This is a genomic window from Nisaea sediminum, from assembly GCF_014904705.1.
In the GTDB taxonomy this organism is placed as follows: Bacteria; Pseudomonadota; Alphaproteobacteria; order Thalassobaculales; family Thalassobaculaceae; genus Nisaea; species Nisaea sediminum.
The window spans coordinates 506,639-960,882 of sequence record NZ_JACZCQ010000006.1 but is presented as its reverse complement, the minus strand read 5'-3'; the positions used below and the strand labels follow the sequence as shown (position 1 = coordinate 960,882).

General features: G+C 64.7%; 445 protein-coding genes, 3 tRNA genes, 1 other RNA gene and 1 pseudogene (2 of these 450 running past the window's edge). 198 read left to right on the top strand and 252 right to left on the bottom strand.

Annotated features, from left to right (window positions below):
* Positions 1–680 carry the 3' end of a bifunctional diguanylate cyclase/phosphodiesterase gene (locus IG122_RS16665; protein ID WP_226893608.1) on the top strand. 1,075 nt of this gene lie to the left of the window's left edge, so the window shows 680 of its 1,755 coding nt (coding positions 1,076–1,755); its start codon lies off the left edge, out of view; its stop codon occupies positions 678–680.
* A gap of 31 nt (positions 681–711) precedes the next feature.
* On the opposite strand, the gene IG122_RS16660 is transcribed toward IG122_RS16665, so the two are convergent.
* From IG122_RS16660 to IG122_RS16650, 3 genes are all read right to left on the bottom strand, one after another.
* Positions 712–987, bottom strand: coding sequence for a hypothetical protein (locus IG122_RS16660; protein ID WP_193185911.1), 276 nt, complete (start codon positions 985–987; stop codon positions 712–714).
* Between the two features lie 108 nt (positions 988–1,095).
* Positions 1,096–2,034, bottom strand: coding sequence for a diguanylate cyclase (locus IG122_RS16655; RefSeq protein WP_193185909.1), 939 nt, complete (start codon positions 2,032–2,034; stop codon positions 1,096–1,098).
* An 81-nt stretch (positions 2,035–2,115) separates the two neighbouring features.
* On the bottom strand, positions 2,116–4,077 hold the full coding sequence (locus IG122_RS16650) for an acetoacetate--CoA ligase (protein ID WP_193185906.1): 1,962 nt from the start codon (positions 4,075–4,077) through the stop codon (positions 2,116–2,118).
* A 185-nt stretch (positions 4,078–4,262) separates the two neighbouring features.
* On the opposite strand from IG122_RS16650, the gene IG122_RS16645 reads away from it, so the two are divergent.
* Both IG122_RS16645 and IG122_RS16640 read left to right on the top strand, forming a co-directional pair.
* Complete coding sequence (locus IG122_RS16645) at positions 4,263–4,808, top strand: GNAT family N-acetyltransferase (protein ID WP_193185903.1); 546 nt, start codon at positions 4,263–4,265, stop codon at positions 4,806–4,808.
* 123 nt (positions 4,809–4,931) lie between these two features.
* Positions 4,932–5,903: a DMT family transporter gene (locus tag IG122_RS16640; RefSeq protein WP_193185900.1), complete on the top strand. Its 972-nt coding sequence runs from the start codon at positions 4,932–4,934 to the stop codon at positions 5,901–5,903.
* On the opposite strand, the gene IG122_RS16635 is transcribed toward IG122_RS16640, so the two are convergent.
* Positions 5,900–6,397 (bottom strand): DUF3429 domain-containing protein, encoded by a 498-nt coding sequence (locus tag IG122_RS16635; RefSeq protein WP_193185897.1) that lies wholly within the window; start codon positions 6,395–6,397, stop codon positions 5,900–5,902. The genes IG122_RS16640 and IG122_RS16635 overlap by 4 nt on opposite strands.
* Before the next feature lie 127 nt (positions 6,398–6,524).
* On the opposite strand from IG122_RS16635, the gene IG122_RS16630 reads away from it, so the two are divergent.
* Positions 6,525–7,286 carry an SDR family NAD(P)-dependent oxidoreductase gene (locus tag IG122_RS16630; protein WP_193185895.1) on the top strand — a complete coding sequence of 254 codons (762 nt, stop codon included), beginning with the start codon at positions 6,525–6,527 and terminating at the stop codon, positions 7,284–7,286.
* Between the two features lie 24 nt (positions 7,287–7,310).
* Here IG122_RS16630 and IG122_RS16625 read toward each other — a convergent pair whose 3' ends face one another.
* Positions 7,311–7,763 (bottom strand): MarR family winged helix-turn-helix transcriptional regulator, encoded by a 453-nt coding sequence (locus IG122_RS16625; RefSeq protein WP_193185893.1) that lies wholly within the window; start codon positions 7,761–7,763, stop codon positions 7,311–7,313.
* A gap of 99 nt (positions 7,764–7,862) precedes the next feature.
* On the opposite strand from IG122_RS16625, the gene IG122_RS16620 reads away from it, so the two are divergent.
* Positions 7,863–8,543, top strand: a complete 681-nt coding sequence (locus IG122_RS16620; RefSeq protein WP_193185891.1) for a glutathione S-transferase family protein — start codon at positions 7,863–7,865, stop codon at positions 8,541–8,543.
* Positions 8,544–8,546: 3 nt separating this feature from the next.
* Here IG122_RS16620 and cobB read toward each other — a convergent pair whose 3' ends face one another.
* Both cobB and IG122_RS16610 read right to left on the bottom strand, forming a co-directional pair.
* Entirely contained in the window at positions 8,547–9,269 is a 723-nt protein-coding gene (cobB, locus tag IG122_RS16615) for a Sir2 family NAD+-dependent deacetylase (RefSeq protein ID WP_193185886.1), read from the bottom strand.
* A 9-nt stretch (positions 9,270–9,278) separates the two neighbouring features.
* Complete coding sequence (locus IG122_RS16610; protein ID WP_449867108.1) at positions 9,279–9,734, bottom strand: nucleoside deaminase; 456 nt, start codon at positions 9,732–9,734, stop codon at positions 9,279–9,281.
* A gap of 87 nt (positions 9,735–9,821) precedes the next feature.
* On the opposite strand from IG122_RS16610, the gene IG122_RS16605 reads away from it, so the two are divergent.
* The 5 genes from IG122_RS16605 (at position 9,822) to IG122_RS16585 (ending at position 13,032) form a co-directional block, all read left to right on the top strand.
* Positions 9,822–10,847, top strand: a complete 1,026-nt coding sequence (locus IG122_RS16605; protein ID WP_193185884.1) for a pseudouridine synthase — start codon at positions 9,822–9,824, stop codon at positions 10,845–10,847.
* Entirely contained in the window at positions 10,798–11,391 is a 594-nt protein-coding gene (gene rsmD / locus IG122_RS16600) for a 16S rRNA (guanine(966)-N(2))-methyltransferase RsmD (RefSeq protein ID WP_193185882.1), read from the top strand. Before IG122_RS16605 ends, rsmD begins: the two co-directional genes overlap by 50 nt.
* Positions 11,381–11,851: a GFA family protein gene (locus IG122_RS16595; protein WP_193185880.1), complete on the top strand. Its 471-nt coding sequence runs from the start codon at positions 11,381–11,383 to the stop codon at positions 11,849–11,851. The genes rsmD and IG122_RS16595 overlap by 11 nt, the downstream gene beginning before the upstream one ends.
* Before the next feature lie 63 nt (positions 11,852–11,914).
* On the top strand, positions 11,915–12,328 hold the full coding sequence (locus tag IG122_RS16590; RefSeq protein WP_193185877.1) for an MbcA/ParS/Xre antitoxin family protein: 414 nt from the start codon (positions 11,915–11,917) through the stop codon (positions 12,326–12,328).
* On the top strand, positions 12,325–13,032 hold the full coding sequence (locus IG122_RS16585) for an RES family NAD+ phosphorylase (protein ID WP_319024908.1): 708 nt from the start codon (positions 12,325–12,327) through the stop codon (positions 13,030–13,032). Before IG122_RS16590 ends, IG122_RS16585 begins: the two co-directional genes overlap by 4 nt.
* A 7-nt stretch (positions 13,033–13,039) precedes the next feature.
* Here the strand turns inward: IG122_RS16585 and IG122_RS16580 are convergent, their stop codons facing one another.
* The 6 genes from IG122_RS16580 to IG122_RS16555 all read right to left on the bottom strand — a co-directional run bounded on the left by IG122_RS16580 (position 13,040) and on the right by IG122_RS16555 (position 18,979).
* Positions 13,040–13,924 (bottom strand): ABC transporter ATP-binding protein, encoded by an 885-nt coding sequence (locus IG122_RS16580; protein ID WP_193185874.1) that lies wholly within the window; start codon positions 13,922–13,924, stop codon positions 13,040–13,042.
* Positions 13,924–14,673 carry an ABC transporter ATP-binding protein gene (locus IG122_RS16575; protein WP_193185871.1) on the bottom strand — a complete coding sequence of 250 codons (750 nt, stop codon included), beginning with the start codon at positions 14,671–14,673 and terminating at the stop codon, positions 13,924–13,926. The genes IG122_RS16580 and IG122_RS16575 overlap by 1 nt, the downstream gene beginning before the upstream one ends.
* A complete protein-coding gene (locus IG122_RS16570; protein WP_193185869.1) occupies positions 14,670–15,728 on the bottom strand; it encodes a branched-chain amino acid ABC transporter permease in 1,059 nt (352 codons plus the stop codon). The genes IG122_RS16575 and IG122_RS16570 overlap by 4 nt, the downstream gene beginning before the upstream one ends.
* Positions 15,725–16,621: a branched-chain amino acid ABC transporter permease gene (locus IG122_RS16565; RefSeq protein WP_193185866.1), complete on the bottom strand. Its 897-nt coding sequence runs from the start codon at positions 16,619–16,621 to the stop codon at positions 15,725–15,727. Before IG122_RS16565 ends, IG122_RS16570 begins: the two co-directional genes overlap by 4 nt.
* Positions 16,622–16,731: 110 nt before the next feature.
* Positions 16,732–17,985, bottom strand: coding sequence for an amino acid ABC transporter substrate-binding protein (locus tag IG122_RS16560; protein ID WP_226893606.1), 1,254 nt, complete (start codon positions 17,983–17,985; stop codon positions 16,732–16,734).
* Between the two features lie 160 nt (positions 17,986–18,145).
* Positions 18,146–18,979 carry a nitroreductase family protein gene (locus tag IG122_RS16555; RefSeq protein ID WP_193185863.1) on the bottom strand — a complete coding sequence of 278 codons (834 nt, stop codon included), beginning with the start codon at positions 18,977–18,979 and terminating at the stop codon, positions 18,146–18,148.
* A 196-nt stretch (positions 18,980–19,175) separates the two neighbouring features.
* On the opposite strand from IG122_RS16555, the gene IG122_RS16550 reads away from it, so the two are divergent.
* The 12 genes from IG122_RS16550 to IG122_RS16495 all read left to right on the top strand — a co-directional run bounded on the left by IG122_RS16550 (position 19,176) and on the right by IG122_RS16495 (position 28,969).
* Positions 19,176–19,382, top strand: coding sequence for a hypothetical protein (locus IG122_RS16550; protein ID WP_193185860.1), 207 nt, complete (start codon positions 19,176–19,178; stop codon positions 19,380–19,382).
* A gap of 66 nt (positions 19,383–19,448) precedes the next feature.
* Positions 19,449–20,876, top strand: coding sequence for an amidohydrolase family protein (locus IG122_RS16545; protein WP_226893605.1), 1,428 nt, complete (start codon positions 19,449–19,451; stop codon positions 20,874–20,876).
* 106 nt (positions 20,877–20,982) lie between these two features.
* Positions 20,983–21,717, top strand: a complete 735-nt coding sequence (locus tag IG122_RS16540) for a succinate dehydrogenase/fumarate reductase iron-sulfur subunit (RefSeq protein WP_226893604.1) — start codon at positions 20,983–20,985, stop codon at positions 21,715–21,717.
* A complete protein-coding gene (locus IG122_RS16535; RefSeq protein ID WP_193185858.1) occupies positions 21,717–22,046 on the top strand; it encodes a succinate dehydrogenase in 330 nt (109 codons plus the stop codon). The genes IG122_RS16540 and IG122_RS16535 overlap by 1 nt, the downstream gene beginning before the upstream one ends.
* Complete coding sequence (locus IG122_RS16530; protein ID WP_226893603.1) at positions 22,043–22,384, top strand: succinate dehydrogenase; 342 nt, start codon at positions 22,043–22,045, stop codon at positions 22,382–22,384. The genes IG122_RS16535 and IG122_RS16530 overlap by 4 nt, the downstream gene beginning before the upstream one ends.
* Positions 22,381–24,135 carry an L-aspartate oxidase gene (locus IG122_RS16525; protein ID WP_193185855.1) on the top strand — a complete coding sequence of 585 codons (1,755 nt, stop codon included), beginning with the start codon at positions 22,381–22,383 and terminating at the stop codon, positions 24,133–24,135. Before IG122_RS16530 ends, IG122_RS16525 begins: the two co-directional genes overlap by 4 nt.
* An 86-nt stretch (positions 24,136–24,221) precedes the next feature.
* On the top strand, positions 24,222–25,508 hold the full coding sequence (locus IG122_RS16520) for a DUF3422 family protein (protein ID WP_193185852.1): 1,287 nt from the start codon (positions 24,222–24,224) through the stop codon (positions 25,506–25,508).
* A 114-nt stretch (positions 25,509–25,622) separates the two neighbouring features.
* Positions 25,623–26,585: a fumarate hydratase gene (locus tag IG122_RS16515; protein ID WP_193185850.1), complete on the top strand. Its 963-nt coding sequence runs from the start codon at positions 25,623–25,625 to the stop codon at positions 26,583–26,585.
* Positions 26,549–27,226, top strand: coding sequence for a fumarate hydratase C-terminal domain-containing protein (locus IG122_RS16510; protein ID WP_193185847.1), 678 nt, complete (start codon positions 26,549–26,551; stop codon positions 27,224–27,226). Before IG122_RS16515 ends, IG122_RS16510 begins: the two co-directional genes overlap by 37 nt.
* Positions 27,227–27,447: 221 nt before the next feature.
* On the top strand, positions 27,448–27,762 hold the full coding sequence (locus IG122_RS16505) for a type II toxin-antitoxin system TacA family antitoxin (RefSeq protein WP_193185845.1): 315 nt from the start codon (positions 27,448–27,450) through the stop codon (positions 27,760–27,762).
* Entirely contained in the window at positions 27,737–28,330 is a 594-nt protein-coding gene (locus IG122_RS16500; RefSeq protein WP_193185842.1) for a GNAT family N-acetyltransferase, read from the top strand. The genes IG122_RS16505 and IG122_RS16500 overlap by 26 nt, the downstream gene beginning before the upstream one ends.
* Positions 28,331–28,423: 93 nt before the next feature.
* The gene (locus IG122_RS16495) at positions 28,424–28,969 is read left to right on the top strand and encodes an MAPEG family protein (RefSeq protein WP_226893601.1); all 546 of its coding nucleotides are present in this window, start codon (positions 28,424–28,426) and stop codon (positions 28,967–28,969) included.
* A 225-nt stretch (positions 28,970–29,194) separates the two neighbouring features.
* On the opposite strand, the gene IG122_RS16490 is transcribed toward IG122_RS16495, so the two are convergent.
* The 7 genes from IG122_RS16490 to IG122_RS16460 form a co-directional block, all read right to left on the bottom strand.
* Positions 29,195–29,644 (bottom strand): winged helix-turn-helix transcriptional regulator, encoded by a 450-nt coding sequence (locus tag IG122_RS16490; RefSeq protein ID WP_193185839.1) that lies wholly within the window; start codon positions 29,642–29,644, stop codon positions 29,195–29,197.
* A gap of 421 nt (positions 29,645–30,065) precedes the next feature.
* On the bottom strand, positions 30,066–31,121 hold the full coding sequence (locus IG122_RS16485; protein ID WP_193185835.1) for a Gfo/Idh/MocA family protein: 1,056 nt from the start codon (positions 31,119–31,121) through the stop codon (positions 30,066–30,068).
* Positions 31,122–31,869: 748 nt separating this feature from the next.
* Complete coding sequence (locus tag IG122_RS16480) at positions 31,870–32,166, bottom strand: YciI family protein (protein ID WP_193185832.1); 297 nt, start codon at positions 32,164–32,166, stop codon at positions 31,870–31,872.
* Between the two features lie 49 nt (positions 32,167–32,215).
* Positions 32,216–33,724: an MAC/perforin domain-containing protein gene (locus IG122_RS16475; RefSeq protein ID WP_193185829.1), complete on the bottom strand. Its 1,509-nt coding sequence runs from the start codon at positions 33,722–33,724 to the stop codon at positions 32,216–32,218.
* 396 nt (positions 33,725–34,120) lie between these two features.
* Positions 34,121–34,417, bottom strand: coding sequence for a YciI family protein (locus IG122_RS16470; RefSeq protein WP_193185826.1), 297 nt, complete (start codon positions 34,415–34,417; stop codon positions 34,121–34,123).
* Between the two features lie 62 nt (positions 34,418–34,479).
* The gene (locus IG122_RS16465; protein WP_193185823.1) at positions 34,480–35,340 is read right to left on the bottom strand and encodes a prephenate dehydratase; all 861 of its coding nucleotides are present in this window, start codon (positions 35,338–35,340) and stop codon (positions 34,480–34,482) included.
* A gap of 16 nt (positions 35,341–35,356) precedes the next feature.
* Entirely contained in the window at positions 35,357–36,112 is a 756-nt protein-coding gene (locus IG122_RS16460; protein WP_193186258.1) for a 3-deoxy-manno-octulosonate cytidylyltransferase, read from the bottom strand.
* 250 nt (positions 36,113–36,362) lie between these two features.
* Between IG122_RS16460 and IG122_RS16455 the strand changes: the two genes are divergently transcribed.
* Positions 36,363–36,965, top strand: coding sequence for a c-type cytochrome (locus IG122_RS16455; RefSeq protein WP_193185820.1), 603 nt, complete (start codon positions 36,363–36,365; stop codon positions 36,963–36,965).
* 73 nt (positions 36,966–37,038) lie between these two features.
* Positions 37,039–37,818, top strand: a complete 780-nt coding sequence (locus IG122_RS16450) for an inositol monophosphatase family protein (RefSeq protein WP_193185817.1) — start codon at positions 37,039–37,041, stop codon at positions 37,816–37,818.
* 24 nt (positions 37,819–37,842) lie between these two features.
* On the opposite strand, the gene IG122_RS16445 is transcribed toward IG122_RS16450, so the two are convergent.
* On the bottom strand, positions 37,843–38,349 hold the full coding sequence (locus tag IG122_RS16445; RefSeq protein WP_193185814.1) for an SET domain-containing protein: 507 nt from the start codon (positions 38,347–38,349) through the stop codon (positions 37,843–37,845).
* A 179-nt stretch (positions 38,350–38,528) separates the two neighbouring features.
* Here IG122_RS16445 and IG122_RS16440 point away from each other — a divergent pair, with 179 nt between their 5' ends.
* Positions 38,529–39,461: a 2-hydroxyacid dehydrogenase gene (locus IG122_RS16440; protein WP_193185811.1), complete on the top strand. Its 933-nt coding sequence runs from the start codon at positions 38,529–38,531 to the stop codon at positions 39,459–39,461.
* A gap of 18 nt (positions 39,462–39,479) precedes the next feature.
* Here IG122_RS16440 and IG122_RS16435 read toward each other — a convergent pair whose 3' ends face one another.
* Complete coding sequence (locus IG122_RS16435; RefSeq protein WP_193185807.1) at positions 39,480–39,845, bottom strand: MarR family transcriptional regulator; 366 nt, start codon at positions 39,843–39,845, stop codon at positions 39,480–39,482.
* Between the two features lie 107 nt (positions 39,846–39,952).
* On the bottom strand, positions 39,953–41,341 hold the full coding sequence (locus IG122_RS16430) for a leucyl aminopeptidase family protein (RefSeq protein ID WP_193185804.1): 1,389 nt from the start codon (positions 41,339–41,341) through the stop codon (positions 39,953–39,955).
* A 179-nt stretch (positions 41,342–41,520) separates the two neighbouring features.
* Between IG122_RS16430 and IG122_RS16425 the strand changes: the two genes are divergently transcribed.
* On the top strand, positions 41,521–42,180 hold the full coding sequence (locus tag IG122_RS16425; RefSeq protein ID WP_193185801.1) for a glutathione S-transferase family protein: 660 nt from the start codon (positions 41,521–41,523) through the stop codon (positions 42,178–42,180).
* On the opposite strand, the gene IG122_RS16420 is transcribed toward IG122_RS16425, so the two are convergent.
* Together IG122_RS16420 and cbiB are read right to left on the bottom strand one after the other, a co-directional pair.
* Positions 42,181–43,479, bottom strand: coding sequence for an MATE family efflux transporter (locus IG122_RS16420; RefSeq protein WP_193185798.1), 1,299 nt, complete (start codon positions 43,477–43,479; stop codon positions 42,181–42,183). It lies immediately after the preceding gene.
* Between the two features lie 145 nt (positions 43,480–43,624).
* Positions 43,625–44,605 (bottom strand): adenosylcobinamide-phosphate synthase CbiB, encoded by a 981-nt coding sequence (gene cbiB, locus IG122_RS16415; protein WP_193185795.1) that lies wholly within the window; start codon positions 44,603–44,605, stop codon positions 43,625–43,627.
* A gap of 335 nt (positions 44,606–44,940) precedes the next feature.
* On the opposite strand from cbiB, the gene IG122_RS16410 reads away from it, so the two are divergent.
* Positions 44,941–45,174, top strand: a complete 234-nt coding sequence (locus IG122_RS16410; protein ID WP_193185793.1) for a hypothetical protein — start codon at positions 44,941–44,943, stop codon at positions 45,172–45,174.
* A gap of 12 nt (positions 45,175–45,186) precedes the next feature.
* Here the strand turns inward: IG122_RS16410 and cobU are convergent, their stop codons facing one another.
* Positions 45,187–45,717 (bottom strand): bifunctional adenosylcobinamide kinase/adenosylcobinamide-phosphate guanylyltransferase, encoded by a 531-nt coding sequence (gene cobU / locus IG122_RS16405; RefSeq protein ID WP_193185790.1) that lies wholly within the window; start codon positions 45,715–45,717, stop codon positions 45,187–45,189.
* 101 nt (positions 45,718–45,818) lie between these two features.
* Between cobU and IG122_RS16400 the strand changes: the two genes are divergently transcribed.
* On the top strand, positions 45,819–46,022 hold the full coding sequence (locus tag IG122_RS16400; protein ID WP_193185787.1) for a hypothetical protein: 204 nt from the start codon (positions 45,819–45,821) through the stop codon (positions 46,020–46,022).
* A 6-nt stretch (positions 46,023–46,028) separates the two neighbouring features.
* Here the strand turns inward: IG122_RS16400 and IG122_RS16395 are convergent, their stop codons facing one another.
* Entirely contained in the window at positions 46,029–47,549 is a 1,521-nt protein-coding gene (locus IG122_RS16395; RefSeq protein WP_193185784.1) for a gamma-glutamyltransferase family protein, read from the bottom strand.
* 205 nt (positions 47,550–47,754) lie between these two features.
* Between IG122_RS16395 and IG122_RS16390 the strand changes: the two genes are divergently transcribed.
* From IG122_RS16390 to IG122_RS16385, 3 genes are all read left to right on the top strand, one after another.
* Entirely contained in the window at positions 47,755–48,753 is a 999-nt protein-coding gene (locus tag IG122_RS16390; protein WP_193185781.1) for a 2-hydroxyacid dehydrogenase, read from the top strand.
* 108 nt (positions 48,754–48,861) lie between these two features.
* The gene (locus IG122_RS24555) at positions 48,862–49,014 is read left to right on the top strand and encodes a DUF6471 domain-containing protein (RefSeq protein WP_226893600.1); all 153 of its coding nucleotides are present in this window, start codon (positions 48,862–48,864) and stop codon (positions 49,012–49,014) included.
* Complete coding sequence (locus tag IG122_RS16385; protein WP_193185778.1) at positions 48,966–49,892, top strand: hypothetical protein; 927 nt, start codon at positions 48,966–48,968, stop codon at positions 49,890–49,892. Before IG122_RS24555 ends, IG122_RS16385 begins: the two co-directional genes overlap by 49 nt.
* Positions 49,893–50,082: 190 nt before the next feature.
* On the opposite strand, the gene IG122_RS16380 is transcribed toward IG122_RS16385, so the two are convergent.
* Positions 50,083–51,183: a porin gene (locus tag IG122_RS16380; protein WP_319024907.1), complete on the bottom strand. Its 1,101-nt coding sequence runs from the start codon at positions 51,181–51,183 to the stop codon at positions 50,083–50,085.
* A gap of 109 nt (positions 51,184–51,292) precedes the next feature.
* The gene (locus tag IG122_RS16375; RefSeq protein WP_193185771.1) at positions 51,293–52,177 is read right to left on the bottom strand and encodes a LysR substrate-binding domain-containing protein; all 885 of its coding nucleotides are present in this window, start codon (positions 52,175–52,177) and stop codon (positions 51,293–51,295) included.
* A gap of 133 nt (positions 52,178–52,310) precedes the next feature.
* On the opposite strand from IG122_RS16375, the gene acdA reads away from it, so the two are divergent.
* The 3 genes from acdA (at position 52,311) to IG122_RS16360 (ending at position 56,135) form a co-directional block, all read left to right on the top strand.
* A complete protein-coding gene (acdA, locus tag IG122_RS16370) occupies positions 52,311–53,546 on the top strand; it encodes a 3-sulfinopropanoyl-CoA desulfinase (RefSeq protein ID WP_193185766.1) in 1,236 nt (411 codons plus the stop codon).
* Between the two features lie 41 nt (positions 53,547–53,587).
* Positions 53,588–55,195 (top strand): thiamine pyrophosphate-binding protein, encoded by a 1,608-nt coding sequence (locus IG122_RS16365; protein ID WP_193185763.1) that lies wholly within the window; start codon positions 53,588–53,590, stop codon positions 55,193–55,195.
* Between the two features lie 358 nt (positions 55,196–55,553).
* A complete protein-coding gene (locus IG122_RS16360; RefSeq protein WP_193185760.1) occupies positions 55,554–56,135 on the top strand; it encodes a YbjQ family protein in 582 nt (193 codons plus the stop codon).
* Between the two features lie 7 nt (positions 56,136–56,142).
* Here IG122_RS16360 and IG122_RS16355 read toward each other — a convergent pair whose 3' ends face one another.
* The 4 genes from IG122_RS16355 to ftsE form a co-directional block, all read right to left on the bottom strand.
* A complete protein-coding gene (locus IG122_RS16355; RefSeq protein ID WP_193185757.1) occupies positions 56,143–58,479 on the bottom strand; it encodes an adenosylcobalamin-dependent ribonucleoside-diphosphate reductase in 2,337 nt (778 codons plus the stop codon).
* Between the two features lie 138 nt (positions 58,480–58,617).
* Positions 58,618–59,277, bottom strand: a complete 660-nt coding sequence (locus IG122_RS16350; protein ID WP_319024906.1) for a YdcF family protein — start codon at positions 59,275–59,277, stop codon at positions 58,618–58,620.
* Positions 59,274–60,179 (bottom strand): cell division protein FtsX, encoded by a 906-nt coding sequence (locus IG122_RS16345; protein ID WP_193185754.1) that lies wholly within the window; start codon positions 60,177–60,179, stop codon positions 59,274–59,276. The genes IG122_RS16350 and IG122_RS16345 overlap by 4 nt, the downstream gene beginning before the upstream one ends.
* A gap of 4 nt (positions 60,180–60,183) precedes the next feature.
* Positions 60,184–60,921: a cell division ATP-binding protein FtsE gene (ftsE, locus tag IG122_RS16340; protein ID WP_319024905.1), complete on the bottom strand. Its 738-nt coding sequence runs from the start codon at positions 60,919–60,921 to the stop codon at positions 60,184–60,186.
* Positions 60,922–61,095: 174 nt separating this feature from the next.
* Here ftsE and IG122_RS16335 point away from each other — a divergent pair, with 174 nt between their 5' ends.
* Positions 61,096–61,917 carry a zinc-ribbon domain-containing protein gene (locus IG122_RS16335; RefSeq protein ID WP_193186252.1) on the top strand — a complete coding sequence of 274 codons (822 nt, stop codon included), beginning with the start codon at positions 61,096–61,098 and terminating at the stop codon, positions 61,915–61,917.
* Here IG122_RS16335 and IG122_RS16330 read toward each other — a convergent pair whose 3' ends face one another.
* From IG122_RS16330 to argH, 4 genes are all read right to left on the bottom strand, one after another.
* Positions 61,918–64,572: a TIGR02302 family protein gene (locus tag IG122_RS16330; protein ID WP_193185747.1), complete on the bottom strand. Its 2,655-nt coding sequence runs from the start codon at positions 64,570–64,572 to the stop codon at positions 61,918–61,920.
* 158 nt (positions 64,573–64,730) lie between these two features.
* Complete coding sequence (gene lysA / locus IG122_RS16325; protein WP_193185742.1) at positions 64,731–65,987, bottom strand: diaminopimelate decarboxylase; 1,257 nt, start codon at positions 65,985–65,987, stop codon at positions 64,731–64,733.
* A gap of 20 nt (positions 65,988–66,007) precedes the next feature.
* On the bottom strand, positions 66,008–66,154 hold the full coding sequence (locus tag IG122_RS16320) for a hypothetical protein (protein WP_193185739.1): 147 nt from the start codon (positions 66,152–66,154) through the stop codon (positions 66,008–66,010).
* A gap of 22 nt (positions 66,155–66,176) precedes the next feature.
* On the bottom strand, positions 66,177–67,592 hold the full coding sequence (gene argH / locus IG122_RS16315; RefSeq protein WP_193185736.1) for an argininosuccinate lyase: 1,416 nt from the start codon (positions 67,590–67,592) through the stop codon (positions 66,177–66,179).
* Between the two features lie 33 nt (positions 67,593–67,625).
* Between argH and IG122_RS16310 the strand changes: the two genes are divergently transcribed.
* Together IG122_RS16310 and IG122_RS16305 are read left to right on the top strand one after the other, a co-directional pair.
* Complete coding sequence (locus IG122_RS16310) at positions 67,626–68,177, top strand: TlpA family protein disulfide reductase (RefSeq protein WP_193185733.1); 552 nt, start codon at positions 67,626–67,628, stop codon at positions 68,175–68,177.
* 50 nt (positions 68,178–68,227) lie between these two features.
* Positions 68,228–69,262: a TAXI family TRAP transporter solute-binding subunit gene (locus IG122_RS16305; protein WP_193185730.1), complete on the top strand. Its 1,035-nt coding sequence runs from the start codon at positions 68,228–68,230 to the stop codon at positions 69,260–69,262.
* Positions 69,263–69,348: 86 nt separating this feature from the next.
* Here the strand turns inward: IG122_RS16305 and IG122_RS16300 are convergent, their stop codons facing one another.
* From IG122_RS16300 to IG122_RS16275, 6 genes are all read right to left on the bottom strand, one after another.
* Positions 69,349–69,576 carry a hypothetical protein gene (locus IG122_RS16300; protein WP_193185725.1) on the bottom strand — a complete coding sequence of 76 codons (228 nt, stop codon included), beginning with the start codon at positions 69,574–69,576 and terminating at the stop codon, positions 69,349–69,351.
* 134 nt (positions 69,577–69,710) lie between these two features.
* Complete coding sequence (locus tag IG122_RS16295) at positions 69,711–70,586, bottom strand: 3-hydroxybutyryl-CoA dehydrogenase (RefSeq protein WP_193185722.1); 876 nt, start codon at positions 70,584–70,586, stop codon at positions 69,711–69,713.
* Between the two features lie 101 nt (positions 70,587–70,687).
* Positions 70,688–71,623, bottom strand: a complete 936-nt coding sequence (locus tag IG122_RS16290) for an electron transfer flavoprotein subunit alpha/FixB family protein (RefSeq protein ID WP_193185719.1) — start codon at positions 71,621–71,623, stop codon at positions 70,688–70,690.
* Positions 71,623–72,372, bottom strand: coding sequence for an electron transfer flavoprotein subunit beta/FixA family protein (locus tag IG122_RS16285; protein ID WP_193185716.1), 750 nt, complete (start codon positions 72,370–72,372; stop codon positions 71,623–71,625). Before IG122_RS16285 ends, IG122_RS16290 begins: the two co-directional genes overlap by 1 nt.
* Before the next feature lie 125 nt (positions 72,373–72,497).
* Positions 72,498–73,067: a cob(I)yrinic acid a,c-diamide adenosyltransferase gene (locus IG122_RS16280; RefSeq protein ID WP_193185713.1), complete on the bottom strand. Its 570-nt coding sequence runs from the start codon at positions 73,065–73,067 to the stop codon at positions 72,498–72,500.
* Between the two features lie 39 nt (positions 73,068–73,106).
* The gene (locus tag IG122_RS16275; RefSeq protein WP_193185710.1) at positions 73,107–73,301 is read right to left on the bottom strand and encodes a twin transmembrane helix small protein; all 195 of its coding nucleotides are present in this window, start codon (positions 73,299–73,301) and stop codon (positions 73,107–73,109) included.
* 491 nt (positions 73,302–73,792) lie between these two features.
* Here IG122_RS16275 and IG122_RS16270 point away from each other — a divergent pair, with 491 nt between their 5' ends.
* The 3 genes from IG122_RS16270 to IG122_RS16260 all read left to right on the top strand — a co-directional run bounded on the left by IG122_RS16270 (position 73,793) and on the right by IG122_RS16260 (position 75,655).
* Positions 73,793–74,299 carry a J domain-containing protein gene (locus IG122_RS16270; protein WP_226893599.1) on the top strand — a complete coding sequence of 169 codons (507 nt, stop codon included), beginning with the start codon at positions 73,793–73,795 and terminating at the stop codon, positions 74,297–74,299.
* Between the two features lie 227 nt (positions 74,300–74,526).
* On the top strand, positions 74,527–74,778 hold the full coding sequence (locus IG122_RS16265) for a hypothetical protein (protein ID WP_193185707.1): 252 nt from the start codon (positions 74,527–74,529) through the stop codon (positions 74,776–74,778).
* Between the two features lie 28 nt (positions 74,779–74,806).
* Entirely contained in the window at positions 74,807–75,655 is an 849-nt protein-coding gene (locus tag IG122_RS16260; RefSeq protein ID WP_193185704.1) for an NUDIX hydrolase, read from the top strand.
* A gap of 13 nt (positions 75,656–75,668) precedes the next feature.
* Here IG122_RS16260 and IG122_RS16255 read toward each other — a convergent pair whose 3' ends face one another.
* Together IG122_RS16255 and IG122_RS16250 are read right to left on the bottom strand one after the other, a co-directional pair.
* Positions 75,669–76,373, bottom strand: a complete 705-nt coding sequence (locus tag IG122_RS16255; protein WP_193185699.1) for an SDR family oxidoreductase — start codon at positions 76,371–76,373, stop codon at positions 75,669–75,671.
* A 141-nt stretch (positions 76,374–76,514) separates the two neighbouring features.
* On the bottom strand, positions 76,515–77,141 hold the full coding sequence (locus tag IG122_RS16250) for a gamma-glutamylcyclotransferase (protein WP_193185696.1): 627 nt from the start codon (positions 77,139–77,141) through the stop codon (positions 76,515–76,517).
* A gap of 34 nt (positions 77,142–77,175) precedes the next feature.
* Between IG122_RS16250 and IG122_RS16245 the strand changes: the two genes are divergently transcribed.
* Positions 77,176–78,261 (top strand): DUF2125 domain-containing protein, encoded by a 1,086-nt coding sequence (locus tag IG122_RS16245; RefSeq protein WP_193185693.1) that lies wholly within the window; start codon positions 77,176–77,178, stop codon positions 78,259–78,261.
* On the opposite strand, the gene IG122_RS16240 is transcribed toward IG122_RS16245, so the two are convergent.
* The 6 genes from IG122_RS16240 to IG122_RS16215 all read right to left on the bottom strand — a co-directional run bounded on the left by IG122_RS16240 (position 78,238) and on the right by IG122_RS16215 (position 82,964).
* A complete protein-coding gene (locus IG122_RS16240; RefSeq protein WP_193185690.1) occupies positions 78,238–79,212 on the bottom strand; it encodes a prephenate/arogenate dehydrogenase family protein in 975 nt (324 codons plus the stop codon). The two genes, IG122_RS16245 and IG122_RS16240, sit on opposite strands and share 24 nt — an antisense overlap.
* Positions 79,209–80,315, bottom strand: a complete 1,107-nt coding sequence (locus IG122_RS16235; protein ID WP_193185686.1) for a pyridoxal phosphate-dependent aminotransferase — start codon at positions 80,313–80,315, stop codon at positions 79,209–79,211. Before IG122_RS16235 ends, IG122_RS16240 begins: the two co-directional genes overlap by 4 nt.
* A gap of 61 nt (positions 80,316–80,376) precedes the next feature.
* Positions 80,377–81,168, bottom strand: coding sequence for a chorismate mutase (locus IG122_RS16230; RefSeq protein ID WP_193185683.1), 792 nt, complete (start codon positions 81,166–81,168; stop codon positions 80,377–80,379).
* A gap of 170 nt (positions 81,169–81,338) precedes the next feature.
* On the bottom strand, positions 81,339–81,860 hold the full coding sequence (locus IG122_RS16225; protein ID WP_193185680.1) for a GNAT family N-acetyltransferase: 522 nt from the start codon (positions 81,858–81,860) through the stop codon (positions 81,339–81,341).
* Positions 81,861–81,867: 7 nt separating this feature from the next.
* On the bottom strand, positions 81,868–82,185 hold the full coding sequence (locus IG122_RS16220) for a putative quinol monooxygenase (RefSeq protein WP_193185677.1): 318 nt from the start codon (positions 82,183–82,185) through the stop codon (positions 81,868–81,870).
* Positions 82,182–82,964, bottom strand: a complete 783-nt coding sequence (locus tag IG122_RS16215) for a class I SAM-dependent methyltransferase (RefSeq protein ID WP_193185674.1) — start codon at positions 82,962–82,964, stop codon at positions 82,182–82,184. Before IG122_RS16215 ends, IG122_RS16220 begins: the two co-directional genes overlap by 4 nt.
* Before the next feature lie 113 nt (positions 82,965–83,077).
* Here IG122_RS16215 and gloB point away from each other — a divergent pair, with 113 nt between their 5' ends.
* From gloB to IG122_RS16200, 3 genes are read left to right on the top strand one after another with little or no spacing between them, the layout of a single operon-like run.
* Positions 83,078–83,848: a hydroxyacylglutathione hydrolase gene (gene gloB / locus IG122_RS16210; RefSeq protein WP_193185670.1), complete on the top strand. Its 771-nt coding sequence runs from the start codon at positions 83,078–83,080 to the stop codon at positions 83,846–83,848.
* Between the two features lie 58 nt (positions 83,849–83,906).
* Entirely contained in the window at positions 83,907–84,518 is a 612-nt protein-coding gene (locus IG122_RS16205) for a glutathione S-transferase (protein ID WP_193185667.1), read from the top strand.
* A gap of 5 nt (positions 84,519–84,523) precedes the next feature.
* A complete protein-coding gene (locus IG122_RS16200; protein ID WP_193185663.1) occupies positions 84,524–84,970 on the top strand; it encodes a cupin domain-containing protein in 447 nt (148 codons plus the stop codon).
* Here IG122_RS16200 and IG122_RS16195 read toward each other — a convergent pair.
* The 6 genes from IG122_RS16195 to IG122_RS16170 all read right to left on the bottom strand — a co-directional run bounded on the left by IG122_RS16195 (position 84,967) and on the right by IG122_RS16170 (position 91,252).
* Positions 84,967–86,580 (bottom strand): glycosyltransferase family 4 protein, encoded by a 1,614-nt coding sequence (locus tag IG122_RS16195; protein ID WP_193185660.1) that lies wholly within the window; start codon positions 86,578–86,580, stop codon positions 84,967–84,969. The genes IG122_RS16200 and IG122_RS16195 overlap by 4 nt on opposite strands.
* Positions 86,577–87,497: an aromatic amino acid exporter YddG gene (gene yddG, locus IG122_RS16190; RefSeq protein ID WP_193185657.1), complete on the bottom strand. Its 921-nt coding sequence runs from the start codon at positions 87,495–87,497 to the stop codon at positions 86,577–86,579. Before yddG ends, IG122_RS16195 begins: the two co-directional genes overlap by 4 nt.
* A 2-nt stretch (positions 87,498–87,499) precedes the next feature.
* The gene (gene recR, locus IG122_RS16185; RefSeq protein ID WP_193185654.1) at positions 87,500–88,087 is read right to left on the bottom strand and encodes a recombination mediator RecR; all 588 of its coding nucleotides are present in this window, start codon (positions 88,085–88,087) and stop codon (positions 87,500–87,502) included.
* A 28-nt stretch (positions 88,088–88,115) separates the two neighbouring features.
* Positions 88,116–88,439 carry a YbaB/EbfC family nucleoid-associated protein gene (locus IG122_RS16180; RefSeq protein ID WP_193186244.1) on the bottom strand — a complete coding sequence of 108 codons (324 nt, stop codon included), beginning with the start codon at positions 88,437–88,439 and terminating at the stop codon, positions 88,116–88,118.
* Between the two features lie 4 nt (positions 88,440–88,443).
* A complete protein-coding gene (locus tag IG122_RS16175) occupies positions 88,444–90,222 on the bottom strand; it encodes a DNA polymerase III subunit gamma/tau (protein ID WP_193185649.1) in 1,779 nt (592 codons plus the stop codon).
* Between the two features lie 115 nt (positions 90,223–90,337).
* Complete coding sequence (locus tag IG122_RS16170) at positions 90,338–91,252, bottom strand: LysR substrate-binding domain-containing protein (protein WP_193185644.1); 915 nt, start codon at positions 91,250–91,252, stop codon at positions 90,338–90,340.
* 80 nt (positions 91,253–91,332) lie between these two features.
* Between IG122_RS16170 and IG122_RS16165 the strand changes: the two genes are divergently transcribed.
* Both IG122_RS16165 and IG122_RS16160 read left to right on the top strand, forming a co-directional pair.
* Positions 91,333–92,508, top strand: a complete 1,176-nt coding sequence (locus IG122_RS16165; protein WP_193185641.1) for a GntT/GntP/DsdX family permease — start codon at positions 91,333–91,335, stop codon at positions 92,506–92,508.
* A complete protein-coding gene (locus IG122_RS16160) occupies positions 92,505–93,047 on the top strand; it encodes a GNAT family N-acetyltransferase (RefSeq protein WP_193185638.1) in 543 nt (180 codons plus the stop codon). Before IG122_RS16165 ends, IG122_RS16160 begins: the two co-directional genes overlap by 4 nt.
* Before the next feature lie 10 nt (positions 93,048–93,057).
* Here the strand turns inward: IG122_RS16160 and ffs are convergent.
* From ffs to greB, 7 genes are all read right to left on the bottom strand, one after another.
* Positions 93,058–93,154, bottom strand: an RNA gene (gene ffs / locus IG122_RS16155) — signal recognition particle sRNA small type.
* A gap of 43 nt (positions 93,155–93,197) precedes the next feature.
* Entirely contained in the window at positions 93,198–93,653 is a 456-nt protein-coding gene (locus IG122_RS16150) for a hypothetical protein (protein ID WP_193185635.1), read from the bottom strand.
* 74 nt (positions 93,654–93,727) lie between these two features.
* The gene (locus IG122_RS16145; RefSeq protein WP_193185632.1) at positions 93,728–94,645 is read right to left on the bottom strand and encodes an NAD(P)-dependent oxidoreductase; all 918 of its coding nucleotides are present in this window, start codon (positions 94,643–94,645) and stop codon (positions 93,728–93,730) included.
* A 3-nt stretch (positions 94,646–94,648) separates the two neighbouring features.
* Positions 94,649–95,029, bottom strand: coding sequence for a carboxymuconolactone decarboxylase family protein (locus tag IG122_RS16140; protein WP_193185629.1), 381 nt, complete (start codon positions 95,027–95,029; stop codon positions 94,649–94,651).
* 121 nt (positions 95,030–95,150) lie between these two features.
* Positions 95,151–95,834, bottom strand: coding sequence for a gamma-glutamyl-gamma-aminobutyrate hydrolase family protein (locus IG122_RS16135; protein ID WP_193185625.1), 684 nt, complete (start codon positions 95,832–95,834; stop codon positions 95,151–95,153).
* Entirely contained in the window at positions 95,831–96,811 is a 981-nt protein-coding gene (locus tag IG122_RS16130; RefSeq protein ID WP_193185621.1) for an amidoligase family protein, read from the bottom strand. The genes IG122_RS16135 and IG122_RS16130 overlap by 4 nt, the downstream gene beginning before the upstream one ends.
* Positions 96,812–96,839: 28 nt before the next feature.
* Positions 96,840–97,394: a transcription elongation factor GreB gene (gene greB, locus IG122_RS16125; RefSeq protein ID WP_193185618.1), complete on the bottom strand. Its 555-nt coding sequence runs from the start codon at positions 97,392–97,394 to the stop codon at positions 96,840–96,842.
* Positions 97,395–97,527: 133 nt separating this feature from the next.
* Between greB and IG122_RS16120 the strand changes: the two genes are divergently transcribed.
* Positions 97,528–98,556, top strand: coding sequence for a trans-3-hydroxy-L-proline dehydratase (locus IG122_RS16120; RefSeq protein WP_193185615.1), 1,029 nt, complete (start codon positions 97,528–97,530; stop codon positions 98,554–98,556).
* A gap of 154 nt (positions 98,557–98,710) precedes the next feature.
* Positions 98,711–99,511: a delta-class carbonic anhydrase gene (locus tag IG122_RS16115; RefSeq protein ID WP_193185612.1), complete on the top strand. Its 801-nt coding sequence runs from the start codon at positions 98,711–98,713 to the stop codon at positions 99,509–99,511.
* Positions 99,512–99,547: 36 nt separating this feature from the next.
* Here the strand turns inward: IG122_RS16115 and IG122_RS16110 are convergent, their stop codons facing one another.
* Genes IG122_RS16110 through IG122_RS16095 form a run of 4 tightly spaced genes read right to left on the bottom strand, consistent with a single transcriptional unit; the run spans position 99,548 to position 104,037 of the window.
* Positions 99,548–100,615, bottom strand: a complete 1,068-nt coding sequence (locus IG122_RS16110) for a DUF4340 domain-containing protein (RefSeq protein ID WP_193185609.1) — start codon at positions 100,613–100,615, stop codon at positions 99,548–99,550.
* A gap of 12 nt (positions 100,616–100,627) precedes the next feature.
* Complete coding sequence (locus IG122_RS16105; protein WP_193185606.1) at positions 100,628–102,583, bottom strand: Gldg family protein; 1,956 nt, start codon at positions 102,581–102,583, stop codon at positions 100,628–100,630.
* A gap of 1 nt (position 102,584) precedes the next feature.
* Positions 102,585–103,319 carry an ABC transporter permease subunit gene (locus tag IG122_RS16100; RefSeq protein ID WP_193185602.1) on the bottom strand — a complete coding sequence of 245 codons (735 nt, stop codon included), beginning with the start codon at positions 103,317–103,319 and terminating at the stop codon, positions 102,585–102,587.
* Entirely contained in the window at positions 103,312–104,037 is a 726-nt protein-coding gene (locus tag IG122_RS16095; protein WP_193185598.1) for an ABC transporter ATP-binding protein, read from the bottom strand. The genes IG122_RS16100 and IG122_RS16095 overlap by 8 nt, the downstream gene beginning before the upstream one ends.
* Positions 104,038–104,187: 150 nt before the next feature.
* Between IG122_RS16095 and IG122_RS16090 the strand changes: the two genes are divergently transcribed.
* Positions 104,188–105,918, top strand: coding sequence for an adenylate/guanylate cyclase domain-containing protein (locus IG122_RS16090; protein WP_193185595.1), 1,731 nt, complete (start codon positions 104,188–104,190; stop codon positions 105,916–105,918).
* Positions 105,919–105,936: 18 nt separating this feature from the next.
* On the opposite strand, the gene IG122_RS16085 is transcribed toward IG122_RS16090, so the two are convergent.
* A complete protein-coding gene (locus IG122_RS16085) occupies positions 105,937–106,809 on the bottom strand; it encodes an AraC family transcriptional regulator (protein ID WP_193185591.1) in 873 nt (290 codons plus the stop codon).
* Between the two features lie 14 nt (positions 106,810–106,823).
* On the opposite strand from IG122_RS16085, the gene IG122_RS16080 reads away from it, so the two are divergent.
* The gene (locus IG122_RS16080; RefSeq protein ID WP_193185588.1) at positions 106,824–107,999 is read left to right on the top strand and encodes an MFS transporter; all 1,176 of its coding nucleotides are present in this window, start codon (positions 106,824–106,826) and stop codon (positions 107,997–107,999) included.
* A 10-nt stretch (positions 108,000–108,009) separates the two neighbouring features.
* Here IG122_RS16080 and IG122_RS16075 read toward each other — a convergent pair whose 3' ends face one another.
* Positions 108,010–110,022 carry a methyl-accepting chemotaxis protein gene (locus IG122_RS16075; protein ID WP_193185585.1) on the bottom strand — a complete coding sequence of 671 codons (2,013 nt, stop codon included), beginning with the start codon at positions 110,020–110,022 and terminating at the stop codon, positions 108,010–108,012.
* A 234-nt stretch (positions 110,023–110,256) separates the two neighbouring features.
* Between IG122_RS16075 and IG122_RS16070 the strand changes: the two genes are divergently transcribed.
* On the top strand, positions 110,257–111,063 hold the full coding sequence (locus IG122_RS16070; protein WP_193185581.1) for an N-acyl homoserine lactonase family protein: 807 nt from the start codon (positions 110,257–110,259) through the stop codon (positions 111,061–111,063).
* A gap of 7 nt (positions 111,064–111,070) precedes the next feature.
* On the opposite strand, the gene IG122_RS16065 is transcribed toward IG122_RS16070, so the two are convergent.
* The 5 genes from IG122_RS16065 to IG122_RS16045 form a co-directional block, all read right to left on the bottom strand.
* The gene (locus IG122_RS16065; protein ID WP_193185578.1) at positions 111,071–111,472 is read right to left on the bottom strand and encodes a carboxymuconolactone decarboxylase family protein; all 402 of its coding nucleotides are present in this window, start codon (positions 111,470–111,472) and stop codon (positions 111,071–111,073) included.
* A 57-nt stretch (positions 111,473–111,529) separates the two neighbouring features.
* The gene (phbB, locus tag IG122_RS16060; protein WP_193185575.1) at positions 111,530–112,252 is read right to left on the bottom strand and encodes an acetoacetyl-CoA reductase; all 723 of its coding nucleotides are present in this window, start codon (positions 112,250–112,252) and stop codon (positions 111,530–111,532) included.
* A gap of 88 nt (positions 112,253–112,340) precedes the next feature.
* Positions 112,341–113,516: an acetyl-CoA C-acetyltransferase gene (locus IG122_RS16055; RefSeq protein WP_193185571.1), complete on the bottom strand. Its 1,176-nt coding sequence runs from the start codon at positions 113,514–113,516 to the stop codon at positions 112,341–112,343.
* A 132-nt stretch (positions 113,517–113,648) separates the two neighbouring features.
* The gene (locus IG122_RS16050) at positions 113,649–114,770 is read right to left on the bottom strand and encodes an alpha-hydroxy acid oxidase (RefSeq protein WP_226893597.1); all 1,122 of its coding nucleotides are present in this window, start codon (positions 114,768–114,770) and stop codon (positions 113,649–113,651) included.
* Positions 114,767–116,059 (bottom strand): alpha/beta fold hydrolase, encoded by a 1,293-nt coding sequence (locus IG122_RS16045; RefSeq protein WP_319024904.1) that lies wholly within the window; start codon positions 116,057–116,059, stop codon positions 114,767–114,769. The genes IG122_RS16050 and IG122_RS16045 overlap by 4 nt, the downstream gene beginning before the upstream one ends.
* Positions 116,060–116,558: 499 nt before the next feature.
* On the opposite strand from IG122_RS16045, the gene phaR reads away from it, so the two are divergent.
* On the top strand, positions 116,559–117,248 hold the full coding sequence (gene phaR, locus IG122_RS16040) for a polyhydroxyalkanoate synthesis repressor PhaR (protein ID WP_193185567.1): 690 nt from the start codon (positions 116,559–116,561) through the stop codon (positions 117,246–117,248).
* 6 nt (positions 117,249–117,254) lie between these two features.
* Here phaR and IG122_RS16035 read toward each other — a convergent pair whose 3' ends face one another.
* Complete coding sequence (locus tag IG122_RS16035; RefSeq protein WP_193185564.1) at positions 117,255–118,232, bottom strand: DUF2333 family protein; 978 nt, start codon at positions 118,230–118,232, stop codon at positions 117,255–117,257.
* 65 nt (positions 118,233–118,297) lie between these two features.
* Between IG122_RS16035 and IG122_RS16030 the strand changes: the two genes are divergently transcribed.
* Positions 118,298–118,636 carry an HNH endonuclease gene (locus tag IG122_RS16030; RefSeq protein WP_226893596.1) on the top strand — a complete coding sequence of 113 codons (339 nt, stop codon included), beginning with the start codon at positions 118,298–118,300 and terminating at the stop codon, positions 118,634–118,636.
* Here the strand turns inward: IG122_RS16030 and IG122_RS16025 are convergent.
* From IG122_RS16025 to IG122_RS16010, 4 genes are all read right to left on the bottom strand, one after another.
* Positions 118,633–119,373 carry a TVP38/TMEM64 family protein gene (locus IG122_RS16025; protein WP_319024903.1) on the bottom strand — a complete coding sequence of 247 codons (741 nt, stop codon included), beginning with the start codon at positions 119,371–119,373 and terminating at the stop codon, positions 118,633–118,635. The genes IG122_RS16030 and IG122_RS16025 overlap by 4 nt on opposite strands.
* 133 nt (positions 119,374–119,506) lie before the next feature.
* Positions 119,507–121,501: a PAS domain-containing sensor histidine kinase gene (locus tag IG122_RS16020; RefSeq protein WP_193185561.1), complete on the bottom strand. Its 1,995-nt coding sequence runs from the start codon at positions 121,499–121,501 to the stop codon at positions 119,507–119,509.
* Between the two features lie 367 nt (positions 121,502–121,868).
* Positions 121,869–122,732, bottom strand: coding sequence for an isocitrate lyase/PEP mutase family protein (locus IG122_RS16015; protein ID WP_193185557.1), 864 nt, complete (start codon positions 122,730–122,732; stop codon positions 121,869–121,871).
* A 48-nt stretch (positions 122,733–122,780) separates the two neighbouring features.
* Complete coding sequence (locus IG122_RS16010; protein WP_193185554.1) at positions 122,781–123,554, bottom strand: nitroreductase family protein; 774 nt, start codon at positions 123,552–123,554, stop codon at positions 122,781–122,783.
* Positions 123,555–123,741: 187 nt separating this feature from the next.
* On the opposite strand from IG122_RS16010, the gene IG122_RS16005 reads away from it, so the two are divergent.
* Entirely contained in the window at positions 123,742–124,206 is a 465-nt protein-coding gene (locus tag IG122_RS16005; protein ID WP_193185551.1) for a flavodoxin family protein, read from the top strand.
* An 88-nt stretch (positions 124,207–124,294) separates the two neighbouring features.
* Positions 124,295–126,334, top strand: coding sequence for an NADH:flavin oxidoreductase (locus tag IG122_RS16000; protein ID WP_193185548.1), 2,040 nt, complete (start codon positions 124,295–124,297; stop codon positions 126,332–126,334).
* On the opposite strand, the gene IG122_RS15995 is transcribed toward IG122_RS16000, so the two are convergent.
* Both IG122_RS15995 and serA read right to left on the bottom strand, forming a co-directional pair.
* On the bottom strand, positions 126,331–127,029 hold the full coding sequence (locus tag IG122_RS15995) for a DUF599 domain-containing protein (RefSeq protein WP_193185544.1): 699 nt from the start codon (positions 127,027–127,029) through the stop codon (positions 126,331–126,333). The genes IG122_RS16000 and IG122_RS15995 overlap by 4 nt on opposite strands.
* Positions 127,030–127,084: 55 nt before the next feature.
* A complete protein-coding gene (serA, locus tag IG122_RS15990) occupies positions 127,085–128,338 on the bottom strand; it encodes a phosphoglycerate dehydrogenase (RefSeq protein ID WP_193185541.1) in 1,254 nt (417 codons plus the stop codon).
* On the opposite strand from serA, the gene IG122_RS15985 reads away from it, so the two are divergent.
* From IG122_RS15985 to IG122_RS15975, 3 genes are all read left to right on the top strand, one after another.
* The gene (locus IG122_RS15985) at positions 128,337–129,257 is read left to right on the top strand and encodes a PAS domain-containing protein (protein WP_193185537.1); all 921 of its coding nucleotides are present in this window, start codon (positions 128,337–128,339) and stop codon (positions 129,255–129,257) included. The genes serA and IG122_RS15985 overlap by 2 nt on opposite strands.
* Positions 129,258–129,513: 256 nt before the next feature.
* Positions 129,514–130,830 (top strand): B12-binding domain-containing radical SAM protein, encoded by a 1,317-nt coding sequence (locus IG122_RS15980; protein ID WP_193185533.1) that lies wholly within the window; start codon positions 129,514–129,516, stop codon positions 130,828–130,830.
* A 201-nt stretch (positions 130,831–131,031) separates the two neighbouring features.
* Entirely contained in the window at positions 131,032–132,276 is a 1,245-nt protein-coding gene (locus tag IG122_RS15975; RefSeq protein ID WP_193185530.1) for an SAM-dependent methyltransferase, read from the top strand.
* 8 nt (positions 132,277–132,284) lie between these two features.
* Here the strand turns inward: IG122_RS15975 and IG122_RS15970 are convergent, their stop codons facing one another.
* The 9 genes from IG122_RS15970 to IG122_RS15930 form a co-directional block, all read right to left on the bottom strand.
* Positions 132,285–132,737 (bottom strand): hypothetical protein, encoded by a 453-nt coding sequence (locus IG122_RS15970; protein ID WP_193185527.1) that lies wholly within the window; start codon positions 132,735–132,737, stop codon positions 132,285–132,287.
* A 150-nt stretch (positions 132,738–132,887) separates the two neighbouring features.
* Positions 132,888–134,666, bottom strand: a complete 1,779-nt coding sequence (locus IG122_RS15965; RefSeq protein WP_193185522.1) for a hydantoinase B/oxoprolinase family protein — start codon at positions 134,664–134,666, stop codon at positions 132,888–132,890.
* Complete coding sequence (locus IG122_RS15960) at positions 134,663–136,741, bottom strand: hydantoinase/oxoprolinase family protein (RefSeq protein WP_193185519.1); 2,079 nt, start codon at positions 136,739–136,741, stop codon at positions 134,663–134,665. The genes IG122_RS15965 and IG122_RS15960 overlap by 4 nt, the downstream gene beginning before the upstream one ends.
* A gap of 56 nt (positions 136,742–136,797) precedes the next feature.
* Positions 136,798–137,295 (bottom strand): PAS domain-containing protein, encoded by a 498-nt coding sequence (locus IG122_RS15955; protein WP_193185516.1) that lies wholly within the window; start codon positions 137,293–137,295, stop codon positions 136,798–136,800.
* A gap of 107 nt (positions 137,296–137,402) precedes the next feature.
* The gene (locus IG122_RS15950; RefSeq protein WP_193185512.1) at positions 137,403–137,807 is read right to left on the bottom strand and encodes a response regulator; all 405 of its coding nucleotides are present in this window, start codon (positions 137,805–137,807) and stop codon (positions 137,403–137,405) included.
* Entirely contained in the window at positions 137,804–140,035 is a 2,232-nt protein-coding gene (locus tag IG122_RS15945) for an ATP-binding protein (protein ID WP_193185509.1), read from the bottom strand. Before IG122_RS15945 ends, IG122_RS15950 begins: the two co-directional genes overlap by 4 nt.
* Positions 140,036–140,131: 96 nt before the next feature.
* Positions 140,132–140,920, bottom strand: a complete 789-nt coding sequence (locus IG122_RS15940; RefSeq protein WP_193185506.1) for a maleate cis-trans isomerase family protein — start codon at positions 140,918–140,920, stop codon at positions 140,132–140,134.
* The gene (locus IG122_RS15935; RefSeq protein WP_193185503.1) at positions 140,910–142,685 is read right to left on the bottom strand and encodes a tetratricopeptide repeat-containing sulfotransferase family protein; all 1,776 of its coding nucleotides are present in this window, start codon (positions 142,683–142,685) and stop codon (positions 140,910–140,912) included. Before IG122_RS15935 ends, IG122_RS15940 begins: the two co-directional genes overlap by 11 nt.
* Positions 142,686–142,788: 103 nt before the next feature.
* Positions 142,789–143,955 (bottom strand): pyridoxal-phosphate-dependent aminotransferase family protein, encoded by a 1,167-nt coding sequence (locus tag IG122_RS15930; RefSeq protein WP_193185500.1) that lies wholly within the window; start codon positions 143,953–143,955, stop codon positions 142,789–142,791.
* A gap of 190 nt (positions 143,956–144,145) precedes the next feature.
* Between IG122_RS15930 and IG122_RS15925 the strand changes: the two genes are divergently transcribed.
* Positions 144,146–145,060, top strand: a complete 915-nt coding sequence (locus tag IG122_RS15925) for a GIY-YIG nuclease family protein (RefSeq protein WP_193185497.1) — start codon at positions 144,146–144,148, stop codon at positions 145,058–145,060.
* 41 nt (positions 145,061–145,101) lie between these two features.
* Here the strand turns inward: IG122_RS15925 and IG122_RS15920 are convergent.
* Positions 145,102–145,191, bottom strand: a tRNA-Ser gene (locus IG122_RS15920).
* Between the two features lie 262 nt (positions 145,192–145,453).
* Here IG122_RS15920 and rplU point away from each other — a divergent pair.
* From rplU to IG122_RS15850, 14 genes and pseudogenes are all read left to right on the top strand, one after another.
* A pseudogene (rplU, locus tag IG122_RS15915) lies at positions 145,454–145,762 on the top strand (50S ribosomal protein L21); the annotation flags it as partial.
* Between the two features lie 111 nt (positions 145,763–145,873).
* Positions 145,874–146,140 (top strand): 50S ribosomal protein L27, encoded by a 267-nt coding sequence (rpmA, locus tag IG122_RS15910; protein ID WP_193185490.1) that lies wholly within the window; start codon positions 145,874–145,876, stop codon positions 146,138–146,140.
* Positions 146,141–146,255: 115 nt separating this feature from the next.
* A complete protein-coding gene (gene obgE / locus IG122_RS15905; RefSeq protein ID WP_193185487.1) occupies positions 146,256–147,350 on the top strand; it encodes a GTPase ObgE in 1,095 nt (364 codons plus the stop codon).
* The gene (gene proB, locus IG122_RS15900) at positions 147,347–148,492 is read left to right on the top strand and encodes a glutamate 5-kinase (RefSeq protein ID WP_193185484.1); all 1,146 of its coding nucleotides are present in this window, start codon (positions 147,347–147,349) and stop codon (positions 148,490–148,492) included. Before obgE ends, proB begins: the two co-directional genes overlap by 4 nt.
* Positions 148,493–148,535: 43 nt before the next feature.
* Complete coding sequence (locus IG122_RS15895) at positions 148,536–149,819, top strand: glutamate-5-semialdehyde dehydrogenase (protein ID WP_193186228.1); 1,284 nt, start codon at positions 148,536–148,538, stop codon at positions 149,817–149,819.
* 32 nt (positions 149,820–149,851) lie between these two features.
* Positions 149,852–150,502 (top strand): nicotinate-nucleotide adenylyltransferase, encoded by a 651-nt coding sequence (locus tag IG122_RS15890; protein ID WP_193185482.1) that lies wholly within the window; start codon positions 149,852–149,854, stop codon positions 150,500–150,502.
* A gap of 73 nt (positions 150,503–150,575) precedes the next feature.
* On the top strand, positions 150,576–150,986 hold the full coding sequence (gene rsfS, locus IG122_RS15885; RefSeq protein WP_319024913.1) for a ribosome silencing factor: 411 nt from the start codon (positions 150,576–150,578) through the stop codon (positions 150,984–150,986).
* Between the two features lie 79 nt (positions 150,987–151,065).
* On the top strand, positions 151,066–151,524 hold the full coding sequence (gene rlmH, locus IG122_RS15880) for a 23S rRNA (pseudouridine(1915)-N(3))-methyltransferase RlmH (protein ID WP_193185461.1): 459 nt from the start codon (positions 151,066–151,068) through the stop codon (positions 151,522–151,524).
* A 34-nt stretch (positions 151,525–151,558) separates the two neighbouring features.
* On the top strand, positions 151,559–153,118 hold the full coding sequence (gpmI, locus tag IG122_RS15875) for a 2,3-bisphosphoglycerate-independent phosphoglycerate mutase (protein WP_193185458.1): 1,560 nt from the start codon (positions 151,559–151,561) through the stop codon (positions 153,116–153,118).
* A gap of 12 nt (positions 153,119–153,130) precedes the next feature.
* Positions 153,131–154,456: a murein hydrolase activator EnvC family protein gene (locus tag IG122_RS15870; RefSeq protein WP_193185455.1), complete on the top strand. Its 1,326-nt coding sequence runs from the start codon at positions 153,131–153,133 to the stop codon at positions 154,454–154,456.
* Positions 154,456–155,778, top strand: a complete 1,323-nt coding sequence (locus IG122_RS15865; RefSeq protein WP_226893674.1) for a S41 family peptidase — start codon at positions 154,456–154,458, stop codon at positions 155,776–155,778. The genes IG122_RS15870 and IG122_RS15865 overlap by 1 nt, the downstream gene beginning before the upstream one ends.
* Entirely contained in the window at positions 155,775–157,010 is a 1,236-nt protein-coding gene (locus tag IG122_RS15860; protein ID WP_193185452.1) for a divergent polysaccharide deacetylase family protein, read from the top strand. The genes IG122_RS15865 and IG122_RS15860 overlap by 4 nt, the downstream gene beginning before the upstream one ends.
* Before the next feature lie 29 nt (positions 157,011–157,039).
* On the top strand, positions 157,040–157,519 hold the full coding sequence (locus IG122_RS15855; RefSeq protein WP_193185449.1) for an RNA pyrophosphohydrolase: 480 nt from the start codon (positions 157,040–157,042) through the stop codon (positions 157,517–157,519).
* Between the two features lie 112 nt (positions 157,520–157,631).
* Positions 157,632–158,861 (top strand): hypothetical protein, encoded by a 1,230-nt coding sequence (locus IG122_RS15850; protein WP_193185446.1) that lies wholly within the window; start codon positions 157,632–157,634, stop codon positions 158,859–158,861.
* A gap of 53 nt (positions 158,862–158,914) precedes the next feature.
* Here IG122_RS15850 and IG122_RS15845 read toward each other — a convergent pair whose 3' ends face one another.
* The 7 genes from IG122_RS15845 to IG122_RS15815 all read right to left on the bottom strand — a co-directional run bounded on the left by IG122_RS15845 (position 158,915) and on the right by IG122_RS15815 (position 167,230).
* Entirely contained in the window at positions 158,915–159,319 is a 405-nt protein-coding gene (locus tag IG122_RS15845; protein ID WP_193185443.1) for a F0F1 ATP synthase subunit epsilon, read from the bottom strand.
* 32 nt (positions 159,320–159,351) lie between these two features.
* The gene (gene atpD, locus IG122_RS15840; protein ID WP_193185440.1) at positions 159,352–160,776 is read right to left on the bottom strand and encodes a F0F1 ATP synthase subunit beta; all 1,425 of its coding nucleotides are present in this window, start codon (positions 160,774–160,776) and stop codon (positions 159,352–159,354) included.
* A 77-nt stretch (positions 160,777–160,853) separates the two neighbouring features.
* Positions 160,854–161,738 carry a F0F1 ATP synthase subunit gamma gene (locus IG122_RS15835; RefSeq protein ID WP_193185436.1) on the bottom strand — a complete coding sequence of 295 codons (885 nt, stop codon included), beginning with the start codon at positions 161,736–161,738 and terminating at the stop codon, positions 160,854–160,856.
* A 32-nt stretch (positions 161,739–161,770) separates the two neighbouring features.
* The gene (gene atpA / locus IG122_RS15830) at positions 161,771–163,306 is read right to left on the bottom strand and encodes a F0F1 ATP synthase subunit alpha (RefSeq protein WP_193185432.1); all 1,536 of its coding nucleotides are present in this window, start codon (positions 163,304–163,306) and stop codon (positions 161,771–161,773) included.
* The gene (locus IG122_RS15825) at positions 163,306–163,857 is read right to left on the bottom strand and encodes a F0F1 ATP synthase subunit delta (protein WP_193185428.1); all 552 of its coding nucleotides are present in this window, start codon (positions 163,855–163,857) and stop codon (positions 163,306–163,308) included. The genes atpA and IG122_RS15825 overlap by 1 nt, the downstream gene beginning before the upstream one ends.
* A gap of 211 nt (positions 163,858–164,068) precedes the next feature.
* Positions 164,069–166,294 (bottom strand): primosomal protein N', encoded by a 2,226-nt coding sequence (locus tag IG122_RS15820; RefSeq protein WP_193185424.1) that lies wholly within the window; start codon positions 166,292–166,294, stop codon positions 164,069–164,071.
* Between the two features lie 72 nt (positions 166,295–166,366).
* The gene (locus tag IG122_RS15815) at positions 166,367–167,230 is read right to left on the bottom strand and encodes a LysR family transcriptional regulator (RefSeq protein WP_193185421.1); all 864 of its coding nucleotides are present in this window, start codon (positions 167,228–167,230) and stop codon (positions 166,367–166,369) included.
* 92 nt (positions 167,231–167,322) lie between these two features.
* Here IG122_RS15815 and IG122_RS15810 point away from each other — a divergent pair, with 92 nt between their 5' ends.
* The 4 genes from IG122_RS15810 to IG122_RS15795 all read left to right on the top strand — a co-directional run bounded on the left by IG122_RS15810 (position 167,323) and on the right by IG122_RS15795 (position 170,118).
* Positions 167,323–167,616 carry a YciI family protein gene (locus tag IG122_RS15810; RefSeq protein ID WP_193185417.1) on the top strand — a complete coding sequence of 98 codons (294 nt, stop codon included), beginning with the start codon at positions 167,323–167,325 and terminating at the stop codon, positions 167,614–167,616.
* A gap of 159 nt (positions 167,617–167,775) precedes the next feature.
* Positions 167,776–168,429, top strand: coding sequence for a fructose-6-phosphate aldolase (fsa, locus tag IG122_RS15805; protein WP_193185413.1), 654 nt, complete (start codon positions 167,776–167,778; stop codon positions 168,427–168,429).
* A 16-nt stretch (positions 168,430–168,445) separates the two neighbouring features.
* The gene (locus tag IG122_RS15800; protein ID WP_193185408.1) at positions 168,446–169,192 is read left to right on the top strand and encodes a DUF484 family protein; all 747 of its coding nucleotides are present in this window, start codon (positions 168,446–168,448) and stop codon (positions 169,190–169,192) included.
* On the top strand, positions 169,171–170,118 hold the full coding sequence (locus IG122_RS15795; RefSeq protein ID WP_193185403.1) for a tyrosine recombinase XerC: 948 nt from the start codon (positions 169,171–169,173) through the stop codon (positions 170,116–170,118). Before IG122_RS15800 ends, IG122_RS15795 begins: the two co-directional genes overlap by 22 nt.
* Before the next feature lie 44 nt (positions 170,119–170,162).
* Here IG122_RS15795 and IG122_RS15790 read toward each other — a convergent pair whose 3' ends face one another.
* From IG122_RS15790 to IG122_RS15780, 3 genes are read right to left on the bottom strand one after another with little or no spacing between them, the layout of a single operon-like run.
* On the bottom strand, positions 170,163–170,507 hold the full coding sequence (locus IG122_RS15790) for a hypothetical protein (protein WP_193185400.1): 345 nt from the start codon (positions 170,505–170,507) through the stop codon (positions 170,163–170,165).
* Positions 170,508–170,517: 10 nt separating this feature from the next.
* Positions 170,518–171,033: a hypothetical protein gene (locus IG122_RS15785; RefSeq protein WP_193185397.1), complete on the bottom strand. Its 516-nt coding sequence runs from the start codon at positions 171,031–171,033 to the stop codon at positions 170,518–170,520.
* 23 nt (positions 171,034–171,056) lie between these two features.
* Positions 171,057–171,560: a hypothetical protein gene (locus IG122_RS15780; RefSeq protein WP_193185394.1), complete on the bottom strand. Its 504-nt coding sequence runs from the start codon at positions 171,558–171,560 to the stop codon at positions 171,057–171,059.
* 140 nt (positions 171,561–171,700) lie between these two features.
* Between IG122_RS15780 and IG122_RS15775 the strand changes: the two genes are divergently transcribed.
* Positions 171,701–173,062, top strand: a complete 1,362-nt coding sequence (locus IG122_RS15775) for an NAD(P)/FAD-dependent oxidoreductase (protein ID WP_193185390.1) — start codon at positions 171,701–171,703, stop codon at positions 173,060–173,062.
* Between the two features lie 169 nt (positions 173,063–173,231).
* Here IG122_RS15775 and lpdA read toward each other — a convergent pair whose 3' ends face one another.
* From lpdA to sdhC, 15 genes are all read right to left on the bottom strand, one after another.
* Positions 173,232–174,638, bottom strand: coding sequence for a dihydrolipoyl dehydrogenase (lpdA, locus tag IG122_RS15770; RefSeq protein WP_193185387.1), 1,407 nt, complete (start codon positions 174,636–174,638; stop codon positions 173,232–173,234).
* Positions 174,639–174,707: 69 nt separating this feature from the next.
* A complete protein-coding gene (odhB, locus tag IG122_RS15765) occupies positions 174,708–175,988 on the bottom strand; it encodes a 2-oxoglutarate dehydrogenase complex dihydrolipoyllysine-residue succinyltransferase (RefSeq protein ID WP_193185383.1) in 1,281 nt (426 codons plus the stop codon).
* A 90-nt stretch (positions 175,989–176,078) separates the two neighbouring features.
* Positions 176,079–178,997, bottom strand: a complete 2,919-nt coding sequence (locus IG122_RS15760) for a 2-oxoglutarate dehydrogenase E1 component (protein ID WP_193185380.1) — start codon at positions 178,995–178,997, stop codon at positions 176,079–176,081.
* A 229-nt stretch (positions 178,998–179,226) separates the two neighbouring features.
* Entirely contained in the window at positions 179,227–180,102 is an 876-nt protein-coding gene (gene sucD / locus IG122_RS15755; RefSeq protein ID WP_193185377.1) for a succinate--CoA ligase subunit alpha, read from the bottom strand.
* Entirely contained in the window at positions 180,102–181,298 is a 1,197-nt protein-coding gene (gene sucC / locus IG122_RS15750) for an ADP-forming succinate--CoA ligase subunit beta (RefSeq protein ID WP_193185373.1), read from the bottom strand. Before sucC ends, sucD begins: the two co-directional genes overlap by 1 nt.
* 182 nt (positions 181,299–181,480) lie before the next feature.
* Positions 181,481–182,434, bottom strand: coding sequence for a malate dehydrogenase (gene mdh, locus IG122_RS15745; protein ID WP_193185369.1), 954 nt, complete (start codon positions 182,432–182,434; stop codon positions 181,481–181,483).
* A 152-nt stretch (positions 182,435–182,586) separates the two neighbouring features.
* On the bottom strand, positions 182,587–183,630 hold the full coding sequence (locus tag IG122_RS15740) for a hypothetical protein (protein ID WP_193185365.1): 1,044 nt from the start codon (positions 183,628–183,630) through the stop codon (positions 182,587–182,589).
* Between the two features lie 29 nt (positions 183,631–183,659).
* On the bottom strand, positions 183,660–184,664 hold the full coding sequence (locus tag IG122_RS15735) for a hypothetical protein (RefSeq protein WP_193185362.1): 1,005 nt from the start codon (positions 184,662–184,664) through the stop codon (positions 183,660–183,662).
* 197 nt (positions 184,665–184,861) lie between these two features.
* Complete coding sequence (gene zapE / locus IG122_RS15730) at positions 184,862–185,983, bottom strand: cell division protein ZapE (protein ID WP_193185359.1); 1,122 nt, start codon at positions 185,981–185,983, stop codon at positions 184,862–184,864.
* A 103-nt stretch (positions 185,984–186,086) separates the two neighbouring features.
* On the bottom strand, positions 186,087–186,836 hold the full coding sequence (locus IG122_RS15725; RefSeq protein WP_193185356.1) for an SDR family oxidoreductase: 750 nt from the start codon (positions 186,834–186,836) through the stop codon (positions 186,087–186,089).
* A 45-nt stretch (positions 186,837–186,881) separates the two neighbouring features.
* Positions 186,882–187,586 (bottom strand): SIMPL domain-containing protein, encoded by a 705-nt coding sequence (locus IG122_RS15720; protein WP_193185353.1) that lies wholly within the window; start codon positions 187,584–187,586, stop codon positions 186,882–186,884.
* Positions 187,587–187,965: 379 nt separating this feature from the next.
* Positions 187,966–188,748 carry a succinate dehydrogenase iron-sulfur subunit gene (locus IG122_RS15715; RefSeq protein ID WP_193185338.1) on the bottom strand — a complete coding sequence of 261 codons (783 nt, stop codon included), beginning with the start codon at positions 188,746–188,748 and terminating at the stop codon, positions 187,966–187,968.
* A 35-nt stretch (positions 188,749–188,783) separates the two neighbouring features.
* Positions 188,784–190,574, bottom strand: a complete 1,791-nt coding sequence (sdhA, locus tag IG122_RS15710) for a succinate dehydrogenase flavoprotein subunit (RefSeq protein ID WP_193185335.1) — start codon at positions 190,572–190,574, stop codon at positions 188,784–188,786.
* 5 nt (positions 190,575–190,579) lie between these two features.
* Positions 190,580–190,969, bottom strand: a complete 390-nt coding sequence (sdhD, locus tag IG122_RS15705; RefSeq protein ID WP_193185332.1) for a succinate dehydrogenase, hydrophobic membrane anchor protein — start codon at positions 190,967–190,969, stop codon at positions 190,580–190,582.
* 42 nt (positions 190,970–191,011) lie between these two features.
* A complete protein-coding gene (gene sdhC, locus IG122_RS15700) occupies positions 191,012–191,395 on the bottom strand; it encodes a succinate dehydrogenase, cytochrome b556 subunit (RefSeq protein WP_193185329.1) in 384 nt (127 codons plus the stop codon).
* Between the two features lie 724 nt (positions 191,396–192,119).
* Between sdhC and IG122_RS15695 the strand changes: the two genes are divergently transcribed.
* From IG122_RS15695 to IG122_RS15680, 4 genes are all read left to right on the top strand, one after another.
* Positions 192,120–193,409, top strand: coding sequence for an efflux RND transporter periplasmic adaptor subunit (locus tag IG122_RS15695; RefSeq protein WP_193185326.1), 1,290 nt, complete (start codon positions 192,120–192,122; stop codon positions 193,407–193,409).
* Positions 193,402–194,136, top strand: a complete 735-nt coding sequence (locus tag IG122_RS15690) for an ABC transporter ATP-binding protein (protein WP_193185323.1) — start codon at positions 193,402–193,404, stop codon at positions 194,134–194,136. Before IG122_RS15695 ends, IG122_RS15690 begins: the two co-directional genes overlap by 8 nt.
* Positions 194,133–195,341: an ABC transporter permease gene (locus tag IG122_RS15685; RefSeq protein ID WP_226893595.1), complete on the top strand. Its 1,209-nt coding sequence runs from the start codon at positions 194,133–194,135 to the stop codon at positions 195,339–195,341. Before IG122_RS15690 ends, IG122_RS15685 begins: the two co-directional genes overlap by 4 nt.
* 102 nt (positions 195,342–195,443) lie before the next feature.
* Complete coding sequence (locus tag IG122_RS15680) at positions 195,444–195,977, top strand: pentapeptide repeat-containing protein (RefSeq protein WP_193185320.1); 534 nt, start codon at positions 195,444–195,446, stop codon at positions 195,975–195,977.
* A gap of 12 nt (positions 195,978–195,989) precedes the next feature.
* Here the strand turns inward: IG122_RS15680 and IG122_RS15675 are convergent, their stop codons facing one another.
* A complete protein-coding gene (locus tag IG122_RS15675) occupies positions 195,990–196,871 on the bottom strand; it encodes an HpcH/HpaI aldolase/citrate lyase family protein (RefSeq protein ID WP_193185317.1) in 882 nt (293 codons plus the stop codon).
* Positions 196,872–197,014: 143 nt separating this feature from the next.
* Between IG122_RS15675 and pdxY the strand changes: the two genes are divergently transcribed.
* A complete protein-coding gene (gene pdxY, locus IG122_RS15670; protein ID WP_193185312.1) occupies positions 197,015–197,854 on the top strand; it encodes a pyridoxal kinase in 840 nt (279 codons plus the stop codon).
* On the opposite strand, the gene IG122_RS15665 is transcribed toward pdxY, so the two are convergent.
* From IG122_RS15665 to leuC, 14 genes are all read right to left on the bottom strand, one after another.
* The gene (locus IG122_RS15665; RefSeq protein ID WP_193185309.1) at positions 197,805–198,461 is read right to left on the bottom strand and encodes a hypothetical protein; all 657 of its coding nucleotides are present in this window, start codon (positions 198,459–198,461) and stop codon (positions 197,805–197,807) included. The two genes, pdxY and IG122_RS15665, sit on opposite strands and share 50 nt — an antisense overlap.
* Positions 198,462–198,486: 25 nt before the next feature.
* Entirely contained in the window at positions 198,487–199,086 is a 600-nt protein-coding gene (locus IG122_RS15660; protein ID WP_193185306.1) for a hypothetical protein, read from the bottom strand.
* Between the two features lie 182 nt (positions 199,087–199,268).
* Positions 199,269–199,940: a RebB family R body protein gene (locus tag IG122_RS15655; RefSeq protein ID WP_193185302.1), complete on the bottom strand. Its 672-nt coding sequence runs from the start codon at positions 199,938–199,940 to the stop codon at positions 199,269–199,271.
* A 34-nt stretch (positions 199,941–199,974) separates the two neighbouring features.
* The gene (locus IG122_RS15650; protein ID WP_193185298.1) at positions 199,975–200,229 is read right to left on the bottom strand and encodes a RebB family R body protein; all 255 of its coding nucleotides are present in this window, start codon (positions 200,227–200,229) and stop codon (positions 199,975–199,977) included.
* A gap of 50 nt (positions 200,230–200,279) precedes the next feature.
* Positions 200,280–200,600, bottom strand: coding sequence for a RebB family R body protein (locus tag IG122_RS15645; RefSeq protein ID WP_193185295.1), 321 nt, complete (start codon positions 200,598–200,600; stop codon positions 200,280–200,282).
* A 127-nt stretch (positions 200,601–200,727) separates the two neighbouring features.
* Complete coding sequence (locus IG122_RS15640; RefSeq protein ID WP_193185292.1) at positions 200,728–200,955, bottom strand: RebB family R body protein; 228 nt, start codon at positions 200,953–200,955, stop codon at positions 200,728–200,730.
* Positions 200,956–200,981: 26 nt separating this feature from the next.
* Positions 200,982–201,332 carry a RebB family R body protein gene (locus tag IG122_RS15635; RefSeq protein WP_193185288.1) on the bottom strand — a complete coding sequence of 117 codons (351 nt, stop codon included), beginning with the start codon at positions 201,330–201,332 and terminating at the stop codon, positions 200,982–200,984.
* A 90-nt stretch (positions 201,333–201,422) separates the two neighbouring features.
* Positions 201,423–201,755: a RebB family R body protein gene (locus IG122_RS15630; protein ID WP_193185284.1), complete on the bottom strand. Its 333-nt coding sequence runs from the start codon at positions 201,753–201,755 to the stop codon at positions 201,423–201,425.
* 210 nt (positions 201,756–201,965) lie between these two features.
* Entirely contained in the window at positions 201,966–202,301 is a 336-nt protein-coding gene (locus IG122_RS15625) for a RebB family R body protein (RefSeq protein WP_193185281.1), read from the bottom strand.
* Positions 202,302–202,416: 115 nt separating this feature from the next.
* Complete coding sequence (locus tag IG122_RS15620) at positions 202,417–203,148, bottom strand: RNA polymerase sigma factor (RefSeq protein WP_193185277.1); 732 nt, start codon at positions 203,146–203,148, stop codon at positions 202,417–202,419.
* A 186-nt stretch (positions 203,149–203,334) separates the two neighbouring features.
* Positions 203,335–204,360, bottom strand: coding sequence for an aspartate-semialdehyde dehydrogenase (locus tag IG122_RS15615; RefSeq protein WP_193185275.1), 1,026 nt, complete (start codon positions 204,358–204,360; stop codon positions 203,335–203,337).
* A 102-nt stretch (positions 204,361–204,462) separates the two neighbouring features.
* A complete protein-coding gene (gene leuB, locus IG122_RS15610; protein WP_193185273.1) occupies positions 204,463–205,581 on the bottom strand; it encodes a 3-isopropylmalate dehydrogenase in 1,119 nt (372 codons plus the stop codon).
* A gap of 129 nt (positions 205,582–205,710) precedes the next feature.
* Positions 205,711–206,325 carry a 3-isopropylmalate dehydratase small subunit gene (leuD, locus tag IG122_RS15605; protein WP_193185271.1) on the bottom strand — a complete coding sequence of 205 codons (615 nt, stop codon included), beginning with the start codon at positions 206,323–206,325 and terminating at the stop codon, positions 205,711–205,713.
* Positions 206,326–206,340: 15 nt separating this feature from the next.
* Positions 206,341–207,750: a 3-isopropylmalate dehydratase large subunit gene (gene leuC / locus IG122_RS15600; RefSeq protein WP_193185270.1), complete on the bottom strand. Its 1,410-nt coding sequence runs from the start codon at positions 207,748–207,750 to the stop codon at positions 206,341–206,343.
* A gap of 201 nt (positions 207,751–207,951) precedes the next feature.
* Between leuC and IG122_RS15595 the strand changes: the two genes are divergently transcribed.
* Positions 207,952–208,710, top strand: a complete 759-nt coding sequence (locus IG122_RS15595) for a sulfite exporter TauE/SafE family protein (protein ID WP_193185268.1) — start codon at positions 207,952–207,954, stop codon at positions 208,708–208,710.
* Between the two features lie 59 nt (positions 208,711–208,769).
* Here IG122_RS15595 and rplS read toward each other — a convergent pair whose 3' ends face one another.
* The 5 genes from rplS to ffh all read right to left on the bottom strand — a co-directional run bounded on the left by rplS (position 208,770) and on the right by ffh (position 212,583).
* Positions 208,770–209,180: a 50S ribosomal protein L19 gene (gene rplS / locus IG122_RS15590; protein WP_193185265.1), complete on the bottom strand. Its 411-nt coding sequence runs from the start codon at positions 209,178–209,180 to the stop codon at positions 208,770–208,772.
* A 167-nt stretch (positions 209,181–209,347) separates the two neighbouring features.
* Positions 209,348–210,058: a tRNA (guanosine(37)-N1)-methyltransferase TrmD gene (gene trmD, locus IG122_RS15585; RefSeq protein ID WP_193185262.1), complete on the bottom strand. Its 711-nt coding sequence runs from the start codon at positions 210,056–210,058 to the stop codon at positions 209,348–209,350.
* A complete protein-coding gene (gene rimM, locus IG122_RS15580) occupies positions 210,051–210,596 on the bottom strand; it encodes a ribosome maturation factor RimM (protein WP_193185259.1) in 546 nt (181 codons plus the stop codon). The genes trmD and rimM overlap by 8 nt, the downstream gene beginning before the upstream one ends.
* 6 nt (positions 210,597–210,602) lie before the next feature.
* Positions 210,603–211,085, bottom strand: a complete 483-nt coding sequence (rpsP, locus tag IG122_RS15575; RefSeq protein WP_193185256.1) for a 30S ribosomal protein S16 — start codon at positions 211,083–211,085, stop codon at positions 210,603–210,605.
* A 49-nt stretch (positions 211,086–211,134) separates the two neighbouring features.
* A complete protein-coding gene (gene ffh, locus IG122_RS15570) occupies positions 211,135–212,583 on the bottom strand; it encodes a signal recognition particle protein (protein WP_193185252.1) in 1,449 nt (482 codons plus the stop codon).
* Between the two features lie 335 nt (positions 212,584–212,918).
* On the opposite strand from ffh, the gene IG122_RS15565 reads away from it, so the two are divergent.
* Positions 212,919–214,136, top strand: a complete 1,218-nt coding sequence (locus tag IG122_RS15565) for a mandelate racemase/muconate lactonizing enzyme family protein (protein ID WP_193185250.1) — start codon at positions 212,919–212,921, stop codon at positions 214,134–214,136.
* Between the two features lie 4 nt (positions 214,137–214,140).
* Here IG122_RS15565 and IG122_RS15560 read toward each other — a convergent pair whose 3' ends face one another.
* Both IG122_RS15560 and IG122_RS15555 read right to left on the bottom strand, forming a co-directional pair.
* Positions 214,141–214,428, bottom strand: coding sequence for a hypothetical protein (locus IG122_RS15560; RefSeq protein ID WP_193185247.1), 288 nt, complete (start codon positions 214,426–214,428; stop codon positions 214,141–214,143).
* A 38-nt stretch (positions 214,429–214,466) separates the two neighbouring features.
* Positions 214,467–215,537: a malate/lactate/ureidoglycolate dehydrogenase gene (locus IG122_RS15555; protein ID WP_193185242.1), complete on the bottom strand. Its 1,071-nt coding sequence runs from the start codon at positions 215,535–215,537 to the stop codon at positions 214,467–214,469.
* A gap of 93 nt (positions 215,538–215,630) precedes the next feature.
* On the opposite strand from IG122_RS15555, the gene dapF reads away from it, so the two are divergent.
* The 3 genes from dapF to ftsY all read left to right on the top strand — a co-directional run bounded on the left by dapF (position 215,631) and on the right by ftsY (position 218,779).
* Entirely contained in the window at positions 215,631–216,461 is an 831-nt protein-coding gene (gene dapF / locus IG122_RS15550; RefSeq protein WP_193185239.1) for a diaminopimelate epimerase, read from the top strand.
* Between the two features lie 84 nt (positions 216,462–216,545).
* Positions 216,546–217,835: a tRNA (N(6)-L-threonylcarbamoyladenosine(37)-C(2))-methylthiotransferase MtaB gene (gene mtaB / locus IG122_RS15545; RefSeq protein WP_193185236.1), complete on the top strand. Its 1,290-nt coding sequence runs from the start codon at positions 216,546–216,548 to the stop codon at positions 217,833–217,835.
* Entirely contained in the window at positions 217,832–218,779 is a 948-nt protein-coding gene (ftsY, locus tag IG122_RS15540) for a signal recognition particle-docking protein FtsY (protein WP_193185233.1), read from the top strand. The genes mtaB and ftsY overlap by 4 nt, the downstream gene beginning before the upstream one ends.
* Positions 218,780–218,786: 7 nt before the next feature.
* Here the strand turns inward: ftsY and IG122_RS15535 are convergent, their stop codons facing one another.
* The 14 genes from IG122_RS15535 to IG122_RS15470 form a co-directional block, all read right to left on the bottom strand.
* Complete coding sequence (locus tag IG122_RS15535) at positions 218,787–219,323, bottom strand: NUDIX hydrolase (protein ID WP_193185230.1); 537 nt, start codon at positions 219,321–219,323, stop codon at positions 218,787–218,789.
* 106 nt (positions 219,324–219,429) lie between these two features.
* Positions 219,430–219,666, bottom strand: coding sequence for a hypothetical protein (locus IG122_RS15530; protein WP_193185227.1), 237 nt, complete (start codon positions 219,664–219,666; stop codon positions 219,430–219,432).
* Between the two features lie 85 nt (positions 219,667–219,751).
* Positions 219,752–220,954, bottom strand: a complete 1,203-nt coding sequence (locus IG122_RS15525; protein WP_193185224.1) for a phosphoglycerate kinase — start codon at positions 220,952–220,954, stop codon at positions 219,752–219,754.
* An 80-nt stretch (positions 220,955–221,034) separates the two neighbouring features.
* Positions 221,035–222,207 (bottom strand): ABC transporter permease, encoded by a 1,173-nt coding sequence (locus IG122_RS15520; RefSeq protein ID WP_193185221.1) that lies wholly within the window; start codon positions 222,205–222,207, stop codon positions 221,035–221,037.
* Positions 222,204–223,202: an ABC transporter permease gene (locus IG122_RS15515; protein ID WP_193185219.1), complete on the bottom strand. Its 999-nt coding sequence runs from the start codon at positions 223,200–223,202 to the stop codon at positions 222,204–222,206. The genes IG122_RS15520 and IG122_RS15515 overlap by 4 nt, the downstream gene beginning before the upstream one ends.
* A gap of 12 nt (positions 223,203–223,214) precedes the next feature.
* Positions 223,215–225,119, bottom strand: coding sequence for an ABC transporter substrate-binding protein (locus tag IG122_RS15510; RefSeq protein ID WP_193185216.1), 1,905 nt, complete (start codon positions 225,117–225,119; stop codon positions 223,215–223,217).
* Positions 225,119–227,014 (bottom strand): ABC transporter ATP-binding protein, encoded by a 1,896-nt coding sequence (locus IG122_RS15505; protein WP_193185213.1) that lies wholly within the window; start codon positions 227,012–227,014, stop codon positions 225,119–225,121. The genes IG122_RS15510 and IG122_RS15505 overlap by 1 nt, the downstream gene beginning before the upstream one ends.
* Positions 227,015–227,043: 29 nt before the next feature.
* Positions 227,044–227,544 carry a hypothetical protein gene (locus IG122_RS15500; protein WP_193185210.1) on the bottom strand — a complete coding sequence of 167 codons (501 nt, stop codon included), beginning with the start codon at positions 227,542–227,544 and terminating at the stop codon, positions 227,044–227,046.
* 10 nt (positions 227,545–227,554) lie between these two features.
* Complete coding sequence (locus IG122_RS15495) at positions 227,555–228,328, bottom strand: polysaccharide deacetylase family protein (RefSeq protein ID WP_193185207.1); 774 nt, start codon at positions 228,326–228,328, stop codon at positions 227,555–227,557.
* Positions 228,325–229,485, bottom strand: a complete 1,161-nt coding sequence (locus tag IG122_RS15490) for a glycosyltransferase family protein (RefSeq protein ID WP_193185204.1) — start codon at positions 229,483–229,485, stop codon at positions 228,325–228,327. The genes IG122_RS15495 and IG122_RS15490 overlap by 4 nt, the downstream gene beginning before the upstream one ends.
* On the bottom strand, positions 229,482–230,075 hold the full coding sequence (locus IG122_RS15485) for a histidine phosphatase family protein (protein ID WP_193185201.1): 594 nt from the start codon (positions 230,073–230,075) through the stop codon (positions 229,482–229,484). Before IG122_RS15485 ends, IG122_RS15490 begins: the two co-directional genes overlap by 4 nt.
* A complete protein-coding gene (locus tag IG122_RS15480; RefSeq protein WP_193185197.1) occupies positions 230,072–231,214 on the bottom strand; it encodes a glycosyltransferase family 4 protein in 1,143 nt (380 codons plus the stop codon). Before IG122_RS15480 ends, IG122_RS15485 begins: the two co-directional genes overlap by 4 nt.
* Positions 231,211–232,476, bottom strand: coding sequence for a glycosyltransferase family 4 protein (locus tag IG122_RS15475; protein ID WP_193185194.1), 1,266 nt, complete (start codon positions 232,474–232,476; stop codon positions 231,211–231,213). Before IG122_RS15475 ends, IG122_RS15480 begins: the two co-directional genes overlap by 4 nt.
* A 48-nt stretch (positions 232,477–232,524) precedes the next feature.
* Complete coding sequence (locus IG122_RS15470) at positions 232,525–233,754, bottom strand: glycosyltransferase family protein (RefSeq protein ID WP_226893594.1); 1,230 nt, start codon at positions 233,752–233,754, stop codon at positions 232,525–232,527.
* Positions 233,755–233,979: 225 nt separating this feature from the next.
* Here IG122_RS15470 and IG122_RS15465 point away from each other — a divergent pair, with 225 nt between their 5' ends.
* From IG122_RS15465 to IG122_RS15450, 4 genes are all read left to right on the top strand, one after another.
* Positions 233,980–236,616, top strand: a complete 2,637-nt coding sequence (locus IG122_RS15465) for an ABC transporter transmembrane domain-containing protein (protein WP_193185191.1) — start codon at positions 233,980–233,982, stop codon at positions 236,614–236,616.
* A gap of 30 nt (positions 236,617–236,646) precedes the next feature.
* Positions 236,647–237,102: a cyclic nucleotide-binding domain-containing protein gene (locus tag IG122_RS15460; protein ID WP_193185188.1), complete on the top strand. Its 456-nt coding sequence runs from the start codon at positions 236,647–236,649 to the stop codon at positions 237,100–237,102.
* 9 nt (positions 237,103–237,111) lie between these two features.
* A complete protein-coding gene (locus IG122_RS15455) occupies positions 237,112–237,606 on the top strand; it encodes a class I SAM-dependent methyltransferase (RefSeq protein ID WP_193185185.1) in 495 nt (164 codons plus the stop codon).
* Positions 237,607–237,673: 67 nt separating this feature from the next.
* Positions 237,674–238,759 carry a metal-dependent hydrolase gene (locus IG122_RS15450; protein WP_193185182.1) on the top strand — a complete coding sequence of 362 codons (1,086 nt, stop codon included), beginning with the start codon at positions 237,674–237,676 and terminating at the stop codon, positions 238,757–238,759.
* Positions 238,760–238,878: 119 nt separating this feature from the next.
* On the opposite strand, the gene xth is transcribed toward IG122_RS15450, so the two are convergent.
* Both xth and IG122_RS15440 read right to left on the bottom strand, forming a co-directional pair.
* The gene (xth, locus tag IG122_RS15445; protein WP_193185178.1) at positions 238,879–239,667 is read right to left on the bottom strand and encodes an exodeoxyribonuclease III; all 789 of its coding nucleotides are present in this window, start codon (positions 239,665–239,667) and stop codon (positions 238,879–238,881) included.
* 37 nt (positions 239,668–239,704) lie between these two features.
* The gene (locus IG122_RS15440; protein WP_193185176.1) at positions 239,705–240,493 is read right to left on the bottom strand and encodes a gamma-glutamyl-gamma-aminobutyrate hydrolase family protein; all 789 of its coding nucleotides are present in this window, start codon (positions 240,491–240,493) and stop codon (positions 239,705–239,707) included.
* 42 nt (positions 240,494–240,535) lie between these two features.
* Between IG122_RS15440 and IG122_RS15435 the strand changes: the two genes are divergently transcribed.
* The gene (locus tag IG122_RS15435) at positions 240,536–241,372 is read left to right on the top strand and encodes a sterol desaturase family protein (RefSeq protein ID WP_319024902.1); all 837 of its coding nucleotides are present in this window, start codon (positions 240,536–240,538) and stop codon (positions 241,370–241,372) included.
* Here the strand turns inward: IG122_RS15435 and IG122_RS15430 are convergent.
* The 5 genes from IG122_RS15430 to IG122_RS15410 form a co-directional block, all read right to left on the bottom strand.
* The gene (locus IG122_RS15430) at positions 241,359–241,982 is read right to left on the bottom strand and encodes a LolA family protein (protein WP_193185172.1); all 624 of its coding nucleotides are present in this window, start codon (positions 241,980–241,982) and stop codon (positions 241,359–241,361) included. The two genes, IG122_RS15435 and IG122_RS15430, sit on opposite strands and share 14 nt — an antisense overlap.
* Positions 241,983–242,173: 191 nt before the next feature.
* Entirely contained in the window at positions 242,174–244,630 is a 2,457-nt protein-coding gene (locus IG122_RS15425; RefSeq protein ID WP_193185169.1) for a DNA translocase FtsK, read from the bottom strand.
* Between the two features lie 31 nt (positions 244,631–244,661).
* Positions 244,662–245,852, bottom strand: a complete 1,191-nt coding sequence (locus IG122_RS15420; RefSeq protein ID WP_193185165.1) for an aminotransferase class I/II-fold pyridoxal phosphate-dependent enzyme — start codon at positions 245,850–245,852, stop codon at positions 244,662–244,664.
* A gap of 223 nt (positions 245,853–246,075) precedes the next feature.
* A complete protein-coding gene (locus tag IG122_RS15415) occupies positions 246,076–247,404 on the bottom strand; it encodes an ammonium transporter (protein ID WP_193185162.1) in 1,329 nt (442 codons plus the stop codon).
* A 12-nt stretch (positions 247,405–247,416) separates the two neighbouring features.
* Positions 247,417–247,755: a P-II family nitrogen regulator gene (locus IG122_RS15410; RefSeq protein ID WP_028466168.1), complete on the bottom strand. Its 339-nt coding sequence runs from the start codon at positions 247,753–247,755 to the stop codon at positions 247,417–247,419.
* Between the two features lie 340 nt (positions 247,756–248,095).
* Between IG122_RS15410 and IG122_RS15405 the strand changes: the two genes are divergently transcribed.
* The gene (locus IG122_RS15405) at positions 248,096–249,328 is read left to right on the top strand and encodes a UbiH/UbiF/VisC/COQ6 family ubiquinone biosynthesis hydroxylase (protein ID WP_193185159.1); all 1,233 of its coding nucleotides are present in this window, start codon (positions 248,096–248,098) and stop codon (positions 249,326–249,328) included.
* A 10-nt stretch (positions 249,329–249,338) separates the two neighbouring features.
* On the opposite strand, the gene IG122_RS15400 is transcribed toward IG122_RS15405, so the two are convergent.
* From IG122_RS15400 to IG122_RS15380, 5 genes are all read right to left on the bottom strand, one after another.
* On the bottom strand, positions 249,339–249,713 hold the full coding sequence (locus tag IG122_RS15400; protein WP_193185156.1) for a gamma-butyrobetaine hydroxylase-like domain-containing protein: 375 nt from the start codon (positions 249,711–249,713) through the stop codon (positions 249,339–249,341).
* Positions 249,714–249,717: 4 nt separating this feature from the next.
* Positions 249,718–249,993: a Trm112 family protein gene (locus IG122_RS15395; RefSeq protein WP_193185153.1), complete on the bottom strand. Its 276-nt coding sequence runs from the start codon at positions 249,991–249,993 to the stop codon at positions 249,718–249,720.
* Positions 249,980–250,654 carry an LON peptidase substrate-binding domain-containing protein gene (locus IG122_RS15390; RefSeq protein WP_193185150.1) on the bottom strand — a complete coding sequence of 225 codons (675 nt, stop codon included), beginning with the start codon at positions 250,652–250,654 and terminating at the stop codon, positions 249,980–249,982. The genes IG122_RS15395 and IG122_RS15390 overlap by 14 nt, the downstream gene beginning before the upstream one ends.
* 19 nt (positions 250,655–250,673) lie before the next feature.
* On the bottom strand, positions 250,674–251,579 hold the full coding sequence (trxA, locus tag IG122_RS15385) for a thioredoxin (RefSeq protein WP_193185147.1): 906 nt from the start codon (positions 251,577–251,579) through the stop codon (positions 250,674–250,676).
* 69 nt (positions 251,580–251,648) lie between these two features.
* Positions 251,649–252,188, bottom strand: coding sequence for a prolyl-tRNA synthetase associated domain-containing protein (locus IG122_RS15380; RefSeq protein WP_193185144.1), 540 nt, complete (start codon positions 252,186–252,188; stop codon positions 251,649–251,651).
* A gap of 214 nt (positions 252,189–252,402) precedes the next feature.
* Here IG122_RS15380 and IG122_RS15375 point away from each other — a divergent pair.
* Positions 252,403–252,477 (top strand) — tRNA-Gly (locus IG122_RS15375).
* A gap of 126 nt (positions 252,478–252,603) precedes the next feature.
* Here the strand turns inward: IG122_RS15375 and IG122_RS15370 are convergent.
* The 3 genes from IG122_RS15370 to IG122_RS15360 all read right to left on the bottom strand — a co-directional run bounded on the left by IG122_RS15370 (position 252,604) and on the right by IG122_RS15360 (position 256,247).
* Positions 252,604–254,697, bottom strand: a complete 2,094-nt coding sequence (locus tag IG122_RS15370; protein ID WP_193185141.1) for a TonB-dependent copper receptor — start codon at positions 254,695–254,697, stop codon at positions 252,604–252,606.
* A gap of 189 nt (positions 254,698–254,886) precedes the next feature.
* A complete protein-coding gene (locus IG122_RS15365) occupies positions 254,887–255,279 on the bottom strand; it encodes a hypothetical protein (protein ID WP_193185138.1) in 393 nt (130 codons plus the stop codon).
* 116 nt (positions 255,280–255,395) lie between these two features.
* Complete coding sequence (locus IG122_RS15360) at positions 255,396–256,247, bottom strand: DMT family transporter (RefSeq protein WP_226893593.1); 852 nt, start codon at positions 256,245–256,247, stop codon at positions 255,396–255,398.
* Between the two features lie 237 nt (positions 256,248–256,484).
* On the opposite strand from IG122_RS15360, the gene IG122_RS15355 reads away from it, so the two are divergent.
* Complete coding sequence (locus IG122_RS15355) at positions 256,485–256,721, top strand: YdcH family protein (protein WP_193185136.1); 237 nt, start codon at positions 256,485–256,487, stop codon at positions 256,719–256,721.
* On the opposite strand, the gene IG122_RS15350 is transcribed toward IG122_RS15355, so the two are convergent.
* Positions 256,711–260,064 (bottom strand): response regulator, encoded by a 3,354-nt coding sequence (locus IG122_RS15350; RefSeq protein ID WP_193185133.1) that lies wholly within the window; start codon positions 260,062–260,064, stop codon positions 256,711–256,713. The genes IG122_RS15355 and IG122_RS15350 overlap by 11 nt on opposite strands.
* A 317-nt stretch (positions 260,065–260,381) precedes the next feature.
* Between IG122_RS15350 and IG122_RS15345 the strand changes: the two genes are divergently transcribed.
* Positions 260,382–265,241, top strand: a complete 4,860-nt coding sequence (locus IG122_RS15345) for an NAD-glutamate dehydrogenase (RefSeq protein WP_193185131.1) — start codon at positions 260,382–260,384, stop codon at positions 265,239–265,241.
* Between the two features lie 16 nt (positions 265,242–265,257).
* Positions 265,258–266,550, top strand: a complete 1,293-nt coding sequence (locus tag IG122_RS15340; protein WP_193185127.1) for an MFS transporter — start codon at positions 265,258–265,260, stop codon at positions 266,548–266,550.
* Here IG122_RS15340 and IG122_RS15335 read toward each other — a convergent pair.
* Positions 266,516–267,604 carry a site-specific DNA-methyltransferase gene (locus tag IG122_RS15335; protein ID WP_193185124.1) on the bottom strand — a complete coding sequence of 363 codons (1,089 nt, stop codon included), beginning with the start codon at positions 267,602–267,604 and terminating at the stop codon, positions 266,516–266,518. The two genes, IG122_RS15340 and IG122_RS15335, sit on opposite strands and share 35 nt — an antisense overlap.
* Before the next feature lie 148 nt (positions 267,605–267,752).
* The gene (locus IG122_RS15330) at positions 267,753–268,394 is read right to left on the bottom strand and encodes a ribonuclease HII (RefSeq protein ID WP_193185122.1); all 642 of its coding nucleotides are present in this window, start codon (positions 268,392–268,394) and stop codon (positions 267,753–267,755) included.
* A gap of 268 nt (positions 268,395–268,662) precedes the next feature.
* Here IG122_RS15330 and IG122_RS15325 point away from each other — a divergent pair, with 268 nt between their 5' ends.
* On the top strand, positions 268,663–269,259 hold the full coding sequence (locus IG122_RS15325) for a LysE family translocator (RefSeq protein WP_193185120.1): 597 nt from the start codon (positions 268,663–268,665) through the stop codon (positions 269,257–269,259).
* 7 nt (positions 269,260–269,266) lie between these two features.
* Here the strand turns inward: IG122_RS15325 and IG122_RS15320 are convergent, their stop codons facing one another.
* The 3 genes from IG122_RS15320 to IG122_RS15310 are packed head-to-tail and all read right to left on the bottom strand — an operon-like array spanning position 269,267 to position 271,750.
* Positions 269,267–270,412 (bottom strand): PA0069 family radical SAM protein, encoded by a 1,146-nt coding sequence (locus tag IG122_RS15320; RefSeq protein WP_226893592.1) that lies wholly within the window; start codon positions 270,410–270,412, stop codon positions 269,267–269,269.
* A 41-nt stretch (positions 270,413–270,453) separates the two neighbouring features.
* Entirely contained in the window at positions 270,454–270,663 is a 210-nt protein-coding gene (locus tag IG122_RS15315; RefSeq protein ID WP_193185118.1) for a DUF4169 family protein, read from the bottom strand.
* Between the two features lie 28 nt (positions 270,664–270,691).
* Positions 270,692–271,750 carry a phosphotransferase gene (locus IG122_RS15310; RefSeq protein WP_193185116.1) on the bottom strand — a complete coding sequence of 353 codons (1,059 nt, stop codon included), beginning with the start codon at positions 271,748–271,750 and terminating at the stop codon, positions 270,692–270,694.
* 109 nt (positions 271,751–271,859) lie between these two features.
* Between IG122_RS15310 and IG122_RS15305 the strand changes: the two genes are divergently transcribed.
* Positions 271,860–272,654, top strand: coding sequence for a TIGR04283 family arsenosugar biosynthesis glycosyltransferase (locus IG122_RS15305; RefSeq protein ID WP_226893591.1), 795 nt, complete (start codon positions 271,860–271,862; stop codon positions 272,652–272,654).
* 4 nt (positions 272,655–272,658) lie between these two features.
* On the top strand, positions 272,659–273,240 hold the full coding sequence (locus tag IG122_RS15300) for a TIGR04282 family arsenosugar biosynthesis glycosyltransferase (RefSeq protein WP_193185114.1): 582 nt from the start codon (positions 272,659–272,661) through the stop codon (positions 273,238–273,240).
* A gap of 4 nt (positions 273,241–273,244) precedes the next feature.
* Here IG122_RS15300 and moaB read toward each other — a convergent pair whose 3' ends face one another.
* The 3 genes from moaB to IG122_RS15285 all read right to left on the bottom strand — a co-directional run bounded on the left by moaB (position 273,245) and on the right by IG122_RS15285 (position 276,740).
* Positions 273,245–273,796 (bottom strand): molybdenum cofactor biosynthesis protein B, encoded by a 552-nt coding sequence (gene moaB, locus IG122_RS15295; protein WP_193185111.1) that lies wholly within the window; start codon positions 273,794–273,796, stop codon positions 273,245–273,247.
* Positions 273,783–275,669 carry a lytic transglycosylase domain-containing protein gene (locus IG122_RS15290; protein WP_193185108.1) on the bottom strand — a complete coding sequence of 629 codons (1,887 nt, stop codon included), beginning with the start codon at positions 275,667–275,669 and terminating at the stop codon, positions 273,783–273,785. Before IG122_RS15290 ends, moaB begins: the two co-directional genes overlap by 14 nt.
* A gap of 216 nt (positions 275,670–275,885) precedes the next feature.
* On the bottom strand, positions 275,886–276,740 hold the full coding sequence (locus IG122_RS15285; RefSeq protein WP_319024901.1) for a uracil-DNA glycosylase: 855 nt from the start codon (positions 276,738–276,740) through the stop codon (positions 275,886–275,888).
* A gap of 111 nt (positions 276,741–276,851) precedes the next feature.
* On the opposite strand from IG122_RS15285, the gene IG122_RS15280 reads away from it, so the two are divergent.
* From IG122_RS15280 to IG122_RS15270, 3 genes are all read left to right on the top strand, one after another.
* Complete coding sequence (locus IG122_RS15280; protein ID WP_193185102.1) at positions 276,852–278,486, top strand: electron transfer flavoprotein-ubiquinone oxidoreductase; 1,635 nt, start codon at positions 276,852–276,854, stop codon at positions 278,484–278,486.
* Between the two features lie 92 nt (positions 278,487–278,578).
* Positions 278,579–280,273 carry a tetratricopeptide repeat protein gene (locus IG122_RS24490; protein WP_193185099.1) on the top strand — a complete coding sequence of 565 codons (1,695 nt, stop codon included), beginning with the start codon at positions 278,579–278,581 and terminating at the stop codon, positions 280,271–280,273.
* On the top strand, positions 280,266–281,141 hold the full coding sequence (locus IG122_RS15270; protein ID WP_193185096.1) for a 4-(cytidine 5'-diphospho)-2-C-methyl-D-erythritol kinase: 876 nt from the start codon (positions 280,266–280,268) through the stop codon (positions 281,139–281,141). Before IG122_RS24490 ends, IG122_RS15270 begins: the two co-directional genes overlap by 8 nt.
* A gap of 8 nt (positions 281,142–281,149) precedes the next feature.
* Here the strand turns inward: IG122_RS15270 and IG122_RS15265 are convergent, their stop codons facing one another.
* The 3 genes from IG122_RS15265 to IG122_RS15255 form a co-directional block, all read right to left on the bottom strand.
* Entirely contained in the window at positions 281,150–283,438 is a 2,289-nt protein-coding gene (locus tag IG122_RS15265; RefSeq protein WP_193185093.1) for a peptidoglycan-binding protein, read from the bottom strand.
* Positions 283,439–283,539: 101 nt separating this feature from the next.
* Positions 283,540–284,361, bottom strand: coding sequence for a hypothetical protein (locus tag IG122_RS15260; protein WP_193185090.1), 822 nt, complete (start codon positions 284,359–284,361; stop codon positions 283,540–283,542).
* 173 nt (positions 284,362–284,534) lie between these two features.
* Positions 284,535–284,936: a hypothetical protein gene (locus IG122_RS15255; RefSeq protein ID WP_193185088.1), complete on the bottom strand. Its 402-nt coding sequence runs from the start codon at positions 284,934–284,936 to the stop codon at positions 284,535–284,537.
* 124 nt (positions 284,937–285,060) lie between these two features.
* On the opposite strand from IG122_RS15255, the gene IG122_RS15250 reads away from it, so the two are divergent.
* Positions 285,061–285,135 (top strand) — tRNA-Gln (locus IG122_RS15250).
* 1 nt (position 285,136) lies between these two features.
* Here the strand turns inward: IG122_RS15250 and IG122_RS15245 are convergent.
* The 6 genes from IG122_RS15245 to IG122_RS15220 form a co-directional block, all read right to left on the bottom strand.
* A complete protein-coding gene (locus tag IG122_RS15245) occupies positions 285,137–286,474 on the bottom strand; it encodes an adenylate/guanylate cyclase domain-containing protein (protein ID WP_193185085.1) in 1,338 nt (445 codons plus the stop codon).
* A gap of 11 nt (positions 286,475–286,485) precedes the next feature.
* Positions 286,486–287,265, bottom strand: a complete 780-nt coding sequence (locus tag IG122_RS15240; RefSeq protein WP_226893590.1) for a class I SAM-dependent methyltransferase — start codon at positions 287,263–287,265, stop codon at positions 286,486–286,488.
* Positions 287,266–287,350: 85 nt separating this feature from the next.
* On the bottom strand, positions 287,351–288,184 hold the full coding sequence (locus IG122_RS15235) for an MBL fold metallo-hydrolase (protein WP_193185079.1): 834 nt from the start codon (positions 288,182–288,184) through the stop codon (positions 287,351–287,353).
* 113 nt (positions 288,185–288,297) lie between these two features.
* Positions 288,298–288,987, bottom strand: a complete 690-nt coding sequence (locus tag IG122_RS15230; protein ID WP_193185076.1) for a response regulator transcription factor — start codon at positions 288,985–288,987, stop codon at positions 288,298–288,300.
* A 70-nt stretch (positions 288,988–289,057) separates the two neighbouring features.
* The gene (locus IG122_RS15225; RefSeq protein WP_193185073.1) at positions 289,058–289,363 is read right to left on the bottom strand and encodes a DUF427 domain-containing protein; all 306 of its coding nucleotides are present in this window, start codon (positions 289,361–289,363) and stop codon (positions 289,058–289,060) included.
* 15 nt (positions 289,364–289,378) lie between these two features.
* Positions 289,379–290,248 carry an alpha/beta hydrolase gene (locus tag IG122_RS15220; RefSeq protein ID WP_193185070.1) on the bottom strand — a complete coding sequence of 290 codons (870 nt, stop codon included), beginning with the start codon at positions 290,246–290,248 and terminating at the stop codon, positions 289,379–289,381.
* Positions 290,249–290,349: 101 nt separating this feature from the next.
* On the opposite strand from IG122_RS15220, the gene ribA reads away from it, so the two are divergent.
* From ribA to IG122_RS15205, 3 genes are all read left to right on the top strand, one after another.
* Positions 290,350–291,507 (top strand): GTP cyclohydrolase II, encoded by a 1,158-nt coding sequence (ribA, locus tag IG122_RS15215; RefSeq protein ID WP_193185067.1) that lies wholly within the window; start codon positions 290,350–290,352, stop codon positions 291,505–291,507.
* 89 nt (positions 291,508–291,596) lie between these two features.
* Complete coding sequence (locus IG122_RS15210) at positions 291,597–292,469, top strand: hypothetical protein (protein ID WP_193185065.1); 873 nt, start codon at positions 291,597–291,599, stop codon at positions 292,467–292,469.
* Between the two features lie 32 nt (positions 292,470–292,501).
* A complete protein-coding gene (locus tag IG122_RS15205) occupies positions 292,502–293,023 on the top strand; it encodes a L,D-transpeptidase family protein (protein WP_319024900.1) in 522 nt (173 codons plus the stop codon).
* Here IG122_RS15205 and IG122_RS15200 read toward each other — a convergent pair.
* The 5 genes from IG122_RS15200 to IG122_RS15180 all read right to left on the bottom strand — a co-directional run bounded on the left by IG122_RS15200 (position 293,020) and on the right by IG122_RS15180 (position 298,967).
* Positions 293,020–293,721 carry a YggS family pyridoxal phosphate-dependent enzyme gene (locus IG122_RS15200; protein WP_193185062.1) on the bottom strand — a complete coding sequence of 234 codons (702 nt, stop codon included), beginning with the start codon at positions 293,719–293,721 and terminating at the stop codon, positions 293,020–293,022. The two genes, IG122_RS15205 and IG122_RS15200, sit on opposite strands and share 4 nt — an antisense overlap.
* Positions 293,722–293,725: 4 nt before the next feature.
* Positions 293,726–295,636, bottom strand: coding sequence for a tetratricopeptide repeat-containing sulfotransferase family protein (locus tag IG122_RS15195; RefSeq protein ID WP_193185060.1), 1,911 nt, complete (start codon positions 295,634–295,636; stop codon positions 293,726–293,728).
* A gap of 21 nt (positions 295,637–295,657) precedes the next feature.
* Positions 295,658–296,503: a sulfotransferase domain-containing protein gene (locus IG122_RS15190; RefSeq protein ID WP_193185058.1), complete on the bottom strand. Its 846-nt coding sequence runs from the start codon at positions 296,501–296,503 to the stop codon at positions 295,658–295,660.
* Positions 296,504–296,522: 19 nt separating this feature from the next.
* Positions 296,523–297,710: a JmjC domain-containing protein gene (locus tag IG122_RS15185; protein WP_193185056.1), complete on the bottom strand. Its 1,188-nt coding sequence runs from the start codon at positions 297,708–297,710 to the stop codon at positions 296,523–296,525.
* Positions 297,711–297,863: 153 nt separating this feature from the next.
* On the bottom strand, positions 297,864–298,967 hold the full coding sequence (locus IG122_RS15180) for a porin (protein WP_193185054.1): 1,104 nt from the start codon (positions 298,965–298,967) through the stop codon (positions 297,864–297,866).
* 337 nt (positions 298,968–299,304) lie between these two features.
* Between IG122_RS15180 and IG122_RS15175 the strand changes: the two genes are divergently transcribed.
* The 4 genes from IG122_RS15175 (at position 299,305) to holA (ending at position 304,064) form a co-directional block, all read left to right on the top strand.
* Positions 299,305–299,838 carry a DUF3576 domain-containing protein gene (locus IG122_RS15175; protein ID WP_193185052.1) on the top strand — a complete coding sequence of 178 codons (534 nt, stop codon included), beginning with the start codon at positions 299,305–299,307 and terminating at the stop codon, positions 299,836–299,838.
* A 94-nt stretch (positions 299,839–299,932) separates the two neighbouring features.
* The gene (gene leuS / locus IG122_RS15170; RefSeq protein ID WP_193185050.1) at positions 299,933–302,494 is read left to right on the top strand and encodes a leucine--tRNA ligase; all 2,562 of its coding nucleotides are present in this window, start codon (positions 299,933–299,935) and stop codon (positions 302,492–302,494) included.
* Positions 302,487–303,008 (top strand): LPS assembly lipoprotein LptE, encoded by a 522-nt coding sequence (gene lptE, locus IG122_RS15165; RefSeq protein ID WP_193185048.1) that lies wholly within the window; start codon positions 302,487–302,489, stop codon positions 303,006–303,008. Before leuS ends, lptE begins: the two co-directional genes overlap by 8 nt.
* A gap of 12 nt (positions 303,009–303,020) precedes the next feature.
* Complete coding sequence (gene holA / locus IG122_RS15160; protein WP_193185046.1) at positions 303,021–304,064, top strand: DNA polymerase III subunit delta; 1,044 nt, start codon at positions 303,021–303,023, stop codon at positions 304,062–304,064.
* Between the two features lie 24 nt (positions 304,065–304,088).
* Here the strand turns inward: holA and IG122_RS15155 are convergent, their stop codons facing one another.
* The 5 genes from IG122_RS15155 to mnmE form a co-directional block, all read right to left on the bottom strand.
* Entirely contained in the window at positions 304,089–305,153 is a 1,065-nt protein-coding gene (locus IG122_RS15155) for a ParB/RepB/Spo0J family partition protein (RefSeq protein WP_193186200.1), read from the bottom strand.
* A gap of 2 nt (positions 305,154–305,155) precedes the next feature.
* Positions 305,156–305,983, bottom strand: a complete 828-nt coding sequence (locus tag IG122_RS15150; protein WP_226893589.1) for a ParA family protein — start codon at positions 305,981–305,983, stop codon at positions 305,156–305,158.
* The gene (gene rsmG, locus IG122_RS15145; RefSeq protein WP_193185044.1) at positions 305,955–306,581 is read right to left on the bottom strand and encodes a 16S rRNA (guanine(527)-N(7))-methyltransferase RsmG; all 627 of its coding nucleotides are present in this window, start codon (positions 306,579–306,581) and stop codon (positions 305,955–305,957) included. Before rsmG ends, IG122_RS15150 begins: the two co-directional genes overlap by 29 nt.
* Positions 306,578–308,437 (bottom strand): tRNA uridine-5-carboxymethylaminomethyl(34) synthesis enzyme MnmG, encoded by a 1,860-nt coding sequence (gene mnmG, locus IG122_RS15140; RefSeq protein WP_193185042.1) that lies wholly within the window; start codon positions 308,435–308,437, stop codon positions 306,578–306,580. Before mnmG ends, rsmG begins: the two co-directional genes overlap by 4 nt.
* A 118-nt stretch (positions 308,438–308,555) precedes the next feature.
* The gene (gene mnmE / locus IG122_RS15135) at positions 308,556–309,908 is read right to left on the bottom strand and encodes a tRNA uridine-5-carboxymethylaminomethyl(34) synthesis GTPase MnmE (protein ID WP_193185023.1); all 1,353 of its coding nucleotides are present in this window, start codon (positions 309,906–309,908) and stop codon (positions 308,556–308,558) included.
* Between mnmE and IG122_RS15130 the strand changes: the two genes are divergently transcribed.
* The 4 genes from IG122_RS15130 to IG122_RS15115 all read left to right on the top strand — a co-directional run bounded on the left by IG122_RS15130 (position 309,907) and on the right by IG122_RS15115 (position 314,317).
* On the top strand, positions 309,907–312,042 hold the full coding sequence (locus tag IG122_RS15130) for a thioredoxin domain-containing protein (protein WP_226893588.1): 2,136 nt from the start codon (positions 309,907–309,909) through the stop codon (positions 312,040–312,042). The two genes, mnmE and IG122_RS15130, sit on opposite strands and share 2 nt — an antisense overlap.
* Positions 312,039–312,527 (top strand): methylated-DNA--[protein]-cysteine S-methyltransferase, encoded by a 489-nt coding sequence (locus IG122_RS15125; RefSeq protein WP_193185020.1) that lies wholly within the window; start codon positions 312,039–312,041, stop codon positions 312,525–312,527. Before IG122_RS15130 ends, IG122_RS15125 begins: the two co-directional genes overlap by 4 nt.
* A 91-nt stretch (positions 312,528–312,618) precedes the next feature.
* Entirely contained in the window at positions 312,619–313,317 is a 699-nt protein-coding gene (locus tag IG122_RS15120; protein WP_193185017.1) for a dienelactone hydrolase family protein, read from the top strand.
* 25 nt (positions 313,318–313,342) lie between these two features.
* Positions 313,343–314,317 carry a quinone oxidoreductase family protein gene (locus IG122_RS15115; protein WP_193185014.1) on the top strand — a complete coding sequence of 325 codons (975 nt, stop codon included), beginning with the start codon at positions 313,343–313,345 and terminating at the stop codon, positions 314,315–314,317.
* A gap of 54 nt (positions 314,318–314,371) precedes the next feature.
* Here IG122_RS15115 and IG122_RS15110 read toward each other — a convergent pair whose 3' ends face one another.
* On the bottom strand, positions 314,372–315,247 hold the full coding sequence (locus IG122_RS15110) for a LysR family transcriptional regulator (protein ID WP_404924570.1): 876 nt from the start codon (positions 315,245–315,247) through the stop codon (positions 314,372–314,374).
* A gap of 127 nt (positions 315,248–315,374) precedes the next feature.
* On the opposite strand from IG122_RS15110, the gene IG122_RS15105 reads away from it, so the two are divergent.
* Together IG122_RS15105 and IG122_RS15100 are read left to right on the top strand one after the other, a co-directional pair.
* Entirely contained in the window at positions 315,375–316,112 is a 738-nt protein-coding gene (locus tag IG122_RS15105; RefSeq protein ID WP_193185008.1) for an SDR family oxidoreductase, read from the top strand.
* Positions 316,113–316,157: 45 nt separating this feature from the next.
* Positions 316,158–316,370, top strand: coding sequence for a tautomerase family protein (locus IG122_RS15100; protein WP_193185005.1), 213 nt, complete (start codon positions 316,158–316,160; stop codon positions 316,368–316,370).
* Positions 316,371–316,449: 79 nt separating this feature from the next.
* Here the strand turns inward: IG122_RS15100 and rho are convergent, their stop codons facing one another.
* The 3 genes from rho to hemE all read right to left on the bottom strand — a co-directional run bounded on the left by rho (position 316,450) and on the right by hemE (position 319,407).
* The gene (gene rho / locus IG122_RS15095; protein WP_193185002.1) at positions 316,450–317,712 is read right to left on the bottom strand and encodes a transcription termination factor Rho; all 1,263 of its coding nucleotides are present in this window, start codon (positions 317,710–317,712) and stop codon (positions 316,450–316,452) included.
* 209 nt (positions 317,713–317,921) lie between these two features.
* Complete coding sequence (gene hemJ / locus IG122_RS15090; RefSeq protein ID WP_193184999.1) at positions 317,922–318,353, bottom strand: protoporphyrinogen oxidase HemJ; 432 nt, start codon at positions 318,351–318,353, stop codon at positions 317,922–317,924.
* 25 nt (positions 318,354–318,378) lie between these two features.
* The gene (gene hemE, locus IG122_RS15085) at positions 318,379–319,407 is read right to left on the bottom strand and encodes a uroporphyrinogen decarboxylase (protein WP_193184996.1); all 1,029 of its coding nucleotides are present in this window, start codon (positions 319,405–319,407) and stop codon (positions 318,379–318,381) included.
* Between the two features lie 405 nt (positions 319,408–319,812).
* Between hemE and IG122_RS15080 the strand changes: the two genes are divergently transcribed.
* From IG122_RS15080 to dnaQ, 4 genes are read left to right on the top strand one after another with little or no spacing between them, the layout of a single operon-like run.
* Positions 319,813–320,637, top strand: a complete 825-nt coding sequence (locus IG122_RS15080; RefSeq protein ID WP_193184993.1) for a pyruvate, water dikinase regulatory protein — start codon at positions 319,813–319,815, stop codon at positions 320,635–320,637.
* A complete protein-coding gene (locus IG122_RS15075) occupies positions 320,637–321,275 on the top strand; it encodes a Maf family protein (RefSeq protein ID WP_193184990.1) in 639 nt (212 codons plus the stop codon). The genes IG122_RS15080 and IG122_RS15075 overlap by 1 nt, the downstream gene beginning before the upstream one ends.
* A 4-nt stretch (positions 321,276–321,279) precedes the next feature.
* The gene (gene coaE / locus IG122_RS15070) at positions 321,280–321,876 is read left to right on the top strand and encodes a dephospho-CoA kinase (RefSeq protein WP_193184987.1); all 597 of its coding nucleotides are present in this window, start codon (positions 321,280–321,282) and stop codon (positions 321,874–321,876) included.
* The gene (gene dnaQ, locus IG122_RS15065; RefSeq protein ID WP_193184984.1) at positions 321,869–322,561 is read left to right on the top strand and encodes a DNA polymerase III subunit epsilon; all 693 of its coding nucleotides are present in this window, start codon (positions 321,869–321,871) and stop codon (positions 322,559–322,561) included. The genes coaE and dnaQ overlap by 8 nt, the downstream gene beginning before the upstream one ends.
* Here dnaQ and secB read toward each other — a convergent pair whose 3' ends face one another.
* From secB to IG122_RS15050, 3 genes are read right to left on the bottom strand one after another with little or no spacing between them, the layout of a single operon-like run.
* Positions 322,562–323,068: a protein-export chaperone SecB gene (gene secB, locus IG122_RS15060; RefSeq protein ID WP_193184981.1), complete on the bottom strand. Its 507-nt coding sequence runs from the start codon at positions 323,066–323,068 to the stop codon at positions 322,562–322,564.
* A 42-nt stretch (positions 323,069–323,110) separates the two neighbouring features.
* On the bottom strand, positions 323,111–323,665 hold the full coding sequence (locus IG122_RS15055) for a histidine phosphatase family protein (RefSeq protein ID WP_193184977.1): 555 nt from the start codon (positions 323,663–323,665) through the stop codon (positions 323,111–323,113).
* 37 nt (positions 323,666–323,702) lie between these two features.
* Complete coding sequence (locus IG122_RS15050; protein ID WP_193184974.1) at positions 323,703–324,224, bottom strand: FxsA family protein; 522 nt, start codon at positions 324,222–324,224, stop codon at positions 323,703–323,705.
* A gap of 163 nt (positions 324,225–324,387) precedes the next feature.
* On the opposite strand from IG122_RS15050, the gene IG122_RS15045 reads away from it, so the two are divergent.
* From IG122_RS15045 to IG122_RS15015, 7 genes are all read left to right on the top strand, one after another.
* Complete coding sequence (locus tag IG122_RS15045) at positions 324,388–325,059, top strand: Tim44/TimA family putative adaptor protein (protein ID WP_193184971.1); 672 nt, start codon at positions 324,388–324,390, stop codon at positions 325,057–325,059.
* A 37-nt stretch (positions 325,060–325,096) separates the two neighbouring features.
* On the top strand, positions 325,097–326,278 hold the full coding sequence (mltA, locus tag IG122_RS15040) for a murein transglycosylase A (RefSeq protein WP_226893587.1): 1,182 nt from the start codon (positions 325,097–325,099) through the stop codon (positions 326,276–326,278).
* A 61-nt stretch (positions 326,279–326,339) separates the two neighbouring features.
* Positions 326,340–327,116, top strand: a complete 777-nt coding sequence (locus tag IG122_RS15035; RefSeq protein ID WP_319024899.1) for a (Fe-S)-binding protein — start codon at positions 326,340–326,342, stop codon at positions 327,114–327,116.
* A complete protein-coding gene (locus IG122_RS15030) occupies positions 327,116–328,552 on the top strand; it encodes a LutB/LldF family L-lactate oxidation iron-sulfur protein (protein ID WP_193184965.1) in 1,437 nt (478 codons plus the stop codon). Before IG122_RS15035 ends, IG122_RS15030 begins: the two co-directional genes overlap by 1 nt.
* Positions 328,549–329,235: a LutC/YkgG family protein gene (locus tag IG122_RS15025; RefSeq protein WP_193184962.1), complete on the top strand. Its 687-nt coding sequence runs from the start codon at positions 328,549–328,551 to the stop codon at positions 329,233–329,235. Before IG122_RS15030 ends, IG122_RS15025 begins: the two co-directional genes overlap by 4 nt.
* Before the next feature lie 21 nt (positions 329,236–329,256).
* Positions 329,257–329,856 (top strand): Smr/MutS family protein, encoded by a 600-nt coding sequence (locus IG122_RS15020; RefSeq protein WP_193184959.1) that lies wholly within the window; start codon positions 329,257–329,259, stop codon positions 329,854–329,856.
* Entirely contained in the window at positions 329,853–330,224 is a 372-nt protein-coding gene (locus IG122_RS15015; RefSeq protein WP_193184957.1) for a helix-turn-helix domain-containing protein, read from the top strand. The genes IG122_RS15020 and IG122_RS15015 overlap by 4 nt, the downstream gene beginning before the upstream one ends.
* On the opposite strand, the gene hslU is transcribed toward IG122_RS15015, so the two are convergent.
* Together hslU and hslV are read right to left on the bottom strand one after the other, a co-directional pair.
* The gene (gene hslU / locus IG122_RS15010) at positions 330,225–331,532 is read right to left on the bottom strand and encodes an ATP-dependent protease ATPase subunit HslU (RefSeq protein ID WP_193184954.1); all 1,308 of its coding nucleotides are present in this window, start codon (positions 331,530–331,532) and stop codon (positions 330,225–330,227) included.
* A gap of 57 nt (positions 331,533–331,589) precedes the next feature.
* A complete protein-coding gene (hslV, locus tag IG122_RS15005; protein ID WP_193184951.1) occupies positions 331,590–332,156 on the bottom strand; it encodes an ATP-dependent protease subunit HslV in 567 nt (188 codons plus the stop codon).
* A 157-nt stretch (positions 332,157–332,313) separates the two neighbouring features.
* Here hslV and hisB point away from each other — a divergent pair, with 157 nt between their 5' ends.
* Genes hisB through IG122_RS14970 form a run of 7 tightly spaced genes read left to right on the top strand, consistent with a single transcriptional unit; the run spans position 332,314 to position 336,382 of the window.
* Complete coding sequence (hisB, locus tag IG122_RS15000) at positions 332,314–332,922, top strand: imidazoleglycerol-phosphate dehydratase HisB (RefSeq protein ID WP_193184949.1); 609 nt, start codon at positions 332,314–332,316, stop codon at positions 332,920–332,922.
* A complete protein-coding gene (hisH, locus tag IG122_RS14995; RefSeq protein WP_193184946.1) occupies positions 332,919–333,596 on the top strand; it encodes an imidazole glycerol phosphate synthase subunit HisH in 678 nt (225 codons plus the stop codon). The genes hisB and hisH overlap by 4 nt, the downstream gene beginning before the upstream one ends.
* A gap of 12 nt (positions 333,597–333,608) precedes the next feature.
* Positions 333,609–334,163 (top strand): GNAT family N-acetyltransferase, encoded by a 555-nt coding sequence (locus tag IG122_RS14990; protein WP_193184943.1) that lies wholly within the window; start codon positions 333,609–333,611, stop codon positions 334,161–334,163.
* A complete protein-coding gene (gene hisA / locus IG122_RS14985) occupies positions 334,160–334,909 on the top strand; it encodes a 1-(5-phosphoribosyl)-5-[(5-phosphoribosylamino)methylideneamino]imidazole-4-carboxamide isomerase (protein WP_193184939.1) in 750 nt (249 codons plus the stop codon). Before IG122_RS14990 ends, hisA begins: the two co-directional genes overlap by 4 nt.
* Positions 334,903–335,664: an imidazole glycerol phosphate synthase subunit HisF gene (hisF, locus tag IG122_RS14980; RefSeq protein WP_193184936.1), complete on the top strand. Its 762-nt coding sequence runs from the start codon at positions 334,903–334,905 to the stop codon at positions 335,662–335,664. The genes hisA and hisF overlap by 7 nt, the downstream gene beginning before the upstream one ends.
* Positions 335,661–335,981, top strand: coding sequence for a phosphoribosyl-ATP diphosphatase (locus IG122_RS14975; protein ID WP_193184932.1), 321 nt, complete (start codon positions 335,661–335,663; stop codon positions 335,979–335,981). The genes hisF and IG122_RS14975 overlap by 4 nt, the downstream gene beginning before the upstream one ends.
* A gap of 35 nt (positions 335,982–336,016) precedes the next feature.
* Positions 336,017–336,382 (top strand): histidine triad nucleotide-binding protein, encoded by a 366-nt coding sequence (locus IG122_RS14970; protein WP_193184929.1) that lies wholly within the window; start codon positions 336,017–336,019, stop codon positions 336,380–336,382.
* An 11-nt stretch (positions 336,383–336,393) separates the two neighbouring features.
* Here IG122_RS14970 and IG122_RS14965 read toward each other — a convergent pair whose 3' ends face one another.
* Positions 336,394–336,792: a DUF427 domain-containing protein gene (locus tag IG122_RS14965; RefSeq protein ID WP_193184927.1), complete on the bottom strand. Its 399-nt coding sequence runs from the start codon at positions 336,790–336,792 to the stop codon at positions 336,394–336,396.
* Positions 336,793–337,108: 316 nt separating this feature from the next.
* On the opposite strand from IG122_RS14965, the gene IG122_RS14960 reads away from it, so the two are divergent.
* The 3 genes from IG122_RS14960 to IG122_RS14950 all read left to right on the top strand — a co-directional run bounded on the left by IG122_RS14960 (position 337,109) and on the right by IG122_RS14950 (position 340,844).
* A complete protein-coding gene (locus IG122_RS14960) occupies positions 337,109–338,365 on the top strand; it encodes a pentapeptide repeat-containing protein (protein ID WP_193184924.1) in 1,257 nt (418 codons plus the stop codon).
* A 52-nt stretch (positions 338,366–338,417) separates the two neighbouring features.
* Positions 338,418–339,944 carry a YifB family Mg chelatase-like AAA ATPase gene (locus tag IG122_RS14955; protein ID WP_193184921.1) on the top strand — a complete coding sequence of 509 codons (1,527 nt, stop codon included), beginning with the start codon at positions 338,418–338,420 and terminating at the stop codon, positions 339,942–339,944.
* Positions 339,945–340,070: 126 nt separating this feature from the next.
* The gene (locus tag IG122_RS14950; RefSeq protein WP_193184918.1) at positions 340,071–340,844 is read left to right on the top strand and encodes a DNA/RNA non-specific endonuclease; all 774 of its coding nucleotides are present in this window, start codon (positions 340,071–340,073) and stop codon (positions 340,842–340,844) included.
* 3 nt (positions 340,845–340,847) lie between these two features.
* On the opposite strand, the gene gshB is transcribed toward IG122_RS14950, so the two are convergent.
* From gshB to rsmI, 5 genes are all read right to left on the bottom strand, one after another.
* Positions 340,848–341,789 (bottom strand): glutathione synthase, encoded by a 942-nt coding sequence (gene gshB, locus IG122_RS14945; protein ID WP_193184915.1) that lies wholly within the window; start codon positions 341,787–341,789, stop codon positions 340,848–340,850.
* Positions 341,790–341,884: 95 nt separating this feature from the next.
* Positions 341,885–342,706, bottom strand: a complete 822-nt coding sequence (locus IG122_RS14940) for a SirB1 family protein (protein WP_193184911.1) — start codon at positions 342,704–342,706, stop codon at positions 341,885–341,887.
* A gap of 4 nt (positions 342,707–342,710) precedes the next feature.
* The gene (locus tag IG122_RS14935; RefSeq protein ID WP_193184908.1) at positions 342,711–343,301 is read right to left on the bottom strand and encodes a BON domain-containing protein; all 591 of its coding nucleotides are present in this window, start codon (positions 343,299–343,301) and stop codon (positions 342,711–342,713) included.
* A gap of 9 nt (positions 343,302–343,310) precedes the next feature.
* Positions 343,311–343,712, bottom strand: coding sequence for a YraN family protein (locus tag IG122_RS14930; RefSeq protein ID WP_193184905.1), 402 nt, complete (start codon positions 343,710–343,712; stop codon positions 343,311–343,313).
* Positions 343,709–344,536, bottom strand: a complete 828-nt coding sequence (gene rsmI, locus IG122_RS14925; RefSeq protein ID WP_226893586.1) for a 16S rRNA (cytidine(1402)-2'-O)-methyltransferase — start codon at positions 344,534–344,536, stop codon at positions 343,709–343,711. Before rsmI ends, IG122_RS14930 begins: the two co-directional genes overlap by 4 nt.
* Positions 344,537–344,748: 212 nt before the next feature.
* On the opposite strand from rsmI, the gene IG122_RS14920 reads away from it, so the two are divergent.
* The gene (locus IG122_RS14920; protein WP_193184898.1) at positions 344,749–346,188 is read left to right on the top strand and encodes a penicillin-binding protein activator; all 1,440 of its coding nucleotides are present in this window, start codon (positions 344,749–344,751) and stop codon (positions 346,186–346,188) included.
* Here IG122_RS14920 and hemW read toward each other — a convergent pair.
* The 3 genes from hemW to rph are packed head-to-tail and all read right to left on the bottom strand — an operon-like array spanning position 346,185 to position 348,759.
* On the bottom strand, positions 346,185–347,399 hold the full coding sequence (hemW, locus tag IG122_RS14915) for a radical SAM family heme chaperone HemW (RefSeq protein WP_226893585.1): 1,215 nt from the start codon (positions 347,397–347,399) through the stop codon (positions 346,185–346,187). The two genes, IG122_RS14920 and hemW, sit on opposite strands and share 4 nt — an antisense overlap.
* On the bottom strand, positions 347,389–348,024 hold the full coding sequence (gene rdgB, locus IG122_RS14910; RefSeq protein ID WP_193184895.1) for an RdgB/HAM1 family non-canonical purine NTP pyrophosphatase: 636 nt from the start codon (positions 348,022–348,024) through the stop codon (positions 347,389–347,391). Before rdgB ends, hemW begins: the two co-directional genes overlap by 11 nt.
* Before the next feature lie 3 nt (positions 348,025–348,027).
* The gene (gene rph / locus IG122_RS14905; protein WP_193184892.1) at positions 348,028–348,759 is read right to left on the bottom strand and encodes a ribonuclease PH; all 732 of its coding nucleotides are present in this window, start codon (positions 348,757–348,759) and stop codon (positions 348,028–348,030) included.
* A gap of 176 nt (positions 348,760–348,935) precedes the next feature.
* Here rph and hrcA point away from each other — a divergent pair, with 176 nt between their 5' ends.
* Entirely contained in the window at positions 348,936–349,979 is a 1,044-nt protein-coding gene (hrcA, locus tag IG122_RS14900) for a heat-inducible transcriptional repressor HrcA (protein WP_193186184.1), read from the top strand.
* A gap of 134 nt (positions 349,980–350,113) precedes the next feature.
* Positions 350,114–350,755, top strand: coding sequence for a nucleotide exchange factor GrpE (gene grpE / locus IG122_RS14895; RefSeq protein ID WP_226893584.1), 642 nt, complete (start codon positions 350,114–350,116; stop codon positions 350,753–350,755).
* 36 nt (positions 350,756–350,791) lie between these two features.
* On the opposite strand, the gene IG122_RS14890 is transcribed toward grpE, so the two are convergent.
* A complete protein-coding gene (locus IG122_RS14890) occupies positions 350,792–351,667 on the bottom strand; it encodes a DUF1848 domain-containing protein (RefSeq protein WP_193184889.1) in 876 nt (291 codons plus the stop codon).
* 179 nt (positions 351,668–351,846) lie between these two features.
* On the opposite strand from IG122_RS14890, the gene dnaK reads away from it, so the two are divergent.
* Positions 351,847–353,796 carry a molecular chaperone DnaK gene (dnaK, locus tag IG122_RS14885; RefSeq protein WP_193184886.1) on the top strand — a complete coding sequence of 650 codons (1,950 nt, stop codon included), beginning with the start codon at positions 351,847–351,849 and terminating at the stop codon, positions 353,794–353,796.
* Between the two features lie 131 nt (positions 353,797–353,927).
* Positions 353,928–355,058, top strand: a complete 1,131-nt coding sequence (dnaJ, locus tag IG122_RS14880; RefSeq protein WP_193184883.1) for a molecular chaperone DnaJ — start codon at positions 353,928–353,930, stop codon at positions 355,056–355,058.
* Positions 355,059–355,209: 151 nt separating this feature from the next.
* On the opposite strand, the gene IG122_RS14875 is transcribed toward dnaJ, so the two are convergent.
* Complete coding sequence (locus tag IG122_RS14875) at positions 355,210–355,737, bottom strand: PadR family transcriptional regulator (RefSeq protein ID WP_193184881.1); 528 nt, start codon at positions 355,735–355,737, stop codon at positions 355,210–355,212.
* Between the two features lie 154 nt (positions 355,738–355,891).
* Between IG122_RS14875 and dapB the strand changes: the two genes are divergently transcribed.
* Entirely contained in the window at positions 355,892–356,689 is a 798-nt protein-coding gene (dapB, locus tag IG122_RS14870; protein ID WP_193186178.1) for a 4-hydroxy-tetrahydrodipicolinate reductase, read from the top strand.
* Between the two features lie 15 nt (positions 356,690–356,704).
* Here the strand turns inward: dapB and IG122_RS14865 are convergent, their stop codons facing one another.
* Positions 356,705–357,202: a DUF2244 domain-containing protein gene (locus IG122_RS14865; RefSeq protein ID WP_193184878.1), complete on the bottom strand. Its 498-nt coding sequence runs from the start codon at positions 357,200–357,202 to the stop codon at positions 356,705–356,707.
* A 130-nt stretch (positions 357,203–357,332) separates the two neighbouring features.
* Here IG122_RS14865 and nth point away from each other — a divergent pair, with 130 nt between their 5' ends.
* Positions 357,333–357,974, top strand: coding sequence for an endonuclease III (nth, locus tag IG122_RS14860; protein WP_193186176.1), 642 nt, complete (start codon positions 357,333–357,335; stop codon positions 357,972–357,974).
* Between the two features lie 13 nt (positions 357,975–357,987).
* Here nth and IG122_RS14855 read toward each other — a convergent pair whose 3' ends face one another.
* The 3 genes from IG122_RS14855 to IG122_RS14845 all read right to left on the bottom strand — a co-directional run bounded on the left by IG122_RS14855 (position 357,988) and on the right by IG122_RS14845 (position 359,828).
* A complete protein-coding gene (locus tag IG122_RS14855) occupies positions 357,988–358,464 on the bottom strand; it encodes a hypothetical protein (protein ID WP_193184875.1) in 477 nt (158 codons plus the stop codon).
* A 27-nt stretch (positions 358,465–358,491) separates the two neighbouring features.
* Complete coding sequence (locus tag IG122_RS14850) at positions 358,492–358,932, bottom strand: bactofilin family protein (RefSeq protein WP_193184872.1); 441 nt, start codon at positions 358,930–358,932, stop codon at positions 358,492–358,494.
* Between the two features lie 230 nt (positions 358,933–359,162).
* On the bottom strand, positions 359,163–359,828 hold the full coding sequence (locus IG122_RS14845) for an EI24 domain-containing protein (RefSeq protein WP_193184869.1): 666 nt from the start codon (positions 359,826–359,828) through the stop codon (positions 359,163–359,165).
* Between the two features lie 226 nt (positions 359,829–360,054).
* Between IG122_RS14845 and IG122_RS14840 the strand changes: the two genes are divergently transcribed.
* Together IG122_RS14840 and IG122_RS14835 are read left to right on the top strand one after the other, a co-directional pair.
* Positions 360,055–361,047 (top strand): adenosine kinase, encoded by a 993-nt coding sequence (locus IG122_RS14840; RefSeq protein ID WP_193184866.1) that lies wholly within the window; start codon positions 360,055–360,057, stop codon positions 361,045–361,047.
* Entirely contained in the window at positions 361,040–362,350 is a 1,311-nt protein-coding gene (locus IG122_RS14835) for an AmpG family muropeptide MFS transporter (RefSeq protein WP_226893583.1), read from the top strand. Before IG122_RS14840 ends, IG122_RS14835 begins: the two co-directional genes overlap by 8 nt.
* 16 nt (positions 362,351–362,366) lie before the next feature.
* Here the strand turns inward: IG122_RS14835 and phoB are convergent, their stop codons facing one another.
* From phoB to IG122_RS14795, 8 genes are all read right to left on the bottom strand, one after another.
* A complete protein-coding gene (phoB, locus tag IG122_RS14830; protein WP_193186170.1) occupies positions 362,367–363,065 on the bottom strand; it encodes a phosphate regulon transcriptional regulator PhoB in 699 nt (232 codons plus the stop codon).
* A 35-nt stretch (positions 363,066–363,100) separates the two neighbouring features.
* On the bottom strand, positions 363,101–363,808 hold the full coding sequence (phoU, locus tag IG122_RS14825; RefSeq protein ID WP_193186167.1) for a phosphate signaling complex protein PhoU: 708 nt from the start codon (positions 363,806–363,808) through the stop codon (positions 363,101–363,103).
* 29 nt (positions 363,809–363,837) lie between these two features.
* On the bottom strand, positions 363,838–364,629 hold the full coding sequence (pstB, locus tag IG122_RS14820; protein ID WP_226893582.1) for a phosphate ABC transporter ATP-binding protein PstB: 792 nt from the start codon (positions 364,627–364,629) through the stop codon (positions 363,838–363,840).
* Positions 364,630–364,654: 25 nt separating this feature from the next.
* Positions 364,655–365,956, bottom strand: a complete 1,302-nt coding sequence (gene pstA / locus IG122_RS14815) for a phosphate ABC transporter permease PstA (protein ID WP_193186164.1) — start codon at positions 365,954–365,956, stop codon at positions 364,655–364,657.
* Positions 365,957–365,963: 7 nt separating this feature from the next.
* The gene (gene pstC / locus IG122_RS14810) at positions 365,964–367,346 is read right to left on the bottom strand and encodes a phosphate ABC transporter permease subunit PstC (RefSeq protein WP_193184860.1); all 1,383 of its coding nucleotides are present in this window, start codon (positions 367,344–367,346) and stop codon (positions 365,964–365,966) included.
* A gap of 140 nt (positions 367,347–367,486) precedes the next feature.
* Complete coding sequence (locus tag IG122_RS14805) at positions 367,487–368,527, bottom strand: substrate-binding domain-containing protein (RefSeq protein WP_319024897.1); 1,041 nt, start codon at positions 368,525–368,527, stop codon at positions 367,487–367,489.
* A gap of 119 nt (positions 368,528–368,646) precedes the next feature.
* Positions 368,647–370,143 carry an ATP-binding protein gene (locus IG122_RS14800; RefSeq protein WP_193184857.1) on the bottom strand — a complete coding sequence of 499 codons (1,497 nt, stop codon included), beginning with the start codon at positions 370,141–370,143 and terminating at the stop codon, positions 368,647–368,649.
* A 200-nt stretch (positions 370,144–370,343) separates the two neighbouring features.
* Complete coding sequence (locus IG122_RS14795) at positions 370,344–372,608, bottom strand: NADP-dependent malic enzyme (RefSeq protein ID WP_193184854.1); 2,265 nt, start codon at positions 372,606–372,608, stop codon at positions 370,344–370,346.
* 381 nt (positions 372,609–372,989) lie between these two features.
* Between IG122_RS14795 and mutS the strand changes: the two genes are divergently transcribed.
* Positions 372,990–375,635, top strand: coding sequence for a DNA mismatch repair protein MutS (gene mutS / locus IG122_RS14790; RefSeq protein ID WP_193186159.1), 2,646 nt, complete (start codon positions 372,990–372,992; stop codon positions 375,633–375,635).
* On the opposite strand, the gene IG122_RS14785 is transcribed toward mutS, so the two are convergent.
* On the bottom strand, positions 375,632–376,825 hold the full coding sequence (locus tag IG122_RS14785; RefSeq protein ID WP_319024896.1) for an NAD(P)/FAD-dependent oxidoreductase: 1,194 nt from the start codon (positions 376,823–376,825) through the stop codon (positions 375,632–375,634). The two genes, mutS and IG122_RS14785, sit on opposite strands and share 4 nt — an antisense overlap.
* Before the next feature lie 164 nt (positions 376,826–376,989).
* Between IG122_RS14785 and IG122_RS14780 the strand changes: the two genes are divergently transcribed.
* From IG122_RS14780 to trpS, 3 genes are all read left to right on the top strand, one after another.
* A complete protein-coding gene (locus tag IG122_RS14780) occupies positions 376,990–379,815 on the top strand; it encodes a [protein-PII] uridylyltransferase (protein ID WP_226893581.1) in 2,826 nt (941 codons plus the stop codon).
* A gap of 76 nt (positions 379,816–379,891) precedes the next feature.
* Positions 379,892–381,457, top strand: a complete 1,566-nt coding sequence (murJ, locus tag IG122_RS14775; protein ID WP_193184848.1) for a murein biosynthesis integral membrane protein MurJ — start codon at positions 379,892–379,894, stop codon at positions 381,455–381,457.
* Between the two features lie 80 nt (positions 381,458–381,537).
* Positions 381,538–382,539 carry a tryptophan--tRNA ligase gene (trpS, locus tag IG122_RS14770; RefSeq protein ID WP_193184845.1) on the top strand — a complete coding sequence of 334 codons (1,002 nt, stop codon included), beginning with the start codon at positions 381,538–381,540 and terminating at the stop codon, positions 382,537–382,539.
* On the opposite strand, the gene IG122_RS14765 is transcribed toward trpS, so the two are convergent.
* The gene (locus IG122_RS14765; RefSeq protein ID WP_193184842.1) at positions 382,529–383,830 is read right to left on the bottom strand and encodes an adenylate/guanylate cyclase domain-containing protein; all 1,302 of its coding nucleotides are present in this window, start codon (positions 383,828–383,830) and stop codon (positions 382,529–382,531) included. The genes trpS and IG122_RS14765 overlap by 11 nt on opposite strands.
* A 232-nt stretch (positions 383,831–384,062) precedes the next feature.
* Here IG122_RS14765 and IG122_RS14760 point away from each other — a divergent pair, with 232 nt between their 5' ends.
* Together IG122_RS14760 and IG122_RS14755 are read left to right on the top strand one after the other, a co-directional pair.
* On the top strand, positions 384,063–384,620 hold the full coding sequence (locus IG122_RS14760; protein ID WP_193184838.1) for a NifU family protein: 558 nt from the start codon (positions 384,063–384,065) through the stop codon (positions 384,618–384,620).
* Between the two features lie 270 nt (positions 384,621–384,890).
* Positions 384,891–385,727 (top strand): glucosaminidase domain-containing protein, encoded by an 837-nt coding sequence (locus IG122_RS14755; protein ID WP_193184835.1) that lies wholly within the window; start codon positions 384,891–384,893, stop codon positions 385,725–385,727.
* A gap of 18 nt (positions 385,728–385,745) precedes the next feature.
* On the opposite strand, the gene IG122_RS14750 is transcribed toward IG122_RS14755, so the two are convergent.
* Positions 385,746–386,825 carry a polysaccharide deacetylase family protein gene (locus IG122_RS14750; protein ID WP_193184832.1) on the bottom strand — a complete coding sequence of 360 codons (1,080 nt, stop codon included), beginning with the start codon at positions 386,823–386,825 and terminating at the stop codon, positions 385,746–385,748.
* Between the two features lie 122 nt (positions 386,826–386,947).
* Here IG122_RS14750 and tsaB point away from each other — a divergent pair, with 122 nt between their 5' ends.
* The 21 genes from tsaB (at position 386,948) to ugpQ (ending at position 409,147) form a co-directional block, all read left to right on the top strand.
* Positions 386,948–387,637 (top strand): tRNA (adenosine(37)-N6)-threonylcarbamoyltransferase complex dimerization subunit type 1 TsaB, encoded by a 690-nt coding sequence (tsaB, locus tag IG122_RS14745; protein WP_193184828.1) that lies wholly within the window; start codon positions 386,948–386,950, stop codon positions 387,635–387,637.
* Positions 387,637–388,110, top strand: coding sequence for a GNAT family N-acetyltransferase (locus IG122_RS14740; protein WP_193184825.1), 474 nt, complete (start codon positions 387,637–387,639; stop codon positions 388,108–388,110). The genes tsaB and IG122_RS14740 overlap by 1 nt, the downstream gene beginning before the upstream one ends.
* A gap of 281 nt (positions 388,111–388,391) precedes the next feature.
* Positions 388,392–389,261, top strand: coding sequence for a GNAT family N-acetyltransferase (locus tag IG122_RS14735; protein ID WP_193184822.1), 870 nt, complete (start codon positions 388,392–388,394; stop codon positions 389,259–389,261).
* On the top strand, positions 389,258–390,151 hold the full coding sequence (locus IG122_RS14730; protein ID WP_226893580.1) for a lysophospholipid acyltransferase family protein: 894 nt from the start codon (positions 389,258–389,260) through the stop codon (positions 390,149–390,151). Before IG122_RS14735 ends, IG122_RS14730 begins: the two co-directional genes overlap by 4 nt.
* A 206-nt stretch (positions 390,152–390,357) precedes the next feature.
* Positions 390,358–391,794, top strand: coding sequence for a tRNA (N6-isopentenyl adenosine(37)-C2)-methylthiotransferase MiaB (miaB, locus tag IG122_RS14725; protein ID WP_193184819.1), 1,437 nt, complete (start codon positions 390,358–390,360; stop codon positions 391,792–391,794).
* Positions 391,795–391,796: 2 nt separating this feature from the next.
* Positions 391,797–392,813 carry a PhoH family protein gene (locus IG122_RS14720; RefSeq protein WP_193186150.1) on the top strand — a complete coding sequence of 339 codons (1,017 nt, stop codon included), beginning with the start codon at positions 391,797–391,799 and terminating at the stop codon, positions 392,811–392,813.
* Between the two features lie 113 nt (positions 392,814–392,926).
* Positions 392,927–393,403 carry an rRNA maturation RNase YbeY gene (gene ybeY / locus IG122_RS14715; RefSeq protein WP_193186147.1) on the top strand — a complete coding sequence of 159 codons (477 nt, stop codon included), beginning with the start codon at positions 392,927–392,929 and terminating at the stop codon, positions 393,401–393,403.
* Positions 393,400–394,362 (top strand): hemolysin family protein, encoded by a 963-nt coding sequence (locus tag IG122_RS14710; RefSeq protein ID WP_193184816.1) that lies wholly within the window; start codon positions 393,400–393,402, stop codon positions 394,360–394,362. The genes ybeY and IG122_RS14710 overlap by 4 nt, the downstream gene beginning before the upstream one ends.
* Positions 394,359–395,972 (top strand): apolipoprotein N-acyltransferase, encoded by a 1,614-nt coding sequence (lnt, locus tag IG122_RS14705; RefSeq protein ID WP_193184813.1) that lies wholly within the window; start codon positions 394,359–394,361, stop codon positions 395,970–395,972. Before IG122_RS14710 ends, lnt begins: the two co-directional genes overlap by 4 nt.
* 194 nt (positions 395,973–396,166) lie before the next feature.
* Positions 396,167–396,550 (top strand): helix-turn-helix domain-containing protein, encoded by a 384-nt coding sequence (locus IG122_RS14700; protein WP_449867105.1) that lies wholly within the window; start codon positions 396,167–396,169, stop codon positions 396,548–396,550.
* A gap of 179 nt (positions 396,551–396,729) precedes the next feature.
* A complete protein-coding gene (metK, locus tag IG122_RS14695) occupies positions 396,730–397,899 on the top strand; it encodes a methionine adenosyltransferase (protein ID WP_193184807.1) in 1,170 nt (389 codons plus the stop codon).
* A 27-nt stretch (positions 397,900–397,926) separates the two neighbouring features.
* Entirely contained in the window at positions 397,927–398,658 is a 732-nt protein-coding gene (trmB, locus tag IG122_RS14690) for a tRNA (guanosine(46)-N7)-methyltransferase TrmB (protein ID WP_319024895.1), read from the top strand.
* A gap of 163 nt (positions 398,659–398,821) precedes the next feature.
* The gene (rimP, locus tag IG122_RS14685; protein WP_319024894.1) at positions 398,822–399,319 is read left to right on the top strand and encodes a ribosome maturation factor RimP; all 498 of its coding nucleotides are present in this window, start codon (positions 398,822–398,824) and stop codon (positions 399,317–399,319) included.
* A 44-nt stretch (positions 399,320–399,363) separates the two neighbouring features.
* The gene (nusA, locus tag IG122_RS14680; RefSeq protein WP_193184803.1) at positions 399,364–400,932 is read left to right on the top strand and encodes a transcription termination factor NusA; all 1,569 of its coding nucleotides are present in this window, start codon (positions 399,364–399,366) and stop codon (positions 400,930–400,932) included.
* The gene (locus IG122_RS14675) at positions 400,910–401,572 is read left to right on the top strand and encodes an RNA-binding protein (RefSeq protein ID WP_193184800.1); all 663 of its coding nucleotides are present in this window, start codon (positions 400,910–400,912) and stop codon (positions 401,570–401,572) included. The genes nusA and IG122_RS14675 overlap by 23 nt, the downstream gene beginning before the upstream one ends.
* 51 nt (positions 401,573–401,623) lie before the next feature.
* Positions 401,624–404,227: a translation initiation factor IF-2 gene (infB, locus tag IG122_RS14670; protein WP_193184797.1), complete on the top strand. Its 2,604-nt coding sequence runs from the start codon at positions 401,624–401,626 to the stop codon at positions 404,225–404,227.
* Positions 404,228–404,270: 43 nt separating this feature from the next.
* Complete coding sequence (rbfA, locus tag IG122_RS14665; protein WP_193184794.1) at positions 404,271–404,711, top strand: 30S ribosome-binding factor RbfA; 441 nt, start codon at positions 404,271–404,273, stop codon at positions 404,709–404,711.
* Positions 404,701–405,627: a tRNA pseudouridine(55) synthase TruB gene (gene truB / locus IG122_RS14660; RefSeq protein ID WP_193184792.1), complete on the top strand. Its 927-nt coding sequence runs from the start codon at positions 404,701–404,703 to the stop codon at positions 405,625–405,627. The genes rbfA and truB overlap by 11 nt, the downstream gene beginning before the upstream one ends.
* Positions 405,628–405,641: 14 nt before the next feature.
* Positions 405,642–405,911 (top strand): 30S ribosomal protein S15, encoded by a 270-nt coding sequence (gene rpsO, locus IG122_RS14655; protein WP_193184790.1) that lies wholly within the window; start codon positions 405,642–405,644, stop codon positions 405,909–405,911.
* A gap of 378 nt (positions 405,912–406,289) precedes the next feature.
* Positions 406,290–408,407, top strand: coding sequence for a polyribonucleotide nucleotidyltransferase (gene pnp, locus IG122_RS14650; RefSeq protein ID WP_193184785.1), 2,118 nt, complete (start codon positions 406,290–406,292; stop codon positions 408,405–408,407).
* A gap of 5 nt (positions 408,408–408,412) precedes the next feature.
* Positions 408,413–409,147: a glycerophosphodiester phosphodiesterase gene (gene ugpQ / locus IG122_RS14645; RefSeq protein ID WP_193184783.1), complete on the top strand. Its 735-nt coding sequence runs from the start codon at positions 408,413–408,415 to the stop codon at positions 409,145–409,147.
* On the opposite strand, the gene IG122_RS14640 is transcribed toward ugpQ, so the two are convergent.
* Positions 409,048–409,467, bottom strand: a complete 420-nt coding sequence (locus IG122_RS14640; RefSeq protein WP_193184779.1) for a ribbon-helix-helix domain-containing protein — start codon at positions 409,465–409,467, stop codon at positions 409,048–409,050. The two genes, ugpQ and IG122_RS14640, sit on opposite strands and share 100 nt — an antisense overlap.
* A 253-nt stretch (positions 409,468–409,720) precedes the next feature.
* Here IG122_RS14640 and IG122_RS14635 point away from each other — a divergent pair, with 253 nt between their 5' ends.
* Positions 409,721–410,590, top strand: a complete 870-nt coding sequence (locus IG122_RS14635) for a hypothetical protein (RefSeq protein ID WP_193184776.1) — start codon at positions 409,721–409,723, stop codon at positions 410,588–410,590.
* Positions 410,591–410,599: 9 nt separating this feature from the next.
* Here IG122_RS14635 and IG122_RS14630 read toward each other — a convergent pair whose 3' ends face one another.
* The 3 genes from IG122_RS14630 to fabA all read right to left on the bottom strand — a co-directional run bounded on the left by IG122_RS14630 (position 410,600) and on the right by fabA (position 413,221).
* A complete protein-coding gene (locus IG122_RS14630; protein WP_193186138.1) occupies positions 410,600–411,382 on the bottom strand; it encodes an enoyl-ACP reductase FabI in 783 nt (260 codons plus the stop codon).
* Between the two features lie 83 nt (positions 411,383–411,465).
* Positions 411,466–412,689: a beta-ketoacyl-ACP synthase I gene (gene fabB, locus IG122_RS14625; protein WP_193184773.1), complete on the bottom strand. Its 1,224-nt coding sequence runs from the start codon at positions 412,687–412,689 to the stop codon at positions 411,466–411,468.
* A gap of 1 nt (position 412,690) precedes the next feature.
* The gene (gene fabA / locus IG122_RS14620) at positions 412,691–413,221 is read right to left on the bottom strand and encodes a bifunctional 3-hydroxydecanoyl-ACP dehydratase/trans-2-decenoyl-ACP isomerase (RefSeq protein WP_226893578.1); all 531 of its coding nucleotides are present in this window, start codon (positions 413,219–413,221) and stop codon (positions 412,691–412,693) included.
* Between the two features lie 254 nt (positions 413,222–413,475).
* Between fabA and irrA the strand changes: the two genes are divergently transcribed.
* Positions 413,476–413,907, top strand: a complete 432-nt coding sequence (irrA, locus tag IG122_RS14615) for an iron response transcriptional regulator IrrA (RefSeq protein WP_226893577.1) — start codon at positions 413,476–413,478, stop codon at positions 413,905–413,907.
* Positions 413,908–413,922: 15 nt separating this feature from the next.
* On the opposite strand, the gene IG122_RS14610 is transcribed toward irrA, so the two are convergent.
* Positions 413,923–414,441, bottom strand: coding sequence for an SH3 domain-containing protein (locus IG122_RS14610; protein WP_193184767.1), 519 nt, complete (start codon positions 414,439–414,441; stop codon positions 413,923–413,925).
* Between the two features lie 160 nt (positions 414,442–414,601).
* Here IG122_RS14610 and IG122_RS14605 point away from each other — a divergent pair, with 160 nt between their 5' ends.
* Positions 414,602–415,588, top strand: coding sequence for a 2-hydroxyacid dehydrogenase (locus tag IG122_RS14605; protein ID WP_193184764.1), 987 nt, complete (start codon positions 414,602–414,604; stop codon positions 415,586–415,588).
* A gap of 5 nt (positions 415,589–415,593) precedes the next feature.
* On the opposite strand, the gene IG122_RS14600 is transcribed toward IG122_RS14605, so the two are convergent.
* From IG122_RS14600 to IG122_RS14565, 8 genes are all read right to left on the bottom strand, one after another.
* Entirely contained in the window at positions 415,594–415,773 is a 180-nt protein-coding gene (locus IG122_RS14600) for a hypothetical protein (RefSeq protein ID WP_193184761.1), read from the bottom strand.
* Between the two features lie 174 nt (positions 415,774–415,947).
* Positions 415,948–416,736 (bottom strand): HesA/MoeB/ThiF family protein, encoded by a 789-nt coding sequence (locus IG122_RS14595; protein ID WP_193184758.1) that lies wholly within the window; start codon positions 416,734–416,736, stop codon positions 415,948–415,950.
* A gap of 6 nt (positions 416,737–416,742) precedes the next feature.
* Positions 416,743–417,702: a cysteine synthase A gene (gene cysK / locus IG122_RS14590; RefSeq protein WP_193184755.1), complete on the bottom strand. Its 960-nt coding sequence runs from the start codon at positions 417,700–417,702 to the stop codon at positions 416,743–416,745.
* A gap of 105 nt (positions 417,703–417,807) precedes the next feature.
* Complete coding sequence (dut, locus tag IG122_RS14585) at positions 417,808–418,266, bottom strand: dUTP diphosphatase (RefSeq protein ID WP_193184752.1); 459 nt, start codon at positions 418,264–418,266, stop codon at positions 417,808–417,810.
* Positions 418,263–419,468, bottom strand: coding sequence for a bifunctional phosphopantothenoylcysteine decarboxylase/phosphopantothenate--cysteine ligase CoaBC (coaBC, locus tag IG122_RS14580; protein ID WP_193184749.1), 1,206 nt, complete (start codon positions 419,466–419,468; stop codon positions 418,263–418,265). Before coaBC ends, dut begins: the two co-directional genes overlap by 4 nt.
* 74 nt (positions 419,469–419,542) lie before the next feature.
* Complete coding sequence (locus tag IG122_RS14575; protein WP_193184746.1) at positions 419,543–420,607, bottom strand: Leu/Phe/Val dehydrogenase; 1,065 nt, start codon at positions 420,605–420,607, stop codon at positions 419,543–419,545.
* Positions 420,608–420,809: 202 nt separating this feature from the next.
* Complete coding sequence (locus tag IG122_RS14570; protein ID WP_193184743.1) at positions 420,810–421,910, bottom strand: phytanoyl-CoA dioxygenase family protein; 1,101 nt, start codon at positions 421,908–421,910, stop codon at positions 420,810–420,812.
* A 260-nt stretch (positions 421,911–422,170) separates the two neighbouring features.
* Entirely contained in the window at positions 422,171–423,064 is an 894-nt protein-coding gene (locus IG122_RS14565) for a LysR substrate-binding domain-containing protein (RefSeq protein WP_193184740.1), read from the bottom strand.
* A gap of 143 nt (positions 423,065–423,207) precedes the next feature.
* Between IG122_RS14565 and IG122_RS14560 the strand changes: the two genes are divergently transcribed.
* Positions 423,208–423,897: an FMN-dependent NADH-azoreductase gene (locus IG122_RS14560; protein ID WP_193184737.1), complete on the top strand. Its 690-nt coding sequence runs from the start codon at positions 423,208–423,210 to the stop codon at positions 423,895–423,897.
* A 12-nt stretch (positions 423,898–423,909) separates the two neighbouring features.
* Here IG122_RS14560 and ubiB read toward each other — a convergent pair whose 3' ends face one another.
* On the bottom strand, positions 423,910–425,457 hold the full coding sequence (gene ubiB / locus IG122_RS14555; RefSeq protein WP_193184734.1) for a 2-polyprenylphenol 6-hydroxylase: 1,548 nt from the start codon (positions 425,455–425,457) through the stop codon (positions 423,910–423,912).
* A 6-nt stretch (positions 425,458–425,463) separates the two neighbouring features.
* Positions 425,464–426,204 (bottom strand): bifunctional demethylmenaquinone methyltransferase/2-methoxy-6-polyprenyl-1,4-benzoquinol methylase UbiE, encoded by a 741-nt coding sequence (ubiE, locus tag IG122_RS14550; protein ID WP_193184730.1) that lies wholly within the window; start codon positions 426,202–426,204, stop codon positions 425,464–425,466.
* Between the two features lie 155 nt (positions 426,205–426,359).
* Between ubiE and mutM the strand changes: the two genes are divergently transcribed.
* The 11 genes from mutM (at position 426,360) to IG122_RS14495 (ending at position 437,830) form a co-directional block, all read left to right on the top strand.
* Complete coding sequence (mutM, locus tag IG122_RS14545) at positions 426,360–427,190, top strand: bifunctional DNA-formamidopyrimidine glycosylase/DNA-(apurinic or apyrimidinic site) lyase (RefSeq protein ID WP_193184728.1); 831 nt, start codon at positions 426,360–426,362, stop codon at positions 427,188–427,190.
* A 49-nt stretch (positions 427,191–427,239) separates the two neighbouring features.
* Positions 427,240–427,608 carry a hypothetical protein gene (locus IG122_RS14540; protein WP_193184725.1) on the top strand — a complete coding sequence of 123 codons (369 nt, stop codon included), beginning with the start codon at positions 427,240–427,242 and terminating at the stop codon, positions 427,606–427,608.
* 53 nt (positions 427,609–427,661) lie between these two features.
* Positions 427,662–428,438 (top strand): enoyl-CoA hydratase, encoded by a 777-nt coding sequence (locus IG122_RS14535; protein ID WP_193184722.1) that lies wholly within the window; start codon positions 427,662–427,664, stop codon positions 428,436–428,438.
* A 100-nt stretch (positions 428,439–428,538) separates the two neighbouring features.
* Entirely contained in the window at positions 428,539–428,805 is a 267-nt protein-coding gene (gene rpsT / locus IG122_RS14530; RefSeq protein WP_193184719.1) for a 30S ribosomal protein S20, read from the top strand.
* Positions 428,806–429,544: 739 nt separating this feature from the next.
* The gene (gene dnaA, locus IG122_RS14525; RefSeq protein ID WP_193184716.1) at positions 429,545–430,957 is read left to right on the top strand and encodes a chromosomal replication initiator protein DnaA; all 1,413 of its coding nucleotides are present in this window, start codon (positions 429,545–429,547) and stop codon (positions 430,955–430,957) included.
* 185 nt (positions 430,958–431,142) lie between these two features.
* On the top strand, positions 431,143–432,261 hold the full coding sequence (gene dnaN / locus IG122_RS14520; protein ID WP_193184713.1) for a DNA polymerase III subunit beta: 1,119 nt from the start codon (positions 431,143–431,145) through the stop codon (positions 432,259–432,261).
* An 88-nt stretch (positions 432,262–432,349) separates the two neighbouring features.
* Positions 432,350–433,528 (top strand): DNA replication/repair protein RecF, encoded by a 1,179-nt coding sequence (gene recF / locus IG122_RS14515; protein WP_226893576.1) that lies wholly within the window; start codon positions 432,350–432,352, stop codon positions 433,526–433,528.
* A gap of 24 nt (positions 433,529–433,552) precedes the next feature.
* Positions 433,553–436,003: a DNA topoisomerase (ATP-hydrolyzing) subunit B gene (gene gyrB, locus IG122_RS14510; protein ID WP_193184707.1), complete on the top strand. Its 2,451-nt coding sequence runs from the start codon at positions 433,553–433,555 to the stop codon at positions 436,001–436,003.
* Positions 436,004–436,118: 115 nt separating this feature from the next.
* On the top strand, positions 436,119–436,721 hold the full coding sequence (locus tag IG122_RS14505) for a hypothetical protein (protein ID WP_193184704.1): 603 nt from the start codon (positions 436,119–436,121) through the stop codon (positions 436,719–436,721).
* A gap of 154 nt (positions 436,722–436,875) precedes the next feature.
* Positions 436,876–437,259: an ArsR/SmtB family transcription factor gene (locus IG122_RS14500; protein ID WP_404924611.1), complete on the top strand. Its 384-nt coding sequence runs from the start codon at positions 436,876–436,878 to the stop codon at positions 437,257–437,259.
* Positions 437,260–437,287: 28 nt separating this feature from the next.
* Complete coding sequence (locus IG122_RS14495; protein ID WP_193184698.1) at positions 437,288–437,830, top strand: rhodanese-like domain-containing protein; 543 nt, start codon at positions 437,288–437,290, stop codon at positions 437,828–437,830.
* A gap of 13 nt (positions 437,831–437,843) precedes the next feature.
* Here the strand turns inward: IG122_RS14495 and IG122_RS14490 are convergent, their stop codons facing one another.
* On the bottom strand, positions 437,844–439,226 hold the full coding sequence (locus IG122_RS14490; RefSeq protein ID WP_193184694.1) for a tetratricopeptide repeat protein: 1,383 nt from the start codon (positions 439,224–439,226) through the stop codon (positions 437,844–437,846).
* A gap of 504 nt (positions 439,227–439,730) precedes the next feature.
* Between IG122_RS14490 and IG122_RS14485 the strand changes: the two genes are divergently transcribed.
* Positions 439,731–441,545, top strand: a complete 1,815-nt coding sequence (locus tag IG122_RS14485) for a transglycosylase domain-containing protein (protein WP_319024892.1) — start codon at positions 439,731–439,733, stop codon at positions 441,543–441,545.
* Positions 441,546–441,555: 10 nt separating this feature from the next.
* Here the strand turns inward: IG122_RS14485 and IG122_RS14480 are convergent, their stop codons facing one another.
* From IG122_RS14480 to ada, 4 genes are all read right to left on the bottom strand, one after another.
* A complete protein-coding gene (locus IG122_RS14480) occupies positions 441,556–442,479 on the bottom strand; it encodes an endonuclease/exonuclease/phosphatase family protein (protein ID WP_193184689.1) in 924 nt (307 codons plus the stop codon).
* A 97-nt stretch (positions 442,480–442,576) separates the two neighbouring features.
* Positions 442,577–443,299 carry a M48 family metallopeptidase gene (locus IG122_RS14475; RefSeq protein ID WP_193184686.1) on the bottom strand — a complete coding sequence of 241 codons (723 nt, stop codon included), beginning with the start codon at positions 443,297–443,299 and terminating at the stop codon, positions 442,577–442,579.
* 75 nt (positions 443,300–443,374) lie between these two features.
* Positions 443,375–444,580, bottom strand: a complete 1,206-nt coding sequence (locus IG122_RS14470) for a multidrug effflux MFS transporter (RefSeq protein WP_193184684.1) — start codon at positions 444,578–444,580, stop codon at positions 443,375–443,377.
* Positions 444,581–444,665: 85 nt separating this feature from the next.
* Complete coding sequence (gene ada / locus IG122_RS14465; protein ID WP_193184682.1) at positions 444,666–445,772, bottom strand: bifunctional DNA-binding transcriptional regulator/O6-methylguanine-DNA methyltransferase Ada; 1,107 nt, start codon at positions 445,770–445,772, stop codon at positions 444,666–444,668.
* Positions 445,773–446,031: 259 nt separating this feature from the next.
* On the opposite strand from ada, the gene IG122_RS14460 reads away from it, so the two are divergent.
* The 4 genes from IG122_RS14460 (at position 446,032) to IG122_RS14445 (ending at position 450,231) form a co-directional block, all read left to right on the top strand.
* The gene (locus tag IG122_RS14460; protein WP_193184681.1) at positions 446,032–447,339 is read left to right on the top strand and encodes an extracellular solute-binding protein; all 1,308 of its coding nucleotides are present in this window, start codon (positions 446,032–446,034) and stop codon (positions 447,337–447,339) included.
* A 75-nt stretch (positions 447,340–447,414) separates the two neighbouring features.
* Positions 447,415–448,293, top strand: a complete 879-nt coding sequence (locus IG122_RS14455) for an ABC transporter permease subunit (RefSeq protein WP_193184679.1) — start codon at positions 447,415–447,417, stop codon at positions 448,291–448,293.
* Between the two features lie 14 nt (positions 448,294–448,307).
* Positions 448,308–449,150: a sn-glycerol-3-phosphate ABC transporter permease UgpE gene (gene ugpE, locus IG122_RS14450; RefSeq protein WP_193184677.1), complete on the top strand. Its 843-nt coding sequence runs from the start codon at positions 448,308–448,310 to the stop codon at positions 449,148–449,150.
* Positions 449,151–449,160: 10 nt separating this feature from the next.
* Positions 449,161–450,231 (top strand): sn-glycerol-3-phosphate import ATP-binding protein UgpC, encoded by a 1,071-nt coding sequence (locus IG122_RS14445; protein WP_193184675.1) that lies wholly within the window; start codon positions 449,161–449,163, stop codon positions 450,229–450,231.
* Here IG122_RS14445 and IG122_RS14440 read toward each other — a convergent pair.
* On the bottom strand, positions 450,228–450,746 hold the full coding sequence (locus IG122_RS14440) for a MarR family winged helix-turn-helix transcriptional regulator (protein ID WP_193184673.1): 519 nt from the start codon (positions 450,744–450,746) through the stop codon (positions 450,228–450,230). The genes IG122_RS14445 and IG122_RS14440 overlap by 4 nt on opposite strands.
* A 109-nt stretch (positions 450,747–450,855) precedes the next feature.
* On the opposite strand from IG122_RS14440, the gene IG122_RS14435 reads away from it, so the two are divergent.
* From IG122_RS14435 to IG122_RS14425, 3 genes are all read left to right on the top strand, one after another.
* Positions 450,856–451,782, top strand: coding sequence for a DMT family transporter (locus IG122_RS14435; protein ID WP_193184671.1), 927 nt, complete (start codon positions 450,856–450,858; stop codon positions 451,780–451,782).
* 69 nt (positions 451,783–451,851) lie between these two features.
* Positions 451,852–453,633 carry an SLC13 family permease gene (locus IG122_RS14430; RefSeq protein WP_193184669.1) on the top strand — a complete coding sequence of 594 codons (1,782 nt, stop codon included), beginning with the start codon at positions 451,852–451,854 and terminating at the stop codon, positions 453,631–453,633.
* Positions 453,634–453,640: 7 nt separating this feature from the next.
* A protein-coding gene (locus tag IG122_RS14425; RefSeq protein ID WP_193184667.1) for a DMT family transporter crosses the window boundary here: on the top strand, positions 453,641–454,244 show its 5' portion. The gene runs 317 nt beyond the window's last position; the window shows 604 of its 921 coding nt (coding positions 1–604); the start codon lies at positions 453,641–453,643; its stop codon lies beyond the right edge, outside the window.

The following is a 454,244-nucleotide window of genomic DNA, read 5'->3' as shown; positions in this document are numbered from 1 at the left end:
GCATTCTGCAGATCTACAGCCACAACGACTCACTGAACGGCGTGATCATCGTCGAGAATGCGCAATATATCGGTTTCCTCGACAATTCTTCCCTGCTCCGGGTGCTCAACGAGAAGAACCTCATCTTCGCCCGCGAAATGAACCCGCTGACCAAGCTGCCCGGCAACACCTCGATCTCGGACCATATCGCCGACGCGGTGACCGACACGGAAGAGACCTGCGCGCTGCTGCATTTCGACTTCGATAACTTCAAGCCCTTCAACGACACCTACGGGTTCCGGCAGGGCGACCGGGCGCTGCTGCTGTTCGCGGAAAATCTCCGGCAGACCTTCAGCGGACCCGATTTCTTCGTCGGGCATATCGGCGGGGACGACTTCTTCGTCGGAAGCATCGGAACCGATCCTGAAGAGGTCAGCCGTCTCGCCTACGAGGCGCGCCACCAGTTCGCCCGGGATGTCGAGAGTTTCTATGACAGGGAAGCCCGGGAGCGCGGCTCGATAGAAGCCCGCGGGCGGGACGGCAAGCTGCGGAACTATCCGCTGCTCACCTGCAGCGCTGCCATGCTGGTGATCGAGCCGGGCCGGCGGCTCTCCGATCTGGAGACCGCGCTGACCGCTTTCGCCGAACTGAAGAAGCGGGCGAAGGACGAAGGCGGCTTCGCCTGCCAGACCATCCGGTAGCTGTTGTGCGGACTGTCTGGCGGCGTGACGCTCACACCGCGCCCGGCGGTTTCCCGTAGATCTTCTCGAACGCCGCTTTAAGGCGCGCGGTTTCCTCTTCGGTAATCTCGCCCATCTCGTCGATGAAGTCTTTCTGCTCTTTCAGCTGACGCTCGCACATGGCGTGGAACACGTCCATCAGGTCGCGGAAAGCGCTGAAACGCGCATTGCCGACGGGATCCGACCGGACCTCGAAGACCGAGATGATCGCCCCCATCTTGCGGACCATGTGCTCAAGCTCGACGGCCCGTCCCTTGTCTAGCGCCACAGCCGAAACTCCCTTGCGTTTTCGACAAATCGATTTTCACCGGATCATACCCGGCTCCGGCCCGGCGGCAATCGCAATCGCCAGCATGGCGAATACATGGCCGCGACCTCAGTGGAGTTCCGCGGTCCAGACCACCACCTGATTCCTGCCGGAATTCTTCGCCTCGTAAAGCGCCCGGTCGGCGCGCTCGGTGATTTCCTTCAATCGCCGGCGGGGCACGAGTTGCGCGACGCCGAATGAGACGGTGACGGAAAGCGGTTCCGCGCCGTCGATATCGACCGGCGTCTCCTCGATCTTCCTGCGCACCCGGTCGAGCACCTTTCGCGCCTCTTCCGGATCCGAGTCCGGCAGACAGATGAGGAATTCCTCGCCACCGAAGCGGTAGATCGTGTCGTAGGGGCGGAGCGAATCCTCGATGAGCCGGGTCACGCGGGACAGCACCCGGTCGCCCGCGTGATGCCCGTAGGTATCGTTCACCGACTTGAAACGGTCGATATCGGCAATGGCAATAGAGCACGGGCGGCCGGTGCGGCGGATCCTCTGCTGCTCGCGCAACAGCTCCTTTTCCATCGTGTGACGGGTGTTGGTTCCGGTCAGAGGGTCGAGGTTCGAAAGCGCCGCCCGGAAAGCCCGTGCCATTCGGCCCGCCTGCTCGTTGAAACTGTCGATCTTGTGCAGAAGCGCGTCGTATTCCGCAGGCGGAAGAGCATCGTCCTTCCAGCCCCTGACGGCGAGGATCGCCGCATGGGCGTAGATCCCCTGGTGCATCCCGACAAGCGTGGCGAAGGCCGGCTGCGAGAAGAGGTCGTCGTCCCGGTTGGTCGAATACCAGCGGCCGAAGCGGCTCATCCGGTGGGCATCCTCGGTGACGACCTCCGGATCGGGCCGGAGCCGGCAGACAAGCGCGCGGTGAAACAGCGCCAGCCATTGCCGCGTCTCCTCGATCGCGGACTCGAGCTCGCGCACGATTTCCTCGAGCTGACGGCGGGAAAGCGCCGAATCCGGAGCGTCCTGTTCCGCGCTGATGTCCTGGGCCGAAATCGCCATCTTCCTTAAAACCGCCCGCCGAGCCCCACTGCCAACCTATCGGGCTCGGGGCGCACGGCCAAGCATTCTACGCAAAGGTACTCAGGTCGAGAGTTCGGGCAGGCCCTCATAGAGCTTCAGCGCCTCGGGATTGGCCAGCGCCTCGACATTCTTCACCGGACGGCCATGCACCACGTTGCGCACGGCAAGCTCGACGATCTTGCCGCTCTTGGTGCGCGGAATGTCGGCGACGGCCAGGATCTTCGCCGGCACGTGACGCGGCGAGGCGCCCTTGCGGACCGTATCCTTGATCTTTTTGACCAGATCGTCGTCCAGGATCACACCTTCGGCGAGGCGGACGAAGAGCACGACGCGGACATCGTCGTCCCAGTCCTGGCCGATCACGAGGCCTTCCAGCACCTCGGGCAGTTTCTCGACCTGGCGGTAGATCTCCGCCGTGCCGATACGCACGCCGCCCGGATTGAGCACCGCGTCGGAGCGGCCGTAGATCACCATGCCGCCACGCGGAGTCAGTTCGACGTAATCGCCGTGGCACCAGATATTGTCGTAGCTCTCGAAATAGGCGCCCTTGTACTTGGAGCCGTCCGGATCGTTCCAGAACATGATCGGCATGCAGGGAAACGGCCGGGTGCAGACCAGTTCGCCCTTCTCGCCGACCACCGGCTTGCCGTCGTCGTCGAACACGTTGACCGCGAGGCCGAGGCCGCGGGTCTGGATCTCGCCGCGCCAGACCGGACCGACCGGATTGCCGAGCACGAAGCAGGAGACGATGTCGGTGCCGCCCGAGATCGAGGAGAGCTGGATGTCCGACTTGATCGCCCGGTAGACATAGTCGAAGCCCTCCGGCACCAGCGGCGAGCCGGTCGAGGTCATCGCCCGCACGGTCGAGAGATCGTGGGTCTCCTTCGGCGTCACCCCGGCCTTGTTGAGGGCGTCGATATATTTCGCCGAGGTGCCGAAGAGGGTCATCTTCTCGGCATCGGCATAGTCGAAGAGGATGTTCGCGCTCGGATAGAACGGGTTGCCGTCATAGAGCAGCAGCGTCGCCTCGGAAGCGAGGCCGCTCACCAGCCAGTTCCACATCATCCAGCCGCAGGTGGTGAAGTAGAAGACCCGGTCGTCCTTCTTCACATCGCTGTGGAGCTGATGCTCCTTCAGATGCTGGATCAGCGTGCCGCCGATGCCGTGCACGATGCATTTCGGCACCCCGGTCGTGCCGGAGGAGAACATGATGTAGAGCGGCTCGTTGAAGCCCATCCGCGTGAAGGCGATCTCGCCCGCTTTGAAGGCGCCGGTGAAATCCCCGTAAGTGATGGCGTTCGGCAGCCCGGAGATCGGCGGCTCGCTCCTCGTATAGGGCACGATGACCGTCTTCTTAACGCTCGGCAGCTCGGCGAGAATGCCCTCGACCTTGTCCAGCGTGTCGAAGGCCTTGCCGCCGTAGTAATAGCCCTCGACGGCGACGAACACCTTCGGCTCGATCTGGCCGAAACGGTCGAGCACGCCGCGGATCCCGAAGTCTGGCGAGCAGGAGGACCAGACCGCGCCGAGGCTGGCGGTCGCCAGCATGGCGATCACGGTCTCCGGCATGTTCGGCATGAAGGCCGCGACCCGGTCGCCCGGACCGACGCCCTCTGCCTTGAGGGCCTGGGCGAATTTTGAGACCTCGTCATAGAGCTCAGCGAAGCTGAGACGCCGCTTAACCTTGTCCTCGCCCCAGAAGACGATCGCATCGGCACCGTCGCGGCGGCGCAGCAGGTTCTCGGCGAAATTGACCTTGGCGTCCGGGAAGAAGGCGGCGCCCGGCATCTTGTCGCCGTCCTGCAGGATGCGGTCGCTGCCCTTGTCGCCGATGATGCCGGAAAAGTCCCAGAACGCGTCCCAGAAGGTCTCGAGTTCGGTAACGGACCAGTCGTAGAGGCTCTCGAAGTCGGTCAGGCTCGCGCCGCGCTCCCGGTTCGCGAACTCGATGAAACGGGTGATGTTCGCGTTCGCGATGCGCTCGGCGCTCGGCTGCCAAAGCGGTTTGCTGTCGGTCGTCATCTCTCGGCGTCCCCTGTTTGCCGCGCCATTGCCCGGAATGCGGTCCGGTCGGCGTCTTGCCATTCGCCCAAAGCTATAGCGAGGCGCCGTCCGGCGGGCAATGCTGCAATGCGCAATAGGCGCTGGTGAGGGCCGCTTCGCCGCGGATTAGCTAGGCAGGCAGTGCAGGAAACGGAAACGGGACGATGGACAGCGCAGCGAAACCGGACGGCATCGAGATCCGCAAGGCGGCACCGGATGAAGCGGCGGAGATCGCCGGCTTCCATGTCAGGATCTGGCGCGAAACCTATGGCGAGATGGCCCCGCCGGAGGCAGTCGCCATCCTCGACGAGAAGCGCCGCCTGCCGGGCTGGGTCGAGACCCTGACCTCCCCGGATCCCCGGAAGAACACCTTGCTCGCCCTTGCCGGCGGGCAGATCGTCGGGCTGGTCAGCTACGGGCCGCCGGGATCGGAGATCTTCGGCCGGCGCGGCGAGATCAAGCATCTCTATGTCGACGGCAGCCAGCGCGGCCGCGGTCTCGGAGCATATCTGCTCCGCCTCGCGCTGCAGGAGATCGGTATGCTCGATTTCGACGGCGGGGGTCTCTCCGTGGTGGAACAGAACACGGCGGCCCGGAAGTTCTACCGCGCCCTCGGAGGCACGGAGAGCGCCACGTTCGAGGATCCGGGCCCGATCTGGAAATCGCGAAACATTCTCGTCGTCTGGCCCGCGCCGACGCCGGAACCCTGATCGCCCGGCAGCGTCAGGGCTGCAATGCGCAATCGGCGTTGGTAATGCGGCGGGCTCGGCGTATCCTGAAAGCCTTCCACAGATCAAGGACATGGGTGCCATCGGGTGCCTGAGATCGAGCCTATGGCCCCCGCCGAAACATCGCTGTCCTCCCGCTTTGCCGCGCTCTCGCCCAATACTCAGGGTGCGATCTGGATCGTCATCTCCTGCGTCATCTTCTCGCTCATGCAGGCGAACGTGAAGCTGCTGGGCGCCCGACTCGATACATTCCAGATTGCCTTCTTCCGCTGCGCCTTCGGGCTCGCGGTGATCCTGCCCTTCATGTTCCGGGCCGGGTCGCATGTGTTCAAGACCCGCCGGCCGCTGGCACATCTGCTGCGCGGCTGTCTCGGCGCCGGCGCGATGGCCTGTGGTTTCTACTCGGTTACCCACATGCCGCTCGCCGACGCGACGGCGATCAGTTTCGCCAAGCCGCTGTTCATGATCGTGCTGGCAGTCCTGTTCCTGAACGAGACGGTCCGCTGGCGGCGCTGGAGCGCGACCGCCGTCGGGTTTCTTGGCGTGCTCATCATGGTCCGTCCGGGCTCCTCCGAGATCGGTTTCGCCGCCGGGATCGCCCTCCTCGGCACGCTCTTCGTCGCTCTCGTCGTCGTGGTGGTGAAGAAACTGGCGACCACGGAATCCCCGCTCACCATCCTGTTCAGTTTCGGCATCATCTCGACCTCGATCATGACCGTGCCCGCGATCCTCGTCTGGCAGGAACCGACCTGGAGCGAGATGGCGATGCTGCTCGCAGTCGGCGCGCTCGGTTCCGCCGGACAGGCCTGCGCGGTGAAAGGCTTCAAGGTCGGCGAGGCGACGGCGGTGGTGCCTTTCGACTATTCACGATTGCTCTTCGCCGGCTTCATCGGCTTCTGGCTCTTCGGCGACGTTCCGGGCCTGCACACCCTCGCCGGCGCCGGTCTGATCGTCGCCTCGACGCTCTATATCGCCCGCCGCGAGGCGCAGCTCGGCAAGGTCCCGATGCGCAACAAGACCGACCACCATCCGGTGGTGCTGACGGAAGAACAGGAAGCCGCGAAGGAACGGGCCTAGAACGGCCCCGTCACACCCGACGCGATGGCGTTGGCGCAGGCGAGCAGCACGAGGATCGTCAGAACCTTCCGCAGACCCTCGTACCATTCCGGAAAGAACCCGGCCCGGCAGGCGCGCAGGTCGATGAAATAGGCGAGCGCGATGCCGACCACGATCAGCATCAGTCCGGCGAAGGGCACCAGCAGGGTCCCGATCCAGGCGATCAGCGCCGGGATCACGCTCCAGCCGTAGCGTGCCCAGGCGGCCCTGTCCATCTCCTCTGCGTCCTCCTCGCGCGCCTCTTCAAGCTCGCCCTGCCACATCGCCGCGCCCCAGTGCACCGCGCCGAGGAAAGAGAGGATCACCGCGCCGTAGGTGATCATGCTGTCGATCAGCACATAGCCGTAGAGCGGGTCCATGAGCCAGAGCGGCAGCGACAACAGATAGAACGGGATCACCCCCCCGAGACCAAGAATCAGGGCCGGGCGGGGAACGTCGCGGAGCGAGGAGAACATCGGCAGTGCTTCCGTTTGCCGCGCTGGACGCACGGGCGGGTTTCGGTTTCACTGCGGCCAGTTATAGCCTTCCCGCGCAAGGTCACGAAAGACCGGCGGGCAGAAAACACCTCAAGGGAGCAGAAAGATGCAGGTTCAGGGGCAAGCCGCGATCGTGACCGGCGGCGGCAGCGGGCTCGGCGCCGGCACCGCACGGGTGCTGGCAGCGGCGGGCGCGAAGGTCGCGCTGTTCGACGTCAACGAGGAAGGCGCGAAGAAGGTCGCCGCGGAGATCGGCGGGATCGCGGTCCCCTGCGACGTCGCCGACGCCGCCTCGGCGGAAGCCGCCATCGCGACGGCCCGCGAAGCGCACGGCCCGGCCCGCATCCTCGTCAATTGCGCCGGCATCGCGCCGGCGGAACGGATCGTCGGCCGGGGCGGGCCGATGCCGCTCGACAATTTCCGCCGCGTCATCGAGGTCAACCTGATCGGCACCTTCAACATGATGCGGCTCGCCGCCGCCGACATGGCTGCGATGGATCCGCTGGAGGACGGCGAGCGCGGCATCGTGATTTCCACCGCCTCCGTCGCCGCCTTCGAGGGCCAGATCGGGCAGAGCGCCTATGCCGCCTCCAAGGGCGGGGTGCATGCGCTGACCATCGTCGGCGCCCGCGAGTTCGCCAAGGCCGGCATCCGCTTCAACACGATCGCGCCGGGCTTGTTCGGCACCCCGATGCTGCTCGGCATGCCGCAGGAGGTGCAGGACAGTCTCGCGGCCACCGTCCCCTATCCCTCGCGCTTCGGCACGCCGGCGGAATACGCAAAATTGGCGCTGGCGATGATCGACAACGTCATGCTGAACGGCGAGACCGTGCGACTGGACGGCGCGATCAGGATGCAGCCTCGGTAGGCGCCCGTCACGACGGGCGGGGTTCTAGCCGTCCTCGGCGAGCGGCGCGAGAAGCGCCGCCAGTTCGAGGGCGCCCGCCTCGTCCATGCGACCGCCCACCTCCCGTTCGAGTACGCTGCGATAGACTGGCCACATTCTTTGCTGCAGGGCCAAGCCGTCGTCGGTCAGGCAGATCACCTGTCCACGACCGTCTTCGGCACAGGTCCGGCGCTCGATGACACCCGCCTTGGCCATACGATCGACTAGGCGGGACATGTTGTATTGCGGGATCAGCATGCGCGACTGCAGCTGGTAGGGCCTCAGCCCGTCCGGCTCCGCACGCTTCACCTCAAGTAGCAGATCGTACCAGGCGAGCGGTGGCAGGCCGTCCGATTTGAGGGCTGATTCGACCCGCTGAAGGATCCGCTCCGAGGCCCGGACAAGCCGGACCCAGGCGGTCTGATGCGCCCCGGTGAGCGCTGTTCCCGACGTTTTCATGCATGGGAGATAGCAGATAGATGCAATCGCATCAATCTTGACAAGGCTAAACCCGAAACCAAATATACATGCAAATGCATTTATTTTTTGGAGACGACGATGAGCAGGATCACCTTGGTCAGCCACACCCTCTGCCCTTATGTGCAGCGCGCCGCGATTGCTCTCGCGGAAAAAGGGGTGCCGTTCGAGCGGATCTATATCGATCTCGCCGAAAAGCCGGACTGGTTCCGCGCGCTCTCGCCGCTCGGAAAGGTGCCGTTGCTGCAGGTCCGCGACCGGGAGCGGGATGCCGTTATTTTCGAGTCTTCCGTTATCCTCGAATTTCTCGAAGAGACGCAAGCCAATCCGCTGCACCCGGCCGATCCGCTGGACCGCGCCCGGCACAGAAGCTGGATCGAGTTCGGCTCGTCCCTGCTGAACGGGATCGCCCGCCTCTACAACGCGCCTGACGAAGAGAAATTCAACGCGGAAAGCAAGGCGCTTCGGGACGGCTTCGCACGGCTCGAAACGGAATTGGAGACAGGCGACGGCTCCCCCTTCTTCGCCGGAGAACGCTTCTCGCTGGTCGATGCCGTCTTCGGTCCGATCTTCAGATATCTGGACGTGTTCGAGAGCCGCGCCGCGCTCCACTTCGCGGAGGACCTGCCATTGCTCGCGCAATGGCGCCAGGCACTTTCTGAAAGAGACTCCGTGCGCAACGCCGTCGGCGCGGACTATCCGGCACTGCTGGGGGATTTCCTGAAAAAACGTAATGCCTATGTGAGCGGCCTGGTCGGCTGACCGTCAGGCGCCGAGCAGTTCCTCGACATAGGCCGGCACGATCTCGCTCGCCGGGCCGTAGCGCTTTTCGGCGAAGAGCGTTGCGCCTTCGGAGGGTTCGAGATTGAGCTCAATCGTGTGGGCGCCGTGCATGCGGGCCTCCTGCACGAAACCGGCGGCGGGATAGACGTTGCCGGAGGTGCCGATGGAGATGAAGAGATCGGCGTCGGCCAGCGCCGCGTAGATCTCCTCCATGTAGAGCGGCATCTCGCCGAACCAGACCACATGCGGGCGGAGCGTACCCGCCTCGTTCGTCGTCGGATTGCGGCTCTCAAGGCTGAGATCCTCGCGCCAGTCGAAGATTTCGCCGGTGCGCTCGCAGCGCACCTTCAGCATCTCGCCGTGCATGTGCAGGAGCTTTTCGGAACCCGCCCGTTCGTGCAAATCGTCGATATTCTGCGTCACCAGCAGCACATTGCCGGGCCATTCCTTCTCCAGCCGGGCGAGCGCCGCATGGGCCGCGTTCGGCTGCACGTTGGCGTTCAGCAGGGAGCGGCGGCGGGCATTGTAGAATTCGTGCACCATGACCGGATTCCGCAGATAGCCTTCCGGCGTCGCCACGTCCTCCAGATTGACCTTGGACCAGATCCCGTCCGCATCGCGGAAGGTGTCGAGACCGCTTTCCTTGGAGATGCCCGCCCCGGTCAGGATGACGATGGAGGCTTCGGGCGAGAGATTGAGCTGCATTTCGGCCTCCTAACGCCTGTCGCGAAAGAACTCGCGCAGCAACTCGCCCGCGCGGCTTTCCTCGACCCCGCCGACCACTTCCGGCGCGTGGTGGCAGGTCGGCTGGGTATAGATCCTCGGCCCGTGCTCGACCCCGCCGCCCTTCGGATCGTAGGCGCCGAAGACGAGACGGCGGATGCGGGCGAACCCGATCGCCGTGGCGCACATCGGGCAGGGCTCGAGGGTGACATGGAGATCGCACTCAACGAGCCGCGGCGCGCCAACCTTCGCCGCGGCCGCGCGGATCGCCAGGATCTCGGCATGGGCGCTCGGATCGTTCAACTCCTCGACCCGGTTGCCGGCCGCGGCCAGCACGCGGCCCGCCGCGTCAGTGACCACAGCGCCGACCGGAACCTCGCCGCGCGCCGCCGCCGCTTCCGCCTCGGCGAGGGCCAGCGCCATCGGATTTTCACCTCTTGCGTCCATCTTTCCTTCCTAGCCGGAAGCGTCCCCGGCTCCAAGCCGTTTGGATGCGCGTTGCATCCGCGCGCGCCCACGCGTAAGACCTGATTCATGAGCGAATTCGAAAAAGTCTTCACCGAGGATCGCGGTCCCGAGCGGATCGCCAAACGGCTTGCCCGCGCCGGGCTCTGCTCGCGCCGCGAGGCCGAGCAATGGATCACCGCCGGCCGCGTCGAGGTGGATGGCGAGCTCCTGACCACGCCCGCCGTCACCGTGACCTCGGAATCCCGGATCCGGGTCGACGGCCGGGATCTGCCGGTGATCGAGCCGACCAGGCTCTGGCGCTTCCACAAGCCGCGCGGCCTGGTGACCACGAACAAGGACCCGGAAGGGCGGGAGACCGTGTTCGACGCCCTGCCGAAGGACATGCCGCGCGTCGTCACCGTCGGCCGCCTCGACTTCGACACCGAGGGCCTGCTGCTGCTGACCAATGACGGAGAGCTGTCGCGCCTGCTGGAACTGCCGTCGACGGCCTGGCTCCGGAAGTATCGCGTCCGGGTTTACGGCTCGATCACAGAGAATTCCATCGAGCTGCTCAAGAAGGGCGCGACCGTCGACGGCATCAAATACGGACCGGTGTCCGTCGAGCGCGATATCGAGGGCAAGTCGAACACCTGGCTCACCCTCGGGATTCGCGAAGGCAAGAACAGGGAAATCCGCAAGCTGATGGAGCATGTCGGCCTCCGCGTGAACCGTCTGATCCGGGTCTCCTACGGTCCTTTCCAGCTTGGCGACCTGCCGGCGGGCGAGGTCGCGGAGGTGCGGCAGGCCACGCTGAAGGAACAGCTCGGCTTCAAGGAAGAGACGAAGACCGGAACCGCGAAGGCGAAACCCAAGGCGCCGTTCAAGGGTCCGCGCAAGAAACCGGGCGCGGCAGCGGCGGGGAGCAAGGGTCCGGTCGGCGGGAAGGGTCCGGCCAAAGGCAAGGCCGGAAACGATACGGAAAAGCGCTCGACGCGCGGCCCCGGCGGCAAGCAGAATGGCTCCCGGGGAAACGCAAGACCGCGGCCGGCTCGGGGAGAGAAACATGCGGATCGTCGCGGGCAAGCATCGCGGAACCAAACTCGCCGCCCCTGAGAACTGGACCACGCGGCCGACCGCGGACCGGACGCGGGAGTCGCTGTTCGGAATTCTCGCGGGCGGCAAGCACGGGGACCCGGTGACGGACGGCCTCGTCGTCGATGTCTTCGCAGGCACCGGCGCGCTCGGGCTCGAAGCTCTCTCGAGGGGCGCGGCGGAAGTCTTCTTCATCGAGAGCGACCGCGAAGCGGCGACCGCGCTCAAGCAGAACATCGTGAAGCTGCGGGCCGGCGGCGACGTCACCGTGATCGAGGGCGACGTGCTCTCGCTGCACCGCACGAGCCCCCGCCCGGTCACCCTCGTCCTGATGGACCCGCCCTATCGCAGCGGTCTGGCAGCGCCGGCGCTCGACAAGCTGCACGAGCGCGGCTGGATCGACGGCAATACCCTGATCGTGATCGAATGCGAGAAAGGCGAGGAGCTCGAGGTGCCGGAATGGCTGGATGAGGTCGAGGCGCGCACCTACGGCCGCGCCCGGCTGAATTTCTTCCGGCCGAATTTCAGCGTCGATGCGGGAAAGGAGACGCTCGGTGAAACTTGAGGGTTCCTGCCATTGCGGCGCCGTGCGGTTCAGCCTGGAGAGCCGGCACCCCTATCCCTTCAACCTCTGCTACTGCTCGATCTGCCGCAAGACGGCGGGCAGCGGCGGCTATGCGATCAACCTCTCCGGCGATTTCGAAAGCCTGAAGGTCGAGGGTGCGGAGCACATCTCGAAATACAACGCGGTCACGGATGGCCGCGAGAGCCCGGCAGAGCGCAGTTTCTGCAGCAAATGCGGATCCGCCCTCTGGCTCTGGGATCCGCGCTGGCCGGAACTGGTGCACCCGCAGGCCGGCGCCATCGACACGCCGCTGCCGGCCGCACCGGAGCGCACGCACCTGATGCTCGGCAGCAAGCCGGACTGGGTGCCGGTGCATGCGGGACCGAAGGACCAGCGCTTCGAGGACTATCCGGAAGAAAGCATCGAAGCCTGGCACAAGCGGCTCGGGCTGGAGCGCTAAGCTCGTAGAAGCGAGTTTGCCATATGGCGTTAAATTGACTATATTTCGCCATATGGAGAAATCATGATCAGCCTGCATCCGATCGAGACTGCGCCTTCCGACTTCCACATGGCGCCGATTACGGACGAGGAAGGCGGCGCATTGTTCCGTGCCGCGGTCCGGCTGTTTGCCCATTGGGGCCTGACAGACGAAGAGTGTGCGCTACTGCTGGACCTCGCGCCGCGCAGCTATGCCCGCTGGAAGAGCGGAAAGATCGGGCGCCTCGGGCGCGACCAGAAAACCCGACTGGCGATCCTGATGGGGATCCACAAGAGCCTGCGGATCGTCTTCCGCGAGCCCGCCCGCGGCTATGCCTGGATCAAGAAGCCGAACGCGGCGTTCGGTGGGCAGAGCGCGCTGAGCATCATGCGCCAGGGCGAAATGACGGACCTGATGCGCGTGCGAGACTATCTCGACTCGGCACGCGGTGCCTGGTGAGCGAGGTCCCGCACCACCCGGTCGCGTGGTCCGGTGCACGGCGCATCATTCGCTCGCTCTATCCGCCCATCGACCTGTTCGAGGATATCGCCGATCCGGAAGATTGGCTGCTCATCCTCTCCGCCGAACAGAAGACCAATCCGAGACTTCTGGATCAGGTTGGCCGACTCGATCTCGTGCCGGAAGGGCGGCGTGTCTCCGGCCCCGGCTCCTCCTACCTGATGGCTCCCTTCACCCATGCCAGCCGCGACCGGCCAAGCCGGTTCTCCGACGGCAGTTTCGGCGTCCTTTATGCCGGGGACCGGTTCGAGGTCGCCCTCGCCGAGACCATACATCACCATGAGCGTTTCATGCGGGCGACCGAAGAGTCGCCGGGATGGACGTCGCAGTTCCGCGAACTTGTCCTCGATATCGCAGGCACGTTTGCAGATCTTCGCGAGACGCCCGAGCAATATGCAGCCGAACTCGCGCCGGACGAATATGCTGCCGCACGGAAACTCGGGTATTCGCTGAAGGAGGGCGGGAGTGACGGCTTGGTCTACCCGAGCGTCCGGTATCCGGAGGGAAACTGCGCCGCTCTCTTCTATCCGGACCTCGCGAGACCCCCGTCCCAAGGGCGCCATCTCGACTACCACTGGGACGGAGCGGTCGTGGACCTCGTCAGGGACAATGACATGAAGCAGGTATTCCGGGTGGCACGCTAGACCCCGCTCACCCTCCGAGGAACAGCCGCCCGACTTCCGGGTTCGCTAGCAGCTCTTCGCCCGTACCGGCCATCGCCGTCTGGCCCGAGACCAGGACATAGCCGATATCGGCGAACTCCAGCCCCTTCTTGGCGTTCTGCTCCACCATCAGGATGGTCTTGCCCTCGACCCGCTGCAGGTCGTCGAGGATCTCGAATACCATGTCGATGAAGCGCGGCTCGAGACCGATCGACGGCTCGTCCACCAGCAGCACCTCAGGTTCCATTACCAGCGCGCGGCTGATTTCGAGCAGCCGGCGCTCGCCGCCGGAAAGCACCTTGGCCTGATGGTTGCGGCGCGCTGCGAGGCGCGGATATTTCTCGAAGATCCGCTCCGCCGCCTCCTTCGCCTCGGAGGTCTTCTCCTTCAGGTAGCCGCCCATCCAGAGATTTTCCTCGACCGTCATGCCGCCGAACACCGACTTGTCCTGCAGGATGTAGGCGATGCCCGCATTCTTCAGCTTCTCGTTCGAGGAATAGTGGGTAACGTCCTGACCGCCGACGCTGATCTTGCCGGAGAAAATGTTGGTGAAGCCGAAGATCGAATGCAGGATCGTCGACTTGCCGGCACCGTTCGGTCCGATCAGGCAGCAGGACTGGCCCTTGCCGACCTTGAGCGAAAAATCGTGCAGGATCTCCATCTTGCCGTAGCCGGCACGCAAGGACTCGATGGAGACATAGGGCTCGGGACCGGCGAGCGCATCGATCCGGGCCAGGTCCGGCCCCTCGGCGATGGCCTCGACCTGGCGGACCACGTCCTCGACGGAAATGACCGTCTCGACGCCGCCGCTGCCATAGCCGCTGATCCGCTTTTCCCGCTCGGAGGCGGTCTCGCTGTTCTGCTGATCGCTCATCAGTGGGCTCCCAGATAGGCGTCGACCACGCGCGGGTCGCTCTGGATCTCGTCCGGCGTTCCGGTCGCCAGCAGCTCGCCGTGGGCGAGGCAGGAGATCCGGTCGGCAAGATTCATGATCACCCGCATATTGTGCTCGATGACGAAGAGGGTGATGCCGAACTGCTCGTTCGCCCGTTTCAGCCGGTCGATCAGACCGTTGATCAGGGTCGGGTTGATCCCCGCCGTCGGCTCGTCGAGCAGCAGCACCTGCGGCCGGTTCATCAGGGCCATCGCGAATTCGAGCAGCTTCTGCTGGCCGAAAGAGAGTTCGCCCGCGACCAGAAAGCGCTTCTGGTAGAGCCCGACGAATTCCAGCAGCTCCTCCGCGAACTCCTCGGTCTCGCGGTCCCGCATGGAGCCGAACATGGCGCCGAGGCCCTCGTCCCGGTGCGAGACCGAGATCAGCATGTTCTTCATGCAATCCATCTTCGAGTAGATGCGGGTCTGCTGGAAGGTCCGGAGCAGGCCGAGCCGCGCGATCTCGGGCACCCGGAGCTTGGAGATCTCCTTGCCCCGGAACCTGATCGAACCCTCGTCGATCGGATGGTAGCCGACGATCGAGTTGAAGAGCGTGGTCTTGCCCGACCCGTTCGGCCCGATCAGCCCGGTGATGCCGCCCTCGGCGACATCGATGCTGACATCCTTGTTCGCGACGACGCCGCCATAGCTCTTGGAGACGCCGCGCACTTCGATCAGGTTGCCGCTCATTCCGCTGCCTCCGTCTGGCCGGTCCGGCTCATTTTCTCGTCCACCGTGACGCCGAAGAGCGACGGCCAGCGGTCCTGGGCCCAGCCGAGGATGCCCTGCTGGAAATAGACGATGTTGAGGATGATGATCGCGCCGAGCGCGACCCACTGCCAGCCGAGCAGCTCGGTCCAGGTCACTTCCTTGACGATGTGGAAGAGAATGGCGCCGAGCACCGGGCCCCAGAGCGTCCCCTTGCCGCCGAGCAGGGCCATGGCGACCATGAAGATGCCGAAGGTGGCGGTCGGGAAGGCAACCTCGAGCGGCTCGATGAACCCGGACATGTTTCCGAAGATGGCCCCCGCCATGCCCATGAAGAAGGCGGAGATCGCCCAGGCCAGCACCTTGTAGCGCGTGGTGTGGATGCCCATCGCCTCGGCCTTGTCCTCGTCGTCGCGGATCGCGTTGATGGCGAGACCGAAACGGGTGCGGTAGACCGCCCGGATCACCAGGTGACAGACGATCGCGAGCACGAAGAACATGACGTAGAAGACGATCGATCCGGTACCCGCCTCGCCGGGGAAGATCGGCATGGAGATGCCGCTGCCGCCGCCGACATAGCGCCAGCCGCTGATCAGTTCCGCCACAGCGACCGCGAGGCCGAGCGTGCCGATGGCGAAATAGGGGCCGCGCAGGCCCAGCATGAAGGGCCCGACCAACAGGGCGAACACCGTCGCCACCGCGCCCCCCGCTCCGATGCCGAGAATCAGACCGGTCCAGTATTGCGAGACCGTGAAGTCCACCTTGATGGCGCCGAAGGCCGAGGTGTACTCCATCACGTCGTAGACGAGGCCGATCTGCACCACCGCCGAGGCATACATGCCAAGACCGAAGAAGGTGATGTTGCCGAGCGAGTTGTAGCCCATCTGCCCGCCGGTCATGTCCCAGGTGACGGCCATCAGGACCATCAGCCACATCACCGCCATCTGGCTGGTGATCGAGGGGACGAGCCAGGGGCCTATGATGCCGACGGCGATCAGAAAGGCGTAGATCTTGAGATCGAGACTGCGCGCACTCATCGGACCACCTGCCGCAAACGGTAGAGCTGGAAGAGACGCACCATCAAGACGCCGACGAGAAGTGCGACGACAGCGGCGATGGCGAACTCGGCCCCGAACACGAAGCCGGCATAGTTCTCCCAGACGCCGAGGCCGAAGCCGGCGATGATCACGCCCGGCAGGTTACCGAGCCCGGCCGCCGTCACGATGATGAAGGAGCGGATCGAGTGCACCAGGCCGTAATAGGGCTGAATGTTCCAGATCATCGCGACCAGCACCCCCGCCGAACCGCAGATCGCGGCGTTCAGGGCGTAGGTGAAAGCATAGACCCGGTCGGTGTTAATGCCGAGCACCCGGGCGGCGCGCGGATCCTGGGCGGTCGCACGGATCGCCTGCCCCATCCTCGAATTGCGCATGAAGAGGATGATGCCGATCGCGAGCACCGCGGCGAGGCCGAGGCTGACGATGCGGATCACCGGGATGGCGAGATCGCCGAGAATGAGGGTCCCGAACCCAGCTTCGGCGATCCGGACTTCGGGGCCGAAGACCAGGTTCAGCGACTGCTGGATCAAGAGGCTGAGACCGAAGGTCGCGAGCAGCGAGGTGAACATGTCGCGGTCGACCACGCGTTTGATGATCACCAGATAGATCACCCAGCCGAAGCAGAACATGAAAGCGAAAGCCACCGGCAGCGCCACGATCGGATGGATGTCCCAGAGCGTCGCCTGGTAGGCGAGATAGCCGCCGAGAATGACCAGTTCGCCCTGCGCCAGGTTCTTGACGTTCATCACGCCCCAGACCAGCGCCAGTCCGTAGGCCGCGAGCACGAATATGCCCCCGATCAGCAGTCCCTGGATCAACAGGTCGACCGCGAAGATCGGTGCCTCAAAAAGAATGGAGATATTGTCGAGCATGGAAGCGCTCAGCCTTTCTTGCCAGGTTCAGGCCGCCGGAGCGGCACCCGCAGAGAGAAGGAAACGCGGTGGAAGGGGATGCCTTCCACCGCGTTCAAGAGGTCATACGCTCAGTATTTCGGCTGACGCGGATGCTGGACTTTCGACGAAGCCCATTTCGTCGGCGCAACAACCAGATATTCGCCGCCCTGAATCTGGCGCAGCACCATCGGCTTGGCGATGTTGTTGCCTTCCGGGGCGAACTTGATCCGGCCGTAGAATGTTTCCATGTCCGTGTCGGCGATCGCATCGCGCAGAGACTCGGTATCGAAGCTGTTGGCCCGCTCGAACGCGTCCTTCCAGACCTGCAGGGCCGCGGAGGCCTGGGCGGCCTGGTACGGAACTGTCTTGTAGCTCGGATAGGTCTTCTTGAAGAGCGCGTCATACTCGGCGGCCGTGCCGAACAGATCGTCCTTGTAGGACAGGGTCTCGGACCACTGGGTCGGGCAGAGGATGCCTTCCATCGGGCCGGCACCGAAATTCTCGGTGATCTTGGCCGACTCGCAGTGCGTCATGGCGATCATCGGCACGTCGAGCTTCATTTCGCTGATCTGACGGCCCGCGGTAACCGCACCCTTGGCATGGCCGGAAATCACCAGCAGGTCCGGCTTCAGCGCCTTCACCTTGGTCAGGGTCGAGGTCATGTCGGCGAGATCGCGCGGCAGCTTGTCGTCGATGACGATCTTCATGCCGTGCTTTTTCGCGTCCTCGACCACGCCCGCGCGGACATCGAGCGAAAACGGATCGTTCTCGAACGCCATCGCGACCTTGACGTCCGACGCCTTCTTGCCGTTGGCCTCGGCCAGCTCGGCGGCAAGCGCGATCGCACTCGCGAGATACTGCTCGGAGGTCGAGAGCACCGCGAACATGTAGCGATAGCCCTGGGTGAAGAGCGACCGGGAGGCGCCTTCCGCCTCGATCATCGGGATCTTGTACTTTTCGGTGACCGGCGCGATCGCCTTGGTCAGCCCGGAGCTGTACGGGCCAAGCATATATTTGATGCCGTCCTGATTGATCAGGCGTTCGGCGAGCTGGGCGCCGCGGGCGGGGGTCGATTCATCGTCATAATAGGCGATCTTGAGCTTGTAGCTCTTGCCCCCGACCTTGACGCCGCCGTTCTTGTTGATCATGTCGGCGGCGAGCTCGTACCCGTTCTGGGTGTCGATGCCGTTGGTCGAATATTTGCCGGTCAGCGACATCGCCGCGCCGAGCGTGATGGTATCGCCTTCGACCTTCGCGTCGGCGGGCGCCGCGGCGAGACCGAACGAGGCGGTCAGAGCGGCCGCAACGGTAGCGGCACGCATATCCATTCTCAGGAAACGCATCTCAATTCCTCCCTTGTCAGTCAGGGAGACCGCAGGCCCATGCCCGAACCGCATTTTTTGTTTTTTTGGCGGCGCGCTCTCCCTGTCCGGAAAAACGTTAGAAAATCCGCCGGGTCAGCGCCAGCCCTTTTTCCAAAAGGCGCGATTGCGAAGAGCTCGATCACTCAAGTTTGAATCCTTGATCGCGTAAGTATTTGGCGAGCTGGGTGCGTTCCGGTTTGGAAACTTGCCGCGCTTTATCTTCCGACCATCCGTAATCTTGCGCCAGCCCGTATTCACCAACCAATCTCTGCTTCTCATCCGGAATACGGTAGCGCGCGCTGCGTCTTGCATCATAGCCGTCGATCTCGGCTTCCAACCCGCTGTCGTCATAGCGGTCGGTATGAACCAACACGCGGGGCGGCAAACGGAGGCTGACATGTCCGGCACCCGCCGGCCAGCCGAGGCAGAATCCGCAAAGCGGAAAGACGTGATCCGGCAGCTCCAGCAGCTCCGAGACGGTCTCGATATGGTTGCGCACGACGCTGATCGGGCAGCAGCCGAGCCCGACGGCCTCCGCCGCCCGGATGAAGTTCATCAGCACCAGCCCGGCATCGACCGCGGCATTGAGGACGGAGTCCAGGTGATCGTTGCCGAAGGGTTTGCCGCGCAGTTCGGAAACACGCCGGATGCGCCGGTTGTCGCCCAGGAAAACCAGGAAGACCGGGGCCTCGGCGATCCATGGCATTTCCGGCATCAGCGCCTCGATCGTCCTGCGCTTCTCCGGGTCCCGGACAATGACGATTCCCGACTGCTGCAGGTCCGACTTGGCCGGCGCGGAAAAGGCTGCCGAAAGCAGAACTTCGAGCAGATCGTCTGCCACGGGATCGGGCTTGAACCGCCGGTGCGAGCGGTGCGAGAGGATGTTCGCCAGTTCCCCCTCCGCCGGCATATCGGCTCCGGCCCCGGTTTTCAGTCCGAAACGGTCTTCAATCAGATCGGCGAGCGATTTCATCGTTCTAATGTCCCTGAAGCTTTGCCGTAGCGAGAGTAGGCGCGGCGCACCGCGGTCCGCAACCACCAGCGCTGCAACCGCTGGTGTCGCCCGGGAAGGTTCACAGGGCACGAGCCGCGGGTTGACTCAACCGGCACTTTGATGACGAATTCACTCTGGCGTGCATAAAGTCACATTGCACGCAGGGAGAAACAAGGTGTCGAATCAGCCGGATTTCGAGAAACGAAACCGCGTTTCCATTCTGCAGCGCCTGGGCATGCAGGAACTTGAAAAATTTCAAGTTTCCGAAAGTCTGCCCGCTATCTCCGATGCCTCTGACAACGGCTCGCCGGAAGATTCCTGCCCCGATCATCCGCTGGGCCAGGATCTTTTCTATGTGTTGTGGAACGCCAACCGAACATAATGCCACGACGGTCGGAGCGAACGCTTTTCCGACCTAACTACAGGTTGTTTTGACGGCGGAACGACATTGCAGAATTTCCTGATCGAGGGCGGCACCGTCGTCACCATGGACGGCGAGCGCCGCGTTATCGACCGCGGCGCCGTGCATGTGCAAAACGGACGCATCGCCGCTGTCGGTGAAAGCGGGATGCGGGCCGACGGCGCGGAACGGATCAATGCCACAGGCATGCTCGTCCTGCCCGGCCTGATCGACGCCCATGCCCATGCCGGCCATGCCCTGGTCAAGACGCTCGCGAGCGATGACGGCCAAGGCTGGTTCGACGCCTGCAGACATCTCTACACACGCGGTTCGGACGCCGAATTCTGGCGCGCCGACGCCGCGCTCTTCGCATTAGAGCGGATCCGCGCCGGGGTCACCACCGGTGTGTCCATGCTCGGCGGCGGCGACAGCATCAGCCGGACCGACGACCCACGCCATGCCGACGCCCATTGCGGTGCGATCGGGGAGGCCGGCACCCGCGCCGTCGTCGCGGTCGGCTGCAACCGGCCGCCCTTTCCCTGGCTATACAAGGATTGGGACGGCAGCGGCACGGATGAAGAGATCTCCTTCGAGCGCCAGCTTGAGGTCAGCCGGGAAATCGCCCGAAAATGGAACGGCGCCGCCGAAGGGCGGCTTTCGGTCGCCCTGACCTATCCGGTCAGCCACGAGGGCGCCGCGCTGCCCGACGGCGTGACGCCGGGCCTTGTCACCGACCACGCCCGCCAGGTCCGCGCCCTTTCGCGCGACCTCGGGCTGCGCTTCACCCAGGACGGCCACCGCGAGGGCAGCATCGCCTATGCCCACCGGGAGCAGGGCATTCTCGGGCCGGACGCCTATCTCTCCCACTGCACCAACCTGACGGAAGCGGATATCGCCGCCCTTCGCGAAAGCGGAGCCAGCGTCGTGCACAATCCCTCCGCCATCGCCTCGGTGCGCGGCCGCTGTCCGGCGCCGGAGCTTATCGATCTCGGCGTCACCGTCGCCCTCGGCTCGGACGCGCCCGCGCCGGATCGTTCCGGCGACATGTTCCGTCACATGCAGCAGGCGATGCATTACCACCGCCGTCATTTCCGCGACGACCAGATCCTGCCGCCGGGCAAGGCGCTGGAAATGATCACCATCGACGCGGCGAAGGCGATCGGCATGGAGGCCGAGATCGGCTCGCTCGAGCCGGGCAAGAAGGCCGACATCGTGCTGCTCGATCTCAGGAAGCCGCATCTGGTTCCGGCGAACATGCCTCTGCACCGGGCAATCTATTTCGCCAACGCCGCCGATATCGACACCACCATCGTCGACGGCCGCATCCTGATGCGCGGTCGAAAGGTGCTGAGCCTCGACGAGGACGCGGTGCTGGACGCCGCAGACGCGGCCATCGCGAAAGCGCTGGAGCGCACCGGCTTGCAGCATCTTCTGGAAGCCCGGCCCGGCTTCTGGGGCCAAAGTCGCTATAGCTAGCCGCTACAGCTAGCCTCTGCCAGCGAACCGGACTTTTTCCACGCCCGCCCCTTTCCGCCGTCCCGAATAGGCGCCACACTCGCTTTCGAGAAAAAGGAGTGGTGGCATGCAAGACACCGCCGATACGGAGGAAATGCTGGAGGTCGAAATCTGGCGCGGGGCCGAGGAGGGCGCGCTCCGGACCTATCGTGTGCCTCGCCAGGCAAGCCAGACCGTGCTGGACGTGGTGACCTGGGTGCAGCGGAACGCCGAGCCCGCGCTCGCCTACCGTTTCGCCTGCCGGGTCGGGATGTGCGGCTCCTGCGCTATGCAGGTGAACGGCAGGCCACGCTGGACCTGCCGGACCCATGTGGCGAAGGTCGCCGAGGGCGGAAGGCTCCGGATCGAACCGCTCGCCAACCTGCCGAAGATCAAGGATCTCGCGACCGACATGGCGCCCTTCTTCGAGAAATGGGCGGACGCCCGCGGACGGCACGAACCGACGCGGACAAGGCACGAGCCGATGGCGCCGGTCTCTCCGGAAAGCCCGGCGCGCGCCGCGGCCAATGCCGGGATCGAATGCATCAATTGCGCGGTCTGCTACGCCGCCTGCGACGTCGTCGGCTGGGACGAGAGCTATCTCGGTCCCGCCGCCCTCAACCGGGCCTGGACGCTCGCCAATGACGAGCGCGACGCAGACAAGTCTAGTGTGCTGCGCGCGGTCTCGAAGAGCGGCGGCTGCCACAGCTGTCACAGCCACGGAAGCTGCGTCGAGCATTGCCCGGTCGGGATCAATCCGACCGCCGGGATCGCCGGACTGAAGCGCATGACCCTCGCCGCGCTGATGCGGGGAGAGCTCTGATGCTGGAGGCGCGGCTCTATCTCCTGCAGCGGGCAAGCGCGATGCTGCTCGCGCCGCTGGTGCTGGTGCATCTCGGACTCATCCTCTACGCCATCGAGGGCGGGCTCTCGGCGGGCGAGATCCTCGGCCGCACCAAGGGCAGCCTCTTCTGGGCCGGTTTCTACGGCCTCTTCGTCCTCGCCGCGGCGCTGCATGCGCCGATTGGCCTGCGCAATGTCCTGCGCGAATGGACGGGATGGAAAGGCCGCTCCCTCGATCTCGCAACCAGCGCCTTCGCATTGCTGCTGCTGGGACTCGGGCTTCGCGCCGTCTGGGCGGTGACGGCATGATCCGGGCATCGCGCAATCACCCCGGCTGGTGGGCGGCGCTCGGGCACCGGCTCTCCGGTCTTGCCCTCGCGCTCTTCCTGCCGGCGCATTTCCTCGTGCTCGGCCTCGCGCTCGACGGCGATGCGGCGCTCGACGGCATGCTCGCCTGGACCGACCGGCCGCTGGTCAAGATTGCGGAATGGGGCCTCGTCATGCTGCTCACCCTGCATCTCGGCTTCGGGCTGCGGGTTCTGGCGCTGGAGTTCCTGCCTTGGCGCGACCCGCTGAAAATCCTCATCTCCCTCGGCGCCGGTGCCTCGCTCGCCGCCGGTCTCCTGTTCTGGATCATGGTCTCATGAGCCGCGACATCGAAACCCTGCGCACCGACATCCTGATCATCGGCTCCGGCGGCGCCGGGCTGATGGCGGCCCTGCACGCGCTGCAGGCCGACCCGGAGCTCGACGTCACCATCGCGGTGAAGGGCCTGATCGGCAAATGCGGCTGCACCCGCATGGTGCAGGGTGGCTACAACGTTGCGCTCGCGCCGGGAGACAGCGTCGAACGGCATTTCATGGACACCATCGTCGGCGGCAAGTGGCTGCCGCGCCAGGATCTTGCCTGGAAGCTGGTGGAGAAGGCGGTCGAACGGATCCACGAGCTGGAGAACGAGCTCGGCTGTTTCTTCGATCGCAACCCGGACGGCTCGCTGCACCAGAAGGCCTTCGCCGGGCAGAGCTTCGACCGCACCGTGCACAAGGGCGACCTCACCGGCATCGAAATCGTCAACCGGCTGATGGAGCAGGTCTGGGCCCGCGGCGTGAACAAGCTGGAAGAGCACCGCGCCATCGAGCTGGTTCCGGCGCGCGACGGCAGCGGCATCGCCGGCGTGTTGCTGATCGACATGCGGACCGGCGGATACCGTTATGTCGAGGCCAAGGCCGTACTGCTCGCGAGCGGCGGCGGGCCGACCATGTATCTTTATCACACGCCCTCCGGCGACAAGGCCTGCGACGGCATGGGCATGGCGCTCCGCCGGGGGCTGCCGCTGCGCGACATGGAGATGGTGCAGTTCCACCCGACCGGCCTGCTTGCCGGGACCGACACGCGGATGACCGGCACGGTGCTGGAGGAAGGGCTGCGCGGCGCCGGCGGCTATCTCCTCAACGGCGACGGCGAGCGTTTCATGGCCCGCTACCATGCGCACGGCGAGCGGGCGACGCGCGACATTGTCAGCCGCGCGATCTATGCCGAGATGCGCGACGGACGGACGACACCGAACGGCGGGGTCTATATCGAGATGGCGCATCTCGGGCCGGAGAACGTGGCGAAACGCTTCAAGGGCATGGTGGAGCGCTGCGCCGATTGCGGCTTCGACCTCGCGGGCGGTCGCGTCGAGGTGGTGCCGACGGCGCATTACATGATGGGCGGCGTCGAGTTCGAGCTCGATTGCGCGACCGCGCTGCCCGGCCTCTTCGCCGCGGGCGAGGATTGCGGCGGGGTGCACGGCGCCAACCGGCTCGGCGGCAACGGGGTCGCCAACTCCACCGTCTTCGGCGGCGTCGCGGGCGAGAGCATGGCGGCTTTCGTGCACGCGGGCGCAAGCTGGAAGGATGCGGATCCGAACGCGATCGAGGCCGGGCTCGACCGTGCCGAACGGCCCTTTGCCGCGAACGGCGGGGATCTCTCCCATCTCCGCGAGCGGCTCTGGAGGCTGATGTGGGACAAGGTCGGTATCCTGCGTGACCGGGAGGGGCTTTCCGACGCCATGACCGGTCTCGGCGATCTCCGCGCGGAACTGCACGAAACCGGGCTCGCCGACGGCGACCGCAGCTTCAACCTCACCTGGCACGACTGGATGAACCTTGAGAGCCAGATCGACATCAGCGCGGTCATCGCGTCGGCGGCGCTCGCCCGTGAGGACAGCCGCGGCGCACATTACCGCGAGGACTTCCCGGACACCGGATCGCTGGAGGAGACCCGCTTCACGCGCGTCACCCAGTCCGACGCCGGGCTGACGCTGGAAATGGTGCCGGTCGAGTTCTCGATCATCGCGCCCGGCCAGTCGCTGATCGACGACGAGGCGGGGGCGCCACCCACCGCAGCCGAGTAAGCGCGGCAAGGTGCCTCATTGGGGGAGGCGGCGTGACACAGTAAAGGTGATTGGGACCGCCCCTGCTCCGATGGAGGGCAAGAGACGTGAAATTTCATCCCGAACGGGATCTGCTGACGCTGGAACTGCACGCCCGCCCGATCCGGCCGGCGAAAGCGCCCCTGCGCATCAGCCACCTCGCCTTCGGCACCGGCGAGCACGGCGGCGAAGAGGATTTCCGGGATCTGGTCGCGCTCTGCCGCAAGTACGGCAAGGCCGAACCCTCGGCGGAGATGAAGCATTTCACCGCCAATCTCGGCCCCTTCACGGTGAAATGGGAGCGCCATACCGAATTCTCGACCTACACCTTCCTGCGCTCCGAGAGCTTCGACGCGCCCTTCGAGGAGACCGTCTTCAACCTTCTGCCCGCCGAGTGGAAGGAGGCCAAATTCGGCGACGTCCTGGTCGCCGTGCATCTCGCCGTCTCCGACGGTGTGGATGCGCCGCTCGACGCCAACCGGCTCTCGCGCTGGTTCGACGGCAACGAGGTCTTCGCCAATCTGATGGAGAAGGAGCGGGTCGAGATCTACGGCGACCTGCGCACCCATGACGACGGCTTCGACCGGATGTATCTGCGCGCCGGCGACCTCGGGCCCGAACTGCTCGGCCAGACCGTGCAGCGGGTGCTGGAGCTTGCGACCTACTGGCGGCTCGCCCTGCTTTCCCTGCCGATCGCCCGCGCCTCCAGCCCGAAGCTGGAGCGGATCGAACGCGGTCTCGCGAAGATCGCCGCCGAGCTGGCCGAGGCCGACCCCGAACGCTCGGACGAGAGCCTGCTCGACCCGCTGGCCCAGCTCTCGGCCGAGCTCGAGACCATCATCGCGGATTCGAGCTATCGCTACCGCGCCAGCACGGCCTATTTCGAGATCGTCGAGAGCCGGTTGCGCCAGCTCGGCGCGATCAGCTTCAACGGATATATCCACCTCTTCGACTATCTGATGCGCCGGATCGACCCGGCGCTCCGCACCTGCTGGTCGGTGCAGAGCCGCCAGGAGGCGATCTCGAAACGCGCCTCCCGGCTTTCCAGCCTGCTGCGCACCGGGATCGAGGTGAAGGTCGAGCGGCAGAACCGCGACCTGCTCGACAGCATGAACCGCCGCGCCGCCCAGTCGCTCGCGATCCAGCGCACGGTCGAGGGGCTCTCGGTGGTGGCGATCAGCTATTACGCGGTCAGCCTGCTGAAATACCTGCTCGAAGGCATGGTGAAGGCGAAGCTGGTCTCTGTCGATCCGACCGTCGCTTCGGCCGCCCTGTTGCCGGTGCTCGTCGTCGCGCTCTGGTTCTTCCTGCACCGGCTCACGCGCCGCGCGCTGAAGAAGCCGGACGGGAAATAGCGCTTCCGCGCCCCTCCCGGCACGGCTCCGTTTCCGGATCTCCCCTTCCCCACCGCTCCGGAAAGCAGCTAGGCTTCTCCCCAGCCAGGCCTCGTGCATCAGGGAGGAGCGCCGGTGATCGCAAAAGAAGCAGTCGAACAGGCTGCCTACGAGATCATGTTCAAGGCCGGGATCGACATTCCGGACGATTATCTCGCGGGCATAAAGAAAATGGCCTCCGCCGAAGATGGAGATCTCTCCGCCTTCGTGCTCGAGGCCATGCTGGAGAATTACGAGGCAGCGAAGGAAGACCGCCGCCCGATGTGCGCCGATACCGGCGTGCCGCGCTACTACGTGAAGGCGGGCAACGAGGCGAAGCTGGAGGGCGGCTTCATCGCGCTGGAAGAGGCGCTCCGGAGCGCCACCGCCCGCGCCACCCACGACATTCCGCTCCGCCCGAACCGGGTCCATCCGCTCTGGCGTACCGACCACAACAACAATGTCGGCATCAACGCGCCCGAGATCGAATACAGCTTCGAGCCGGACGCCGACTGGGTCGACATCACCACGGTGCACAAGGGCGGCCTCTTCGGCACCGACTACCGGATGCTCTTCCCCGGCGACGGGATCGACGGCATCAAGCGCTTCTTCCTCGACGGCATGATCGCCTTCGGCAAGCGCGGTCTCGCCTGCCAGCCGGCGATCGTCGGCGTCGGGCTCGGCGGCTCCAAGGATACCTGCATGGTGCTCGGCAAGCAGGCCGCGTGCCTCCGCACCGTCGGCGACCGCAACCCGGACCCGAAGATCGCCGAACTGGAGCTGGAGCTGCAGGAACTCGGCAACAGCATCGGCATGGGCGCGATGGGCTTCGTCGGCAAGAGCATGGTGGTCGATTGCCATATCGAGGTCGGCTACACCCATACCGGCGGCATGCCGATGAGCCTGCACGCCTTCTGCCTCTCCTCGCGCCGCGCGACCGTGCGCCTGCATGCCGACGGGCGGGCCGAGTTCCGCACCGACCCGAACTGGTTCACCCCCTATATGCGACGGGAGACGGTCTCATGGGAAATGCCCGCGAGCGCAAAACGGTCCGCCTGAAGACCCCGGTCACGGACGCGGATCTGGCCACGCTCGAACTCGGCGACGTGGTCTATCTCGACGGACTGATCTATACGGCGCGCGAGGGCGTCTACAAGAAGGTGCTCGAGAATGGCGAGGCCCCGCCCGCCCCTTTCGCGGAGATCGGCAACGTCAATTTCCACTGCTCCCCCGCCGCAGCGCAGCAGGAGGACGGCAGCCTGAAGGTCAGCGCCGTCACCGCCACCGCCAGCTTCCGTTTCTCGAAATGGATGAAGGACTGGTTCGCCGCCTCCGGCGCGAAGCTCATCGTCGGCAAGGGCGGCATGTCGGAGGAGGATTACCGGACCCTCTTCGTGCCCGCCGGCGCGGTCTATCTCACCACCGTCGGCTACGGCACCGGCGCGCTCCTGGGACGCGGGATCAAGAACGTGAGGGCGGCGCACTGGCTCGACGAGCTCGGCATCGCCCAGGCGATGTGGGTGCTCGAGGTGGAGAAGTTCGGCCCCCTGCTGGTCGAGAGCGATCTCGCCGGCAACTCGCTCTTCGAGCGCAACAACCGCGAGATCAATGCCGGGATCGAGAAGCTCTACGAGGGGCTGAAGAAACCGTCGCTGCAGAGGTACGGGGAGACGGATGATCGGGAGCAGGAGTTGATTTAGGTGAAATATATCAGCTCTTAATTTCCAAGCGAAGCTTAGGTAACTCGAGCATCAATTCGCGACCGATCAACATATCGACGCAACCTAGGCCGCTTGCACCTACATCATGTGACGAAGCAAATATATCATCATGAACGTTGTAATGTACGTCGATCAGACGTACATTATGTAGCAACGCGACGTACAAGATCGCTTGTAGATGAGGTAGTGGAGAAAGCGAAATGGGTACCGCAAAGCTGGATGAGGGTTCAGTGGCGCATAAGGAGGTCAAATCTGCAAGATTAACAATCCGAACAACATCGACAACTAATGACGTCATCGACAGAGCTGCAAGGTTGCAGGGCGTCGATAAATCCGCATTCGTAGTGAGTGCCGCTTATGATCGCGCCAGAGAAGTGATCTCCGATCATGAGCAAACAGTAATGTCGGAAAAGGGTTATGCGCAATTTCTAGCGATGCTAGACCGCCCCGCAGAACCCATACCGGCGCTCGTTGAGGCTATGAAACGTTATGGCAGACAATTCAACGGCGAATGATACCGGCAACGCCGAATCTAACGAGCCTTACGTAAAGCCGCTCGATCATCGGAAACATGATCGAGCGGCTTTCTCGTCTGGGATTCGAAGCATTGACAACTACTTAAAGTTGACCGCCAAAAAGCACGACCTCAATGATCACGCAAAGATTTTTGTTGTTACTGAGCCAGACTCAGAAAAAGTAATTGGTTTCTACGCGTTAAGCTCTCACTCAGTTTCTCAAAAAATCGTACCTATTGGGATCGCGCGGAACGCTCCCAATCATGGCAACATACCATGTGTCTTCCTTTCGATGATTGGCGTAGACAAAGCCCATCAGGGGAAAGGTATTGGAACAGGTCTCCTCATTGATGCAATGAATCGAGTGGCACGCCGTTCAGCCGACGTCGGTACAGCCGCTATCGTGTTAGATGTTCTAGTCGACGCCCAAGATGACGAAGAAACGATCCGTCGAAGGTTGAACTTCTACCAAAATATGGGCTTTGAGCCGACCTTAGATGACCCGAAACGACTTATGATAAGCATTAAAGCCGTACGGGCCTCGCTCGCAGCAGCGGGCCTAATCTAACGTCTCTGCGAATCAATATCGAAAACATGGCGGACAGAGAGTGGCGGCACGAAACGCTTTAACCATCTCCAGTCTGACATGCTATTCTATGCTATGGTTCTTGATCTCAAGCAGCGCGGCGTGCTCCGCAACATGCTGGCGGCCCTGGCCGTCGCGGCGATCGTCCTCGGGGCGTCCGTGCTCTGGCCGCCGTCTGTCTTCGCCGCCCCCGCAGATCTCGCGCTCCGGCTCGCCCTGACGCTGAAATGGGATGCGCTCGTCCTACTCTGCCTGATCGCCACCATCGGCAATCTGGCGCGGCACCGCTTCTTCACGCCGGCCGATATCGACGGCAGCGGGCGGACCTCCGGGACCGGGCGGGCGCACATGCTGCAGGCGCTGTTGCAGAACACGCTGGAGCAGTCTGTGATCGCGGTGATCGCGCATCTGGTCTGGACCGCCGCGACGCCCACCGCCTGGCATGGTGCGGTGCCGGCGGCGGTGCTGATATTCGTCGCCGGGCGGGTGCTGTTCGTCGCGGGCTACAAGGGCGGCGCGCCGGCGCGGGCCTTCGGCTTCGCGCTCACCTTCTACCCGACCGTGCTGCTCACCCTCGGCGCCCTTGCCTGCCTGCTCCGGAGCGCCGCAAGCGGCGTCTGACACAGCGAGTTACGGGAACACGTCTCTCAATGCGGAACACGCCCCGCAACCGTCATCCCGACGCAAGTCGGGATCCACTGGCGACGGGTGGGACGCATCGAAGAGTGGATCCCGGATCGGAGTCCGGGATGACGATGTTGAGGAGCATTGAGAAACGGGAGCGGAAAGCGTCCGCTGCACCCTTCCGGCTTTCGCGGGTCCGGCGAAGCTTCGCTCAGTCGCGGCTCAGTCCTGCACGGCTTTCACCGGCGTGCGCGGCATCGGATCGAGCTCACCGGAGAGCACCTTCGCCTCCATACCCGGCCGGTCGTCCTTCAGTCTCTTCAGCACGCCCTTGCGGGCGAACGGCCGCGCGTCGTATTTGCCGCTCCAGAGAATGATGTCGAACAGGACCGGGGCCAGATCGCGGCCCTTGTCCGTCAGGTGATAGAGATAGCTGCGGCCGCTGTCCGGGTCGCGTGACTTCTCGACGATCCCCTGGGCCTCGAGCTGCTTCAGGCGGGCGGCGAGGATGTTGGTCGAGATCCCCTCGCCTCCTTCGAGGAAGTCCCCGTAGGTCTTCTTTCCGTGCAGCATCATGTCGCGGATGATCAGCAGGCTCCAGCGATCCCCGAAAATATCGAGACCGAAGGCGACCGGACATCCGCTCGTGCGGAGCTTGTTCGTGTTTTCCATGGGTCCAATCTAGGAAAATAACTTGCAAAAAACAAGTTATCTGCCTATCTGAATTTCACTTGCAAAAGACAAGTTATTTTCTTCGCCGCAGCAACGGGAGTGCCCGACATGGACGACCGATCATCCAGTCCGGAACATATCGAGACGACGTTCGAACAGCGCCTCAGGGTCCGGGGCGCGTCGGCGGCAGGGGCGCTCGACATGCTCCGGTCCCTCCGCTCCCGGCCTCCGGCAGCGCTGTCCCCCGACCATGTCGACGGGTGGCGGGACCCGATGGGAAAGGATTTGAAGAGACACGGTTTATAACCCGTCATCCCGACGGACGTCAGGATCCACTGGCTACGGGAGTGACACGCCGGAGAGTGGATCCCGGATCGGGGTCCGGGATGACGATTGTAGAGAGCGTGAGCTCAGCCGTCCCCTACAGTCCCTCCAGCATCTCCGCGACGTCGACCACCCGGCCCTCCTTTGCCGCCGTCTTCACCGCGAGCAGCACGGCGAGCGTCCGGGCGCCGTCCTCGGCGTCGATGACCGGCGGCTCGGCGCCATCGATCACCTTCAGGAAATGCGCGAGCTGGTTCTCGTAGGTCCGGCTGCCGTCGAGCGGCAGGGTCTCGCGGACGAGGTCGTTCTGCCAGTCGCCGCCGCCGGGCCCGTGGTGCCAGTGTTCCATCGTCGGCACCTCGAGCGCTCCGTCGCGGCCGCCGATGAAGAGGTAGTTTTCCGGCTGGTGCGGGAAGTAGAGCGCCTGGCCCGAGGCGCGCTCCCAGCTGTAGGGCGAGGCGACGGCGTCGCTGATGGTGAAGCCGCCGAGCACGCCGCTCTCGAACTCGAAGGAAACGCTCGCCGTATCCTCCACGGCGAGGCCGCGCACCGCGTTAGAGGTGAAGGCGCTGACCCGGCTTATCTCGCCGAGAATGAAGCGCATGCAGTCGATATCATGGATCAGGTTGATGAGCAGCGTGCCGCCGCCCTCCTGGCGCCGCCAGGCGACGTCGAAATAGCTCTCCGGCTTGTCGACCCACCACATGCCGCTCACCGTCACGATGCGGCCGAGCCTGCCGCTCGCCACGGTCTCGCGGGCCAGCCCGATATCGGGGCTGTGGCGCCGGTGATGGCCGACGAGAACGGGAATGCCGGCGGCCTTGCTCGCCCGCGCCAGTTCGAACGCGTCCGCGAGCGTCGCCGCGACCGGCTTCTCCATCAGGCTCGGGATACCGCGCTCGATACAGGCGAGGCCGGCGGATTTGTGCAGGCCGGTTGGCAGGGCGACGATTGCACCGTCCGGCCCGGTCGCATCCAGCATGGTCTCCAGATCGGGGAAATGCGGAGTGCCGAGGCTTGCCGCATAGGCCGGCGCCGCCGGGTCCGGGTCGGCGATGCCCGCCAGTGCGACGTCCGGATGGGCCGCGATCAGCTTGCAGTGCTCCCGCCCGATGACGCCGGCTCCCGCAACCGCGATCCTGTATTTCGCCATTTCATCCTCCCCCGCATGGCCTTGTTCCGGCCGCTTCGCCAAGAGAGTGGGGGATTAGAGGACCGCCGTCCATGCCCGTCCCCCGATGAGGGGAGGCGTGAGGGCGTGACCGGGATCTTCAGAATAGTAAAAGGGCCATGCGACGCGCGGACGACGCATGGCCCGAAAATATGACTCTCGTGAAAATTTGCTTCTGAGAATGTGTTCGCAGCAAATTCGCGCTGCTCCTCTCAAATACAAGCCGTTCCTTCTGTCGGCGCCGCCAAATCCAGCTGGCGAGGGACATTAGAGGCGAGGAGCGTTATTTGCGCGTTACAGACCCGTTAGGCAGCCATTAATATATTGAAAAATAAAGAAAATGTGAGTGGTGCGCGGCCGAGAATCCGTCCTCTGGCGACGTCCGTTGATCTGTTGCGATACATATTCCGGAAAGAATCGCCCCGGCCGGTCCTACACTGTGGTGACAGAACGGGACCAAGCGGCAGGTCCGGCAGCCGAAAAGCGTAAGCCCGCAATCCATATCCCTGTCGTCATCCCGTCGAAGGACGGGCCCCAGGGACGACGCGCACGGCCCTTCGATCTTCTGGGCCCCGGCCTGCGCCGGGGTGACGACCGGAATGCGGGAGATAACTCTCGGAGAAAGCGGTTCCGCGCTTCGCAGGCACCGCCTCGAGGCGGTGGTAGCGAGGGAGCAAAAACCTGGCCGGGAAAAGGTGAGCTATCCTGCTCACCCTTTCCCGATCGTGTGTCAGCCCTGCAGGGCCTTGTCCCAGATGGTCTTGCGCCACGGCATGACGGTCACGGTCTCGAACACGCCGTTGAGGGCGAAGGGATCGTTCTTCGCGAAATCCTCGGCCACCGCGCGGTCCTCGGTATCGAGGATCAGCAGGCTGCCGTCCATGCTCTCGTCCGCGCCGCCGAGGGTGGCGCCGCCGCAGAGGATCAGGTCCATCTTCGACTTCAGATACTCGACATGGGCCGGACGGTGTTCCATCCGCTTCTCGAGGGCGCCGGGCTTGTCGCGGGCAATGATGGCGTAAGGCATTCGAAGCGCCTCCCTCCCGGTCCCGGAACAAACGGCCGGCCCCCGTCGTTTACGGGCCGAGCGTATCGCCGACCCAGCATACCTCTCCGCCATAGGTCGTGAGGCATGCCGTTACCTCCGCGGCGGTGTCCGGTCCTCGCCGGACATATTGCGGCGCCCCCGTGTCCATCCGATAGAGCCGCATTCCCGTCACCGTCATCTCCTGGCCGAAGACGGTCGTCGCCGGACAGACCGGCAGCTCCATGCTGTTCCCCCAGCAGTCCCTGTCGTTCGGAGGACTTTCAACATGGGTGCTCGGGCTCAAGGGACTTTCGATCTCGGCCCCACCATTCAGCTGGGCGACGCAGCTGTAAGCATAGGTGTGCGCGTTCCCCTCTCTTCCGCAGTACCAGTAATGTCCTGCACCGGCCCATATCGGGCCGGCCGTCGGCGCGTTCGGAAGTATCCCGAGCCGGGCGATTTCCTGAACCAGATATGCCTGAACGCCGCTCTGCAGGTTCGCCTCCAGATTCGGATTGGCCGTCGCGACGGAGTCGGGGATGAGGTCCCAGATCGGCTCCACACTGGTCCTGGCGATAACCGGGTTCGTGCGGACTTCCGTTTTCCAGGCCGCGTATTCCGCCTCGTGCTCGGTCTGATCGCCCGGAAAGGGAAGTGCCTGCGATCCGCCCAGCGTCATATACCGATGCGAGACGCTCTCCTGGAATTGCTGGGACATGGTGCGTTCCGAACTGTCCACCTGGCTCGAACCGCTGACGGAGAAATACTGAGCCTGCGCCTGGGCCTCGATCTGGGAGGAGCTTTTCCCTTTCGCGTAGCTGGCCTCGATATCCAGTTCCGCCGCGAGGACGCCGCCGAGCCATAGCGACTTGTAGAAATGCGTTCCGTAATCTTCGATGAAGTCGATGTAATCGCTCTCGTTGCCTTCGTAGACCGCCGGTAAGGCCTGCATATCCTCGAGAAATTCCGGGTCGAGCGTCGGATTGTCCTCCAGCGTCAGATTGTAGACGGTGACCCGCTCCAGCGTGCTGGTCACCGTTTTTCCTTCGCAATCGAGAGACGTGCGAACGTCGTTCAGCGCGACAGAGCCGCTGACCCACGGGGACTCAACCCCGACATATGTGGACAGCTGTTTGGCGGCATAATATTCGCCATACGACGTATAGCTGCTCGAGGTGAGGATATCGGCCTGGTCTCCCGGGGCCGTGTCGGTCACCGTCACCCCCTCCGGGACCAGATAAGTGTTGTAGCTTGTCGAGAACGAACAGCCGGGACATGTCGTCGAGCTTGGCCAGGTCAGGGTAACGAGTGACGGAAGGGGCGGTCTTCCGGTGCCCTGATTGTTGATGACGTCAACAGGCGTCGAGTAAACCGCGTTGTAGCCGGTCCCCAGGATCTTGTTTCCCGGCAGACACTGCTCCGAGGTACCATTGCAGTTCAATTCGATCGCCGGAACGAAGTGAACCGCGCTGCTCGATTTCCTGACCTCGCCCGGGTTCAGTGCAGCGCTGCATCCAGCGGTCGTGACCTGTGCCGAGACGACAGACGGCGCTGCCATCAGCGCCCCTGCAATCACGTTCAATAATACCCTTCTCATTTTCCGATCACCCCAATCCATGACTTTGAAAAAGCCCTTCGGGCGCGTGTCCCGAGCAGGGGGATACTTTAATACGACGACGCCGATGCAACCACGCGCCACGAACCGGAACGTTTTTCTATTTTAAAATGTATCGTGAATAGAGGCGAACCAACGCGCTGCCCCCACCCAGGGTCGCGTGCGGGCACCGCGCCGGTTGAAATACCGACATATGCAGAACGCGCAAGCGGACGGCCCGGCACAATCCGGAAACGGAAAAAGAAAGGGCAATTCGCGCGGATTTTACCTCCCAGCCGCCATCCCGCCGAAATTTGCTGGGATGACGACCTGAACGGGAGATGGGATTGAAGGGCTTCGTTAGCCCTGCAGGGCCTTGTCCCAGATGGTCTTGCGCCACGGCATGACGGTCACGGTCTCGAACACGCCGTTGAGGGCGAAGGGATCGTTCTTCGCGAAATCCTCGGCCACCGCGCGGTCCTCGGTATCGAGGATCAGCAGGCTGCCGTCCATGCTCTCGTCCGCGCCGCCGAGGGTGGCGCCGCCGCAGAGGATCAGGTCCATCTTCGACTTCAGATACTCGACATGGGCCGGACGGTGTTCCATCCGCTTGTCCAGAGCGCCGGGCTTGTCGCGGGCAATGATGGCGTAAGGCATTCGAAGCTCCTCTAAGTGCTGGTTGTGCCGGCGGCCCGCGGCGCGCCGTTTCCGTTTCCGTTTCAGTTGATGTTCTCGATGCGGAACGGGTGGGCGGGATAGGTGCCCATGATCTTCACCGCGCCTTGCGGACAGAAGAAGCGCAGTTCCTCGAGCGCCAGCTTCAGCGGCGTCTCCTCCGGATGGCCCTCGGCATCGACATAAAACTGGGCGGCCGTGAACTTGCCGTCGATCAGGTAGGATTCGAGCTTGGTCAGGTTGACGCCGTTGGTGGCAAAGCCGCCGAGCGCCTTGTAGAGCGAAGCCGGCACGCTGCGCACTCGGAAGATAATGGTGGTTACGCAGCGGCCGTTATTGGCCGGCGGCACCACACCCTCGCGAGCCATGATGAGGAAGCGGGTGGTATTGTGCTCCGCGTCCTCGACGCCCTCGCGCAGGATGTCGAGCCCATACAGTTCGGCGGCGAGCCGCGGCCCGATTGCGGCGACCGACTTGTCGCCCTTTTCCGAGATATAGCGGGCGGCACCGGCGGTGTCGGAATGCTGCACCGGCTTGGCGCCGAGTTCGGCCATCAGCTTGCGCGACTGGGCAAGCGCATGGACATGGGAGCGGATCTCCCGGATGTCCTCGAGCTTCGTGCCCGGAACGCCCAGCAGCATCGCGTTGATGCGCTGGAAATGCTCGCCGATGATATGGAGTCCCGATTCCGGCAGCAGATGATGGATGTCGGCGACCCGTCCGGCGACGGAATTCTCCACCGGCACCATGGCGCAGAGTGCCTCGCCGGCCTTCACCGCCTCCAGCATGTCCTCAAAGCTCTGGCAGGGCATCGGCTCCAAGTCGGGGCGGACGGCCTGGCAGGCCATGTGGGAATTTGCGCCGGGTTCGCCCTGGAAGGCGATCTTCTGTTTCTGCTCGGTCACGGGACTGCTTTCAAACTCAGGGTTTTTCGAGGATTTTCCGGGCCTTCTCAAGGTCCGCCGGAGTATCGACACCGAGCGGAACCGTGTCAACGCGGGCGACGTCGATGCGCATGCCGGCTTCGAGCGGGCGAAGCTGCTCCAGCTTCTCGCGCTTCTCCAGCGCCGAGGGCGGCAGGGCGACGAAACGCTCCAGCGCCGCGCGGCGATAGGCATAGAGGCCGATGAAATGGAACAGCTCGCCCGGCCCATAAGGTACCGTCGCGCGGCTGAAATAGAGCGCGCGGCCGCGGCTGCCGTCCGCCTCCCAGGCGACGACGGGTTTGGTCACGCTCGGATTGGTGACGTCGTCCTCGTCGACGATTGGCGCCGCCGGCGCGCCGATATCGACCTCGGCCCGATCGAGCATCGCGAGGGCCGCCTGCGGCACCGCCGGGTCGAGCACCGGCAGGTCGCCCTGGATATTGACGATGGCGTCGTGCTGTCCCCCGGGATCGAGCTTCAGCAGAGCCTCCCAGATCCGGTCGGAGCCGGAGGGATGGTTCGGGTCCGTCAGCACCGCCTCTCCGCCGGCCGCGATCACCGCGTCGGCGATCTCCTGCTCGGCGCAGGCGACGGCGACGCGGCCGAGCTTCGCCTCCTCGGCGCGGCGGATCACATGGACAATCATCGGCTCGCCGGCGATCAGTGCCAGCGGCTTGTTCGGCAGCCGCTCCGACTTCATGCGTGCCGGAATCAGCACGATCGGATTGCTGGGTTTCGCACTCGCCGCCATCGCGGTCAGCCCTCCCGGACCCTGGAATTCATGCGCGCGGCGCGGCGAAATGTCGCGCATCGCTCCCCCTGCTCGATAGGGCAAGCCCATGTCCGGACTTGCGTCTTAAGGGGCGGAACCTTATAGGAAACTGTTCCGTGCCTGTCGCCTCCGATTTTGCGGCGCGGCCGGAGTGTGAGATAAGCTGGTCCGCGCGTTGCCCGAAGAGGCGGCGCGACGGCGGGAAACAAAGGCGGGACGAGGGTTCGGCATGTCATCTTCTCTGGAATTCAACAAGATCGCCGCGGGCGTTCTCTGCGGCGGCCTGCTTCTGATGGGCGTCGGCAAGCTCGCGGGCGTGCTGGTCCATCCGCACGATCTCGAAGAGAATGCCTATCCGATCGAAGTGACCGGCGGCGAAGCCACCGCTTCCGCCGAGCCGGCGGGCCCGGCACCGATCGAGCCGATCCTCGGCATGCTCGCCAGCGCCGACCCGGCCGCTGGCGAAAAGACCGCGAAAAAGTGCGCCGCGTGCCACAGCTTCGACAAGGGCGGCCCGAACAAGGTCGGCCCGAACCTTTGGAACGTCGTGAACGCCGACAAGGGCCACCTTGCCGATTTCGCCTATTCCGACGCGATCAAGTCCTCGGGCGAGACCCCGAACTGGACCTACACGTCGCTCAACAAGTTCCTGAAGAAGCCGAAGGACTATGCGCCGGGCACGAAGATGAACTTCGCCGGCATCAAGAAAGCGGAAGACCGGGCCGACCTCGTCGCCTATCTCCGTTCCCTCGCCGACAGCCCGGCGCCGCTGCCGACCGCGGATGAAGTGCAGGCGGTCGAGGATGCCTACAAAGCGGCCACCGGCGGCTGATCCTATTCGAGACTTTTGACGAGAAGCCGGGCACCGCGTTGCCCGGCTTTTTCTTTTGCGGAGTTTGATCCTCATGTCCCGGCCTTCCACCACCGAGCTCGCGGCCTTCGCCGCATCTCTCGCCGATGCCGCACGCGGCGTAATCCGCCGCTATCACAATTTCGGCGTCAATATCGAGGCGAAGGCGGACGAGAGTCCGGTGACCATCGCCGACCGGACGGCCGAGAAGGTGATGCGCGCCCTGATCGAGGAGCGCTATCCGGAGCACGGTATCGCCGGCGAGGAGTTCGGCAAGGTCCGGGAGGACGCGGAATTCGTCTGGTCGCTCGACCCGATCGACGGCACCAAGGCCTTCATCACCGGCAGCCCGCGCTTCGGCACCCTGATCGGGCTCGTCGAGAATGGCTCGCCGGCGCTCGGCGTGATCGACATGCCGGTGCTGAACGAACGCTGGATCGGCGGCAAGGGCTACATCACCCGGATGAACGGCTCACCGGTGACGGTACGTCCGTGCGAGAGCCTCTCCGGTGCCATCCTCGCCGCCACTTCTCCCAGCATGTTCGACGGGGTCGAGGAGATCTATGCCGAGATGCGCGCCGCGACCCGCTACCAGGTGTTCGGCGGCGACTGTCACAATTTCGCGACGCTCGCGAGCGGCCATGTCGATCTCTGCGTCGAGGCCGGGCTGCAGGATTACGATTTCCTCGCCGTGGTCCCGGTAATCGAGGCCGCCGGCGGGATCATCACCGACTGGAAGGGCGAGCGCCCGGCGCCCGGCTCGACCAACCGGATTCTCGCCTCCGGCGACAAGCGCGTGCACGAGGCCGCACTCGAGATCCTCTCGAAGGCCTGACCCCGCTCCGCTCCATCGCGGTCGTCAGGCCCCCTGCAGCGCCGCGATCTTGCGCTGCAGATAAGCCGAGAACCAGCCGGCATAGCGCGCCTGGAGCTCCGGCATCCTCCAGTCCCGACCGGTCACTGTCCTGCGGCAGTTTTCCGCACCGCATCTGCACTCCATCTTCCAGTCGTCGTCGTCGCCGGTGGCGTAGTCGAAAGCCAGCTCCTCTCCGGCGGCGATATCGCGCATGGCATGAAACGCGATCTGACCGACCATGCCGACATTGGGATCGCAGGAATGGTTCAGATACATCATGCCCGAATCCCGATCTTCGGGCCTGTCCGGTCCGATGAACAGATGATCGTCGATCTGGATCTCCGCGGGTCCGAGAGTTTTCGCCAGGTCGTCACGCCGCTCCCGGTTGAAGACATGCCCGCCTTTGACGATCAGGAGATCGCCCACAGCGATCGGCCGGACCGCGCGCAAACCGGTGCCCTCAATCTCGCTTGCATACTTTTCGACACTGTCTGAGAACCACACGAACATGCTGACCTGCCTTCGGAAGGGGCGGAACGTTAGACGAAAATCGTGACGTTTTTATTGCGGATTGAGACATCCCCCCCGGCCTATCGGCCGGGATGACGACCTTCAGGTGAGGGCTGGTCCCGTCCCGTGCCCTCGTGTTACGACCAAACTCCCGCCTCGAACACATTCCCGGAGCCCCCATGCCCGCCATCCTTTTCCGCTCCACCTCCGACACCGCCACCGGCTGGGAGAAGTCCCTGAAGGAGCGGATCCCCGATCTCGATTTCCGCGCCTGGCCGGACGTGGGGAACCCGGAGGACGTCGAGTTCGTGCTGGCCTGGAAGATGCCTCCGGGCGCGCTGAAGCAGTTCCCGAACCTCAAATGCGTCTGCTCCCTCGGCCAGGGCGTCGACCACATCTTCGCCGATCCGGAACTGCCGGAGGGCATCAAGATCATGCGGCTGGTCGATCCCTGGATGGCGCAGGCGATGAGCGAGTGGGTTCTGCTGCACGTGCTGCGCTATCACCGTCAGGCGCCGGAATACGAGGAACTGCGCAAGACCAAGACCTGGACCGCCCTGCCGGCGCCGGACACGGCAAGCCGCAGGGTCGGCATTCTCGGGCTCGGCGCGCTCGGCGCGGACGCGGCGGCGAAGATCGCAGCGCTCGGTTTCGAGACTGCCGGCTGGAGCCGCAGCGAGAAGATCATTCCGGGCGTGACGAGTTATTTCGGCGCCGACCAGCTCATTCCGTTCATGCAACGGACCGAGATTCTCTGCTGCCTGCTGCCGCTGACGCCGGAGACCGAGGGTGTGATCAACGCCGAGACCCTAGCGGCGATGCCGGAGGGCAGCTTCGTGATCAATTCCGGCCGCGGCGGCCATGTGGTCGAGGAAGACCTGCTGGCGGCGCTCGACAGCGGCCATATCGCCCATGCCGCGCTCGACGTCTTCCGCCGGGAGCCGCTGCCTCAGGACAGCCCGTTCTGGGAGCATCCGAAGGTCGATCTCTGGCCCCATGTCTCGGCCCAGACCAACCCGCTCAGCGGCGCCGACCAGGTCGCGGATGCGATCCGGAAAGTGTTCCGCGGCGAGGCGCCGAACAACATGGTCGATCCGAAACAGAAGTATTGAGAAAAGAGTCCGGCGCGGTCAGTCGGCGGCGTCGGACTGCTCGAAGCGGGTGCCCCTGGAAGCACCGACCACGAGATCGCCGAACTCGGTCAGGAAGACGGAGCCCTTCACGGTGCGCTGGACCAGCACGCTGCGGCGGTCGCTCTCGTCCGCCTTGCGGCGCACGAAGCCGTATTCGCCGAGCCGGTCGAGGGCGCGGGTGATGGCCGGCTTGGAGACGTTCAGCGTCGCCGCGAGACCGCGCACCGTGTGCGGCGGGTTCTCGATATAGACCGTCAGCAGCACGGCGAGCTGACGCGCGGTCAGGTCCGGCGTGTCGCGCCGGACGCTTTCAACCAGGGCCTTGCGCCAAATGCTGAGAGCTTGGATCGAATCGACGGCCATTTCGCTTCCGGCAACGCTGTATTTGTTTCGAAGTCGATTTGACTATACAGGTCGTTTCCGTATCGCGCAATGTTCGATCCTGACGGATCGTTCGTTTATCGTGCGCATTAACTATAACGTTTACGCAACATTCTATAAAATGCACGGACACCCATAGCCTCGCCGCCTTCCGGTCGTCCCGGTTTCGATTTGAGATTCCAGGCCATCAGGTCGACATGCGCCCAGTGCGTCTCGGCCGAAATGAAATGCTCGAGGAACAGGGCCGCGGTGATCGCGCCGGCATAGGGGCCGGAGCCGGTGCTGGAGAGATCCGCGTTCGGAGAAATCAGCATCGATTTGTAGGGCTTGTGCAGCGGCAGGCGCCAGAGCGGATCGTCCTCGGCAAGCCCGGCCTCGAGCAGATCTTCCGCAAGTTTATCGTCGTTGCTGAAGAGCGCCGGCAGATCGGTGCCGAGCGCGACCCGCGCGGCACCGGTGAGCGTCGAGAAGTCCAGGATCATCTCCGGCGCCTCGCTGTCCGCCTCGGTCAGCGCGTCCGCGAGCACCAGCCGGCCCTCGGCATCGGTATTGCCGACCTCGACGGTCAGACCCTTGCGCGAGGAGAGAATGTCCATCGGGCGGAAGGCGTTGCCGGAAACGGCGTTCTCCACCGCCGGCACGAGCACGCGGAGCCGCACGGGCAGTTTCGCGTCCATCACCAGCTTGGCCAGCGCCAGCGCCTGGGCCGAGCCGCCCATGTCCTTCTTCATCATCAGCATCGCCGAGGCCGGCTTCAGGTCGAGCCCGCCGCTGTCGAAGATCACGCCCTTGCCGACGATGGTCACCTTCGGATGGCTCTTCTTGCCCCAGCGGAGATCGATCAGTCGCGGCGCCCGGTCGGCGGCGCGGCCGACCGCGTGGATCATCGGGAAGTTCTCGGCAAGCAGCGCCTCGCCCTCGATGACGGAGCATTTCGCCTTGTAACTCTTCGCCAGATCCTCGGCCGCCGATGCCAGTTCCGCCGGGCCGAGATCGTTAGCCGGGCGGTTGATCAGGTCGCGGGCGAGCGCGGTCGCCTCGGCCAGCCGCTTCACCTCGTCCTGATCGGCCCCTTCCGGCCAGACCAGTTCCGCCTTGAAAACGGTCTTCTCCTTGAACTTGTCGAAGCTGTAATGGGCGAGGGCCCAGCCCGTCGCCGCCCGGGTCGCGGCCTCGGGCGCGAGCGCAGCGTCGAGATAGTAGCGTCCCTTCGGCAGCAGTGCCGGGAGCGGCGCGAGGTCCCAGAGCCCGCCGCCCGGCGCCGCGCTCTCGGCAACGCCGAAGAGCACACGTTCGAGGCCGCCATCGTCGCCGGGCACGAAGCAGACCGCGCCCGCATCCGCCTTGAAGCCCGAATCGCGCACCCAGCGCGCCGCCCGTGTCTCCGCGCCTTTCAGCCAACCCGGCAAGGTGGCGGCGCTGACCGGGGTCAGCGGGACGGATTTCGGCGTGGCCTTGGCAACGAATCGGAATGGCATCGGAGGAGCTCCAGAGAGGATCAATCGCCATCCGTTCTAGCCCGCGCTCCGGGCCCGCTTCAAGCGCGGCAGAGCGGGCGGCTCCGGCATTCTGCCGACCGGACCGGAATGACAGAGGTTGCGCACCACGCCGCTGGCGGTTCAAATGGCCCCGGCAGGGCTCAGAGGGAACAAAGAAAATGGCGCCATACAGCCTTATTATCGGGAACAAGAACTATTCGTCCTGGTCTATGCGGCCGTGGCTGATGATGAAGGCGACCGGCATCGAGTTCGAGGAAACCGTGATCGCGCTCGACACGTCCAACACGCGGCAGGAGATCCTGCGCCATTCGCCGACGGGCAAGGTTCCCGTTCTGAAGGACGGCGAGCTGACGGTCTGGGACAGCCTCTCGATCGGCGAGTATCTGAACGAGAAGCACCCGGAAGCGGGCCTCTGGCCGGACGACCCGATCGCCCGCGCCCGCGCGCGCTCGGTCTCGGCGGAGATGCATTCGGGCTTCACGGCGCTGCGCCAGAACATGCCGATGAACGTCCGCTCCAGCTTTCCCGGCCTGGGCCGCGGCCCCGGCGTGCAGGAAGACATCAACCGGATCACCGCGATCTGGCGCAATCACCGGCGCCGGGTGACCGATCCGGCAGACGGCCCCTACCTTTTCGGTCGTTTCACCATCGCCGACGCGATGTTCGCGCCGGTGGTCTCGCGCTTCCGCACCTATGCGGTGGAGCTCGCCGACGAGGCGGCGGCCTATGCCGATGCGATCTGGGAGAACGCAGCGGTCAAGGCCTGGGTAGACGACGCCAAGAAAGAGCCGATGGTGATCGATCGGCACGAATTCTGATCAATCGCCGAGCCCCCGCTCGATCCGGGGGTAGTAGAGCGTCAGTGTGACGGCGCGGATCAGCAGAAACAGGCTGTAGCCGGCCCAAAGTCCGTGATTGCCGAAGGCGGCGACGAGCGGCGTCGCGGCGGCGACAAACAGGATCAGGCAGAAGATCATGCTGTTCCGCATTTCCGGGCCGCGGGTCGCGCCTATGAAGATTCCGTCGAGCTGGAAGGACCAGACAGCCATGATCGGGAAGGCCGCCACCCAGGGGAGGTAGATCCGCGCGGTCTCTCGCACGCCCTCGATGCTGGTGATCAGATCGATTATCGGCCCGCCGGCAAACCAGAAAACCGCCGCGATCAGCAGGGCGAGAACCACCGCGCCCCTGGTGGTGGCGATCACAGCGCCTCTCAGCCGGCTCTTCGAGCGGCGGCCGATCGCCTCGCCGACCAGCGCTTCAGCCGCATGGGCGTAACCGTCAAGCCCATAGTCGGCAAAACTCCTGAAGACGCCGAAAACCGCATTTGCCGCCAGCACCGTATCGCCGAGCTTCGCGCTCTCGTTCATGAAGAAGGCGCTGGCGGTCAGCACCGCCAGGGTGCGCAGAAAGATGTCGCGGTTGACCGCCATCATCGCCTTCAGGCGCCCGGCATCTGCCAGCTCTCGCAGCGTCGGACGCCGGGCGTCCTTCGGAATCAGGCGCCAGACGATCACGGCCCCAACCGCGAGACCCGCATATTGAGCGATCACCGTCGCCAGCGCGACGCCCTCGATGCCCCAGTCCAGAACCAGCACGAAATAGAGATTGAGCACCACATTGGCGGAATTGATCAGCAGCTGCTGCACCAGCCCGGCGCGCATGGCCTGCATACCGAAGAGCCAGCCGAGGATGGAGGAATTGCAGAGCGCGGCCGGCGCCGCCCAGACCCGGATGGCAAAATAGCTGCGTGCCGCCTCCTCCACATCGGCGCTGCCCTCCAACAGGACGAACGCCGTCTCCTCGATCGGCACGGAGAGCAGAATGCAGGCGGCGCCGAAGAGCAGCGCGAGGATCAGAGCCCGGCCGAGCGTCGCGATGATTTCCGTGCCGTCGCCCGCGCCCCTTGCCTGTGCAACGAAGCCGGTGGTTCCCATACGCAGGAAGCCGAAGCCCCAGTAGATATAGTTGAAGAGCAGCGTGCCGAGGGCCACGCCGCCGATATAGAAGGCGGCGTCGAGATGCCCGACCACCGCCGTGTCGACGGCGCCGACCAGCGGGATGGTCAGGTTCGAGAGCACGACCGGCCAGGCCAAGCGCCAGACCCTTCGGTTCATTGTCGGTTCGCTGGGCAAATCTCGGAGCTTTCCCGGAAAGGCGATGGCGCGATGTAGACCGCCCGGACCTTAGAGGCAACCGGCCCCGTCCGGTCGGTAAAAAATCGAACTCCGGAGCGACAGCGATGTGGAGCCCCGGCCGCCCTCAGAAGGAAAGCAGCCCGATCATGGCAACGGCGAGCATCAGCGCGAGGCAGGCCAGACGAAAGAGCGACAGGGTACGGAGGATGTCGCCCGGAGCGGCCTCCGCCCGGCCGTGACCCATCCAGGCATCCTCGACCGTCTCTCCGCCATAGACCCGCGGCCCGGCGAGGCGCAGCCCGAGCGCGCCGGCCGTCGCCGCCTCCGGCCAGCCGGCATTGGGAGAGCGGTGCTTCCCGGCATCCCTCAGGGTCGCCCTGTAGGAGGTGGCCGGATCGGCGTCCGGGAGCGCGAGGGCCGCCGCCCAGAACAGCACCGCCGAGAGCCGCGCCGGGAGATAATTCGCGAAATCGTCGAGCCGCGCCGCGGCCCGGCCGAAATCGAGATAGCGCGCGCTCCGGTGCCCGATCATGCTGTCGGCCGTGTTCAGCGCCTTGTAGGCGAGCAGGCCGGGGAGCCCCGCCAGCAGGTACCAGAAGGCGGGCGCCACCACGCCGTCGGAGAAATTTTCCGCCGCCGTCTCGATCGCCGCCCGGCAGATCCCGGCCTCGTCGAGCCGCTCCGGGTCGCGCCCGACGATCATCGACACGGCCCTGCGCGCTCCGTCGAGCCCGTCCTCTCCGAACCCGATGGCGACGGCGCGGACGTGATCGTAGAGACTGCGCTGGGCGAGAAAGACCGATGCGATCGCCGCTTCCAGAAGCCATCCATAGGGAAGACCCGCGACCGCGCGGTGCAGCAGCCATCCCGTCGCCGCCGCGCCGGTCAGGAGAGCCGCGAGCAGAAGGATGCCGCGGCGGCGCCGCTCGGCGCCAGGCAGAGCGGGATCGTTAAGCCGCGCCTCCCCCCACGCGATGGCCCGGCCGAACAGAACCACCGGGTGCGGCAGCCGGTTCCAGAGGCCCGGCGGATCGCCGACGAGCGCATCGATGAGCAGCGCAATGCAGAGAATGCCACTCGTCCCGGTGAAGAAATCCTCAGCCATTTTTCCGCCTTTGCCGATCGCCTCGCAGGGCCGCGGGCGTGCCGTTCACTGCCACGACTCGGAGCACCAGATACATAGCAATTTATATAAATCCACAGCAAAAATGAGGCCTTCTTGACAAATGACCAACGATTCCACATACTTGCTGATGACAAAAAAGCGGCCCGGTCAGGGCGACCGGGCCGTTGAATTTTGAAGTGAGTTCTCACAAGGAGAATCGGCTAAGGGACTCACCGTCAAATAGTATGCACTTTTCGATTTTAATTTACAATACGTAAACACATTTCGTTTAGTTAGTTGGACCGCCTATTCATTTACGTTTGAAAGGGCTGAAGATGAAACGGCGATATTTCACCCGCAGGAGGCACGCCATCAAGGCGAACCTTCTCTGGATCAGAACCACGAGCTGGATCGCGGCACCGTGTCTCGCGATGTGGCTTGGCTACAGAGTGGTTTCGCAAGGAACCCTGGACGTGATCGCGGTTGCAATCATCGCGGTCCTGGCCGCCATCTACCTCGTTTCCGTGCTTCGCGTCCGAGGTCTCTCGGGCGAGTGGACCTTCTTCTGAGGCCCGCGCGCCTCATCCCCCCTTTACCGATACAGGCAATCCGGCGACGACGAGCGTAACCTCGTCCGCCGCGGCGGCGATGCGCTGGTTCAGCCGCCCCGCATGGTCGCGGAACTGCCGCGCCAGCCTGTTCTCCGGAACGATCCCGAAGCCGACCTCATTCGCCACCAGTACCAGCCTTCCGGGCCGGGCCGAGACAGTGTCCGCCAGCCTCGAGATCTCCGTCTCGACGTCCGAGCCCGCGAGCAGGTGGTTGGTCAGCCAGAGCGTCAGGCAATCGACCAGCAGCACCCTGTCGGGCGCCCCCTCGCGCACGAGCACGCCCGCAAGATCCATGGTCTCCTCGATCGTACGCCAGCCGTCCCCGGCGCGCTCCGCCTTGTGCTGCGCGACGCGCGCGCGCATTTCCGCATCCCGCGCCTCGGCGGTCGCGATATAGATCCGCTCGCCGGATTCGGCGCGGCAAAGCGCTTCGGCATAGCGGCTCTTGCCCGATCTCGCTCCGCCGAGCACCAGCGTCACCCCGGCTCCGTCCTGCGTCATTTCCGCTCCACGATCAATCGCCTGTTCCCGATCACGGCCGGCAGGGTACACTCAGCCGAACCTGAAGCCCAAGCGGCCGGCAATGCGAACGGGAGCACGAGATGCCACAAGACGATCTGACCATGAGCGCGCAACTGCTCCTGGAGTCGGTCGAAGAGGAGAACACCGACCTGCACGAGGCCTGGGAGCAGCTTCAGCGCATCCTCAACACCATGCGGGCCGAGGGCCTGCAGCCGCCGGAAGACCTCCTGAAACTCGAGGAGCGGATGCAGGCGGATTTCGCGGCCGGCAATCCCGAGAGCTGAGGCGCGCTAGCGCACCATCCCGGCGGCCCGTGCCCTGGGATCGCCGACGGCGGCCATCGTCCCGTCGTCATTGACGCCGACGGCCTGCACCGAGGCCAGCATCGGATCGCGGCCAGGGCTGAGCGTCAGACCAAGACCGCGCGCATCTGCGAGCGGGCGCACCGTCTCCTCGAGCTCCGCATCCGCCAGCATGGACTCGGTCTCGGCATGGACCCGGGCCCGGCCCACCGCCTCCGGCAGCGCATCGCCCAGCACCAGCCGGTTGAACAGCACCTGCATGATCGAGGTCGGAATGCGGGTCGCTCCCGAAGCGCCGATCGCCATGCGGATCTTCCCGTCCCGGAACATCAGGCTCGGCATCATGCTGGAGACCGGGCGCTTGCCGGGGACCACCTCGTTCGGATTGCCCGGCCAGGGGCTGAACAGCATCATCTGGTTGTTCAGCAGGATGCCGGTGCCCGGAAGCACGACACCGGAATGGTTGTTGTTCGAATAGGTGATGCAGGCCGCGTTGCCGTCCCTGTCCACCACCGCAAGGCTCGTGGTCTCGCTGGACTCGCCCGGCGCCGCCTTCAGGAAGGCCGGGTCGCCGAAGCTCGCCGCCCGCTTCCGGAACATTGCCAGCATCGCGTCGGCGAGTTGTCCGTAATGCGCGCCGTCGACAACCGTCTCGCCCTCGAGCGCGGCCAGGCCCGCGAAGACTAGGCTGCCGGAGGACGGCGGCGGCATGGTCGCGACGTCATATCCCTTGAAGCGGGCCGTCGCGGGCGCGCGCCAGATCGCTTCATACCCCCTCAGGTCTGCTTTCGAGAGGAAGCCGTCATGCGCCTCCATCTCCGCGATCAGCCGGTCGCCGAGTTCGCCCTCGTAGAAGACCTCGGGTCCCTCTTTCGCGATCAGGCGCAGAGAGGCCCCGTATTCCGGGTTCGCCATCTCGTCGCCGGCGCGGTAGAGGCTGCCGTCGGCCTTCAGCAGCAGCTTGCGCGTCGCCTCGGTCAGATTGAGCAGCTTCTCCGTGCGCGCCATGCGCAGCGCCGCCTTGTGACCGACCCGGAAGCCGCCCTCCGCAAGCGCGATGGCCGGCGCCAGAACGTCCTGCATCGCCAGCTTTCCGAATTTCGCCTGCGCCGCGCCGAGGCCGCGCACCGAGCCCGGCACCGCGACCGAGCGGTGGCCGCGCTCGTTCTCGCGCCCCTTCACCCGGATCACGTATTGCATGGCGGCATCCATCGAGGCGTAGAGTTCGTATTTCGCCGCTGCGGGGCAGGTGCCGAGGAAGTCGATGCTTTCCGTCCGCCCGCTCGCCGCGTCATGCAGGATCATGAAGCCGCCCGCTCCGATCCCGCTGTCGAGCGGTTCCACCGTGCCCATCACATAGGCCGCCGCGACCGCGGCATCGATGGCGTTGCCGCCCGCCTCGAGGGTATCGAGCGCCGCGCGGGTCGCGTCCGCATTGCCGGTGGCGGCCGCGCCGACCTCCGGTTTACCCTGCTGCCAGGTGGAGAGAATCGGTTCCGGCTCGGCCATGGGACTGTCTTTCCTGAATTGGGCGAAGGCGGGAGTTTGGCGCCTCGAAACCGCGATGTACATACGCAATCCGGGAAGGATTGTTCCCGTGGGGTCCCGCCAGTCGTGCCCACAGGGAGCCTTGTCCGGCGCCCTCGACCGGGCTATGTCGGACACGGTCGCCCGAGGCGGCCTCTCGCCTTCCGGAACCCGAAAGAGACAATCCGTGACGAAGCCGCTGAAACTGCTCCTGACCCAGCCGAAAGACAGCCCGCGCTACAATCTGCTGAAGAAACATCTGACGACCGACTGGGACATCGTCACCTGGGCGAAGGATGACGGCGAGGAGGCGTTCCGCGAGCGGGTCAAGGATGCCGAGGTCATCGTCGGCGGCGGCGTGCCGGAGCTGCCCAAGGGCATTCCGCTGAAACTGTTCCAGATCCCCTTCACCGGCTACGACTGGATCACGCCGGAAGAGGTCCCGAGCGGGGCCGTCTTCTGCAACACCTTCGAGCACGAGACCACGATCGCCGAGCATGTGCTGGCGGGCATGCTGGAATTCCAGCTCGGCCTGATGCGCGAGACCCATCCGATGATGCAGTCCCAGTCCTACAACGGGCGCGACATCTCCAAGGGCCCGATGCATCGCGAAATGCGCGGCCATACCGTCGGGATCGTCGGCTACGGCCATATCGGCCGCGAGGTCGCGAAGCGCTGCAAGGCCTTCGACATGAAGGTCATGGCACTCTCCCGCACCAAACGGGAAGAGCCGGGCCTGGTCGACTGGTACGGCACTACGGACGAGCTCGACGCGCTGCTGCAGGAAAGCGATTTCGTCGTCGTCACCGCGCCGCTCTCCGAGGAGACGCGCGGCATGATCGACCGCGATGCCTTCAACCGGATGAAGCCCGACGCGGTGATCTGCAATGTCGGCCGCGGCCCGGTTATCGACGAGGCAGCGCTCTACGAGGCGCTTTCGACCAAGCGGATCCGCGGCGGGATCATCGACGTCTGGTACGTCTATCCCTCCAAGAAGGATCCGAACCCCTGGCCGTCCAAGTTCCCGTTCCAGAAGCTCGACAACATCATCATGTCGCCGCACAACTCCGCCTGGAGCAACGAGATGAGCGACCGCCGCTGGGCTTTCGTCGCCGCCAATCTCGACCGCTTCGCGCGCGGCGAGGAGCTGGAGAATTTCTGCTTCGAGGGCACCCGGCAAGGGTGAACCGATCCGGCTTTCCAATCCCGAAAAAGGTTGTCATCCCGGCGCAGGCCGGGACCCAGAGGATCGAAGGGTCTCGCGCGGCCTCCCTGTGTCCCGGCCTGCGCCGGGATGACAGCTGAGGAAAGGCTAATCGCAATTTTCGAGGAGAAAGTTGGGCTCAATCCTCGAAACAAGGTTGCACGCGGGAAGTTTACCGCCTCATTCTTCCTGCGATGTCTATCCGCAGTTGGCTTTACGCACTTGCACTTGGGGTATGCCTGATCTCTGGGACACTATGCGCCCAAGAGAAAGATCTGTCCGCCGGTCCAGGCTCACAGGTAGAAGAGCAGCCCAGCGGAAAAGCTGATGGGCATCAGCCCCCAGCCGAGTCCTCTTCTCTCCCCGTTAGGATCATTCAGAGCGAGGAAGAAGCGGAGCACGAGGCCGCAGGCCTGAGGGCCCAAGAGCGTTCGGCTGCTGCAGCCGAGATATCTGCTGTAGCCACTAACCGGCAGATAGTACCTGCATACCTCCAAGCGTTCTTTGCTCTCATAGGCACCATTGGCCTGCTCTATGCCCTGAAATTAAACCGCGACGCTAACAAGTCCGCGCTCAGAGCCGCCCAGGCTGCTGAAGATGGGTTGGAAACCATGAGGGAGCAAACCAGCGCTAGCCTTGCCCCCAAAGACGTCCAATTCACCTTCAAGAGCAAGCGCCCGCATATGAATCTGAGGATGCTCAACACCAGAAACACCGGCACGCTCGAAACCCGTCACCTTGCTTGGATATATTTTAGCGGTGAAGTCTCGTGTCCGAATGATGAAACCATCAGATCCGCAGAAAACTGTACTCCCGCCTACTACTTCGCCGGCGCCCCGGACGAACAAGGCTGGAAGTTCAACTTCTCCGATAACCTCATCCCAAGCAACAAGTGGGATACTGCCGTTAGGTATACCGTGCATGTTTCTCTGCACGCTATTTTTCGCGATATTTATGGCCGCACTCGCCAGCAGCACTTCGTTTTCAATTGCTCCGGCAAAGCCATCCTGAAGACAGCCTCCACCCCAATTAAAATGCGCCCCGTACACGGGTGGAGCGGCGCATGCCAAGACGAGAAGACAGAGACAGAAAAGGTGTTTAATGCACTGTCGGCGCTCTAGGTGCTTTTGATATCTATTTTCGCGCAGGCCGGGGCCCAGAGGATCGAAGGGTGTCGCGTGGCCTCCCTGGGTCCCGGCCTCCGCCGGGATGACGGTTGAGGGAGGGTTGCACGTATCCGCACCCCCGAACGCAAAACGGCCGGGCACAGGGGCCCGGCCGGATCGCTTCGGCGGAGGCAGGGGTCTCCGCTCAGAATTCGATGGTCATGCCGACGAGCGCGGCAGTGCCTTTGTTCTCGGTGCCGGTCTCGTCCTTGAACTTGCTGTGGAACAGCGTGCCGATCAGGCTGACGCCCGGGCCGACCTCGTAATTCGCCGACAGCATCACCGTGTCGTTCTTGCTCTCGCCCGCGACCGCGACCTGGTCCTCGAACTCGCCCTTGTAATAGGAAAGACTGACGGTCACCGGATCGAGGGCATAGGAGACGCCGATATCGAAGCCCTCGCCGTCGAGTGAGGTCGCCGTATCGGTCCCCTGCGCGCCGTTGCCGTCGGTCTTCGCATAGGACCCGCCGAGGGTGAAGCCGGCATGGCTGACCTCGAAACCGAGGCTGTAGCCCTCGGCGTCGCTGGCGCTGGAGTTCGGCGCGGAGGCGGTCATGAACCCGGCGGCGAGCGCGACCGACGTATCCTCGCCGAAGTCGCGGACATAGTTCACGCCGAGCGCGATGCCGTCGTGATAGATGTCCTCGCCCGGCTGGGCGTTGTTGTCGCGCTCGAATTCCGGCGTGTAGGAGATGCCGAGCTGCAGGTCCATGAAGCGCGGCGTGTAATAGCTGAGCTTCGTCCCCTTGTCCTCGCCGAGGAAGAGGTAGGTGGACTTGAAGGCCGAGTCGGAATCGCCGCCGGTCGGATTGTCGATCCAGTCGTCGATATCGGCGTCGTTGATGCCGAGCCCGACATCCGGCGCCGCGTAATGCATCTGGGCGGCGGCATTGTCCCGCTTGCCGAGTTCCAGACGGCCGAACTTCGCCTCCGTCCAGGCGTAGCTGTCCTTGATCTGCTCGCCATTGTCCGAATTGCCGTTCATGACCACTTCGACGCCGACCTGCAGGCCGGAATCGAGCGTGAGATCGCCGGCGAAGCCGATTTCCGTGTCCGACTTGACGTCGAACCCGGTGGTGTCGGTCGCGGCACCGTTGTCATCATTGTTCGCATAGCCGAAATACTGGGTCATGTACCCTTCGACACCGACAGAAAGCTTTTCCGCGGCTTCCGCCGACGGGACAAGGGCGACGGCGAGCGCGCCCGCAGCGAACAGCACAGAGCTGCGCGTCATAATCGAGTTCACGTGGATATTCCCCCGAGAAAACAGGTGAGAGGCGACCCCCAGGCCGCCGATAAGGAATCCATACATGCAAATGCGAATGATTCGCAAGTGCTGTATATATGAATATATGTTATATTATAACATTTCTGTTTGGCAAGCCGCTTAGCGCGCCGACGAGGACTTTGGTCAGGTCGGCCCTCGGCGAGGCATGGCGCTCAACCACGATGACCCGCCGGGTGACGGCGGGATCGCCGAAGGGCAGGACCCGGATCTGCCCCCGGGCCTCCTCGTCGAGCGCATAGGCGGGCACCACCGCCACACCGAGCGCCCGGGTGACCATCTCGATGATGGGTTCGATCGCGTCGAGTTCCATCGCCTCGTCCACCTGAAACGCCCGGTCGCGCAGGGCGTGCTCGATGATCCGTCCGACGCCGGTCCGCCGGTTGAAGCGGATGAAGGGGTGGCGGGTCAGGAGCTCAGCGTCGCTTGTGCCCGGGAAATCCTTTGGCGCGATCACGCAGAGCGGCTCCTCGAAGATCACATGGCCTCTGAGGTCCGGCGGCAGGCGCTCGGGCGCCGTGAGGATCGCCGCGTCCAGCTCTCCGTGCGTAACCCGTCCGAGCAGGCCGGCCGAGAGCCCGCTCTCGATCCGGACCCGCAAGTCCGGATGGTCCCGGTGCAGGCGGGCCAGCGCCGACGGCAGGATCCCCGTGCTGGCGGTCTGGATCACGCCCAGACGCAGGGTTCCGGCGGTCGCCCCGCCGCCGCGCACGATCCGTTTCAGGTCCTCGTACTTGCGAAGAATCTCGCGGGCTTCCGGCACCAGTGCGAGGCCGCGGTCGTTCAGCACCGGCGGCCGGCGCGAGCGGTCGAACAGATCCGCCCCGAACTCTTGCTCCAGATTGCGCATCTGCATGCTGACCGCCGACTGGGCGAGGCCGAGCCGGTCCGCCGCGGCGGCGAAACTCCCGCGGGCGGCGACTTCGAGAAAGATCTGCAGGCGGCGCAGCGACATCGGTCAACTTCTTCAATTTTTCTGACTTTAAATATCAGAACAATGCACTTGCCTGAAGTTATTCCGGCGCCCAGACTTCACGGAACCGTGAGAGGCGCGTGAGCCTCCGCGCCGGAAACCGAGGAAACGCCCCATGCTGTTCGATCTGTCCGCCGACCAGAAGGATCTCCAGGCCCGCGCCCGCGAATTGGCGGCGGAGGTCATCGCCCCGCGCGCCGCCGAAGCGGACCGCAGCGAGCAATATCCCTGGCACAACGTGAAGGACCTGACCGAGGCCGGCTTCATGGGTATGACGGTGCCGAAGGAATATGGCGGCCCCGGCCGCTCCTATCTCGACACCGTGCTGGTGATCGAGGAGATGGCGGCGGCCTGCGGCGTCACCGGGCGCATCGTCGTCGAGGGCAACATGGGCGCGATCTCCGCGATCATGACCTACGGCTCGGACGCGCAAAAGAAGCTCGGCGCCGAACATGTGCTTTCCGGCGACAAGCTCGCCATCTGCATCACCGAACCGGATGCCGGCAGCGCCGCGACACAGATGACGACGCGGGCCGACAAGCGCGGCGACACCTTCATCCTCAACGGCAAGAAACACTGGATCACCGGCGGCGGCGTCTCACGCCTGCACCTGATCTTCGCCCGCGTCTTCGACGAGGACGGCACCGAGCTCGGCATCGGCGGCTTCCTCGCCGACAAGGACACCTCGGACGGCCTGATCATCGGCACCCGCGAGCCGACCATGGGGCTGCGCGGCATTCCGGAGACCGAGGTGATCTTCCAGGACCTGGAAGTCCCCGCCTCCATGGCGCTGCTGCCGCCGAGCGGCTACAAACGCGGCTTCGCCGACCTGATGAGCGCCTATAACGCCCAGCGCGTCGGCGCCGGGACCGTCGCGATGGGGGTCGCCGCCGGCGCCTACCGGCATGCCCTCGCCTTCGCCGGCGAGCGAGAGCAGTTCGGCCGCCCGATCGCCGAATTCCAGGGCCTGCAATGGATGCTCGCCGACATGTCGGTGCAGCTCGAGGCCGCCCGCTCTCTGATTTACCGCGCCGCCGCCAGCGCGGAAGGCCCGAACGGCCCCTTCCCCGATGTGACGCTCGCCGCGCAGGCCAAGATCATGGCCTCGGAAATGGCGATCAAGGTGACCACCGACGCGCTGCAGGTCTTCGGCGCGCGCGGTTATTCCCGCAACTATCCGATGGAACGGATGCAGCGGGACGCACGCATGTTCACGATCGGCGGAGGTACGGCGCAGATCTTGCGCACCGTGGTCGCCTCCCGCATCCTCGAGCGCAAGCTGCCGCAGACCCGCGAGGGCCATCTGCGGCTGGCCGAAAAGGAAAACGCAAGCCGGATCGCCGCCGAATAAGGACCTCAAGGCCGGGCGGGCCGAAAGACAGGAACAGTTTCATGCGTGTTGCCGACGTGATTGCCCGCCGCCTTTACGAGGCGGGGGTCCGCTATGCCTTTGGCGTGCCGGGGGGCGAGGTACTCACCCTGGTGGATGCGCTCGAGCAGGCCGGGATCCGCTTCCTCTTGGCGAAGCACGAGAACGCGGCGGGCTTCATGGCCGAGGGTGTCTGGCACATGACCGGCGCGCCGGGCGTGCTGGTCTGCACTGTCGGGCCGGGCGCGGCCAATGCGGTCAACGTCACCGCCAATGCCGAGCAGGACCGGGTGCCGCTGATCGTGCTCACCGGCTGCGTCGATGCGGGCGAGGCGGTCACCTACAACCACCAGATCTTCGACCACACACGCGTCTTCGGGCCCGTCACCAAGGCGAGCGTTACGGTGCCGAAGGAGAATGCCGACACGCTGATCGATAAGATGGTGCGCCTCGCGCTGGCAGACCGGCCGGGCCCGGTGCATCTCGACCTGCCGATCGCCGTCGCCGCCGCCGAAGTGCCGGAGGCGAAACCGGTGCGCCGCCCGGCCCCGCTGCCCGCCGCGCCCGCGCCGGGCCCGGAGCTCGAGGCCGCCCGCGCCGCGCTGGCAAAGGCGGAACGCCCGCTGATCGTCGCCGGGCTCGATGTGGTGAACCAGAACGCCTCCGAAACGCTGGCGGCCTTCGCGCGGAATTTCGGGGCACCGGTGATCGCCAGCTACAAGGCGAAGGGCGTTTTGCCGGAGGACGATCCGCTCGCCCTCGGCGGCGCCGGCCTCTCGCCGCTCGCCGACAAACACCTGAAACCGGTGATCGAACAGGCCGACTTCATCCTGCTCGCGGGTTACGATCCGATCGAGATGCGCACCGGCTGGCGCAATCTCTGGGATCCGGAGACGCAGACAGTCGTCGAGCTGCTGGCCGCGCCCGAATATTCCTACATGCACAATGCCTCCATGACCTTCCACGCCCATGTCGGCGAAAGCCTGAAGGCGCTCGGAGACGGCGTGGAACCGCGCGCGACCTGGCCGGGAAGCCTGATCGCCGAGACCCGCTCGGCGCTGGCCGGGGCCTTCGGCCAGAACGAGGCCTGGGGCCCGGCGGCGATCACCACGACGGTGCGCGCCAATACCCCGCGCGATGCCGTGCTCACCATCGACAGCGGCGCCCACCGCATTCTCGCCAGCCAGGTCTGGGAGGCGCAGGTACCGCACGCGGTGCTGCAATCGACCGGCCTCTGCACCATGGGCTGCGCCCTGCCGCTCGCCACCGGCGCCGCACTCGCCGCGCCCGGCCGTGCGGTCGTCGCCTTCACCGGCGACGGAGGGCTGGAGATGGTGCTGGGCGAACTGGTGACGCTGCGGGACCTGAAGCTGCCGGTCATCGTCGTCGTCTTCGTCGACGCCTCGCTCGCCCTGATCGAGAAGAAGCAGCGCGAAATGCGCTACGGCAATGCGGGGGTCGACATGGCGGAGACCGACTTCGTCGCCATCTCCGAGGCGCTTGGCGGACGCGGGGTCTGGTGCGAGGACCGGGAGACGCTGGCGGAAGCGGTGAAGGCCGGCCTCGAAGCAGATACGTTCACGCTCTGTGCCTGCCGCATCGACCGGCAGAGCTACGACGGTCGGATCTAGCCTCTGCCGCCAAATCACAAAGAAACCGGTCGTCATCCCGATGAAAATCGGGATCCACGGTCGATCCGGCGGGCAGAGAGTGGATCCCGACTTCCGTCGGGATGACGGTGAAGGTGCGATGGCAGGCCGAGCCCTCTCCCGATTCTGGACGTCATCCCGGCCGCAGAGCCGGGACCTTGTCGAACATCGGATCGATCCTGCCGGAAGTCCGGGATCAAGCCTGGGATGGCGGTTGGATTGAGCAACCAACGAGAACTTCGGACGCGACCATAGGGCGCGTTTATATCATATTTTGCATCTTAAAAGGTCTTCCAGCTTTCGCTATCAATAGTTTGGTAGATTTTTCGCGAGAGCACCCATGTCATTCAAACGATGCCCCAAATGCCAAAAAGAGATTTTCGTCGGCGATAAAGACACATTCATCACGTGCAAGTATTGCGAGACATATTTGACCATCTCTGACGGTGTTCTCTCAGTCCCACCGGACGAAGACGGACCTTTGAAGACAGAGGAATTGGAAGCGATCAAGCGGGCAAGATCAAAAAACGACTGGTCAGATGTCCCTCTCACCACAATTCGTAAGGCCTCAGAAAATATCATCCTGACTACGTCACCTTTCGTAGCCGGTGCCGAAATCGAAAAAGAAATTGAGATCGTGACCGCCGAATGCGTGTTTGGCATGAACGTATTCAAGGATTTTTTTAATGTAGCACGCGATTTTTTCGGCGGACGCAGCCGTACAACCCAACAAACGCTACGCGATGCTCGAAAAGTTGCATTGACGGAACTTCGTCGCGAAGCTTTGCAAGTAGGCGCTCATGCTGTGATAGCGATTGATCTGGATTATCAGGAGATTTCCGGCGGCGCTGGGAAATCCGGCATGATCATGATCGTTGCATCGGGGACCGCTGTTCAGCTCCAACCACGTATGAACGCCTAGTTTCCCCTCACCCGCATTTCGAATAGCCGCAGGAGGTGCAGAGATCGCACCCTTCCTGCTTCATCAGCGAGACCGAGGCGCAGCTCGGGCACTGGTTCGGGATCGGGCCGCCGGCGCGCGGGCCGTCATTGATCGCGATTGCCTTCTTCTTGTCGCCGAAATCCATCTCCAGCGTATCCGGATCCTTCAGGAAGCCGATATCGTGCAGATGCTGCTCGATCACGCCGCCGATGGCCGCGAGCAGGGAAGGCACGTATTTGCCGCCCATCCAGCAGCCGCCGCGCGGGTCGAACACCGCCTTCAACTCCTCGACCACGAAGGAGACGTCGCCGCCGCGCCGGAACACCGCGCTGACCATGCGGGTCAGCGCCACGGTCCAGGCGTAATGCTCCATGTTCTTGGAATTGATGAAGACCTCGAACGGACGGCGGCGGCCGGCCTGGATGACGTCGTTGATGGTGATGTAGATCGCGTGGTCGCTCTCCGGCCACTTGATCTTGTAGGTCTTGCCCGGCAGTTCCTCCGGCCGGTCCAGCGGCTCGGACATGTAAACCACGTGCGGATCGAGCGCCGGGTCCGTCTTCGCAACGGCGGCAGGAGCGGACTCGTTCGTGTTCGCCGGCGCCTTCGCGTCGGTTTTCTTCTTGTCGTCGGAGACGCTCAGCACCGAGCCGGTGATCTCGTTCGGACGGTAGGTCGTGCAGCCCTTGCAGCCCTGCTCGTAGGCCGAGAGATAGACGTCCTTGAAATCCTCGAAGGAGATGTCGACCGGCACGTTGATGGTCTTGGAGATCGAGCTGTCGATATATTTCTGCACCGCCGCCTGCATGGCGACATGGTCCTTCGGCTCCAGCGTCTGGGCGTTGACGAAGGCGTCGGTCAGCTCCGCGTCCTCACCCTTGATGTGCTTGTAGAGCCGGTAGGCATAATCCGAGACCTCCTCGGTCTTGCGGCTGCCGTCGGGCATCAGGACCGTGCGGTCGTAGGAGAAGCTGAAGACCGGCTCGAGGCCCGAGGAGACATTGTCGGCGACGAGCGAAATGGTGCCGGTCGGCGCGATCGAGGTCAGCAGCGCATTGCGGATGCCGTGCTCACGGATCGCGTCCTGCACGTCCGGGTCCAGCTCCTTCACCGATTCGCTCTCGAGATACTTTTCCTTGTCGAAGAGCGGGAACGGTCCCTTCTCCTTCGCCAGATCCACCGAGGCGAGATAGGCATGACGGCGCAGCGCGGCCATCCATTTCTCCGTCGCCGCCACTGCTTCCGGCGAGCCGTAGCGCAGCCCGCAGAAGATCAGCGCGTCGGCAAGGCCGGTGACGCCGAGGCCGATGCGGCGCTTGGTCTCCGCTTCGTGCTTCTGCTCCGGCAGCGGGAATTTCGAGGCATCGACCACATTGTCCATCATGCGGACGGCAAGCGGCACCACCCGTGCGAGCTCCTCCAGATCCAGCTCCGCGTTCTCCTCGAACGGGTTCTTCACGAAGCGCGCGAGGTTGATGGAGCCGAGCAGGCAGGCGCCGTAGGGCGGCAGCGGCTGCTCGCCGCACGGATTGGTCGCGGCGATGGTCTCGCAGTAATAGAGGTTGTTCCGCTTGTTGATGCGGTCGATGAAGATCACGCCCGGCTCTGCATAAGCATAGGTCGCGGCCATGATCTTGTCCCAGAGCTCGCGCGCCTGAATGGTCTTGTAGACCGTGCCGTCGAAGACGAGATCCCAGGGCTCGTCCTCCTTCACCGCCTGCATGAAGGGATCGGTCGCGAGGACCGAGAGATTGAACATCCGCAGCCGTGCCGGATCGCGCTTCGCCTCGATGAAGGCCTCGACGTCCGGATGGTCGCAGCGCAGGGTCGCCATCATCGCGCCGCGGCGCGAGCCCGCGCTCATGATCGTGCGGCACATCGCGTCCCAGACATCCATGAAGGAGAGCGGGCCGGAAGCGTCCGCGCCAACGCCGTGCACCCGCGCGCCGCGCGGCCGGATTGTGGAGAAATCGTAGCCGATGCCGCCGCCCTGCTGCATGGTCAGGGCCGCTTCCTTCAGTGCCTCGAAGATCCCGGCCATGTCGTCCGGGATCGTTCCCATGACGAAACAGTTGAAGAGGGTGACCTGGCGCCCGGTACCGGCACCGGCGAAGATGCGGCCGGCCGGAAGGTAGCGGAAATCCTCCAGCGCGGAATAGAACTTCTCCGCCCAGGCTTCGGAATCGCTCTCGACCACGGCGAGGGAGCGCGCGACACGCTGCCAGCTCTCCTCGATGGTGCGGTCGACCGGCTCGCCGTCGGGCTTCTTCAAGCGGTATTTCATGTCCCAGATCTGCTGGGAAATCGGCGCAATGGACGTCATTCCGGGCGTGTCCGTCTCGTTTCTTGAAACACTATATCTTGTGAACCATCACAGGGGACGCACAACATATATGCATCCAACTTGAAAGTCTATCACCTGATACGCCGTCATGCGACTCCGCAAGCGACTCGGGGAAATCTAGCCCGGCATCATCGACCGCGCCGTTACCCGGAGCCAGGCGGCCTGGTATTTCACGAACTCCGAGAACATCAGCAGCCGCGAGTCGGGCGAGGTCCACCAATCGTCGAGGCCCGGCGGTGCCGGACGGACCGGGTGCTGACGGATCTCGACCCCCGGCATCGCCGCGTGGAACTCCATGGCCGAGCGCGCCATGTGATAGGTCGAGGTGACGAGGATCATCGAGCGGTACCCCCCCGCCTTCATCCAGGCGGCCGCCTCCTCCGCATTGCCGATCGTGTCATGCGCGCCGTAGCCGAGCGCGATGCAGCAGGCCATCGTCTGCGGATCGACCGTCAGCCCGCTTTCCGCCATCGCCGCGCGGAAGGCCGGCGGACCGACGATATCGTTCACGCCGGTCACCAGCAGCGCGCGGGCGCGGCCGTGGAGCAGCAGCGAGACCGCGACCGGCACCCGCCGGCTGCCGCCTGTCAGCACCACGATGGCGTCCGCCTCGGGGCTCGCATCCGGAGCTTCCACGGGCATCGCCGCCAGAAACCAGAGAAACCCGCCGAGCCAGAGCAGCAGCACCGCCAGCGCGCCGATGGCCGCCCGCAACAGCCAGGTCCGCGCGGACAGGGTCAGGGTTCCCCGCCGCCCCTCCTGCGGTTGTGCGGTCACGGATTCAGCCTCCTGAGCGCCCCCATGACAGAGAAGCGGGCGGCGATCCAGGCAACGAAGGCGACCAGAAGCGGCGCCGCGACGATGAAGACCCAATCGAGGAGATCGTCCGGCAGGCCGCCGATCGCGGTCCCGAGCAGACCGGGGCTGCGCGCCGCGTCCGGGTCGAGGAGCGCCGCCATCGCGGCCAGCGTCCCGACCGCGAGCAGACCGCCGACGATGCCGCCGCGCAGGGCCATCTTCAGCACATGGGCCTGGAATTCCGACGCGATGTAGCCGTCGCGGGCGCCGATCAGATGCAGGATGGAGATCACCTCGCGATGGATCGAGACCGAGGTCCTGACCGCGAAGACGACCGCGATCACCGACGCGCTCATGACCAGCGCGAGCACCGTCAGCCCCATTGCCTCCACCGCCCGTGTTAGTTTGGCGACATGCCCCATCCAGCGGCTGTGCGCATCGACCGAGACGCCCGGGTAAAGCTCCGCAAGCCGGCTCTCGAAAGACGTGAGTTCGGTCGTTGGCTCATGCTCGAAATGCAGATCGAACAGGCGCGGCAGCGGCAGGTCGCGGACCAGATCGGCGCCGAGCCACGGAGCCAGAAGATGCGCGCTTTCCGAAGGGTCCACGCGTTGCAGCCGCACCAGCCCCGGCAGGGCGCGCATCATGCGGATCGCCTGCTCCATCTCCAGCGTATCGTCGACCCCGGGTTCGGCCGCCGGAAGCTGCACCGTAACGACGCTGCCGAGGGCGAAATCCCAGCGCGCGGCGAGCCGGTGCGAGGTCACGGCGCCGACCGTGGCGAGCACCGCGAAATAGCACATGATGCCGAGCAGCCACGGCAGGTAGCGGGCCGACGGATCCTGGTTCAGCGGAATGTCGCCGCGGGTGATCAGCGCCATCGCCTCACCCTCCGCGCCGTCGCTCGGCGCGACTGTCGCCGCTGCCGCCGACCGGGCGCGGCGGCGGACGCCGGACGCCGGGTCCGCGCACCAGTGCGACCCGTCCTTCCTCGACTTTGATGCAGGGATGGGAAAAGCGCTCGACCAGGGCCCGGTTGTGGGTCGCGATCAGCACCGTGGTGCCCATCTTGTGCAACTCCTCGAAGAGATAGAGCAGGCGCACGGCGACCCCGTCATCGACATTGCCGGTCGGCTCGTCGGCAAGCAGCAACTGCGGCCGGCCGATCACCGCGCGGGCGATCGCCACGCGCTGCTGCTGTCCGCCGGAGAGCGTGTGCGGCAAGGCATCGAGATGGCCGGAGAGCCCGACCCATTCGAGGAGCTCGGGAACATATTCGCGAATCGCCGATTCGCGGGCGCCGGCGATGCGGAGCGGCAGGGCGACATTGTCGAGCGCGCTCAGATGCGGGATCAGCCGGAAGTCCTGGAAGACGATGCCGATCCGCCGGCGCAGCGCCGGAATGCCCTCGCGGGAGATCGAGGCGGCACTCTCGCCGAACAGCGTGAGCCGCCCGCGCGACGGCTTGAGCCCAAGATACATGAGCTTGAGAAGACTGGATTTTCCGGCTCCGCTCGCCCCGGTGATGAACTGGAAGGTGCCTTCCTCGACGTCGAAATTCACGTCGCGCAGGATGGCCGGACTCCCGGGATAGCGGAGTTCCACATTTTCGAACTGGATCACGGCGCGGCGCGCCTCCCTCTCCCGGTTCCCGGATGCCGTCACCACATCCGGTTTCGCTCCGGCCCATGATTTCAGATCGGGGCCGTCATGGAAAGGTGCGCGGAGGCAGCAGGTAGGCGACGCGAACGGCTTTGTCATATACTGTTGCCGCTCGGTCTCGGATTTCGGAAAGCCATGAAAGTCAACTGCCCCAAATGCTCCCAGCACTTCAGCGTGCCGGACAAGGCGATCGGCCCCAAGGGCCGGAAGCTCCGGTGCAGCAAGTGCGGCCATCATTGGCACCAGATGCTCGAGGAGGAGGCGCCGAAAAAGAAAAAGGCGGCACCCAAGAAGGCAGCGAAGGAGCCGGCTGCGGCGGAGGTTGAGGAAGATCCGCCGGAAGAAGAGGAGGTCGTCCCCTTCGCCCGCTTCGGCAGCGGCGAGGCCGACCCGGACGCACCGCCGGCCTTCGAGGAAGACGACGGGGAGGAACATGAGGGCGTATTCAGCGCTCCCCCGATCCCGCGCGGGCGGATGCCGCTCTCCGGCAAGCCTAAACGCAAGCGCAAGGGCCTCATGGCAGCTGCAGCCGCAGTGGTTCTCCTCGCTGGGCTCGGCACGCTGTTCGGCGCCCGCGCGGCCCTGGTCGGCACATGGCCGCCGATCGACCGGCTCTATCAGTCGGTCGGGCTCGGCGTTCCGGTGATCGGCGAGGGTCTCGTGATCCAGAATGTCGCCGCCTGGCGGAAGGCGGAGGACTCCATCGAACTGCTGCTTGTGAAGGGCGAGATCCGCAATCCGACCGAGCAGCTGCAGACCGTGCCGACGCTTGCCGGAAAGCTGACCGGCCGGCAAGGCGATATCATGCAGGAATGGCTCTTCCAGGCGGAGAACCAGGTCATCCTGCCGGGCGAGAAAACGACGTTCCAATATGAGCTTCCGCAGCCCGGAGCCGATGCGGCCGACGTCACCGTCACCTTTTCCGAACGCGCGCTCGGCGGCGGGCTCGGCTACTGATCAGAACCGCTTCAGCAGCCGCTCGATGTAATCCAGCTCCAGCGTCGGCCGGGACCGGTCGCCGGAGCGTTCGCGCAATTCGTCGAAGATCCGGCGCGCGCGCTGGATATCGCTTTCCGCCGGGATCTCGACATCGCTGTTGTCGTTGAAGCCATAGCCGGTGCGCCGGCGGTTCAGCGGATCGCCGTCATCGTAATCGACATCGTCGCTCTCGCTCGCCTGCGCGTTCGGGTTTTCCTGTCCCTCGCCGTTGGCCATCTCCTGCAGCGCCTCGTTCAGGGCGTCCGCCCCCTGACGCATCTGGCTCAAGGCATCGCCCTGCGGACCGACTGCCTGGCCGGGCGCATTCTCGCCGAGCGCCTCGGTCGCATCGCGCATGGACTGTTCGGCCTGCCCGAAGCCTTCCGGAATCTGCCCCAGCCCCTCGCCGACCTTGCGCATGAATTCGCCGAGCTGCTTGCGCAGACGCTCCTGCATCTCGGCCAGTTCGGCGGCCAGTTCCTCGGCTGTCATCTCGCCCTCACCGCCGCCCGGTGACTGGCCCGGCATCGGCTGCTGGCCGCGCTGCCCTGGCCGCTGACCCGGTTGCTGGCCCGGCCGTTGACCGCGCTGCGCCTGCTCTCCCGGCCGCTGGCCGCGCTGACGCTGGCCTTCCTGAAAGGTCCGGTCCATCAGGTCGCGCTGCTGCTGGGACAGCTCGTTCAGCTGCCGCATCATTTCCTGCAGCGCCTGCTGCTGCGGCGACATCTGCTGTTGCTGCTGCATGCCCATGCGCAGATTCTCCATCATCTGCTGGAGCTGCGAGAGCATCTGCCGCGCCGCGTCGCGGGCGCCGGTTTTCGCCATGTCGCGCATCTGATCGAGCATCTTCATCAGATCCTCGCGCCGGAGCATCTGGTTCGGGTCGACCTGCTGGCGTTCCATCTGGTCGCCGCGCTGTGCCTGCTTCATCATCTGCTCGGCCATCGCCTGCAGATATTTGTCGATCGCCTGGCGCATCTCTTCCATCAGGCGCTCGATCTCCTCGTCGCTCGCATCTCCCGCAAGTGCTTCCTGCAGCTTACGCTCGATCTCGCGGAGATCGCGCAACGCGGTGGAGACGTCCCCGTCCTCGATGCGCAGCGCGACGTCCCAGAGCAGCTTCTGCAAAGCCGCGATTCCCTCCGCGTCGGGCGCGTTGAAATAAAGCCGGCTGGCGGCGGATTTCAGGCCGAGAAAGACGACTGTGTCGTGGAAATAGTGGTGCGGCCGCGCGGCGAGGGTCAGAAGGATTTCGGAAATGTCGATCCGCTCCTCCGGCTCCGTCACCAGACGCTTGCGCTGCTCGATCACCGCACGGGCGACCGGGTGGGTGAAGACCCGCTCCGGCAGCGGCATGTCGACCGGATCGCTGACGCCCTTCTGGCCGATATCATCCTCGGCCTCGAGCGTGATCCGGACCTGATGGCCGGCCCAGGGATGCGGCGTCAGATCGCTGAAGCTGCGGCCCGAGATATCCTTGCGGTCGCCGGCGACGGCCGGCATCGCAATCTCGATCGGAGCCTCGTCCGTCACCGCGCCATCGACCAGACGGTGAATGCGGGCGCGGACCCTGGCCACACCGTAATCGTCCCCCGCCTCGTAGCGCAGAACGAGAGCCTGCCGCTCGGATGCGGACGGTGCCTCGGGAAAGGACACTGTCGGAGCGAGATCCGGAAGCACGTTGATCTGCCAGGAGGCGAGCGGCTCCCCGTCCTGGATCACGGCGAGCCGGGTCCCGCGCGAGATCGGCGCCTCGATCTGATGGCTTTCAGGTGCGATCGTTTCGAAGGCGATCCGCTCGGACCGGCCTTCGGAAGTCCCGTCCGCGCTCTTGTCCGCGGCACCAGCCTCCCCCCCGTCCTCGATCACCAGGACCGGGGTTTCCTCGCCGCCATTGACGGTCGCAAGGAAGCGGCTGCCGACCGGGATCGCAACGGTTTCGGGTTCCGTCTCCTGGACGGCCCCGGCTTTCTCGGCAACCGGCCGGGTCAACAGGATCGGCGGCTTTCCGGTATAGTCGGGCGGGCTGATCCAGACATCGGCCAGAGACACAGGCGCGCCGCCGCTCCCGCTCAGGTCGGGCAGCATTGCGGCACGCAGACGCTCACCCGGATTCTGCCAGCCCGCGACCAGCCCGACGATAAGCAGCAGGCCGACCACAGTGCGCAGGCCGACCGGATCGGCTTCGGCGGCCTGCGGCACGGGGCTGCCGACCCGGACCCGGGCCCGAACATCGCCGAGCCGCTTCAGATGGGCCTGCCAGAGCGCCGCTTCCGTGCGGCCGCCGCCGGCGACATGGTCGCTCAGGGCGGAAAGCGGCCGGTGCCGGAGCCCGGACCAGCTCTCGAGCCTGCGCAGGATGTGGTCCTCGTCCGGCCAGCTGAAATCCTGAATGCTCTTTCTCAGCGCGACCAGAAACACCGCCAGCGCAAGGATCAGGAGCGCCGCATGCAGGATCCCGTCCGTCGCTTCGGCGATGGACTGGGGAACTTCGAGCAGCGCGAAGGCGAGGAACAGCCCGATCAGGGCGAGCGGCCATCTGAAGGCCGGGAAGAACCGTTCCCAAGCCAAAACGATACCGGTCACCCAAAGCTTGGGGCGGTAGGGAAGAAACGTCCGGGCACCGTCATGCATGCAAAGACCCATCCCCGGCGCTTCGCCGTGTCGTGAGGGACGGATCCCGACCGCCTCCCCCGCTGGCGTGACCACCCGCGGCGGCACGGGAACCTGTCGATCCTTGATCTTCCCCCGGAGCGGCCGGGAGGGTCAAGGTATTCAGGTACGAAAATGGGTCAGGAGAGCCCCTCTTCAAGGGCCAGCATTTCGTCGAAACTCTGCCGGCGGCGCACCACCCGGAAGCTGTCGCCTTCGACCAGAACTTCGGGGCAAAGCGGACGCGAATTGTAGTTCGAGCTCATGACCGCCCCATAGGCACCGGCCGATTTCAGGACAACCAGAGACCCCTCGGCAACCGCGCCGAACTTCCGGCCGCGTGCCAGATAATCGCCGCTCTCGCAGATCGGGCCGACAATGTCGACAAGCCCTGCCTCTTCGCCTGCCGGACTTTCCTCCACGGTGACAATCTCGTGATGCGCCTCGTAGAGGGTCGGGCGGATGAGATCGTTCATCGCCCCGTCGACGATCACGAACCGGCGTTCCGCACCGTGCTTCACGAACAGCACGCGGGTCAGGAAGTAACCTTCGTTGCCCACCAGATAGCGGCCCGGCTCGATCGAGAGGCGGCAATCGAGGTCGGCGACCGTGTCCTTCACGATCTCCGCGTAGTCGGCAATGTCCGGCGGCGTGCTGCCGTCATAGGACACGCCGATGCCGCCGCCGAGATCAAGATGGTCGACGACATGTCCCGCCTGGCGCAGAGAGAGCGTCGCGCCGCGCAGCCGCTCGTAGGCCGCGCGGTACGGCGCGACGTCCATCAGCTGCGAGCCGATATGGACCGACATGCTTCTGAGAGAGACGTTCTTCAGCGTTGCCGCCAGCTCGAACATCTCCGTCGCCCGGGCGATATCGATGCCGAACTTGTTCTCCTTGCGCCCCGTCGTGATCTTGGCGTGGGTCTTGGCGTCGACATCCGGATTGACCCGGATCGCCGCCGGCGCCACCACGCCCTTCGAGGCCGCGACCTCGTTCAGCAGACGCAGCTCGGGTTCGGACTCGACGTTGAACTGGTGGATTCCGGAGTCGATCGCGAAGGCCATCTCCTCCGCCGTTTTCCCGACGCCCGCGAAGACCACCTTCGAGCCCGGAACGCCCGCCCGCAGGCTGCGCGCAAGCTCGCCGCCGGAGACCACGTCCATCCCCGCCCCAAGACCGGCGAACAGCTTGATCACCGCGAGGTTGGAGTTGGCCTTGATGGCGTAATAGATCGAGACCGGCAGCCCTTCGAGGGCGGCTTCGAGCGCACGGTAGCGCGCGGTCATTCCGCTCGCGGAATAGACATAGACCGGCGTGCCGACCTCTTCGGCGATGCGCGCGAACGGGACCCGTTCGACATGCAGCGCGCCGTCCTGATAGGAGACTTGCTCACTCATTTGACTGGAACCCTGGTGTCTTATTGCGTCGGGTAGGTGCGCGGGAAATCGGAGGACGAGCCCTGCGGCGGTTTGAGATTGCCCTTCTTGCCGCACGCCGCCTGGCTCAAGGCGAGGCCGGCGAGCAGCAGAACAAGCAGTCCAAACCGTGTCATCCGTTTCAGCATCGCACTTCTCCCGTTCGGCTCCTCAGGCGAGGAACCGCTCCCGCGCCTTCGCGACCTGGTCGCGCACATTCGCCGGCGCGGTGCCGCCGTAGCTGGTCCGGCTGGAGACCGAGGCCTCGACCGTCAGCACGTCGAACACGCCTGCATTGATCTTCGGTTCGACCGCCTGCATGTCGGCGAGGCTCAGCTCCTCGATCCCGCAGTCCTTGTCCTCGGCCAGCTTCACGATGGTGCCGGTGACGTGGTGGGCGCGGCGGAACGGCATGCCGATCGCCCGCACCAGCCAGTCGGCAAGGTCCGTCGCCGTCGGGAAACCGTCCTTCAGCGAGGCGCGCATTTCTTCCGGATTGGCCTTCATGTCGCGGATCATGCCGGCCGTCGCGGCGATACAGAGACCGAGGGAATCGACCGCGTCGAAGACCGGCTCCTTGTCCTCCTGCATGTCCTTGCCGTAGGCGAGCGGCAGGCCCTTCATGACGATCAGCAGCGCGTTCATGTCGCCGATGATCCGGCCGGCCTTGGCGCGAACCAGCTCGGCCGCATCCGGATTGCGCTTCTGCGGCATGATCGAGCTGCCGGTGGTGAAGGCGTCGGAGAGGGTGATGTAGTTGAACTGGGCGCTGGTCCAGATCACGATTTCCTCGGCGAGGCGCGAGAAGTGGGTCGCACAGATCGACATCGCGGAGAGGAACTCGAGCGCGAAGTCGCGGTCGGAGACGGCATCGAGCGAGTTTGCCGACGGCCGGTCGAACCCGAGCGACACGGCGGTCTTGTGCCGGTCGATCGGGAAGGAGGTGCCGGCCAGCGCGGCGGCGCCGAGCGGGCATTCGTTCATCCGTGCGCGGCAATCCCGGAAGCGGCCGAGATCGCGGCCGAACATCTCGACATAGGCCAGCAGATGGTGTCCGAAGGTCACCGGCTGCGCGGTCTGCAGATGGGTGAAGCCGGGCATCACGACATCGGCGTTCCTGTCCGCCTGCTCGATCAGCGCCTTGATGAGCTGGGTCAGGCTCTCGTCGACGGAGTCGAGTGCGCCGCGGACCCAGAGCTTGAAATCGGTCGCCACCTGGTCGTTGCGGGACCGCGCGGTGTGCAGACGGCCCGCCGCGTCGCCGATCAGCTCGGAGAGGCGGGATTCCACGTTCATGTGGATATCTTCCAGCGAACGCGAGAATTTGAAGTCGCCGTTGCGGATCTCGGAGTCGATTTGCTCTAGACCCAGGCGGATCGCCTTACCATCTTCTGCGCTAAGCACGCCCTGGGCGACCAGCATCTCGGCATGGGCGATGGAGCCCTGGATGTCCTGGGCCGAAAGGCGGCGGTCGAAACCGATGGAGGCGTTGATCTCCTCCATGATCGCAGCCGGGCCGGACGCGAAGCGGCCGCCCCAGATCGTGCTGGCGCCTTCGTGCTGGGGGTCGTTATGCCGTTTACTCATGGAGGGAAGTGCCCCGTGTCTTGGATTGCATCAGTGACGGTCAGGAAGATCGCGCTTGCCGCTATGCTCGCCGCCGTGCTCGCGTCACAGGCCGGATTGGCCGGAGCCGAGCCGCCGCAACAGGGCGACATGGTCAAGTTCGTACCCAGCGCCGAAGACCGCCCAGCGCCGGACATCCCCTTCATAAGCGCCGCGGGCCAACCCATCAAGCTGGACTCTTATCGCGGGAAGACGGTTCTGGTGAATTTCTGGGCCACCTGGTGCCCGCCCTGTGTCAAGGAACTGCCCTCGCTTGAGCGGCTCAACGCAGAAATAGGCGGTCCCGATTTCGAAGTCGTCCTGATCTCGATCGACCGCGGCGGCGCCCGGATCTACGAGCCGTTCCTCGAGAAACTCGGCATCGTCAATCTGCGCTCCGCCGCGGACAGCAAGGCAGACCTGTTGCGCGCCTTCAAGGCCCCCGGATTGCCGACGACCTACCTCATCGGGCCGGACGGATCCATTCGGGGACGGCTGGTGGGCGATGCGGAATGGGATTCCGCAGCCGCGAAAGATCTGATTAAGTATTACGCCTCAAGCTCATAGTCGGTATAGTCGGGAACATCCGACGCCTTTTGCACCGAGACCGGACAACGATGCCGCACCTCACCCGCCCGACCCTGTTCCTCTTCATGTTGGTTCAGGCTGCGGTGCTGGCGGGAAACAGCGCGATCGGAACCCGGCCGGCCACCGCGCAGCAGAAGATGATCTTCTTCCAGATCGCGACCGGCGGCGTCGACGGCACCTATTATCCGCTCGGCGCGGAGATCGCGAATGCGATTTCCCGCCCTCCCGGCTCCCCGCCCTGTGCAGAGGACGCCGTCTGCGGGGTCGAGAACCTGGTGGCCGCAGCGCAAAGTTCCAGTGGTTCGGTGGATAATGTGACCGCGGTCGAAAACGGCCGGGTGACCTCCGCCTTCGCGCAGGCCGACATTGTCTTCGCAGCTTACAACGGGACCGGCCCGTTCAAAGGCCAGCCGCCGATGAAGAACCTGAGGGCCCTCGCCCATCTCTATCCGGAAGTGCTGCACGTGCTGGTGCGGCGCGACGCCAAGATCGCGTCCGTGAAGGGCATGATCGGCAAGCGCGTCTCGATCGACGAGCCGGGATCGGGGCTGCTGGTGATGGCGCGGAATATTTTCGACGCCTATGGCATCGACGAAAACCAGATGATCGCGTCCTATCTCAAATCGGGACCGGCGGTGGATCTGCTGGTGAAAAACGAGTTAGACGCCCTGTTCCAGATTTCCGGCATGCCGAGCGAACTGGTCGCGAGCACTGCCGAAGACCATGATGTCGACGTTCTGACACTCGACGGACCGGCTGTCGACAAGCTGCTCGACACGCACCGGTTCCTCACCCGCTACACGATCCCCGACGGAACCTATCCGGGAGTCGGCGAAGTCGCGACACTGTCCGTCGGCAGCCAATGGATCGTCCCGGAGACGCTCCCTGAGCAGCTCGTCTACGACATTTGCCGCGCACTCTGGAAGGAGAACACGCTAAAGGCGCTCGCCGCAGGCCATCCCCAAGGCCGGAACGTCAAGCTGAACTCCGCGCTCGACGGGATCGCCATCCCGTTGCACAGCGGGGCAGAGCGCTGTTATCGCGATCTCGGACTCCTGCGCTAGGCGCATCTGATCCGAGAAACCGGCGGCAATGTACTGTCTTTGCCGGCTGCCAGACCCCCGACAACAGCGCTGCTGACCTCTCTCTGTCAGTGCACCGAGAACGTCTGGGCTTCTTGGATGGCGCGCCCCTTGATTCTTTTTCTTGTGTAGAGATCGAGACTATCGAAGCGCTGCCGCGCGAAGATCCTGTCGATCACATTGCCGGTGTGGACGGCAGTGCTGAGAGCGAGGGCCACCTGGCTCTCTCTCCCTTCGATATCTGCAACGGATATCTGGAGTAGGCGTAAAGCCTGCTCGGCAACCGAGTCGGTCATTGGACATATCCTTCCTTCTAAAGGACTTTTCGACCCGCCTTTTTGGCAGGTTCACAAGAATTATCTAAAATTATATCGAAATGCAAGGAAATTACTGCCTACCCGGCAAATATTTCCCGGCGACAGGCGGAAAGTCAGCGCGTCGGTACCGGTTCGTCGCCGGAATAATCGTAAAAACCGCGGCCGGTCTTGCGGCCGAGCCAGCCCGCCTCGACATATTTAACCAGCAGCGGACACGGACGGTACTTGCTGTCCGCAAGACCGTCATAGAGCACATGCATGACCGCAAGGCAGGTATCGAGGCCGATGAAGTCGGCGAGCTGCAGCGGCCCCATCGGATGATTGGCGCCGAGCCGGAGCGCGGTGTCGATGGAGTGCACCGAACCGACCCCCTCGTAGAGCGTGTAGATCGCCTCGTTGATCATCGGCAGCAGGATCCGGTTCACGATGAAGGCCGGGAAATCCTCGGCGACCGACACCGTCTTGCCGAGCGCTTCGGCGAGTGCGCGGACGGTCTCGAAGGTGTCCTGCTCCGTCGCGATGCCGCGGATGAGCTCGACCAGCTGCATGGCCGGCACCGGGTTCATGAAATGCATGCCCATGAACCGACCCGGCCGGTCCGTCACCGCGGCGAGGCGGGTGATCGAGATCGAGGACGTGTTGGTCGCGATGATCGCGTCCTTGGAAAGATGCGGAACCAGGGTCTTCAGGATTTCGCGCTTGATCGACTCGTCCTCGGTCGCCGCCTCGACGACAATGTCGCAGGCGCCGAAAATTCCGTAGTCGGTACCGGTGGAAATCCGCTTCATCGCGGCATCGACATCGCTATCGGCGATCTTGCCGCGGGCGACCTGACGGCGCATCTCCCGGTCGATCTTTTCGACCGCCTCGGAGAGCCGTGTTTCTTCGATATCGAGCAGGCGGACGTCAATCCCGGCAAGCGCGCTCACATGGGCAATGCCGCTTCCCATTTGCCCGGCTCCGATCACGCCGATAGTGCGCACGTCCATATCCGCTCCCCCCGTTTCATCGGGGCATCGGCCGGGCAGCCGGCCGGTGCCGGGACGCATGGGACGCCCGGCACCGGTTTGCTGTCAAGTGTTTGCGGCCGTTAGTCGTCCAGCGCCTTGCTGAGTTCCGGCACCGCCTCGAAAAGATCGGCGACGAGGCCGTAATCGGCGACCTGAAAGATCGGCGCTTCCTCGTCCTTGTTGATCGCGACGATGACCTTGCTGTCCTTCATCCCGGCGAGATGCTGGATCGCACCGGAAATGCCGACGGCGACATAGAGCTCCGGAGCCACGACCTTGCCGGTCTGGCCGACCTGGTAGTCGTTCGGCACGAAGCCCGCATCGACGGCGGCGCGGGACGCACCGACGGCGGCACCGAGCTTGTCCGCGACTTCTTCCAGCATCTTGAAGTTGTCGCCGTTCTGCATGCCGCGGCCGCCGGAGATGACGATCTTGGCGGAGGTCAGTTCCGGGCGCTCGGAGCTGCTGAGCTCGGCCCCGACATAGGAGGTCAGGCCCGCATCGCCCTTGGCGTCTGCCGCTTCGACGGCGGCCGAACCGCCCTCGGCGGCGGCGGCGTCGAACGCGGTGGTGCGGACGGTGATGACCTTCACCGCGTCGGAGGATTTCACGGTCGCCATGGCGTTGCCGGCATAGATCGGACGCACGAAGGTGTCCGCGTCGACGACGGCGGAGATCTCGGAGATCTGCTGCACGTCGAGCAGCGCGGCCACGCGCGGCATCACGTTCTTGCCGTAGCTGGTCGCCGGGGCGAGGACGTGGCTGTAGCCGGACGCAAGCGCCACGACCAGCGGAGCGACATTCTCGGCAAGGCCGTTGGCATATTCCGCGGCATCCGCGTGCAGAACCTTGGCGACGCCCGCGATCTTCGCGGCGGCCTCGGCGGCGGCGGCGGATCCGCTGCCGCCCACCAGCACGGCGACGTCGCCACCGATCTGGCTCGCGGCGGTCACGGCGTTCAGGGTAGCCGGGGCGATTTCCGAATTATCGTGTTCGGCAACGACGAGAACGCTCATCAGATCACCTTTGCTTCATTGCGAAGTTTGGACACCAGCTCGGCGACGTCGGCGACCTTCACGCCCGCTTCGCGCTTGGCCGGTTCCTCGACCTTCAGGGTTTCGAGGCGCGGCGCCGGATCGACACCGAGGTCGGCCGGCGACATCTGGTCGATCGGCTTCTTCTTCGCCTTCATGATGTTCGGCAGCGAGGCGTAGCGCGGCTCGTTCAGGCGCAGGTCCGTGGTGACGATCGCCGGAAGCTTTACCGTGATGGTCTCGAGGCCGCCGTCGATCTCGCGGGTCACCTTGGCTTCGCCGGAGCCCATTTCGATCTTGGAGGCGAAGGTGGCCTGGCCCCAGCCGAGCAGCGCGGCCAGCATCTGGCCGGTCTGGTTGGCATCGTCGTCGATCGCCTGCTTGCCGAGGATGACCAGCTGCGGCTGCTCCTTCTCGACCACGGCCTTCAGCATCTTGGCGACCGCGAGCGGCTCCAAATCGCCGTCATGCAGCACGTGGATGCCGCGGTCGGCGCCCATGGCGAGGGCGGTGCGGATGGTTTCCTGGCACTGCTGGACGCCGAGCGAGACAGCGATCACTTCGCTCGCCGTGCCGGCTTCCTTGAGACGGATCGCCTCTTCGACGGAGATTTCGTCGAAGGGGTTCATGGACATCTTGACGTTGGCGAGTTCGACTCCGGTCTGGTCCGCCTTCACGCGAACCTTGACGTTGTAGTCGATGACCCTTTTGACGGGTACGAGAACCTTCATGGCGACCCCGAAAGAGATTTGAGTTTCATATGCGGTAGCTGGTCATAGGCGATGCGTTTTTCGCCTGTCAAGCTAACCCCGCCGCCTTCTTACCTCAAAGCGACATCGGGGAAAGCCGTCTTGTTTCAGCGGTTTTTGCCCGGAACCCAGAGAACGTCGGCCGCGCCGTCATCATTGATGTGCCGAGCGAGCACGAACAGATGATCGGAAAGACGGTTGGCGAACTTGATGGCATTGGCCCCGACCGGCTCCTGCTCGGCCAGCGCGGTCATCGCCCGCTCCGCCCGGCGGATCACGGTCCGCGCCAGATGAAGATAGGCCGCGGCGGGCTTTCCGCCGGGCAGAATAAAGGAATCCAGAGGCTTCAGCGTCTCGTTCATGGCGTCGATCTCACGCTCAAGGCGCTCGACCTGGGCCGCGCCGACCCGCAGAGGCTCCCATTTCGGATTTTCCTGCTCCGGCGTCGCCAGATCGGCCCCGAGATCGAACAGATCGTTCTGGATGCGGGCCAACATCTCGTCGATGTCGCCGGCGCCGGTCGTGTGCAGCCGGGCAAGGCCGATCACGCTGTTCGCCTCGTCCACGGACCCGTAGGCTTCCGGGCGCAGCGAATGCTTCTTGACCCGGCTCCCGTCGCCGAGCGACGTCTCTCCGGCATCCCCGCCGCGGGTATAGATCCTGGTCAGCCGGACCATCTGAACGCCTCCGAAACTATTTGCGCCGGACGCCGGACGCTACCGCGACAAGGCCAGGGCGATCATGAAGAGCACGACCGCAAGGAATTGAAATAACACGCGATATCGCATGAAACGATTTGAGCGCCTTGGTCCGTCGGGACCGCCGCGCGCCATGGACACGAGACCGCCGAAGAGGGTGCCGAGCACCAGCAGCAGAGCGATGGCCATGAGGATGATGACGAAAACTGACATGCCGCCGATATAGAACGCCGTGGCGGCGAAGACCAGTGGGAAGCGTGACGGGCGTCAATCCGCCACATCGCCAAGGACGAAACGATTTGACAAAAATGCGCCTTAATTTCCGGCCAAAATTTACCCCGCGTTAACAAATCGGACCGAAAACGAAACAGATTCGACTGATTGTAACTTATTTATCAGTTGATTCTGACTTTTTATCCGAAATAGACTTCCGGATGCCCCCTAAGATTTGGTATGCGGGGCCCCTGAACCGCAAATTGTAGTAGGATTCGTGATCCCAAATGCCTGACGATTCAGTCCTCGCCTATACCGCCCAAAACCGGAAAAACGAAGCCATTTCAATTAATTACAAGAAGAGCCAATCCTACATTGTCCCCTGCTCGAGTGCCTTTCGGGATCGCGTAACTGCACTTGCGGATTCACAGGGCGCCAGCGTCGCCGATCTGGCGCGCGCCGTCCTCATGCTGATCCCGAATGAGACCGTCATGTCGACGGAAGACCCCGGAGAACCGGCGCCGGACGATCGAGAAGTGGTGAAATTGCAGTCCGGCCCCTCGAAAGGCCGCACCCTGCGCCGAAAACCGCGTTTGCAGCTGCGTCTGCCCATCGGCTACGACATTGCCCGCCTGCGCCGCGCCCTCGCGCTTTCGCTGAAGATGGCGGAGGGCGAACGGCAGCTTGCCGTTGAAAGCACCGAGGACCGTCAGAGGCGCCAGAACGACGGTGCGACGCGGGCCCGCCTCGAGGAAGATATCGAGCAATTGCAACGGATTATCGGGGATCTCGCGTTCGAACCCCTGCGCAACGGGATCACCAGCCGGAGTGAGGCGCTGCATGTCATGGGCTTCGCCCCGACCGCGGTTCCGGACCAGAAGGCGATCCGCGGACGCTACCGCCGGCTCGCCCTCGTTTTCCATCCGGACTCCCCCTTCGGCGACCATCAGCGCATGAGCCAGCTCAACGAGGCGCTGGAGAAGCTCACCCGCGCTTGACGGCGCGGGACGGCGGCAATAGGGTCTCGCTCATGAACAGCCAACCTCTCCGGCGTCTGGCCGGTCGAATTATCGGGCGAATTAGCAACCCGGTCCTCTGATTAGGGCCGGGCCAGTGCTGTTTTCCCTTATTCGACCCCCTCGACCGGAGTGGTTTTGTCATGCAAGACGTTGCTGTATCCCCTTCTTTTCACACTGCTTTTTCCGAGCCAGAGAGCGAAGCGGACGTGACCGCCTGCTTTTCCGTGCAGGCCCGCGCCGAACCGTCTGTGATGCCCCGCGTGCTCGAGACCTTCGCCAAGCTCGGCCTGATCCCGACGCGCTGGCACAGCGATCTCGGCGGCCGGCGGCGCGACGAGCTCACCATCGACCTGCAGGTCCAGGGCCTGACCGATGCGCAGCGCGACCATGCCGCCGCCGTGATGCGGAGCATGGTCTCCGTCACCTCGGTGCTGGTCTCGGAAAAGCGTTTCTCCTGAGGCCGGAATCAAGAAAGCGGCCCGGAGCATGAGCGGATACCTTCACCATCTCCGGGTCTGCAACACGCACGATCCTGCCGACTACCAATCCTGGTCGATTGGCGGGGCCGAGGTCGGGCTGGTCCCGCATGCCATCGCGGATAAACTCCCGGAGTGCGGTTTTTCCCGGTCCGGGAATGGCCTCGCGCTCCCCCCGGGCTCCTTCGAGGAGCTCAGCGAAAAACTCGCCGAGGCGTCCGAGGTGCTCCGTGATACCGGGCTGGCCGCGAAAGCGCGCGGTGAGTTCTATCCGGTTCTCACCCGCCCCGACGCGGAACCGCTCGCCATTATCGACCGGGGCGCGGCCACCGAATTCGGCATCGTAAACAAGGGCTTCCACCTGAACGGCATTGTTCGCCGGGTCGACGGAACCTTCATGTGGATCGCCCGGCGCGCCAAGGACAAGTCCACCTTTCCCGGCAAGCTCGACAACATGGTCGCCGGCGGACAGCCGGCGGGCATCTCCGCTTTCGACAATCTGCTGAAGGAATGCGCCGAGGAGGCGGGCATACCGGCGGAGATCGCCGCGACGGCCCGGCCGACCGGCATCGTGAGCTACCGAATGGCCTCATCGGCAGGTCTCAGGCGCCACGTTATGTATATCTATGATCTGGAACTCGATCCGGATTTCGTGCCGCAGGCGGTCGACGGAGAGGTCGAGAGCTTCGAACTGCTTCCGATCGGCGAGGTGATGCGGATCGTCGAGACCGAGCCTGACGCCTTCAAGTACAACTGCAACCTCGCGATCATCGACTTCCTGATCCGGCACGGCTTCATCGCGCCGGATCATCCGGATTATTTCGAGCTCGCGAGCGGATTGCGACGACCGGTCGACTGAAATACAAATCCGTTCAGACGGAGCGGGTAACACCTCCGTCGATCCTCAGATTCTGACCGGTCATGTAACCGCCCTCGTCCGACGCAAGCCAGGAAATGAGCGAGGAAACTTCCTCCGCGCGCCCATAGCGGCCGAGCGGAATGCGCGCCTTGCGGTCTTCCTTCTCCGGCAGACTGTCGATGAAGCCGGGCAGGACATTGTTCATGCGGATATTGTCGACCGCATACTTGTCCGCGAAGAGCTTGGTGAAGGCGGCAAGCCCTGCCCGGAACACGCCCGAAGTCGGAAAGAGAGGGTCCGGCTCGAAGACGGCGAAGGTGGAGATATTGACGATCGCCCCGCCGCCCTGCTTCTGCATTAACGGCGTAACGAGACGCGTCGGACGGACGACATTGAGGAGATAGACCTCCATCCCATCGTGCCAGTCCTCGTCGCTCAGCTCGAGAACCGGGCCCTTCGGGCCGTGACCGGCAGAATTCACCAGAACGTCGACCCGTCCCCAGCGCTCGACCGCACCATCGACCAGCCGCTTCAGATCCTCAATCGACTGGTTCGAGCCGGTGACACCGAAACCGCCGAGCTCTGTCCCCAACGCCTCGCCTTTGCCGGAAGAAGAGAGAATCCCGACCCTGAAGCCGTCCACCGCAAGCCGTTTCGCCGCATCGGCGCCCATGCCGCTGCCGCCAGCCGTCACCAATGCAACCTTCTTGTCCGTCATATTCATTCTCCTTTGACCTGAAATCGATCAATTGAATCATCAATTGATGCACATCGGAAGCTAATGCGCTGTTTCAAGCTTGGGCGGCCCTAGGAATGACAATCGTTCCCGCGCAGCACACATGCCGTGCACAGGAATCGCTCAGATCGGTTTATCCGGCCGCACCCCGGGACGGTTCGCCGGATGCGCCGGCGGCCCGGCCGGGGCTGCGGGCATGGCGAGCGTGCCGTCCAGCATTCTCTCGACCAGCGACAGCAGATGCATCAGGCGCCGGTCCGGCATGCCCAGTTCGGCGAGATGGCCGACCGTATTGGCGAGATAATCGCGGCCCGGTCCCGCGGTACCGTGCCCCTGGATGATCAGCGCCGCGCGCTCCTCCGGCGTCAGTCCGGCGGCATATTGCGCATGGCCGCGGTCGACGACATAGGCCTGCGCGCCAACACGGCGTCCGGTCTCCCAGGCGTTCACGGGCAACACACGCGGCGCGTAGACGCCGGTGATCATTTCCCGTTCATGCAGATAGGTGAGCACCCGCTCCCGCTTGCTTTCCGCCACGCGGTAGGCGATACCGCGGCAGGAACCGCCGCGATCCAGCCCGAGCACCAGCCCTGGGCGTTCCGGAGTCCCGCGATAACGATGCGACCAGACGCAGAAATCGCGATGATAGCCCTGCAGGCGCGCCGGCACCCGTTCGAGATACTCGAATCCCGGCCGCCACATAAGCGAGCCGTAACCGAAGACCCATAGATCGCCACAATCGGAGTTCATATCTTGGCGGACTTCACGGAAAGCAAGAACTGACATGATCTCCGAGATAATCCCCTCCCCGCCGCCGCACAAGCGCCAGAGGCGCATCGGTACCGTTCTGTCCTTCATCGTCGCACTCGCGGTGCTGACCTATGTCGGGAACTGGTTCGCCGCCGCCTTCTGGCTGGAGGGCAAGATCGAGGACTGGGCGGCGGAAGAGCGCGCGCGCGGCAATGAGGTCGCCTATGGCGAGCTGCGCTTCGAAGGCTTTCCCTTCGAGATGTCCGTGCTGGCCACCGATGTGTCCTACGCGCGGCGGCGCGGCCAGATCGAGGAAACCGTGGAGCTCGGCAAGCTGAGAGCGGTCGCCAAGCCCTGGGCACCGCTCGATTATACCTTCACGGCGGAAACACCGGTCACCGCACGTCAGCGCAATATCGACACCGACACCGTCGTCACCCTCGGAGCCGCCCCGCGCACGCAACTGGAAACGAGATTCTACGGCTCCGGCGTGCTTGAGCATGCGCGCCTGACCGTGCTCGGCGGGCTGCTGACCTCGGAGCGCATGGGCGACGGGCGCGGCCCGCGCGAGGCCGCCCGCTTCGTCGCGGCCTCGCTGACGGTCGATCAGGCGGAGGAGATCAAGGATCACACCGAAGCCTCCGCCGTCGTCAACCTGACCGCAACGCGGGTCGAAAGCCCGGCCCTCGCCGCGATGGGCACCAAGGCCCAGCATGCGGCGCTCGCCATGGAAGCGACGCTGCGCGGCGTCCTGACCGGCACGGACAGCGAGGATCTCGCGCTCTGGCGGGACAGCGGCGGAACGCTCGAGATCGACCGTTTCACGCTCGCAATGGATCCGGTCGGCCTCCGTCTCAGCGCCACCCTGGCGCTGGACCGGCTGCTGCGCCCGGAAGGCGCCGGAACGCTGGAAGTGAAAGGTTTCGACGAAGCGATCCGGGATCTGGTCGAGGCGGGTCACCTGAAGCAGGACGCGGCCGAAATCGCCAAACTCGTGCTGGGCGCCTTCAGCCGGACAAGCGCCAGCGACGGGACTCGGATCGTCAGCGTCCCGGTCGCCGCACAGGACGGGCGCGTGAGCGCCGGTCCCTTTACGCTATTTCGGCTTCCCGGTTTCTGACGCCGGGTGATCGCCGTTGGCGCCCGGACCCCACGGGTTGGTGCCGGCCTGATGCGCTTCCACGACACTGCGCCGGACGTCCCGCGTGCGGGTGAAGAAGTCGAACAGCTTGTCGCCTTCGCCGTAGCGGATCTGCCGCTGCAGCGCGGTCAGGTCCTCGTTGAAGCGCTGCAGCATCTCCAGCACCGCGTCCTTGTTGGTCAGGAAAATGTCCCGCCACATGGTCGGATCGGAACCGGCGATGCGTGTAAAATCCCGGAAACCACCCGCGGAGAAGCGGATCACATCCTGGCGCTCCTGTTCCTCCACATCGAAGGCGGTGCCGACGATCGTGTAGGCGATCAGGTGCGGCAGATGCGAAGTCAGGGCCAGCACCTTGTCGTGATAGGCCGCGTCCATCACCTCGACAATGGCACCGACGCGGGACCAGAGCTCGACCAGCCTGGAAACCGCTCCCTCGTCCGTGCCCGCCTCGGGCGTCAGCAGCCAGTAGCGGCCCTGGAAGAGCTCCGCGAAACCGGCGTCGGGGCCGGACTTCTCCGTCCCGGCGACCGGATGACCCGGCACGAAATGGACGCCCTCCGGCACCTCCGGCGCGACATCCTTCACCACCGCCATCTTCACAGAGCCGACATCGGTCAGCACCGCTCCTCTGGCGAGATGAGGCGCGATCTCCTTCGCGATCGCTCCGTAGGTCATGACCGGAGAGCAGAGCACGACGCAATCCGCCCCCTCGACCGCTTCGGCAATGCCGTCATGGACGGAATCGGCGATGCCGAGCTCACGCACCCGCGCCCGCACCGCCGGATTCGGATCGAAAACCGCGACATGGGCCGCGCCATTGCCGGTCGTACGCACCGCGCGGACGACGGAGGAGCCGATATTGCCGCAGCCGATAACCGCGAGCCGCCGGAAGACCGGCTTGTCTTTCGGAAAGCCGTCCTTGCTCATGATACGGGCCTTTCCTTGCCGAGGAAGTCCGCTAGCGCGTCCACGACCTCACGCATTTCCTCGCCGGTGCCGATCGACAGGCGCACCGTGTCCGGGACGCCATAGCCTCCCATCTCGCGCACCAGAATGTTCCGTTCCGCGAGGAAGAGACGCGCCGCCTCGGCGGTCTTGCCGTCCGTCTCCGGGAAGCGGAGCAGCAGGAAGTTGGTCACCGTCGGCAGGGCCTCGAGCCCGAGCTCGGCGAATTTCCCGGCCGACCAGGGCAGCCATTTGTTGTTGCTCTCGATCACCGCTTCCTGGAAGGCGAGATCCTCGACCGCCGCGATCCCCGCCGCGATGGCGAGCGAATTCACCCCGAAGGGCTGCTTGATGCTTTCCAGCGTCGCGGCGATATCCTTCGGACCGTAGGCCCAGCCGAGCCGCAGCCCCGCCATGCCGTAGAGCTTCGAGAAGGTGCGGAGCATGACCACGTTATCGTGGTTCTCGACCATCTCGATGCCGCTGTCATAGTCGTTTTTCGTTACGTATTCGCAATAGGCCGCGTCGAGCACGAGCAGGATGTCGTCGCGCAGCCCGGCGCGCAGGCGCTTGACCTCCTCCTGCGGGATGTAGGTCCCGGTCGGATTGTTCGGATTGGCGAGGAAAACCATCCGGGTCCGCTCCGTCACGGCCTTCAGGATGGCATCGACGCTGACCGTGTACTCGTCGTCCGGCGCCACCACCGGCACGCCGCCGGCGATCCGGGTCGCCATCGGGTAAACCAGGAAGCCGTACTGGGTATAGATCGCCTCGTCGCCCGGCTCGAGATAGGCGAGGCAGAGCACCTGGATCAGCTCGTCGGAGCCGCAGCCGAAGACAATCCGCGCCGGATCGATGCCGTTGCGCCGTCCGACCGCCTCGGCGAGACGGCTGGCGGCGACCGCCGGATAGCGGTGCAGGTCCGGGTCGACACTGTGCATGGCCGCGAGGGCCTTCGGGCTCATGCCGAGCGCGCCCTCGTTGGCGGAGAGGCGGATCACCTTTCCGGGTTTCTTGGCGCCGCCATGGTTCGGCGTGTAGCTCACCATCGTCGCGATGGAGGATTTCGGTTTGATCGTGGACATCGGTCTGTCGCTCGTATGAAAACTGGAACGGAAAAGCAGGACCGGCCTTGGGCCGGAAGGATCAACCGGCGTGAACCGGGACCGCGTAAGCGCCGATGCGGTAATAGGGCACCTCGCCTTCGCGGCCGCCCATATGTCGTTCCAGCCCCAGCGGAGCTTCGAGGAAACCGGCCTGCTCGACCAGCTTGAAGCCGCCGGCCTCGTCCACGATCACGCCCTCGACGGCGTGATCCGCGGGCACGGCGAACAGCGTCCGGTCCTCGCCGGAGCCTTCAGGCTCCTGCGCCGCGACGATGAAGGCATCGCCGGTAAAACCGTTCACCCCGTCCTCGGGGCCGGTCTCACAAAAAGGAAGCCGCGCAATGATGCGCGGCGCCGTGCCTTCGGACCTGTCGGAAAGCAGCAGCGGCCACCATCGTGCGACGGTCATCGGAAAGCCCGGAAGCACGCCGAGCGTCGCCGCGCCGGACGCCACCGCATCCAGCACCTGCTGTGCATCGCTCATGCATTCGATAGAGGCGGAAATGCCGCAATGATCGCGCGCCAGATCGTAGACCTTCTCCGCGCCCTCGGCCATGAAGACCGCGGCGTGGACATGGGTCTGCATATTCAGGTTCGCGCTCAGGATCTCGCGCCAGAAACGGATCAGGGTCGGGACGTTGAGATAGGATTCGTTGCGCGCGACCAGCCGGCGGATGATCTGCGCTTCCCGTCCCGGACGGAAATAGGGTCCGCGATTGCCCCCCTTGGCCTCGGCCACCCGTTTGCCGATCTCGACGCGGCGCATCAGTAGATCGTGCAGGGCCTCGTCGATCCCGTCGATCTCGCGCCTCAGGTCATCGAGCGTGCTCACCGGATATGCCTTCCCATCGAAGCATCGGCCGGACCCGAAGCGCCCGGCGAGAGAAACCCTGCGCCGCACTGTTCCCGATTGCGGCGCGGCGGACAGCAATAGCGGCGGCAGACCGCGAATTCAAGCAAGCTGATCACCGGCGGGCGGAAATCGGCCAAGATGCGGAATGGCTAGCCTCTCATCTCGAGCAGCGCCGGAGCCGGGTCAGGGCCCTCGTCGCCGCGCCGGAAACCGTATTCAACGCCGGGCCCGAGGGGAAAACTGACTTCGCGCCGGAAGCTCATGCCGAGGCGCTCCATCAGGCCCCGCGACGCCCGGTTGTCTCCGTCCGCGTCGGCGATCACGAGATCGATCTCAGGATCCTCGAAGGCGGTCAGAAGGGCGGTCCAGGCCATGCGAAACGCGATGCCCCGCCCCCAGAGCGCCGGATGCAGGAGCCATGTCAACGTGCGACTGCGCGGAATCTCGCCGTCGGCGAGATCCACCGCTCCCGCGAGCGGGAAGTCCGGATGACGCAGCAGCCAAAACCCGAATCCGGGACGGCTTGCGCCGGCCAGCGCCATTTCGATCCGCTCCGAGAGGTAGCTCCAGTCAGGTGGCGCCCCATCGAAGAGATAGCGATAGATCTGCGGTTGAGTGCAAAGCTTGTAGAGGTCGGTGAAGTCCGCCCGCGCGACATGTTCCAGATACATGCCGATCCTAGACGACCAGCCCCTCGTGCTCGGCGACGCCGCCCGGCACCAGATCGCAGATCGCGAGGTGGCGCTCCTTCACCAGCGGCGTCGAGTATTCCCGGAAATCGGCCATGAAGCCGGCGCTCTTGTGTTCCTCGAACGCATCCAGATCGTCGTAGGTCTCCCAGAGATGGAAGCTGCCCGGTTTTTCCTGGTCGCGGGCGACGAGGAAGCCCTTGCAGCCCGGCTGGGTCAGGCTGTTGGCGGCATGCTTGCGCAGCCGGGTCTCGAACGCGTCTGCATCCGCTTCGGCGACGATCAGGTTCACGGCGATCACGATCATTTTTTTGTCCTCCCTAGATGTCCGAACGCCACGCTGCGGCGGCTTCCAGCCGCGTTGAGCGCCGGGGCACGACGGCCCGGCAGCGGCAGAAGCTGGCGTATGCGCACCGCCCGTCCTTTCGGACGGGCATAGATCTGCTTCGTTGCCTCGATCAATACCACACCGGAAAAGCGGTTGAACCAGCGTTCGCCGAGTTTTTCCACGGCCGGCGCGGAGCGCAGCAGCAGAGGTGAGTTCGAGGGCGGCATGTAGAGCGCGTGCGCGGTGAGCGACGGCGCGAACATGTTGTCCTTCAGGAGGCGGGAAAGCTGGGACGGCGAATAGGGATGGCCGTGCCCGAACGGCGTGCGGTCGAGCCGGGCCCAGATACCCCGCCGGTTCGGCACCACGACAAGGACCTTGCCGTTGCCGGCGAGCACACGCCAGACCTCCTGCAGCATGGCGCGGAGCTGCTCGGTGCATTCCACCGCGTGAACCAGAAGCACCCTGTCGACGGACACGTCCTGCAGCGGCAGTTCGGCCTCGTCGGCAAGGCAGACCAGGCCCTTGCCGTCGCGCGGCCAGTGCAGCACGCCCTGCTGCGACGGCATGATGGCGATCACCCGCTCGGCCTCGTCCCGGAACGGACGCAGGAACGGCGTCGCGTAGCCGAGACCGAGCACGGTTTCGCCCTTCGTGTTGGGCCAGAGCTCGCGGATACGGCGGCGAATCATGCGTCGGGCGACCTGGCCCACGCGCGTACCGTAAAAATCCCAGAGATCGACGGCGTCGTTGAACATGTTCCAAGCCGGCAGTTCACTTGTCGCGAAGGGATCATAGTGCGCAGCTTGGCCGCGTCAAAAGGTTGATGCTACGGTCCGCGCTCCTGTCCCCCCGCAGAGGAGAGAAGGTCATGTCCAAGCTGGAAGTCGTGCTGGTCCCCGTCAGGTCCGACAACTACGTCTACCTGCTTCACGATGCGGACAGCGGCGCGACCGCCGTGGTCGACCCGGGCGAGGCCGCTCCGGTGATCGCGGCGCTCGACGCGCGAGGGTGGAAACCGAGCCACATCATCAACACGCACCATCATGGCGACCATACCGAGGGCAACGAGGCGGTGCGCGCGAAATACGGCTGCACGCTCGTCGGCCCGAAGTCCGAGACAGCACGGATCAAGGGGATGGACGTCACGCTGGCCGAGGGCGACAGCTTCGACTTCGCCGGGCACGAGGCGGAGATCTTCGAGACCCCGGGCCACACGCTCGGTCATATCGCCTTCTTCTTCCCGGACTCCGATATCCTGCTCTCGGGCGACACGCTGTTCGTGCTCGGTTGCGGGCGGGTCTTCGAGGGCACGATGGAGCAGATGTGGACCTCGCTGAAGAAGCTGCGCGCCCTGCCGCCCTCGACGAAAATCTATTGCGGCCACGAATATACCCAGTCGAACGCCCGTTTCGCGATTTCGGTCGACGGCGGGAACGCCAAACTACAGGCCCAGGTCTCCGAGATCGACCGGCTGCGCGCCGACGGCAAACCGACGGTACCGTCCACCATCGGCGAGGAGCTTGAGACCAATCCGTTCCTCCGCGCAGACAAACCCGACCTCGCCGCCTCCATCGGCATGGCGGGCGCCGACCCGGTCGCCGTCTTCACCGAAGTGCGCAAGCGCAAGGACAATTTCTGAAATACCGACTCGAGAATCCCGGTTCCCCGAACCGGATCATGCAAGGGAGCGAAATCGCATGAAACTCATCTACTCGCCGGCCTCTCCTTATGTCCGTAAGGTTCTTGTCACGCTGAAAGAGCTCGGGCTCGAGGACAAGGTTGAGTTCGTCAAGGTCACGACCTCCGTGGTCGACCAGAGCGACGTCCTGGCGGCCGCCAACCCGCTGACCCGGATCCCGACCCTGGTGATGGACAACGGCAAGCCGCTCTACGACTCCCGCGTCATCACCCAGTATCTCGTCTCTCTCGTCCCGTCCTGCGGTTATTATCCGGCGAGCGGCGAAGCGCGCTGGGACGTGCTGCGGCTCGAGGCGACGGCCGAGGGCATGATGGATTCCGCCGTCAACGCCCGCTACGAACGCGGCCTGCGCCCGGCGGAGAAGCAGTGGGACGACTGGGTCGACGGCCAGATGAAGAAGGTCCACGGCGCGCTGAAGGCGCTGGACGGCGAAGCCGCCTCCTTCGGCGACGGCATCAATGCCGGGATCATCGCCGCCGCCTGCGCCTGCGGCTATCTCGACTTCCGCTATGGCGACATGGGCTGGCGCAACACCTATCCGGCGCTCGCCGCCTGGTACGCGATGTTCTCCGAGCGCAAATCCATGCAGGAAACCCAGCCGCCGGCCTGATCCCGATGAGCTCCGCCGACTGGAAAGCCATCGTCGAGAATCTCGGGATGCAACCGCATCCCGAGGGCGGCTACTATGCCGAAACCTATCGCCACAGCCCCGCGGACGGCGGCCGCGGGACCGTGACACAGATCTACTACCTGCTGCCCGTCGGCGAGTTTTCCGCCTGGCACCGGGTCAATGACGCGACGGAGATCTGGCATCACTATGCCGGCGCGCCGCTCGCGCTGACGCTCTCGCCCAACGGTCACGACGCCGAGGCGCATCGACTCGGCCCGGACGTTCTCGCGGGCGAGAAACCGCATGTCGTGGTTCCGGAAGGCTGGTGGCAAACGGCCGAAAGCCTCGGGGAATGGACGCTGGTCGGCTGCACCGTGGCCCCGGCCTTCGAGTTTTCCGGCTTCGAAATGGCCCCGCCGGACTGGCGCCCGACCCCGCGGAAACCGGGCTAAACCTTTTCCACCACACCCATTTTCAGGAGCCAGGCGAGCGCCCGGAAGGTCCGTGCCGCCTCCGCGATCTGTTTTTCCGACAGCTCCTGCTCCATGACCATCGGACCCTGCTGCCGCATCGCGGCGACCAGAGCGCGCCCATCGTCGAGACTGCGCCGGTCCATCGCCGCGATCGGGGAAGCCGCCAGCAGGTCGAGCAGCTTTTCCGCGTCCTCCGCCGGCCTGACGCCGAAGGGCGGCTTGATCGTTTCGCTGGCGAAACCGGCGAAGGTGGCGAAGGGATCTGCCATCTGCGGAACGTCGCGGCCCTCCTCCCCGGCATGGAACGCCCGGCGCTCGGCCAATTCCTGCCAGAGCGCGTCATAGGCCTTCACGATCACCCGCCAGTCATAGGTGTCGCGGGCACGCTTCGCGGCCGCCTCGCCCATCTCCCGGGCTTTGCCGGGAGCCTCCGCGAGCGCCGCCAGCGCCGCGACGGTCTTCGGAATATCGACCGCCACATGCTGGGCGATCAGCCCCATATGGACGTCGTAATCGTGTTCTCCCGATCCATGGCGCCAGGCATATTCGTAGCCGGCACCCGGCGGCGGCATCAGAGCCGGCACGCACATGCCGGTTTCGCCGTCGACGACAGTGTCGCGATAGCCGTCCCAGTCGCTGACCACTGCCGGCAGACCCGCCGCCATCGCCTCGACCGGCGTGATCCCGAAACTCTCCTGCGCATTGTCCACGAGCGAAATGAAGGCGTCCGCCGCCGAAAGCACCGCCGCCTTCACTTCCTCGTCGCGGGCGTCGGCCTTCACGACGGAGATTTCGGGCGCGAATGCCTTAACCGCCGCGTCGAACGCCGTCTCGGTCTCGGCATTGTAATACCAGCCGGCCTCGATCAGCGTCACCGCACGGCCGGTCCGGCGCGCCAGCAGGCTGAGCGCCCGGTAGAGCGGGATCGGATGCGCCTTGGTGTGATAGCTGAGACGCCCGAGATAGAGCACGACGAAACCGTCCTCGGCGATCCCCTGCGCGTTCCGGAAGGCGAGACCCGGTGCCTCGCCGATGCCCGCGAGCGCGGCCGTGTCGACGCCGAGCGGGATCACCGGAAGCTGCGGCTGAAAACGCGGCTTTCCGCCGGTGACCGGCCCGAGGGCCTCGATATATTCCGTCGCAAGAGACTGAACCAGCGTCTTGATTGCTTCCGAGGTACAGATCAGCGCGTCCCAGGAGGCCATCGGTGCGACCACCATCTCGCGTACCGCATCCTGCGCCCGGACCGAGGCCATGGCGTGGGTCACGCCCGAGAGACTGTAGCGTCCGCGCCCGAGGAGCTGGCGGTGCCAAGCCCGTTTCGCCAGCGCCGGCCCCGGCATGAAGAGGCCTCCGGCTTCCATGAGCGCGCGCGGCTGGGCGGCGGAGAGGTGGCGCAGCGTCCGGCCGGACGGGAAGGACGCCCGGAACTGTTCGAAATCGGCGGGCAGGGCATGGATTGGCACCTCGCCCGGCGCACCGTGCTCCAGATAGGCTTTCACGAACCCGGCATTGGCGACCTGGCGGCCGACCAGCCGGGAGGTGTCACCGGGCTCCGGAGCGAAATGGAGGGCTGTGCGTGCGTTCATGTCGGGTCCTCCGCGATCGTCACCGGGACGGGCTTCGGTTTGAAGATCATGTCTTTCGAGGCGAGCACGGCACCGCCGACGATGAGAAGACAGGCCGCCGCCACCACGAAGGTGAAGGGTGCCAGTCCGACCAGGATTAGCAGCAGCGTCGAGAGCAGCGGCGCGGCGTAGGAGGATGCGCCGAGCGCCTGGATATCGCCGCGCTTCACGCCGTAGTCCCAAGTGAAGAAGGCCCCGCCGACCGGACCGAGGCCAAGCAGCAGCACCGATGCCCATTCAAGCGCGCCCTCGGGCCAGACCGTCTGCTCGAAAGCGAGATGGCAGAGCGCGCCCAGCACAGCCGCCACGGCGCAGAAACCGCCGACCGCCTCGGTCGGTACGGCGCCGAAACGGCGCGAGAGCACCGAATAGCTCGACCATGTGAGCGCGCAGACGCAGGCCGCGAGGTAGCCGAGGGAATAGCGCGGGTCGAGCTCGAGCGTTTCGCCGCGCGTGACCAGCAGGGCCGCCCCGCCGAGCCCGAGCACGGCGCCGGCGATATGGAACCATCGCAGCCGCTCGCCCGGCAGCAGCGCCGAGAAGAGAACGATCAGCAGCGGCCAGAGATAGGCGATCAGACCCGCCTCGACCGCCGGCGCGTTCCGGAGCGCGAGGAAGTAGAAGAAATGGTAGCCGAACAGCCCGCCGACCCCGAGCAGCCAGACCAGGGGCGGCTGGCGCATGTAGGAGAGCGGATTCTGTCCCCGCGCCAGCCAGAAGATGCAGGCGATCACAGTCGCGACGGAGAAGCACATGGCGAGCAGCTGGAACGGTGGCACCTTGCCGGAGAGCGCGGTGAAGAGCGCCAGCGTCGCCCACATCAGGACGGCGGAGAAGCCGATCGCGGTCGCTCGTAAACGGGCCTTGCTCTCATCCATCGTCAGACTTCCCGGCGCGCCTTGAGCGCCTGGGTCAGGGTCCCGTCGTCGAGATAGTCGAGCTCGCCGCCGACCGGGACGCCCCGTGCCAGGCGCGTGATCGAAACCCCGCCTCCGGCAAGCCGGTCCGAGATGTAGTGCGCCGTGGTCTGGCCGTCGACGGTCGCGTCCATAGCGAGGATGATCTCCGTCACCTCCGGCGCATGCGCGCGGGTCACAAGGGTCTCGATATTGAGATCCTCCGGCCCCACCCCGTCGAGCGCGGAAAGCAGGCCGCCGAGCACGTGATAGCGGCCGGAGAAGGCGCCTGCCCGTTCCAGCGCCCAGACGTCGCCGACATCCTCGACGACGCAGATGACCGAGCCGTCACGCTTCTCGTCGCGGCAGATATGGCAGGGGTCGGAGGCATCGAGATTGCCGCAGACGGAGCAGTCGGTGACCGCTTCTGCCGCCTGGCCGAGGGCGTCGGCGAGCGGGCGCATCAGCGTCTCGCGCTTGCGCAGGAGATGCAGCACCGCCCGGCGCGCGGAGCGGGGGCCCAGCCCCGGCAACTTCGCCAGGTAATGCATCACGCGGTCGAGTTCATCCATGCCGGAACGCCGTCTGCCGCCGCGGAGATCAGAACGGCAGTTTGAAGCCCGGAGGCAGCGGCAGGCCGCCGGTCAGCTTCTGCATCTCCTCCTGCATCTTCTCGTCCGCCTTCGCCTTGGCGTCGTTGGCGGCCGCGAGGATCAGGTCTTCCAGCACCTCGGTATCGGACGGATCGACGAGAGACGGATCGATCTTGATCGCCTTCATCTCGCCCTTGCCGGTCATCCGGACCGTGACCATGCCCGCGCCGCTGGAGCCTTCGACTTCCAGCTCCTGCAGCTGCGCCTGCATCTCCTGCATGCGGTCCTGCATCTGCTGGACCTGTTTCATCATGTTGCCGAGATTTTTCATCACGTCATGCCTCGTTTGCCTGGCTGTCCTCGTCCGGGTAGGTCGCCGCTTCAGGCGCCGCGTCTTCGGTCTCGCGCACCAGCGGACGGATCGCTTCTATCGTGCTTTCGGGGAAGGCTTCAAGCACCGCGGCCACCACAGGGTGCTCGGCGATCGATTTGCGTTTCGCCGCCTCCGCATTGGCCTTGCGCTCGGCCAGCGTGTGGATCTCCTCATCGCCCGGCGCAGCATCGCTCGCCTCGACGATCCAGTGGATCCCGGTCCATTCCTTCAGCTTCGCGGCGACCTGTCCCGGCAGGCTCTCGGGCGCGCCCGGATCGAGGATCAGCTCAAGATGGCCCGCGCCCGCGGAAACCGGACGGACCGAACGGCTGAGCAGGGCATGCAGCAAGGCTTCGCGCTTTTCCTCGAACAGCGCCACGACGGCTTCGAAACTCTCCGGGATCTGCGGTGCGGCGGGTTCCTCGGGAGGCGGAGGCGCGGGAGGAGGTGCTTCAGGCTCGGCGCGGGGCGCAGGCATCTCTGCGACCGGCTCCGGCCGGGGATCCGCCACCCTGTTTTCCGCGGCCGCCGGCTGGCGGGACGGGGCCGCGTCAGGCTTTCCCGATTTTATCGCCTTCACCAGCTCGCCGGGCGGCGGCAGGTCCGCCGTGTAGGCGAGCCGGATCAGTACCATCTCGAGCGCGGCAAGCGTCGAAGGCGCGTTCTGGACCTCGCCGAGGCCCTTCATCAACATCTGCCAGGTCCGCGCCAGCACCGGCAGGGAGAGCTTGTCGGCGAACGCGACGCCCCGCGTCCGTTCCAGCTCCGAGGCGCCCTCGAGCGCGGATTCGCGCGCCGTCTTCAGCCGGGTGATCAGGTGGGTGAGATCTAGCAGATCCTGCAGCATCACCACCGGGTCGGCGCCGGACGCGTACATCGCGCGCACGTCGGCGAGCGCGTCAGCGGTCTTGCCGCCCATCACCTTCTCGAACAGGTCGAAGATCAGCGCCCGGTCGGCGAGGCCGAGCATCTCCTGCACCTGCGCCGCGGCGATCCGGCCATCAGAAAGTGCCATCGCCTGGTCGAGGATCGAGAGACCGTCACGGGCCGAACCGTCGGCGGCGCGGGAGATCAGCGCAAGCGCTTCCTCGTCCGCCTCGACCCCTTCCTTGCCGCAGATCGTGCCGAACAGCTCCATCAGCTCGGAAACGTCGAAGCGGCGGAGATCGAAGCGCTGGCAGCGCGACAGCACGGTGATCGGCACCTTGCGGATCTCGGTCGTCGCGAAGATGAACTTCACATGCTCCGGCGGCTCTTCCAGCGTTTTCAGCAACGCGTTGAAGGCGTTGCGCGAGAGCATGTGCACTTCGTCGATGATGTAGACCTTGTAGCGCGCCGAGACCGGCTTGTAGCGCACGCCGTCGATGATCTCGCGGATGTCGTCGACGCCGGTACGGGACGCGGCGTCCATCTCCATCACGTCGACATGGCGGTCCTCGGTGATCGCCCGGCACGGATCGCAGACGCCGCACGGCGTCACAGTCGGCCCGCCGGAGCCGTCCGGACCGATGCAATTGAGTCCCTTGGCGATGATCCGCGCCGTCGTCGTCTTGCCGACTCCGCGCACCCCGGTCAGCACGAAGGCATGCGCCAGGCGGCCGGAGGCGAGCGCGTTCCGGAGCGTGCGCACCAGCGCGTCCTGGCCCTTCAGATCATCCAGGGTCTGCGGGCGGTACTTGCGCGCGAGCACACGATACTCGCCCGGCGCCTGTTGGGTCTGGGGAGGTGTTAGATCATCCATGGTTCGGGATCATAGGGGAGTGACGGGGGACAGGGAAGCAACCCGGCCACTCCCGGCGCCAACAATCGTGCAACCGGCGGAGACGCGCTCCGAAACTCGTTCCGTTCAGACAGTTTCAGACACCCGGTTCGGGCCGTCCGAATGACCGGAGAATCCATTTGCGCACCGAATCGCGGGCCACGCCCGGCTCCTGCCCCTTCGGGCGGACCAGCCAGTAGCTGAAGCTGGCCGGTATTTCGATGTCGAAGGGAGCAATGATCCGCCCGGCTTCGAGCTCCCGGGCCGTCAGCACGGACCGCCCGAGGAAAACGGCCTGGTGACCGAGCACGGCATTGAGCGCTGCCGTGTCGTCGCTGAAGCGGGGTCCCGACGGAACCGCGTCCACCGCGACTCCGGCCGCCGCGAACCAGGCGGGCCATCCCTCGTCGATATCCGGGTGTATGAGAGTCGCCTTCAAGAGATCGGACGGCCGCTCGATGCCGATGCGCTCCGCATAATCCGGCGTGCAGACCGGCCGGACCGTCTCCGAAGCCAGGAATTCCGCCGTGAGGCCGGACCAGTTTCCCGGACCGTAACGGACTGCGAGATCGATCCCTTCCGCCTCGAACGACACCAGATGGCGCGAGGCGGAGACGCGCAGATCGATCTCCGGATGCGCTTTCGCGAATTCCTCAAGGCGTGGTGCCAGCCAGAGCGCGGCGACCGACGGCAGCATGGAGAGGGTCACGACATTGGAGAGCCCCTCGACCGCGCGGCAGGCCGCCACACCCGCCCGCAGCTCGGCGAAGGCCCGGGCGGCGCGCTCGAACAGCGCCTCCCCGGCGCGCGTGAGCGCGACCTGCGGTCCGGCGCGCGCGAAAAGCGGCACGCCAAGTCGTTTCTCCAGTTCGCCAACCTGCCGGCTGACCGCGCTTTGCGTGATGCCGAGGGCGTCCCCCGCCTGGGTGAAGCTCCCATGGCGCGCCGCGGCCTCAAAGACCTGCAGGCTGCGAACCGGTATGCGATGAAGAATATCATGACTAAATCTCATGATGACTCGCGCTCTTTCTCATTTTTTGGCGTCGTATGCCCTCTCTAGCATGATCCTAATGCAGCTTTGGAGATACTGCCATGGGACATGTCCAATCCGCCGCTTCCGGGATCCGCCGGGGGGCTCCGGACCTTCCACTTCCGGTCTGGATGGCGCTGGTCACGATCGCGCTCGGCCTCGCCAGCGGCATGAGCACTCCCGAGCTCATCGCCAATTTCAATACCGGCTTCGGGCTGGCGCTCGGAGAGTTCGCGCTGATCCTCCTGCCGTCTTTCACCCTCGCCGCGGCGATGGAAGAGCACGCCCTCACCCTGGACGGCCGTCTCGCGGTCATGGCCGCTCCGGTTGCAGGCGCTGGAATGGTCTGTCCTGACACCGCATTCGCGTCCCTCGCTCCGATCGCGGGTCGGCGGAAGCTCGATGTCGCTTTCGGCGCCTATACTGGCTTCAAGCTGCTCTACCCCGCGGGTCCGCTGATCGTCGCCACCGGGCTCGGGGTCGAGAGCGATGCCATCATCCTTGCCGGCATGCTCCTGGCCCTGCCCGTCTGGTTAACCGGACTGGTCTGGCGGAGGTTCCTGGACAGGGACATACCTGGCTCGCCGCCGGAAACCCGGCCGGCCGCCAGAGCCGCCGCGCTCCGCCCGATGCTTCCGTTCGGCCTCCTTGCAATACTGCTGATCCTCGGCGCGCTCCCCGGACTATCCGCCCTGCCCCTCGCCGGTTTCCTCTGCCATCCAAAAGGCGCGCTGCTTGCTGCGGCAATCCTGGCGCTCGTCCTGCTCGAGCCGTCGAACCGCCGGGCGTGTCTCGACCGCGCGGTCCGGCGGACCGGCGCACTGCTGCTCCTGATCGGATGCGCTTCCGCCTTCGGTACGGTGCTGACCCACGTGCTGCCCTTTACCGCCTTTCTCCCCGGAACCACCGGAGCCGTCGGGCTGTTCGGCCTGTTCCTGCTGAGCGCCGCGTTCAAACTGATGCAGGGCTCCAGCATGGCGACATTCGCGGCGATCGCCCCGGTCGCCGCCCCCGCGGTCGTCGAACTCGGCCTGCCGGGCGTGGCAGCGGTCTTCGCGATCTGCCTCGGCTCCTTCATCGCCATTCTTCCCAACGACAGCTTCTACTGGATCGTCCGGACCACGTGCTTCGCGGAAGGGCGGGACCGCAGCATCGCGATCCTGACAGCAGGGTCGGTCCTTCAGGCCGCGGTCGGGTTTCTCTGCCTGCTCGCACTCACATGGAGCGGACTGATATGAACAGCGTCCTCGTTCGCGATGCGCGGACGGAAGACATTCCACGGATCGCGGGGATCTACCGGCCTCATGTTCTGACCGGCACCGCGACCTTCGAGGAGGTGCCTCCGGACGAAGACGAGATGGCGCGACGTCTCGCAGCGGTCCGCGACTCCGGTCACTTCTGGCTCTGCGCCGAACTGGAGGGGATCGTCGTCGGCTATGCCTATGCGACGCAGCACAAGGCGCGCTCGGCCTACCGCTTCACGGCGGAGGACTCGATCTATCTCGCGCCGGAGATGAGGGGAAAAGGCGTCGGAACGCGATTGTTCTCCGAGCTCGTAATGCGCGCCGCCGTAACCGGCTTTCGGGAAATGCTCGCCGTGATCGGTGACAGCGAAAACGCCGGGTCCATCGCCCTGCACCGCAAGCTCGGCTTCCGGCATGTCGGTATCGCACGCGGGATCGGCTGGAAATTCGGGCGCCCGGTAGACGTCGTCTACATGCAGCGCAGCCTCGCCGCGCCGGAGGGAAGGGCGGCGGATTTCAGATCATCCGAATGACGGGGAGTTAGGTGGAAGACTGGGAGCGACCCGAACCGAAACTCGTTACGGCTGCTTCCTTCCGGACCTGACCGGATTGGCGAGGAGCTCGTCCGTCCCAGCCTTCCGGGGGTTCTATATCGGGGGATAGGGGCGGAATGCAAGGGGAGTCTAGTCTTCACCGATCGAGCGGAACGCTCCGTCCGACCAGACAAGAGCCTTGACGCAGCTGCGCAGATTGGTACCGCCACAGGCGGAGCCATGCACCTGCAATAGCAGAACCTGCATGTTGCCGAAGCGAATCAGCTCCCAGCCCTTGGACATCTCCTCTCTGACCTTGTGGCCGACAACAAGAAAGATGCGGCATCCGCCGGTACCGCCGCAGAAAAGGGTGTGTGAGGAGGAGCAGGAAAGCTCCCAGCCGTCGATCAGCGCATCCGGAATATCGTCGCCGGTTAGATCGAGGTGCTGGATGGCGTTGGTTCCGACCGTCAGAATACCACCGTCGATGGCGGCGCATTCCGCCGTTGCCGACTTGATCACCTCGTCGACGCCGCCCGCCGCAAGAGCGGGACGGAGGGAGAGGGCGGCAATTCCAGCCGCCAGGAACAGACAGATCCGAAGCAACGGAGCCTCCCAGTCAATTTCCGGCGCCCCGATCCTGCTCTCTTTTCACGGCAGAACCGGGGCGGCGAAGGAGATCAGCCCCCGGTCGGCTTCAGTTTCTCACCGTTTCGCTCTTCCCAGTACTGGATTGCGGCGGAATGGTCGCTGCCCGGATGGGCCTCGTTGAACTCCTTCCAGATGCCGGTCAGAAGCTTCAGGATCGGCATGTCCTGGCCCTGCGCCTCCGCAAGGCCGGCGGCGATGCCGACATCCTTGGTCATCAGCGCGGTGGCGAAGCCGGCGTCGAACTTGCGGGTCAGCACCGAGGGCTTGAACTTGGTCTCGGTATTGTTGCTGCGCCCGGTCGAGACGTTGATGACGTCGATCATCACGCTCGGATCGAGGCCAAACTTGGCGCCGACGAGGATCGCCTCGTTGGTGGCGCTGAGCGCGATCGCCGAGAGATAGTTGTTCAGGCACTTCATTGCGTGGCCGGAGCCGAGCGGGCCGGTGCGGATCACGACCCGGCTCATCGGGCCCATGATCGCCTCCGCCGCATCGAGCGCCGCCGCGTCTCCGCCACCGAGCATGATCGCGAGCGAGCCTTCCTCGGCCCGCCAGGTGCCGCCGGAGACCGGCGCATCGCAGAGCGCGATGCCTTTTTCCTTCAGCGCGGCGCCGAGCTCCACCGTGCCGGTCGGCTCCGACGAGCTCATGTCGATGGCGACCGCGCCGGCCTTCATGCCCTTCGAGGCATTGTCCGCCCCGTCGAGCAGCGCCATGCGGGCGGCCTTGCCGTCCGGCACCATGGTGACGACGATGTCGGAGGCCGCGCCGAGCGCCTCCAGGCTCGGCGCCACCTCGCCGCCGATTTCACCCGCGAATCGTTGGGAAATCTCGGGTCTGAGATCAAACACGCGCACATCGTAGCCGGCCTGGACCATGTGGCGGGCCATCGGCCAGCCCATCATGCCGAGGCCGATCCAGCCGATCACCGGTTTGGCATCGCTCATGGCTCAGACCCCCTGTTCCTTGAAGACTTCGCGGGCGACCTTGAATGCCGTCACCGCAGCCGGGAAACCGGCATAGGTCGCGACCTGGATGAAGATCTCCGCCATCTCGTTCTTGGTCACGCCGTTGTTCAGCGCGCCGACCAGATGCAGGCGCAGCTCATGCTCGCGGCCCATCGCGGAGAGCATGGCGAGGTTCAGCATCGAGCGGGTCTTCAGATCCAGGCCCTCGCGGCCCCAGCAGGCGCCCCAGGCATGCGTGGTGACGAATTTCTGCAGGATCATCGAGAACTCGTCCGCATTGTTGAAGCTGTTCTCGACATACTCCTTGCCGAGCACCTTCTTGCGGGTCTCCATGCCCTGTTCGAACATCTGCTCCAGATCCATCGGGGTCCTCCTCCCTTGTCATTCGGAAATTGTATACGACCCTAATGGGCGCCGGACGCTCTGACCATACGGTCGGTCGGAACGACCCGGAACGGGATCGGGAACGAAAAGCCGACCCGGATCAGCGTTCACGGTCTGCCGCGGCCCGCACGAGGGCACGGTAGAGACGCTGCTGGGAGCGGTTGAAGACCAGGAACTCCGGATGCCACTGCACGCCGAAGAAAAGCTGGCCGTTCACGCTCTCGATGCCCTGCACCATGCCCCGGCGGTCATGCGCGGATACCCTGAGACCCTCGCCCACGCGGTCGACCGACTGGTGATGGATGCTGTTCACCCGGCACCATGAGACCCCGAGCATCTCGCGCAGCCTGGTGCCCTCGTCGATCTCGATCCGTTTCACCGGCAGCGGTGTGCGCCGTGCCCGGGTGCCGGGATAGGCCTCGGAAATCTCCTCGTGCAGCGTGCCGCCGAAATAGACGTTGAGGATCTGCGCGCCCCGGCAGATCCCGAGCACCGGGCGCCGGCCGTCCTTGAAGCGGTCCATCAGGTCGAGTTCGAAGTCGTCACGCTCCCGGTCGATGCCCTCCTCGAGCGCCACCTCGCCGCCATAGAGCGTCGGATGCAGGTCGCTGCCGCCGCCGATGATCAGACCGTCCAGCGTCTCCACATCCAGTGGGCGCCCGGGGCCGAGCCGCACACCGCGCCCCCCGGCCCGCCAGACCGCGAGATGGTGAAAGGCGAGCGGGATCCTGCCGGTATGTTTCGAGGTCGAAATGCCGATGAGAGGCCGCTCGGAAAAGCTCATTTGAGACCGAGAAAGCGTTGCAGACGGGCGGCGACACTTCTGTCACGGCCGAGAAACTCCGCCACGGCATCGCACAGACGGTCCTTGTCCTCGGCCAGTTCCTCGATCTCGACCCAGCGGTTCCATTCGGTCACCGCAGACCAGTCCGGATCGCCGAGATCGGCGTTCGGAAGCCGGTAATGATAGGTCGGCCGGGGCTTCACAAGCGCATCGGAAATCTGCGCCTTCACCCGGTCCGGATCGAGATGGGCGAAGAGCGGCAGCATGTCGAGTTCGCGGTTTCGCGTCGGATTCATCTCCAGATAATCGTCAATCATGCGGGAAAGTTCCGCCGGATAGTCCAGTGCGCAGATTTTCTTTGCATATTCGTCCGGGAAGCGATCCGCATGGGGCAGGACCCAGCGCGTCAGATCGACATCGACTTCTTCATGGAGGCCGTCGGCCATCACCATGTAGGCCCTGAGGGTATCGAGAATCTCCGCGGCGGAGCCGGTGGCGACCTCGACGTTCAGATGCAGCCCGAAGGCATAGAGCGGACTCTCGCGCGTTCCGAGCGCGCCGTGGCGTCTCAAGACCTCGAAGGCGGCGTTGAGTTCGCCGAGCTTGGACCAGGGGATCGGAGGAAAGACGATCTCGACCGGGACGAGGCCGGTCAGCGCATCGCCGAGACGCGCCCGCACCTTCTCGGAAATGTCGAGCACGTCGAGAAAGCCGAACATCTCCGCCTCGCCTTCCTCCTCCTCCGCGTCCTTGCGATGCACGTACTGGATATCAAGCTCGATCTTCGCCTCGCCCCAGTCGGGGTGGCTCAGAATGTTGCGATGCGCATCCAGCCGCTCGACCGTGCCGCCGAATTCGGCATGCAGGTGACGGGTCGTCTCCTCGACGGTCAAACCGGCGAATTCCAGTTCGACGCCGACCCGCCGTTCCTCTCCGCCGCTGTTGACCCGCCGGGGCGGCGCCTTCGGCTGCTGCATCGTTCGCTTCCTTCCGGAATTGTGCCCGTCAGCGGTCCTCGTAAAGGATCTCCACCACCTCGACCTGCTGCGGCCCGCGCGGCGTGCGCACCTCGACGACGTCGCCGACTTCGGCCTTGAGCAGCGCGCGGGCGATCGGCGAGATCCAGCTGACTTCGCCGCGTTCCAGATCCGCCTCGTCGACCCCGACGATCCGCACCGTGCGCTCGTTATCCTCCTCGTCGGCATAGGTCACGGTCGCACCGAAGAAGATTTTGTCCTTGTTCGGCTGCTGCGTCGGATCGACGATTTCCGCTGCCTCCAGCCGCTTCAGCAGGAAGCGCATGCGGCGGTCGATCTCGCGCAGCCGCTTCTTGCCGTAGATGTAATCGCCGTTCTCGGAGCGGTCGCCGTTGCCGGCCGCCCACGAAACGATCTCGACCACCTTCGGTCGCTCGTCGCGCCGCAGATGCTTCAGTTCGTCCTGCAGCGCCTTGAAGCCGCGCGGCGTGATGTAGTTTTTCACGCCTTTCGGGGAGGGATCGGGGACCTCGTCCTCCTCCTCGAAATCGGAATCGCTTTCCTTGACGAAGGCCTTGCTCATATCCCGGCAGCTCTGTTCCGTTGGTGGTCCAGTGTAGCAGACCATGAACGTTGTTCGGCACTGGCAGATTGCCAGGGTCAATAGGCTCATGCGCTAATTGTTCCGAAGTTCCATCTGGTAGCGGACCGGCGCGATGCAAAGCAAGAAACAGATCCATGTCGTCGGATGCCACGCGGCCGGCGAGGTCGGCGACGTGATCGTCGGCGGCGTCGCGCCGCCGCCGGGCGAAACGCTTTGGGCCCAGTCGCGCTGGATCGCGGAGAATGGCGAGCTGCGCGACTTCATGCTGAACGAGCCGCGCGGCGGCGTGTTCCGGCACGTGAACCTGCTGGTCCCGCCGAAGGATCCCCGCGCTGTCATGGGCTGGATCATCATGGAACCGGTGCACACGCCGCCGATGTCCGGCTCGAATTCGATCTGCGTCTCCACAGTCCTGCTGGAGACCGGGATCGTTCCGATGCAGGAACCGGTCACGCGCTTTCACCTCGAGGCACCGGGCGGTCTGGTCGCGGTCGAAGCAGCCTGCCGGAACGGAAAGGCGGAAAGCGTCACCGTACGCAATCACCCCTCCTTCGCGGCCGAGATCGACGTGCCGCTTGAGGTGGAAGGCCACGGCACCCTGACCGTCTCGACGGCCTACGGGGGCGACAGTTTCGTGATCGTCGACGCGGAAGCACTCGGTTTCGCGATCCGGCCGGACGAGGGACGGGATCTCGCCGAACTCGGCGCCAGGCTGACCCGTGCCGCCACGGAACAGATCGGCTTCAGCCATCCGACGAACCCGGACTGGCAGCACATCTCCTTCTGTCTCTTCGCCGGAACCCTGGAGGAAACGGAAGACGGTCTCCGGACCCGGCATGCCGTCGCCATCGAGCCCGGCAAGATCGACCGCTCGCCGACAGGAACGGCGATCTCCGCGCGCATGGCGCTGCTCAGGGCGACCAGGCACATGAGCGTTGGCAACCGGCTGATCGCCCGCTCGATCATCGAGTCCGAGTTTTCCGGACGGATCGAAGAGGACTGCGAACTCGGCGGAAATCCCGCCATCATTCCCTCGATCACCGGGACCGCATGGATTACCGGCACCCACCAGTACCTGTTGGACCCGGGCGACCCATGGCCGCGGGGCTACCGGGTCGCCGACACCTGGCCGTCGGGCTAGAGGACGGATCGCGTTTCAGTCTAAGCAAAATAGAAAACTGTGCCGGGATGAGACTTGCCGTCACATGATAATATGTGCGGCGTCATAAAAGATGCTCCGAAGACGCTTCAATCGCGCCTTTCGGCACCATCGAGCAAGAGGGATAGGAAACAGAATGAAAACCGTAGCAGCACATCTCGGTGCGGCCGCCCTGTTCGCAGCCGTCATTCTGATCGGGAACCCGCTGGCGGCAGCACCTTGCAGCGAGGCCGGACCGCAAACTCCGCGCGACATCACGCTCCGCGACGGAACGAACCCCCGCACTTTCTCTCTGGCACCCGCCGCGACGAAGATGAATCTCTGCGACATCCACACCCACACAAACGCCGAGCACAAGGGCCCCGGATACACGGTCTTCGCGGGAAGCGGGACCTACGGCGGCTACCAGTGCAACGAGAGCTCAAGCCTCACGGCGGCCGAACTCGCCGCTCCCACGGGCGACACGTCCTCCTTCGCGAAAGTGAAACCGGGAGACACGATCGAGGTTCACTGGGTGCACACGACCTGCGACGCCGTTCCGGCCCACGGGCTCGGCTCCTGCCTGCCGGCAGACTGCAAGAATCCCCAGCTTCGGGTCGAAGCACAGGTCTTCCTCGTCGTGAACGACCCGAACGCGCTCGATTTCACCAGCTTCGACTATCACGGAAAAGCCGTCGGCGGCCTGCATCAGGCGAAGGCGATCCCGGGCGATACTGGAACGCCGGTCGTCTTCAGGGGCTCGACGACAGGTCCGAGCTACAATCAGGAAACCTGCTCACCTCTTGAAGTGACCTGGAGCGTCCGGCCGAACTGCGCCAAGGTCGATATCAATTCGATCTTCCGCTGGGCGAAGAATGACAAGTTCTTCAGGGAAACCGCATCGCACGGGGTGCGGCAGCTCGTCACCAAGCCGGAACTCCTGTCGAAGATCGACTAGAGCCAGACAGCGCGACTGACCCTCCCGTTCCGGGGGTCAGCCGCTCTTCTCCGCGGGCTTGGTCGCCGTTTCCAGCGTGTGGCGCAGACGCTCGATACGGCTGGCGGACAGCCTATAGGCCCATTGCGACAGTCGCTCCTTGTGCGCCTCGGCGAAGGATTTCGCTTCCTCCGTCGCATCCGGAGCGACATTGATCGAGAAATGGGTCCAGGTCTGCATGGTGCCGTCCTTGCCCGGAGCCTCCGCAAAATCGACGATGACGGTCAGCCCGCTTCGTGTCTGGTAGATCGCGTTCCCGAGCGACGGCTCGAATGCGATCTCGCCCATCGAACGGACCTCCTCGAAATTCAGCTTCGCCAGTCCGTCGGTGATTTCGTTCAGGGTGTAGAAAGTCGCGAACTCCCGGTCTTCCGGCATGTTCATCAGCTCGAACGGCTTCTCGCCCTCACCGGTGCGGCGCACCTCGAGAACCTTTCCATCCGGCCCGGTCAGATGAATCTCCTGGATCCGGTCGGCGCCGATATCGATCACATCATTGTCAGCCCAGGACGCCGCCCGCTGCACATCGTCGACCCTGCCAAGGGCGAGCCAGGACCGCGCCTCGGCCGCCGGGCGGATATAGACCATCGGCGCTCCCGTTCCGCTGGCCCGCTCCGTGCCGACCAGCACATCCGCCAGCACGTCTCCGTCGCGGCCAAGCATCCGGACCCGGGTCGCCTCGGACCCGGCATCGTTCACATCGGCAACGCCAAGACGCGCGTAACGCTCGGGATCGGCTGTCTTGGCCTCGACCAGCTTCAGTTCCGCAAGCGACAGGACGAAATCGCGGACCCGGCCCGTATCGGCCGGATAGCCGCCCTGCTCCAGAATACGCCAGGTTCCGTCGTCGCGGGCGACCGTGACCTGTTCCACCGCCCCGTCCCGGCTCCAGGACATCTCGATCCTGGCGATATCGGGAATGTGGTCCTCCAGACCCGGAAAGGCCCGGGTGTCCTTGAGCACGGTGACCGTAGCGTCCTGCCGGACAAGAACGGCGGCGACGGCGGCAAGCACGACGAGGACCGTGACGGCGGCAAGGCGTCCAAGGGTGCGCAGATTCAGCATCGATCCCCCTCCCTAACCGGCCTGGCTCTGGATACGGCGGCGGCTGATCACCCTCCAGAGGGCGAGCAGCAGCGCCAGAACCGTGACCAGGATCGGAACAAGGGCGATGTTATAGAACCAGAGATCGCTCTCCAGCCGGTCCACGTTCTCGCGCACCGAGCGCTGCACCGCCCGGAGTTCGCCGCGGATCCGGAGGATCTCCTGACGGTACCTTTCGATCTCGGCGCGCTCCTCGTCGGACACGATGGCGGCCGCACCCTCGGGCATCCCGCGGCGCAGTTCGTCGAATCGCTTCTCGGTCTCGGCAAGAGTCTTCTGCAGCCGCTCTTCCTGGGCCGCATATTCCTTCTCCGCCTCACGCTGGATACGGTCCAGCACCTCGAACGGCCGGGCGGTGGAGCCGCGCCCGCGGAGCCCGAGCAGCGAAGAACTGCCGGAGAGGGCATCGAGCGCGTTCAGCACGAAATCCCCGTTTCCGGAGACCGGCACCGGCACCCGGCGGCCGAAGAACTGCTGCACCTGAACCCAGAAACGGTCAGCCAGAATGTCGCTGTCCGCCACCACGATCACGTCGAGCGGTGCGGTTGATTCCGTCAGGACCGTAGGGAACTGCGCCTTGTAGGCTGCGATCTCTTCCGCGCTCGGCGCCTGCTCGCCCTCCGCCGGCTTCAGCTCCGGGGGGCCGTCCGGAAAGGCGGTGGTGATCTTCTCCGCCGTCAGCCGGGCGGCGAGCACGAACGCGTCCGGACCGGGAACATAGTTCCGCAGCAGGGTCTGCGGCGTGCGCATTCCCTTCACCTGCTCCGCATCCAGTTCCATGGAACCGAGCGAGGTCGAAACCAGCGGCGTCATTTTCACCGGAGCACCGTCCGCAAGCGCGATGTGGCCCGTGCTGGCAACGGCGATGGTGTCGACGTTGGTCGTGATCGGCGAGCCCTGGTCGATGTTCCCGCCGCGCAGTTCGAGCCAGGCGACGTAGTCCACGGGACGCTGACCCTGACCCGGCTGCACCTTGCGGGCCGTCAGGCGATCGGCCGCGATCTTGGTCGGGTCGTATTCGACGCCCCAATGCTTGAACAGGATCGGCAGATCGCTCGAGTCTGGGGCGCTGCGTCCGAAGAACTGGGCCTGCCCGCCTTCCGTCTCCGAATAGGGGTCCACCATGATCAGCGCCTTACCGCCGCCGAGAATGAACTGGTCGATGGCGAACTGCGCCTTCGGACCGAGCTCGCCCGGATGCGCGAGCATCAGCACCGTGACGTCTTCCGGGACCTTTTCGAGATCGGCGTCGAGATAGCGGGTCTCGTAGGTCGCACCGATCTGGTCGGCGATGATGTAGGCCGGAATCGGGGTCTGCTGCCCCATCGCGTTCATCCGGACCGTGCCGTCCATCGGCAGGCTGGTGACGATCCCGACCACGGTCCGCCTGGTGGTGGACAGCGCGTAGATCAGCCGCGAAATGTCGTATTCGAGGAAGGTCTCGCGCTCGGGCTGCAGGAAGGGGATCACCTCCCGGTCGTCGGTCAGATTGGTCCCCGCGATGCCGAAAAAGACCTGCTCGCCGCCTTCCTGCAGCGGGATCTGCTGCAGACCGTCGGCGACCGCCCGGTCCTCAAGCTCGGTGAAGGGCTGCGGGTCGTAGATCTCGACCTTGATCTTGCCTCCGGAGCGCGCCTCGTACTCGCCGAGGAGATCGCGCACCCGGCCGGCATAGATGCCGTAGAACGGCACGTTCCGCCCAAGTGCCTGCGAATAGTAGAACTTGAGCGTGATCGGCTCCTCGATCTTCTCGATCAGATCCTCCGTCGCGTCGGACAGGGAATAGAGGCCCTCCTCGGTCAGGTCGAGGCGGGTCGAGGTCAGCAGGCTGGAACTCAGCACGTTGAGACCGAGAAACAGAACCAGCAGCAGGGCAAGCGCCGTGACCGCGATGCGGCCCTGGGTGAAGAGGGTCTGGAGCGCGCGCATCCTATTCCGCCTTCTTCCAGTCGATGACGAAAGCATTGGCAATCAACGCGATGACGATCGCCGAGCCGAAGAAGATCACGTCGCGCAGGTCGATCACGCCGCGCTGGATCGCATCGAAATGGGTCAGGAAACCGAAATTGGCGATCGCCTCGACCAGTCCTCCCGGCGCCCAGTTCTCGAAATAGTTCAGCAGGATCGGCGAGCCCGCGACGGTGAAGAGGAAGCAGACCGCTGCGGTAACGACGAAGGCGATCACCTGATTCTTGGTCATCGCCGAGATCAGCGAACCGATGGCGAGATAGGCGCCCGCCATAAGGTAGCTGCCGATATAGGAGGCGAAGATCACGCCGTTATCCGGATTGCCGAGATAGTTCACGCTGATCCAGAACGGGCAGGTCAGCGCCAGCGCGACCCCGGTGAAGGCCCAGGCGGCGAGGAACTTGCCCACCACCGCCTCGAACATCGTGATCGGCAGCGTCAGGAAGAGTTCGATCGTCCCGAGCCGCCGGTCTTCGGCCCAGAGTCGCATCGAAAGCGCCGGCACGAGGAAGAGATAGAGCCAGGGATGGAAGCCGAAGAAGGGCCGAAGATCCGCCTGATCGCGGGCGAGAAAACCGCCGACGAAGAAAGTCAGCGTGCCGGCCATGACGAGGAAGATCACGATGAAGATATAGGCGAGCGGTGTCGCGAAATAGGCGCCGAACTCGCGCCGGAAGATCAGGCCGATGTTACGCATGGCCGGTCACCTCGCGGAAGAAATCGTCGAGACTTGCGGCGCCCGAGCGGGCCTTCAGCTCTTCCGGCGTGCCGTCGGCGAGCACACGGCCGCGGGCGATGATCATCGCCCGGCTGCACACCGCGTCGACTTCCTCCAGGATATGGGTCGAGACGACGATGCATTTCTCCGAAGCCATGCTCATGATCAGGTTGCGGACTTCGTGCTTCTGGTTGGGGTCGAGCCCGTCGGTCGGCTCGTCGAGGATCAGCACTTCGGGATCGTGGACCAGCGCCTGGGCCAGCCCGACGCGGCGCTTGTAACCCTTCGAAAGTGTCTCGATCGGCTGCATCACGACCTGCGTCAGCCGGGTCTGCTCGATCACCCGCTCGACAGCCTCCTTCACCTCCCCGTCCGCCAGTCCGCGAATGCGGGCAACGAAGGACAGGAAGGAGAGCGGGGTCATGTCCGGATAGGCCGGCGCGCCTTCGGGCAGATAGCCGATCGCCGCCTTCACCGCTTGCGGCGCCGTGCGGACGTCGTGCCCGGCAACTACGGCCGTCCCCGCGCTCGGCGCGAGAAAGCCGGAGATCATTTTCATCGTGGTCGATTTGCCGGCCCCGTTCGGGCCGAGAAAGCCGAGCACCTCGCCGCGTCCGACCTCGAACTCGAGGCCGTCGACGGCCGTGATCGGCCCGAAGCGCTTGGTCAACTTCTGGATCGATAGTAACGCGCTCATCTCGTGCGAACTTGGTCCCTATCTTCGGCGGCGTTTTCCCCAACCCCTGCGATGTACCTGAAATTCGGGAAGAATCAAAGAATTGGGTTTCCCCGCATTGTACCTATCTAATATTCTTTTGGGCCGACGCGGATATCCGGAGCGACACGCTTGAGCGAAGAATCTTCCCGACCGCGCGGCCAGAGTGACCGGCTTGTCCGCCGGGCTCACACGGTCTCCGGCCTGATTCTCTTCACCTATGTCACCCACCATCTGCTGAATCACAGCTTCGGTATCCTTTCGACGGACGCGCTGGCGATCGTCGGGCGATGGTTCGTCATTTTCTGGCACCATCCAGTGACGACGTTCGCGCTCTACGGCGCCTTCACGGTTCATTTCCTGGGTGCGCTTTACGCCGTCTACCGGCGCAACTCGCTCAGGGACATGAACCGGGCCGAAGTCACACAGCTTGCGCTTGGCCTGCTGATCCCGGTCTTCCTGATCGCGCATGCCACCGGAACCCGGATCCTCGACGAGTTTTTCGACGCAGATCCCTCCTATCTCTATGTCCAGCTCCTGGTCTGGAAATTCGTTCCGCATTACGCCCTAAACCAGACGGTGCTCCTGCTCGCGGCCTGGATCCACGGCTGCATCGGTCTGCATCTCTGGCTCCGCTACCGTCCCGGATACCGGCGCCTGCTGCCGCTCTGGCTCACCCTCGCGGTGATCGTTCCGACCCTTTCGCTTTCCGGCTTCGTCGCATCCGGGATGGAAGTGCTGAGGCTCGCGGAGGACGGGGCGTGGCTCTCGCAGGCAGTCGCCTCGTTCGAGCTTCCGCGCGGCGAGCGGGCACGGGACATCGTGCGGCTCGTGGAACGCGTCGAATACGGCTATTACGGCCTCGTGCTCTTCGCCTTCGCCGCACGCGCCGTCAGGCTGCATTTGAGCCGGAAGCGCGAGCCGGACGTGACGCTGACCTATCACACGGGTCAGACAGTCGGCCACCGGGCCGGTGCAAGCATTCTGGAGACAAGCCGGGCAGCCGGGATCCCGCATGCCTCCGTTTGCGGCGGACGCGGACGCTGCTCGACCTGCCGGGTGCGCATCGGCATCGGGCTGGATGCCCTGCCCCCACCCAGCGAACTGGAGCAGCGCGTTCTGAGGCGGGTCGGCGCCCCGGATAATGTCCGGCTCGCCTGCCAGACCTTTCCGGAAGTGGATATGGAGGTCACGCCGCTGCTGCCGCCAGCCCAGGCCAGCGTCGAGGATACCGGCGCCCGGCCGGATTATCTCGCCGGGCAGGAACGCGACATCGTGGTGCTGTTCGCCGATATCAGGGGTTTCACCAGGCTTTCGGAACAACGGCTGCCTTACGACACGGTCTTCATCCTGAACCGTTACTTTTCCGAAATGGGTCATGCGATCGAGGAGGCGGGCGGGCGCATCGACAAATTCATCGGCGACGGCATCATGGCGCTGTTCGGCATCGATCGAGGCCTCGAGACCGGCGCGCGCAACGCCATCGCCGCCGCCCGCGGAATGGCGGAGAACCTGAAACGCCTGAACGAGAGCCTCGCGGCGGATCTCGACGAACCGCTCCGCATAGGCATCGGCCTGCACGGAGGGCCGGCGATCGTCGGCGAGCTCGGCTACCGGACGACCCGCGGCCTCACCGCCGTCGGCGACACGGTGAACACCGCGAGCCGGCTCGAAGCGCTGACCAAGGAGCACGGCGTGCAACTGATCCTCTCCGAAGCGGTGATCGAAGCGTCCGGCCTCGTTCTGGAGCTTGGAGAAACCGCGGAGATATCCGCACGCGGGCGCGAACAAAGCGTCGCGGTCCGCCTCATCGCCGACGCCTCGAGGCTTCCCCCCGCGCGTCCGCAGATGAACGCCGGATAAACAGTCACGCGATCTCCCTCAGACCTTGTGCGCGTTGCGCAGAAAATCCCGCGGTGCCGATCCGAACGCTCTGGAAAAAGCCGCCGCGAAAGCGCTCGAACTGCGATAACCGGTATCGAATGCAACCGCCGTCACCGGGCGCCCCGCAGACAGCATCTCAAGCGCCGAGATCAGTCGGCAGCGTTGCCGCCATTCGGCGAAGGACAGGCCTGTCTCGCGCAGAAAAATGCGCGTGAGGGTCCGGCCGGAGGCCCCGGCCACGCGTGCCCAGTCGGCGAGCTCCCGCTGATCGGCCGGGTCCTCTATCAAAGCACGGGCGACCCGGGCCGCCCTGCGGTCGGTCGGCACCGGTAGGTGCAGATCGGCCGAGACAAGATCCCCCAGTTCGTCGGCGATCACTGCGCCAAGGCGGGCAGCGCGCTCTGTATCCCCGTCTTCCGAAACCGTCCGGAGCCGGACGATGAGCTGCTTCAGTAATGGTGAAACCGCGACCACGCCGCAATGGGCCGGGATCGGGATCCTCGGTTCTCCCGCAAATGGCGCGCGAATATAAAGCGAGACAAAATCCGCGTCGCTCATCGCCTGGACGCGGTGCGGAACACCGCCCGGGACCCAGACGGCCATTCCCGGCGGAACCGACCATTGCCCTTCCCGCGTCCAGACCTGCAACAGACCGCGCTCGGCATGGACAAATTGCGCACGGTCGTGCTGATGCTCGCCGGTATCGTGCCCTTCGGCGAAAAACGTCCCGAAGGCGGCGATCTGCGGCGCAGACGCGTCAAGCGCCGCGACCGCGTCACGGATTGGGGAGTTTTGTCCATTACTCGATAATTGTTGGCTTTCCATCGCAAGACGGACGATACGCGCGATGGCATGATTTGAACAGTCCATGAGGGAGACTGCCGATGGAACCGCGCCGTTTGCTGCTGCTCAATCTCGGGCATGCACTCGATCATCTGTTCATGCTGCTTTTTCCAGCCGTGGCTGCGCTGGCCGCCGCCGATATCGGTGACAGCTACGGCTCGGTGCTAGTGCTCTCGACAGGCAGTTTCATTGCTTTCGGTGCTTGTTCCCTGCCCGCCGGCTGGCTCGGCGACCGCTGGGGACGGGAACGGATGATGACGATCTTCTTCGTCGGCATCGGCGGCGCCGGTATTCTCGCCGGGCTCGCGGAAAGCTTCTGGCATCTCGCCGCGTCCCTCACCCTGCTCGGCATGTTCGCCGCGATCTACCACCCGGTCGGGATCGCCATGGTCGCCAAGGGTGGCGGCAATGTCGGACGCCGTCTCGGCGTGAACGGAGTCTGGGGCAATATGGGCGTCGCCGCCTCGGCCCTCGCCATCGGCGCCTTCGCCGATTTCGCGGGATGGCGCACCGCCTTCATCCTGCTCGGCAGCTTCTCGATCCTTGCAGGCATCTACTGGACGCGGATCAGGTCGGTCCCGGTAGAGGAGAGCGCCGCCAGCAAGACCGCGGATCACGGACCGCCGGCCATCGGCTGGCAGCGCGTCCTGCTGGTGATCGGGATCTCGGCGGCGATCGGCGGATTCATCTTCAATTCCATGACCGTCGCCCTGCCGAAGGTGCTGGACGACCGGCTGGCCGAATTCGCCTTCTCGGCAACCGAGATCGGCGCCATCGCGAGCGCCGTCTATGCGATCGCTGCCTTCTCCCAGATCGTCGTCGGACGGGCGATCGACCGCCATGCGATCAAGCCGATCTTCCTTGCCGTCACGGCGGGACAGGCCCTCGCGCTCTTCATCGCCATCAATCTCGACGGGTGGGCCATGGTCGTGGCCGCGGCCGCGGTGATGGTGCTGGTCTTCGGACAGATCCCGATCAACGACACGCTGGTCGCCCGCTACACCCCCGACCGCTGGCGCGGGCAGGTCTACGCGGTCAAATACGTGCTCACCTTCACGGTCTCGGCGGCCGTGGTACCCGGGCTCTCCTGGCTCTACGACGAGGGCGGGGGGTTTCCGGCGATGTTCCTCGCGGGCGCCGTGGCGGCAGCCGTGATCACGGTCGCCGTCACCCTCTTGCCCGGCAGGCGCCCCGCCGCCGTCGCGGCGGCGGAGTAGCCTTGCCTGACTAGACCTTCTGCATGTCGGCGAGGAATTGCTGCACGACCTTGTTCAGGTCGCCGGATTTGGCCGCGACCAGTTCCGAAGCACTCAGCACCTCGCCGGAGATCGCCGTGGTCTCCCTCGTGGCATCGCTCACCCCGCTGATATTCTCGTTGGCGGAACCCGTGCTCGCGGCCGCGTCCGAGACATTGCGGGCGATTTCCTGGGTCGCGGCGCTCTGCTCCTCGACCGCTGCGGCCACGCCGGCCGAGATCTGGTTGATATCCTCGATCAGCTCGGCGATGTGCTGGATCGAAGACACCGTCTGCTGGGTGTCGTCCTGGATGGTCTGCACCTGGCTCGCGATCTCCTCGGTCGCCTGCGCGGTCTGGTTGGCGAGGTTCTTCACCTCGGAGGCGACCACCGCGAAGCCTTTGCCGGCCTCCCCGGCGCGGGCTGCCTCGATCGTCGCGTTGAGTGCCAGCAGATTTGTCTGTTCGGCAATATCCGTGATCAGCTTCACCACCTCGCCGATCTTGGCGGAACTGTCTACCAGACGGCCGACAAGCTGGCGGCTCTGCTCCGCGTCCGCGACCGCCCGGTCGGCAGCCTGGGTGGAACGGGCGACCTGCTGCGAGATCTCCGTGATCGAGGCTGAAAGTTCTTCCGCCGCGCTGGCGACCGTCTGCACGTTGTCGGTCGCCTGGTCGGAAGCGGAAGACGCCATGCTGGCCATGTTGCTCGAGCGGTCCGCCGTCGCGGTCAGGCTGTTTGCCGACCCGCGCAGGGTTTCGGCGGCTTCCGAAACCGATTGCAGGGTCTCGGAGGCGGTGCTGTCGAAGTTGCGGGTCAGTTCCTCGATCTTCCGCGTCCGCACCTCGCGGCGTTCCTGAGCCTGCTCGGTCTCGCGCTGGAGCTCCTCGTTCTTGAGCATGCCTTCGCGGAAGACCATGACGGCCTTCGCCATTTCCCCCATCTCGTCGCCGCGCTCGGTCATCGGGACTTCCGTGCCCGAATCTCCTTCCGCCAGCCGCGCCATGACTTCCGTCAGCGCCTTGACCGGGCGCGAGATGCCGCGGGCGATGACGAAAGCGGCTGCAAGCCCGAGGAGAACGCAGATCGCCGTCACCGCGACCGTCAGGATTTCCGTGCTTTTGATACCCTGCAGTGCCTCGGTCCCGAGCTGGTCCTGCTCGTTGCGGATCACGGTATTCGCCTCCGTGGCTGACGCAAGGATCGCGTCCCCAGCCGGCTTCAGCCGCTCGTCCAGGATCGTATTCAGGGACACGAACAGGTCGCGCACCGTGGTCAGTCCGGTCTGATAGGCCGCGACGCGATCCTTCAGCTCCTGGATGAGCTTCTCGTCCTGTCCGAATTGCAGATTGCCGATGAGATCTGCAAGCGCCAAGGCAAGCGGTTCCATTTCCGCCTCGACCAGCTTGAAGGTTTCAGGATCGTTCTCGAGCAGGTAGCGGTTCAGTTCGGCGCGCTGGATCAGCATGCTGCGGAGCACCAGACCCGCCTTGTAGGCCGCTTCGGCATCGTAGGCCTCGTTGGCATCGGCCATGATCTCGGAAAGCTGCTTTTCGAGCCCCGCTCCGAGCCGGTTCACCTCGCCGATAGCGACGTCCCGCTTCTGCCTGTTTTCAACGACCGTATCGAACGCGCCGCGGTACTCCGAAAGACCGGACTGAATGCCGGCTATGCGTTCGCGCCGCCTGTCCGTCTGCGCGCTGTTCTCGGCCACCTGGAGTTCGCGCCGGACGGCGGAAATCTTGCTGAGGGCGGTATCGGCGGATTCCTGGCGGCCGTCGATCACGAATTGCTTCACGCTGCTGTCGGCCAGCAGGAGTTCGGCGCGCGCGGTCGTCAATTGGCCGGCCTGGCCGGTCAGCAGCTGATAACGCGACAGCGCCTGCCCGGCTTCCCAGAGACCGAAAAACGAGGCCAGGCTGTTCAAGACCAGCAGCAACAGGATACCGCCGATCCCGATCAGCAGTTTCATGCCGAACTTCATATCGTTGAACTTGGAGAACATTGTCCCCCCTCTCCTCCGTTACTGGTCCTGGCGCCGGTATCACGCGCTTCTTTTTGTTCGATACCGCCATGGTTTCATTCAGGTTTAGAAAATTTAGCAAAAAATATTCTAAATCACTGATTTTCCATTATTATCTGGATTTCTCCCATATTTTCTCTCGTCATGCAATGCTACGGCATGCTCTGCTCAGCAAAACAATCCGGGCAAGCAATGAAGTATAAGGGAGTGACGTAAATGAGCGGTAAAGAAGTCTACGAGGTTTTCGCCATACGGTATGCGCATAACGCCAAGCGCATGCGTAACGAGAACTTTGTCTTTGCGGATGCACACGACATTCCCATGCCGCTCGACTATTTCGTCTGGGTAATCCGCAACCAGAACCGCACCTTCGTGGTGGACACCGGCTTCGGCGAGGTGGCCTCCCTGAAACGCGGCGCCCCGCTGCTGCGCTCGACCACGGAGGCCCTGGCTCTGATGGGGATCGATGCGGCAAAGGTCGAGGACGTGATCCTCACTCACATGCATTACGACCATGCGGGCGGCATCGGCGAGTTCCCGAATGCAACCTTTCATATCCAGGATTCGGAAATGGCCTTCGCCACCGGCCGCTGCATGTGCTTCGAGGCGATCCAGCGTCCGTTCGAGGTCGAGGATGTGGTCGCCATGGTCCGGAAGGTCTATGGCGGGCAGGCGACGTTCCATGACGGCGACGCGGAACTGGCGCCGGGCCTCAGCATCCACAAGATCGGCGGACATTCTGCAGGCCTGATGTGCGTACGCGTCTGGACCGAGCGCGGCTGGGTCGTGCTCGCCTCGGACTGCGCGCATTTCTACGAGAACATCCGCGAGCGCAAGCCCTTCGTGATCTGCTACGACCTCGGCGCGATGATGAACGGCTTCAACACCATCGAACTGCTGGCGGACAGCCCGGACCACATCGTGCCCGGGCACGACCCACTGGTGATGGATTACTACCCGGCGCCCTCGCCGGATCTGGAAGGCGCCGTGGTACGGCTGGACGTCATGCCGAAGACGGGGTGAACGAGACTCAGATTTCCTTCAGGAAACCGTCGACCTCGACCTGATAGCCCTCGATCAGCTTGTTGGTCTGGTTGAACATGCCGATCACGGCCATCAGTTCGCCGTACATCTCCTCGGTCATGCCGTGGCCGCGGGCCTGGCGGGTGTGGGAGCGGGTGCAGTATTCGCAGCCGTTGGTGGCCGAGACCGCGACGGCGATCATCTCCTTCGTCCGGGCGTCGAGCGCGCCCGGCGCCATGACTTCCTTCAGGCCGTACCAGATCCGCTCAAGGGTCGGCGGATGGCTCGCCAGCGTGCGCCAGACATTGGGCACGAAATCGATGTTCCTGCTGGACATGATGTCGTCGTAAACCGCCCGCACCTTGTCGCAGGCATCCTCGTACGCCACCGGCGTCACCGTTGCGCTCATCGGTCTGTCTCCTGATTTGAGGGAGGCGGCGGACCGGGACCCGGCCCGCCCGCCGGATCAGTACATGTGCTGGCCGCCGTTGATCGACATGGTCGATCCGGTGATGAAGCCGGCATCGTCGGCGCAAAGGAAGACCACGCCGCGCGCAATCTCCTCGGCATGGCCGAGACGGCCGACCGGGACCCGGGCGACGATCTTCTCAAGCACGTTCGCCGGCACCGCGGCGACCATGTCGGTATCGATATAACCCGGCGCGATGGCGTTCACCGTGATGTTGTAGCGCGCACCTTCCTGCGCCAGCGCCTTGGTGAAGCCGTGGATGCCGGACTTGGCGGCGGCATAGTTCACCTGGCCGTACTGGCCGGCCTGGCCGTTGATCGATCCGATATTCACGATGCGGCCGAACTTGCGGTCGCGCATGCCCTCGATCACGTTGCGGCACATGTTGAAGCAGCCGCCGAGATTGGTGTCGATCACGTCCTGCCACATCTTGTGATCCATCTTGTGGATCGTGCCGTCGCGGGTGATGCCCGCATTGTTGACGACGATGTCGACCGGGCCGAGATCGGCCTCGACCTGTTTCACGCCGGCGGCGCAGGCCTCGAAATCCGAGACGTCCCACTTGTAGCTCTTGATGCCCGTCCGTTCGGTGAAGGCCTTCGCCCGCTCGTCATTGCCCGCATAGTTTGCCGCGACGGTACAGCCCGCCTCTTGCAGGCCAAGGCTGATAGCCTCACCGATGCCCCGCGTTCCGCCCGTTACGATTGCGACACGTCCCATTGTTCCCTCCGATTCCCTTGATCGACTCCACCGGGTGAACACGGAACCGGCCCCTCCGGTTCCGCTCCCGGTTGACTTGTTATTGGATTCAGTCCCGCGCGACGCAGAGCGCCACGCCCATGCCGCCACCGATGCAGAGCGTGGCGAGACCTTTCTTGGCGTCGCGTTTCTGCATTTCGTGCAGCAGGGTGATCAGCACCCGGCAGCCCGACGCGCCGATCGGATGTCCGAGAGCGATGGCGCCGCCATTGACGTTCACCTTCGCCGGATCCCAGCCGAGATCCTTGTTCACCGCGCAGGCTTGCGCGGCGAAGGCCTCATTCGCTTCGACCAGGTCGAGCTCGTCGGCGGACCAGCCGGCTTTCTCCAGAGCCGCCCGGCTCGCCGGGATCGGGCCGGAGCCCATGATCGAGGGATCGACGCCGCGGGTCGCGAAGGACACGATGCGTGCGAGCGGCGTGATGCCGCGCTTCGCCGCCTCGTCCGCTGTCATGAGCACCGTGATCGCCGCGCCGTCATTGATGCCGGAGGCATTGCCCGCCGTCACCGTGCCGTCCTTGGTAAAGGCCGGACGCAGCTTGGCCAGCGCCTCGATGGTGGTGCCGTGGCGCGGATGCTCGTCGGTATCGACCACGGTCTCGCCCTTGCGGGAGGTGATCGTTACGGGAACGATCTCATCCTTGAACTTGCCGGCTTTCTGCGCCGCTTCGGCCTTGGCCTGGGACGCCAGGGCGAAGGCGTCCTGCTCGTCGCGGGTGATCTGCCACTGGGCCGCGACATTCTCCGCCGTGTTGCCCATGTGGTAGCCGTTGAAATGGTCCCAGAGCCCGTCCTTGATCATCGTGTCGATGAGCTGCACATCACCCATCTTGTAGCCGTTGCGCAGGGTCTGGGCATGCGGCGCGTTGCTCATGCTCTCCTGCCCGCCGCAGACGACGATCTTGCTGTCTCCGACGCGGATCGCCTGATCGCCGAGCGCCACCGCACGCAGTCCCGAACCGCAGACCTGGTTGATGGTGATCGCGGTCCGCTCCTGCGGAATGCCCGCACCGATCGCCGCCTGACGCGCCGGGTTCATACCCGCCGCCGCGGTCAGCACCTGCCCGAGGATCGCTTCGTCGACTTCGGCGGCGTCGACCTTCGCCCGTTTAAGGGCTTCCTTGATCGCGATCACACCAAGATCGGCACCGGAAAGTGAACTCAGGCCGCCGCCAAACGCCCCGATCGGGGTCCGTGCAGCCCCGGCAATCACCACTTCGGTCATAGTCTCTCTCCCTCGCGCCGAACCCGGCGCTCCTTGCCAAAAGAGGGACCGCCACGCCGGCGGCGGTCCGTTCGAAGCACCGTCACACAATAGCCTCTTACTGGCAATTCGCGACCGGCGCTTTGCTCCAGATCAAAATTGTGAACTCTCCGGGTAGAGCAGCGGGAAGGCGCTGAACACGCCCGGCTCCGTCACCGGAGCCGCGGCGTGAACATGCCGCGCGCCAACCTCGGAAAGCGAATTCACGCCGAGCAACGCGACCGCCGTCCGCACCTCGTCGCGCAGCAGCGAGAGCGTGCGCACCACACCCGCCTCGCCCGCCGCGGCAAGACCGCAGCAGAACAAGCGTCCCATACCGACTGCATTCGCTCCGAGAGCAATCGCCTTCACCAGATCGGTGCCGCGCTGGATCGAGCCGTCGACGACAACCTCGGCCCGCCCGGCAACCGCCTCGACAACTTCCGGCAGAACGTCGAGCGAGCCACGCCCGTGGTCGAGCTGACGGCCGCCGTGGTTCGAGACATAGACCACGTCGACACCGCGCTCGGCCGCCATCCTTGCGTCCTCCGCCGTGGCGATGCCCTTCAGGATCAACGGGATGTCATAGCGCTCCTTGAAGCGCTCCACGTCCTTCCAGTTCAGCGCCGCCTGCCAGTCCGCGCCGGCCCCGGCCCGCCAGGGCTTCACGAAGCGGGCGGCGATATCCCGCTCGCGGCGGCTGTAATAGGCGCTGTCAACGGTCAGCGACACCGCGAAGCAGCCGGTATCCTTCGCCCGCTGCACCTGTTCGTCGAGCCAGCCGTCGTCGCCGCGTTTGTAGAGCGCCGAGATCAGCAGCCCGTCCGCCGCCGCGGCGACTTCCTCGATCGGAATGGTGCCGACATTGCTCAGCATCAGGGCGTTGCCGAAGGCGGCCGCGGCCCGCATTGCGGTCTTGCCGCCGCCGGACTCGAAGCTTTCCAGCGATCCGACCGGCGCCAGCAGGACCGGCAGGGTCAGGTCCTTGCCGAGCAGACGTCCGCCGACGGTGACCTCGCGCATGTCATTCAGCACCCGGGGACGAAAAGCGATGCTGTCCAGCGCCATCCGGTTCCGCTTCGCCGTGGTCTCGGTCTCGGTCGCACCGCGCAGATAGTTCCAGATATTCGGATCCAGCGACTCCTCGGCCGCTGCGACGATCTCGTGCAGGCACAGAAACCGTTCCGTCGGATCCGTATTGTCCGCCTCGTTCATGCCGGACACCGCGATACTCATTGTGCGTACTCCTCCATCCACGCGCCGAGCGGTTCCCAGACCGCCTTCTTTGCATTCGTACTTGCCATCATGCCCACATGGCCGAGCGGCACATGCAGAGTTTCGGCATGCGGCAAAAGTGTTCCAAGCGGTTCCGCCGAGGGTGGCGGAACGATCTTGTCGCGCGAGGGAATGATCACCTTCGCCGGCAGGGAAATCTGCCCCGGGTCGACGGTGCGGCCCGCGACCTTCCAGAGTAGACGGCCGGGCTGGTTCTCGCCGTACCAACCAAGCAGGGCCTCCGCCGCGACCGGCCCCGCAAGCGGCACGCCGTCATTCAGCCAGTCCTCCAGCGCAACGAAATCCTCCGCCGCCGCCCCGTCCGCCTCGAGCTCGCCGAAGCGCAGGAACTTCTTGATCACCAGCATCGGGTCGAGCATGTGGAACAGCGCCTGCAGCAGGTCGGTGCCGATCACCTTGCCCTGGTCGGAGGCCAGCATCAGAAGCGGGCGGATCAGCGGCAGGAAAGCGGCAACCGGCGGCGAGCCGGCGGAGAAGTCCCATGGCGTCGCCAGCAGGCCGAGCGCGCGCATGTCGCTCTGCCGGCGGGCCGCAAGCGCAAGCGCAAGCAGGCCGCCCATGCAGTAGCCGAGAACGAGAGGCGGCTGCCCGGTGATCGCACGTACCGCATCCAGACACGCTTCCAGGCGTCCCGCGACATAGTCCGTCAGATGATAGCGCGCCTCCTCCGGGCCGGGCCGCCCCCAATCGATGACGAAGGGTCGGTACCCGCGCGCTTCGAGATCGCGCAGCAGCGAGCGGTCGGATTTGAGATCGAGAATGTAGAACCGGTTGATCAGCGACGGGATCACCAGCACCGGGGGGCCGTCGAGATTGCGCGTGCCGTAATCGAGCAGCGAGGTGGTCCCGGCGCGCCAGGCGACCGGCGCCGGCTCTGTTTCACGTTTGTAGGGATGCTTGCGGTAGATCAGGATTGCGTCGAGCAGGTCCTGGCTGCGTTCGAGGATCGCACGGTCGACTGCCGCAACGAAGTCGCGCCAGGCGTCTCCTTCGTCAGGAGCGGCGCTTCCGGCTGTCTCCTCGCCGCTGTCTTTCAGCTGCCGTTCCAGATCCCGCTGGACGCTCTCGAGCGCGTGATTCCAGGCCGGCAAGCCGTTCCTCAAGCTCTCTGACGCGAGCCGCGAGCCGCTCCAGTTCAGCATCGCGGTCGTCAGGTACAGCGGCAGGGGACGCGGGCCCAGCCGCCCCTGGCGCGCCGGACTGTCTGTTGCCGTTCCCGTCGTCGCCACCCGTATCTCCTATCCCGCCAGCGCCCCGCGCGCGGCTGATGCCGCCCGCCCGGTAGTCCGGTGAAAACCCGTCCTCCTGCCGCTCCGGATCCGCCCGCGGCGCGGCACCGTGGGCGAACGGCATGAACATCGCCGTCCATTGCTCCGCCATGGCGCGCATCTCGGGATCCCGTGCCAGCCGGCTCGCCTGATCCTGCCAAAGATCAAGAAAGCTGCGGGCCAGCGCATCATAGTCGATCTGTTTCGGCATTCGTCCCGAGCCGCCAATTGTCCGCCGGTTTGATGTGCGCGTCCAGCGCCGGGCGAATCCTGAACGCCTGCGCGGATTTCCGCAATCCTTGCGGCAAAATTTCAATTGCCGGAAAGATCATGGCAATATTTCGCATTGCAACGAAAGAATTTCCGAATAGGCTTTTCCGTAGTGCGATGCAAAATCGCCAAACATTGCGCTGCGAAATCCAGTCGCGGCGCGCAGGGCGGAAGCAAAAGGGAAACCGGCATGGCAACTCAGCGCAAACGGGCGGCCCAGAATACCTCCGAAACGGGAGCCCCGGGATCGGCCAAGGATGCCTCCGGGGTCATCACAATCAAGAAATACGCGAACCGCCGTCTCTACAACACGGCGACCAGCAGCTACGTGACGCTCGACCACCTTTGCCAGATGGTGAAGGACGGTCAGGATTTTGTGGTCTATGACGCCAAGACCGGCGAGGACATCACCCGTCCGGTGCTCACCCAGATCATCGTCGAGGAAGAAGCCAAGGGGCAAAACATGTTGCCGATCAGCTTCCTGCGGCAACTGATCAGCTTCTACGGCGACAATCTGCAGATGGTCGTTCCGCGCTATCTCGAATTCGCGATGTCCGCCTTCTCCAAAGAACAGGACCGGACCCGCGACTATATGCAGGAAGCGCTTGGCGGTCTGTTTCCGTTCTCCCATTTCGAGGAGATGGGCAAGCAGAACATGGCCATGCTCGAGCAGACCATGCGGCTCTTCAACCCCTACCGACCGCAGGATGCCGAAGGCAACGGGGCTCCGGAGAGCAGTGCGAAATCATCCTCTCAGGACCCGGCCAGAGGCGCGGCGGATGCCCTGCAATCCCTGCAGGAGCAGATGGTGCTGCTGCAGAAACAGCTCGCCGAGCTCAGTTCCGCAACCGCGAAAACGCCGAAGGACCAGGACAAGTAAGTCCGGCTACTTCTGCAGGATGTTGGTGATTTCCCGAAGCTGGGTGCGGGCGCGCAACAGATAGAAGCCCTGCACCGCGAGGTGGCTCGGGAAGAACAGGCCGTCCGGCGTGCCGTTCACGATCACCAGCGGATCGAGCTGGGCGCCGGCGCGCATGGAATCCAGCATCTGACTCCAGGCGGCGCTCAATTCGCGGTCCCGGATCACCCGGTCAAAATCGACCCCGAGCTCGCGCAGCAGCATGTAGTAGCCGTAGAGCCGGCCCTTCACGTTGTAGAAGATATCGTCGACCTTGCGGTCGACACCCCAGCCGCCGGCCTGCATGAGGTGACGGTCGATGACCGCCGAGGCGGAACCGAGATCGGCGGTCATCCGCTCCAGCGTCGCCTGCAGATTGTCCGCCCGTTTCTCGAACACGGCATCACCCGCCGCGAGGCGTTCGTTATAGGCGAGCAGCGCCTTGCGGGCGGCCAGATACTGTTTTTCCGCCGGCGTGGTCGGCGCCCAGGAGGTGGAGAGGTCGAAATGCCAGACGGTGCCGGGCCATTTCAGCAGGCCGGCCGCCTTGTCGAGATCCCTGTCGACCTCGCTCGTGCCGCGGGTCCGGCCGAGCTGATCCGACATTTCGATTGCGAAACGGCTTAGCGCCGAGATGATGCCTTGCTGGTAATTGGGCATGTTGTCGAGCATGTAGCCTGGCAGGAAGAAAGGGTTGTTGGCGGTCCAGGAATTCTGCTCAGTCTCGCGGTAGATCAGATCAGCGGCCACCTGCACGGCACGGCTGGCGCCTGGCGGCGGCTCGCTCAGCGCCTGATCGACATCGTCGGAGATCCGGTGCGTCAGCGCCATACCGACGAGATAATAGCCGGCGACGGCCAGAACCAGCAGGATGAAGCCGTATCCACCGGCGCGCGCGATCCACGGCGCGAGGGACCTCCCCGCCGGGGCGTCCTCGTCCCAGTTGAGCTCGTGCTTCTGTGCCATCGGTGATTTCCGCTCCTTCGATTACCCGCTAAAGATGGGAAGGATCGGAACGGAGCGCAATCGATTTGAGGAAACACCGCACATCCGAATCAACTCCGGACGCCGCCGCGGACAAGGATTTCCCGGCTTTTTGCCCGATCTGCCGCCGGCCGATGCTCGAGGGTGCGGCCATTGACCGCCACCACTGGGTCCCGCGCGCCCGGGACGGCCGCGACTGGGACTGGATGCACCAGGTCTGCCACCGCAAGATCCATGCGGTCTTCAGCGAAACCGAACTGGCCCGGGATTATTCGGACGCGGCCCGGATCCGGGCTCATCCCGAGATGGCAAGATTCATCGACTGGGTGAAACGGCGACCGCCGGATTTCAACGACTGGCACAGGAAGCCGCGCCGCAGGCGCTAGTCGCGCGGCGTTCCGCGTCCGAGCAGGCGCTTGGCGACCACCGGCACGAGAGCGAGAACGCCGAGCCCGGCCATGGCGAGAATGATCTCAGGCGTCATCACGTCGGCGAGGCCGATCTCGCCCTCCTGATCGAAAATGCTCCCAAGGCCCGCGCCGACCGAGGCGAAGACGAACCCACCGGGGATGATTCCGATCACGGTGGCCAAGATGTAGGTCCGGGTCGACACGCCGAGGAACGCCGGAACCAGATTGACGAGAAAAAACGGAAAGGCCGGCACGAGGCGGAGGAACAGCAGATAATTGAAAGCATCCCTGCGGAAACCTTCCCGCATCATGCCTATCGCCCGGCCGGCCCGCGCCCGCAGCGCATCGGCAAAGGCCGTGCGAGCTGCGAGAAAGATCGCCGTCGCGCCAAGCGTGGCGCCGATAACGGCATAGGCCGTGCCGCCGACGGTCCCGAACAGAAACCCGCCGCTCAAGGTGAGCACCGCCGCACCCGGAACCGAAAGCCCGGTCACCACGGCATAGAGCGCAATGAAGGCGAGCGCCGCCAGGAAATAATGGTCGGAAACGAAACCCGTCAGCAGCTCGCGGTTGTCGCGCAGCAGCTCGAGGCTGACATAGCGGTCCAGTCCGAGGGCGAAGAACAGCGCGGTGGCGAGCACAAGGCAAAGAACGGGGACAAGCCGGGACAGCCATCCGCTCCGGCCCCGCTCCTCGTTCAGTCCGCTACCCACGTTGGTTTCCTCGGCCACCTGCAACCTCGCCTGTTCCACTCATCGGGTCAGCTTGGAGGTAATGCATCCGACGCTCGCAGGCACATGAAAGGAAATCACAGCAGCGTGACCTTTCCGCGGACGGGCTCAAGGATCAGGCCAGGATGTCAGCTCTGAAGCGCTCACCCGGAAAACGCAGGACGACCAGAGTGCCTTTTCCGGGCTCGCTGTGAACCGCCAGATCGCCACCATGCAAGGTCATCAACCGCGCGACGATGGAAAGTCCGAGTCCAGAGCCCTCCTGCGCCACCAGCCGGCCCTTCCCGACTTGACCGAAAGGCGTCAGCGCGACCTCCACATCCTCCGGCGCCATACCGATCCCGGTATCGCCGACGCGGAACTCCAGATGGCCGTCCACCAGTTCACCGCCCTCGACCCAGACCTTGCCGCCATTGTCCGTGAATTTCACGGCGTTCGAGAGCAGGTTCAGCATGATCTGCCGGAACATGCGCTGATCCGCCTCGATCGCGATCCGCTCCGCCTCGATGGAGACGGCGATCTCGATCCCCTTGCGCGCGGCCCGCTCGCTCATGAAGCGGACGCAGCGCCTCACCGCCGCAGTGGCGTCGAACAGGTCATCGGACACCACGAACTCGTTCGCCTCGATCTTTGACATGTCGAGAATGTCGTTGATCACCTCAAGCAGATGCAGGGCGCTGCTGTGAATGTCCCCTGCATATTCCTTGTATTTTGCATTCGGCAAAGCACCAAACAACTCGGACTCGATGGTCTGGGAGAAGCCGAGAATGGCGTTGAGCGGCGTCCTCAGCTCGTGACTCATATTGGCCAGGAACTCGGTCTTCGCGCGATTCGCGATCTCGGCCTGCTCCTTGGCCATGCGCAGCTCGTCCTCGTGCTGCTTGCGGGCGGTCACATCGGTGACCGACCCGGCCATCCGCACCACTTTCCCGGACGCATTGCGGACGACGCGGCAATGGTTGGAGACCCAGGCCGGGCCGGTTTCACGGTCCAGCGTCCGGTATTCCAGCGAGAAAGTATCCGATCCAGCACGCAAATGGCGAACCAGGGCACGGCGGACCGCCGCCCGGTGTTCCGGATGGATATGCGTCGCGGACTCTCTCGGCGGAATGGTGCGCGGCTCGCTGCCCCAGCCGACCGTGCGGCACATCTGCGCCGAGGCAAAGAATTCGCCGGCGCCGAAATTCCAGTCCCAAAGACCGTCGCGGGCGCCCTCGACCGCGAGTTCGTAGCGCTCCTGCGCCTCCCGCAGCTGATCCTCCATCTGCTTGCGGTCGGTGATGTCCTCGACCGTCTGCAGCACCCAGCCCCAGCTCTGTTCAAAGCCAGGCATGACGCTCGTGGTTGTCCGCAGATAGATATCCTTGCCGTCGAATGTCCGGTCCCAGCCTTCCACGACGACCTTGGTCTCGCCGGCGAAGAAACGTGCGAGCAGCGAGACGAATATATCCGAATACCCGGTTTCCGGATTGTAGCTCGATAGATCCGGGGGCTGATTGAAGTGGTCGATCAGCGCGCGCTTGTCCGGTGCGTTGTAGGTCCGCACGGTTGCTTCGTTCAGATCCACGACACGAGCGCCGGCGACGAGGTCCGTCAGGATCTCCGGATGCTCGCGGACATATTGCGGGAAGTCGGAATGCCCTTCCCGGCTCAGCCGCTCGAGAACCCGGCGTGCACCGGTCCAGTCCTCATCGGAGGTGCCGACCGGATAATCGTCGAACCGGGAGCGCTCGAGTTCGAGATTGCGGAGGATTGCGTTCTCGCGCCGCGCTGCCGGGGCGTTGTCCGCCGCGACCACGATCACGCCGGCAACGGCGCCGTCGTCGGAGAAGCAGGGATAGACATCGATGCGCAGAAACCTCGCCGCATCGTCCACAGTCGCGCGGAGGTTCCTGCTGCGCGGCTCGCCCCCGGCGAGCACCGACCGGATCAGGGACAGGTAGCCCGGGTCGACCGCATCCAGTCCCTCGACCGACAATTCCCGCAACAGCGCCTCGAACCCGGGCGACCGGCGCCGAACGACAAGATCGGGACCGCGAAGCTCCGACGGGATCGCATTCTCGTACTCTTCCTGGCGCAAAATAGCGGCATAGGCCGCCGGGCTGTCCATGGCGCGGTCCTGGGTCCCTGTCGTTAGATTCCGCAGCTGGTCGGCAGCAGACTGCCTGATCCGCAACGGAAAGGGAATTGATACGCGGGGCTTTTTTTCTCCCCTACTTCAGGCTGTTGCAGTGCAAAATTTCCGTATCGGCGGACAGGGGCCGGCGGCAAAATCATAACTGACTGTTCAAACGGCAAAATTCACGGTTGTAGACGGATATCGCCCGGCGGCACGGGGCGTGCCACGAGCGTCTCCTCATTTCCGGATTGGCGCCAAGACCTTCGCGCATAGATAATCCCGGCTCCGGCCGCCGGCCGCAAACCAAGCCGCGAATCAGCGGATTTCCTTGCATTCGGACATGCCGGAGCCGACAGCTTCAACGCCCGAGGGTGCGATCCGCCAGCGCCTCGTAATCGTCCGCACGGGTTACCCGCCGGATCAGGTCCGGATCGGCCAGCCCACCGATTTCCGACGGATGGGCCCCGTCGCGCAGCGCCCGCAGGGTCTGCTCGATCGCCGCGATCGCTGCGGAGATCGGCTGATGCCCCTGAAGCGCAATGCGGACCCGGCGTTCCGAGAGATAATCCCAGTCGTCCAGCTCCGCCGGAACGCCGCCGATGATCAGCGGCAACTTGACAGCTGCGGACACCGCATCAAGCTCAGCACGGGTCTTCAGGCCGATCATGAAAATCGCATCGACCCCGACTTCCTCATAGGCCTTGGCCCGGGCGATCGCGTCCTCGAGCCCGGTGACCGACGGGGCGCTGGTCCGGCCCGCGATCACCAAGTCGGGGTCCTGACGTCCCGCGAGCGCGGCGCGCATCTTGCCCACGCCTTGCTCGAGCGACAGAAGACGGGTCTTGCCCTGGCTGCCGTACGGCTCGGGCAGGTCGGTATCCTCGATCGAGAGGCCGGCCGCGCCCGCCACCTCCAGTTCCTCCACCGTGCGCCGGACATTCAGCGCGTTGCCGAAGCCGTGATCGGCATCGATCATCAGCGGCAGATTGCCCGCGCGGTTGATCCGCAGCACCAGCCCGGCAAGTTCGCTCAAGGTCAGGACCATGACGTCCGGAGCACCGAGCACGGCGAGCGAGGCGACGGAGCCGCCGAGCATTCCGGCCTCGAAGCCGAGATCCTCCGCGATCCGCGCCGAGAGCGCGTCATGCACGGAGCCCGGGCGGATGCAGCGCGCGCCCCCGATCACCTGCCGGAATTTCCGACGGCGGTCTTTCCAGTCCATCTGATCCTCCCCTTGTTTTCAGATCCGCTTTGCGGCGGTTTGCCCGCTCTAGCGGAAATCGAAGCCAAGTTCCTTCAGTCGTTCGCGCAGATCGTCGCGCAGCCATGGATGGAATTTCTTGTCCATGTCGTCCGACCAGGAGGCATCGGTCGTCTGCCGTCCCTGCCCGCGATAATGTTTCGCCAATGCAACGTCATAATCGTCGACGATCCTCTTCGCATCGGCGCCGGTCCGGCTCTTGCCATATTCCTCGAAATGCACCAGCCCGTCATAGTCCATGCGCGGCTTCTGCGCCGGCGCTTCCGCCGGCCAGCCAAGGCACATGCCGAAGACGCAGAAGACCCGCTGTGGCAGGCCCAGGATGCGGGCGACCTCGACCGGCTTGTTGCGGGCGCCGCCGATCATCACGCCCTTGATGCCGAGGCTGTCGGCGACGAGATAGGCCGACATGCCGACGAGCGCGGCGTCGATCGCGGAGACCAGACCGGTTTCCAGATTGTTGCTGTCGATGCTGTGCCCGTTGCGCACGAGCGCATCCTCGATCCGCGTCAGGTCGGCGCAAAAAGCAAGGAAAACCGGAGCCTCGGCGACATGACGCTGGCCGCCGCAGGCCGCTGCGAGCGCCTTGCGCTTCTCCGCATCGCGCACCACGACCACGCTGTAGGACTGGATATTCGAGGAGGTCGGCGCGCGGAAGGCGGTCTTGAGGATGGTCTCGACCATCGCTTCGCTCACGGGCTCGCCCGAATATTTGCGGACGCTGACCCGGTTGAGGAGCGTGTCGATCACGTCGTTCGAGGGAATCTGCTGGGAGTCGGGCATTTCGTGTCTGTCTCCGGTTCGCACGCGCGGCCGGGCCGCGCCAGTTGGCGGCGACTCTACGCAGAAGAAACCGTGCCGCAAGCCACCCTGCCGCAATGTGGACCGGAATCGCGGGAAAACCAGCGGTGCCGAGCGGGCACGAATAGGGCTTGCACGGCGCGGCCCCCGGTTTGCTAGGCTGACACCCATGTCCAGATCCCTGCTGATCGTCGCCCACGCGCCGTCCGAGAACACAAAAGCCCTACGCCACGCCGCGCTCGCCGGGGCGAACGACGCCGGCGGGGCGGCCGTGAGTGTCCGCTGCCTCGGCCCGTTCGACGCCGACGCCGACGCCGTCCGGTCCTGCGATGCCATACTGCTCGGAACCACCGAAAATCTCGGCTACATGAGCGGCGCCCTGAAGGATTTCTTCGACCGGATCTATTATCCTTGCCTCGAGGAGACCCAGGGCCTGCCCTATGCCCTGTTCGTACGCGCCGGACATGACGGCACCGGAACCTGCCGGGCGGTCGAGAGCATCACCACGGGCCTCCGCTGGCGGGCGGTACAGGAGCCGCTGGTCTGCCGGGGCGCCTATAATCCGAACTTCGTTCAGCAATGCCGCGATCTCGGCGCGGGCATGGCGGCCGGGCTCGAAGCCGGAATCTTCTAGGACCTGCAAAAATGTCGGCACGGAACGAATACACGACGGGTGGAATGCTAGCCTTCTTTCGATCACCCGTCCGCCGCGGAGGAAGATGATGTCGAGCGACCCGCTGCTGCAGCCCTATCAGCTGAAGCACCTGACCCTGCGTAACCGCCTGATGTCGACATCGCACGAGCCCGCCTATTCCGAGGACGGGATGCCGACAGACCGTTACCGGCTCTATCACCTGGAGAAGGCGAAGGGAGGCATCGCGCTGACCATGACGGCCGGCTCCGCCGTCGTCTCCGAGGACAGTCCCGCCGCCTTCGGCAACCTCTATGCCTACAAGGACGAGATCGTTCCGCATCTGAAACGCTTGGCGGACGACTGCCACGAATACGGCACCGCGGTGATGATCCAGCTCACCCATCTCGGCCGCCGCACGAACTGGAACAAGGCCGACTGGCTGCCTGTCCTCGCTCCATCGCCGGTGCGCGAGCCGGCCCACCGGGCCTTTCCGAAAGAAGCCGAGGACTGGGACCTCGACCGGATCGCGGCGGATTACGCGGCCGCCGTCGAACGCATGCAGGCCGCCGGTCTCGACGGCATCGAACTCGAATGCTACGGCCACCTGCTCGACGGCTTCTGGTCGCCTGCAACGAATTTCCGCAGCGACGAACATGGCGGCAGCCTCGACAACCGGCTGCGCTTTACCCGCCGCGTGCTCGACAGCATCCGCGAACGGGTCGGACCGGACTTCATTGTCGGACTGCGGCTCGTCGCCGACGAGCAGTGGGAGAAAGGCCTCTCCCGCGAGGAGGGGATCGAGATCTGCAGACGCCTGGTCGGGACCGGGCAGATCGACTTCCTGAACGTGATCCGCGGCCATATCGACACCGACGCGGCGCTCTCGGGCGTGATTCCGATCCAGGGCATGGCCTCGGCCCCGCATCTCGATTTCGCGGGCGAGGTCCGGGCGGAAACCAAGTTCCCGGTCTTCCATGCCGCCCGCATCCAGGATGTCGCCACCGCCCGCCATGCGGTCGCGGAAGGCAAGCTCGACATGGTCGGCATGACCCGGGCCCATATCGCCGATCCGCATATCGCCCTGAAACTCTCCCAGGGACGCGAGCAGGACATCCGGCCCTGCGTCGGCGCGACCTATTGCCTCGACCGGATCTACGAGGGGCACGAGGCGCTCTGCATCCACAACGCCGCCACCGGGCGCGAGCTGACGATGCCGCAGGTGATCTCCCCGGCGGAGGGACCGCGGAAACGCATCATCGTGGTCGGGGCCGGTCCCGCCGGGCTGGAAGCGGCGCGCGTCGCCGGCGCGCGGGGCCATGCGGTCACCGTCTTCGAGGCCGGCCCGGAAGCCGGCGGGCAGGTGCGCCTCGCGGCACAGAGCAAGCGGCGCTCGGAACTGATCGGGATCGTCGACTGGCGCCTCGAACAGCTCGCCGCCGCCGGCGTGGAGATCCGCTACAATCATTACGCCGAGGCAACGGACGTCACGGCCGAAGACCCGGACATAGTGTTCGTCGCGACCGGCGGCCTGCCCAACCCGGAGATCCTGGAAACCGGCAACGAGCTCGTGCACTCGACCTGGGACATCCTCTCGGGCGAGGTCAGCCCCACGGGCCGGGTCCTGGTCTATGACGACAATGGCGGCCATCCCGCGATGCAGGCGGCGGAAATGCTGATCGACAAGGGGGCCGAAGTCGAGATCGTCACACCCGAGCGCTTCTTCGCGCCGGAGATCGGGGGCCTCAATCATGTACCCTATGCGGGTGCGCTGCACCGCTCGGCCAGCCGGATCACCATCAACACGCGGCTGACCGGCGTGACCCGGAACGGCAACGTTCTGACGGCGACGCTCGGCTCGGACTATGACAGGCGGACCGAGGAGCGCGAGGTCGACCATGTCGTTGTGGAACACGGGACCTTGCCGCTGGACGAGCTCTATTTCGGCCTCAAGCCCACCTCGCGCAATCTGGGTGCCGTCGACTACAAGGCACTGATCCGGAGCACGGACGCCTTCCCGGCCCGCAATCCGGAGGGCCGCTTTTTCCTCGCCCGGATCGGCGACGCGGTGGCGTCTCGCAATATCCACGCGGCGATCTATGACGGGCTGCGCTTCGCCAAGGACCTTTAGCCGCGCCGGACGGTCCTGAGAGCGCGGGAGCGGAACTCCCTCCGGTAGAGGATCGCCACGACCCAGAGCGAAGCGGCCATGAAGGCGAAGGGATGCAGGAACCAGGTGCAGACCGCGAGTCCGAAATAGTAGGCGTGCACGCCGCCGTTATAGTGCCGCGCCGCGAGACTCGCGAGTTCCGCCGCCACCGCCGCCCGCGCGATGCCAATGTCCCGCTGGTCCTTTAGTTCCGGCTGCGGGATCGCGCCCAACACCACGGCGGCATTGTTGTGCAGCCGAATCGACCAGGCGAGGCGGAAGAAGGCAAAGGTGAAGATGAAGATCAGCAGCGCGATCTTCAGGCCGAAGCGGTCCTGCGAGGTTTCGATCAGGAAACTGAACCGGTTCAGCACCGCAACGGCCTGCTCGGAGGCGCCGAAGACCGCTGCGAGGCCGCCCACCACGAAGATGCTCGTCGAGGCCATGAAGGCGGAATTTCCGGCGAGCGAGCGGACGATCTGAACGTCGATGATCCGGTTCTCGCGCTCGACCGCGGCGGAGAACCAGTCCCGCCGCCAGGCCTGCATCGCGGCGGGCAAGCCCTTGCCGCGCCTGACGCTGACCGCCACGAAGGTCTCGTAACCGAGCCAGCAGATCATGAAGAGTGCAAGCGCGAGCAGATCGTCGCGCCGCATGATTTCCAGGACCGATTCCATGTGATGCCCCCCGCGCCCGACCGAAGTCTAGTCCTTGGCGCGAGCAGGCTCCAAGTCAGTCGATGCTGTTCAGCACCCGCGCGCGGATCGTCCCGTCGAGCGCCCGCACCTCGCGGATCAGCTCGTCCGCCTTCTCGACGTGCCCTTCCGCATCCAGCACCACGTACCCGATCTCGCCGTCCGTCTGGTAATGCTGGGCAGCGATGTTGATGTTGTAGGCGGCGAAGACATCGTTCAGACGGCCGAGTTCTCCCGGCAAATTGCGCTGCACCTGGATGAAGCGGGTCCCGGCCGGACGCGGCGGAAGCTGCACCTCGGGGAAGTTCACGGCGCCGACCGTTGAGCCGACATCGGAATATTCGATCAGCTTGCGGATCACTTCCTCGCCGATGCGCTCCTGCGCCTCTTCGGTCGAGCCGCCGACATGCGGGGTCAGGATCACGTTGCCGAGCCCCTGCAGCGGCGAGGCGAACCTGTCCGCGTTCGATTTCGGCTCCACCGGGAAGACGTCCACCGCCGCCCCGGCGAGATGGCCGCTCTTGAGAGCCGCGGCGAGCGCGTCGACATCGAGGATCGTGCCGCGGGCGTTGTTGATGAGACAGGCGCCCTTTTTCATCTTGCCGATCTCGCGCGCGCCTATCATGTCCTTCGTCTCCGGCGTCTCCGGAAGGTGCAGCGAGACCACATCGGAGGCCTCGAGCAGCGCGTCCAGGCTTTCCGCCGGCTCGGCGTTGCCGTGGCGCAGCTTGTCGGTCCGATCGAAGAAGATCACCCGCATGCCCATCGCTTCGGCCAGCACCGCGAGCTGGGTGCCGATATTGCCGTAACCGACGATCCCGAGAGTCTTGCCCCGAACCTCGCGGCTGCCTGCCGCGGATTTTTCCCAGCGGCCTTCGTGCGCCCCCACGGAGCGCGGGAAGGTCTGCCGGAACAGCATTACGATCTCGGCGATCGTCAATTCCGCGACGCTGCGGGTGTTGGAGAACGGCGCGTTAAAGACCGGGATACCCTTGCGCTTCGCCGCCTCGAGATCGACCTGGTTGGTGCCGACCGAGAAACAGCCGAGCGCGATCAGCTTGTCCGTCGAGGCGATCACGCTTTCCGTCACCTTGGTCCGGGAGCGGATGCCGAGCAGCCGGACATCGACCAGCGCATCCTTCAGCGCGTCCTCTTCCAGAGCCTTGGCATGGCGCTCGACGCAGGAATATCCCGCCAGCTCGAGCTGCCGCGTCGCGGTTTCGGAAATCCCCTCGAGAAGGAGAAACTTGATCTTGTCCTTGGGCAGGGACGGATTCTGAATTTTGCTCATGCTGGAACAGGTCCGGATCGGTTACCGGCGTCTTCTTGACGCGCTGTCGCACGGCACGCCGCTGAGCGCGGTCCGCCGCCGGGGCGCTAGACATATAGAGACGGGGCCGAAACCGCAAGATGATGACATGCCGCAGATTCGGGCTTCCTTGGGCTTGAAGGTTCCCCGGCACCAGTCGGACGTACGCCCGGGGTCCCGCGTTTACCCTTTAGAAAGCCTTGCGATGCATTTTCTGTCTGGCTTGCACACGGGCGTCACCATCGGGGGATTGGTCGTCCCGTGTGTTTTTGGGGGAAAGAACATGTCGCGCTGGGCCACCCGCCGACCAGGGTATCACGCAAGCGTCGCCGCCGCGCTGCCCGGATTCGGGACCGAGAGCTGCCGCCTCGTGGCGTCCGCCTATGCTGCCCTCCTCGAGCGCGCGGGGGGACAGATTCCATGCAAGAACGGTCTCGACCTCTCTGGAATCGCGCCGGCCATGGCGAATGTCGCGCTTGCCGCGGTCAAGCTCCGCTCCGCCTGTGTTTTCCGGATCGCCGGTGAGGAAATACGCTCCAGATTCGGACGCAAGCTCGTCGGCCAGAATTATTACGATCTCGTCGACCCGGCCCGGCGCAGCCACGCGGTGCGGTCGATGGACATGGTGGTCAGCATTCCCTGCGGCTTTCGTGTCGAGCTCATCCAGCGCTTTTCCAACGGAATGGAGACGCCGGCGGAGGCATGTGCCTTCCCCCTGCGCTCCCCGGACCCCGAAATCGACGGCTTCATCCTTTTCGCCGACGAGTCTTCCGCACCGCCCGCCCGCATTCGGAACAGCGATCCCGAGCTTGAGGAATCGATCGTCGTCCGCCGCGATCTGATCGATCTCGGCTTCGGCGTTGACGAGCGTTTCGAGGATCTCATTCGCGCAAGCAGATGAGGCGGGATCAGAAACCCGATCATTCCCCGCATGTCTTCCCCGGATTTGCCCCGACCGGCACGAGCGTTCGGAAGCCCACGCCTTCGGCGATATCGGGACCGGTATCCAATAAGTTGTGATTCTGCTAGTTTTGAGATTGGCACTTGTGGCACCAGATTTGCTTTGCTTGTGGCTTGGTGAGTGTTGCGACACTTGGCGAGAGTCTGAATTGCCGTGATTCGCGAGACAACAGAACGCTGTCGAAAGGAACACTTCAATGATCCCGAAGGTCAGTTGGCTGCCCAATCTGCGCCCCCGGAAAATCCTCCTTGCGGTCATGCCCTACGAAGGCGAGGTGCGCGACAAGGTAACGGACAAGTTCTACAAGAACAGCGCCGTCAAATACATGCCGCTCGGCGTTCTCAGCATTGCCGCCTGCATCCCGCCCGACTACGAGGTCAAGGTGCTGGACGCGGCCAGCCGCGGCATGACGCTTGAGGAGACGATCGCCGAAATCGAAGCCTTCGAGCCTGACATTCTCGGTCTGTCCGTCGTCACCTATCGCGCCTGGTCGATGGTCCAGATCCTGAAGCGCTGCTCTGCGCCCGTGAAAGTCGTCGGCGGACCGCACACGACCAAGAGTTCGGCATACATCATCGAGCAGGGCGCCGATGCCGTCTTCATCGACGATGCGGAGGTTACGTTCCCGAAGTGGCTTGCCGACGGATGTCCGAAAGGCATCTTCGATGGCGGCCAGGCCGACCTCAACGCACTCCCGCTACCGGCCCGCCGTCTCCTCGACAAGGAAGATTACTTTATCGAGAAGAACGACGACCTTCTCTTCGACGTCGGGCGGCTTCGCCTCCCTCTATTCACCTCCAAGGGCTGCCCGTTCAGTTGCATCTACTGCGACGTGCAGCAGAAGACTTTCAATTTCAAGAGTCCGGAACGTGTGGGAGATGAATTCGAGGACCTGATCGACTACGGCGCCACCTCGATCCATATCCTCGACGACGCGTTTAACATCCGCAAAAGCCGGGTCGTCGACATCAGCCGGGAACTGACCTCGCGCGGGATCGATATCGACTGGAGCGCGCGCGGCACGGTCGAGGTTCGCGAGGAAGTCGTCGCCGAACTGGCGGCGGCGGGCTGCAAGAGACTGCATGTCGGGATCGAGAGCCTTGATGACACCGTGCTCGAGAACCTGAAGAAGTCGCAGCGCGTGAAGCATGTGGAAAAATTCGCCAACCACTGCGCAAAGCATGGCATCGACATTCTCGGCTATTTCATTCTCGGATCGCCCGGGGAAACCGAGGAATACCGCCGCAGGCTCCCCGCGCTGATCGAGGAAATGAACATCAGGATTCCCTACTTCAATATTCTCTCGCCGCTTGCGGAGACTCCGTTCTACAGCCAGCTCCTGGCGGAAGGACGTTTCGAACGGGATCACTGGGACGATTTCTGCCGGGAGCCGGTCAAAGATTTCATCATGCCCGACGTCCGGCCGGCCGAGGAGCGCGCCATGCTGGAAGCGACGATCCAGGAATATGTCGAGTTCTTCAAGCGACGGGACCTGCACGTCTTCGCGGCCTGATCGGGACGGCACGTGCGATCCCGGGAAATTGACCGGCCCGGGCAATCCCCATGAAGCCTCAACGAGAATGAGGCCATTTGAATTTTTCCCCATTTGGGCGCATCATTAACCATAACACATCCGTGAAACACGCGATCGCGAGGCCGGAGCGATCGTCTGCGCTCCGGTTTACGCCTTCGCCGTTGGTGGGGTGGGCGTCTGATGTTTTTTGCAAAGCTGCTGACCCAGGTGGTGAAGTCGGGATCGATAACCGTTATCGATCCGTCCGGGCGGCGCCGGACCGCCGGTTCCGGGGCGCCACACGTAACTCTCAGAATTCACGACTGGAAAACGGACCTCCATCTCGGTCTCCATCCGACGATGGCGGTCGGCGAAGCCTATATGGACGGCCGACTAACGGTCGAGGAAGGCACGCTCTACGATTTCGTCGACATCGCAGCGGTCAATCTCGACCGGCTGGCGGCGCATCCGTTGCAGCGGATCATCGATGGCGGCGCGGCGCTGCTGCGCCGGATGCAGCAGCATAATCCGCTGCACCGGGCCCGGCGAAACGTCGCGCACCACTACGACCTTTCCGACGCGCTCTATGACAGTTTCCTCGACCCGCAGAGACAGTATTCCTGCGCCTATTTCACCCACCCGAAGATGGGACTGGACGCCGCGCAGGAAGCGAAAATCCGCCATATCGCGGCAAAGCTTCTGCTGAAGCCGGGTCAACGGGTGCTCGATATCGGCTGCGGCTGGGGCGGGTTGGCGCTTGCGCTCGCCCGGATGGCCGATGTCGAGGTGCTCGGCGTCACCCTTTCGGTCGAGCAGCACAAATACGCCATGGAGCGGGCCCGTGCCGCCGGTCTCGAGGACCGTGTCCGCTTCGTGCTGCGCGACTACCGTCTGCTCGAGGAGCAGTTCGACCGGGTCGTCTCCGTCGGCATGTTCGAGCATGTCGGGGTCGGCCATTACGGCGAGTTCTTCGGCAAGGTGCGTACTCTGCTGAAGGATGACGGCGTCGGATTGCTGCATTCGATCGGCCGGCATGACGGTCCGGGGGTCACAAACCCCTGGATCCGCCGCTACATCTTTCCCGGCGGCTATTCGCCCGCCCTTTCCGAAGTGCTGCCGGCGATCGAGCGCGAGAGGCTCTGGGCAACCGATATCGAGATCCTGCGCCTGCATTACGCCGAGACCCTGCGGCATTGGCGCGAACGCTTCGACCGGCACTGGGATGAGATGGCGAAACTCTATGACGAGCGGTTCTGCCGGATGTGGGAGATGTATCTGATCGGCTCGGAACTCGCCTTCCGCCGCATGGGCCACATGGTCTTCCAGATCCAGCTGGCGAAGGACATCGAGGCGGTGCCGCTGACCCGCGACTATATCGGGACATTCGAGAAAGCCTCGACGCCGGCCCTGCGCCGCGTTCCCGATCCGAAGGCCCGGGCGAACTGACCCATGCGTCAGAGCAGGAGGAAGTCCTCGGCGCTCATGATGGAATTGCCGGGCATTTCATGCATGGCCGAAAACTCCGAAAGCGGAGCGGCCTGAATCGCTTGCGGCGCCGATTCCGGCACCGGATCGATCAGTGCGAGATCGAAACTGTCCACTCGTCCCGCCGGCTCCAAGCCTCTGACCTCGAAATGGTCGCGCGACTCGTCCTCGCCATAGACGGCGAGCAGCTTGCGGATCGCGGCCTGGGTATCGGGAGTGCCCGCCATCTCGGCCGGCCTCTCGAGAGAGGCATCGGCCGGATCGCGGTCCGTGGAGCGGCGCATCATCCGCTCCCCTGACAGCTGGGTCTCGACGATATCGGCCGTCCCCGCACCCGGCGCGAACCCGAGGTGCCACTGCACGCTCCGCTCGGACGCGACGAACCCGGTGCCGGGATAATCCGCATTGAAGACGATCGACATTCTGTTCGGCTCTCACCTTTCCGGTGCGGCCCGGCGCGGCGCCGGGCGGAGGCAAGAGCAAAAGCAATAAACGGACCATCCGGAGTGGGTCTCCGGCGTCACGGGAACACGCAATGGCGACGCAGGAAAGGAATTGGCCTCCGTGAGCGCTCAGGCTTTCCGCAACCGCTCGGTTTCCGCCGCATCTATCGACGCCTCGAAGCTCGATCCCGGATCGTCGGGATATCCGACGAACGCCACGCCATAACTCTCCCGGGCGGCTTCGGTCGAGACCAGACCGTCGCGCCAGTCGCGCCAGACCGCTTCGAGGGGCCGCGTCCTCGGATCGCCCCAGCCCCCGCCGCCGGGAGAGCTTGCAGTCAGGCGGCCCGCCCCCATGCGTTTCAGGCCGAATTTCGGTGCAAGTTCCGCCGCAGCGCCATCCTCCTGAACATGCATCTCACCGGCGGCTCCATAGCTGCCGCCCTTGATGCCGAACCCGGTCTCGTAGCGCAGCCCCTCGCCGCGGAAGGAATAGAGCGCCGGGGTTTTTATCTCGACATCGTAATGAGCGCCGGTGCCGCCGCGCCAGCGCCCGGCCCCGCCGCCGTCGCAGCGCAGTTCCTGACGGTGGAAGTGCACCGGATAGAGCCGTTCGTAGGTCTCGGCGTTGGAGATGGTGAGGCCGCCGAGGGTGCAGAGATGACCGATCTGGTTGAACCCGTCGCGGCCCTCGACCGCACCCGCGCCCGCCGCTGCCAGGCCGTGATAGAAGACGTATGGTCGGCCTTCCCGGCCGTCGGCGCCGGTCTCGCGGCCCGACGTGACGCCGAAGATGTTCTTCGCCCATCCTGCCGCCGCCCGCTCCGGGGCCGCCTGGTTCAGCGCCTTCCAGACCGCGTGGATGATCTCGTGCGCGACGAAGACCGTGTCCATGGTGGTCGGAGCGCCTTCCCGCGCATTCACTAGGCTGCCTTCCGGCGCCACGATGTCGATCACGGAAAAGGTCCCCTCGTTGCGCGGGATCGCCGGGTCGAAGAAGGAGGCGAAGGCTGTGTAGACCGCCGAATGAGTGTTCGCGAGGGTCGAGTTCTTGAAGCCACGGATCTGCGGGTCGGTGCCGGTGAAATCGACCAGGGCCCGGCCGCCTTTAATCGTCACCTTCGCCCGGACCCAGATGTCGCGCAGCTCGAAACAATCGTTGTCGCTGCGCTCCTCGCCCGCGTAGACCCCGTCCGGCAAGTCCGCGAGCGCGGCCCCCATGCGCCCCGCAGCATGGGAGAGGATGCCGTCGAAATAGCCGAGCGCAGCCTCGACCCCGAGTTCCTCGACCAAACCCGCCACCTGCTCCGCACCGATCCTGGTCGAGCCGAGCATGGCGCCGAGATCGCCTTCCAGCAGGTCCGGCGTCCGGGTGTTCAGCAGCAGCAGCTTCCAGAGATCGCGGCGCACCTTCCCGCCCTCGACCAGCTTCAGCACCGGCAGCCGGACCCCTTCCTGCCAGACCTCGGTCGCCTCCGGATTGTAGGTGCCCGCCGCGCCGCCGCCGATATCAGACTGGTGTGCCCGGTTGCAGACCAGCGAGACCAGCCTCCCGCCGACGAAGACCGGGCGGGCGATCACCCAGTCCGGCAAGTGATTGCCGCCCGCCGCCCAGGGATCGTTCAGCAGGAACACATCGCCGTCGGCGATGTCGTCCGCAAAGTCGCGGAGGATCGCGCGCGCGGCGAAGCCGCCGCCGCCGCTGTGGATCGGAATCCCGTCGGCCTGCGCCGTCACCCGCCCGTCCGGGCCGGCGATGAAGCAGGTGAAATCGTGCGCCTGACTGAAGATCGGGCTGCGCGCGGTGCGCACCATCACATGGCCCATCTGCTGCGAGATATGGTCGAGTCGATTCTGCGTCAGGGCAAGCAGCACCGGATCGGCGGATATGCCGGTTGTCGCGCTCATGCCGAGGCCTCCCGGTCTTCGAAAGTGATGAGATAGTTCCCCGCCGCATCCACTGTCACCCGGTCGCCCGGACCGGCGAAGATGGTCGTCGTCGCCTCCTCGATCAGCAGCGGCCCGGGCAGGTCATGCCCCGGCAGGAGATCGCCGCCGCGATAGACCGCAGTCTCCAAAATGCCGTGACGCTCGTCGATGAAAACCGGCCGCCGTTCGACCGGCGCCGCAGATCCCTGCGCCCGAGGCATCCGCGCCTCGGCGAGCGGCGGCAGCAGACCCTTGCCGACCACGCGGAGCGCGGTGATCAGGATGCGTCCGCCCGCCACGAGATGGCCGAAACGCTGCTCGTATTCGCGCTCGAAAGCGGCGCGGATCTCGGTTGCGCCGTCCTCCGACGCAACCGGAATGCGGAGATCCCATTGCTGGCCGTCATAACGCAGATCCAGCTCCCGCTCCGTCCGCATCGCCTCTTCCGCAAAGCCCTCGTCCGCGAGCAGGTGCCGTGCCCGCGCCTCCAGCACCCGGTAGCGCTCTTCCAGAGGTTGTTCCGAAAGCGTATCGAGATCCTGGAAATGCACGTCCATGAAATCCTGCCGCACGTCGGAATGCAGCATGCCGAGGGCGCAGAAGGCACCCGCCTGACGCGGGACATAGACGGACGCGCAGCCGAGCTTGCGGCCGACCGGCGCGCCGTGCATCGGCCCGGCCCCGCCGCAGGCGACGAGCCGGAAGCGCCTCGGATTCTGCCCCCGCTGGATCGAGATCCGCTCCACCGCATGCAGCAGGTTCTGCTCGACCAGGCGAATGATCCCGGCGGCCCCTTCTTCGATCGTGAGCCCGAGCGGCCCGGCGACACGGCTTTGGACCGCCGCGCGGGCCTTCTCGAGATCCAGAATCACCGATCCGCCGGCATAGGCGCCGGGCTTCAGACGCCCGAGCACGAGATTGGCGTCGGTCACCGTCGGCTCGCTCCCGCCAAGGCCGTAGCAGGCCGGCCCCGGATCGGCGCCGGCGCCCTTGGGTCCTGCGAACAGCATGCCCGCGCCGTCCACCCCCGCGATGGTTCCGCCGCCCGCCCCGACGGTGTGGATATCGACCGAGGGAATGACGAGATCGTAATCGGCGACGGCAAGCTCGTCGGTGATCGCGATACGTCCGCCGGACATCAGCATGACGTCGCAGCTCGTGCCGCCGATCTCCATCGAGAGCAGGTCGTCATGGCCGGAGACCTCCGCCAGATGCCGCATCGAGCCGACCCCGGCCGCAGGCCCGGAGAGGATCAGGTTCACCGGGCGCTCCGCGATCTGCCCGACCGAGACCGCGCCGCCGTTCGATTGCAGCATGAAAAGCTTGTGGCGGAGCCCCGCGGCCGCCAGCGCCGCCTCCAGTTCCTGCAGATAGCCGACCACGCGCGGCGCGACATAGGCGCTGACCACCGTCGTCGAGCCGCGTTCGTATTCGCCGATGATCGGCGCGACAGCGCTGGAACGGGCGATCCAGCCGCCACCCCAGCTCTCGGCCAGCACTTCCGCCGCCGCGATCTCGTGCGCCGGGTTGGCGAAAGCGTTCATCAGGCAAATCGCCACAGCCTCGACGCCCTCGGCCCGGAACCGTGCGCCGATATCCCGCACCTGGCCGAGATCGAGCGGTTCCAGTTCCCGGCCGTGCGTGTCCAGCCGTCCGGCGACCGGACGGCGCAGATAGCGCGGCACCAGCACTTCCGGATAAGGCGTGCGATGGTCCCAGGGATTGGGTCGTATGCCGCGCCGGATCTCGAGGGAATCGCGGAAGCCCTCGGTCGTCAGCATCCCGACCCGCGCGCCCTTGCGCTCCAGCAGCGTGTTGGTCGCGACCGTAGAGCCGTGTGCGAAAAAGGAACATCGCCCGAGGAAATCGGCTTCGGAGAGACCGAGATCCGCCGCCGCCTTCGCCACCGCGTTCATCACGCCCTTCGCCGGGTCAGACGGCACCGACGGCACTTTGAACACATGCAGCGCGCCATCCGCGCCGGCAACGACCATATCCGTGAAGGTGCCCCCCACATCGACGCCGATCCGCCAGGGGGCCTTGAGGGAAATCATGCGGAAGAACTCTCGGGGTTGGGCAGGACGGGAACCGTCACTCTAGCGCGCCCGGATCAGCGAACGTAAGACCCCAAGCCGGGAAAACGGGGTGCGGTATCGCCGATCAGCAGCACGCCCATGGTCTTGTCGACAATATGACCGTCCGAGGCGAGCGGCGCATGGACAGACTGGAAGCTGCGCCAGCTCCGGTCCGGCGCCCAGGTGACATGCCCGCGGCGCACCAGCGGACGGCGCGCCTCGACGACCGCGCGGAATTCCCCGATCACCTGTCTGGCCGGCACCTCGAATTCGCATTCCGACATCAGCCGGCCGGTATAGTCCCGGCCAACGGCCCTGACGATCTCCACGCCGACCAGCCGGTAGCGGAAATCCGCCCCGCCGTCGATTGCGTCGAGAATCAGGATATGGCCCAGCCACTCCTTGAGGTCGGTGATTTCGAAGGATTTGCGCGACGGCAGGGCCTCTCCGACGCAGCGATCCTCCCAGAGCCGGAGGAACCTGCCGACCGCGGGATCTTCACTTTCGAATGAAGTCTCGTATTGCCAGCTCACACCCTGGGTTCCGGATCTGCCTCGGTTGCACGGATTATCCGATCAAAACCTTATCAAATTCTATGCCGTGAGCCTCTCGGGCATATGGCGGGGTGCACGGAGTCGGCTCAGAACCCGCGCGGCCGGGCAAAGACCGCGTCGACCCGGTCCTTCAGTTTCTTCAGCGTCAGGGGCTTGATGATGAAGGCATCGACGCCCGCCGCGATGGCCTCGCGGACCGTTTCCGACTCGTTGTGCGAGGTCAGGAAGACGATCGGGATCTCCCGGACGACGTTCGATTTCGTGCGGCGAAGGGCCTTGAGGAAGGCGATCCCGTCCATCGGCTCCATCTCGATGTCGCACAGGATCAGATCCGGCAGCTTCGCGACGCAGGCCTTCAGGCCCTCCTCCCCATCACCGGCCTCGCGGATCACCGGAAAGCCGAGCACCTGGAGCGCCTGGACACTGAGCCCGCGCTGGAACTCGTCATCCTCGATGACCAGCACATCGATGCCGTCATAAGCGTCGGTCACGCACTCTCTCCCCGTTTGTCCGCCGGGTCATCCGCCAGCGCTTCCCGCAACAGTACCGCTTCCCGGTTCAAAGTCTCCAGATCCGCCGCATCGATCCGGCTTCCGGCGAAGCTCCGCGCATGTTCTTCCAGCGCGCCTGCGGCCGCCGCCAGGCGCTCCGCACCGACCGAGGCCGCGGCCCCGCGCAGCTTGTGAGCTTCCGCGGCAATCCGCCCCGGCGCTTCCCCGGAGGACAACAGATCCAGCGAGACTTCCAGCCGGGCGGCAAACCGCTCGAGCGCACCGGCAAGCAGCACCGCATCGCCGCCGCACATCGCGGAAAGTTCCCTGGTGTCGAGCACCGATAGGCCGGTCGCTGCACCGGAGTCTTCTTCAATCGCTCCGGGCGCAGCGGTCGCGGCCGCGCCCCCGGGAACCAATGCGTCCGCAAGCGCCTGAAGCGAGACCGGCTTGATCAGGACCGCGTCGGCACCGGCGGCGCGCGCCGCCGCAATATCCTCGGGTGCCCCGGCGGCCGTCATCATCACCAGACGGTCGGGAATCACCTGCTCTTCCCTCAACGCCTGCAGCAGACCCGGACCGTCCAGTACCGGCATGTGCCAGTCCGTGATCAGGACCTGCCAGCGCTCGGGTTCCCGGCGCCATCGCTCCAGGGCCTCCGCCCCGTTCTCGGCGACCGTCACACTGCAGCCGAGCAGACCAAGCTGGCGCTCGACCACCCATCTGTTCGTCTCGTCATCTTCCGCCACCAGAACAGAGAGGCCGAGACTCGCCCCTTCGAAACGTTCGGCAGAATCGCCGACCGGGCTTTCGTCGCTGGCCGGTAGAGGCACGAGAATCCGGAACGTGCTTCCCGCACCCGGAACGGACTCGGCCGCGAGCCGCCCGCCCATCAGTTCCGCCAATTGCCGGGAGACCGCCAATCCGAGGCCGGTTCCGCCATATTGCGCCGCGGTGGCGTTATCGGCCTGCTCGAACGGCATGAAGAGGCGCCCAAGCGCCGACGGTTCGATACCGATCCCCGTGTCCGCGACCGAAATCGCGATGCCGTCGTCGGGAGCGCCATCCCGTTCGAGGGTGATGGTCACGCTGCCGCTTTCGGTGAACTTGACCGCGTTGCCGATCAGGTTGAGCAGGATCTGCCGCAGCCGGGCGTCGTCGCCCAGCACGACTGGCGGCACGTCCGGCGCCACGGAAAGGTCAAGCCCGACGGATTTCCGCGCGGCGGCCGGCCGCATGATCGCGACGGCGCTTTCCAGCATCTCCCGCGGACCGAAAGGCCGGAGGTTCAGGTCGAGCTTGCCCGCTTCGATCTTCGAGAGATCGAGGATCTGGTTCAGCAGATCCAGCAGCGCCTCGGCGGAGCGGCGGACCACCGAGAGCATCTCCCGCTGGCTGTCCTGCAGAGGCGTCCGCTCCATCAACTCGAGGGTCGCCAGCACGCCGCTCATCGGGGTCCGGATCTCGTGGCTCACCGTCGCGAGGAAACGCGATTTGGCGTCATTGGCGGCAATCGCGGCCTCCCGCGCCAGCGCCAGGGCCTGCTCGCGCTCGGAACGATGCACGGCGTTGCGCCAGACGAAGGCGATGGCGGTGCCGCCGGACAGCAGGATCAGCGTGACCCCGACGACAGACATGTAAAGGCCGAGCCGGCGATAAGCCTCGGCGCTCGCCGTCACGTCGAGATAGGCCTCGAACGCGCCGATCACGCGCCGGGCACCGGAAGCGGGATCGAAGACCGGAAGATAGGTCTCGGCAACCACGGCAGGCGATCCTCCGGCCGGATCCGGGACGGTCTCCAGCGCCACGTGGGGCTGCCCGCGCAGCACCTGATCCTCCCAGTAGGCGGAGCTGTTCACGCGGCCGAGTTCGGCCGCATTCGAGGAGGCGACGGCGCGGCCGGTCTGGTCGAAGATCACGAAATCGCGGAGACCGCCGAGCCGGGAGGCCAGCGCAATGGTGCGCCCGTCCGTCTCCGACAGCTCTTCGCCCCGGAGCACCGGCACGAGCGAGTCGAGATGGCCGGCGAGCCCGTCCGTCCAGCGCAGTCCCATGGAGATCGCATCGCGCTCCAGCAGGGCGGTCTGGATCCGCTCGACAGCAACCGCCATCGCCACCGCCGCCAGTGCGAGCACGCCGACGATCAGGCCGATGAGCATGCCGGTTCCGGGACCGCGTGCGGCTCCCGAAAGAGGCGAATTATCGCGTTTGGCCTCTGTTGCCGTCATCGCTCCCGAACGTCGGCTGTTATCTGACGGGCGGCATCATGCCCGAGTGCCGGCGGCGGCGAGTTGACCTGCATCAAAACGTCCGCGCGGCAGGAGTCAGCCCCTGAGCAGCCGCCCGTATCCCGCGATCTCCGCTTTCACGCCCGCCAGTTTCAGGCAATGCCAGAGGCTCGCCTGGTTCGCCGTGATCACCGGCCGGTCGAGGTCCCACTCCAGCGCCTCGATGACGCCAACGCAGCGGAAGCCGGTGCCGAGGATCAGCACGCCATCCGCTTCCAAGGGGCAGGCCGCCCTGATCTGGGCATAGAGCGGCTCGATCTGCTGCTCGAAGCCGAGGCCGCGCGGGTACATCTCGGCGAACGGCACATCGCGCCAGCCGGGGCCGGGGTCGTAGCGGAGATGGCCCGCGGGCGCGACCCCGTGCGCTTCGATATAGGCGAGGCCCGTTTCCAGCGTCGCGTCATTGAACCAGGGCGGGAAGACGAGGAAGGGACGTTCGACGCCGGACGCCTTCAGCGCCGCGAAACAGTCGAACATGTTGGTCGTCACCGCAACGCCCGGTCCGAGAATTTCCGAGAGCCGTGCAATCACCGCGACGTCCCAGCCCTTGCCGCCGACAAGGCTGGAGGAACTGTGACCCAGCACCACCGCCGAGAGACGCATGCCCCGGAAATGCTCCGCTCCGCGGGCGAGATCCGCGGAAAGCTCGATATCGCTCCGGCCGCCGTTCCAGCTCGCCCAGGGCGCGGGCGCGGCAATACGGGCGGCATGGACGGAGACGTCCGGCGGCAGCATGGCCCACCATTCCGCTTCCGGAACGGCTTCACTGGAGACGATGAACATGCCGAAGCGGGCCTTCCAGCCCCAATTGTCCCTATCTGCCATCTTCACCTCCCTGCGGAACCTCTCTCGGGTCATCGTATCCGAAGCTCCGGGCGAACGGAGCGAGCGTTTCCAGATAGGGCTCCATCAAGTCGCGATACCTGGCCCAGCGCCCGACCGCACGGTTATAGATCGGCTCGGAAACCTGGCGGAAGCTCGGCGTCCGGATCACCCCGCGGGACTTCGCATGCCCGGTGTGATCGAGGATATCGTCGGTCCAGTCGAGACCGAGAAAATCCACCACCCGGCGCGCCGTGTCCTCGGTGTCGGTCACCAGATCCTCGTAGCGCACGGAGATATGGTCGGGCGACAGGGTGCGCTCGATCTCCTGCCAGAGCGCCATGACGCGTTCATATAGCGCAGCCGCACCCGCCATCGTGGTGAAGTTCGCCATTGCGGAATTCAGCTGCATCGACTGCATGAAGCAGCTGAGGCAACAGTCGCAGGGATGGCGCAGGGAGAGGATCACCTTCGCTCTTGGATAAAGTCTGAGGGCAAGGGGCAGATAGACGATGTTGAGCGGCATCTTGTCGACCACGACACGGGGCAGCCCGTCGCCGCCCCAGCGCGCGATCTTCTCGGCATATTCGGAGCGCAACTTGGCGGCCCCTGCCTCGTCGAGCTTGGCAAGCCGCTCCGCGAGCGCGTCCGCGCCCGCCGCCGCGAACCCGGCGCCGACGCTGGAGAGCACCGGCCGTTCCTCGATCACCCGAACATCCGGATGGGCGTCCAGGATCTGGTCCAGCAGGGTCGTTCCGGAGCGCGGGAATCCGACCATGAAGACCGTTGGCGGCTCGGTTTCCGAGAGCGGGGTCCAGCGCCCCGGCCAACCGCCCGAGAGCGTTGCCGCGTAGGCGTCGAGCGTCGCAAGGAACGGGCCGGGATCGGCATCGCCCGGCGGCGCGCGCCGGGTGGCGATCAGGTTGCCCCGCTCGAAATGTCCCCAGGCCTCCCGATAGCGTCCGAGGCGGTCGAGAATCGTCCCCATTTCGAACTCGGCCGCGTCCCGTCCAACCTCTCCCTCCATCCCTTCCGGCAAGGCCTCAAGCCGGCGCAGCGCGGCTTCCTGCTTGCCGAGACGCCGTTCCGCAATCGAAAGGATCACCGCGCTGCCATGGTCCTGCGGGTCGATCAGGAGGGCGCGGCCGGAGGCGCGTTCAGCGAGACCGAGCCGGCTCAGGTTTTCGGCGAGGACCGCTAGGCGGCGCCAGGCGAGGGTTCCGCACGGCGCGATGATCAGGGCCCGGCGGAGCTCGTCCAGGGCAGCGTCCTCCCGTCCGTCCGCTCGCAGCGTCGTCGCCAGATTGACCCGGACCCAGTCCAGTCCGGGAGCAGCGCCCAGGGCATCGCGGGCAACGCGTTCGGCCTCGCGCGCGCGGCCGAGCTCGAGATAACTGCTCGCCAAGGCGCCGAGCGCCTCCGGCTTGTCATTGTGAGTCAGGGCCCAGAAGGCTGTTGCGGCATGACGGACAGGTGCCGCTTCGCCGGCCGACGCGGCGGCCAGCAGGGCGGTCGACGGCTGGGCGGACGGATTGAGCAGCATCGCGTGCCGTGCCGCGTCGAGGGCAAGCGCTCTGTCTCCCGCCCGCAGGCCGACCGCGGCTGCCTGCACCCAGCCGGCCGAGCTCGCCGGATGACGGCAGGCAAGTACCCGGAATTCCCGCGCCGACTGCGCAAAGTCCCCGCGATCCAGCGCCGCTTGGGCCACGGCCATCAGACGCTCGGTTTCCGCCAGATACAGCGGGTCTCTTTCAGCGGGTACCATCATGCGCGCTCTTCGTTCGGGACATCCCTGACCCTAGCCGATCAGATCCCGCCGACAAAACCCATCGCACTGTAAACAGGACAAGAATCCCGTGACGTGCCCCAAATCACCCGCCGCGTGCCGCTTCAGCCGCCGACAGCGCTGTGCCGATGTCCGCCGCACTGTCGAGATCGACGAGCGCGCCGGCGATCTGTTCCAGGTCGGTACGGATATCCGTCTCGTCTACCCAGCCCATGGTACCGATCCGGACCAGGCTCTCCTTCAGTTCCTCAAAGCGGGTTCCCGCGATGGCACAATTATAATGGTCCTGCAGACAAGCGATCAGCTTCGGCGCGGAAACGCCGCCCGGCGTGCGCATCACCACCAGGGTCGGGCTCGGCGCGCCTTCCGGGAAGAGGGAGAAGCCGAGCGCCTGCAGTCCGGCGGTCAGCATCCGGTTCAGCCGCTTGTGCCGAGCAAGCGTCTCCTCCAGACCGGTCTCGCCGATCATCGTCAGGGACTCGTCGAGCGCGTTCAGCATCGCGATGGGCGCGGTGTAGGTCGGCTCGCCCTTTTCCGAATTCGGGCGGAACTTGCGGTAGTCGAAATAGCCGCGCGGCCCGCGATCGTCGCGGGAGATCACCTCCCAGGCCTTCTCGCTGACGCTGGCGATGCCGAGGCCCGGCGGGCACATCAGGCATTTCTGCGAGGCCGAGACCACGACGTCGACACCCCACGCATCCGCCCGCATCTCCGCCCCGGCGAGCCCGCTGACACTGTCGCAGCAGAGCAATGCGTCCGTCTCGCCGACGATGGCGCCGAGCGCCTTGAGGTCGTTCAGCGCACCCGTCGAGCTCTCGCTGTGCACCGTCAGGACCGCGGCATAGTCCTTCTCGGAAAGCGCCTTCCGCACGCCGTCGAGATCGACCGGTGCGCCGAGCGGCGAGACGACCTCGTCGACCTCCGCCCCGATCCCCTCGGCCAGCCGCCGGAACACCGGTCCCCACTGCCCGTTGGTCGTGATCAGCACCCGCTTGCCGGGTCCGGCAACGTTCACCACCGCCGATTCCATCGCCCCGATTCCGGTCGAGGCGAAGACGAAAGGCGGAATGCCGGAGCGCCCGAGGATCGGCTGTAGCCGGTCGAGGATCGATTTGAAGCGGGCGAGGAACTCGGGCCCGCGATGCGCGATCATGGGACGCGCGGCGGCCTGGAGCACGCGCTCCGGCACGGCGGTCGGCCCGGGCAGGCGGAGACGGTAGGGCAGCGTGGCTTCGGAGGAGGAAGCGGACATGGGGTGGCTCTCGAAATGACGGTCTCGGGAGTGAGATCGGGGTATGGAAGCAGGGGATCGGGAGAGTGGCAAGCGCAATGCCCTCAAGCTGATCCTCCCTCAGTCTCTCAGGTTTCATAAGAGGTAGATGTTGGCACACGTGTTGTGCGTTAATTCAACGCAAGCACCCACCAAAACTGGAGAGAGGTCGATGCACTCACCTTCTCAAGGCCGGTCTCTCGAACTTTTCTTTATAGACGGCAAGCCGGACGGAATGTTGACTGCGGAAGTGTTCAACTGGACCGGGCATGTGCTCGTAGCGCCAAGGACACAGATTGCAGACGCATTAAAGCGTGCAGAGGCTGGATACACCGGAGTTTATCTTCTTCTCGGCGAGCACGAAGGCGGCCCTCTGGCTTATATCGGGGAAGGTGAGAGCATCTCCAAACGAATCAAAGACCATGACTTAGGGAAAGATTGGTGGACGAAAGCGGTCATGATCACTTCAGCCGCCAATAATCTCCACAAGGCACATGTTCAGTATCTCGAAGCGCGATTGATCGAGGAAGCCAAATCCGTTGGTCGGGTTCAACTTGAAAACGCAAACAACCCGGCAAGACCTTCTCTCTCAGAAGCAGATCAGGCCAACATGGAGGCCTTTCTTGAGTACATCCTGATGGTTCTACCGGCTCTCAGAATCGATGCATTTCTCGAAAAGAAACGCCCGAACACGAGCCTTGAGAGACCTACATTTCCGGGAGCTGGCCCACCCACCTTCACGTTGTTCTTGAAGAAAGAGAACATTAAGGCGACTGCCATATTGATTGAAGGCGAGTTTGTCGTTCAAGCAGGCTCTATGGCTAGGAAATCGTGGGTTGGGACTAAAGCGGACAAGACGCACTACTGGCGACTATACGATGAACTCGTGACTCAAGGGGTGCTCATCGACAAGGGAACGCATCGCGTATTCTCAGAAAATTATGCTTTTGCGAGCACAAGCGCTGCAGGGGCAATCGTCAATGGCCGATCGACAGCTGGCCCAAGTGCTTGGAGGCTCCAAGGATCGGACAAGTCTTACAAAGATTGGGAAGCAGATAAATTAAGAGAGGATCTGGATGACGCTTGAAGAGCGGTTGACCTAATTCTCATCTTGGCGATCAAGAAAACTGGCGGAGAGAGAGGGATTCGAACCCTCGGTACGCTTGCGCGCACAACGGTTTTCGAGACCGCCCCGTTCAACCACTCCGGCACCTCTCCGAACGGGGCGGGACCATAACGATGTGGATGGGCGGATTCAATAGCCTATTTGCATCCGCACGCGTCTCTGGCGGCTGACCCGCGAACACACTATATATAGCCCCCGGAAGCGGTGGTTTTCGGGCTCGGGACGCAAGCCGAAGATTCTCTCGTTCGAGGGCCGGATTCCCTGTTGACTTGGACGTCGCCCGGAGTATAGTCCGCCGCTCCGACGCGGAGGTAACAGTCCGCGCGCCCAGTTCTCATTGCCAGAGTATTGACAATGTTCGCAGTCGTTAAAACCGGCGGTAAGCAGTACAAGGTCGCCCCGAACGACGTTATCAAGGTCGAGAAGCTCGCCGGTGAAGCCGGTTCTTCCGTCGATCTTGCCGACGTCCTGATGCTCGGGGAAGGCGACGATCTCAAGGTCGGCGCGCCGACCGTCGAGGGTGCTGTTGTCCGCGCCGAAGTGCTTGAGCAGACCAAAGGCGACAAGGTCGTCGTCTTCAAGAAGAAGCGCCGTCAGGGCTATCGCCGGACCCGCGGTCACCGTCAGGAGCTGACGGTGCTGCGCGTGACCGACATCCTGGCCGACGGCTCCAAGAAGGCCGCGCCGAAGAAGGCGGCCGCGAAGAAGGCCGCGCCGAAGGCGAAGGCCGAAGACGCGGCTCCGGCGGCTGAAGCCGAGACGAAGGAGTAATCGATGGCTCACAAGAAAGCAGGCGGTAGTTCCCGTAACGGCCGCGACAGTGCAGGCCGCCGTCTCGGCGTGAAGAAGTTCGGTGGCGAAGCCGTCATTGCCGGCAACATCATCGTGCGCCAGCGGGGCACCAAGTTCCATCCGGGCGAGAATGTCGGCATGGGACGTGACCACACCCTGTTCGCGCTGACGGACGGCAAGGTTGGCTTCCGTCGGAAGAGCAACGGCCGCACCTTCGTGGAAGTCGCGCTGGCCGAAGCAGCGGAATAACAATGTCGCGCCTGCTCCGGCGGGCCAGCGACTGCGGATGAGGGAACGGTCCTGCGGCTGTTCCCTTTTTTCGTGTCCCGAGGCCGGGATTCATGACAGGCCGGGATTGCATGAGATGAAATTTCTCGATCAGGCGAAGATCTTTCTGAAGAGCGGCGACGGCGGGCCGGGCTCCGTCAGTTTCCGGCGCGAGAAGTTCATCGAGTTCGGCGGGCCGGACGGCGGCGATGGCGGCCGCGGCGGCTCCGTGATCGCGGAATGCGTCGACGGCCTCAACACGCTCATCGATTACCGCTACCAGCAGCATTTCAAGGCCGAGAGCGGCCGGCCCGGCGCCGGGCGCAACCGCACGGGCGCGAAAGGCAGCGACACGGTGCTGCGCCTGCCGGTCGGCACGCAGATCCTCGACGAGGAACGCGAGGAGGTCATCGCCGACCTGACCCGGATCGGCCAGCGCGTCGTCCTGCTGAAGGGCGGCGACGGCGGGTTCGGCAACACGCATTACAAGACCTCGACCAACCAGGCGCCCCGCAAGGCCCTTCCCGGCTGGCCGGGCGAGGAGATGTGGGTCTGGCTGCGCCTGAAGCTGATCGCAGATGCCGGTCTCGTCGGCCTGCCCAATGCCGGCAAGTCGACCTTTCTCTCCAGCGTCACCCGGGCGCGGCCGAAGATCGCGGACTATCCCTTCACCACCCTGCATCCCGGCCTCGGCGTCGCCTCGGTCGGCGAGCAGGAATTCGTCATCGCCGACATTCCGGGACTGATCGAGGGTGCCTCGGAAGGCGCCGGCCTCGGACACCGTTTCCTCGGCCATGTCGAGCGCTGCGCCGTCCTCTTGCACCTGATCGACGCGACCCAGGCCGATCCGGCGGAAGCGTACCGGACGGTGCGCCAGGAACTCGAGGAATATGGCGGCGGCCTGACCGACAAGCCCGAGATCATCGCCCTCTCCAAGATCGACGCGGTGACCGAGGAAGACCTCCCGGTGCTGGTCGAGATGGTCGAGCAGGAGCTCGGCAAGAAGGTCATCACCCTCTCCGCCGTTTCCGGTGCCGGCCTCGACGACGCGCTGGCGACTCTGCTCGTGCCCGTCCAGGAAGCGCGCCGCGCGCGCAAGGCCGAAATGCCCGACGACGACGCGGACGAGATCGAGGAAGAAGAGATCGTGGAAGCCGAAGAGGAGAGTTCCTCCGGCTGGTCGCCCCTGTGAGCCCCGAAGGCGCGGAAACGGGAGCGCGTTCCGGCCTCGATACGGCCGAGCGTATCGTCGTCAAGATCGGCTCCGCCCTTCTGGTCGACGAGAAGGGCGGCGAGATCCGCCGCGACTGGCTGAACGCGCTCGCCGACGATATCGCCGGCCTGAAGGCGCGCGGCAAGCAGGTGCTCGTGGTCTCCTCCGGCGCCATCGCCGTCGGCCGGCGCCTGCTCGGCCTGCCGAAAGGTGCGCTGAAGCTGGAGGACAAGCAAGCCGCCGCCGCCACCGGCCAGGTCCGCCTCGCCCATGCCTACCAGGAAGCGCTCGCGCGCCACGGCATCATGGCGGCGCAGATCCTGCTCTCCCCCGGCGATACCGAGGAACGGCGCCGGCATCTGAATGCCCGCGCGACGCTGAACGCCCTGCTCGCTCTCGGCGCGGTGCCGGTGATCAACGAGAACGACACGGTCGCGACCGAGGAGATCCGCTACGGCGACAATGACCGGCTCGGCGCCCGGGTCGCCCAGATGGTCAGCGCCGACACCCTGATCCTGCTCTCGGACATCGACGGGCTCTATACCGCCGATCCGCGGAACAATCCCGCCGCCGAGCACATTCCGCATGTGGAACGGATCGACACCGCGGTCGAAGAGATGGCCGGCACCGTCGGCAGCGAATACGCCTCGGGCGGCATGGTGACCAAGCTCGCCGCCGGCAAGATCGCGTCGGCCGCCGGTTGCCGGATGGCGATCGCGCGGGGGCACGACCCGCATCCGCTGAAAGCGATCGAGGAGGGTGCGCGCGTCACCTGGTTCGCCGCCGCCACCTCGCCGCGCGGCGCGCGCAAGAACTGGATCGCCGGCTCGCTGACGCCGAAAGGCAATGTCAGCCTCGACGAGGGCGCGCTGAAGGCGCTGAAGCGCGGCAAGAGCCTGTTGCCCGCCGGGGTGACAGAGGTCGGCGGCAATTTCGAGCGCGGCGACCTGATCGAGATCCTCGACGCCGACGGACGCCCCGTCGCGCGCGGGCTTTCGGCCTATGGCGCCGCCGATGCGCGGCGGATCGCCGGGCACAAATCCCGTGAAATAGAGCGGATCCTCGGCTACCGTGGCCGCGACGAACTGGTCCACAGAGACGATCTGGTGCTCGACCGCTGAGGCGGGCGCGCCGGGAAAACTGGGAGCGAACGGACCCATGGCCATGCTTGATATCGCCCGGACAGACGATTCCGACATCGAAACGATGATGGCCGGTCTCGGCGCCGCGGCCCGCAAGGCCTCCGCCGCGCTCGCGCTGGCCACGACGGAGCAGAAGAACACGGCGCTCACCGCAGCCGCCGCGGCGATCCGCAATGCGCTGCCGGAGATCCTCGCCGCGAACGAGAAGGACCTCGCCTTCGCCCGCGAGAAGGGCGTGCGCGAGTCGCTCATGGACCGCCTCAAGCTCGATGCCGGCCGGGTGGAAGCCATCGCCCAGGGCATCGAGGACGTCGCCGCCCTGCCCGATCCGATCGGCGCCGTGATGGCGGAGTGGGAGCGCCCGAACGGCCTGAAGATCGCCCGCGTGCGCGTGCCCCTCGGGGTCATCGGCATCATCTACGAATCGCGTCCGAACGTGACCGCCGATGCGGGCAGCCTCTGCCTCAAGTCCGGCAATGCGGCGATCCTGCGCGGCGGCTCGGAGAGCTTTCACTCCTCCAACGCCCTGGTCGAGTGTCTTCACAAGGGCCTGAAGGAAGCCGGTCTGCCGGAAGCGGCGGTGCAGCTGATCCCGACCCGCGACCGGGCGGCGGTCGGCGCCCTGCTCACCATGACGAAGCATGTGGACATCATCGTGCCCCGCGGCGGCAAGAGCCTGATCGAGCGGGTGCAGCGCGAGAGCCGCATCCCGGTGATCGCCCATCTCGACGGCGTCAATCACGTCTATGTCGACCGGGCCGCCGATCCGGCGATGGCGGTCGACATTGTGCTCAATTCAAAGATGCGCCGCACCAGCGTCTGCGGCGCAGCGGAAACGCTGCTGGTCGATGCGAAGGTCGCCGAGGCGCAGCTTCCCGCCATCGCAGAGGCGCTCGCCGAGAAAGGCTGCCTGCTGAAAGGCGACGAGGCCGCGCGCAGGATCGTTCCCTCGATGCAGGAAGCGACGGAGGAGGACTGGTCGACGGAATATCTGGACGCCGTGCTCTCCGTGCGCGTGGTGGACGGGCTGGACGCGGCGATCGACCATATCAACCGCTACGGCTCGCACCATACCGACAGCATCGTCACGCAGGACGCGGCGACGGCGGCGCGCTTCACCTCCCATGTCGACAGCGCCATCGTGCTGCACAATGCCTCGACCCAGTTCGCCGACGGCGGCGAGTTCGGGATGGGCGCGGAGATCGGCATCTCCACCGGCAAGATGCACGCGCGCGGCCCGGTCGGCGCCGAGCAGCTCACCAGTTTTAAATATGTCGTGACCGGCTCTGGCCAGACGCGGCCCTGAACCGGGCGAGGCTTCCCGCCTACAGTGACCCCATGATCGAAAATCCCGAAGCCCGCCGCCTGCTCGCCTCCGTGCGCGGCAGGACCGTCGCGATCATGGGCGGCTCCTTCAATCCGGCGCACGAGGGTCATCTCGACATCGCCCTGCTGGCACTGCAGAAGCTGCGGGCGGACGAGGTCTGGTGGATGGTCTCGCCGCAGAACCCGCTGAAGACGGCCGACGATATGGCGCCCTTCGAAGAGCGCAAGGCCTCCGCCGAACGGCTGGCGCGGGGTCATCCCCGGATCAGGGTCACCGATATCGAGGTGCTGCTCGGCACCCGTTTCACCGCCGATACGCTCGGATCCCTCGCCGCCGGAGCGCCTTTCACCCGTTTCATCTGGGTCATGGGTGCCGACAATCTGGTCGGCTTTCACCGCTGGGCGGAATGGCAACAAATCTTCAACAGTGTCGTCATTGCAGTTTTCGACCGGCCAACCTATTCTTTAAGGGCCTTGTCGGGCCCGGCGGCCCGCCGTTTTGCCAAGGCCCGCATCCGGCAACGGTCCGGCTGGCGCCTCGGCAGACGACGGGCACCGGCGTGGGTGTTCTTTCACACCCCGTTGAACGCGTTGTCCGCGACCAGTATCCGCTACGGATCGGATCGGCCGGACAGCAAAGGTCGAACCCGACAAATGCAATGAGTTGGTGCCGTTCTGGAACGGCGGTGCCGCAACGTTATCGGCTTAGCGCCCCTTGGCGCGAAAGGAGACAGTCATACAGAAAAAAGCCGCTCTCCCGTCCCGGGAAAGCCTCGTCGAACTGGCCTCTCGCTCGCTCGACGACAGCAAGGCCGAGGATCTGGTCGTCATCGACCTCGAAGGCAAATCCTCCATCAGCGATCACATGCTGATCGCAAGCGGGCGATCCACCCGCCAAGTCTCCGCCATGGCGGAGCATCTCGTCGAAAAGCTCAAATCCGTCGGTGTGAAGGGCATCTCGGTCGAGGGCCAGTCGCAGGGCGATTGGGTTCTGATCGATGCCGGCGACATCATCGTCCATCTCTTCCGTCCGGAAGTCCGCGAGTTCTACGCGCTCGAGAAGATGTGGGGCGGCGAGCCGCCGGCGCATGCCAAGGTCGTGCAGATCGGCGACGCGCACGGGCCCCGCGAGATGGCGCACGCCTGAGGACTGACCGGATCGGGGCGCGGCGTTACAGGCACGGACGGGCGCCCGCCCGATAGATACGGTCCGGAGGTAAGAGACTGTGAAACTGACCCTCGCCGCGGTCGGCAAGGCGCGCCGCGACGTGCATGCCGATCTGTACGCCCATTACCGCGGCCGTTTGACCTGGCCCCTCGAGCTGAAGGAAGTGGACATCCGCCGCAAGCTGCCGCCGGAGCAGCTGCAGGAGGAGGAAGCCGGCCAGTTGCTGGCACAGGTCCCGGACGGCGCGATCGTCGTGGTGCTGGACGAGCGCGGAAAGACGCTGTCGAGCGCCGAGTTCGCCGAGAAGATCGGCACCTGGCGGGACGAAGGTGTGCGAGACATCGTCTTCCTGATCGGCGGGGCCGACGGACATCACGAGAACTGCCGCAAGCGGGCCGATCTTCTGCTCTCCCTCGGCCGGGCGACCTGGCCGCACATGCTGGTGCGCGGCATGATCGCCGAACAGCTCTACCGCGCGCAGCAGATTCTGGCCGGACATCCCTATCATCGGGAATGACCGGCGCCTTTGAACACGTTATAACCGCCGCATCATGACAGATCAGACACAGAAACCGCGTCCCGTCGTCCTCTGCATCATGGATGGATGGGGCCAGCGCGCCGAGCGCGACAACAACGCCGTCCTGCTCGCCAACACCCCGAATGTCGACCGCCTGACCGCCGCCGGGCCGAGCGGGCGGATGCGCGCCAGCGGCGCCGATGTCGGCCTGCCGGACGGGCAGATGGGTAATTCCGAGGTCGGGCACATGAATCTCGGCGCCGGGCGCGTCGTCATGCAGGACCTGCCGCGGATCGACGCCGCCGTCGCCGACGGCTCGCTGGCGACGAACCCGGAACTTCTGAAGCTGATCGAGGCGGCGAAGGCCGGGACCGGCCGCTGCCACCTGCTCGGCCTGACCTCGCCCGGCGGCGTTCACGCCCACCAGACCCACATTGCCGCCCTCGCCCGCGCCCTGACGCAGGCCGGTGTCGAGGTGCTGGTGCATGCCTTTCTCGACGGCCGCGACACGCCGCCGAAGAGCGCCCGCGGAGACATCGAGCGGCTTTTGGCAGACCTTCCGGAAGGCGCCCGCATCGCCACGATTTCGGGCCGCTTCTACGCGATGGACCGCGACAAGCGCTGGGAACGGGTGGAGCAGGCCTACAAGGTCATTGCAGAAGCGGAAGGAAATAAGGCCGAGGACCCGCTGGCCGAAATCGACCGCGCCTATGCGGCCGGCGAGACCGACGAGTTCGTCACCCCCGCCGCGCTGCCCTTCTATGACGGCATGCGCGACGGCGACGTGCTCTTGTCCGCCAATTTCCGCGCCGACCGGATGCGCGAGATTCTCGCCGCCCTGCTCGACCCGGCATTCGACGGTTTCGCGCGCAAGCGCACGCTCTCGTTTGCCGCGGCGGCCGGCATGGTGAGCTATTCGGCGGCGCTGGACCCGTTCCTCTCCGTCCTCTTCCCGGCCGTCGAGCTCCGCAACACGCTCGGCGAGACCGTCGCGAATGCCGGACTGACCCAGCTTCGCATGGCGGAGACCGAGAAGTACCCGCATGTCACCTTCTTCCTCAATGGCGGTCGCGAGGAGGTCTTCGAGGGCGAGGACCGGATCATGGTGCCGTCACCGAAAGTGCGGACCTACGATCTGCAGCCGGAAATGTCGGCACCGGAAGTGACCACGAAGCTGGTCGCGGCGATCGAGAGCCGGAAATACGACCTGATCGTGGTCAACTACGCCAACCCGGACATGGTCGGCCATACCGGCAGTCTCGAGGCCGCGATCAAGGCGGTGGAAACCGTCGACGACGCCGTCGGACAGATCGAGGCCGCGCTGAAGAAGGTCGGCGGCTGCATGTTCCTGACCGCGGACCACGGCAATTGCGAACAGATGCTGGATCCCGAAACCGGCGGACCGCACACCGCGCACACGACCAACCTCGTGCCGACCGTCCTGGTCAACGCGCCGGCGGGCATCGGGGCGCTCGCGACCGGCCGTCTCGCGGATGTCGCGCCGACGCTGCTCGAGCTCATGGGTGTCGATCAGCCGACGGAAATGACCGGGACCTCGATGCTCCGTGCCAGCGCCGCGAGCGCGGCAGAGTAGCAGCGGCGGGCCATGCGGAAGGCGGCCAGCAAGATCGGAGCACCGCTCGCCGCGTCACTGCTGATCGTCCTCGGAACGGTCCGGCTTGCCGGAGCGGCCGAATCGCTTCCCGATCCGGAGAAGCTCGACGAGAACCTGAAGAAGGTCGAACGGGCCCTCCAGCAGGGCTCGGCCCGAAAGCGCGATCTCGACCAGCTGGCCGACAGCGTCGAGAGCGAGCTGCAGCGCCTGCGCCGCGCGCTCGTCCTCGCCGCCGAGGCGACACAGGAGCGCGAGGCCGAACTCACCGCCGTCGAGACCAAACTCTCGGAACTGGAAGCCGAGCGGGAAACCAGCCTCGGCACGCTCGCCGTCAAGAAGCAGCAGCTGGTAAAAGTCTCGGGCGCGCTGCGCCGCCTCGCGGCCCGCCCGCCAGTCGCCATGATCGCGTCGCCGGCCGATCCGCTCGACACCGTCCATACCGCGATGCTGCTCGGCTCCGTGCTTCCGGACCTGCAGCGGGAGGCCGCCCGGCTTTCCGGAGAGATAGCCCGCCATGCCGCGGTCGAACGCGAGATCCGCGAGGAGCAGGAACGGCTGGCCTCGGCCGGCGCCGCTCTCGAGGAGGAGCGGGTACGGGTCACCGCGCTGCTGGAGGCGAAGCAGGCGGCGCGAAACTCGATGGCCGCCGAGCGCAGTGCCGTCACGGACAGACTGAACGAGCTGGCCGCTTCGGCACGCGACCTCCGCGACCTGATGCGGCGGGTCGAGCAGCATCAGGCGAAGAGCGATTCGGCGCGCAAGCGGCTCAATTCCATCGTCGGCAAGGGCGGGCAGCCCTCGGGCGAGAGCGCGGTCACGCCCGGCGCCGCCCCGCCGTCCGCGCCGTCCGTTTCGGCAGGTGAGACGGATTTCGTCGCCAGCCTCCCCAGCGGCCCCGGGATCGCAAGCAACAAGGGCGATCTGACCTATCCCGCCGCAGGGAAAGTCAGCCAGCGGTTCGGCGCGTCGAACGCCCTCGGCCTGACCGAACGCGGGGTTGTGATCGCGACCCGCGAGAGGGCCCAGGTGGTTGCGCCTTTTGACGGAAAAGTCATTTATGCGGGGCCGTTTCGCGGATATGGTCAGATTGTGATGATTGAACATGGCGACGACTATCTTACCTTGTTGGCAGGTATGTCCTCGGTTGATGTTCAGGTTGGACAGGGTGTGCTCGCGGGAGAGCCGATTGCCCGTATGGGCGTGGCCGGAACCGGTGCGGAGGGGACGGACGGACTCTATGTGGAGTTTCGCCACAATGGTGCCCCGATAGATCCGCTACCATGGTGGTCCGCGCGCACGAACAAGGTAAAGCGATGATGAAATCGATCCGTCAGATGAAATCCTGGTCCCGGGTAGCCCTGCTGGGCGCCGTCGCCGCAACCGCCCTGCTGGCGGTGCCGGCGATGGAGCACGCGGACGCCCAGTCCCAGAACGACACCGATACCTACCGTCAGCTCAGCCTGTTCGGCGACGTGTTCGAGCGGGTGCGCTCCGAATATGTCGAGGAGGTGAGCGATCAGGAGCTGATCGAGGCCGCCATCAACGGCATGCTGACCTCGCTCGACCCGCATTCCAGCTTCCTGAATTCCAAGAGCTTCCGAGACATGCGGGTGCAGACCAAGGGCGAATTCGGGGGCCTCGGGATCGAGGTCTCGATGGAGAACGGCCTGGTCAAGGTGGTCTCGCCGATCGACGACACGCCGGCGGCAAAGGCCGGCCTGCAGCCGGGCGATCTGATCACCCATCTCGACGGCGAGCCGGTGATGGGCCTGACCCTCGGCCAGGCGGTCGAAAAGATGCGCGGCCCGGTCGATTCCGACCTGACGATTTCCATCCGGCGGCAGGACGCAGAGCCCTTCGACGTGACGCTGACCCGTGCGGTCATCAAGATCCGCTCGGTACGCTCGCGGATGATCGACGATGTCGGCTATATCCGCATCACCACCTTCAACGAGCAGACCACGACCGGCCTGCAGAACGCGATCGAGAAGATCAAGGCGGAGAAGGGCGACAAGCTCACAGGCTATGTGATCGACCTGCGCAACAATCCGGGCGGACTGCTCGACGAGGCGATTTCCGTCTCCGACACCTTCCTGGAACAGGGCGAAATCGTCTCCACCCGCGGCCGCGATCCGGAGAATGCCTCCCGCGTCCATGCCAAGCCGGGCGATCTGACCGACGGAAAGCCGCTTGTCGTCCTGATCAACGGCGGCTCCGCCTCGGCTTCGGAGATTGTCGCAGGTGCGCTGCAGGACCACCGGCGCGCGATCCTTCTCGGGACCCAGAGCTTCGGCAAAGGCTCCGTCCAGACGATCATCCCGCTCTCGGGACAGGTCGCGATGCGGCTGACGACGGCGCGCTATTACACGCCGTCCGGACGTTCTATCCAGCAGACCGGGATCGCGCCGGACATCAATGTGCCGCTGGCCCGGATCGAGAAGCTCGACAACAGTCAGGCCCGGCGCGAGGCGGATCTGCGCGGAGCGCTGAACAATCCGAGCGGAAACGGCGTGGCAAAACCCGAAGCCGCTGACGGCGAAGACACGGCGCAGCCCCCGGAACAGGCAGATTACCAGCTCGCCCGGGCAATCGACCTGCTGCGCGGCATCGATCTCTACCGTCAACGCATCGTGAATTGAAGCTCCCCATACCCAAAATAAACCTGAAGCTTCCGGCGCTCCCTTTTCGCAAGCGGGGCCCGGGGGCGGAGGTTGAGATCGGTCCGGCAGGACCCAGCAGGCTTGGACGCATTCTCAGGCTTGCCGGGACGGCTCTGCTCGCGGTCGCGGCGATCGGAGGGCTCGGAGCAATCGTCGGCTGGCTCGTGGTGAACGGCCCTGAAACCGTCGCCGAACGGGCTGCCCGGCAACCGGCCCTGACCGTTCCGATCCTCGCGGAGGGAGAACATCCGGAGCCGAATTCGAGCCTCGATGCCATGGCGGCCAAACAGCCGGAGGGTCATGGCGAAATGGCCGCCGATTCGCACGGGGCCGCGGCCGGAAACGGCGCACCCGCCTCGTCATCGGACGGGCATGGCGCCCCGGCCGAACCGATGGCCCCCGAGCAACAGGGGCCGCGTTTCGAGCTCGCCCTCGTGGAAGAGACAGAAAAAGGCATGCTGCCCGTCGTCGCTCCGGACGGGCGAAAGGCCTGGGAGGTTTATGCACGGCCTTTCGAGGCGGAGGCCTCCCTGCCGCGAATCGCCATCATCATGACCCGGATGGGTATCTCGCGTTCCCTGACGGCGGCCGCGATCGAGGTTCTCCCCCCGGAGATCTCGTTCTCCTTTTCGACCACCTCCTCCGACCTCGATGAACAGGTGGCGCTTGCCCAGAAGGCCGGACACGAGGTCTTTCTGGATGTGCCGATGGAGCCTTTCGGCTATCCGGCCAACGATCCGGGACCGACCACCCTGCTCACGTCCCTCAGCGCCGTCGATAACCTGAACCGCCTCGAAACAGTGCTTGGCCGGACGGTCGGCTATGCGGGTGTGATCGGGGTCAAGGGGTCGCAGTTCACCACCGACGAGGAAGCCCTGACGCCGGTCCTTTCGGTTCTGAAGGAGCGCGGCCTCATGTATGTCGACAGCGCAGCGTCCTCGCGGACGATCGCCCTCGAGATCGCGGGCACGCTCCAGCTTCCCCGCGCCGTTGCCAACTGGCGAATCGACGACGGTCCGGCGCTGGCCGAGATGCAGCGCCGTCTATCGGCGCTGGAGCGCACCGCGCAACGCTCAGGCTATGCGCTCGGCGTGGTACCGCCGTTGCCGATCACCATCGATCTTCTCGCCTCCTGGGCCGCAACCCTGCCCGAGCGCGGCCTCGTCCTTGCGCCGGTCACAGCGCTCGCGAATAAGCAGAGCCTGCGCTGAAGACCCGTCCCGCCGTTACGGAGAACCCCATGACCGCCGACCCCTCCACGCTGCCCTATCGGCGGAATGTCGGGATTGTTCTGATCAATGACGAGGGCGAGATCTTCATCGCCCGGCGCGCGAACTTCCGCCCGGATGCCTGGCAGATGCCGCAGGGCGGGATCGATGACGGCGAGGCCCCGCGGGAGGCCGCTCTGCGCGAACTCGCCGAGGAAACCGGCGTCACCGCCTGCGAGCTGCTTGCAGAGACCTCCGGCTGGCTGACCTACGACCTTCCGCCCGAGGCGCTGGGAAAAGCTCTGAAGGGCCGCTACCGGGGGCAGAAGCAGAAATGGTTTCTGGCCAGATTTACCGGCAAGGACCGGGAGATCGATCTTGCCGGGGACACGGTCGAGTTCGATGCCTGGCGCTGGGCCGGAAGCGACGAGGTTCTGGCGCTGATCGTCGATTTCAAACGTCCCGTCTATCAATCGGTGATTGATCAGTTTGCGACCTATCTGAAGCGCTAGTCGTCTTGCCATCGCGCACGGTGCTGGTAGGCTGACATCTTTCCGGACGCCGGCTTCCGCCCTCCATCGCGGTTTCACCGGTGACTTGATCCATTTTTAGTATCGAGGGGCGATGGCCGCGGGCAGCGACACCCTACCGCAGACATTCGAGCGCCGGGGCACCTGCGTTCCTCTGCTTTCCGTGCCCGCCTTCAACCATCTGCGGGTGCGCGAGTATGTCACCAGCCGCGGCAGGCTTCTCGAAGCAACGATTCCGAACTTCTCGGGCACCCGGCGCGGCGAATTCGCCATCGTCGACTGGAAGCAGCTCCCCAACATGGGGACCTTGTCAGAGCGCGACGAGGAGGTTCACGGGCGGATCCTGGCGACGCGGAACGCACTCGATCTCGATCCGATCAATGTCCGCGCGATCCTGCAGCAGGCGGATTCGGCCTACAATCCGGACGAGGAGCGCCGGCGGAAAGCCCGCGAACAGGCGCAGCGTGACCTCGAGGAGCGGGAAATCGTCCGGATGTCCTGCATCGCGCAGATGACGCGCGAATGCGGTGTCGCCCAGGGCGATACATTCATGGCCCGGGCGAGCACGCAGACGCTCCTCAACCTGATGTCCGGCAAAAGCGCGATCGCGGATTTCCGCATGGAGGAGCTGGTTGCGAAGGTCATGTCGCACACGGCGCTCCGGGCCGGCTGCTCGGTCGAGGACGTACGCGACTGGCTGGAGCCGCTCGTCGGGTTGATCGCACCCTTCGGGTCCGTCGCCTCGAAAACCGAGAAGCGGACCGACGGCTTCCTCTTCCGTCAACATTTGCGGCTGCTCGATTTCCGCGGGTCTCTCAAACTCTATTCAGTCGAGGCCCGTCCCGAGGTTTCGGATTCCGTCGAGCTCATCCTCAGGGTGCTCGACCAGACCATCGGGTTTGTGAGCGAGCGGATCGTAAAGCTGGATTCCCTGCTCGCGAGCATCGCCGGCATGTTCCAGCAGGTCGAGAATTCTGTCGACCAGCTTCAGAAGTTGCGCCGCGACGTGGCCTACGGTCTCGACGGATGGGACGATCTCGTCTCTGTCTGGCTCGATGCCAGTGAGAACAGCCATCTGATCGGCGGCGAGAAGGGCACGGAGCGGGCGATCGCTCACATCCTCTGGCACCTGCCGGTCATTCCCTACAAGGAACTCCACGGCAACGCCTTCGACAGCCAGTCCTCCGTCGAGCGTGCCCGCGTCAAGCTGGTGAGCCAGATGCACTCCTGGCAGACGGACGAGCTGGATATCGAACTGAAAGACCGGATCGAGAAATCGAAATCCAAGAAGGACGAGGGCGGCTCGCGCTGGGAGGCCTCATAAGGAAACGGCCGGCAAATGCCGACCGTCCCTCAATATTCGTAAATGCGTCGCCGTCAGTGGCTGGCAGCCGCGCGCATGGCTTCCAGAACGGTGATGCGGGACTCGATCCGCTCACGCTCGAGGTCCGCTTTCGCGTCCTTCAGATCGTCACGCAGATCGGCGAGATCCTTGTCGACCTTCGCCACATCGACATCCGCCAGCGGCAGGGCCTCTTCGGCGAGCACGGTGCAGCGGGTCTCGGTGACTTCGGCGAAGCCGCCGGCGACGAAGATGCGCTCGGCAACCGAGCCCTTCTGATAGACGTCGATCACGCCGGGCCGCAGCGTCGAGATCATCGGCGCGTGGCGCGGCAGCACACCGAAGTTACCTTCCGCACCCGGAACAACGACCATTTCGGTCTCTTCCGAGTAGAGAAGCTTCTCCGGCGATACCAGTTCGAACTGTGTCGTCTCGGCCATCGTTATGGCTCCACTCCGTTAGACGGACGCGATCAGGCCGCTTCCGCCGCCATCTTCTTGGCCTTCTCGACGGCTTCCTCGATGGTGCCGACCATGTAGAAGGCCGCTTCCGGAAGATCGTCGTACTCGCCGGCAACGATGCCCTTGAAGCCTTTGATGGTGTCTTCGAGGGAAACCAGCTTGCCCGGGGAACCGGTGAAGACCTCGGCGACGTGGAACGGCTGGGAGAGGAAGCGCTGGATCTTCCGGGCGCGGGCCACGGTCAGGCGGTCTTCTTCCGAGAGTTCGTCCATGCCGAGAATGGCGATGATGTCCTGCAGGGACTTGTAGGTCTGCAGCACTTCCTGCACCGAACGGGCAACCGAATAGTGCTCGTCGCCGATGACCCGCGGGTCGAGCATGCGCGAGGTGGAGTCGAGCGGATCGACCGCCGGATAGATACCGAGCTCGGCGATCGAACGGCTGAGAACCGTGGTCGCGTCAAGGTGCGAGAAGGACGTGGCAGGCGCCGGGTCGGTCAAGTCGTCGGCCGGCACGTAAATGGCCTGCACCGAGGTGATCGAGCCCTTCTTGGTGGTGGTGATGCGTTCCTGCAGGGTTCCCATGTCGGTCGCGAGGGTCGGCTGATAGCCCACCGCTGACGGGATACGGCCGAGAAGCGCGGACACTTCGGAGCCGGCCTGCGTGAAGCGGAAGATGTTGTCCACGAAGAACAGCACGTCCTGGCCTTCCTCGTCGCGGAAATATTCGGCCTGGGTCAGACCGGTCAGCGCGACGCGGGCACGGGCACCCGGCGGTTCGTTCATCTGGCCGTAGACCAGCGCGGCCTTGGAGCCTTCGCCGCCCGGCACGATAACGCCGGATTCGACCATTTCGTGGTAGAGGTCGTTACCTTCACGGGTCCGTTCACCGACGCCCGCGAACACGGAGTAACCGCCGTGCGCCTTCGCGACGTTGTTGATCAGTTCCATGATGAGAACGGTCTTGCCGACGCCGGCGCCGCCGAACAGGCCAATCTTACCGCCCTTGGCGTACGGCGCGAGCAGGTCGACGACCTTGATGCCGGTGACCAGGATCTCGGCTTCGGTGGACTGCTCCTCGAAGGTCGGGGCCGAACGGTGGATCGGGAATTTCGCCTTGGTCTTCACCGGCGCGCCTTCGTCGACCGGATCGCCGATGACGTTCATGATGCGGCCGAGGGTTTCCGGTCCGACCGGAACCATGATCGGGGACCCGGTGTCCTCGACCGGCTGGCCGCGCACCAGACCTTCGGTACCGTCCATGGCAATGGTCCGCACCGTGTTCTCGCCGAGGTGCTGAGCGACCTCCAGAACCAGCAGGTTGTCGCCGTTTTTCGTGTGCAGGGCGTTCAGGATCGCCGGGATCTCACCGTCGAACTGAACGTCGACAACAGCGCCGATAACCTGTGTGACTTTGCCTGTCGCATTCTTAGCCATAAGTCAGCTCCAAACCTCTATCCGGGATATCCGGATCCTCGTTAATTCCTTGGACCGAGTTCTTCTTCCGGCGCGGCCTAGACGGCCTCGGCACCGGAGATGATCTCGATAAGCTCTTTCGTAATGGCCGCCTGGCGCGCCCGGTTGTAGTTCAGCGTCAGCTTGTCGATCATGTCGCCGGCGTTCCGCGTGGCGTTGTCCATCGCGGTCATCCGGGCACCATGCTCGCTGGCATTGCTTTCCAGCAGCGCCGTGAAGATCTGGGTCGCGACGTTGCGCGGCAGCAGGGCCGCGAGGATCGCTTCCTCGTCCGGCTCGTATTCGTAGAGCGCACCGCTCTCCGATCCGGCCGGGCCTTCGCCGGCTTCCGGCATGCTCGCCGGAATGATCTGCTGTTCGGTGACGATCTGGGTCATCGCCGACTGGAAGCGGTTGAACAGCACGGAACAGACGTCGAAGTCGCCATCCTCGAACATCTTGAGGATACCGGCTGCGATCTCGTCGGCGCTGGAGAAGGCGACGCCCTTGCGGGTCACGTCCTGAACCGAATTGACGATCATCTCGCCGAATTCGCGCTTCAGGGCGTCACGGCCACGCTTGCCGACGCAATAGATCTTCACCGTCTTGCCGCCCGTGCGCAGGGCACGGATCCGGCGGCGGGCCGCCCGGATGATCGAGCTGTTGAAGCCGCCGCAAAGACCGCGGTCCGCGGTGAAGACGACGAGCAGATGCACGTCGTCCTTCCCGGTACCGGCCAGCAGCTTCGGGCCGCCGGCCTGCGTCGCGGCACCGGCCAGCGACGCGATCATGCGGTTCATCCGCTCGGCATAGGGCCGAGAGGCCTCGGCCTGCTCCTGGGCGCGGCGCAATTTGGCGGCCGCGACCATTTTCATGGCCGATGTGATCTTCCGCGTCGACTTGACGCTGTTGATCCTGATTTTCAGGTCCTTGAGGCTGGGCATCTTTGCTCCCCGGCTCGACTAGCGTCGGATCCTTACGCGAAGGTCTTGGCGAAGCCGTCGAGGAACGCCTTCAGCTTTTCTTCGGTCTCCGAGGAGAGCGCCTTCTCGTTCCGGATCGTCTCCAGGATATCTTTGCCCTTGGCACGGATCTCGGAAAGATAGGCCTGCTCGAAGCGGGTCACGTCGCCCAGCGGCAGCTGGTCGAGATAACCGCGCACACCGGCGAAGATGATCGCCACCTGCTCCTCGACCGCGAGCGGCGAGTATTGCGGCTGCTTCAGCAGCTCGGTCAGGCGGGAACCGCGGGCCAGCAGCTTCTGCGTGATCGGGTCGAGGTCCGACGCGAACTGCGCGAAGGCCGCCATTTCACGATACTGGGCAAGCTCGAGCTTGATGGTACCGGCAACCTGCTTCATCGCCTTGATCTGGGCGGCGGAACCGACGCGGCTGACCGAGAGGCCGACGTTCACCGCCGGGCGGATGCCCTGGTAGAACAGTTCGGTCTCGAGGAAGATCTGGCCGTCGGTGATCGAGATCACGTTGGTCGGAATGTAGGCCGAGACGTCACCGGCCTGGGTTTCGATGACCGGGAGGGCGGTCATGGAACCGGCGCCCTGGTCGTCGTTCAGCTTCGCCGCGCGCTCCAGAAGGCGGGAGTGCAGGTAGAAGACGTCGCCCGGGAAGGCTTCGCGCCCCGGCGGGCGGCGCAGCAGCAGGGACATCTGGCGATAGGCGACGGCCTGCTTGGACAGATCGTCATAGACGATGACCGAGTGCATGCCATTGTCGCGGAAGTACTCGCCCATGGTGCAGCCGGTATACGGCGCGAGATACTGCATCGGCGCCGGCTCGGAAGCGGTGGCGGCCACGACGATGGAATATTCCATCGCGCCGTAGTCCTCCAGGGTCTTCACGATCTGGGCGACGGTGGAACGCTTCTGGCCGATCGCGACATAGATGCAGAACAGCTTCTTGCTGTCGTCGTCGCCGGCCGCTTCGTTCACGGACTTCTGGTTGATGAAGGTGTCGATGGCGATCGCGGTCTTGCCGGTCTGGCGGTCACCGATGATCAGCTCGCGCTGGCCACGACCGACCGGGATCAGGCTGTCGATGGCCTTGAGGCCGGTCTGCATCGGCTCGTGCACCGACTTACGCGGCATGATGCCCGGCGCCTTGACCTCGACGCGCTTGCGCTCGACGTCCTTCAGCGGGCCCTTGCCGTCGATCGGGTTGCCGAGACCGTCGACCACGCGGCCGAGCAGGCTCTTGCCGACCGGAACGTCGACAATGGCGCCGGTCCGCTTGACGGTGTCGCCTTCCTTGATGCCGCGGTCTTCACCGAAGATAACGACACCGACATTGTCGTCTTCGAGGTTCAGCGCCATACCCTGGACGCCGCCCGGGAACTCGACCATTTCGCCGGCCTGGACCTTGTCGAGGCCATAGACACGGGCGATACCGTCACCGACGGAGAGAACCTGACCGACTTCGGCCACCTCTGCTTCGGTTCCGAAATTCGCGATCTGTTCCTTCAGGATCGAAGAAATCTCAGCGGCGCGGATATCCATCAGCCAACACCTTTCATAGCAAGTTGCAGACGCTGCAGCTTGGAACGGATTGAGTTGTCGATCATGCGCGAACCGACGCGCACGATAAGTCCGCCGATCAAAGCCGGATCGACGGAGAGATTGACGGCGACCTTCTGACCGACCGCCTTCTTGATGGCGTCGGTCACGTCGGCGAGCTGCTCTTTGCTCAGCTCGACGGCGGAGGTCACATCGGCCGTGACCTCGCCGCGGCGTGCGGCGAGCTCGGCAAGGAATGCGGTGATCATCGCGTCCAGCGCGAAAAGGCGCCGGTTGCCCGCGACGGTCCCGATGAATTTCTGGGTCAGCGCCTGGGCGCCCATCTTTTCGAGAACGGCCGTGATGCCGCGCGTCTGCTCGTCCCGGGAAAGCACCGGCGAGCGGACCAGACGCAGAAGCTCGGGGCTTTCAATCAGGGCCTGCCGCAGCGACCGAAGATCGTCCGCAACGGCGTCCAGAGCTTTCTCGCCGTCCGCCAGCTCATAGAGGGCGGACGCATATCTTCCGGCCAAGCCTGTCGTTTCGGAAGCCACCAGAGAACGCCTCTTCTTCCTGAGATTTCACCGGGTTACCGGATCCGGATCGGGCCAGATCGGTTCCAGGCGAATATTGACCAAAAATTACCCTCGTCGACGGCAGTTTCCGCCGAGCGCGGCGGTTCTCTAGCATAGTGGTTCACCCCGTGCAAGCGGTCCCTGCCCGCTTCCCGCATGGTGCATCCTCCGGGGCGGATTACCCCGGAACTCAGAGGAAACTGTAGGGGTCGATATCGACCGTGACACGAACCGCGGAGGGAATCTCCACACGCGCGAGCCAGTCTCTCAGAACTGCCTGGATGTTGATCTCGCGCCGGGTCTTCACCAGCAGCCGCCGCCGGTGCCGTCCGCGCAGCAAGGCGAGCGGCGCCGGAGCCGGTCCGAGAACGGAAACGCCCTCCAGATTCGGCGCCGCACGGCCGATCCGGCTGGCCACCATGTCGGCCTGGTTCGGATCGGCGGCGCTCACGATCAGGCCGGCAAGGCGGCCGAAGGGCGGCATGCCCTGCCGTTCCCGCGCCGATGCCTCCTCGGCAAGGAAACCGTCCCGGTCCCACTCGGCCAGTGCCTTCAGCACCGGGTTCTCCGGCTGATGGGTCTGCAACAGCACGCGGCCCGGGTGCTCCGCCCGCCCGGCCCGGCCTGCGACCTGGTGAAGCAGCTGGTAGGTCCGTTCCGCCGCGCGGAGATCGCCGCCGGCAAGGCCGAGATCGGCATCGACGACGCCGACCAAAGTCAGCTTCGGAAAATGGTAGCCCTTGGCCACGATCTGGGTGCCGAGAATGATGTCGACCTCACCCTCGTTGACGCTGCGCACGAATTCCGCCGCCGCCGCCGGGCCATTGAGCGTATCGCTGGAGACGATCTGGAAGCGGGCCTCGGGAAAGAGCGCGGCCACCTCCTCGGCCATCCGCTCCACACCAGGGCCGCTGGCGACGAAACTGTCCTCCGCCGCGCAGGACGGGCAGGCTTTCGGCAGCCGCGCGCTGTAGCCGCAATGATGGCACTGCAGCCGGCCGAGCAGCCTGTGCTCGACCAGCCAGGCGGAACAGCTCGGGCATTCCAGCCGATGCCCGCAGGCCCGGCAGAGGGTCAGCGGCGCATAGCCCCGGCGGTTCAGGAAGATCAGCGACTGCTCGCCGGCTTCAAGCGCGGCTTTCATGGCGTCGACCAGCGGCTTTGAGAGCCAGCGCCCGCGCTCCGGCTGGTGGCGGCGGAGATCGACCAGCTCGACCTTCGGAAGCGTGGCGGCGCCGTGCCGCGCGGTCAGGCGCAGATGGACGTAACGGCCCTGCTCGGCGTTGCGCAAGCTCTCCAGTGCCGGGGTCGCGGAGACCAGCACCACCGGGCAGGGCGTCAGGCTGGCCCGCACCACCGCCATGTCGCGGCCGTGATAGACCACGCCCTCCTCCTGCTTGTAGGCGGATTCATGCTCTTCATCGACGACGATCAGGCCGAGATCGGGAAAGGGCAGGAAAAGGGCGGACCGGGCCCCGACCAGCACACGGACCTTGCCTTCCGCGACCGCGCGCCAGGTATGGCGGCGGCGGCGCGGCTTCAGATCCGAGTGCCATTCCGCCGGGCGCACCCCGAAGCGTGCCTCGAAACGGTTCAGCCATTCCGAGGAGAGCGCGATTTCAGGGAGCAGCACCAGCACCTGCTTGCCGCGCCGGAGCGCCTCCGCCACTGCTTCGAAATAGACCTCGGTCTTGCCCGCGCCGGTCTCGCCGTCGAGCAGCAGGGCGGAGAAGCGTTCCGCCCTCACCGCTTCGGTCAGCGTTTCAGCGACTTCGCCCTGCTCTTCCGAGAGCGGCGTTTCCCGGTGCCGTTCGGGATCCGGATCAGGGAAGGGCGCATCGGCGGGCAGGGCCACCGAGATGAGCCCTCCACCTTCGGCGAGCCCTTTCACCACCGAGGTGCCGACGCCGGTCTCCTCCGCGATCTCCTTCGCCGTCCGCGGCGGGCCGTCCTCCAGCAGCGCGAGAACCCGTCGGCGGGCGGACGTCAGTTTGAGACCGAGCGCTTCGACAGCCCCGGGGCCGCCCGGCAGTGCCGTGTATGCCGTCACCGGTTTCGCCGGCTCGAACGCGTCGGGCACGCTGATCGCCATGCGCAGCACCGCACCCTGTGCGGAGAGCGTGTAGGAGGCGACCCAGTCGACCAGCCGGATCACCGGCTCCGGCAGCGACGGCACGGGCAGGCGGCGGAATACCGGTTTCAGCCGCTCCCGCGCGACCTGGTCGCTCTCCGGTACCTCCGGAACCTCCATGTTCCAGACCACGCCGACGGTCCGCCGATTGCCGAGCGGCACCTCGACGATGCTGCCGAGCGTCAGGTCGGACTCCGCCTCGGCGAGATAGTCGTAAGGCCCCGCGAGCGGCAGCGGGATCAGCACCTGGATGCGGCGGAGCTCATCTTGGAAGAGGTCGGACATGGAGCGGAGTGTGGCGGCGGCGCCCGTGCTCCGCAACGGCGCAGCGCACAGACGGGCGGAACCGCGGCCGGATCAGGGGGCGAAGAGACCCTCGAGCCAGGATGAGACGGCGCCGATCGCCGCGGCGTTCGGCTGCTGCGCATGGGACAGGAGCCAGACTTCCCGCTCCGCAAACGGCTCCGCATCGACCGGGTCGAACACCTGCAACCGGGAATCGCCATCGGCGATCATGGTGGGGAGAATCGAGCGTCCGATCCCGGCGGCGACCGCTTCGAGCGCGCTCTCCGCATCGCCGACCCGAAGCCCCGACACCGATTCCCCCACGCGCCGGGCCCGCCGGGCAAGCCAGCGGGCATGGGGCAGATGCGCCATGGCGGCCTCGTAGAGAATCCACGCGACGCCGCCGGTACCGGACTGAGTCTCGTAGGCCCGATAAAACAGGGTTCCGATTCGCCGCGCCTTCACGTCGCTGCCACCGGTTTCGGGCCTCGCCAGACGGAGCGCGAGGTCGGCCTCGCGGCGGGTCAGGCTGAGATCCCGATTCTCGGGTACCAGCTCAAGCGTCAGCTCCGGATGGGCAGAGAACAGCGCCCCGGAGGCCGGCGCGAGCAGGTGGTTCACCAGCATCGGCACCGCGGTCAGCCTGACGGTTCCCGCCACCGCCTTCCGCCGATCCCCGAGCAGGGATGCCGCCGCGTCCGCCTCCCGCTCCATTGCCAGCGCCCGCTCGGCGATCTCTTCTCCGAGCGGCGTAAGGGCCAGGCGTCGCTGCGAACCCCGGATCACAAGATCGATTCCCGCCGCCTCCTGAAGCTGCGCGATGCGGCGCGACACCGTCGTCTGGTCGATGCCGAGCAGGCGGGCTGCAGCCGCGACCGACCCGCCGCGCTGCACCGCCGCCAGAACCTGCAGGTCGTACCAGTTCATATTCTGCATTTTCGCAGATTAAATCTTCGAACTCCCTTGTTCAATTCTCATGAATGCAGAGTGAGGATTGCCCGGCAGAGAACCAGACAGAGGAGCCAACCATGAAATTCGCCGTTCTGTTCGAAGACGATCCCGCCGCCGACCCGGATATCCGCAAGACCCACATGCCCGCCCATCTCGCGTTTCTTGACGCCAACAAAGCACGGATCGATGCGGCCGGGCCGTTGCCGTCCTATGGCGAGAGCGCGGGCGGTCTCTGGATCGTCGAGGCGCCCGACGCGGAGGCCGTGGAGACACTCGTTCACGCCGACCCATTCTGGCCGACCGGACTTCGCAAATCCGTCCAGGTGCTGGCCTGGAAGCAGGTCTTCGCCGGAGGGCGGCGCCTGATCTGATCGGCGGTCCGCCGTCACTGTCCGTTTCTTTCGGCAATGTGAAAAGCTCCGGCAAGGGCCCGGCGTCTCTGGCACAGCACCCTTGTATGCGCTAGACTCGCCGGGTCGATTCGGTCATACGGGGCCCGGATTCACCACCTGCCGAGGATACAGGACGACATGAAATTCTTCATCGACACCGCCGACGTCGCGGAGATCAAGGATCTGGCCGCGACCGGTCTCGTGGACGGGGTCACCACCAACCCGTCGCTGATCGCGAAATCGGGCCGCCCGATCCTCGAAGTGATCAAGGAGATCTGCGGGATCGTCGACGGTCCGGTCAGCGCAGAAGTGACCGCGACGGACCATGCGACGATGCTGAAGGAAGGCCTCTTCCTCGCCAAGCTCGCCGACAATATCGCCGTGAAGGTGCCGCTCACGGTGGACGGCCTGAAGACCTGCAAGGCGCTCGCCGACGAAGGCATTCCGGTGAATGTCACGCTCTGCTTCTCGGCCGGCCAGGCCCTGCTCGCCGCCAAGGCCGGCGCCGCCTTCATCTCGCCCTTCGTCGGCCGGCTCGACGACATCGGCGTTCCGGGTATGGATCTGATCGCGGATATCGCCGACATCTACGCAAACTACGATTTCGACACCGAGATCCTGGTCGCCTCCGTGCGCGGCCCGCAGCATGTGATCGATGCGGCGAAACTGGGCGCGGACGTCGCCACCGTGCCGCCGGGCGTGTTGCGCAGCCTCTACAATCACCCGCTCACCGACAAGGGCCTCGACGCCTTCATGAAGGACTGGGCGAAGACCGGTCAGAGCATCCTCTGAGCAGGAAGGACGGGCCATGACAGGCAAGGGATCCGCGGCGGAGCCGGGCAAGAGCGTGAAGGAGGCGGCGAACCGTCCTGCCCCGACGCTCACGGCCGAACAGGTCGCGGACTACCTGTCGGCCCATCCGGACTTTCTGGTCGCCCATCCGGAGCTGATGGATATCCTGACCCCGCCCAGCCGGACCAGCGGCGAGGCGGTGGTCGACATGCAGCATTTCATGCTGGAGCGCCTGCGCTCGGAAAACCAGCGCCTGAAGGATTCGCATGCCGGTCTGATCGCGACGGCGCGCGGCAACCAGACGACGCAGAACCGGATCCACGCGGCGGTGCTGCGCATCGTCGCCGCCACCTCGTTCGACAATCTGATCCAGACCGTGACCATCGACCTGCCGGTGATGCTCGGCATCGACGTGGTGACGATCTGCATCGAGGCCGGCGACGTGCCGATCCCGAAGGCCTATGCCTCGGGCGTGCGCTCGATCCCGGCAGGGACGATCGACCGCAAACTCGGCGCCGGCAAGGACGTGATGCTGGCCGCCAACGTGGACGGCGACGAGGAGATCTTCGGCGCGGCCGCGGGGCTGGTGTCCTCCATGGCGCTCGCCCGCATCCAGGTCAGCCCGCATTCGCCGATGGGCCTGATGGCCTTCGGGACCCGGGACAGCGAGGCCTATCACCACGGGCAGGCGACCGAACTTCTGAGCTTCCTCGCCCGCACCACGGAACTGACCATCCGGCAATGGCTGAACCTGCCGGGCTAGCGGCCCCCGACCGCCCCAGAAATCTGCCGGGCGCGATCGGGGCCTGGAGACTCTGGCTGGCGAGCGAGAAGCGTGCCTCCGCCCACACCAGCGACGCCTATGAACGGGACCTCGAAAGCTTCCTCTACTTTCTGCAGGACCATCTCGGGCAGGCGCCGGAGATCGCCGATCTCGCGGCGCTGAAACCGGCCGACTTCCGCGCCTGGCTGGCGCGCCGGGCCTCCGGCGGCTACGCCAAGACCTCGACCGCCCGCGCGCTCTCCGTCGTGCGCGGTTTCTTCCGCTTTCTCGAGCGCCGGAACGTGCTCGCGAACGCCGCGATCTTCGCGATTCGCGGCCCGCGCATCCCCGCCTCGGTCCCGAAAGCACTGACGGTCACGGAAGCGGCGGAAACGCTGGAGGCGGTCGGCGAGCTCGCGTCCGAACCCTGGATCGCGGCCCGCGACGTGGCGCTGGTCTCCCTGCTCTACGGCGCCGGTCTGCGCATCGGCGAGGCGCTTGCGCTCAACCGCGGCGACATGCCGAAAGGCGACACGCTCGCCGTCACCGGCAAAGGCAACAAGCAGCGCATCGTGCCGATCCTGCCCGCAGTCCGCTCCGCCATCGAGGATTATCTCGCCCGTTGCCCCTATCGCGGCGGGCCGGAAGACCCGCTCTTCCTCGGCGCGCGCGGCAAGCGCCTTCAGGCGGGGATCGCCCAGCGCACGATGCGGCAGGCGCGCGGCTGGCTCGCCCTGCCGGAAAGCGCGACGCCACATGCGCTCCGCCATTCCTTCGCCACGCATCTGCTCGCGGGCGGCGGCGATCTCCGGGCGATCCAGGAGCTGCTCGGCCATGCCTCGCTCGCAACGACCCAACGCTATACCAGCGTCGACGCGGAACGCCTGATGGATGTGCATCGACGCGCCCATCCGCGCGACCGCTAAGGTGCCCGGAAACGCTCAGGCGGACGCCGAGTGACGGGAGCCTCTCAACCCGGGACAGCGGGAACCGGATGTTTCAGATCCGGCTCGTCATGCAGGAAAGTCAGGCTGAGCGACACGACAAGATCATCGTCATCTGGTCGCCCGGCGGCGGCGCTCAGAGACTCCGCACTCTCACGGTCGAGGGCGACCCCCAGCTCGAGCAAGCCGGCACCGAACCCCGTCAGACCCGGCCTCGGGATCTCCGCCCGAATCGTCGCAGCGACGTTGGAGAACAGGGCATGATCGACGATCCAGCCGCCGGCGCCGGTCACGAGCCTGCCGACGGATGCAATGATCCCGTGCCGGTTCTGTCGGGTGACACCTGCGATCATCAAGCGCGGCGCTCTCACGTGAATCTCCTCAGTTCCGAAAGAAGATCAGCTTCCGTTCCTCTTCCCATTCCGGCACCCAGAAAAAATGATGCAGGTCGCACATCCCGTCCTCGACGATGATGGCCAGCGGACAGGCGCCCTCGATCCCCAGCATCTCGCGCGCCTCCTCGTCGGTGAACTGCTCAAGCGACATCTTCGGCGGAGGCGTGCCAGTACCGCAGAGACCGGCCTGGTTCGCGCTGTCGAAAGGGACGACGACGGATTCGGAGACCAGCTGCCCTTCCTCCCGTGCGGCGACGACAAGAAGGAATCTCCGGCCGTCCGGATTGTCGTGACTGACATATCCCGCGACCTTGTCGGCATCGCCGTCGCAGGTCACGTCCCCGGTCAGCACCTGCCAGTCGTGGGCAGCGGCGTGCTCTCCGCCGTGAAAGCGCATCTCGCCCTTGAGCTCGGCATCGGTAACGTCCTGCGCCCGGACAGAATCCGGGGCGAACACGGCGGCGAGCGCCGCAACAAGGAATATCCGCATCCGTCCGGTCATCGCTTTTCGTCCCTGCCCGACCCTCAGTTCTTCACCGGCATGAGACGGTCGTCCCGATCCGGTTCCGCACTCCAGAAATAGCGGTGCGCGGCGCACAGCCCGTCGTCGATCCTGACCACGACTGGACACGCATCCTCTTTCCCGGTCAGCTCCCGTGCCTCCTCCGGTGTCAGCCGCTCGAGACTCAGGACCGGCGGCGGCTTTCCCTCGCCGCAGAGACCGCGATCGTGCCGCTCGTCGAAGAAGGTGACCGTCGCATCGGAGACAAGCTTGCCGTCTTGCCGCGTGACCACCGTGAAGAAGAAACTGAGACCCTCCGGATTGTCCAGATCGACATATCCGGCCACCTTGTCGGCCGCACCGTCGCAGGTGAGGTCTCCGGTCAGACGCTGCCAGTCGTAATGGAAAACGCTCTGCCCGCCCTGGAAACGCATTTCGGAGGCCAGCTCGCCGTCGGAAACGTCCTGCGCCAGCACGCCGGGCGCAACCAGCGCACCGAGGAACAGCGTCAGACAGATGACCCGCATTCTCGACCTTTCTCACTTCTCTTGCGCGCGTCCGGCCGCTCGGACATGCTCCCAACGACATGTCTCACCGGCGGTCTTCGTCTCTGACGGCGCAAGGTCGGCCGACACAATAATGAACCCGTCCGACGAGGGAAGAGCCGATGCCGGAAATCGCGCATAAAGGCTACAAGCCGACCATCTGGGAAGATCTCGCGGGCGCGCCGCATCCCTCGCTCAGTTTCCAGAATTCCTTCTGGCATTCCGTCGCCCCGGCGGGACCGGAGGCCAGGCGCCTCGAGGGCGAGGCGCGCACGGAGATCGCCGTCGTCGGCGGCGGCTTCCTCGGGCTCTCGACCGCCCTCCATCTCGCCGAGGCGGGTCACAAGGTGACGCTGCTGGAAGCGGACGAAGCCGGGTTCGGGGCCTCGGGCCGCAATACCGGTTTCGTCGTCCCCAACCTGCTGACCGGGCTCGACCCGCGCTATGCCAAAGACAAGTTCGGCGCCGAGAAGGGCGAGCTTCTGGTCCGCATGCTCGGCGAGGGCGGCGAGCTGGTCTTCGACCTGATCCGGCGCCACGGCATCGAGTGCTGGGGCAAGCAGACCGGCTGGATGCAGCCGATCCATGCCGCGAACAAGGTGGAGTGGCTGAAGGACCGGGTGCAGCAGTGGCAGGACCTCGGCCGACCGGTCCGCCTGCTCAGCCGCGAGGAGGCGATCGCGGAGACCGGCTCCGAGGCCTATCACGGCGCCTTCCTCGATCCGACCGGCGGGCACCTGAACCCGCTCGCCTTCGTCCGCGGCCTCGCCCATGCGGCGGTCCGGGCCGGCGTCACGCTCCATATCGACAGCCGGGCGACCTGGATCGAGAAGCAGGGCGCCGAGTGGCGTCTCTCGACCGATCACGGCACACTCGTCGCGGACCGGGTGCTGCTGACCACCAACAGCACCGGCGGCGGGCTCGCGCCGAAGGCGGAAGGCACGCAGTTCCCGATCACCCTCTTCCAGGTCGCGACCCAGCAGCTCGATCCGGAGCTGCGCAAGAGCGTATTGCCGAACGACCGCTGCTCGGCGGATACCCGCAAGGACCTGATCGCCTACCGCTGGACCGACGACAACCGGATCGTCACCGGCGGCCTGCTCGCCAATCCGTTCGGCTCGGTCGAGCGCGGGCGCACGCACCATCTCGGGCGGCTGCAGGCATTGCTGCCGCAATTGCCGGACCTCCGGGCAGACTTCGCCTGGCAGGGCCGACTCGCCGCCGCGCGAGACTACATGCCCCGGCTGATGCGGCTCGGCGACGGCGCCTTCTCGGCCATCGCCTGCAACGGCCGCGGCATCGCCATGACCACGGCGCTCGGCCGCAAGCTCGCGCTCTGGCTAGACGGCGGCTCGAACGAGGAACTGCCTCTGCCGATCACCGACCCCGACCCGGTGGCGCTGCCAAGCCTCGCACCGCTCGCCTTCTCGCTCTGGCTGCCCTTCAGCCGGCGCCAGGATGCGAAGGATCTGAGGGGTTCCTGATCTTTACCGTCGTCATTCCCGCGCACGCGGGAACCCAGGGATCGTAGAACCGGGCCCGCCTTCCCTGGGTCCCCATTGGCATGGGGATGACGACCATTTGTGAGTGAATGGGCAAACAAAAACCGCGGCCCGAGGGCCGCGGCTTCTGTTTCGATCTCGAAACTTCCGATCAGATATGGATCGCGGCCTTGCCGACCGCGAGACCGGCTTCCTTGACCGCTTCGGACAGGGTCGGGTGGCCGTGGCAGATCCGGCCGATATCCTCGGCCGAGCCGCCGAAGGCCATGACCGCGGCGATCTCATGAATCAGGTTGCCGGCTTCCGGGCCCATGATGTGGGCGCCGAGCACCGCGTCGGTCTTCTTGTCGGCGAGGACCTTCACGAAGCCCTCGGTCATGCCGACGGACTTGGCGCGGGCGTTGGCGGAGAAGGGGAAGGACCCCGCATTGTATTCGACGCCCGCTTCCTTCAGCTGCTCCTCGGTCTTGCCGATGCTCGCCACTTCCGGCCAGGTGTAGACGATGCCCGGAACGAGGTTGTAGTCCACGTGACCGGACTGGCCCGCCATGGTCTCGACCGCGGCCACGCCGTCTTCCTCGGCCTTGTGCGCCAGCATCGGACCCTTGATCACGTCGCCGATGGCGAAGATACCCTCGACATTGGTCTCGAAGTCGGCATCGACATCGATGAAGCCGCGTCCGTCCATCTTCACGCCGACCTTGTCGAGGCCGAGGCCCGCGGTGAAGGGGCGGCGGCCGATGGCGACCAGCACGACGTCTGCCTCGATGGTCTCCTTATCGCCGCCCTTGGCGGGCTCGGCGGTCAGGCTGACGCCGGTCTTGGTCTTCTTGGACGCGGTCACCTTGGTGCCGAGCTTGAACTCGATGCCCTGCTTCTGCAGCACGCGCTGGAATTTCTTGGCGACCTCGCCGTCCATGCCCGGGACGATCCGGTCGAGGAACTCGACCACCGTGACCCTGGCGCCAAGACGGGACCAGACCGAGGCCATCTCGAGGCCGATCACGCCGCCGCCGATGACGACCATGTGACCCGGAACCTTGGCGATCTCGAGCGCGCCGGTGGAGGTGACGATCTTCTTCTCGTCGATCTCGAGGCCCGGCAGCGGGGTCGGCTCGGAACCGGTGGCGATCAGGACGCGCTCGGTCTTGAGCACTTCCTTCTTGCCCTTATCCGGGGTGACCTCGACCTCGGTCGCGGACTTCACCACCGCGGTGCCGGTCTTCCAGTCGATCTTGTTCTTCTTGAACAGGAACGCGACGCCGCCGGTCAGCCCTTCGACCACGCTCGCCTTGTTCGCCATCATCTGCTTCAGGTTCAGCTTCACGGAACCGACATCGACGCCGATCTCCTTCAGGTGATCCTGTGCCTCGGCGAATTTCTCCGAGGAGGAGAGCAGCGCCTTGGACGGAATGCAGCCGACATTGAGGCAGGTGCCCCCGAGGGTCGCGCGCTTCTCGACGCACGCCACTTTCATGCCCAGTTGCGCGGCGCGGATCGCGGCCACATAGCCGCCGGGGCCCGCACCGATAACGACGAGATCGTAGCTGTCAGCCATGATGAATTGCTTTCTTGTCAGCTCGTTCGAGAAGAGGCCGCGCGCGGGCCGGGCCCGCGCGCGCCGCGATTACATGTCGATCAGCAGGCGGCGCGGATCTTCCAGCGCGTCCTTGACGCGGACCAGGAAGGTCACCGCCTCGCGGCCGTCGATGATGCGGTGATCGTAGCTCAGCGCCAGATACATCATCGGCCGGATCTCGACCTTGCCGTTCACGACCATCGGCCGCTCCTGGATCTTGTGCATGCCGAGGATGCCGGACTGCGGAGGATTCAGGATCGGGGTCGACATCAGCGAGCCGTAGACGCCGCCGTTGGTGATGGTGAAGGTGCCGCCCGTCATGTCCTGCATGGTGAGCTTGCCGTCCCGCGCCTTGCGGCCGAGATCGCCGATGCCCTTCTCCACGCCGGCGAAGTTCAGCTTGTCCGCATCGCGCAGGACCGGAACGACCAGACCCTGCGGCGTGCCGACCGCGACACCGATATCGTAGTAGTTCTTGTAGATCAGCTCGTCGCCGTAGATCTCGGCATTGACCGCCGGCAGCTCCTGCAGCGCGGCGATACAGGCCTTCACGAAGAAGGACATGAAGCCAAGCTTCACGCCGTGCTTCTTCTCGAAGCCGTCCTTGTAGAGATTGCGCAGCGCCATGACCTCGGTCATGTCCACCTCGTTGAAGGTGGTGAGCATGGCGGCTGTATTCTGCGCGTCCTTCAGGCGGCGGGCGATGGACTGGCGCAGGCGCGTCATCCGCACCCGCTCCTCGCGCGGATCCTCGGCGCGCGGCGGCAGCGGTCCGGCGGCGGCCGGCGCGGCACCGGCGGGAGCCGACGCGGTCGCCTTCGCGGTTCCGGCCTCGATCGCGGCCAGCACGTCGCCTTTCACCAGACGTCCGTCCTTGCCGGTCGGCTTGATCTTCGCGGGATCGAGATTGTTGTCCTCGATGAGCTTGCGCACGGCTGGAGACAGGGTCTTGACCTCGTGCGTGCCGGCAACGGCGGCGGGCGCAGCGGCCGGAGCCGGCGCGGGCTTCGGCGCTTCCTTGGCGGGCGCCGGAGCGGCCTCGGCCTTGGCTTCGGCCGGCTTCGCGGACTCTTCCTTCTTCGCCGGAGCGGCCCCTTCGGCGATCACGCCGAGCAGCGCATCGACGCCGACGGTCGCGTTCTCGGCGGCGACGATTTCCTGCAGCGTGCCGGCGACCGGCGCGGGAACCTCGAGGGTCACCTTGTCGGTCTCGAGTTCGACCACCGGCTCATCGGCCGCGACCGCGTCCCCGACGGCCTTCATCCACCGCGCTACCGTTGCCTCGGACACCGATTCCCCAAGAACCGGTACCTTGATTTCCGTCGCCATATCTCCGTCCATTCTCTTTAAAGGCGCCATGACCGGCGCATCATGTGATTTGCCGCCGGGGATGGGCCGGCGGCAATGACTTGGTTCGGATTATTCCGCCGCGAAGCGGCTGCCCTTGCTCATTTCCTCGCCGACCGCGAGCGCCTCGGAGACCAGTGCCTCCTGCTCGCGCACATGGCGGCCATGGTTGCCGGTCGCAGGCGAGGCGGCTTCCGCACGACCCGCATAGAGCGGGCGTTTGCAGGCACCGTCGAGCTCGATCAGTACGCTCTCGATCCGCCGGTCGACGAAGGACCAGGCGCCCATGTTCCAGGGCTCTTCCTGGCACCAGACCACTTCGGCCTGCGGGAACCGCGCCAGCTCCTGCATCAGCGCCGCGCGCGGGAACGGATAGAGCTGTTCCAGGCGCAGGAAGAAGACGTCGGTCTGGCCACGCCGCGCGCGCTCCTCGTAAAGATCGTAATAGACCTTGCCGGAGCAGATCACGACGCGCTTGACGTCCTTGTCCTTGCACAGCACCTCGTTGTCATACATGACGCGGTGGAAGGTCGTGCCTTCCGCCATCTCGTCGAGCGTCGAGACGCAGAGCTTGTGACGCAGCAGGGACTTCGGCGACATCACGATCAGCGGCTTGCGGAAATCCCGGCGCTGCTGACGGCGCAGCACATGGAAATAGTTCCCCGGCGTGGTGACGTTCACCACCTGCATGTTGTCCTCGCCACAGAGCTGCAGATAGCGCTCGAGACGGGCGGAGGAATGCTCCGGACCCTGGCCCTCGTAGCCGTGCGGCAGCAGCATCACCAGACCGGACATGCGCAGCCATTTGTGCTCGCCGGAGCTGATGAACTGGTCGACCACAACCTGGGCGCCGTTGGCGAAATCGCCGAACTGCGCTTCCCAGAGCGTCAGCGTATTCGGTTCCGCCTGGCTGAAGCCGTATTCGAAGCCGAGCACCGAGGCTTCGGAGAGCGGGCTGTCGATGACCTCGTAGGTCTGCTGGTCTTCGGCCAGGTGGTTGAGCGGGATGTAGCGCTCTTCACTCTTCTGGTCGATCCAAACCGAGTGGCGCTGAGAGAAGGTGCCGCGGCCCGAATCCTGGCCGCTGAGCCGGACCCCGTCGCCCTGCACCAGCAGGGTGCCGAAGGCGAGGCTCTCGGCGTTCGACCAGTCGATGCCCTCGCCGGTCTCGATCGCCTTGCGGCGCTGGTCGATCACGCGCTGCAGCTTCCGGTTCACATTGACGCCGTCCGGCACCTCGGTCAGCTTCATGCCGACCTCGCGCAGCGTGTCCTTGGCGACCGCGGTCTCGCCGCGCCGGGCATCGCCATGCGCCTTGGTGAAGCCGGACCACTTGCCTTCCAGCCAGTCGGCCTTGTTCGGCTTGTAGTTCAGGCCAGCCTCGAATTCGGCATCGAGATAGCTGTTCGCGTCCTCGACCATCTTGTCGGCCTCGCCCGCCTTGATCACCCCTTCGCGCTCGAGCTGCTCGGCATAGATCTGACGGGTCGTCTTCTGGGTCGCGATCTTCGAATACATGAGGGGCTGGGTGAACATCGGCTCATCCCCCTCGTTGTGGCCGAAACGGCGGTAGCAGAAGATGTCGATGACCACGTCGACGCCGAATTCCTGGCGGAACTCGGTGGCGATGCGGGCGACATGGACGACCGCTTCCGGATCGTCGCCGTTCACGTGGAAGATCGGCGCGGCGACCATCTTCGCGACATCCGTCGGATAGGGCGAGGAGCGCGAGAAGGCCGGAGCCGTGGTGAAGCCGATCTGGTTGTTGACGATGATATGCATCGTCCCGCCGGTCTTGTAGCCGCGCAGGTCGGAGAAAGCGAAGGTCTCCGCGACCACGCCCTGGCCCGCGAAGGCGGCATCGCCGTGCAGCAGGATGCCGAGCACCTTGCGGCGCTCCTTGTCGTTGCGCTGGGCCTGCTTGGCGCGGACGCGGCCGATCACCACCGGGTTGACGATCTCGAGGTGGGACGGGTTCGCGTTCAGCGTGAGGTGGACCTGCTTGTCGTCGAACTCGCGGTCCGCCGAGACGCCCATGTGGTACTTCACGTCGCCGGAGCCGCCGGCATCTTCCGGGTTGGCCGGGTTGCCGAGGAACTCGGAGATGATGGCGCGGAACGGCTTGCTCATGAAATTGCAGAGCACGTTCAGGCGGCCGCGGTGCGGCATGCCGATCACGACTTCCTCGAGACCGATCTGGCTGCCCCTTTTCAGGATCTGTTCCATCGCCGGGATCAGACTCTCGCCGCCGTCGAGGCCGAAGCGCTTGGTGCCGACATATTTGCGGCCGAGGAACTGTTCGAAGGTCTCCGCCGCCGTCAGCCGCTCGAGGATCGTGTGCTTGCCGCGCTCGGTAAACTCGGTGCGGTTGCGGATCTGCTCGATGCGTTCCTGGATCCAGAGCTTCTGGGCCGGGTCCTGCATATGCATGAACTCGACGCCGATGGAGCCGCAATAGGTGCGCTCCAGAAGATCCATGATCTGGCGCAGGGTCGCGGTTTCGAGACCGAGCACGTGATTGATGAAGATCGGGCGGTCCCAATCGTCATCGGTAAAGCCGTATTCGGCGGGATCGAGCTCCGGATGCGGATTCGGCGGCTCGAGACCCAGCGGGTCGAGCTTCGCCTTCAGATGGCCGCGGATGCGGTAGGCCCGGATCAGCATGATCGCCCGGAGCGAGTCCATGGTGGCCTGACGGACATCGGCGCCGTCAGCAGGTGCCGCGGCCTTGCCCGGCTTCGCCTCGCCGACGGGGCCGGAGCCGTCCGCCGACTCGCCGGTTCCGCCGATGACCCGGTTGCCGCGGTCTGCCCAGCTCGGCCCGTGCACGTCGCCTTTGACGTACCCGACCTCGTCGTGCAGCGTCGCGAAATAATCGCGCCAGCTTTCGTCTACCTGGGATGGATCTTGGAGATAACGCTCGTAGAGCTCGCCGATGAAGGGTGCGTTCGCACCCGAGAGAAAGGATTGATCGCTCACTGCCGTAGCCATATTGGAACCTGCCCCTTTTCAAAGTGGCTGTTCGGTTCTGCCTGATCCGGCTCCGCGCGCCCCTCGCGCAGGGCCTCAATTACCGTTGCGACAGTCCGCCGCACCGGTAAGCATGTTCTTATACTACTTAAGAATTTACGAACTTGAAGCCGTTCTGCATGGCAGATGGCAAAAAATCGCAAGGGTGAGTCCGGGCGGCAACGCATTTCCACCGCCCGGAACCCTGGAATCAGCCCTTGATGGCCTTCACCATGGTGGTGCCAAGGGAGGCCGGGCTGTCCGCCACGAGGATTCCCGCGGAGCGCATGGCTTCCATCTTGGAGTTGGCGTCGCCCTTGCCGCCGGAGATGATCGCACCGGCATGGCCCATGCGACGGCCCGGAGGGGCGGTGACGCCGGCGATGAAGCCGCACATCGGCTTCTTCACCTTGTTTTGCTTCAGGAATTCGGCCGCATCCTCTTCCGCGGAACCGCCGATTTCACCGATCATGATGATCGCTTCGGTCTCCGGATCGCCGAGGAAAAGGTCCAGCGCGTCGATGAAGTTGGTGCCGTTCACCGGGTCGCCGCCGATGCCGATGCAGGTCGACTGGCCGAGGCCGGCCGCCGTGGTCTGCGCCACCGCTTCGTAAGTCAGCGTGCCGGAGCGCGACACGATGCCAACCTTGCCGCGGCGGTGGATGTGACCCGGCATGATGCCGATCTTGCAAGCGTCCGGAGTGATCACGCCGGGGCAGTTCGGGCCGATCAGGCGGGTCTTGGAGCCGCTGAGGGCACGTTTGACCTTCACCATGTCGAGCACCGGGATACCTTCGGTGATGCAGACCACCAGCGGGATTTCCGCATCGATCGCTTCCAGGATCGAGTCCGCGGCGAACGGCGGCGGAACGTAGATCACGGAGGCGTCGCAGCCGGTCCGCTCGCGGGCTTCGTGCACGGTGTTGAAGACCGGCAGCCCGAGATGGGTCTGACCGCCCTTACCGGGCGTGACGCCGCCGACCATCTTGGTGCCGTAGGCGATCGCCTGCTCGGAGTGGAACGTGCCCTGGCTTCCGGTGAAGCCCTGGCAGATCACTTTGGTATTCTCGTTGACCAGAACGGCCATCAGGCTGCCTCCTTCACCGCTTTGACGATTTTCTCGGCCGCATCCGCGAGATTGTCCGCCGAGACGATCGGCAGGCCGGAATCGGCCAGGATCTGCTTGCCGAGATCGACGTTGGTGCCTTCGAGGCGCACAACGAGCGGCACGTGCAGGCTGACTTCCTTGGCCGCGGCGACGACGCCTTCGGCGATCACGTCGCAGCGCATGATGCCGCCGAAGATGTTGACCAGGATGCCTTCGACGTTCGGATCGGAGAGGATGATCTTGAAGGCGGCGGTGACCCGCTCCTTCGTCGCCGAGCCGCCGACATCGAGGAAGTTCGCCGGCTCGGAGCCGTAGAGCTTGATGATGTCCATGGTCGCCATCGCGAGACCCGCGCCGTTGACCATGCAGCCGATGGAGCCGTCGAGCTTGACGTAGTTCAGCTCGTACTTGCCGGCCTCGAGCTCGGCCGGATCCTCTTCGGTCTCGTCGCGCAGCTCGGCCACGTCCTTGTGGCGGAACAGCGCGTTGTCGTCGAAGCCCATCTTGGCATCGAGCGCGATGACGTCGCCGGAGCCGGTGACCACGAGCGGGTTCACTTCGACCATGGCGGCGTCGAGATCGGTGAAGGCCTTGTACATGGCCATGAGGAACTTCACCGCCGACTTGATCTGATCGCCCTCGAGACCGAGCGCGAAGGCGATGCGGCGGGCGTGGAAGCCCTGCATGCCGGTGACCGGGTCGATGGCGATGGTGACGATCTTTTCCGGGGTCGCCTCGGCGACTTCCTCGATCTCCATGCCGCCCTCGGTCGAGGCCATCACGGTGACGCGGCTGGTGTCGCGGTCGACCAGCAGGCTGAGGTAAAGCTCGCGCTTGATGTCGCAGCCTTCCTCGATATAGACGCGGCTGACTTCCTTGCCGGCCGGCCCGGTCTGCTTGGTGACCAGCGTGGCGCCGATCATCTCGCCGGCGTTGGACTTCACGTCCGCCACCGACTTGACCACGCGGACGCCGCCGGCGCCCTGTTCGTTGCCCTTGAAGCGTCCGGCACCGCGGCCGCCCGCATGAATCTGAGATTTCACGACCCAGACCGGACCGCCGAGATCGTTGGCGACCTTCTCGGCCTCCTCCGGGGTGTAGGCAACGCCGCCCCGCGGCACCGCCACACCGAACTTGGCCAAGAGCTGCTTGGCCTGATACTCGTGGATGTTCATGGCTCTCCCATTTCGCTTGCCCCGGCTTTGGCGCGGGAGGCGCCGAACCCGTTGCTGCGACCGGCCGAAACGGCCGGCCCTATCCCCCACATGCGGGAAGCGGCCCGGTGCCGCAGTATTTCACTCTAGCACCGAACCGCAGGATCACAAATGGTGGTATACCACATACCACCATTCACGTTTTAGATCCCGAGCTTCGCCGCAACCTCGTTCAGGCTCTTCACCGCGTTGACCGAATGGTCGAACATGGCTTTCTCGTCGGCATTCATCTCGATCTCGACGATCCGCTCGACGCCGTTCGCGCCGATCACGCAGGGCACGCCAACATAGAGACCATCGAGGCCGTACTCGCCCGAGCACTGGGCGGCGCAAGGCAGAACCCGCTTCTTGTCCTTGAGATAGGAGTCGGCCATCTGGATCGCCGAGGAAGCCGGAGCGTAGAACGCGGAACCGGTCTTCAGCAGACCGACGATCTCTGCACCGCCGTCACGGGTGCGCTGCACGATCTGGTCGACCTTTTCCTGCGTGGTCCAGCCCATCTTCACCAGATCCGGAACCGGGATGCCGGCAACGGTGGAGTAGCGGGTCAGCGGAACCATGGTGTCGCCGTGGCCGCCGAGCACAAAGGCGGTGACGTCCTCGACGGAGACCTTGAATTCCTCGGCGAGGAAGTAGCGGAAACGGGCGCTGTCGAGCACGCCGGCCATGCCGACGACCTTGTTGGCCGGCAGGCCGCTCAGCTTCTGCAGGATGCCGACCATCACGTCGAGCGGGTTGGTGATGCAGATCACGAAGGCATCGGGGCAGTTCGCCTTGATGCCGTCGGCGACGGCCTTCATGACCTTGGTGTTGGTTTCGATCAGGTCGTCGCGGCTCATGCCCGGCTTGCGCGGGATGCCGGCGGTGACGATGACGACATCGGAGCCCTTGAGCGCGCCGTAGTCGTTGGCGCCAAGCATGCGGCTGTCGAAGCCTTCGACCGGAGAGGCTTCGGCGATATCCAGCGCCTTACCCTGGGGGATGCCCTCCACGATATCGAAAAGCACTACGTCGCCGAGTTCCTTGAGACCGGCGAGCAGCGCCAGCGTGCCGCCGATATTCCCTGCGCCGACAAGCGCGATCTTGTTGCGAGCCATCTTGTTCCCCACTCCTCTGGTTCGGGACAGATCCGCCGCGCCGTCAAGGCTTCGGCCTCCTCCTGGACGGCGGAAAACCGAGGCGCGGTGTAGCGCGTTTCCCGACCCCCCGCAAGGCCCGAGCCGGGCCGTGCCGGCAGCGGGGCAGACAATCAGAATTTCGGGGCGCTGCTTTCGACCTTCAGAAGATGATCCAGGCCCGGGTAAAGATCGGACTGAACGAAGTCCACGCGCTGCTGAATCCCTACATTCGGCTTGGCGAACCGGGTCCGCCATTCATAGACCTTGACCGTCAGTCCGCACAGCACCTCGGCCAGGCTCGCCTGGTGCGCCAGGATCAGGTCGCGGGCGGTGCGGAACTCTTCGAGTGTGAGGTGTTCCCAGTCGAAAATCGCCTGTTTGTCGAAAGCGCGAAAGCGTTCGACGACGCTGTTGGTGATCATGTCGATCGCGGCCGAGACCTGCTTCAGACGCTTCATCGCCTGATCGCCCTGACGGAAGCTGCCGCGGGCGCCGGCTTCCTCGATCCAGCCGTGCAGCTCCTTGATGCGCGGAATGATAAGATTGAGGTAGCTGCGGTAATAGCCGAGCGAAAGGAAGGCATCGCCGTAATCCTCCAGCAGTTCCGGCAGCGCATCGAGGTCGGTCTCCAGCATGGCCGAGAGCTGCTGCAGTCGCTCCCGCGCCCTGTCCTTGTTGGCCATCGCCATAATGTCGCGGAGGCTGCGCGGATCGGTGATGTCCATATCGCTGTCGCCGAACACGTGACGGACCAGCGGACGCGTGAGATTCCGCATGTGCCCTGCGAGTTCCCGCTTCTTCTCGTCGGACAGGCTGAGAACGTCCGTCGCCTCGACATCGAGCCCGCTCGTGCGCACCGCGCGCCTCAGCGAATAGCAGTCGAAGGCCGGAAGGCCCGCCGCCTGTTTCAGCATCGGGATGTCGTGGCGAGTCAGGTCCTCGCCCGGATCGACATAGTTCGGGAGTTCTTCGATGCCGAATTGGCCGCTGCCGGTTCCGGTGCCGCGGAACGCCTCCACCCTGGTCTCGAGACGGACATTCTTGATCAGCCGCAGCCGCAGCAATCCCCGGCTGCGGACCGGCAGGGCGGCGCAGGCAAAGGTATTGATCGAGTCCCTGTCCTCGCGATCGATGACCTTCCGCGAAACGTCTGTCTGGAGGAGCGAATCTGACATGGAACTCCGTGTCGATCTGTCTGCGCCGGTCAGGCGAAGGTCGCGGCCTTGCGCTCGATCCCGGCCAGACGATCGAGCCCGGAGCGGAGATCGGTCATGACGAATTCCGCCCGGCGCTCGAAGCTGCCGCCTCCGCCTGGGAAGCGCTGCTCCCACTCGTAGATCTTCACGACAAGACCGCACAGCACGGCAGCCAGGCTGGCCTGGTGATCAGTGATCAGCGTGCGCACCCGGTTGAAGGCGGAGATCGTGACGCGCTCCCAACGGATCTGCGTCTTGGTGTCGAAATTGGTGAAGCGTGTCGTCAGCGACTGCGAGAGCGCACCCAGCAGGTTCGCGGTCTTGCGCAGCGCCGTCCCTGTCACCGGATCGTTCCCGATATGCGCCGGCCGCCGCGCTTCCTCGATCCACTCCTGGAGGGCCGCGATACGCGGCGCGAGGTCGTCGAGGTGATGCCGGTAGAAACCGAGAGAGAGGAAGACGTCGCCATAATCCTCGAGCATGTCCGGCAGCTTTTGGCGGCTGGTCTGCAGGGAGGCCGCGAGGCGCTCGAGCCGCATGCGCACGGCGATGCCCTCGGCCTGATCGAGCAACTCGCGGATCGCCTGGGGATCGCTCAGCTCGATCTCGTTCGTACCGAACACATACTGGACCAGCGGGCGCGTCAGATTGCGCATGTGCGGCTGGAGTTCCCGCTTCTTCGCCGCACTGAGGGAGAATGCCGAGGCGTCGTCAACCTCGATACCCGCGGCACGCAGGCCGCGGCGCAGGGAATAGGGATCGAAGCTCTCCATCTCCCCGATCTTTTCCAGCATCGGAACGTCGTGATGCACGAGATCGTCCGTCGCGGCCACGAAGTCCGGCAGTTCGTCGATCGCGACCTGACCGCTGCCCATGCCGGTCTCGCGATAGAGCTCGATCCGGGTTTCCATGCGGACATTCTTGATCAGCCGGAGCTTTTTCGCCCCTTTGCTGCGCAGCGGCAGGATGGCGCAATCGAGCGTATGCAGGGAATCCTGATCGCGGTCCGGCACCAGCGGGGTCCGCGCGGCGGAAAAATCGATGGCATAAGCGATGACACTCTCCCGGGAATTCTATTCTTATCCGGAGCGTTCTGCCCACCATGCGATATATCACGCGCTATCTTAAGTTACTCTTAAGATTACAAATTAAATTTATGCATTTTTTTAGATACCGGACAACCTCTTGCGCCACCACCTATTCCCGGGTGTCAGCGGCGACGGGATTCGAAGTAATCCAAGGATTGCATTTCCATCAGGCGTGAAATCGTGCGGTCGAATTCGAAACCCCAATCCTCGCCGTCATAGAGCTTTTCCGGCGTCGCTTCGGCCGAGGCGATCAGGCGTACGCCCTGATCGTAGAGCGCATCGATCAACGTCATGAACCGGCGCGCCTGGTCCCTGTTCGCGGCCCCGAGAACCGGGATATCGGAGAGAATGACCGTGTGGAAACGTTCGGCCACGGCGAGGAAGTCGGCGGCGGCCAGCGGCTGGTCGCAGAGGTCGCGGAAGCCGAAGCGGGCGACCCCGGCAGCGGCCGCCGGAACGTGGATCTTCCGGCCCTTGCGCTCGATCACATCCGGCTCGGGCTCCGCATCGGTCAGATCGGCGAAGGTCTCATCCAAAGCCGCGTCCGCTTCGGGACCGCTCGGCACGTGATAAACCGTCTTCCCGCGCAGCCGTCCGAGCCGATAATCCTCGCCGTCGTCGAGATGGAAGACCTCGTGACGCGCCTTCAGGATGCCGATGAAGGGCAGGAACAGGTCGCGCTGCAACCCGTCCTTGTAGAGTTCGTCCGGTGCCCGGTTCGAGGTCGCGACCACCACCACGCCGAGTTCGAACATGGCGAAGAACAGGCGCGAGACGATCATCGCGTCGGCGATATCGCGGACCTCGAACTCGTCGAAACAAAGCAGCCAGGCGCTGTCGGCGAGCTTCTGGGCGGTCGGACGGATCGGCTCCGCGGTCCGGGACACCTTGTTCTCCTGACGCCACTGATGGATCAGCTCGTGCGCCTCGCGCATGAATTCGTGGAAATGGATCCGGCGCTTGCGCTCAACCTGGGCGCCTTCGAAGAACAGGTCCATGAGCATGGATTTGCCGCGCCCGACCGAGCCGTAGATATAGAGACCCTTCGGCGGGTTGGTGGGCTTTCTGCGGGCGAAGCCGAGCTTCGCGGTCCAACCGGTCTTGGCCTGCGGCGGACGGTAGTCGAGCAGCTGGTCATGCAGCCATTGCAGCTTCGCCGCCGCAGCTTCCTGCGCCGGGTCCTTCGCGATGGAGCCGTCCGCGACAAGGGCTTCGTAGCGGGCCAGCGGCCCCTGCTTATTCACTGTGCCATTCTCCTGCCGGATCGGCCGGAAGCGCCAATCCCCCGGCGCCAAGAACTCGCGCTTTTGGCCGCCGAGGTCAAGCGGGCGCCGGATCGGTCCGGTGTCAGCGCCCTCCGGAAACCTCGAGAATGGACCCGGCACAATATCCCGCGGCGTCGCTCAGCAGCCAGACGATCGCCTCGGCGACCTCTTCCGGTGCCGCGGATCGGCCGATCGGCGTCGTCGGGCCGAGACGGGCGGCGCGATCCGGCGCACCGGCACTCGCATGGATGTCGGTATCGATCATGCCGGGCGCGACCGCGTTGACGCGGACGCCGTCGCCGATGACCTCGCGCGCGAAGCCGATGGTGAAGGAATCGACCGCTCCCTTGGAGGCGGCATAGTGGGTGAATTCGTTCGGCGCGCCGAGGCGGGCGGCGATCGAGGAGAGGTTGACGACGGCGCCGCCCTGGTGGCCGGCCTTGACCGACATCCGGCGCGCGGCCTCGCGGCAGCAGAGAATCAGGCCGACGACATTCAGGTTCATGACCTCGGCGATCGCCGCGGCGCTCATGTCCTGGACTTTTGAGATCTTGCCGGTGATCCCGGCATTGTTCACCAGACCGCGCACCGGACCGAGCGCCGACTCGGCCTCGTCGAACAGGCGGACGATATCCGCCTCCTTGCTGGTATCGCCCTGGATCACCACGGCGCGCCGTCCCTCGGCCTCGACCTTGGCGGCGACGTCGCGCGCGGCGGCCTCGTTGCCAACATAGTTGACGGCAATGTCCCAACCGTCCCGCGCCGCCAGAAGAGCCGTCGCCGCCCCGATTCCGCGGCTTGCGCCGGTGATGATGCAAAGCCCCTTACTCATGCCGATCCCCCCTTAGAGCGTTCTTTGGGGGGATCTTAACGCGGTTCAGTCCGTGGAGCGAACCTCGGCTGCAAAGCGGACGGAAGCGCGCAGCTCGGCCTTCTGGGCCACCGTGTCGCCTGCCGTGCCGCCGTCGGCCATCAGTTTCGGCGCGGCTTCGGCGCGCATCATCTGCGCCGGCAGCGGACGCGGCATGCCACCGGTCTGGAAATTGATCGCCGCGACGCGGTAGCCGCGGTCGGGATAGACGGCCTTCAGACGCGCCAGTTCCTCGGCCGCGCTCTTGTAGATCTCGGCCCTCAGTTCCGCCATGGCCGCCTCGCGCTCGGCCAATGTGGGCGTGAAGTCGATCCCCAGGACCGCATAGCTCCTGCCGGCCTCTCCGAGGTCTTTGACTGCCGCGCCAAGACCGCCGAGTTCGCCGCTCGGCAGTCGCGCTTCGGCGGTGATCCGCCAGCGCTCGAATCCGGCCTCGTCGCGGAGCCTGTCATAACCGACCAGACGCCAGGCGGCCTTGTTGGAGATTTTCTCCAGATCCTGTTTCACCGCCTGCCGCGCGGCACCGAAACCGCCGGATTTAACCGCGAGATCGGCCGCCACCGCGACGGTCGCTGACTCCGTCTCGACCCATTTCTCCAGGCTGAGATCCAGCGTGACGATATCATCGCGCACACTATCCGCATGGACCACCTGTGGCGCGGCGAAAAGCATCAGCACCGCAAGAGCGAGGGAGAGGCAGTATCGGATCATGGTCAAACTCCGGAATGGATAAAGAACGGGTGCAGCATCGCCGCGAATTGCGTCGGTAAAATGACGCATGGGTCACATCGGTTCCACCAGCCATGTCGTTTTCACGCATTCGCGACTGGTTCGGTACCTGAATTCACGATAGGGTAATACCGCAACTGACCGTGGAGGTTCAGAGATGCGTAAGATGATTGGTATTTTTGTTCTTGTAGCCGCCGTTGTGGCCTTTACGGCTCCTGCAGCATTCGCGGGTGCCGGCTGCAACTCAGCCAAACAAAGTGCACCGGTCTCTTCCTGACCGCCTTGTCGGGAAGCGTCTCCGGAATCGAAACGGCCGCTGTTATCAGCGGCCGTTTTCTCATTCAGCGCGTCATCCGCAGCGTTACATCCGCTGGACCATCAGCTTCTTGATCTCGCCGATCGCCTTGGCCGGGTTCAGGCCCTTCGGGCAGGTCTTGGTGCAATTCATGATGGTGTGGCAGCGATAGAGCCGGAACGGATCCTCCAACTGGTCCAGCCGCTCGCCGGTATATTCGTCGCGGCTGTCCGCGATCCAGCGATAGGCCTGCAGCAGGATGGCCGGGCCGAGATAACGGTCGCCGTTCCACCAGTAGCTCGGGCACGAGGTCGAGCAGCAGAAGCACAGCACGCACTCCCAGAGACCGTCGAGCTTCTCGCGCTCTTCCGGGCTCTGGCGCCGCTCCTCGTCGGTCGGCGGCAGCGGCGACTTGGTCTTCAGCCAGGGCTCGATCGAGGCGAGCTGGGCATAGGGTCGGGTCAGGTCCGGCACCAGATCCTTCACCACCGGCATGTGCGGCAGCGGGTAGATCTTCACGTCGTCCTTCACGTCGTCGATGCTCTTCAGGCAGGCCAGCGTGTTGGTGCCGTCGATGTTCATCGCGCAGGAACCGCAGATGCCCTCGCGGCAGGAGCGGCGGAAGGTGACCGTGGTGTCGACCTCGTTCTTGATCTTGATCAGCGCGTCCAAGACCATCGGGCCGCAATCGTCGAGATCGATCTCGTAGGTATCGACCCGCGGATTCTGGCCGCTGTCCGGATCATAGCGGTAGATCTTGAAGGCCTTGACCCGCTTCGCGCCTTCCGGAGCCTTGTGCGTGTTGCCGATCTTGACCTTCGAGTTCGCCGGCAAAGAAAATTCAGCCATCTCTCACTTCCGATCTTTTCTTTGTTCTCTAGCGATCAGTAGACGCGCGCCACCGGCGGCACGACCTCGACCTCGTTCGACAGCGTGTACATGTGCACGTCGCGATACATCACCTCGTGCTTGTACTTGTCGTCGAGCCACATGACCGTGTGCTTCATCCAGTTCTCGTCGTCGCGGTCCGGATGATCCTCGTGGGCGTGGGCGCCGCGGCTCTCGTGCCGGAGATCGGCGGAGGTCAGCGTGATCACCGCCTGCGTCATCAGGTTCTCCAGCTCAAGCGCCTCGACCAGGTCCGAGTTCCAGATCAGCGAGCGGTCGGCGATGCCGATATCGGGCAGCGCACCGGCCACGTCCTGGATCTTCTTCACGCCTTCCTGCATCAGGTCGGTGGTGCGGAACACCGCCGCGTGCTGCTGCATGGCGCGCTGCATGTCGAGACGGATCTCGGCGGTCTTGGTGCCGCCCTTGGCGTGACGCATCTTGTCGAGGCGTGCGATGGCGAACTCGCCCGCGTCGGACGGCAAAGGCTTGTGCGCCTCGCCCGGACGGACGGTTTCCTTCGCCCGGAAGGCGGCGGCCCGGCCGAACACGACGATGTCGAGCAGCGAGTTGGTGCCAAGGCGGTTCGCGCCGTGCACGGAGACGCAGGCCGCCTCGCCGATCGCCATCAGGCCCGGGCAGACGCGGTCCGGATCGTCCTTCGTCGGGGACAGCACCTCGCCGTGATAGTTCGTCGGGATGCCGCCCATGTTGTAGTGCACGGTCGGCAGCACCGGGATCGGCTCCTTCGTCACGTCGACGCCGGCGAAGATCTTCGCCGTCTCGGAAATGCCCGGCAGGCGCAGCGCCAGAACATCCGGGTCGAGATGCTCGAGATGCAGGAAGATGTGATCCTTCTGCGGGCCGACGCCGCGGCCCTCGTTGATCTCGATGGTCATCGCCCGGCTGACGACGTCGCGCGAGGCGAGGTCCTTGGCGGTCGGCGCGTAGCGCTCCATAAAGCGCTCACCCTCGGAGTTGGTAAGGTATCCGCCCTCGCCACGCGCACCCTCGGTGATCAGACAGCCGGAGCCGTAGATGCCGGTCGGGTGGAACTGGACGAATTCCAGGTCCTGCATCGGCAGGCCGGCACGCACGACCATGCCGCCGCCGTCGCCGGTGCAGGTATGGGCCGAGGTGCAGGAGAAGTAGGCGCGGCCGTAACCGCCGGTCGCCAGCACCGTCTGGTGGGCACGGAAGCGGTGGATCTTGCCGGTCGCGAGGTCGATCGCCATCACGCCACGGCAGGCGCCCTCATCGTCCATGATCAGGTCGATGGCGAAATATTCGATATAGAACTCGGCATTGGCGCGCAGGCTCTGCTGGTAGAGCGTGTGCAGGATGGCGTGACCGGTCCGGTCCGCCGCCGCGCAGGCGCGCTTCGCCATGCGCTTGCCGAAATCCAGCGTGTGACCGCCGAACGGACGCTGGTAGATCTTGCCTTCTTCCGTCCGCGAGAACGGCACGCCGAAATGCTCCAGCTCGATGATCGAGGGAATGGCGTTGCGGCACATGTATTCGATCGCGTCCTGATCGCCCAGCCAGTCCGACCCCTTGACGGTGTCGTACATGTGGAACTTCCAGTTGTCGCCCTCACCCATATTGTCGAGCGCGGCGCCGACGCCGCCCTGCGCGGCCACAGTATGGGAGCGGGTCGGGAAGACCTTGGTGATGCAGGCCGTCTTCAGACCTTCCTGCGCCATGCCGAAGGTGGCACGCAGGCCGGCGCCGCCGGCTCCCACGACGACGACGTCGTAGGTATGGTCGATGATCTCGTAGGACTCCATGGAGCTCAGCCTCCGAACGCGAGTTTCAGCACCGCGAAAAGCGCGGCAATTGCAAGAAGGGCGGCGAGCAGCTTGACGCCGAGCAGCAGCACCAGCTTCGCACCTTCATGATGAACGTAATCCTCGATCACGACCTGCAGACCGAGGGCGGCGTGATAGAAGGTCGCGATAATCAGCGAGACCATCAGAATGGCGACGAAGGGCGAGCCGAGCCAGGCGGCGGTCTCCTCAAAGCCCGCGCCGGCGAGCGAGATCAGGGACGCCACGAACCAGAGCGTGAGCGGGATCAGCGCGATGGCGGTGATCCGCTGCATCCACCAGTGATGCAATCCGGCCTTGGCGCTGCCAAGGCCGCGCACACGGCCGATTGGCGTACGCATGGAGTTGTCAGTCATAACCAGCCTCTCAAAAGAGTCTTTATTTTTTGGCCCGGCCCCTTAGAGGACGCAGGCAAGCAGCCAAGACAGAACGGTCAGCACCGCGGACGCGGCGATCACAAGCTTCGTGGCCATCTCCGCCGTGGCGATCTCGAAGCCGTAGCCCGCATCCCAGAAGAGATGGCGGATGCCGTTGCAGAGATGGAAGAACAGGGCAAAGGAGAAGCCGAACAGGATCAGCAGACCGATCCAGGAGCCCATGATGCTCTGCACAAATTCGAAATAGCTCCCCCCGGTCGCGGTTGCCATCAGCCACCAGACGAGAAACAGCGTTCCGAGCCCGAGCGCGACACCCGTGGCGCGATGCAAAATCGACGTAATCGCGGTGAGAGGCAGTCTGTAAATCTGAAGATGCGGGGAAAGAGGGCGATTGGAGACGCTCATAGCGCACCTTTCCTGAGGAACTTCATAAATGTGGCCGCACCATATTGCAGCGCGAACAAGACCTCAATTGATTTTGATCACGCGGCGCCACTGTCCAGCCCCTCGTCCCGTCTTGTCTCCACTTTATACACACGCCGCGGGACTTATCCCGGCACATCTCTGAATTTCATGTGGATAAATTGTGCAAAAAAATACTATCCGGCAAATCTCCTCATGAAATCAGCATATTATCGTCATATATTTCCACAGGCAAAAATAAAAAACTCACTGCTATTTTGTTGATTGTTTCATCATTACTGTGAATTAACGGCAGATCGGAGAATAATGAAGGTTAGGCGATATTTTTATTGATCCCGGGCCGCAAAAGAGCGATGATTTTATTCAAGACATGGGAGCATTGTTCGCCTCATCCCTGTTCCAGGGGCGGGGCAAACGGGACGCCACCAGATATACCGGCGGAGTCCGTGCCAAGACAGTCGCATTGGTCACTATCGGCGTCTCCCTCCCTTGTCCGACGGGCCGCGTGTTTCCAACACGCGGCCCGTTCGTTTTTGCTCCTTCGCCCGTTATCTCCGGCAGGACCCAACGGTCCAAATGCCGCATCCTCTTTAACGGTGCGTGCTGCGTTGCTAAATACCGGACACCCGGTTCCGGAAACCTTCTCGCGACGCTTTGCGCACGAGGGGGTGATGATCCGGGCGCAGTGTCGGCAGAGGGTCAGGTCATGACGGACGAACGCGCAGACCGTGCTTACGAGCAGGATATCGATGCGGTTCTCGGCCTGACGGAAGCGCAGCGGGCGTCGCAGCGCCGGCGCCGGCTGGGAGCGCTCTTTGGGGCTGCCGCTTTCCTGGCCCTGCTCGGATATTGGTATATTCAGGGCACCGGCAATCGGTCGGATGGTCCGGACTATGTTGTGGCGGCCACCGAACGCCGTGACCTTACAGTGATCGTGACCGCAACAGGTGCCGTCGAGCCGACAAACCAGGTCGACGTCTCGAGCGAACTCTCCGGTATCATCAAAGCTGTTCTGGTGGATTTCAATTCGCAGGTCCGGCGTGGCGATGCGCTCGCCGAACTCGATACCGACAAGCTCGAAGCGGCCGTCGTCAGCGCCCGTGCAAGACTCGCCGCCGCCAAGGCCCAGGTCGCGGAAGCAGAGGCGACGGTGGAGGAAATGCGCCTCGAATTCCAGCGAAAGCAAACCCTTGAATCGCGGCGCGCCGGATCCGCTCAGGATCTGGATATCGCCCGCGCCAGCTACGAGCGCGCGAAAGCGAGCCGCAAGCGTGCGGAAGCGGATGTCGAGGCCACCGCTGCCGACCTCCGGATCGCCGAAACCAATCTCGCGAAAGCCTGTATCTGCTCCCCGATCGACGGCATCGTCCTGCGGCGCGATGCCGAACCGGGACAGACTGTCGCGTCGTCGCTGCAGGCGCCGGTCCTGTTCACCATCGCCGAGGACCTGACGCAGATGGAAATCCAGGTCGATGTCGACGAGGCCGATGTCGGCCAGGTCCGCGAGGGACAGTCGGCCACCTTCACGGTCGATGCCTATCCAGACCGGGTCTTCGAAGCGCGTATTCGCGAATTGCGCTACGGCTCTGAGATTGTCCAAGGCGTGGTCACCTACAAAGCCGTCCTGACCACCGAGAACAAGGATTTGCTGCTGAGACCGGGAATGACGGCAACGGCGGAGATCATGGTGGCAAAGGTCGAAGACGCGCTCTCGGTTCCGAACGAGGCACTGCGCTTCCGGCCACCGGATTCTGAGAGCGAGAGCAGCAAGGAGAGTTTCTTCCAGAAGCTGATCCCGCGCCGGCCGAATTTCCGTCCGCCGAGTCCCCACGAGAGCGGCGGTTCGGACCGCGTGATTCATATCCTTGTCGGGACAACTGCAACACCGGTCCCGATTCGCATCGGCGCGAGCGACGGGCGTTGGACGGAAATCGTGGAAGGCGATATCGAGCCGGGAGCCGCCGTCATCGTCGGCATGCGCCAGGGCGATGGCTGAGGTCAAGCGCGCCGGCAGCGACCGGTCCGGACTTCCGCTCATCCTGTTCCGAAGTGTCAGCAAGGTCTACGGCACGGGCATGGCCGCAGTGCGGGCGCTGGACAGGGTGGATATGGAGATCGCCGACGGCGAATTCGTTGCCATCATGGGCCCGTCGGGTTCCGGAAAATCCACGGCGATGAATATCATCGGCTGCCTCGACCGGCCGACCAGCGGAACCTACCTTTTTAAGGGGATCGATGTCGGTACGCTGCCGGGCAACCGTCAGGCCCTAATCAGACGGAACTTTCTCGGCTTCGTATTCCAGGGCTTCAACCTGTTGCCCCGTCTCACGGCAATCGAGAATGTCGAATTGCCGCTGATCTACCGCGGTGAGGCCCGCGCCGTCCGCAGAAAGCGGGCGCTCCACGCCCTATCGCTCGTCGGACTTACCAACCGGGCAACGCACAGACCCAGTGAACTGTCCGGCGGCCAGCAACAGCGGGTCGCCATTGCCCGTGCCATCGTCACCGACCCGAACGTGCTGCTTGCGGACGAGCCTACGGGAAATGTCGATAGCGAGACCGCGACAGGCATCATGGACCTGCTGTCCGAACTGAACCGGAATCGCGGCATCACGATCCTGATGGTCACCCACGAACCGGACATGGCCGCTTATGCGGACCGCCGGATCGATTTCAAGGATGGCCGGATCGTTCCGGAAGCAGAACGTGCAGGTGCCGCATGATGTTCTTCGAAACGCTCAAGCTGGCGCTGCAGGCGATCCTGCGGAACATGCTCCGTTCCTTTCTCACGCTGCTCGGTATCGTCATCGGTGTCGGCGCAGTCATCGCGATGGTGACGATCGGCAACGGGACCACCGCACGGGTCGAGGCCGACATGGCCAAACTCGGCAGCAATCTGTTGATCGTGCGTCCGGGCCAGTTCGGTCCCGGCCGTCCCAGCACCAGCGCGCGGCTGTTCAACAGCCGGGATCTTCAGGCCTTGCGCGAACAGGTTTCCGGGCTCCGCTCCATCGCGCCGATGGCGCAGAAATCGGCGACAATCGTCCGCGGTTCGGAGAGCCGGAATGTCCCGGTCACGGGCTCGGACAATGATTTCTTCGTCGCCCTCAACCACACCTTCGTCCAAGGGCGGGAATTTCTGCCCGGTGAATTGCGGGCCGGTCGCGCGGTCTGCGTCATAGGAGAGACCGTGCGCCAGGAGATCTTCGGAGCGTCCGACGTGATCGGCGAACGCTTGAGAGTCGGCCGGGTCTCCTGCGACGTGATCGGCCTACTGAAATCCAAAGGCGAGACCAGCCTTGGCACCGACCAGGACGATGTCATCGTGATGCCACTTCGGGCATTCCAGCGGCGTGTCTCGGGAAACACGGACATCAACGTGCTGGTTGCCTCGGCGACCGAAGCCGGCAGCACGGCGCAGGTCCAAGCGGAAATCGAACGGCTCCTGCGCGAGCGGCGGAATATTGCACCGGGAGAAGAAGACGACTTCACCGTCATGGACATGAAGCAGATCGTCGAAACCCAAACGGCGACGACCTCTATCCTGACCGCACTGCTTGGCACCGTCGCGGGCGTCAGCCTGCTCGTCGGCGGGATCGGCATCATGAACATCATGCTTGTCTCGGTTACGGAACGAACTCGGGAGATCGGCATCCGCCTCGCCATCGGTGCCGAGGAGATCCAGGTCCTCATGCAGTTCCTGGTTGAGGCCGCAACCCTCTCGGTCATCGGCGGCATAATCGGCATCGGCCTCGGGATCGGGATTGCAGCGCTTGTGGCAAGCGCGTTTCAACTCCCGCTGATCCTCGATCTCGACATCATTCTTATTGCCTTCGCCTTCTCCGCATTGGTGGGGATCGTGTTTGGGTATTTTCCGGCACGCAGGGCGGCACGGATGAATCCTATCGACGCCTTGCGCCACGAATGAGAGATGCCCCGCACCCTGTTGAATTCGCGACCATATGGAAGGCTGGATTCGGACGGCCCTTCTGCTACGGTACGGTCGCGTCGTGAGGGAGAGTCGATAGAGATGCAGCCTTTCATCTTTCGAAGCCACAAGCCCCGGCTTCGCGCCCTCGCCCTTCTCGGAGCATTGTCCGCCTGTATCGCCCTCGCCGCGACTGGCGCCGAAGCCGCCTGCACCGATCCACCCGGCCCCGGCGTCGACTGGCGGAGCTGCAATTTCGATAATTATCCGCTCGCCGGTGTGAATCTGACCGGCGCAAACCTGAACGATGCGAGCTTCAACTGGGCGGACCTCACCGGCGCCGCTCTTGACGAAGCGCGGGGACGGGTCCGTTTCGCCCGCGCCAAGATGACCGGCGCGACCTTCCGGGACGCCCGGCTGCGCGGCGCGGATTTCAGCCAGGCCAAACTGAACGACGCCGATTTCACCGGCGCCGACCTCGCGGATGTCCGCTTCCAGAGCGCGATCCTCAGAGGCGCCAATCTCACCGGGGCCCGGGTGCGAAACGCGGATTTCTTCCGCGCCGACCTTTCGGGGGCGACCTGGACGGACGGAAAACGGGTCTGCGCGGAAGGCTCGATCAGCTTCTGCCGCTGACGGGCAGGCACCTCAGCCGTTCGACTCGCGGAACTCGATCATCTCGGCGAGCGCAATGATGCGCCGCGCATTCTCCACATGCAGCGCTTCCACCAGCTTGCCGTTGACCAGGACCACGCCGCTGCCTTCGGCTTCGGCGGCCGCATGGGCGTCGATGATCTTGCGCGACCAGGCGATCTCCTCTCCGCTCGGGGCGAAGATCCGGTTCGCCGCAGCGAGGGTTTTGGGATGGATCAGCGTCTTGCCGTCGAAGCCAAGCTCCAGCCCCTGCCGGCAGGAGGCCTCGAAACCCTCCGCATCGTCGAGATCGAGATGCACGCCGTCCAGAACCGCGAGTCCGTAGGCCCGGGCGGCGAGAATGCAGAGCCCGAGGCTGGTCACAAAGGGCAGCCGGTCGCGGGTATGCAGGGCATGAAGATCCTTGGCGAGATCCGACGTGCCGAGCACGAGACAGCCGAGCCGCGGGCTTGCGGCAGCGATCTCCTCGGCATGCAGCATCCCGAGCGGGGTTTCCATCATGCACCAGATCGAGAGGCTGTCCGGCGCACCGGCGGCCGAGAGCGCCTCTTCCGCCTGCCAGATCTGATCGGCATGCTCGACCTTCGGCAGCAGCACGGCATCGGCGCCGGCCTTGGCGGCGAAGGCCAGATCGTCCGCGCCCCAGGGCCCCTCGAGCCCGTTGGTGCGAATCACCAGCTCGCGGTCGCCGTAGCCGCCTTCGGCGAGCGCCGCGCCGATCGCCTCCCGGGCCGCCTCCTTCTTGTCCGGCGAGACCGCGTCCTCGAGATCCATGATCACGACATCGGCCTCGAGGCTCCGGGCCTTTTCCAGCGCCCGCGCGTTCGAGCCCGGCATATAGAGCGCCGAGCGGCGCGGTCTGACGGATGCGGCCATGAATGGACCTCCTGTTGTTCCCCGTCACCATCCTAGAGGATAGCGGACGAAAACCAAGCGGCGCGAATGACTTGCCCCTTGACCCCGGGCGCGGAGCGCATTCATCTGCCGGAAGGTTCGAGGACGCGTTTTGGGGAAATCGCATGGCCATCCTGTCGATCCAGTCCAGGGTCAGTTACGGCTATGTCGGCAACAGCATCGCCGTGCCGGCGATCCAGGCCGCCGGGCTCGAGGTCTGGCCGCTCGATACCGTGTCCTTTTCGAACCATCCGGGCCACGGTCAGTTCCGCGGCCGGGTCCGCGAGGCGGAAGACCTGCGGGATGAGCTGGACGGCCTCCGGCAACTCGGCGTCCTGACCGGACTCTCGGCGGTGCTCTCGGGATATATCGGCCGCCCGGGTACGGCGGAAGTGATAGCCGAGGCGGTCGACGCCGCGCGCATGTCCAACCCGGGGCTCCCCTATATCCTCGACCCGGTGATCGGGGATCACGGACGCCGGTTCGTCGCCGAGGGCGTGGCCGAAGCGATCCGCGACCGCCTCCTGCCGCGCGCCGACATCGTCACGCCGAACCTGTTCGAGCTCGGGGTCCTGAGCGGCCGTGAGGTCGCCGCCGATCCCGTGGACATCGCCGCAGCCGCCCGCAGCCTGATCGAAGCGCACGGACTGGCCGCGATCGCCGTGACCGGGATCGAACGGACGGATCGAATCGCCAATGTTCTGGTCACCGCGGAGCAAAGCCTCGAAGCCAGCTCCCCTCGGCTCGAGCGGAACTTCAACGGGACCGGCGACCTCTTCGCCGCCCTGCTCGCGGCCTGGCTCATGAAATCCGGCGATGTGCGTACGGCCTTCGCACGCGCCGCCGGCGGCCTCGAGCTGGCAACGCGGGTGACGGACCGCGCGGACCGCCGGGAACTCCTGCTTCCCGAAATCCTCAGGAACCTGAAACGCTGTCGTCCGGCGCCTTTGGCGGCTCACTCCTAGTCGGGGATTCTGCCTCCCCATCCTGCCCCTCGGCCTTCGGAGCTTCGGGTTTCTGCTCGCCTGCCACCTCGGCCGCCCCGCTTTCAGGCTCCGGCTGACCCGCATCTTGGGCGGCTGCTTCCTGTTTGGCGGCTTCCTGGGCCTGCGCACGCTCGAACAGAACATTGATCTCCTGGTGGATGGTCTTCTTCAAAGCGTCGAGGAGCAGCATTGCGGCCTGCGTCTGGGTCTGCGTGGAAACCTCATAGGGGCGCGTATCCTGGTAGATCAGCATCTTCACCCCGGCGATGAACTGCTGGTCCGGAGAGAGTTTCAGCCCCCCCTTATCCGTGGCCGCTCCCGATCCCGGCGGCGGGCCCGAAGGCGCGCCGGTCCGCTGCTGAGTGTCCGCCCGGGTCTGCTCCACATAATCCATCGCATGCGCCCTCTGCTGTTGTAGCTGGAATTCCAGCCGTTCCTTCTGTTCCTGGAACTGCCCCAGGATCCGGTCGCGCTCCACCGCCGCCGCCGCGAGAGTGTTGAGCGCTCCCTGAAGGGCGCCGTTGGTCGCGGCCGCGACCTGGTCCTGAACCGGATCCGTCTGCTTGTCGTTTTCCTCGTCGCTCATCGCGAGCTCCGTCAGTCTGCGGCGCTCAGCCGCTCTGGAATGCCTCTGCCGCCGCCTCCACCGCGCGCGCCTCGGCTTCGACGGCCGCCGCCTCGCTGATCACACCCGCGCCGGCATCCGGCGGTGCCGGTACTTCCGAAACCGGAGCGGCCTGCTTCGCCGCACCGCCGGCCGCCGGTACCGGTGTCTCCGGCTCCGTACCCTTGGGCTGGGACGCACCCTTTGCCGGCGGACTCCTGGACGGGGCCGGTTTCGACGTGCCGGCGGGTTTTTCAACCGGTTCCGGCGACGGCGCGGCCACCTCCGCGTCATCCTCCACGAAATCGCCGGTCTCCCGGATCTCCTCGGAATCCCCCGCATACGCTTCGTCCGGTGCTTCGGAAAGCGCCGGTTCGGCGGTTGTCTCCGGCTCCGGAATCTCTTCCGGTTCCGCCCCACCACCCGCGGCCAGGATCAGTTCTTCCTCGGTGAATTCTTCGGGCTCGGCGAATTCTTCGGGTTCCGGATCGAGGCTCTCCTCCAGCCGCTCGGCGGCTTCGGTGATCTTTTCCTCGATGTAATCCTCAACCCGGTCCCGCGCGCGCTGGCGCAGCGACCGTCTTCCGCTGGTCGGCTTCTTGGCCATCTCGGTCTCCTCGCGTCCGGAGGAAGCGGGCATACCGGCCTGGCCGGCGCCGCGCTCGCCTCACCCATGCGGACGTCCTGAGGCCGAAAGATGTGAACGGAAACTTTGCAGAGCGGGCAAAAAAAGGACCCCGCGAGTGGGGTCCAGTCGGCTGGCCTTCGGAGGCTGGGCAAAGGGGGACGTTAACTGCCGCTCGGGAAACCGCTGACGACCGTTCCGGCGGCGCTTCCGACCGCCGCGAAATTCTCCTGCGCCGCGGTCACGGCGTCCTGTGCCGCGGTCAGCACCGGCGTGTATTGAGCCGCGGTCGCGGGATTCTCCACCATCTTCTTCAGCGCCACACCGGTCGCGGCGGAACTCATCGCCATGATGTTGCGCAGATAGTCCGTAGAATCCTGTACCGCGAAGGAAGCCGCCTGGGCGACTTTCTGATAGGCGATCGCCGCCCCGTTGTTGCCGGCGGACCCGAGCACGGTGCTGTTGGACTGCTTGACCGCATCGAGGATCTGGGAATTCACGCCCGGGCCCGCGCTCGTGGTCGCGGGAAGCGAGCCGGAGGAGGACGAGCTGCCGCCCGAAGCCGACGCTCCACCAGATCCGGAACCAGAGGAGGATCCGCCGGTTGAACCGGACGAACTCCCGGTGGACGAGGATGAAGATCCGCCCGACGACGAACCGGTGTCGGTGTTCCCGCCCGCAGCGGATCCGCCGGTCTCCGTCGCGCCGGTTCCGGCCGAGGAGCTGCCGGCGCCCGTTCCGCTGGCTCCGGATCCGGAACCTGTGGTCGCGGGTGTGGTGCCGGACGGGTTATCCGGCGTTGCGTCATCCGTGCCAAACACACTGTCGTCGGTCATCGGTCACTCTCCCCGAACCGCCTGCCGGCGGTCTCTATTTCTTGTCGCCGCCCATGCCGCCCTGGGACGCATCGAGAATGAGGCGGCAGGCGCTGGATGTAACGGCGTTTCCGATCTGCTGCAGACCGCCCTGGGCCTGCATCGCGTTCTGCATCGCCAGCGAGATCGAATGCGCCATCGACTGGTAGACCATGCCCATGGCCTGGGACGGCGCCTCGCCGAGGACCTTGACGTTGGTCTGGGTTACGGCATCCGTGATCTGTGAATTGACGGGCGTATCATCTGCCATTGGTTCAGCCCCCGTACACGACTCCTATCCGTTCCGTCGCTGTGCCCGCCCTATTTCAAGGCTGCCAGCGCAACCAGCAGCGTCATCAGCGTGTCGGCGGTGTCCGACTGGGCCAGCTTGCTGGTCGCGGTGGCGCCGGCCATTGTGTTGACGCTGTAGATCTGCATCACGCCCTGGTTGGTCGCCGCCTGAGCGCAGATCGCCGCCTGCTGCTGCTGCTGCACCGTGTTCTGGTAAAGGATCCCCGTCGAATGGGAGAGCGACTGGTAGATCGCTCCCATCGCGACCGACGGCGCCGAGCCGAGGGTCTGGACGTTGCTCTGGGTAACGGAGTCCGTGATCATTCCGTTCACCGGTGTCGGTATGGCCATATCCTTGCTCCTTCATGAGCGGCGGCTTCACGACCGCCGGTGTTGGTCCGGGAACCGGCCGACGGCCGATCCGGCTTACTGGAGACGGTTCTCGAGCCGTCTCGTGAACTCTTTTTTCCGGCCCGTCTCACTGGCTCGCCAGCTCGACGATGAGGGCGCAGATCGAGGAGGTCGCCGTGTTCGCGACCTGCTGCATCCCACCTTGCGTGGAGGTGGCATTTTCCATCGCGAGACCGGTCGCGTGCGACAGGGCCTGGAAGGACATTCCGACCGCTTCCGCGGGCGCCTCGCCGAGGACCTTGACGTTCGCCTGAGTCACCGCGTCGGTGATCTGGCTGTTGACCGAATCTGCCATGGCTCGCTACCTCCGGGACCGCCGGATCATTTCACCAACGAATGCAATGCCGCCTCGCCCGCAGACGCCAGCGTCTTGCGCCGGTCCATCTCGTTCAACGTGTCGAGGACCTTGTTCATCATCGCTCCCTGCGCGGATTCCGACGCCCGCTTGTCGATGCTGAGCAGCCGGTCGACGCTCGCCACCAGGGACGAGGTCCCGACGACGGCATTCTGCTGCTGATGCGACACCATGTTGGCGTAGAGCACGCTCGTCGCTTCCGCGAGGGAGGTGTAGAGCGGCAGCGCCGAACTCGCCGGCGCCAAGCCGAGAGTCATCGTGTTGGTCTGTGTGACCGAGTCGGTCACCTGGTCGTTGACGGAGCTTCGTTCCGGCATGTCACTCTCCTCAAGGCACAATGTGCGTGCGGGGAAGGGGGGAGGCGGTCGCTAGTTCGCGCCGCCTCCGCTCACTTCGGACCGTCGACCTCAGGTAACCGGCGCGGAGGCCGCTTTCAGGGACGACAGCAATGCCAGCATGTTGTTGGGCACGTCGCTGTTGCCGATCTTCGAGGTCGCCGCAGCCCCGGCCATGGTGTCCACGCTGTAAACCTGGATCACACCCTGGTTGGTCGAGGCCTGGGCCGCGATCTGCAGCTGTTGCTGCGAGCTCACGGCGTTCTCATAGAGAATGCCGGTGGAGTGCGCGAGCGACTGGAAAATCGCCCCCATGCTCATTGCCGGCGCATCTCCCAGGACCTTCACATTGGCCTGGGTGACGGAGTCGGTGATCATGCCGTTGACCGGTGTATTGTCTGCCATTGCATTACTCCATTCGCCGCAGGGGCAGACATCCGGGCACCGGCAGTGGACATGCGCTCGTACAATGGAACCAAACTCCCCATTGCCGCGGGCTTCCTACCGGTTGCACTGGTGCGTCCGATCCTCTCGGCTGGTTGGGATTACCGCACCCCGGGGCCTACCGCCGCGGGTCTACCCCGGGTGCGAGGGTCGAGTGATCTCGGGACGGCCTTAGCCGACCGGACCCGTGCTCGTCGCCTTCAGGGCCGTCAGCAGCGACAGCATGTTGTTCGGCACGTCGCTGTTGCCGATCTTCGACGTCGCGACCGCGTCGGCCATGGTGTCGATGCTGTAGATCTGGATCACGCCCTGGTTGGTCGCGGCCTGCGCGGCGATGCCGAGCTGCTGCTGCGAACTGACGGCGTTCTCATAGAGAATGCCCGTGGAATGCGCGAGCGACTGGTAGATCGCTCCCATCGCCATCGCCGGGGAGTCGCCCAGAACCTTCACATTGGCCTGGGTGACGGAGTCGGTGATCTGGCCGTTGACCGGAGTTGGGATTGCCATCTCTGTCTCCTCAATACTGCTGGTTTCAGGACCGTCCGCCCCGTCTCGCCTTGCTCTCAACTGGGCGCGAACACATCAATGACGCACCACCCGCAATAGGTGTGAACAAGAAATCTCAGGTTGGCCCGGCGCCGCTGCGACGCAGCCGTTCGCGGGCCAGCTGGACGCGCTTGCGGGCGGTGCAATTGGGAATGCAGAGCCGCTCGGCGATCTCCTTGTAGGAGAGCCCCTCGAGGAACCGGAGCATCAGCGGCACCCGCAGCAGTTCCGGCAGTTCGTCGAGCGCCGCCTGCAGCGTGCGCATGGCCTCGCCGGTCTCCGCCACTTCCTCCGGCGTCGGCTCGGGTGTGGGAGCCGACGGGATATCGTCGCCGTCCGCCATCGCCAGAACCTCGTCGGTCCAGCGCTTCTGGCGCGCGCGCGCACGATAGAAATCGATGCAGGAATTGTGCACCAGACGCGACAGCCAGGCGCGCTGATTTGCGATGCCCTCGCCGCCGCCTTCGGCAAAATGAGACGAGGCCCGGACCAGGGCATTTCCAAGGGCATCCTCGGCGTCCGCCATGTTCCCGGACATCAGGCGCATGCATTGTCTTAAGAGTTGGTTCTGATGGGTCGACCAGAGTTCCCAGAAATCTTCCGGCGGCAGCTGCCCGGCTTCGGAAGGTGCGGGACGCGGGGGAGGCGGCGCTGGAACCTCTCGTACGGGAACCGGACCGGCAAATCCGCCGGCCGAACGCGCGATGAGATCCACCGCACTCCGCGTCGCCTCTGCGAAGAGATCGCCGGACAGACCCGCTCCGGGCGCAGTCCGGCCATTGCCGCTGTCCTGGTTACCAGTCCCCACGTGAAGCCCCGACACGTTGAAAGTGTTCTGTGCTTTGAATGCGACGGTCTGAGTAATTTTTTACTCAGGGCCGTGCAGTAGGGACGAAACAGACAGTCGAACCGTGAACGCAATAGTAGAAAAATCGAAAATAAAAAAACGGCCGGGACGTTTCCCCGGCCGTTCCTTTACGTATCTATAGAAGGCTCAGGCGGCCTTCTTGAGGTGATCCTTCACCAGCGCTTCCGCAATCTGCACCGCGTTGAGGGCCGCGCCCTTGCGCAGGTTGTCCGAGACGCACCAGAAGACGAGACCGTTCTTCACGGTCGGGTCCTTGCGGATACGGCTGACATAGACCGCGTCCTCGCCCGCGCATTCATGCGGGGTGACGTAGCCTTCGTCCTCGCGGTGATCCACCACCACAATCCCCGGGAAGTTGCTCATCGCGGCACGGGCTTCCTCGACGCTGATCGGCTTCTCGGTCTCGATGAAGACCGCCTCGGAATGACCGATGAAGACCGGCACGCGCACGCAGGTTGCGACCAGTTCGATCGCCGGATCGAGGATCTTCTTGGTCTCCCCGGTCATCTTCCATTCTTCCTTCGTCGAGCCGTCATCCATGAAGACGTCGATATGCGGGATCACGTTGAACGCGATCTGCTTGGTGAACTTCTCCTTCTCGACGGGGTCGTTCACGTAGATCGCCCGGGTCTGGGTAAAGAGTTCGTCCATGCCTTCCTTGCCGGCGCCGGAGACCGACTGGTAGGTGGAGACAACGGCGCGCTTGATCTTCGCCATGTCGTGCAGCGGCTTCAGCGCCACGACGAGCTGCGCGGTCGAGCAGTTCGGATTGGCGATGATGTTGCGCTTGCCGTAGCGCGCGAGGGCATTCGCGTTCACCTCCGGCACCACCAGCGGCACGTCCGGATCCATGCGGAAATGCGAGCTGTTGTCGATCACCACGCAACCTGCCGCGGCCGCCTTCGGACCGTATTCCGCGGAGATCGAGCCGCCGGCGGAGAACAGGGCGATGTCGGTGCCTTTGAAGTCGTAAGTCGAGAGGTTCTGGACCTTGAGCGTCTTGTCCTCGCCGTAGGACACTTCGGTGCCCACCGATTTCTCGGAAGCCAGCGCGACGACTTCGGTCGCCGGAAAATCGCGCTCGGCGAGAGTGGAAAGCATTTCACGACCAACGGCGCCGGTTGCGCCGACTACGGCAACTTTATAGCCCATGGTTCTGGTCCATTCCTTTTGTTGTTGAAGTCCATAAACGACTTCGGCGGGAGACTTACGCCCCCCGCCGAGTAAATTCAAGCAATGCTGGTTGGGAGGGGGCTATCCCGATACGAGTTTATCCAGCTCTTTAAGCAGGCTGTCGGTCATGACCGTAGTCGAGACGCGTGCCATGCCGTCCTGCATGATGTCCGCGGTTCGCAGCCCCGATTTCAGGACGTTCTGGATCGCCTTCTCCAGCATGTCCGCTTCCTCGCCCATATCGAACGAATACCGCAGCGCCATCGCGAAGCTGAGCATCTCGGCGATCGGGTTCGCGATTCCCTTGCCTGCGATATCCGGCGCAGAGCCGTGCACCGGCTCGTAGAGCGCGTGGCGCTTGCCGGTCACCTCGTCGACGGCGCCGAGCGAGGCCGACGGCAGCATGCCGAGCGAGCCGGTCAGCATCGCGGCGCAGTCCGAGAGAATGTCACCGAAGAGGTTGTCGGTCACGATGACGTCGAACTGCTTCGGATTGCGGACCAGCTGCATGGCGCAGTTGTCGGCATACATGTGGTCGAGCTTGACGCCTTCGCCCTCGGCCTTGTGCAGGTTGGTCATGACCTCCCGCCAGAGCACGCCGGACATCATGACATTGGCCTTCTCGACGGAGGTCACCCGGCTGTCGCGCTTGCGTGCGAGATCGAAGGCGACCCGGCCAATGCGCTCGATTTCCGGGGTCGTGTAGACCTGGGTGTCGTAACCCTTCTTGGTGCCGTCCGGCAGCTCGTCGATACCGCGCGGCTGGCCGAAATAAACGCCGCCGGTCAGCTCGCGCAGGATCATGATGTCGAGGCCTGCGACCAGCTCCCGCTTCAGCGAGGAGGCATCGGCCATCGCGTCGAACACCATCGCCGGGCGCAGGTTGGCGAAGAGATCCATTTCCTTGCGCAGGCGCAGCAGGCCGCGCTCCGGCTTTACCTCGAACGGGAGGTCGTCGTACTGCGGGCCACCGACCGCACCGAACAGGACGGCATCGGAATCCACGGCATCGGCCAGGGTCTCGTCGGTCAGCGGCGTGCCGTGCTTGTCGTAGGCGGCGCCGCCCACAAGGCCTTCCTGCAGGTCGAAACTGACAGACCGCTTCTTCGCCATCCAGTCGACGACGCGGAGCACTTCCTTGACGACTTCGGGACCGATCCCGTCGCCGCCGAGAACAAGCATTTTACGATTGGAGGCCATGAATTCTGCTTACCCTAGTGAGACCGGCCTTCGCGCGGGCCGGAAAATGCGTGCTTTTTATAGAGAGCCCGGCGCTCTTGGGAAACCCTTGAGCGCCGGAATGGTTCCGTATTTCGCGGAAAATTTCCGTCAGGAGGCGGCGAGCCAGGGGCGCTCAGTCTTTTCCTTGTCCTCGAACTTGTCGATCGCAGTGCCCTTCTCCATGGTCAGGCCGATATCGTCGAGACCGTTGAGAAGGCAGTGCTTGCGGAACTCGTCGACCTCGAAGGCGATCTTCTCGCCGTTCGGGCGGCCGATTTCCTGGTTTTCCAGATCGATCTCGAGAACCGCGTTGGAGCCCTTCTCGGCATCGTCCATCAGCTCGTCCAGCTGCTCCTTGGTCACCTTGATCGGCAGGATCCCGTTCTTGAAGCAGTTGTTGAAGAAGATGTCCGCGAAGCTGGTGGAGATCACGCAGCGGATACCGAAATCGAGCAGCGCCCAAGGGGCATGCTCGCGCGAGGATCCGCAACCGAAATTCTCTCCGGCGACGATCACCTGCGCCTTGCGGTAGGCCGGCTTGTTCAGCACGAAGTCCGGGTTTTCGCTGCCGTCGTCCTTGTAGCGCATCTCGGCGAAGGCATGCTTGCCGAGACCCGACCGCTTGATCGTCTTCAGATAGTTCTTCGGAATGATCATGTCGGTGTCGATGTTCATGATGTTCATCGGCGCCGCGACACCGGAGAGCTTGGTGAATTTATCCATTGTCTCTCTCCTCCCTTAGTTCAGCAGGTCGCGGACGTCGGTCAGGTGACCGGCCACCGCCGCCGCCGCCGCCATCGCCGGACTCACCAGATGGGTGCGTCCGCCGCGGCCCTGACGGCCTTCGAAATTGCGGTTCGAGGTCGAGGCGCAGCGTTCGCCCGGCTCCAGCCGGTCGGCGTTCATCGCGAGGCACATGGAGCAGCCCGGCTCGCGCCATTCGCAGCCCGCCTCGAGGAAGATCTTGTCCAGACCCTCCTCCTCGGCCTTTTCCTTCACCAGACCGGAGCCCGGAACGATGATCGCGTTCACAGTGTCGGCGATCTTGCGGCCCTTCAGCACGCCCGCGGCGATCCGGAGATCCTCAAGGCGGCCGTTGGTGCAGGAGCCGATGAAGATCTTGTCGATCTTCACCTCGCTGATCGGCGCACCGGCCGTGAGGCCCATATATTCAAGCGAGCGGGCGATCTTCGCCTTGCGCACCGGATCGGCGATCTGTTCCGGATCCGGAATGTTCGCGGTGATCGGGATCACCTCTTCCGGGTTCGTGCCCCAGGTGACCTGCGGGACGATCTCGGCCGCGTCCAGTTCGACCTCGGTGTCGTAGACCGCGCCCTCGTCGGACGGCAGCGTCTTCCAGTAGGCGACGGCCTGTTCCCAGGCGCCGGCCTTCGGGGCGAACGGGCGGCCCTTCAGGTACTCGAACGTGGTCTCGTCCGGCGCAATCAGACCGGCGCGGGCGCCCGCCTCGATCGACATGTTGCAGATCGTCATCCGCGCTTCCATGGAGAGACCGCGGACCGCTTCGCCGGCGAACTCGATCACATGGCCGGTACCGCCGGCGGTGCCGATCTTGCCGATGATGGCGAGCACGATATCCTTGGAATTCACGCCCTTGGGCAGCTTGCCCTTGACCGTGATGCGCATGTTCTTGGCCGGCTTCTGCACCAGCGTCTGGGTCGCCAGCACATGTTCGACTTCGGAGGTTCCGATGCCGAAGGCGAGCGCACCGAAGGCGCCGTGGGTCGAGGTGTGGCTGTCGCCGCAGACGATCGTCGTGCCCGGCAGGGTGAAGCCCTGCTCCGGACCGATGATGTGCACGATGCCCCGGCGCTGGTCCTTCATGTCAAAGTACGGCACGCCGAAATCGGAGACGTTCTGCTCGAGGGTCGCGACCTGGATCCGCGACTCCTCGTCGAGAATGCCCTTGTCGAGATCCTTCGTCGGGACGTTGTGGTCGGCGACCGCGAGGGTAAATTCCGGGCGGCGCACCTTGCGGCCGGCATTCCGGAGCCCTTCGAAGGCCTGCGGGCTGGTGACTTCATGCACCAGATGGCGGTCGATATAAATGAGACAGGTTCCGTCGTCCTGAACGTCGACCAGATGATCCTGCCAGATTTTGTCGAACAGCGTACGCGGCTTTGACATCGCTGCTATGCTTCCTCTCATCTTGAGCGCCGTTTCCGATCAGCCACGATTGGGCCGACGGCTCTTCTTCTTAAGGCGCAACATATCTCTCGTCCCGAGACGGGCCCGGAGCATAACGAGTCGATCCTGCGGAAAAAAGCTGAATCTTGCGGGGAAACCGGGCTTTTCCGAAATTTACGAACCGATAAGGGCCAAATTCGAATGGATCTGAACGCGATTACTTCCACATTGGAAGGATTTGGCCTCTGGAACCTGCTTTTAGCCGCCGGAACGGTCGGTCTGGCGGGATTGGTCCGCGGCTTCTCCGGTTTCGGCGCGGCGATGATCTCAATTCCGCTACTGAGCCTGCTGTTCGGCCCGCAGGTCGCGCTCGCCACCCTCACCACAATGGAAATGCCGGCGCAGCTCCAGCTGCTGCGGCTGTCGCGCCGGGAGGCGGACTGGAAGCAGGCGGCGCCGATGGCACTCGGCGGGATCGCCGCCCTGCCGCTCGGCACCTGGATCCTGGTCTCGATCGATCAGGAGCTGCTCCGCAAGGCGATCTCAGTGATCGTATTGCTGCTGGTGGCGGTGCTGGCGAGCGGCTACCGGCACACGATGACACGCCGTCTCGGCCGGGACATCGCGATCGGTTCGGTCGCCGGTTTCCTCAACGGCTCCACCGGGCTCGGCGGACCGCCGATCATCTTCTACCTGCTCTCGGGACCCTATGCGCCGGCGGCGGTGCGCGCCAACATCACCGCCTTCTTCCAGATCGGCTTCGTCTTCGTGGTGGCGAGCTATGTCTGGTTCGGCGTGCTGACCCCGGAACGGATGCTGCTCGGCGCTCTCATGGCGCCGTTCTACATGACCGGGATCTGGGGCGGCGGGAAGCTGTTCCATCTCGCCAGCGAACGGACCTTCCGGCGCATCGCCTACATCCTGCTCTCGGTGATCGGCGCCGGCACGCTGTTCGGATAGGCCCAAAAGAAAACGGGAGCGCCAAGGCGCTCCCGCTCGAAAATTCCATGCTTTGAAGCTTACGCTTCGGCCGAACCGGTTTCCGGAACGGCGACGCTCGCCTTGGCACGGTTGGTCACCTTCTCGGCGATACGCGCCGCTTTGCCGCGACGGCCGCGCAGGTAGTAGAGCTTCGCCCGGCGGACCTTACCGCGGCGGGTCACCTCGATGCTGTCGAGGCGCGGGGAGTAGAGCGGAAACACACGCTCGACGCCTTCGCCGTAGGAGATCTTGCGGACGGTGAAGGAGGAGTTCAGGCCGTCGTTCTTGCGCGCGATGCAGACGCCTTCATAGGCCTGCACACGCTCGCGGGTGCCTTCGACGACGCGGACATTCACCTTCACGGTGTCGCCCGGGCCGAAATCCGGAACCGGACGTTCGGCAACGAGCTTATCAAGCTGCTCTTTTTCGAGCTGTTGTACGATGTTCATTCTTCTTCTCCAGGTCTTGCCGGTGGCGACCGGTCCAACCAGGGGACCGGTGAATACCGACGCTCGAAACACATGCAGCTCATGACCTGCCCGACCACCGGGCCGCAGAGGAGCGGCATGCCGCATTCCAAAAAGCCGAGACTGGACAGACGCGCCGTCCGCTCCGCTCACTCGTCCGATCCGCGATAGCGTTCCCAGAGGTCCGGGCGCCGCTCGCGCGTGATCTCTTCCGACTGTTCCCGCCGCCATTTCGCGATCTTCGCGTGGTGGCCGGACAGCAGCACCTCGGGCACGGATAGTCCGTTCCAGTCCCGAGGCTGCGTGTAGAGGGGATACTCCAGCAGCCCCTCCTCGAAACTCTCCTCGTCCAGCGTCGCCGCCGTGCCGAGCACGCCCGGCAGCAGACGGATGCAAGCATCCAGCAGCGCCAGGGCCGGGATCTCGCCGCCCGAAAGCACGAAATCCCCGAGACTGACCTCACACAAGCCGCGGGCGTCGATCACCCGCTGGTCCAGTCCCTCGTAGCGCCCGCAGAGCAGCACCACACCGGGGCCCGCCGCGAGCTCCCGCGCCATCGTCTGGTCGAACCTGACGCCGCGCGGGCTCAAATAAATTCTGCGGCCCGGAACGTCGTCGACGGCGGCCAATGCCGCGTCGACCACATCGGGCCGCATCACCATTCCGGAACCGCCCCCGAAGGGGGTGTCGTCCACGGAGCGGTGCTTATCGCTCGCAAAGTCCCTGATGTCCAGCGTTTTCAGGGACCAGCGGCCCGCCAGGCGGGCCTTTTCGGCGATCGAATGCCCGAGCGGTCCCGGGAACATTTCCGGGAACAGGCTGAGCACCGTCGCCTGCCAGGGGGCCGCCGCGTCAGCCATGGTCCGCTTCGGCCTCGCGGTCCTCGTCCGACGCCTCGTCCAGAAGCCCCGCCGGCGGATCGACCAGAAGCCGTCCGGCCCCGAGGTCGATCTCCGGAACCGCGGTTTCGTCGAACGGCACCAGCACGGTCTTGCGGCTGTCCGGCAGGCGGATCTCCAGGAGATCGCCGGCACCGAAATTCTGCACTGCGACCACCGTGCCGAGAGTCTCGCCCGCGACCAGATCCGCCCGGAGGCCGATCAGATCCGCATGGTAGAACTCGTCCTCGTCCGCCTCCGGCAGCCGGTCCCGGTCGATCAGAAGCTCGGTGCCCTTGAGGGCCTCCGCCGCGTTCCGGTCGCCGATTCCGGCGATACGCACCAGCAGCACGCCTTTCGCCTGGCCGGTCACCTCGAGCTCGTAGCTCTTTCCCGCGGCATCCTTCAGCGGTCCATAGGCGGCGATGTCTTCCGGCTGCTCGGTGAAACTCTTCACCCGGAGCATGCCGCGCACGCCATGGACGCCGACGATGACGCCGAGAGTGACCGGCTCGGCCATCGGAACTTAGCCCTCGGACTTCTCTTCCTCGGCCGCGACTTCCTCGGCGGGAGCCTCTTCAGCCGGGGCCTCTTCGGCCGGAGCAGCGGCTTCGGCAGCAGCAGCCTCGGCGGCGGCGGCAGCCTCGGCGGCAGCGGCTTCGGCGGCCTCGGCAGCCTTCGCGGCCTCTTCCTCTTCACGCTCCTGGCGCTTCTGGCCCGGGGCGGACTTCTTCGGCTGGTCGCGATACTCGAACTTGGCCATCAGGTCGATGGAGGCGAGCATCTTGTGGACCCGGTCGGTCGGCTTCGCGCCAACGGAGATCCAGTGCTTGATGCGATCGGCGTTCACCACGAGCCGGTCCGCATGCTCCTTCGGGAGCATCGGGTTGTAGGTGCCGAGCTTCTCGATGAAGAGGCCGTCCCGCGGGGACGTGCCCTCGGCGACGACGATGCGGTAGAACGGGCGCTTCTTGGCGCCACCGCGCGACAGACGAATACGAAGGGACATTGGTTTCTTCCTTTCAGATACGCGATTAGCTGTTCACTTGATTCCGAAATTACTTCTTGCCGGGGAAACCGGGCGGCAGCATGCCTCCCGGAAGCTTCGGCATGCCTTTGCCAGAGAGGCCGGGCGGAAGCTGGCCGCCGGCGCCGGGCATGCCTCCACCGCCGCCGCCGAGCAGGGCCCCGAGGCCCTTCATGCCGCCCATCTTGCCCATCTGTTTCATGACCCGGGTCATGTCCTGGTGCTGCTTCAGGAGCTTGTTGACCTCCTGAACGCTGGTGCCCGAACCGGCCGCGATGCGGCGCCGGCGCGAGGCATTCATCAGTTTCGCGTTCTTCCGCTCCGCCTTGGTCATGGAGAGGATGATCGCTTCCTGCTTCTTGATGACGTTCTCGTCGATATTGGCGCCGGCCATCTGTTTCTGCAGCTTGCCGATGCCCGGAAGCATCGACATGACGCCGCCGAGGCCGCCCATCTTCTTCACCTGCCGGAGCTGGGAGAGCATGTCCTCGAGGTCGAACATGCCCTTCTGCATCTTCTTCGCGATGCGCTCGGCTTCCTCGATCTCGATGGTCTCCGCGGCCTTCTCGACCAGGCTGACCACGTCGCCCATGCCGAGGATCCGGCCGGCGACACGTTCGGGATGGAAATCCTCCAGCGCGTCGGCCCGCTCGCCGACACCGACACCCTTGATCGGAACCCCGGTGACCGCGCGCATGGAAAGCGCCGCGCCGCCGCGCGCATCGCCGTCCATCCGGGTCAGCACGATGCCGGTCAGCCCGACCCGCTCATGGAAATTGCGCGCCGTGGTGACGGCGTCCTGGCCGGTCATCGCGTCGGCGACGAGGAGAGTCTCGACCGGCTTCACCGCGTCGCGGACCTGGATCACCTCGTTCATCATCGACTCGTCGATGGAGAGCCGGCCGGCGGTATCCAGCATGACCACGTCGAAGCCCTGCAGCTTGCCCGCGGCCATCGCCCGTTTCGCAATCGAAACGGGAGTCTCGTTCTCGGCGATCGGCAGGGTCGCGACCTCGATCTGCTCGCCCAGCACGCGGAGCTGTTCGCGCGCCGCCGGACGGTAGATATCGAGCGAGGCCATCAGGACCTTCTTGCGGTCCCGCTCCTTCAGCCGCTTGGCCAGCTTCGCGGTGCTGGTGGTCTTGCCGCCGCCCTGCAGGCCGACCATCAGGATCGGCACCGGTGGAACGGCGTTGAGATTGATCGTGCCGGCCTCGGTGCCGAGCATCTCCACGAGATTGTCGTGGACGATCTTGATCACCTGCTGGCCGGGGGAGACGGACTTGATGACTTCCTGGCCGACCGCGCGCTCGCGCACCCGGTCGATGAAGTCCTTCACCACCGGCAGCGCGACATCGGCCTCGAGCAGGGCCACGCGCACTTCGCGCAGCGCAGCCGTCACGTCGGCTTCTTTCAGCGCGCCGCGTTTCTTCAGGCGATCGAAAACCTCGCCGAGCCGGTTCTGCAAACTGTCGAACATGCGTCCGTAAACTCCAATTCCACCCGGTTTCACCAGCCTGAAAAGGCCCAAAGCAGTTGCGCGCCCGTGCTCGAACACTCGAGGACGGACGGAACCCGTGAAGGTCTCAGCAGACTGGTTTTTGCCGAGAGGGCCGGAACATATGGGCGCCGCGCGAGAGAGTCAAGCATTCCTGCGGTGTTCCGGGTCCTGCGGGCAAATCTCGCCCGATCCGGACGAGGGAGAGCCGCGATCCGTCGCTTTTGCCTTAGCATCGCTGCATGTGGTCGCTAGGCTGTGGACCCGCAACCCGAATGCGGAAATGACCGCGACGTGCCGCCGCCCGGAGACCTCCCATGAAGCTCGAAAGCCTGAAGACCTTCATCGTCGGCAACCCGCCGCCGGGCTTCGGTGGGCGCTATTTCCTGTTCCTGAAGCTGCGCACCGCCTGCGGCATCGAGGGCGTCGGCGAGGTCTATGCCGCCTCTTTCGGCCCGAAGGTCGTGGCGGCGATGGTGGAGGACGTCTTCGCGCGCTATCTCGAGGGAAACGACCCGCACCATGTCGAGCGCTTCTGGCGCCGCGCCCACGGCTCCGGCTTCACCCAGCGCCCCGACCCCTCGATGATGGGCGTCGTCAGCGGGCTGGAGATGGCCTGCTGGGACATCGTCGGCAAGGCGGCGGGCAAGCCGGTCTACGAACTGCTCGGCGGCATGGTGAACGAGCGCCTGCGCACCTATACCTATCTCTATCCCCGTCCTGAGGACGATCCGGCGACCTTCTACAACAGCCCGGAGAAGAGCGCGGAGGCGGCCGCCGCCTGCGTCGCCGAGGGCTTCACCGCGGTGAAGTTCGATCCCGCCGGCCCCTACACTGCCTTCGGCGGACACCAGCCGGACATGGAGATCCTCGACCGCTCGGAAGCCTTCTGCCGGCTGATCCGGGAGGCGGTCGGCGGCCGGGCGGACCTGCTTTTCGGCACCCACGGCCAGTTCACCGCCGCCGGCGCGCAACGCCTCGCGCGGCGGCTGGAGCCCTACGACCCGCTCTGGTTCGAGGAACCCACCCCGCCGGACATGCCGGAGGAGATGGCGAAGGTGGCCGTGGCCACGTCGATCCCGGTCGCGACCGGCGAGCGGTTGACCACCAAGTGGGAATTCCGCCGCGTGCTGGAGACCGGCGCCGCCTCGATCCTGCAGATGAACATGGGAAGGGTCGGCGGCCTGCTCGAAGGCAAGAAGATCGCCGGCATGGCCGAGGCCTTCTACGCCCAGGTCGCGCCGCATCTCTATTGCGGCCCGGTGGTCGGCGCCGCCAACGTCCAGCTCGCCGCCTGCATCCCGAACTTCCTGGTGCTGGAGAGCATCCGCAAATGGGACGGCTTCCACGCCGACATCCTCAAAACCCCGATGCGCTGGGAGGACGGCTATGTCATCCCGCCGACAGCGCCGGGCCTCGGCGTGGAGCTGAACGAGGAGGTCGCGCTGGCGCATCCCTATGAGGGCGACCAGCTGCACCTGCAGATGAGTCAGGAGCCGTTCGAGGTCGCGGGGGAGCCCTTCGCGGGAGGCTAGCGACTCATTTCACAAATCTCGAAACAAGCGCTGATATTGCTATGAGCACCGCAAACGCAGCGAGAAAAATCAGATTAAATACCTGCGCACGGTCGATAATCTTGTTCAAACGCTGCTCGAAATATTGTTTCGCCTTTTCGGTCCGCCCTTTACGACTGAAGTAGCCGATACGGTCTCCATATTGCGCATGCGCTTTGTTGAAGCGGTAAATCGCCCAGAAATACCTTACGCCCGTATAAATCATCATAAGGGCTGTCGGAACGACGAATAAGAAAACGAATATCTTTTCCATACGCCCAGAAGCCGCGGGAAGGGTGTGCGCGAGAGGCCCTACTTCGCGATCCCGTCGAACGCATGCCGGTCCATGCCGGAATTGACGCCCGCCTCGACCAGGCCCGACCAGGTGCCCGGATCGACCGGGATGCCGTTCGCCTTGCGGTCCGCCGCGGTCTCGCGCTCCGGCTCGCCCGCGACGCGGACCTTGTCCGTGCCCTCCGCCGGGCGCGCGCTGGTGACGTAGGCGAGCATGGAATCAATCAGGTCGCCGAACGGGATGTCCCTGCCGAAGCCCTTCGGGTCGATGATCACCGTCAGCATGGAGTTGCAGATCGTGTCGCGCTTCTGGTGCGCCGGGTCGGTCACGGGACCGCCGAGCAGCGCCGCGCCCAGGATCTCGCCGAGCAGGGCGAGACCGTAGCCCTTGTGCTGGCCGAAGGCCTGCAGGGCGCCGTTCGGCTCCTCGTACATCACCGCCGCGTTGCGGGTCGGCTGGCCGTTATGGTCGATCAGCGCGCCCTCGACCACTTCCTTGCCGGCATTGTAGGCGACCCGGACCTTGCCGAGCGCGACACGGCTGGTCGCCATGTCGAGCACGAACATCGGGTTCTTCCCGGTCGCCGGAATGGCCGTGCAGTAGGGGTTGGTCGAATAGCGCGCCTCGGCCCCGCCCCAGGGGGCGACGATCGGGCGGTGGCCGACGACATTGACGAAATGGATCGAGATGAAGCCCGCGCGGGCGCAGATCTCGCCCCAGGCACCGATCCGTCCGAGATGGTGCGAGTTGCGCAGCCCGACGATCGCGGCACCCGCGGTGCGCGCCCGGTCGAGCCCAAGATGCATCGCTTCGGCGCCGGTCACCTGTCCGTAGGCCATGTTGCCGTCGAGCAGCAGATAGACCCCGTTGTCGGAGACATGGCTGACATGGCCGTTCACAGTCAGCGTGCCGGTCTGCGCGTGGCGCATGTACTGCCCGACGAGCCCGATGCCGTGGCTGTCATGCCCGAGCAGATTGGCCTCGACCAGATTGCGCGCGACCTTGCGCGCCTCCTCCGGGTTGCTACCCGCCCGGCCGATCATCTCCGTGACCAGTTCCTCGAGCGCCTCATGCGCGACCGTGATCATTGTTCCGCTCCCTTGGCATCAACTTTCGGCGCACACGGTAGCGGGCAGCGTGACGTATTGGAATTGCCGGATGCAGCCGATATATATGCCGCCATGAGACAGATCGCGTTCCTCAAGATGAACGGCCTCGGCAACGACTTCGTCGTGCTGGACGGCCGCGTGCCCGGCCCGGCCCTCACGGAGCGGGATTACCGCGCCGTGGGCAACCGGAGGCGCGGCGTCGGCTACGACCAGTTCCTCACCATCGAGGCGGCGAAGAACGGCGGTGACGCCTTCATGCGGATCCACAATCCGGACGGCAGCGAGGCCGGCGCCTGCGGCAACGGCACACGCTGCGTCGCCGACCTTGTGATGACGGAACTCGGCAAGGAGCGGATCGGGCTCGAAACCATCGCGGGCACGCTGGTCTGCGAACGTCTTGAGGACGGACGGGTCCGGGTCGACATGGGCCCGGCGCGTCTGGAGGCGGCGGAGATCCCGCTTGCGAAGGACCTCGATACGCTGAATGTCGAGATCCCCGGCAATCCCTACGGACCCGCCTGCTGCGTCAATATGGGCAACCCGCATGCCGTCATCTTCGTCGAGGATGCGGAGGCGATCCCGCTTTCCGAGATCGGCCCGAAGCTGGAGACCAGTCCGCTCTTCCCCGACCGCGCCAATATCGAGTTCGCCACCGTGCGCGGACCCGAAGACATCCGCATGCGGGTCTGGGAACGCGGCGCGGGCATCACCGAGGCCTGCGGCTCCGGCGCCTGCGCGGTGCTGGTGGCGGCGGCGCGGCGCGGCCTGACCGGCCGGAAGGCGGATGTGGAACTCGACGGCGGCGTGCTCACCATCGAGTGGCGCGAGGACGGCCATGTGCTGATGACCGGCCCGGTCGCGCTCAGCTTCAAGGGCACGCTCGACCTCGACACGCTCGCTTAAGAGCCCGCACCATGCGGCGCGCGCATGGCACACCGCTGCCCGGAAGGCTTGCATTCGGGGCCGTTTCCGGCCATTTCTCGCCCCATGAACCAGACTGACGACAATACGGACGGGCGCACTACGGGCCGGCCGGTCGAGACTTTCGGCTGCCGCCTCAATGCCTATGAGTCCGAGGTCATCCGCGACCATCTCGCCCGCGCCGGGCGCGAGGATGTCGTCGTCATCAATACCTGCGCCGTCACCAAGGAGGCCGAGCGCCAGGCGCGTCAGGCGATCCGCAAGGCCCGCCGCGCCAATCCCACGGCCGAGATCGTGGTAACCGGCTGCGCCGCGCAGATCGATCCCGCCGCCTATGCCGCGATGGAAGAGGTCGACCGGGTGGTCGGCAACGAGGAGAAGCTGAAGGCGGAAACCTGGAATGCTCCGGGCGAAGCCAGGATTCTCGTCAACGACATCATGAGCGTGAAGGAGACGGCGTCGCATCTCGTCGCCGGTCTCGAAGGGCGTGCCCGGGCCTTCGTGCAGGTCCAGCAGGGCTGCGACCACCGCTGCACCTTCTGCATCATTCCCTTCGGCCGCGGCAACAGCCGCTCCGTGCCGATGGGCGAGATCGTGCGCCAGGTGCGCGAGCTGGTCGCGAACGGTTACCGCGAGATCGTGCTGACCGGCGTCGACATCACCTCCTACGGCGCCGACCTGCCGGGCAAGCCGGAGCTCGGGCAGATGGTACGCCGCCTGTTGGCGCTGGTACCGGAGCTGCCGCGCCTCCGCCTCTCCTCGATCGACGCCGTCGAGATCGACGATGATCTGTTGACGCTGGTGCGGGACGAGCCCCGGCTCATGCCGCATCTCCATGTCAGCCTGCAGGCAGGCGACGACATGATCCTGAAGCGCATGAAGCGCCGGCATAACCGTTCCGACATCATAACGTTCTGTCGCGAGATGCGGGCGGCCCGTCCCGACATCGCCTTCGGCGCCGACATCATCGCCGGCTTCCCGACCGAGAGTGAGGAGATGTTCGCGAACTCCCTCGCGCTGGTCGAGGAATGCGGCCTCTCCTATCTCCACGTCTTCCCCTATTCCGCCCGTCCGGGCACCCCGGCGGCGAAGATGCCGCAGGTTCCGGGCCCGTTGCGCAAGGAACGGGCGGCGAAACTGCGCGCCGCGGGCGAGGCGAATCTCGCGCGCTTCCTCGAAAGCCTCGCCGGCAGCCTGCAATCCGTGCTGGTCGAGAAGCCGGATTTCGGGCGCGCGGAGAATTTCGCGCCGGTCCGCCTTGAGGGCGGCATTCCCGGCGAGATCGTGCCGGTCCGGATCACCGGCAGCGACGGCACCCACCTGATCGGTCAGATAGAACGGAAATCCGCCGCATGAGCGACGAACAAGCGGGAACGGAGGAGCGCCGGGGCTGGTTCCGGCGCCTGAAAGACGGGCTTGCCAAATCCTCCGGCAAGATCGTCGGCGGGATCTCCGGCGTCTTCACCAAGAAGCGGCTCGACGACGAGAGTCTCGAAGAACTGGAAGAGGTGCTGATCACGGCCGATCTCGGGGTCGAGACTGCGGCCCGCCTGATCGCCAATCTCTCGAAGGAGAAGTTCGGCAAGGACGTGACGGACGAGGAGGTCCGCACCGCCTTCGCTGAGGATATCGCCGAGATCTTGCGCCCGGTCGCAAGGCCGCTCGACGTCGTCACCGGCCGCAAGCCGCATATCGTCCTGATGGTCGGCGTCAACGGCAGCGGCAAGACCACGACGATCGGCAAGCTTGCCAAACAGTTCAGGGATCGCGGCCTCTCGGTCATGATGGCCGCCGGCGACACCTTCCGCGCCGCCGCGATCGAGCAGCTCCAGGTCTGGGGGGAGCGTACCGGAACTCCGGTCATTGCGAAGCCGCAAGGATCTGATGCGGCGGCGCTCGCCTTCGACGCCATCGGCGCGGCGAAGGCCGCAGGCACCGACGTGCTGCTGATCGACACCGCCGGGCGGCTGCAGAACCGGGCCGAGCTGATGGACGAGCTCGCCAAGGTGATCCGCGTCATCCGCAAGCAGGACGAGACGGCGCCGCACGATTGCGTGCTGGTGCTCGACGGCACCGTCGGCCAGAACGCGCACAGCCAGGTGAAGGCCTTCAAGGAAATGGTCGAGGTCAGCGGCCTCGTGATCACCAAGCTCGACGGCAGCACGCGGGGCGGCGTCGTGGTGGCGCTGGCGGACCGGCTCGGCCTGCCGGTCCATGCGGTCGGCGTCGGCGAGAGCGCGGACGACCTGCAGCCCTTCGAGGCCGATCGTTTCGCCCGCGATCTGATGGGGCTGGATTAGCCCTCTCTCAGACCCCCATCGGCATCTCGGAGCGCGGGGCGAACTCGTCCTGCCCCAGCGTCTCCCGGTAATGCGCGAAGGCCCAGTGCACGCTCGGGAAGGCGATCTCGTCCCAGGGGATCTCGTCCCAGGTGAAGAGACCCACCTCCTGGCTCTCGGGGCCGGGCGAAACATCATCCGAGAGCAGGCGCGCGCGGTAGATCATCTGCACCTGGCTGATCCGGGGAATGTTGTAGACCCCAAGCAGCGGGCCGATCTCGATCCGGGCCCGCGCCTCCTCCCATGCCTCGCGGGCGGCGCCGTCCTGGGTCGACTCGCCCTCTTCCATAAACCCGGCCGGGAGCGTCCAGTAACCGAGGCGGGGTTCGATCGCACGCTTGCAGAGCAGGAACCTGTCCTCCCAGGTCACGACAGCGCCGACGACGATTTTCGGATTGATGTAGTTGATGAAGCCGCAATCGGTGCAGACCAGGCGCTCGCGCTCGTCGCCCTCCGGCACCAGTTTCGTCACCGGACCCTTCGGCCCGCTCCGCTCTCCGGCCATCACGCTCCCCGTTCAAGATTCGCGTGGAAACCCTAGCAGAGCCGCAGGCAAAAGAAAGCGCGGCCCTGTTGCAGGCCGCGCCAATACTTCCGGACCGTTTCCAAACTCACACGAGGATGTCTATGGCATCGCCGCGTTCGCGCCGCGTCTCCCTGCGGGCGGAATTGCGCAATGCGGTTGCACGCTCGTTATCGCCCTGGATTTCGCTATTTTCGTCGGAACTGGCGATCGCCGCCGCTGTCAGCGCGTTGTTCCGGTCACGCTCCTGCTCCACCGGCCGGGGGACAACCAGTGTCGGAAGCGTCGCGTTCAGCGGAACTGTGACAGGTACAGCGGGTATCATTTACCTTCTCCAGCACAGCCAAATATGGGGCGGAGTCGGCAAAATGTCAACAAACCCTTGGTTTCCGGCGATTCGCTGAGCGGGATTACTTGTCCGTCATCAGCGCGGCGACCCCGGGAAGGGTCTTGCCCTCGAGCCATTCGAGGAACGCGCCGCCGGCGGTCGAGACATAGCTGAAGCGCTCGGCGACGCCCGCATGGACGAGCGCAGCAACGGTATCGCCGCCACCAGCGACGCTGAGCAGCGCCCCCTGATCGGTCAGCTCCGCCGCGGTCTTCGCAAGCGCGACCGTCGCCGCATCGAACGGCGGGATCTCGAAAGCGCCGAGCGGCCCGTTCCAGACCAGCGTCTCGCTGTCGCGCAGCACCCCGGCGAAGGCCTTCACGCTTTCCGGGCCGGCATCGAGGATCATCTTGTCACCGGGAACGGCGGAAACGGGCACGATTTCGGACGGCGCCCCGGCAGCGAATTCACCGGCGACGACGCAGTCCGTCTGCAGGCAGATCGTGCAGCCTTCCTGTTCCGCTTTCGCAATGATCTCGCGGGCGGTATCGGCGAGATCACGCTCGGCCAGCGACTTGCCGACCTCATAACCCTGGGCATAGAGGAAGGTGTTCGCCATGCCGCCGCCGATGATCAGGTAATCGACCTTGGGCAGCAGATTGCCCAGCAGCTCCAACTTGGTGGAGACCTTGGCGCCACCGACCACCGCCACGACCGGGCGCTCCGGCGATTCAAGCGCGTTCCCGAGCGCCTCGAGCTCCGCCTGCATCAGCAGACCGGCATAGGCCGGCAGGTGATGCGCCAGCCCCTCGGTCGAGGCATGGGCGCGGTGCGCCGTCGCAAAGGCGTCGTTCACATAGATGTCGCCGAGTTTCGCCAGCGCCTTGATGAAGGCCGCGTCGTTCTTTTCCTCGCCCTTGTGGAAGCGGAGGTTCTCGAGGATCAGCACATCGCCGCCCTTCATCGCCGCGACCGCCTTTTCCGCAGGGGCACCGATGCAGTCCTCGGCGAAGGCGACCGGCAGGCCGCCGAGCGCGTCCGAAAGCGGCTGCGCGATCGGCGCGAGCGACATGTCCGAAACCCGCTCGCCCTTGGGCCGGCCGAAATGGGACAGCACCACAACCTTCGCGCCTTTTTTGACAAGCGCGAGAATGGTCGGGACGGCGCGGTCTATGCGCGTCGCGTCCGTCACCTTGCCGTCCTTCATCGGAACGTTCAGATCCACGCGCAGCAGAACCGTGCGGCCGTTGGCATCGAGGGTATCGAGAGTGCGATAGGCTGACATGTTTCTTGCTCCCCGCGGAATTCCGGCGCTTTCAAACACAGACGGCGCGGTGTTTCAAGCACCCTCGTTCCGGCCGGTACTTACTTGTAGGGATCCGCTGCGTCGCGCAGCCCGTCACCGAAGAAATTGAAGGCAAGCACGACCAGGATCACCGGCACCACCGGGGCCATGATCCAGGGGTAGAGTTCGACCGCGTTGATGTTCTGCGCCTCGGTCAGGAGCACACCCCAGGAGGTGATCGGGGGACGCAGCCCGAGCCCGAGGAAGCTGAGCGCGGTTTCGCCGAGGATCATCGACGGGATCGACAGCGTCGCCGAGGCGATCAGGTGACTCATGAAGCTCGGCAGCAGGTGGCGGCCGATGATCCGTTTCGGCTTCGCGCCCATCAGCTGGGCGGCGACGGCGAAATCCTCCTCGCGAAGGGCCAGGAGCTTGGAGCGCACGGCGCGCGCGAGGCCGGTCCAGTCCAGCAGGCCGAGGATGATGGTGATGCCGAAATAGATCAGGATCGGGCTCCAGGTGACCGGCAGGGCCGCCGAGAGCGCCATCCAGAGCGGCAGTTCCGGGAAGGAGCGGATCACCTCGATGACGCGCTGGGTCAGGCTGTCGACCCAGCCGCCGTAATATCCCGCCATGCCGCCGATGACGATCCCGAGCACGAAGCTTACGGCTATGCCGATGAGGCCGACGGTGAGCGAGATCCGGGTGCCGTAGATGATGCGCGAGAACATGTCGCGTCCGAGCCGGTCGGTCCCGAGCAGGAACAGCGTCCCGCCCTCCGCCGGACAGACCAGATGGAAGTCCATCTCCGCCATGCCCCAGAACTTGTAGGGGTCACCGCTACAGAAGAAGCGCAGCTTCTCGACCTTCTCGGTGTTCGGCGTGTATTCGCGCTTCAGGTTGCGCATGTTCAGCGTGTAGTCCAGCCCGTAGACGAAGGGGCCGACATAGCTGCCCTCGTGGAACAGGTGCACCCGCTGCGGCGGCGCGTAGATCGAGTCGGTATGCCTGGTGGCCAGCCCATAGGGCGCGATCATCTCGCTGATGATGGTCGAGAGATAGAGCAGGACCAGAAACAGGCCGGAAATGACCGCGACGCGGTGCCGCTTCAGTTTCCACCACATCATCTGCCACTGGGACGCCATGTAATAGCGTTCCTGCTCCGGCGTCAGGACGGTGTCCGTATCCGGATTGAACGGCTCCCGGTTGACGTAATGGTCGGTGCGCGGGCCTTCGCTCGAGGAAATGCTCATCGATTCGCTCCTCCGCCGAGCCGGATTCTCGGATCGAGCAACGCCAGCAACAGGTCGGAAACGAACATTCCGATCACAGTCAGCAGCGCGAGGAACATCAGGAAGGAGCCGGCGAGATACATGTCCTGGCTCTGCAGCGCGCCGATCAGCATCGGACCGGTGGTCGGCAGCGACAGTACCATGGAGACCACGGCGGAGCCCGAGATGACCTGCGGCAGCATGTTGCCGATATCGGCGATGAAGGGGTTCAGCGACATCCTGAGCGGATATTTCATCAGCGCGCGGAACGGCGGCAGGCCCTTGGCGCGGGCGGTGACCACATACTGTTTCTGCAGCTCGTCCAGCAGGTTGGCGCGCAGCCGCCGGATCATCGCCGCCGTGCCGGAGGTGCCGATGACGACGACCGGGACCCAGAGATGCTCAAGCACCGACAATGCCTTGGCCGTGCTCCAGGGCTGGTCGAGATATTGCGGGTCCATCAATCCGCCGATCGAGGTGCCGAACCAGATATTGGCGAGATAAAGTAGGATCAGCGCGAGCAGGAAGTTCGGCGTCGCCAGTCCGATGAAGCCGACGAAGGTCAGTCCGTAATCGGTGAGGCTGTACTGGTTGCAGGCCGAATAGATGCCGATCGGGAAGGCGACCGCCCAGATGAAGAGAATGGTCGCGAAATTGAGCACGAAGGTCAGGAATACCCGGTCCCCGACCACGTCGGCCACCGGAAGCTGGTATTCGAAGGAATAGCCGTAATCGCCCCGCAGCAGCCCGGTCGCCCAGAGGAAATACTGCTCGTACATCGGCCGGTCGAGACCGTACTGCGCCCGGAGCGCCTCGATCTTCGACTGGTCGACATTCTCGCCCTGGCTCTGCATCTCGTTGATCATCGTGGTGAGATAATCGCCGGGCGGGAGCTGGATGATCACGAAGGTGATGATGCTGATGGCGATCAGCGTCGGGATCATGATCAGGATGCGGCGGATCAGGTAGGTCAGCACGTCTTCTCTCCCCTAGTCCGCGCTCTTGGCCGGCGTTTCGCCGAACCAGAAGGTATCGGGCAGATAGACGCCGAAATGCGCTCCCGGATCCCAGTTGTAGATCGCTTCCTTCGGCACGTTCTGCAGGTTGGAATGCACCACGACCGGCTGCAGCACGCCGGAGACGAGGCCGATGCTGAAGACCTGGTCCGCGTTGATCTCCAGGATCTCCTTCCAGGCCGCGCGCTTCGCCGCCCGCGTCCCGGCATCGCGCCAGCGGTAATAGAGCGCGCGCAGCCGCCGCGCGGGCTCCAGCGCGATCTCCTCGCCGGACTGTTCGCCGGTCTCGATATACTGACCCCATTTCGGCCATTGCAGCTGCTGCTGGGAATAGGGCACGAAATCGGCGGGGCTGGTATCGGCGGTGGCCAATCCGTTCTCGACCCCGGACCAGACGGAGACCAGCGTCTCGCCCGCGAACACCCGGTTGCGGAAAACGTTGCGCTGCGACGGGCGAGTGAAGAGCTTGATCCCCGCCTCGAGCCAGGAATCGTGGATCAGCGACAGGATATCGGTCTGCTTGGTGCTCTCGCCGGCGGTCTCGACGATCAGCTCCAGCGGCCGGCCGTCCGGCAGGTGCCGGATCCCGTCCTCGTCACGCGGGAGGCCGATCTCGTCGAGCAGCCGGTTCGCCTGCTTCAGGTCGAACTGCGCCCAGCGGGTCTGATAGTCCTTCTCGTAGAGCGGCGAGGCGGGGAGAACCGTGTCGTTCCCCTCATAGGCGAGGCCGTAGTAGATGACCTGGTTGATCTCGTGCCGGTTGATCGCCATCGACAGTGCGCGGCGGAAGCGCACGTCGCGGAAGAGCTCGCGCCAGACAGGGTCGGCGGCATTGAGATTCGGGAAGAGCGCCACTTGTGAGCCTTTGGCGGTGCGCCAGAGCCGGGTCTCGAACGGGAACCGGTCCTCCGCCTGCTTCAGGAAGGTGTAATCGTCGAAGGAGAGATAGCGCGCCTGAAGGTCCGCGTCGCCGGAGCCGACCTTGGCCGGAATGAGGCCCGGGCTCGCGACGTCAAAGATCACCTCGTCGATGTATGGCAGCTGGCGCCCCTCGGGATCGACCCGATGGAAATACGGATTGCGCTCGAACCGGAACCGGGTCGAGGTCGCGCTGCCGGTCACCTTCCAAGGCTGCAGCACCGGCAGGTCCGGATTATCCATCCGGTAGAGATTGTCCATCTTGTTGTGCAACGCCGCCCAGTTGCGCTGGTGCGCATCCTCGACCCGCTTCGCCAGCTCCTCCTCCGACGCATAGGCGGCGTGGAACGGCTTCAGATAATGCGCGGGGCGGTAGAGATAGAGCGGGCTCGCCTTGGCGAGCGACGGCAGGAAGTCCGGGTTCGGTTTCGACCAGCTGTAGCGCACCGTCCGCTCGTCGAGCACCTGGAAGAGCGGCGCCTCGCCGTCCACCAGCATCAGGTTCGGCGGACCGGCCGGCGAAAGCTCCGGGCTGTTCGCGACATCTTCCCAGAAGTAGCGGAAATCCTCGGTCGTGAAGGGATGGCCGTCGGACCAGCGGTGGTTCCGGCGCAGCGTGAAGGTGAAGACGCGCTCTTCCTCGACCTCGAAGCGCTCGAGGATGTCGGCGAAGAGCTCGAAATCTCCGGGCTGATGGCTGACCAGACGGGCATAGCCGTAGACCGTCATCTGCCGCGTGTCCTTGCTGCGCGCCATCAGCATCCGCAACGCGCCGCCATATTTGCCGGGCGTCTGACCGCGCGCCGCCAAATCGACGGTCAGAGGCGGCTGCGGCAGCCGCTCCGTCACCGGCGGAAGCACACCGCTCGCGACATCCTTGGCCAGATAAGGCACCTCTCCGGCGGACGCCGTCGCCGCAGCCACCGCAAACACGAATGCAAAGAGCAGAGAGCGCAGCATCACGATGCCAACCTCAGGGTCAAGGCGGACTCGTCGGCACGGACGAAATGCCCGCCGCCGAGATCGATCAGGCGCGGATGGGTCTGCTCGCTCACCGTGAAGGGTGCCGGCCATTCGGAAGGAACCGAGCAGCGCTGGTCCATTACGGACTCGAAATCAAGCGGATTGTCGAGGCTCGGGTCCGGGACCGCCCGCAGCAGCGCCTTGGTATAGGGATGCACCGGGTTGCGGAACAGCTCCTCGCGCGGCGCCAGCTCGACCAGCCGGCCGGCGCACATCACCGCGATCCGGTCGGCGATGTAATCCACCACCGCGAGGTTATGCGAGATGAAGAGATAGGTCAGGTTCAGTTGCTCCTGCAGGTCCTTCAGCAGGTTCAGCACCTGTGCCTGGATCGAGACGTCGAGAGCCGAAACCGGCTCGTCGCAGATCAGCATACGCGGCTTCAGGGCGAGCGCGCGGGCGATGCCGATGCGCTGGCGCTGGCCGCCGGAGAAGCTGTGCGGATAGCGGTTCAGATGGCGTGCGTCGAGACCGACCAGCTTCATCAGTTCGGAGACCATCTCGCGCCGGTAGGCATCGTCGCCGATCCCGTGAATCACCAGCGGCTCGCTGACGATATCGAACACCGTCATGCGGGGATTGAGGGAGCTGAACGGGTCCTGGAAGACGAATTGCAGCTTCTGGCGGAAACCAGTCAGCGCGTCGCCGGAAAGCCCGAGCACGTCGATCTCGCCATCCTGGTCGCAATAGGTCACAGAGCCCTGATCGGGGGACAGCGCCCGCATAATGGTCTTGCTGAGCGTGGTCTTGCCGCAGCCGGACTCCCCGACGAGGCCGAGGCATTCGCCGGGCTTCACCTCGAAGCTGACATCGTCGAGCGCATAGACCTTTGATTCCTCGCTCGAGAGCCAGGCCCCCTTGCGGATGGTAAAACATTTCGAAAGGTTATCGACCTTGAGGATCGGTTTGTGCTGGGGGGCCTTCTTTTCCTCTCCGGTCGGCGCCAGCAGGTGGCCGGTCTCGCTCTTGATCTCGCGGATCGGCACCAGCCGTTCGCCGGGCTCCATGTTGAAGCGCGGCACCGCCGCCATCAGCGCCTTCAGGTACGGGTGCTGCGGATTGCGGTAGAGCTCGTCCCGGGTGCCGCTTTCCATGATCCGGCCGCGATACATCACCACGACGTCGTCGGCCATGTTGGCGACGACCCCGAGATCGTGGGTGATCATCAGCACGGCCATGCCGAGTTCGGCCTGCAGATCCTTCATCAGCTTCAGGATCTGCGCCTGGATGGTGACATCGAGGGCGGTCGTCGGCTCGTCGGCGATCAGCAGAGAGGGGCGACAGATCAGCGCCATCGAGATCATCGCACGCTGACGGAGACCTCCGGAAAGCTCGAACGGATAGGTCCGCATGGCCCGCACCGGGTCCGGAAAGCCGACCATGCGCAGCATTTCCTCGGTCAGCTCGTTGGCCTCGCGCCCGGAGACGCTGCGATGCAGTTCCAGCGCCTCGCGAATCTGGTTGCCTACCGTATGCAACGGCGAGAGCGAGGTCATCGGCTCCTGGAAAATCAGCGAGATCCGGCCGCCGCGGATCTGGCGCATCTCGCGGCTGTTGCGTTTCAACCGGGCGATATCGGTGATCGTGCCCTTGGCCCGATCGTCGGCGAAGAGAATGGACCCGCCGCGGATCTGCGCGATAGACGGCAACAGCCCCATGATGGCCTGGCTGACGACGCTCTTGCCGGACCCGGACTCGCCGACAAGGGCGACCGTGGATCCGGCACGAACCTGGAAGGAAACCTTGTTGACGGCAAGCAATTCGCCACCCGGCAGGTCGAACGCGACCTGCAGGTCCCTGACCCGCAGAAGCGGTGTCAGCTGGTCGATCATGCCATCATCTCCCCTCTGCCGCCGGCATCCTAGCGATCCCCCGCGGCAAGCCCCATCGATACCCCTGCGGCCGTCAGATTTTCGGTTGTCGTCTGGTTGAGAGCGACGCCGTTCCGACCAGCGGCCGCAGCGGCATGCTCAAGCACCGTATCGAAACCGTCAAGTGTGGATTCGACGCTGATTTTCGTGCCGTCGCCGCCCTTTAGGATCAGATGCATCCAGCCTTTCGCCTTGTCTTTCTGGGTCGAATAGTAGCGCAGATCCATTTCCGCCAGATCCGGCCAGGCGATGCTCTTTGCGAACGGCCCCAGAGTCCTGATGCCCTCGTCGGCGACCTCGACCCGGGTCTGGGCACGCAGCCAGGTTTTCAGCAGGAAACCGGCGAAAACCAAGGAAATCAGCGCAAAGATGATCTGGAAGGTGCCGAGCATAGGAGAGAACACGACCGGAAAAGCGGTGACCGCAAAGCCGATCCCGCCGCGCAGATAGTCCGCGATAAGGGCGTTTTTCTGATAGGCGTGCAGACTCATCCGTCATCCTTCATGAGCAAAAACAGTCACTTGGCGCAAAGAGGCGAACCCCTTCGTGGGCGGCGAGCTCTGCCACCAGAACTCCGAGTGCGTGCCAATCCTGCTCCACCATTATCAGATGATGGGTCAGGAGTCCGCAGGGCTCCTCCGCCTCCGCCCCGCCGGCACGGACCGCCGCCAGATGACGGATGATCGCCGCCCGCACCGCCCCGATACCGACAAATCGACGGGTACCACGCCAGTCGATGAGGTCAATATGCGTGTTCACACATTTCAACCCCGGGGCCGGCTCCGCGGTGCGGCGCGGCCCGAAGGCCGACAGTGCCGAAAAACCGCAGGCCGCCAATTCCGCAATCAGCTCCGGCGCAATTCGATTCCAGGGCGGAACGAAACACGGAAGGCAACTCCCACCGAAAGCCGCATTCATGCGGTGGAGGCCTTGCGCAGCATCCCGGCACATCTCATCCGTCGAGCGCGTTCCAGGAAACTCGCATTTCTTCGCACCGGCAGTGGCATGGTTGCGGTGCGCGAAGCCATGGACAAGCAGTTCGGCACCGGTCTCCGCCAACCGGGCCAGCAACCCGTCCGCGTCCATGCCCTCCGGCACGACGGCAAGGCCCGGCACCCATCCCGTCGCGCCTACAAGCGCCAGCAACGGCTCAAGCTCCGCACCCGGCCGCTGCAGATCGTCGTCCCGCCACCAGAAATCGAGGGGCCGGCCGGCCTCTGCCGAAGCATCGAGCGCGCGCCTGAGCTCGTCCGGCGTTGCGGCACCCCCGCTCATGCCTGCTCCAGCAAACCGTTCAGGATATGCGCGGTACCGGCCGCTCCGTCGAGATCCACGCCTGCGACGCCCCTATCACGAGCCGCCACGGCCGTCTCCATAGCAGCGGAGAGTGTGTCGAGGGTCAGCGCTCCTTCCGGAACCACAGCAAGGCGGCCGCGCCGGGCGAGGAGGTCGGCGCGCACCCGCTGTTCAGTCTCGACACCGCCTTCGAACGGGATCACGACGGAGGCGGTCCCGGCGGTCAGGATCTCGGCGAGCGTGTTGTAGCCGGCCTGGGAAATCGATAGATATGCACGCGCAATGAGTGCGGCGAGATCCGGGCGGCTCCGCTCCACGATGACGCCCGGGCCGGCATGGCTTTCGATCTCCCGCGCGGCCTCCTCCGGCATGTGCGGGCCGGTGACGAAGCGCCAGGTGCGGTCGGCGAAAGGCAGATCCGGGCGGAGGCGCGCCAGTTCGGTCATGAAGCTGCCGCCGACGGCACCACCGCCAGCGGAAACCAAGATCTCGCCCTCGCCGTCGCCCTTCCCGTTGCCGGTATCGATCGGGTTCAGCACATAGCCGGTATAGCGAACCGGCGGCGTCAGCTCGTCATACATCGGAAAGGTGTCGGCCAGGCTGATGACGTCCTCGTCGCCATGCACGAGAACCAGATCGTAGTACCGGTCGACGGTCTCGACGATTTCCCGGTTCCTGTCGGGCCGGGGCTTGGTGACCAGGATGTCCCGCATCGAGGAGACGATCTTCGGTTTCCAGGACGCCTCCTTCGCAAGGTCCAGAAGCGGCAGCAATTCGAAGCGCATCTGCCGGCGGCCGAAGGGAAACAGCTCGGTGAAGAGGATCGACGGGCGGATCTCCTCGAACAGTGCGAGCAACCGGTCGCGGCGCGCCGCCTTCCAGGCGTCGTCGATCTGCCGCCCGTTCTCGTCCTCGAGCACCTTGAAGAGCGTGTCCGCCGCCCTGACCGGCGGCAGCTGATGCAGCTTCGCGGCCCCGATATCGAGATGCGGCACCGGCATGCCGCCGGAGACGAAATGCACTTCGAAACCCGCCGCGGCCGCGGCCTGGGCGACCGCCGCCGCGCGGCGCAGATGCCCGATCCCGAGCAGGTTCTGGACATAGAGGAAGAGCGAATTCGACCGGGGATCCGTCATGGAAGCAGGCTCACATTCATGGCATCGGGCTCGAGCGTCCCATCGGCGTCGAGACGGACCACATGGAGCGCCGACCAGTCAAGCCGGACCGGCGGTTTTCCGGTCATGTCCCAGCCGAAAGCCAGTGCGAGCCCCGCTCGGATCACCCCCTTATGGGTCACCAGAAGGCAACGCTCCGGCCGTGGCCTCAGGTCGTTCAGTCTGGTGAAGACGGTTTGCAGCCGGTCCTGAACCTCGCGCGGGCTCTCCCCGCCGGCAGGGCGGAAGTCGCGGCCACGTGCCTCGTTCGTTTCCATTTCTTTTCCGTAACGTTTGCGCAGGTCGGGAAGCCGTTCACCTTCCCAGTCCCCCCAATTCATCTCTATGAGCAGAGGATCCACGGTCGCGTTCTCAATCCCCGCGAGTTCAGCCGTTTCGCGCGCCCTCTCGAGCGGCGAGACGAAGGCGGGAACACCGCGAAACTCTTCCGGAAGGCTATATCCCGCGGCCATCGCGTGGCCTGCTTCGGAGAGCGGGATGTCGGCACGGCCCTGCAGGCGCTTCTCCGCGTTCCATGCCGTCGGGCCGTGACGCAGGAACCCGATCCTCACGGCCGCGTCCTCTCGGGCCGCAGAAGTTTATTGAGCGCCGTATCCAGGCGGACAGCGGCGGCTTCGAGACTGTGGAGCCGGTTTGTCTTGGTCCGTGCCGCGTCACCCATTTGCCGGACCAGCTCCGGGTCGGTGAGCAGCCGGTCGAGATTGGCGGCAAACCCTGCCATGTTGCCCTCGGGAGAGAGCAGTCCCGTCACGCCGTCGGTCACGATGTCCGGAACGCCGCCGACATCGCCCGCAACCACGGGAAGCCCGGCTGCCTGCGCTTCCAGCAGGGCCATGCCGTAGGCTTCGTTGATCGCGGGCCAGGCGAGGATATCGGAGCCAAGATAGAGCTCCGTCAGACGCTCGGGCCCGACTGCGCCGAGGAAGCGCACCCGGTCGCCATGCGCCGCAAATGCCTGCTCGACCTCGGCACGGGCCGGTCCGTCTCCCGCGATCAGGAGTGTCCAGCGCCGTGCCGGCGGGAGCGCGGACAAAGCCTCGGCCAGCAGCCTGTAGGAAGCGATTTTCACGCCGGGACGCATCATGCCCACCGCCAGCAGCAGGGGATCCCGGTCCGCGATTCCGAGTTCCGCCCGGAGATCCGCAGCGGCCGGCCGGTTCGGATAGGGCAGCCCGTCGACGAAGGGTTTCAGGTCGAGATAAGCGCTCCCGGGCTTCAGGACCGGCAGGAGACAGGCCTTGTCCCGGCTGTTGAATCCGATGACGAGATCCGCCCGGCCAATCGCGTCGAGCACGCGCCGGTGGGAGGCCGCCCAGGACCCCTCCGACCGTTTCGGCGCGTTGGAGGCCTCGGCGGCGACATAGGGAATACCGAGCCGCTCCGCGACACGGGGACCGATATGATCCGGTGCCTTGTAGTAGAGGTGATAGGTGAACCAGAGATCCGGCGCCGCGATCCTTCCGTTTTCGCAACAAGCGACGAAGCGATCGGCGTAACCTGTCCCGCGGGACGCGATGCGTTCCTGCCGTGCGGGATCGCCCGCGCCGTCCCGGCTGCGCAGGCGCGAGGCGAGGAAAACCTCGTGCCCGCCCGCCCGGAGCGCGGCCATCAGCAGGCGCGCCATGCGCCGGTCGCCGGAAGGAGTCGGCGCGTCGGGGGCTTTCAAGGGGGCGTAGAAAGCGATTCTCACGCTGCCGCGTCCGTCCCGGATTCGGAATTTGCCTGATCGAGGCCGAGCAGCCCGGCGAGAATGGAGATTGCGGAATGATGGTCGAACCGGCTCCGCACCCGTTCCTCCCCGGCCGCGGCCAACACGGCACGCCGCTCCGGATCGCGGATCAGCGCCTCGAGCGCCGCCGTCAGCGCCACGCCGTCATCCGGCGGAACAAGTTCTCCGGTCACGCCGCTCTCGATGAGCTCGGGAATTGCCGCCACGGCGGTCGCGAGACAGCAGAGGCGCTGGCTCTGCGCTTCCATCAGGACATTCGGAAGGCCATCCCGGTCGCCGTCCTCGGCCACCCGGCTCGGCAGGATGAAGAGATCGGAGGCGCGATAGGCCTCGATCACCGCGCTCTGCGCGGCCGCGCCGCGCCAGGTGACGCGCCCGGCGATCCCCAGACGCGCGGCCCGATCCTTCAGCGCTTTCAGCTCCTTGCCGCCGCCGATATGGGTCCAGTGCCAGGACAGTCCCTCCGGCAGGCGTGCAAGCGCGTCCAGCAGCCGGTCGAAGCCCTTTTTCGGCACCGCGCGGCCGACCGAGAGCAGCCGCACCGGCGCCGCCGATCCGTCACTGCCGGACGCTTTCGGGGCCGCCGGAGCGAAACTCGACAGGTCGAGACCGTGATAGACCAGCCGGGTCCGTCCCGGCACGAGAGCATCGAGATGCGCGTGGCCGTAGCGGGTGCAAGTCACCGCCCAGGCCGCGTCCTGCAGCTTCTCCCGCTTCTCCCACTCGGGACTGAGCCAGATGTCCTTGGCATGCGCGGAGGCCGACCAGCTGCGCCCGGTCATCAGCGCGGCGTAGCGCGCGACCGAGGATGGCGTGTGCAGGAAATGCGCGTAGATGTGCCGGTAATGCGGGTCGAGTTCGGCGGCGAGAACCATTGCCTGACCGAAACGGCGCCCGCGGTTGGGTGTAGGATCGCGCCGGAGATCCCTCAGCCAGAGACGGAAGACCGAACCGTAACCGGGCATCCGCCGGACCTTCCACCAGGCCTTCAGAACCCGGAGCGGCGCCTGGTAGAGATATTCCGGCAGGTAATTGACCGCCGCGGCGATCTGCCCATGCACCGGATGCGTGGCCTTGTCGGTCGGATGGCGCAGCGAAACGATCGTATAATCCAGCCCGCGCCGCTGCAGCTCGAGGATTTCCTGCGCGATGAAGGTTTCCGACAGACGCGGATAGCCTTTCAGCACGATCGCCGTCGGAACGCTGGAAGCTGGCTCTGTCATACCGTCTCGCATGCTCTCGGTCCGGACGCCACGGCGGGACCGCCGTGCTCACGCCTCGCGGCGGAGCACCGAGATGTTGGACCCGGGACGCTCATAGAGCCATCGATGGGTGAGACGGTTTACTTCGTCAAGGCCATCCAGCAGGGACGCCGCCATGATCTCGGAGGGGCGCGGCTGGCTTGGCAGGCGCCGCAGCGCATCCGCCATGACCTCGGGCTCGCGGCTGCCGTCGTCGACCAGCATCGCCGTCATGCCCAGTTCCTCGGCGCGCGACGCGCGGATGAACTGCTCCAGCCTCGGCTCTGTCCGGGGCACGATAAGGCCGCGTTTGTCAAAGGACAGGATCTCGCAGAAGGTATTGTAGCCGCCCATCGCCACGATCCCGGCGGCGCGGGCCATCATGCTCTCGATCCGCGCGTCGAAGGTGATCGCCTCGACGCGGTCGAGTTCGGCCGCCCGTTCCATGAAATCGTTCTGCAACTCGGCAGGCATGAAGGGGCCGAGCACGAGCAGGGCCCGGTAGGGCAGACGGTCGTCGGACTCGTAGGCCTTCAGGACCCAGTCCATGAGACCGTCGCCGTCGCCGCCGCCGCCGGCCGTCACCAGAATGAACGGATCCTCTAGATCGGTCGTCGAGATCGGGTGGGTGTGGCTCGGCACCTTGCGCTTCAGGTAGCCGGTATAATGCGTCTTGGCATGGACCGACTCGGGCATCGGCATGCCGGAATAGGGATCGCAGACCGACTGCAGCCCGTAGACCCAGATCTCGTCATAAACGTCGCGCAGGGCCTCGACCGCGTTCTTGCGCTCCCATTCGGGCAGCAGCTTTTCCGGCTCGTCCATCACGTCGCGCAGACCGAGCACGAGCGGCGTGCCGCGATCCTTCAGCATCTCCAGTGTCGGGCGCACCTCGCCGCGCAGGCCCCAGGGCTCCTTGTCGACGATGAACAGGTCCGGATCGAAAGCGTCCGCCGTGTGCTTGATGATCGAGGAACGGAGATTGAGCGTCTCCTCGATGTCGAGATGCAGGTTGAGCGAGGTGTAGTCGCCGTTGCGCAGCTTGATCACGCCCGGAATGCGCACGAAATCGACCCGTGTGCGGAAATCGAAGCTTCCGATGATCGGCGAGCCGGACAGGATCAGAACCGTCAGGTCCGACTGCTGCTCGACGAGCGAATGCGCGATCGCCCGGCAACGGCGCAAGTGGCCGAGCCCCATCGTGTCGTGACTGTACATCAGGACACGCTTCTGGCCGCGCTTGTTGCTAGCGTACGTCATACGCCCGTCCACGTTGTTATCGGCCTTGTATCGAATGGAAAGCCCTGCTGAACCCGCAGGTTCGACCCCCACCATATCCCCTTGAGAGTGCACTATGCCACAGCGCACGGTGCGGCAAAACCAGTTTGGCCCGCGGCACATTTACCTGACGGTATCGTTCGGTTACTGTTCTGTCAGAAAACGGTTTTTGCCAACCTCGCCACTCGGTACGGGCTGACGCTCCGCATGGAACCCACGATTTTCCGGTTCATTTTCCGGCACAGCAAGAAAGAACAGATCTTTCTGCTCGTGCTGACCGGCCTGTCCTTTCCATTCCTCTACTATTCGCTCGACCTCCCGAAAACGATCATCAACAAGGCGATCGCCGGCAAGAACCTGCCGCAGGACATCTTCGGCTACCAGCTCGACCAGATCCCCTACCTGATGCTGCTGAGCGGCCTCTTCCTTGGCCTTGTCTGCATCAATGGCGGATTCAAATACTATATCAACGTCTATCGCGGCCAGCTGGGCGAGCGGATGCTGCGGCGGCTGCGCTACGATCTCTATGCCCGCGTGCTGCGCTTTCCCCTGCCGCATTTCCGCCGGGTCAGCCAGGGCGAAGTGATCCCGATGATCACCGCCGAGGTGGAGCCGCTCGGCGGCTTCATCGGCGATGCCATTTCGCTTCCCGCCTTCCAGGGCGGCACCCTGCTGACCATCCTCGTCTTCATGTTCGTGCAGGATCCGATCCTCGGGACCGCCGCGATCGCCCTCTATCCGGTGCAGGCCTATCTCATTCCAAGGCTGCAGAGGCGGGTGAACGCGCTCGGCAAGGAGCGGGTCAGAACCGTCCGCAAGCTTTCGGACCGGATCGGGGAGAGCATTTCCGGCGTCCAGGAAATCCACGCCAACGACTCCTCCCGCTTCGCGCTCGCGAATTTCACCACCATGCTCGGCGAGATCTACACGATCCGCTTCGAGATCTACCGCCGCAAATTTTTCATCAAGTTCCTCAACAATTTCATCGCCCAGCTGACACCGTTCTTCTTCTACTCGATCGGCGGTGTCCTGGTGATAAAGGGCGACCTGACCTTCGGTGCGCTGGTCGCCATCCTCGCCGCCTACAAGGATCTGTCGGCGCCATGGAAGGAGCTTCTGACATACTACCAGCGCAAGGAAGATTCGCGGATCAAGTACGATCAGGTGGTCGAGCAGTTCGACCCGGCCGGAAGCCTGACCGAGGCACAGCAGCTGGACGAGCCGGAAACACCGATTTCGCTCGACGGGCCCGTCGCGCTCAGAAACGTTGGCCTGACCGACGATGAAGGCGAGGTCCTGCTGGAGGGCGTTTCCATCGAGATCGGGCAAGGCGAGCATGTCGCGATCACCGGTCCCGGCGGCGGCGGCAAGGATCTGCTGGCGACGGTCATCGCCCGGCTCGTGCTGCCGACCTCCGGGAGCGTGACCATCAACGGCGTCGATATCGCTCCCCTGCCGGAATCCGTCACCGGCCGCCGCATCGGTTATGTCGGGCCCGGCGCCTTCGTGTTCTCCAGCACGATCCGAGACAACATCCTTATGGGCGCGCGTCACCTCCCCTTCGGCGAAGGAGACCCGAGCGTTTTTCCGGATTCTCCGGAACAGCGCGCCGACGCGGAGGCCTCCGGCAACTCCCTCGATCCGATTTCCGCCAACTGGATCGACTACCAGTCCATCGGCGCGGACGAGAACGGTCTGAAGGACCGGATCGCCGAACTGCTGAAAGTGGTTGGGCTCGAGGACGAGGTTTACGCCATCGGACTGCGCGGCTCGCTGCGGGCCGAGAGCGAGGAGGAGATCGCCAACCGCATTCTCGGCGCGCGGGTCCGTCTGCGCGCGCGGCTGGAAGAACTCGGTCTCGCCGGCCTGGTCGAGCCCTTCGACGCCGAGAAATTCAACACCAATGCCAGCGTTGCCGAAAACCTTCTGTTCGGTACACCCGTCGGCGACGATTTCGCGCTCGACCACCTCGCCTCCGACCCCTATGTCCGGTCGGTACTCGACAAGGTCGGACTGACCGAGGATTTCGTGCATATCGGCCGCGATGTGGCGGCGACGATGGTCGAACTGTTCAAGGACCTGCCGCCGGACCACGAGTTCTTCGCGCAATATTCCTTCATCTCCGCGGACGATCTGCCGGAGTTCCAGACCCTTCTGCAGCGCGCCGACAGGGTCGGCCTCGACGGGATGGAAGCGGAGGACAAAACCCGTTTCCTCGAATTGCCGTTCAAGCTCATCCCGGCACGCCACCGCCTCGGAATGATCTCGGAAGAATTGCAGGTCCGGATCCTCGAAGCGCGCAAGGTGTTCCGTGAGGAGCTTCCAGCCGAACAGCAAACGGCGCTCGAGTTCTTCTCGGTCGACCGCTTCAACCTTGCCGCCTCGGTGCAGGACAATATTCTTTTCGGCAAGATCGCCTACGGTCAGGCGGATGCCGGAAACCAGGTCGGCAAGGTGCTCGCCGAGGTCGTCGAGTCCGAAGGCCTGAGAGCTATCGTGATCGAGGTCGGCCTGGACGCGGAAGCCGGCATCGCCGGATCCCGGCTGACCGCGGCGCAGCGCCAGAAGGTCGCGATCGCGCGCATCCTGTTGCGGCGCCCGGACGTCATCGTCCTGAACGAAGCCATCGCGGTCCTCGATTCCGGCCTGCAGGCCCCGATCCTTTCCAGGATCTGTGCCGAAGCGGAAGGCCGGACCGTGATTTTCGTCGCTCACCGCGCGCGTCTCGCCCAGACGTTCACCAGAATTCTGGTGATGTCCGGCGGTCGCGTGATCGAAGACGGCACTTTTGATAGTCTGAACCAGGAAGGCACGATGTTCCGGGGACTGCTGGATGAGGAATAGGACAGCGCCCGAAACCCGAGGATTGCACCCATGAGCCTGAACGAAGAAGTCGAGCTGCTGAAGAACATTCCGCTCTTCGCCAAGATCGAGCCGTCGAAGCTGAAGCTGCTTGCCTTCACCTCCGAGCGGTTGAACTACGCGGACGGTCAGGTCTTGTTCAATCAGGGCGATTCCGGCGACGCCGCTTATATTATCATCGACGGTACAGCCTCGGTCCTGATTGATACCGATGACGGTAAGATCGAAGTGGCACAGCTCAGCAAAGGCGATGTGGTCGGCGAGATCGCCATTCTCTGCGACGTGCCCCGGACCGCCACGGTCCAGGCGAAGCAATCGCTGACGACCCTGAAGATCGCCAAGGAGGCCTTCTTCCGACTCGTCACCGATTTCCCGCAGATCGCGGTCGAGATCATGCGTGAACTGGCCGCGCGACTCGAGCAGACCAACATGCGCCTGCGCGCCGCGCTTTCCGACAAGGACGGGTAAACCCGGACCGTGAGCCGTCTCGACAGCGCCATCCGCCGCCTCCAGGCGCAGAAACTGAGCCTGGAATGGGCCGTCTCGGCCATCGCCGGCCGTTCCGGAAACGCAATAGAACTCGGGCTCGGCAATGGCCGGACCTTCGATCATCTGCGTTCCCTGATGCCGGACCGGGCGTTCTACGTCTTCGACCGGCAGGTCGCCGCGCATCCGGATTGCATCCCGGCGGACGACCGGATCTTCCTCGGCGATTTCCGCGAAACCCTTGTGCGCGCGCGCGCTCAGCTCGGGCCCACCGTCCTGCTCGCGCATCTCGATATCGGCACCGGGGAAAAACAGACCAGCATCGCGCTCGCGGCGGAGATCGCGCCTCTGGTCGACGCCCTCCTCGCGGACGGCGCGGTCGTGGTGAGCGACCAGCCGGTCGAGCTGCCGCGCTGGAACGCCGCTCCGCTCCCCGACGGGATCAGCCCCGGACGGATACATCTCTACCGGATCGCCGCCACCTGATGCTTGAACATGCGGCCGTCCGGCAGCATGTCATGCAGGTCGTTCCAGAACCGACGGGGGATTATTCTTGGATTCACTGACCCAGGCCGTCCTCGGCGCCACGGTCGCTGTCGCCGTCGCCGGACCGAAGATCGGCCCGCGCAAGGCCGCGCTCGCCGGCGCCGTTCTCGGCACGCTCCCCGATCTCGACGTGCTCTACAGGCATGGAGATCCGGTCAGCGACTTCGTGCTGCACCGGGGGTGGAGCCATTCCCTGCTGGTCCATGCCGCCCTCACGCCGCTGATCGGCGAGGGATTGATGCGGCTCTTCAAGGGCCTCAGGCAGGAGCGCGTGGCGGCCTATCTGACGGTCTTCCTCTGCCTGACGACCCATGCCCTGCTCGATGCGATGACGGTCTACGGAACGCGCCTGCTCTGGCCGGTTGTCGACACGCCCTTCGGCGTCGGGTCGGTCTTTATCATCGATCCGCTCTATACCCTTCCGCTGCTTGCGGCGACACTCTGGGCTCTGGCGTTGCCGGCGTGGAGCGGGCGGCTCAAACGGGTCACGACGGGCGCGCTGGCGCTCTCGACGCTTTATCTCGGCTGGTCTCTCTTGGCGCAGCAAATCGCCGATAGCAAGGCACGGGCGGCGATGGCGGCGGCGGGCCTCTCAGCGGAGCGGGTGCTCGCAACCCCGATGCCCTTCAACACCCTGCTCTGGCGCACCATCGCGGTGGACGGGCCGGTCTATTACAACATCTACCAACCGGTCTTCGGCGGTCCGGACAGCGCGCGCATCCACGCCCATCCGCGCCTCGAGCCCGGCGGCCCCTGCCTCGACACCCTGCGGCCGGCCGCAACGGTCGCGGCCTTTTCAAAGGGCTATTACCGGATCCTCCGCGACGAAGAAGGCCTCAGGATCGCCGATCTCCGCATGGGCGTGACCCCGAGCTTCGTCTTCGATTTCCGCGTCGCGGCACCGGACGGAGAAGCCTGGAAGGAGATCCATCCGGAACGGATACGCGCGCCGCGCTCCGCCGAAGGAGATGTCGCATGGCTGCTGGGCGCCATGTTTGGCGATCCGGAGGTTCGTCCGGCCGAGGCCGCGAGCCTGTTCGAACCGGGGAAGACCGCGCTGGCCGCGCTACCTGATGCGCCGGCTTGCGGTTAGCTCTCAAACAACAACCCGTCATCCCGGACCTGATCCGGGACCTCAGGCGGCCAGGCGTTGCCCTTCCGTTCGACAAGGTCCCGGCTCTTCGGCCGGGATGGCGAAAATTATGAAATACCTCAATCCAGCTCGACGATCACCGGCGCGTGGTCGGACGGCTTTTCGCCGCCGCGCATGGCTTTCACGACCGCCGCCGATTTCAGCCGAGGCTTGAGCGGCTCGGTGACCCAGACATGGTCGAGACGGCGGCCCTTGTCGGCCGCTTCCCAATCGCGCGAGCGGTAGCTCCACCAGGAATAGAGCTTTTCCGTTTCGGGAACGAAATGGCGAACGGCATCGATCCAGCCGAGGCCGCCCTGCACCCTGGCCAGAGCCTCGACCTCGACAGGCGTGTGGCTGACCACCTTCAAGAGCTGCTTGTGCGACCAGACATCGTGCTCGAGCGGCGCAATATTGAGATCGCCGACCAGCACCATGGGGTCTTTCCCGCTGCGCGCGGAGCCGAACCACTCGACCATCTCGTCGAGGAAGGCAAGCTTGTGGGCGAACTTGTCGTTGACCGCCGGGTCCGGCTCGTCGCCGCCGGCCGGGACGTAGAAATTATGCAATTCGATCCCGCAATCGAGCCGAACCGCCTGATGGCGGCAATCGCTCTTGCCGCACCAGTCGCGCGTGTCGGATTCCGTAAACGGCACACGAGAGACGACGGCGACGCCGTTATAGCTCTTCTGGCCGCGGATCGTCTGGTGTGTGTAGCCCGCCTCGGCGAGCGCCTCGGCCGGGAAATGCTGGTCCTCGGTCTTGGTCTCCTGGAGACAGAGCACGTCCGGCGCGTGGTCCTGCAGGAAACTGAGCACGGTCGGCAGGCGCAGGCGCACGGAGTTGATGTTCCAGGTGGCAATCCGCATGGATGGAAAACTCTCTCGGTCGGAGGAAAGGGAAGCGCTATTCGGCGGCGTCGGCAAGGCCGAGGCGGGCGCCGAGATGGGCTCGGCAGGCTTCGCCGAAAGCCTCGAAGATCTTCCGGTTGATCCCGGCGATCGGCCGCGGCCATTCCGGATGCCACTGCACGCCGAGGACGAAGGCCTTGGTGCCGGAGACGCTGATCGCCTCGACGATCCCGTCCGGCGCCACCGCCTCGACCACGACGTTCTTGCCGGGCTTGTCGATGCCCTGGGCGTGGAGCGAATTCACCAGCGCCGTCTCGGTGCCGGCGATCCGGGCAAGCACGCCGCCGGGCGTCATACGGATCTCGTGCGCCGGGCGGTATTTCATGTCGAAATCCACGTCGCGGCGCATACGGTGATCGAACGTGTCGTCGAAATCGAAAATGCGCTGGTGCAGCGTCCCGCCGAGCGCGACGTTCATCTCCTGAATGCCGCGGCAGATGCCAAGCACCGGAACCCCGGCCTCGATCGCCTTGCGGATCAGCGGCAGCGTGACACCGTCGCGGCGCGGATCATGCTCGGTGCCCTCGACGCTCGCCGGGCCGTTGAAATGATGCGGCTCGACATTGGAGGGGCTGCCGGTCAGCAACAGGCCGTCGAGATGGGCAACCAGGCTGTCGAGATCGAGCTGCCCCGCCTCCAGCGCCGGAATCATCAACGGCAGACCGCCGGCGGCCTCCGGAACGCAGGTGACATATTTCTCCGAAACCCGCTGTACCGAATGATCCTGTCCCTGCTGATGACAGGCGGTGACACCGATCAGGGGCAGAGACGGAACGGACAGCATGGAAGGCTCCTCGCTTGGGGCTGACATCTCGCTCTCGGGGCCGTGACAGCGTGCCGCTGGCAGGCCCGCGAAACCGCTGCCATATTCCACCAGATGGACCTCTCCACGCAACAGCTAGTCCAGCATAAGGGTCTGCTGATCCTTGCATGGATCGCCCTGCTCTTCGCTGCCGAGCGCCTCGCTCCGGCGGTTCCGCGCCGGGGCGGCTGGACCCGGGTGCTGCGCAATGCCGTGCTCTGGCTGCTCAACGGCGCGCTCTCGCCGCTGATCGTGGTCCCTGTCTCGCTCTGGGCCTCGAGCCATGCGCTCGGCTGGCGACCCGACTGGCTCGCCGGCTGGCCGGGATTGATCGCCGATATCCTGGTTTTGGACATGCTGATCTACTGGTGGCACCGGCTGAACCACGAGATCCCGTTCCTCTGGCGCTTCCACGAGGTGCACCATCTCGATGAGTTTCTCGACGTCACCTCGGCCGTGAGGTTCCATTTCGGCGAGGTGCTGCTGAGCGCCGGCGCGCGGGCGGCGGTCATCATCCTGCTCGGTATCCCCTTCACCTCGGTGATCCTGTTCGAGGTGCTGGTGCTGTTCTCGGCGATCTTCCACCATTCCAACCTGAAGCTGCCGCCGCGTCTCGAGAGCGCGCTCTCCCGCGTGATCGTCACCCCGTCGATCCACTGGATCCATCATCACGCGCTCCGGCGGGACACGGATTCGAACTACGCGACGATCTTCAGCTGGTGGGACCTGGCGTTCCGCTCACGCAGCCGGACAACGCGGACAGCGGAGATGAAGATCGGGGTGGAGAGCCGACACGACGAGGAGACGCTGCCGCTGATCGCCCTGCCGTTCCGCGAGCGGCGCGAGCCTATTTCTCGTTGAACTTCCCGGTCGCGAAGTCCCGCGGCTTGAAGAGCGCATCCTGCAGCTCCATGCCCTTGCGGGTCTCCAGCAGGGCGACCTTCACCTCGACGCCCTGGGCATCGGTGATGGTCCATTGCCGGAGTTCCAAGGGAGAGTCCGAGAACACCATCTGGATGAAACCCGCTTCCGGATCGTCGCGCATCCGCATCAGCAATCGGATCACGCCCGGGTTGCGGGCCACCTCCAGCACCTCGAGATTCTCGGTCAGATCCACCGGATCCTCGACCAACACCGCAAGCGGCGTGCTGCCGAGCGGCACGTGGGTGGTCTGCTGCAGCTCGTTGTCCTGGAAGATCAGCCAGGTCCCGTCCGAGACCAGCAGCACCGGCGACGGCTCATCATATTCGAACCGCATCAGGCCGGGCCGCTTCAGCGAGAGAATGCCCTGCGCCGTCGCGCCCTGGTTCGAGACCTGGAGGAAGCGGGCCTGCAGCGTGGTCAGCCCGTTGAAATAGGCCTCGATCGCCTTCAGCACCTGCTTGTCCTCGGCGCTGAGCGGCGCCGCGCCGGAAGGCTGCGGGAGGAGGAGACAGAGCGTCAGGGCGGCGAAGGCGATGAGCTTTTTCATGAAGTCTCAAATGGCAGGCGGGATGCGCGGTTGCAAGCGGCAATATTGGGGCAGCGCGCCGATCGTCATCCATCCCGAACCGTCATCCCGGACCTGATCCGGGACCTCGGGAAGCCTGGTCTCGGCCCTTTGTTCGCCAAGGTCCCGGCTCTTCGGCCGGGATGACGATCAAAGCCGGGGTGACGTCAGCTTTATTCGTCCTCGTTCGGGTTCCGCACCAGGACCTCGCGCTTGCCGACATGGTTGGCTTGGCTGATCACGCCGTCCGCCTCCATGCGCTCGATCAGCGTCGCGGCACGGTTGTAGCCGATCTTCAGGTGCCGCTGGATGAAGCTGGTGGAGGCCTTGCCCTCGCGGGCGACGATGGCAACCGCCTGGTCGTAGAGCGCGTCGCCGCTGTCCGTGTTGCCGCCGGTCAGGCCCGAGAGATCGCCGAAGCCGCCCTCTCCGCCCTCGCCATCGTCCTCGGTGACGCTGTCATTGTATTCCGGCTCGCCCTGGGCGCGGAGGTGGCGGACCACGTCCTCGACCTCCTCGTCGCTGACGAACGGGCCGTGCACGCGGGTGATGCGGCCGCCGCCGGCCATGTAGAGCATGTCGCCCTGGCCGAGCAGCTGCTCCGCGCCCTGCTCGCCGAGGATGGTGCGGCTGTCGATCTTGGAGGTGACCTGAAAGCTGATCCGGGTCGGGAAGTTGGCCTTGATGGTGCCGGTGATGACGTCGACCGACGGGCGCTGGGTCGCCATGATGACATGGATGCCGGCGGCGCGGGCCATCTGGGCGAGACGCTGCACCGCACCCTCGATATCCTTGCCGGCGACCAGCATCAGGTCCGCCACCTCGTCGATCACCACGACGATGTAGGGCAGCGGCGTCAGGTCGAGCGGTTCTTCCTCGAAGACCGGCTTGCCGGTCTCGCTGTCGAACCCGGTCTGCACCCGGCGCTTCAGCACCTCGCCCTTCTTGCGCGCCTCGGCGAGGCGGGCGTTGTAGCCGTCAATATTGCGCACGCCGAGCTTGGACATGGCGCGGTAGCGGCTTTCCATCTCGCGCACGGTCCATTTCAGCGCCACCACCGCCTTCTTCGGATCGGTCACGACTGGGGAAAGCAGGTGCGGAATGCCGTCATAGATCGAGAGTTCGAGCATCTTCGGATCGATCATGATCATCCGGCAGCTTTCCGGCGCATGCCGGTAGAGGAGCGAGAGGATCATGGTGTTGACCGCCACCGACTTGCCCGAGCCTGTGGTGCCGGCGATCAGCAGGTGGGGCATGCGGGCGAGGTCGGTCACCACCGGGGTGCCGCCGATATCCTTGCCGAGCGCGATGCCGAGCTTGGCGCCGGAACGCTCGTAGATGTCCGATTCCAGGATCTCGCGCAGATAGACCGTATCGCGCCGCGCGTTCGGCAGCTCGATGCCGATCACGTTACGGCCTGGGACCACGGCGACGCGGACGGAGACCGCGCTCATCGAGCGGGCGATGTCGTCGGAGAGGCCGATCACGCGGGAAGATTTCGTGCCGGGCGCCGGCTCGAGCTCATAGAGCGTCACCACCGGACCGTGGCGGATCTTGCCGATCTCGCCCTTCACGCCGAAATCGCCAAGCACCGATTCCAGCATCCGGGCATTTTCCTGCAGCGCTTCCGGCGCGGGACCGGCGGCGCCTTCCTGGGCTTCTGCGAGGAGATCCATCGCGGGAAGTTCGTAATCGCCCGCATTGGGGAGATCGAGACTGGCCTGCGCGACACTGGCCTTGGCCGGTTTCTTCGCCGGCGCCGCCTTGCGCGGTGCGGCGGCCTCTTCCGGCATCGCCTTCAGCACCGGCGCGGAGGATTCCACCTCCGGCGCCTTGCGCGGCGTGGAACTCAGGCGCGGCTTCTCTTCCTCGCGCTTGCCGCTGAGAGACGGCTCGCGCCGGCCGACGGAGTCAAAGCCCTTGCGGGCGAGGTTGGCCGTCGCCTCAAGGCCGCTGCCGAGCGCACGGCCGCCAAGTGCGCCGCCTTTGGCACCGAGCGCAGCCGCGGTCCCGACACCGCGGCCCGCCCCACGCGCCAGCGCAAGCCATTCGCGCCAGGAGGCGCCGAAGGTCCAGAGCAGGAGGGAGACGGCCAGCAGGCCGGCGGCCGCACCGATCCAGAGCGCGTCCAGCGCCGCCAGCAGCCCGAGCGCCGAGATCTTGGTCAGGACCAGCGTGCCGACCGCACCGCCGAGTCCGGCCCTCAGCGGCCAGTCTTCCGGCACCGGCAGAACCGACAGCGCAAGACAGCCCGCGATCAGCGCGAAGGGCAGCAGCGCGATGCGCAGCGCGACCCGCTCCAGCGGCCGGTGAGTCATCAGGCGCCAGCCCCAGACCGCGAACAGAAGCACCGGAACGGCGCTGACCAGACCGACGGTCTGCAGCATGACGTCCGCAACGATCGCTCCGGCCGGGCCGAGCAGGTTCTGCACATCTCCGGAACCGGCGGCATTGAAGGACGGGTCGGCCGGGGCATAGCTCAGCAGCAGCGCGGCCCCGAGACCGGCAAGGACGAGCAGGGCAAGGCCGGAGAACTCGGCCGCCCGGCGCCTCAGATAGAGACGCGCGCTCTCGGGAAGGAACCCGCCGCCCGACATGTCGTTTCCGGCACTCTTGGTAGATGCGCTCATATGCTTTTTCCCCGCAGGTCTCGCCGCCGCCTCAGAAATAGGGCGCGATGCGACGCAGACCTTCCTCCGTGGTTTCCGTGTCGTAGACGAGGGCGATGCGCACGAAGGGATCGCCCGGATTGACCCCGTTCGCGTCCTCCCGCGCCATCAGGCCGACCGGAACGATCTTCACCGCCTCTTCGCGCCAGAGGGTCTTGGTCAGGCCCTCGGCATCCTCCGACGGCATGCAGACGAAGAAGCCGGCTTCCGCCTCGTGATAACCCTTCTTGTTGCCAAGCACCCGGCTGGCGATGCGCCAGTTTTCGGCGTAATGCGCGCGGTTGGCCTCGACATGGGCCTCATCCTTCCAGAGCGCCGTCGCCGCATGCAACAGCGGCAGCGGCGTCGAGGCGCTGCCGAACATGATGTATTCGCCGTAGCGCTTCACCAGTTCCGGATCGCCCGCGAGGAAACCGGAGCGCATGCCCGGCGCGCTCGAGCGCTTCGAGAGCGAATGCAGGACGACGATGTTCTCCAGGTTGTCACCGAGCGCCGCTGCGGCCTCGAGGCCGCCCGGCGGCGGGTCGCCGCGGTAGATCTCGGCGTAGCACTCGTCCACCGCCAGCATGAAGTCGTACCGTCGCGCCAGCTCAATCGCCCGCTTCAGATAATCCAGCGTCGCCACCCGGCCCTGCGGATTGCTAGGCGTACAGAGGAAGCAGAGCGCGGTCCGCTCAAGGATTTCCGGCGCCACGTTTTCCGGATGGGGCAGGAAGCCGTTTTCCTCTGTCGCGTTCATGTAGACGGGCTCGGCCCGCCCCAGCATCGCCGCACCGCGATAGGAATGATAAAGCGGGTTCGGCATCAGGATGACCGGCTGCTGCCCGTTCTTGCGTTCCGGAACCGCCAGGAAACCAAGCTGATAGAGCGCCTCGCGCGTGCCCGAGATCGAGGTGACATGGCGCTCCGGGTCGAGCAGGCCGGACGGCAGGCCATAGCGCCGGCCGAGCCAGGCGACGACCGCCTCACGGAAGTCAAGATCGCCTTTCGGTGGCGGGTACTTGTTCCAGAGATGACCGTTGGCCGCGATGATCTCGTTGACGAAGGCGGGCGGCTGGATCTGCGGTTCCCCCACGGAGAGCATGATCGGACGCTTGCCGGCGGCGGGCTCGATGCCCTCCAGCATTCTGTTCAGGCGCGCGAAGGTATAGTCGCTAAGCGGTTGAAGCGCCGGGTTAATCATCGATTGCTGCCCTGTTCGGCCGGGTTCCTCCCCCAGGCCATTCGCGTTCTATCGGGAATCTATAATATAAGCCCGATAGTTATGGGGCAACTTTAATGCAAAGCCTCACATATCGCAGTCTTCGGGTTTCTTTATATGAATTTCAAATAAAATATTGTTCTAAATAGAAAACGGGCCCGGATGTCGCCATCCGGGCCCGCATAGTTCAGGTACTCTCGGGAAATCAGACCCGCTGGGAGCCGCCGCCGAACTCGGGGTAGGCTTCGAGACCGCACTCGGAACGATCGAGACCGAGGGCTTCCTCTTCCTCGCTGGCCCGGAGCCCGATGGTGAGCTTCAGGACGATCCAGACGATCGCGCTGGTGATCAGGACGAAGGCGCCGATGGAGACGATACCGATGATCTGCGTTGCGAAGCTCGCATCGCCGTTGGACAGGACCACCGCAATGGTGCCCCAGATACCGCAGACGAGGTGAACCGGGATCGCACCGACGACATCGTCGATCTTCAGCTTGTCCAGCATCGGAACCGCGACCACGACGAGGATACCGCCGATGGCACCGATCAGCACCGCAATGCCGATGCTCGGGGCAAGCGGCTCGGCGGTGATGGCAACGAGACCGCCCAGGGCACCGTTCAGCGCCATGGTCAGGTCCAGCTTCTTGTAGATGATCTGAGTCAGGATCACCGCAGCCGTCACGCCGGCAGCAGCAGCCATGTTCGTGTTCACGTAGATGGTCGCGATGTCACGAATGTCGGCAGCGGAACCCATGGCGAGCTGGGAGCCGCCATTGAAGCCGAACCAGCCGAGCCAGAGGCAGAAGGTGCCGAGAGTCGCCAGCGGCAGGTTCGAACCCGGCATCGGGTGAACGGAACCGTCGCTGCCGTACTTGCCTTTGCGCGCACCGATGATGATGGCACCGGCAAGCGCCGCCCAGCCACCGACGGAGTGCACGATGGTGGAACCGGCGAAGTCGGAGAAACCCATCTCGCTCAGCCAGCCGCCGCCCCAGGTCCAGGAGCCCTGGATCGGGTAAATGATGCCGGTCAGCAGGATCGTGAAGATCAGGAACGGGAACACCTTGACGCGCTCGGCAACGGTGCCGGAGACGATGGAAGCCGTTGCCGCCACGAACACCATCTGGAAGTACCAGTCGGAGGCCGCCGCGTAACCGCTGCCGTCGCCGGTGAAGCCGTCGGCGGTGATCACGTCGTCAGAGGCGGACCAGACCGCGAAGGAGCCCATGAAGCCGCTGACGTCCATGTACATAAGGTTGTAGCCGACGAGCCAGTAGAGGATGCCCGCGACGGAGTAGATGGTGATGTTCTTGGCGCACTGCATGGTCGTGTTCTTGGTGCGGACCAGGCCCGCCTCGAGCATGCAGAAACCGGCCGCCATCCACATCACGAGGAAACCGTGAATCATGAAGGACAGCGTGTTGAAGATGAAGGCCGTCTCTGGTTCGACGGCAGCCGATGCGGACTCAGTCAGCGCGATCGTGATCGACGCGGTAACGGCCGCCAGAGCGGAAAAGCCGAAAAATTTTCTCATCTGGTGAACTCCTTAAAGCGCGTCGTTGCCGGTCTCACCGGTACGGATCCGGACGGCTTGGGAGACATCCAGCACGAAGACCTTGCCGTCGCCGATGCGACCGGTATTCGCTGCCTTCTGGATGGCTTCCACCACCTGTTCCGCCAAGTCGTCCGGCACCGCCACTTCGACTTTGACCTTCGGAAGGAAATTCACGGCGTATTCCGCGCCGCGATAGATTTCGGTTTGCCCCTTCTGCCGTCCGAAGCCCTTGACTTCGCTGACCGTCAGCCCCTGGATCCCCAGGGCGGTCAGTGATTCGCGGACCTCGTCAAGCTTGAAGGGCTTTACGATTGCCATGATCAGTTTCATGCCGCCCAACCTTCTCCTGTTGTGCTTTGCCGCCCGCCCGTCACCGGGCATGGGCGGATGTCTGCGCACCGCAGATCGATCGAGTTATTACAAATAGCGTGCCGAAATTCGTATTTCTCAAAATTGTATTATTTATCAATATATTAAGAGATTCTTGGGAAATCCGGAAATTCGCTAAGTCTATATTTTGTGCACAAATTTTAGGCACGAATGTAACCGTGATGTAATTTTGTGCATCGCAACAGGAGATGCGACAAAGCGCGCGGGACCTTGTTTGGCGGCTCCGGCCCTGTATCTTCGCTGACACCAACAAGACGCGATCACCCGGAGAAACGGCGTCATGAGTCACCCGGATTGCGATGTCCTGATCGTCGGCGGCGGCCTGTCCGGCATGTCGGCCGCCCTGGCGCTACAGGCGACCGGCCTGAGCGTAACGGTGATCGATCCGGTCCCGGCGGAGGTTCAGGCCGCCGCAGGATACGACGGCCGGACCACGGCGATCTCCCAGAGCAGCAAACGGATGCTGGACCGGCTCGGGGTCTGGCAGGCAATGCCTGACCCTGCCTGCCCGATCGGAGACATCCGCGTGCAGGAAGGCGGCTCGCCCCTATTCCTGCAATTCGACCGCGAGGATGCCGGTCCGGAGGCTATGGGCTTCATCGCCGACAACGGCAGCCTCAAGGCCGGTCTCTACCGCCAGGCCGCTGGCAAGGACGGCTTGACGGTTCTGGCCCCGGCCTCGGTGGCGGCGCTCGAGAGCGGAACAGGTTCGGTCACAGCAACGCTCGAGGACGGTAGACAAGTGACGGCGCGTCTTGCTTTGGCCGCCGATGGACGCCGGTCGCCGACACGGCGGCGGGCCGGGATCCGCGCGACCGAGTTTTCCTACGGGCAGACCGCGATCACCTGTACGGTCACCCATTCCCGCCCGCACAACTACGTCGCCTATGAGCATTTCCGGCCGGCCGGCCCCTTTGCCATGCTGCCGCTGATGGACGCGGAAGACGGAAGCCACCGGTCCTGCCTCGTCTGGAGCGAGCGCACGGCGACGGCGGAGGCGCTTCTCAAACTGTCGGACGCGGAATTCGACCGGGAACTCTCGGATGCATTCGACGATTCCCTCGGCGAGCTCCACGTCAGCGGCAAGCGCTGGGGTTATCCACTCGGCCTTATCCATGCGGAGCGCTATATCGGCCAACGTCTGGTCCTGATCGGGGACGCCGCGCACGGCATTCACCCGATCGCCGGACAGGGCTTCAATCTCGGCCTCCGCGACATCGCGGCCCTGGCCGACACGATCGAGGATGCGCTGCGGCTCGGACTGGATATCGGCTCTGCCCCGGTGCTTGAGAAATACCAGCGTTGGCGCCGTTTCGACGTAATGTCGATGATCGCGGCGACGGACGGGTTGAACCGGCTGTTTTCGAACAATTCGGCTGCGGTGAAGCTGCTTCGCGATGCCGGCCTCGGCCTCGTGCAACGCATCGGGCCGCTGAAACGGGCGTTCATGCGCGGCGCCATGGGGACGGTCGGCAACCTGCCGCGCCTGATGCGCGATCCGGCCCGGCGCTAGGGCCGCGGCCTTACGGCTCGCGGCTGAGGCCGGCCTCGTCCAGTTCCTTGAGATAGCGCGCCCAGATCTCGTCCTTCTCCGCGCCGAGCTTGTGCAGATAGCGCCAGGTGTAGATCCCGCTGTCGTGCAGGTCGTCGAACTTGATCCGGACCGCGTAATTGCCGACCGGCTCCATGCCCATGATGTTGACGTGCGCGCGGCCGTGCACGAGCTTCTTTTGCGACGGCACGTGGCCCTGCACCTCGGCCGACGGACTCTCGACACGAAGCAGTTCCGCCGGAATACTGAAGCTTTCGCCAGTATCGAAATCGATCTCGAGACATTTTTCCGCGGACTGGACGCGAATCTCGGTCGGCCAGATCTCGGTCGAGAAACTCTCGCTCATGGCCTTAGCCCGCCTGATTTCCGGAGGTGGGCGCCAACGCGGCCGCACCCTCTGCCACCGGATCCCCGTTCTCGTCGAGAGACCGCGCCTCGTCGGGCAGCATGATCGGGACGCCGTCGCGGATCGGATAGGCCAAACGGGCCTGCTTGCTCACCAGTTCAGACCGCTCCCGGTCGTAGACCAGCGGCGCCTTGGTGATCGGGCAGACCAGAATCTCCAGCAGCTTCGGGTCGACCTCCCGTTCCGCAGAGCCGGCGGCGGGCTTGTCAGTGCCGTGCATATTCCTCGTCCCTCAGATCGTGAACCGCCATCTCTAGCAGGGCCAGCATGGTGTCGCCACGTTCCTGCAGCGTCGGCGCCTCCAGCAGCGCCTGTTTCTCCAGCGGCCCGAAGGGGCAGACCATCGCGAGCGTCGTCAGGAGCTGGATATCGGCGGCATTCTCGATCGAGTCCCAGTCGGCACGGATGCCCTGGACCGCGAAATAGTCCTTGAGGCCGCGCATCAGGCGGGCGCGATCCAGGACAAGCGCCTCGTCCGACTTCTTGAAATCGTCGGCAAAGCTGCACCAGTCGGCGACCACGCGGCGATACCCGGAGCGGCTTTCCAGTTCCTGTTCGACATGGAATCGCGCGACCCCGGTCAGGGTGATCAGGAAGCGCCCGTCCTCGGTTTCGGAGAAGGAGGTGATCCGGCCCGCGCACCCCGTCCGCTGTAGGCAGGTCGCGTCGGCCTCGGCCGTGTCGGCCGGCTGGATCATCCCGATCAGCCGGTCGGTGGCGAGCGCGTCCTGCGTCATCACGAGATAGCGCGGCTCGAAGATATTGAGCGGAAGCTTGCCGCCCGGCAGCAACAGGACGCCGGGCAGGGGAAAGACCGGAATGCAGGCAGGCATGTCCTCCAGGTTCGGAGAAAAAGGGCTGCGCGACAGGGTATCCGGCATTTCCTTCAGGCCTCCATATTCAGGAAAACAGGACGGCGGAGAGTTTGCGGCGACCCTCGACCGTGACCGGGTCGGTATGGCCAAAGGCTTCGAAGAACTTGACCAGCTGCTTGCGCGCCTTCTGTTCCTCCCACTCGCGGTTCAGACGGATGCTCTCGATCAGGGCATCGACCGCGCCTTCCCGGTCGCCGCCGGCGAACAGGGCCATGGCGAGGTCGTAACGGGCTTGGTGGTTTTTCGGATCGGCCTCGATCGCCGCGAGCAGTTCCGCCACCTCGCCGGCATCGACGCTCTCGCTCGCCAGCTCGAGCGAGGAGATTGCTGCATGAACTTCCGGCGCTTTTTTAAGCTGCTCGGGAAGCTGATCGATCACCTGCTGCGCCTGCTCGACCTGTCCGATGGCGACGAGCGCCCGGATCAGGCCGGCATTGCCGCGGACATTCTCTGGATCGTGCTGCACGACCTGGCTGTAGATGCCACCCGCACCCTGGGCATCGCCCGCCTCGAGCATCTGGTCCGCCGCGTCCAGCGCCTCGTCGAGCGGCGACTCACCGGCCGCTCCGCCGGTCAGGCGCTTGACGAACTCGCGGATCTGGCTTTCCGGGAGGGCGCCCTGGAAACCATCGACGGGGCGGCCCTGAAAGAACGCGAACACCGCCGGGATCGATTGCACGCGCATCTGCTGCGCGATGGCCGGGTTCTCGTCGATATTGATCTTCACCATGCGGACCGCGCCCTTGGCATCGCGCACGACCTTCTCCAACGCCGGCCCTAGCTGTTTGCAGGGACCGCACCACGGCGCCCAGAAATCGACGATGACCGGCGTCTCGCGCGACGCTTCGATCACATCCGCCATGAAGCTGTTCTGGTTCGAGTCCTTGATCAGGTCGGCGGGGTCCGGCGCGGCGTTGATGAGGGTTTCCATTGGATCGTCCGTTCTTTGCTTAAGGGTAAAGTTTGACCGACGGCTTCACTTGACAAGGCCCTCGCGGGTTCAGCCAGGAGCATTGAGATCGAGAATCTCCGGAGCGTAGCCGAGACCGGTCAGGAAAGCCTGAAGCCCCGAAGGGGAGACAGCGATCGTCATTTCATTGGAGAGCGGATGGTAGTTCAGCGGATCGAACTCCAGCATGTCCTTGTCGAGCACCACGGTGACCTCCCGACCGGTATCGTTGATCAGGGCGAAGGGGGAGACCGCGCCCGGGATCACGCCGAGATAGGTCATCAGACGGTCGGGACTGCCGAAGGAGAGCCGGGCGCCGCCGAAAGCCGCGCCGAGTTGCTTCAGATCGATCGGCCGGTCCTCAAGCGTGACCAGCAGCCACATCTTGCCCTTGCGGTCGCGCAGGAAGAGGTTCTTGCAGTGCCCGCCCGGCAACTCTCCGCGCAGCGCCTTGCTGTCCTCGACGGTGAAGAGCGGCGGGTGCCGGTGCAGATCGTAGGCGACGCCGGTTGCGTCGAGATGGGCCAGAAGCTGTTCCGGAGTCCTGGGGGCCGCCCGACCTTCGTCGGAGGCTGATTCACTCTCTGCCATGGCACGATCCACTCTCGATTTCATTGTCCGGCGACGCCGGCAGCGCCCTCCAGGAGCACAGGAAATAGCCGGAAAAGCAGGAAAAACCAAGGGTTTCGTGCTCGTATCGTCCCGCTTCGAAGGACCCGAAAAAAAATGTAATTTCGAGGCTTGCATTGCGAAGAACAGTTTGTATTATCGCGGCCTCTTCACGGCGTCGCTGACGCTGGTGGATGCGGGCGTAGCTCAGGGGTAGAGCACAACCTTGCCAAGGTTGGGGTCGTGAGTTCGAATCTCATCGCCCGCTCCAAATTCTCTTAGGAGAAGTGAAGACAGCGACGAAAAAAGCGGCCCTTCCGGGCCGCTTTTCGTTTTTGCACCAAAGCGTCGCCGAAAGGCCGGGGAGCCGGCTTGCCGGCTCTCCCGCATATCCGGCTCAGAAGCGCGCGATCGCCCGCAAATAGAAGGAGCGGCCCGGCTCGTCGACCTGCACTTCGGTCACATCGAACGAATTCGCGCGATTGAGGTGATAGGCATAGTCCCGGTCGAACAGATTGGTGACACCGACACGGACCTCGAACGGCGTGAATGTCTCGACCGAGGCGTAGAGATCCTGGGTAAACCAGGCCGGGGTCTTGTCCGCGTCACGCCCCGAGCCCGTGCTTGAGTCGTCATCCACCCGGGTCTGCTTCAGCGCACCGCGGAAGACCGTGCCGACCTCCCAGCCATCGCCTTGGTACGCCAGCGACAGGCTGCCTTCAAGCGGCGGGATCTGGGCCAGCGGCCGATCCTCGTCGAGATTTTCGCCGTAGGTATAGGTCGCGTCGCCCGCCAGCACCCAGTTTCCGGCAAAGCGATAATCACCGCTCACGGTGAAGCCGGACAGCAGCGCGTCGACATTGCGGTAGACCGTCGCCCCGTTGGAAAGCAGAACCCCGCTCTGGCCGCGCGCGCTGTCGCGCAGAATGAAGTCGCTGACCCGGTCGACATAGGCCGTCGCGCCGAACGACCAGCCTTCATCGCGGGTCGAGAGACCCGCCTCGAGCTGATGGTGCGCCTCGGGCTTGATGTCCGGATTGCCGACCCAGCTGCTCGCCATCATGTCGGACGCCATGGAACGCTCGGTCGCGTCGGCTGTGCGGACGGAGCGGCTGAGGCCGGCATGGAGCACGGTTCTGCTGGTCAGGTCGTATTCCAGCCGCGCGAGACCGCCGAAATTGTTTTCGGAACGATCCTCCCCGGTCTCTCCGTAATACATCCGGTAGAGATCGTTCGGGCTGCGTCCTTTCGAGGTGACGACCTCGTCCGCCCGACCGAGGCTGGCCTCGACACGGTCGTAGCGGCCGCCGAGCACCAGACGGGTCTGCTGCGCGACATCCAGCGTGCTCTCGACGAAAAGGCCGAGCTGGCCGATTTCCGTGTCCGGCCACATGAGGGAATTCAGCGTGTTCACATTGCTGTCCGACATGCCGGAATAACGTTCCGCCTCGCGGCTGTTGTGCTGGTAGTCGAGCCCGACGGTCAGAGCGGCCGATCCGACGGCAAGATCGCCGGCAAGGCTGCCGCCGAAGGTGTCGGAAGTGGAGTCGACCCTCATCGCCATCGGCGCCGTGCGGGTCCGGAGCGAGTAATTGTCCATCACATGCTCGACGCCCGTCGCGAAACCCTCGGCACGCACTTCAGTGAACGCCCCGAAAGCGACCGGAAGCCTCACCTTCCCCCGCAGGGTCCGGGAATCGTCCACCGGTGCATCCATCGCGGCGCCCTCGAAGAGCGCGTCCTCGGTGCTCGCGAAGCCAAGCCCGAGGGAAAGCGCGGCGCCGTCTTCCTTCTCGTACCCCGCAACCGTGTCGATCGAACGCTGGGAGAAGCTGGACCGGACCTCGTTGCCGTCCCCGTCGTCGTAATTGTCGGCCTCCTTGGCAGCGCCGACCACCCGGGCATAGGCGCCGTCGCGTCCGGCCGCCACATCGCCGAAGGCATCGCGGATATTGCCATTCGACTCCCAGCCGCCGCCAACCTGTCCGAGATATGATTTCCCCGTCTCGAAGACGGGTGCGAGGCGTTGGAAATCGATGTGACCGCCCGGCCCTCCAGCCCCCCGAGTGACGCTCTGATAGCCTTGCGAGACGATGACTTGGTCATAAGTTTCTACAGGCGCGAAGGAGGCCGGGGGATCCATCCGGTTCGGACAGCCGCCGTAGATATAGGCGCCGTCCGTGGTGATGTTGAGCTGATTGCCCTGCATGCCGCGGATGACCGGGTCGATGCCGTGCCCGCCCATCCGCACGCCGGAGATTCCCGGGACGCTGCGGAGGAAATCGCCGCCGTCGGCCGCAGGCGGACTGGCCGGGCTGTGCGGAGGAAGAACGGATTGGGAAGGCTTCGAAAGCCAGGGGGCCTCGACCACGAGTTTCGGGAGGGACGCGGCCGAGCCGCCGTCCGTGGATGACTGGGCCCGCGCATCGACGGCCGGAAACGCCATGGCGGCGACGGCAAGGCCGAGCGGAATCTTGTTTCGAATGCTCATTGGTTTCACTTTCAATCTACAACCTGAATGTCGGATTGCCCCCAAACCTCCGCCCGCCGCGCATGCGCCCACCGGCGCGCGGCCGCACAAGCAGGAGCAGCCAATGCCGGGGAAATGCACGGGAGGGGGCGAGAAACGGCCGACCGGCCGTACCACCTGAAACGAAGGTCTTTGGGAAGCTCTAGAAGCTCAGGAGCGGATCGGAGGCGCCCGGGAGTGGAAAGGAACCCGTCCGGCTCGGCCAACAAGCGCCAGAAGCGGGATGGCTCTTTCGATACGGGAGAAGCTGCCCGAGGGTCCGACTGCAGGCAGGTCCGGCAGGAGCGCAAAGGCGCTGCCGGAAATATGCAAACACGCCGGACAGAACGGCGTGGCGAGATCCGGTGTCCCGCCCTCCCCATCGGCGGGGGGAGCGGAACGGATCCCGCCGGCGGTACAGATCTCCAGTGCCGCGCGAATGACGGCGTCGCGGCCGTCGGACGGCAACGCGTCGGCCGCCATGGCCTGGCCAACGCCGAGCCCGAACCGCATCAGCACAAGTACCGCGGCAAGCAATGCCACGAACTGACGGCGGAAACTCATTCGGATTGCCGCAGAATCACGGCGGCGAAGGCGGCGCTTCACGGACATACGGATCCCATATCAACCCGTGCATGAGCGATCAATTGCCGGATTGACGCAGGCTCACGCCAGAGACTCTACCCGTCGAGCGATTCACGGACTTTCCGGCGCGCCAGCACCGCCTCGCGATGGCTGATATAGGCGGTCGAACAGAAGATCACCGCGCCGCCGAGCCAGACCCATAGCGTCGGCTCCTCTCCGAACATCAGGAACCCCATGACCGCAATCAGCGGCAGCTTGATGAATTCAAGCGGCTGCAGCTGGGTGATTTCGGCAAGGCTGCAGGCGCGGGTCCAGCACATATGGCCGAGCGTCCCGGCGCCGGCGAGGCAGAAGAGCCAGAGCCAGGTCATGGGATCCGGCCACGTCCAGTAGAACAATGCCGGCACAAGCGAAAGCGGGCTTTGCAGCAGCACCATCCAGAGCACGATCGCCTCCGGCCGTTCGGTCGCCGTGAGCTTCTTCACCACCAGTGCGGTGATCGAGATTCCAAGTGCGTTCCCGAGCGCGAGCAATGCCCCCGGCGTGATCGCCTCCATCCCCGGACGGAGAACGATGAGCATGCCGACGAAACCCGCGACGAGCGCCGCGACGCGGCGCGCCCGGATAACCTCGCCAAGCACCAGAACGGCACCGATCGTGGCGAAAAGCGGCGCGGTGAAGCCGAGCGCGGTCGCCTCTGCGAGCGGGATCATCGTAATGGCAGCGAAACCCGCCGCCATCGCAACCAGGTTGATCGCCGCGCGCAGGCTATACAGCCCGTATTTCTCCGTCCGCAGCGCGCCCAATCCCTGCCGCATGATCCAGGGCGCCATCAGCACGACCGCGAGAAAGTTGCGGAAGAACACGACCTCCAGCACATGCAGGGTCTCGGAGGAGAGGCGGATGAAGAGCCCCATCGAGGTGAAGAACACCATCGCCGTGCTCATGAGGAGAGTTGCCCGTACCGTGGCCGGCAACCTTGAAAAGGCGGCGATGAAACGCATGTCTGAGAAGCCTGAGAGCGGTGTGACCCGTCGAGACTATCCCGGCCCTGCATGCATTGCCAGCGGGCAGGGTTCGATCGAGATCCGTCCAACAACTTGACCTGGATCAAAGAAGCGGCAGTGGCGGCATGCTCCACTCGCCGGAGCGAACAACAACAATGACCAAACCAGGAAACGAAAATGTCCCACGTCCTCCACGAGCTCGCAGAAGAATTCCCCGAAGCGGCCGACAAGATTCACGAGTTGAAGCAGAGCAACGCTCATTTCGCCAAACTCGCCGACGCGTACCATGAGGTGAACCGCGAAATTCACCGGATCGAGGCGGAGATCGAAACGACGTCGGACGCTTATGCGGAGGAGCTGAAGAAGAAGCGTCTGGCGCTGAAAGACGAGGTCGCGGGCTTCCTCAACGCCTGATCGGGTCAGACGGAAGCAGATCTTCCTCAAGCAGGTCCTTCTTCAAGAGATGCGCGCGCGTCATGTCGAGGGCCTGCTTGAGTTCATCCTCAAAACGCGTCCGAAGCGCTTCGGACTCCGGATCCGCGAGAATACCGGACCGGAGCCGGGATTCCAGTTCCGCCGCCGCGGCATTCAGGTCCATCAGACCGAGATTCCCCGCGACTCCCTTGATCTGGTGAGCAACCCGGGATGCGGCGATGTAGTCCCCGCGATCGATCAGACCTCCGAGCTTGTCGGCATTTCCCGCGTTCTGCCGGCAGAACTCGTTGAAAAGCCGGCCAGCGAGTTCGTCCGATCCAAGCATCTTCGCGGTGCGCTCGAAAGCTTCGAAGGCAGCACCCTCCTCCCCCGCATCCGATCCGGCAGAGCGGGCTTCTGTTTCTGTTTCTGCTTCTGTTTCAGCCTCCGTTTCGGCCTCGAACGTGATCAACTCGAACCGACCCGAGCGCACGCCGGCCAGCACCCGATAGAGCTTCTCTTCCTCGATCGGTTTCGCGATATGCGCATTCATTCCGGCTTCAAAACAGCGATCGATCTCGGACGAGATCGCGTGAGCGGTCGCTGCGACGATGGGGAGGTTGCCAAAGCGTCCGTCCGCCCGAATCAGACGCGTCGCCTCAATGCCGTCCATGACCGGCATCTGGATGTCCATGAGAACGGCATCGTAGTTCCGTGGACCGCCCGCGGTTACCGCTTCGACGGCGAGCCGGCCGTTGGCGACGAGTTCCACCTCGACCCCGACGCGGCGCAGAAGCGCCTCGATAACCTGTTGATTGATCGCGTTATCTTCCGCAACCAGCACCTTCATGCCCGAAACCTGTGCAGGGAGCGGGTCTGACGGATCGTCCTCGATCTCGCGGTCTTCCGCGAGGGCGCGCAGCAGGCGCAACAGCCTCTCCAGCGCGATCGGCTTCGTCAGTACCCCGCTCAGGCCGGCGGCACGTGCCTGCTCCGTCAGACCTTCCGCGTGTGCGCCGGTCACCAGGACAACTTTGGGCGGAACGTCGTCCCCCATATGGGCCTCCTGGATCATCAGCGCCGTTTCCAAGCCATCGGTCTCCGGCATGATCCAGTCGAGGACCACCAGGTCGAAATCTTTTCCTTCCCGCCGGGCCTCGTCGATGCGCGCAAGCGCTGCCAGTCCGGAATCTGCTTCCTCGACATCGAGCCCTATCGATCGGAACATGCCTGTCAGGACGATGCGCGCCGTCTCGCTGTCATCGACGACCAGAACCCTCCAGTCCCTGAAAGGGGCATTCGCCCTGTCGGCCGTCAGCAAGGGACTGACGGATGTCCGGAACGGGAGGGTGACATGGAAGACGCTGCCTTCGCCGGGTGTGCTTTCGACCCAGATCCGCCCGCCCATCCGCTGAACGAGGTCCAGGCAGATAGAGAGTCCGAGGCCAGTGCCGCCAAATTGCCGCGTTGTCGAGACGTCCGCCTGCGCGAAGGGTTTGAAGATCCTTTCGCGCTGCTCCGCGGTCATACCAATGCCGGTGTCTTCCAGCCTGAAATGCAACTCGACCCGACCGTCGGTCATCTCTCTCGGCTTGACGTGAAGCCTGACCGATCCCTGGCCGGTGAACTTGACTGCGTTGTTGCAGAGATTGGTCAGGATCTGAGCGACCCGGAGCGGATCGCCATAAAGATCCAGCGGCGTATCCGGATCGACAAAGACTTCGAACTCCAGGCCTTTCTCGACCGCCATGTCCCTTGCAATCCCTCCGGCCTGCTCGATGACTTGCCGGAGGTTGAAATCGGTGGCGTCGATTTCGAGCTGGCCCGCCTCAATCTTCGAGAAATCGAGTATGTCGTTGATGATGCCGAGGAGGATCTGCGAGGACGACACGATCTTGGCGACGAAGTCGGTCTGCGTTTCGTTCAATGCGGTCCGTTGAAGCAACCGCCCGAGACCGACGATCCCGTTGAGGGGCGTGCGGATCTCGTGACTCATATTGGCGACGAAAGCGGACTTGGCGCGGCTCGCTGCCTCTGCCTCTTCCTGACGCTGCTTCAGTTCGGTGATGTCGACCCGGAAAGAGAGGAACCCACCGTCCGGGGTCTTCGAATCCTGGATCCGGATCCACCGTCCATCGGGGAGCAGCTGTTCGACAACCGGCCCGGGCTCCACGAACTGCCGGAGCCGCGTCGAGATCCATTCCTCCTCGCGGCCGACGGCTTCCGGGATTTCTCCTTCATATGCCGATACGCGGATGATCTCCTCGAAACTCCGGCCGGGTACCATTGTCCGGCGCGTGCTGGGATACAAATCCTTGAAGCGCTCGTTGCTGAGCACCAGACGCTTTTCGCTATCGTATAGGACAAAGGCGCCGTTCATGGCGTCGAGGGCGATACGCAGCTGGCGCTCGGCCTCGGTTGCAAGTTCCTTCGCGGCGATCAGTCCGGCTTCCTGCGCCGCCAGAGTCTGAACGTCGCCGCGCCGGCGCTCGTGATAGATGCCCAGACCCGCGACCGGCGCGGCGATGGCGAGGCCGATCAGAAGGACCGGGAGCCAGATTTGCAAATAGATCCCGTTGGGGACGATCCAGCCGCCTTTCGGCCGCCCGGCAAACACCCACTCGCCGACCGGAAGACTGACAGGCTGCAGGACAGGGTCGGACAGGAAAAGACTTTCGTCGCCGTAGAAGACATCCCCGCCCAGGCCCATTCCGTCGCGCCCGCGGATCGCGAATTCGAACGTCATCTCAGAGGGGTCGGGCGGTATCCCGGCGGCGGCGTAGAGCTCCTCCATATCGATGACGGCGGAAACCAAACCCCAGAACGTTTCGGCTCCGTCGGGATTCTTCACGAAAACTGGATAGCGCCCGATGACCGCGACACCGCCCTGAACAAGATTCAGTGGTCCGGCCATCACCAGATCGCGCGCGTCTCGGGCCGCGAAGGCGGCTGCCCTTTGCGCCTCGTTCTTGCGGTAATCGAGACCGAGGGCACCTTCATTCCCTTTCAGGGGATAAATGTAGCGCATCACCAGATCCGGGGCGGCACCGATGTTGCGCAACTGCAGACGTCTGGTGAAGAGGCGCTCGGCAATCTTGTTGAACTGATCGCCCGTAATTTCCGGATTGGCCGAGATCGCCGCCGCGAGCCCACCGACAAGCCTGATGTTCGACGCGATGATTCCTTCAAGGCGGGCCCTCAGCAGATCCAGCTCGCTTGAGATCTCCTGACGCGCCTGTGCTTCGTGCGCATGCCGGGCCTCGACCGAGAGATAGCATCCGATGCCAATAGCTGCGGCGAAGACCAGCAGCGCCGGCACCATCGCAAGAATCCGAATTCGCATTGGTCCCTGTTCCGCAAAATGGCGCTCGGGCACACGCGCCCTGATTCTGATCGTTTGGATGATAACCGGTTTGGTTCGATCATACGCTCAGGCGCGTTACCAATCCCTTAAGGTCAGCGGTCCAACCCGGTTTCGGCCCGCCGGAACAAGCAGATTAGAACGATATCGAAACAATTTTGCCGCCGCCGCGGAGATTTCGTCGTTGGGACCGATATGTCCCTGAAATTCAATAATTCGGCGTTTCTCAGGCATGGGCAAATGGGGTAGCCTTCGAACAAGGAACCGGAGCCAGACTTACGGTGGCGGGAGGAAATCGCATGCACGATAAGCTGCACACCCTGAAACAGGAACTGATCGACGGCTTGATCGCGCTGCTGCAGGACCGGGTCGCCAAAGACAAGCAGGCGGAAGCGGAAAGCTTCGTGCGGCAGTTCTATGCGAATGTCGCGCCACAAGACATTCTCGGCGAAGAGCCGGAAGATCTGCTCGGCGCGGTGCTTTCAGTCTGGGAATTCGGCAAGACCCGCGCCGCGGGGAAAGCCACCATCAGGGCCTATAACCCGCGCTTCGATTCAACCGGCTGGCAATCCCCGCATACCGTCATCGAAATCATCAACGACGATATGCCGTTCCTCGTGGATTCCGTGACCACGGCTCTGATTTCCCACGATCTTACGGTCCATCTGGTGATCCACCCGATCCTTGCCGTCGAGCGCTCGGCCGACGGCAAGCTGGAGCGCATACTGGAGAGCGGCGCGGCTGGCGACGGAAATCTGCGCGAATCCTTCATGCAGCTCCGGGTTTCCGAGCAGACTTCGGCCGAGGTGCTCGCCGATATCGAGCGGGAGCTGCATTCGGTCCTCGAGGATGTCCGGTCGTCCGTCGAGGACTGGCGCACCATGCGCGAGAAAGTTCTCGACGTCGTGACGGAGATCGGCGCGCGGCAGACGCCGCATAACCGCGAGGAAGTCAGCGAAGTCATCGATTTCCTGCGCTGGATCGAGGACAACCATTTCACCTTCCTCGGATATCGCGAGCTCGACTATGTCGGCAGCGGCAAGAGTGCCAAGATGCAGGTGGTGGACGGATCGGGCCTCGGCATCCTGCGAAATCCGGATGTCGGCGTGTTCGACGGTCTGCGCGAACTCGGCCAACTTCCGGAGGACGTCCGCAGCTTTTTGACCAGCCCAGACCTGTTGCTGATCATGAAAGCCAACCGGAAAGCGCGGGTTCATCGCGCCGTTCACATGGACACGATCATCGTCAAGAAGATCGACGAGACCGGCAAGGTCACCGGCGAGCACCGCTTCATCGGCCTCTTCACCTCGGTCGCCTACAATCAGCGGCCCAGCGACATCCCGATGCTGCGCCAGAAGGTCCACCGGATCGTCCAGCGCGGCGGCTTCGCGCCGGACAGCCACGATGCGAAGGCGCTGGTCAATATCCTGGAAACCTATCCGCGGGACGAGCTGTTCCAGGCGAGCGAGGACGATCTTCTCACAACGTCGATCGGGATCCTGCATCTCCAGGAGCGGCAGAAGACGGCGCTGTTCGTCCGTGCCGATCCCTTCGAACGTTTCGTTTCGGTAATTCTTTTCGTCCCGCGCGATCACTACACGACCCAGATCCGCGAGCGGTTCGCCGAAATTCTCTCCAAGGCCTTCGACGGCACCATCGCCGCGTTCTACACGCAGATGTCGGAGTCCGTGCTCGCCCGGCTTCATTTCATCATCAAAACGGAACGGGGGCAGGTTCCCGAGGTCGATCTCGCGGAGCTTGAGCACCGGCTTGCCGATACCGCGCGGTCCTGGGCCGACAAGCTGCATCAGGCTCTGGTCGAGGCCCGCGGAGAGGAGCGCGGGAACACCCTGCTCCGACGCTATCGCAATGCCTTTCCGTCCTCCTACAGGGAGACCTATTCGGCGCAAGGCGCAATCTTCGACATCGACCGGATCGAGGAAACCCTGTCCGACGGCCGCCTGGCGATAAACCTGTTCCGCCCGGTCGGTTCCGGCGACCGGGAGCTGCATCTGAAATTCTTCCATCGCGACACGCCCGTCCCGCTCTCGGACGTGATGCCGATGATTGAGAATATGGGCGTCCGGGTACTCAGCGAGCGTCCCTATGAGGTTTCCTCGAGGGACCTCGGCAATGCGGTCTGGATCCACGATTTCGAGATGCAGCTAAAAGGCGGCCAGGCCGTTGATGTCGCCCGGATCCGCCAGCCGTTCCACGACGCCTTCGAAGCCGTCTGGACCGGCAAGATGGAGGATGACGGCTTCAATATCCTTGTCCTGCAGGCGGGTCTGACCTGGCGGCAAGTGTCGATGCTGCGTGCCTATGCGAAATATTTACGGCAGGCCGCCTTCACCTTCTCCCAGACCTACATGGAAGAGACCCTGGCGGAAAACGCGCCGATCGCCCGGCTGCTGGCCCAGCTCTTCGAGGCGCGTTTCGACCCGGCGAAAGACGGGTCGAAACGGGCTTCGGAAGCCGATGCCGTCTCGGCGGAGATCGAGGCCGCACTCGACAATGTGGCCAATCTCGACCAAGACCGGATCATCCGCCGCTACCTGAACCTGATCCAGTCCACGTTGCGGACGAATTATTACCAGCCGGACGCGGCGGGCGGGCCGAAACCCTACATCTCCTTCAAGCTCGACAGTCAGGCGATCGAGGACCTGCCGCTGCCGCGCCCGCTGGTCGAGATCTGGGTCTATTCGCCGCGCGCCGAGGCTGTGCATCTGCGCGGCGGGCGGGTCGCCCGCGGCGGCATCCGCTGGTCCGATCGGCGCGAAGATTTCCGCACCGAGATCCTCGGCCTGATGAAGGCACAGCAAGTGAAGAACGCTGTCATCGTCCCGGTCGGCTCCAAGGGCGGCTTCGTGGTAAAGCGCCCGCCCGCCGACGGCAGCCGGGAGGCAATGCAGGCCGAGGCGATCGAATGCTACAAGACTATGATGCGCGGGATGCTGGACATCACCGACAATATTTCCGGCACCGACATCGTGCCGCCGGAAATGGTGGTCCGGCACGACGAGAACGATCCCTACCTGGTGGTCGCCGCCGACAAGGGGACGGCGACCTTCTCCGACATCGCGAACGGCGTCTCCCAGGACTACGGCTTCTGGCTCGATGACGCCTTCGCCTCCGGCGGTTCGGCCGGCTACGATCACAAGAAGATGGGCATCACCGCAAAGGGTGCCTGGGAATCGGTGAAGCGCCATTTCCGCGAGATCGGCGTCGATATCCAGACTACGGACTTCACCGTGGTCGGGGTCGGCGACATGAGCGGCGACGTGTTCGGAAATGGAATGCTGCTCTCCAAGCACATCCGTCTCGTCAGCGCCTTCAACCACATGCACATCTTCTTCGACCCGTCCCCCGATGCGGCGAAGAGCTGGGCCGAACGCAAGCGGCTGTTCGACCTGCCGCGCAGTTCCTGGACCGACTACGACACGAAGCTGATCTCCAAAGGGGGCGGGATCTACGCCCGCTCGGCGAAGTCGATCGATGTCACACCGGAGATGAAGACGGTCCTCGGCGTGAAAAGCGACAAGATCACGCCGAGCGACCTGATCCGCGCCATGCTGATGGCGAAGGTCGACCTGCTCTGGTTCGGCGGCATCGGGACCTACGTCAAGGAAAGCGGCGAGAGCAATCTCGATGCGGGAGACCGGGCCAACGACGCGCTGCGGATCAATGCAAGGGACATCGGGGCCAAGGTGGTCGGCGAAGGCGCCAATCTCGGCGTGACCCAGCGGGCGCGGATCGAGTTTGCGCTCGGCGGCGGACGGATCAACACCGACGCAATCGACAATTCCGCCGGCGTGGACTGCTCGGACCACGAGGTGAACATCAAGATCCTGCTCGGTGCGGTGGTCACCGAGGGCGACATGACCCGCAAGCAACGCGACAAGTTGCTGGAGGAAATGACCGACGAGGTCGCGGATCTGGTCCTGAAGGACAATTACGACCAGAGTCAGGCCCTGACCATGGCGATGGAGGAAGGCACCGCGCTGCTCGACGCCGAGACCCGGCTGATCCGAGAACTCGAGCGCAGCCACCTGAAGCTGAACCGCGAAGTCGAGTTCCTGCCTGACGACGAGACTCTGGCCGAGCGCATGGCCGCCGGCCGCGGCCTGACCCGCCCGGAACTGGCGGTGCTGCTCGCCTATGCGAAGATGGAGCTCTATGACGAGATCCTGCCGTCCGAGCTACCGGATGACCCGATGCTGGCCGAGGATCTGATCCGCTACTTCCCGGCGCGCGTGCACAAGAGTCTGGCGGCGGCGATCCGGGAGCACAGGTTGAAGCGCGAGATCATCGCGACCTATGTCGCCAACAGCATGATCAACCGGGTCGGCGCGACGTTCGTCAATGCCGTGCGCGAGCAGACCGGCGACGGCTCGCCGGACATCGCCCGTGCCTATATCGTCGCCCGCGACGTCTTCGCCATCCGCCAGCTCTGGTCGGCGGTCGAGGATCTGGACAACAAGGTCTCCGCCGACGTGCAGACCAGCATGCTGCTCGACATCAAGCATCTTGTCGAACGGGCCGCTGTCTGGTTCCTGCGGAACGAGCGGCGTCCCCTCGACCTGCGGAACCTGACAGGAACCTATATCGAGGGGATCGCCGAACTGACGCAGGCCCTCGACAAGGTGCTGACGGACACGCATCGCGACGCGATCGCGAAGAAAGCGGCGAAACACGAGGCGGCCGGGGTTCCGAAGGAGCTCGCGCGCGGAGTCGCCAGCGCCGATGTCCTCGTGTCTGGCTGCGACATCGTCCGCCTGTCCCGGCAGACCGGCGAGACCGTGCCGCGGGTGGCCGAGGTCTATTTCGCCCTCGGCAACAAGTTCTCGATCGACTGGCTCCGCGAGCGGGCCGACCTCGTGGTGGCCGAATCCCACTGGCAGAAGATGGCGGTCTCGGCGGTGGTCGACGATCTCTACAATCACCAGTTCCAGCTCGCCCAGACCGTGCTCGGCGAGTGTACCGAGGCCAAGATGAAGAAAGCGGACGCCGAGAAGAAAATCGACAGATGGGCCGCATCGCGCAAGGAGGCGTCCGAGCGGATGAGCCGCCTGCTGGCCGATCTCCGCGCGGCGGACGGCGTCGATCTCTCCATGCTGGCCGTCGCCAACGGCCAGTTCCGCTCCCTGCTCGCCCACTAGGCTGGCAGGCGCGGGGGTGAGCCTGGCTGGAAGCGGGCCTCCGGGCGGACGCCGCGCGGCCATTTCCTGGTGTCTGTTCGACTGGGCGAACTCGCCGCTGCCGACGGTGATCATCACCTTCGTCTTCTCGGCCTATTTCGCCCGCGGGGTGGTCGGGGACGAGGTCGAGGGCACCGTGCTCTGGAGCCGGGCGCTGACGATCGCCGGGCTCGCGGTCGCGATCCTGGCGCCCGTGCTCGGCGCCATCGCAGACCGTTCGGGCCCGAAGAAGCCCTGGATCACCGGCTTTTCCCTGCTGGCGATCCTCGCCGCCGGGGCGCTCTGGTTCGTTCATCCCGACCCCGGTGACACCGTGCTTGCTCTTGTTGCGGTTGGGCTGGTGCTGATCGGCACCGAATTCGCGAACATTTTCTACAACGCCATGCTCGGCGGCATCGCCCCGCCCGGCAAGCTCGGTCGCATCGGCGGCTGGGGCTGGGCGCTCGGCTATCTGGGCGCCATCGTCTGCCTGCTGATCGCCCTCTTCGGCTTCGTGCAGGCTGAGGTGCCGCCCTTTGGGCTCGACAAGGGAGCGGCGGAGCATGTCCGGGCGACGGCTCTGCTGGCCGCCATCTGGTTCATGCTCTTCTCGATCCCCTTGCTGCGCTATGTGCCGGACGACCTGCACACGCCACTGCCGGTATTCCGGGCGGCGCGCGAGGGTCTGACAACGCTCTGGGGTACGCTGCGCGGGCTGCGTCGCCACCCGGATATCTGCATCTTTCTGATCGCGCGCATGCTCTATGCCGACGGGCTCGCCACGCTGTTCCAGTTCGGCGGGCTTTATGCCGCCGGCACTTTCGGCATGAGCTTCGCCGAGATCATCCAGTTCGGCATCGCCCTCAACGTCACCGCAGGGATCGGCGCCTTCCTCTTCGCCTGGGTCGACGACTGGATCGGCGCCAAGCCGACCATCGCGATCTCGCTTGTCGGGCTGATCGGTTTCGGCTTCGCGGTTCTTGTGGTCGAGGATGTCGCCTGGTTCTGGATCTTCGCGCTGGCGCTCGGGATCTTCGTCGGCCCGTCTCAGGCGGCCAGCCGCACGCTGTTGACGCAGATGGCGCCCGCAGTGGCCCGTGCACAGATGTTCGGACTCTATGCGCTCTCCGGCAAGGCGACGAGCTTCCTCGGTCCGGCTCTGCTCGGATGGGTCACGGTGGCGTTCGACAGCCAGCGCTGGGGCATGGCGACGATCCTGCTGTTCTGGATCGCCGGCCTTGCCCTGCTCGCGCTCGTCAGGCCCGCATCTCCGCGCGGACCTGCTGCCTGAAGACATCGATCGGGACCGGGTTTCCGCCCCGGTCGACATGCCAGAAGGTCCAGCCGTTGCAGGCTGGCGCCCCCTGAACCGCCGCACCGACGGAATGGATCGAGCCCTTGGCGCTGTCAGAGACGAGCGAGCCGTCAGGACGCACCTTGGCGAACCAGCGGCGGCGCTGGTCGAACAGGACCTCGCCCGGGCGCAGCATGCCGCGTTCGACGATATTGCCGAACGGCACGCGGGGCTCGGTCCGCTTGCTTTCGATCTTCAGCAGGCTCTCGTCCTCGATCCGCTTCACATGCGCAATGCGGTTCATGGCGATCTCGGCATATTCCTGCTCGCGCTCGATACCGATGAAGCGGCGGCCGAGCTTCTTCGCCACGGCGCCGGTGGTGCCGGAGCCGAAGAACGGATCGAGCACGACGTCGCCCGGCTGCGAGGTCGAAAGCAGCACACGGGCCAGCAGGCTTTCCGGCTTCTGCGTCGGATGCGCCTTGCGGCCATCCACTTTCAGGCGCTCGGAGCCGGTACAGAGCGGCAGCAGCCAGTCGCTGCGCATCTGCTGATCGTCGTTGAAGGCCTTCATGGCCTCGTAATTGAAGGTGTAGCGCTTGCTCGACTCGCTCTTGGCGCACCAGATCAGGGTCTCGTGCGCGTTGGTGAAGCGCTTGCCTCGGAAGTTCGGCATCGGGTTCGTCTTGCGCCAGATCACGTCGTTCAGGATCCAGAAGCCGAGATCCTGCAGGATCGAGCCGACCCGGAAGATGTTGTGATAGCTGCCGATCACCCAGAGCCCGCCATCGTCCTTCAGCACCCGGCGCACGGCGCCAAGCCAGTCCCGTGTAAACTGGTCGTAGGCCTGGAAGGTCTCGAACTGGTCCCAATGGTCGTCGACCGCGTCCACCACGGAATTGTTCGGCCGGACGAGTTCGCCCTGAAGCTGGAGATTGTAGGGCGGATCGGCAAACACCAGATCCACCGAATTCTCGGGTAGTTTATTGATTTGTTCGATGCAGTCGCCGACCAGAATCTGGTCCAGCGGCAGCCTGATTTGCGCCGTCATTTGGTCCGTCCGCGCCAAGGAAAGATCCGCGGAGTCTCCGGTATTCGCGGAATCCCGTCAAGACGGCGATGTCTATTTACTAAATAGAGTCAAATACTTACAAGTCGAACACCAGATGTTGTGTGAACTCGGAACCCTGCCCGGACCTCTAGCGGGTCCGAACGGCCGAAACAGCTTCGCGCACCGGCCGGAAGGACTGGCGGTGATGCGGCGTTGGACCGAGGGTCGCGAGCGCGGCCAGATGCTGCGCCGTTCCATAGCCCGCATTGCGCTCCCAGCCGTAGCCCGGATGACTCTCGGCGAGCGCGATCATGATGGCGTCGCGGTGCACCTTGGCGATGATCGAGGCGGCGGCGATGCTCGCCGAGCGCTGGTCGCCCTTGACCACCGTGCGGGCCGGCATCGCGAGTTTCGGCAATCGGTTCCCGTCGACGAGGCAAAGGTCCGGCGTGGTCCCCAGTTCGCGGCCAAGCGCCTCGACGGCCCGGCTCATCGCCAGGAAGGTAGCCTGCAGGATGTTGATCCGGTCGATCTCCTCGACATCGGCCATCCCGATCCCGAACGGAACGGTTTCCCGCAACCTAGCCGCGATCGCATCCCGTCTGGCGATGGAAAGCTTCTTGGAATCGTTGACCTCGGCGATCAGGGGATCGGCGTAGAGTGCCGGCGGAATGCAGGCCGCGGCGGCGACGACAGGGCCGGCAAGAGGTCCACGGCCGACTTCGTCGATCCCCGCGACGAGCGTTCCGCGGTCACCGCCCGCATCGATTTCGAGGCTCAGATCGGGCAAAAAACTCATTCCTCAGATACAGAGTACCGGTTCGGAAGCTACCCAAATAACCTTGAAACTTCATATGGTTGACCGGGTAGGCCATGGCCGGGACGGCCCGAGTCCGCCGCCGGTTCCGACCCAGACTTACATCACGGTCCGCCTCGGCGCTACAAGTAGTTATGCGACAGGCACTATCCCCGAAATATTGTATCGGTGACATGTTCCGGCTTGCGACTCCCGGGGCCCGCGACGAGATAATCTCCGGGATTCCAACCGGGAAAGCGCCATGCTCGAAGACTGGATTGCCGGGTTCGCCATTTTCGCTCTGACCCTGAGCATCACACCCGGCCCGAACAACACCCTCTTTGCCACCTCGGGCGTGAATTTCGGCATTGCCCGGTCCGTTCCACACATCCTCGGCGTGGCCATTGGCTTTCCCGCGATGATCGCTGCCGTCGCGCTGGGCCTATGGTCGCTGCTCAGCGCCGTGCCCGGGCTGCTTGAGGCGCTGCGCTATGCCTCCATGGCCTTCCTCGTCTATCTCGCCTGGAAGATCGCCGGCGGCTCGGCGAACAATCTCGGCAAGCCCGCAAGGCCGATGCGGTTTCACGAGGCTGCCGCCTTCCAGTGGGTCAATCCCAAGGCCTGGCTGATCTCCGCCGGCGCCATCACGACCTTCGGCGGCGTGCTCGCAGACGGTTCCTCCGCGATTGCCTCAAGGCTGCCGGTGATGTGCGTTCTGTTCTTCGCTGCGGTGATCATCTCAGGCTTCACCTGGGCCGGGATCGGGGCAGGACTGTCCCGCTGGCTCCAGGGCCCGCGGCTCCGCGCCGCGAACATCGCGCTCGCCCTGCTGCTGCTCTCCTCGCTCTTCCTGACCTGACGGCGGGTCAAAGCAGGCTGAGCTGGTCTCCCGTCCGCGGCGGGACCTGGAACCGGTCCGTCCGGAGCGGCGGAAACTTCGAGGCGAGCCCCGCCCGTTTCTTCGCCACCTCGAAGCGGCGATGTATGAGCGCGGCATAGGGACCCGAGCCGCGCATGCGCTCGCCCCACTCGGCACGGTAGAGTGCACCGTCCCGGGTCTGCCGGATCAGCGAATAGACCCGCTCCGCCCGGTCCGGGAAATGCTCCTCCAGCCACTCGCGGAACAGGTCTTTTATCTCCAGCGGCAGCCGGAGGAGGATGTGTCCCATGCCGCGCGCGCCGGCTTCCGCCGAGGCCTCGACCAGCGCCTCGATCTCGCCGTCATTGATCGCCGGAATGATCGGCGCCGCCAGAACGTGCACCGGGATACCTTCCGACTTCAGCGCGTGTACCGCATCGAGCCGGCGCGCAGGGGTGGCGGCCCTCGGCTCCATGATGCGGGCGAGATCGCGATCCAGCGTGGTAATGCTGAGCGCCACGGAAACGAGGCCGCGTGCCGCCATCGGCGCCAGGATATCGATGTCGCGGGTAACCAGAGCCGACTTGGTGACGATCGAAAGCGGATGGCCGAAATCCGAGAGCACCTGCAGGATCTCGCGGGTGATCCGCCGCTCCTTCTCGATCGGCTGGTAGGGGTCGGTATTGGTGCCGAGCGCCATTACTTCCGGCCGATATCCCGGCTTGCGCAGCGCCGCGTCCAGGAGCGCCGCCGCATCCGGCTTCGCCAGCAGCTTGGTCTCGAAATCGAGCCCCGGCGAATAGCCGAGATAGGCATGGGTCGGCCGGGCGAAGCAGTAGATGCAGCCATGCTCGCATCCCCGGTAGGGGTTGATCGAGCGGTCGAACGGCACGTCGGGGGACTGGTTGCGGGCGATGATGGTGCGCGAGGCATCCACCGCGACCTCCGTCTTCGGCCGCTTTTCGGCGTCCCAGCCGTCCGGCGAGCTGCCCTGGAAGGGATTGTCGCCGGGCCAGCCGCCGATGACGCGCTCCCGGCGCTCGCGTTCGAACCGCCCGGTCGCGTTGGTGACCGCGCCCCGCCCCTTCATGGGCGAGCGGATCAGGACCTCGGGGTCCGCCGCCTCCGGCATATTGAAATCGGTTTCGACCATGGACGCATGGTAGAACTGGATTTAGAACAAAACAAGAACAATTAGGACTCCCCGGACGGGGTCTCCTTTTCCATCCGGTGTCCTTCGAGCCGTTCCGCCTGCTGCTCGCGGCGGGCCGTGCCGGCGTTATCCTCGGCCCGTTCGGCGCGGGTACGGCCGAATTTGGTCCGGTTTTCCTCGGCTTTTCGCGCATCGGTCTCGCGCGCTTTGCGCTTGCGGGCCTGACGCAGGTTGACGATCTTGCCGCTCATCCCTTCCTCCGGAACGTCCGCCCGGCGCTCAATCCAGCACCAGCGGGTCGGGACCCTGCCATTCGCCGCGGACCCGTTCCATGGTCTCGCGACGGGCGATCCGGCGCAAGCGCTCCAGAACCCCCTTGAGCATATGGTCGCGCTGGCCGTCCCCGCCCTTCGAGACCTGCGCGACGTTTTCGGCATACCAGCGGCAGCCCCAGGTTGTGGTCCGGAGCCAGGTCAGCCGGCGGAACGGCAGAAGCCAGGGCTCCAGAGAGCGCGCGAGCGACGGCGGAACGGCCGTCCTGTAGGTGTCGTAGAAATCGATGACATCCTCGCGGCTCACCTCTCCCGTGACGTCCGGATCCCAGGTCACGGAGGTGTGGAGCGAGGCATGCGCGAGGTCGATCGCCGGATTTCCGTACTGGGTCTTCTCCATGTCGACGAAGATCGCGCGGCCGTCCTTCTGGACCACATAATTTCCCGGGTGGGTGTCCGTCAGGACAAGTGTGGGCGGCAAAGGGGTCATGCCGTGCTCGGCGGCGAAATCCCGTGCCCACTTGCGCTCCTCCTCGAGGATCGCCCGTGCGCCCCGGTCATCAATCAGAGCCGGGATGAATTCCGCCTGCGCCTCGATCAATGCGACCAGCGCCTCGATCGGACGTACGGTCCGGGCCAGCGGCGCCATTTTTTCCGGCACCGGCAGGCGGTGCACGCTGGCGAGCGTCTCCGCGATCTGGGGCAGGTCGCGCGGAAGCAGGGCAGGCTTGCCTTCGACCGCATCCACGATGAGGGCGCCGTTCGGCAACCGCGGGCTCGGGTCGAGCTGGCCTTGAATAGCCGGGGTATGGCGGCTTGGCGCGGCACGACGGAAACACTCGGCCTGCAGGGAAAGCGCTTCTTCCGGCGTCATATCGCGCCCGGCATGGCGCGGCACCCTGACGAGCAGCTTCTGCCCCTTCCATGTTCTGTCGCCGAGCAGAACGTGATCGTGCGTGAGGCCCCGTTCCGGCAGTTTGATCAGATCTTCGAGAGCGAGCCCATGGTAAGTCTTGAGCTTCATCAGCTCGGCATGGAGATTGCGCAGGTCGAGATCGGTGGTCATGGCCGCAAACGTTCTGAAATGGTCTAATCTGGCGCACCGCTGACAGCAGGCGCGCCTCTCCCGCATCTGTTAGCACAGCAGGTGAAGTAACGGAAAAATAAGGTCGGTCTTGGTTAAGCGCGGGACATCGAAGAACGAGGATCTGTGGCGTGTTCCGCCGCCGGGCGCTTTCGGTCCGCTCGACGAGCACGGCCGCCGCATCGGCGTGCCGGCACCGGAATTGTCGCTCAGCATCGTCATCCCCTGCCTGAACGCCGAGCGCGGGCTGCAGCGAACCCTCGACGCCCTCGCCAGTGCCGCGCGCTCGGGTTTCACGCCGGAGATCGTCGTGGTCGACGGCGGCTCGACGGACCGTACAAGAGAGATCGCTGAGGCGGCCGGCGCGCGCGTCATCGAGAGCCCATCCGGACGCGGCACGCAGCTCGCCGCCGGGGCACGGGCCGCGAAAGGCGACTGGCTGCTGTTCCTGCACGGGGACACCGCCCTCGACCGCGGCTGGGCCGCCAGCGTCATGGTGTTCACCAGCAACGAGCGCAACCGGGAGCGGGCGGCGGTCTTCAGCTTTGCCCTCGACGACGGCAGCACGGCGGCCAGACGGCTCGAGAAGATCGTGCGCTGGCGCAACAGGTGGCTCGGCCTGCCTTACGGCGATCAGGGCCTGCTGATCCACCGGCGCTTCTATCGCCGTCTCGGCGGCTACAAGGAGATCCCGCTGATGGAGGATGTTGATATGATCCGGCGGATCGGCCTTGCCCGTCTCGCCCTGTTCGACGTCCGCGCCGTGACCTCCGCCGAACGCTATGTCCGCAGCGGGTATCTCCGGCGCATGCTCCGGAATTTCGTCTGCCTGACCCTGTTCTTCTGCCGTGTCCCGCCGCGGCTGATTGCCCGGATCTACAGCTGAGCCCATGCCCCGCAAGACCCTGATCCTGTTCGCAAAGACGCCGCGCGCCGGCCTCGTCAAGAGTCGCCTGGCCCGTGATATCGGGCGCCTCGCCGCGACCCGCTGGTATCGCGGGAATCTCTCCGGAACCCTGAGGCGGCTCGCCCGCAGCCGGCAATGGGACTGCCGCATCTTCGGCACACCGCATCATGCCGCCCGCTGGCCCTGGCCGCGTCCCTGGCGCTTCCATCATCAGGCCTCCGGCGATCTCGGACATCGGATGCTGCACGCGCTCCGCACGTTCGGTGGAGGACCCGTGGTGCTGATCGGCAGCGACATCCCGGGGATCGCGCCGGCGCATATCGCGGAGGCCTTCCGGAAGCTCGGGCGCAACGACGCGGTTTTCGGACCTTCGGCCGACGGCGGCTACTGGCTGGTCGGTTTCTCGCCACGCTATCGCGGCGACCCGTTCCGGCAGGTGCGCTGGTCGTCGGAACATGCCCTTGCGGACACGCTCAGGGGATTCGCCCCAGGCCACCGAATCGGGTTCGTCGCGGAATTAAGGGACGTGGATACGGGTGCCGACCTAGAGGCCCCCAAGACCTAACCTGTCAGGCGGAGCGGCCGTAAAGCTCGTGCTCGCGCAGGCGCGGCATGATCTCAACGAAATTGCAGGGGCGGAAGCGGATATCGAGCTGGTTGACGAGGATCTCGTCCCAGGCATCCTTGCAGGCCCCGGTCGAACCCGGCAGGGCGAAGAGATAGGTTCCGCGCGCCACCCCGGCGATCGCCCGCGACTGGATCGTCGAGGTGCCGATCTTCGGGTAGCTGATCCAGCGGAAGAGCTCGCCGAAGCCCTCGATCTCCTTCTCGAAGACTGAGCGGAACGCCTCCGGCGTCACGTCCCGGCCGGTGAGCCCGGTTCCGCCGGTCGAGAGCACAACGTCGATCCCGTCATCCTCGATCCAGCTGCGGAGCTGGCCGGTGATCTCGGGAACGTCGTCCTTCACGATCTTGCGGTCGGCGAGGATGTGGCCCGCGCCGGTCAGGCGCTCGACCAGCGTGTCGCCGGAACGGTCCGTTTCCAGTGTCCGTGTGTCGGAAACGGTCAGAACGGCAATGTGAACGGGTACGAAAGGACGGGACTCGTCAATTCCTGGCATGTTTCGGGTCGCCCGGCTGCTCTGAGAGATCGATTGACTCATAGCGCGGCCAGGACCCGGCGGCAATGTGATCCAGCGACGGAGCGGGCTGGCCGAGGCGCAGCCGGTACATCCAGAGATTGGTCAGCACCCGCTCGATGAATTCGCGGGTCTCGTGCCGCGGGATTGACTCGATGAAAAGCAGCGGATCCTGCTTGAAATCGACATCCTTGGTCCATTTCCGGAGCGTGCCCGGGCCGGCATTGTAGGCGGCGAGAAGCTGGAACAGGCCCTCGTTCACGCTGTCCTGCTTCAGCAGGTGGCCGACATATTCCTGGCCGAGCTTGAGATTCAGGCTCGGATCCATCAGCGCCTTGCGCCCGTCGCGGCTGCGGAAGCTGTGGTCGCCCGCAACCCAAGCGGCGGTGCGCGGCATGATCTGCATGACGCCGATGGCCCCGCGACCGCTGCGCGCATTGGCGTTGAATTTCGATTCCTGCCGCGCGATGGCGTAGATCAGGGCCTTGTCGATCCCGGCGATCGAGTCAAGCTGCCAGTCCGGGAGCGGATAGAAGGCCGCGTAATAGGGCCGGTCACCGCGCGCCCGAAGAATCCCGGCGATCCGCATGGCGAGGCCCGGCATGCCGTTGCTGGCGGCGACGGTCATGATCGCCCCGTGCATGTAGTCCGGCATGTTCGGATAGAGCCGGCGGAGTTCCTTCTCCGCGAGGTCCATGCGGCCGACCTGCAGCAGTGCAAAGGTCCGGCGTCCGCCCGGAGCGCCGAGAAGCGATTCCTTGGTATCCTCGTTCAGCTCCGGCAGGGTCCAGTCCAGCGGCATGTCAATGCCGAGCGCCCGCCGCGCCAGAAGCCCATAGAAGGTCGCCGAATGGGTTGCCGCCTGCGCCAGCCAGAGAGTGGCCTGACGCGGCCGCCGCTCCGCCAGATGCGCGCGCGATGCCCAGTAGGCCCCGGCAGCCTTCACCCAGCGGGAGACGTCGGGGGCACGGGCAAGCGACTCGAAATGGCCCGATGCGGCGTCGTAATCGCCCTGGCGCCAATAGGCGAGGCCCGCCGTCCAGTGCGCGGTCGGGATCAGGTCGCCGGACAGCTCGAGGCTTTCCTTGGCGTAGCGGATCGCCTTTTCGTCGACATTGAAGACGAAATAGCCATGCGCGATCTCGGCCAGCGCATGGGCCCGATCCGTTTTGTCGAGACCTTTTCCAGCCTTGGAACTCAGATATTTGACGCCGCCGGTCGGATATCCCTGACGGACAAACCTCCGGATTTCGCGGATCACGCTCCGCCCCTGGCGCGATACGGCCGGCCCCTTGCGGCTCAGATGCTGTTGCGGCTCGACCGCACCGTTCACCTGGGAGGCGCCGCTGCCGGTCAGATAGCCCTTCTCGGGCCGCGCCGGGGGCTTCCAGTTGCCGGGTTTCCGGCGCAGCGCCAGACGATAGACCTTACGCGCGCCCGGATGGTCCGCGTACTGCGCCATCCAGTCCTTCAGTTCCTTGTATTTGGACCGATAGGCGGTGGGATGCATGTAGCGCTGATAGAGCACGTGGCCGATCAGGACCTCGTCATCGAGTTCCGCAATCAGTTTGTCCGCGGCGCGCCATTTGCCGGCATCCTGCAATTCGAAAATTTTGCGATATCGGACGACGTCTTCTTCGCCAATCACCTCGAACCGGATTTGCGTCGCGGCCGAGTCGGTATCGAGAACGTCGTATGATGATGCTCGCGGCGGAATCGCATCGTTGCGCGCCGCGGCGTCAGCCGGCCCGTAACTGGTTGATATCCCCGTGGCCAGACCGAGGATCGCGCCTGCGATCACCTGGATCGAGAGCCACCCCCGGCGGGTCGGAGTCGGTTTTTCACCTCTCATCATGACCACGCTAAGTAGGGCAAGAAGAAGGCAATCTCAAGCAGCGATTTCGGGTACCTGCATCCCGCCAATCGCCACAACTACTTAAGTTTGGATTTTGATGTAAAGGCTTAATACAAGGTAATACTCGTCATTATTTCAATAGGTTAGACGGTATAACCAGATTGGTTAACGGAAGCGGAGAATTCTCACCAATTTAAGCGAAAACATTTCCGTAAATTATTGAATAATTTGCTTTATTGCGAGCAGATCGCGCCATGCGAGGGCCTTCTGACCGGAGGATCGGAGCAGAAAAGCAGGATGAAAAAGCGGGATTGCCGGAATGGGTCCGTCGAGCCCCGGACCGGCATATTCGAACTGCCGTCCGCGCAGCCTCATGATGCCCTGTCGCTGGTCGAGAAGCGTTTTGGCCGAAGTCCCTCCGACTGGAACCAGAACGCGCGGACGGACCAGCTCGATATGGCGCCGGATGAACGGCAGGCAGGTCGCGATTTCGGCCGGTGTCGGCTCCCGGTTCCCCGGCGGGCGCCAGGGCAGGATATTGGTGATATAGGCGTTTTTTTCCCGATCGAGTCCGATCGACTGCATCATCCGGTCCAGCAACCGTCCGCTGGCACCGACGAACGGGCGCCCCTGCCGGTCCTCGTCCGCGCCCGGCGCCTCGCCGATGAACATCACATCCGGCTGTTCCACGCCCTCGCCGAAAACGAGATTGGTCGCAGTCACCTTCAGCGGGAAACCCTCGAGAGCTTCAAGCGCGGCGCGCAGCTCGTCGAGTGTCTGCGCCGCAGAGGCAAGGGCCCGGGCGGCACTGTCCGACGGTGGCTCCGCAGCGGCCGGCGCACGCCGGGGAGCGGCTTCGGCAGCGGGTTTCGGCATTTGTTGCGGGGGCGTAACAGATGCCGGGGCAGCGCTCGCGGGAGACTGGGCCGGGATCGGGACAGAGGCTGCGGCGGTGGCGGCGGCGAACCAGTCCACCGGCTCGTCCCCGATGGCCTCGTCGGCACCGAGTTCGACATACCACCGAAGCAGCGCTTCGGGGTCCGGTTGGGTCTCGTCCAGCGAAAGGCTCACGCGTTCCTCGTCTCTCATTCGTGACACAGGCCGCGTCGCGTCGCTTGTCGACGCCCGGGAGCTGTGCCAAGTAAGACACTAACCTGTGTAAGAAACGATTTGGAGAGGTTCATGGAACGCGAGTCGATGGAATACGACGTCGTTATCGTCGGGGCCGGTCCTGCCGGCCTGTCGGCCGCGATCCGGTTGCGCCAGCTTTCGGAGCAGCATGGCCAGGATCTGAGTGTCTGCGTGATCGAGAAGGGCTCCGAGGTCGGCGCCCATATCCTGTCCGGCGCGGTGATGGAGCCGCGGGCGATGGCAGAGCTCTTCCCGGATTGGAAGGAGCGCGGTGCGCCGCTGAACACGCCGGTTACCCAGGACCGCTTCATGTACCTGACCCGCAACGGCGGATACCAGCTGCCCTGCCCGCCGCAGATGAACAACCACGGCAACTACATCATCAGCCTTGGCAATGTCTGCCGTTGGCTCGCCGAGCAGGCCGAGGGTATGGGCGTCGAGATCTATCCGGGCTTCGCCGCCGCCGAGGTGCTCTATGACGAGAACGGCGCCGTGCGCGGCGTCGCGACCGGCGACATGGGCATCGGCAAGGATGGCGAGCAGACCGCGAACTACACACCGGGCATCGAGCTGCATGCAAAGCAGACCCTCTTCGCCGAGGGCGTGCGCGGCTCCCTGACCAAGACCCTGTTCGAACGCTTCAACCTGCGCGACGGCGTCGACCCGCAGACCTACGGCATCGGCATCAAGGAGCTCTGGGAAGTCGATCCGGCTGTGCATCAGGAGGGCCTCGTCCTCCACACGGTCGGCTGGCCGATCGACGGCGGCACCTATGGCGGCTCCTTCCTCTACCATCTGGAAAACAACCAGGTGGCGGTCGGCTACGTGATCGGCCTCGATTACGAGAACCCTCATCTCAGCCCCTTCGAGGAATTCCAGCGCTACAAGACCCATCCGAAGATCCGCCCCTTCTTCGAGGGCGGCCGGCGCATCTCCTACGGCGCGCGGGCGATCAACGAGGGCGGTTTCCAGTCGATCCCGAAGATCACCTTCCCCGGCGGCGCGATCCTCGGCTGCTCGGCCGGGTTCCTGAACGTGCCGAAGATCAAGGGCTCGCACACCGCGATGAAGTCCGGCATGACCGCCGCCGAAGCCCTGTTCGACGCCATGAAGGACGGTGCCGGCGCGGGACTGGAAATCGCCGATTACCGCGCCCGGATGGAGAAGAGCTGGGTCTGGGACGAACTCAAGGCGGTACGCAACATCCGTCCGGGCTTCAAGGCCGGCTTCCTGATGGGCATGGCCAATGCCGGTATCGAGACCCTGTTCAAGGGCAAGAGCCCCTGGACCCTGCATCACCACCACGATCACGAAAGCCTGAAGCCGGCGGATCATTGCGAGAAGATCGACTATCCGAAGCCGGACGGTAAGGTCAGCTTCGATCGCCTGTCCTCTGTCTTCCTCTCCAACACCAACCACGAGGAAAATCAGCCGGCGCACCTGACCCTGAAGGATCCCTCGATCCCGGTGCAGCACAATCTCGCGCTCTACGACGCGCCGGAGCAGCGTTATTGCCCGGCGGGAGTCTACGAGATCGTGCGCGACGACGACGGCAGCAATCCGCGCCTGCAGATCAATGCGCAGAACTGCGTCCACTGCAAAACCTGCGACATCAAGGATCCGACCCAGAATATCAATTGGGTGGTTCCCGAAGGCGGGGGTGGACCTAACTATCCGAACATGTAAACCGACTGACTCCTGAGGCCGTATCGCCAGACCGCCGGAAACGAGAGGGTAGAATCATGACTGCACGAGGACCGCGTAACGGATGCCTCGCAGTGGCAATCCTTGCGGCCGTGACGCTGTCATCCTGCGCCGCGACCGGTCCGGCGGCGGATCTCCCCGAGATCCCGCAGCGCGATACGGTCTCCGGTGATTATCTCAAGGCCCTGCACGCCTATCGAAGCAGCGACCTCGGCGCCGCGGCTCAGAATTTTGGCGCCGTGCTGGCAGCCGATCCTGGCAATCCAGGCCTGACTCAGCGCACTTTTCTCGCCCGCATTTCCGACGGGCGAACCGCAGACGCGCTGGATATGGCATCCGATCTGGTCGCGCAGCAGAACGGCTATGCCTTCGGCCGTCTCGTGCTTGCCCTCGCCGCCATGAAAGACGGGGACTTTGCTGCCGCCCGCGGACAGCTCGAGGCCCTTGAAGAGTCGCGCCTGACGCAGATCCTGCGTCCGCTGCTGCTTGCCTGGGTCGAAGCCGGCAGCGGGAACTGGGCGGCGACCGAAAAACATCTGGACGCGATCCGCAAACAGGGAGGGTTCGCCCTCCTGGCTGATCTTCATGCCGGTTACATCGCGAGCCTCAAGGGGGATTTCGAGGCTCTCGACAAATCGTTCCGTTCCGCGCTTTCCGCGCTCGACCGGCCACCGGCACGGCTTCGCATCGGCGCCGCGCTGCATTACGCCAAGGCCGGCCATGGCACGGCGGCACGCGAGATCCTGGCCGGCGGCGACCTCACGGATCAGAACAAAGACGCGCTCGCCGCCGCTCTGGCAGCCGCGGAGGCCGGCGGCCCGGCCAAAGGTCTCGTTTCTTCGGCGACGGACGGCGTCGCCGAGGCCATGTTCGACATCGCGAGCGCCTTGCAACGGGACCGCGGCAGCGAAATCGCGCTGATCTATGCCCAGCTCGCGCTTTACATGCGGCCCGACTTCCCGCTCGCCCGTCTGCTGGTCGGGGAAATTCTCGACGACCGCAACCGCCATGCGGACGCGCTGGAGATCTACCGGGGGATCGGGCGGGATTCGATCTATCACTTGATGGCCGGACTGAGGACAGCGGCGGCGCTCGATGCCGAAGGGGAGAGAGCCGCCGCGCTTTCCGTGCTCCGCGATCTCGCCCGGACCTATCCGGACAACGGGACGGTGCTGGTCCGCCTTGCGGACACGCTTCGATCCGACGAGGCCTGGGACGAGGCGATCGCGGCCTATGATGGGGCCTTCGAAAAGCTCGGCCCGGCCGCCAACGACGACTGGACGCTCTATTATACCCGCGGCATCGCGCTCGAACGGGCCAAGCGGTGGGAGCGGGCCGAGGCAGATTTTCTGAAAGCGCTCGAGCTGTCGCCGGAACAGCCCTACGTCATGAACTATCTCGGCTATTCCTGGGTCGAGCAGGGCATCAACCTCAAGGAGGCGCAGTCCCTGATCGAACGCGCGGTGCGGCAGCGGCCGAACGACGGTTACATCGTCGACAGTCTCGGCTGGGTGCTTTACCGGACCGGACAGCACCGGGAGGCCGTCACCCATCTCGAACGGGCGGTGCAGCTCCGGCCTGGCGACGCGGTGATCAACGATCACCTGGGCGACGCCTATTGGCGGGTCGGCCGCCGCCTCGAAGCAACCTACCAGTGGCGCCGTTCTCTGGAGATGAACCCGGAACCCGATCTCGCTTCGGAGATCGAGCGCAAACTCAGCGAGGGTCTGGTCACGGACGGCGCGCCGACCACGCCCGGAAATGGCTGATATCGGCACGCGGGTTCTGCTCGCGCCGGCAAAGGTCAATCTCGGACTTCGTATCCTCGGCCGTCGGCCCGACGGCTATCACGAGCTGGTCAGCCTCGTCGCCTTCGCCGATCTATTTGACCGCATCACGGTGTCGGCGGCCCCGGGGGCCGAAGACGCGCTGACTGTGGCCGGCGCGTTTGTCAGCGCGCTCGACAGCGACAATCTGGTTCTGCGCGCGATTTCGGGCTTTCGCAGCATCGAACCGGGCTTTCCCGCGCTCCGGATCCATCTTGAAAAGTCGATCCCCGTGGCTGCCGGGCTTGGCGGCGGCTCGGCGGATGCCGCGGCCATGCTGCGTTTTATGGCGGGTCTTTCCGGACGCGACCCGATGGGCGAAGAAATACGGCGCCTCGCGGCCTCGCTCGGCGCCGATGTGCCGGTCTGCCTCGAGCCCCGCAATCGGATCATGCGGGGCACCGGCATAGACCTCGATGCACCGGCGGAGGATTTCGCGCCGCAGCCGGTTCTGCTCGTCAATCCGGGGGTCCCGGTGCCGACCGGGGCCGTCTTCGGCGCCCTGGCCGCCGGGCCGGTTCCGGCGGGTGTGGCGGGGGACGAAACAGGTCCGCTCGATCGGAACGACCTCGAAGCCCCCGCCTGCCGCATCGCTCCGGAGATCGGAACCGTCCTGACATTTCTGAGAGAGCTTCCGGGCGTGGCGGCCGCCCGCCTGTCCGGCAGCGGGGCAACCTGTTTCGCCCTGTTCGAGACCGAGGCCGGACGCGATCAGGCAACCCGTATCGCCGAAGCGGCACATCCGGACTGGTGGCTGCATGCCGGCGTGATTCGGAACTGGGCTTCGGACGAGCTGGAACTTCCGGCCTGACGGAGCCCTCAGGGCGTCGCGGCCTTCAGGCGCTTAAGGAGTTCCGGGCTGACCTCGCCCGTTTGCGGAATGCCGGCGGTCTTCTGGAAGGCCCGGATGGCGGTCCTCGTCTTTGGCCCCATCAGCCCGTCGAGACGTCCGTCGTAGAGTCCAAGACGGGTGAGCTCGCCCTGAGCTTCCGCGACCAGGCTGGCCGGTGTGGTGGTCACGATCTGGACGCCATCGGCGCCGCCGAGCGGCGTCTCCATTTCCGATGTCACGTCCCCGCTTCCGGCCAGAAGTTCGATCGCGCGTTCGTCGCCGGCTCCGGCGGCAGCACGATATAGATCCAGGGCAGCCGCCTTGTCCTGCGCGACCCCCAGACCCTCGTCCGTCATCACCGCGAGATTGTAGAGGGCCCGGGCCAATCCCTGGTTCGCCGCAGCCCGGAACCAGCGGGCCGCTTCCTCAAAATTGAGCGGAATGCCGCGGCCTTCAGCATACATGACCCCGAGATTGTACTGCGCGTTCGGGTGCCCCTGCTCGGCGGCACTGTGATACCAGAGCAGCGCCCGCACATCGTCCTTGCGGACGCCCTGACCTGTCTCATAGAGCACGGCGAGATTGTATTGCGCGCTCGGAAGTCCCTGGATCGCGGCCTCCCTCAGCAGCTCCGCCGCGCGCGCCGGATCCTTCGAGCCGTTCTTACCAGTGAGATAGCTGATCGCGAGGTCGTGCTGCGCGGTCGCATCGCCTGCTTCGGCGCGCGCCGCCAGTTCGTCACGCGCCGACCCGGAGGCGCCGGCATCATTCGGCGGCAATGCGGCAACCCGACCGCCACTTGCCGCCGCGCCCGGGGACGCGGGCAGAGGCGGCGCCGGCGGCGGCGCCACTTCGGTCACCGACTTCGCGGGGGACGCTTCGGGAACTGGAACCGGCCGCGTTTCCTGTGGTTTTGGTGCGATCTCGACCGGGGCGGGGGCTGGCGGCTCCGGTGCCGGCTCCGCAATCGTTGTCGGGGGTTCGGCGGCCGGCGACGGCACCTCTGCGACAACGGGTGGCACCGTCTCGCCCGGGGCCGGTGCGGGTTCCTCCCGGGAGGACAAGGCATCGGGCGCGGGTTCGGGCTCGGACCGCGGCTCCGGTGCCGCGAACTCGCTGCTGGCCGAAGCCGGAGATTCCTCCTTCGTGCGGGTCTGATCGGAGCCCGGTTCCGGCTGTTCGGTCTTGTCACCACCGAACAATGCGGTTTTCGCCTCGTTCAGGATCGGGTCCAGCTTTGCCGAGAGCGTCTCCACGATGTGAGAGGCTCCGATCGCCACCGTGGTGATCGCCGGGCGGACATCGCGCTCGATCCCGGCCCGCACATGACCAAGGCCGACATGATCCGCCGCGACGTAAAGGCCCGCTGTGGCGAGAATCAGGACGGCGGCGGCGGATAGCGCGAGTTTTCGGCGGATCGACCGGCGTGGACGTACCGGACGGCGGATGATCTCTCCGGCCGCGGCGCCAGGGTGGGATTCATAACCGCTTTTCTGCACGCCGCGGAACGCCATCGGCAATTCGAGCGGCTCGGCCGGAGCCGGAGCGCGGGACGGCGGCTCCAGATCGAACTCCGTCGGCCCGAGGTCTCCGGTCGGCGGCGGCGGCTCTGTATCCGCTGCGTCGACAGCGCCCGCGAGCGCTCGAAGCCGCCGGTCGATTTCCCGAGCCCGGTCGGAACCCGCGCCCGCCTCGCCGGTCACCAGCGGCATGTCGAAACTGTCTATGCCCGGATCCAGATCGTGGATCGGAGGTAGCGGGAAACCGTGGTCCGGCGCTGCGGCCTCGGCGGGCCAAGACGCTTCTTCCTCGGGCAACGGGGGGGCTTCGGGGCCGAAATCGTCGTCATAGTCGGACTCTGGCTCCAGCTCCCGCTCCGCGTCCGGAGCGCGGCCGATACTGGGCTGCGCCTGGGCATTACGCTCCAATGCGACCATGCGTTCGGCGAGATCCAGCAGAGCAAGGCCCATCGGACGCAGGGCATTATCCAGCCTGTTGGAGGACGCATCCAGTTCGTCGTCGACAATCTCGAGCAGGACGTCGGCGCTTGCCCCGCCCATTCCCGCCAGGCCGGGTTCCGGGAGCGCATCCGGAACGTTCGCCGCCGGCTCAGAGTCCGGACGGTCGTCCCGAGGGCGCTGGCCTCCATGCACCCGAATGGCGTGATCGATCCAGGCTCCTATCGTCTGCTCTTCCCGATCCGCCGCCGCACGTGCGATATCGCGGACATCTTCCTCGATGCCCTTCACGCTCCATGTTGTCGGCTTCCGGACCACCGGCACTCCTCGGTTGATCGGCTGGGCTAGAGAGTAGTGGTCGGATCGATACCGCCTAACCTTCCGCTTTCGTTCAATTTATACACTATCGAACGGTAGCGCTACCCGCGACGGAAAAGGCGTGAGAAGAAACCGCGTCCGGAGCTATGGCCCGGCAGAACCAGGCGCTCGACCCGGCCAAGGCGCTCGGAGAGCCGCATGACGGCGCGTTCGATCGGTGCGGTGGAGAAAGAGGCTTCCTGGGTCCCGGGCAACGCGGCCGGTCGTGCATTCAGCTGACCGACTTCGGCGGTCAGAGTCTCGATCTTGCTCAACAAGGGCTCAAAGCGCGCGAGGGTTCTGTCCTCCGCCGCGTCAACCTTGGATCGGAGTTCCCGCAACTGTGACTCGAGCGTTTCCACCCGTTTGACCAGCGCCGCGCCTTCCGCCTCGGACATTCCGGGCGCTGCGGGCGTTGCCGCAGGCGCCGGAACCGGGTGCTGCATCTGCGGGACGGGCGGCGGATATCCGGAATTGGCCGGCATCGGCGGCTGAACCGGGGCCGACGCGGCCACATGCTGGGCACCGCGGAACTGCCAAGGATAGCCGGCAGAGGCCGTGGCCACCATGCCCCGATCGATCGCCTCTTCGGCGACGCTCCATTGGCCCCGCCCGAAGGCGAAACGCGGATCGACCCGACCGCTGCGATGCCGCTCGCGCGGTCCGTCGGCATCCCGTTCGACCGGAGAAGGTATATGCTCGCGAGCGGGCTCGGACTCCGCGACCGCCTGCTTTTCCTCGGCAGGTTTGTCGCTCGCCGCGTGGCGGATCTGTTCGCTCAGCCAGACGCCGATCGGCATGCCCGCCTTGCGCGCCGCGATCTTGGCCGCTTCGCGGTCTTCGGCAGAGATACCTTTCACACTCCACGGAGATTTGCCTGACACCCGACAACCCGCCTTTGGCTTGTTTCAAGGGTCGCGCCACCGTGACGGCGGCCGATCCGCTGAAAAGTACCAAAGGTTACCCGGTAGCGCAAGGGTTTCTGCGACTTTGAGGGGATATGGCGCACCCGATATGACCGGGTAGAAAGCGGTGTCAAGTAGTGCGAAGTGCCAGTTTACCAGCCGTCGAGACGACGCTGCTCCGGTATCTGTGCCGCGGGTTCCGGATTTTCGGACGTCACCTCTTCGAGCCGGGTCAGACGGCGGGCCATCCGCTCGATAATGTCCTGCAGCGGTCCGACGACATGGGCGACCTGTTCCTCGGCCGCATAGATCCGTTCGCGCACGGCGGCGCGCAGCGCCTCTTCATCATCCGGGCTGGCGACGATCGGTCCGCCGCTTACGCGCCCGGCCGGACGCGGTTCCGCCGAAGCATCCGGCTCCGGGCCGACATCGCGGATCGCACGGCTCACCCATTCGCCGATCGTTATGCCCTGCTGCGCGGCCGCCTTCTTCGCGATCTCGCGCGCCTCGGGCGACACGCCTTTCAGGCTCCAGGGCAGCACCGATTTGGCCATGTCCGTCTTCAACCTCGAAAAGCCAAAGGATCTGAGGAGTCTAACCGCTCGTCCCGCGGATGTTAAGGGTGCGGTGTCGAAGCGGTTGCAAGCAATCCGCTTTCTGACTATGTTCCCGCGCGATTGGGGCGTAGCCAAGCGGTAAGGCAGCGGTTTTTGGTACCGCCATGCGCAGGTTCGAATCCTGCCGCCCCAGCCACTCAGTCTTCCCGGATTTCATAGATCTCGACAGAACCGTCGGTTCCCTCGACGGACTGCTCGCCGATTGCCGAAAGACCCGGCAGATCCGGCGCTGCTGCGGCCAGCTCCCGGGTCGCGCCGTCGCAAAGGGCCCGAACGCCAAGCGCCTTCGTATGCTTCTCCAGCTTCGCCGCCCGGTTCACCGCGTCGCCGATCACCGTGTATTCCAGCCGCTCGGCATCGCCGACAGCGCCGAAAACGACGCGCCCGCTGGCCGCCGCCATGCAGATCCTGAGCGCGCCCGGCGCCAGGAGCTCCGCGTCCGGTGTCCAGTCCCGGGTCGCAGCGAGCAGGGCCCGGATCGCCCGGAGCGCGTTCGCCGCATGCGCCGAGTCCGGCTCCGCCGCGCCGAAGGTCGCCAGCACCCCGTCGCCGAGAAACTTGTCGATGCTGCCGCGATGACGCCGCAGCGCCGGGCCGACCAGGGCCTGATACTCGGCCAGGATCCGCAGCACCTGTTTCGGCTCCAGACGTGCGCTCAGCGCCGTGAACCCACGGATATCGACATAGAGGATGGTCGCCTCGCGGTGCTCCCCGCTACCGGCCGACAGTTCGGCCTCCGCATGCGTGATCTTGCGCGCCACCTCTGGCGCGAAGAAGCGCGAGAGATCTCGTGCCGCAGTGCCTTCCGCAACGGCACGCACAAGCAGGCGGCGACCGCGGTGAATCGCCACCGCTAGGATCGCGGTGACCATCAGGATGGAGATCACCTTGTCAAATTCCGCGCCGATCAGGACTGCGTTGGACGTCAGATAGTCGACATAGTCGCGCGTGATCATCGGGTCGGTCGGATCAACCACCATCGCATAGGCGACCAGTGCCAGCCAGCCGAGTGCCGAGCCGATACCGGCGAGGAGGACATAGCCGACCTCCAGACGGAAAGAGCGGAGAGCGATGAAAATGAACACATAGAGGATTGTCGGCGCCTTCAGATAAAACGAGGCCGGCTGCTCGTACTGCAGGTGAAAGCTCCAGATCGTCACCATCAGCAACACGATGTCGCCGATCACCGATAGAGCAAGGAACCATGGCGGCAGAAGCCGCCGGTAGGACAGGACAAGGCGCAGGATCGTAAAGGCGAAATAGGCGCTCAGAACCCAGGGGATCGGCTCGAACCGGGCCGTTTCAGCGAAGGTCTTCGGAGACAGCGTGTAGAGCACCGACCAGATCGAGACCACGGTCAGCTGGACCCAGCCGATCAGGATCTCGTTCTGCGCTTCCTGCTCACGGATCGCCGCCTCGACACGGCTCGGCAGGCGTCCGGTGTCCTGTTTCGTCTTTCCGGTGCTCTCCGCCATCTCCGCCTTGCCTAGAGCTTCTCGAGCCAGAGGCTGGTCTCCAGAGCTCCGTCGGGGAGCGGCAGCCAGCCAAGATCCGGCACCTCTGGCGTCCCGAGCAGACGGGTCCGGGCGAAATGGCTCGAGAAGAGAGGCGCAAAGCCCTTGCCCGCGAGCAGCGCGGCGACCAGCAGCTGCTCGTTATATGTGCGCCACGCCCAGGCCTCGGGATAGGGGTCAGGCAACACTATGTCGTGAATATGCACCAAGAGGCCTGCCGGCAGCGTCGGAAGCAGGTGATTGAGGACCAGATCCACATCCGATCCCGGCAGCGCCAGGTGGCTGGAATCGAGAAACAGGATGTCGCCCGATCCGAGCCGTGGCAGGTCTCCCGGCTCCACCTGCTGGATCGTCCGGTTCAGGAAGCGGACCCCGGTGCCGGTGAGATCCGCGCGGGGCACCGGATCGACACAGGTGATCTCGGTGGCGAGGCCGCCATCGCGGACCGCGCGGGCGAGAAATCGCGTGCTGTGCCCCGATCCGATCTCCAGGATCCGCGCCGGACGGCGTTCGCGGACCATCACATAGGCCGCCGCGGCATCGAGTGCCGGAAACCAGTCCTGGCGCCAGCGCGGCTCCGGAGGCGGTGCGTCCCCGATCGCCAGAAGCGCCTCCCGGTAGCTCCCGATCGTATGCAACACGCCGGTGAATGCCGGTAGCGCCTCGCCGGCGAAGCGCTCCTCTATCCACGCATAACGACTACCTTCGCTCGGCACCTCCGCCGCATAGCGGTAGGGCATGAAGTAACCCATTGGTTTTATGCCGAGAATGGTGCTGAGGCCCAAGCGTATCCGGCGCCAGGTATGCCCCAGTGACGGGTGATTGGTTCGGGTCATATCAGGGTGTAACTGTCAGGCCTTCATGGGCTGCGACCGTGCCCGGACGACGCTCTTCGGCCTGCCGCACGATTTCGTCCATGACCTCGTCGGTGTGGCTCGGATCATGATGGAACAGAACCAGCTTGCCCACCCCTGCCGCATCCGCGAGCCGGATACCTTCCTGCCAGGTCGAATGGCCCCAGCCGACGAATTTCGGGAATTCCTCGTCGGTGTAACAAGCGTCGTAGATCATCACGTCCGCGCCCTCGATCAGTTCGAGGATATTCCGGTCGGGCTCGCCCGGTTTGTGTTCGGTGTCGGTCACGTAGCAGATCGACTTTCCGCCATAGTCGAAGCGGTAGCCGATTGCGCCCTGGGGATGGTTCAGCATCGTGGTGCGCACCGAAATGTCCGGACCGAAGTCGAGGACATCGCCCGGAGCGAAATTCCTGAAGGCCAGCTCCGACTGGAAAACCTCAAGCGGCACGGGAAAGAGCGGCGACGACATCAGCCGGGCGAGGACGTCGCGCATGTCCTTGCCTCCGGAGAGGTGGCCGGACCAGATCCTGAACACATTGCCTTTCTTGAAGGCGGAGGTGAAGAAGGGCAGGCCGCCGATATGGTCGAGATGGGAATGTGTGAAGAGCATGTCCGCATCCACCGCCCCCATCTTGTCGAGCTCGAGCCCGAGATTTCGCAACCCGGTGCCGGCGTCGAGAATGAAAAGCCGGCCGCCGCAGCGCACTTCCAGACAGGCCGTGTTGCCGCCGTAGCGCACGAAGTCCGGCCCTGGGCAGGCGAGGCTTCCGCGCGCGCCCCAGATCCGGACAAAAAACTCGGCTCCCGGCGACAAGTTCGATCCCCCCACCCAATTTCGGGTTAAATTGCCGGTTCAATCGGTGCCGCAAGTCTGCATGACCCACGCCGACGTGAAAAGATCAAATCGGGACAAGCGCCTAATTGGGCTCAGGGGACCAGCCGGTAGCCGCCGGGATCGGTCACCAGGATCTGCGCGTTCGAGGGATCGATCTCGATCTTCTGGCGCAATCTGTAGACATGGGTCTCCAGCGTATGGGTGGTTACGCCGGCATTGTAGCCCCACACTTCGTTCAGCAGAGTCTCGCGCTTCACCATGCGCCCGCCGGTCCGGTAGAGGTATTTCAGGATGGCGGTTTCCTTTTCCGTCAGACGCACCTTCTTATTTTTGGCCTCGTCGATCAGCAGCTTCGCGCTGGGACGGAAACTGTAGGGGCCGATGGTGAAGACCGCGTCGTCGCTTTGCTCGTGCTGGCGCAGATGCGCCCGCATACGCGCGAGCAGGACGGCGATCTTGAAAGGTTTGGTCACGTAGTCGTTGGCACCGGCATCGAGACCGAGAATGGTATCCGCATCGCCGTCCTGCGCCGTCAGCATCACGACCGGAGACTTCACGCCATGGCGCCGGATCAGCCGGCAGACGTCGCGCCCGTCCATGTCGGGCAGGCCGACATCGAGCAGGATCAAATCGAAATGGGCCGACTTGACGGTCTCCAGCGCTTCCGCTCCGGTCCCCACCGCCTGGACTGCAAATTCCTCATGCAGTTCCAACTGCTCAGCCAGCGTGATCCGAAGCGCTTCGTCGTCTTCGACCAGCAGGACTTTCTTACCGTTCACCATCACCCGACACGATCCGTTACATGAAATGGAGTTCCACACTTAAGAAGAATGGGCTCCGAATACCAGAGTCTTAAACGGGCTCCACGACGACCTCTTTCCAGAAACTGACGAAGTCTCGAAGACGTTCCGCTTTCCTTGTCGGCTGCGGATAGGACCAAGCGGCGTCCTCCACAACACGCTCTCCGACCGTCACATCATAGTAGACCGCCTCCCCGCGCCAAGGACACCGCGTCTGTGTTCCGCTTTGCGTCAGCAGCCCGAAATTGACGGAGTCCGGCGGAAAATAGACGCTTCCCTCGATCGTCATCGTGTCCCGTTCGGCCGCACGCGCGACCTCGATATCGCCGACCCGGGCCACCAGAACCTGATCGAACATACCTTGCGCCCCCTCTCAGAAGGCCGGCGCCAGGATCAGCCGAAGCATCGCCTGGCACAGCGGATGGTGCGGATCTCCGAAGGCCTCAAGCGCGGTAAAATGATCGCGATCAGGCAGATCGACGACCTCGACGGGCTGCCGCTTCGCCCGGAGCGCCTCGGCAAGCTCGTCGCGCTGGCGCAGATATTCCGGCCCCTCGCGGCCGCCGACGGTCAGCAGGTGCGGCGGTAGCTTCAGGCCCGCGGCATCCGCGTCCCGGACCCGTGCGATCGGCGACAGGGCCTCGGCTTCCTGCTCAGAGAGTGACAGCGCGTCGTTCAGATAACAGAGCCGGATCGGCTCCAGATCGTGCAGTCCGCTCACCGAACAGATCCCTTTCAGCACGCCCGGAGGCATGCCGGCCGGACCGCCCATGAAGGCCGAGAGATGGCCGCCGGCCGAGTGTCCCGCGAGATAGAGCCGCGACGGGTTTCCGCCGAAGCCCGACGCGTTCTCTGAAACCCAGCCGATCGCGGCCCGGATATCCTCCGTGATGTCGGAGACCGAAACCTCCGGGCAGAGCCGGTAGCCGACGGACACGAAGGTGATGTCCGCCGCGATGAAGGTCGGCACGAGGAAATGCGCGATCGACTTGTCGCGCATGTGCCAGTAGCCGCCATGAACGAAGATCAGGACAGGCGCATCGCGCTTCCCGGCGGGAAAGATATCGACGCGCTGGCGGGAATGCTCCCCGTAGGCGATGTCGAGATCGGCGGAGAACTGACGGCGGACCTCCGCCCCTTTCGCCTCCCAGGACGCGGAGATTTCGGCGCTGTTCGCTACCTTCTTGCGGTTGTCGTACTCCCGGTCGAGCGCAGCCCGGTCATAGGTTTTGAAAAGCGTCATCGCCGTATCCATCTTTCCGTGGTCGAAAAGAAACACTGCGTTAGGCGGGGCGGCGGTTCAAGGCGCTTGACCTTGGCCTCGAGCGGAAGATGATGCGGCTCATGGAAAACACTCAGTTCAAATCGGGCGGCGGCGCGCCCGCCTCTCCCTCGACCCAGACCTCCGTCGACCGGGCGATCTCGGAACTTCGCCGCGGCGGCCTCGTGCTGGTGCACGGATCGGCCGACGACAGCGTGCTGCTGGTGCTCGCCGCGGAAATGGCCAACCAGGTCGCCCTTGCCGCCATGGTGCGTCTTGCAGGCAGCCTGCCCTCGGTGATCGTGCCGAGGAACCGGGCGCGCGACATCACCGGTAACGAGGCCATCCCGCCCTATTCGAGCATGGCGCTGCCGCGCGGGGTCGACGCGGCACTGGTCCGCCAGATCGCCGATCCGCTTTTCGAACCCGAGAAACTCGGCGCCCTGCGCCGGGCGCTGACCATCGTCCCGGTGCGCGCCGGCCGCCTCGGGCCCGCGGTGGTCCAGCTCGCCAAGTGGGCACGGCTGCTTCCCTCGGTCGTCGTGGCCCGGGTCACCGACGTGAAGGCCGCGGAGGCTGCGCGCTGGGCCCACGCGCAGGGGCTGCTCTCGCTCGGCGTCTCGGACATCGAGGACTATGTCGAGGCAAGTGCGCGCCGGCTCAGCCGCGTCGCCGCCGCGCGCGTGCCGCTAGCCGCCGCGGAAAACGCGCGGATCGTCGCCTTCCGACCCGCCGACGGCGGCGAGGAGCATCTGGCGATCATCATCGGCGAGCCCGATTTCGACGCCCCGGTTCTGGTCCGCCTCCATTCCGAATGCCTGACCGGCGATCTTCTCGGCAGCCTGCGCTGCGATTGCGGTGACCAGCTTCGGGGGGCCCTGAAGGAGATCGGCAACCAGGGTTCTGGGATTCTGCTCTATCTCGCCCAGGAAGGCCGCGATATCGGGCTCATCAACAAACTGCGCGCCTACCAATTGCAGGATCTCGGAAGCGATACCGTCGACGCCAACGAACAGCTCGGCTTCGAGGCAGACGAACGGGTCTATCTCAGCGCCGCCGAGATGCTCCTTCAGCTCGGGGTGCGGTCGGTGCGGCTGATGACCAACAATCCGGAAAAGATTGCCCAGCTCAAGAACTGCAACGTCGATGTCGTGGAGCGGGTCGCCCATATCTTCCCGTCCAATGCCCACAACGAGGGCTACCTGAAGACCAAGGCGGCGCGCACAGGCCATCTTTTCTAGGCGACTCAAGAGGCTGCTCGCGAGGCGGTTTCGACGACATCCAGCTGGTACGGCACTTGCATTCCTGCAGGGCAAAAGGAGCCTTTGCGATGCAAGTCACTCAATCGGCGGCACAACCTGCCTGGTGGTCCCAGTCCTTTCAGTCCGGCGAACGCGACGTGAAGCAGGATGTCCGAGAACGGGCTTCCGTGAGCGCGGAGACCGAAACTGGCGACCAGGGTTGGGGAGAAGACGGGTTCGGGTTCGACGATTTCATCGATATCGTGAACCCGCTGCAGCATCTGCCTTTCATCTCGACGCTCTACCGCGAACTGACCGGCGACAGCATCGCCCCGGCTGCGCGGATGGCTGGCGGAACCCTGTATGGCGGTCCGGCCGGCATGATCGCGAGCGTCGCGAATATCTTCGTCGAGGCCGAAGCGGGCGCCGATATCGGTGGCACAATGGTCGCACAGATAACAGAGCGCGATGCCGCCCCCTCTTCCGTTCCGGGCCTCGATGCCAGCCGCTCGACACGATTGCTCGCGGAAGCATCAACCGATACGGTTCCGCAACAACCTGTCTCCGCCAATCTCGGCAACCTCCCTTCGCCGCAGGCGCTCGCCGCCTATGCCCAGGCAAGCGCCCTCGGCATGCCTGGGCGCTCCAACGGTCCAGTGGACTGGAGCAGCGGCGTGATCACACCGAAACAGGAGTCCGGTCCGTCGCTGCAGAGCGTCACCGGCCGCGGGCTCGACGACCTGATCCGGGAGAGCCAGGCAAAGACGGCGACGCGCAAGCGCGGGCCCTCGCTGCCTTCCCTCACGGAACCCGGCCTGAAGAACAGGTCCGCCACCCCGGTCGAGACCGCGTCCGCCGGACCGATGACCCCGCCCGCGAACCGCGCCGGACTGGCCGATTGGATGATGAAAGCGCTCGACAAGTATGAAACCATGAAGGCTCCGAACCAGCAGGCGGGCTAGCCGCGCTTCGGCTGTTCTGACGGAGGGACTTCTTGGATCTCGTTCTCAAGGCGGGCGCCGCCGGCATCTACCATCTCGACATGAATGGCGAACTGTTACGCTGCGCGATCGGCAAGGGCGGCGTCCGGGCCGACAAACGCGAAGGCGACGGCGCGACGCCGGTCGGACGCTTTCCGCTGCGCCGCATCTTCTACCGCCGCGACCGCCTCGCACCGCCGCCCGGCTGCAGGGCCGCGATCGAAATCACTCCGGATCAGGGCTGGAGCGACGACCCGGCCGATCCCGACAACTACAACCGCCTCGTTGCCCTGCCTTATCAGGCATCGCACGAACGGCTGATGCGCGAGGATGCGGTCTACGACGTGGTTGTGGAACTCGGTTACAACGACGACCCGCCGGTTCCGGGCCGCGGCAGCGCGATCTTCATGCATGTTGCCCGGCCGGATTACTCCGGTACCGAAGGCTGCATCGCGCTCGCCCTGCCGGACCTGCTGAGGGTGCTGGAAGAATGCGGTGGAGACGGCGCGATCGTGGTTCCGCGGGATCTCGCCTAGCCGGTAGGTTTCTGCCGTTCTCCGAAGATCGCCGTGCCGACCCGGACATGGGTGGCACCGAACTCGATCGCTGTCTCGTAGTCGCCGCTCATACCCATGCTCAGCTTCTCGAGGCCGTGGCGACGGGCGATCTCCCGCAAGAGCGCGAAATGCAGCGCCGGCTCCTCGTTCACGGGCGGAATGCACATCAGACCGGTGACATTGAGCCCGTGCTCGCTGCGGCAGGTTGCGATGAAGGCATCCGCCTCCGACGGCAGCACGCCGGCCTTTTGCTCTTCCTCGCCGGTATTCACCTGGATGAAGCATTCGAGACTGCGTCCCTGCTTTTTCATCTCGTCAGCCAGAACGCGGGCGAGTTTCGGGCGGTCGACCGTCTCGATCACGTCGAACAGCGCGACGGCATCGGCTGCCTTGTTGGTCTGCAGCGGCCCGATCAGATGAAGGGCAACGCCGGGATATTTCTGCTTGAGCGCCGGCCATTTGCCCTGCGCTTCCTGGATCCGGTTCTCGCCGAAGACCCGTTGCCCCTCCTCCAGCGCTGCCTCGACCCGCTCGACCGGCTGCACCTTGCCGACGGCAACGAGCGTTACCTCGTCCGCCGCGCGGCCCGCGGCTTCCGCGGCCGCCGCGATTTGAGTGCGGACAGTCCGGAGATTGTCCGCAACGTTCACGTCGGCATCTTTTTCCGCAATGTCCATCGTCTCAGTCCCCATAGCCAAAGCGTTCGATTTCCGCGTGCAGCTCCTCGGCTGCCGCCATTAGTTTAGGCCCATATCGCTGCCAGCGCGCCACGGCATGTCCGTAGAGGGGCTGCGTCACCTGCGCATAGCTCGGCGTCGCGATATAGCCCCGGCTGCGGGCGTGCTCGTGAAAGGCCAGCAAGCGCTCGTCCCAGTCCAGTCCGAGAAAATTCAACACCGGTTCGGTCGAGCTTCTGAGATCGCGGGTCATGTCCTCGTATTTGACCGTGACCACCGACGGATCGAGGGTCTCCATGTAGCGCTCCCAGAGCGAGAAGACTTCACGATAGAAACGGATCGTGTCATCCAGCGAGCAGAACACCGCCATGGAATGGTTGAGGCTGAAATTCTGCATCAGGCAGCTCAGACAGACGTCGCAGGGATGGCGGAGCGCGAGAATGAAGCGCGCGCGCGGAAACAACCGCCTGATGAGGCCCGCATGGACGATGTTCAGCGGCATCTTGTCGACATAGACGGCGCCTTCCGACGGCACCATGAAGCGCGAGCGTTCGGCGAAATAGGCGGATCTGAGATCCGCAAGCTTCTGTTCCGGCAGAGTCTCCAGCGCGCCCGGATAGACCCCTTCCGCCCGCAGCCTGAGCGCCAGATTGGTGATCAGCGGGCGCTCTTCCAACACCTCCACACTCGGATGGGCATCGAGAACCTGATCCAGCAAGGTGGTGCCGGAGCGCGGAAACCCGACGAGAAAGACGGGGTCCGACTCGCCCGGAGCGGAGGCTGCCTCCTGCTTCGCCCAGGCCGGGGCCTTGGTAAATACCGCCGCCAGCTCCGCGACTTCCGAGAAGGCGCGGCCAGGGTCAAGCTGGCCGTCGCGGAACTCCTCGAACTGCACGCGATTGGCGGTCTCGAACCATTCCAGGGCCTCCTCGCATTCTCCCAGCGCATCGAGAGTCTGGGCCAGTTCGAAACCGAGCCTGAACGTATCGGGTCCTTGAGCAATTCCGGTCAGAGCCGGCGCGAGCAACGATTTTGCCTCATCGTGACGTTTCAGCCGCCGGAGCACGCGCCCGCGAAGAGCCGTCAGAAACTGATCGTGCGGCGCGAGGAAGCCGCCGTTCGTCGCGACCCGCAGCGCTTCGTCCAGAGCCGACTGCCGGTCGAGCAGTTCGGCAAGGAGCCTCAGTGATGCGGTTTGCCCCGGGTCCGCTGTCACAGCACGCCTAGCCATCCGGACCGCTCGTGCGAGATCGCCCGTTTCGCGGCAGAACTGCGCCAGCGCGCGAAGCACCCGCGGGTCGCCGGTATCCCGGCGCAGAAGCTCTTCGAAGCGCTCCTTCGCGGCATCGCTCCGGCCCATCGAGAGGTAGATACTGGCAAGGTTGCTGCGGATCTCGATGCCGTCATCCCGCCGCGCGGCCCGTTCGAGCATCTCCGCAGCGCGCGGCAGGTTCCATTGACTGCGATAGATGACCGCCAGATTGTTCAGCACAGCCGGATCGTCGCCCTGCGCCAGTGCCGTTTCGAGCGCGAGTGCCGCCTCGTCGTAGCGCCCGAGCTCCAGCAAGATGCTGCCGTGGAGTTTCTGGACCTGCGGGTTTTCGCGAAGCCGCCCGGCGATCGGCCCCAGCAGCTCGGCGGCGGCAGCGGCGGCGCCCTTGTGGAAACGCACCTGCGCCAGGTTCACGGCGACCTGAAGCTCCGTCGCCGGTGCGAGGCTGCGGGCCTTTTCGAGAAGCTGCTCGGCGCGATCAAAATGACCGCCGGAAGCCTCCAGCATGCCGATCGCGTAGTATGGCCGCCAGTCGCCCCCGGCCTTACGCAAGACGCGCGCATACTTTTCGCGCGCCTCCCTCCAGCGCCCGCCCGAAGCGAGACGCTGGATCGGCCCAAGATCGTAGGAAGCTGCAGCCATTCAAACCCCGATTTCGCCGGATCAGACGCGCGGCGTTCCGGACTTGGAAATATATCCAAGCTCGAGGAGCAGATCATAGTGGCGCTCTGTCAGGCGTTTCACGTGATCCTCGCTCAGCACCTGCCGGTAGCCGCCGACGCCGCCGGCCCGGAAGAACTTCTGCGATTGGTGGACCCGCTCGCGGAAACCGGTCTGCTTTTCCTGGCCGGCAACCACGGAGAAGCTGCTGTTGCGGATCGCGCGCTTCAGCCTTTCGGGATCCTTCGGGACGCCGAGATACCGCATGAAGGCGCCGAACGGTTTGGTCGGATTCTTCGCCATCGCCTCGTATTTCAGGGTCAGCGGATTGAAATTCTCCACCGCGTGCCAGCTCCGGTAATGATCGGTCCAAGTGCCAAGTACCTGGAACACGGCGGCCTTTGTCGTCCGCGTCGTCTGCAGATAGGAGGTCATGGCTTCCACCGCGTCGTCCAGGGAAAGCCGGTAGTGATCGGCATAGGAGACCGTCACGTCATAGACGTTGCGCACGACATAGACGGCGCCGGCCGTATGCTCCAGATGAATGAGCGGCCGGCCTTCATGCATCATCAGCGCGTTGTGCGTCTTCACGATCGCGGTTTCCGGCTGCGATGCCCAGGATTTCTGCAGCGGCTCGCGAAGCGCATGGATATCCGCATCGCTCAGCTGTGCGAGCGACTTGCCGGCGATCTGTTCATAGAGCGGCCCCATCATGTCGCCGAACCGCACGACCCCGAGATCGTTGATCGAAGCCGGCTCCGGGCTGTTCCGGAACAGATTCTCGATGAAGATCCGGAGCCAGGTGTTGCCCGACTTGGGAAAGGAGGCGAGCCAGAGAATGCCGCTCATCGCGCTGTTTCCGACCCCGTCATCCGCGCAACCGCCAGATCACCCCGTGTTTGGCGAGCGCCCCCAGGAGAGCCTCGAACTGCGGAACCCGGTCGGGGAAGGCGGCACGAAGATCCGAAAGCCAGATTTCTTCGGACCCGACGATCTTTTCGACGACCGCGTAATCCTCTTTCGCGATGTCGAGGCTGAAGCCCTCGCCGGTCAGGCTCGCCGCCTGTCCCCTGCGCGCCAGTTTCACCGGGCGGCGGGTCACCATGAAATAAATATCGGGCGTGCGGTCCGGAAGATTGTGGCGCACCACCTTGTCAGCCACTTGCGCCATCAGATAGCCGCGAACGTGATTGTGGAACTCCGGCCGCGCCATATGCTCGGCGACCCTCTTGCCGAGCTCCGTGATGTAGTTGGCCAGATCGTCCCCGTCATCGAAATGTGGGATTCGCTTCCGGAAGAATTCGTCCTGGTGCAGGTAGGGGGTCAGCATGTTCACCGAAGCATGGCCGTCGACATAGGTGGCGCCGAAGGACAGGTGCAGCGATGCGGTATCCGTGGTCATCGCGTCGTGATAGAGCCCGCGCGGTAGATAGAGCACATCCCCCGGCTGCATCACGATCTGCTGCATGACCTCGCCTCTCTGCTGACTATGCTGCTCGCGCGAGAAATCCGTCGGGCGGGCCCGCGGGACGTCGTTCGCTTCATTCACCCGGCCGCGGTAGATGTTCCAGGTCTTCTCGCCCTCGATCTGGATCGCGAAGACGCACATCGTGTCGAAGTGTGAGTTGTAGGCCTGAACGCTGTTCCAGGAGCAATAGGCGTTGCAGGAGGCGTGCGTGCCGGTCAGCCGTTCGATGAAGCGCGTGGCGTCCTGGACCGACGGATGAATCCCCTCGATGAAATCGAGAACCAGGCTGGCGCCCTTGGACATCAGGAAGCGGACGCGCTCGGGATCCGGAACAAGAACGCTGGCTCCCCTACGGTCGCGGCCGGGTTTGCAGTACTGCTCGGAGGGCAGGATATCGCCGTTGACGGCCATTTCCAGGAAGCTTGCGTTCCACAGTTTCGAGCGGTTGATCAGATCGTTCATCTGCTCCCAGCTGAAGAGCGCGTCGATCGGATCGAAAGAGCCTTTTTCGAAGTAATAGGCCTTGTCCCAGTAATCGCTCAAGAACTGGTCGCGGGTGATTTTCTTGAAGAAATTCTCGAACTGCACGCTCTCGCCCCCTCATTCCGATCTGCTTCGGATGTGTATATCAGGGGCAGGGGAAGTTCCAAAGCGCCAGACGGCAAATCAGATACATGCCGCAAAAAAGAAAAGGGGCCGCACAAGGCGGCCCCTTCCCGTAGTCCGTAATCCGAAACCGGATTAGAAGGACAGCTTCATGCCGACGACGAAGTAGGTGCCATCGGTACCTTCCGCGCCGGTGTTGTCGGTGTCGAACTCGGTGTGGCCGAGGGTGGCCGCAGCGGTCACGCCCGGGCCGAGCGCGTACTTGCCGGACAGAGCATAGGTGTTCTGTTCGCCAGTACCGGAGGTCACACCAGCAGTGGTGGAGCCTTCACGCTCGCCGTGGTACCAGCCGAGGCTGACGCCCCACGGGCCAGAGGCATAAGCGACGCCGAGGTTGTAGCCTTCTTCGTCCAGGGCATCGGTGGTGCCTTCGGACTTGGCATAGGACGCGCCGGCGGAGAAGCCGCCGAAGCCGACGGTCAGGCCGAGGGCCCAAGCAGCCGGGTCATCCTGGCCAGCGGTCGCACCTTCGGTGAACGCACCGTAACCACCGGAAACGCCGAGGTCGAAGCCGCCGAGGTCACGCTTGAAGTTGGCACCGATCGCATAGCCGTCAGAGAAGCTGGCGTTGCGGTCCGGCTGGGCATTCGCGTCCTGGTTGGTGTCCGGAATGTAGGACACACCAAGCTGGAAGCCTTCGATACGCGGCGTGTAGTAGGTCAGCTTTTCGGAGTCGTTGGTCCGGTTCGGCTCAACGTTGGTGGAACCGAACGGGCTGCGGAAGGAACCGCCGGAGACGGTGGACGGCTGAGTCACCCAGTCGCCCTGGTCACCAGAGTTGATGCCGATGCCATACTCGTCCGGAGCATAGTTCATCTTGTAGAGAGCGGAGTTCTCGGAACCCAGGTTGATCTCACCAAAGTTGCCTTTGACGATCAGGTAGGATTCGTCGATCTGGTCGCTGCCGTTGTGGTTGGCTTCCAGCTGGACGTTGATGCCGACAGAGATGCCGTTGTCCAGGGTGGTCATGCCGGTGAAGTGGATTTCGGAGTCGGACTTGACGTCGAAACCGCTGAAGTCGCTGGTGACGCCAGTGCCTTCGTCCTGAGAGACGTAGCCGAACCACTGTTCCATGTAACCGCCGACCGACACTTTGAGCTTTTCAGCAGCGTCAGCGGACGGCGAAGCGATCATGCCAGCGGCAACAATCGCGGTCGTTCCGAGAAGAATCTTTTTCATTTTCCCCTACTCCCGAGAGTCGTCGGTTGAATTAACGCGGTCAGTTGAATGCAGATGAACTGCTTAACCCCCTAACCTGACGTCAAAGCATCACTATTCGGTCCCCCAGTGACCGTCAAGAAAGACAGGCCGGACATTTATGCAAATCTGTCTCAATGTGGCGAAAATGCCACAAACCCATGGCACATCGGGGATTTATCGGATTTAGTGCCAACTCGGCCGCTGCCTCCACATGGCAAGTTGTTCCAAACCGACAGAAACGGTAAAAGGCGTCTCGACCACATGAAAAACGCGAGTGCGAATCTTGACTGATTTGAGGATTCCGGGGCTTTTGGGAATGTGCGGCCGACTGAAATACGCGGCGTTGCTGGGCGTGTTCGCCCTGGCGGCATGCGAAGGCGCGGATATCGAATACGAATATCCGCGCTCCGGGCCGGGCGGGCGTCCGACCTACGAGAAAGAATCGAAGGTCTTCGGCGAGGACGGTTTCACACTCTTCGGAGAGGATGCCGACACGCAGAAGCAGCAGGGGGCGCTCGGTTCGGGCATCGCGGTGAACAGCTTTCTCTGGCGCGCCTCGCTCGACACCATTTCCTTCATGCCGCTGGCATCCGCGGATCCGTTCGGCGGCGTGATCATCACCGACTGGTACTCGCCGCCGGATACCCCGAACGAGCGCTTCAAGATCAATATCTTCATCCTCGACCGGGCGCTCCGCTCCGACGGCGTGCGTGCAAAGGTGTTCAAGCAACGCCTCGCGGGCGACGGGCAGTGGCAGGATATCGGAACCGAGGAGAAGCTCCATCGGGATCTCGAGGACGCCATCCTTACGCGAGCGCGCCAGCTCCGTATCGGCTCCACCGGGAACTGACGCAGAAGAGCGGACCCTAGACAGCCCGGCGCCCACAGGGAGCCGGTTTTGAAGACGATCAGGCGCCTGGGGCGCCAAAGACCAAGGCCGAGAGATGTCCCGTTACAATTTCCGCGAAACCGAAGCAAAGTGGCAGCATGTCTGGGAAGAACAGCATTGCTTCGAAGTGAGCGAAGACCCGGACAAGCCGAAATACTATGTCCTCGAGATGTTCCCCTATCCGTCGGGCCGCATCCATATGGGGCATGTGCGGAACTATACGCTCGGCGATCTCGTAGCACGCTACAAGAAGGCAAGGGGCTTCAACGTCCTGCACCCGATGGGCTGGGACGCCTTCGGTCTGCCGGCGGAGAACGCGGCATTCGAGCGCGGCGTGCATCCGGCGAAATGGACGCATGAGAACATCGCCTCCATGCGCGAGCAGCTCAAAAGCATGGGCCTCTCCTACGACTGGCGGCGGGAGATCGCGACCTGCGATCCGTCCTATTACCGTCATGAGCAAAAGATGTTTCTCGACTTCTACAAGGCGGGCCTCGCCTACAAGAAGGAGAGCTGGGTCAACTGGGACCCGGTCGAGAACACGGTGCTCGCCAACGAGCAGGTGATCGACGGCATGGGCTGGCGCTCCGGCGCGCCGGTCGAGAAGCGCCTGCTCTCGCAATGGTTCCTGAAGATCACGGAATATGCCGACGAGCTGCTGGAAGCGCTCGATGGTCTCGACCGCTGGCCCGACCGGGTCACCCTGATGCAGCATAACTGGATCGGTAAGTCGGACGGTGCACGGGTCTTCTTCAAGCTGAAGGACAGCCAAGAAAAGCTCGAGGTCTTCACCACGCGTCCCGATACGCTCTACGGCGCATCCTTCTGCGCCATCGCGGCGAACCACCCGATCGCGGCGCAAGTGGCGGAGAGCAACCCGGCCCTGAAAGACTTCATCGCCGAGTGCAACCGCATGGGCACCAGCGAGACCGAGATCGAGACGGCAGAGAAGAAAGGCTTCGATACCGGGCTCAAGGTCGTGCATCCGCTCGACGAGAGCTGGGAACTGCCGGTCTATGTCGCCAACTTCGTGCTGATGGAGTACGGCACCGGCGCGATCTTCGGCTGCCCGGCGCACGATCAGCGCGACCTCGACTTCGCCCGCAAGTACGATTTGCCGGTGACGCCGGTTGTGCTTCCGCCCGATGCCGATGCCGCGAGTTTCGAGGTCGGGACCGAAGCCTATGTCGGTCCGGGCAAGATCTACAATTCGGACTTCCTCAACGGGCTCTCGGTCGACGAAGCGAAATCGAAAGTGGCCGAGCGTCTGCAGGCGATGGGTTGCGGTGAGAAGACGACGACCTACCGTCTCCGCGACTGGGGCGTTTCCCGTCAACGCTACTGGGGCTGTCCGGTTCCTTTCATTCACTGCCCGGATTGCGGCGAGGTTCCGGTTCCGGAAGCGGATCTCCCGGTCGAACTGCCGGAAGACGTCGAGTTCGAAGGCGCAGGCAACCCGCTCGACCGCCATCCGACCTGGAAACACGTCACCTGCCCGAGCTGCGGCGGCAAGGCCGAGCGCGAGACCGACACCTTCGACACTTTCTTCGAATCCTCCTGGTACTTCGCGCGCTTCGCCGACGCCCAGGCGGAGAATGCTTTCTCCAGGGACGCGGCGGAGTACTGGCTGCCGGTCGACCAGTATATCGGCGGCATCGAGCACGCGGTCCTGCATCTGCTCTATTCCCGCTTCTTCACCCGCGCGCTGAAGAAGTGCGGCTACCTCAATCTGGACGAGCCCTTCGCCGGCCTGATGACCCAGGGCATGGTCTGTCACGAGACCTACAAGGATGAAAAAGGCGCCTGGCTGTTTCCGACCGAGGTGAAGAAGGAAGGCTCCGGCTTCGTCAAGGCGGCCGACGGAACGCCCGTCAAGGCCGGCCGCATCGAGAAGATGAGCAAGTCGAAGCGCAATGTGGTCGATCCGGAGAACATCATCGGCAGCTACGGCGCCGATACGGCCCGGCTCTTCATGCTGTCGGACTCGCCGCCGGAGCGCGATCTCGAATGGACCGAGTCCGGGGTCGAGGGATCCTGGCGCTATCTCAGCCGTCTCTGGCGCCTGATCACCGAGCCGGCGAAACCCTTCGCGCCGCGCGGCGCCGCGCGTCCGTCCGAACTTTCCGGCAAGGCGGAAGCGGCCGAGAAGGCCGTGCACAAGGCGATCAAGGGCATCGGCGAGGCGATCGAACGGTTCCGTTTCAACACAGCCGTCGCCCAGGTGCGTGAACTCAGCAACACGCTGGCGGATCTCGACGGTGACGACGAAGGTTCCGCCTGGGCCCGCCGTTTCGGCTACGAGACCCTCGTCCGGCTCATCGAACCGATGGTTCCGCACATCGCCGAGGAGCTCTGGGTCGAACTGGGCGGCGAAAGCCTGCTCACAAGCGAGCCCTGGCCCGTCTTTAGCGAGGATTTGGTACGCGACGACACGCTTACCATCGCCGTACAGGTCAACGGAAAGTTGCGCGGGACAATAGACGCCGCACGCGATGCGGACAAAGCCGGCGTCGAGGAGGCCGCACTGGCACTCGAGAACGTGCAGAAGATCCTCGAAGGCAAGGCACCGCGCCGCGTGATCGTCGTACCGAACAAGATTGTGAACATCGTTGCCTAGAGCGCTCACCGCCTCCGTCCTGGTTCTTCTCCTCGCCCTCGGCGCCTGCGGGTTCCAGCCGGTCTATGGGAAACGGTCCGGCGATACCGGGCGGCAGAGTGCCGTCACCGAGGATCTCGCCTCCATTGCGATATCGCCGATCTCGGACCGGGCCGGTCAGCTCCTGCGCAACAGCCTGCTCGACAAGTTGACCCCGCGGGGGACACCGGGCCGGGCCCGCTACCGGCTCGATGTCGGCCTCAGTGAGACCCGATCCAACTTGGTGATCCTGAAGGACTCGACGTCGACCTTCGCGAAGGTACGGTTCGCCGCCACCTTCATCCTGGTCGATCTGGAGACCGGACAGCCGGTGCACCGCGGACAGTCCGAGTCCACGACGACCTTCAACCGGGTGGATTCGGATTTCGCCACGCTGTCCGCCGAGAAAGACGCACGCCGCCGTGCCGCCGACGAGATCAGCGAGGACATCCGGCTGCGTCTCGGCCTCTACTTCAATCGTATCCGCGGCTCCTGACGGAGACCGGCGATGAAGCTGAAATCGAACGAGATTGCTGGTTTCATCCGCCGCCCGCCGGAGCATGTCCGGGCCATCCTGATATACGGGCCGGACGGCGGCCAGGTTCGTGAAATCTCCGACCAGATCGCCAAGACCGTCGTCGAGAATCTCGCCGACCCGTTCCAGGTCGCCGACCTCGTGCCGGAAAGCCTGAAAGACGAGCCGAGCCGCATCGCGGACGAGGCCGCCGCGATCTCGCTGACCGGCGGGCGGCGGCTGGTAAGGCTCCGTGGCGCGACCGATACGGTGACCGCCTCGGCCGAACTCGCGCTGGGCACCGAGACCGGCGACAGCCTCGTGATCATCGAGGCGGGAGCGCTCGAGGCGCGTTCGAAACTGCGCAAGCTCTTCGAGACCGAGAAACATGCAGCGGCCATCCCCTGCTATCTCGACAGCGGCGCCGGCCTCGACGCAGTCATACGGGAGACCCTCGCGAGCTTCGAGGTGCGCGCCACACCGGACGCCCTCGCGTACATGATCGCGCATCTCGGCGGCGATCGGCGGGTAACCCGCTCCGAGATCGAGAAGCTGGCGCTCTATGTCGGCAAGGGAGGCGAGGCGAGCCTGGAGGACGCCCAGCAGCTCGTCGGCGACAGCAGCGCCCTCGCCCTGGACCAGATCGCCCTTGCGGTCGCGAGCGGCGATGTGGCCACAGCGGATCGCATGTTGCAGCGCGGCTATGCCGACGGATTGAACGCGATCGCTGTCCTTCGTGCGGTGCTGAGGCACTTTCAGCGGCTGCATCGGGCGGCGGCGCATATGGCGGACGGGGACAGCGCCGATCAGGCGGTGCAGAAACTGCGGCCGCCTCTCTTTTTCGCGGTGAAACCGGCCTTCATGGCGCAGCTCAGGGCCTGGCCGATCCAGCGCCTGCGTCTTGCCCTCACCCGCCTCGCGGAAGCCGAGACCCAGTGCAAGTCGACCGGCACGCCGGATCTTGCCGTCGCCGGACAGACCCTGCTCGGCCTCGCCTACAGCGCGGCGCGTAGCCGGGCCCGGGCACCCGGCCGGTAACCGTCGCGGTTCTCGCCAGGAAAATCAGGATGACGGGGTCGTCTCGCCGTCTTCGATCAGCTCGCTGAAATCGATCGAGTTGCCGTCGGCCTTCGCGATCTCTTCCGCCGTCTCCTGATCGTAGTCGGGCACGTCCCCGAGAAAGCCGCTCATCGCAGGCGAACCGAAGTCGGCACTCACCGTACGCGGCGCCGACATGATCGCGAGCAGCGCGTCGAGCTGCTCCAAGCTCTCGTACTGGATCATCAGCGCGCCCGACTGGCCGTCGACGCCTGTCGCGATCTCCACATGCATGCCGAGCTTCTGGGACAGATCCTGCTCCAGCGCCCTGGTGTCGGCATCCTTCTCGACCGAAGCCTTCCGGCGAGCCTGCTTCGGCGCGGTCTGACCGGACGGCTGCTTTTCCTTCTGAACGAGGCGTTCTGTCTCGCGGACATTGAGCTTCCGGCGCACTACCTCGGCCGCCAGCGCCGCCGGATTCTCCGCCGTCAGCAGCGCGCGGGCATGGCCGGCGCTGATCTCGCCGGCATCGAGATAACCGCGTACTTCCGTCGGTAGCGCCAGCAGGCGCATGGTGTTGGCAACATGGCTGCGGCTCTTGCCGACCGCCCGCGCAACGTCCTGCTGGGAGTGTCCATGCTCCTCGACCAGACGGTGATAGCCCTCGGCTTCTTCGAGCGGATTGAGGTCCTCGCGCTGGACGTTCTCGATGATCGCGATCTCGAGCGCTTCGCGATCGTCGAACTCACGTATATGCGCCGGGATCTCGTGCAGCTGGGCGCGCTGGGCCGCGCGCCAACGGCGCTCGCCGGCGATGATCTCGAACGTGCCGGACTGGTCCGGATCGCGGCGCAGCAGGATCGGCTGGATGACGCCCTTCTCGCGGATGCTGTCCGCCAGCGCGTCCAGTTCCTCCTCGTCGAAGATCCGGCGCGGCTGGAAGCGGCCCGGATGCACCTTCTCGATCGGAACCGACCTGCTCTGCTGCAGCCGGTCGACGGAGCCGCCATCCGTCTCGCCCTCACCGAGGAGCGAGGCGAGCCCGCGGCCGAGCCGCCGGTTCTTGGCGCTGGCGCTGCCGTTTTCCATGCTCACGCGGCGATGCTCCTTTCGCGCTTCATGACTTCGCTGGCCAGATGGATATAGGCCTGCGAGCCCGAGCAGCGCATATCATAGACGATGACCGGCAGCCCGTGCGAGGGCGCCTCGGAGACCCGGACGTTGCGCGGGATCACGGTGCGGTAGACCTTGTCGCCGAAATGCTCCCGCACGTCCTCGGCCACCGCGATGGAGAGATTGTTGCGGCGGTCGAACATGGTCAGCACCACGCCCTGGATCTCCAGGTCCGGATTGAAGGCGGTGCGCACGCGCTCCACCGTCCGCATCAGCTGGCTGAGACCCTCCAGTGCGTAGAACTCGCACTGCAGCGGCACAAGCACCGCGTCCGCCGCGACCAGCGCGTTGAGTGTCAGCAGGCCGAGCGACGGCGGACAGTCGATCAGGATATAGTCATAGGTGTTGGTCCCCGGAGCCATATGCCGGACCAGCGCCTCGCGCAGCCTGAACTCCCGGTCCTCGATCGTCACCAGCTCGATCTCCGCGCCGGAGAGGTCCTGCGAGGACGGCACGATGCAGAGCCGGGGCACTTCCGTCTCGAGGGTCGCGTCGGCGATGGCCGAGGCGCCGATCAGCACCGAATAGGAATCCTCGTCCCGGTTCTTCCGCGGCACACCGAGCCCGGTGCTCGCATTGCCCTGCGGATCGAGATCGATGACCAACACCTTTTTCTGGCAGGCGGCGAGCGCGGTGGCGAGATTGATGGTGGTTGTGGTCTTGCCGACCCCGCCCTTCTGGTTCACGACGGCGAGAATCCGGGGCGCTACGGCGGCATCACCCCTCAGCATCATGGCTTTCGACATACGATATGCCCTCCAAGCACAAGAGACATCCCTCGGGGTCCGACCAGCTCGGGGTGAGGGTTTCCGCCATATTCCACCTTTCCCGTGCGGTAGTCAATTCCTTCTCGACCGCCCTACCCTTTAGAAAGAGGCAAATGCCGTCATCCCTTAGATGCGGCTTGGAGTAGTCAAGTAATACATCGACAGACGCGAGCGCTCTTGCGGTCACAATATCAACATCTAGTGGGCTGACCGATTCTACCCTACTAGCGTGAACCGTCACTTCGGCGCCGCAGGCGCGAGCTGATTCGCGCAGGAAAACCGCCTTGCGCTGATCCGACTCGCATAGATGCACATCATGCGCGCCCATGATCGCCAGAACGAGCCCAGGGAAGCCGGCACCGCTGCCGATATCGAGCAGGCGCCGGTGAGCCGGCGGAAGTTCGGGGAATATCTGAGCCGAATCGAGGAAATGACGGAGCCAGATGTCCGGCAACGTGCTCTTGGAGACGAGATTGATGGCACGCTGATAGCGCTCCACCATCCCAGCGTAGATTTTCAGGCGTTCGAGCGTTTCACGTGAAACGCCCGTCCGGCCAGCGAACTCCTCAGGACTCACGCTGCGTCCCTGCCGATCCGGCGCACGTGGCGCAGCAGCAGAATTACGGCCGCCGGCGTCACGCCGTCGATCCGGGCCGCCTGGCCGATGGTGCGGGGCGCAACCTTGATCAGCTTCTCCCGCACCTCGTTCGAAAGCCCGGAGATCGCGGCATAGTCCAGCGTCTCCGGGATCTCCAGCGCCTCGTCCCGCCGGTAGGCCGCGACATCGCTTTCCTGGCGCTCGATATAGCCGGCATATTGCGCGTCGATCTGCACCTGCTCGGCCACGGCGGGCTCCAGCGCGCCAAGCTCCGGCCAGAGCGCCACCAGATTGTCCCAGCTCACGGTCCGGTAGCCGAGAATGTCGAAGGCACTGCGCCAGACGCCGTCCTGATTGACCTTGATCCCGGCTTTCTGCAGCGCGTTCGGCGTTCCGCCGAGCGTGCGGGCCAGCGCCCGCCCCTCCTCGACCGCTGCAAGCTTCTCCATGAAACGCGTCGCGCGCCCATCGCCGACGCAGCCGATCTCCATGCCCTTCGCCGTCAGACGCTGATCTGCATTGTCGGCGCGCAGCCGGAGCCGGTACTCGGCCCGCGAGGTCAGCATGCGGTAGGGCTCGCTGACGCCCTTGGTCACCAGGTCGTCGATCAGTACGCCGATATAGGCATCCGCCCTGTCGAGGACGAACCGCTCGTCCCGGCCACCGGTCCGGAGCGCCGCGTTGACGCCGGCCATCAGGCCCTGCGCCGCGGCTTCCTCGTAGCCCGTGGTTCCGTTGATCTGCCCCGCAAAATAGAGCCTCGGCACCCGCTTGGTCTCCAGCGTGTGCGAAAGTTCCCGCGGATCCACGTAATCGTACTCGATCGCGTAGCCCGGGCGGATGATCTGCGCGTTCTCCAGCCCCGGGATGGTCTTGAACATCTCGCGCTGCACATCGGCCGGAAGCGAGGTGGAGATCCCGTTCGGATAGACCGTCGGATCGTCCAGCCCCTCGGGCTCGAGGAAGATCTGGTGCTGCGAGCGATCCTCGAAGCGGACCACCTTGTCCTCGATGGACGGACAGTAGCGCGGTCCGACCCCCTCGATTCGGCCGCCATACATCGCCGAGCGATGCAGATTGTCCCGAATGAGCTGGTGCGTGCGCTCGTTGGTATAGGTGATGTAGCAGCTGATCTGCGGCACCTCGATCCGGTCCGTCAGATAGGAGAAGGGTTCCGGCGGATCGTCGGCTTTCTGCTCCTGCAGGCCCGACCAGTCGATCGTCGTGCCGTCGAGCCGCGCCGGCGTGCCGGTCTTGAGCCGGCCGAGGCGGAACTGGAAACGCGCCAGAGTTTCGGCCAGCGCCACCGCCGGCGCATCGCCGACCCGTCCCGCGGGGCGTCGTTCCTCGCCGAGATGGATCTCGCCGCGCAGGAATGTTCCCGTGGTGAGCACCACGGCGCCCGCGCGAATCTCGCGCCCGCCCTCGACCACGATTCCGGCAATCGCGCCGCTCTCGTCCAGAATCAGGTCCTCGACCGAAGCCGCCTCGATAGTGAGCTGCTTCTCATCCGCGAGAAGATCCTGGATGGCCTTGCGGTAGAGCGCCCGGTCCGCCTGGGCCCGCGGGCCGCGTACGGCCGGACCCTTGCTCCGGTTCAGCATGCGGAACTGGATGCCTGCGCGATCGATGGCGCGGCCCATGATGCCGTCTAGCGCATCGACCTCGCGCACGAGATGACCCTTACCCAGGCCGCCAATGGCCGGGTTGCAGGACATCTCTCCGATGGTCTCGATCTTGTGGGTGGCCAGAAGCGTCCGGGCGCCCATCCGGGCCGCCGCGGCCGCCGCTTCGCAGCCCGCGTGGCCGCCGCCCACGACAATCACGTCATACATGGAACCAGTCTCCGGATCGCATGGCTCTCTGTGTGGCACAAAATGAGGTTCCGTCCGACAAAACGCAATGCTTCATTCGCGATACCGGCCCTGCGTGTTTCACGTGAAACAGGACCGCCTATTTACCGATGCAGAACTCTGAAAACACAAGATCCAGTATCTCTTCGATATCCACCGCCCCAGTGACGCGTCCCAGCGCGCGGGCAGCGAGGCGCAAATCCTCGGCCACGAGGCCGTATTCGACCTCCTCCTCGCCCGCCTCGAAACGCGCGAGCGCCCCGGCGCGGCGCAGATGCTCCAGGCACTCCGTAAGGCCTTCGCGGTGCCGCGCCCGCGTCAGGGCCGGTGCCTCGCCCACATCCATCAGGTCTGCCGCGACATTGCCGATCCGGGAGAGAAAAGCGTCCATCCCCTCCCCGGTCTTCACGGATATCGCCATCCTTTCTCCGGAAAGACCTGCCCGGGCCGCTTCTGACAGACGGTCCACTTTCGTCGCCACTAAGATCCGTTCCTGATTCTCGCAGGCCTTTGATGGTGCGCCCTCTTCGGCCGCATCCCGGAGATCGAGCACCAGGTCGGCGCTCGCGGCCCAGGCCCTCGCCCTCCGAATTCCCTCCGTCTCGACCGAATCCATACTTTCCCGGAGCCCGGCCGTATCCGCTACCAGCACGGGGAATCCCCCAATATCAAGATGAACCTCGATCACGTCCCGAGTCGTACCCGCTACATCCGACACTATCGCCGCATCCCTTCTGGAGAGCCAGTTCAGCAGGGATGACTTGCCGGTGTTCGGGGGGCCGACAATGGCCATACGGAGTCCGTCCCGAAGGCGCTCCCCGCGCCCACCGTCGTCAAGATGAACCGCGATACCGGTCTCGAGCGCTTCCATCCGGTCCCGGATCTGCTGCCAGACTTCTTCCGGCAGATCCTCGTCCGGGAAATCCACCAGAGCCTCGATATAGGCCAGGATCTTGATGATTTGCGCGCGCCAGTCCGAATAAAGCACTCCGAGCGCGCCACGGCTCTGCCGCCGTGCCTGGATGCGCTGGGCGTCAGTTTCCGCGTCCACGAGGTCCGCGATGCCTTCGGCGGCGGTCAGATCCATCTTTCCGTTGAGTACCGCGCGGCGGGAAAACTCCCCGGGCTCCGCGATGCGGTATCCCGGCAGTCTTCCAAGAGCCCGGAGCATCGCGGTTTCCACCGCCCGGCCGCCATGGAGCTGATATTCGACCACATCCTCGCCGGTGAAGCTCGCCGGCGCCGCAAAGGCGAGAACGAGGCCGTCATCGACGGTCTCATCGCCGTCCCGGACGGTCGCGCGGACCGCATAGCGCGGCTCCAGTCCAACCAGCCCCGTAAGTTTCTGCAGACCCTCAAAGGCGCGCGGACCGGACACCCGGAAGACGGCGACGCCCGCGCGTCCCGCCGCGGAGGCGAGTGCGTAGATCGTATCGTCAGGCGACCCGTTCATGAGCTGGCAGACTCCCGTGCCTTTCGCAGCGCTGGACCTTCGGCGCCTCAGCCCTCACCTTGGGTTGGAGGCGATCATCTTCATTCCCGGACCGGACCCAGCCCCCATGCGCAACGAGCTCGACAAGGAAACCAGCCCCTATCTGCTGCAGCACAGGGAAAATCCCGTGCACTGGCAGACCTGGTCCGAGGACACCATCGCCGCCGCCCGCGTCGCCGACAAGCCGATCCTGCTTTCCGTCGGCTACGCGGCCTGCCACTGGTGCCACGTCATGGCCCACGAGAGCTTCGAGGATCCGGACACGGCGGCGGTGATGAACGAGCTCTTCGTCAACGTCAAGGTCGATCGCGAGGAGCGGCCGGATCTGGACATGATCTACCAGACCGCGCTCGCGATCACCGGACAGCAGGGCGGCTGGCCGCTGACCATGTTCCTGACCCCGGAAGGCGCGCCTTTCTGGGGCGGCACCTACTTCCCGCCCGAACCGCGCTACGGCCGCCCCTCCTTCCGCGACGTGCTGCGCCAGGTCGCGGGCGTCTATCGCGAAGAGCCCGGGCGGGTCGCGGGCAACGTCACCGCCATTTCCCAGCGCCTCGACGCGGTATTTGCCAGCAATCCGGGCGACGCCGTCCCGCTGGAGGCTGCGCCCGAGGTCGCCCGGCGCTTCCTCGCGGAGCACGATCCGATCCTTGGCGGGATCGGCGATGCGCCGAAATTCCCGCAGCCGACGATCCTGAAGTTTCTCTGGCGCACCGGACAGCGGACTGAGAGCGGACAGATGCTGCAGGCGGTCCGCACGACCGTGACTGCCATGTGCGAGGGCGGCATCTACGACCATCTCGGCGGCGGTTTCGCGCGTTATTCGACCGACGCGGAATGGCTCGTGCCGCATTTCGAGAAGATGCTCTACGACAATGCGCAGCTGCTCGCGCTGATGACCGAGATGCAGCGCCAGGAGCCGAACCCGCTCTATGAGCAGCGCATCCGCGAGACGGCCGGCTGGCTGTTCCGGGAAATGATCTCCGAGGGCGGCGGCTTCGCTTCCTCCCTCGATGCGGACAGCGAGGGTGTGGAAGGAAAGTTCTACGTCTGGGACGCGGAGGAGATCGAGCGGGAGCTGACGGTGGCGGGACTCGATGCCGCCCTCTTCGCCGCGCATTACGACGTTGTCCCGGGCGGGAACTGGGAAGGCACGACAATCCTCAACCGCAGCCATCGCAAGGGGCCGTTCGACGCCGAAACCGAGGAAAAGCTTGCGGCCGCGCGGACCCATCTGCTTGCGATCCGCGACCGCCGCATCCGTCCCGGCTGGGACGACAAAGTGCTGGCGGACTGGAACGGACTGACGATCGCCGCATTGGCGGACGCCGCAAGCCTCCTCCAGGAGCCTGAGTGGCTGGAGCGGGCGGAGACGGCCTTCGGCTTCATCACCTCCCACATGGAAGCGGAGGGACGGCTGCTGCATTCCTGGCGGGACGGAAAAGCCAAACATGCGGCGACCCTCGACGATTACGCCAATATGAGCCTTGCCGCCCTCGCCCTTGAGGGCGGCACCGGCGAGCGGCATTATCTCGACCGGGCGATCGCCTGGGCCGCCCTTCTCGAGGAGCATTTTCTCGACCCGAAGGACGGTGCCTATTTCTTCACCGCCGACGACCAGACCGATCTGATGATCCGCACCAAGACGGCCATCGACAATGTCACCCCGGCTGGCAACAGCACGATGGTGGAGGTCCTGGCGCGGCTCTGGCTCAAGACCGGGGATGCGACCTACGCGTTGCGCGCCGAGGCGATCACGCGCGCCTTCGCAGGGTCCTTCCAGCAGCAGCCCATCGGTTTTCCGGGCCTGCTCAACGGAGTCGAATGGTTGCGGCACGGGCGGCAGATCGTCGTCGCCAGCGATCCGTCGGACAAGGATTGCCAGGCCCTCATCCAAACGGCACGCACGGCAGGCCGGGCGCTCTCGGTACTCGATATCGTCTCCACCGAAGAGTCTCTCGCCGAAGGCCATCCAGCACGCGGCAAAGGACCTGTCGACGGGCGCCCGGCGGCCTATCTTTGCGTAGAGCAGACCTGCTCTCCCCCGGAGACCGATCCGGAGCGCTTCCGGGAAATTCTCGAGGCGCGGAGATGAGCACACGTCAGCAGCATAGTTTCCACAGCCCGATCGGCCGCATTCACCTAACGGAGGAGAACGGATCCATCATCCGCCTCACATGGGTTTCACGTGAAACATCCTCTGTTCGTTCCGATTCCGAGACAAGCCATGTCTTGCTTGAGGCCGAGCGTCAGATCCGCGCCTATTTCGACAAGACGCTGAAAGTCTTCGACCTGCCGCTCGCCTATGATCGCGGCTCCGCTTTCGAACACTCCGTCTGGGATGCAATGAAGGAGATCCCCTTCGGCAAGCTGCTGACCTACGGCGAGATCGCAGACCGGATCGGCGGCGTTGCACGCGCCGTCGGCGGGGCCTGCGGTGCCAATCCGATCCCGCTGATCATTCCTTGCCACAGGGTGGTCGGCAGCGACGGGAAGCTCACCGGATTCTCGGGCGATGGCGGGATCGCGACCAAGCAGCGTCTGCTCGATCACGAGTCCGATCAGCTCACCCTGTTTTGAAGAACACTCGTTCCACCAGAAGCGTGGACAGGCCCCGATACCCGCGCCTAGTCTCGGGGCCAATCGGCTGCATCACAAGGGAGGGAGACCCATGGCATATGTGACCGTCAAGGCCGCCGACGGCGGCAGCTTCCAGGCCTATCACGCCGCGCCTCCAAGCGGTGGCGACGCGCCAGGGATCGTTCTGATCCAGGAAATCTTCGGGGTGAACAAGGTCATGCGCGACCAGGCCGACGCCTATGCGGCGGAAGGCTATCACGTGCTCTGCCCCGACATTTTCTGGCGCATCGAGCCCGGCATCGACATCACCGACCAGAGTCAGGCGGAATGGGACAAGGCCTTTGCGCTGTTCAACGCCTTCGACGTCGACAAGGGCGTCGAGGACCTGAAGGCGACTCTCGCGCATCTGAAAGGCATGAGCGGCTGCACCGGCAAGGCCGGGTCGGTCGGCTATTGCCTCGGCGGCAAGCTCGCCTATCTCATGGCCACCCGCTCCGACGCGGACTGCAACGTCTCCTATTATGGCGTCGGACTCGATGAACTTCTCGGAGAATCATCAGCTATTTCAAAGCCTTATCTTTCCCATATCGCCTCCGAGGACGGCTTCGTGCCGAAGGAGGCGCAGGAGAAGATCAAGGCCGGGCTTTCCGGCAATCCGCTGGTGACGCTGCATGTCTACGAAGGCCAGGATCATGCCTTCGCGCGCCAGGGCGGCGCCCATTACGACGCAGCGGCGGCGAAGCTCGCCAACGGCCGGACATCAGATTTCTTCAAGGCCAACCTCGGATAACAAGGCTCACAAGGGAACAACCAATATGGTCAAGGCTATCCAGTTCAAGACAACAGGCGGACCCGAAGTCCTCGAGATGACCGACGTCGATCTCGCGGCACCGGGTGCGGGCGAGATCCAGGTCAAGCACACCGCCATCGGGCTCAACTTCATCGACACCTACCACCGCAGCGGCCTCTATCCCCTGCCCCTGCCCTCCAATATCGGCATGGAAGGCGCCGGCGTGGTCGCCGCGGTCGGCAGTGGCGTCACCGATCTGAAGGAAGGCGACCGTGTCGCCTATGCCTCCCCGCCGCCAGGCTCCTACGCCGAAGCCCGCAATATCGCCGCCGATCGCGTGGTGAAGATCCCCGACGGCGTCGACGACAAGACCGCGGCCGCGATGATGCTGAAGGGCATGACCGCGCAGTACCTGATCCGGCAGATCTACAAGGTCGCCAAAGGCGATACGATCCTGATCCATGCCGCCGCCGGCGGCGTCGGCCAGATCGTCTGCCAGTGGGCCAGCTCTCTCGGCGCCACCGTCATCGGCACGGTCGGCAGCAAGGAGAAGGCGGAAATCGCCAAGGCGAACGGCTGCCATCATCCGATCCTCTACAACGAGGAGGATTTCGTCGCCCGGGTGACCGAGATCACCGATGGAAAGAAGCTCCCGGTCGTCTATGATTCGATCGGCTCCACCACCTTCGAGAAGTCGCTGGACTGCCTGCGTCCGAGAGGACTGATGGTGAGCTTCGGCCAGGCCGCCGGGCCGATCCCGCCGGTCAATCTCGGTATCTTCGCGCAGAAGGGCTCGCTCTTCTTCACCCGGCCGACCCTGTTCAACTACATCTCGACGGCCGACGATCTCCGGGCCACCGCCGGCGATCTGTTCGACGCGGTCAAGTCCGGCGCGGTGAAGATCCATATCGACCAGACCTTCCCGCTCGCCGAAGCCCGCGCGGCGCACGAGGCGCTGGAAGCCCGCAAGACCACGGGCTCGACCATTCTTCTGCCGTAAAACCTTCCATTCGGGCGCCCGCCATGATGGCGGGCGCCCGAATGCCATGCGCACTCAGAGATCCGCCTCCGCAACGACAGACGCAATCCAGTCGAGAAAGACGCGAACCCGGGGCGACATCTGACGGTTCTGCGGAAAGAGCGCAACCAGCGGGGTCGGCTGCGGCGGATGCTCGGGCAGCACCTGGACCAGCGCGCCGCTCTCCAAATCCTCGCGAAACCTGTAGCGCGGCGCCTGGATCAGGCCGTAGCCGAGACGCGCAAGGTGGTGGGCCGTTTCCGCGTCATTGACCGTCACCCGGCTCGGCAGCGTGATCTCCACCGTTTTGCCGCCGCTACCGAATTCCAGGGGAATGACCCTCCCGGTCCGGGACGACAGGAATCCCACCGCCTCGTGCCCGGCGAGATCCGCGAGCGACGATGGGACGCCTCGCCCCATCAGGTAGGCCGGACTGGCGCAGGTGATCTCCGGAATACTTCCCAGCCGCCGCATGATCAGCCCGCTTTCCTCCGGCTCGCCCGCCCGGATCACGCAATCGACCCCTTCCCGGATGAGATCCACCAGCCTGTCCCCCTGCCCGAGATGCAGGTTCAGACCGGGATAACGATCCAGAAATTCGGGAAGGCGCGGCAGAAAGAAGCGCCGTGTCAGGGCACCGTGCGCATCGATCCGCAGCAACCCCGTCACCTCGTTGCTTCTGAGTGCCCGCTCGGCATCGTCGATTTCCGCCAGAATGCCGACGCAGCGGCGGTAATAGGCCTCACCGTCCGGGGTCGGCGCGACATGGCGGGTCGTACGTTCGAGAAGCCGGCTATCCAGACTCTCCTCAAGCCGCCGGATCGCTTCCGTTGCGGTCGATCGCGGGATCGAGAGATCTGCTGCGGCAGCCTTGAAACTCCGGCGTTCCACCACCCGAACGAAGAGTCGCATTGAATCGAGCCGATCCATAATAATTCGCTCTTTCCGAATTAACTTGCCAAGAGAAGCCTGATTATCCGGATAAAGGGATGGACTAAGTCAAGGGACATCGACACGCAGCAGCGAAAGGGATGCAGAGATGACCCTGAAAGACAAGACAGCCATCGTCACCGGCGGCGGGAAAGGCATCGGCGCCGCGATTGCACTCAAGCTCGCCCGCGAAGGTGCTGCAATCCTAGTAAATTACGCCCGTGATGCGGCAGCAGCCGAGAACGTTGTCCAACGGATTGCCGAGAAAGGCGGGCAAGCGGTCGCCCTCAAGGCCGACGTGAGTGCAGCCTCCGGTATCGAGAAAATGTTCGATGCCGCGGAAACCGCCTTCGGACCTGTCGACATCCTTGTGAACAATGCCGGGATCATGCGCCTTGGCGCCATTTCCGAGACGTCAGACGCCGATCTCGACGCTCATGTCGCGGTCAATCTGGCCGGCGCCTTCCGGGGCATGCGTGCCGGCTCCAGGAGACTCCGCGACGGCGGACGCATCATCAATATCTCGAGCAGCGTGATCGGCATGCGGATGCCCGGCTACGGTCTCTATGCCGCTACCAAGGCGGCGGTCGAGGCCATGGGCCAGGTTCTCGCCAAGGAACTCGGGCCGCGCGGCATCACGGTCAATGCCGTGGCGCCCGGTCCTGTCGCCACCGAGCTCTTCTTCAACGGCAAATCGGAGGAAATGATCCAGGCCATCACCCGCTCCATTCCACTCGGGCGCCTCGGCGCACCGGAAGACATCGCCGAAACCGTCGCCTTCATCGCCGGACCGGGCGGGGGCTGGATCAATGGCCAGACCATCCGCGCCAACGGCGGAATGATCTGACCTCGCATTTTCAGGAGGCAACTCTTTCAAGGAAAGGACGACCGAATGCCCTTCGCCAACTTCAAACTGCCAGAGGCAGCACTCTCCAGAGCGCAGAAAGAAGATCTTCTGCACAAGACGACGGATCTGATGGTCAGCTATTTCGGTGAAGCGGTCCGACCGCATACCATGGTGCTGATCGAGGAAGTCCGTGACGGCGGCTATGGCCGCGCCGATGAGATCTTCGTGCTGCCGCCGGAGTACCGAGCGAGAGACTGAGCTTCTGCGCATGCCACAAAAAGCAAGAGCGGCCTCAGAAGGCCGCTCTTTTCTTTTCCGGTCAACGCTCTTCCGGAAATCAGGAATTCATCGCGTCGAAGAAATCCTGGTTGCTCTTCGAGACCTTCAGCTTGTCGAGCAGGAACTCCATCGCGTCGACCGTCCCCATCTGGGTCAGGATACGGCGCAGGACCCACATCTTGTTGAGGGTTGCACGCTCCACCAGAAGTTCTTCCTTGCGGGTACCCGACCGGGTGATGTCGATGGCCGGGAAAGTCCGCTTGTCGGCGAGCTTGCGGTCGAGAATGATCTCGGAGTTACCGGTGCCCTTGAACTCTTCGAAGATGACCTCGTCCATCCGCGAGCCGGTATCGATCAGCGCGGTCGCGATGATAGTCAGCGAGCCGCCCTCCTCGATGTTCCGGGCTGCACCGAAGAAGCGCTTGGGGCGCTGCAGTGCATTGGCGTCGACACCGCCGGTCAGCACCTTCCCGGAGGACGGCACGACGGTGTTGTAGGCGCGCGCAAGCCGCGTGATGGAGTCCAGCAGGATCACTACGTCGCGCTTGTGCTCGACCAGGCGCTTGGCCTTCTCGATCACCATCTCGGCGACCTGGACGTGACGCGCGGCCGGCTCGTCGAAGGTGGAGCTGATAACCTCCCCCTTCACCGAACGGTCCATGTCGGTCACTTCCTCGGGACGCTCGTCGATCAGAAGCACAAGCAGATAGGCGTCCGGATGGTTCTCGGCGACCGCATGGGCGATATTCTGCAGCATGACCGTCTTACCGGTCCGCGGCGGCGCCACGATGAGGCCGCGCTGTCCCATGCCGAGCGGCGCGATCAGATCGATCACCCGCGTGGTCACGTCCTGCTGCTTGTTCTCCGCCTTCTCAAGCTCGAGATTCAGACGCTGCTCTGGGTAGAGCGGCGTCAGATTGTCGAAATTGATCCGGTGGCGAACCGCGTCCGGGTCTTCGAAGTTGATCTTGTTGACCTTGAGCAGCGCGAAGTACCGCTCTCCGTCCTTCGGTGCCCGGATCTGTCCCTCGACCGTATCGCCCGTGCGCAGTCCGAAACGCCGCACCTGGCTCGGAGAGATATAAATATCGTCCGGCCCCGGCAAGTAATTGGACTCGGGTGATCTGAGAAAGCCGAACCCGTCCGGCAGCGTTTCAAGAACGCCGGTGCCATAGATCGGAAGATCGTTGTCAGCTAACTGTTTGAGAATAGCAAACATCATATCCTGCTTGCGCAGAACACTTGCGTTCTCAATCTCCAATTCTTCCGCATAGGCAAGAAGATCTTGGGGGGTTTTTGCTTTTAGCTCTTGAAGATGCATCGTCCTGTCGATGACAAGGTAAAACGAATGTTTGGGAAGGTCGGCCGGTTGAGCAGGCCGCACGAGTGTCGCTTTATCAGCTGACTGTTATGATTTGTTCTGTGCGGGAAGACCTGACGCCATGCCCCACGGCGGTCGGCGATTGATGTCAATTACAGTAGTTTGGCGGCGGGTGTCAAACAACAATATTTGACAAAAATGGAAAACATTCAGGAAAACGGTTTCACGATCACCATGATGACGATGACGATCAGAAGGATCGTCGGGACTTCGTTCGCAATCCGGTAGAAGCGCGCACTGCGACGATTTGCATCGGCCGCGAAATCGCGCCGCCACCGGGCCATCATTCCGTGAAATCCGGTGAGCAGGAAAAGACAGGCCAGTTTGACGTGAAACCAGCCGTCCGAGAGAAATTCCGGAATAAGCACCAGCATCCAGATACCGAAGACGAAGGTCGAAACCATCGCCGGATTGATGATCGCACGCAGAAGCCGGCGCTCCATGATCTTCAGGGTTTCGGAGAGTTCGGAGCCGGGCTCCGCATCGGCGTGATAGACGAAGAGCCGCGGCAGATAGAACATCCCGGCCATCCAGGCCACCATGCTCATGACGTGAAACGCCTTGATCCATTCGTAGCTCATCGTGTCCTCCTCCCCGGCCGGCCGTTTACCTGCGCCGCACCTGGCGCAGCAACTGCTCGACATGCGCGATCGGTGTCGTCGGCAGAATGCCGTGCCCGAGATTGAAGATGAACGGTCCGGAAGCGGCCGCATCGAGGATGCTCTTCACCTCCTCGTCGAGGCCCTTTCCGCCGGACAGCAAGGCGATCGGATCGAGATTGCCCTGGATCGGCATCCTGGTCTGGATGTTTTCCATCGCCCAGCGGATCGGCATGGCCGTGTCGACGGCCACCGCATCGACACCGGTCTCCGCGATGTAATCGAGGTAATTGGCGCCCGCCGCGCGCGGAAAGCCGATGACCGGCAGATCCGGATAGGCCGCCTTCACCGCGGAGACGATCTTTTTCGTCGGTTCGATGACCGCCATGCGGAAGAGGCGCGGCGAGAGCACGCCGGCCCAGGAATCGAACAGTTTCAGAACCTCGGCCCCGGCCTTCGCCTGACCGAGCAGATAGGTGATCGTCCCCTCGACGACGATGTCGATCAGCGCCTGGAACCCTTCCGGATCGCTGTAGGCCCATTGCTTGGTTGCGGCGTAGTCCTTGCTGCTGCCGCCCTCGACCATGTAGGTGATGACCGTCCAGGGACTGCCCGAAAAACCGATCAGCGCAGTCTCCGCCGGCAGAGCCTCCCGGACCCGCGACACGGTCTCGTAGACATTGCCGACGCGTTTCGAAAGGCCCGAGGTATCGAGGCTCGAAAGCGCCGCCCGGTCGCGCACCGGTTCCAGCACCGGTCCACGGCCCTCGACGAACTTCAGCGGCTGACCGAGACCATAGGGCACGATCAGGATGTCCGAGAAGAGAATGGCACCGTCCATCCCGAAACGGCGGATCGGTTGGAGGGTGACCTCCGCGGCCAGTTCCGGGTTCAGGCAGAGATCGACGAAGGATCCCGCCTGTTTGCGAACCTCCCGATATTCCGGCAGATAGCGGCCGGCCTGACGCATGAGCCAGATCGGGGGAATATCTGACACCTGGCCTGCAAGCGCTTTCAGTATCGGTTTCTCGGTCATGGATCGCCTGTTCGGTTTGCCAACGCGCGCACTCACTAACAAAGAATCTTATTAGAAATAAGTAGGAAGTGATTGTAGTGGTGCTGTGAGTCCTGTGGATTATCGTTTGGACACAAGTGATCCACAGAACCGTCCGGGCAAGACCCTACAGGTCCGGCTTCGGGATAAAGAGCGGTAAAAACGTCGCAACCCGCAACGTATCCGCCGATCTGAATCACGGGGATTGCGGGGATATCTCTCTTGCCGGACAAGCTGCTCACATTCATCGGAGGGCGGTATAGTTTTATCCTCCGTCTAACAAGCCGGCGCCGAAGGAAGGCATCGAGAGGTACACTTTTCCTTTCGGAAGAGAATCCGCATTCTGTAAACAGATCGTACAGATTTATCCCCAGCAAGGTGTGAACGGTGACCGACACGGATATCCATCTTCACCTGGTATCGGACGCCACGGGCGAAACGAACCACCAGGTGGTCCGCGCCTGTCTGGTGCAGTTCGAGGGCGTGCGCGCCCGCGAGCATGTCTGGTCCCTGGTCCGCACCACCGGGCATATCGAAAAGGTCCTGGCTGCCGTCAGCGTCTATCCGGGGCCGGTGCTGTTCACACTGGTAAATCCGGAGCTCCGCGAGCAGCTCGAGCTCGGGTGCCAGCAGCGTCGCGTTCCCTGCATTTCCGTACTCGATACCGTGGTCAACGCGCTCGGCAATTTTCTCGGGCAGGAAAGCCACGGCCGCCCAGGTCGGCAGCACGAGCTCGACGCTGCGTATTTCAACCGGATCCGGGCAATGGATTACACGCTCGCCCATGACGACGGGCAGATGATCCACGATCTCGAGGATGCGGACATCGTGATCGTCGGGGTGTCCCGCACCTCGAAGACGCCGACCTCGCTCTATCTCGCCAACCGCGGCTATGCGACGGCGAACATCCCCGTGGTGCCGGGCGTTCCGCTGCCGAAGGAGCTCTACTCGCTGAAGCGCCCCTTCATCGTCGCGCTGACCAACGACCCGAACCGTCTGACCCAGGTTCGCCGCAACCGGATGCTGATGCTTCAGCACAGCAACGAGACCGACTATGTCGATCCGGAGAAGGTCCGCGAGGAAGTGGTCGAAGCACGCAAGGCCTTCACTAAAGCCGGCTGGCCGGTGATCGATGTGACCCGCCGTTCGATCGAAGAGACGGCGGCGGCTGTGCTGCAGAAATACGCGAAATTCCACGGATTGGAATCCTGATGTCGAGCGATCTCGATGTGTCGCCCCTCAGCGGCAACGGGGAAAAGCCGGTCGTGCTGGCGTCCGGCAGCCGGACCCGCGCGGACATGTTGCGTGCGGCGGGGCTGCCGGTCGAAATCCGCAAACCTTCCGTCGACGAAGCCGAGTTCAAGCGCAGCCTCCGGGCCGAGGGCGCAAGCGCGGCGGAGGTTGCCACTTTCCTCGCCGAAATGAAGGCGAACACGGTTTCCCGCGCCCGTCCGGAAGCGCTTGTGATTGGCGCCGACCAGATGCTCGATCTCGAAGGGAGCTGGTTTGACAAACCGGAGGACCGCGCGGGCGCGGCGGAACACCTCCGCAAACTCTCCGGCAAACGGCATACCCTGATCAGCTCCGTCGTCGTGTCGGCGGGCGGGACACGGATCTGGCACCATGTCGCGACGGCCAGCCTGCTGGTCCGTCCGCTTTCGGAGGAGTTCATCAGGGCCTATCTGGACACGATCGGCGATCGCGCCCTCGACTCCGTCGGCGCCTATCAGCTGGAATCCGTCGGCGCGCAGCTTTTCACCTCGGTCGAGGGCGACTTCTTCACCGTGCTCGGCCTGCCGCTCTTGCCGCTCCTGGATTTCATGCGGACGCGCGGCGCGCTGCGGGTCTGACGTGATGCTGGTTCTGGGCCTGACCGGATCGATCGGCATGGGGAAAAGTACCGCGGCGGCGATGTTCCGCCGGCTCGGTCTGCCCGTGCACGATGCCGACGCTTCCGTCCACAGGCTGTTCCGCGCCGGCGGAGCGGCCGTGGCTCCGATCGCGCGGCGCTTTCCGGAGGCGGTGGAGAAGGGTGCGGTGAACCGGGAGATCCTCGGAAAGCTGGTCTTCGGCGATGCGGTCGCCTTGAGGGATCTGGAAGCGATCGTCCACCCGCTCGTACGGCGTGAGCGCGATCGTTTCCTTGCGCTTCAGCGCCGGGCGCGGCGCCGGGCCGCGGTGCTGGATATCCCGCTTCTCTTCGAGACAGGCGGCGAGAGGGTCTGCGATTTCGTCTACGTCGTCTCGGCGCCCGCCTTCCTGCAGCGGCAGCGCGTTCTCGCCCGGTCCGGCATGACAGAATCCCGGCTCTCTTCTATCCTGAAGAAACAGATGCCCGACCGGGAGAAGCGGCACCGGGCGGACTATGTTCTGCCCACCGGGCTCGGCCGGGCGGCGACTATGCGAATGATCAAGAAGACACTGAACCGACTGGGAGTGCGCCATGCGTGAACTTGTGCTCGACACGGAAACCACCGGCATCGATCCGAAGCAGGGCCATCGGGTGATCGAGATCGGGGCGATCGAGCTGGTGAACCATGTGCCGACCGGCGGGAAGTATCACGTCTATATCAACCCGGAGCGCGAGGTGGAGCAGGGTGCGTTCGAGGTCCACGGCCTTTCCACCGAGTTTCTCGCCGATTTCCCGAACTTCGCCGGCATCGTCGACGACTTCCTCGAATTCGTGGGCGACGCGACCTTCGTGATCCACAACGCCAAGTTCGACATGGCGTTCCTGAATGCCGAGCTGACCCGCCTCGGCCATCCTCCCATGCCGATGGAGCGGGCGATCGATACATTGGCGATGGCGCGGCGGAAATTTCCCGGGGCGCAGGCCAGTCTCGACGCGCTCTGCCGCCGTTTCGAGATCAACAACTCGCATCGCGACCTGCACGGCGCCCTGGTCGATGCCGACCTGCTGGCGTCTGTCTATCTGGAGCTGATCGGGGGACGGCAGCCGGGTCTCGAGCTTGCTCGAGAGGACAAGGGCGACGTGGCGGCGATGCCGGAGATCCGGACCTCGGTCGCACGGCCGCCGCGTCCCCATGCGCCGAGCGACGAGGAACTGGCGGCGCATGCCATGCTGCTGGAGAAACTCAAGGATCCGATCTGGAACCGGTCCGACGCGGCCGAGTGATCAGGCGTTGCCTTCGGTCTCGATCGCGCCGACATCGACGCCGCCGTTCTGGGCACGCTGCAATTCGTTCTTCTGGAACACGCCGAGAAAATCGATCGGCTGGATGTGCAGCGGCGGATAGCCGCCGTCGGTCGTGATCTGACCGACGATCTGGCGGGCGAACGGGAACAGCAGCCGGGCGCATTCGACCATCAGAACGTATTCCAGCTGGTCGGGACGCACGCTCTCAAACTGGAACAGGCCGGCATAGTTGAGCTCGAGGATGAAGACCTTCTCGCCCTCATGGACGCCGCTGACATTGAGGAGGAGCTGGACTTCGTAGACTTGCTCCGCCATGCGCTCAGCGCGGACGTCGACGCCGATCTCGATATCGGGACGGATGTCGGCGCGCAGGCTCAGGGGTGCCTTCGGGTTCTCGAAGGAGAGATCCTTGATGTACTGCGCCTTCACCGTCATCGAGAAGGTGTTGATGGCGTTGTTCGCCCCGTCGGTCGCTGTGTCGGTCATCGGTCGTTATCTCTGCCGGAGGAAATCGAAGGCGCGTGGGTATCACGGATCCGGCGTGTGAACAACCTCCCCGGCGCCGTCCCGCTGGACCTTGACCACGGTTCCGTTGGTGACCGGGAGACCGGTCATCCGTTTGATGAAACCCCAGTGACTGACGCAAAGCACCCGGTCCCAGTCCTCCCGGTCACGGTTGCCGTCGAGGAAGGCGTCGACCCGGGCGAAGACCTCATGCTCCTGCTCGAGATGCTTCGTCCACCACTGCTCGTCGATATGATCGAACGACAGATGCGGCCAGTCGCGCTGCAGGACCGAACGGGTGCGGCCGATATCGCAGACGAAATGATTGTGCTCGCGGATTAGCGGGTCGATGCGGATCTCCAGGCGGAGGGTGTCGGCGAGGATATGCGCGGTCTCGAGCGCCCGTCGGTAGGGGCTGGAGACGATGTGATCGATCTCGCGCCCGGCGAGCGCCTGGGCCGAGTGACGGATCTGCGCCTTGCCGAGATCCGTCAGCGCCGGATCCTCGATCCCCGGATCTATCCCGGTGGCGCCATAATGAACGTTGAATTCGGATTGCCCGTGGCGGACGAAGAGCATGGTGTCGGTCTTTCGAGAGCGCGGCGTCGATGGCCGGTCAGCGCGGCGGCAGCGTGCGGTCGCCGTCGTCCTTCCGGTCGGAGGAGTCGTCCTCCCTGTCTTCCGTCAGGTCCTCGTACTCGCCGTCGATGACCGTCCGATCCGGGGAAGAACCGGAAGCTTTACCCGAGCCGGTCCGCACGATCCAGACATTGGAGTCCGCCGAACGTGCCAGGCCGCGGAACAGAAAACCGATCAGCACGATCCGCAGCGGCGGAATGAAGAGCAGAAAGCCTGCCACGTCGGTCACGAAACCCGGGAGGAACAGCAGTACGGCCGCCAGCAGCAGGCCGACCCCGTCGATGATTTCGGCGAGAGGGGACTGTTCCTGGCGCAGGGTTTCCTGCGCGCGCTGCAGAACCGCGGTTCCCTGGGTGCGGAACAGGAGTGCGCCGAGCGCGGCCGTCAGCAGCGTCAGGCCTACGGTCGCCCAGCCGCCGATGATCCCGCCGACCTCCGCGAAAACGAAAATCTCGAGGGCCGGGATGCCGAGCAGAACGATAAGGAAGATGAGGACCATAGTTGTTCTTTCAAAAGTGACAGCCTATCTATGCTGTAGTACGGTCGCCGGACGGTCGGAAGCGGCAAGTCTGCTGCGAAAGCGGCAATGATAAGCTGTAAGGGCCGACGGTATTTTTCTCCAAGGGCGGATAAGGGTCCCAGGACCCGCAGTTAAGGGCGATATGGGCGACGGCATCGCGTTCTTCGATATAATTCTTTTCGCGCTGCTTGCAGGGTTTCTGTTTTTCAGGCTCCGCAACGTGCTCGGCAAACGGACCGGACATGAAGAGCGTCATACCGATCCGTTCTCTCCGGCGCCGGAGCGGTCTGCCAAATCCGACAATGTCATCCAGCTGCCGGACCGCGAACGGGACGAGCGCAGCGCCGCGCAGGACGATGCCGAGCTTTCGGACCTGATGCGCGTCAAGATGGCCGATCCGGCTTTTGACGAGATCGAGTTCCTCAAGGGTGCTCGCACGGCGTTCGAATGGATCGTCGAAGCCTTTGCCAAGGGCGATCTCGACGGCCTGCGGCCGCTCCTCGGAGACGATCTGATGGGGGCTTTCGCAGGGGCGGTCGAGGCGCGCGAGCAAGCCGGAGAAACCCAGGAAACCACCATTTCCTCCTTCCGCTCCGCGCTCATCAACGACGTGAAGCTGACCGGATCGATTGCGCGCGTGACAGTCGAGTTCATTACCGATCAGGTCAAGGTAACGCGGGGCACAGACGGTTCCGTGGTCGACGGGGATCCGGACAGGATCGAGACGGTGACGGATCTCTGGACCTTCGAGCGCGATATCAGTGCGCGCGATCCGAATTGGCATCTCGTCGCTACCCGCGTGCCCGAAGAGTAAAGTCTCTTTGATTTTCTGGAATTGACGGGAGGGCATCTTGCCCCGGCGTTATCTGTGTCTGCTGGTGTTTCTTGGTCTGGCGGCTTGCGCCCCGGAACCGGAACCCGAGCGCGTGACGCAGGAAACGGCGCGTTACGAGAAAACCTCCCTTTCCTCCCTGCCGGGCTGGTCCGACGACCGTTTGAGCGACGCACTTCCCGCATTGAAGCGGTCCTGCGGAAAGATCCGCCGCGGATATGACGAGCAAGAGGTGGCGCCGGCCGAGGTCGGCGGCACCATCGCGGACTGGCGCGCCCCCTGCGATGCGCTTTCCCGACTCTCGGACGGCAGCGACGACGCGGCGGTCCGTGACTTCCTTTCCGACTGGTTCGAGGCCTACGAAATCAAGGCGGGCGAGGGTTCGGGGCTCTTCACGGGTTATTACGAGCCCGAACTGAAAGGCGCGATGCAGCGTGGCACAGGTTACGAAACGCCCTTGCTGGCGCGCCCGGACGACCTGGTGCTGGTCAATCTTGGGGACTGGCGGTCCGGCCTCCGCGGCGAGCGGATCGCCGGGCGGCTGCGCAGCGGGCGCCTCGTGCCCTATGAAAGCCGGGCGGAGATTGAAGCAGGCGCGCTCGGTAAGAATGCAGAACCTCTGCTCTGGCTCGCCGACCCGATCGACGCCTTCTTTCTGCATATCCAGGGCTCGGGCCGGATCCTCCTCGACGACGGCAGCGTTCTGCGTGTCGGCTATGACGGCCATAACGGTCATGTCTACTACCCGATCGGCCGCTATCTGGTGGAGAGCGGACATATAGACAAGGACGCGATCTCCCTGCAGACGATCCGCGACTGGCTCCGGGCCAACCCGGAGGAAATGCGCGGGGTGATGGACCTCAACCCGTCCTACATCTTCTTCCGGACTGTGGACGGAGACGGGCCGATCGGGGCGCAAGGTGTCGCGCTGACGCCTGGACGTTCGCTCGCCGTCGACCGGCGATACATTCCGCTCGGCGCGCCGGTCTGGCTCGATATCGACTATCCGGACGAGAGCGGCCGGCCGCTGAAGCGTCTGGTGGTGGCGCAGGATACCGGCGGCGCGATCAAGGGCGCGGTCCGCGGCGACGTGTTCTGGGGCCATGGCGAGACGGCGGCGCAAAAAGCCGGGCCGATGGCCGCCACCGGTCGATATTTCGTGCTTCTCCCAAAAAATCTCGATATTGCCTTAAGGCAATAGCATGCCGCGTGTCGGGTCCGGCGACGCGGCATCGATAAGAAAACGAGAGTGGGAGCCTGCTGTGTCAGCGTCCGTGAAAGCGCGTCCGCGCGTCGGTCTTTTCGTGACCTGTCTTGTCGATCTGTTCCGCCCGACCGTCGGATTCGCGGCGATTTCCCTGCTGGAAAAGGCGGGGTGCGACGTTTCCGTGCCGGAGTCTCAGACCTGCTGCGGCCAGCCGACATTCAATTCGGGCGATTTCAGCGACAGCCGCGACATCGCCGCCAACGTGATCGCCGCCTTCGAGGAATTCGATTATGTGGTCGCGCCCTCCGGCTCCTGCGCCGGCATGATCCGCGAGCATTATCCCGAGCTCTTCGAGGACGACCCGGCGATGGCGCTCCGGGCGCAGCATCTCGCCAAGCGGACCTACGAGCTGACGTCATTCCTGGTCGATGTCATGGGGCTCGAGGAAACCGGCGCCGCCTTCGACGGCAAAGTCACTTATCATGATAGCTGCTCCGGGCTCCGCGAGCTCGAGGTGAAGGCGCAGCCGCGCAAACTGCTGAACAAGGTCGACGGACTGAAGATCACCGAGCTGCCGGGGGCGGAGATCTGCTGCGGTTTCGGCGGCACCTTCTGCGTCAAGTATCCCGAGATCTCCGACAAGATGGTGACCCAGAAGGCGGAGGAGATCGTCGCCACCGGAGCGGATCACCTGCTGGCGGGCGATCTCGGCTGCCTGCTCAACATGGGCGGCAAGCTGAAGCGGCTGGGCGCGCCGACCAAGGTGCGCCACGTCGCCGAGGTGCTGGCGGGGATGACCGACGGGCCGGCGATCGGCGAGGGAGAGAGCTGATGCAATCGACCTCCCGCACCTTCAAGCAGAACGCTCATGACGCGCTGGCCGATGCCCAGCTGCAGAAGGCGCTCTCCAAGATGCGCCCGGGCTTCCAGCAGAAGCGTGCCGACGTGGTCGCCAAACTTCCCGAATTCGAGGACCTGCGTGACCGAGGTCGTGACATCAAGAACCATGTCCTGGAACATCTCGACTATTACCTCGAGCGCTTCGAGGAAAACGTCACCAGGCATGGCGGCAAGGTTCACTGGTGCCGTAACGCCGAGGAGGCGCGCCAGACCATCATGGAGATCTGCCGCTCGGTGGACGCGAAGACCGTCACCAAGGGCAAGAGCATGGTGGCCGAGGAAATCGGCCTCAACGAGTATCTGGAGGAGCACGGGGTCGAGCCGATCGAGACCGATCTCGGCGAATATATCATCCAGCTTCGCGGCGAGCCGCCGAGCCACATCATCGCGCCGGCGATCCACGTCAACAAGGAGCAGGTCGTCGAGGCGTTCCGCGAGAAGCACACGGATCTGCCGCCGAACCGCCCGCTCGAGGAAGTCGGAGACATCACCGACGAGGCGCGCACCCAGCTGCGGCCGAAATACTTCGCCGCCGATGTCGGTATCACCGGCGCCAACTTCCTGATCGCCGAGACCGGCTCTACCGTCATCGTCACCAACGAGGGAAACGGGGATCTGACCCAGACTCTCGCCAAGGCGCATGTCGTGGTGGCGAGCCTGGAGAAGATCGTGCCGACGCTGGAGGATGCGAGCAGCATCCTGCGTCTTCTGGCCCGCTCGGCCACCGGACAGGAGTTTTCCGTCTATACCACCTTCTCTTCCGGCCCGCGCCGGGGCGAGGATCTGGACGGGCCGGAGGAGTTCCACGTGGTGTTGCTCGACAACGGGCGCTCCGCCATGCTCGGCACCGAGTACCAGGAGATGCTCCGCTGCATCCGTTGCTCGGCCTGCATGAACCATTGCCCGGTCTATGCCGCGGTCGGCGGGCACGCCTATGGCTGGGTCTATCCGGGCCCGATGGGCGCGGTGCTGACGCCGAGCCTGATCGGCATCGACGAGGCGGGTCACCTGCCCAATGCCTCGACCTTCTGCGGCCGCTGCGAGCAGGTATGCCCGATGCGGATCCCGCTGCCGAAGATGATGCGCCACTACCGGGCCAAAGAGTATCGCGAAGGCAAGACTACCCCTCAGGTTCGCACGGGTTTGCGGCTCTGGTCGTACTTTGTGAAGCGGCCCTGGCTCTATCGTCAGTCGGCCAAGCTGGGGGCTGCGCTACTCGGCTTTCTCGGCGGACGGAAGGGAAGAATCGCTACCCTCCCGCTGGCCTCCGGCTGGACCTCGGTCCGCGACATGCCGGCACCCGAGGGACGTACCTTCCAGCAACTCTACAGGATGAGCGGACACGGCAAGGCGGGAGGCAGGCGATGAGCGGCGCGCGCGAACAGATCCTCGGCGGGATCCGCAAGTCCCTCGGCCGGGGCAAGTTGGAAGGCGAGGCCGCGGCGGCGCTGGACCGGCGCCTCTCCAGCCACGAGCGCATCCTGGTGCCGAAACGCTCCGAGGGCGACCAGGCGCACAAGGTCGGCCTCTTCGTCGAAATGGCGGAGGCTGTCCAATGTTCCGTCGACCGGTTGGACTCGCTGGCAGACGTGCCGGAAATGCTGGCGGACTATCTCCGGCGGGAAAACCTGCCGGCCCATATCCGCCGCGCCGGCGCGCTCGACGGTCTCGACATTCCCTGGGAGAAGGCACCGTCTCTGAGTTTCGAGGGCGGACGGGCCGTCACCGAGGACGCCGTCAGCCTGACCCCGGCACTGGCCGGGATCGCGGAAACCGGCACGATGATGCTGCACTCCGCCCCGGAGACCCCGACCACGCTGCATTTCGTGCCGGACACCCATGTCGTTCTGCTGAAGGAAAGCCAGATTGTCGGCGCCTACGAGGACGCCTGGGACATGCTGCGGCAGAAATTCGGCCTGAAGGACGGCGCCGGGATGCCGCGGACGGTCAACCTGATCACCGGCCCCTCCCGCACCGGCGACGTGGAGCAGATCATCCAGCTCGGTGCGCACGGGCCGCGCCGGCTGCATATCCTGCTGGTCAAGGACTGAACCGGCCGGCGGGGCAGGGGCATGGCGCGGCGACCGACAGCGGACGAACTCAATCTCTGGCGCAAGGTCGTCGCCGATACCGAACCGCTCACCCCGGAGCGCCGCAGGGCGCTTGAGGCTGCGGCTCCGAAAGTACCTGAAATCCTGCAGAAACAGGCAGAGAAACAGCCGCCGGCCACGGCGCCGCGGCACCATTCCCGTCCGGCTGGCGATCTCGGGCTCGACCGCATCAAGGTGCCGAGCGCGCTGGCCGAGCACGATCCGGGGAGAGCGCCGGGCATCGACCGGCGGACCGCGCTCAAGATCAAGCGCGGCAAGCAGCAGATCGACGGTCGCATCGACCTGCACGGCATGCGTCAGGACGAGGCGCACCGGGCGCTCAACGCCTTCGTCAACGGTGCCTACAAGCGGGGCGACCGCTGCGTGCTGGTGATCACCGGCAAGGGCACCCGGTCCGCCGACGGCGACCGCGAGGCCGGCGTGCTCAAACGCATGACGCCGCGCTGGCTGACCGACGGGACGAACCGGGAAAAGGTGCTCGCCTATTCGCCCGCCCAGCCGCAGCACGGCGGCGGCGGCGCGCTCTATGTCATGCTGCGGCGGCGGAAGGACCGCAAATGACCCCGTTCGGCGCGAGGATCCGTGCGCTCCGGGCGGAGCGCGGCGTCACCCTGAAGCAGATGGCCACGGCCCTGCAGGTCTCCTCGGCCTATCTCTCCGCGCTGGAACACGGCAAGAAGGGCCGGCCGACGGTGGGGCTGATCCACCAGATCTGCCAGTATTTCGGCCTGATCTGGGACGATGCGGAAGATCTGAAGAAGCTCGCGAAGCGCTCCAACCCGCGCGTCGTCATCGACACGGCCGGGCTCAGCCCGAAGGCGACCGAGCTTGCCAACACCCTTGCCGATCGAATCCGCGACCTCGACGATCCGAGGATCGACACCCTGCTCGCAGAACTCGCACCGCCCGGCAAGGGGCCGCGGCACTGATCAGAGGATGAACTTGCTGAGGTCGGTGTCTTGCGCCAGGTCGCCGACATGTTTCTGCACGTAGGCCGCGTCGATCTTGACCGTTTCGCCGCCACGGTCGGAGGCGGTGAAGCTGATCTCGTCGAGCAGTTTCTCCATCACCGTGTGCAGCCGGCGGGCGCCGATATTCTCGATATTCCGGTTGATATCGACCGTCAGGTCCGCCAGCGCGTCGATCGCCTCGTCGGTGATGTCGATGGTGACCTCTTCCGTCGCCATCAGCGCCGTGTATTGCCGGATCAGGCTGTTTTCCGGCTCTGTCAGGATGCGGCGGAAATCGTCGCGGGTCAGCGCTTTCAGCTCGACCCGGTTCGGCAGGCGGCCCTGCAGTTCCGGCAGCAGGTCTGACGGCTTGGCGATATGGAAGGCGCCGCTGGCGATGAAGAGGACGAAATCGGTCTTCACCGAGCCGTGCTTGGTGGCGACGGTGGTGCCCTCGATCAGCGGCAGCAGGTCGCGCTGCACGCCCTCGCGGCTGACATCGGCGCCGCTGCGCTCGGCGCGGGCGCAGATCTTGTCGATCTCATCCAGGAAGACGATGCCGTTCTGCTCCACGGACTCGATGGCCTCACGCACCACCTTCTCTTCGTCGAGCAGGTTGTCCGCCTCTTCGTCGACCAGCACCCGGTAGGATTCCGAAACGCTCATGCGGCGCTTCTTGGTGCGGCCGCCGAAGGCCTTGCCGAACATGTCGTTCAGATTGAGCATGCCCATCTGCGCGCCTGGCATGCCCGGGATCTCGAAGGTCGGCATGCCGCCGCCCTGGTCGGCAGTCTCGATCTCGATCTCCTTGTCGTCGAGCTGGCCCTCGCGCAGCATCTTGCGGAACTTCTGCTTGGTGTCGGCGCTGGCGGTCTCGCCGACGAGCGCATTGACCACGCGCTCCTCGGCCGCGAGCTCGGCCTGGGCATGGACCGATTTGCGCATCTTCTCGCGTACCTGGCCGATCGCCACCTCGACCAGGTCGCGGATGATCTGCTCGACGTCGCGGCCGACATAGCCGACCTCGGTGAATTTCGTCGCTTCGACCTTGATGAAGGGCGCCTCGGCCAGCTTGGCGAGGCGGCGGGCGATCTCGGTCTTGCCGACGCCGGTCGGGCCGATCATCAGAATGTTCTTCGGCTGCACTTCCTCGCGGATGTCGCCCGCGAGCTGCTGCCGGCGCCAGCGGTTGCGCAGCGCGATGGCGACGGCGCGCTTGGCGTCCTTCTGGCCGATGATGAAGCGGTCGAGTTCGGAGACGATCTCACGCGGGCTGAAGGCGGTCATGTGTGTTACCAACTCTTGGGCCAGGTTTGGGAGTGCCACTACTTCGGGCGATTTCAATCAGTTATCGGAGTCAAGCGCTTCGAGGGTTACGTTCTCGTTGGTGTAGATGCAGATGTCCGCGGCGATCTTCATCGCCTTGCGGGCGATCGCCTCGGCATCCATGTCGTCGCGGTCGATCAGCGCGCGGGCCGCGGCGAGCGCGAAGGATCCGCCGGAGCCGATGCCGATCAGTCCGTCCTCAGGCTCGAGGACGTCACCGTTGCCGGTGAGAACCAGGGAGGCCGTGCTGTCCGCCACCGCCATCATGGCTTCGAGGCGGCGCAGATAGCGGTCGGTGCGCCAGTCCTTGGCGAGCTCGACCGCGGCGCGGGTGAGCTGGCCCGGGTGCTTCTCCAGCTTCTCCTCAAGCCGCTCGAAAAGGGTGAAGGCGTCCGCGGTGGCGCCGGCGAAACCGGCGATGACCTCGCCGCCGCCGATCCGGCGGACCTTGCGCGCCTGCGCCTTCATCACGGTGTTGCCGAAGCTGACCTGACCGTCACCGGCGACCACCACGCGGCCGTTCTTCCGCACCGAGAGGATGGTCGTGCCGTGCCACTGGATCGGGTCCGTGCCCTGTCTGTCCATGAGAGCTCCATTGATTGCGTGCCCGTCCAATTGGGGCATGCGGGGGATAACGTCAAGGCGGCGGTCCGCGCAAGACGCGGCGACCACGCCCGGAGATTGGCATTCTCCCGCGGTTCCTGCTACATAGCCGCCGTGTATTTCCTCGGAGCAGAAATCCATGTCCGACAGCCGCAGCGCAAGCGTGAAGCGCGTGACCAACGAGACCACCATTTCCGCCGAACTCAGGCTCGACGGAACCGGCCGATATGACATCGAGACCGGGGTGGGGTTCCTCGACCACATGCTGGAACAGCTGTCGCGACATTCGCTGATCGACATGACGATCCGGGCCGAGGGCGACCTGCATATCGACGCGCACCACACGACGGAGGATTGCGGCTGGGCGATCGGCGGGGCGCTGACCAAGGCGCTGGGCGACCGCAAGGGGATCAATCGCTACGGCTCCTCCTATCTGCCGATGGACGAGGCCCTCAGCCGCGTCGCGCTCGATTGCTCGAACCGGCCGTTCCTGGTCTGGCGGGCGACGCTTCCGGCGCAGAAGCTGGGCGAGATGGATACCGAGCTCTTCCGCGAGTTCTTCCAGGCCTTCTCCCAGGCGGCCGGGCTGACCCTGCATATCGAAAACCTTTACGGCGACAACACGCACCATATCGTGGAGTCGATCTTCAAGGGCGTCGGAAGGGCGCTGCGCCAGGCGGTCGAGATCGACCCGAAGCGCGCGGATGCGGTGCCCTCGACCAAGGGAACGCTCGGGGGGTCGCTGTGACCGCCGCGGGCGGGTCCACTTCCGTCGCGGTCGTCGATTACGGGTCCGGCAACCTCCGTTCGGTGGCGAAGGCCTTCGAGCGGGTGGCTTCGGAGCGCGGACCGGGAACGGACGTGGTCGTGACCTCGGACCCGGCGGTGGTGCGCCGCGCGGGCCGGATCGTGCTGCCGGGTGTCGGTGCCTTCGCCGATTGCCGGGGCGGTCTCTACGGTTTGCCGGGGATGGTCGAGGCGCTGACGGACGCGGTGATCGGGCAGGGCACCCCGTTCCTCGGGATCTGCGTCGGCATGCAGCTGATGGCCGAACGCGGTCTCGAGCATGTCGTCTCGGACGGGCTGGGCTGGATCGGCGGCGAGGTGAAGCTGATGACGCCGGCACCGGCGCCGGACGGCCTGCCGCTGAAGGTGCCGCATATGGGCTGGAACCGGCTCAATCTGCTGCAGCCGGAGCATCCGCTGCTGAAAGGCATCGAAGAGGGCGCCTTCGTTTACTATGTGCACTCCTATCTCTTCGACGTCGCCGATCGCGCGGATCTGGTGGCGGTGAGCGACTATGGCGGCGAGATCGCAGCCGTGGTCGGACGCAAGAACTATTTCGGAACCCAGTTCCACCCTGAAAAGAGCCAGGCGAACGGACTTGCCTTCATCCGCAATTTCCTCGACTGGCGTCCCTGAGGGAGCCCGGCCATGAACAAAACAGATAGCGAGACCCGCCTGCCGCCGGTGGCGACGGTCGAGATGCTGACCGAGTTCGGCCCCGGAGATCTGCAGGATCTGTCGGACGCGGCCGAGGCGGCGATCATCGACGGCGGCGGTTTCGGCTGGATTTCGCCACCGCCGCGGGAGACGCTCGAGGCCTTCTGGCGCGGGGTGCTGATCATTCCGGAACGTCATCTCTTCGTCGGCCGGCTCGACGGGGTGATCGCCGGGTCCTGCCAGATCCAGCGGCCGCCGAAGAACAACGAGGCGCAGAGCCATACCTGCAAGCTGACGACCAACTTCGTCGCGCCCTGGGGTCGCGGTCATGGCCTGTCGCGGAACCTGATCGAGATCGCCGAGAACTATGCGCGGCGAGAAGGCTTCAAGGTCCTGACCCTCGACGTCCGCGAGACCCAGCACGCGGCGATCCGTCTCTACGAGCGGCTCGGCTATGTCCGTTTCGGAACGCTGCCGCACTATGCCTATGTCCGCGACGGCTACGTCGCCGGTCACTTCTATTACAAGGAACTGGACGCGGCATGATCCTGTTTCCCGCGATCGATCTGAAGGAGGGCCAGTGTGTCCGCCTTCTGAAGGGCGAGATGGACTCGGCGACGGTCTTCAACGACGACCCGGGCGCCCAGGCAAAACTGTTTCAAGACGCAGGTTGCGCCTGGATCCATGTGGTCGATCTCGACGGCGCCTTCGCCGGCGAGACCCGCAACGGCGACGCGGTCGGCCGGATCCTCGAGGCGGTCGATGTGCCGGTGCAGCTCGGCGGCGGCATCCGCGATATGAAGGCGATCGACGCCTGGCTTGAAAAAGGCATTGCCCGGGTCATCCTCGGCACCGTCGCGTTGCGCGATCCCGAGCTGGTGAAACAGGCCTGCGCCCGCCATCCGGGCCGGATCGCCGTCGGCATCGATGCGCGGGACGGGATGGTCGCGGTGGAAGGCTGGGCCGAAACCTCTTCCCTTTCGGCGGTGGATCTCGCGCGGAAATTCGAGGGCTGCGGCGTCGCCGCCATCATTTTCACCGACATCGACCGCGACGGCGCCCTCGGCGGCGTGAACGTGCAGGCGACCGCCGATCTGGCGAACGCCATCTCGACCCCGGTCATCGCGAGCGGCGGCGTCGCCTCGCTGGAGGATCTGGCCGCGCTGAAGGCGGCCGGGGCGCCGGGCATCGCCGGTGCGATCTCCGGCCGCGCGCTCTATGATGGACGGATCGATCTTGCCGAGGCCGTCAGGCTTCTGGCGGACCCGGCGAAGGAGAGCGCCCGATGCTGACCGCACGCGTTATTCCCTGTCTCGACGTGAAGGACGGCCGGGTCGTCAAGGGAGTCAATTTCGTCGATCTGATCGATGCGGGCGATCCGGTCGAGCAGGCCAAGATCTATGACCGCGAGGGCGCGGACGAGCTCTGCTTTCTCGACATCACCGCAAGCCATGAGGAACGGGACACATTGTTCGACGTGGTCGCCCGGACCGCCGAGCAGTGCTTCATGCCGCTCACCGTCGGCGGCGGCGTGCGGACGCTCGAGGATATCCGCAAGCTCTTGCTGGCCGGGGCCGACAAGGTGTCGATCAACACTGCGGCGGTAAAGGATCCCGATTTCGTCCGCCGTGCGGCGGAGAAGTTCGGCAGCCAGTGCATCGTCGTGGCGGTGGATGCCAAAAGCGTCGGGCCGGACAAGTACGAGATCTTCACCCATGGCGGCCGCGAGCCGACCGGCATCGATGCGGTCGAATGGTCGCGCCGGATGACAGACTACGGCGCCGGCGAGATCCTGCTTACCTCGATGGACCGGGACGGCACCAAGCAGGGTTTCAACCTGCCGCTAACCCGCGCGATCTCGGATGCCGTGAGCATTCCGGTTGTGGCGAGCGGCGGCGTCGGCACACTGGAACATTTCGCCGAGGGCGTGCTCGAAGGTCATGCCTCCGCCGTCCTGGCGGCCTCGGTGTTCCATTTCGGCACCTTCCGGATTTCCGAAGCCAAGCAGGCGATGGCGGATGCCGGTATCCCGGTGAGGATGCAATGAGCGACCATGTTCTCGACCGGCTCTATGCCGTCATCGACAGCCGTAAGGGCGCGGATCCGGAAAGCTCCTACACGGCGAAGCTGTTCTCCAGGGGCGCGAAGAAGATCGCCGAGAAGGTCGGCGAGGAAGCGGTCGAGACCGTGATCGAAGGGGTGGCGGGCGAACCCGCCGCCCTGACCGCCGAGAGCGCCGACCTGCTGTATCATCTGCTGGTGCTCTGGAGCGCCAAGGGAGTGACGCCCGACGATGTCTGGCAGGAACTGGCCCGGCGCGAGGGGATGTCCGGGATCGAGGAAAAGGCGCGCCGCACCACCTGAGGCGCGGCGCCGGACGATTGGGAGAGGGAAGTCCGATGTCTTACGATGACCAGAATATCTTCGCGAAGATCCTGCGCGGCGAGATTCCGAACAAGACCGTCTACGAGGACGACCACGTCCTCGCCTTCGAGGACATCCAGCCGCAGGCGCCGGTGCATGTCCTGGTGATCCCGAAGGGCCCCTACAAGTCGATGGACGAATTCAGCACCGAGGCGAGCGACGCGGAAATCGTCGCCTGGGTCCGGGCCATCGGCAAGGTGGCGGAGATCGTCGACGCCAAGGGCCCGGGCTACCGGCTGATCGTCAATAACGGCGACAACGCGATCCAGGAAGTGCCGCACCTGCACATCCATGTACTCGGCGGGCGCCGTCTCGGGCGGATGCTGCCGAAGGCCGACTGAGCGGAGCGGGATCAGTCCCCCTCCACGATCCGCATGTCGTCGCCCCAGAAGGAATGAAGGCCGTCGAGCGCCGCCGCGAAACCGTAGGCCCGGTAGGCCCAGCCGATCTCCCGCCCGTCGAGCGCGAAATAGTCGGCCTCTCCCTTCAGCGGGCAATGCGTGGCTTTTTCCAGCTTCTCCAGCGGCACCTTGAGTGCGGAGGGCGGGACGTAGAGGCGCGGCTCGTACGCTTTCTTGCCGATTTCGATGACCCGCAGCGCGTCGCGGCTGTCGGCAACCAGCGTGTCCCTGAAATAGACCCGTACCCGCCGTTTCACCGGCTGGAGGACCATGAAGTGATCCGGATTGGCCGGATTTCGGATCGCGCCGTCGACGGGGGCGGGCGGCGGGCGGGTTTCCGTTGCGGACATTGCGTGCTCTCCCTTCCGGTGCATGTGCCGTCTCAATGTTGTTCCGGTCCGCTGTCTTGCAAACAAAATCACATGCAGGCGTTTCCGCTTTTTATTTGTCCGGACTGAAGATCCGGGTTCTCGCAGGAATGAAGTATTCAAAGACCGCATTGATGCGCCGTCATAGTGCGTTGATTTTATTGATTGATGGGGATTTCTAATTTCGATAGAGTAAAGGAGTAAATCTTCGACCAATATATAGAGAAAACCTTTGTAGTTTTATCTACATCTTGTGTCGGAAAAAATGTAGCAGCCACAAGTGGTCCGGGGTGGGACTATGCTGGTCGAGGAACTGCAGCAAGAACTCAGCAAGATTGTCTCGAAACACGAGGCTTTCCTGCGCCGTTATCCGGGCGGTGAAATCGCGGATCTGAGGCAGCGCGACCTGCGCGCGATCCGGCTGCCCGGCGCCGATCTGCGTCAGGCCCTGCTTGCCGGTGCCAACCTGCAGAACAGCGTCTTTGCCGGCGCGAACCTCTCCGATGCCCAGATGATCACGGCGCGGCTCAGCAATTCCGATCTTTCCGGCAGCCGGCTGGTCGGTGCCAATCTGCGCGGCGCCTCGCTCGCTGGTGCGAAGCTGATGGCAGCCGACATGACCAATGCCGATCTCCGGCCGATGAAGCTGCGCGACGTGCATCATGCGATCGAGCAGGTGGCCGATCTGCAGAACAGCGATATCTCCGAGGCGAAGCTGATCCGGACCGACCTCAGCAACGCGAACCTGTCCGGTGCGATCGCGGTCAGTGCCAATTTCACCTCGGCGAAACTGGTCGGCGCGAACCTGCACCATGCCGATCTCAGCCGGACAGTGTTCCGCGAGGCGGTGCTGCAGGGCGCGAACCTGCAGGGCGCCAATCTCAGCCAGGCGCAGCTGCGCGACAGCGACCTCTCGGGCGCGGATCTGCGCTCCTGCAACTTCGACGGTGTCGACCTGACCGATGCGGACCTGACGGACTGCCGGATCGCCAGCGGGATGGAAAACCTGCCGGAGGATATCCGCGACCGGCTGGTGCAGCATTTCCACTGGGTCTCCTCCGGTGGCGTAAAGGGCACCCGCGGCGACTTCCGGGGTCTTGATCTCTCCGGCCTCGATCTCAGCGGTACCGAACTCAGCGCCTGCGAAATGTCCCGGGCGAACCTCAACGGAACCAAGCTGAAAGGCGCCTCGCTCAGGCTCTCGAACCTCGAAGGCTCCGTGCTGACCCAGACGGACCTGACCCGCGCCGATCTGCGCGGCGCCAACCTGAAGGACGCGGATCTGAGCGGCGCGACGCTGGTTTCCGCCCGGCTTTCCCGGATCGCGATCCTGAAGCCCGGAACGCTCGAGGTCCTGCGCGAATGGCCGACGGATCTGCGCGGTGCCAAGCTGGTCGGGGCCGACCTGCAGCGCACCGATTTCGCCGGTGCCCTGGTCGAGGAAACCTGCTTCGACCATGCCAACGTGACCCATGCCTGCTTCACGGAAGTGGCGATCCGCTCCTGCTCGTTCCATGACGTCCGCGGCGGCGACCCGGCGCTGCTCGAGCAATAAAATCCCTCACACCGTTCCATAACCTCCGGGAGGCAATCCCGGGGGAAAGATCATGGTTGCGCGGGTACGGACGGTGGCGTTCCGGGGGGTCGATACCCTCGATATCGACGTTCAGGTGCATATGGGGAACGGGATCCCCTCCTTTTCCATCGTCGGCCTGCCGGCCAAGGCGGTGGACGAGAGCAAGGACCGGGTGCGCGCGGCGCTGAGCGCGCTCGGCCTCGCCCTGCCGCCGCAGCGGATCACGGTCAATCTCGCCCCCGCCGACGTCACCAAGGAAGGCAGCCACTATGACTTGCCGATCGCCGTCGGCATCCTGGTGCAGATGGGCGTGCTGCCGGCGGACGAGATCGCGAACTATCTCGTGCTCGGCGAGCTGGCGCTGGACGGTCAGCTGACCGAGGTCTCCGGCATCCTGCCGGCGGCGCTCGGCGCGTCCGCGCGGGGGGCCGGGATCATCTGCCCTGAGAAATGCGGTCCCGAGGCGGCCTGGGCCGGGAATATCGAGGTCCTGGCGCCGCGCACGCTGCTGGCGCTGATCAACCATTTCAAGGGCAGCCAGGTTCTGACCCCGCCCGATCCGGCCGGACCGGAAGAGGCGGGAGACCTGCCGGACCTCGCAGACGTGAAGGGTCAGGAAAGCGCCAAGCGCGCGCTCGAGATCGCCGCGGCAGGCGGCCACAATCTCCTGATGACCGGCCCCCCGGGCGCGGGGAAATCCATGCTCGCCGCTCGCCTGCCCGGCCTGCTGCCGCCGCTGGAACCGCGCGAGGCGCTGGAGGTGGCGATGATCCGCAGCGTCGCCGGTGACCTGAAGGGCGGCCGGATCTCCCGCGCGCGGCCCTATCGGGATCCGCACCATTCGAGTTCCACGCCAGCGCTGGTCGGCGGCGGGCTGCATGCGCGGCCGGGGGAGGTTTCGCTCGCCCATTGCGGCGTGCTCTTCCTCGACGAACTGGCGGAGTTCCCCCGTACGGTTCTGGACTCGCTGCGTCAGTCCATCGAGACCGGGCAGGCGGTGGTCAGCCGGGCCAACAACCGGGTAACCTATCCGGCACGTTTTCAGCTTGTCGCGGCGATGAATCCCTGCCGCTGCGGTTATCTCGCCGATCCGGCCCAGGCGTGCGGGCGGGCGCCGAAATGCGGGCTCGACTATCAGGCGCGATTGTCCGGCCCTCTGCTCGACCGGTTCGACCTCCGGATCGAGATCGAACCTGTTTCCGCGCGGGCGTTGGCAGCACCCCTCGAGACGGAACCCTCCTCGGCGGTCGCCGGCCGGGTCGCTGCCGCACGGCTGATGCAGCGGCAACGCTTCGACGTGGCCGGACTGGAGACGCTTCACCGGACCAATGCCGCACTGGAGGGCAAGCTGCTGGAGCAGGCGGCACGGCCGGAGCAGCCGGGGCAGGCCTTGATGGAGGAAGCGGCGTACCGCCTCTCGCTTTCCGCCCGCGGCTATCACCGCATTCTCCGCGTCGCCCGCACCATCGCCGACCTGGAGGGATCGGAGACCGTCCGGCGTCATCACGTGGCGGAAGCACTGGCCTACAGGGGGATCGTTCTGAAACAGGCTGCGTAAGCTGAATAAATTTCTACTCAAGAGTGAGAATAATATGTTATTCAATCGCATCGATAACCATCGGTGCGATTGTCCATGTCTTGCCTGCCGAGACGGTTTCTGTTGCCGGTTCTACCGGCGCTCCTCTTGCTTCTTCTGCTGCCGCTCGAAAGGCCGGTCGCAGAGGGGCTGGACCCGAACTGCCTCGAAGCCTGTCCCGTGACGACGGGCGTCAGCCTTATCGTCCGCCGGGCGAGCCACACGCTCTCGAACAATGCAGAGACCAAGTTCGCCGACTGGGTTGCCTATGAGGTCGTCCCGGCCGCTATCGGCAAATCCCAGAAGCGGGTCTGGCGCGCCGATCCCGATATTCCCGCCGACCAGACGCTGGAGCCGGACGACTATAGGGGCGCCCACAAGGCGCTGAAGACCGACCGCGGCCACCAGGCGCCGCTCGCCAGCTTCACCGGCGCGCCGGACTGGGAGACGACGAACTATCTCTCCAACATCACGCCGCAGAAGAGCGCGCTCAATCAGGGCCCGTGGAAGAATCTCGAGGAGGCTGTCCGGTTGCTCGCGAAATCGGAGGCGGGCAGGGTCCATGTGCTGACCGGCCCGCTCTACGAGCGCGAGATGCCGCCGCTCCCGCGGGCGGACGAGCCCCACAGGGTGCCGAGCGGATATTGGAAGATTGTCGTGCTGACGCGCGCAGGCACGGTGTTGGTCGCGGGTTTCGTGCTCGACCAGGAAACGCCGCGCCAGGCGAGCTATTGCGACGGCGGCTTCAATATCGTGGTCACGGAGATCGCTCGGCGCAGCACCCTCACCTTCGCACCCGGCGTCGCCGCGGCCGCCGGCGGGGATCTGAGGTCCCGGCTCGGCTGCCGCGATGCCGTGAAAGTCAGTGCGCTACCCGACTGAGCCTCAACCGAGCTTGGACTCGATGGCGTCCCAGAGCTCGGCCTCGATCGAGCGGCCGTCGAAGCGGCCGAGTTCCTGCAGGCCGGTCGGGGAGGTCACGTTGATCTCGGTGAGATAGCGCCCGATCACGTCGATGCCGACGAAGATCAGTCCCTTTTCCGCCAGGGTCGGGCCGATGATCTCGCAGATCTCGTGATCGCGTTTGGTCAGCTCCGCCTTCTCGGCACGGCCGCCGACATGCATGTTCGAGCGTGCCTCGCCCGCCGCCGGAACCCGGTTGATTGCGCCGACCGCCTTGCCGTCGATCAGGATCACCCGCTTGTCGCCCTGGCGGACCTCCGGCAGATAGCGCTGCACGATCACCGGCTCGCGATACATCTCGGTGAAGAGCTCAAGCAGGGAGTTCAGGTTCTCGTCGCCCGGCTTCAGGTGGAAGACGCCGGCCCCGCCATTGCCGAACAGCGGCTTGACGATGATGTCCTCGTGCTCGGCGCGGAACTCCATGATCTGCTGCCGGTCGTTGGTGATCAGGGTCGGCGGCATCACGTCTTCGAAATGCGTGACGAACAGCTTCTCCGGCGCGTTCCGCACATGCACCGGATCGTTCACCACCAGCGTCTTCGGGTGGATATGTTCCAGGATGTGGGTCGCGGTGATGTAGGACATGTCAAAGGGCGGATCCTGGCGCATCAGCACCACGTCCATTTCCGACAGGTCGATCATTTCCGGCTCGCCGAGCGTGAAGTGGTTGCCTTTCTCGCGGCGCACGTCGAGTGCGCGGACCCGGGCCAGCACCTTGCGGTCGCGGAAGCTCAGATCCTTCGGCTGGTAATGATAGAGCTTGTGGCCCCGGCGCTTGGCCTCGAGAGCCATGACGAAGCTGCTGTCCCCGTTGATGTCGATAGCCTCGATCGGGTCCATCTGGATGGCGACGCCGAGCCCCATTGCTTCCTCCATGCGGTGGGCCCGATGCGGGCCGCTATTGTTCCGAGCGGCGACTATGTGGCGATTGCCGCCGCCGGATCAACCGCCTTTCCGGCTCAGTTCAATTGACTTTCCAGAACTTGAAGGACGCGTGCCACTTCGAGCCGTTCGGGCTCGCGGATATTGCCGCTGGCGAGAAAGTCCCTGAGACAGCCTATCGCGGCCCTGCGTTCGCCCTTGCGGGCGAGCAGCATGCCCTCCTCGCGCATCAGTCCCGGAAGGCGCGGGGCGAGCAGCCGCATGTCGCGGATGATCTGGAGCGCGGGCTCCAGCCTGCCGTCCCGGAGCAGCCGCAACTTGATGTTGTTTTGTAGGCGCAACAGAATATCGAGATCGCTGACATCCTGGTAATGCGCCTGCGTGAGTTCGGCTGTCTCACCCTGGAAACTGGTGAGCAGGCGGCGGAGCGCCGGCGCGTCAAGTGCCGCTCCGCCATGGAAAGGGTCGAGGATCTGCCGCACGCCGTCGCCCTGGACGCGGATCAGGAAATGATTCGGGAAGTTCAGCCCGCCAGCGTCCAGGCCGAGCCCGCGGGCGGTCTCGATATAGAGAATACCGAGCGCGACCGGCAGGCCCTTGCGGCGGTCGATCACCCGGATCAGGTTGGCATTCTGCGGATCGTCATATGTCTTGCTGTCGCCCTCGTAGCTGAACTCGCCGCCGAGGGTCGCGGCGAGCGCGGCCGCCGGCGTCCCGGCATCGGAGCTTTTCGCACTCTCCACGAGGGCGGCGAGGTGATCTCGGTACCGCTCCAGCGGAACGCCCGGCCGGTCGAGCGACGCCAGGAGCAGCGCTGCTTCCCCGAGCCCGACCTCGCCAAAGCCTCTCTCTCCGATCTCCGCCAGCGTGGTGCGGGTGCCGTCCGGGTCGGGAACCATGGCTTCAGGAAGCGCCCTTGATCCGGACGTAGCTCACGACATTGCGCACATATTCCAGATTGCGGGCATGATCGATCACGCGCTGCAGCTCCGCATTGTTCTGGGCGATGCCGAACAGATAGACCGTGCCGTTGACCGTATCGATATCGTAATTGATCGAGCTGACACCGCCGTCGAACAGCAGCTTGGTCTCGAGCTGGGTTTCGATCCAGGTATCCCGCGCCTTGTCCACGATGTCGGATTTGTCGACCACCTGGATCTCGTTGATCACCTCGCGGATGCCGCTTGCCTGCCAGGCCAGCCGCGCCGCCTCGATCCGGTCTTCGGGTTTTGGTACCGACCCTGTCAGCAAGACGCGGCCGTCCTCCACCGAAAGACCGACGGCGGAAAACAGGTCCACGTTTTTCTGGAAGAGGTAATGGTTGATCTCGGTCTTGATCGCGAGGTCCTTGGCGGTGCCTTCGAGACCGCGTTCGGACTGGCTCGCGGTCGCTGCGGTGGCGCCTGCACCGATCGCGACGCCGACCGGCGTGCAGCCGCCGGCGGCAAGCGGGAGGGCAAGCAATGTGAGGAGGAGAAGTGCGGCTCTTGGCATGCTGTCACTCTACATCTTGTGGTCGGCGATCCAGACATTCTGAATATGGCGGGGAAAGCGCCAGTGTGCCACCGCGAATAGGTCAAATCTAAGGCGATGGCCGGCAAGCCGCGAATTTCCCTTTTGCACCCAGAGCGCCGCTCTCTGCAGGCGGCGCCATTGCGCATGCGTAACGGACTCCTGCGCGGCGGCCAGGTCGGGACGCGCCTTGACCTCGACGATCGCTAGGGTCCGCCCCCGTTCGGCCAGGATGTCGATTTCGCCGACCTTGGTACGGAGCCGGCTGGCGATGATTCTGTACCCTTTCAAACGCAGGATCAGGCGGCAGAATGCCTCGGCGTAGAGCCCGAACCGCTGCGCGCGCCTCTTGGCGCGCACCGTGTCCGCAGACCGCCACGCCCCGGTATTCATCCCGCGCCGTCGCCGCGAAGCTGCAAAGCCCGCTCGTAGACCTGCTTGCGCGGGAGCCCGGTCTCCGCCGCGACCTCCTTCGCAGCGTCTTTCAGGCTGAGGCGCGTGAGCGCTTCGCCGAGCAGGGCGTCGAGGGCTTCTTCGCTCGGCTTTTCCTCGGTCTCCGGCGGGCCGAACATCAGCACGGCCTCGCCCTTCGGCGGTTCGATTTCGGCATAATGCCGGGCGAGGTCGTCGATCCGCCCGCGCGTCACCTCCTCGAACCGCTTGGTCAGCTCCCGTGCCACCGCCATTTCCCGCGGACCGAGGATCTCCAGGGCATCCTTGAGGGTCTCGGCCAGCCGGCGCGGTGCCTCGAAGAAGATCAGCGTGGCCCGAAGCCGCGCCACTTCCTCGAGGATACGGCGGCGCTCGCCCGACTTGGTCGGCAGGAAACCGCCGAAGAAGAACCGGTCCGTCGGCAGCCCGGAAATCGAAAGGGCGACCACCGGCGCGGCCGGTCCCGGCACGGCGGTTACCGGCGTGCCCTGAGCGGCCGCTTCGCGCACGAGCTTGTAGCCGGGGTCGGAGATCGTCGGTGTCCCGGCATCGGTCACCAGCGCGATGCTTTTGCCCGCGGCAAGCAGACGTAGCAGCTCCGGCCGGCTTTTTTCGGCATTGTGGTCCTGGTATGCGAGCAGGCGTGCCTTGATGGCGAAGCGTTGCAGCAGGCGGCCGGTCAGCCGCGTGTCCTCGCAGGCGACGATGTCGGCTGCCGCGAGCGTTTCCAGGGCGCGCCGGGAGATATCGCCGAGATTGCCGATCGGTGTCGCTACCAGTATCAATCCCCCGACGGGGACTGCTGCCGGCGCTTGAGTGGACCCGTTCTCCTCCGCGGAAACTGGGGCAGTCACATTGGTGCCATCTTGCGGCAGTTTACTCTGGCCCGCGCCTTGATTAGCCTTTGGCGCCGAAGAGCGGGAGGATGTCTGTGGTGCGCGCTTTTTCATACCGTACCGGGAACCCACGGGGCCTTTGTCAGGGCGATGACCGAGTTATGGGAGGAAGCGGCGGCTTTCTCCAAGCGCTTTTCTCACGCCTGCCGCGTGCCGCGTGCCTGCCGCTGCTGCTGCTGGGCCTGACGCTTGCCGGATGTCAGACACCCGGTTTGCCCGGACTGCAGCCGGAACTCGCGCGGCAGCCGGAACAGCGCGTCGCGCCGCGTCAGGAGCCGGCTCCGGCCGAACCGGGAGCCGTGGAGCGCGGGACCACGGCAGAGCGACCGGCCACGGTCGTTCCGGATGCGGAACTCTCCTTCGAGCGTCCTCAGACCGAAATTCCTCTGACCACGGTGCCCGGCGCTCCTGACGGGATTGCCCTGCTTCTGCCGCTGAGCGGTCAGCGCGCTTCTGTCGGTCGGGCCATGCTCGATGCTGCGCAGATGGCCGTCTTCGATATTGCCGGCGAAGATTTCAATCTGATGGTCTACGACACCCAGGGGACACCCGAAGGTGCGGAAGATGCGGCCCGGCTCGCCGTCGCCGACGGCGCGCGGATCGTGCTCGGCCCGCTCTATGGCCGCTCTGCGGCAGCCGTCCGGCCGATCATCGCGGGGGCCGGGATCAATGCCGTTGCCTTCTCGAACGACCGCAGCGTCGCCGGCCCGCCGGTCTATCTGATGGGCCTGATGCCGCAGCAGCAGATCGAGCGCGTCATCCGCTACGCGGTGCAGAAGGGATATCGCCGGCTCGGCCTGCTTCTGCCGCATGGAAGTTACGGCGATCTGGTGCTCGAGAGCGCGCGCTCGGCCTCGATCGGTGCCGGCGCCGAGATCACCCGGATCGCTTACTACGATCCACTCGCCACCGATTTCACTGAAACGGCCCGTGCCTTCGCCGAGTATGACAGCCGACGGGAATCTCTGAAGATCCAGAAGGACGAACTCGCCGGACGAACGGACGAGATCTCCCGCCAGACGCTGGCTCGACTCCAGTCGATGGATACGCTCGGCGATCCGCCCTATGACGCGATCCTGATTCCCGAAGGCGGCAATGTGCTGCGGACCATCGCGCCGCTGCTGGCCTATTACGATGTCGACACGCGGCGTGTGAAACTGCTCGGAACGGCGCAGTGGGAGGATCCGAGCCTCGGGACCGAGCCGAGCCTGGTCGGCGGCTGGTTCGCCGCGCCGCCCGCGCTCTACCGGGAGAATTTCGCGCTGCGCTACGAGGCGGCCTTCGGACGGCGGCCCTCGGGCCTTGCCGCGCTCGCCTATGACAGCATCGCGCTCACGGTTTCGCTGCAGCGTGGCGAGACGGGACCGGATTTCGGCGGCGGTGCGCTGATGGCGGAAAGCGGGTTCGTGGCATTGAACGGTCTCTTTCGCTTCGTCGCCGACGGCACCAACCAGCGCGGCCTCGCGATTTTCGAAATCAAGGACCGCGCCCTCGAGGTTATCGATACGGCACCGGAACGGTTTGACGGTCTGACGAACTAGGCGAGTTCGGGCAGACGCGCCGTCAAGGCGGCGATGACCGCATTGAGGCGCTGCCGGCCTTCCAGTGTGGCCGCGAGCCGGTCTCCGATCGGCTCGATATAGCCGGCCTCTTCGAGATCTGCGAGCAGCGGGCGCCCGAACAGGGACTCCAGGTCGCGCCCCGCTTCCGCTTCGAGCCGCGCCCGGTCGATGCCCTCGGCGAGGCGGAGGCCCATCATCAGCATTTCGGTCAGGCGTCCGGCGCGGTCGACCTCTTCGCTTGCGGCGATCCCGCTTCCTGTCTTCTCGACCCGGTCGAGCCAGATCGCCGGGGCGCGGCGGGTATGTATCGCACGCGTAACGAGTGAACCGTTGGGGCTGTTGCCACGCAGGCGGGAATGGGCGCCCGGACCGACGCCCGCATAATCGTGATAGCGCCAGTAGATCAGGTTGTGCCGGCATTCCGCGCCGGCGCGGGCATGGTTCGAGACCTCGTAGGCAGGCATCCCCGCAGCGTCCAGAACCTCCTGGGTCGCCTCGTAGAGCGCGGCCTGGTTCTCGTCCTCCGGCAACACGATCTCGCCCTTCGCATGGCGGGCGAAGAACGGGGTCTCCGGCTCGATCGTGAGCTGGTAGAGCGAGATATGGTCGGCCGCGAGGACCAGCGCCTCCTTCAGCTCGGCCTTCCAGGCCGCCACGGTTTGCTCCGGGCGGGCATAAATGAGGTCGAAGGACATGCGCTCGAAATTATCCCGCGCGACAGCGATCGCCTCGCGGGCCTGCGCCGCGTCGTGGGTGCGGCCGAGAAACGCCAGATCCCGGTCGTTCAGCGCCTGGATACCGAGCGAGACCCGGTTGACCCCTGCCTCCCGGAACGCGGCGAACTTCTCCGCCTCGACCGAGGTGGGGTTGGCCTCGAGGGAGATCTCGACCTGGTTGCGCCAGGGCCAGAGCCGGTGGATCTCGTCGATCACGGCGGCGACGGTCTCCGGCTCCATCAGCGACGGCGTGCCGCCCCCGAAGAAGATGCTGGAAACGGTCCGTTCCGGCGCCAGTGCATGGAAATGCGCAAGCTCGGTTTTCAGCGCCGCGCGCCAGCGTGCGTGGTCGATCCGCGCCGAGACATGGCTGTTGAAGTCGCAATAGGGGCATTTGGAGAGGCAGAAGGGCCAGTGGACATAGACCCCGAACGGCTCCGCCGCCGCGCGCTCCATCTCTGCCTTATCCGGCATCGCCTGAGGTGCCGTCGAGACCGACCTGCTTCAGCAGCTTCTCGAAGGCGACGGCCCGATGGCTGACGGAATGTTTCCAATCCGAATTGACTTCACCAAAGGTCTTCTCGTGCCCCTCGGGGACGAACATCGGATCGTAGCCGAAGCCGTTCGCGCCGCGCGGCGGCCAGACGAGATCGCCCCACACGCGGCCCTCGACGGATTCCGTATGTCCGTCGGGCCAGCAGATCGTGAGCGCGCAGACGAAGGCGGCCGAACGATCCGTGTTGCCGGCGGCGGCCTTTTCCTGAAGCGCGTCCTCGACCTTGCGCATGGCGATCGAGAAATCCTTCTCCGGTCCCGCCCAGCGCGCGGAGTAGATCCCCGGATTGCCGTCCAGCGCGGTCACGCTCAGCCCGGAATCGTCCGCCAGCGCCGGCAGGCCGGACCGTTCCGCCGCGGCGCAGGCCTTCAGCTCCGCGTTGGCGATATAGGTGGTTCCGGTTTCTTCCGGTTCCGGCAGCCCGAGCTCGCCGGCGGAGACCACCTCGATGCCGAGCGGGCCGACCAGATCCCGGATCTCCCGCAGCTTGCCCTGGTTGTGGCTCGCGATGACCAGCTTCTTATCGGTAAAAGCCCGGCCCATTGCTCAGCCCTCGATGGCTTTTTTCTGCAGCGCGACCAGGTCTGCGACCCCGGCGCGCGCCAGCTTCAGCATCTCGGTGAAGGCCTCGTCGCCGAACGGGTCCTCTTCCGCCGTCGCCTGGATCTCGACGATCCCGGCATTGCCTGTCAGAACGAAGTTGGCATCGGCCTCGGCGCCGGAATCCTCGATATAGTCGAGGTCGAGCACCGGGGTGCCTTTATAGATGCCGCAGGAAACCGCCGCGACATGGTCGATCAGCGGGACCTCGGGCAGCGCGCCGAGCTTGACCAGCTTCTGGAAAGCAAGATGCAGGGCGACGAAAGAGCCGGTGATCGAGGCGGTGCGGGTGCCGCCGTCCGCCTGCAGCACATCGCAATCGACCTTGATCTGCCGCTCGCCCATGGCCTTCAGATTGGTGACGGCGCGCAGCGAGCGCCCGATCAGGCGCTGGATTTCCTGGGTCCGTCCGCTCTGCTTGCCGCGCGCGGCCTCGCGGTCGGTCCGCGTGTGGGTAGAGCGCGGCAGCATGCCGTATTCCGCGGTCACCCAGCCGCTGCCGGAATTGCGCAGGAACGGCGGCACGCGGTCCTCGACGGACGCGGTGCAGAGCACATGGGTATCGCCGAATCTGGCGAGGCAGGAACCCTCGGCATATTTGGCGAAACCCGGCTCCAGAATGACGTTGCGCATCTGGTCGGGGCTGCGCCCGGACGGGCGTTCGGCGGTTCCGGCCATGGAAGTCTCCTCTTCGGTATCCGGCCTGATAGGCCCGCGTCCTGCGGGTCCATGCCGGTCTCTGGATCGTCTGTTCGAAATCGCGCGCAACCTACTATCGGCGGCACGGTACGTCCATCATTCAAGGCGCATTGACGGTGCGACGGGGGCTCCCTAGATTTTCCGTCATGGAACACATGTCAGGCATCGGGGCTCTGAACGCCCGCTCGCGGGAAATCCTGCAACAGATTGTCGACACTTATGTAGAGACGGGCGAGCCGATCGGCTCGCGGACGATCTCGCGCCGCCTCGGCGAGGTGCTGTCCCCGGCAACGATCCGCAATGTCATGGCCGATCTCGAGGAAGCGGGCCTGCTTTACGCCCCACATACCTCCGCTGGCCGGCTGCCGACCGAGCGTGGCCTGCGCATCGTGGTCGACGGGCTGCTGGAGATCGGCGGCGACCTGAGCGAGGAAGAGCGGGGCAAGATCGACTCCCTGCTCGCCGCGAATGGCCGCGGTTATGACGAGGTTCTGGACGAGGCGACGCGCGCGCTGGCCGGCCTTTCGTCCTGCGCCGGTCTGGTGATCTCCCCGAAATCGGAGCCGTCGCTGCGCCACATCGAATTCGTGCCGCTGGCTGCCGGACGGGCGCTCGTCGTGCTGGTGAACGAGCTCGGCCTGGTGGAGAACCGGGTGATCGAGCTGCCTGTCGATCTTCCGGCTTCGGCGCTCGTGCAGGCGACCAACTTCCTGAATACCCGCTTCCACGGAGCCTCGCTCGATCAGGCGCTAAAGTCCATCAAGGCGGAGATCGAGCACCGCAGGATAGAGCTCGACGAGCTCACGGCGCGCGTGGTCGAGGACGGTCTCGCGCTGCTGGCGGGTGGGCCCGACGACGGTTCGCTCATTGTGCGCGGCCAGTCGCGCCTGCTTGAGGATGTCTCTGCGGTCGAGGATCTGGAGCGGATCCGCCTGCTGTTCGACCAGCTCGAACAGAAGCAGGGCATGCTGAAGCTGCTGCAGGCGACGGGCGATGCCGACGGCGTGCAGATCTTCATCGGGGCGGAAAACCAGCTATTCGAACATACCGGCTGCTCGATGATCCTCTCGCCCTACCGGGATACGAAGAAGCGTGTGGTCGGTGCCATTGGCGTAATCGGACCGACGCGGATGAATTACGCCCGCATCATTCCCATGGTCGATTACACCGCACGGCTGATCGGCCGCGTCATTGGCTGATCAGAGGAGCGTTGATCCGGGGGCCGAGCCGCGCTAAAGCAGGCGCTCCGGGCCCGGAATGATTGATTTCCCATTCCGGCCGCCCACATTTGGGCCTGACTTTCAGGATCTCTAGACGGGAAAGAGCCAGACCGATGGCCGAACAAGGCAAGAAAACCGAGCAACACGCCAACCAGGACGCGCCGGGCGACGAGCCGCTTGTCAATCCGGATGACGGGATTCTCGACATGGACGCGCTGATGGGCGGCCTGAAGAACGAGGATAGCGACGCGGAGGCCGACGATGATCGCGCCGACGACGAGGTTCAACAGCTCAAGGATCAGCTGATCCGCACGCTCGCGGAGCTGGAAAACACGCGGAAACGGGCGGAGCGCGATGTCGCGCAGGCGCGCAAGTTCGCGATCACCGATTTCGCCCGGGATCTGCTCAGCGCGTCCGATAATCTGCGCCGGGCGCTCGAATCCGCGCCGGAAGACCGCGACGAGCTCGACATCACCCTGAAGAACCTGGTGATCGGTGTCGAGATGACCGAGAAGGAACTGCTCGGCGTGTTCGAGAAGCACGGCATCCGCAAGATTGATCCGCTCGGCGACAAGTTCGACTACAACCTGCACCAGGCAATGTTCGAGGTTCCGGACGCCAAGACAGAGCCGGGCACCGTCGTGCAGGTGATGCAGCCGGGCTACGTGCTGCAGGACCGCCTTCTGCGGGCCGCGATGGTTGGGGTCTCGAAGAGCCCGGACGATAAGAAGGAAACGGTCGACACCACGGCGTAACGCATTCCGCGCCAGCGCTTCATCATCCGGCCGGCGTCAGGGCAGCAGCGCCTCACCGGCCGGATCGTGCCGCTTCAGGGCGGTTTTCGCCCGCTCCCGCTTCTCGACCGCATAACAATAGACGCATCCGTGTGGACAGCTGTCATAGCTGCCGATGTCCCGGGATTCCGCGCAGAGACACCCCGGACGGTTGCCTTTCTGCCGGACCTTGAGCGGGCGTCCGGCGATATCCGCGAGCCGTTCCGCGTCGATGCAGCGTGCGGGTGAGAGGGCTCCGCCGAGAAGCTCGGGCTGCGAACATAGCGTCGGGCGAAGACCCGCCTCCGCGGCGATCGCGGCGAGTTCCTGCAACAACGCGGATTTCTCTTCCGGCCCGGGATCGCGCCAATCGAAGCCGCTCTGCCGGGCGCTTTCCTCGGTGTTGCGGCGGCTCTTGCGATAGATATGCGCGGCAGAGAAAGTGACTTCATCGACACTGCCGGCGAGCGCGCGGGCGAGGAGGGCTACGGTCTCCCGGTGGAAATCCGGCGGCGTGAGACTGGACCAGAAAACCGGATCGTAGCGCCAGACCACTGCCCTTGGTCCAAACCGTTCCGATAAAGAAACAATATCGGCGAGGGCGGTCTCGACCGGCGGAACGCGCTGCTCGAGCGCGGACGGATATCCGGTGACCGTGTATTGCACGACGAAGGGCACGCGATCCGCGGCGAGGGTTTCGAATATTGCCCGGGCCGGCCTGGCGTTTCGGGTCCAGAAGACATAACCGTCCACCTCCTCCGGCCGGAGCCCGACCCGTGACGGTTTGCCGCTGTAGGGGTTCGGTACAAGAGCGTATCCGGCCTCGATCCGCGCCTTCAGCCACGCGCTGTAGAAGGCCGGGATGTCGGTGCGGTAGCTCGCGGAGATGATCATATCGGCGCCGATTCCCGGAAAATTGGCTCTAATGGGACTTGCGGGTCGCGAAATCCTATTCCACTTGGTTGCAGCGCGGCCACACCACGCCTATATAGCGGTTGGCTTGAACGTACCAATCGGGAACGGGAACGGCGCTTCGAGAAGGCCGTCAACGTTTGCTGAAAGACGAGGAAAACATGAGCAAAGTAATCGGTATCGACCTGGGAACCACCAATTCCTGTATCGCGTTCATGGACGGCAAGGACGCGAAAGTGATTGAGAATGCCGAAGGCGCGCGCACGACGCCGTCGATGGTGGCCTTCGCCGAAAGCGGCGAACGTCTCGTCGGCCAGGCCGCGAAGCGCCAGGCAGTAACCAACCCGGAAAATACCCTTTTCGCGATCAAGCGCCTGATCGGCCGCCGCTTCGACGACAAGGCCTCCAAGCGCTTCAACGACCTGGTCCCCTACAAGGTCGTCTCCGGCGAGAACGGCGACGCCTGGGTTGAAGCGCGCGGCGAGAAATACAGCCCGAGCCAGATCTCCAGCTTCACCCTGCGCAAGCTGAAGGAAGATGCCGAGGCCTATCTCGGCGATACGGTCGACCAGGCGGTCATCACCGTCCCGGCCTACTTCAACGACGCCCAGCGCCAGGCGACCAAGGATGCCGGCAAGATCGCGGGCCTCGAGGTTCTGCGCATCATCAACGAGCCGACCGCTGCCGCGCTCGCCTACGGTCTCGACAAGAAGAATACCGGCACCATCGCGGTCTATGACCTTGGCGGCGGCACCTTCGACGTCTCGATCCTGGAGATCGGCGACGGCGTGTTCGAGGTGAAGTCCACCAACGGCGATACCTTCCTCGGCGGTGAAGATTTCGACCAGCGCGTGATCGATTATCTGGCCGACGAGTTCAAGAAAGAGAACGGCATTGACCTGCGCAAGGACAAGCTTGCGCTGCAGCGCCTGAAGGAAGCCGGCGAAAAGGCCAAGATCGAGCTCTCCAGTTCGATGCAGACCGAAGTGAACCTGCCCTTCATCACTGCGGATCAGTCCGGTCCGAAGCACCTGAACATCAAGCTGACCCGGGCGAAGCTCGAGGCGCTGGTGGACGATCTGGTGCAGCGGACGGTCGAGCCCTGCAAGGCGGCCCTGAAGGACGCGGGCGTCTCCGCCGGCGAGATCGACGAGGTGATCCTGGTCGGCGGCATGACCCGCATGCCGAAGATCGTCGAGACGGTGAAGAACTTCTTCGGCCGTGAGCCGCATCGCGGCGTGAACCCGGACGAGGTCGTGGCGCTCGGCGCGGCGATCCAGGCCGGCGTTCTGAAGGGCGACGTGAAGGACGTCCTGCTGCTCGACGTGACCCCGCTGTCGCTCGGCATCGAGACCCTGGGCGGCGTCTTCACCCGTCTGATCGATCGCAACACGACGATCCCGACGAAGAAGAGCCAGACCTTCTCCACCGCCGAGGATAACCAGACCGCCGTGACGATCCGGGTGTTCCAGGGCGAACGCGAGATGGCGGCCGACAATAAGCTGCTCGGCCAGTTCGACCTTGTCGGCATTCCGGGTGCGCCGCGCGGCGTGCCGCAGATCGAGGTCACCTTCGACATCGACGCGAACGGCATCGTCAACGTTTCGGCCAAGGATAAGGCCACCGGCAAGGAACAGCAGATCCGCATCCAGGCCTCCGGCGGCCTGTCCGACGAGGATATCGAGCGGATGGTCAAGGAAGCGGAAGCCAATTCCGAGTCCGACAAGGCCCGTCGCGAGCTGGTCGAGACCAAGAACCAGGCCGATGCCGCGGTCCATGGCACCGAGAAGATGCTGGCCGAACACGGAGACAAGATCTCCGAGGCCGAGCGGGGTGAGATCGACGGCCACCTGACCGCCCTGCGCACCGCGATGGAAGGCGAGGACGGGGCCGAGATCAAGGCCAAGATGGAAGCTCTCCAGCAGGCCTCGATGAAGCTCGGCGAAGCCATGTACAAGGCGCAGCAGGATGCCTCCGCCGGTGAAGCCGGCCCGGACATGGGCGGCGACGCGGGGAGTTCCGCGGGCGGCGACAGCGCGTCCAGCGATGACGTCGTCGATGCGGACTTCGAAGAAGTCGACGATCAGAACCGCGACAACAAGTCCGCCTGATCCCAACGGTTCGGGCGGAGGAGCCGATGACCAGTCCCTGGCATCGTCCTCCGCCCGGTTCCGATCCGGAAAGGCAGGCGGTTCACATCTTTGCCGGACTGCCGACACCGTTGCGGGGACGATGACGCGCCATGGCAAAAAGAGATTATTACGAGGTTCTGGGGGTCCAGCGCGGTGCTTCAGATGCGGAGATGAAATCCGCCTATCGCAAGCTCGCGATGCAGTATCACCCCGACCGAAATCCTGACAATCCGGACGCGGAGGCCAAGTTCAAGGAGCTGAACGAGGCCTATGACGTCCTGAAGGACGAGCAGAAGCGGGCGGCCTACGACCGTTTCGGCCACGACGCCTTCGAGGGCGGCATGGGCGGCGCCGGTGGAGGCGCCGGGTTCGGCGGTGCCGGTTTTGGCGGTTTCGCCGATATCTTCGACGAGATGTTCGGCGACTTCATGGGCGGGCGGCGTGGCGGCAACCGCCGGGGCTCCGACCTCCGCTATAATATGTCGATCACGCTGGAAGAAGCTTTCAAGGGCAAGCAGGCCGAGATTCACATTCCGAGTTCCGTGCAGTGCGAGGAGTGCCACGGATCCGGCGCCGAGAAAGGCACCGATCCGGTGACCTGCACGACCTGTCAGGGACATGGCAAAGTGCGGGCCCAGCAGGGCTTCTTCACGATCGAGCGGACCTGCCCCCATTGCGGCGGCAACGGCACGCGGATCGAGAAACCGTGCAAAACCTGCGGCGGCGCCGGCCGCACGCAGAAGGAAAAGACCCTGTCGGTAAACATCCCGGCGGGCGTCGAGGACGGCACCCGGATCCGGCTCAGCGGCGAGGGCGAGGTCGGACCGCGGGGCACCCCGCCGGGCGATCTCTATCTCTTCCTCTCCATCGCCGAGCATCCGATCTTCAAGCGCGAGGGTGCAGACGTCTATTGCCGCGTACCCCTGCCGATGACGACGGCCGCACTGGGCGGACAGATCGAGGTTCCGACCATCGAGGGCGGGCGTGCCCGCATCCAGGTCGGTCCCGGCACTCAGACCGGCAAGCAGTTCCGTCTCAAGGGCAAGGGCATGTCGGTTCTGCGCAGTCCCGCCCGCGGCGATCAGTATGTCGAGGTCGCGGTCGAAACCCCGGTGAACCTGACCAAGAAGCAGCGCGAGCTGCTGGAGGAGTTCGCCGGCGAGCAGAACGAGAAGACCAGCCCGCAGTCGGCCGGATTCTTCGACAAGGTGAAAGAACTCTGGGATGACCTGAGGGAGTGATCCCTTTTCGAGCTGCTCTCCGATACAGGACGCCGGCCCATCGAGGCCGGCGTTTTTGTTTCCAAATCGGTAGGGCCGCTATCTTGGCGAAAATCCGGTCGGGCACCGGGAGCACCGGTATTCCTTTGGGTATTACTCTTTAATGCATTGATTATCTTGATTCAATTTCGATGGCATTGACGATCGCGCGGCCCTCGTGCCGGAGGAACTCCAGCGCTGCCCGGCGGATCGCCAGTGCGTATCGTACCGTGAAGCGCTCGGTATTGGACATCTCGCGCAAGGGTAAGGCCAGAAGCGCCCTGATCTCCTGGTTCAGGACACCGACCCGCTCCTCCATCAGCCGCTCGACCTCCCCCGGCCCGGCGAGATCGGAAAAATAGACCGCAGCCAGAAAGTCCGATCTGAGGCGCTCGTCGGCACCCGATGCCGCGACCCGCTCACATAGCAAGTTACGACCGATGTCGGTTATTTCGAACTGTCGCTGCTCCAGAGGGGCGTTCGGAGTGCCGGTCTCGGTGACGCCGCCGCGTGCCTTCAGTTTGGCGAGGGCGGGGTAAAGCGCCCCGGTGCTGACGCTCTGGAAATGCGCGAAATCGGCATTGATCCGGCGCCGGATCTGGTATCCGTTCGCCGGTCCTTTGGACAAGGCACCGAGAATGATATCGCTGATTTCAAACATTTTATCAGCGCGATATATCATAAAAAATCATAGGAATCGAGAGCTTAGAATGGGATTTTCTGGATGTCTCGCCTGCGGGCTCGACAGGGGCGGAAAAGGCGGCTACGCCTTGCAGGGATCGCAGGAGAGCCGGGAGGGCCTCGAAATGGCAGCAGTGAAGATCGGAATCATGGGTGTCGGCGGCTTCATGGGCCGGATGATCGCGAAACAGGTGCACCAGACCGAAGGCGCAATCATCGCCGGAGGTACAGTACTCAAGGGTAGTACCGAAGAAGGTATTGAAATCGCGAAGCTTTCCGGTTTCGAGGGTGATACTCCCAAAACCACTTCCGATGCCATGCCGGTCTTCGCGGAGGCGGATGTCGTGATCGATTTCACGGCTCCGGAGGCAACGGTGGCGCACGCCAAACTCGCCGCGGCTTCGGGGACGGCGTTCGTGGTCGGGACCACCGGCATGACGACGGAGCAGGAAGCCGAGCTCGCACAGGCCGCAAAACATATTCCGCTCGTCTACGCTCCGAACATGAGCCTCGGCGTGAACCTGCTGTTCGATCTGGTGAAGAAGGTCGCGGCGGCCCTCGATGAAAGTTTCGATATCGAAATAGTCGAGATGCATCATCGCCGCAAAGTCGACGCCCCGTCGGGCACGGCGCTTGGTCTCGGCAAGGCGGCCGCCGCGGGCCGCGGCGTGACGCTTGAGGAGAAGGGCGTGCTATCCCGCGAAGGCGTCACCGGGCCGCGTGAATCCGGGCAGATCGGTTTCGCGACCCTGCGCGGCGGCGACGTCGTCGGCGATCATACGGTCATTTTCGCCGGGCCCAACGAACGCATCGAGCTGACCCACAAGGCCGCCAGCCGGGAAATTTTCGCTTCCGGCGCGGTGCGTGCCGCGATCTGGGCGGCGGGGCGAGAGCCGGGGCTCTACGCGATGCCGGACGTGCTCGGCCTCTAGACGGCAGGGAAGCGGTCAGGCCGGGCGGAGACCGGCGAGGGCGGCGCGCAGACTGTCTGCGAGTTCGGATTTCTCCGGCGGGGACAGGAACGCGCCGACTTCGAGCGTGCGGCCGTGGCTGCGGAGAATGAGCCGGTTCTGGCCGCTCCGCTCCTCCTCGATCAGCACATTCAGCCAGTAGGGCTGCAGCTCCTCGGCGAGCACGCGGCGTCCGCGCACGAAACGCTCCACGGAGAGTGCGCTGGCGGTGAGCTTCAGGATCTCGTAACGCCGTGCGTCGCGGTAGCTGAGACGGAAGGCGACATAGATAAGCAGCACGTCGAGCCCTAGGAAACCGACCACGGGCCAGGCGCCGGCAATCCAGAACAGAATACCGACCGCGGTGCTGCAGCCGGCAATCGCGAGCATCAGGATGAGGAAACCGCTGGGCGAAAGACTCCTGTGCGGATAGAGCACGGCGTCGAAGACCGGCTCGTCCCGTCCCGCCGGCGCTGAATCGTCGAATTTGTCCATTTCTCGCGCCCGGCTCTGTTGCATGGCGATTCCCGAAGGCTCTAACCTGTGGCCGCCGCGCCGGAATGACAAGAGCCAAGCAGGGCGCGGCGTTTGCGCGCAGGAGAGTACCGGACCCATGGCCAAACGGATGACGAACGCGGCGGTCGACGCCTTTTTTCAGCGCCTGAGCGACCGCGATCCCGAGCCCGTGGGCGAACTGAACTACGTCAACCCCTACACGCTGCTCGTTGCCGTTGTGCTGTCCGCCCAGGCGACCGATGTCGGGGTGAACAAGGCGACGGGCCCGCTCTTCAAGGTTGCCGACACGCCGGAGAAGATGGTCGCGCTCGGACTGGAGACGGTCCGCGACTACATCAAGACGATCGGCTTGTTCAATTCGAAGGCCAAGAACGTCATTGCGCTCTCGGAAATCCTGATCCGCGAGCATGGCAGCCAGGTCCCAGAGGACCGGGAGACCCTGGAGAAGCTCCCCGGTGTCGGTCGCAAGACCGCGAATGTGGTGCTCAACATCGCCTTCGGTCAGCCGACCATCGCCGTCGACACCCACCTCTTCCGCGTCGCCAACCGGACCGGCATGGCGACGGGAAAGACTCCGCTTGCCGTGGAAACGGCGCTGGAGAAACGGATCCCGGAAAAATGGCTACTGCACGCGCATCACTGGCTGATCCTGCACGGCCGTTATATCTGCAAGGCGCGCAAGCCGAATTGTCCGGTCTGTCCGGTCAGCGATCTCTGCAATTTCAAGGACAAGACGGTTGAGCCGGCGTGAGGGCGAACGGGGTTCAGTTCCGCGCGGAGCGCGATATGCCCTGGCGCAGCAGAGTGACGAAACACTCGTCCCGGGCCACTTCCTGTTCGCGGCGGGAGCGGAATTCGTAATAGGTGACCGCGAGGCTCTGGCCGATTTCATAGAGGAAGAGATCGAGGACGCAGGCCTCGGTCCTGTATTGCCAGACCTCCGCGGACATGTCCCGGCGCACGAAGGCCGGTTCGCCGAGGATCGCCGAGAGATCGCGGCGCCGCAGGTCGAGCAGCCGGCTCGGGTCCCGCTCGGCCGCGCTGAAACCGGGCGGGAGCTGTGCCGTCGTTTCCGTCCCCGCGCGGCGCACCGGTTCGGTCACCGGCGCGACCTCGTCGGCCTTGGTGACTTCGGTCGGTGCGCTGACCGCGGCGGCGCGGCCCGCATCGCCGGTCTTCTGGACCTCGCTGCCGCAGGCGTGCAATGCGATCGCGATCAGGACGCTCAGGATTAGACGCACGATAAAATCAGTCTCCGCGGCGGCAGGTCACGAACTCGCGTCGTCCTTGTAGACCGTGATGGTGCCGTCGATCTCGCCGCCGAGTTCGACTTCCAGACGGCCGAAACGCACGGTGCCCTTCACGTGACCGGTGCCCCGGACGCGCAGTGTATCGCGGACCACCAGCGTGCCCTCGAAATGTCCGCCGATCACCGCTTCGTCGATGATGACCTTGCCCTTGAAGCGGCCGGTCTCCGTCACTTCGAGATGGCGGCTGTTTTCCAGCGTGGCGTCTACATTGCCTTCGACGACGAGAGAGTCGCAGGCGGTGATCTCGCCGGTCAGCGAAATCTCCGGTCCGACCGTCAGCTTCTTGGCCTCGCCGCCGCGCGGGGGCGTACCGCGCCGGCTGGGTGCGCCCGGAAGATCGAGTGTCCGCCGCGGGATTTCCGGGACGTAACCGGATGAGGAAGGTTTGCTCGGCTGCATTTTGGACTCCCCGTCCGGCTTGTCTGATTTGACCTCAGTGAAGGACGGCGCCGCCGGTTCCAAGCGGTCCTCCGCACGAGGCTCCCGTGCACTCACGCCGGGAGTGATTTCTCCGCCGCTGCCCGTGGTAGCCCCGGAGCCGGATTTTTTACGCCGAAACATCAGATCGTCAACTCATATGTGATGATTGGATTTCGCGGTCATCGACCTTAATACTCAAAGACTTATTATCATTTCTTCATGTCGTTCCGCAAGTATTCGAAGCGATGCAGCATAAAAGCGGTCGCAATGACCGGGCCGGCGAGGTTCAGGACGGGGATCGTCATGATCGCTGCGATCAGCACGCCGCTGAGGAAAACCGACCCTGATTTCTGCTTTCGCAGGGCTTTCGCCTCCGCCGGTTCCATGCGGCGCAGGGCCACCATCTCGAAGAATTCCCGGCCGAGCAGATAGCCGTTTGCCCCGTAGAAAAGCACAAGGTTGATGCCGGGGAGCAGATAGAACGGCAGCAGCACGAGGTTCACGAGGATGGTGATCCCGAGGAAGCGCAAGCCTTCGAGAATGGCTTCGCTGATCGGCTGGGGCCGTGCGGGGCCGAGATTCGGATAGTGCCGGGCTTCGACGGCCTTCGATACGGAGTCCAGAAACAGGCTCGAAATTGCGTTCGAGGCACCGGGGAAGAAGAGGAGGCCGAGCACGATCACCACCAGACTTCCAACCCAGGCGAGGAGATCGTCGACCCAGCTGCCGAAATAGGCAATGAGGTCCAGCAGGTACCAAGCCGCGACGCCGAGCAACAGGATGGTCGCGAGCGAGCCGATGACGCTGAGGATGATCGGATTGCGCAGTTTCGGATCGGAAAGCTGGCCGAGTGTGGCCGTCAGGGCAGAAAACATCGATCCTCTCTTCTCTTTGGTCCGTCCCGCAACGGATTAGATGGGACTTCATCAGCCGGGACCAAGCATTTCGTGCCCCTAAGAGCACAGTGCTCCGGCGAGTACAAGGCCTGTCGGGCGAAGCGTCTTCCAATGCCATCGCCGCTCCAGTACCTTGTCGCCCGAATTCGGCGGACCGCAGTTCCGCGATCCAGTCCCTCACCTTGCTTCCGGGAGCCGCCCGCGTATGTCAGCCAAGACCATCGACGTTACCTGCATCGGAAACGCCATCGTAGATGTCATCGCCCGAGCCGATGACAGCTTTCTCTCGGAGAACGGGATCGAGAAGGGCGCGATGAACCTGATCGACGCGGAGCGCGCCGAGAGCCTCTACGACAAGATGGGGCCGGGGATCGAAATGTCCGGCGGATCGGCGGGAAACACCGCTGCCGGGATTGCCGCCCTGGGCGGCGCTGCGGCCTATATCGGCAAGGTCCATGACGACACGCTCGGCAAGGTATTTCGTCATGACATTACGGCGATGGGCGTCCGCTTCGACACGCCGCCGACGCTCGACGGCCCGCCGACGGCGCGCAGCCTCATCATGGTGACACCGGACGCCCAGCGCAGCATGAACACCTTCCTCGGGGCCTGCGTGCAGCTCGGCCCGCAGGATATCGACGGCGACCGGATCGCCGCCAGCAAGGTGGTCTATCTCGAAGGCTATCTGTTCGATCCGCCGGAAGCGAAGAAGGCCTTCATTGAGGCGGCGAAAAGGACCCATGCGAGCGGCGGCAAGGTCGCGCTGACCCTGTCCGATCCGTTCTGCGTCGATCGGCACCGCGACGCCTTCCTGGAACTGGTGGACCATCATATCGACATTCTGTTCGCGAACGAGCAGGAGCTGCTGTCGCTCTACCAGACGGACAATTTCGACGACGCTTTGCAGAAGCTGCGCTGGAGCTGCGAGTCCGCCGGCGTGACGCGCGGGGCGAAAGGTTCGCTCGTGCTGCACAAGGACGAGGTGCATGTGATCGATGCGGAGCCGATCGAAAAGGTGGTCGACACTACAGGTGCCGGCGATCTCTATGCGTCGGGCTTCCTCTACGGCTACACCCAGGGCATGACGCCGGCCGACTGGGGCCGGGCCGGCAGCGTCGCCGCCGCCGAAGTGATCTCGCATTACGGCGCGCGGCCCGAAGCGGATCTCAAAGACCTGCTGGCGGCCCGGCTTGCTTGAGACCGCGCGCGGCATCCGTGACTGGGCGGTCGAGACGGCGGCGCTTTATCTGAAACGCCGTGTCCTGGTCGTCCTGCTTCTCGGCTTCTCAAGCGGGCTTCCGCTGCTGCTTTCCTTTTCGACTCTCAGCGCCTGGATGCGGGAGTCGGGCGTCGATTTGACGACCATCGGCGTCTTCGCGCTGGTCGGGACGCCCTTCACGCTGAAATTCCTCTGGGCGCCGCTGATGGACCGGCTCGCGGTCCCGCTGCTTGGCCGGTTGCTCGGGCGGCGCCGGGCCTGGTTGCTGACGACACAGCTTCTGTTGATGTCGGCGATTGTGCTCATGGGCGCGACCGACCCGGTGGCAACACCCTGGCTGATGGCGCTCTTCGCGGTCGTCGTCAGCTTTTGCGCCGCAAGTCAGGACATCGTCGTTGACGCCTATCGAATCGAATCTCTCAGCGAGGACGAGCAGGGCGCGGGGGCGGCCGCCTATACGCTCGGCTACCGTGTCGGCATGCTCGCCGCCGGAGCGGGCGCGCTGATCGTCGCGGACCAGGCCGGCTGGTTCACCGCCTATCTTGCGATGGCCGGGTTGGTTCTGGTCGGGATTTTCACCGTGCTATCCAGCCCGGAGCCGGAAACCGGTGTCCCGGAACCGAAGGCGAATACCCCGGCAGAGTGGCTGCGGAGCGCCGTCTACGAGCCGTTCGCGGAGTTTCTGACCCGGCGTGGCGCGCTGCTGATCCTCGCCTTCATCCTGCTCTACAAGCTCGGGGACGCCTTTCTCGGGACACTCACGAACCCTTTCTATATCGATCTCGGCTTCAGCAAGACCGAGATCGCCGAAGTCACGAAGCTGTTCGGATTGGTGGCGCTGCTGGTCGGGCTGTTCGCCGGTGGCGCGCTGGTGAAGCGCCTCGGTCTGCTCAAAGCGCTGCTGGTCTCCGGCGTGCTGCAAGCGGCGTCCAACCTCATCTTCGTCGCCCAGGCGCTGGCCGGGCACGATGTCTGGATGCTGACCGTGACGATCGGCGTGGAGAATTTCACCGGCGGGATGGGGACGGCGGCGTTCGTCGCCTATCTCTCGAGCCTGACCAATGTCGCCTTCACGGCGACGCAGTACGCGCTGCTCTCGTCCTTCATGGCGTTCGGACGCACGGTGCTGAGCTCCGGTGCGGGCGCGGTCACGGACCATATCGGCTGGATCGGCTTCTTCATCGCCTCGACGGCGATCGCCGTGCCGGGGCTGATCCTGCTTCTGGTGCTGATGCGGATGTTCCCGCCGGAGAAGACCGGCGGGGCCCAGGCATTGGACTGATTAGCCGGCGGACTGATCAGGCGGCGGCGCTCGGTCGGTCGAGCGCGTAGCCTGCCGACCGCACGGTGCGGATCAGATCGGATTCGGTATCGATGTTGATCGCCTTGCGCAGACGGCGGATATGCACGTCCACGGTGCGCGGTTCGACATAGATATCCGGTCCCCAGACCCGGTCGAGCAGCTGCTCGCGGGAGAACACCCGCCCCGGATGCTCGAGGAAATAGCGCAGCAGCCGGAACTCGGTCGGGCCGAGATGGATCTCGCGCTCGTTCCGGCGCACCTTGTGGGCGGCCAGGTCCATTTCCAGATCCTCGAACTGCAGCGTTTCCGCGTCGCTTGCGGGGCGCGTCCGGCGCAGGACCGCGCGGATGCGGGCGATCAGCTCGCTCGGGCTGAACGGTTTTGTGATGTAGTCGTCGGCACCGGCATTGAGGCCGCGGATGCGGTCCCCCTCGTCGCCGCGGGCGGTCAGCATGATGACCGGGATGGCCTTGGTCTCGGGCGTGCGGCGGAGCCGGCGGCAGACCTCGACGCCGGAGAGCAGCGGCAGCATCCAGTCGAGCAGGATCAGGTCGGGGTTCTTTTCCATCGCGAGAAGCATCGCTTCCTCGCCGTCACCGGCCTCCAGGACCTCGAAGCCTTCCCGTTCCAGATTGTAGCGCAGGAGGGTGACGATCGGCGCCTCGTCCTCCACCACCAGGATCTTCTGACTCATCATATTCATCGGACTTCTACTCTCGATTTCAACGCTTACTCAGGCATTTCGACGACGTAGCTGGCGTCCTCGCCTTTCGGGCGATCCGCTTCCATTTTCTTTCCCTTGATCTGGAAGTGCACGGTCTCGGCGATGTTGGTCGCGTGATCGCCCATCCGCTCCAGGTTCTTGGCAATGAAGAGAAGGTGAGTCGATGCCGTGATGTTGCGCGGATCCTCCATCATGTAGGTCAGGAGTTCGCGGAACAGGCTGGTATAGAGCTCGTCGATGTCCTCGTCCCGGTGCCAGGCGGCGACGGCGAGCTCGAGATCGTCATCGGCATAGGCGTCCAGAACGTCCTTGATCAGCGACTTCACCAGGCTGCCGATCCGCACGATGCCGTTGGCCGGCGGAATTTCCGGCAGGCCGCTGAGCACGATCGCCCGCTTGCCGATATTGGCGGCATAGTCGCCGATCCGTTCCAGGTCGCTGACGATCTTGAGGCTGGCAACGACGGTTCGAAGATCGCCGCCGAGCGGCTGGCGCAGCGCGAGCAGGCGGAGACTCATCGCCTCGATCTCGGCCTCGAGCGCGTCGATCCGGCCGTCCGCTTCGCGCACCTTCTGCGCCAGCGCCTGATCGCGGCGATGCACGGCGCGGACTGCGGACTCACACTGCGCTTCGACCAACCCACCCATCTGGGCGATCTTGGCTTTCAGGGTATCGAGATCCTCGTCGAAGGAGCGGACAATGTGGTCGTTCATCGGCATCTGTGTGCTCTCAATGGCCCGGATCAGCCGAACCGCCCGGTGATGTATCCCTGGGTGCGGGAATCCGTCGGATTGGTGAAGATCTGCTCGGTATCGCCGACCTCGACCAGCTCGCCCAGATGGAAAAAGGCGGTGCGCTGGGAGACGCGGGCGGCCTGCTGCATGGAGTGAGTGACGATCACGATGGTGAAGTTCTCGCGCAGCTCGTCGATCAGCTCCTCGATCTTCGCCGTCGCGATCGGATCGAGCGCCGAGCAGGGCTCGTCCATCAGGATCACTTCCGGGTTGACCGCGATCGCGCGGGCGATGCAGAGCCGCTGTTGCTGTCCGCCGGAGAGACCGGTGCCGGGTTCCAGCAGGCGGTCCTTCACCTCCTCCCAGAGGCCGGCCTTGGTCAGGCTGGTCTCGACGATCTCGTCGATCTCGGCCTTGCTCGCGGCCGTGCCGTGGATGCGCGGGCCGTAGGCGATGTTGTCATAGATCGATTTCGGGAACGGGTTCGGCTTCTGGAACACCATGCCGACCCGGGCGCGAAGCTGCACCGGATCGAGGTCAGAGCTGTAGATGTCCTCGTCGTCGAGGGTGATCTTGCCTTCGACCCGGCAGATGTCGATGACGTCGTTCATCCGGTTGAGGCAGCGCAGGAAGGTGGACTTGCCGCAGCCGGACGGACCGATCAGTGCCGTCACCTCGTTCGGCTTGATCTCAAGATCGACATCCATCAGCGCCTGCTTTTCGCCGTAGAAGACCTTGACCTTGTCGCCCTTCATCTTCGGCGTCGCGGTGGAGGCCGAGGAACCGCTCGTCTTGCTCATCTTTGCTTTCTCGCTCATCGGAAACCTACCAGCGCCGCTCGAACTTCCTGCGGAGCAGGACGGCGACGAAATTCATGAAAATCAGGAACGCCAGCAGCACCATGATGGCGGCCGAAGTGCGTTCGACGAAGGCGCGTTCGGGACTGTCCGCCCAGAGATAGATCTGCACCGGAAGCACGGTGGCGGGATCGGCGAAGCCGCCCGGAATGTCGACGATGAAGGCGATCATGCCGATCATCAGCAGCGGCGCGGTCTCGCCGAGTGCCTGCGCCATGCCGATGATGGTTCCAGTCAGGATGCCCGGCATCGCCAGCGGCAGCACATGATGGGTGACCACCTGCAGCGGGGAGGCGCCAAGGCCGAGCGCGGCCTCGCGGATCGAGGGCGGCACCGCCTTCAGGGCCGAGCGCGCCGCGATGATGATGGTCGGCAGCGTCATCAGCGCCAGCACCATGCCGCCGACGAGCGGGGCGGAGCGCGGGAAGCCGAAGAAGTTCAGGAACATCGCGAGACCGAGCAGGCCGAAGACGATCGACGGCACCGCGGCGAGGTTGTTGATGTTCACCTCGATCAGGTCGGTCCAGTTGTTCTTCGGCGCGAATTCCTCGAGATAGACCGCGGCCATGACACCGACAGGGAAGGACAGCAGCAGTGTGATCAACAGCGTCAGGGCCGATCCGGTCACGGCACCGAGGATCCCGGCCTCTTCCGGCTCGCGGCTGTCCGCGTTGACGAAGAAATCGGTGTTGAACCGGGTCTCCACGCGGTCCGCGCCATCGAGCTTGTCGTACCAGCCGAGCTCCGTATCGCTGACGCGGCGGTTGCCCTCCGCCTCGCCGCGGTCGACATATCCCTTGGCCAGCATGTCGACATCGTCGGAGGCCTTGACCCAGAGATCGAGAGTCCTTCCGGCAAGGGACGGATCGGCGATGACCATGTTCCGGAGCACGTAACCGGCATTCGGTGAGACGAAATTATAGAGCTTGCGCTTGTCGCTCCGGCCGGTCACCTCGGGGAAGTTGTCGCGCAGGTTCTTTTTCATCAGCGCGCCGTAGTCGGCGTTCTGAAGCTGCTCCGGATCGCCCGTGCCTGCCGGATCGAGATATTCCGCATCGAAGGTGATGGAGAGCTTCACATAGGTCTGCAGGAACGCGCTCCAGCCGGTGCCGGCAATGCTGCCGACGAGGAAAACCAGCATCAGGCCGGCGGCGAGAATGCTGCACAGCCCGTACAGGCGGAAACGCCGCTCGGCGGCGTAGCGCTTCTTCAGGCGCTCGCCGCTCGCGGTCGGCCGGCGGATCTCGGCGGTACCCGGTTTCGAGTTCATGATCGCGTCAGTCATATTTTTCCCGATACTTCCGGACCACCCGGAGGGCGATCACATTCAGGCCGAGGGTGACGAAGAACAGCACCAGACCGAGGGCGAAGGCCGCGAGGGTCTTGGCGGAGTCGAATTCCTGGTCGCCGACCAACAGAGTGACGATCTGCACCGTGACCGTGGTGACCGCTTCCAGCGGGTTGGCCGTCAGATTGGCGGCGAGGCCGGCGGCCATGACGACGATCATGGTCTCGCCGATTGCCCGCGAAACCGCGAGCAGAAAGGCGCCGACGATACCCGGCAGGGCGGCCGGGATGATCACGTGGCGGATCGTCTCGGACTTGGTCGCGCCGAGCCCGTAGGAGCCGTCGCGCAGGGATTGCGGGACCGAATTGATCACGTCGTCGGAGAGCGACGAGACGAAGGGGATGATCATGATACCCATGACCACGCCCGCCGCGAGCGCACTTTCCGAGGCGACATCGAGTCCGATGCTCTCGCCCCAGCCGCGGATCAGCGGGGCGACGGTGAGCGCGGCGAAGAAGCCGTAAACCACGGTCGGGATGCCGGCGAGGATTTCCAGCATCGGCTTGGCGACGGCGCGGAATTTCGGGTTGGCATATTCCGCCATGTAGATCGCCGAGAGCAGGCCGATCGGACCGGCGACCAGCATGGCGATCAGGGTGATCAGCATGGTGCCGGCAAAGAGCGGGACGGCGCCGAAGCTGCCGGAGGCGCCGACTTGTTCGGCGCGGATCGCGGTCTGCGGGCTCCAGTGGATCCCGAACAGGAAGTCGAAGAACGGGACCCGGGCGAAGAAGCGGAGACTCTCGAAGATCAGCGACAGCACGATGCCGACGGTCGTCAGGATCGCGATCATCGAGCAGATGATCAGAAGAACCCGGATGATGCCTTCCACGGCATTCCGGGCCCGGAAATTGCGGCTTACCTGGGAGCGGGCCCAGACGAGACCCAGCATGGCGACGCAGACAACACCGGCGCCCATGCCCCAGAAACCGATATTCTGCAGCGACTTGTAACGTTCCATCGCGGCCATGATCGCCGGGCTCGCTTCCCGGCTGACGGCGTTGCCGCTGGCCAGATTGCGGATATCGGTCAGCATCAGCGAATACTCGTCCGCGTTCTGCGGCATGATCGAGGGATCGAGGCCGGCCATCACCATGTGCTCGACGATCTGCGGCTGGATGATCAGCCAGAGCGCCAGGAGCAGGATCGCCGGCAGGCCGCAGCCGAGGGCGACGAACATGCCGTAATAGCTCGGCAGGGAGTGCAGGATGCGGACATCGCCCGAAGCGGCGAGGACGGAGCGGGCCCGTCCGGCGGCATAGCCCGCCACCGAGAGCCCGATGACGACGAGAAGAAGGAAAAAGCTGTTCATTGTGCCCCGCCGGCGGAGAGTGCTTCACTTGACCCCGATACCGGTCCGGGGCCGTAAATGGCGCTGTCTTTATGGATCCGGCGCCATGCGGGTCCATAAAGACAGGGGAGAGGCGGCAAACCGCCTCTCCCGAGACCTGATTACATGGTCAGGTTGGTCTTGTTCGCGGCCGCGGCGCGATATTTCTCGCGGTCGGCCTGCGGCAGCGGGATCAGACCCTTGTCGGTCAGGTATCCTTCGTCGCCGATGGCCTTCTCGGAGGTGAATTCGGCAACATATTCCTCGATGCCCGGAACCACACCGATGTGGGCCGACTTCACGTAGAAGTACAGCGAGCGGGAGATGCCGTATTCGCCGGCAGCGATGTTGTCGAAGGTCGGCTGCACGCCGGCAACCGAAGCGCCTTTGATCTTGTCGCTGTTCTGGTCGAGGAAGCTGAAGCCGAAGATGCCCATGGCAACCGGATTGGCCTGCAGCTTCTGGACGATCAGGTTGTCGTTCTCACCGGCTTCGATGAACTTGCCGTCTTCCCGCATGGAGTCGGAAATCTTGCGGAACGCCTTCTTGTCGGCCTTGCGCATGTCGGCCAGCATCTTGAAGGACTTGGCGCCCGGGCGCATCGCGAGTTCGACGAAGGCGTCGCGGGTACCGGAGGTCGGCGGCGGGCCGAGCACTTCGATTTCCTGATCCGGCAGGGACTTATCGATGTCGGACCACTTGTTGTACGGGTTCTTGACGATCTTGCCGTCGACCGGAACTTCAGCGGCGAGGGCCAGGAAGAGCTGCTGCTTGGTCACGTTGAACGTGGCGCCGTCTTTCGCATTGCCGATGACGATGCCGTCGAAGCCGATCTTGACCTCGACAACGTCGGTAACGCCGTTCTTGGCGCAGGTCTCGACTTCGGACTTCTTGATCCGGCGGGACGCGTTGGTGATGTCCGGATGCTGCACGCCGACGCCGGCGCAGAACAGCTTCAGGCCGCCGCCGGAACCGGTGCTTTCGACGACCGGCGTCTTGAAGCCGCTGGTCTTGCCGAAGGTTTCAGCAACCGACGTGGAGAACGGGAAAACGGTGGAGGACCCGACGATGCGGATCTGGTCGCGGGCTTCCGCGGCCGCGGCAATGGCGACAACGCCGGCAAGGGCGAGCGGGATTGCCTTCAGAAGAGAATTCCTAAGCACGATTTTGCCTCCGGGACATAGGAGTGTGATCGGACGTACCTGACACCGTGTATGTCAGAACGCCCCGTTCCTACGCTGGTCCGGAGACCGTATTACTACGAAAATGTGAAGCTTTTGTTTCAGCCGGCGGCCAAATGTTTCGGTTTCATGACGCCGGGCGCCCTGCACGGAAGGAAGACCGTGAAAGTGCTGCCTTTTCCGACCTTGCTGTCGATCGTCAGCGCTCCCCGGTGGCGGCTGACGATATGCTTGACGATGGCAAGACCGAGTCCGGTGCCGCCCATTTCGCGCGACCGGGCGGTGTCCACGCGGTAGAAGCGTTCGGTCAGGCGTGGAATGTGCTCGCGCGGAATACCGTCTCCCTGATCGATGACGCTGATGGCGACGATATCCTCGGCCTGTAGCGACACCGAGGCGGGGAGGTCGGTGGCGACAGTGGCGCGAACCGTGACCGTGCTCTGTTCGCGGCCGTATTTGATCGCATTCTCGACCAGATTCTGCAGAACCTGGGAAATCTCGTCGCTGTTGGCGATGAGCGGCGGCAGCTCCTGGTCGATATCCAGCGCTATGCGGATGCCGCGCCGGGCCGCGCTCAACTCTGTCGCCGCCGCGATATGTTCGACCAGCGGGCGCAGCGCCACTTCCTGGTCCGGAGCGGTGTGTTCCGCCGCCTCGATGCGCGAGAGCGACAGCAGATCCGTGACCAGACGGGTCATGCGGCTCGTCTGCTGGTCCATGATCTCGAGAAATCGCTCATGTGCCTCGAGATCGTCCCGTGCCGGGCCGCGCAGGGTTTCGATGAAGCCGTGCAGCGTGGCGAGCGGTGTGCGCAGTTCGTGGCTGACATTGGCGACGAAATCCACGCGCATGCTCTCGATCCGCCGGATCTCGGTCAGGTCGCGGAAGATCACCAGGGCCGAGCGCTGCTCCTCCTCTTCGCCGGGAAGCGCCTCGATGCGGACATTGAAGACCCGGATCACCGGATCAGAGAGGGAAATCTCCACGGTTCGGAAGCCGCCATGCGCCAGCACGGCGTTGCCGGCCTCGAGCAAGGCCGGGTCGCGGGCCACCTGGGACAGTTCGCGGCCCATGATGCGGCCACCGAACTGCTCGCGCGCCGCTCTGTTCATGCTCTGCACCCTGCCCTTCTGATTGAGGAAGAGAAGGGGATCGGGAATATTGTCGATGATCGAGACATGTCGCTCGTTCAGTGCCTGAAGCTGGTTGCGGCGGTCGGCGATCGCGCGGAAGAGCCGGGTCAGCGCCGAAGCCAGCTCCGCGGTCTCTCCGATCCCCTCGGCGATGTTCGAGAGTACGTCGCCCGCTTTAGAGGCCCTTTCCGGCGCGTTCGATCCGGCGCGGCGCTGGATGTGCCGCTTGACGGCGTCGAGCAGGCTGTAATGCCGGCGCACGATCGCCATGGCGATCAGAAGGGACAGACACCACGCACCGGCCGCGTGGAGCGGCTCGACCGCATCGAGCGCCGCGATGGCACCCAGCGCGATCGCCGCCGGCAGCGACACGACGAGGCCGCCGCGGAACACGTCCCAGACCGGTAGCGCGACGGGAAGGTCGTTCGTCGTACCGGACTGCGTATCGCTCGGCTGTTCGCTCATGGTCTTTCGGTCTATGGACGGTTTCTCGGGGCCGGGGCTCGGCGGCTCACATGACCGGGATCTGTAGCTCCTGGAGTGTGACGATTTCTATCATACCGTCCGTAAAACACATCCGGGAGCCGAAAAACCGACAAAATACAGAAAGAACGGCGCACTCCCAGCTTCCGGAAACGCGCCGTCCGGACCAATCGCGGATCGGTCTAGTCGGTCAGGGCGTCATGTGCGGCGATCGCCGCCGCGTTCACCAGATCGGTTACGGTGGCGCTCATCTGCACGATCTGAACAGGCTTCTCCAGGCCGACCAGCATCGGACCGATGATCGCCGCGCCGCCGAGGGCCTGCAGCATCTTGTAGGTGATGTTGGCCGAATGCAGCGCCGGCATGACCAGCACGTTGGCCGGTCCGGTGAGGCGGCAGAACGGGTAGTTCCGCTTCATCAGATCGTGGTCGAGCGCAATGTCTGCGGACATTTCGCCGTCATATTCGAAATCGACCCCGCGCTCGTCGAGCACCTTGACCGCGTCCCGGATGCGAACCGCCTTCTCGCGCGGCGGATAGCCGAAATTGGAGAAGGAGAGCAGCGCGACCCGCGGGGTGTGGCCGAAGGCGCGGGCGTGCTCGGCGGTCTGGATCGCGATGTCCGCGAGTTCCTCGGCGCTCGGCAGCTCGTTGACGTTGGTGTCGCTGATGAAGATCGTCCGGCCGCGCGCGACCACAATGGAATAGGTCATCACGCGCTGCCCCGGCTTCGGGTCGAGCACACGGGTGACGTATTCGTGGGTCACGCCGAAATTGCGGGTCAGTCCGGTGACCATCGCCTCCGCATGGCCGGCGGCGACCATGCAGGCTCCGAAGACGTTGCGGTCCTGGTTCACCATGCGCTGGCAGTCGCGGTGGATATGGCCCTTCCGCTGCAGGCGCTTGTAGAGCATTTCGGTGTAGGCCGCGTTGTGCTCGGAAAGCCGGGCATTGTGGACCTCGAGGGTCTCGGCGCCCTTCACGCCGAGCCGTGCGACCTGCTCCTTGATCACTTCCTCCCGGCCGATCAGCACCGGCGTGCCGTAGCCGCCGTTGCGGAAGGCGACGGCGGCCCGGATCACCCGCTCCTCCTCGCCCTCGGCGAAGACGACCCGGCGCGGGTTGGCGCGGATCCGGTCGAAGATGACCTGCAGGCTGGAGGAGGTCGGGTCCAGCCGGGCGCCGAGCTGGGCCCTGTAGGCGTTCATGTCCTTGATCGGCTTGCGGGCGACGCCGGTATCCATCGCCGCCTGGGCGACGGCCGAGGAGACCCTCACGATCAGGCGCGGATCGAACGGCGCCGGAATGAGGTAGCCCTCGCCGTAATGCAGGGTCTTGCCGTAGGCCTTGCCGACCTCGTCCGGCACGTCCTCGCGGGCCAGTTCCGCCAGCGCGTTGGCGGCCGCGATCTTCATCGCGTCATTGATCTCGCTCGCCCGGACGTCCAGCGCGCCGCGGAAGATGTAGGGGAAGCCCAGAACATTGTTCACCTGGTTCGGATAGTCCGACCGGCCGGTGGCGACGATCGCGTCCGGGCGCACCGCAGCGACGTCTTCCGGGGTGATTTCCGGGTCCGGATTGGCCATGGCGAAGATGATCGGCCGGGCGGCCATGGACTTCACCATGTCCTGCGTCATCGCACCCTTGGCGGAGAGACCGCAGAAAATATCCGCGCCCTCGACCGCTTCCGCGAGGGTTCGCAGCGGCGTGTCGACGGCGTGTTTGGATTTCCACTGGTTCATGCCCGCATCGCGGCCCTGATAGATCACGCCCTTGCTGTCGCACATGATGACGTTCTCGTCCTTCATGCCCATGCTCTTCAGCAGCTCGACGCAGGCGATCGCGGCGGAGCCGGCGCCGTTCACCACCATCTTTGCGGTTTCCAGCGAGCGCCCGGTCAGGTCGAGTGCGTTGATCATGCCGGCGGAGGTGATGATGGCGGTGCCGTGCTGGTCGTCATGGAACACCGGGATGTCCATGAGTTCCTTCAGGCGCTGCTCGATGATGAAGCAGTCCGGCGCCTTGATGTCCTCGAGATTGATCCCGCCATAGGTCTTGCCGAGGAAGCGCACGCAGTTGACGAACTCGTCGACATCCTTAGTATCGACCTCGAGATCGAAGCCGTCGACATCGGCAAAGCGCTTGAAGAGGACGGACTTGCCCTCCATCACCGGCTTGGCTGCTTGCGCGCCGATATCGCCGAGGCCGAGCACGGCGGTGCCGTTCGAGATCACCGCGACGATATTGCCTTTGGCGGTATATTCGTAGGCCTTGCTCTCGTCCTTCTCGATGGCGAGGCAGGGATAGGCGACGCCGGGCGAATAGGCGAGGGCGAGCTCGCGCTGGGTGGTCAGATTCTTGGTGGCGGCGACTTCCAGCTTGCCGGGACGCCCCGAGGCATGGAATTCCAGTGCCTCCGCCTCAAGCATGCGCTTCGCATCATCCATGACGTTTCTCTCCCTGAGAACTCTTGTTGGCCCGACAGAACGCGCGTCGGATCGGGCCGTCCGTGCCGCTTCGTTGAATACATTGAAACCGGATTAGCTCACGATAGGCGGGACCGGCGGCAGGGGCAATTTCATATCCCGGAATCGAAATCCACTTTCGCTTCCGACCTGACCCGTTTGCCTGCGATGCCCGTTTCTCCGCATTGGAAGTGGCCGCCGCCCTCATGCTAAGGTCCCCGCCGTTTTTGTCGCGGCCCGTGCCGCGCGCATCGATGCTCCTGGGACACGAGTGACATTCCGGCCGTGAACACGATTTCGCCTTCCGACAGCAAACCCGCCGAAGCCCCCGCCTCCTCCCGCGACCGGGCGGAAGCGACGCCGATGTTCCAGCAGTATTTCGAGGTCAAGGACCAGCATCCCGATGCCCTGCTGTTCTACCGCATGGGGGATTTCTACGAGCTCTTCTTCGAGGATGCGGAACAGGCGGCGGCGGCGTTAGATATTACGCTAACGAAACGAGGCCAGCATGGTGGCGAGCCGATCCCGATGTGCGGCGTGCCGCATCACTCCGCCGAAGGTTATCTCGCCCGCCTGATCCGCAAGGGCTACCGCGTCGCGATCTGCGAGCAGACCGAGGATCCCGCCGAGGCCAAGAAACGCGGTTCCAAGTCGGTTGTGCGACGTGAGGTCGTCCGGGTGGTGACGCCCGGAACCATCACCGAGGACGCGCTGCTCGATGCCCGCAGCAACAACTATCTGGCGGCGCTGGCGAAGGCGCATGAGGGTTTCGGCGTTGCCTGGATCGACGTCTCGACGGGCGATTTCCACGCCCAGCCGGTGACCGCCGCCGGGCTCGGTGCGGCGCTGGCACGAATCGGGCCGAGCGAGCTGCTTTTCCCGGACAGTCTGCTGGAGCCGGAAAGCGGTTTCGCCGGGCTGCTCGAGGAATGGAGCGGCGCCAGCGTCCCGCAGCCCGCGAGCCGGTTCGACAGCGAGAACGGGCGGCGGCGTCTCGAGGCGTTGTTCGAAGTCTCGTCTCTTGAAGGGTTCGGCGCCTTCGAACGGGCGGAACTGGCTGCGGCCGGCGCGCTCGTCGATTATCTCGAACTGACCCAGATCTCCTCCATGCCGCGGCTGCAGCCGCCGCGCCGCTGGCAGGCAGGCGGTCTGGTCGAGATCGACGCCTCGACCCGGCGCAACCTCGAGATTCTGCGCACCCTCGGCGGGGAGAAGCGCGGCTCGCTCCTGAGCGTGCTGGACCGGACCGTCACCGGCGCCGGCGGGCGCTTGCTGGCGCAGCGGCTTTCCGCTCCGGTGACCGACGTCGCCGAGATTTCCCGACGGCTCGACGCGGTCGTCCATTTTCGCGAAGGCGAGCGGCTGCGCGGCGAGATCCGCGACACGCTCCGCGCTCTGCCCGATGTCGAACGCGCCCTCTCCCGGCTCGCGCTCGGCCGCGGCGGACCGCGGGACTTGGCGGCGATCCGCGACGGGCTCTCCGGCACCGGCCCGCTGCGCGACCAGCTTGCCCGCGCCGATGCGATGGCGAGCGGGCTGACCGGCGATGCCGGCGGTGCGCCCGAGGAAGCGAAGGTCATCTTCGAGGATCTCGGCTACCACGTCCCGCTGACCGACAGGCTCGATCGCGCGCTGGCGCCGGAGCTGCCGCTGCTCGCTCGCGACGGCGGTTTCATCGCCCAGGGTTTTGCCCCGGAGCTTGACCGGCTGCGGACCATGCGCGACGAGAGCCGGCGCCTGATCGCCGGACTGCAGGCCCGTTACGTCACCGAAACGGGTGTCTCGGCGCTGAAGATCAAGCACAACAACGTGCTCGGCTATTTTATCGAGGTGACGGCTGCACACGGGGAGAAGCTGCTCGGGCGTGAGGATTTCATTCACCGCCAGACCATGGCCAATGCGGTCCGCTTCACCACGGTGGAGCTGGGCGAGCTGGAGCGCGATCTCTCGCAGGCGGCCGACAAGGCGGTGGCGCTCGAACAGTCACTCTTCCAGGAGCTGGTCGCGGCGGTCCTGGCCGAGGCCGACGACATCGCGCTCGCGGCCCACGCGCTGGCGCGGCTCGACGTGCTGACCGCGCTGGCTGAGCTTGCCGCCGAGCGCCGCTATTGCCGCCCGGAGGTGGACGGTAGCCGTGCCTTCGAGATCCGCGGCGGCCGTCATCCGGTGGTCGAGGCGCTCAATCCCGGCGAGAGCGGCTTTGTGCCGAACGATTGCGTGCTGCAGGACCCGGAGCGGCTCTGGCTTATCACCGGTCCGAACATGGCCGGTAAGAGCACCTTTCTGCGCCAGAACGCCTTGATCGCGCTGATGGCCCAGGCAGGCTCCTTCGTGCCGGCGGAAAGCGCGCATATCGGCGTGGTCGACCGGCTCTTCAGCCGGGTCGGCGCGGCGGACGACCTCGCCCGCGGCCGCTCGACCTTCATGGTCGAGATGGTCGAGACCGCGACGATCCTGAACCAGGCGACCGAGCGCTCGCTGGTTATCCTCGACGAAATCGGCCGCGGTACGGCGACTTTCGATGGTCTCTCCATTGCCTGGGCGACGGTGGAGCATTTGCACGAGATAAGCCGCGCCCGCGCGCTCTTCGCGACCCATTACCACGAGCTGACCGGGCTCGAATCCAAGCTCGACAGCCTCGCCTGCCACACCATGCGGATCCGGGAATGGAACGACGACGTGGTGTTCCTGCACGAGGTCGTCTCCGGCGCCGCCGACCGTTCCTACGGCATCCATGTCGCCAAGCTCGCCGGGCTGCCTTCCGTGGTCGTCTCCCGGGCGGAAGAAGTTCTGGAGCGGCTGGAGAAGGGTAAGGTGGCCAGCGCCGCCGTCAGCCTGGCGGACGATCTGCCGCTCTTCCAGGCACTCGCGCCGGCGCCGAAAGCCGTGGCCGCGAAGGAAAGCGCGGTCGAGGCGCGGCTGGCGGAAATCCGGCCGGACGACCTGACCCCGCGCGCGGCGCTCGACCTGATCTACGAGCTGCGGGCGCTGAAGGAGCGGGAGAGCTAGACGATATTGCGCTCCAGCACGAGCGCGCCGCTGGCGAAGCGCTCGAAACCGAAGCGGGCCAGATCGATGGTCTGAAAACGACCCGTCGTCAGCAGTTCCGCGACTGCCCGTCCGACCGCCGGCGCCTGTTGCAGGCCGTGACCTGAAAAGCCGTTCGCGAAGACGAAGTTGGTAAGTTCCGGGTGCGCTCCGACGATGCCGTTCTGGTCGATTGTGTTGTAATCGTAATGACCGGCCCAGGCGCCCGTCAGCTTGATCGCCTCGAAGGCGGGAACACGGTGGGCGAGGGCGGGCCAGACGACCTCCTCGAACCAGTGATACTCGACCTCGAGATCATTCGTATCGCTGTCGGGATCCTGATCCGCCGGCGGCGAAACCCCGCAGATATAACCGCCGCTCTCGGGTCTGACATAGACGCCGGAAGGGTCGATCAGCAGTGGCACGGCCGGCGCCAGCACCTCGCGGCAGTCGAACACGAAGACGTTGCGCTTGCGCGGCACGACGGGCAGGGAGATCCCGGCCATTGCGGCGATCCTGCCCGCATTCGGTCCGGCCGCGTTTACGACGGTTCCCGCGGAAATCTTGCCTCCGTCCGCGAGCCGTACCGCCGTTACCCGACTGCCGTCCTGCTCAAGGCCGGAGATTTCGACTTCAAGATAGGTGACGCCGAGGCTGCGCGCCTTGCGGCGGAAGGCCTGCATCAGGGTGTTCGGATCGAGCCAGCCCTCGCCGCGCAAGCCGAATGCCGCGCCGGCGATGCCGTCCATGTTCAGCCAGGGAAACCGTTCGGAAGTGGCAACGGAATCGAGAAGCGCGATATCGGCGCCGTGACGTGTCTGTTCCTCGTGGTTCTGGCGCAGCACCTCAAGGCCGGCCGGGCCCGCGAGAAACAGATATCCACCCTCGACGAAACTTGGGTCGGGGCATTCGCCGTCGACAGAGAGATATTCGCCAAGATGGGTCGCGAAGTGATGGCCGAAGAGCCCGATCTCGATGTTCTCCGGATTGGAGAACTGCTGGCGGATACCGCCGGCCGAGCGGGGTGTGGACGCGGTCGCATAGCTTGAGTCGCGCTCGATGACGGTGATCGAGCCGGGAGCGCCGGACACGGAGGCGAGAAAGTAGGCGATGGCGCTGCCGATCACGCCGCCGCCGATGATGACGACATCGCTGGCTGGTTTGTCTGCCACGGGGACCGCTCCGGAAAGGACGCAAGGAACGAGAGACATCTTCCGTCGTTCTTATCTTCGGGCGAGGCCGAGGTCCAGCGACCATGTTGCAGCGCGGGACATGGCATGGCGGTCGATTATGCACTAATGTCCCGCGAGGTGATTTCGCGAGGTGCGATAGGGACATGGCCGTCGACAATCTGATGCCGGAAAGCGGGGCCGGGACGGACGCCGCCGTGGCGGCGCAAGCGCCGAAGGTCAAGAGCCGCAAGAAGATCGTGGACCCGGCCGCGCTTGCAGGGGCCATCGACGCGCTCTGGCAGGACAGCGAGAATGCCGACTCTTTCCGGCCCGCGTTCCTGAAGCTGTTGCGGCATACGGTCGACGATGGCCGGGCCGAGGTGGAGCGCCGCTTTCTCGAAAGCAACGATGGCGCCGAGGCGGTCCGGGCCAACGCCTATCTAACGGATGTAATCGTCCGGGCGATCGCCGACACGACGACGACAAGAATTTACCGCAATGCCAATCCGACCCAGGGCGAGCAGATCTGTGTCGCCGCGGTCGGAGGTTACGGGCGCGGCGAGATGGCGCCCTATTCCGACCTCGATCTGCTCTTCCTGCTGCCCTACAAGCAGACCCCCTACAGCGAGCAGGTGGTCGAATACATGCTCTACCTGCTCTGGGATCTGCGTCTGAAGGTCGGGCACGCGACCCGGTCGGTCGATGAATGCATTCGCCAGGCAAAGGCGGACATGACGATCCGGACCTCGCTGCTGGAGCTCCGCTATCTCTGGGGCGCCGAGCCGCTCTTCGCGGACCTGCGCGGGCGCTTCCGCAAGGATGTCGAGACCGGGACCGAGATGGAGTTCGTCGAGGCCAAGCTTTCCGAGGCGGACGAACGGCACGAGCGGCTGGGAGACAGCCGCTATGTCATCGAGCCGAACATCAAGGACGGCAAGGGCGGGTTGCGCGATCTGCACCGGCTCTTCTGGATCGGCAAATATGTCTACAAGGTCGACCAGGTCTCCGACCTGGTGGAGCGCGGGGTGCTGACGGCGGCGGAAGCCCGTAAGTTCGCCAAGGCGCAGAAGCTGCTCTGGACCATCCGCTGCCATCTCCACTATCTGACCGACCGAGCCGAGGAACGCCTGACCGTCGATCTGCAGACCGAGATCGCCAAGCGCATGGGTTACACGAACCGTGCGGGCGCCGTCGCGGTCGAGCGTTTCATGAAGCACTATTACCTGGTCTCCAAGGATGTCGGAGATCTGACCCGCATCTTCTGCGCCAGCATCGAGGCGGAGAACCGCCGCAAGCCCCGGCTCAGGCTCTCCTGGGGATTCCAGCGGAAAAGGGATCTCGGCGACTTCCAGGTCGACGGCGACCGGCTGAACGTGGTGGATGACGAGGTCTTTTCCCGCGATCCGGTGAACCTCATCCGCTTCTTTCACACCGCGCAGAAACACGACCTGGAGCTGCATCCGCACGCGCTGCGCCTGGTGACCCAGAACCTGAAGCGGATCGACAAGGACCTGCGCAAGGACGAAGAGGCGAACCGGCTTTTCGTCGAGATGCTGGAAGCGCCGCAAGGCCCGGAACGGATCTTCCGCCGCATGAACGAGGCCCAGGTTCTGGGCCGCTTCGTGCCGGATTTCGGCCGTGTCGTCGCCCAGATGCAGTACGACATGTACCATGTCTACACCGTGGACGAGCACACCATCGTCATGCTCGGCATCCTGCACCGGATCGAGAAAGGCGAGCTTGCGGAGATCGCGCCGATCGCGAGCGAGGTGATCCACAAGGTGATTTCCCGGCGGGCGCTCTATGTCGCGGTGTTCCTGCACGACATCGCCAAGGGCCGCGGCGGCGACCATTCGCGCCTCGGCGAGCGGGTCGCGCGGCGGCTCTGCCCGCGGTTTGGTCTGAGCGAGGAGGAAACCGAGACCGTCGCCTGGCTGGTGCGGTGGCATCTGCTGATGAGCTATGCCGCCTTCAAGCGCGACGTGAACGATCCGAAGACCGTGCATGATTTTTCCGCCATCGTGCAGTCTCCGGAGCGCCTGCGACTGCTGCTGGTGCTGACCGTCGCCGATATCCGCGCGGTCGGACCGAATGTCTGGAACGGTTGGAAAGCGGCGCTGCTGCGCGAGCTTTACTGGGCTTCGGACGAAGCGCTGACCGGACAGGGCGAGGAGGCCGGCCGCAAGCGCCGCATCGAAAAGGCGAAGAGAGCGCTGGCGAAAGCGCTGGTCGACTGGCCAGCCGAAGATATCGAGCGCCACCTCTCGCTCGGCTATGCGGATTACTGGCTCGCTTTCGACCTCGAAACCCATGTGCGCCATGCCCGCATGGTCCGCGCCGCGGAGATCGAGGACCGTGAGCTCGCGATCGAAAGCCGGGTCGATGCCGCCCGCGAGGTGACCGAGATCATCGTCTATACCTCGGACCATCCCGGCCTCTTTTCGCGCATCACCGGCGCGATGGCGATTTCCGGCGCGAGCATCGTCGATGCGCGGATCGCGACCTTCAGCAACGGCATGGCGCTCGACGTTTTCTGGATCCAGGACGAGGACCGCAAGGCCTTCGACCGGCCGGACAAGCTGGCGAAGCTCTCCGTGGCGATCGAACAGGCCCTGACCGGACGATTGAATCTGCTCGCCGAGCTGGTGAAGCGCCGCCGCAGTATCGAGCGCCGGGCCCGGGTGATGAAAATCCCGACCCGCGTGCTGGTCGACAACAAGGCGAGCGTCACCCACACCGTCATCGAGGTGAACGCGACCGACCGGCCGGGTGTGCTCTATCGCATCGCGCGGGCGCTCCGGGAGATCAAGATCCAGATCTTCTCGGCCAAGATTTCGACCTATGGCGAGAGCTTCGTCGATGTGTTCTATGTGAAGGACCTGTTCGGGCTGAAGATCGATTCCGATTCGCGGATCCAGGAGATCCGCGACGCTCTGCTGACCGCGCTTGCCGACGATGCGGCACCGCCGCGATCCGACAGCGGCTCTTGATGGCTTTCCGCAGCCTTTTTCCTGCCCCGGTTCCAATGCAGTCTTCCCGCTCCGCCGCCGCAAAGCCGAAAGTGCCATGTCCCTGATCCGCGCCGCCGCCACAGTCGGCAGTTACACCATGATCAGCCGGGTCACGGGCTTTCTGCGCGACGTGCTGATCGCCGCGATCCTTGGCGCGGGGCCGGTGGCGGATGCCTTCTTCGTCGCCTTCAAGCTGCCGAACTTCTTCCGCCGCCTGACCGCCGAAGGGTCTTTCACCGTCGCTTTCGTGCCGCTCTTCGCCGGTTCGCTCGAGGCAGAGGGCCGAGCCGAGGCGAAGCGGTTTGCCGAGGATGCTCTGGCGATGATGTGTGCGGTGCTGGCGGCGCTGACCCTGGCGATGGAATTGACCATGCCCTGGGTCATGCATGTGCTGGCGCCCGGTTTCGTTGCGACACCGGAACGCTTTGGCATCGCGGTCGAGTTGACCCGCATCACCTTTCCCTATCTGCCGCTGATTTCCATCGTCGCGCTCTATGGCGGTGTGCTGAACAGTCTCGACCGCTTCGCCGCCATGGCCTCGGCCCCGATCCTGCTGAACCTGATCCTGATCGGCGCCATGGTCGGGTTCGCGGACCGGCTGGAGACGCCGGGTCACGTGCTCGCTTGGGGCGTCGCGGCCGCGGGGCTCGCTCAGCTGCTCTGGCTGATCGGCGCCTCCTCGCGGGCCGGGTTCTCGCTCCGTCTGCGTATGCCGAGGCTGACGCCCGGGGTGCGCAAGCTGTTCCGCCTGATGCTGCCGGCCATGCTCGGTGCCGGGGTGGTGCAGATCAACCTGCTGATCGACATGGTGCTGGCCTCGACCTTGCCGCTCGGCTCGATCTCCTTCCTCTATTACGCCGACCGGGTGAACCAGCTGCCGCTCGGAGTGATCGGTGTCGCGATCGGGACCGCGCTGCTGCCCATGCTCTCCCGCCAGTGGCGCGGCGGCGACGAGGCCGGCGCCCTGACGACCCAGAACCGCGCCCTTGAGCTCGGCGCCCTGCTGACCGTGCCGGCCGCGGTCGGGATCGCGGTGCTGGCCGGGCCGATCATCACCGTACTCTTCGAGCGCGGTGCCTTCAGCGCGGCTGACGCGGCCGCGACCTCGGCGGCGATGATCGCCTTTTCTGCCGGTCTGCCGGCCTTCGTTCTGGTCAAGGTGCTGCAGCCGGGCTTCTTCGCCCGCGAGGATACAAAGACCCCTGTCAAGGTCGCGGCGGGCGCGGTGGTGCTCAACCTCGTGCTGAACCTGATCCTGATGCAGTTCCTCGCCCATGTCGGCCTCGCGCTCGCCACCGCCATCGCCTCCTGGGTCAACGGCTTCGCGCTGGCTTGGCTGCTGCGCCGCGACGGGGTCTTCAGCCTCGACCAGCGCTCGCGCAAGCGGCTGCCACGCATCTTTGTCTCCGCTCTCTTGATGGGAGCCTCGCTGTTCGCGGCTCTTTGGCTTGCGGACCGTGCAGAGCTTGCGCTCTTCGGGCAGGGAACGCTGGTCGGTTCTCTGGCCTTGCTCGCTTTCATCCTGCTGGCGCTCGCGGTTTATTTCGGTGCCGCGACCCTGCTCGGCGCCTTCCGCCCGGCGGAGCTCAAGACGGCGTTCCGGCGCTCCCCGGCACGCTGAGCCAGTACGGCCTTGACCAGTGGCGAGCGTGCCGCGATAAATCAGGCCCTTTTTCGCTTCAGTCTTATGGATCGCGTGACATGAACCGGATTTTCTCGGGCGTGCAGCCCACAGGTAACCTGCATCTCGGCAATTACCTCGGCGCGATCCGCAACTGGGTGCAGCTGCAGCGCGACTACAACTCGATCTTCTGCGTCGTCGACATGCATGCGATCACCATGCCGCCGCACGATCCGGCGGACCTCCGCCGTGCGACCCGCGAGGTCGCGGCCGGCATGATCGCGGCCGGTATCGATCCGGACGAGTGCATCATCTTCAACCAGTCCGCCGTTCCGGCACATGCCGAACTGACCTGGATCTTCAACTGCGTCGCCCGCATCGGCTGGCTGAACCGGATGACCCAGTTCAAGGAGAAGGCGGGCAAGAACCGCGAGAACGCGACGGTCGGGCTCTACGACTATCCGGTGCTGATGGCGGCCGACGTGCTGGTCTACAAGGGCACGCACGTGCCGGTCGGCGATGACCAGAAGCAGCATCTGGAGCTGATGCGCGACATCGCGCAGGCCTTCAACTCGATGTACGGTGTCGATTTCTTCCCGCTGCCGGAGCCGATGATCTTCGGCGAGGCGACGCGGGTGATGAGTCTCCGCGACGGCACCAAGAAGATGAGCAAGTCGGACACGTCCGAATATTCGCGCATCAACATGACCGACGAGGCGGACGAGATCGCGCAGAAGATCCGCAAGGCCAAGACCGATCCGCATCCGATCCCGGAGACGGCGGCGGAGATGGCGGACCGGCCCGAGGCGAAGAATCTGATCGCGATCTATGCCGCGCTCGAGGGCACGGACACAGATGCCGTCCTGAAGCAGTTCGCGGGCAAGGGCTTCGGGGACTTCAAGAAGTCCTTCGCCGAGCTGGCCGTCGAGGTGCTGGGTCCGATCGGGTCGGAAATGAAACGGTTGACCGAGGATACGGCTGCGGTCGATGCGGTGCTGAAGCGCGGCGCCGACCGGGCGCGCGAGATCGCCGAGCCGGTGGTGCGTGAAGCCAAGGAAATCGTCGGCTTCCTCAAGCCGTGACCGGCTCCACGCCGTAAGGCGTGAACACTTCCACCGGTGCGCGCAGGCCGCGCACCGGATGGCTGCCGAGGGTCTTGAGCGACAGCGTCGCCATCCGGGCGATGGCATCGGAGGCGACGATCGTGTGGCCGAGATCCTTGCCGAGGCCCTGCAGGCGGCTCGCCAGGTTCACCGCAGGACCGATCACGGTGAAATCGAGCCGTGTCGGGCTGCCGATATTGCCGTAGCTGACATCGCCGACATGCAGGCCGAGCGCATGCTCGATCCGCGGTTTGCCGTGCTTTTCCCGGAGCGCGTTGCGGCTGCGCAGCAGAGTTTGTGCCTCCATGGCGGCCTTCAGCGCCGCGTCCGCTTCCCCGGCAACGCTGTCGCGGCCGAGCGGGAAGATCGCCAGCAGCCCGTCGCCGATGAATTTCAGGATCTCGCCGCCCCTTTCCTCGATCGGTTGCGACATGATCTCGAAATAGTCGTTCAGCATTTCGATGATCTCGGCGCTGGGCAGGTTATCGGATGCAGCGGTGAAACCGCGCACGTCGGCATAGAGGATCGCGGCGCGGATCGTTTCCGAGGTCCCGCGGCGGATCGCGCCGTTCAGGACCCGGCGTCCGGTATCGCGTCCGAGATAGACCTCGAGCAGGTCCCGGGTCAGCTTTTGCCGCTCCAGGATCTCGATCCTCATGCTGAGGGCGGGGAGCAGGGTGTCAAGGATACTGAGCTGATCGGACGTGAAGCCGTTCTCCGCATCGGAGGTCCAGGTTACGAAATTCAACGCGCCGTCGCTGAACTTCAGAGGCATGGCGACATAGTCCGTCGCCCCTTCCGCCTTCAGATCGTGCAGCACCGGAAAGTCCATCGGTGTCGCCGGTTCGCAGAGCCGTCGCCTGATGGCGCCGGCGCCCTCGAAGATCAGCGGCAAGGGGCTGCGCTGGAAGCTTTCCGTCTCCTCGATACCGTGCAGCACCATGATTTCTTCCGGATCGCGCATCGTCTTGCGCCAGATGACCGAGCGGCCCCGGGCCTGAGGATGAAGGGTGCGGATGAAACAGGTGGTGCGCAGCATCGGCATGCCCTGCGCAACGAGGAGATTGCAGAGATCGCGCATCAGTTCGCGCATCGACAGGATCCCGGCCGAGCGCTCCATGAGCCAGCGGTCGGGCGCCATTGTGAGATCCTCCGCGGAGAGCGAGCTGCCGGGTGGCAGGGCCGCTTCGGGATCGGCGCCCTGGTGGGTGATCCGGATATGCGGACGTATGGGGTCGATCTGCCGGTCGGTCACCGATTTCGCTTTCAAAGGATCCGGGCTCCGTTCTGGAAAGACTGTCTTTCCTTGCGCCGTGACGGCAATTCAATGATAAGGCAGCGCGCTCATCGCAAAAAGTGGGCTTGAATTCGCTTTCCCCAGGGTCACTCTATATAGTACCAATTTAGTGCCCGACGAATTGCAAGTCGCGGGCCCCGTCAGGACCGGCGCACAGCTCAAGAAGGCGCCGGCCGGGCCGGGGGTCCCTCAAGGAGAGAATGGGATGTTCATCCAGACTGAAGAAACGCCGAATCCGGCGACGCTGAAGTTCCTGCCGGGGCAGGACGTGATGGGAAGCGGCACCGCCGAGTTCCGTTCGGAAGAGGAAGCGGCCGGAAAGTCGCCCCTGGCGGAACGGCTGTTCGACGTGGACGGCGTGACGGGTGTGTTCTTCGGCGGCGATTTCATCACCGTGGCCAAGCGCGACGACAAGGAATGGTACCTGATGAAGCCGGCGGTGCTCGGCGTGATCATGGAGCATTTCACCGCCGGCCGTCCGGTCGTGACCGCGGAGTCCGAAGCCGGGCACAGTGCCGACGGCGAGGACAGCGAAGTCGTTTCCCAGATCAAGGAACTGCTGGATACGCGCGTGCGCCCGGCGGTGGCGATGGATGGCGGCGATATCGTTTTCGAAAGCTTCGACGAGGGTGTGGTGACGCTCTATATGCGCGGTGCCTGCGCCGGCTGCCCGAGTTCGACGGCGACCCTGAAGATGGGCATCGAGAATATGCTCCGTCACTATATCCCGGAAGTCCGCGAAGTTCGCGCCGCCGCGATGTAAGTATTCGAATCAAGAATAAGACGAATACCAGCTATGTGCGAAATGCAGTGGCAAGGGATTCCCTTTATCTATATGTAGCGGTATGATCGTTGTCGGCAGAATGTGGCAGCGGTTTTTTCAATGACAAAACAGTGTCTGAAAATGCCGTCATTCCATATGGTTGCGCTCGTCGCCGGCGCAGCAGCACTCGCGACCCAGATATCCTTTTTAGTCGAACCCCCCGAGACCGCTCCCCCGGAGCATACCGAGCGACCGGTCCAGACGGCCTCTGTGCCGAAGGGGCATGTTGTCGAACCCGCCAATACCCAGGCGCTCGAGTTCGTATTCGGTACCGTCGGATTCGACCTGAAGGAAGTTCGGCGCGGATCGGAACCGGTTCCGGCGATCTACGTCTCGAGCCTGCCCGGCGATCTCGGCTTTATCGACGAAGTCGGCAGGAAGAAGAAGCTGTTCTTCTCCGCAGTGCTTCCGCTGGTCCTGAGCGCGAACGAACGCGTTTCGCGGGACCGAGCCAAACTGATTCGCCTACGCGACCGCGTGCTCGACGGCGCCAACCTGCATCCGCCCGAAAGAGACTGGCTTCTCCGTCTGGCGGAGCGGTACGGCGTGAAGTCCTCTGACGATATCGACCGTCCGCTGCTTGATGCCTTGAACCGCCGGGTCGACGTGGTTCCGGTGTCACTGGCCCTGGCGCAGGCGGCGGTCGAGAGCGGTTGGGGCTCGTCCAGGTTCGCCCGTCACGGTAACGCCCTCTTCGGGCAGCGGGCCTGGAGCGACGACAAGGGCATAGTCCCGACAGAGCGCACCGACAGCGAGGGTCATGTTGTCCGCAAATACGACACCCTGCTGAGTTCGGTCTCCTCCTATATCCATAATCTCAACACCCATCCGAGTTACCAGGAGTTCCGCATCGGCCGCGAGGCGATGCGCGAAAGCGGCGAGAGGCTGGACGGCAAGCAGCTTGCCGGAGGGTTGCTCGCCTATGCTGAGATCGGCGAGCGTTATGTCGAGATCCTGCGCCGGGTAATTGACAAGAACCGGCTGAACGAACTGGACGACGCCTTGCTCAATCGCAATATCGTCACCGCGTTCAATCAGGCCGGCTGACCGCCGGCCCCTCCTCCCTTACGGCACGATGAACTGCGTGCCGAACCAGCGCCAGCGGTTGTCCGGTCCGGGCATCGTGCAGTTGATGCGCGAGCGGCCCGGCGGGAACGGCTGTTTCAGACGTACTTCGACGCGCTGTTCCAGATATTCGAGATGGGTCTCGCCTTCGCTCGAGGCAAAGCAGGACAGACTGTTCGGGCTGCCGATCGACGCGTCCAGCGTAAAGCCGAAGGCGGGCGGGTTCTCGACAAGCAAGGTGTCCTCCGGCAGCACGTCGCTGACCGGGAGCGGCAAGGCGTTGGCAATCAGCCGGAACCGGTCGATCCCGCCATACCGCTCGTTCAGGGCGAAGCGCGGCAAGGTGAGATGATCCATGCCGGTATAGGCGACGCCGGAATGCTGCCCGAACGCGGCGGTGAAGCCGGCATCGGCAACGGATTTCCGCACCATCAGGCTGTATTCGCCGTAAGGATAGGCGAAGAGTTCGGGCTTAGCGCCGAGCTCGTCGACGAAACGCTGGTTCGACTCGGCAAGCTCACGGTCGAGCGCGAGACGGTCCAGCGTCGTCATATGCGGATGCGAGCGGGTCTGGCTGCCAATCGTGACGCCGCCGTCGCGCAGCTCCCGGATCTGATCCCAGCTCATATAACCTTTCACCTGACGGTCGATCGCGCCGGTGGCGACGAACAGGGTGAAGGGAATGCCGGCCTCCTTCAGGCGCGGCCAGGCGTGCTCATAAACGGAGAGATATGCGTCGTCGACGGTGATCGCGATGGTGCGGTCCGCCAGCGGTTTCCCCGATTTCAGCGCTTCGACGACCTCGGGAAGCGACAGAACGTGATACCGCTCCTTCTTTAGCTCCTCGATATGCTCTTCGAATTGCTCGATACGGATGCTGGTCGAGGGAAAATCGTTCTCGCCGAAACGGTGATACATCGTGATCACCGCACCCGAAATTTCCTGTGCCGCAAGCGGGCCGGAAAAGACGGCGAAGAGGCAGGAGATGGCCAGGAGGAAAGCGGCCGTGACTTTGCGCGCCGAGGCCGGCCGAAGGGCGTTCCTCCGGTCCGGGCGGCGAAAGTGCGTACGATTCGGCATAGACACTATATTCCTTTGCTGTCGTCCGCCAACGTGGTTTACAGGCAGCGATGCGACTGGAAAATTTGCACTTTCGGGCCGCGTTGTCACTCTAACATACGCATTTCGCGGCGGAAAATAAGATGGCGCACCAGCCTCGCACAATTCTCGGCATCGACAGCAGCACCGGCGCCTGCTCCGTTGCTCTGCGCGTCGGCGCGGATGTGCGCGCGGTGCGCCGCGAGGACATGACCAGAGGACAATCCGAGCGTCTCGCCCCGATGACCGAAGAGATCATGCGGGAAGCCGGACTCGGTTTCGAGGCCCTGGACGCGATTGCGGTCAGCCGCGGTCCGGGCTCCTTTACCGGCCTCAGGATCGGCCTCGCCTTTGCCAAGGGGCTGGGCCAGGCGCTCGGCATTCCGGTCGTCGGGGTTACCGGATTCGCCGCGGTCGCACGCGCGGCGCGCGCGGCATGCGGCGATGCCTCGAATGCGCTCGCCGTTGTTCTGGAGAGTCGGCGCGCCGACCTCTTCCTGCAGATATTCAAGGCGGACGGAACGCCGGAAGGCGCGCCCGCAGCTCTCCCGGCTGACGCCATCGCGGAGCGGCTCGCGAGGCTTGCCGTCTCCGCACCGTTGCTGCTGGCGGGCGACGCCGCGGACAAGGTCGCCGCGTTGCTCGGGTCTGCCTGTATCCGCAGCCCGGCCACAGTGCCGGATGCGGACGACGTTTCCGCGCTCGGTCTCGCCCTTCTCGAAGCGGGCACCGAGAGCCAGGCCGCGCCTCTCTATCTCAGGGCGCCCGACGTCACGCATCCGGCATCGTCATGATGACAGGCGGACGGTTCGTGCTGGACGAGAGCCTGACGGCGCATCTTGCAGAGGCCGCCCGGTTGCACGGCGCGCTCTTCGAGAGGCCTTGGTCGCGCGCTGCGCTGGAGGAGCTCCTCGCGGTGCCGGGAACGGCCGGCGCGGCGATCCTCGATATCGAAGGCCAGCCCCGGTTCGCGGGATTCGTTCTGTTTCGCAGCCTGGGCGACTTTGCCGAGATCCTGACTGTCGCCGTTGCCCCGGAGCAGCGCCGCCATGGCTTCGGGCGGCTGCTCATGCTGCATGCCATGCACAAGGCCCGCAACGCGGGAGCGGAGAGGTTGCTTCTCGAGGTTCAGGACGGCAATCTGCCGGCGATCCGGCTTTACGAGGCCCTCGGAATGACGGCGTTCGACCGCCGTCCGAACTATTACAAATCGGGCAATGGCAGCCACGCCGATGCCATAATGATGCAGCTAATCTTCGACGATTGACGATCGCGGCCGGCGCGGGCGCGACGGATCAGGCGAAGATACCGGTTTTTAGCGGATTTCCGCTGCAACCAGACTGTCATGCGAATGTGTGAAAACTGTCATCGGTCTGTCGGTATAAGCGAGCATCGGATAGGCTCTTCCGGATCCATCCGCCACGCCGTCCGGGCGATTTTTCTGGCGGCGGCGCAACGCGTACCCATATCGGAGCCATGGATTTGCGGCCGCGGCGGCATCCTCGGTTCCGGTGACCTGCGGCCCCGAAGATAGGGATGCGACTGATCATGGGATTCTCGATTCCGACGCGCACGACGCTCTCCGAAACCAGCCCGGTCTCCATCGCCGGTTCGGACCGGCTTGGCGATCAGCCGCTGCTCTCCGGCTCCCTGGAAGTAAAGCTCGCTTCGGGGGAAGAGGACATTCTCGCAGCGAAGCAGCTGCGTTACCGGGTGTTCTATGAGGAGATGGGCGCGATCCCGTCGGCTGCCGCCAGCGCCAGCCGCCTCGACGAGGATTCTTTCGACGATGTGGCCGACCATCTTCTCGTGCTCGATCACAGCCTTGGAAACGGCCCGGAAGCGGTGGTCGGCACCTACCGCCTGATCCGTCGCTCTGCCGCCGAGACCGCCGGCGGGTTCTACACCGCCGATGAATTCGACATCTCCAGGCTGGAGGCCCAGCCGGGCGAGATCCTTGAGCTTGGCCGCTCCTGCACCGCGAGCGGCTACCGAACCCGTCCGACCATGCAGCTGCTCTGGAAGGGCATCGCGGCCTACGTGTTCCAGAACGACATCTCGCTGATGTTCGGTTGCGCCAGCCTGCCGGGCAACGATGCCGAGGCGCTGCGGACGCAGCTCGCCTATCTCCATCACCAGCATCTGGCGCCGGAGCGGATCCGGGCGACGGCGCTGCCGGAACGCTATGTCGAAATGAACCGCATGGTGGCGGAAGAGATCGATCCGCGCCGCACCGCGGCCACGCTGCCGCCGCTGATCAAGGGTTATCTCCGGCTCGGCGGCTATGTCGGGCACGGCGCGGTGATCGATCATCAGTTCAATACCACGGATGTCTGCGTGATCGTCGAGACCAGCAGCGTCTCCGACAAATACTACAAGCACTACGAACGCGAAGCGCGCGGGATCTCGATCCAATGAGCATCGCCGGAGCGCTTGAGGAGCTGAACGAGGAGGACATCCTCGGTGATCCCGGTCTCCTGGGATCGTGGGAGCGCAACCTCGAGCCCGTCGAAGCGGCGGGCATGGTCGCGCCGTCGCGCACCCTGGTCTGGCGCCGGATCGCGCTCTACGGTGCGCTGACCTGCACGCTTCTGCCGCTGCAGATGCTCCTGCTGGCATTCCGCTCGCCGATGTCCTCGGCGCTGCCGGTCTTCTATCACGGGCTTTGCGCCCGCCTGCTCGGCTTCAGGGTGAAGGTGCGGGGTCGCCCGTTGGCCAAGGGGCCGGTGCTCTACGCCAGCAACCACGCCTCCTATTTCGACATTGTCATTCTGGGAAGCCTGCTCCGGGCGAGCTTCATCGCCAAGAGCGAGGTGAAGAGCTGGCCCGGCTTCGGCCTGCTGGCGATTCTGCAGCGCACGGTGTTCGTCGAGCGCCGCCGGGGCCGTTCGAAGCACCATGCCAATGCCATCGCCGACCGGCTCGCCGGCGGGGACCGCCTGGTGCTGTTTCCCGAGGGCACCAGCAACGACGGCAACCGCACGCTGCCATTCAAGAGCTCCATGTTCGCCGCCGCCGAGGCGCGCGATCCGGCCGGTGAGCTCAAGGTACAGCCGGTCTCGATCACCTACACACGGCTGAACGGCATGCCGATGGGCCGCGGACTCCGTCCGTTCTATGCCTGGTACGGGGACATGGATCTCGTGCCGCACCTGCTGGAAGCGCTGGCGCTCGGCCGGGTCGACGTCGAGGTCGAGTTCCACGAGCCGGTCGACCCGGCAGTTTTCGCGAACCGCAAGGCGCTTGCGGCACACTGCGAGCAGGTCGTCTCGCGCGGTGTTTCGCGCGCGCTTTCGGGACGCGTCTAGGAAATTCGCTGATCGCGCCTCGCTTCGCGGTTCCCGCCGCGGAATCCCGGTTTGCGCGCGGTACTGTCGCTTGACTGTGGGTGGCCCGGTGTTAGCATTCTCCTGATGGAAGCAAACGCACGCTGGAATTTCAGTTTCACTCGGCGTATTTGTGCCGCCGATCTCCTGAAATTCGACCCTTCGAGCGACGGTAAGGCTGAGCGCGCGTGAGCAAGAAACTCTTCATCAAGACCTATGGCTGCCAGATGAACGTCTACGACAGCGAGCGTATGACGGACAGCCTCGTTTCCCTCGGATACGATCCGGTGGCAACGCCGGAAGACGTGGACATGGTGATCCTCAACACCTGCCATATCCGCGAAAAAGCGACGGAGAAGGTCTTTTCCGAGCTCGGACGGATCCGACTTGAGAAGGAAGCGCGCGCCGCCGAGGGCAGGCCGCTGCTGATCGCGGTCGCGGGCTGTGTCGCCCAGGCGGAGGGCGAGGAGATCGTGCGCCGCGCGCCCTTCGTGGATCTCGTGTTCGGTCCGCAGACCTACCACCGGCTTCCGGAACTGGTGCGCGAAGCCGAGCGCAAGGCTGGCGAGCGGCAAGCCGCTTCCGGCGGACGCGGCACCCGCGGTGCCGGCGTGGTGGACACCGACTTCCCGGTCGAGAGCAAGTTCGATTTCCTGCCGGAAGAGCGCCACGCGAGCAGCGCGGCGGCATTCCTGTCGATCCAGGAAGGGTGCGACAAGTTCTGCAGCTTCTGTGTCGTGCCCTATACCCGCGGCGCCGAATTCTCGCGTCCTGCCGAACAGGTGCTGGCGGAAGCGCGCCGGCTGGTCGCGTCCGGTACCTCGGAGCTCACCCTGCTCGGGCAGAACGTGAACGCCTATCACGGCGAAGCCGGCGGCGGGGAATGGGGCCTCGGGCGGCTGATCCGTGCGCTGGCGGAGATCGACGGGCTGGAGCGGATCCGCTACACGACCTCGCATCCGAACGATGTCGACGAGGAGCTGATCGCCGCGCATCGCGACGTGCCGCAGCTGATGCCCTATCTGCATCTCCCGGTGCAGTCCGGTTCGGACCGCATTTTGCGAGCCATGAACCGCAAGCACGACGCGGCGGCCTACCGCCGTGTCGTCGAGCGGCTGCGCGAGGCGCGTCCGGACCTCGCCCTCTCTTCCGACTTCATCGTCGGGCATCCGGGGGAAAGCGACGCGGATTTCGCCGAGACGCTCAAACTTGTCACGGATATCGGCTACGCTCAGGCCTATTCGTTCAAATACAGCCCCCGGCCCGGCACTCCGGCCGCGGGCACGGACATGCAGGTCGACGAGGCGGTGAAATCGGACAGACTGGAAACATTGCAGCAGCTTCTGAACGCGCAGCAGCTTGCCTACAACGCCGCGTCCGCCGGTACGGTGCAGCCGGTGCTGGTCGAGCGTACCGGCCACAAGGACGGTCAGCTGATCGGGCGCGGCCCCTATATGCAGTCGGTGCATTTCACAGGCTCGGAGCGGCTCGTCGGCACTATCGTCGATGTCCGCATCGATGCCGGCCATGCCAACTCCCTGTCCGGAACCGTGGTCACCAGCGAATGGGGCGGCGTTCCCGGGTTCTCGCCGCGCAACCCCGATCATGAAAGGGCTATTGCTTGAGCATCACGAACGAGGCCACCGAAAGCGTCCGGCTTGAGTTTGCCGATCACGATCTCCTGCCGGCGCTGCTCGGCGAGCATGACCGGAACCTCGCGCGGATCGAGCAGAAACTCCCCGTTTCCCTCTCCTGCTTCGGAAACACTGTCACGGTGGAGGGCGATAAGGATGCGGTGACCACGGCGCAATCGGCGCTGACCTCGCTCTACAGACGCCTCGAAGGCGACCGGGATGCCGGCAAGAAGCTGAAGAGCCTCGACGTCGGGACGGTGGACGCCGCGGTCAAATGGGCCCAGAGCGACGATGACGTCGCCAACGGGTCCAACGGCTTCAATGACCGTTCCGCTTTCGTGCCGACATGGAAGCGGGCAATCCAGCCGCGTTCCCCGAACCAGCACCGCTATATCCAGGCGCTGTCGCGCGACGAGCTCGTGCTCGGGCTCGGCCCGGCCGGTACCGGCAAGACCTATCTCGCCGTCGCGATGGCGGTCTCGATGCTGATGGAGCGCAAGGTCGAACGCCTGATCCTTTCCCGCCCGGCGGTCGAGGCCGGCGAGCGGCTCGGTTTCCTGCCGGGAGACATGAAGGACAAGGTCGATCCCTATCTCAGGCCGCTCTATGACGCGCTCTATGACATGATGCCGGGCGACCAGGTCGAACGCCGGCTGACGGCGGGCGAGATCGAGGTGGCGCCGCTTGCCTTCATGCGCGGACGGACGCTGGCCAATTCCTACATCATCCTCGACGAGGCGCAGAACACGACGCCGACGCAGATGAAGATGTTCTTGACCCGTCTCGGCGAGAACTCCCGAATGGCGATCACCGGCGATCCGTCGCAGATCGACCTGCCGTTCGGCGCCAAGTCCGGCCTGGTCGATGCCATGGGCGTGCTCGATCGCATTCCCGGCGTCAGTGTGGTCGAGTTTTCCGCCCGGGACGTTGTGCGTCACCCGCTGGTGACGAAGATCGTCCATGCTTACAATGATCGTGAATCGGCCCGTCTCGACGACGGGAAGAAATAAGGACAAAAGAGGAGTATCCGCGCGTGCCCGACGAATCGGAGCCAGGAAGTAGTCGCTTCAGCGCTTTGGCTGAACAGGATCCGCCGGAAGACCCGGACCAACCCGACAGAAATCTGGATATCGCCGTCGCCGTGCCGAACCCGGCCTGGACGGAAGCATTGCCCGATGCGGAGCGCATCTGCATCGCCAGCGCCGTCGCCGCGCTCGGCAGTCCGTCACGTCCGACCGAACTCAGCATTGTTTTGTCCTCGGACGACGAAGTCCGTGCGCTCAATCGCGATTACCGGAAAAAGGACAGCCCGACCAATGTGTTGTCATTTCCGTCCGGACTTGCATCCGGAGTCGGCGATGCCGATATGCTCGGGGACGTAATCCTCGCCTTCGAAACGGTTTCCATGGAAGCGGCCCGGGACGGAAAATCGCTGGACTCCCATTTGCGCCATCTCGTTGTGCATGGTGTGCTGCATCTGCTCGGGTTCGATCACGAGACCGAGGCGGAGGCGGTCGAGATGGAGCGCCGCGAGGTCGAGATCCTCGCCGGGTTCGGCATCGCGGATCCTTACGACGCGGTCGCGGAGCCGGTGCGATGAGTTCCGACACCGAAAAGGCGACGCCCGATGCAGAACTGCCGGTTTCTCCGGCGGAGCACAGCGATACGCAAGAACGCCGCGATGCCTCATGGCAACCGCTCAAGCAGATCGTAAAGGCCTTCAGGCTGAAGCGAAACGGAAGCTCGTCCGTCCGCGACGCTCTGGAGGAGCTGATCGACGAGGACAGCAAGGGCGAGCCCGGCGAAGGTCTCGCGATCGATCCGCACGAACGGGCGCTGATCCGGAACATCCTCGGGCTGCGGGACATCACCGCGCGGGATGTGATGGTCCCGCGCGCGGATATTACCGGGGTCGAGATCAGCACCTCGCTCGACAAGCTGGTCGACGACATGGTGAAGGACGCGCACAGCCGCGTTCCGGTCTATCGCGAGACCCTCGATGATGTCGTCGGCATGGTCCACATGAAGGACGTGCTGGCGCATATCCATGCCGGCAAGGACGTCCCGCTCAGCTCGCTGCTGCGCGAGGTGCTCTTCGTGTCGCCGTCGATCCGGGCGATGGATCTGCTGCAGGAAATGCGGCTGACCCGGCGCCATCTCGCCCTCGTCGTGGACGAGTTCGGCGGGGTCGACGGACTGATCACGATCGAGGACCTGGTCGAGGAGATCGTCGGCGATATCGTCGACGAGCACGATGTGGACGAAGGTCCGAAGATCTCCATGGTCGGGCCCGACACCGCGATCGCCGACGCCCGGGCCGAGATCGAGGAGTTCGAGGAATTGTTCGGCGAGGTCCTGGACGAGGAGGAGCGCGAGGAGATCGACACGGTCGGCGGCCTCGTCTTCTCTCTCGCCGGACGGGTCGCCGCGCGCGGCGAACTCCTGACCCACCCTGCCGGCATCGAATTCGAGGTGCTGGAGGGGGATTCCCGCCGGATCAAGCGGATCCGTATCCGCCGGGTGGAGCCGGACGCGCTCCTGCCGGAGGCCGGTTCGTGAGCTCCCGGGCGGCCGTTGCCCGTTTGGGCACGGGCGCCCGTACCACCGTTCTGCGGCTCGTGCGCCTGACGGGAGCGTTAAATATTGCTCTGATGGTGGCGTCGGGCGCAGTGGCGGCGCTCGCGCTGCCGCCCCTCGGCATCGTTCCCGCGCTGTTCGCATTCTCCCTGCTTATGCTGTCGCTGGAGCACCGGCGGAGCGCGGCCGGGGCCTTCTGGTGCGGATGGGCTTTCGCCTTTGGTCATCACGTCGCCGGGCTCTATTGGATTTCGAACGCCTTGCTGGTCGACGGTGAGCGGTTCGCCTGGGCGGTGCCGTTCGCCGCCGTCGGGTTGCCGGCCGTACTCGCGCTCTATGGCGGGCTTGCCGCGCTGCTCTATCACCGGCTCCGGCCGCGCGGCTGGCTGCGGGCGCCGGTTTTCGCCGGTGCCTGGACGCTCGCCGAGATGCTGCGCGGGTCGATCGCGACCGGCTTTCCCTGGAATCTGCCGGCCTCCGCCTGGTCCTTTTCCGATGTCTTGATGCAGCCGCTGGCGCTGTTCGGCGCCTATGGCTACGGCTTCTTCGTCATGCTCTTCGCACTCTCTCCGCTGTTGTTGCTGCGGAACGGCGCCGGGCGACTTGAGCGCGGCATCGGTGTCTGCTCGCTTCTGCTGCCGCTGCTTTTTCTCGGTTATGGCCAGTTCCGCCTGGATGCGGCCACGCCGCTCGATCCGGCTGCGCCGACGGTGCGCGTGGTGCAGGGAAACATTCCCCAGCGGGACAAGTGGAATCGCGAGCTGATCCGAGGGCATGTCGCAAAATATGCGATGCTGACGCGGTTGCGCGAAGCCGATGCCGTCCCGGCCGGGTTCGGTGCATTGCCGCCTGCGCGTCTGGTGGTCTGGCCGGAAACGGCAATCCCCTATGCCCTCAATCGCGAGCCGGAGTTCGCGGCCTATCTCGGCTCCCTGCTGCCGGCCGGCGATGCCGTGCTGATGACCGGAGCGCCGCTGCGTGAGGCGGTACCCGGATTTCCCGACGCCACCCGGAACTACAATGCCGTCGTAGCGCTCGACCGCACCGGCCGGATCATCGCCCGGCACGATAAGTTTCATCTCGTTCCGTTTGGCGAATATGTGCCGTTCAGCGAATGGTTGCCGCTCGGACCGGTGGTGAAGACCGGCCAAGGTTTCACGCCGGGCACCGGTCCGGGCAGCTTTGAGGCGCCGGGTCTGCCGCCGATCGGCTCCCTGATCTGCTACGAGGTCATCTTTCCCGGCGCCGTCACGGCGCCTGCCGGACCCCGTCCCGGGCTTCTGGTAAACGTAACCAACGATGCCTGGTTCGGTTTCAGTTCAGGGCCTTACCAGCATCTCGCGGCCGCGCGGATGCGTGCCGTGGAAGAGGGAATCCCGATTATCCGTGCTGCGAATACGGGAATTTCCGCTGTCATCGATGCATACGGACGTATTCTGGCATCGCTTCCTCTTGAGCGGGCGGGCGCGATCGACAGTCCGCTACCCCCTGCTTTGCCAAGTAAAACGCTCTATGCGCGCGTCGGAGACAGCGTGGCAATAGTGCTGGCACTTCTGCCACTAATAGCGGCATTTCTCCGCAGGGCCAGCTAGCGCTCTTTTTTCTTTTTTTTGTTAAGGCTTTCCTGTTGACTGCATACGTTTGTATGGGTAACTGGTTTCAGCGCAATTTTAGATTAATGGTTCTGAACATGGAGCAGCCGTCGAGAAAGCGTCGTCCCGGTGGCCGGATGGCCAGCCTGGGGAAACCGAATCCGGTCGACGTTCATGTCGGATCGCGCGTCCGCATGCGCCGTACGCTTCTCGGCATCAGCCAGGAGAAGCTCGGTCAGGCGCTCGGACTGACGTTTCAGCAGGTGCAGAAGTATGAACGCGGCGCAAACCGGATTGGCGCGAGCCGGTTGTACGATCTGAGCCGGGTGCTCGAGGTTCCGGTCAATTACTTCTTCGAAGAGATGGCACAGGAAGTCCGCGAGCAGTCGCCCGGACGCCTGTTCGAAAAAGAGCAGGAACCAGAGGCCTACCAGCTTCCCGACGACCCGATGAACCGTCGCGAAACCCTTGAACTCGTTCGTGCCTATTACCGGATCGCGGACCCGGAAGCCCGGCGCCGGCTGTTCGATCTGATGCGTTCGATCGCGAACACTTTCGACGGCGAGGAGTCCGAATAGGAACCGCGTCGGTTTCTGCTTGACCGGGATTCGCAAAAGCGGCAGGTAATCCTACCTCTCGGTGCCTTCGACAGATTCACCGAATAGAGATTCATGTACGGCGCTTCCGACCGAGGCAGGCGTTCACGGGTACGCTTTATGCCGGCATGGGTGCAACTCATTTCCTAGGAGAGCCCCCGTTGACTCAATCCGACTACGAATTCACCAGCGAATCCGTTTCCGAAGGACATCCGGACAAGGTCTGTGACCGGATCTCCGATACGGTCGTTGACATGTTTCTTGCGGCGGATCCGCTGAGCCGCGTGGCCTGCGAAACCCTGGCGACGACCGACAAGGTCATCCTGGCCGGCGAAGTGCGCGGACCGGCATCCGTCACCAAGGATGCGATCGTCGAGGCGACGCGCGAGGCTATCCGCGACATCGGCTACGAGCAGGAAGGCTTCAGCTGGAAGACGGCCGATATCGATGTGCTGCTGCACGAGCAGTCGACCGATATCGCGATGGGTGTCGATGCCGCGGGCAACAAGGACGAAGGCGCCGGCGATCAGGGCATCATGTTCGGCTATGCCTGTCGCGAGACCGAAGCGCTCATGCCGGCACCGATCCACTATTCGCACCAGATCCTGAAATCCATGGCCGAGTCACGGAAGGCCGGAGCCGAGAAGGGCTTCGGTCCGGATTCCAAGAGCCAGGTGACGCTGAAATACGTTGGCGGAAAGCCGGTCGGCGCGACTTCCGTCGTGGTTTCCACCCAGCATGACGAGGATCTCGAGCAGGACGAGATCCGGGAGATGGTGCGCAAGCACGTGCTGAAGGTTCTCCCCGAGGGCTGGATGTGCCCGGAAGACCATTTCTATGTGAACCCGACGGGGCGCTTCGTGATCGGCGGCCCGGTCGGCGATGCCGGCCTGACCGGACGCAAGATCATCGTCGACACCTATGGCGGTGCCGCGCCGCATGGCGGCGGCGCCTTCTCCGGCAAGGACCCGACCAAGGTCGACCGCTCGGCCGCTTATGCCGCGCGCTGGGTCGCCAAGAACGTCGTGGCCGCTGGCCTCGCCGACAAATGCACCATCCAGGTGTCCTACGCCATCGGTGTCTCCCATCCGCTCTCGATCTATTTCGAGACCTACGGCACGGGCAAGGTGGACGAGGCCAAGCTCTCGTCCGTCATCCGTGATGTGGTCGATCTCTCGCCGCGCGGCATTCGCGAGCGTCTCGCCCTGAGCAACCCGATCTACCGGCCGACCTCGGCCTACGGTCACTTCGGACGCGAGGATGGCGGCAAAGGGTTCTTTACCTGGGAGAAGCTCGACCTCGTGGACGATCTGAAAAGCGCTTTCGCTTAAGGACCTGACGAGAAACGGGACTGAACCGTGCCCACGGGCAAGGAAGATCCGAAAGACATTGTACAGCGCGACCGCGTCTTCTATGGCAGAAGGCGCGGTCGGCGCTTGCGTGCGGGTATGGAGACGCTGCTCGAAACGCGGCTGCCGGAGCTTCGCGTGGAGCTGCCGGACACACCCGGCGCCAGGCTGGATCCACGGAGACTGTTTCCGCCGGATACGGAAGAGATCTGGCTCGAGATCGGCTTCGGCGGCGGCGAGCATCTGGCCGCCCAGGCGGAAATGAACCCACGGGTCGGCTTCATCGGCTCCGAGCCTTTCATGAACGGCGTCGCCAGCCTGATCCGCCATTGCGAGGATCGCGGTCTCGGCAATGTGCGGATCTATCCGGACGACGTGCGCGACCTGCTCGCCGTACTGCCGGATGGCTGCCTCGACCGGATCGCCGTACTCTTCGCCGACCCTTGGCCGAAGAAGCGGCACCATGCACGCCGCATCATCCAGCACGAGACCATTGCCGAATTTCACCGCCTGCTGAAGCCGGGTGGCGAGCTCCGGCTGGCAACCGACGATATGGGCTATCTGCGCTGGATGCTGGCGCGGGCGACGGCGAATGAGGGATTTCGCTGGCTTGCGCGCGGACCGCAGGATTGGCGGGTCCGGCCGGACGACTGGCCCGAGACGCGCTACGAGGCCAAGGCCCGGGCGCAGGGCCGGCGGCCGGCCTTCATGCGTTTCGAGCGTCTCGATACCACCGGTTGACCGAATTTTCTTGAAGCATTCGCGCACTGGGTTATATTCGGGTTTCCATTACATGACCCAATCGGTAACGCTGATAGGGTGGGCCAACGGCCCACTTTTTTTTTGCGCTTCCGGAGGGTCGATTATCCCGGTTTCGGCCGGGTCGGACTGTTAGAGGATCCGGGTGACGCAACAGCTTAACGAGCGCATTGCCGCGATGATCGGGCCATCGGTCGAGTCGATGGGATACGATCTTGTGCGGGTGAGCTTCACCGGCGGCCGGAAGGCCGTCCTGCAGATTATGGCGGAGCGCACCGACCGTACCCAGATGACGGTCGACGATTGCGCCGATATCAGCCGGGCGATCTCCCTGATCCTCGATGTCGAGGACCCGATCTCCGGGGAATACAATCTCGAGGTCAGTTCGCCCGGGATCGACCGCCCGCTGGTGCGGCCGGAGGATTACGACCGTTTCAGCGGTTTCGAGGCGAAGATCGAACTCGAGGTGCCGGTGGACGGACGCAAGCGGTTCCGGGGCGAAGTCCTCGGGGCCGCGGAAGACGGAACCGTCGCGATCGAACAGGACGGGGAGAAGCTGAGCTTTCCCTTTGCTGCGATCCGCACGGCGAAACTGGTATTGACCGATGCTCTGATCGACGCTGCCGAGCGCGGCGAGATCTGAGGCGGTCCGGGGTAAACGGAACAAACGGCAAGAAGACGCGACCCATGGAAACGGCAACCCAACCCAAGCTTGAACTGATTCAAGTCGCCGATGTCGTAGCGCGCGAGAAAGGTATCGAGCGCGACGAGGTCCTGGAGGCGATGGAGCAGGCGATCCAGAAAGCCGGCCGCTCCAAATACGGCCACGATCGTGACATCCGGGCCAATATCGACCGCGCCAGCGGCGCTATCGAACTCGTCCGCGTGACCGAGGTGGTCGACGAGGTTGAGGACGAGATGACCCAGATCTCGGTCGCCGCCGCGCAGAAGCGGGACCCGAACCTGAAGGCGGGCGACCTGATCGTCGATCCGCTGCCGCCGATCGATTTCGGCCGCATCGCCGCGCAGACCGCCAAGCAGGTGATCGTGCAGAAGGTGCGCGAGGCAGAGCGGGCCCGCCAGTACGAAGAGTTCAAGGACCGCGTCGGCGAGATCGTCAACGGCATCGTCAAGCGGGTCGAGTTCGGCAACGTCACCATCGATCTCGGCCGGGCCGAGGCGGTGCTGCGCCGCGATGAGCTGCTGCCGCGCGAAAGCTTCCGCAACGGCGACCGCGTGCGCGCCTACATCTACGACGTCCGCGAGGAACAGCGGGGCCCGCAGATCTTCCTCTCGCGCACCCATCCGCAGTTCATGGCCAACCTGTTCAAGCAGGAAGTGCCGGAAATCTACGACGGCATCATCGAGATCAAGTCGGTCGCCCGCGATCCGGGCAGCCGCGCAAAGATCGCGGTGATTTCCTACGACGGCAGCATCGATCCGGTCGGCGCCTGCGTCGGCATGCGCGGCTCGCGCGTGCAGGCCGTGGTCGGCGAGCTGCAGGGCGAGAAGATCGACATCATTCCCTGGTCCGAGGACCCGGCGACCTTCGTGGTCAACGGTCTCGCTCCGGCGGAGGTCAGCAAGGTGGTCCTGGACGAGGAGCAGCGCCGTATCGAAGTGGTGGTGCCGGACGACCAGCTCAGCCTCGCCATCGGCCGCCGCGGCCAGAACGTGCGCCTCGCCTCCATCCTCACCGGCTGGGATATCGACATCCTGACCGAGGCCGAGGAGTCCGAGCGCCGTCAGGAAGAGTTCAAGACCCGGTCGAAGACCTTCATCGACTCCCTCGATATCGACGATGTCATTGCGCATCTGCTTGTCGCGGAAGGCTTCACCTCGGTCGACGAGATCGCCTATTCGCCGCTCGAGGATCTGATGAGCATCGAAGGTTTCGATGCGGATATCGCCGAGGAGCTGCAGAACCGGGCGCTGGCCTTTGCCGAGGCCGAACGCAACCGTCTCCAGGACCGCAGCACCGAACTCGGCGTGGCGGAAGACCTGCTGAATTTCGAGGGCCTGAGCCTCGCCAATATCGTCCAGCTCGCCGAACAGGGCGTGAAGACTCTGGACGATCTGGCGGATCTCGCCGGCGACGAGCTGATCGAGATGCTGCCGGAGGCGGGCCTCGATCAGAACACGGCGAACGAGGTCATCATGGCGGCCCGCGCGCACTGGTTCGAGGACGAGGAGTCCGAGGCCGGCGACGACGGTGCCGAAGCTGGGGAGGCTCATGACGAGACCCCGGCAACATGAGACCCTCGCGCTAGCCGATAGCGACCGTTCCGGCCGCGGCGACCGCAGGTGCATCGCCACCGGCGCGAGCGGCGGCCCGGAGGGCATGATCCGTTTTGTGATCGGCCCGGACGGTGACGTGGTCCCGGATCTTTCCGAAAAGCTGCCCGGCCGCGGCCTCTGGGTCACGGCGAGCCGGGATGCGCTTGCCGAGGCCAGCCGCAAGCGGGCCTTTTCCCGTGCCGCCAAGCAGAAGGTCACGGTGCGCGACGACCTCGTCGAGGCCGTCGAAGCCATGCTCGTTGCCTCGATCCAGTCGCTTATCGGGCTGGCCCGGCGGGCAGGAGCGGCCATCGCCGGTCATGCCAAGGTCGAGGACGCCGTGCGTCACCACAAGGCGGTTCTGCTGATCGAAGCGGCGGACGGCGCCGTGGATGCGCGGGAAAAGATGAAGCGGCTTGGCGATGGCCTTCCGGCCATGGCGCTGCTGACCCGCTCCGAGCTCGGAGCGGCCTTCGACCGTGAGCAGACGGTGCATGCGGCCATCCTGGCGGCAGGCGACCATTCGAAGGGTCTGACGGCCCGTTTGACACGAGAATTTGCACGACTTGCAGGATTCCGGGGCGATATTTCTCGACTCGGCTTGGAAAACAACGGCTAGGGGTGTATTGAGGCCCCTGCCCGGTATCATGGAAAAGACGCGCGACCTAGAATGACAACGAGCAACGAGACTGATCGCAAGAAACTGAGCCTGTCCGGACGGGGGAAACTTTCCCTCGGAAAGTCCGTCGACAAGGATCAGGTGAAGCAGAGCTTCTCCCATGGCCGGTCCAAGACTGTTCAGGTCGAACGGCGGCGCAAGCGCGTCGGCGGTCCCGGCGGTCCTGGCGGTGCCGGTGATTCCGGAGGCCTGAGCGCGGAGGAGCGGGAACGTCGTACCCGGGCGCTGAAGGAAGGCCTGAAGCAGCAGGAAGCCGCGCGCACCGAGGCGTCAGAGCTGACGACTGCCGCCGAGCAGGCGCAGCCGGCTACCGAAGCGGCGCCCGAACCCGCGCCGGACGCGGCGCCGGAGCCGGTTGATCGCCGTCAGGCCGAACTTGAGGAAATGCGCCGGATTGCCGACGCCGAAGGCAAGGAGCGCCAGGAGGAAGCAGCGCGCCTCGCCGAAGAGGCTGCCGCGCGCGAAGCCAAGGCCCAGGCCGAACGTGCCGCTACCCGTCCGACGGAACCGCGCAATCAGCCCGATCGTGGCCCGGCTGCGGCCGCGGCTCCGGCGATGCCGGAAGAAGACAGTGAAGGCCGGCGCAGCAAACGCCGCGGTGGCGGTGGCGGTGCCGGTGCGCCGGACCGCCGTGCGGCCCCGACTCCGAGCCGGCGTGGCGAGCAGCGCCGCCGGTCGGGCAAGCTGACGGTCTCCCAGGCACTCGACGATCGCGGCGGCGAACGCTCCCGCAGTCTGGCCTCCGTGCGCCGCGCCCGCGAGCGCGAGAAGCAGCGGATGCGCGAAGAGGGTGGCGAACAGGCCAAACAAGTCCGCGAAGTCGTCATTCCGGACGCGATCACCGTTCAGGAACTCGCCAACCGTATGGCGGAACGTGCGGGCGACGTGATCAAGACGCTCATGAAGATGGGCATGATGGCGACCATCACGCAGTCGATCGACAGCGATACCGCCGAGCTCGTGGTGGCCGAATTCGGCCACAAGGCGAAGCGCGTGTCGGAATCCGACGTCGAGCTGCAGCTCCAGGTCAAGGACGATGCTCCGGAAGACCTGAAGCCGCGTGCGCCGGTCGTGACCGTCATGGGTCACGTCGACCACGGCAAGACCTCGCTGCTGGACGCGCTCCGGCGCTCCGACGTGGCGGCGGGCGAAGCCGGCGGCATCACCCAGCATATCGGCGCCTACCAGGTGACCGTGCCTTCCGGCGCGAAGATCACCTTCCTCGATACGCCGGGCCACGAGGCCTTCACCGAAATGCGGGCGCGCGGCGCGAACGTCACCGATATCGTCGTCCTCGTCGTGGCGGCCGATGACGGCATCATGGCGCAGACCGTGGAAGCCATCCGGCATGCCAAGGCGGCCGGCTGTCCGATCATCGTCGCGGTCAACAAGTGCGACCTCCCGGACGCCGATCCGAACCGGGTACGCCAGGAGCTGCTCCAGCACGAGATCGTGGTCGAGGAGATGGGCGGCGACGTGCTTGCCGTCGATGTCTCGGCAAAGACCAAGCAGGGCCTCGACAAGCTGGAGGAGGCGATCCTCCTGCAGGCGGAACTGCTCGAGGTCAAAGCCAATCCGGACCGCCGTGCCGAAGGCGCCGTGGTCGAGGCGAAGATGGAAAAGGGCCGCGGCAGCGTCGCGACCGTGCTCATCATCAAGGGCACCCTCAATGTCGGCGACATCTTCGTGGCCGGCGCCGAGTGGGGCCGCGTCCGCGCACTGCTGGACGACCATGGCCAGCGCATCCAGAGCGCCGGCCCGAGCATGCCGGTCGAGGTTCTCGGGTTGCAGGGCACACCGGTTGCGGGTGACGAGTTCGGCGTGGTCGAGACCGAGGGTCAGGCCCGGGAGATCGCGGAGTACCGTCAGCGCGTACTGCGCGAGAAGTCGGCCGTGGCCGGCGCCCGCGGTTCCGTCGAGCAGATGCTGTCCGCTATCGCAGCGGGCCAGGCCGAAGAGTTGCCCGTGGTCATCAAGACCGACGTGCACGGCTCGCTGGAAGCGATCCGGTCGACCCTGGAGAAGATCTCCAACGACCAGGTCGCGGTACGCATCCTGCACGGTGCGGTCGGCGGCATCAGCGAGTCCGATGTGAGCCTTGCCAAGGCCTCCGGTGCGCTGATCATCGGCTTCAACGTCCGCGCGGTCCCGCAGGCGCGGGATCTGGCGGCGCAGGAAGGTCTCGAGATCCGCTATTACTCGATCATCTACGAGCTGATCGACGACATCAAAGCGGCGCTCACCGGCATGCTGTCCCCGGATCTTAAGGAAGAGTTCCTCGGCAATGCGGAAATCCGCGAAGTCTTCAACATCACCAAGGTCGGCAAGGTCGGCGGTTGCATGGTCACCGAAGGCATGCTCCGTCGTGCGGCCAAGGTCCGCCTGCTGCGCGACAACGTGGTGATCCACGAAGGCACGCTGAAGACGCTGAAGCGCTTCAAGGACGAGGTGAAGGAAGTCCGCGAGGGCTACGAATGCGGCGCCGCGTTCGAGAACTACAACGATATCCAGGTCGGCGATTTCATCGAGTGCTTCGAGGTGAAGGAAGTCGCGCGGAGCCTGGAATCGGTCCAGCAGGCCAGCACCTCGTCCTGACCGGCGGGGTTTGACTGTCACACTGACTGACGGGAGCTAGAAAGTGGTTGGATCGCACCCTGACAAGGCAGGGCGGCGTGGTCGCGCGCCGTCCCAGCGCCAGTTGCGCGTCGGCGAGGAAGTGCGTCATGTGCTCGCCGGCGTATTCCAGCGCGGCGAGTTGCACGACCCGGAGCTGGATGGAGTCTCGATCACGGTGAGCGAGGTCTCGGTCAGTCCGGACCTTCGCAACGCCACCGTCTTCGTCATGCCGCTCGGCGGCGCCCATGCGGACGACGTGCTCGCCGGCCTGAAAAGGGCGGCGCCGTTCCTGCGCACGATGCTGGCAAAGCAGATGACCCTGCGCACCGTTCCGCGGATGCGCTTCATCATCGACACGGCGTTCGAGACCGCCAGCCGGATCAACCAGATGTTCCAGGACCCGGTGGTGCGTGCCGATCTCGAAAAAGACGAAGACGGGGAAGAGGACGGCAATGGCGCGTAGGAAACGCGGCAATCCGGTCAATGGCTGGGTGATCCTCGACAAGCCGTTGGGCGTCACCTCGACCCAGGCGGTTTCCGCCGTCCGCCGTGTTTTCGACGCGCAGAAGGCGGGTCATGCCGGGACGCTCGATCCGCTGGCGACCGGGATCCTGCCGATCGCCCTCGGCGAGGCGACCAAGACCGTTCCCTATGTGATGGATGCGTCGAAGGAATATACCTTCGAGGTGACCTGGGGCGAGGAACGCTCGACCGACGATCTCGAGGGCGCGGTCACAGGAACCTCCGAGGCGCGCCCGGACGAGGCTGCGATCGAGGCCGCGTTGCCGGATTTCATCGGCACGATCACCCAGGTCCCGCCGAAATTCTCCGCCGTGAAGATCCAGGGCCAGCGGGCCTACGATCTTGCGCGCAACGAGGAGCCGGTCGAGCTCTCGCCGCGCGAGGTGCGGATCGATTTCTTCGATCTGGTCGAGATGCGCGGCGCCGACCGGGCGCTGTTCCGGGTCGGTTCCGGCAAGGGTGCCTACATGCGCAGCCTGGCGCGCGATATCGCCCGCGCAACGGGAACCCTCGGGCATATTTCGATGCTCCGGCGGCACCGGGTGGGCCCGTTCCTCGAAAAAGATGCGATTTCTCTGGATTCCTTGAAAGCTTTGGATCATAGTCCCGCCGCTTTCGAGCACCTATTGCCGGTGGAAACGGCGCTGGACGGCATCCCGGCGCTCACTCTGGCCGGTGCAGAGGCAAATAAGCTCAGATGCGGTCAGTCCGTCCCGGTCTTCCGGGCCATGGACCTTGACCGTTTCGGAGATCTCCGGGAAGGCGACCTGATGTACGCCGTTTCCGGGGGCAGTCCCGTGGCGATCGGACGGATCGACGGCGGCTGTATTTGTCCCATGCGCGTACTCAACCTTTGACCTAGGAGTATCCGATGTCGATTACGCAAGAGCGCAAGACCGAGCTCATCGGAAAGTTCGGCCGCGAAAAGGGCGACACCGGTTCGCCGGAAGTTCAGGTTGCGATCCTCACCGAGCGCATCGTGAACCTCACCGAACACCTGAAGACCCACAAGAAGGACTTTCACTCCCGCCGTGGGCTTCTGATCATGGTCGGCCAGCGCCGCCGCATGCTCGACTATCTGAAGTCGAAGAGCGTCGAGCGCTATCAGACCATCATCTCCGAACTGGGCCTGCGCCGCTAATCCGTGCCGCAGGACTAAGGAACAGGACCGCACCCGCCCCGCGATTGCCGTGGGGCGGTTTGCGTTTCTGCAGGGCTTCGATGGACAGCCGTTATCGGGCGCCGTGATTGGCATTTGACGCCCCCGGCGATCCATGCGATTGAAGGCCCGCTCAATAGAGGAAAAACCGAAGAACCGCACCGATATCGACACCGAGAAATATGAGCCGGGTGTCACCTCGTTCGAACTGTATTCGGTGACCGAGGGCCTCCCGGACCGTTCTCCCGCGCCAGACGAGGCGCTGCGTTTGAAGAACCGTCCCGGACAGCCCCATACCACACGAGACAGCATATTGACCGAGGCTCGGAACCGAGCGGTTCAGCTTTGAAGGAAAGCTGAATGTTTCAGATCTACAAAAAAGAAATCGACTGGGGCGGGCGCAAGCTGACGCTCGAAACCGGCAAGATCGCGCGCCAGGCCGACGGCGCCGTGATGGCGACGCTCGGTGAGACCACCGTGCTTTGCACCGCGGTCTACGCGCGCCAGCCGAAGCCGGGTGTCGACTTCTTCCCGCTGACCGTGAACTATCAGGAAAAGACCTTTGCCGCCGGCAAGATCCCTGGTGGTTTCTTCAAGCGCGAAGGCCGCCCGACCGAGAAGGAAGTGCTGACCTCGCGCCTCATCGACCGGCCGATCCGTCCGCTCTTCGTCAAGGGCTTCAAGAACGAGACGCAGGTCATCTGCACCGTTCTGTCGCATGACCTGGAGAACGATCCGGACGTCGTCGCCATGATCGGCGCCTCCGCCGCGCTGACCATTTCCGGCGTGCCGTTCCTCGGTCCGATCGCGGCCTGCCGCGTCGGCTACAAGGATGGTGAGTACATCCTTAACCCGCGCCAGAGCGACTTGCCGGACTCAGAGCTTGATCTGGTCCTCGCCGGCACCCAGGAAGGCGTGCTCATGGTCGAGTCCATGGCCTCCGAGCTGTCCGAAGAGGTGATGCTCGGCGCCGTGACCTTCGGCCACAAGGCGTTCCAGCCGGTGATCGACGCGATCATCGACCTCGCCGAAGCCTGCGCCAAGGAGCCGATGGATCTACCGGGCGAGAGCGAAGACGTCGCCCGCGTGCGCGATGCCCTGAAGGCGGCGATCGCCGCCGACATGACCGAGGCCTATGCCGAGCCGAACAAGACCCAGCGGCAGGTCAACGTTGCTGCGGTCCGCGAGAAGGGCATGGCCATTTTCGAGGATGACGCGGACAAAGACATCGCCAAGGGCCTGATGAAAGGCATCGAGGCCGACGTCGTCCGAGGCGCGATCCTGAAGACCGGCCAGCGGATCGACGGCCGCGACACCAAGACGGTGCGCCCGATCGTCTCCGAGGTCGGCATTCTGCCGCGTGCCCACGGCTCCGCGCTGTTCACCCGCGGCGAGACCCAGGCGCTGGCCGTCGCCACCCTCGGCACCGGCCAGGACGAGCAGATCATCGACGCGCTCGAAGGCGAATACCGCGAGCACTTCATGCTGCACTACAACTTCCCGCCCTACTCGGTCGGTGAAGCGGGCCGCATGGGCTCCCCGGGCCGGCGCGAAATCGGCCACGGCAAGCTCGCGTGGCGCGCCGTGCGGCCGTTGTTGCCGTCGAAGGAAGCTTTCCCCTACACCATCCGGGTCGTCTCCGAGGTCACCGAGTCCAACGGCTCCTCCTCGATGGCGACGGTCTGCGGCACCTCCCTGTCGCTGATGGATGCGGGCGTTCCGCTGAGCGCGCCGGTGGCCGGTATCGCCATGGGCCTGATCAAGGAAGGCGACGAGTTCGCGGTTCTCTCCGATATTCTCGGCGACGAGGATCATCTCGGCGACATGGACTTCAAGGTTGCCGGCACGGAGAAGGGTGTCACCTCCCTGCAGATGGACATCAAGATCACCTCGATCACCGAGGAGATCATGAAGATCGCGCTGGATCAGGCCCGGGACGGGCGCAAGCACATCCTCGGCGAAATGGCCAAGGCCCTGACGACCTCCCGCGAGGGCGTCTCCGAGAATGCGCCGCGTATCACCACCATCACGGTCCCGACCGACAAGATCCGCGAAATCATCGGCCCGGGCGGCAAGATGATCCGTGAGATCTGCGAGACCACCGGCGCCAAGATCGATATCGACGACGACGGTACGGTGAAGGTCGCGGCGGTCGACACCGCCTCCACCGAAGCGGCGCTCGAGCGGATCCGCTACATCGTCGCGGAGCCGGAGATCGGCGTGATCTACAACGGCAAGGTCGTGAAGACCGTCGATTTCGGCGCCTTCGTGAACTTCCTCGGCGCCAAGGACGGCCTCGTTCACATCAGCGAGCTGAAGAACGAGCGCGTCGGCAAGACCACCGACGTGGTCAATGTCGGCGACCAGGTGAAGGTCAAGGTCATCGGCTTCGACGACCGAGGCAAGGTCAAGCTGTCGATGAAGGTCGTCGACCAGGAGACCGGCGAAGACCTCTCCGAGAAGCCGGCCGAGGAATAAACACCATGGGCCTGCGGCTATCCCGTGTGATCGGACATCGCGGGGTGGCCGCTACGGCGCCCGAGAATACATTGACCGGCTTCCGCCTGGCGGCGGAGGCCGGTTTTTCATGGGTGGAGTTCGACGTCATGCTGAGCGCGGACGAGGTTCCGATGCTGCATCATGACGAGAAGCTGGGCCGCACCAACGACGGCCGCGGCCGGTTCTGCGCGCAGGACGCGGAGGCCCTCGGGCGCCTCGATGCGGGTGCCTGGTTCGCGCCGGACTTCGCCGGCGAGCGGATCCCGAGTTTCGCCGACGCGATCGCCTGCTGCCGTGCTCTCGGCCTTGCGATGAATGTCGAGATCAAGCCGGCCAAGGGCCACGCCATCCGGACCGCGGAAGTGGTCTCGGAGACGCTGAACGCGCTCTGCCCGGATCTGACGGACCGGATCGTGGTCTCGAGCTTCGAGCGGGAATGCCTGGAAGTGGCCAAAGAAAAAGCCCCGGATTTTCATCGGGGCTATCTCTGTGAGCGTCTGGCAGACGGGTGGCGGCAAGCCGCCGAAGATCTTGGATGCGTTTCGGTCCATCCGAACCATCGCCCGCTCACCGAGGCGGCTGTCGCCGCGATCCGGGATGCGGGCTTCAGAACCCTGACTTATACCGTGAACGATCCGCTGCGCGCCGCGACCTTGATCGCGTGGGGCGTGGACGCGGTCATCACCGACGAACCTTCCCTGGTGGCTGCGCTCGCCTGAGCCGCACGGCCGGCGTTCATCCGCGCCAGATCACGCCAGTATCCCAGCATGAAAACCCGCATCGCGGACGGAACCGAGCTGTCGCCACGGGTCCGGTCGATTTCGTTGATCAGCGCCTTGACGTCATAGCCGAGCCGCTTCGACACCATGTCGAACATGTCCCACTCCTCGGGATGCAGGCAGATGCTCGTCCGCCGGTTCTCCAGACGGAAGTGACGGCGCACCATGCGGCTCGCGTCGTTATCCCCGTCTTCCACCGTCTTCAGGGCCGAATTGAATATGTCTTTACCCTGTCCCGACGGTTTGAAGCTGTCTGCCATGAGGTGTCTCCAGTAAGTAGGGCATTCATGAGTGTCACTATTCCCAGAAAAATGGGAAAGCGCAAGCGTAAATTGTTTAGGCTACGCGTCTAGCGTGCTGATTTTGCATACCTATGTACACAAAATGAATCTAACATATTGTTTTTATGGGATAAAAATTATTCAGTCTGTTTCGTGTGATTTTCAGCCCTGGCAAAAAATTCCCAAAAAAATGGAAATTGCATTCCCAGAAAAATGGGAATAGACTTTCAGTATGGGTCGGTACAAGAAAGCGATATCTCAACTCGAAGCGGAGCTGCGGCACCGCTGCCACCGCTATTACCTCGAGTCGGGAATACGGAAGTACAAGTTCGCCTCGGCGGCAGGGATTTCCGATACTCTTCTGAAAGATATCGACAGCCCGGAATTCGAGGCGTCGCTGAAGACCCTTCAGCGGCTCGACGAGGTCATCCCGGAGGATTGGGAGCCTGCGAGCGACGACGCGAACGAGAAGCTGATCGTCCCCGCAAAGAACGATCCGGTCATCGGATACAAGATCTGGGAAAGCGACCTCAGCCGCAGCCGGAAGATCTATGTGCGCGATGAGATGCTGCACGGGCTCGACCCGGACCAGGTGGAGCGTTGCGCGGCCTATATAAATAAAGTGCGCGAACCGGACGGCCGGCTGCTCGAGACGAAATTCAAGATCGCCGTGCTACGGGCGCTGGCGCCGCAATGCGCGATCCATATCTTCAATGTCGGTGAGGACGATCCGAACGCCTTCTTCATCGAGCACTGGGATAACGGCACCGGTATGTGGAAAGGTGCCGACATTACGGGGATGAAGTTCGCCGAGCTCGATGACGAGGCCCTGCGGGGCTGTCAGCTTGAGGATTATCTCGTCTGCCGCGAAACCCAGTGGCCGAACCTTGCCATCGTGCACCGCAATTACGCGCATGGAGAGGAGCGGCGGTTCCTGCGCCTGCTGTTCCCGTTCGAGTCCAAGGACGGATTGCCGAAGATCCTCAGCATCACCCGCCCGCAGACGAACGGCCTGGCCGTCGACCTGCTGCAGAAAAAGCTTCCGGGATACGAGCCGGGCGGCGGCGAAGGCGTCGTCGACCTCAGAACCCGCCGTCCCTGATACAGCCCTCTATTCTTCCTCGCGATCCGGCTTGGGAATGGCGACGGTGTGGAAACCGCCGTCGACATAATGAATCTCGCCGGTGACCCCGGTCGAAAGATCGCTCAGCAGATAAAGCCCGGCCTGCCCGACTTCGTTGAGGGACGCATTGCGCTTCAGCGGCGCATTCTTCTCGGCGAAGCGGAAGGTGTGGCGCGCATCGGCGATCGCCGAGCCGGCAAGCGTCTTCATCGGGCCCGCCGAAATCGCGTTGACGCGGATCCCGTGCTCGCCCAGATCGGCGGCGAGATAGCGCACGCTGGCCTCGAGCGCGGCTTTCGCGACTCCCATGACATTGTAGTTCGGCGTCGTCCGGTTGGCGCCGAGATAGGACAGCGTCAGCATGCTCCCGCCATCCTTCATCAGCGGCCAGGCGCGGCGCGCGATGTTGGTGAAGGAAAAGCAGGAGATATCCAGCGTGTTGAGAAAATTCTCGCGGCTGGTATCGGCATAACGCCCCTTCAGCTCGCCCTTGTCCGAATAGGCGATGGCGTGCAGCACGAAATCGAGACCGCCCCAAGCGGTGCCGATCTCGTCGAAGGCACGGTCGAGCGCGTCGTCATCGCCGACGTCGCACATCACCGCGAGCGTGGAGCCGACGCTCCCCGCCAGCGGTTCGACACGCTTCTTCAGGCTCTCGTTCTGATAGGTGAAGGCGAGTTCCGCCCCCTGGCCCGCGACCGCGGAGGCAATGCCCCAGGCAATCGAGCGATCGTTGGCGACGCCCATGACGAGGCCGCGCTTGCCGGCCATCAATCCCTGGAACGGCACGTTCTCGGCCTCGCGCTGATCGGCAAGGTCGTCAATCAGGTCGGTCATCCCGCTCGCCCCTCCGCTCAGGCGTCGTACTTCTGAAATGCTAGCACGGCATTTGTTCCGCCGAACCCGAAACTGTTGGAAAGCGCGAGGCGAATCCCGGCATTGTCACGGCGTTCGCGCAGGATCGGCATGTCTGTCGCTTCGGGATCGACCTCGTCGATATTGGCCGAGGCGGCCATGAAGTCGTCCTTCATCATCAGCAGCGTGTAGATCGCCTCGTGCACGCCCGTCGCGCCCTGGGAGTGACCGGTGAGGGACTTGGTCGAGCTGATCGCGGGAATCGCGTTCCGCTTTCCGAAGACCTCGCGGATCGCTTCCAGCTCCTTTGTATCGCCGACCGGAGTGCTCGTGCCGTGCGTATTGATGTAATCGACTGGCTGGTCGATGCCCTTGAGGGCCATCTGCATGCAGCGCACCGCGCCCTCGCCGGACGGAGCCACCATGTCGACCCCGTCGGAGGTCGCGCCGTAGCCGACGATCTCGCCGTAGATCTTTGCGCCGCGGGCCTTGGCGCGTTCCAGTTCCTCGAGGATCAGAACCCCGCCGCCGCCGGAAATGACGAAACCGTCGCGGTTCGCATCATAGGCGCGCGAGGCCTTTTCCGGCGTGTCGTTGTACTTGGAGGACAGTGCGCCCATGGCGTCGAACAGTACGGACAGGGTCCAGTGCAGCTCCTCGCCGCCGCCGGCCAGCATGATGTCCTGCTTGCCCATCTGGATCAGCTCGTAGGCATTGCCGATGCAGTGCGAGCTGGTCGAACAGGCGGACGAGATCGAGTAGCTGAGGCCCTTGACCTGGAAGGCGGTCGAGAGCGTCGCGGAATTGGTGCTGCACATCACCCGCGGCACCATGTAGGGGCCGACACGCTTCGGACCCTTCTCACGGGCGATGTCGAACGCGTTCATCATGTTCGAGGTGGAGGGGCCGCCGGAGCCCATGACCATGCCGGTCATCGGGTTGCTGACCTCGTTCGGCTCGAGCCCCGCATCGGCGATCGCCTGTTCCAGCGCGATATAGTTATAGGCCGCGCCCGGGCCCATGAAGCGCATCTGCTTGCGGTCGATATGCTCTGCCGGATCCAGCTTGATCGACCCGTGCACGTGGCTGCGGAAGCCGAGATCGGCATAGTCCGGGGCGAATTCGATGCCTGACTTTCCGGCCTTGAGGGACGCGGTCACTTCCTCGGCATTGTTGCCGATACTGGAAACGATCCCGAGGCCGGTAACGACGACGCGACGCATGTCAGCTGGCTCCCTCGGCGGCGGTGTTCTGGAACAGACCGACCCGGATGTCTTTGGCTTCGAAAACTGTGGCTCCGTCGCAATCGACGCGGCCGTCGGCGATGCCCATATAGAGCTTGCGCATGATCACGCGTTTCAGGTCCAGAGTATAGGTCAGCAGTTTGGCGGTTGGCAGGACCTGGCCGGTGAATTTCACCTCGCCGACCGAAATCGCGCGCCCGGAACCCGGTCCGCCCATCCAGCCGAGGGTAAAGCCGAGCAGCTGCCAGAGCGCATCCATGCCGAGGCAGCCGGGCATCACCGGATCGCCCTCGAAATGGCATTTGAAGAACCAGAGGTCCGGCTTGATGTCGAATTCGGCCGTGACCTCGCCCTTGCCATAGGCGCCGCCCTCGGTCGAAAGCTTGGTAATGCGGTCGAACATCAGCATCGGCGGCATCGGAAGCTGTGCATTTCCGGGGCCGAACAACTTTCCTTTCGCGCAGGCGATCAGGTCGTCGTAATCGAAGCTGCTCTTTTCCTTGAAGTCCAACAATGCTGTTCCTTCCCGCAGACCGGCTTTCACTGCGCTGCCGGTTTCATTCGGCTCCATGATAGACCGCAACCCGGCGACCGCGCTATCTCCCACATTTCATGCACCGCGTACCGCAGATAAGGTACCCAACGCAAGCGATCACATGTTGCGCCTTATAGGATCTCTTGACATATGGGGCTTATTGACGCTCTGTCTAAGGTTTGAAATGCCTAGGCAAAGTCGAGCCCGAGAGACCTAAAGGGAAACCGGGAATGAGCGGTGCGGAAGTGAATATCGATAGCGAAAACCTGTCCGGGCGTCTGACCCGTGCAGGCTTGCGTCCGACACGTCAGCGTCTTGCGCTCGCGGATCTTCTCTTCGCGACCGGCGACAGGCATGTGACGGCCGAACAGCTGCACAAGGAAGCTGCGGAGTCCGGTATCACGGTCTCGCTTGCCACCGTCTACAACACACTGCATCAGTTCACCGAATCCGGACTCCTGCGCGAGGTCGTGGTCGAGTCCGGCCGGTCCTATTTCGACACGAACATCACCGACCATCACCATTTCTTCATCGAGGACGAACTCTGCCTGACGGATATTCCGGGCGAGAAGATCGGCTTCGTGAACATCCCGGACGCGCCGGAAGGCACGGAGATCGAACGGGTCGATCTCATCATCCGTCTGAAATCCAAGGATCAGTAAGCCGGGGGCGAAGCCCTAGCGCAGGGATTCGTCGACGCGGACGCCCCAGATCGCCGAGCGGTGCACCCAGCCGCTGAGGCCGGATACCTCGATCTCGCACCATTCCCGCACGCAGCTGTCGAGCCAGGCGACGACCCCAGCCTCCATATGCGCGACCGCGGGCGAGCTGTCCGTCGCCTCGCGTCTCAGGGTCTGCTTGCGCCCGATGACGAGGACCGAACGGCGGCCGGAGAGCATGCTCTGGTGGACCCAGCCCTCGGTACCCTCGAAATCCCGGATCTTCCGCCAGTTCTCGAATTCCGAGACGATCTCCACCGGCATGTTCTCGCGTACGAAGACCCAGTCGACCGGATAGCGCACGCCGGGCCCGGTCCGGACATTGACCTCGTCGGCCCGCAGCGTGACATAGCGCGGGATCGGCAGGCCGGTTACGCTGCCGACGGTTTCGGCCCGCGCCGGCGTATGGACCGTCACAAGGAGCGAGGTCGGCACGATCAGCAGAACGGCGAGCAGCGAAAACAGTCTGAACAGCATGGATCCGATCCTGAATTTCCGGTCAGCATACCACTAGAGATGGGGGCTGATAAGGGGGACGACCGCTATATAGCGGGGAGGCCGGGCGCTTTGTGGACAATTCGCCGGACCCCTGATATTTCCCGGTTTATCGCGCCGTTCCTGGGGAGGGACATAGCCCATGACCACCAGCAAGCCGCTTGTCATCGTGACGAGGAAACTGCCGGACCCGGTGGAAACCCGGATGATGGAGCTGTTCAATACGCGGCTCAACATGAGTGACGAGCCTTTCACCCGGGAACAGCTGCAGGCGGCGATGGCCGAGGCGGACGTCCTGGTGCCGACGGTGACGGACAAGCTGGATGCGGCGCTGATCGATGGCGCCGGGCCGAAACTCAAGCTCATCGCCTCCTTCGGGACCGGCGTCGATCACATCGACGTGCCCGCGGCGAAGAAGAAGGGGATCATCGTCACCAATACGCCGGGTGTCCTGACCGAGGACACGGCGGACATGACGATGGCGCTGATCCTCGCGGTCTCGCGCCGGCTGGTGGAGGGCGAGAAGCTGGTGCGCTCGGGGAAATGGGAAGGCTGGGGTCCGACAATCATGCTCGGGCACCGCATCCACGGAAAGCGGCTCGGCATCATCGGCATGGGACGGATCGGCCAGGCGGTGGCCAAGCGGGCCCGGGGCTTCGGTCTCTCGATCCACTATCACAACAGGCGCCGGCTGCATCCGGAGATCGAGCAGGAGCTCGAGGCGACCTATTGGGAGAATCTCGACCAGATGCTGTCCCGGATGGACATCATCTCGGTCAATTGTCCGCGCACGCCGGCGACCTTCCACCTACTGAACCAGCGCCGGCTCGCGCTGCTGCAGCCGCATGCCATCATGGTGAATACCTCGCGTGGCGAGGTGGTGGACGAGAATGCGCTTGTCCAGGCCCTGGCGAACAGGGACTTCGCCGGTGCCGGGCTGGATGTCTTCGAGCACGAGCCGGAAGTCGATCCGCGGCTCCTGAAGCAGCAGAACGTGGTGCTGCTGCCCCATATGGGCTCGGCCACGATCGAGGGCCGGATCGACATGGGCGAGAAGGTGATCGTGAACGTGAAGACCTTCGTCGACGGGCACCGTCCGCCGGACCGGGTCCTCGAACTGGATTTCTAGAAAGCCTACTGGCCGAAGAAAGCGCTGGCGTGGTCGGAGCCGAACATCGTGCCGATCAGCAGGATGGTCAGGACCAGCGCGACGGTGAAGAACGGCATCGACCAGGAGCCGGTGGCCTGGAGATCGGCCTTGCTCGGCACCACGCCGTTCTCGGTCCTGTTGCTCGTCTTGCGATCCTTCGCCATTTCCCCTTGCTCCCGGGACGGCCTCCATTCCATCCATAAATGGAATCGGTCGGCTGCATCCCTCTGCGATTGCTTACGTAACGGATATGGTCATGGAGTGAGTCATTCCAAACCATTACCGAGTCCCGCTGTGGCAAACTACACAGGTCAAACCGGGCGGAAATGGGGCGGTGTCTAGGCGATTTCGCGGATCGTGGGGTCGGTGCCGCAGAGCGTGCAGCCGGGATCGCGGGCGGCCTTCATCTTGCGGAAGGTCGGGCCGAGCGCGTCATAGATCAGAAGATGGCCGGAGAGCGAGCTGCCGAGGCCGAGCAGTTCCTTGATCGCTTCGGTCGCCTGCAGGGTGCCGATGACCCCTGCAACGGCGCCGAGAATGCCGGCCTCCTCGCAGCGCGGGATCATGCCGGGTGGCGGCTCGCTCGGAAAGAGGCAGCGGTAGCAGGGCTCGCCCTCATGTCCCTTGACGCCGCCCCGGAAGGTCGCGAGCTGGCCCTCGAAACGCAGCAGCGAGCCGGAAACGAGCGGCTTGCCGGCGAAATAGGCAGCATCGTTGGCGAGATAGCGGGTGGCGAAATTGTCGCTGCCGTCGGCGATCAGGTCGTAGTCCCGGAACAGGCGTGAGGCGTTGGCGGCGGTCAGCCGTTCGGCATGGGTCTCGACCCGGATGCCCGGATTGATCCGGGCGACCGATGCCGCCGCGGACTCGACCTTCGAGACCCCGACCGCATCGGAGGCATGGGCAATCTGGCGCTGCAGATTGCTGAGATCTACCACGTCGTCATCGACGATTCCAAGCGTGCCGACGCCCGCCGCGGCGAGATAAAGCAGGAGCGGCGAGCCGAGCCCGCCGGCGCCGATCACCAGAACTTTCGAGGAGAGCAACTTCTCCTGCCCCTCGTCGCCCACCTCATCCAGGATCAGGTGGCGGGCATAGCGGTGAAACTGCTCGTCGCTCAGCTCCATGCCGGCTTATTCCCCGAGACCCTCGAAGAGGGCCGTCGAAAGGTAGCGCTCGGCGAAGCTCGGAATGATTGTGATGATGCGCTTGCCCGCCATCTCCGGCCGCTTGCCGATCTCCATCGCGGCCCAGAGCGCGGCGCCGGAGGAGATCCCGCCCGGCAGACCCTCGATACGGGCCGCCTTGCGGCTGGTCTCGATCGCCGCCTCGTTGCTCACCTTGACGATCTCGTCATAGATCCCGGTATTCAGGATGCTCGGCACGAAGCCGGCGCCGATGCCCTGGATCTTGTGCGGAGCCGGGTCGCCGCCGGACAGGACCGGGCTGGCCTCGGGCTCGACCGCGACGACATGGAGCTTCGGGTTGCGCTGCTTCAGCACGCCGCCGGCGCCGGTGATGGTGCCGCCGGTGCCGATGCCGGAAACGAAGACATCGATGTTGCCACCCGTGTCCTTCCAGATCTCCTCGGCCGTGGTGCGGACATGCACGTCCGGGTTGGCCGGATTGTCGAACTGCTGCGGCATAAAGGCGCCCGGGGTCGCGGCGAGCAGTTCCTCTGCCTTGGCGATGGCGCCCTTCATGCCCTTCGGAGCTTCGGTGAGCACGATCTCGGCGCCGAGGAAGGCGAGCATCTTGCGCCGTTCGATCGACATGGATTCCGGCATTGTCAGGACCAGCTTGTAGCCGCGTGCGGCGGCGACGAAGGCGAGCCCGATGCCGGTATTGCCGCTGGTCGGCTCGATGATCGTGGCGCCGGGCTTGAGGGCACCGGACTTCTCCGCCGCGTCGATCATGGCGAGACCGATCCGGTCCTTCACCGAGGCGAGCGGATTGAAGAATTCCAGCTTGCCGATGATGTCCGCCTTCACGCCCTCCGCGGCCGCGAGTTTGGAGACGCGGACCAGCGGCGTCGCGCCGACCGTGTCGAGGATGCTGTCATAGATCCTGCCGCGGAATTCAGGTGAGTTCATCTCTTCCTCCCATGCCGAAGAATGTCTCCCGTTCAAGCTGGGTTCGCCAGCCGCGGGATTAAAGTAGTGCCGCAGAACGGGTGTCTGCGCGATCCGGCGCCAGCCTCACCCGGTCCCGGTCGAACCGAAACCGCCGCTCCCGCGCTCGGTCTCGTCCAGTGCCGTCACCTCGTTCCAGCGCGCCTGGATCACCGGCGCCACCACCATCTGCGCGATGCGCATGCCGCGCGTCACGGTGAAGGGCTCGGCGCCGTGATTGATCAGGATGACGCCGATCTCGCCGCGATAGTCCGCGTCGATGGTGCCGGGCGTGTTCAGCTGGGTGATCCCGTTGCGCAGCGAGAGACCGGAGCGCGGCCGTACCTGGCCCTCGTAGCCCGGCGGCAGCGCGATGGCGAGTCCGGTCGGAATGAGCTTCCGTTCGCCCGGGGCTAGCACAACGTCCTCGGCGATGGCGGCGAGCAGATCCATGCCGGCGCTGTCGGCCGTCTGGTAGGCGGGCAGCGGCAGGTCCGCGCCATGCGGCAGGCGCTGGACCCTCACGTCGACGGTGGCGCTGGTCATGCGCTGAAATGCTCCACGATGCGGGCGGCGAGTTTCTCCGCCACTTCTTTCTTGGTCAGCCGCGGCCAGTCCTCGCTGCCCGCGCCGGTGATGAGATGGATGGTGTTGGCATCGCCGCCGAAGGTCCCGGTTGCCGGGCTGACATCGTTGGCGAGGATCCAGTCGCAGCCCTTGCGGGCGCGTTTCTCGGTCGCGTGCTGGATGACCTTTTCCGTTTCGGCAGCGAAACCAACCACGAGAGCGGGCCGCTTCCCGTCCAGGCCGGAGATCGTCTTCAGGATGTCCGGGTTCTCGGTCATGGCGAGCGACGGCACCTTGCCGCTGCCGTCCTTCTTCAGCTTCTGCGCGGCCTCGGAGGCGACACGCCAGTCCGCGACGGCGGCGGCGAAGATTGCGATATCCGCCGGCAGGGCTTTCTCGACCCCGGCCAGCATTTCGCGCGCCGTCTCGATATGCGTCACCGTCACGCCCTCTGGGTCCGGTTCCCGCGTCGGGCCGGTGACCAGCGTGACCTCGGCGCCCGCCGCCGCGAGCGCCGCCGCGATGGCATGGCCCTGCTTGCCGGAGGAGCGGTTGGCGATATAGCGCACCGGGTCGATCGGCTCGTGCGTCGGCCCGCTGGTCACAACCGCGCGCTTGCCGGCGAGCGGCCGCGCTGCGGGGTCGAGCCGAGCCATGACGGCCGCGGCGATCGCCTCCGGCTCCGCCATGCGGCCCGGTCCGTATTCGCCGCAGGCCATGTCGCCCTCGTCCGGTCCGATGAAACCGATGCCTCGTTCTTTCAGAACCTTCATGTTCTCCTGCGTCGCCGCGTGGGTCCACATGCGCACATTCATCGCCGGTGCAGCGAGGACGTCGGTGTCGGTGGCGAGCAGCAGGGTGGAGGCGAGGTCGTTCGCGAGCCCCGCGCGCATCTTCGCCAGCAGGTCCGCGGTCGCGGGCGCGACGACGATCAGGTCGGCCGAGCGGGAGAGCTGGATATGCCCCATCTCCGCCTCGTCGGTGAGGGAGAAGAGCGCGCTATAGACCTTGTCCTCGGTCAGCGCCGAGAGGCTGAGCGGGGTCACGAACTCGGCGCCCGCTTTCGTCAGCACGGCGCGCACCGCGACCCCGCGCTTGCGCAGCAGCCGGACGAGCTCAAGCGACTTGTAGGCGGCAATGCCGCCGCCGACGATCAGCAGGACCCTTTTGCCGGAGGCCATGGGGCCATCCTCTCGATGTCTCAGACGGTGCGGACTGTAGGGCCGAGGCGGCGGAGAGGCAAGATCGTGGCGCCTTATCCCGCCTTCCTGAGCCGCGCCTCCTCGATCCGTTGCCGCGCGATCCGGTCGGCGACCTCGCCCGGGGGCAGGTCCTGGCGGGCGGCCTCGGTGAAGACGGCGTCCAGGGTCTGCATCAGGCGGTCGAGCTTGGCGCGAACCCATTCGGGGTCGTAGTTGCCGGAGATCTCGGCCGCGACATTGATGATGCCGCCGCCGTTGATGACGTAGTCCGGGGCATAGAGGATGCCGCGCTCTTTCAGCAGATCCCCGCTTTCCGGGACGTCGAACTGGTTGTTGGCGGCGCCGGCGACGACGGGGACCTTCAGCCGCGGGATGGTGTCCGCATTGAGGATCGCGCCGCCGGCGCAGGGGGCGAAGACGTCCGCGTCGACATCGTAGATCGCGTCAGTGTCGACGACGTCTGCGCCGAACTCGGCAACGGCGGATTTCAGTGCCGTCTCGTTCACATCCGCGATGACCAGACTGGCGCCCGCTCCGTGCAGCAGCCGGGCGAGGCCGTAGCCGACATGGCCGATGCCCTGGATGGCGACGGTGAGGCCCTTCACGCTCGGGCGCTGCAGCTTGTGCTTCACGGCGATTTTCAGGCCGCGGAAGACGCCCTCGGCAGTGACCGGCGAGGGATCGCCGCTTGCCGCCTTGCCTCTGGTCAATCCGGCGACATAGCGGGTGCGGCGGGCGACCTTTGCCATGTCCTCCGGGCCGATGCCCATATCCTCGGCGATCCAGTAGCTGCCGCCGAGCCGCTCGACGGCGTCGCCGAGGCTCTCGAGGAAGCGATCGGTCTTGTCTTTCGCCGGATCGCCGATCACCACCGCCTTGCCGCCGCCGAGCGGCAGTTCGGCCATGGCGTTCTTGTACGTCATGCCGCGCGAGAGCCGGAGCACGTCGGTTAGCGCGGCGTCGGTGCTGTCGTAGACCCGCATGCGGCAGCCGCCCGCGGCCGGGCCGAGAGCGGTGGAATGGATGGCGATGATGGCTTTCAGCCCGGTCTCCGGGCAATGGGCGTAGCTGACGGTCTCGTGGCCGTCGAAGCTGGCTGAGTCGAAGACGGTGGACATGATGTCTCTCCCGACAGGATCATTGCCGCCGGGCCGTCGAGCGCCGCATTTATCGTCGGCGCTCGGGCCGACGATCCGTTGTCTTAAATGTGGGGGATTCAGCCGAAAATTTCCGGTCGTATTTGGCCCGGAACCGGACCATCCGGTGCCGGGAACGCATGTTCCCGGTAACAAAGCTGCGTCGGAATGCCGCAGGGTGTCTCTAGCGCAGCTTCCGTCCCTCGCGGTAGCCGTAGCGGATCCAGTGCTGCTTCGGCGAAAAGCCGGACTCACGCACGTCCGGATTGGCGGCGAGATAGGCCTCCCTGTCGAAACCCTCGGCGAGCGCGACTGAATGTGCCGCGACCCGGCGGGCGACCCGTCTCACCGCTCTCTCGAAGAGGGTCCGTGCGGGCTTCCCGGCGGGGCCCTCGCTGGCCGGGACGGGCCGGCCGAGATACGTGCTCTGCTCGGTCTCGCCTGTCAGGATGTTGAAGGGCGCACGCACATATGTGCGGCCCTCGAAAACATCGCTGTAGGACGGCGTCCAGTACAGGCAGTCCTTGAAATAATAGTGGGTCACCTGGCTCCAGCGCGTGCGGTCGATATCGGCGTGGCGCGAGCCGCCATGCAGGAGATGGGCGGACCAGATCAGCGCCTGTCCCTTCTTCGCCTTGAAGGTGACCGGCTGGTAACTGTTGCCGCGGACGAGGTCCTGCCAGGCGAAGGCGAGTTTTTCGTGCAGCTTGTGCTGATCGGCGCCGGCAGCCCGCATGCCGATCCGGTCGTTGGTCAGCAACGGCGCGCGGTGGCTGCCGGGCGCATATTGCAGCGCGCCGTTGCCCTCGTCAGTCGGCTCGAAGGCGAGCCAGACGCCGCACATGAAGCCATCGGGAACGCTTGAGAAGAAGGCGGCGTCCGAATGCAGCGTCTGCTGGGTGCCGACCGGGAAGTTCAGGGTCTGGAACGGAAAGGCCTCGCGTCCGAAGACCGCGCTCAGGATCTCCAGAATCCGCTCGTTGCAGGCGATCTTCCGGACAGCCTCGACCTCCTGCCAGATGTCCTGGAGGCGAAGCCCGTCGGAGACCGGCCAGAGCTTCTCGCGCCAATGGTGGAAATCGAAACGGGGCGTGAGTGCGGCGTGGATCTCCTCCATCAGCCCGTCGATGCCGGGATCGGGGAAATCGACCACGGCATAACCGTCGCGGTGCAGGGCCTCGGCAACCCTCTGGATCTCGGGATCCGCATCCTTCAGCAGTTCGTGGCGCTGGGGATGGTCGAAGGTCGGAATGCCGGGAAGATTCGTCTCTTTCGGCGTGGCCATTGCGGCGGCCTCTCGATTGGGTGTGTCTGGACAGGGCGTGAATTTCTCCGCCGACCCTACAAAACTTGTGCCCTGTTTATCCACCCCGGCATGTTCGTTTTTCGACGGAAACCGGAAAATATCGAAATTTCTTCAATCGAAGAGCAGCGCCGGCACGGCGATGAAGAGTACGAGCCAGACCGGCCAGAACGAACGCGGCCGGCTTGCCGCCCGGTCCGGGATCGTGCGCGCGGAAAATCTACAATGTCGCCAGCGCGATCCTACTCACTTGACGAGCACGCGGTCTCGCCTTTCAGCCAGCCTCGCAAGACCGGCAAGTCGGTCTCCAGATCTTCCCGGCCGGTATGGACAAGGTAATAGGTCTCGCCCGTCAGATCCGGGCCGAATGGCCGGATCAGGGCGCCGCGTGCCAATTCCTCCGCGACAAGCACCGGGCTGAGCAACGCGACGCCCTGTCCGGCCAGAGTCGCCAGGATGAGATGATTGTCGTCGGTGAAGACCGTCGCCGCGTCGGTTGTCGGGGCCGGCAGACCTGCCATTTCGTGCCAGCGCGTCCAGCTTGGGGTCCGGGCGTCTTCCAGGCGCCACTCGCTGCGGAGCAGGGGCGCATTCTGAAGATCGCTGTAACTCCGGATGGCAAGGGCGGGGCTGCATATTGGCGCAAAGCGCTCCTCGAAGATCGGTTCCGCGACAAGGCCGGGGAAAGGTGCGCTTCCGTACCTGATGGCGAGATCCGCCTCACCACCATGCAGATCTACCGGATCGTCGGACGCATGCAGTCTAAGGGTAAAACCCGGTTCCGCGGCTTTCAGACCCGCCAATCTCGGGATCAGCCATCGCGCCGTGAAGCCGGTTGTCGCCGACAGTGTGAGGACCCGGTCGCGGGCCGGCGTGCGGATGCGGTCTACGGCCATCGCCATGGAGGCGAATGCGTCCCGCACGATCGGGAAGAGATCCCGCCCCTCGGGCGTCAGCTCGACCTTCCGCGGGGTTCGCCGGAACAGCTTTTTTCCGAGGCTCTCTTCGAGCTGCCGCACTTGATGGCTGATCGCGGTCGGCGTGACCGCCAACTCTCCGGCTGCATGCTTGAAGCTCAGATGTCTTGCGGCGGCCTCGAAGGCTCTCAATGCGGTGATGGGCGGTAAACGCGACATGAATGAATCTCATTCATCTTAATGATGAAAAATCCGAGTTTGTAAACGGCTCATCATAACAACAAATTCATCTGTGTAGCGATCCTTGACAGTGTCCCTCGACAAGGATCGCCCGTCCTTTCAAGCATCACGGGAATGAAATAATGAGATCCATACTTCGTATCGACAGCAGCGCGCGCTCCGGCCTCTCCGGAGATAGCCGGTTCGGGTCGCATAGCAGACGGCTGACGGAACGCTTCGTGGCTCAATGGCGTGGCCATTGTCCGCATGATCGCATTGTCAGTCGTGATGTCGGCGCCTCGTCGCCGAAACCCGTGAGCGGCAATTGGATTCATGCGGCCTTTACCCCGGCGAACGCCCGGGAGGCGTGGATGGAAGAGGCGCTGGCCGAAAGCGACGAACTGGTCGATGAACTCCTGGCCGCCGATATCATTGTCGCCGGGGTTCCGATGTACAATTTCGGGATGCCGGCCCAGTTCAAGGCCTACATCGACAATATTGTCCGCGTGGGCCGGACCTTCGGGTTTGATCGCGCGCGCGGCGATGTGCCGTACTGGCCGCTCGTGCCTGCGGGCAAGACCCTCGTCATCCTCTCCGCCCGGGGTGACTACGATTACGGTCCGGGCCGGCGGCTGGCGCATATGAACCATGTCGAGCCGGGGGTCGAGACTCCGTTCGCCTATATCGGCATCACCGATGTGCACCGGATCGCGATCGAGTATGACGAGTTCGCGGACCAGCGGCTGCAAGCTTCGATCGCAACTGCCGAGGCGGCCGTGGACAGACTGGTGCGGAAAATGGCCCGATCAGATGCCGCCGCAACCGCCGCCTGATCCGTGCCGGAGTCAGTCGAACAGCAATGCCAGCACGGCGATGAAGAGCGCCAGCCAGACCGGCCAGAAGGAACGCCGGCGGCGGGCGTTCTCCTCGGCGAAGCGGGCAACTGTTTCGGGATGCAGCTTCACGCCGCCCTCGGTGATGGAGCCGAGTACCCGGTCCGTCGTCTCGATGATCTGCGGCAAACGTTCCGCGAGCGCAACGGCATGGCTGGCCGCCTCGCGGACCCGCGCCTGGGGACCGCGATGCTCGCGCATCCAGTCCTCGATCATCGGCCGGGGCAGTTCCCACATATTGACGTCGGGATTGAGCGTCCTGCCGACGCCTTCGGCGACGACCATGGTCTTCTGCAGCAGCAGGAGCTGGGGTTGGGTCTCCATCTCGAACTGCTCGGTGATGCGGAAGAGCTGCGCCAGCAGGCGCGCGACCGAGATTTCGTTCAGCGGACGGCCGAGCAGCGGCTCGCCGATCGAGCGGCAGGCCTGGGTGAAGGCCTCGACACTCTTGTGCGCGGGGACGTAACCGGCGCGGAAATGCACCTCCGCCACCTTGCGGTAATCGCCGGTGAGGAAACCGGTCAGCATGTCGGCGAGATAGTAGCGGGTCTTCTGGTCGAGCCGTCCCATGATCCCGAAATCGACCGGCACCACGCGGCCCTCGGCATCGACGAAGGCGTTGCCGGGATGCATGTCGGCATGGAAGAAGCCGTCGCGGAAGACCTGGTTGAAGAAGGCGGTGGCGGCGCGGCGGAGGATCTCCGTCGGCTCCTGGCCCTGCTCGATCAGGGTCTCGAGGTCGTCGATCCGCGTGCCGTGCACCCGCTCGACCGTCATCACCCGGGCCGTGGTCCGGCTCCAGTCGACCTTCGGCACCCGGAAGCCCGGATCGTCCTCGAAATTCTGCGCCAGCTCGGAGGCGGCGGCGGCCTCCATGCGCAGATCCATCTCCATCTCCACGGTCTCGCGGAACAGCTCGATCACCTCGACCGGCTTCAGACGCCGGATCCAGGGCCAATGGGTCTCCAGCAGCTCGGCGATCCAGAGGAAGAGGTCGAGGTCCCGGGCGAAACGCTTCTCGATGTCCGGGCGCAGGATCTTGACCGCGACTTCCTCGCCCTCGGTCGTCACCGCGAAATGCACCTGGGCGATCGAGGCGGCGGCGACGGGCTTTTCCTCGAAGGAGGCGAAGACCTCCGCGATCGGCCGCTCGAGCTCTTGTTCGAGAGTTCGCTTGGCGATCTCTGTCGAAAAAGGCTTGAGGCGGTCCTGCAGGCGCGAGAGATCGTGCGCCTGCTCCTCGCCGATCAGGTCGGAGCGGGTCGCGAGCGACTGGCCGAACTTGATGAAACTCGGGCCGAGCGCGCTCAGCGCCGCGGCCAACCGCTCGCCGGGGCGCAGCCGGTCATAGCGCCGGTCGCGGAACAGCAGGACGAAGCGCGCGGCAAGCGCAAGGGCCGGCGCCTGCGGAATATGGGCGAGCGGCGCAAGGGCGCCGTGCCTGGCAAGGATCCAGGCCGAACCGCAAAGGCGGAGAAGGTTGCGCAGGGCACGCCACATGACGGGTCAGAGCTTCCAGGCGGAATGGATCGCCGCGATCCCGCCCGAGAGGTTGCGGTAGCGGATACGCCCGAGACCGGCCGCCCCGATGCGCTCGACGAAGCTCTCCTGGTCCGGGAACTTGCGGATGCTCTCGGCGAGATACTGGTAGGCCTCGCGGTCGTCGGCGACGCGGGCGCCGATTTCCGGCAACACCTTGAAGGAGTAGAAATCGTAGACCGGGTCGAGCGCCGGAATGGCGAGCCGGCTGAACTCGAGACAGAGGAAGCGGCCGCCGGGCTTAAGGACCCGCTTCGCCTCGCGCAGCGCCGCGTCGATATCTGTCACGTTCCGAAGCCCGAAGGCGATGGTGTAGAGGTCGACGGAACTGTTCTCGACCGGCAGCATCTCGGCATTGCCGACGATCCAGGTGAGGCCGTCGATGCCCCTTTCCGCCGCGCGCTCGCGGCCGACGGTCAGCATGGCCTCGTTGATGTCGCAGACCGTCACCGGGCCGCCGCCACGCGCCCGGTAGCGGAAGGCGATGTCTCCGGTCCCGCCGGCGACGTCGAGCAGTGCGAGGTCCGGCCGGGGCGCGATCCAGTCCATCAGCGCGTCCTTCCAGAGCCGGTGGATGCCGAGGCTCATCAGGTCGTTCATCAGGTCGTAGCGCCCGGCGACGGAATCGAACACCTGGCGCACCATTCCAGCCTTCTCGCCGACCGGCACGTCCCTGAAGCCGAAATGGGTGGTGGCGCTCTCTGTCATAGAGATGTTCCCGCTATTGCGACCGGCATCCTCGCCGTGTCCCTCCGTGATCTAGCCCAGAGTGACGCGCAATCCAACACTAGAAGCGTGCACGCTTGTCGCACGCCGCGCGCTCGCCTAGAGAGAAGGCGAGCGTCCAGGACGAGGAGCCGCCCGTGCCCGAACTGCCCGAAGTCGAAACCGTGATGCGCGGCCTGCAGCCTTTCATGGAAGGCCGGCGCTTGGCGCGCGTCGAGCAACGGCGGCCGGATCTGCGCTGGCCGCTGCCCGTGGATTTCGTCGCCCGTCTCGAGGGACGGCGCGTCGACCACATGACGCGGCGGGCGAAATACATCCTCGTCCATATGGAAGACGGCACGGTGCTGCTCTGGCATCTCGGGATGTCGGGAAAGGTCAATATCGACACGGTCCGCCCGGCGGAATTGGAGAAGCACGATCACATCGTCTTCACCATGGAGGACGGCACGGTGATCCGCTTCAACGATCACCGCCGCTTCGGCGCCATGGACCTGATCCCGGAAGCCGGGCTCGCCGGACACAAGCTGATCGCGGCGCTCGGCCCGGAGCCGCTCTCCAACGCCTTCAACGGCCCGGCCCTCGCCGCCGCCCTCAAGGGCAAGCGGACCCCGATCAAGGCGGCGCTGCTGGACCAGAAGGTGGTCGCCGGGCTCGGCAACATCTACGTCTCGGAAGCGCTTTTCCGGTCCGGCATATCGCCGCTCCGCCAGGCGGCGAACGTGCAGGGCCAGCGGGCCGAGCGGCTCGCCGCGGCGATCCGCGAGGTGCTGGAGGCGGCGATCCTCGCCGGCGGCTCCACCCTGCGCGACCACCAGCGTCCGGACGGGGAGCTCGGCTATTTCCAGCATTCCTTCCAGGTCTACGATCGCGAGGGCGTCGCCTGTCCGATCGAGGCCGGTCACGGTCCGGTCCGCCGCATCGTGCAGTCCGGGCGCTCGACTTTCTATTGTCCCCGCTGCCAGCGCTGAGGTAGAAGCAGCCGTCATGTCTATTCGGCGACAGATGAGGCGCGGGTCTTTGATCCCGGCCCTCCGTTCTCTTGCAAGCGTGCTGACTCTGGTCCTGCTCCTGGCTTTCGCCCGGACGGGAACGGCGGCGGACGGTTTTGTCGAAGGCTTTGCCGACCTGCCGCTGATGCCGGGTCTGGAACAGATCCCGGATGCCTCGCTTGCCTTCGATGCGGCCAGCGGCCGGATCGTTGTCGCTTTTGCCCGCGGACCCGTCTCCGCGGATCAGATCCGGTCCTTCTACGCGGAAACCCTCGGCCAGCTCGGCTGGAGCGGTGCGGGGGAGGACAGCTTCCAGCGCGAGGGGGAGAGACTCACGCTGGATTTCACACCGGACGGCGGAGAAATGCTGGTCCGGTTTTCCTTATTGCCAAGGTGACCGGAGCGGTCCGCCAAGGGCCGGACGGTATACGGATGAATGGGAGCGATCCGATGGCGTATGAATGTATTGAAATCGAGAAGCGCGGGCCGGTCGGCCTGATCACGCTGAACCGGCCGAAGGCGCTGAATGCGCTGTCGAGCGTGCTGATGGCGGAGCTGGGCAAGGCGCTCGCCGCCTTCGAGGCGGATGACGAGATCGGCTGCATGGTCCTGACCGGCAGCGAGAAGGCCTTTGCCGCCGGCGCCGACATCAAGGAAATGCAGAGCAAGAGCTTTGCCGACGTGTTCAGCGAGGATTTCATCACCAGCGGCTGGGAAGACCTGACCCGCTGCCGCAAGCCGGTGATCGCGGCGGTCGCGGGCTATGCGCTCGGCGGGGGCTGCGAGGTCGCGATGATGTGCGACTTCATCCTTGCCGCCGACACCGCCAAGTTCGGCCAGCCGGAAATCACCATCGGGACCATTCCGGGTTCCGGCGGTACCCAGCGCCTGACCCGTTTCGTCGGCAAGTCGAAGGCGATGGAAATGTGCCTGACCGGCCGCATGATGGATGCCGAGGAAGCCGAGCGCGCGGGCCTTGTCAGCCGCATCGTTCCGGCAGCCGAGCTGCTGGACGAGGCGATCAAGACGGCGGAGCGGATCGCGGCCATGTCGCGCCCCTCCGTGCTGATGGCGAAGGAGGCCGTGAACCGGGCCTACGAGAGCACTCTCGCCGAGGGCATCAAGTTCGAACGGCGGCTGTTCCACGCCACGTTCGCCACCGAAGACCAGAAGGAAGGCATGTCGGCATTCGCGGAAAAACGGCAGCCCAATTTCAAACACCGCTGATTCCTGAAATCAGTCGGATTTACGCGGTTGACGCGACGGGGGCACTCGTCTATAAGCCGCGCTCTTGATTTTCCGCGCATCGAGCTGGGATTAGAAGCAAATGGCGCAACATCAGTCTGCCAAGAAACGTATTCGCCGGAACGAACGGCGCCGGGTCGTCAATCATGCCCGGATCAGCCGGATCCGCACCTTCGTGAAGAAGGTCGAGACGGCGATTGCCGGCGGGGACAAGGAAGCGGCCCAGGCCGCCTTCAAGTCCGCGCAGCCCGAAATGCAGCGTGGCGTGACCAAGGGCGTTCTGCACAAGAACACCGTGGCCCGCAAGCTGTCGCGGCTGTCCGCACGCATCAAGGCGATTTCCGCTTAAGTTCTGTCGCGCCGACAGGACTGGATTGAAGAGCCGCGGCCCTTGCCGCGGCTTTTTCATATTTGCCGTCCGTGTTTGCCTGGGAACGGCTTTCCGTGACCGCTCGATGACAGTTTCGTTGGGGTTTGGTGACCGGAATCCGGTCCGGCAGCCTGGCCGGGTGCCCCGATGCGGCGCGTTTAGTTATAAAATCTCATTAAAAACAGTATGTTAATAACTTCCTTCCGGAGGATGAAATCGGAACGCGATGTCATCTTTGAAGGACGGAATTCAAGGCTTTGATTCAAAGCGGAGATTGATTCTGTCAAGGAAAAGATCCGCGCCCGGAACGAAAAAAAATCGTCATTTTGGACAGAGTCTAGGTTGCGCACAGGGGGGCTCTTGGGTAGTTTGGCTGCCTGTTGCCGCGCTGGGGTGCAAACAAAATGAATAGTAAATTTCAAAACTTCAGTTCCGGTGCTCGCTATATGTTGTGGTTCGGACAGGCTTTCACCACGAGCGCCAAGTAAGAACTTCAGCATTTCGAAGTTTTATTTCGCACAACCCGAAGAGTTCAGGGCGTCGCCGGGAGCGATTTCCGCTGGGGAAAGTGCGTCCGGGGTTAAGACGGTCTGACTGGCCGGTCATTATTGGGTGGGGCAACTAGATGACCGAAGCTTCGTTGGAAGAGGGGACAAGAAGAGGTTTGAATGTGTTGGGTGAATTCGGACCGGGGCGGCATGTTGGCGGGAGCGGGCAAATGACCGCGGACGTGGCCGGTGATCAGGAACTATGCTGGGCGCGGGTGCGCGGTCGGTTGCGGACCGAACTGGGCGATGCGGTTTTCCGGAACTGGCTGAAGCCTCTCAGCTTCGAGGGCATCGACGAGGGCACCGCGATCATGCGGGCGCCGAGCCCCTTCGTGCGCGACCGGGTGCGGTCGCAATATTCCGATCGTCTGCGCGCGATCTGGTCTGTCGAACATCCCGGCGTGAAATCGATCGCAATCTTTGCCGCGGGCCGGGCCAAGGCCGAACCGGTGTCCGAGGCGTCCGAGACCGAAGGCCTTGCTGCCGATGCCGCGGAGATCGGAGCGCCGATGCCGGCACCGGCGGTGAGGGGTGCCTACGAGCCCGAGGCGCGGCCCGATTTCGAGGCGCCGCTCGATCCGCGATTCACCTTCGACAATTTTGTCGTCGGCAAGCCGAACGAACTGGCCTTCGCCGCGGCCCGCCGGGTTGCGGAAAGCGAGGCGGTTCCGTTCAATCCGCTGTTCCTCTACGGCGGGGTCGGTCTCGGCAAGACGCATCTGATGCATGCCATCGCCTGGCATGTCCGGCAGAAGGATCCGCGCCGGCGGGTGATCTATCTCTCCGCCGAGAAGTTCATGTACCAGTTCATCCGGGCGCTGCGTTTCCGTGATACGGTCGCCTTCAAGGAACAGTTCCGCTCGGTCGACCTGCTGATGATCGACGATGTGCAGTTCATCAGCGGCAAGGATTCCACCCAGGAAGAGTTCTTCCATACTTTCAACGCGCTGGTGGACCAGAACCGCCAGGTGGTGATTTCCGCCGACAAATCGCCGACCGACCTCGAAGGCATGGAGGAGCGGCTGCGCTCCCGCCTCGGCTGGGGTCTGGTGGCCGATATCCATCCGACGAACTACGAGCTGCGCCTCGGTATCATGCAGTCGAAGGCCGAACGGCTCGGCGTCGAGATGCCGGAGAAGGTGCTGGAATTCCTCTCGCACAAGATCTCCTCGAACGTCCGCGAGCTCGAGGGGGCGCTGAACCGGATCGTCGCGCATTCGACGCTGGTCGGTCGCGATATCTCGCTGGAGATGACCCAGGAGGTCCTGGCGGATCTGCTTCGGGCCAATGACCGCCGGGTCACCGTCGAGGAAATCCAGCGTCAGGTCGCGAACCATTTCCAGATCCGGCTCTCGGAGATGCACTCGGCCCGCCGCTCGCGTGCGATCGCGCGGCCGCGCCAGGTGGCGATGTATCTCTCCAAGCAGCTCACCTCGCAGTCGCTGCCCGATATCGGGCGGAAATTTGGCGGCCGCGACCACACCACGGTGTTGCACGCGGTGAAGAAGGTCGAGGAGCTTCGGGGCCTGGACAAGCAGTTCAACGACGATGTCGACCTGCTCCGCCGGATGCTGGAATCCTGACCCCCGGAGGCCGCTTCCGGCGCCGATCCCAATAGGTCAGAAAAGCGAACTTTTTTGCCCTTGAAACTACCGCAAGCACCATGCACTTGTGCTATAGTTTCACGGACCTGCCTCATATGGTGGCCCATGGCTGCCGGCGGGTGGGTAAATTGGGGATCAACGTTCCAGCCGATAAGTAGAAGAATATGAAAATCGTTATTGATCGCGCGGCTTTGCTGAAGCCTCTCGGACACGTCCAAAGTGTGGTGGAACGGCGGAATACGATCCCGATTCTGTCCAATGTTCTGTTGAAGGCGGCGGATGGCCGGCTCTCCCTCAGCACGACCGACATGGACATGGACATCGTCGAGTCCGTGGCCTGCGAAGTGGCGGAGCCCGGCGTCGTCACGGTGCCGGCCCACACGCTCTACGATATCGTGCGCAAGCTGCCCGAGGGATCGGATGTCGAGCTGGCCGCGACAGGCGATGTCAGCCGGGTCACGATCCGCGCCGGGCGCTCGAACTTCTCCCTGCCGGCCCTGATGCCGGAGGAGTTCCCCGCCCTCAGCGGCGATGCCCTGCCGCACAGCTTCGTCATCAGCGCGGCCGATATCTGCATGCTGATCGATCGGACCCGTTTCGCGATCTCCACCGAGGAGACCCGCTACTACCTGAACGGCATCTATCTGCACGCGGCCGACGCCAATGGCGTCAAGGTGCTGCGCGCGGTCGCGACCGACGGCCACCGTCTGGCGCGGGTGCAGATGCCGCTGCCGCAGGGCGCGGAGGAGATGCCGGGCGTGATCGTGCCGCGCAAGGCTGTGAACGAGATCTACAAGCTGATCGGCGAGGTCGAGGGCGATGTCACGGTCTCCCTTTCCGACACCAAACTGCGTGTCGCCTTCGAGGATACGGTGGTCACCACCAAGCTGATCGACGGCACCTTCCCGGACTATGAGCGGGTGATCCCGAGCGGCAACGACAAGATGCTGCATGTGGACCGTCAGCGCTTCTCCGAGGCGGTGGACCGCGTGGCGACGATCTCGACCGAGAAGTCCCGCTCTGTGAAACTCGCCGTGACCAGCGGCCAGCTGACCCTTTCGGCGAGCAGCCCGGATAACGGCACCGCGCAGGAAGAGGTCGAGGTCGATTACAGTGCGAGCGATCTCGAGATCGGCTTCAACTCGAAATACCTGCTGGACATCACCGGTCAGATCGAGGGCGAGAAGGCGGTGTTCAAGCTCGCCGATCAGGCCTCGCCGACGATCATCCTCGACCAGGATGACGAGAGCGCGCTTTACGTGCTGATGCCGATGCGCGTCTGAGGACGGACCGGTCCCAGGCGGCCCGGCGGCCGAGCCAGCACGAATGGAAATGTTGAACGCATTGCGAAACACGGACATGTCCCGACCGATGCCCGGACCGGCTGAGATCAGCGCCGGACGGGTTTCGCCGTGCGTCAGCCGCCTGTCCGTGACCGGATTCCGCAATTATACCGCCGCCCGCATCGAGACCGATGCGCCGGCGGTGGTCCTGACCGGCCCGAACGGGGCCGGCAAGACCAACCTGCTCGAGGCCGTCTCCTTCCTCTCTCCCGGCCGTGGGCTGCGCCGGGCGCAGATTTCCGAGGTCGGACGCGCGCAGCCGGATGGCAGCCATGCCAACTGGGCGGTCGCCGCCGAGGTGGAGGGGCTCGAGGGCACGGTCTCAATCGGTACCGGACGGGATCCCGGCCCGGAGGGTGACGGCCGCTCCGGCGGCGAGAAGCGGCTTGTGCGGATCGACGGCGCTCCGGCGAAAAGCCAGTCCGCCCTCGCAGACCATCTTTCCGTCTCCTGGCTGACGCCGCAGATGGACCGGCTCTTCATCGAGGGCGCCTCCAACCGGCGCCGCTTCCTCGACCGGCTGGTCTATACCTTCGATCCGGACCATGCCGGCCGGGTGAACGCCTATACCCATGCGCTGCGCGAGCGGGCGCGGCTCTTGAAGAACGGGACCCGCGACCGGGCCTGGTTTGCGGCGCTCGAGGAATCCATCGCCGAGAAGGCGGTCGCCATCGCCGCGGCGCGCACCGGTCTGGTGGCGCGCCTCAACGCGGAGACGGAAGCCGGCTCCGGCCCGTTCCCGGGCGCCGAGCTTTCCCTCGAAGGAGAGGTCGAGGCCGATATCGCCACCCGGCCTGCGCTGGCGGTGGAGGACGATCTGAAGGCGCAGCTCGAAGCCACGCGGCGTCTCAACGGCAGCGAGCCGGCCCCGGTGCCGGGCCCGCACCGCAGCGATCTTCTTGTGCGTCACCTTCCGAAGGACATGATGGCGCCGCATTGTTCGACCGGCGAGCAGAAGGCGCTTCTGATCGCCATCGTGCTCGGCCATGCCCGCCTCGGCGCGCAGGAGACCGGCGCGGTGCCGGTCCTGCTGCTGGACGAGGTCGCGGCGCATCTCGATAGCGGCCGCCGGGCCGCGCTTTATGATATTCTCCTCGCGCTCGGCGGGCAGGTCTGGATGACCGGTACCGACCGCGCGCTTTTCGCGTCCCTCGAGGGCGCCGGTCAGTTCTTCGCCGTCGAGGACGGCGCGGTCCGGTCCGACTGATCACCTGCGTAACTGGGAGCCGACATGGCACAAGACGATCTTCCGGAACAGAACGGCGCGAATGGCGAGCAGGCCGAGTACGGCGCCGAATCGATCAAGGTCCTGCGCGGTCTTGATGCGGTCCGGAAGCGGCCGGGCATGTATATCGGGGACACCGACGACGGCTCGGGCCTGCATCACATGATCTACGAGGTCGTGGACAACGCCATCGACGAGGCGCTGGCAGGTCATTGCGATCTCGTAACGGTCACGCTCAACGCGGACGGATCGGCGACGATCACGGACAACGGCCGCGGCATCCCGGTTGATATCCACTCCGAGGAGGGCGTCTCCGCCGCCGAGGTGATCATGACCCAGCTCCATGCGGGCGGGAAGTTCGACCAGAATTCCTACAAGGTCTCCGGCGGCCTGCACGGCGTCGGCGTCTCGGTCGTGAACGCGCTGTCCGAGAGCCTCGAGGTCCGCATCTGGCGCGAAGGCAAGGAGCATGTCATCCGTTTCCGCCACGGCGAGGCCGAGGCGCCGCTCGAGGTGGTCGGTCCCGCGAACGGCAAGAAGGGCACCGAGATCACTTTCCTGCCGTCGTCCGCGACCTTCACCAAGACCGTGTTCGACTTCAAGACGCTGGAACATCGCCTGCGCGAGCTCGCCTTCCTCAATTCCGGGGTGCATGTGCTGCTGACCGACGCGCGCGAAGCGGAGCCGGTGAAGGTCGACCTCTATTACGAGGGCGGCCTGAAGGCCTTCGTCGAATATCTCGACCGCAACCACCAGGCGCTGCACGAACCGATCGTGGTTATCGGCGAGCGCGACGGGATCACCGTCGAGGTCGCGATGGAGTGGACCGACAGCTATCACGAGAACACGCTCTGCTTCACCAACAACATCCCGCAGCGCGACGGCGGCACGCACCTCGCCGGCTTCCGCGGGGCGCTGACCCGGACGGTCAACAACTACGCCCAGGAAAGCGGGATCGCGAAAAAGGAGAAGGCCCAACTCAGCGGCGACGACGCCCGCGAGGGCCTGACCTGCGTGCTTTCGGTGAAGGTGCCGGATCCGAAATTCTCCTCCCAAACCAAGGACAAACTGGTCTCCTCCGAGGTCCGGCCGGTGGTCGAGTCCATCCTTGGCGAGAAGATGCAGCAATGGTTCGAGGAGCACCCGCAGGACGCCAGGCGCATCGTTTCCAAGGCCTATGAAGCCGCTGCCGCCCGCGAGGCGGCGCGCAAGGCGCGCGAGCTGACCCGCCGCAAGGGCGTGCTCGACATTGCCAACCTGCCGGGCAAGCTGGCCGACTGCCAGGAGCGGGATCCGTCGCTCTGCGAACTCTTCCTGGTCGAGGGCGACAGCGCCGGCGGCTCCGCCAAGCAGGCGCGCGACCGCAAGACCCAGGCGATCCTGCCGCTGCGCGGCAAGATCCTGAACGTGGAGCGGGCGCGCTTCGACAAGATGCTATCCAGCCAGGAGATCGGCACAATCATCGCCGCGCTCGGCACCAGCATCGGCTCGGAAGAGTTCAATATCGAGAAGCTGCGCTACCACAAGATCATCATCATGACGGACGCCGACGTCGACGGCAGCCACATCCGGACCCTGTTGCTGACCTTCTTCTTCCGGCAGATGCCGGAGCTGGTCGACCGCGGCCATCTCTATATCGCCCAGCCGCCGCTCTACCGGGCCAAGAAGGGCAGCTCGGAGACCTATCTGAAGGATGACCGGGAGCTGGAAGCCTATCTGATCAGCAACGGCATCGACGGGGTCACCCTGAGGCTCGCCGACGGGACCCAGATCCTGGGTTCCGATCTCGAACGGCTCGCCGAGCAGGCGCGTGACGCCAAGACGCTGATCGAGCCGCTGGTGCGCCGCATCGGTTCCTCCTTCGTGGTCGAGCAATGCGCCGTCGCCGGCGTTCTCAATCCGGAATTGCTGGCCGACGACACCCGGGCGACGGAGGCCGCAGCGAGCATCGCCGCGCGGCTCGACGCGCTTTCCGAGGATATCGAGCGCGGCTGGACCGGGTATTACGACGCCGACAATATCGAGCTCGTCTTCGAGCGAACGCTGCGCGGCGTCACCGAACGCTACCGGATCGACCAGGTTCAGGTCCGCACGCCCGAGGCGCGCCGCCTGACAGGTCTTGCGGCCGAGCTTGCCGCGACCTACGGCAAGGGTGCGGCCCTGCAGATGAAGGATACGGAGCGGGCGATCCACGGCCCGATCGCCCTCATCGAGGCGATCCAGGAGACAGGACGCAAGGGTCTCGCGGTGAACCGTTACAAGGGCCTCGGCGAGATGAACCCGGACCAGCTCTGGGAAACCACGCTGGACGCCAACCAGCGCACCCTGCTGCAGGTCCGCGTCGACCATCTGGACGAGGCTCAGGAGATTTTCTCCACGCTGATGGGCGACGTGGTCGAGCCGCGACGCGAGTTCATCCAGGAAAACGCCCTCAAGGTCGCCAATCTCGATATCTGATCTGCGGACAGTCACGGCGGCGGACCGAATTATTGAACTTCATCAGTCCGTTGCCCGTGATTGTATGCGTTGATAAAGTTCCCCCGGGGAACGGAATATCCGGGGGAAATCATCCATGCTTCGACGGGTAACGGCACTCTGTGCCGTCCTTACGCTTGTGGCCTGCGCAGGCCGCGAGCCCGTAATGGTCGAATCCTACCAGCGGCATGACGAAAAGATGTCCTGCGCCGAGATCGATCGCGAAATCGGCCGCAACAATGCGGGTATTCGGTCGCGCGTCGTCGAATCGAGCAACAGAACCGGCCGCAATGCGATGGTGGGGGCCGTCGGGGTCCTGCTGTTCTGGCCGGCGCTGTTCGCGCTCGACCTGAAGGATGGAGCGGGCCAGGAGATGACGGGACTCGCAGCCCGCAACGATACGCTCGTTCAGTATGGCCGCGAGAAAGGCTGCGATATCCAGATGGCGCTCGATGTCGAGACGGCGAAGGCGGAATATGCCGCCCGCTTCGACGAGGACGGAAATCTGAAGCCGGATGCGGCCCAAGTGACCGCGGCTCCCGCATACAGCTCCGTACCGCGCCCGACGGCGGTCGCGTCCGGCAGGCCGCCGGTCGAAGCGGGAAGCAGGGACGCCCTGCAGAACCTGATGAACGCTTTCCTCAATGGCGATATCGATCAGGCGGAGTACGAACGGCGCCGGACCGCGCTTGGCTCCTGACCGGCCCGCCGGAACATCGAACTCTCTCTGCTTCGGCCGGTTTGCGCCACCGGCGATCACCAAGCCGTGCATGCCGGAAATCCTTCGACAGGCGCCTTCGTCAGATTGTCAGTTCCTCCCCTTCCAAGGATGGGGTTGAAATCGCGGTCCCTGAATAATATATAAGCAATCACTTATATATGATCTGACACGCGAGGATAGGGCGATGCCCGCGCTTCCAATCGAGGCAATGGACCGGAAAGCAGCCGAAGTGGCTGACTTTCTGATGGCGGCCGCCAACCGGAACCGGCTGATGGTGCTCTGCCATCTTGCCGAGGCTGGGGAGCTGACGGTGACGGAACTGGCCGGTCTTGTCCGGCTGTCCCAGCCGGCGCTCTCCCAGCATCTGGCTCGCATGACCGAGGAAAAGCTCATCACCGTCAGGGCAGACGGACGGCGGCGGTACTACGCATTGAGCGAAGGACCCGTCAGCGACCTGCTCGAGGTGCTGCAGAGGCATTTCTGCCCGCCGGACGGCGCGCGCGCCGCGGCCGAATGACATTCACGATCCAACGAAAGACAGAGACATGCAAAGCAACCACCCGCAGCTGAAAGGCATCGACACCCAGAGCGCCGCGCCCGAAATCGAGGCCGGCAACGCGGTTCTGATCGACATCCGCGAAAAGGACGAGCGCGCCCGGGAATGGATTCCGGGTTCGGTTTCGCTCCCGCTCTCCGAATGGCGGAATGCCGATCTTTCGGCCTACAAGGGCAAACGTGTCATCGTCCATTGCCGTTCCGGCAACCGCACCATGGTCAATGCGGCGCTCTTCACGGGCGCCGGGTTCGGCGAGGCGGCCTTTCTGGAAGGCGGCATCGAGGGCTGGAAGGATGCGGGCATGCCGGTGTCGAAGAACCCCAAGGCGCCGCTGGAGATCATGCGCCAGGTGCAGATCATTGCCGGCGGCATCGCGCTCGCGGGCGGTCTCGCCGGCTACCTGGCCGACCCGGTCTATGCGCTGATCGCCGCTTTCGTCGGCGCCGGTCTGCTGGTCGCGGGCACCACGGGCTGGTGCGGCATGGCGCGTTTCCTCGCCCTGATGCCCTGGAACCGCCAGCCCTCAAGCTGACGGCGGTCTTTTCCTAGCCGTGCAGCGCGACGGCGCGGGCTTCGGCCTCCGCCGCGCGGCGATGGTCGCCGAGCCCGCGATGGGCCCGCGCGGCAAAGCGCCAGTTCTGCGGGCTGGTCGGCTTCAGCGCGGTGCGTTCCGAGGCCAGCGCGAGCGCAAGTTCGTGCCGCCCGTCGCGGAGCGCGGCTTCCAGCAGCGTGAGGCCGATTACGTCGCGCTGGGCATGGCTGCCGCCGAGATAGCGGGTGCGGTAGCGGATCGGCAGCAGGGTCTCGACCGCCGCACCGTATTCTTCCTGCGCGAAGGCCTTAAGCGCCCGGCAGAACGGCTCGCCGACTGTCCGGGTCATCGCCGAATTCGCATCGTTCGCGGCTGTGGTATAGCGCTCGTGCGCGTGCAGCACCCGGTCGGCGACCTCCCAGCGCCCGTCGGCGACGAAGGTCATCATCGCATGCACGTCGTTGAAGGCGTAGAGCGTGTCCGTCGCACTCGGCTCCCACTTGTCGGCAAGCGTCTTCCAGCGCTCGCCGACATCGACTCCGAGCAGATTGAGGCGCCAGAGCAGGGCCGCGGCGTCGAGTTCCTCGTACCGGTCGCCGCTCTGGTCGGTGCTGCGCAGGCAGGTGTCGTAGACGTCCAGCACGCGGTCATACTGGCCGAGATCGAGATGGTAGAGCGACAGGTGCCACCAGAGATGGTTGGCGAAATTGCCGTAGGCCCAGTCCCCCTCGCGCGAACGCATCCAGTTGATCCCGCCGGACTGCCGCCCCTGACTCTCCATCACATGGGCGACCGCATGGACGGCATAGGCGTCGGCCGGATTGAGGGCGACGGCGCGGCGGCCGCATTCCTCGGCCATGGCGAAATCCCGGTTCTCCTCCAGACCGAAGGCGTAGAGACCCAGCACATAGCCGTAGCCGGGCACGCTCTCGTCCCAGGCATGGAGGATGCGGGCGACCCGGTCGCGCTGGTTCGTGGTGTCGCCGAGCAGCACGTCGGAGAGGTGGGCGAGCTGCAGGGCGAGGAGGTCGCGCGGGTAATGCACCAGCACCTCGTCCCAGAGATCGACGGCGCGGTGGAAATCACCGTCGGCCCAGGCCCGGATCGCCCGGATATGCAGGCGCTCACGTTCGTTTGCGCGCATCGCCAGAGCTTCCGCCTTTTCGAGGGCATCCACCATGTCCCGGTAGATCCGCGTCTCCATGGCCTGGGTCAGCAGGGCGGCCTTGAAGATGTGGCCCATGACGAAGTCGGGCGCGCCGTCCAGCACCTCCTCAATCTCGCCGAGCGGATCTCCGGAATAGGTCAGGAACAATTCGTGTGCCTTTTCCAGTCCGGCGACGAGGTCGGCATCGGCGGTGGAGACAGCGAGATCGCGGCTGTCATGGATGGTCATGGCGGGTCTCCCGGCGGGATCGCGTTGCGGCTTTCAGCATAGCTAAGCGCGAAACCGATCACACACAATGCGAGAGCGCGTGATCGGTTCTTGAAGACGCGCCAGCCAGTCCTGACTTCCATATTTCTATGCTAAAAATGTAGCGTATTTAATTGGTTATTTGATTAAAAGAGATTTAACATGAGCTAGCGTCTTTAAGTATCTAGATTTCTGGCAAAATAGTGCAATTTCAATCACTTTTAATATAATTTTTAAAGTTAAAGCAATATATTAAGAAAATGGAATTTTATTGCCAATATCAATTGGTTGCTGATTAAATCTAAACCTCAACATGAGCTACGGAAACCGATGGCACGGACTCCGACACGAAAACCCGCGACAGCCGGGCGGACCACGCGTTCCGGAAAAGTCAAATCCGCCTCGTCGCGGGATGGCGGCAGTGCGTCCACGTCGACCGCGAAGCCTCGCGGCCGTGCCGCGCCCCGCCGCCGCAAGTCTGCGGTCGTGCGCAAACGGACCGGTTTCGTCGCCGCGATCCTGAAATACGGTTTCGTCGCTGCAATCTGGATCGGCGTCGCCATCGGCGGGGTGCTCGCCTATCACGCCTACCAGCTTCCCGACATCACCGATCTCGACCGGTACGAGCGCGCCGGCGCGACCCGACTGCTCGACCGTGATGGCGCGATGTTCGTTTCCTATGGGGCGCTGCACGGACGGCCGGTCGCGGCGGACAAGCTGCCGGAAAGTCTGGTCCAGGCACTGGTCGCGACCGAGGACCGGCGCTTCTTCTCTCATTTCGGAATCGATCCGATCTCGATCGCGCGCGCCGCCATGATCAACCTGCAGGCCGGCCGGACCGTGCAGGGCGGCAGCACATTGACCCAGCAGCTCGCCAAGAACGTCTTCCTCAGTGCCGAGCGCTCCTATTCCCGGAAGATCCAGGAGCTGTTGCTCTCCTTCTGGCTGGAGCACCGTTTCTCGAAACAGGAGATCCTCGCGATCTATCTGAACCGGGTCTATTTCGGTGCCGGCGCCTACGGGGTCGATGCCGCGGCGCGGAAGTATTTCGGCCGTCCGGTGGAAGATCTCACCCCCTATCAGTCGGCGATGCTGATCGGCCTGCTGAAAGCGCCGTCGCGCTACAATCCGGCGGTGGACCGGGAGCTTTCCGAAGGCCGCACCAAACAGGTTCTGCTCAATATGGCGGATGCGGGCTACCTGACCGAGGCCGAGGCGCTCCGGATCGCCTCGAAGCCCGCGGCGATCCGTGGGGCGGCCGGGGTCAGCCGCAATCACCGTTACTTCGCCGACTGGGCGCGGGAGCGGGCGAGCGGCTATGCCGGGCCCGGCGGCGGTGACCGCACAATCCGCACCACCCTCGACCTGCGCCTGCAGCGCCTCGCCGAGCGGGCCGTCGCCGAGGGCATGAAGCGCGGTGCCAAGAAAGGTGTGCGCCAAGTCGCCATGGTGGTGATGTCGCCGGACGGTGCGGTCCGGGCGATGATCGGCGGCCGGGATTACGGCGCCTCCCAGTTCAACCGGGCGACCCAGGCGCTGCGCCAGCCGGGTTCCGCCTTCAAACCCTTCGTCTTTCTCGCCGCGCTCGAGGCGGGATATCAGCCGGAGACGCCGCTGTCCGACGCGGCGCTCACCATCGACGGCTGGCAACCGCGCAATTTCGATGGCCGTTACCGGGGCGAGGTCACGCTGGAGGATGCGCTCGCCGACTCGCTCAATGCGGCGACGGTCAGTCTTTCGGAAGCCATCGGCCGGCGCCGGGCGCTTTCCGTCGCACGCCGCCTCGGGCTGACCGCGACCCTGCCGGACCGGCCGAGCCTCGCGCTCGGGTCGGGCGAGGTGACGCTGCTGGAGATGACCGCGGCCTATGCCGCCTTCGCCAATCACGGCCGCTTCGTGACGCCCTATGCGATCGAGGCCATCGGCACCTCGGCGGATGGAACGATTTACGCGCGCCGGGAAACCGCCGCGCCGGAAGTGGTCGATGCCCGCGCGGTCTCCGATCTCAACCGCATGCTGCAGAGCGTGGTCGAACGCGGTACCGGCAAGCGTGCCCGGATCGACCGTCCCGCGGCCGGCAAGACCGGCACCTCGCAGGGCTTCCGGGATGCCTGGTTCATCGGCTATACGGCCGATCTCGTCGCCGGGATCTGGGTCGGCCGCGACGACGCCTCGCCGATGGACGGGGTGACGGGCGGCAGCCTGCCGGCGGAAATCTGGGCCGCCTTCATGTCGGAGGCCGTGAAAGGCCCGCCACGCCCGCTCGCGGGGCTCGCCGAAGGCAAGGCGAACAGGCTCTGAGCCCTTTTTCCTAGAAGCGCGGTATCTCGATATCGACGATCAGCGGGAGGTGGTCGGAGCTGGCTCTGGGACCGAGGACCGTATTCGTCACATTGAGCGTCGGCGTCACCAGCACATGGTCGATCGGCAGTGCCATCACCGAACCGAGCCAATTGTCTCCCCAGGTATAGGAGCGGCGCAGTCCTGGAACGACCTTTGTGCCCGAATTCCGTGCGACCGTCTGCACGGCGTGGCTCCAGGGCGCGGCATTGAAATCGCCGGTGAGGACAAGCGGCGTGCCGAGCTGAGACCAAGCGGCTGACAATCCCGATATCTGTGCCGCCTGCGGCGAGGGGAACGGCCACCTCAGATGAAGGGAGGCAACCGTCACTTCTTGCCCGTCGCGTTCCACCGTGGCCCATGCGAGGCGATGATCATTCTGGCAGCCGGTCGCGGCGAACGGTGTCCGGGAGAGAACCGCGATGGCGGAAGAGCTGCGATAACGGCAGATCAGTTGGTGAGGGTAATCCTTCTTCAGCCGCCGGATGACCTTCGGCGGCTCCAGCGAGAGTTCCTGCAGGGCAATGACGTCGGGGTCGGCATCTGCAATGAACGCCGCGACCCGGTCCGCGTCCGCATAGATGTGATGCAGATTCAGCGAAACGATTCGCAGGCCCGACCCTTCCTCGCGGGCATCCGCTGCGGAGGCCCCCCCTCCGAACAATTGTCCGAGCAGGCCGACGCTCACCACGACGGTCGCCGCGAGGGCGAGGCCGTTGACCCAGGCACCGGTGATGAAAAGCAGCGGAATGAAGGGCAGGGCCAGCACCACAAGATGCAGGCGGAAATGCGAGAAGCTGTCGGCCAGCGGATGAAACGCGCCGAGCATCCCGGCGATCAGGGCGGCGGCGATGCCCCAGGAACTATAGATCGCGAACCGCTTCAGAGAATCCATATGGGAAGAACCCGGCGCTTGGAGAAAGAGACGAAAGACAGTGCGGACCTTCGCCTCGAAATTTGACCGGAAAATGAACGCTTTAAGGCGGGCTTAATCAGCCGTAGCGATGCAGCGCCGCGCCGTGCCGTTTCAGCCAGGCGCGGGAGGTGTCCATGTCCTCGACCAGCCGCTCGACCAGGGCCCAGAAGCGGTGCGAATGGTTCATCTCGATCAGGTGTGCCGCCTCGTGGGCGCAGACATAGTCGAGCACATGCTCGGGCGCGAGGATCAGGCGCCAGGAGAAGGAGAGCGCGCCTTTCGAGGAACAGCTGCCCCAGCGGCTCCGCGTGTCGCGGATCGAGATCCGCGCGGGGCGCCGCCCGAGCTGTTCCGCATAGAACCGCGCCCGCTCCGAAATCTCGCGCCGGGCTTCGCGCTTCAGCCAGTCGGTGAGGCGCCGGGGCAGGTGGTCGGCGCCGCCCGAGATTTCCAGCCGGGCGGGCTCGGTCTCCCCAGCCTCGACGCGCCGGACCGTGCCGCGGCGCTCAGGGGTGTGGCGGATCAGATGGTCGGTGCCGAGCAGGGGGATGGTGACGCCGTCGGCGAAGGGCACGGAGTCCGGCAGCCGCTTCAGCCGCTCCTCGAGCCAGACCACGTTGCGGGCGACGAAGCTTTCCGCCTGGGTGGGCGCGACGCCGCGGGGAAGCACGAGTTCCGGCATACCGCGCGCCGGATCGACCTTGAGCGACAGCCGCCGGGCGCGGGCCGAGATCCTGACCGGGACCTCGATCTCGGCGCCGTCGCGTCCTCTCACGATCAGGGAGCTGGCGTCTTTCATGGTGCGGCATCACCAGTTGTTGGGGATTGGCAGGCCCAGTCTACTACATATTCGCGCTTGCGGGACTGTCTTCGATCATTTCCCGATCCCCTCCGGGCGGGGAACCAGCGCCAGCGCGACCAGTGCGAGCAGACCCGAAACCGCGAACACATCGGGCATTACATGCGGGTGCTGGTTCTGCAGGCTGCTGATCACCAGCGAGCCGAGAGCGCCGGTCCCCATCTGCGTAAAGCCGAGCAGTGCCGAGGAAGACCCCGCCATGTGCGGAAAGTGCTGCATCGCGCCCGCCATCGCACTCGGCAGGGCGAGGCCCATGGCGAAGAGCAGGATCATGCTCGGACCGATGATGGTGAGCGCGCTGACATGGCCGAGCTGGGCCGGAACCACCATCGTGATCCCCGAGATGAAGGCGAGGATCGCGCCCGCCCGCACCATGCCGTAGATGCCGACCTTTCGCCCGAAGCGGTTGGTGATCAGGTTACCGGAGAGGAATCCGGCGACATTGAACAGGATCAGGAGCCCGTAGCTCTGCGGCGAGAAGCCGAGTTCGACCATGAGGAGGTAGGGAGAGCCGGTCTGGTAGGCGAAGAGCGCACCGAAGATGGCGCCGATCAGAAGCGCGTAGCCGCTGAAGCGCCGGTCGGTGACGAGGCTGCGGTAGTTGCGCAGCATGGCGCCGAAATCGGTCGCGTCGGGCCGCTTCTCGCGGATCGTCTCCGGAAGACGGACGAGGCAGTAGAGTGCGAGGCCGAGGGCGATGGCGGCCATCAGCACGAAATTCGCCTGCCAGCCGAAATGGGCATGCAGCTGCCCGCCGACGGTCGGCGTCAGGGCGGGCGAGAGCGCCATGGCCATGCCGATATAGGAGAGGATGCGCGCCGATTCGGCGCCCTCCGTCTTGTCCCGGACGACGGCGCGGCTGATCGCCTGGCCGGCGCAGGCACCGATGGCGAGCAGCAGGCGGGCTGCGATCAGGGCCCAGATCGAGCTGGCGAGCGCGCAGGCGATGGCGCCGGCGGCATAGACCAGCAGCCCGCTCAGCAGCACCGGCCGGCGCCCGGCACGGTCCGAGAGCGGTCCGATGAAGAGCTGGAACAGGGCGAAGGCGGCGAAATACACCGTCAGCGTGAGCTGGACCGTGCCCATGTCGGTGTCGAAGTAGGCGACCAGCGAGGGCAGGGACGGCACGAACAGGCCGACCGACATCTGCCCGAGCGCGACCATCAGGGTCAGCGTCGTGATGCCGCCGAGCGAATCGACCCGGAAATCGGAATTTTTCATCGATGATCTTCGAAAGAGACGGGGCCGCCCCGTCGGGCAGCCCCTTCTCATAGCGCATATTTCCGCACGGGTAAAACCGCCCGGTTTACCAGGCGGCGGCGAGGGCCTCCCGGTCACCGGTGGCCTCGGCGGCGAGCAGCCGGCGCTTGCGTTCGACACCCCAGCGATAGCCGGTGAGGCTGCCGTTCGCGCCGACCGCGCGGTGGCAGGGGATGATCAGCGCCACCCGGTTGCTGCCGCAGGCACGGCCGACCGCGCGCGAGGCACCCGGTTTGCCGATTTCTGCCGCGAGCTCCCCATAGGTCCGGGTCTCGCCCGCGGGAATGGTCATCAGCGCTTCCCAGACCTGACGCTGGAAGGCGGTGGCCTGGATGTCGAGCGGCAGCTTGCGGTCCGGCGCCTTTCCCTCGAGCCGGGCGAGCACCTCGTCGGTCAGCCGCCCGAGCGTCTCGTCCTCGCGGACGATCTCCGCGAACGGAAAGTCCTCGCGCAACCCGGCCTCGAGCGCCTCCGCCTCCTCGCCGAGACCGACGGAACAGATCCCCGCCTCCGTCGCCGCCACCAGCACCTGGCCGAGCGGTGAGGGGCACGTGGTGAAGGCGATGGTGGCGCCGCGACCGCCCTTGCCGTAGGTCGCCGGCGTCATGCCGAGCTGCCCGCGCGCCTTCTCGTAGAGCCGGCTGGAGGAGCCGTAACCGGCGCCGTAGAGCGCCGGGGCGACCGCCTCGCCCGATTTCAGGTTCTGCCGCAGCCGCTCCAGACGCCGTGCGTCCCAGTATTGCCGGGGCGAGACACCGGTGACCGCCTTGAAAGTGCGTTGCAGGTGATAGGGCGAGAGACCGGTCGCCGCCGCCAGTTCCTCGAGTGTCGGGGCGGTTTCCTCCGCCGCGTCGAGCAGAGCGCAGGCCGCCGTCACCGCCAGCCGGCGCCGGCCCTCCGCGGCGTCCTGGCCGAGGCATTTCCGGCACGCCCGGTAGCCGGCAGCCTCGGCCTCGGTCGGGCTCTCGTAGAAGCGTACATTCTCGCGTTTCGGTTTGCGCGACGGGCAGGTCGGGCGGCAGTAAACGCCGGTCGTGACCACGGCATAGAAGAACGCGCCGTCGGCCGCCGCGTCGCGCTCCGTCACCGCGACCCACCGGGACGTATCATCCTGAAAACGCGTGCTCTCGATGCTCACTGGATTGTCCGGCATGGTCCGGGCCTCCTCGGTTGCGACGCCTATTCTATAGCGTCTCGCGCCATTCGCCGACTATCCGGGCCTTGCGCGGCAAACCGGCTTTTCGAGCGCCCGTTTCCGCACTCGGCGGGGGGAAACGAACGCTCGGAATTTTCGAATGAAAAGAAAAACTTAGCTGAATTTACTGCAACGAAAATGTCACGGTTCTTTCACCGTTCGGACCTTCAGCGGGAATAGGGTCACGCGCTCGTAATTCATCCGATGGAGCCTTCTTATGAAAGCAACCAAGACGCTTCTCGCTGCCGCGGCTGGCCTTGCCATGCTCGGCGCGGGTGCCGCCCACGCGGCGACCGAAATCACTTTCTGGCACGCCATGGGCGGCGGTCTCGGCGAGACCGTGAACGCCATTGCCAAGGACTTCAACGCGTCCCAGAGCGAGTACAAGCTGACCCCGATCTACAAGGGCGGCTATGAAGAGACCATGACGGCCGGCATCGCCGCCTTCCGGGCGAACGAAGCGCCGAACATCATCCAGATCTTCGACGCTGGCGCCGCGACCATCATCAATGCCAAGGGCGCGGTCTACCCGGTCGCCAAGCTGCTGAACGAGAACGGCGTTCCGTTCCACGCCGAGGATTACATCGCCGGCGTCCGCTATTTCTACGCGGACAGCAAGGGCGACATGATCGGCATGCCGTTCAACAGCTCCACCCCGGTGCTCTATTACAACAAGGACGCCCTCGCGAAAGCCGGCGTCGAGCCGCCGAAGACCTGGGAAGAGTTCGAGACCATCGCGCCGAAGCTGAAGGCCGCCGGTTACATCGCGCTCAGCCAGTCGCACACGCCGTGGATCTTCTCCGAGAACTTCCATTCCCGCCACAACCTGCAGATGGCGAACGAGAATAACGGCTTCGACGGCGTCGCCACCGAGATCAAGTACAACAACGAACACATGCGCATGCACTTCTCGAAGGCGCGCGAATGGCAGCAGGCCGGCTATTTCGGTTATTACGGCACCAAGTGGGGCGACAACCAGAAGCCCTTCATCGACCAGGAAGTCGCCATGTGGCTCGGCTCCTCGGGCTCCTTCGGCGGCCTGAAGTCGGCGGCGAAATTCGACTTCGGCACCACCAACCTGCCGTACTGGAACAGCATCACCAAGGGTGAGGACTACACGACCTTCATCGGCGGTGCGGCCCTCTTCGCCTTCTCCGGCAAGGACAAGGCCCAGAACGAGGGCGTCGCCCAGTTCTTCAAGTTCCTGACCAAGCCGGAAACCCAGTTCTTCTGGCACAAGGAAACCGGCTACGTGCCGATCACCAACGCGGCCTACACGCTCGCGAAGGAAAGCGGCTACTACAAGGACGAGCCGGACGCCGAGGTCGGCATCCAGCAGCTCAACCTGAAGTCCGCCGAGTGGAACAAGGGCTATCGCCTTGGCTACTACGTGCAGATCCGCGAAGTCATGAACCGCGAATACGACCAGATCTTCGCCGGCACCAAGTCGGTCGAGGACGCCTTCGCGGCGATCGAGGACGGCTCCAACAAGCTGCTCGCCCGCTTCGCCAAGACGGTCCAGTAAGCATCATCTCCCGAGAGACGGCGGGCGGCTCTCCGCCCGCCGTTTTCCCGTTCCGGCTCGTTTGGGGTTCCGCCGATGAAACGGCAGCAATTCGACTACATCTCCCTGCCGTACCTGCTGATCGCGCCGCAGCTCGCGATCATCATGATCTTCTTCGTCTGGCCGGCGGCGCAGGCGATCTACCAGTCCTTCATGCTGGAGGATCCGTTCGGCCTTTCCAGCCAGTTCGCTGGCTTCGACAATTTCCGCGAGGTGTTGTCGAGCGCCCATTACGCGACCTCGGCCGTCTTCACGCTGGTCTTTTCCGCGCTCGTCGCCTTCCTCTCGATGGCGATCGCGCTGCTGCTCGCGGTCAAGGCGGACGGGATCATCCACGGCCAGTCGGCCTACAAGATCATGCTGACCTGGGTCTATGCCGTCGCGCCGGCCGTCGCCGGGATGATCGGCACCTTCCTGTTCGACCGTTCGATCGGCTCGCTGAACCATCTGCTGAACGCGACCGGCTGGCCGTTCAATCCGCAGCTCGACGTGTTCGACGCCTCCTTCACCGTGATCCTGGTCTCGGTCTGGAAGCAGGTCAGCGTCAATTTCATCTATTTCCTCGCCGGCCTGCAGTCGATCCCGCGCGCGGTCCGCGAGGCCGCCCTGATCGATTGCCGCAACGGCTTCCGCCGGTTCTGGACCGTGACCCTGCCGCTGCTGGCGCCGACCGGCTTCTTCGTGCTGGTGATCAACATCACCTACGCCTTCTTCGACACCTTCGGCGTGATCGACACCATGACCCGCGGCGCGCCCGGCGGCGGCACGGCGACGCTGGTCTACAAGGTCTATCAGGACGGCTTCCTTGGCGCCGATCTCGGCGGCAGCTCCGCCCAGTCCGTCATCCTCATGATCCTCGTGCTCGCGCTCACCGTCGTGCAGTTCCGCGTGCTCGAGAAACGCATCCATTACTGAGCGGGACCACGCCGATGAAACATGTCAAACCGCTCGACCATCTGATCCTGATCCTCGGCGTGCTCTTTCTGCTGCTGCCGATCTGGATCGCCTTCGCCTCCTCGACGCACCGCCCGGAAACCCTGCTCGGCGACGGCCTGCAGCTCTGGTTCGGGGACTATTTCTGGGAGACCTACAGCGCGGTCCTGTTCGACAATTCCGGCTTCACCGAGCAGGTGAACGCGTTGTTGATGCTCAAGAACTCGCTGGTGCTCGGGCTCGGCTTCTCGGTCGGCAAGATCATCATCTCGACGCTGGCGGCCTATGCCATCGTCTATTTCCGCTTCCCGGCGGGCAGCGTCTTCTTCTGGATCATCTTCTCCTCGCTGCTGCTGCCGCTCGAGGTCCGCATCATCCCCTCCTACAAGGTGGTTTCCGACCTCGGGATGCTGAACTCCTACACCGGCCTGATCCTGCCGCTGATCGCCAGCGCGACCGCGACCTTCTTCTTCCGCCAGTTCTACAAGTCGGTGCCGGAGGAGATCCTGGAAGCCGCGCGGATCGACGGCGCCGGGCCGTTCCGCTTCTTCGTCGACATCCTGCTGCCGCTCTCCAAGACCATGATCGCGGCGATCTTCATCATCATGTTCGTGGTCGGGTGGAACCAGTATCTCTGGCCGATCCTGATGACCACGGACGAGAGCTATTTCACGGTCGTCATGGGGATCAAGCAGATCCTCAACGACCTCGAAGGCAACCGTATCCCGCAATACAACAAGGCCCTCGCGCTTTCGATCCTCGCGCTGCTGCCGCCGGTCCTGGTGGTCGTCGTCTTCCAGCGCTGGTTCGTGAAGGGTCTCGTCGAATCCGAAAAGTGAGGAACCGAGGATGGCCGAGGTCACCCTGAACAGCATCGAGAAGGTCTATCCCAACGGCTTCAAGGCCATTCACGGGATCGACGTCGATATCCGGGACGGCGAGTTCATCGCCCTCGTCGGACCGTCCGGCTGCGGCAAATCCACGCTGCTGCGCATGGTGGCGGGGCTGGAAAGCATCAGCGGCGGCGCGGTCTCCATCGCCGGGCGCGAGGTCAACAAGCTGGAGCCGGCGGACCGGGACATCGCCATGGTGTTCCAGAACTACGCGCTTTATCCGCACATGACGGTCTCGGGCAACATGGCCTACGGGTTGAAGAACCGGGGCATGGCGAAGGACGAGATCGCCCGCCGGGTGCGCGAGGCGGCGGACATTCTTGAGCTTTCCGAATTGCTCGAACGGCGGCCTCAGCAACTTTCCGGCGGCCAGCGCCAGCGCGTCGCCATGGGCCGCGCCATCGTGCGCGAGCCGGCGGTGTTCCTGTTCGACGAGCCGCTCTCCAACCTCGACGCCAAGCTGCGGGTGCAGATGCGGGTCGAAGTGAAGAAGCTGCAGCGCCAGCTCGGCACCACCAGCCTCTACGTCACCCACGACCAGGTCGAGGCCATGACCATGGCGGACCGGCTGGTGGTGATGAATGCCGGCGTCGCCGAGCAGATCGGTACCCCGATCGAGGTCTATGACAGACCGGCGAGCAAGTTCGTCGCCGCCTTCATCGGTTCGCCCTCGATGAATTTCATGGAGGCGCGGATCGAAAGCGGCGAGGCGGTGCTGGAGGGCGGTGTCAGGCTCCCGATGAACGGTTCCGCCCAGAATGTCAGCGAGGGGCAGACGGTGTCCCTCGGCATCCGCCCGGAGCATTTCGAGCCGGGCGGCGACACCCACGGTCTCGCGCTCCAGATCGACTTGGTCGAGCATCTCGGCGCCGAAACGCTGGTGCACGGCCATACCGGCGGCAGGAACGCCCTGACGACGGTCCGGCTTTCCGGCCATCAGCATTTGTCATCGGGCGAAACCCTGCATCTGACGGCCGCGCCGGAAAACCTGCACCTGTTCGATCCGGAAAGCGGCAAGCGGCTCTAGGCGCCCACCTTCGCCAGAAGCCGCATCAGCTCTTCCCGCTCGGCACCGTTTAACGGCGCCAGAAGGTCTTCCTCTACCGAAAGGTGGCTCACCACCAGCCCGTCCGCCAGCGCAAAACCCTCTTCCGTCAGCGCGACCTTGAGGCTGCGGCGGTCCTTCGAGTCGGCCGTGCGCGCGATCAGGCCGCGCTTTTCCAGCCGGTCGAGCCGGTTGGTCATGGCCGAGGTCGAAAGCATCATTTCGCTCGCCAGCTCCGACGGCGTCAGGGTTTCGCCCTTGCCCTGGCGACGCAGGGTCAGCAGCACGTCGAAGCCGGCGCCGTCGAGCCCGGCCTCCGCCACATTGCCCTCGATCGCCGTGCGCACCCGGTCGTTCGCCCTGCGAATGGCCCCGCAGACGGCCATTGGTCCCGGATCGAGGTCCGGGCGCTCGCGTTTCCACTGTTCGAGAATGCCCTCCAGCGGCGCGCCCTGGGCGGCGTGCGGACGCGATTTTCGCGCGGGCTCTTGACTCATCGGCCGTCCTGCATCAAATAGTTCGATATCAAATTATCCGACATCGGAATATCGATGGTCGAATTAGTTAACCGTATCCGACTTGCTCCACCTTGTGAAGGACAGACCGATGTCAGAGTCTCTTGACCGCGGCGCGGAAGGCGCGCACGCAATACCGATGCTGGCCAACCCCTCCCTCCTGCTGATCGCCACCGGCGCCCTCGTCGGCCTGAATTTCCCGCTCGGAAAGCTCGCGGGCGAGGCCGGGATATCCCCGATCCTCTGGGCGATGATCCCCTCGCTCGGGGTCGCCGCGATCCTCTTTCCAGCCCTTGCCCTGCGCCGTGCGTTGCGCAGGCCGGACCGAAGCGTGGTCCGGTTCGCGATCTTCGGCGGGCTCGTTTCCTTCGTGATCCCCAATGTGATCCTGTTCGCCGTCATCCCCCATGCGGGCGCCGGCTATATGGGACTGATGTTCGCCCAGTCGCCGGTCTTCACGCTCGCCTTCTCGGCCCTGCTTGGGCTGAAGACCGCCAACCGGCTCGGCCTTGCCGGCATCGCCGTCGGCCTGATCGGCGCCGCCATCGTCAGCCTGACGCGCGGATCGGGAGCGGATGCGCCGGAGCCGTTCTGGATCGCCGCCGGATTCGCGGTGCCGATCGCGCTTGCCGTCGGCAATGTCTATCGCAGCATCGCCTGGCCCGCGAACGTCTCCCCGGACGTGCTCGCCTTCTGGAGCCATGGCGCGGCGATCTTCGGCTTCCTCGCCCTGCTGCTGATCGTCGAAGGGTCCATCCCGGCGACCTCGCTCACAGCGGTACCGGGCATTGCTCTGGCACAGGCCGTTGCGGCGGCCGCGACCTTCCCGCTTTTCTTCCGCCTGCAGCAGCTCGGCGGCGCGGTGCTGCTGAGCCAGATCGGCTATGTCGCGGCCTCCGTCGGCCTTGTCGTGGCCACCATCCTGCTCGGCGAACGCTACAGCTGGGAGACATGGGGCGGGGCTGTCGTCATCGCCGCGGGGATCGCGCTTACGGTGCTGGCCCAGCGCCGGGGGTGACCGTGTATCGGACGAGATTGTCCCGCGATTCCCCTTCCGTGCCGGGCGCCGGAGCGTTATAGCTCCGCCATGACCTTCGAGCAGACAGCGATCCTCGCGATCATCCTCGGCGCCCTCTCGGCGTTCATCTGGGGCCGTTACAGGATCGACCTCGTCGCCCTTCTGGCGCTCCTGCTGGCGGTGGCGGCCGGGGTCGTCGACCCGGCGCATGCGTTCGCCGGATTCGGCCATCCCGCGGTGATCACCGTGGTTGCCGTGCTCGGCATGTCGGCGGCACTGACGCGCTCGGGTGCCGTCGGCATGATTGCCGAGCGGCTCGCCCAACGCACCGATTCAGAGACCGCGAAGACCTTCTCGCTGGTCGGGCTCGCTGGATTTCTCTCCAGTTTCATGAACAATGTCGGCGCGCTCGCGCTCCTGATGCCGGTCGCGCTCTCCGTCGCCCGGCGGGCCGGACTTTCGCCGTCGCGGCTGCTGATGCCGCTCTCCTTCGCCTCGCTGCTCGGCGGTATGATCACGCTCATCGGCACGCCGCCGAACTTGATCATCGCCGATTATCGCCGCAACGCCATCGGCGAGGAATTCCACATGTTCGACTTCGCGCCGGTCGGTCTCGCCGTGGCACTGGCCGGGATCCTCTATCTGGTCATTGTCGGCGTGCGCCTGGTGCCGAACCGCCGCGGCAACGACGAGGGCAAACGGCTGTTCGAGCTTTCCAGCTACGTGACCGAATTCAGGGTCCCGGCGGGCTCACGCCTGATCGGCCAGACCATCCTCGCCCTCGGCGACCGGCACGAGGATACCGGACGTCCGACCGTGCTGGCGCTGCTGCGCGGCAACGAGCGCGTGGTCCGGCGCCTGACCCGCGAGCCGCTGGCGGAGGGCGACCTGCTGCTGGCGCACGGCACGGCCGAACAGATCGAGGCGGCGGTGCAGAAGGGCCTCGAACTGGTCGACGCCAAGGAACTCGACGCGACCAAGGATTCGAACGAGGACGCGCAGCTCTCCGTGGTCGAGGCGGTGATGCCGCCGCGCGCCTGGATCGAGGGCCGCAGCGCCGCCATGCTCCGGCTGCGCTCGCGCTACGGGCTGAACCTGCTCGGTGTCGCGCGCGGTGGGGCGCCGATCAACACGCGGCTGCGCGACGTGCGCTTCCGGGCCGGCGACGTGCTCATGCTGCAGGGCGACGCGGATCAGATCTACGGCACCATCTCGGCCCTCGGCTGCCTGCCGCTGGCGCAGCGCCGGATGAGTCTCGAGCGGCCGAAGATCCTCGCGCCCGCGCTGATCTTTCTCTCCGCCATCGTCGCGGCCAGTGCCGGGATTGTCCCGGCGGCCGTCTGCCTCGTGACCGGGCTCGCCGCCATGGTCCTGCTCGACCTGATCCCGATGAGCGAGGTCTACGAGGCGATCGACTGGCAGGTCGTCATCCTGCTGGGCGCGATGATTCCCGTCGGCACCGCGATGCACGAGACCGGGGCCGCGGGCCTGATCGCCGGCGTGGTGGCGGACGCGGCCTCCGGCTACTCACTCTATCTCGTGCTCGCGCTTTTGGTCATGCTGACCATGTTCCTCACCGACATGATGAACAACGCGGCGACGGCCCTCGTGATGGCGCCGGTCGCGCTCGGCATCGCCGAGCGGCTCTCGGTCAGCCCGGACCCGTTCCTGATGGCTGTCGCCATCGGTGCCTCCAGCGCCTTCCTGACCCCGATCGGGCACCAGAACAACCTGCTGGTGATGGGGCCGGCGGGCTACAGGTTCAGCGACTACTGGCGCGTGGGCCTGCCGCTCGACCTGATCATTCTCGCGGTGGCGGTGCCGCTGCTGCCGATCGTCTGGCCGTTCTGATCCCGCCATGGCAGATGACCTGAAGCGCGAGGGGCTGATCGACCCGAAGCTCCTTCTCCCGCTCGCCATGCTGACGCTGCTCGGCTGTCTCTGGGGGCTTTCTTTCTCGCTCTCCAAGATCGCGGCGATGGGCGGGGTGCATCCCTTTGCCTATGCCTGGATGCAATCGACCGGCGCGGCAATTTTTCTCACTCTGGTGTGCTGGAAGAGGGGCATCCCCTTCGAGATCGACCGGCCGCATATCCTCTTCTTCCTCGGCGCCGCCTTCATCGGCCTGGTTCTGCCGAACATCAACATCATCACCACGGCGAAATACATCCCGGCCGGCGTGATGAGCACGGTGATCTCGACGGTCCCGGTGCTGGGCTACGTCCTTGCCGTCGCTTTCCGCATCGAGGGGTTCCGCTGGAACAGCGCCGTCGGTATCGGTCTCGGGCTGGTCGGCGCGCTGATGATGGTGTTGCCGGAAACCAGCCTGCCGTCCCGGGACATGGTGCCTTGGGTGCTGATGGCCTTCCTCACCCCGGCGCTCTATGCCTGCAGCGGGATCTACAGCGACCGCATGCGGCCCGAGAGCACGCATTCGCTCGCCGCCGCGCGCGGCATGCTGA

Coding starts and splice junctions, on each gene's coding strand:
- IG122_RS16215 (WP_193185674.1), bottom strand. CDS start 82,964: ATGTTCAACGACGCCGTCGATCTCTGGGATTTTTACGGTACGCGCGTG.
- IG122_RS15315 (WP_193185118.1), bottom strand. CDS start 270,663: ATGAGCGGCAAGATCGTCAACCTGCGTCAGGCCCGCAAGCGCAAAGCG.
- ada (WP_193184682.1), bottom strand. CDS start 445,772: ATGCCGGACAATCCAGTGAGCATCGAGAGCACGCGTTTTCAGGATGAT.
- leuC (WP_193185270.1), bottom strand. CDS start 207,750: ATGTCAAAGCCGCGTACGCTGTTCGACAAAATCTGGCAGGATCATCTG.
- rdgB (WP_193184895.1), bottom strand. CDS start 348,024: ATGGGCCGGGCTTTTACCGATAAGAAGCTGGTCATCGCGAGCCACAAC.
- IG122_RS15475 (WP_193185194.1), bottom strand. CDS start 232,476: ATGACAGAGCCAGCTTCCAGCGTTCCGACGGCGATCGTGCTGAAAGGC.
- phoU (WP_193186167.1), bottom strand. CDS start 363,808: ATGAACGACCACATTGTCCGCTCCTTCGACGAGGATCTCGATACCCTG.
- IG122_RS15785 (WP_193185397.1), bottom strand. CDS start 171,033: ATGACCGGACGGATGCGGATATTCCTTGTTGCGGCGCTCGCCGCCGTG.
- IG122_RS15935 (WP_193185503.1), bottom strand. CDS start 142,685: ATGATGGTACCCGCTGAAAGAGACCCGCTGTATCTGGCGGAAACCGAG.
- sdhC (WP_193185329.1), bottom strand. CDS start 191,395: ATGAGCGTCTCCAATCGCCCTCTTTCCCCGCATCTTCAGATTTACAGA.
- IG122_RS14455 (WP_193184679.1), top strand. CDS start 447,415: ATGAAACGGCAGCAATTCGACTACATCTCCCTGCCGTACCTGCTGATC.
- IG122_RS16205 (WP_193185667.1), top strand. CDS start 83,907: ATGAAACTCATCTACTCGCCGGCCTCTCCTTATGTCCGTAAGGTTCTT.
- IG122_RS15525 (WP_193185224.1), bottom strand. CDS start 220,954: ATGTCAGCCTATCGCACTCTCGATACCCTCGATGCCAACGGCCGCACG.
- hslU (WP_193184954.1), bottom strand. CDS start 331,532: ATGACCGCCTTCAGCCCGCGTGAGATCGTCTCCGAACTCGACCGCTTC.
- IG122_RS16055 (WP_193185571.1), bottom strand. CDS start 113,516: ATGACCGAAGTGGTGATTGCCGGGGCTGCACGGACCCCGATCGGGGCG.
- IG122_RS16435 (WP_193185807.1), bottom strand. CDS start 39,845: ATGGCCGTCGATTCGATCCAAGCTCTCAGCATTTGGCGCAAGGCCCTG.
- IG122_RS14640 (WP_193184779.1), bottom strand. CDS start 409,467: ATGGCAGACAGCTTCAAACCGTCGGGACAGGGTAAAGACATATTCAAT.
- fsa (WP_193185413.1), top strand. CDS start 167,776: ATGAAATTCTTCATCGACACCGCCGACGTCGCGGAGATCAAGGATCTG.
- IG122_RS16140 (WP_193185629.1), bottom strand. CDS start 95,029: ATGGATCTGGAGCAGATGTTCGAACAGGGCATGGAGACCCGCAAGAAG.
- leuD (WP_193185271.1), bottom strand. CDS start 206,325: ATGGATAAATTCACCAAGCTCTCCGGTGTCGCGGCGCCGATGAACATC.
- IG122_RS14460 (WP_193184681.1), top strand. CDS start 446,032: ATGAAAGCAACCAAGACGCTTCTCGCTGCCGCGGCTGGCCTTGCCATG.
- leuB (WP_193185273.1), bottom strand. CDS start 205,581: ATGGCCTCCAATCGTAAAATGCTTGTTCTCGGCGGCGACGGGATCGGT.
- ubiE (WP_193184730.1), bottom strand. CDS start 426,204: ATGACAGAGAGCGCCACCACCCATTTCGGCTTCAGGGACGTGCCGGTC.
- IG122_RS16120 (WP_193185615.1), top strand. CDS start 97,528: ATGCAAAGCAAGAAACAGATCCATGTCGTCGGATGCCACGCGGCCGGC.
- atpA (WP_193185432.1), bottom strand. CDS start 163,306: ATGGATATCCGCGCCGCTGAGATTTCTTCGATCCTGAAGGAACAGATC.
- IG122_RS15870 (WP_193185455.1), top strand. CDS start 153,131: ATGCGGAAGGCGGCCAGCAAGATCGGAGCACCGCTCGCCGCGTCACTG.
- IG122_RS16285 (WP_193185716.1), bottom strand. CDS start 72,372: ATGAAGGTTCTCGTACCCGTCAAAAGGGTCATCGACTACAACGTCAAG.
- IG122_RS16260 (WP_193185704.1), top strand. CDS start 74,807: ATGAGCGGATACCTTCACCATCTCCGGGTCTGCAACACGCACGATCCT.
- IG122_RS16470 (WP_193185826.1), bottom strand. CDS start 34,417: ATGCCTTACGCCATCATTGCCCGCGACAAGCCCGGCGCTCTGGACAAG.
- IG122_RS14575 (WP_193184746.1), bottom strand. CDS start 420,607: ATGTCCACCGTCTTCGACTCAGCCAGCTTCGACGGCCACGAGACCGTC.
- IG122_RS16320 (WP_193185739.1), bottom strand. CDS start 66,154: ATGCTGAAACGGATGACACGGTTTGGACTGCTTGTTCTGCTGCTCGCC.
- rph (WP_193184892.1), bottom strand. CDS start 348,759: ATGGCCGGAACCGCCGAACGCCCGTCCGGGCGCAGCCCCGACCAGATG.
- IG122_RS16500 (WP_193185842.1), top strand. CDS start 27,737: ATGGCAGACAATTCAACGGCGAATGATACCGGCAACGCCGAATCTAAC.
- IG122_RS16010 (WP_193185554.1), bottom strand. CDS start 123,554: ATGCCCGACTCCCAGCAGATTCCCTCGAACGACGTGATCGACACGCTC.
- IG122_RS16505 (WP_193185845.1), top strand. CDS start 27,448: ATGGGTACCGCAAAGCTGGATGAGGGTTCAGTGGCGCATAAGGAGGTC.
- recF (WP_226893576.1), top strand. CDS start 432,350: ATGCCCGGACCGGCTGAGATCAGCGCCGGACGGGTTTCGCCGTGCGTC.
- dnaN (WP_193184713.1), top strand. CDS start 431,143: ATGAAAATCGTTATTGATCGCGCGGCTTTGCTGAAGCCTCTCGGACAC.
- mtaB (WP_193185236.1), top strand. CDS start 216,546: ATGAACCAGACTGACGACAATACGGACGGGCGCACTACGGGCCGGCCG.
- IG122_RS15460 (WP_193185188.1), top strand. CDS start 236,647: ATGAGCCTGAACGAAGAAGTCGAGCTGCTGAAGAACATTCCGCTCTTC.
- IG122_RS15960 (WP_193185519.1), bottom strand. CDS start 136,741: ATGATTTCCCTCAAGGCCCCCTGGCGGATCGGCGTCGATGTGGGGGGC.
- IG122_RS16395 (WP_193185784.1), bottom strand. CDS start 47,549: ATGGCCGAGCCGGAACCGATTCTCTCCACCTGGCAGCAGGGTAAACCG.
- IG122_RS16250 (WP_193185696.1), bottom strand. CDS start 77,141: ATGAACTCCGATTGTGGCGATCTATGGGTCTTCGGTTACGGCTCGCTT.
- ugpQ (WP_193184783.1), top strand. CDS start 408,413: ATGGGCCTGCGGCTATCCCGTGTGATCGGACATCGCGGGGTGGCCGCT.
- IG122_RS15835 (WP_193185436.1), bottom strand. CDS start 161,738: ATGCCCAGCCTCAAGGACCTGAAAATCAGGATCAACAGCGTCAAGTCG.
- IG122_RS16245 (WP_193185693.1), top strand. CDS start 77,176: ATGATCTCCGAGATAATCCCCTCCCCGCCGCCGCACAAGCGCCAGAGG.
- hemE (WP_193184996.1), bottom strand. CDS start 319,407: ATGACCGAGAAACCGATACTGAAAGCGCTTGCAGGCCAGGTGTCAGAT.
- IG122_RS16560 (WP_226893606.1), bottom strand. CDS start 17,985: ATGCGTTTCCTGAGAATGGATATGCGTGCCGCTACCGTTGCGGCCGCT.
- IG122_RS14920 (WP_193184898.1), top strand. CDS start 344,749: ATGGGAGGAAGCGGCGGCTTTCTCCAAGCGCTTTTCTCACGCCTGCCG.
- IG122_RS15645 (WP_193185295.1), bottom strand. CDS start 200,600: ATGGCCATACCGACACCGGTGAACGGAATGATCACGGACTCCGTTACC.
- IG122_RS15555 (WP_193185242.1), bottom strand. CDS start 215,537: ATGATCACGGTCGCGCATGAGGCGCTCGAGGAACTGGTCACGGAGATG.
- IG122_RS16100 (WP_193185602.1), bottom strand. CDS start 103,319: ATGCGTAACATCGGCCTGATCTTCCGGCGCGAGTTCGGCGCCTATTTC.
- IG122_RS15640 (WP_193185292.1), bottom strand. CDS start 200,955: ATGGCAGATTCGGTCAACAGCCAGATCACCGACGCGGTGACTCAGGCG.
- IG122_RS16095 (WP_193185598.1), bottom strand. CDS start 104,037: ATGAGCGCGTTACTATCGATCCAGAAGTTGACCAAGCGCTTCGGGCCG.
- IG122_RS16360 (WP_193185760.1), top strand. CDS start 55,554: ATGTCATTCAAACGATGCCCCAAATGCCAAAAAGAGATTTTCGTCGGC.
- IG122_RS16035 (WP_193185564.1), bottom strand. CDS start 118,232: ATGGCACAGAAGCACGAGCTCAACTGGGACGAGGACGCCCCGGCGGGG.
- IG122_RS15795 (WP_193185403.1), top strand. CDS start 169,171: ATGGCTGAACCTGCCGGGCTAGCGGCCCCCGACCGCCCCAGAAATCTG.
- IG122_RS15325 (WP_193185120.1), top strand. CDS start 268,663: ATGCTCGAAGACTGGATTGCCGGGTTCGCCATTTTCGCTCTGACCCTG.
- IG122_RS16555 (WP_193185863.1), bottom strand. CDS start 18,979: ATGAAATCGCTCGCCGATCTGATTGAAGACCGTTTCGGACTGAAAACC.
- IG122_RS15390 (WP_193185150.1), bottom strand. CDS start 250,654: ATGCCGGATACCCTGTCGCGCAGCCCTTTTTCTCCGAACCTGGAGGAC.
- IG122_RS15405 (WP_193185159.1), top strand. CDS start 248,096: ATGAGTCACCCGGATTGCGATGTCCTGATCGTCGGCGGCGGCCTGTCC.
- IG122_RS15290 (WP_193185108.1), bottom strand. CDS start 275,669: ATGATGAGAGGTGAAAAACCGACTCCGACCCGCCGGGGGTGGCTCTCG.
- IG122_RS15370 (WP_193185141.1), bottom strand. CDS start 254,697: ATGAGCATTCGAAACAAGATTCCGCTCGGCCTTGCCGTCGCCGCCATG.
- IG122_RS16300 (WP_193185725.1), bottom strand. CDS start 69,576: ATGACCGACTCGGTTGCCGAGCAGGCTTTACGCCTACTCCAGATATCC.
- hslV (WP_193184951.1), bottom strand. CDS start 332,156: ATGGACAGACAGGGCACGGACCCGATCCAGTGGCACGGCACGACCATC.
- mnmE (WP_193185023.1), bottom strand. CDS start 309,908: ATGAACGGGTCGCCTGACGATACGATCTACGCACTCGCCTCCGCGGCG.
- irrA (WP_226893577.1), top strand. CDS start 413,476: ATGAGCGGTGCGGAAGTGAATATCGATAGCGAAAACCTGTCCGGGCGT.
- IG122_RS15440 (WP_193185176.1), bottom strand. CDS start 240,493: ATGCTGTCCGTTCCGTCTCTGCCCCTGATCGGTGTCACCGCCTGTCAT.
- IG122_RS16460 (WP_193186258.1), bottom strand. CDS start 36,112: ATGGCGGCGAGTGCGAAACCCAGCAATCCGATCGTGCTGATTCCGGCA.
- phbB (WP_193185575.1), bottom strand. CDS start 112,252: ATGGGACGTGTCGCAATCGTAACGGGCGGAACGCGGGGCATCGGTGAG.
- IG122_RS15270 (WP_193185096.1), top strand. CDS start 280,266: ATGGCTGATATCGGCACGCGGGTTCTGCTCGCGCCGGCAAAGGTCAAT.
- IG122_RS15970 (WP_193185527.1), bottom strand. CDS start 132,737: ATGTCGATCGTCTTCAATGCGGATTATCCCGGCACCGGGTTCGTCGCG.
- IG122_RS15125 (WP_193185020.1), top strand. CDS start 312,039: ATGAGCACACGTCAGCAGCATAGTTTCCACAGCCCGATCGGCCGCATT.
- IG122_RS15050 (WP_193184974.1), bottom strand. CDS start 324,224: ATGGTCCTCATCTTCCTTATCGTTCTGCTCGGCATCCCGGCCCTCGAG.
- coaE (WP_193184987.1), top strand. CDS start 321,280: ATGCTGGTTCTGGGCCTGACCGGATCGATCGGCATGGGGAAAAGTACC.
- cobU (WP_193185790.1), bottom strand. CDS start 45,717: ATGACGCAGGACGGAGCCGGGGTGACGCTGGTGCTCGGCGGAGCGAGA.
- IG122_RS16365 (WP_193185763.1), top strand. CDS start 53,588: ATGCGTGTTGCCGACGTGATTGCCCGCCGCCTTTACGAGGCGGGGGTC.
- IG122_RS15995 (WP_193185544.1), bottom strand. CDS start 127,029: ATGGAATCGGTCCTGGAAATCATGCGGCGCGACGATCTGCTCGCGCTT.
- mutS (WP_193186159.1), top strand. CDS start 372,990: ATGTTCCAGCAGTATTTCGAGGTCAAGGACCAGCATCCCGATGCCCTG.
- IG122_RS16625 (WP_193185893.1), bottom strand. CDS start 7,763: ATGAAAACGTCGGGAACAGCGCTCACCGGGGCGCATCAGACCGCCTGG.
- IG122_RS14730 (WP_226893580.1), top strand. CDS start 389,258: ATGAGCATCGCCGGAGCGCTTGAGGAGCTGAACGAGGAGGACATCCTC.
- rpmA (WP_193185490.1), top strand. CDS start 145,874: ATGGCTCACAAGAAAGCAGGCGGTAGTTCCCGTAACGGCCGCGACAGT.
- IG122_RS14970 (WP_193184929.1), top strand. CDS start 336,017: ATGTCTTACGATGACCAGAATATCTTCGCGAAGATCCTGCGCGGCGAG.
- IG122_RS14955 (WP_193184921.1), top strand. CDS start 338,418: ATGGTTGCGCGGGTACGGACGGTGGCGTTCCGGGGGGTCGATACCCTC.
- IG122_RS14595 (WP_193184758.1), bottom strand. CDS start 416,736: ATGGAGCTGAGCGACGAGCAGTTTCACCGCTATGCCCGCCACCTGATC.
- dnaA (WP_193184716.1), top strand. CDS start 429,545: ATGACCGCGGACGTGGCCGGTGATCAGGAACTATGCTGGGCGCGGGTG.
- IG122_RS16160 (WP_193185638.1), top strand. CDS start 92,505: ATGAACAGCGTCCTCGTTCGCGATGCGCGGACGGAAGACATTCCACGG.
- IG122_RS15505 (WP_193185213.1), bottom strand. CDS start 227,014: ATGATCGACCAGCTGACACCGCTTCTGCGGGTCAGGGACCTGCAGGTC.
- phaR (WP_193185567.1), top strand. CDS start 116,559: ATGGCAACTCAGCGCAAACGGGCGGCCCAGAATACCTCCGAAACGGGA.
- IG122_RS14990 (WP_193184943.1), top strand. CDS start 333,609: ATGAACAAAACAGATAGCGAGACCCGCCTGCCGCCGGTGGCGACGGTC.
- IG122_RS14600 (WP_193184761.1), bottom strand. CDS start 415,773: ATGGCGAAGGATCGCAAGACGAGCAACAGGACCGAGAACGGCGTGGTG.
- IG122_RS15495 (WP_193185207.1), bottom strand. CDS start 228,328: ATGAGCGGGGGTGCCGCAACGCCGGACGAGCTCAGGCGCGCGCTCGAT.
- IG122_RS14535 (WP_193184722.1), top strand. CDS start 427,662: ATGGCGTATGAATGTATTGAAATCGAGAAGCGCGGGCCGGTCGGCCTG.
- IG122_RS15015 (WP_193184957.1), top strand. CDS start 329,853: ATGACCCCGTTCGGCGCGAGGATCCGTGCGCTCCGGGCGGAGCGCGGC.
- IG122_RS16225 (WP_193185680.1), bottom strand. CDS start 81,860: ATGTATCTGGAACATGTCGCGCGGGCGGACTTCACCGACCTCTACAAG.
- IG122_RS16485 (WP_193185835.1), bottom strand. CDS start 31,121: ATGGCGAAATACAGGATCGCGGTTGCGGGAGCCGGCGTCATCGGGCGG.
- IG122_RS15300 (WP_193185114.1), top strand. CDS start 272,659: ATGCCCCGCAAGACCCTGATCCTGTTCGCAAAGACGCCGCGCGCCGGC.
- IG122_RS15655 (WP_193185302.1), bottom strand. CDS start 199,940: ATGACCGACGACAGTGTGTTTGGCACGGATGACGCAACGCCGGATAAC.
- IG122_RS16605 (WP_193185884.1), top strand. CDS start 9,822: ATGAGCGAATTCGAAAAAGTCTTCACCGAGGATCGCGGTCCCGAGCGG.
- IG122_RS15845 (WP_193185443.1), bottom strand. CDS start 159,319: ATGGCCGAGACGACACAGTTCGAACTGGTATCGCCGGAGAAGCTTCTC.
- IG122_RS16620 (WP_193185891.1), top strand. CDS start 7,863: ATGAGCAGGATCACCTTGGTCAGCCACACCCTCTGCCCTTATGTGCAG.
- IG122_RS16135 (WP_193185625.1), bottom strand. CDS start 95,834: ATGAGCTTTTCCGAGCGGCCTCTCATCGGCATTTCGACCTCGAAACAT.
- lpdA (WP_193185387.1), bottom strand. CDS start 174,638: ATGGCTGACAGCTACGATCTCGTCGTTATCGGTGCGGGCCCCGGCGGC.
- IG122_RS15720 (WP_193185353.1), bottom strand. CDS start 187,586: ATGATCCGATACTGCCTCTCCCTCGCTCTTGCGGTGCTGATGCTTTTC.
- rpsO (WP_193184790.1), top strand. CDS start 405,642: ATGTCGATTACGCAAGAGCGCAAGACCGAGCTCATCGGAAAGTTCGGC.
- IG122_RS15430 (WP_193185172.1), bottom strand. CDS start 241,982: ATGAAAAAGCTCATCGCCTTCGCCGCCCTGACGCTCTGTCTCCTCCTC.
- IG122_RS16640 (WP_193185900.1), top strand. CDS start 4,932: ATGGCCCCCGCCGAAACATCGCTGTCCTCCCGCTTTGCCGCGCTCTCG.
- IG122_RS15510 (WP_193185216.1), bottom strand. CDS start 225,119: ATGCTGCGCTCTCTGCTCTTTGCATTCGTGTTTGCGGTGGCTGCGGCG.
- IG122_RS16065 (WP_193185578.1), bottom strand. CDS start 111,472: ATGAGCGCAACGGTGACGCCGGTGGCGTACGAGGATGCCTGCGACAAG.
- ftsY (WP_193185233.1), top strand. CDS start 217,832: ATGAGCGACGAACAAGCGGGAACGGAGGAGCGCCGGGGCTGGTTCCGG.
- dnaQ (WP_193184984.1), top strand. CDS start 321,869: ATGCGTGAACTTGTGCTCGACACGGAAACCACCGGCATCGATCCGAAG.
- IG122_RS15780 (WP_193185394.1), bottom strand. CDS start 171,560: ATGCGGGTCATCTGTCTGACGCTGTTCCTCGGTGCGCTGGTTGCGCCC.
- IG122_RS16530 (WP_226893603.1), top strand. CDS start 22,043: ATGATCCGGGCATCGCGCAATCACCCCGGCTGGTGGGCGGCGCTCGGG.
- IG122_RS16200 (WP_193185663.1), top strand. CDS start 84,524: ATGAGCTCCGCCGACTGGAAAGCCATCGTCGAGAATCTCGGGATGCAA.
- ubiB (WP_193184734.1), bottom strand. CDS start 425,457: ATGTGGCGTGCCCTGCGCAACCTTCTCCGCCTTTGCGGTTCGGCCTGG.
- hisB (WP_193184949.1), top strand. CDS start 332,314: ATGTCCGACAGCCGCAGCGCAAGCGTGAAGCGCGTGACCAACGAGACC.
- pnp (WP_193184785.1), top strand. CDS start 406,290: ATGTTTCAGATCTACAAAAAAGAAATCGACTGGGGCGGGCGCAAGCTG.
- IG122_RS15635 (WP_193185288.1), bottom strand. CDS start 201,332: ATGCCGGAACGAAGCTCCGTCAACGACCAGGTGACCGACTCGGTCACA.
- IG122_RS15420 (WP_193185165.1), bottom strand. CDS start 245,852: ATGATTAACCCGGCGCTTCAACCGCTTAGCGACTATACCTTCGCGCGC.
- fabB (WP_193184773.1), bottom strand. CDS start 412,689: ATGCGTCGCGTCGTCGTTACCGGCCTCGGGATCGTTTCCAGTATCGGC.
- IG122_RS15350 (WP_193185133.1), bottom strand. CDS start 260,064: ATGCGAATTCGGATTCTTGCGATGGTGCCGGCGCTGCTGGTCTTCGCC.
- gpmI (WP_193185458.1), top strand. CDS start 151,559: ATGACAGATCAGACACAGAAACCGCGTCCCGTCGTCCTCTGCATCATG.
- IG122_RS15365 (WP_193185138.1), bottom strand. CDS start 255,279: ATGAGTTTCCGCCGTCAGTTCGTGGCATTGCTTGCCGCGGTACTTGTG.
- IG122_RS15925 (WP_193185497.1), top strand. CDS start 144,146: ATGCACTCACCTTCTCAAGGCCGGTCTCTCGAACTTTTCTTTATAGAC.
- IG122_RS15930 (WP_193185500.1), bottom strand. CDS start 143,955: ATGTCCGCTTCCTCCTCCGAAGCCACGCTGCCCTACCGTCTCCGCCTG.
- IG122_RS14495 (WP_193184698.1), top strand. CDS start 437,288: ATGCAAAGCAACCACCCGCAGCTGAAAGGCATCGACACCCAGAGCGCC.
- IG122_RS14570 (WP_193184743.1), bottom strand. CDS start 421,910: ATGGCCACGCCGAAAGAGACGAATCTTCCCGGCATTCCGACCTTCGAC.
- IG122_RS15560 (WP_193185247.1), bottom strand. CDS start 214,428: ATGGAAAAGATATTCGTTTTCTTATTCGTCGTTCCGACAGCCCTTATG.
- IG122_RS15625 (WP_193185281.1), bottom strand. CDS start 202,301: ATGGCAATCCCAACTCCGGTCAACGGCCAGATCACCGACTCCGTCACC.
- IG122_RS15130 (WP_226893588.1), top strand. CDS start 309,907: ATGAGCTGGCAGACTCCCGTGCCTTTCGCAGCGCTGGACCTTCGGCGC.
- IG122_RS15020 (WP_193184959.1), top strand. CDS start 329,257: ATGGCGCGGCGACCGACAGCGGACGAACTCAATCTCTGGCGCAAGGTC.
- IG122_RS15045 (WP_193184971.1), top strand. CDS start 324,388: ATGGGCGACGGCATCGCGTTCTTCGATATAATTCTTTTCGCGCTGCTT.
- IG122_RS15345 (WP_193185131.1), top strand. CDS start 260,382: ATGCACGATAAGCTGCACACCCTGAAACAGGAACTGATCGACGGCTTG.
- IG122_RS16645 (WP_193185903.1), top strand. CDS start 4,263: ATGGACAGCGCAGCGAAACCGGACGGCATCGAGATCCGCAAGGCGGCA.
- phoB (WP_193186170.1), bottom strand. CDS start 363,065: ATGAGTCAGAAGATCCTGGTGGTGGAGGACGAGGCGCCGATCGTCACC.
- mnmG (WP_193185042.1), bottom strand. CDS start 308,437: ATGTATGACGTGATTGTCGTGGGCGGCGGCCACGCGGGCTGCGAAGCG.
- IG122_RS16565 (WP_193185866.1), bottom strand. CDS start 16,621: ATGCTCGACAATATCTCCATTCTTTTTGAGGCACCGATCTTCGCGGTC.
- IG122_RS14710 (WP_193184816.1), top strand. CDS start 393,400: ATGAGTTCCGACACCGAAAAGGCGACGCCCGATGCAGAACTGCCGGTT.
- gyrB (WP_193184707.1), top strand. CDS start 433,553: ATGGCACAAGACGATCTTCCGGAACAGAACGGCGCGAATGGCGAGCAG.
- acdA (WP_193185766.1), top strand. CDS start 52,311: ATGCTGTTCGATCTGTCCGCCGACCAGAAGGATCTCCAGGCCCGCGCC.
- trmD (WP_193185262.1), bottom strand. CDS start 210,058: ATGGCTGACGCGGCGGCCCCCTGGCAGGCGACGGTGCTCAGCCTGTTC.
- hisF (WP_193184936.1), top strand. CDS start 334,903: ATGCTGACCGCACGCGTTATTCCCTGTCTCGACGTGAAGGACGGCCGG.
- lysA (WP_193185742.1), bottom strand. CDS start 65,987: ATGAGTGAGCAAGTCTCCTATCAGGACGGCGCGCTGCATGTCGAACGG.
- IG122_RS16580 (WP_193185874.1), bottom strand. CDS start 13,924: ATGAGCGATCAGCAGAACAGCGAGACCGCCTCCGAGCGGGAAAAGCGG.
- IG122_RS16170 (WP_193185644.1), bottom strand. CDS start 91,252: ATGAGATTTAGTCATGATATTCTTCATCGCATACCGGTTCGCAGCCTG.
- IG122_RS16240 (WP_193185690.1), bottom strand. CDS start 79,212: ATGAGCAAGGACGGCTTTCCGAAAGACAAGCCGGTCTTCCGGCGGCTC.
- IG122_RS15410 (WP_028466168.1), bottom strand. CDS start 247,755: ATGAAACTGATCATGGCAATCGTAAAGCCCTTCAAGCTTGACGAGGTC.
- IG122_RS15245 (WP_193185085.1), bottom strand. CDS start 286,474: ATGGCGGAGAGCACCGGAAAGACGAAACAGGACACCGGACGCCTGCCG.
- cbiB (WP_193185795.1), bottom strand. CDS start 44,605: ATGGCTGAGGATTTCTTCACCGGGACGAGTGGCATTCTCTGCATTGCG.
- IG122_RS15400 (WP_193185156.1), bottom strand. CDS start 249,713: ATGAGCGAGAGTTTCTCGACCGAGATCTGGCCGACCGAGATTCGCGTC.
- IG122_RS16570 (WP_193185869.1), bottom strand. CDS start 15,728: ATGAGTGCGCGCAGTCTCGATCTCAAGATCTACGCCTTTCTGATCGCC.
- IG122_RS14840 (WP_193184866.1), top strand. CDS start 360,055: ATGTCAGCCAAGACCATCGACGTTACCTGCATCGGAAACGCCATCGTA.
- IG122_RS15775 (WP_193185390.1), top strand. CDS start 171,701: ATGCCGGAAATCGCGCATAAAGGCTACAAGCCGACCATCTGGGAAGAT.
- IG122_RS16425 (WP_193185801.1), top strand. CDS start 41,521: ATGGCGCCATACAGCCTTATTATCGGGAACAAGAACTATTCGTCCTGG.
- IG122_RS15675 (WP_193185317.1), bottom strand. CDS start 196,871: ATGGCCGCATCCGTCAGACCGCGCCGCTCGGCGCTCTATATGCCGGGC.
- IG122_RS16290 (WP_193185719.1), bottom strand. CDS start 71,623: ATGAGCGTTCTCGTCGTTGCCGAACACGATAATTCGGAAATCGCCCCG.
- IG122_RS16445 (WP_193185814.1), bottom strand. CDS start 38,349: ATGTTCGTGTGGTTCTCAGACAGTGTCGAAAAGTATGCAAGCGAGATT.
- IG122_RS14610 (WP_193184767.1), bottom strand. CDS start 414,441: ATGCTGTTCAGACTGTTTTCGCTGCTCGCCGTTCTGCTGATCGTGCCG.
- IG122_RS16220 (WP_193185677.1), bottom strand. CDS start 82,185: ATGATCGTGATCGCCGTGAACCTGATCGTCGCCGAAGCGGATGCAGAC.
- IG122_RS14675 (WP_193184800.1), top strand. CDS start 400,910: ATGACGAGACCCCGGCAACATGAGACCCTCGCGCTAGCCGATAGCGAC.
- IG122_RS15665 (WP_193185309.1), bottom strand. CDS start 198,461: ATGAGCGACGAGGAAAACGACAAGCAGACGGATCCGGTTCAGGACCAG.
- IG122_RS15425 (WP_193185169.1), bottom strand. CDS start 244,630: ATGAGCGCATCTACCAAGAGTGCCGGAAACGACATGTCGGGCGGCGGG.
- IG122_RS16490 (WP_193185839.1), bottom strand. CDS start 29,644: ATGGAAAACACGAACAAGCTCCGCACGAGCGGATGTCCGGTCGCCTTC.
- IG122_RS14635 (WP_193184776.1), top strand. CDS start 409,721: ATGGGTCGGTACAAGAAAGCGATATCTCAACTCGAAGCGGAGCTGCGG.
- gloB (WP_193185670.1), top strand. CDS start 83,078: ATGTCCAAGCTGGAAGTCGTGCTGGTCCCCGTCAGGTCCGACAACTAC.
- IG122_RS15760 (WP_193185380.1), bottom strand. CDS start 178,997: ATGGCTACGGCAGTGAGCGATCAATCCTTTCTCTCGGGTGCGAACGCA.
- IG122_RS16085 (WP_193185591.1), bottom strand. CDS start 106,809: ATGGACTGTTCAAATCATGCCATCGCGCGTATCGTCCGTCTTGCGATG.
- IG122_RS14865 (WP_193184878.1), bottom strand. CDS start 357,202: ATGGACAAATTCGACGATTCAGCGCCGGCGGGACGGGACGAGCCGGTC.
- IG122_RS15615 (WP_193185275.1), bottom strand. CDS start 204,360: ATGGGCTATAAAGTTGCCGTAGTCGGCGCAACCGGCGCCGTTGGTCGT.
- IG122_RS14940 (WP_193184911.1), bottom strand. CDS start 342,706: ATGGTTCCCGACCCGGACGGCACCCGCACCACGCTGGCGGAGATCGGA.
- IG122_RS14445 (WP_193184675.1), top strand. CDS start 449,161: ATGGCCGAGGTCACCCTGAACAGCATCGAGAAGGTCTATCCCAACGGC.
- leuS (WP_193185050.1), top strand. CDS start 299,933: ATGTCCCGTTACAATTTCCGCGAAACCGAAGCAAAGTGGCAGCATGTC.
- dut (WP_193184752.1), bottom strand. CDS start 418,266: ATGACCAGCGCCACCGTCGACGTGAGGGTCCAGCGCCTGCCGCATGGC.
- moaB (WP_193185111.1), bottom strand. CDS start 273,796: ATGCCAGGAATTGACGAGTCCCGTCCTTTCGTACCCGTTCACATTGCC.
- IG122_RS14735 (WP_193184822.1), top strand. CDS start 388,392: ATGGGATTCTCGATTCCGACGCGCACGACGCTCTCCGAAACCAGCCCG.
- IG122_RS16575 (WP_193185871.1), bottom strand. CDS start 14,673: ATGAGCGGCAACCTGATCGAAGTGCGCGGCGTCTCCAAGAGCTATGGC.
- ribA (WP_193185067.1), top strand. CDS start 290,350: ATGGAAAACACTCAGTTCAAATCGGGCGGCGGCGCGCCCGCCTCTCCC.
- IG122_RS15945 (WP_193185509.1), bottom strand. CDS start 140,035: ATGACGGCAACAGAGGCCAAACGCGATAATTCGCCTCTTTCGGGAGCC.
- murJ (WP_193184848.1), top strand. CDS start 379,892: ATGTCCCTGATCCGCGCCGCCGCCACAGTCGGCAGTTACACCATGATC.
- IG122_RS14480 (WP_193184689.1), bottom strand. CDS start 442,479: ATGGATTCTCTGAAGCGGTTCGCGATCTATAGTTCCTGGGGCATCGCC.
- IG122_RS14965 (WP_193184927.1), bottom strand. CDS start 336,792: ATGTCCGCAACGGAAACCCGCCCGCCGCCCGCCCCCGTCGACGGCGCG.
- IG122_RS14505 (WP_193184704.1), top strand. CDS start 436,119: ATGCTTCGACGGGTAACGGCACTCTGTGCCGTCCTTACGCTTGTGGCC.
- IG122_RS16165 (WP_193185641.1), top strand. CDS start 91,333: ATGGGACATGTCCAATCCGCCGCTTCCGGGATCCGCCGGGGGGCTCCG.
- IG122_RS16475 (WP_193185829.1), bottom strand. CDS start 33,724: ATGGCAGCGCCGTCTGTCGTCTCGGCACAGGTCACGACCGCTGGATGC.
- IG122_RS16590 (WP_193185877.1), top strand. CDS start 11,915: ATGATCAGCCTGCATCCGATCGAGACTGCGCCTTCCGACTTCCACATG.
- IG122_RS16385 (WP_193185778.1), top strand. CDS start 48,966: ATGTCTATCCGCAGTTGGCTTTACGCACTTGCACTTGGGGTATGCCTG.
- IG122_RS14605 (WP_193184764.1), top strand. CDS start 414,602: ATGACCACCAGCAAGCCGCTTGTCATCGTGACGAGGAAACTGCCGGAC.
- IG122_RS16535 (WP_193185858.1), top strand. CDS start 21,717: ATGCTGGAGGCGCGGCTCTATCTCCTGCAGCGGGCAAGCGCGATGCTG.
- IG122_RS15360 (WP_226893593.1), bottom strand. CDS start 256,247: ATGAGCACGGCGATGGTGTTCTTCACCTCGATGGGGCTCTTCATCCGC.
- rsmD (WP_193185882.1), top strand. CDS start 10,798: ATGCGGATCGTCGCGGGCAAGCATCGCGGAACCAAACTCGCCGCCCCT.
- hrcA (WP_193186184.1), top strand. CDS start 348,936: ATGTCAGGCATCGGGGCTCTGAACGCCCGCTCGCGGGAAATCCTGCAA.
- IG122_RS14795 (WP_193184854.1), bottom strand. CDS start 372,608: ATGGATGATGCGAAGCGCATGCTTGAGGCGGAGGCACTGGAATTCCAT.
- IG122_RS15155 (WP_193186200.1), bottom strand. CDS start 305,153: ATGGAAAACGGCAGCGCCAGCGCCAAGAACCGGCGGCTCGGCCGCGGG.
- IG122_RS15075 (WP_193184990.1), top strand. CDS start 320,637: ATGTCGAGCGATCTCGATGTGTCGCCCCTCAGCGGCAACGGGGAAAAG.
- IG122_RS14975 (WP_193184932.1), top strand. CDS start 335,661: ATGAGCGACCATGTTCTCGACCGGCTCTATGCCGTCATCGACAGCCGT.
- IG122_RS16015 (WP_193185557.1), bottom strand. CDS start 122,732: ATGGACTGGAAAGACCGCCGTCGGAAATTCCGGCAGGTGATCGGGGGC.
- IG122_RS16105 (WP_193185606.1), bottom strand. CDS start 102,583: ATGCGCGCGCTCCAGACCCTCTTCACCCAGGGCCGCATCGCGGTCACG.
- yddG (WP_193185657.1), bottom strand. CDS start 87,497: ATGGATGAGAGCAAGGCCCGTTTACGAGCGACCGCGATCGGCTTCTCC.
- IG122_RS16330 (WP_193185747.1), bottom strand. CDS start 64,572: ATGCATGACGGTGCCCGGACGTTTCTTCCCTACCGCCCCAAGCTTTGG.
- IG122_RS15190 (WP_193185058.1), bottom strand. CDS start 296,503: ATGAGCGGCATTCTCTGGCTCGCCTCCTTTCCCAAGTCGGGCAACACC.
- IG122_RS15470 (WP_226893594.1), bottom strand. CDS start 233,754: ATGACGTACGCTAGCAACAAGCGCGGCCAGAAGCGTGTCCTGATGTAC.
- IG122_RS15395 (WP_193185153.1), bottom strand. CDS start 249,993: ATGCACGGCACTGACAAGCCCGCCGCCGGCTCTGCGGAACGGGAGGTC.
- IG122_RS15490 (WP_193185204.1), bottom strand. CDS start 229,485: ATGACGGATCCCCGGTCGAATTCGCTCTTCCTCTATGTCCAGAACCTG.
- IG122_RS16130 (WP_193185621.1), bottom strand. CDS start 96,811: ATGCAGCAGCCGAAGGCGCCGCCCCGGCGGGTCAACAGCGGCGGAGAG.
- IG122_RS16655 (WP_193185909.1), bottom strand. CDS start 2,034: ATGGCGATTTCGGCCCAGGACATCAGCGCGGAACAGGACGCTCCGGAT.
- IG122_RS15815 (WP_193185421.1), bottom strand. CDS start 167,230: ATGCAGAATATGAACTGGTACGACCTGCAGGTTCTGGCGGCGGTGCAG.
- tsaB (WP_193184828.1), top strand. CDS start 386,948: ATGGCGCACCAGCCTCGCACAATTCTCGGCATCGACAGCAGCACCGGC.
- IG122_RS15660 (WP_193185306.1), bottom strand. CDS start 199,086: ATGGCCAAGAAGCCGACCAGCGGAAGACGGTCGCTGCGCCAGCGCGCG.
- IG122_RS16280 (WP_193185713.1), bottom strand. CDS start 73,067: ATGGTCCGGCTGACCAGGATCTATACCCGCGGCGGGGATGCCGGAGAG.
- IG122_RS15115 (WP_193185014.1), top strand. CDS start 313,343: ATGGTCAAGGCTATCCAGTTCAAGACAACAGGCGGACCCGAAGTCCTC.
- pdxY (WP_193185312.1), top strand. CDS start 197,015: ATGGCCATCCTGTCGATCCAGTCCAGGGTCAGTTACGGCTATGTCGGC.
- IG122_RS15105 (WP_193185008.1), top strand. CDS start 315,375: ATGACCCTGAAAGACAAGACAGCCATCGTCACCGGCGGCGGGAAAGGC.
- IG122_RS16635 (WP_193185897.1), bottom strand. CDS start 6,397: ATGTTCTCCTCGCTCCGCGACGTTCCCCGCCCGGCCCTGATTCTTGGT.
- IG122_RS15630 (WP_193185284.1), bottom strand. CDS start 201,755: ATGGCAGACAATACACCGGTCAACGGCATGATCACCGACTCCGTCACC.
- trpS (WP_193184845.1), top strand. CDS start 381,538: ATGAACCGGATTTTCTCGGGCGTGCAGCCCACAGGTAACCTGCATCTC.
- atpD (WP_193185440.1), bottom strand. CDS start 160,776: ATGGCTAAGAATGCGACAGGCAAAGTCACACAGGTTATCGGCGCTGTT.
- greB (WP_193185618.1), bottom strand. CDS start 97,394: ATGAGCAAGGCCTTCGTCAAGGAAAGCGATTCCGATTTCGAGGAGGAG.
- IG122_RS15150 (WP_226893589.1), bottom strand. CDS start 305,983: ATGTCGAAAGCCATGATGCTGAGGGGTGATGCCGCCGTAGCGCCCCGG.
- IG122_RS16355 (WP_193185757.1), bottom strand. CDS start 58,479: ATGACGTCCATTGCGCCGATTTCCCAGCAGATCTGGGACATGAAATAC.
- pstA (WP_193186164.1), bottom strand. CDS start 365,956: ATGAACTCGAAACCGGGTACCGCCGAGATCCGCCGGCCGACCGCGAGC.
- dnaK (WP_193184886.1), top strand. CDS start 351,847: ATGAGCAAAGTAATCGGTATCGACCTGGGAACCACCAATTCCTGTATC.
- holA (WP_193185046.1), top strand. CDS start 303,021: ATGAAGCTGAAATCGAACGAGATTGCTGGTTTCATCCGCCGCCCGCCG.
- IG122_RS14935 (WP_193184908.1), bottom strand. CDS start 343,301: ATGCCAAGAGCCGCACTTCTCCTCCTCACATTGCTTGCCCTCCCGCTT.
- IG122_RS15685 (WP_226893595.1), top strand. CDS start 194,133: ATGATGTTCTTCGAAACGCTCAAGCTGGCGCTGCAGGCGATCCTGCGG.
- IG122_RS16455 (WP_193185820.1), top strand. CDS start 36,363: ATGTCATCTTCTCTGGAATTCAACAAGATCGCCGCGGGCGTTCTCTGC.
- IG122_RS16510 (WP_193185847.1), top strand. CDS start 26,549: ATGGGAAATGCCCGCGAGCGCAAAACGGTCCGCCTGAAGACCCCGGTC.
- rplS (WP_193185265.1), bottom strand. CDS start 209,180: ATGAACATCGTACAACAGCTCGAAAAAGAGCAGCTTGATAAGCTCGTT.
- IG122_RS14475 (WP_193184686.1), bottom strand. CDS start 443,299: ATGAAAGACGCCAGCTCCCTGATCGTGAGAGGACGCGACGGCGCCGAG.
- IG122_RS15500 (WP_193185210.1), bottom strand. CDS start 227,544: ATGAGTCTGCACGCCTATCAGAAAAACGCCCTTATCGCGGACTATCTG.
- trxA (WP_193185147.1), bottom strand. CDS start 251,579: ATGGAAACCCTCATCAACGCCGCGCCGGACCCCGCCGACCTGATCAAG.
- IG122_RS16495 (WP_226893601.1), top strand. CDS start 28,424: ATGGTTCTTGATCTCAAGCAGCGCGGCGTGCTCCGCAACATGCTGGCG.
- IG122_RS16650 (WP_193185906.1), bottom strand. CDS start 4,077: ATGACGACCGACAGCAAACCGCTTTGGCAGCCGAGCGCCGAGCGCATC.
- IG122_RS15355 (WP_193185136.1), top strand. CDS start 256,485: ATGTCCCACGTCCTCCACGAGCTCGCAGAAGAATTCCCCGAAGCGGCC.
- IG122_RS14875 (WP_193184881.1), bottom strand. CDS start 355,737: ATGTTTGAAATCAGCGATATCATTCTCGGTGCCTTGTCCAAAGGACCG.
- IG122_RS16050 (WP_226893597.1), bottom strand. CDS start 114,770: ATGAGTATCGCGGTGTCCGGCATGAACGAGGCGGACAATACGGATCCG.
- IG122_RS15030 (WP_193184965.1), top strand. CDS start 327,116: ATGCAATCGACCTCCCGCACCTTCAAGCAGAACGCTCATGACGCGCTG.
- IG122_RS16540 (WP_226893604.1), top strand. CDS start 20,983: ATGCAAGACACCGCCGATACGGAGGAAATGCTGGAGGTCGAAATCTGG.
- IG122_RS16115 (WP_193185612.1), top strand. CDS start 98,711: ATGAAAACCGTAGCAGCACATCTCGGTGCGGCCGCCCTGTTCGCAGCC.
- dnaJ (WP_193184883.1), top strand. CDS start 353,928: ATGGCAAAAAGAGATTATTACGAGGTTCTGGGGGTCCAGCGCGGTGCT.
- rho (WP_193185002.1), bottom strand. CDS start 317,712: ATGCATCTTCAAGAGCTAAAAGCAAAAACCCCCCAAGATCTTCTTGCC.
- IG122_RS24555 (WP_226893600.1), top strand. CDS start 48,862: ATGACAGCTGAGGAAAGGCTAATCGCAATTTTCGAGGAGAAAGTTGGG.
- IG122_RS16235 (WP_193185686.1), bottom strand. CDS start 80,315: ATGTCCACGATCAAACCGAAATCCTCCATCGCGACGATGGTGAGCTAC.
- IG122_RS15195 (WP_193185060.1), bottom strand. CDS start 295,636: ATGGCTGCAGCTTCCTACGATCTTGGGCCGATCCAGCGTCTCGCTTCG.
- IG122_RS14780 (WP_226893581.1), top strand. CDS start 376,990: ATGGCCGTCGACAATCTGATGCCGGAAAGCGGGGCCGGGACGGACGCC.
- IG122_RS15220 (WP_193185070.1), bottom strand. CDS start 290,248: ATGACGCTTTTCAAAACCTATGACCGGGCTGCGCTCGACCGGGAGTAC.
- IG122_RS14440 (WP_193184673.1), bottom strand. CDS start 450,746: ATGAGTCAAGAGCCCGCGCGAAAATCGCGTCCGCACGCCGCCCAGGGC.
- IG122_RS14470 (WP_193184684.1), bottom strand. CDS start 444,580: ATGAAAAATTCCGATTTCCGGGTCGATTCGCTCGGCGGCATCACGACG.
- IG122_RS16255 (WP_193185699.1), bottom strand. CDS start 76,373: ATGACGGACAAGAAGGTTGCATTGGTGACGGCTGGCGGCAGCGGCATG.
- IG122_RS14740 (WP_193184825.1), top strand. CDS start 387,637: ATGACAGGCGGACGGTTCGTGCTGGACGAGAGCCTGACGGCGCATCTT.
- grpE (WP_226893584.1), top strand. CDS start 350,114: ATGGCCGAACAAGGCAAGAAAACCGAGCAACACGCCAACCAGGACGCG.
- IG122_RS15200 (WP_193185062.1), bottom strand. CDS start 293,721: ATGGACATTGCGGAAAAAGATGCCGACGTGAACGTTGCGGACAATCTC.
- IG122_RS16630 (WP_193185895.1), top strand. CDS start 6,525: ATGCAGGTTCAGGGGCAAGCCGCGATCGTGACCGGCGGCGGCAGCGGG.
- IG122_RS15890 (WP_193185482.1), top strand. CDS start 149,852: ATGATCGAAAATCCCGAAGCCCGCCGCCTGCTCGCCTCCGTGCGCGGC.
- IG122_RS14760 (WP_193184838.1), top strand. CDS start 384,063: ATGTTCATCCAGACTGAAGAAACGCCGAATCCGGCGACGCTGAAGTTC.
- rpsP (WP_193185256.1), bottom strand. CDS start 211,085: ATGTCCCTTCGTATTCGTCTGTCGCGCGGTGGCGCCAAGAAGCGCCCG.
- IG122_RS16075 (WP_193185585.1), bottom strand. CDS start 110,022: ATGTTCTCCAAGTTCAACGATATGAAGTTCGGCATGAAACTGCTGATC.
- IG122_RS15865 (WP_226893674.1), top strand. CDS start 154,456: ATGAAATCGATCCGTCAGATGAAATCCTGGTCCCGGGTAGCCCTGCTG.
- IG122_RS15725 (WP_193185356.1), bottom strand. CDS start 186,836: ATGAGTAAGGGGCTTTGCATCATCACCGGCGCAAGCCGCGGAATCGGG.
- obgE (WP_193185487.1), top strand. CDS start 146,256: ATGAAATTTCTCGATCAGGCGAAGATCTTTCTGAAGAGCGGCGACGGC.
- ffh (WP_193185252.1), bottom strand. CDS start 212,583: ATGTTCGACAGTTTGCAGAACCGGCTCGGCGAGGTTTTCGATCGCCTG.
- IG122_RS15025 (WP_193184962.1), top strand. CDS start 328,549: ATGAGCGGCGCGCGCGAACAGATCCTCGGCGGGATCCGCAAGTCCCTC.
- IG122_RS15225 (WP_193185073.1), bottom strand. CDS start 289,363: ATGTTCGATCAGGTTCTGGTGGCCCGGGTCGGCGATATCGAGGTCGCG.
- IG122_RS16145 (WP_193185632.1), bottom strand. CDS start 94,645: ATGAGCGATGCCAAACCGGTGATCGGCTGGATCGGCCTCGGCATGATG.
- IG122_RS15310 (WP_193185116.1), bottom strand. CDS start 271,750: ATGACCACCGATCTCGACCTGCGCAATCTCCATGCCGAGCTGATGAAG.
- IG122_RS16420 (WP_193185798.1), bottom strand. CDS start 43,479: ATGAACCGAAGGGTCTGGCGCTTGGCCTGGCCGGTCGTGCTCTCGAAC.
- pstB (WP_226893582.1), bottom strand. CDS start 364,629: ATGAGCAAGACGAGCGGTTCCTCGGCCTCCACCGCGACGCCGAAGATG.
- IG122_RS15940 (WP_193185506.1), bottom strand. CDS start 140,920: ATGGCAGATAGGGACAATTGGGGCTGGAAGGCCCGCTTCGGCATGTTC.
- IG122_RS16345 (WP_193185754.1), bottom strand. CDS start 60,179: ATGGCGCTGATCACCCGCGGCGACATTCCGCTGAACCAGGATCCGTCG.
- hemJ (WP_193184999.1), bottom strand. CDS start 318,353: ATGAGCTACGAATGGATCAAGGCGTTTCACGTCATGAGCATGGTGGCC.
- IG122_RS15320 (WP_226893592.1), bottom strand. CDS start 270,412: ATGGTCGAAACCGATTTCAATATGCCGGAGGCGGCGGACCCCGAGGTC.
- mdh (WP_193185369.1), bottom strand. CDS start 182,434: ATGGCTCGCAACAAGATCGCGCTTGTCGGCGCAGGGAATATCGGCGGC.
- IG122_RS15415 (WP_193185162.1), bottom strand. CDS start 247,404: ATGAGAAAATTTTTCGGCTTTTCCGCTCTGGCGGCCGTTACCGCGTCG.
- IG122_RS14565 (WP_193184740.1), bottom strand. CDS start 423,064: ATGTCGCGTTTACCGCCCATCACCGCATTGAGAGCCTTCGAGGCCGCC.
- IG122_RS14430 (WP_193184669.1), top strand. CDS start 451,852: ATGACCTTCGAGCAGACAGCGATCCTCGCGATCATCCTCGGCGCCCTC.
- IG122_RS15565 (WP_193185250.1), top strand. CDS start 212,919: ATGAAGCTCGAAAGCCTGAAGACCTTCATCGTCGGCAACCCGCCGCCG.
- IG122_RS15465 (WP_193185191.1), top strand. CDS start 233,980: ATGGAACCCACGATTTTCCGGTTCATTTTCCGGCACAGCAAGAAAGAA.
- IG122_RS15110 (WP_404924570.1), bottom strand. CDS start 315,247: ATGCGACTCTTCGTTCGGGTGGTGGAACGCCGGAGTTTCAAGGCTGCC.
- dapF (WP_193185239.1), top strand. CDS start 215,631: ATGAGACAGATCGCGTTCCTCAAGATGAACGGCCTCGGCAACGACTTC.
- IG122_RS15055 (WP_193184977.1), bottom strand. CDS start 323,665: ATGCTCTTCGTCCGCCACGGGCAATCCGAATTCAACGTTCATTATGGC.
- IG122_RS14435 (WP_193184671.1), top strand. CDS start 450,856: ATGTCAGAGTCTCTTGACCGCGGCGCGGAAGGCGCGCACGCAATACCG.
- IG122_RS14560 (WP_193184737.1), top strand. CDS start 423,208: ATGAGATCCATACTTCGTATCGACAGCAGCGCGCGCTCCGGCCTCTCC.
- nusA (WP_193184803.1), top strand. CDS start 399,364: ATGGAAACGGCAACCCAACCCAAGCTTGAACTGATTCAAGTCGCCGAT.
- IG122_RS14800 (WP_193184857.1), bottom strand. CDS start 370,143: ATGAGCGAACAGCCGAGCGATACGCAGTCCGGTACGACGAACGACCTT.
- IG122_RS15175 (WP_193185052.1), top strand. CDS start 299,305: ATGTGCGGCCGACTGAAATACGCGGCGTTGCTGGGCGTGTTCGCCCTG.
- IG122_RS16080 (WP_193185588.1), top strand. CDS start 106,824: ATGGAACCGCGCCGTTTGCTGCTGCTCAATCTCGGGCATGCACTCGAT.
- IG122_RS16480 (WP_193185832.1), bottom strand. CDS start 32,166: ATGCCTTACGCCATCATTGCCCGCGACAAGCCCGGCGCCCTCGAGAAG.
- IG122_RS14850 (WP_193184872.1), bottom strand. CDS start 358,932: ATGCAGCCGAGCAAACCTTCCTCATCCGGTTACGTCCCGGAAATCCCG.
- IG122_RS14700 (WP_449867105.1), top strand. CDS start 396,167: ATGCGCCGTACGCTTCTCGGCATCAGCCAGGAGAAGCTCGGTCAGGCG.
- IG122_RS16275 (WP_193185710.1), bottom strand. CDS start 73,301: ATGTCAGTTTTCGTCATCATCCTCATGGCCATCGCTCTGCTGCTGGTG.
- IG122_RS15255 (WP_193185088.1), bottom strand. CDS start 284,936: ATGGCCAAATCGGTGCTGCCCTGGAGCCTGAAAGGCGTGTCGCCCGAG.
- IG122_RS15535 (WP_193185230.1), bottom strand. CDS start 219,323: ATGGCCGGAGAGCGGAGCGGGCCGAAGGGTCCGGTGACGAAACTGGTG.
- IG122_RS15100 (WP_193185005.1), top strand. CDS start 316,158: ATGCCCTTCGCCAACTTCAAACTGCCAGAGGCAGCACTCTCCAGAGCG.
- IG122_RS14845 (WP_193184869.1), bottom strand. CDS start 359,828: ATGTTTTCTGCCCTGACGGCCACACTCGGCCAGCTTTCCGATCCGAAA.
- argH (WP_193185736.1), bottom strand. CDS start 67,592: ATGAGTAAACGGCATAACGACCCCCAGCACGAAGGCGCCAGCACGATC.
- IG122_RS16305 (WP_193185730.1), top strand. CDS start 68,228: ATGCCGCACCTCACCCGCCCGACCCTGTTCCTCTTCATGTTGGTTCAG.
- IG122_RS14930 (WP_193184905.1), bottom strand. CDS start 343,712: ATGAATACCGGGGCGTGGCGGTCTGCGGACACGGTGCGCGCCAAGAGG.
- IG122_RS16375 (WP_193185771.1), bottom strand. CDS start 52,177: ATGTCGCTGCGCCGCCTGCAGATCTTTCTCGAAGTCGCCGCCCGCGGG.
- IG122_RS15595 (WP_193185268.1), top strand. CDS start 207,952: ATGGATCTGAACGCGATTACTTCCACATTGGAAGGATTTGGCCTCTGG.
- IG122_RS15650 (WP_193185298.1), bottom strand. CDS start 200,229: ATGGCAGATGATACGCCCGTCAATTCACAGATCACGGATGCCGTAACC.
- IG122_RS16195 (WP_193185660.1), bottom strand. CDS start 86,580: ATGAACGCACGCACAGCCCTCCATTTCGCTCCGGAGCCCGGTGACACC.
- recR (WP_193185654.1), bottom strand. CDS start 88,087: ATGGATGAACTCGACCGCGTGATGCATTACCTGGCGAAGTTGCCGGGG.
- gshB (WP_193184915.1), bottom strand. CDS start 341,789: ATGGGGCTCGGCGTCGCCATCCAGATGGACCCGATCGAGGCTATCGAC.
- IG122_RS16180 (WP_193186244.1), bottom strand. CDS start 88,439: ATGAAAAATCTCGGCAACATGATGAAACAGGTCCAGCAGATGCAGGAC.
- IG122_RS15210 (WP_193185065.1), top strand. CDS start 291,597: ATGCAAGTCACTCAATCGGCGGCACAACCTGCCTGGTGGTCCCAGTCC.
- IG122_RS15680 (WP_193185320.1), top strand. CDS start 195,444: ATGCAGCCTTTCATCTTTCGAAGCCACAAGCCCCGGCTTCGCGCCCTC.
- IG122_RS15850 (WP_193185446.1), top strand. CDS start 157,632: ATGGCCGCGGGCAGCGACACCCTACCGCAGACATTCGAGCGCCGGGGC.
- infB (WP_193184797.1), top strand. CDS start 401,624: ATGACAACGAGCAACGAGACTGATCGCAAGAAACTGAGCCTGTCCGGA.
- IG122_RS16000 (WP_193185548.1), top strand. CDS start 124,295: ATGTCGAGCGACCCGCTGCTGCAGCCCTATCAGCTGAAGCACCTGACC.
- odhB (WP_193185383.1), bottom strand. CDS start 175,988: ATGGCGACGGAAATCAAGGTACCGGTTCTTGGGGAATCGGTGTCCGAG.
- secB (WP_193184981.1), bottom strand. CDS start 323,068: ATGACCGACACAGCGACCGACGGGGCGAACAACGCCATCAACACCTTC.
- IG122_RS15820 (WP_193185424.1), bottom strand. CDS start 166,294: ATGTCCGACCTCTTCCAAGATGAGCTCCGCCGCATCCAGGTGCTGATC.
- pstC (WP_193184860.1), bottom strand. CDS start 367,346: ATGAACAGCTTTTTCCTTCTTCTCGTCGTCATCGGGCTCTCGGTGGCG.
- hisA (WP_193184939.1), top strand. CDS start 334,160: ATGATCCTGTTTCCCGCGATCGATCTGAAGGAGGGCCAGTGTGTCCGC.
- IG122_RS15895 (WP_193186228.1), top strand. CDS start 148,536: ATGCTTGATATCGCCCGGACAGACGATTCCGACATCGAAACGATGATG.
- rpsT (WP_193184719.1), top strand. CDS start 428,539: ATGGCGCAACATCAGTCTGCCAAGAAACGTATTCGCCGGAACGAACGG.
- IG122_RS14960 (WP_193184924.1), top strand. CDS start 337,109: ATGCTGGTCGAGGAACTGCAGCAAGAACTCAGCAAGATTGTCTCGAAA.
- IG122_RS15965 (WP_193185522.1), bottom strand. CDS start 134,666: ATGAGCGCGACAACCGGCATATCCGCCGATCCGGTGCTGCTTGCCCTG.
- IG122_RS15335 (WP_193185124.1), bottom strand. CDS start 267,604: ATGACGGCGCAAATCAGGCTGCCGCTGGACCAGATTCTGGTCGGCGAC.
- IG122_RS15715 (WP_193185338.1), bottom strand. CDS start 188,748: ATGGCTGAATTTTCTTTGCCGGCGAACTCGAAGGTCAAGATCGGCAAC.
- IG122_RS15855 (WP_193185449.1), top strand. CDS start 157,040: ATGACCGCCGACCCCTCCACGCTGCCCTATCGGCGGAATGTCGGGATT.
- IG122_RS16610 (WP_449867108.1), bottom strand. CDS start 9,734: ATGGACGCAAGAGGTGAAAATCCGATGGCGCTGGCCCTCGCCGAGGCG.
- IG122_RS16450 (WP_193185817.1), top strand. CDS start 37,039: ATGTCCCGGCCTTCCACCACCGAGCTCGCGGCCTTCGCCGCATCTCTC.
- IG122_RS16295 (WP_193185722.1), bottom strand. CDS start 70,586: ATGGACGTGCGCACTATCGGCGTGATCGGAGCCGGGCAAATGGGAAGC.
- IG122_RS14490 (WP_193184694.1), bottom strand. CDS start 439,226: ATGACCATCCATGACAGCCGCGATCTCGCTGTCTCCACCGCCGATGCC.
- IG122_RS15230 (WP_193185076.1), bottom strand. CDS start 288,987: ATGGTGAACGGTAAGAAAGTCCTGCTGGTCGAAGACGACGAAGCGCTT.
- sdhA (WP_193185335.1), bottom strand. CDS start 190,574: ATGGAGTCCTACGAGATCATCGACCATACCTACGACGTCGTCGTCGTG.
- IG122_RS15985 (WP_193185537.1), top strand. CDS start 128,337: ATGCTGGAACAGGTCCGGATCGGTTACCGGCGTCTTCTTGACGCGCTG.
- IG122_RS16020 (WP_193185561.1), bottom strand. CDS start 121,501: ATGGACAGCCCGGCGGCCTATGCCGCTATTTTGCGCCAGGAAGAGTAC.
- rimM (WP_193185259.1), bottom strand. CDS start 210,596: ATGGCCGAGCCGGTCACTCTCGGCGTCATCGTCGGCGTCCATGGCGTG.
- IG122_RS16270 (WP_226893599.1), top strand. CDS start 73,793: ATGTCGACGGAAGACCCCGGAGAACCGGCGCCGGACGATCGAGAAGTG.
- ugpE (WP_193184677.1), top strand. CDS start 448,308: ATGAAACATGTCAAACCGCTCGACCATCTGATCCTGATCCTCGGCGTG.
- IG122_RS15280 (WP_193185102.1), top strand. CDS start 276,852: ATGGAACGCGAGTCGATGGAATACGACGTCGTTATCGTCGGGGCCGGT.
- IG122_RS15530 (WP_193185227.1), bottom strand. CDS start 219,666: ATGATACCCGCTGTACCTGTCACAGTTCCGCTGAACGCGACGCTTCCG.
- sdhD (WP_193185332.1), bottom strand. CDS start 190,969: ATGACTGACAACTCCATGCGTACGCCAATCGGCCGTGTGCGCGGCCTT.
- IG122_RS15800 (WP_193185408.1), top strand. CDS start 168,446: ATGACAGGCAAGGGATCCGCGGCGGAGCCGGGCAAGAGCGTGAAGGAG.
- IG122_RS15810 (WP_193185417.1), top strand. CDS start 167,323: ATGAAATTCGCCGTTCTGTTCGAAGACGATCCCGCCGCCGACCCGGAT.
- IG122_RS14890 (WP_193184889.1), bottom strand. CDS start 351,667: ATGATCATCTCCGCGAGCTACCGCACCGACATCCCGGCCTTCTACAGC.
- IG122_RS14630 (WP_193186138.1), bottom strand. CDS start 411,382: ATGGCCGGCAAGCGCGGCCTCGTCATGGGCGTCGCCAACGATCGCTCG.
- IG122_RS15740 (WP_193185365.1), bottom strand. CDS start 183,630: ATGTCAGATTCGCTCCTCCAGACAGACGTTTCGCGGAAGGTCATCGAT.
- IG122_RS15240 (WP_226893590.1), bottom strand. CDS start 287,265: ATGGGTTACTTCATGCCCTACCGCTATGCGGCGGAGGTGCCGAGCGAA.
- IG122_RS14750 (WP_193184832.1), bottom strand. CDS start 386,825: ATGCCGAATCGTACGCACTTTCGCCGCCCGGACCGGAGGAACGCCCTT.
- IG122_RS15380 (WP_193185144.1), bottom strand. CDS start 252,188: ATGGCAGAGAGTGAATCAGCCTCCGACGAAGGTCGGGCGGCCCCCAGG.
- hemW (WP_226893585.1), bottom strand. CDS start 347,399: ATGCCGGATAAGGCAGAGATGGAGCGCGCGGCGGCGGAGCCGTTCGGG.
- IG122_RS15120 (WP_193185017.1), top strand. CDS start 312,619: ATGGCATATGTGACCGTCAAGGCCGCCGACGGCGGCAGCTTCCAGGCC.
- IG122_RS15695 (WP_193185326.1), top strand. CDS start 192,120: ATGACGGACGAACGCGCAGACCGTGCTTACGAGCAGGATATCGATGCG.
- IG122_RS16440 (WP_193185811.1), top strand. CDS start 38,529: ATGCCCGCCATCCTTTTCCGCTCCACCTCCGACACCGCCACCGGCTGG.
- IG122_RS16410 (WP_193185793.1), top strand. CDS start 44,941: ATGAAACGGCGATATTTCACCCGCAGGAGGCACGCCATCAAGGCGAAC.
- sucD (WP_193185377.1), bottom strand. CDS start 180,102: ATGGCCGTTCTGGTCAACGAGAATACCAAAGTGATCTGCCAGGGCTTC.
- truB (WP_193184792.1), top strand. CDS start 404,701: ATGGCGCGTAGGAAACGCGGCAATCCGGTCAATGGCTGGGTGATCCTC.
- IG122_RS15180 (WP_193185054.1), bottom strand. CDS start 298,967: ATGAAAAAGATTCTTCTCGGAACGACCGCGATTGTTGCCGCTGGCATG.
- cysK (WP_193184755.1), bottom strand. CDS start 417,702: ATGAACTCACCTGAATTCCGCGGCAGGATCTATGACAGCATCCTCGAC.
- coaBC (WP_193184749.1), bottom strand. CDS start 419,468: ATGGCCTCCGGCAAAAGGGTCCTGCTGATCGTCGGCGGCGGCATTGCC.
- IG122_RS15690 (WP_193185323.1), top strand. CDS start 193,402: ATGGCTGAGGTCAAGCGCGCCGGCAGCGACCGGTCCGGACTTCCGCTC.
- IG122_RS16005 (WP_193185551.1), top strand. CDS start 123,742: ATGTCCAGATCCCTGCTGATCGTCGCCCACGCGCCGTCCGAGAACACA.
- IG122_RS15520 (WP_193185221.1), bottom strand. CDS start 222,207: ATGAGCATTTCCTCGAGCGAAGGCCCGCGCACCGACCATTACGTCAAC.
- serA (WP_193185541.1), bottom strand. CDS start 128,338: ATGAGCAAAATTCAGAATCCGTCCCTGCCCAAGGACAAGATCAAGTTT.
- IG122_RS15980 (WP_193185533.1), top strand. CDS start 129,514: ATGATCCCGAAGGTCAGTTGGCTGCCCAATCTGCGCCCCCGGAAAATC.
- IG122_RS16110 (WP_193185609.1), bottom strand. CDS start 100,615: ATGCTGAATCTGCGCACCCTTGGACGCCTTGCCGCCGTCACGGTCCTC.
- sucC (WP_193185373.1), bottom strand. CDS start 181,298: ATGAACATCCACGAGTATCAGGCCAAGCAGCTCTTGGCCAAGTTCGGT.
- IG122_RS16335 (WP_193186252.1), top strand. CDS start 61,096: ATGAAAGTCAACTGCCCCAAATGCTCCCAGCACTTCAGCGTGCCGGAC.
- IG122_RS16525 (WP_193185855.1), top strand. CDS start 22,381: ATGAGCCGCGACATCGAAACCCTGCGCACCGACATCCTGATCATCGGC.
- IG122_RS16175 (WP_193185649.1), bottom strand. CDS start 90,222: ATGGATGATCTAACACCTCCCCAGACCCAACAGGCGCCGGGCGAGTAT.
- IG122_RS16400 (WP_193185787.1), top strand. CDS start 45,819: ATGCCACAAGACGATCTGACCATGAGCGCGCAACTGCTCCTGGAGTCG.
- IG122_RS16430 (WP_193185804.1), bottom strand. CDS start 41,341: ATGCCATTCCGATTCGTTGCCAAGGCCACGCCGAAATCCGTCCCGCTG.
- xth (WP_193185178.1), bottom strand. CDS start 239,667: ATGCGGATTGCCACCTGGAACATCAACTCCGTGCGCCTGCGCCTGCCG.
- IG122_RS15975 (WP_193185530.1), top strand. CDS start 131,032: ATGTTTTTTGCAAAGCTGCTGACCCAGGTGGTGAAGTCGGGATCGATA.
- nth (WP_193186176.1), top strand. CDS start 357,333: ATGACGAACGCGGCGGTCGACGCCTTTTTTCAGCGCCTGAGCGACCGC.
- IG122_RS16070 (WP_193185581.1), top strand. CDS start 110,257: ATGAGCGGTAAAGAAGTCTACGAGGTTTTCGCCATACGGTATGCGCAT.
- cobB (WP_193185886.1), bottom strand. CDS start 9,269: ATGCAGCTCAATCTCTCGCCCGAAGCCTCCATCGTCATCCTGACCGGG.